The 458,235-nt window shown below is 59.6% G+C and carries 419 protein-coding genes, 2 tRNA genes and 2 riboswitches (2 of these 423 cut by a window edge); of the genes, 177 read left to right on the plus strand and 244 right to left on the minus strand.

Features of this window, described 5'->3' with window-relative positions:
• From nadC to nadA, 3 genes are all read right to left on the minus strand, one after another.
• Window positions 1-806 carry the 5' portion of a carboxylating nicotinate-nucleotide diphosphorylase gene (gene nadC / locus FIV03_RS00290; protein WP_152508286.1) on the minus strand. The gene continues 58 nt to the left of window position 1, outside the view, so only the first 806 of its 864 coding nucleotides appear in the window; it begins with the start codon at window positions 804-806; its stop codon lies off the left edge, out of view.
• A gap of 12 nt (window positions 807-818) precedes the next feature.
• Window positions 819-2,420 (minus strand): L-aspartate oxidase, encoded by a 1,602-nt coding sequence (locus tag FIV03_RS00295; protein WP_152508287.1) that lies wholly within the window; start codon window positions 2,418-2,420, stop codon window positions 819-821.
• Window positions 2,421-2,519: 99 nt separating this feature from the next.
• Window positions 2,520-3,602 carry a quinolinate synthase NadA gene (nadA, locus tag FIV03_RS00300; RefSeq protein WP_055657911.1) on the minus strand — a complete coding sequence of 361 codons (1,083 nt, stop codon included), beginning with the start codon at window positions 3,600-3,602 and terminating at the stop codon, window positions 2,520-2,522.
• Window positions 3,603-4,064: 462 nt separating this feature from the next.
• Here nadA and FIV03_RS00305 point away from each other — a divergent pair, with 462 nt between their 5' ends.
• Window positions 4,065-5,300, plus strand: a complete 1,236-nt coding sequence (locus tag FIV03_RS00305; RefSeq protein WP_152508288.1) for an MFS transporter — start codon at window positions 4,065-4,067, stop codon at window positions 5,298-5,300.
• A 109-nt stretch (window positions 5,301-5,409) separates the two neighbouring features.
• Here the strand turns inward: FIV03_RS00305 and glyS are convergent, their stop codons facing one another.
• A complete protein-coding gene (gene glyS, locus FIV03_RS00310; protein ID WP_152508289.1) occupies window positions 5,410-7,497 on the minus strand; it encodes a glycine--tRNA ligase subunit beta in 2,088 nt (695 codons plus the stop codon).
• Between the two features lie 355 nt (window positions 7,498-7,852).
• Between glyS and FIV03_RS00315 the strand changes: the two genes are divergently transcribed.
• Window positions 7,853-9,295, plus strand: coding sequence for an EAL domain-containing protein (locus FIV03_RS00315; RefSeq protein WP_209009814.1), 1,443 nt, complete (start codon window positions 7,853-7,855; stop codon window positions 9,293-9,295).
• A 9-nt stretch (window positions 9,296-9,304) separates the two neighbouring features.
• On the opposite strand, the gene gltS is transcribed toward FIV03_RS00315, so the two are convergent.
• The 3 genes from gltS to FIV03_RS00330 form a co-directional block, all read right to left on the minus strand.
• Window positions 9,305-10,525 carry a sodium/glutamate symporter gene (gene gltS, locus FIV03_RS00320; protein WP_055657906.1) on the minus strand — a complete coding sequence of 407 codons (1,221 nt, stop codon included), beginning with the start codon at window positions 10,523-10,525 and terminating at the stop codon, window positions 9,305-9,307.
• Between the two features lie 82 nt (window positions 10,526-10,607).
• On the minus strand, window positions 10,608-12,554 hold the full coding sequence (locus FIV03_RS00325; RefSeq protein ID WP_152508291.1) for a DUF2207 domain-containing protein: 1,947 nt from the start codon (window positions 12,552-12,554) through the stop codon (window positions 10,608-10,610).
• A 10-nt stretch (window positions 12,555-12,564) separates the two neighbouring features.
• On the minus strand, window positions 12,565-13,125 hold the full coding sequence (locus tag FIV03_RS00330) for a LemA family protein (protein ID WP_077293155.1): 561 nt from the start codon (window positions 13,123-13,125) through the stop codon (window positions 12,565-12,567).
• 188 nt (window positions 13,126-13,313) lie between these two features.
• Here FIV03_RS00330 and FIV03_RS00335 point away from each other — a divergent pair, with 188 nt between their 5' ends.
• Window positions 13,314-13,643, plus strand: coding sequence for a hypothetical protein (locus FIV03_RS00335; protein ID WP_152508292.1), 330 nt, complete (start codon window positions 13,314-13,316; stop codon window positions 13,641-13,643).
• A gap of 118 nt (window positions 13,644-13,761) precedes the next feature.
• On the opposite strand, the gene FIV03_RS00340 is transcribed toward FIV03_RS00335, so the two are convergent.
• Window positions 13,762-14,730, minus strand: coding sequence for a glycine--tRNA ligase subunit alpha (locus tag FIV03_RS00340; protein ID WP_055657898.1), 969 nt, complete (start codon window positions 14,728-14,730; stop codon window positions 13,762-13,764).
• 289 nt (window positions 14,731-15,019) lie between these two features.
• Between FIV03_RS00340 and FIV03_RS00345 the strand changes: the two genes are divergently transcribed.
• The gene (locus tag FIV03_RS00345) at window positions 15,020-16,411 is read left to right on the plus strand and encodes an MATE family efflux transporter (protein ID WP_173013729.1); all 1,392 of its coding nucleotides are present in this window, start codon (window positions 15,020-15,022) and stop codon (window positions 16,409-16,411) included.
• A 53-nt stretch (window positions 16,412-16,464) separates the two neighbouring features.
• Here FIV03_RS00345 and FIV03_RS00350 read toward each other — a convergent pair whose 3' ends face one another.
• The 4 genes from FIV03_RS00350 to FIV03_RS00365 form a co-directional block, all read right to left on the minus strand.
• Entirely contained in the window at window positions 16,465-16,650 is a 186-nt protein-coding gene (locus FIV03_RS00350; RefSeq protein WP_023001949.1) for a hypothetical protein, read from the minus strand.
• Window positions 16,651-16,697: 47 nt separating this feature from the next.
• Complete coding sequence (locus FIV03_RS00355) at window positions 16,698-17,555, minus strand: S49 family peptidase (protein WP_152508294.1); 858 nt, start codon at window positions 17,553-17,555, stop codon at window positions 16,698-16,700.
• A gap of 118 nt (window positions 17,556-17,673) precedes the next feature.
• Complete coding sequence (locus FIV03_RS00360) at window positions 17,674-18,270, minus strand: PilZ domain-containing protein (protein ID WP_173013731.1); 597 nt, start codon at window positions 18,268-18,270, stop codon at window positions 17,674-17,676.
• A gap of 196 nt (window positions 18,271-18,466) precedes the next feature.
• On the minus strand, window positions 18,467-19,426 hold the full coding sequence (locus FIV03_RS00365; RefSeq protein ID WP_152511759.1) for a uracil-DNA glycosylase: 960 nt from the start codon (window positions 19,424-19,426) through the stop codon (window positions 18,467-18,469).
• Window positions 19,427-19,807: 381 nt separating this feature from the next.
• Between FIV03_RS00365 and FIV03_RS00370 the strand changes: the two genes are divergently transcribed.
• Window positions 19,808-21,484: an electron transfer flavoprotein-ubiquinone oxidoreductase gene (locus tag FIV03_RS00370; protein WP_062490202.1), complete on the plus strand. Its 1,677-nt coding sequence runs from the start codon at window positions 19,808-19,810 to the stop codon at window positions 21,482-21,484.
• 860 nt (window positions 21,485-22,344) lie between these two features.
• Here FIV03_RS00370 and FIV03_RS31480 read toward each other — a convergent pair.
• From FIV03_RS31480 to FIV03_RS00400, 7 genes are all read right to left on the minus strand, one after another.
• Window positions 22,345-22,563: a hypothetical protein gene (locus tag FIV03_RS31480; RefSeq protein ID WP_139314097.1), complete on the minus strand. Its 219-nt coding sequence runs from the start codon at window positions 22,561-22,563 to the stop codon at window positions 22,345-22,347.
• Window positions 22,564-22,679: 116 nt separating this feature from the next.
• Window positions 22,680-23,984, minus strand: coding sequence for a DEAD/DEAH box helicase (locus FIV03_RS00375; RefSeq protein WP_152508296.1), 1,305 nt, complete (start codon window positions 23,982-23,984; stop codon window positions 22,680-22,682).
• Window positions 23,985-24,316: 332 nt separating this feature from the next.
• Window positions 24,317-25,441 carry a PQQ-dependent sugar dehydrogenase gene (locus tag FIV03_RS00380; RefSeq protein WP_209009815.1) on the minus strand — a complete coding sequence of 375 codons (1,125 nt, stop codon included), beginning with the start codon at window positions 25,439-25,441 and terminating at the stop codon, window positions 24,317-24,319.
• Between the two features lie 71 nt (window positions 25,442-25,512).
• Window positions 25,513-25,860, minus strand: a complete 348-nt coding sequence (locus FIV03_RS00385; RefSeq protein ID WP_152508297.1) for a chorismate mutase — start codon at window positions 25,858-25,860, stop codon at window positions 25,513-25,515.
• An 81-nt stretch (window positions 25,861-25,941) separates the two neighbouring features.
• Window positions 25,942-28,236 (minus strand): NADP-dependent malic enzyme, encoded by a 2,295-nt coding sequence (locus tag FIV03_RS00390; protein ID WP_152508298.1) that lies wholly within the window; start codon window positions 28,234-28,236, stop codon window positions 25,942-25,944.
• A 107-nt stretch (window positions 28,237-28,343) separates the two neighbouring features.
• A complete protein-coding gene (locus FIV03_RS00395; protein ID WP_152511761.1) occupies window positions 28,344-28,988 on the minus strand; it encodes a ceramidase domain-containing protein in 645 nt (214 codons plus the stop codon).
• A 39-nt stretch (window positions 28,989-29,027) separates the two neighbouring features.
• Entirely contained in the window at window positions 29,028-30,254 is a 1,227-nt protein-coding gene (locus FIV03_RS00400; RefSeq protein ID WP_152508299.1) for a PLP-dependent aminotransferase family protein, read from the minus strand.
• 187 nt (window positions 30,255-30,441) lie between these two features.
• On the opposite strand from FIV03_RS00400, the gene moaB reads away from it, so the two are divergent.
• The gene (gene moaB / locus FIV03_RS00405; RefSeq protein ID WP_152508300.1) at window positions 30,442-30,999 is read left to right on the plus strand and encodes a molybdenum cofactor biosynthesis protein B; all 558 of its coding nucleotides are present in this window, start codon (window positions 30,442-30,444) and stop codon (window positions 30,997-30,999) included.
• 53 nt (window positions 31,000-31,052) lie between these two features.
• Here the strand turns inward: moaB and FIV03_RS00410 are convergent, their stop codons facing one another.
• Window positions 31,053-31,748, minus strand: a complete 696-nt coding sequence (locus tag FIV03_RS00410; RefSeq protein WP_152508301.1) for a glycosyltransferase — start codon at window positions 31,746-31,748, stop codon at window positions 31,053-31,055.
• A 368-nt stretch (window positions 31,749-32,116) separates the two neighbouring features.
• Here FIV03_RS00410 and FIV03_RS00415 point away from each other — a divergent pair, with 368 nt between their 5' ends.
• The 3 genes from FIV03_RS00415 (at window position 32,117) to FIV03_RS00425 (ending at window position 34,923) form a co-directional block, all read left to right on the plus strand.
• On the plus strand, window positions 32,117-32,959 hold the full coding sequence (locus tag FIV03_RS00415; protein WP_173013733.1) for a transporter substrate-binding domain-containing protein: 843 nt from the start codon (window positions 32,117-32,119) through the stop codon (window positions 32,957-32,959).
• Between the two features lie 155 nt (window positions 32,960-33,114).
• Entirely contained in the window at window positions 33,115-34,227 is a 1,113-nt protein-coding gene (locus FIV03_RS00420; RefSeq protein ID WP_286202319.1) for a PA0069 family radical SAM protein, read from the plus strand.
• A 45-nt stretch (window positions 34,228-34,272) separates the two neighbouring features.
• The gene (locus tag FIV03_RS00425; RefSeq protein ID WP_152511762.1) at window positions 34,273-34,923 is read left to right on the plus strand and encodes a ribonuclease HII; all 651 of its coding nucleotides are present in this window, start codon (window positions 34,273-34,275) and stop codon (window positions 34,921-34,923) included.
• 203 nt (window positions 34,924-35,126) lie between these two features.
• Here the strand turns inward: FIV03_RS00425 and FIV03_RS00430 are convergent, their stop codons facing one another.
• The 8 genes from FIV03_RS00430 to FIV03_RS00465 form a co-directional block, all read right to left on the minus strand.
• Entirely contained in the window at window positions 35,127-35,606 is a 480-nt protein-coding gene (locus FIV03_RS00430) for a F0F1 ATP synthase subunit B (protein WP_023001967.1), read from the minus strand.
• Between the two features lie 10 nt (window positions 35,607-35,616).
• The gene (locus tag FIV03_RS00435; protein WP_023001968.1) at window positions 35,617-36,177 is read right to left on the minus strand and encodes a F0F1 ATP synthase subunit B; all 561 of its coding nucleotides are present in this window, start codon (window positions 36,175-36,177) and stop codon (window positions 35,617-35,619) included.
• An 81-nt stretch (window positions 36,178-36,258) separates the two neighbouring features.
• A complete protein-coding gene (locus tag FIV03_RS00440) occupies window positions 36,259-36,483 on the minus strand; it encodes a F0F1 ATP synthase subunit C (protein WP_006935776.1) in 225 nt (74 codons plus the stop codon).
• Window positions 36,484-36,553: 70 nt separating this feature from the next.
• A complete protein-coding gene (locus tag FIV03_RS00445; protein WP_023001969.1) occupies window positions 36,554-37,303 on the minus strand; it encodes a F0F1 ATP synthase subunit A in 750 nt (249 codons plus the stop codon).
• Between the two features lie 53 nt (window positions 37,304-37,356).
• Entirely contained in the window at window positions 37,357-37,743 is a 387-nt protein-coding gene (locus FIV03_RS00450; RefSeq protein ID WP_023001970.1) for an AtpZ/AtpI family protein, read from the minus strand.
• A 212-nt stretch (window positions 37,744-37,955) separates the two neighbouring features.
• Window positions 37,956-41,414: a chromosome segregation protein SMC gene (smc, locus tag FIV03_RS00455; RefSeq protein WP_152508304.1), complete on the minus strand. Its 3,459-nt coding sequence runs from the start codon at window positions 41,412-41,414 to the stop codon at window positions 37,956-37,958.
• 87 nt (window positions 41,415-41,501) lie between these two features.
• A complete protein-coding gene (locus FIV03_RS00460; protein ID WP_023001972.1) occupies window positions 41,502-42,137 on the minus strand; it encodes a thioredoxin domain-containing protein in 636 nt (211 codons plus the stop codon).
• Between the two features lie 364 nt (window positions 42,138-42,501).
• On the minus strand, window positions 42,502-43,011 hold the full coding sequence (locus FIV03_RS00465) for a DciA family protein (protein ID WP_152508305.1): 510 nt from the start codon (window positions 43,009-43,011) through the stop codon (window positions 42,502-42,504).
• Window positions 43,012-43,235: 224 nt separating this feature from the next.
• Between FIV03_RS00465 and mutY the strand changes: the two genes are divergently transcribed.
• From mutY to FIV03_RS00485, 4 genes are all read left to right on the plus strand, one after another.
• Window positions 43,236-44,315 carry an A/G-specific adenine glycosylase gene (mutY, locus tag FIV03_RS00470; RefSeq protein ID WP_152508306.1) on the plus strand — a complete coding sequence of 360 codons (1,080 nt, stop codon included), beginning with the start codon at window positions 43,236-43,238 and terminating at the stop codon, window positions 44,313-44,315.
• Window positions 44,316-44,398: 83 nt separating this feature from the next.
• A complete protein-coding gene (locus tag FIV03_RS00475) occupies window positions 44,399-44,947 on the plus strand; it encodes a 2OG-Fe(II) oxygenase (RefSeq protein ID WP_152508307.1) in 549 nt (182 codons plus the stop codon).
• Between the two features lie 209 nt (window positions 44,948-45,156).
• The gene (gene bfr / locus FIV03_RS00480; protein WP_023001976.1) at window positions 45,157-45,642 is read left to right on the plus strand and encodes a bacterioferritin; all 486 of its coding nucleotides are present in this window, start codon (window positions 45,157-45,159) and stop codon (window positions 45,640-45,642) included.
• 83 nt (window positions 45,643-45,725) lie between these two features.
• Window positions 45,726-46,832: a Gfo/Idh/MocA family oxidoreductase gene (locus FIV03_RS00485; RefSeq protein ID WP_152508308.1), complete on the plus strand. Its 1,107-nt coding sequence runs from the start codon at window positions 45,726-45,728 to the stop codon at window positions 46,830-46,832.
• A 225-nt stretch (window positions 46,833-47,057) separates the two neighbouring features.
• Here the strand turns inward: FIV03_RS00485 and FIV03_RS00490 are convergent, their stop codons facing one another.
• Complete coding sequence (locus tag FIV03_RS00490; protein WP_152508309.1) at window positions 47,058-48,566, minus strand: AMP nucleosidase; 1,509 nt, start codon at window positions 48,564-48,566, stop codon at window positions 47,058-47,060.
• A gap of 198 nt (window positions 48,567-48,764) precedes the next feature.
• Between FIV03_RS00490 and FIV03_RS00495 the strand changes: the two genes are divergently transcribed.
• From FIV03_RS00495 to FIV03_RS00510, 4 genes are all read left to right on the plus strand, one after another.
• A complete protein-coding gene (locus FIV03_RS00495) occupies window positions 48,765-49,565 on the plus strand; it encodes a transporter substrate-binding domain-containing protein (protein WP_173013735.1) in 801 nt (266 codons plus the stop codon).
• Window positions 49,566-49,689: 124 nt separating this feature from the next.
• The gene (locus tag FIV03_RS00500; RefSeq protein WP_152508310.1) at window positions 49,690-50,496 is read left to right on the plus strand and encodes an amino acid ABC transporter permease; all 807 of its coding nucleotides are present in this window, start codon (window positions 49,690-49,692) and stop codon (window positions 50,494-50,496) included.
• A gap of 180 nt (window positions 50,497-50,676) precedes the next feature.
• Entirely contained in the window at window positions 50,677-51,363 is a 687-nt protein-coding gene (locus tag FIV03_RS00505; RefSeq protein ID WP_152508311.1) for a DNA-3-methyladenine glycosylase I, read from the plus strand.
• 131 nt (window positions 51,364-51,494) lie between these two features.
• Window positions 51,495-52,634: a site-specific DNA-methyltransferase gene (locus tag FIV03_RS00510; RefSeq protein WP_209009816.1), complete on the plus strand. Its 1,140-nt coding sequence runs from the start codon at window positions 51,495-51,497 to the stop codon at window positions 52,632-52,634.
• 108 nt (window positions 52,635-52,742) lie between these two features.
• Here FIV03_RS00510 and FIV03_RS00515 read toward each other — a convergent pair whose 3' ends face one another.
• Window positions 52,743-54,548 carry an EAL domain-containing protein gene (locus FIV03_RS00515; protein ID WP_152508312.1) on the minus strand — a complete coding sequence of 602 codons (1,806 nt, stop codon included), beginning with the start codon at window positions 54,546-54,548 and terminating at the stop codon, window positions 52,743-52,745.
• On the minus strand, window positions 54,545-55,129 hold the full coding sequence (locus FIV03_RS00520; RefSeq protein ID WP_062490227.1) for a heme NO-binding domain-containing protein: 585 nt from the start codon (window positions 55,127-55,129) through the stop codon (window positions 54,545-54,547). The genes FIV03_RS00515 and FIV03_RS00520 overlap by 4 nt, the downstream gene beginning before the upstream one ends.
• Window positions 55,130-55,553: 424 nt before the next feature.
• Here FIV03_RS00520 and FIV03_RS00525 point away from each other — a divergent pair, with 424 nt between their 5' ends.
• Both FIV03_RS00525 and adh read left to right on the plus strand, forming a co-directional pair.
• Window positions 55,554-56,498, plus strand: coding sequence for a helix-turn-helix domain-containing protein (locus FIV03_RS00525; RefSeq protein WP_209009817.1), 945 nt, complete (start codon window positions 55,554-55,556; stop codon window positions 56,496-56,498).
• 176 nt (window positions 56,499-56,674) lie between these two features.
• Window positions 56,675-58,195, plus strand: coding sequence for an aldehyde dehydrogenase (adh, locus tag FIV03_RS00530; protein ID WP_152508313.1), 1,521 nt, complete (start codon window positions 56,675-56,677; stop codon window positions 58,193-58,195).
• Between the two features lie 108 nt (window positions 58,196-58,303).
• Here the strand turns inward: adh and FIV03_RS00535 are convergent, their stop codons facing one another.
• Together FIV03_RS00535 and FIV03_RS00540 are read right to left on the minus strand one after the other, a co-directional pair.
• Window positions 58,304-59,026 carry an alpha/beta fold hydrolase gene (locus tag FIV03_RS00535; RefSeq protein ID WP_152508314.1) on the minus strand — a complete coding sequence of 241 codons (723 nt, stop codon included), beginning with the start codon at window positions 59,024-59,026 and terminating at the stop codon, window positions 58,304-58,306.
• Window positions 59,027-59,048: 22 nt separating this feature from the next.
• Window positions 59,049-59,423: a helix-turn-helix domain-containing protein gene (locus FIV03_RS00540; RefSeq protein WP_031269722.1), complete on the minus strand. Its 375-nt coding sequence runs from the start codon at window positions 59,421-59,423 to the stop codon at window positions 59,049-59,051.
• A gap of 156 nt (window positions 59,424-59,579) precedes the next feature.
• On the opposite strand from FIV03_RS00540, the gene FIV03_RS00545 reads away from it, so the two are divergent.
• The 4 genes from FIV03_RS00545 (at window position 59,580) to FIV03_RS00560 (ending at window position 61,738) form a co-directional block, all read left to right on the plus strand.
• The gene (locus FIV03_RS00545) at window positions 59,580-60,194 is read left to right on the plus strand and encodes a glutathione binding-like protein (protein ID WP_152508315.1); all 615 of its coding nucleotides are present in this window, start codon (window positions 59,580-59,582) and stop codon (window positions 60,192-60,194) included.
• Window positions 60,191-60,577 (plus strand): nuclear transport factor 2 family protein, encoded by a 387-nt coding sequence (locus tag FIV03_RS00550; protein WP_152508316.1) that lies wholly within the window; start codon window positions 60,191-60,193, stop codon window positions 60,575-60,577. The genes FIV03_RS00545 and FIV03_RS00550 overlap by 4 nt, the downstream gene beginning before the upstream one ends.
• Before the next feature lies 1 nt (window position 60,578).
• Window positions 60,579-60,794, plus strand: coding sequence for a 4-oxalocrotonate tautomerase family protein (locus FIV03_RS00555; RefSeq protein WP_152508317.1), 216 nt, complete (start codon window positions 60,579-60,581; stop codon window positions 60,792-60,794).
• A gap of 383 nt (window positions 60,795-61,177) precedes the next feature.
• Window positions 61,178-61,738, plus strand: a complete 561-nt coding sequence (locus FIV03_RS00560) for a DUF4166 domain-containing protein (protein ID WP_152508318.1) — start codon at window positions 61,178-61,180, stop codon at window positions 61,736-61,738.
• A gap of 6 nt (window positions 61,739-61,744) precedes the next feature.
• Here FIV03_RS00560 and tyrS read toward each other — a convergent pair whose 3' ends face one another.
• The 3 genes from tyrS to FIV03_RS00575 all read right to left on the minus strand — a co-directional run bounded on the left by tyrS (window position 61,745) and on the right by FIV03_RS00575 (window position 64,477).
• A complete protein-coding gene (gene tyrS, locus FIV03_RS00565) occupies window positions 61,745-63,022 on the minus strand; it encodes a tyrosine--tRNA ligase (RefSeq protein ID WP_023001993.1) in 1,278 nt (425 codons plus the stop codon).
• Between the two features lie 329 nt (window positions 63,023-63,351).
• On the minus strand, window positions 63,352-63,936 hold the full coding sequence (locus FIV03_RS00570; RefSeq protein WP_075282278.1) for a hemerythrin domain-containing protein: 585 nt from the start codon (window positions 63,934-63,936) through the stop codon (window positions 63,352-63,354).
• A 97-nt stretch (window positions 63,937-64,033) separates the two neighbouring features.
• Window positions 64,034-64,477 (minus strand): MarR family winged helix-turn-helix transcriptional regulator, encoded by a 444-nt coding sequence (locus tag FIV03_RS00575; RefSeq protein ID WP_152508319.1) that lies wholly within the window; start codon window positions 64,475-64,477, stop codon window positions 64,034-64,036.
• Window positions 64,478-64,572: 95 nt separating this feature from the next.
• On the opposite strand from FIV03_RS00575, the gene FIV03_RS00580 reads away from it, so the two are divergent.
• On the plus strand, window positions 64,573-65,277 hold the full coding sequence (locus FIV03_RS00580; protein WP_152508320.1) for a glutathione S-transferase family protein: 705 nt from the start codon (window positions 64,573-64,575) through the stop codon (window positions 65,275-65,277).
• Between the two features lie 42 nt (window positions 65,278-65,319).
• Here FIV03_RS00580 and FIV03_RS00585 read toward each other — a convergent pair whose 3' ends face one another.
• Together FIV03_RS00585 and FIV03_RS00590 are read right to left on the minus strand one after the other, a co-directional pair.
• The gene (locus FIV03_RS00585; RefSeq protein WP_152508321.1) at window positions 65,320-65,964 is read right to left on the minus strand and encodes a cysteine hydrolase; all 645 of its coding nucleotides are present in this window, start codon (window positions 65,962-65,964) and stop codon (window positions 65,320-65,322) included.
• Window positions 65,965-65,986: 22 nt separating this feature from the next.
• A complete protein-coding gene (locus FIV03_RS00590) occupies window positions 65,987-66,454 on the minus strand; it encodes a MarR family winged helix-turn-helix transcriptional regulator (protein ID WP_152508322.1) in 468 nt (155 codons plus the stop codon).
• 194 nt (window positions 66,455-66,648) lie between these two features.
• Between FIV03_RS00590 and FIV03_RS00595 the strand changes: the two genes are divergently transcribed.
• Window positions 66,649-67,464, plus strand: a complete 816-nt coding sequence (locus tag FIV03_RS00595) for a methyltransferase domain-containing protein (RefSeq protein ID WP_173013736.1) — start codon at window positions 66,649-66,651, stop codon at window positions 67,462-67,464.
• Between the two features lie 64 nt (window positions 67,465-67,528).
• Here the strand turns inward: FIV03_RS00595 and gcvPB are convergent, their stop codons facing one another.
• From gcvPB to FIV03_RS00625, 6 genes are all read right to left on the minus strand, one after another.
• Window positions 67,529-69,121 carry an aminomethyl-transferring glycine dehydrogenase subunit GcvPB gene (gcvPB, locus tag FIV03_RS00600; protein ID WP_152508324.1) on the minus strand — a complete coding sequence of 531 codons (1,593 nt, stop codon included), beginning with the start codon at window positions 69,119-69,121 and terminating at the stop codon, window positions 67,529-67,531.
• Window positions 69,118-70,464 (minus strand): aminomethyl-transferring glycine dehydrogenase subunit GcvPA, encoded by a 1,347-nt coding sequence (gene gcvPA / locus FIV03_RS00605; RefSeq protein ID WP_055657839.1) that lies wholly within the window; start codon window positions 70,462-70,464, stop codon window positions 69,118-69,120. Before gcvPA ends, gcvPB begins: the two co-directional genes overlap by 4 nt.
• A gap of 213 nt (window positions 70,465-70,677) precedes the next feature.
• Window positions 70,678-71,163, minus strand: a complete 486-nt coding sequence (locus FIV03_RS00610) for an OsmC family protein (RefSeq protein ID WP_023002002.1) — start codon at window positions 71,161-71,163, stop codon at window positions 70,678-70,680.
• Window positions 71,164-71,166: 3 nt separating this feature from the next.
• Entirely contained in the window at window positions 71,167-71,538 is a 372-nt protein-coding gene (gene gcvH / locus FIV03_RS00615) for a glycine cleavage system protein GcvH (protein ID WP_075282273.1), read from the minus strand.
• A gap of 26 nt (window positions 71,539-71,564) precedes the next feature.
• Entirely contained in the window at window positions 71,565-72,716 is a 1,152-nt protein-coding gene (gene gcvT / locus FIV03_RS00620) for a glycine cleavage system aminomethyltransferase GcvT (protein WP_152508325.1), read from the minus strand.
• 182 nt (window positions 72,717-72,898) lie between these two features.
• Window positions 72,899-72,991: riboswitch (glycine riboswitch) on the minus strand.
• 224 nt (window positions 72,992-73,215) lie between these two features.
• Window positions 73,216-73,800 (minus strand): hypothetical protein, encoded by a 585-nt coding sequence (locus FIV03_RS00625; protein ID WP_031269728.1) that lies wholly within the window; start codon window positions 73,798-73,800, stop codon window positions 73,216-73,218.
• A gap of 192 nt (window positions 73,801-73,992) precedes the next feature.
• On the opposite strand from FIV03_RS00625, the gene ispH reads away from it, so the two are divergent.
• Genes ispH through FIV03_RS00645 form a run of 4 tightly spaced genes read left to right on the plus strand, consistent with a single transcriptional unit; the run spans window position 73,993 to window position 77,369 of the window.
• Window positions 73,993-74,991 (plus strand): 4-hydroxy-3-methylbut-2-enyl diphosphate reductase, encoded by a 999-nt coding sequence (gene ispH / locus FIV03_RS00630; protein WP_173013737.1) that lies wholly within the window; start codon window positions 73,993-73,995, stop codon window positions 74,989-74,991.
• Between the two features lie 4 nt (window positions 74,992-74,995).
• Window positions 74,996-75,961: a homoserine kinase gene (gene thrB / locus FIV03_RS00635; RefSeq protein WP_152508327.1), complete on the plus strand. Its 966-nt coding sequence runs from the start codon at window positions 74,996-74,998 to the stop codon at window positions 75,959-75,961.
• Window positions 75,958-76,428, plus strand: coding sequence for a ribonuclease HI (rnhA, locus tag FIV03_RS00640; RefSeq protein ID WP_055657829.1), 471 nt, complete (start codon window positions 75,958-75,960; stop codon window positions 76,426-76,428). Before thrB ends, rnhA begins: the two co-directional genes overlap by 4 nt.
• Before the next feature lie 17 nt (window positions 76,429-76,445).
• Window positions 76,446-77,369, plus strand: coding sequence for a diacylglycerol kinase family protein (locus tag FIV03_RS00645; protein ID WP_208984429.1), 924 nt, complete (start codon window positions 76,446-76,448; stop codon window positions 77,367-77,369).
• Between the two features lie 710 nt (window positions 77,370-78,079).
• Here the strand turns inward: FIV03_RS00645 and FIV03_RS00650 are convergent.
• From FIV03_RS00650 to FIV03_RS00670, 5 genes are all read right to left on the minus strand, one after another.
• Window positions 78,080-80,989, minus strand: coding sequence for an EAL domain-containing protein (locus FIV03_RS00650; protein ID WP_023002010.1), 2,910 nt, complete (start codon window positions 80,987-80,989; stop codon window positions 78,080-78,082).
• A gap of 31 nt (window positions 80,990-81,020) precedes the next feature.
• A complete protein-coding gene (locus tag FIV03_RS00655; protein ID WP_023002011.1) occupies window positions 81,021-81,659 on the minus strand; it encodes a GNAT family protein in 639 nt (212 codons plus the stop codon).
• A 29-nt stretch (window positions 81,660-81,688) separates the two neighbouring features.
• The gene (locus FIV03_RS00660; RefSeq protein WP_031269731.1) at window positions 81,689-82,978 is read right to left on the minus strand and encodes a pitrilysin family protein; all 1,290 of its coding nucleotides are present in this window, start codon (window positions 82,976-82,978) and stop codon (window positions 81,689-81,691) included.
• 4 nt (window positions 82,979-82,982) lie between these two features.
• Window positions 82,983-84,389 carry a threonine synthase gene (gene thrC, locus FIV03_RS00665; RefSeq protein ID WP_152508328.1) on the minus strand — a complete coding sequence of 469 codons (1,407 nt, stop codon included), beginning with the start codon at window positions 84,387-84,389 and terminating at the stop codon, window positions 82,983-82,985.
• Between the two features lie 229 nt (window positions 84,390-84,618).
• The gene (locus tag FIV03_RS00670; protein ID WP_023002014.1) at window positions 84,619-85,215 is read right to left on the minus strand and encodes a YqgE/AlgH family protein; all 597 of its coding nucleotides are present in this window, start codon (window positions 85,213-85,215) and stop codon (window positions 84,619-84,621) included.
• 184 nt (window positions 85,216-85,399) lie between these two features.
• Here FIV03_RS00670 and FIV03_RS00675 point away from each other — a divergent pair, with 184 nt between their 5' ends.
• The gene (locus tag FIV03_RS00675) at window positions 85,400-86,221 is read left to right on the plus strand and encodes a protein-disulfide reductase DsbD domain-containing protein (RefSeq protein WP_152508329.1); all 822 of its coding nucleotides are present in this window, start codon (window positions 85,400-85,402) and stop codon (window positions 86,219-86,221) included.
• Window positions 86,222-86,352: 131 nt separating this feature from the next.
• Window positions 86,353-86,841 carry a peroxiredoxin gene (locus FIV03_RS00680; protein WP_055657820.1) on the plus strand — a complete coding sequence of 163 codons (489 nt, stop codon included), beginning with the start codon at window positions 86,353-86,355 and terminating at the stop codon, window positions 86,839-86,841.
• A 269-nt stretch (window positions 86,842-87,110) separates the two neighbouring features.
• Here FIV03_RS00680 and FIV03_RS00685 read toward each other — a convergent pair whose 3' ends face one another.
• The 8 genes from FIV03_RS00685 to coxB all read right to left on the minus strand — a co-directional run bounded on the left by FIV03_RS00685 (window position 87,111) and on the right by coxB (window position 93,740).
• Window positions 87,111-87,872: an SURF1 family protein gene (locus FIV03_RS00685; RefSeq protein ID WP_152508330.1), complete on the minus strand. Its 762-nt coding sequence runs from the start codon at window positions 87,870-87,872 to the stop codon at window positions 87,111-87,113.
• Between the two features lie 27 nt (window positions 87,873-87,899).
• Window positions 87,900-88,295: a DUF983 domain-containing protein gene (locus FIV03_RS00690; protein ID WP_031269732.1), complete on the minus strand. Its 396-nt coding sequence runs from the start codon at window positions 88,293-88,295 to the stop codon at window positions 87,900-87,902.
• Window positions 88,296-88,375: 80 nt separating this feature from the next.
• Entirely contained in the window at window positions 88,376-89,248 is an 873-nt protein-coding gene (locus tag FIV03_RS00695; protein WP_152508331.1) for a cytochrome c oxidase subunit 3, read from the minus strand.
• Window positions 89,249-89,293: 45 nt separating this feature from the next.
• Window positions 89,294-89,902, minus strand: a complete 609-nt coding sequence (locus tag FIV03_RS00700; RefSeq protein ID WP_023002020.1) for a cytochrome c oxidase assembly protein — start codon at window positions 89,900-89,902, stop codon at window positions 89,294-89,296.
• 10 nt (window positions 89,903-89,912) lie between these two features.
• A complete protein-coding gene (locus FIV03_RS31485; protein WP_023002021.1) occupies window positions 89,913-90,074 on the minus strand; it encodes a hypothetical protein in 162 nt (53 codons plus the stop codon).
• Between the two features lie 4 nt (window positions 90,075-90,078).
• A complete protein-coding gene (locus tag FIV03_RS00705; RefSeq protein WP_152508332.1) occupies window positions 90,079-91,014 on the minus strand; it encodes a heme o synthase in 936 nt (311 codons plus the stop codon).
• A 150-nt stretch (window positions 91,015-91,164) separates the two neighbouring features.
• Complete coding sequence (gene ctaD / locus FIV03_RS00710; protein ID WP_152508333.1) at window positions 91,165-92,760, minus strand: cytochrome c oxidase subunit I; 1,596 nt, start codon at window positions 92,758-92,760, stop codon at window positions 91,165-91,167.
• A 77-nt stretch (window positions 92,761-92,837) separates the two neighbouring features.
• Complete coding sequence (gene coxB, locus FIV03_RS00715; protein ID WP_173013968.1) at window positions 92,838-93,740, minus strand: cytochrome c oxidase subunit II; 903 nt, start codon at window positions 93,738-93,740, stop codon at window positions 92,838-92,840.
• 623 nt (window positions 93,741-94,363) lie between these two features.
• Between coxB and FIV03_RS00720 the strand changes: the two genes are divergently transcribed.
• Entirely contained in the window at window positions 94,364-94,846 is a 483-nt protein-coding gene (locus FIV03_RS00720) for an invasion associated locus B family protein (RefSeq protein WP_228866686.1), read from the plus strand.
• Window positions 94,847-94,928: 82 nt separating this feature from the next.
• On the opposite strand, the gene FIV03_RS00725 is transcribed toward FIV03_RS00720, so the two are convergent.
• Window positions 94,929-96,722: a monovalent cation:proton antiporter-2 (CPA2) family protein gene (locus FIV03_RS00725; protein WP_152508335.1), complete on the minus strand. Its 1,794-nt coding sequence runs from the start codon at window positions 96,720-96,722 to the stop codon at window positions 94,929-94,931.
• Window positions 96,723-97,022: 300 nt separating this feature from the next.
• Between FIV03_RS00725 and FIV03_RS00730 the strand changes: the two genes are divergently transcribed.
• Window positions 97,023-97,637: an AraC family transcriptional regulator gene (locus FIV03_RS00730; RefSeq protein ID WP_152508336.1), complete on the plus strand. Its 615-nt coding sequence runs from the start codon at window positions 97,023-97,025 to the stop codon at window positions 97,635-97,637.
• Between the two features lie 36 nt (window positions 97,638-97,673).
• Here FIV03_RS00730 and FIV03_RS00735 read toward each other — a convergent pair whose 3' ends face one another.
• Both FIV03_RS00735 and tldD read right to left on the minus strand, forming a co-directional pair.
• Complete coding sequence (locus tag FIV03_RS00735; protein ID WP_152508337.1) at window positions 97,674-98,288, minus strand: HAD family phosphatase; 615 nt, start codon at window positions 98,286-98,288, stop codon at window positions 97,674-97,676.
• 21 nt (window positions 98,289-98,309) lie between these two features.
• Complete coding sequence (tldD, locus tag FIV03_RS00740; protein WP_152508338.1) at window positions 98,310-99,734, minus strand: metalloprotease TldD; 1,425 nt, start codon at window positions 99,732-99,734, stop codon at window positions 98,310-98,312.
• A gap of 312 nt (window positions 99,735-100,046) precedes the next feature.
• On the opposite strand from tldD, the gene FIV03_RS00745 reads away from it, so the two are divergent.
• A complete protein-coding gene (locus FIV03_RS00745) occupies window positions 100,047-100,259 on the plus strand; it encodes a DUF2093 domain-containing protein (protein ID WP_023002031.1) in 213 nt (70 codons plus the stop codon).
• Window positions 100,260-100,285: 26 nt separating this feature from the next.
• On the opposite strand, the gene lpxK is transcribed toward FIV03_RS00745, so the two are convergent.
• The 6 genes from lpxK to FIV03_RS00775 are packed head-to-tail and all read right to left on the minus strand — an operon-like array spanning window position 100,286 to window position 105,797.
• Entirely contained in the window at window positions 100,286-101,308 is a 1,023-nt protein-coding gene (gene lpxK, locus FIV03_RS00750) for a tetraacyldisaccharide 4'-kinase (protein WP_152508339.1), read from the minus strand.
• Window positions 101,305-102,621: a 3-deoxy-D-manno-octulosonic acid transferase gene (locus FIV03_RS00755; protein WP_152508340.1), complete on the minus strand. Its 1,317-nt coding sequence runs from the start codon at window positions 102,619-102,621 to the stop codon at window positions 101,305-101,307. Before FIV03_RS00755 ends, lpxK begins: the two co-directional genes overlap by 4 nt.
• A complete protein-coding gene (locus FIV03_RS00760; RefSeq protein WP_152508341.1) occupies window positions 102,614-103,312 on the minus strand; it encodes a lysophospholipid acyltransferase family protein in 699 nt (232 codons plus the stop codon). The genes FIV03_RS00755 and FIV03_RS00760 overlap by 8 nt, the downstream gene beginning before the upstream one ends.
• A gap of 32 nt (window positions 103,313-103,344) precedes the next feature.
• Window positions 103,345-103,584, minus strand: a complete 240-nt coding sequence (locus FIV03_RS00765; RefSeq protein WP_023002035.1) for a DUF4170 domain-containing protein — start codon at window positions 103,582-103,584, stop codon at window positions 103,345-103,347.
• A 34-nt stretch (window positions 103,585-103,618) separates the two neighbouring features.
• Window positions 103,619-104,467, minus strand: coding sequence for a 3'(2'),5'-bisphosphate nucleotidase CysQ (locus FIV03_RS00770; RefSeq protein WP_197923128.1), 849 nt, complete (start codon window positions 104,465-104,467; stop codon window positions 103,619-103,621).
• The gene (locus tag FIV03_RS00775; RefSeq protein WP_152508342.1) at window positions 104,454-105,797 is read right to left on the minus strand and encodes a TldD/PmbA family protein; all 1,344 of its coding nucleotides are present in this window, start codon (window positions 105,795-105,797) and stop codon (window positions 104,454-104,456) included. The genes FIV03_RS00770 and FIV03_RS00775 overlap by 14 nt, the downstream gene beginning before the upstream one ends.
• A 470-nt stretch (window positions 105,798-106,267) precedes the next feature.
• On the opposite strand from FIV03_RS00775, the gene FIV03_RS00780 reads away from it, so the two are divergent.
• Window positions 106,268-106,831, plus strand: a complete 564-nt coding sequence (locus FIV03_RS00780) for a DUF6101 family protein (RefSeq protein ID WP_152511766.1) — start codon at window positions 106,268-106,270, stop codon at window positions 106,829-106,831.
• A 52-nt stretch (window positions 106,832-106,883) separates the two neighbouring features.
• On the opposite strand, the gene ubiA is transcribed toward FIV03_RS00780, so the two are convergent.
• Window positions 106,884-107,840, minus strand: a complete 957-nt coding sequence (gene ubiA, locus FIV03_RS00785) for a 4-hydroxybenzoate octaprenyltransferase (protein WP_152508343.1) — start codon at window positions 107,838-107,840, stop codon at window positions 106,884-106,886.
• 368 nt (window positions 107,841-108,208) lie between these two features.
• On the opposite strand from ubiA, the gene purD reads away from it, so the two are divergent.
• The 6 genes from purD (at window position 108,209) to FIV03_RS00815 (ending at window position 116,595) form a co-directional block, all read left to right on the plus strand.
• Entirely contained in the window at window positions 108,209-109,480 is a 1,272-nt protein-coding gene (gene purD, locus FIV03_RS00790) for a phosphoribosylamine--glycine ligase (RefSeq protein ID WP_075282253.1), read from the plus strand.
• 110 nt (window positions 109,481-109,590) lie between these two features.
• Window positions 109,591-110,508 (plus strand): alpha/beta hydrolase, encoded by a 918-nt coding sequence (locus FIV03_RS00795; RefSeq protein WP_152508344.1) that lies wholly within the window; start codon window positions 109,591-109,593, stop codon window positions 110,506-110,508.
• Between the two features lie 427 nt (window positions 110,509-110,935).
• Window positions 110,936-114,085 (plus strand): EAL domain-containing protein, encoded by a 3,150-nt coding sequence (locus tag FIV03_RS00800; RefSeq protein WP_152508345.1) that lies wholly within the window; start codon window positions 110,936-110,938, stop codon window positions 114,083-114,085.
• A 123-nt stretch (window positions 114,086-114,208) separates the two neighbouring features.
• On the plus strand, window positions 114,209-115,057 hold the full coding sequence (locus FIV03_RS00805) for a patatin-like phospholipase family protein (protein WP_152508346.1): 849 nt from the start codon (window positions 114,209-114,211) through the stop codon (window positions 115,055-115,057).
• A 115-nt stretch (window positions 115,058-115,172) separates the two neighbouring features.
• The gene (locus tag FIV03_RS00810) at window positions 115,173-115,517 is read left to right on the plus strand and encodes a hypothetical protein (RefSeq protein ID WP_023002044.1); all 345 of its coding nucleotides are present in this window, start codon (window positions 115,173-115,175) and stop codon (window positions 115,515-115,517) included.
• 268 nt (window positions 115,518-115,785) lie between these two features.
• Complete coding sequence (locus FIV03_RS00815; RefSeq protein WP_209009818.1) at window positions 115,786-116,595, plus strand: MBL fold metallo-hydrolase; 810 nt, start codon at window positions 115,786-115,788, stop codon at window positions 116,593-116,595.
• Between the two features lie 57 nt (window positions 116,596-116,652).
• On the opposite strand, the gene rsmD is transcribed toward FIV03_RS00815, so the two are convergent.
• Window positions 116,653-117,210 (minus strand): 16S rRNA (guanine(966)-N(2))-methyltransferase RsmD, encoded by a 558-nt coding sequence (gene rsmD, locus FIV03_RS00820; RefSeq protein WP_152508347.1) that lies wholly within the window; start codon window positions 117,208-117,210, stop codon window positions 116,653-116,655.
• The gene (locus FIV03_RS00825) at window positions 117,207-118,625 is read right to left on the minus strand and encodes a pseudouridine synthase (protein ID WP_209009819.1); all 1,419 of its coding nucleotides are present in this window, start codon (window positions 118,623-118,625) and stop codon (window positions 117,207-117,209) included. Before FIV03_RS00825 ends, rsmD begins: the two co-directional genes overlap by 4 nt.
• A 251-nt stretch (window positions 118,626-118,876) precedes the next feature.
• Between FIV03_RS00825 and FIV03_RS00830 the strand changes: the two genes are divergently transcribed.
• Window positions 118,877-119,305 carry a nucleoside deaminase gene (locus FIV03_RS00830; protein ID WP_152508348.1) on the plus strand — a complete coding sequence of 143 codons (429 nt, stop codon included), beginning with the start codon at window positions 118,877-118,879 and terminating at the stop codon, window positions 119,303-119,305.
• 162 nt (window positions 119,306-119,467) lie between these two features.
• Window positions 119,468-120,652 carry a porin gene (locus FIV03_RS00835; RefSeq protein WP_152508349.1) on the plus strand — a complete coding sequence of 395 codons (1,185 nt, stop codon included), beginning with the start codon at window positions 119,468-119,470 and terminating at the stop codon, window positions 120,650-120,652.
• A 77-nt stretch (window positions 120,653-120,729) separates the two neighbouring features.
• Here FIV03_RS00835 and FIV03_RS00840 read toward each other — a convergent pair whose 3' ends face one another.
• Both FIV03_RS00840 and mutL read right to left on the minus strand, forming a co-directional pair.
• Entirely contained in the window at window positions 120,730-121,608 is an 879-nt protein-coding gene (locus tag FIV03_RS00840) for an alpha/beta hydrolase (RefSeq protein WP_209009820.1), read from the minus strand.
• Window positions 121,609-121,671: 63 nt separating this feature from the next.
• Window positions 121,672-123,564, minus strand: a complete 1,893-nt coding sequence (gene mutL, locus FIV03_RS00845) for a DNA mismatch repair endonuclease MutL (RefSeq protein ID WP_152508350.1) — start codon at window positions 123,562-123,564, stop codon at window positions 121,672-121,674.
• Between the two features lie 114 nt (window positions 123,565-123,678).
• Between mutL and FIV03_RS00850 the strand changes: the two genes are divergently transcribed.
• Window positions 123,679-124,554, plus strand: a complete 876-nt coding sequence (locus FIV03_RS00850) for a TIGR01459 family HAD-type hydrolase (protein ID WP_152508351.1) — start codon at window positions 123,679-123,681, stop codon at window positions 124,552-124,554.
• A gap of 28 nt (window positions 124,555-124,582) precedes the next feature.
• On the opposite strand, the gene FIV03_RS00855 is transcribed toward FIV03_RS00850, so the two are convergent.
• Window positions 124,583-125,155, minus strand: a complete 573-nt coding sequence (locus FIV03_RS00855) for a TetR/AcrR family transcriptional regulator (protein ID WP_158514211.1) — start codon at window positions 125,153-125,155, stop codon at window positions 124,583-124,585.
• Between the two features lie 201 nt (window positions 125,156-125,356).
• On the opposite strand from FIV03_RS00855, the gene FIV03_RS00860 reads away from it, so the two are divergent.
• Both FIV03_RS00860 and FIV03_RS00865 read left to right on the plus strand, forming a co-directional pair.
• Complete coding sequence (locus FIV03_RS00860; RefSeq protein WP_152508353.1) at window positions 125,357-126,730, plus strand: hemolysin D; 1,374 nt, start codon at window positions 125,357-125,359, stop codon at window positions 126,728-126,730.
• Window positions 126,727-129,852 (plus strand): efflux RND transporter permease subunit, encoded by a 3,126-nt coding sequence (locus FIV03_RS00865; protein ID WP_152508354.1) that lies wholly within the window; start codon window positions 126,727-126,729, stop codon window positions 129,850-129,852. The genes FIV03_RS00860 and FIV03_RS00865 overlap by 4 nt, the downstream gene beginning before the upstream one ends.
• A gap of 199 nt (window positions 129,853-130,051) precedes the next feature.
• Here FIV03_RS00865 and FIV03_RS00870 read toward each other — a convergent pair whose 3' ends face one another.
• Together FIV03_RS00870 and FIV03_RS00875 are read right to left on the minus strand one after the other, a co-directional pair.
• Window positions 130,052-130,744, minus strand: coding sequence for a protein phosphatase CheZ (locus FIV03_RS00870; RefSeq protein ID WP_209009821.1), 693 nt, complete (start codon window positions 130,742-130,744; stop codon window positions 130,052-130,054).
• 173 nt (window positions 130,745-130,917) lie between these two features.
• A complete protein-coding gene (locus FIV03_RS00875) occupies window positions 130,918-131,301 on the minus strand; it encodes a response regulator (protein WP_006935666.1) in 384 nt (127 codons plus the stop codon).
• 250 nt (window positions 131,302-131,551) lie between these two features.
• On the opposite strand from FIV03_RS00875, the gene FIV03_RS00880 reads away from it, so the two are divergent.
• The 3 genes from FIV03_RS00880 (at window position 131,552) to FIV03_RS00890 (ending at window position 134,366) form a co-directional block, all read left to right on the plus strand.
• Window positions 131,552-131,998: a MaoC family dehydratase gene (locus FIV03_RS00880; RefSeq protein WP_023002057.1), complete on the plus strand. Its 447-nt coding sequence runs from the start codon at window positions 131,552-131,554 to the stop codon at window positions 131,996-131,998.
• Between the two features lie 185 nt (window positions 131,999-132,183).
• On the plus strand, window positions 132,184-133,182 hold the full coding sequence (locus FIV03_RS00885) for a bifunctional riboflavin kinase/FAD synthetase (protein WP_152508355.1): 999 nt from the start codon (window positions 132,184-132,186) through the stop codon (window positions 133,180-133,182).
• Window positions 133,183-133,430: 248 nt separating this feature from the next.
• Window positions 133,431-134,366: a DMT family transporter gene (locus tag FIV03_RS00890; RefSeq protein ID WP_152508356.1), complete on the plus strand. Its 936-nt coding sequence runs from the start codon at window positions 133,431-133,433 to the stop codon at window positions 134,364-134,366.
• Here the strand turns inward: FIV03_RS00890 and FIV03_RS00895 are convergent.
• Window positions 134,358-135,641 carry a glycosyltransferase family 87 protein gene (locus FIV03_RS00895; RefSeq protein WP_152508357.1) on the minus strand — a complete coding sequence of 428 codons (1,284 nt, stop codon included), beginning with the start codon at window positions 135,639-135,641 and terminating at the stop codon, window positions 134,358-134,360. The genes FIV03_RS00890 and FIV03_RS00895 overlap by 9 nt on opposite strands.
• A 380-nt stretch (window positions 135,642-136,021) precedes the next feature.
• On the opposite strand from FIV03_RS00895, the gene ileS reads away from it, so the two are divergent.
• The 5 genes from ileS to FIV03_RS00920 all read left to right on the plus strand — a co-directional run bounded on the left by ileS (window position 136,022) and on the right by FIV03_RS00920 (window position 143,380).
• Window positions 136,022-139,036, plus strand: a complete 3,015-nt coding sequence (gene ileS, locus FIV03_RS00900) for an isoleucine--tRNA ligase (protein WP_152508358.1) — start codon at window positions 136,022-136,024, stop codon at window positions 139,034-139,036.
• A 21-nt stretch (window positions 139,037-139,057) separates the two neighbouring features.
• On the plus strand, window positions 139,058-139,591 hold the full coding sequence (gene lspA / locus FIV03_RS00905) for a signal peptidase II (RefSeq protein WP_209009822.1): 534 nt from the start codon (window positions 139,058-139,060) through the stop codon (window positions 139,589-139,591).
• A 114-nt stretch (window positions 139,592-139,705) separates the two neighbouring features.
• Window positions 139,706-140,377, plus strand: a complete 672-nt coding sequence (locus tag FIV03_RS00910) for a hypothetical protein (protein WP_023002063.1) — start codon at window positions 139,706-139,708, stop codon at window positions 140,375-140,377.
• A gap of 196 nt (window positions 140,378-140,573) precedes the next feature.
• On the plus strand, window positions 140,574-142,049 hold the full coding sequence (locus tag FIV03_RS00915) for a pitrilysin family protein (RefSeq protein ID WP_286202243.1): 1,476 nt from the start codon (window positions 140,574-140,576) through the stop codon (window positions 142,047-142,049).
• A 2-nt stretch (window positions 142,050-142,051) separates the two neighbouring features.
• The gene (locus tag FIV03_RS00920) at window positions 142,052-143,380 is read left to right on the plus strand and encodes a pitrilysin family protein (protein ID WP_152508359.1); all 1,329 of its coding nucleotides are present in this window, start codon (window positions 142,052-142,054) and stop codon (window positions 143,378-143,380) included.
• Window positions 143,381-143,472: 92 nt separating this feature from the next.
• Here the strand turns inward: FIV03_RS00920 and FIV03_RS31490 are convergent, their stop codons facing one another.
• Both FIV03_RS31490 and FIV03_RS00925 read right to left on the minus strand, forming a co-directional pair.
• A complete protein-coding gene (locus FIV03_RS31490; RefSeq protein WP_173013739.1) occupies window positions 143,473-143,646 on the minus strand; it encodes a hypothetical protein in 174 nt (57 codons plus the stop codon).
• Between the two features lie 78 nt (window positions 143,647-143,724).
• Entirely contained in the window at window positions 143,725-145,287 is a 1,563-nt protein-coding gene (locus tag FIV03_RS00925) for an EAL domain-containing protein (protein ID WP_152508360.1), read from the minus strand.
• A 376-nt stretch (window positions 145,288-145,663) separates the two neighbouring features.
• On the opposite strand from FIV03_RS00925, the gene FIV03_RS00930 reads away from it, so the two are divergent.
• The 8 genes from FIV03_RS00930 to FIV03_RS00965 all read left to right on the plus strand — a co-directional run bounded on the left by FIV03_RS00930 (window position 145,664) and on the right by FIV03_RS00965 (window position 153,625).
• Window positions 145,664-146,470 (plus strand): hypothetical protein, encoded by an 807-nt coding sequence (locus FIV03_RS00930; RefSeq protein WP_152508361.1) that lies wholly within the window; start codon window positions 145,664-145,666, stop codon window positions 146,468-146,470.
• A gap of 214 nt (window positions 146,471-146,684) precedes the next feature.
• The gene (locus FIV03_RS00935; RefSeq protein WP_152508362.1) at window positions 146,685-148,175 is read left to right on the plus strand and encodes a sigma-54 dependent transcriptional regulator; all 1,491 of its coding nucleotides are present in this window, start codon (window positions 146,685-146,687) and stop codon (window positions 148,173-148,175) included.
• 181 nt (window positions 148,176-148,356) lie between these two features.
• On the plus strand, window positions 148,357-148,923 hold the full coding sequence (locus FIV03_RS00940; RefSeq protein WP_152508363.1) for a hypothetical protein: 567 nt from the start codon (window positions 148,357-148,359) through the stop codon (window positions 148,921-148,923).
• A gap of 278 nt (window positions 148,924-149,201) precedes the next feature.
• On the plus strand, window positions 149,202-149,489 hold the full coding sequence (gene groES, locus FIV03_RS00945) for a co-chaperone GroES (protein ID WP_006935644.1): 288 nt from the start codon (window positions 149,202-149,204) through the stop codon (window positions 149,487-149,489).
• A gap of 54 nt (window positions 149,490-149,543) precedes the next feature.
• Window positions 149,544-151,184 carry a chaperonin GroEL gene (gene groL, locus FIV03_RS00950; protein WP_031269757.1) on the plus strand — a complete coding sequence of 547 codons (1,641 nt, stop codon included), beginning with the start codon at window positions 149,544-149,546 and terminating at the stop codon, window positions 151,182-151,184.
• A 516-nt stretch (window positions 151,185-151,700) separates the two neighbouring features.
• Window positions 151,701-152,438 (plus strand): isocitrate lyase/phosphoenolpyruvate mutase family protein, encoded by a 738-nt coding sequence (locus FIV03_RS00955; protein WP_286202244.1) that lies wholly within the window; start codon window positions 151,701-151,703, stop codon window positions 152,436-152,438.
• A gap of 205 nt (window positions 152,439-152,643) precedes the next feature.
• A complete protein-coding gene (locus FIV03_RS00960; RefSeq protein ID WP_152508365.1) occupies window positions 152,644-153,318 on the plus strand; it encodes a YceI family protein in 675 nt (224 codons plus the stop codon).
• A gap of 103 nt (window positions 153,319-153,421) precedes the next feature.
• Window positions 153,422-153,625: a hypothetical protein gene (locus tag FIV03_RS00965; RefSeq protein ID WP_152508366.1), complete on the plus strand. Its 204-nt coding sequence runs from the start codon at window positions 153,422-153,424 to the stop codon at window positions 153,623-153,625.
• A gap of 16 nt (window positions 153,626-153,641) precedes the next feature.
• Here the strand turns inward: FIV03_RS00965 and FIV03_RS00970 are convergent, their stop codons facing one another.
• Window positions 153,642-154,346 (minus strand): glutathione S-transferase N-terminal domain-containing protein, encoded by a 705-nt coding sequence (locus FIV03_RS00970; RefSeq protein WP_152508367.1) that lies wholly within the window; start codon window positions 154,344-154,346, stop codon window positions 153,642-153,644.
• 200 nt (window positions 154,347-154,546) lie between these two features.
• On the opposite strand from FIV03_RS00970, the gene FIV03_RS00975 reads away from it, so the two are divergent.
• From FIV03_RS00975 to FIV03_RS00990, 4 genes are all read left to right on the plus strand, one after another.
• Window positions 154,547-154,759, plus strand: a complete 213-nt coding sequence (locus tag FIV03_RS00975; RefSeq protein ID WP_023002075.1) for a SlyX family protein — start codon at window positions 154,547-154,549, stop codon at window positions 154,757-154,759.
• Between the two features lie 142 nt (window positions 154,760-154,901).
• Window positions 154,902-155,915, plus strand: coding sequence for an efflux RND transporter periplasmic adaptor subunit (locus FIV03_RS00980; RefSeq protein ID WP_152508368.1), 1,014 nt, complete (start codon window positions 154,902-154,904; stop codon window positions 155,913-155,915).
• Window positions 155,912-157,150: an ABC transporter permease gene (locus FIV03_RS00985; protein WP_062490308.1), complete on the plus strand. Its 1,239-nt coding sequence runs from the start codon at window positions 155,912-155,914 to the stop codon at window positions 157,148-157,150. Before FIV03_RS00980 ends, FIV03_RS00985 begins: the two co-directional genes overlap by 4 nt.
• Window positions 157,147-157,896: an ABC transporter ATP-binding protein gene (locus FIV03_RS00990; protein ID WP_055657743.1), complete on the plus strand. Its 750-nt coding sequence runs from the start codon at window positions 157,147-157,149 to the stop codon at window positions 157,894-157,896. The genes FIV03_RS00985 and FIV03_RS00990 overlap by 4 nt, the downstream gene beginning before the upstream one ends.
• A gap of 42 nt (window positions 157,897-157,938) precedes the next feature.
• On the opposite strand, the gene FIV03_RS00995 is transcribed toward FIV03_RS00990, so the two are convergent.
• Window positions 157,939-158,628 carry a YoaK family protein gene (locus tag FIV03_RS00995; protein ID WP_173013740.1) on the minus strand — a complete coding sequence of 230 codons (690 nt, stop codon included), beginning with the start codon at window positions 158,626-158,628 and terminating at the stop codon, window positions 157,939-157,941.
• Window positions 158,629-158,725: 97 nt separating this feature from the next.
• Window positions 158,726-158,850: riboswitch (SAM-I-IV-variant riboswitch) on the plus strand.
• A 41-nt stretch (window positions 158,851-158,891) separates the two neighbouring features.
• On the opposite strand from FIV03_RS00995, the gene FIV03_RS01000 reads away from it, so the two are divergent.
• Window positions 158,892-159,191, plus strand: a complete 300-nt coding sequence (locus FIV03_RS01000; protein WP_139314296.1) for a hypothetical protein — start codon at window positions 158,892-158,894, stop codon at window positions 159,189-159,191.
• 215 nt (window positions 159,192-159,406) lie between these two features.
• On the opposite strand, the gene FIV03_RS01005 is transcribed toward FIV03_RS01000, so the two are convergent.
• The 3 genes from FIV03_RS01005 to FIV03_RS01015 all read right to left on the minus strand — a co-directional run bounded on the left by FIV03_RS01005 (window position 159,407) and on the right by FIV03_RS01015 (window position 160,732).
• Entirely contained in the window at window positions 159,407-159,751 is a 345-nt protein-coding gene (locus tag FIV03_RS01005) for an acyl-CoA thioesterase (RefSeq protein WP_051990218.1), read from the minus strand.
• Between the two features lie 265 nt (window positions 159,752-160,016).
• The gene (locus FIV03_RS01010) at window positions 160,017-160,238 is read right to left on the minus strand and encodes a hypothetical protein (protein WP_031269763.1); all 222 of its coding nucleotides are present in this window, start codon (window positions 160,236-160,238) and stop codon (window positions 160,017-160,019) included.
• Window positions 160,229-160,732 (minus strand): group III truncated hemoglobin, encoded by a 504-nt coding sequence (locus FIV03_RS01015; protein ID WP_209009823.1) that lies wholly within the window; start codon window positions 160,730-160,732, stop codon window positions 160,229-160,231. Before FIV03_RS01015 ends, FIV03_RS01010 begins: the two co-directional genes overlap by 10 nt.
• A gap of 97 nt (window positions 160,733-160,829) precedes the next feature.
• On the opposite strand from FIV03_RS01015, the gene FIV03_RS01020 reads away from it, so the two are divergent.
• Window positions 160,830-161,261, plus strand: coding sequence for an Rrf2 family transcriptional regulator (locus tag FIV03_RS01020; protein WP_075284384.1), 432 nt, complete (start codon window positions 160,830-160,832; stop codon window positions 161,259-161,261).
• 56 nt (window positions 161,262-161,317) lie between these two features.
• Here FIV03_RS01020 and FIV03_RS01025 read toward each other — a convergent pair whose 3' ends face one another.
• The 4 genes from FIV03_RS01025 to FIV03_RS01040 form a co-directional block, all read right to left on the minus strand.
• A complete protein-coding gene (locus FIV03_RS01025) occupies window positions 161,318-162,007 on the minus strand; it encodes a Crp/Fnr family transcriptional regulator (RefSeq protein ID WP_023002086.1) in 690 nt (229 codons plus the stop codon).
• A 283-nt stretch (window positions 162,008-162,290) separates the two neighbouring features.
• Window positions 162,291-163,088 (minus strand): ChbG/HpnK family deacetylase, encoded by a 798-nt coding sequence (locus FIV03_RS01030; RefSeq protein ID WP_062490320.1) that lies wholly within the window; start codon window positions 163,086-163,088, stop codon window positions 162,291-162,293.
• Window positions 163,089-163,196: 108 nt separating this feature from the next.
• On the minus strand, window positions 163,197-164,696 hold the full coding sequence (locus FIV03_RS01035; protein ID WP_209009824.1) for a glycosyltransferase family 39 protein: 1,500 nt from the start codon (window positions 164,694-164,696) through the stop codon (window positions 163,197-163,199).
• A 9-nt stretch (window positions 164,697-164,705) separates the two neighbouring features.
• Window positions 164,706-165,842, minus strand: coding sequence for a glycosyltransferase family 2 protein (locus FIV03_RS01040; protein ID WP_152511775.1), 1,137 nt, complete (start codon window positions 165,840-165,842; stop codon window positions 164,706-164,708).
• Between the two features lie 473 nt (window positions 165,843-166,315).
• Here FIV03_RS01040 and hisS point away from each other — a divergent pair, with 473 nt between their 5' ends.
• Genes hisS through hisG form a run of 3 tightly spaced genes read left to right on the plus strand, consistent with a single transcriptional unit; the run spans window position 166,316 to window position 169,904 of the window.
• Window positions 166,316-167,782 (plus strand): histidine--tRNA ligase, encoded by a 1,467-nt coding sequence (hisS, locus tag FIV03_RS01045; RefSeq protein WP_152508370.1) that lies wholly within the window; start codon window positions 166,316-166,318, stop codon window positions 167,780-167,782.
• Window positions 167,783-167,784: 2 nt separating this feature from the next.
• Window positions 167,785-168,939 carry an ATP phosphoribosyltransferase regulatory subunit gene (locus tag FIV03_RS01050; RefSeq protein WP_152508371.1) on the plus strand — a complete coding sequence of 385 codons (1,155 nt, stop codon included), beginning with the start codon at window positions 167,785-167,787 and terminating at the stop codon, window positions 168,937-168,939.
• Entirely contained in the window at window positions 168,936-169,904 is a 969-nt protein-coding gene (hisG, locus tag FIV03_RS01055) for an ATP phosphoribosyltransferase (RefSeq protein WP_152508372.1), read from the plus strand. The genes FIV03_RS01050 and hisG overlap by 4 nt, the downstream gene beginning before the upstream one ends.
• A 152-nt stretch (window positions 169,905-170,056) precedes the next feature.
• Here hisG and FIV03_RS01060 read toward each other — a convergent pair whose 3' ends face one another.
• A complete protein-coding gene (locus FIV03_RS01060; RefSeq protein WP_152508373.1) occupies window positions 170,057-170,737 on the minus strand; it encodes a DNA-3-methyladenine glycosylase I in 681 nt (226 codons plus the stop codon).
• 144 nt (window positions 170,738-170,881) lie between these two features.
• Window positions 170,882-171,631, minus strand: coding sequence for a protein phosphatase CheZ (locus FIV03_RS01065; protein ID WP_055657724.1), 750 nt, complete (start codon window positions 171,629-171,631; stop codon window positions 170,882-170,884).
• A 262-nt stretch (window positions 171,632-171,893) separates the two neighbouring features.
• Here FIV03_RS01065 and FIV03_RS01070 point away from each other — a divergent pair, with 262 nt between their 5' ends.
• From FIV03_RS01070 to clcA, 3 genes are all read left to right on the plus strand, one after another.
• Window positions 171,894-172,610 (plus strand): DUF2927 domain-containing protein, encoded by a 717-nt coding sequence (locus tag FIV03_RS01070; protein ID WP_209009825.1) that lies wholly within the window; start codon window positions 171,894-171,896, stop codon window positions 172,608-172,610.
• Between the two features lie 239 nt (window positions 172,611-172,849).
• A complete protein-coding gene (locus FIV03_RS01075) occupies window positions 172,850-173,647 on the plus strand; it encodes a L,D-transpeptidase (protein ID WP_229005754.1) in 798 nt (265 codons plus the stop codon).
• Between the two features lie 155 nt (window positions 173,648-173,802).
• Window positions 173,803-175,164 carry a H(+)/Cl(-) exchange transporter ClcA gene (clcA, locus tag FIV03_RS01080; RefSeq protein WP_152508375.1) on the plus strand — a complete coding sequence of 454 codons (1,362 nt, stop codon included), beginning with the start codon at window positions 173,803-173,805 and terminating at the stop codon, window positions 175,162-175,164.
• Window positions 175,165-175,207: 43 nt separating this feature from the next.
• Here clcA and glcF read toward each other — a convergent pair whose 3' ends face one another.
• Window positions 175,208-176,545 carry a glycolate oxidase subunit GlcF gene (gene glcF, locus FIV03_RS01085; protein ID WP_152508376.1) on the minus strand — a complete coding sequence of 446 codons (1,338 nt, stop codon included), beginning with the start codon at window positions 176,543-176,545 and terminating at the stop codon, window positions 175,208-175,210.
• Window positions 176,546-176,813: 268 nt separating this feature from the next.
• Here glcF and FIV03_RS01090 point away from each other — a divergent pair, with 268 nt between their 5' ends.
• The gene (locus tag FIV03_RS01090) at window positions 176,814-177,443 is read left to right on the plus strand and encodes a hypothetical protein (protein WP_152508377.1); all 630 of its coding nucleotides are present in this window, start codon (window positions 176,814-176,816) and stop codon (window positions 177,441-177,443) included.
• 73 nt (window positions 177,444-177,516) lie between these two features.
• On the opposite strand, the gene FIV03_RS01095 is transcribed toward FIV03_RS01090, so the two are convergent.
• Genes FIV03_RS01095 through FIV03_RS01105 form a run of 3 tightly spaced genes read right to left on the minus strand, consistent with a single transcriptional unit; the run spans window position 177,517 to window position 180,618 of the window.
• On the minus strand, window positions 177,517-177,876 hold the full coding sequence (locus FIV03_RS01095) for a DUF4870 domain-containing protein (protein WP_023002100.1): 360 nt from the start codon (window positions 177,874-177,876) through the stop codon (window positions 177,517-177,519).
• A gap of 44 nt (window positions 177,877-177,920) precedes the next feature.
• Window positions 177,921-179,099 (minus strand): glycolate oxidase subunit GlcE, encoded by a 1,179-nt coding sequence (gene glcE, locus FIV03_RS01100; RefSeq protein WP_208993953.1) that lies wholly within the window; start codon window positions 179,097-179,099, stop codon window positions 177,921-177,923.
• Window positions 179,100-179,121: 22 nt separating this feature from the next.
• Window positions 179,122-180,618 carry an FAD-linked oxidase C-terminal domain-containing protein gene (locus FIV03_RS01105; protein ID WP_152508378.1) on the minus strand — a complete coding sequence of 499 codons (1,497 nt, stop codon included), beginning with the start codon at window positions 180,616-180,618 and terminating at the stop codon, window positions 179,122-179,124.
• Window positions 180,619-180,773: 155 nt separating this feature from the next.
• Between FIV03_RS01105 and FIV03_RS01110 the strand changes: the two genes are divergently transcribed.
• Window positions 180,774-181,718 (plus strand): LysR family transcriptional regulator, encoded by a 945-nt coding sequence (locus FIV03_RS01110; RefSeq protein WP_023002103.1) that lies wholly within the window; start codon window positions 180,774-180,776, stop codon window positions 181,716-181,718.
• 140 nt (window positions 181,719-181,858) lie between these two features.
• Window positions 181,859-182,254 (plus strand): cytochrome c family protein, encoded by a 396-nt coding sequence (locus FIV03_RS01115; RefSeq protein ID WP_152508379.1) that lies wholly within the window; start codon window positions 181,859-181,861, stop codon window positions 182,252-182,254.
• Between the two features lie 143 nt (window positions 182,255-182,397).
• Here FIV03_RS01115 and FIV03_RS01120 read toward each other — a convergent pair whose 3' ends face one another.
• Window positions 182,398-182,853, minus strand: coding sequence for a DUF2267 domain-containing protein (locus FIV03_RS01120; protein ID WP_152511776.1), 456 nt, complete (start codon window positions 182,851-182,853; stop codon window positions 182,398-182,400).
• Window positions 182,854-182,905: 52 nt separating this feature from the next.
• Window positions 182,906-184,192: an MFS transporter gene (locus FIV03_RS01125; RefSeq protein ID WP_209009826.1), complete on the minus strand. Its 1,287-nt coding sequence runs from the start codon at window positions 184,190-184,192 to the stop codon at window positions 182,906-182,908.
• Between the two features lie 152 nt (window positions 184,193-184,344).
• Between FIV03_RS01125 and FIV03_RS01130 the strand changes: the two genes are divergently transcribed.
• Window positions 184,345-184,953: a TetR family transcriptional regulator C-terminal domain-containing protein gene (locus FIV03_RS01130; RefSeq protein ID WP_286202246.1), complete on the plus strand. Its 609-nt coding sequence runs from the start codon at window positions 184,345-184,347 to the stop codon at window positions 184,951-184,953.
• An 80-nt stretch (window positions 184,954-185,033) separates the two neighbouring features.
• Here FIV03_RS01130 and FIV03_RS01135 read toward each other — a convergent pair whose 3' ends face one another.
• Window positions 185,034-186,332, minus strand: a complete 1,299-nt coding sequence (locus FIV03_RS01135; protein WP_152508381.1) for a DUF3422 domain-containing protein — start codon at window positions 186,330-186,332, stop codon at window positions 185,034-185,036.
• Between the two features lie 139 nt (window positions 186,333-186,471).
• Here FIV03_RS01135 and FIV03_RS01140 point away from each other — a divergent pair, with 139 nt between their 5' ends.
• Both FIV03_RS01140 and FIV03_RS01145 read left to right on the plus strand, forming a co-directional pair.
• Window positions 186,472-187,296: a FadR/GntR family transcriptional regulator gene (locus FIV03_RS01140; protein ID WP_023014628.1), complete on the plus strand. Its 825-nt coding sequence runs from the start codon at window positions 186,472-186,474 to the stop codon at window positions 187,294-187,296.
• A gap of 17 nt (window positions 187,297-187,313) precedes the next feature.
• Window positions 187,314-188,450, plus strand: coding sequence for an alpha-hydroxy acid oxidase (locus tag FIV03_RS01145; protein ID WP_023002107.1), 1,137 nt, complete (start codon window positions 187,314-187,316; stop codon window positions 188,448-188,450).
• A gap of 4 nt (window positions 188,451-188,454) precedes the next feature.
• Here the strand turns inward: FIV03_RS01145 and FIV03_RS01150 are convergent, their stop codons facing one another.
• Window positions 188,455-189,255 carry a helix-turn-helix transcriptional regulator gene (locus FIV03_RS01150; RefSeq protein ID WP_152508382.1) on the minus strand — a complete coding sequence of 267 codons (801 nt, stop codon included), beginning with the start codon at window positions 189,253-189,255 and terminating at the stop codon, window positions 188,455-188,457.
• A gap of 129 nt (window positions 189,256-189,384) precedes the next feature.
• On the opposite strand from FIV03_RS01150, the gene FIV03_RS01155 reads away from it, so the two are divergent.
• The gene (locus tag FIV03_RS01155) at window positions 189,385-190,362 is read left to right on the plus strand and encodes a threonine dehydratase (RefSeq protein ID WP_152508383.1); all 978 of its coding nucleotides are present in this window, start codon (window positions 189,385-189,387) and stop codon (window positions 190,360-190,362) included.
• 56 nt (window positions 190,363-190,418) lie between these two features.
• Here the strand turns inward: FIV03_RS01155 and FIV03_RS01160 are convergent, their stop codons facing one another.
• On the minus strand, window positions 190,419-191,117 hold the full coding sequence (locus tag FIV03_RS01160) for a type 1 glutamine amidotransferase (protein WP_152508384.1): 699 nt from the start codon (window positions 191,115-191,117) through the stop codon (window positions 190,419-190,421).
• 155 nt (window positions 191,118-191,272) lie between these two features.
• On the opposite strand from FIV03_RS01160, the gene FIV03_RS01165 reads away from it, so the two are divergent.
• Entirely contained in the window at window positions 191,273-192,190 is a 918-nt protein-coding gene (locus FIV03_RS01165; RefSeq protein ID WP_023002111.1) for a DMT family transporter, read from the plus strand.
• Between the two features lie 39 nt (window positions 192,191-192,229).
• Here FIV03_RS01165 and FIV03_RS01170 read toward each other — a convergent pair whose 3' ends face one another.
• Window positions 192,230-193,120 (minus strand): LysR substrate-binding domain-containing protein, encoded by an 891-nt coding sequence (locus FIV03_RS01170; protein WP_023002112.1) that lies wholly within the window; start codon window positions 193,118-193,120, stop codon window positions 192,230-192,232.
• A 171-nt stretch (window positions 193,121-193,291) separates the two neighbouring features.
• Entirely contained in the window at window positions 193,292-194,167 is an 876-nt protein-coding gene (locus tag FIV03_RS01175) for a LysR substrate-binding domain-containing protein (RefSeq protein ID WP_152508385.1), read from the minus strand.
• Between the two features lie 263 nt (window positions 194,168-194,430).
• Here FIV03_RS01175 and FIV03_RS01180 point away from each other — a divergent pair, with 263 nt between their 5' ends.
• Window positions 194,431-194,745, plus strand: a complete 315-nt coding sequence (locus tag FIV03_RS01180; protein ID WP_173013741.1) for a DUF1127 domain-containing protein — start codon at window positions 194,431-194,433, stop codon at window positions 194,743-194,745.
• Window positions 194,746-194,871: 126 nt separating this feature from the next.
• Here FIV03_RS01180 and FIV03_RS01185 read toward each other — a convergent pair whose 3' ends face one another.
• From FIV03_RS01185 to FIV03_RS01195, 3 genes are all read right to left on the minus strand, one after another.
• Window positions 194,872-195,645 (minus strand): DUF937 domain-containing protein, encoded by a 774-nt coding sequence (locus FIV03_RS01185; protein WP_152508387.1) that lies wholly within the window; start codon window positions 195,643-195,645, stop codon window positions 194,872-194,874.
• A gap of 146 nt (window positions 195,646-195,791) precedes the next feature.
• On the minus strand, window positions 195,792-197,165 hold the full coding sequence (locus tag FIV03_RS01190) for a glutamate--cysteine ligase (RefSeq protein WP_023002115.1): 1,374 nt from the start codon (window positions 197,163-197,165) through the stop codon (window positions 195,792-195,794).
• 352 nt (window positions 197,166-197,517) lie between these two features.
• Complete coding sequence (locus FIV03_RS01195; RefSeq protein WP_152508388.1) at window positions 197,518-198,276, minus strand: 16S rRNA (uracil(1498)-N(3))-methyltransferase; 759 nt, start codon at window positions 198,274-198,276, stop codon at window positions 197,518-197,520.
• Window positions 198,277-198,474: 198 nt separating this feature from the next.
• Here FIV03_RS01195 and xseA point away from each other — a divergent pair, with 198 nt between their 5' ends.
• Both xseA and FIV03_RS01205 read left to right on the plus strand, forming a co-directional pair.
• The gene (xseA, locus tag FIV03_RS01200) at window positions 198,475-200,037 is read left to right on the plus strand and encodes an exodeoxyribonuclease VII large subunit (protein WP_152508389.1); all 1,563 of its coding nucleotides are present in this window, start codon (window positions 198,475-198,477) and stop codon (window positions 200,035-200,037) included.
• 120 nt (window positions 200,038-200,157) lie between these two features.
• Window positions 200,158-200,754, plus strand: coding sequence for a DUF805 domain-containing protein (locus tag FIV03_RS01205; RefSeq protein ID WP_152508390.1), 597 nt, complete (start codon window positions 200,158-200,160; stop codon window positions 200,752-200,754).
• 94 nt (window positions 200,755-200,848) lie between these two features.
• On the opposite strand, the gene FIV03_RS01210 is transcribed toward FIV03_RS01205, so the two are convergent.
• From FIV03_RS01210 to FIV03_RS01230, 5 genes are all read right to left on the minus strand, one after another.
• A complete protein-coding gene (locus FIV03_RS01210) occupies window positions 200,849-202,219 on the minus strand; it encodes a TRAP transporter large permease (protein WP_152508391.1) in 1,371 nt (456 codons plus the stop codon).
• Complete coding sequence (locus FIV03_RS01215) at window positions 202,216-202,860, minus strand: TRAP transporter small permease (RefSeq protein ID WP_152508392.1); 645 nt, start codon at window positions 202,858-202,860, stop codon at window positions 202,216-202,218. The genes FIV03_RS01210 and FIV03_RS01215 overlap by 4 nt, the downstream gene beginning before the upstream one ends.
• A gap of 76 nt (window positions 202,861-202,936) precedes the next feature.
• Window positions 202,937-203,953, minus strand: coding sequence for a C4-dicarboxylate TRAP transporter substrate-binding protein (locus FIV03_RS01220; protein WP_152508393.1), 1,017 nt, complete (start codon window positions 203,951-203,953; stop codon window positions 202,937-202,939).
• A gap of 440 nt (window positions 203,954-204,393) precedes the next feature.
• Window positions 204,394-205,788: a sigma-54 dependent transcriptional regulator gene (locus FIV03_RS01225; RefSeq protein ID WP_152508394.1), complete on the minus strand. Its 1,395-nt coding sequence runs from the start codon at window positions 205,786-205,788 to the stop codon at window positions 204,394-204,396.
• Window positions 205,785-207,593: an ATP-binding protein gene (locus FIV03_RS01230; protein ID WP_152508395.1), complete on the minus strand. Its 1,809-nt coding sequence runs from the start codon at window positions 207,591-207,593 to the stop codon at window positions 205,785-205,787. Before FIV03_RS01230 ends, FIV03_RS01225 begins: the two co-directional genes overlap by 4 nt.
• A 155-nt stretch (window positions 207,594-207,748) precedes the next feature.
• Here FIV03_RS01230 and FIV03_RS01235 point away from each other — a divergent pair, with 155 nt between their 5' ends.
• Window positions 207,749-208,582 (plus strand): universal stress protein, encoded by an 834-nt coding sequence (locus tag FIV03_RS01235; RefSeq protein WP_055657672.1) that lies wholly within the window; start codon window positions 207,749-207,751, stop codon window positions 208,580-208,582.
• Window positions 208,583-208,834: 252 nt separating this feature from the next.
• Window positions 208,835-211,564 (plus strand): GNAT family N-acetyltransferase, encoded by a 2,730-nt coding sequence (locus FIV03_RS01240; protein ID WP_152508396.1) that lies wholly within the window; start codon window positions 208,835-208,837, stop codon window positions 211,562-211,564.
• A gap of 125 nt (window positions 211,565-211,689) precedes the next feature.
• On the opposite strand, the gene FIV03_RS01245 is transcribed toward FIV03_RS01240, so the two are convergent.
• Window positions 211,690-212,952 carry a urate hydroxylase PuuD gene (locus FIV03_RS01245; RefSeq protein ID WP_023002127.1) on the minus strand — a complete coding sequence of 421 codons (1,263 nt, stop codon included), beginning with the start codon at window positions 212,950-212,952 and terminating at the stop codon, window positions 211,690-211,692.
• Window positions 212,953-213,074: 122 nt separating this feature from the next.
• On the opposite strand from FIV03_RS01245, the gene FIV03_RS01250 reads away from it, so the two are divergent.
• Window positions 213,075-213,992, plus strand: a complete 918-nt coding sequence (locus FIV03_RS01250; protein ID WP_152508397.1) for a LysR family transcriptional regulator — start codon at window positions 213,075-213,077, stop codon at window positions 213,990-213,992.
• Here FIV03_RS01250 and FIV03_RS01255 read toward each other — a convergent pair.
• The gene (locus tag FIV03_RS01255) at window positions 213,989-214,327 is read right to left on the minus strand and encodes a helix-turn-helix domain-containing protein (RefSeq protein ID WP_152508398.1); all 339 of its coding nucleotides are present in this window, start codon (window positions 214,325-214,327) and stop codon (window positions 213,989-213,991) included. The genes FIV03_RS01250 and FIV03_RS01255 overlap by 4 nt on opposite strands.
• A gap of 109 nt (window positions 214,328-214,436) precedes the next feature.
• Between FIV03_RS01255 and FIV03_RS01260 the strand changes: the two genes are divergently transcribed.
• A complete protein-coding gene (locus tag FIV03_RS01260) occupies window positions 214,437-215,141 on the plus strand; it encodes a glutathione S-transferase family protein (protein WP_152508399.1) in 705 nt (234 codons plus the stop codon).
• Window positions 215,142-215,248: 107 nt separating this feature from the next.
• Here FIV03_RS01260 and FIV03_RS01265 read toward each other — a convergent pair whose 3' ends face one another.
• The gene (locus FIV03_RS01265) at window positions 215,249-215,497 is read right to left on the minus strand and encodes a hypothetical protein (RefSeq protein WP_152508400.1); all 249 of its coding nucleotides are present in this window, start codon (window positions 215,495-215,497) and stop codon (window positions 215,249-215,251) included.
• A 785-nt stretch (window positions 215,498-216,282) separates the two neighbouring features.
• Here FIV03_RS01265 and FIV03_RS01270 point away from each other — a divergent pair.
• The 3 genes from FIV03_RS01270 to FIV03_RS01280 all read left to right on the plus strand — a co-directional run bounded on the left by FIV03_RS01270 (window position 216,283) and on the right by FIV03_RS01280 (window position 219,191).
• The gene (locus FIV03_RS01270) at window positions 216,283-217,053 is read left to right on the plus strand and encodes a Stf0 family sulfotransferase (RefSeq protein WP_152508401.1); all 771 of its coding nucleotides are present in this window, start codon (window positions 216,283-216,285) and stop codon (window positions 217,051-217,053) included.
• A gap of 140 nt (window positions 217,054-217,193) precedes the next feature.
• Window positions 217,194-218,492: a mechanosensitive ion channel domain-containing protein gene (locus tag FIV03_RS01275; RefSeq protein ID WP_152508402.1), complete on the plus strand. Its 1,299-nt coding sequence runs from the start codon at window positions 217,194-217,196 to the stop codon at window positions 218,490-218,492.
• Window positions 218,493-218,594: 102 nt separating this feature from the next.
• The gene (locus FIV03_RS01280) at window positions 218,595-219,191 is read left to right on the plus strand and encodes a hypothetical protein (RefSeq protein WP_152508403.1); all 597 of its coding nucleotides are present in this window, start codon (window positions 218,595-218,597) and stop codon (window positions 219,189-219,191) included.
• 5 nt (window positions 219,192-219,196) lie between these two features.
• Here FIV03_RS01280 and uraH read toward each other — a convergent pair whose 3' ends face one another.
• Entirely contained in the window at window positions 219,197-219,550 is a 354-nt protein-coding gene (uraH, locus tag FIV03_RS01285) for a hydroxyisourate hydrolase (RefSeq protein WP_152508404.1), read from the minus strand.
• Between the two features lie 226 nt (window positions 219,551-219,776).
• On the opposite strand from uraH, the gene puuE reads away from it, so the two are divergent.
• From puuE to FIV03_RS01300, 3 genes are all read left to right on the plus strand, one after another.
• The gene (gene puuE, locus FIV03_RS01290) at window positions 219,777-221,171 is read left to right on the plus strand and encodes an allantoinase PuuE (protein ID WP_209009983.1); all 1,395 of its coding nucleotides are present in this window, start codon (window positions 219,777-219,779) and stop codon (window positions 221,169-221,171) included.
• Window positions 221,168-221,665, plus strand: a complete 498-nt coding sequence (locus FIV03_RS01295; protein WP_023002142.1) for an ureidoglycolate lyase — start codon at window positions 221,168-221,170, stop codon at window positions 221,663-221,665. Before puuE ends, FIV03_RS01295 begins: the two co-directional genes overlap by 4 nt.
• Window positions 221,666-221,737: 72 nt before the next feature.
• The gene (locus FIV03_RS01300; RefSeq protein WP_152508406.1) at window positions 221,738-223,174 is read left to right on the plus strand and encodes a nucleobase:cation symporter-2 family protein; all 1,437 of its coding nucleotides are present in this window, start codon (window positions 221,738-221,740) and stop codon (window positions 223,172-223,174) included.
• 424 nt (window positions 223,175-223,598) lie between these two features.
• Here FIV03_RS01300 and FIV03_RS01305 read toward each other — a convergent pair whose 3' ends face one another.
• The 5 genes from FIV03_RS01305 to bhcA form a co-directional block, all read right to left on the minus strand.
• Entirely contained in the window at window positions 223,599-224,582 is a 984-nt protein-coding gene (locus FIV03_RS01305; protein ID WP_152508407.1) for a glyceraldehyde 3-phosphate dehydrogenase NAD-binding domain-containing protein, read from the minus strand.
• Window positions 224,583-224,596: 14 nt separating this feature from the next.
• Entirely contained in the window at window positions 224,597-225,562 is a 966-nt protein-coding gene (gene bhcD / locus FIV03_RS01310; RefSeq protein ID WP_152508408.1) for an iminosuccinate reductase BhcD, read from the minus strand.
• A 306-nt stretch (window positions 225,563-225,868) separates the two neighbouring features.
• The gene (gene bhcC, locus FIV03_RS01315) at window positions 225,869-227,032 is read right to left on the minus strand and encodes a 3-hydroxy-D-aspartate aldolase BhcC (protein ID WP_152508409.1); all 1,164 of its coding nucleotides are present in this window, start codon (window positions 227,030-227,032) and stop codon (window positions 225,869-225,871) included.
• 99 nt (window positions 227,033-227,131) lie between these two features.
• A complete protein-coding gene (gene bhcB / locus FIV03_RS01320; RefSeq protein WP_173013742.1) occupies window positions 227,132-228,124 on the minus strand; it encodes a beta-hydroxyaspartate dehydratase BhcB in 993 nt (330 codons plus the stop codon).
• Window positions 228,121-229,311 (minus strand): L-aspartate--glyoxylate aminotransferase BhcA, encoded by a 1,191-nt coding sequence (gene bhcA / locus FIV03_RS01325; protein ID WP_152508410.1) that lies wholly within the window; start codon window positions 229,309-229,311, stop codon window positions 228,121-228,123. Before bhcA ends, bhcB begins: the two co-directional genes overlap by 4 nt.
• A 170-nt stretch (window positions 229,312-229,481) precedes the next feature.
• Here bhcA and bhcR point away from each other — a divergent pair, with 170 nt between their 5' ends.
• Window positions 229,482-230,342: an HTH-type transcriptional regulator BhcR gene (gene bhcR / locus FIV03_RS01330; RefSeq protein ID WP_152508411.1), complete on the plus strand. Its 861-nt coding sequence runs from the start codon at window positions 229,482-229,484 to the stop codon at window positions 230,340-230,342.
• 211 nt (window positions 230,343-230,553) lie between these two features.
• Here bhcR and FIV03_RS01335 read toward each other — a convergent pair whose 3' ends face one another.
• Complete coding sequence (locus tag FIV03_RS01335) at window positions 230,554-231,429, minus strand: bifunctional allantoicase/(S)-ureidoglycine aminohydrolase (protein ID WP_152511779.1); 876 nt, start codon at window positions 231,427-231,429, stop codon at window positions 230,554-230,556.
• A 164-nt stretch (window positions 231,430-231,593) separates the two neighbouring features.
• Window positions 231,594-233,309 (minus strand): thiamine pyrophosphate-requiring protein, encoded by a 1,716-nt coding sequence (locus tag FIV03_RS01340; protein ID WP_286202247.1) that lies wholly within the window; start codon window positions 233,307-233,309, stop codon window positions 231,594-231,596.
• A gap of 384 nt (window positions 233,310-233,693) precedes the next feature.
• Between FIV03_RS01340 and FIV03_RS01345 the strand changes: the two genes are divergently transcribed.
• The 3 genes from FIV03_RS01345 to FIV03_RS01355 are packed head-to-tail and all read left to right on the plus strand — an operon-like array spanning window position 233,694 to window position 236,600.
• Window positions 233,694-234,728, plus strand: a complete 1,035-nt coding sequence (locus tag FIV03_RS01345) for a TRAP transporter substrate-binding protein (protein ID WP_152508412.1) — start codon at window positions 233,694-233,696, stop codon at window positions 234,726-234,728.
• Window positions 234,728-235,243, plus strand: coding sequence for a TRAP transporter small permease (locus tag FIV03_RS01350; protein WP_152508413.1), 516 nt, complete (start codon window positions 234,728-234,730; stop codon window positions 235,241-235,243). The genes FIV03_RS01345 and FIV03_RS01350 overlap by 1 nt, the downstream gene beginning before the upstream one ends.
• A 1-nt stretch (window position 235,244) precedes the next feature.
• Window positions 235,245-236,600, plus strand: a complete 1,356-nt coding sequence (locus FIV03_RS01355; RefSeq protein WP_023002155.1) for a TRAP transporter large permease subunit — start codon at window positions 235,245-235,247, stop codon at window positions 236,598-236,600.
• A gap of 75 nt (window positions 236,601-236,675) precedes the next feature.
• Here FIV03_RS01355 and FIV03_RS01360 read toward each other — a convergent pair whose 3' ends face one another.
• Both FIV03_RS01360 and FIV03_RS01365 read right to left on the minus strand, forming a co-directional pair.
• Window positions 236,676-238,340: a thiamine pyrophosphate-binding protein gene (locus FIV03_RS01360; RefSeq protein ID WP_152508414.1), complete on the minus strand. Its 1,665-nt coding sequence runs from the start codon at window positions 238,338-238,340 to the stop codon at window positions 236,676-236,678.
• Window positions 238,341-238,722: 382 nt separating this feature from the next.
• Window positions 238,723-239,103, minus strand: a complete 381-nt coding sequence (locus tag FIV03_RS01365; protein WP_055657628.1) for a hypothetical protein — start codon at window positions 239,101-239,103, stop codon at window positions 238,723-238,725.
• A 128-nt stretch (window positions 239,104-239,231) separates the two neighbouring features.
• Here FIV03_RS01365 and FIV03_RS01370 point away from each other — a divergent pair, with 128 nt between their 5' ends.
• Window positions 239,232-240,782, plus strand: a complete 1,551-nt coding sequence (locus tag FIV03_RS01370; protein WP_152508415.1) for a bifunctional aminoglycoside phosphotransferase/ATP-binding protein — start codon at window positions 239,232-239,234, stop codon at window positions 240,780-240,782.
• 1 nt (window position 240,783) lies between these two features.
• On the opposite strand, the gene FIV03_RS01375 is transcribed toward FIV03_RS01370, so the two are convergent.
• The 3 genes from FIV03_RS01375 to FIV03_RS01385 all read right to left on the minus strand — a co-directional run bounded on the left by FIV03_RS01375 (window position 240,784) and on the right by FIV03_RS01385 (window position 242,759).
• Complete coding sequence (locus FIV03_RS01375) at window positions 240,784-241,104, minus strand: AzlD domain-containing protein (RefSeq protein WP_062490371.1); 321 nt, start codon at window positions 241,102-241,104, stop codon at window positions 240,784-240,786.
• Complete coding sequence (locus FIV03_RS01380) at window positions 241,097-241,798, minus strand: AzlC family ABC transporter permease (protein WP_023002160.1); 702 nt, start codon at window positions 241,796-241,798, stop codon at window positions 241,097-241,099. The genes FIV03_RS01375 and FIV03_RS01380 overlap by 8 nt, the downstream gene beginning before the upstream one ends.
• 133 nt (window positions 241,799-241,931) lie before the next feature.
• Entirely contained in the window at window positions 241,932-242,759 is an 828-nt protein-coding gene (locus tag FIV03_RS01385; RefSeq protein WP_152508416.1) for a sulfite exporter TauE/SafE family protein, read from the minus strand.
• A gap of 188 nt (window positions 242,760-242,947) precedes the next feature.
• Between FIV03_RS01385 and FIV03_RS01390 the strand changes: the two genes are divergently transcribed.
• The 3 genes from FIV03_RS01390 (at window position 242,948) to FIV03_RS01400 (ending at window position 244,768) form a co-directional block, all read left to right on the plus strand.
• A complete protein-coding gene (locus FIV03_RS01390; protein WP_152508417.1) occupies window positions 242,948-243,514 on the plus strand; it encodes a DUF3291 domain-containing protein in 567 nt (188 codons plus the stop codon).
• A 128-nt stretch (window positions 243,515-243,642) separates the two neighbouring features.
• On the plus strand, window positions 243,643-244,347 hold the full coding sequence (locus FIV03_RS01395; protein ID WP_152508418.1) for a pirin family protein: 705 nt from the start codon (window positions 243,643-243,645) through the stop codon (window positions 244,345-244,347).
• 115 nt (window positions 244,348-244,462) lie between these two features.
• Entirely contained in the window at window positions 244,463-244,768 is a 306-nt protein-coding gene (locus FIV03_RS01400) for a GNAT family N-acetyltransferase (RefSeq protein ID WP_152508419.1), read from the plus strand.
• Between the two features lie 16 nt (window positions 244,769-244,784).
• Here FIV03_RS01400 and FIV03_RS01405 read toward each other — a convergent pair whose 3' ends face one another.
• Window positions 244,785-245,273, minus strand: a complete 489-nt coding sequence (locus FIV03_RS01405; protein ID WP_152508420.1) for a hypothetical protein — start codon at window positions 245,271-245,273, stop codon at window positions 244,785-244,787.
• A 251-nt stretch (window positions 245,274-245,524) separates the two neighbouring features.
• On the opposite strand from FIV03_RS01405, the gene FIV03_RS01410 reads away from it, so the two are divergent.
• A complete protein-coding gene (locus tag FIV03_RS01410) occupies window positions 245,525-245,719 on the plus strand; it encodes a hypothetical protein (RefSeq protein WP_152508421.1) in 195 nt (64 codons plus the stop codon).
• 77 nt (window positions 245,720-245,796) lie between these two features.
• Here the strand turns inward: FIV03_RS01410 and FIV03_RS01415 are convergent, their stop codons facing one another.
• The 6 genes from FIV03_RS01415 to FIV03_RS01440 form a co-directional block, all read right to left on the minus strand.
• Entirely contained in the window at window positions 245,797-246,549 is a 753-nt protein-coding gene (locus FIV03_RS01415; RefSeq protein ID WP_152508422.1) for a 2OG-Fe(II) oxygenase, read from the minus strand.
• A complete protein-coding gene (gene ada / locus FIV03_RS01420; RefSeq protein WP_152508423.1) occupies window positions 246,546-247,622 on the minus strand; it encodes a bifunctional DNA-binding transcriptional regulator/O6-methylguanine-DNA methyltransferase Ada in 1,077 nt (358 codons plus the stop codon). The genes FIV03_RS01415 and ada overlap by 4 nt, the downstream gene beginning before the upstream one ends.
• A gap of 254 nt (window positions 247,623-247,876) precedes the next feature.
• On the minus strand, window positions 247,877-248,635 hold the full coding sequence (locus FIV03_RS01425; protein WP_152508424.1) for an SDR family oxidoreductase: 759 nt from the start codon (window positions 248,633-248,635) through the stop codon (window positions 247,877-247,879).
• A gap of 268 nt (window positions 248,636-248,903) precedes the next feature.
• Window positions 248,904-250,103 (minus strand): SH3 domain-containing protein, encoded by a 1,200-nt coding sequence (locus tag FIV03_RS01430; protein WP_152508425.1) that lies wholly within the window; start codon window positions 250,101-250,103, stop codon window positions 248,904-248,906.
• A gap of 508 nt (window positions 250,104-250,611) precedes the next feature.
• A complete protein-coding gene (locus tag FIV03_RS01435) occupies window positions 250,612-250,833 on the minus strand; it encodes a hypothetical protein (RefSeq protein WP_055657613.1) in 222 nt (73 codons plus the stop codon).
• A gap of 234 nt (window positions 250,834-251,067) precedes the next feature.
• Entirely contained in the window at window positions 251,068-251,394 is a 327-nt protein-coding gene (locus tag FIV03_RS01440; RefSeq protein WP_145903669.1) for a hypothetical protein, read from the minus strand.
• A gap of 240 nt (window positions 251,395-251,634) precedes the next feature.
• Between FIV03_RS01440 and FIV03_RS01445 the strand changes: the two genes are divergently transcribed.
• From FIV03_RS01445 to FIV03_RS01455, 3 genes are read left to right on the plus strand one after another with little or no spacing between them, the layout of a single operon-like run.
• Window positions 251,635-252,273 (plus strand): hypothetical protein, encoded by a 639-nt coding sequence (locus FIV03_RS01445; protein WP_152508426.1) that lies wholly within the window; start codon window positions 251,635-251,637, stop codon window positions 252,271-252,273.
• A complete protein-coding gene (locus FIV03_RS01450; RefSeq protein WP_152508427.1) occupies window positions 252,270-252,770 on the plus strand; it encodes a hypothetical protein in 501 nt (166 codons plus the stop codon). The genes FIV03_RS01445 and FIV03_RS01450 overlap by 4 nt, the downstream gene beginning before the upstream one ends.
• A complete protein-coding gene (locus tag FIV03_RS01455) occupies window positions 252,754-253,806 on the plus strand; it encodes a hypothetical protein (RefSeq protein WP_152508428.1) in 1,053 nt (350 codons plus the stop codon). The genes FIV03_RS01450 and FIV03_RS01455 overlap by 17 nt, the downstream gene beginning before the upstream one ends.
• A gap of 82 nt (window positions 253,807-253,888) precedes the next feature.
• On the opposite strand, the gene FIV03_RS01460 is transcribed toward FIV03_RS01455, so the two are convergent.
• A complete protein-coding gene (locus tag FIV03_RS01460; RefSeq protein ID WP_152508429.1) occupies window positions 253,889-254,563 on the minus strand; it encodes a hypothetical protein in 675 nt (224 codons plus the stop codon).
• 590 nt (window positions 254,564-255,153) lie between these two features.
• Here FIV03_RS01460 and FIV03_RS01465 point away from each other — a divergent pair.
• The 3 genes from FIV03_RS01465 (at window position 255,154) to FIV03_RS01475 (ending at window position 258,478) form a co-directional block, all read left to right on the plus strand.
• Complete coding sequence (locus tag FIV03_RS01465) at window positions 255,154-255,510, plus strand: MarR family winged helix-turn-helix transcriptional regulator (RefSeq protein ID WP_152508430.1); 357 nt, start codon at window positions 255,154-255,156, stop codon at window positions 255,508-255,510.
• A gap of 179 nt (window positions 255,511-255,689) precedes the next feature.
• Entirely contained in the window at window positions 255,690-257,567 is a 1,878-nt protein-coding gene (locus tag FIV03_RS01470) for a hypothetical protein (protein ID WP_152508431.1), read from the plus strand.
• A gap of 215 nt (window positions 257,568-257,782) precedes the next feature.
• Window positions 257,783-258,478, plus strand: a complete 696-nt coding sequence (locus tag FIV03_RS01475; protein ID WP_152508432.1) for a recombinase family protein — start codon at window positions 257,783-257,785, stop codon at window positions 258,476-258,478.
• 18 nt (window positions 258,479-258,496) lie between these two features.
• Here FIV03_RS01475 and FIV03_RS01480 read toward each other — a convergent pair whose 3' ends face one another.
• The 5 genes from FIV03_RS01480 to FIV03_RS01500 form a co-directional block, all read right to left on the minus strand.
• Window positions 258,497-262,123 (minus strand): hypothetical protein, encoded by a 3,627-nt coding sequence (locus FIV03_RS01480; protein WP_152508433.1) that lies wholly within the window; start codon window positions 262,121-262,123, stop codon window positions 258,497-258,499.
• A gap of 435 nt (window positions 262,124-262,558) precedes the next feature.
• Window positions 262,559-264,292, minus strand: coding sequence for a site-specific integrase (locus FIV03_RS01485; protein ID WP_173013744.1), 1,734 nt, complete (start codon window positions 264,290-264,292; stop codon window positions 262,559-262,561).
• A gap of 99 nt (window positions 264,293-264,391) precedes the next feature.
• Window positions 264,392-264,468: transfer RNA gene (locus FIV03_RS01490), tRNA-His, on the minus strand.
• A gap of 226 nt (window positions 264,469-264,694) precedes the next feature.
• Complete coding sequence (locus FIV03_RS01495) at window positions 264,695-265,213, minus strand: phasin (RefSeq protein WP_152508435.1); 519 nt, start codon at window positions 265,211-265,213, stop codon at window positions 264,695-264,697.
• Window positions 265,214-265,579: 366 nt separating this feature from the next.
• Entirely contained in the window at window positions 265,580-265,966 is a 387-nt protein-coding gene (locus tag FIV03_RS01500; RefSeq protein WP_031269792.1) for a phasin, read from the minus strand.
• Window positions 265,967-266,227: 261 nt separating this feature from the next.
• Here FIV03_RS01500 and FIV03_RS01505 point away from each other — a divergent pair, with 261 nt between their 5' ends.
• The 5 genes from FIV03_RS01505 (at window position 266,228) to ftsH (ending at window position 276,934) form a co-directional block, all read left to right on the plus strand.
• Window positions 266,228-270,940, plus strand: coding sequence for an ATP-binding protein (locus FIV03_RS01505; RefSeq protein WP_152508436.1), 4,713 nt, complete (start codon window positions 266,228-266,230; stop codon window positions 270,938-270,940).
• Between the two features lie 26 nt (window positions 270,941-270,966).
• Window positions 270,967-271,659, plus strand: coding sequence for a DUF4336 domain-containing protein (locus FIV03_RS01510; RefSeq protein WP_152508437.1), 693 nt, complete (start codon window positions 270,967-270,969; stop codon window positions 271,657-271,659).
• A gap of 269 nt (window positions 271,660-271,928) precedes the next feature.
• The gene (locus FIV03_RS01515; RefSeq protein ID WP_152508438.1) at window positions 271,929-272,972 is read left to right on the plus strand and encodes a Fe(3+) ABC transporter substrate-binding protein; all 1,044 of its coding nucleotides are present in this window, start codon (window positions 271,929-271,931) and stop codon (window positions 272,970-272,972) included.
• 319 nt (window positions 272,973-273,291) lie between these two features.
• Window positions 273,292-274,980, plus strand: a complete 1,689-nt coding sequence (locus FIV03_RS01520) for an iron ABC transporter permease (protein ID WP_152508439.1) — start codon at window positions 273,292-273,294, stop codon at window positions 274,978-274,980.
• Window positions 274,981-275,107: 127 nt separating this feature from the next.
• The gene (gene ftsH, locus FIV03_RS01525) at window positions 275,108-276,934 is read left to right on the plus strand and encodes an ATP-dependent zinc metalloprotease FtsH (RefSeq protein WP_152508440.1); all 1,827 of its coding nucleotides are present in this window, start codon (window positions 275,108-275,110) and stop codon (window positions 276,932-276,934) included.
• A 28-nt stretch (window positions 276,935-276,962) separates the two neighbouring features.
• Here the strand turns inward: ftsH and FIV03_RS01530 are convergent, their stop codons facing one another.
• The 3 genes from FIV03_RS01530 to FIV03_RS01540 all read right to left on the minus strand — a co-directional run bounded on the left by FIV03_RS01530 (window position 276,963) and on the right by FIV03_RS01540 (window position 280,856).
• Window positions 276,963-279,131, minus strand: a complete 2,169-nt coding sequence (locus tag FIV03_RS01530) for an EAL domain-containing protein (RefSeq protein ID WP_152508441.1) — start codon at window positions 279,129-279,131, stop codon at window positions 276,963-276,965.
• A gap of 386 nt (window positions 279,132-279,517) precedes the next feature.
• Window positions 279,518-280,147: a CoA transferase subunit B gene (locus FIV03_RS01535; protein WP_023002181.1), complete on the minus strand. Its 630-nt coding sequence runs from the start codon at window positions 280,145-280,147 to the stop codon at window positions 279,518-279,520.
• Between the two features lie 13 nt (window positions 280,148-280,160).
• A complete protein-coding gene (locus FIV03_RS01540) occupies window positions 280,161-280,856 on the minus strand; it encodes a CoA transferase subunit A (protein WP_023002182.1) in 696 nt (231 codons plus the stop codon).
• Between the two features lie 297 nt (window positions 280,857-281,153).
• Here FIV03_RS01540 and FIV03_RS01545 point away from each other — a divergent pair, with 297 nt between their 5' ends.
• A complete protein-coding gene (locus FIV03_RS01545) occupies window positions 281,154-281,399 on the plus strand; it encodes a DUF6460 domain-containing protein (RefSeq protein WP_006940008.1) in 246 nt (81 codons plus the stop codon).
• 10 nt (window positions 281,400-281,409) lie between these two features.
• Here the strand turns inward: FIV03_RS01545 and FIV03_RS01550 are convergent, their stop codons facing one another.
• From FIV03_RS01550 to FIV03_RS01580, 7 genes are all read right to left on the minus strand, one after another.
• Window positions 281,410-282,555 carry a GNAT family N-acetyltransferase gene (locus FIV03_RS01550; RefSeq protein WP_173013746.1) on the minus strand — a complete coding sequence of 382 codons (1,146 nt, stop codon included), beginning with the start codon at window positions 282,553-282,555 and terminating at the stop codon, window positions 281,410-281,412.
• A 14-nt stretch (window positions 282,556-282,569) separates the two neighbouring features.
• Entirely contained in the window at window positions 282,570-283,724 is a 1,155-nt protein-coding gene (locus tag FIV03_RS01555; protein ID WP_152508443.1) for a GNAT family N-acetyltransferase, read from the minus strand.
• A gap of 139 nt (window positions 283,725-283,863) precedes the next feature.
• Complete coding sequence (locus tag FIV03_RS01560) at window positions 283,864-284,688, minus strand: ABC transporter permease subunit (protein ID WP_023002185.1); 825 nt, start codon at window positions 284,686-284,688, stop codon at window positions 283,864-283,866.
• Entirely contained in the window at window positions 284,685-285,614 is a 930-nt protein-coding gene (locus FIV03_RS01565; RefSeq protein WP_152508444.1) for an ABC transporter permease subunit, read from the minus strand. The genes FIV03_RS01560 and FIV03_RS01565 overlap by 4 nt, the downstream gene beginning before the upstream one ends.
• A gap of 9 nt (window positions 285,615-285,623) precedes the next feature.
• Window positions 285,624-286,781 carry an ABC transporter ATP-binding protein gene (locus FIV03_RS01570; RefSeq protein WP_152508445.1) on the minus strand — a complete coding sequence of 386 codons (1,158 nt, stop codon included), beginning with the start codon at window positions 286,779-286,781 and terminating at the stop codon, window positions 285,624-285,626.
• Between the two features lie 81 nt (window positions 286,782-286,862).
• On the minus strand, window positions 286,863-287,957 hold the full coding sequence (locus tag FIV03_RS01575) for a polyamine ABC transporter substrate-binding protein (protein ID WP_031269801.1): 1,095 nt from the start codon (window positions 287,955-287,957) through the stop codon (window positions 286,863-286,865).
• Between the two features lie 150 nt (window positions 287,958-288,107).
• Window positions 288,108-289,496 (minus strand): glutamine synthetase family protein, encoded by a 1,389-nt coding sequence (locus FIV03_RS01580; protein ID WP_152508446.1) that lies wholly within the window; start codon window positions 289,494-289,496, stop codon window positions 288,108-288,110.
• Window positions 289,497-289,696: 200 nt separating this feature from the next.
• Between FIV03_RS01580 and FIV03_RS01585 the strand changes: the two genes are divergently transcribed.
• From FIV03_RS01585 to FIV03_RS01615, 7 genes are all read left to right on the plus strand, one after another.
• Window positions 289,697-290,374, plus strand: coding sequence for a GntR family transcriptional regulator (locus tag FIV03_RS01585; RefSeq protein WP_152511782.1), 678 nt, complete (start codon window positions 289,697-289,699; stop codon window positions 290,372-290,374).
• A gap of 152 nt (window positions 290,375-290,526) precedes the next feature.
• Window positions 290,527-291,933: a glutamine synthetase family protein gene (locus FIV03_RS01590; protein WP_031269805.1), complete on the plus strand. Its 1,407-nt coding sequence runs from the start codon at window positions 290,527-290,529 to the stop codon at window positions 291,931-291,933.
• A 31-nt stretch (window positions 291,934-291,964) separates the two neighbouring features.
• Complete coding sequence (locus tag FIV03_RS01595) at window positions 291,965-293,359, plus strand: aspartate aminotransferase family protein (RefSeq protein WP_152508447.1); 1,395 nt, start codon at window positions 291,965-291,967, stop codon at window positions 293,357-293,359.
• Between the two features lie 184 nt (window positions 293,360-293,543).
• Window positions 293,544-294,527: an iron exporter MbfA gene (gene mbfA, locus FIV03_RS01600; protein WP_152508448.1), complete on the plus strand. Its 984-nt coding sequence runs from the start codon at window positions 293,544-293,546 to the stop codon at window positions 294,525-294,527.
• Between the two features lie 167 nt (window positions 294,528-294,694).
• A complete protein-coding gene (locus tag FIV03_RS01605) occupies window positions 294,695-295,087 on the plus strand; it encodes a YciI family protein (protein ID WP_152508449.1) in 393 nt (130 codons plus the stop codon).
• Window positions 295,056-296,300 carry an RNA polymerase sigma factor gene (locus tag FIV03_RS01610; protein WP_152508450.1) on the plus strand — a complete coding sequence of 415 codons (1,245 nt, stop codon included), beginning with the start codon at window positions 295,056-295,058 and terminating at the stop codon, window positions 296,298-296,300. Before FIV03_RS01605 ends, FIV03_RS01610 begins: the two co-directional genes overlap by 32 nt.
• A 139-nt stretch (window positions 296,301-296,439) precedes the next feature.
• Complete coding sequence (locus FIV03_RS01615) at window positions 296,440-296,823, plus strand: VOC family protein (RefSeq protein ID WP_152508451.1); 384 nt, start codon at window positions 296,440-296,442, stop codon at window positions 296,821-296,823.
• Window positions 296,824-297,033: 210 nt separating this feature from the next.
• Here FIV03_RS01615 and FIV03_RS01620 read toward each other — a convergent pair whose 3' ends face one another.
• Window positions 297,034-297,828 carry a MipA/OmpV family protein gene (locus FIV03_RS01620; RefSeq protein ID WP_173013747.1) on the minus strand — a complete coding sequence of 265 codons (795 nt, stop codon included), beginning with the start codon at window positions 297,826-297,828 and terminating at the stop codon, window positions 297,034-297,036.
• 94 nt (window positions 297,829-297,922) lie between these two features.
• On the opposite strand from FIV03_RS01620, the gene FIV03_RS01625 reads away from it, so the two are divergent.
• Window positions 297,923-298,549: a TetR/AcrR family transcriptional regulator gene (locus tag FIV03_RS01625; protein ID WP_152508453.1), complete on the plus strand. Its 627-nt coding sequence runs from the start codon at window positions 297,923-297,925 to the stop codon at window positions 298,547-298,549.
• A 20-nt stretch (window positions 298,550-298,569) separates the two neighbouring features.
• Here the strand turns inward: FIV03_RS01625 and FIV03_RS01630 are convergent, their stop codons facing one another.
• The 7 genes from FIV03_RS01630 to cysG form a co-directional block, all read right to left on the minus strand.
• Window positions 298,570-299,997, minus strand: coding sequence for a sensor domain-containing diguanylate cyclase (locus tag FIV03_RS01630; protein ID WP_173013748.1), 1,428 nt, complete (start codon window positions 299,995-299,997; stop codon window positions 298,570-298,572).
• A gap of 299 nt (window positions 299,998-300,296) precedes the next feature.
• A complete protein-coding gene (locus FIV03_RS01635) occupies window positions 300,297-301,070 on the minus strand; it encodes an SDR family oxidoreductase (RefSeq protein WP_023002200.1) in 774 nt (257 codons plus the stop codon).
• 472 nt (window positions 301,071-301,542) lie between these two features.
• On the minus strand, window positions 301,543-302,076 hold the full coding sequence (locus tag FIV03_RS01640) for a DUF934 domain-containing protein (protein ID WP_152508455.1): 534 nt from the start codon (window positions 302,074-302,076) through the stop codon (window positions 301,543-301,545).
• 34 nt (window positions 302,077-302,110) lie between these two features.
• Complete coding sequence (locus FIV03_RS01645; protein ID WP_023002202.1) at window positions 302,111-302,872, minus strand: phosphoadenylyl-sulfate reductase; 762 nt, start codon at window positions 302,870-302,872, stop codon at window positions 302,111-302,113.
• Window positions 302,859-304,517 carry a nitrite/sulfite reductase gene (locus tag FIV03_RS01650; protein WP_152508456.1) on the minus strand — a complete coding sequence of 553 codons (1,659 nt, stop codon included), beginning with the start codon at window positions 304,515-304,517 and terminating at the stop codon, window positions 302,859-302,861. Before FIV03_RS01650 ends, FIV03_RS01645 begins: the two co-directional genes overlap by 14 nt.
• Window positions 304,518-304,579: 62 nt before the next feature.
• Complete coding sequence (locus FIV03_RS01655; protein WP_023002204.1) at window positions 304,580-304,879, minus strand: DUF2849 domain-containing protein; 300 nt, start codon at window positions 304,877-304,879, stop codon at window positions 304,580-304,582.
• A 21-nt stretch (window positions 304,880-304,900) separates the two neighbouring features.
• Window positions 304,901-306,364 carry a siroheme synthase CysG gene (gene cysG / locus FIV03_RS01660; RefSeq protein WP_152508457.1) on the minus strand — a complete coding sequence of 488 codons (1,464 nt, stop codon included), beginning with the start codon at window positions 306,362-306,364 and terminating at the stop codon, window positions 304,901-304,903.
• Window positions 306,365-306,729: 365 nt separating this feature from the next.
• Here cysG and FIV03_RS01665 point away from each other — a divergent pair, with 365 nt between their 5' ends.
• On the plus strand, window positions 306,730-307,821 hold the full coding sequence (locus FIV03_RS01665; protein ID WP_152508458.1) for a hypothetical protein: 1,092 nt from the start codon (window positions 306,730-306,732) through the stop codon (window positions 307,819-307,821).
• Between the two features lie 175 nt (window positions 307,822-307,996).
• Here FIV03_RS01665 and FIV03_RS01670 read toward each other — a convergent pair whose 3' ends face one another.
• Both FIV03_RS01670 and FIV03_RS01675 read right to left on the minus strand, forming a co-directional pair.
• Window positions 307,997-308,449, minus strand: a complete 453-nt coding sequence (locus FIV03_RS01670; RefSeq protein ID WP_152508459.1) for a hypothetical protein — start codon at window positions 308,447-308,449, stop codon at window positions 307,997-307,999.
• A gap of 93 nt (window positions 308,450-308,542) precedes the next feature.
• Window positions 308,543-309,709, minus strand: coding sequence for an acetyl-CoA acetyltransferase (locus tag FIV03_RS01675; protein WP_152508460.1), 1,167 nt, complete (start codon window positions 309,707-309,709; stop codon window positions 308,543-308,545).
• Between the two features lie 585 nt (window positions 309,710-310,294).
• Between FIV03_RS01675 and FIV03_RS01680 the strand changes: the two genes are divergently transcribed.
• A complete protein-coding gene (locus FIV03_RS01680; protein ID WP_152508461.1) occupies window positions 310,295-311,965 on the plus strand; it encodes an alpha-glucosidase family protein in 1,671 nt (556 codons plus the stop codon).
• An 85-nt stretch (window positions 311,966-312,050) separates the two neighbouring features.
• Window positions 312,051-312,839, plus strand: coding sequence for a glycosyltransferase family 2 protein (locus FIV03_RS01685; protein WP_152508462.1), 789 nt, complete (start codon window positions 312,051-312,053; stop codon window positions 312,837-312,839).
• Between the two features lie 73 nt (window positions 312,840-312,912).
• On the opposite strand, the gene FIV03_RS01690 is transcribed toward FIV03_RS01685, so the two are convergent.
• From FIV03_RS01690 to betI, 4 genes are all read right to left on the minus strand, one after another.
• Window positions 312,913-314,196 (minus strand): adenylate/guanylate cyclase domain-containing protein, encoded by a 1,284-nt coding sequence (locus tag FIV03_RS01690; RefSeq protein ID WP_152508463.1) that lies wholly within the window; start codon window positions 314,194-314,196, stop codon window positions 312,913-312,915.
• Between the two features lie 303 nt (window positions 314,197-314,499).
• Window positions 314,500-315,963: a betaine-aldehyde dehydrogenase gene (gene betB, locus FIV03_RS01695; protein ID WP_023002213.1), complete on the minus strand. Its 1,464-nt coding sequence runs from the start codon at window positions 315,961-315,963 to the stop codon at window positions 314,500-314,502.
• 45 nt (window positions 315,964-316,008) lie between these two features.
• Window positions 316,009-317,667, minus strand: coding sequence for a choline dehydrogenase (gene betA, locus FIV03_RS01700; protein ID WP_152508464.1), 1,659 nt, complete (start codon window positions 317,665-317,667; stop codon window positions 316,009-316,011).
• Between the two features lie 15 nt (window positions 317,668-317,682).
• The gene (gene betI / locus FIV03_RS01705; RefSeq protein ID WP_023002215.1) at window positions 317,683-318,285 is read right to left on the minus strand and encodes a transcriptional regulator BetI; all 603 of its coding nucleotides are present in this window, start codon (window positions 318,283-318,285) and stop codon (window positions 317,683-317,685) included.
• A gap of 365 nt (window positions 318,286-318,650) precedes the next feature.
• Here betI and FIV03_RS01710 point away from each other — a divergent pair, with 365 nt between their 5' ends.
• The 3 genes from FIV03_RS01710 (at window position 318,651) to choV (ending at window position 321,561) form a co-directional block, all read left to right on the plus strand.
• Window positions 318,651-319,595 (plus strand): choline ABC transporter substrate-binding protein, encoded by a 945-nt coding sequence (locus tag FIV03_RS01710; RefSeq protein WP_023002216.1) that lies wholly within the window; start codon window positions 318,651-318,653, stop codon window positions 319,593-319,595.
• A gap of 83 nt (window positions 319,596-319,678) precedes the next feature.
• Complete coding sequence (gene choW / locus FIV03_RS01715) at window positions 319,679-320,521, plus strand: choline ABC transporter permease subunit (protein ID WP_023002217.1); 843 nt, start codon at window positions 319,679-319,681, stop codon at window positions 320,519-320,521.
• Window positions 320,518-321,561 (plus strand): choline ABC transporter ATP-binding protein, encoded by a 1,044-nt coding sequence (gene choV, locus FIV03_RS01720; RefSeq protein ID WP_152508465.1) that lies wholly within the window; start codon window positions 320,518-320,520, stop codon window positions 321,559-321,561. The genes choW and choV overlap by 4 nt, the downstream gene beginning before the upstream one ends.
• A gap of 195 nt (window positions 321,562-321,756) precedes the next feature.
• Here the strand turns inward: choV and FIV03_RS01725 are convergent, their stop codons facing one another.
• Window positions 321,757-321,969 carry a cold-shock protein gene (locus FIV03_RS01725; RefSeq protein WP_006934329.1) on the minus strand — a complete coding sequence of 71 codons (213 nt, stop codon included), beginning with the start codon at window positions 321,967-321,969 and terminating at the stop codon, window positions 321,757-321,759.
• Window positions 321,970-322,352: 383 nt separating this feature from the next.
• Between FIV03_RS01725 and FIV03_RS01730 the strand changes: the two genes are divergently transcribed.
• Window positions 322,353-322,718, plus strand: a complete 366-nt coding sequence (locus tag FIV03_RS01730) for a BA14K family protein (RefSeq protein WP_023002219.1) — start codon at window positions 322,353-322,355, stop codon at window positions 322,716-322,718.
• A 137-nt stretch (window positions 322,719-322,855) separates the two neighbouring features.
• Here FIV03_RS01730 and FIV03_RS01735 read toward each other — a convergent pair whose 3' ends face one another.
• On the minus strand, window positions 322,856-323,311 hold the full coding sequence (locus tag FIV03_RS01735; RefSeq protein ID WP_075283570.1) for a YaiI/YqxD family protein: 456 nt from the start codon (window positions 323,309-323,311) through the stop codon (window positions 322,856-322,858).
• A complete protein-coding gene (locus FIV03_RS01740) occupies window positions 323,308-324,561 on the minus strand; it encodes a TIGR03862 family flavoprotein (protein ID WP_152508466.1) in 1,254 nt (417 codons plus the stop codon). The genes FIV03_RS01735 and FIV03_RS01740 overlap by 4 nt, the downstream gene beginning before the upstream one ends.
• Window positions 324,562-324,737: 176 nt before the next feature.
• Between FIV03_RS01740 and FIV03_RS01745 the strand changes: the two genes are divergently transcribed.
• Entirely contained in the window at window positions 324,738-325,931 is a 1,194-nt protein-coding gene (locus FIV03_RS01745) for an HD domain-containing phosphohydrolase (RefSeq protein WP_152508467.1), read from the plus strand.
• 115 nt (window positions 325,932-326,046) lie between these two features.
• Here the strand turns inward: FIV03_RS01745 and FIV03_RS01750 are convergent, their stop codons facing one another.
• The 10 genes from FIV03_RS01750 to kynB form a co-directional block, all read right to left on the minus strand.
• Entirely contained in the window at window positions 326,047-326,262 is a 216-nt protein-coding gene (locus tag FIV03_RS01750; RefSeq protein WP_062491931.1) for a hemin uptake protein HemP, read from the minus strand.
• 426 nt (window positions 326,263-326,688) lie between these two features.
• On the minus strand, window positions 326,689-327,153 hold the full coding sequence (locus tag FIV03_RS01755) for an Rrf2 family transcriptional regulator (protein ID WP_152508468.1): 465 nt from the start codon (window positions 327,151-327,153) through the stop codon (window positions 326,689-326,691).
• A 101-nt stretch (window positions 327,154-327,254) separates the two neighbouring features.
• Window positions 327,255-328,322 carry a LacI family DNA-binding transcriptional regulator gene (locus FIV03_RS01760; RefSeq protein ID WP_152508469.1) on the minus strand — a complete coding sequence of 356 codons (1,068 nt, stop codon included), beginning with the start codon at window positions 328,320-328,322 and terminating at the stop codon, window positions 327,255-327,257.
• A 200-nt stretch (window positions 328,323-328,522) separates the two neighbouring features.
• Window positions 328,523-329,701, minus strand: coding sequence for an NAD(P)/FAD-dependent oxidoreductase (locus tag FIV03_RS01765; protein WP_152508470.1), 1,179 nt, complete (start codon window positions 329,699-329,701; stop codon window positions 328,523-328,525).
• A gap of 328 nt (window positions 329,702-330,029) precedes the next feature.
• Window positions 330,030-331,235: an ABC transporter substrate-binding protein gene (locus FIV03_RS01770; RefSeq protein WP_152508471.1), complete on the minus strand. Its 1,206-nt coding sequence runs from the start codon at window positions 331,233-331,235 to the stop codon at window positions 330,030-330,032.
• 93 nt (window positions 331,236-331,328) lie between these two features.
• Window positions 331,329-332,315 (minus strand): branched-chain amino acid ABC transporter permease, encoded by a 987-nt coding sequence (locus FIV03_RS01775; protein WP_023002229.1) that lies wholly within the window; start codon window positions 332,313-332,315, stop codon window positions 331,329-331,331.
• Between the two features lie 15 nt (window positions 332,316-332,330).
• Window positions 332,331-333,203, minus strand: coding sequence for a branched-chain amino acid ABC transporter permease (locus FIV03_RS01780; RefSeq protein WP_152508472.1), 873 nt, complete (start codon window positions 333,201-333,203; stop codon window positions 332,331-332,333).
• Window positions 333,204-333,208: 5 nt separating this feature from the next.
• Window positions 333,209-333,916: an ABC transporter ATP-binding protein gene (locus tag FIV03_RS01785; protein WP_152508473.1), complete on the minus strand. Its 708-nt coding sequence runs from the start codon at window positions 333,914-333,916 to the stop codon at window positions 333,209-333,211.
• Window positions 333,913-334,683, minus strand: a complete 771-nt coding sequence (locus FIV03_RS01790) for an ABC transporter ATP-binding protein (protein ID WP_152508474.1) — start codon at window positions 334,681-334,683, stop codon at window positions 333,913-333,915. Before FIV03_RS01790 ends, FIV03_RS01785 begins: the two co-directional genes overlap by 4 nt.
• Before the next feature lie 69 nt (window positions 334,684-334,752).
• Window positions 334,753-335,382, minus strand: coding sequence for an arylformamidase (kynB, locus tag FIV03_RS01795; RefSeq protein ID WP_152508475.1), 630 nt, complete (start codon window positions 335,380-335,382; stop codon window positions 334,753-334,755).
• A gap of 427 nt (window positions 335,383-335,809) precedes the next feature.
• On the opposite strand from kynB, the gene FIV03_RS01800 reads away from it, so the two are divergent.
• The gene (locus FIV03_RS01800) at window positions 335,810-337,888 is read left to right on the plus strand and encodes a bifunctional diguanylate cyclase/phosphodiesterase (protein ID WP_152508476.1); all 2,079 of its coding nucleotides are present in this window, start codon (window positions 335,810-335,812) and stop codon (window positions 337,886-337,888) included.
• Here FIV03_RS01800 and kynU read toward each other — a convergent pair.
• Window positions 337,881-339,101, minus strand: coding sequence for a kynureninase (kynU, locus tag FIV03_RS01805; protein WP_152508477.1), 1,221 nt, complete (start codon window positions 339,099-339,101; stop codon window positions 337,881-337,883). The genes FIV03_RS01800 and kynU overlap by 8 nt on opposite strands.
• Before the next feature lie 249 nt (window positions 339,102-339,350).
• On the opposite strand from kynU, the gene FIV03_RS01810 reads away from it, so the two are divergent.
• Both FIV03_RS01810 and FIV03_RS01815 read left to right on the plus strand, forming a co-directional pair.
• On the plus strand, window positions 339,351-340,745 hold the full coding sequence (locus FIV03_RS01810) for an L-serine ammonia-lyase (protein WP_152508478.1): 1,395 nt from the start codon (window positions 339,351-339,353) through the stop codon (window positions 340,743-340,745).
• Between the two features lie 83 nt (window positions 340,746-340,828).
• Complete coding sequence (locus FIV03_RS01815; protein ID WP_023002237.1) at window positions 340,829-341,233, plus strand: MAPEG family protein; 405 nt, start codon at window positions 340,829-340,831, stop codon at window positions 341,231-341,233.
• Here the strand turns inward: FIV03_RS01815 and FIV03_RS01820 are convergent, their stop codons facing one another.
• The 5 genes from FIV03_RS01820 to FIV03_RS01840 all read right to left on the minus strand — a co-directional run bounded on the left by FIV03_RS01820 (window position 341,234) and on the right by FIV03_RS01840 (window position 347,170).
• Window positions 341,234-341,851 carry a GntR family transcriptional regulator gene (locus FIV03_RS01820; protein WP_023002238.1) on the minus strand — a complete coding sequence of 206 codons (618 nt, stop codon included), beginning with the start codon at window positions 341,849-341,851 and terminating at the stop codon, window positions 341,234-341,236.
• Between the two features lie 133 nt (window positions 341,852-341,984).
• Complete coding sequence (locus tag FIV03_RS01825; RefSeq protein WP_152508479.1) at window positions 341,985-343,073, minus strand: anhydro-N-acetylmuramic acid kinase; 1,089 nt, start codon at window positions 343,071-343,073, stop codon at window positions 341,985-341,987.
• Window positions 343,070-344,422 carry an aspartate aminotransferase family protein gene (locus tag FIV03_RS01830; RefSeq protein WP_152508480.1) on the minus strand — a complete coding sequence of 451 codons (1,353 nt, stop codon included), beginning with the start codon at window positions 344,420-344,422 and terminating at the stop codon, window positions 343,070-343,072. Before FIV03_RS01830 ends, FIV03_RS01825 begins: the two co-directional genes overlap by 4 nt.
• A gap of 382 nt (window positions 344,423-344,804) precedes the next feature.
• On the minus strand, window positions 344,805-346,676 hold the full coding sequence (locus tag FIV03_RS01835) for an adenylate/guanylate cyclase domain-containing protein (RefSeq protein WP_152508481.1): 1,872 nt from the start codon (window positions 346,674-346,676) through the stop codon (window positions 344,805-344,807).
• Window positions 346,673-347,170, minus strand: a complete 498-nt coding sequence (locus FIV03_RS01840; protein ID WP_055657536.1) for a FecR family protein — start codon at window positions 347,168-347,170, stop codon at window positions 346,673-346,675. The genes FIV03_RS01835 and FIV03_RS01840 overlap by 4 nt, the downstream gene beginning before the upstream one ends.
• A gap of 163 nt (window positions 347,171-347,333) precedes the next feature.
• On the opposite strand from FIV03_RS01840, the gene FIV03_RS01845 reads away from it, so the two are divergent.
• The gene (locus tag FIV03_RS01845; RefSeq protein ID WP_286202248.1) at window positions 347,334-348,017 is read left to right on the plus strand and encodes a Crp/Fnr family transcriptional regulator; all 684 of its coding nucleotides are present in this window, start codon (window positions 347,334-347,336) and stop codon (window positions 348,015-348,017) included.
• A 164-nt stretch (window positions 348,018-348,181) separates the two neighbouring features.
• A complete protein-coding gene (locus FIV03_RS01850; protein ID WP_152508483.1) occupies window positions 348,182-348,448 on the plus strand; it encodes a BA14K family protein in 267 nt (88 codons plus the stop codon).
• 101 nt (window positions 348,449-348,549) lie between these two features.
• Here FIV03_RS01850 and FIV03_RS01855 read toward each other — a convergent pair whose 3' ends face one another.
• Window positions 348,550-350,121: an alpha/beta hydrolase gene (locus FIV03_RS01855; RefSeq protein ID WP_152508484.1), complete on the minus strand. Its 1,572-nt coding sequence runs from the start codon at window positions 350,119-350,121 to the stop codon at window positions 348,550-348,552.
• 449 nt (window positions 350,122-350,570) lie between these two features.
• Here FIV03_RS01855 and FIV03_RS01860 point away from each other — a divergent pair, with 449 nt between their 5' ends.
• Window positions 350,571-350,780 carry a cold-shock protein gene (locus tag FIV03_RS01860; protein ID WP_023002246.1) on the plus strand — a complete coding sequence of 70 codons (210 nt, stop codon included), beginning with the start codon at window positions 350,571-350,573 and terminating at the stop codon, window positions 350,778-350,780.
• A 127-nt stretch (window positions 350,781-350,907) separates the two neighbouring features.
• Window positions 350,908-351,159: a hypothetical protein gene (locus FIV03_RS01865; RefSeq protein WP_152508485.1), complete on the plus strand. Its 252-nt coding sequence runs from the start codon at window positions 350,908-350,910 to the stop codon at window positions 351,157-351,159.
• Window positions 351,160-351,309: 150 nt separating this feature from the next.
• On the opposite strand, the gene FIV03_RS01870 is transcribed toward FIV03_RS01865, so the two are convergent.
• The 6 genes from FIV03_RS01870 to FIV03_RS01895 form a co-directional block, all read right to left on the minus strand.
• A complete protein-coding gene (locus FIV03_RS01870) occupies window positions 351,310-351,705 on the minus strand; it encodes a GNAT family N-acetyltransferase (RefSeq protein WP_152508486.1) in 396 nt (131 codons plus the stop codon).
• A 193-nt stretch (window positions 351,706-351,898) separates the two neighbouring features.
• Entirely contained in the window at window positions 351,899-352,210 is a 312-nt protein-coding gene (locus FIV03_RS01875) for a hypothetical protein (RefSeq protein WP_286202249.1), read from the minus strand.
• A gap of 764 nt (window positions 352,211-352,974) precedes the next feature.
• Window positions 352,975-353,051, minus strand: a tRNA-Arg gene (locus FIV03_RS01880).
• A gap of 215 nt (window positions 353,052-353,266) precedes the next feature.
• Window positions 353,267-354,739, minus strand: a complete 1,473-nt coding sequence (locus FIV03_RS01885) for a HAMP domain-containing sensor histidine kinase (protein ID WP_152508487.1) — start codon at window positions 354,737-354,739, stop codon at window positions 353,267-353,269.
• Window positions 354,740-354,821: 82 nt separating this feature from the next.
• Entirely contained in the window at window positions 354,822-356,252 is a 1,431-nt protein-coding gene (locus FIV03_RS01890) for an FAD-dependent oxidoreductase (protein WP_152508488.1), read from the minus strand.
• 36 nt (window positions 356,253-356,288) lie between these two features.
• Complete coding sequence (locus FIV03_RS01895; protein WP_023002253.1) at window positions 356,289-357,110, minus strand: TVP38/TMEM64 family protein; 822 nt, start codon at window positions 357,108-357,110, stop codon at window positions 356,289-356,291.
• A gap of 325 nt (window positions 357,111-357,435) precedes the next feature.
• Here FIV03_RS01895 and rpmH point away from each other — a divergent pair, with 325 nt between their 5' ends.
• From rpmH to FIV03_RS01955, 12 genes are all read left to right on the plus strand, one after another.
• Entirely contained in the window at window positions 357,436-357,570 is a 135-nt protein-coding gene (rpmH, locus tag FIV03_RS01900; RefSeq protein WP_006934271.1) for a 50S ribosomal protein L34, read from the plus strand.
• Window positions 357,571-357,629: 59 nt separating this feature from the next.
• Complete coding sequence (gene rnpA, locus FIV03_RS01905; RefSeq protein ID WP_152508489.1) at window positions 357,630-358,040, plus strand: ribonuclease P protein component; 411 nt, start codon at window positions 357,630-357,632, stop codon at window positions 358,038-358,040.
• The gene (yidC, locus tag FIV03_RS01910; RefSeq protein ID WP_173013749.1) at window positions 358,037-359,857 is read left to right on the plus strand and encodes a membrane protein insertase YidC; all 1,821 of its coding nucleotides are present in this window, start codon (window positions 358,037-358,039) and stop codon (window positions 359,855-359,857) included. Before rnpA ends, yidC begins: the two co-directional genes overlap by 4 nt.
• A gap of 462 nt (window positions 359,858-360,319) precedes the next feature.
• Window positions 360,320-361,324 (plus strand): hypothetical protein, encoded by a 1,005-nt coding sequence (locus tag FIV03_RS01915; RefSeq protein WP_152508490.1) that lies wholly within the window; start codon window positions 360,320-360,322, stop codon window positions 361,322-361,324.
• Between the two features lie 408 nt (window positions 361,325-361,732).
• Window positions 361,733-362,212, plus strand: coding sequence for a transglycosylase domain-containing protein (locus FIV03_RS01920; protein WP_286202250.1), 480 nt, complete (start codon window positions 361,733-361,735; stop codon window positions 362,210-362,212).
• A 228-nt stretch (window positions 362,213-362,440) separates the two neighbouring features.
• Entirely contained in the window at window positions 362,441-363,121 is a 681-nt protein-coding gene (locus FIV03_RS01925) for a CatB-related O-acetyltransferase (RefSeq protein WP_152508492.1), read from the plus strand.
• Between the two features lie 136 nt (window positions 363,122-363,257).
• Complete coding sequence (yihA, locus tag FIV03_RS01930) at window positions 363,258-363,905, plus strand: ribosome biogenesis GTP-binding protein YihA/YsxC (protein ID WP_023002260.1); 648 nt, start codon at window positions 363,258-363,260, stop codon at window positions 363,903-363,905.
• A gap of 98 nt (window positions 363,906-364,003) precedes the next feature.
• Window positions 364,004-364,891 carry an acetylglutamate kinase gene (gene argB, locus FIV03_RS01935; RefSeq protein ID WP_023002261.1) on the plus strand — a complete coding sequence of 296 codons (888 nt, stop codon included), beginning with the start codon at window positions 364,004-364,006 and terminating at the stop codon, window positions 364,889-364,891.
• A complete protein-coding gene (locus FIV03_RS01940) occupies window positions 364,888-365,631 on the plus strand; it encodes a pyrimidine 5'-nucleotidase (RefSeq protein WP_023002262.1) in 744 nt (247 codons plus the stop codon). Before argB ends, FIV03_RS01940 begins: the two co-directional genes overlap by 4 nt.
• 133 nt (window positions 365,632-365,764) lie before the next feature.
• Window positions 365,765-366,667: a DUF817 domain-containing protein gene (locus FIV03_RS01945; protein WP_152508493.1), complete on the plus strand. Its 903-nt coding sequence runs from the start codon at window positions 365,765-365,767 to the stop codon at window positions 366,665-366,667.
• A gap of 63 nt (window positions 366,668-366,730) precedes the next feature.
• Window positions 366,731-367,594, plus strand: a complete 864-nt coding sequence (locus FIV03_RS01950; protein ID WP_023002264.1) for a LysR substrate-binding domain-containing protein — start codon at window positions 366,731-366,733, stop codon at window positions 367,592-367,594.
• A 130-nt stretch (window positions 367,595-367,724) separates the two neighbouring features.
• The gene (locus tag FIV03_RS01955) at window positions 367,725-368,105 is read left to right on the plus strand and encodes a hypothetical protein (RefSeq protein ID WP_208997781.1); all 381 of its coding nucleotides are present in this window, start codon (window positions 367,725-367,727) and stop codon (window positions 368,103-368,105) included.
• Window positions 368,106-368,171: 66 nt separating this feature from the next.
• Here the strand turns inward: FIV03_RS01955 and pcaF are convergent, their stop codons facing one another.
• From pcaF to FIV03_RS01970, 3 genes are read right to left on the minus strand one after another with little or no spacing between them, the layout of a single operon-like run.
• Window positions 368,172-369,374, minus strand: coding sequence for a 3-oxoadipyl-CoA thiolase (gene pcaF / locus FIV03_RS01960; RefSeq protein WP_152508494.1), 1,203 nt, complete (start codon window positions 369,372-369,374; stop codon window positions 368,172-368,174).
• Between the two features lies 1 nt (window position 369,375).
• Window positions 369,376-370,044 carry a 3-oxoacid CoA-transferase subunit B gene (locus FIV03_RS01965; RefSeq protein WP_023002267.1) on the minus strand — a complete coding sequence of 223 codons (669 nt, stop codon included), beginning with the start codon at window positions 370,042-370,044 and terminating at the stop codon, window positions 369,376-369,378.
• Between the two features lies 1 nt (window position 370,045).
• On the minus strand, window positions 370,046-370,777 hold the full coding sequence (locus FIV03_RS01970; protein WP_152508495.1) for a 3-oxoacid CoA-transferase subunit A: 732 nt from the start codon (window positions 370,775-370,777) through the stop codon (window positions 370,046-370,048).
• Between the two features lie 205 nt (window positions 370,778-370,982).
• On the opposite strand from FIV03_RS01970, the gene FIV03_RS01975 reads away from it, so the two are divergent.
• Window positions 370,983-371,741, plus strand: coding sequence for an IclR family transcriptional regulator C-terminal domain-containing protein (locus tag FIV03_RS01975; protein ID WP_152508496.1), 759 nt, complete (start codon window positions 370,983-370,985; stop codon window positions 371,739-371,741).
• 267 nt (window positions 371,742-372,008) lie between these two features.
• On the opposite strand, the gene FIV03_RS01980 is transcribed toward FIV03_RS01975, so the two are convergent.
• From FIV03_RS01980 to FIV03_RS02025, 10 genes are all read right to left on the minus strand, one after another.
• Complete coding sequence (locus tag FIV03_RS01980; RefSeq protein ID WP_173013750.1) at window positions 372,009-373,502, minus strand: TIGR01777 family oxidoreductase; 1,494 nt, start codon at window positions 373,500-373,502, stop codon at window positions 372,009-372,011.
• Window positions 373,503-373,504: 2 nt separating this feature from the next.
• Window positions 373,505-374,152, minus strand: a complete 648-nt coding sequence (locus tag FIV03_RS01985) for a DUF4166 domain-containing protein (protein WP_022999788.1) — start codon at window positions 374,150-374,152, stop codon at window positions 373,505-373,507.
• A gap of 175 nt (window positions 374,153-374,327) precedes the next feature.
• Entirely contained in the window at window positions 374,328-374,885 is a 558-nt protein-coding gene (locus FIV03_RS01990; protein ID WP_022999787.1) for a MarR family transcriptional regulator, read from the minus strand.
• An 89-nt stretch (window positions 374,886-374,974) separates the two neighbouring features.
• Entirely contained in the window at window positions 374,975-375,445 is a 471-nt protein-coding gene (locus FIV03_RS01995; protein WP_152508498.1) for a MerR family transcriptional regulator, read from the minus strand.
• A gap of 167 nt (window positions 375,446-375,612) precedes the next feature.
• Entirely contained in the window at window positions 375,613-376,386 is a 774-nt protein-coding gene (locus FIV03_RS02000) for an SDR family oxidoreductase (protein WP_152508499.1), read from the minus strand.
• Between the two features lie 108 nt (window positions 376,387-376,494).
• Window positions 376,495-377,274 (minus strand): SDR family oxidoreductase, encoded by a 780-nt coding sequence (locus FIV03_RS02005; protein ID WP_152508500.1) that lies wholly within the window; start codon window positions 377,272-377,274, stop codon window positions 376,495-376,497.
• Window positions 377,267-378,160: an aldose 1-epimerase gene (locus FIV03_RS02010; protein ID WP_152508501.1), complete on the minus strand. Its 894-nt coding sequence runs from the start codon at window positions 378,158-378,160 to the stop codon at window positions 377,267-377,269. Before FIV03_RS02010 ends, FIV03_RS02005 begins: the two co-directional genes overlap by 8 nt.
• A complete protein-coding gene (gene araH / locus FIV03_RS02015) occupies window positions 378,160-379,101 on the minus strand; it encodes an L-arabinose ABC transporter permease AraH (protein ID WP_152508502.1) in 942 nt (313 codons plus the stop codon). The genes FIV03_RS02010 and araH overlap by 1 nt, the downstream gene beginning before the upstream one ends.
• A gap of 15 nt (window positions 379,102-379,116) precedes the next feature.
• Window positions 379,117-380,622: an L-arabinose ABC transporter ATP-binding protein AraG gene (gene araG / locus FIV03_RS02020; RefSeq protein WP_152508503.1), complete on the minus strand. Its 1,506-nt coding sequence runs from the start codon at window positions 380,620-380,622 to the stop codon at window positions 379,117-379,119.
• A 68-nt stretch (window positions 380,623-380,690) separates the two neighbouring features.
• The gene (locus tag FIV03_RS02025) at window positions 380,691-381,674 is read right to left on the minus strand and encodes an arabinose ABC transporter substrate-binding protein (protein WP_152508504.1); all 984 of its coding nucleotides are present in this window, start codon (window positions 381,672-381,674) and stop codon (window positions 380,691-380,693) included.
• Between the two features lie 224 nt (window positions 381,675-381,898).
• On the opposite strand from FIV03_RS02025, the gene FIV03_RS02030 reads away from it, so the two are divergent.
• Entirely contained in the window at window positions 381,899-382,648 is a 750-nt protein-coding gene (locus FIV03_RS02030; RefSeq protein ID WP_152511785.1) for a FadR/GntR family transcriptional regulator, read from the plus strand.
• 52 nt (window positions 382,649-382,700) lie between these two features.
• Window positions 382,701-383,849 carry a galactonate dehydratase gene (dgoD, locus tag FIV03_RS02035; RefSeq protein ID WP_152508505.1) on the plus strand — a complete coding sequence of 383 codons (1,149 nt, stop codon included), beginning with the start codon at window positions 382,701-382,703 and terminating at the stop codon, window positions 383,847-383,849.
• A 35-nt stretch (window positions 383,850-383,884) separates the two neighbouring features.
• Here the strand turns inward: dgoD and FIV03_RS02040 are convergent, their stop codons facing one another.
• Together FIV03_RS02040 and FIV03_RS02045 are read right to left on the minus strand one after the other, a co-directional pair.
• Complete coding sequence (locus tag FIV03_RS02040; RefSeq protein ID WP_152508506.1) at window positions 383,885-386,560, minus strand: EAL domain-containing protein; 2,676 nt, start codon at window positions 386,558-386,560, stop codon at window positions 383,885-383,887.
• A 161-nt stretch (window positions 386,561-386,721) separates the two neighbouring features.
• A complete protein-coding gene (locus FIV03_RS02045; protein ID WP_022999776.1) occupies window positions 386,722-387,627 on the minus strand; it encodes an EamA family transporter in 906 nt (301 codons plus the stop codon).
• A 262-nt stretch (window positions 387,628-387,889) separates the two neighbouring features.
• On the opposite strand from FIV03_RS02045, the gene dapD reads away from it, so the two are divergent.
• Window positions 387,890-388,744, plus strand: coding sequence for a 2,3,4,5-tetrahydropyridine-2,6-dicarboxylate N-succinyltransferase (gene dapD, locus FIV03_RS02050; protein WP_088665171.1), 855 nt, complete (start codon window positions 387,890-387,892; stop codon window positions 388,742-388,744).
• 75 nt (window positions 388,745-388,819) lie between these two features.
• Here dapD and FIV03_RS02055 read toward each other — a convergent pair whose 3' ends face one another.
• The 3 genes from FIV03_RS02055 to FIV03_RS02065 are packed head-to-tail and all read right to left on the minus strand — an operon-like array spanning window position 388,820 to window position 391,052.
• A complete protein-coding gene (locus FIV03_RS02055) occupies window positions 388,820-389,413 on the minus strand; it encodes a hypothetical protein (RefSeq protein WP_022999774.1) in 594 nt (197 codons plus the stop codon).
• Window positions 389,410-390,582 (minus strand): succinyl-diaminopimelate desuccinylase, encoded by a 1,173-nt coding sequence (gene dapE / locus FIV03_RS02060; RefSeq protein WP_062490495.1) that lies wholly within the window; start codon window positions 390,580-390,582, stop codon window positions 389,410-389,412. The genes FIV03_RS02055 and dapE overlap by 4 nt, the downstream gene beginning before the upstream one ends.
• A gap of 44 nt (window positions 390,583-390,626) precedes the next feature.
• Window positions 390,627-391,052, minus strand: coding sequence for a DUF805 domain-containing protein (locus tag FIV03_RS02065; RefSeq protein ID WP_031268909.1), 426 nt, complete (start codon window positions 391,050-391,052; stop codon window positions 390,627-390,629).
• 295 nt (window positions 391,053-391,347) lie between these two features.
• Between FIV03_RS02065 and FIV03_RS02070 the strand changes: the two genes are divergently transcribed.
• A complete protein-coding gene (locus FIV03_RS02070) occupies window positions 391,348-393,531 on the plus strand; it encodes a mechanosensitive ion channel family protein (protein ID WP_209009830.1) in 2,184 nt (727 codons plus the stop codon).
• A gap of 377 nt (window positions 393,532-393,908) precedes the next feature.
• Window positions 393,909-394,736 carry a DUF2189 domain-containing protein gene (locus FIV03_RS02075; RefSeq protein WP_031268907.1) on the plus strand — a complete coding sequence of 276 codons (828 nt, stop codon included), beginning with the start codon at window positions 393,909-393,911 and terminating at the stop codon, window positions 394,734-394,736.
• Window positions 394,737-394,755: 19 nt separating this feature from the next.
• Here the strand turns inward: FIV03_RS02075 and truA are convergent, their stop codons facing one another.
• The 5 genes from truA to def form a co-directional block, all read right to left on the minus strand.
• Window positions 394,756-395,586, minus strand: a complete 831-nt coding sequence (gene truA / locus FIV03_RS02080) for a tRNA pseudouridine(38-40) synthase TruA (RefSeq protein WP_152508508.1) — start codon at window positions 395,584-395,586, stop codon at window positions 394,756-394,758.
• A complete protein-coding gene (locus FIV03_RS02085) occupies window positions 395,586-396,125 on the minus strand; it encodes an N-acetyltransferase (protein ID WP_152504708.1) in 540 nt (179 codons plus the stop codon). The genes truA and FIV03_RS02085 overlap by 1 nt, the downstream gene beginning before the upstream one ends.
• 22 nt (window positions 396,126-396,147) lie before the next feature.
• Entirely contained in the window at window positions 396,148-397,086 is a 939-nt protein-coding gene (gene fmt / locus FIV03_RS02090) for a methionyl-tRNA formyltransferase (RefSeq protein ID WP_152508509.1), read from the minus strand.
• Window positions 397,087-397,243: 157 nt separating this feature from the next.
• On the minus strand, window positions 397,244-397,876 hold the full coding sequence (locus tag FIV03_RS02095; RefSeq protein WP_152508510.1) for an NAAT family transporter: 633 nt from the start codon (window positions 397,874-397,876) through the stop codon (window positions 397,244-397,246).
• 36 nt (window positions 397,877-397,912) lie between these two features.
• Complete coding sequence (gene def, locus FIV03_RS02100; RefSeq protein WP_031268905.1) at window positions 397,913-398,431, minus strand: peptide deformylase; 519 nt, start codon at window positions 398,429-398,431, stop codon at window positions 397,913-397,915.
• A 161-nt stretch (window positions 398,432-398,592) separates the two neighbouring features.
• Between def and rmuC the strand changes: the two genes are divergently transcribed.
• Window positions 398,593-399,780 (plus strand): DNA recombination protein RmuC, encoded by a 1,188-nt coding sequence (gene rmuC / locus FIV03_RS02105; protein WP_035908085.1) that lies wholly within the window; start codon window positions 398,593-398,595, stop codon window positions 399,778-399,780.
• Between the two features lie 78 nt (window positions 399,781-399,858).
• Window positions 399,859-400,425 carry a hypothetical protein gene (locus FIV03_RS02110; protein ID WP_152508511.1) on the plus strand — a complete coding sequence of 189 codons (567 nt, stop codon included), beginning with the start codon at window positions 399,859-399,861 and terminating at the stop codon, window positions 400,423-400,425.
• A 93-nt stretch (window positions 400,426-400,518) separates the two neighbouring features.
• Here the strand turns inward: FIV03_RS02110 and FIV03_RS02115 are convergent, their stop codons facing one another.
• The 3 genes from FIV03_RS02115 to FIV03_RS02125 form a co-directional block, all read right to left on the minus strand.
• The gene (locus FIV03_RS02115; protein WP_152508512.1) at window positions 400,519-401,391 is read right to left on the minus strand and encodes an NlpC/P60 family protein; all 873 of its coding nucleotides are present in this window, start codon (window positions 401,389-401,391) and stop codon (window positions 400,519-400,521) included.
• 33 nt (window positions 401,392-401,424) lie between these two features.
• On the minus strand, window positions 401,425-401,775 hold the full coding sequence (locus FIV03_RS02120; protein WP_006934185.1) for a MarR family transcriptional regulator: 351 nt from the start codon (window positions 401,773-401,775) through the stop codon (window positions 401,425-401,427).
• A 72-nt stretch (window positions 401,776-401,847) separates the two neighbouring features.
• Window positions 401,848-403,236, minus strand: coding sequence for a leucyl aminopeptidase family protein (locus tag FIV03_RS02125; RefSeq protein ID WP_152508513.1), 1,389 nt, complete (start codon window positions 403,234-403,236; stop codon window positions 401,848-401,850).
• 188 nt (window positions 403,237-403,424) lie between these two features.
• On the opposite strand from FIV03_RS02125, the gene FIV03_RS02130 reads away from it, so the two are divergent.
• Complete coding sequence (locus tag FIV03_RS02130) at window positions 403,425-404,201, plus strand: tetratricopeptide repeat protein (protein WP_051990112.1); 777 nt, start codon at window positions 403,425-403,427, stop codon at window positions 404,199-404,201.
• A 223-nt stretch (window positions 404,202-404,424) separates the two neighbouring features.
• Here FIV03_RS02130 and FIV03_RS02135 read toward each other — a convergent pair whose 3' ends face one another.
• The 9 genes from FIV03_RS02135 to FIV03_RS02175 all read right to left on the minus strand — a co-directional run bounded on the left by FIV03_RS02135 (window position 404,425) and on the right by FIV03_RS02175 (window position 413,487).
• Window positions 404,425-405,402: a type II secretion system F family protein gene (locus tag FIV03_RS02135; protein ID WP_152508514.1), complete on the minus strand. Its 978-nt coding sequence runs from the start codon at window positions 405,400-405,402 to the stop codon at window positions 404,425-404,427.
• 8 nt (window positions 405,403-405,410) lie between these two features.
• A complete protein-coding gene (locus FIV03_RS02140) occupies window positions 405,411-406,430 on the minus strand; it encodes a type II secretion system F family protein (protein ID WP_152508515.1) in 1,020 nt (339 codons plus the stop codon).
• A gap of 7 nt (window positions 406,431-406,437) precedes the next feature.
• The gene (locus FIV03_RS02145; protein ID WP_055657464.1) at window positions 406,438-407,958 is read right to left on the minus strand and encodes a CpaF family protein; all 1,521 of its coding nucleotides are present in this window, start codon (window positions 407,956-407,958) and stop codon (window positions 406,438-406,440) included.
• Between the two features lie 31 nt (window positions 407,959-407,989).
• Complete coding sequence (locus tag FIV03_RS02150) at window positions 407,990-409,297, minus strand: CpaE family protein (protein ID WP_286202251.1); 1,308 nt, start codon at window positions 409,295-409,297, stop codon at window positions 407,990-407,992.
• A gap of 9 nt (window positions 409,298-409,306) precedes the next feature.
• Window positions 409,307-410,011: a CpaD family pilus assembly protein gene (locus FIV03_RS02155; protein ID WP_209009450.1), complete on the minus strand. Its 705-nt coding sequence runs from the start codon at window positions 410,009-410,011 to the stop codon at window positions 409,307-409,309.
• 16 nt (window positions 410,012-410,027) lie between these two features.
• Window positions 410,028-411,437, minus strand: a complete 1,410-nt coding sequence (locus tag FIV03_RS02160) for a type II and III secretion system protein family protein (protein WP_209009831.1) — start codon at window positions 411,435-411,437, stop codon at window positions 410,028-410,030.
• 38 nt (window positions 411,438-411,475) lie between these two features.
• Window positions 411,476-412,246, minus strand: coding sequence for a Flp pilus assembly protein CpaB (gene cpaB, locus FIV03_RS02165; protein ID WP_152508517.1), 771 nt, complete (start codon window positions 412,244-412,246; stop codon window positions 411,476-411,478).
• Between the two features lie 393 nt (window positions 412,247-412,639).
• Entirely contained in the window at window positions 412,640-413,146 is a 507-nt protein-coding gene (locus FIV03_RS02170; protein ID WP_022999752.1) for a prepilin peptidase, read from the minus strand.
• A gap of 152 nt (window positions 413,147-413,298) precedes the next feature.
• Window positions 413,299-413,487: a Flp family type IVb pilin gene (locus FIV03_RS02175; protein ID WP_022999751.1), complete on the minus strand. Its 189-nt coding sequence runs from the start codon at window positions 413,485-413,487 to the stop codon at window positions 413,299-413,301.
• Between the two features lie 527 nt (window positions 413,488-414,014).
• Between FIV03_RS02175 and FIV03_RS02180 the strand changes: the two genes are divergently transcribed.
• The 5 genes from FIV03_RS02180 (at window position 414,015) to FIV03_RS02200 (ending at window position 418,448) form a co-directional block, all read left to right on the plus strand.
• Window positions 414,015-414,479, plus strand: coding sequence for a pilus assembly protein N-terminal domain-containing protein (locus FIV03_RS02180; RefSeq protein ID WP_077290873.1), 465 nt, complete (start codon window positions 414,015-414,017; stop codon window positions 414,477-414,479).
• A gap of 27 nt (window positions 414,480-414,506) precedes the next feature.
• Window positions 414,507-415,061: a TadE/TadG family type IV pilus assembly protein gene (locus FIV03_RS02185; RefSeq protein ID WP_031268901.1), complete on the plus strand. Its 555-nt coding sequence runs from the start codon at window positions 414,507-414,509 to the stop codon at window positions 415,059-415,061.
• Between the two features lies 1 nt (window position 415,062).
• Complete coding sequence (locus FIV03_RS02190; RefSeq protein ID WP_208993400.1) at window positions 415,063-415,653, plus strand: hypothetical protein; 591 nt, start codon at window positions 415,063-415,065, stop codon at window positions 415,651-415,653.
• A 195-nt stretch (window positions 415,654-415,848) separates the two neighbouring features.
• The gene (locus tag FIV03_RS02195) at window positions 415,849-417,261 is read left to right on the plus strand and encodes a bifunctional enoyl-CoA hydratase/phosphate acetyltransferase (RefSeq protein WP_077290874.1); all 1,413 of its coding nucleotides are present in this window, start codon (window positions 415,849-415,851) and stop codon (window positions 417,259-417,261) included.
• 2 nt (window positions 417,262-417,263) lie between these two features.
• Window positions 417,264-418,448: an acetate/propionate family kinase gene (locus FIV03_RS02200; protein WP_152508518.1), complete on the plus strand. Its 1,185-nt coding sequence runs from the start codon at window positions 417,264-417,266 to the stop codon at window positions 418,446-418,448.
• 27 nt (window positions 418,449-418,475) lie between these two features.
• On the opposite strand, the gene phnD is transcribed toward FIV03_RS02200, so the two are convergent.
• Window positions 418,476-419,420, minus strand: a complete 945-nt coding sequence (gene phnD / locus FIV03_RS02205) for a phosphate/phosphite/phosphonate ABC transporter substrate-binding protein (protein WP_209009832.1) — start codon at window positions 419,418-419,420, stop codon at window positions 418,476-418,478.
• A gap of 84 nt (window positions 419,421-419,504) precedes the next feature.
• On the opposite strand from phnD, the gene FIV03_RS02210 reads away from it, so the two are divergent.
• Complete coding sequence (locus FIV03_RS02210; RefSeq protein ID WP_152508520.1) at window positions 419,505-420,125, plus strand: HAD family phosphatase; 621 nt, start codon at window positions 419,505-419,507, stop codon at window positions 420,123-420,125.
• Window positions 420,126-420,209: 84 nt separating this feature from the next.
• Here the strand turns inward: FIV03_RS02210 and FIV03_RS02215 are convergent, their stop codons facing one another.
• The 7 genes from FIV03_RS02215 to FIV03_RS02245 all read right to left on the minus strand — a co-directional run bounded on the left by FIV03_RS02215 (window position 420,210) and on the right by FIV03_RS02245 (window position 427,450).
• Window positions 420,210-421,238 (minus strand): histone deacetylase family protein, encoded by a 1,029-nt coding sequence (locus FIV03_RS02215; RefSeq protein WP_022999743.1) that lies wholly within the window; start codon window positions 421,236-421,238, stop codon window positions 420,210-420,212.
• Window positions 421,239-421,292: 54 nt separating this feature from the next.
• Entirely contained in the window at window positions 421,293-422,291 is a 999-nt protein-coding gene (locus FIV03_RS02220) for an aldose epimerase family protein (RefSeq protein ID WP_152508521.1), read from the minus strand.
• 80 nt (window positions 422,292-422,371) lie between these two features.
• The gene (locus tag FIV03_RS02225; RefSeq protein ID WP_062490529.1) at window positions 422,372-423,871 is read right to left on the minus strand and encodes a phosphomannomutase/phosphoglucomutase; all 1,500 of its coding nucleotides are present in this window, start codon (window positions 423,869-423,871) and stop codon (window positions 422,372-422,374) included.
• Window positions 423,872-423,935: 64 nt separating this feature from the next.
• Window positions 423,936-424,442, minus strand: a complete 507-nt coding sequence (locus tag FIV03_RS02230) for a TIGR02281 family clan AA aspartic protease (RefSeq protein ID WP_077290880.1) — start codon at window positions 424,440-424,442, stop codon at window positions 423,936-423,938.
• Between the two features lie 66 nt (window positions 424,443-424,508).
• Entirely contained in the window at window positions 424,509-425,408 is a 900-nt protein-coding gene (locus tag FIV03_RS02235) for a ribokinase (RefSeq protein ID WP_152508522.1), read from the minus strand.
• A 105-nt stretch (window positions 425,409-425,513) separates the two neighbouring features.
• Window positions 425,514-426,143 carry a uracil phosphoribosyltransferase gene (gene upp, locus FIV03_RS02240; RefSeq protein WP_022999737.1) on the minus strand — a complete coding sequence of 210 codons (630 nt, stop codon included), beginning with the start codon at window positions 426,141-426,143 and terminating at the stop codon, window positions 425,514-425,516.
• 65 nt (window positions 426,144-426,208) lie between these two features.
• Window positions 426,209-427,450, minus strand: a complete 1,242-nt coding sequence (locus tag FIV03_RS02245) for a DUF1688 family protein (RefSeq protein ID WP_152508523.1) — start codon at window positions 427,448-427,450, stop codon at window positions 426,209-426,211.
• 147 nt (window positions 427,451-427,597) lie between these two features.
• On the opposite strand from FIV03_RS02245, the gene FIV03_RS02250 reads away from it, so the two are divergent.
• A complete protein-coding gene (locus tag FIV03_RS02250) occupies window positions 427,598-428,854 on the plus strand; it encodes an MFS transporter (RefSeq protein WP_152508524.1) in 1,257 nt (418 codons plus the stop codon).
• A 377-nt stretch (window positions 428,855-429,231) separates the two neighbouring features.
• Here FIV03_RS02250 and FIV03_RS02255 read toward each other — a convergent pair whose 3' ends face one another.
• The 12 genes from FIV03_RS02255 to FIV03_RS02310 all read right to left on the minus strand — a co-directional run bounded on the left by FIV03_RS02255 (window position 429,232) and on the right by FIV03_RS02310 (window position 441,838).
• Window positions 429,232-430,236, minus strand: a complete 1,005-nt coding sequence (locus tag FIV03_RS02255) for an adenosine deaminase (protein ID WP_022999734.1) — start codon at window positions 430,234-430,236, stop codon at window positions 429,232-429,234.
• A 121-nt stretch (window positions 430,237-430,357) separates the two neighbouring features.
• Window positions 430,358-431,578 carry a phosphopentomutase gene (locus tag FIV03_RS02260; RefSeq protein WP_152508525.1) on the minus strand — a complete coding sequence of 407 codons (1,221 nt, stop codon included), beginning with the start codon at window positions 431,576-431,578 and terminating at the stop codon, window positions 430,358-430,360.
• An 84-nt stretch (window positions 431,579-431,662) separates the two neighbouring features.
• Window positions 431,663-432,979, minus strand: a complete 1,317-nt coding sequence (gene deoA, locus FIV03_RS02265; RefSeq protein WP_152508526.1) for a thymidine phosphorylase — start codon at window positions 432,977-432,979, stop codon at window positions 431,663-431,665.
• A 23-nt stretch (window positions 432,980-433,002) separates the two neighbouring features.
• Complete coding sequence (gene deoC / locus FIV03_RS02270; RefSeq protein ID WP_022999731.1) at window positions 433,003-433,785, minus strand: deoxyribose-phosphate aldolase; 783 nt, start codon at window positions 433,783-433,785, stop codon at window positions 433,003-433,005.
• Window positions 433,782-434,591: a purine-nucleoside phosphorylase gene (locus FIV03_RS02275; protein WP_022999730.1), complete on the minus strand. Its 810-nt coding sequence runs from the start codon at window positions 434,589-434,591 to the stop codon at window positions 433,782-433,784. Before FIV03_RS02275 ends, deoC begins: the two co-directional genes overlap by 4 nt.
• 16 nt (window positions 434,592-434,607) lie before the next feature.
• Window positions 434,608-435,006: a cytidine deaminase gene (cdd, locus tag FIV03_RS02280; protein WP_022999729.1), complete on the minus strand. Its 399-nt coding sequence runs from the start codon at window positions 435,004-435,006 to the stop codon at window positions 434,608-434,610.
• Window positions 435,003-435,971 (minus strand): ABC transporter permease, encoded by a 969-nt coding sequence (locus FIV03_RS02285; protein WP_031268896.1) that lies wholly within the window; start codon window positions 435,969-435,971, stop codon window positions 435,003-435,005. The genes cdd and FIV03_RS02285 overlap by 4 nt, the downstream gene beginning before the upstream one ends.
• 2 nt (window positions 435,972-435,973) lie before the next feature.
• On the minus strand, window positions 435,974-437,080 hold the full coding sequence (locus FIV03_RS02290; protein WP_152508527.1) for an ABC transporter permease: 1,107 nt from the start codon (window positions 437,078-437,080) through the stop codon (window positions 435,974-435,976).
• On the minus strand, window positions 437,077-438,633 hold the full coding sequence (locus FIV03_RS02295; protein ID WP_152508528.1) for an ABC transporter ATP-binding protein: 1,557 nt from the start codon (window positions 438,631-438,633) through the stop codon (window positions 437,077-437,079). The genes FIV03_RS02290 and FIV03_RS02295 overlap by 4 nt, the downstream gene beginning before the upstream one ends.
• A gap of 72 nt (window positions 438,634-438,705) precedes the next feature.
• Window positions 438,706-439,698: a BMP family ABC transporter substrate-binding protein gene (locus tag FIV03_RS02300; RefSeq protein WP_152508529.1), complete on the minus strand. Its 993-nt coding sequence runs from the start codon at window positions 439,696-439,698 to the stop codon at window positions 438,706-438,708.
• 86 nt (window positions 439,699-439,784) lie between these two features.
• Window positions 439,785-440,786, minus strand: coding sequence for a BMP family ABC transporter substrate-binding protein (locus FIV03_RS02305; protein ID WP_152508530.1), 1,002 nt, complete (start codon window positions 440,784-440,786; stop codon window positions 439,785-439,787).
• A gap of 68 nt (window positions 440,787-440,854) precedes the next feature.
• Window positions 440,855-441,838: a sugar-binding transcriptional regulator gene (locus FIV03_RS02310; RefSeq protein WP_022999723.1), complete on the minus strand. Its 984-nt coding sequence runs from the start codon at window positions 441,836-441,838 to the stop codon at window positions 440,855-440,857.
• 1,047 nt (window positions 441,839-442,885) lie between these two features.
• On the opposite strand from FIV03_RS02310, the gene FIV03_RS02315 reads away from it, so the two are divergent.
• The 5 genes from FIV03_RS02315 to FIV03_RS02335 all read left to right on the plus strand — a co-directional run bounded on the left by FIV03_RS02315 (window position 442,886) and on the right by FIV03_RS02335 (window position 448,652).
• Entirely contained in the window at window positions 442,886-443,620 is a 735-nt protein-coding gene (locus FIV03_RS02315) for a DUF1194 domain-containing protein (protein ID WP_152508531.1), read from the plus strand.
• A gap of 295 nt (window positions 443,621-443,915) precedes the next feature.
• On the plus strand, window positions 443,916-444,347 hold the full coding sequence (locus FIV03_RS02320) for a methylglyoxal synthase (RefSeq protein WP_022999719.1): 432 nt from the start codon (window positions 443,916-443,918) through the stop codon (window positions 444,345-444,347).
• Window positions 444,344-445,384, plus strand: a complete 1,041-nt coding sequence (locus tag FIV03_RS02325) for an ROK family protein (RefSeq protein ID WP_152508532.1) — start codon at window positions 444,344-444,346, stop codon at window positions 445,382-445,384. The genes FIV03_RS02320 and FIV03_RS02325 overlap by 4 nt, the downstream gene beginning before the upstream one ends.
• A 12-nt stretch (window positions 445,385-445,396) precedes the next feature.
• The gene (hrpB, locus tag FIV03_RS02330) at window positions 445,397-447,868 is read left to right on the plus strand and encodes an ATP-dependent helicase HrpB (RefSeq protein ID WP_152508533.1); all 2,472 of its coding nucleotides are present in this window, start codon (window positions 445,397-445,399) and stop codon (window positions 447,866-447,868) included.
• Window positions 447,869-447,968: 100 nt separating this feature from the next.
• Complete coding sequence (locus FIV03_RS02335) at window positions 447,969-448,652, plus strand: hypothetical protein (RefSeq protein ID WP_152508534.1); 684 nt, start codon at window positions 447,969-447,971, stop codon at window positions 448,650-448,652.
• A gap of 286 nt (window positions 448,653-448,938) precedes the next feature.
• On the opposite strand, the gene putA is transcribed toward FIV03_RS02335, so the two are convergent.
• Window positions 448,939-452,079, minus strand: coding sequence for a bifunctional proline dehydrogenase/L-glutamate gamma-semialdehyde dehydrogenase PutA (putA, locus tag FIV03_RS02340; protein ID WP_152508535.1), 3,141 nt, complete (start codon window positions 452,077-452,079; stop codon window positions 448,939-448,941).
• A 141-nt stretch (window positions 452,080-452,220) separates the two neighbouring features.
• On the opposite strand from putA, the gene FIV03_RS02345 reads away from it, so the two are divergent.
• From FIV03_RS02345 to FIV03_RS02360, 4 genes are all read left to right on the plus strand, one after another.
• The gene (locus FIV03_RS02345; RefSeq protein ID WP_022999714.1) at window positions 452,221-452,676 is read left to right on the plus strand and encodes a winged helix-turn-helix transcriptional regulator; all 456 of its coding nucleotides are present in this window, start codon (window positions 452,221-452,223) and stop codon (window positions 452,674-452,676) included.
• Between the two features lie 120 nt (window positions 452,677-452,796).
• Complete coding sequence (locus tag FIV03_RS02350) at window positions 452,797-454,020, plus strand: ABC transporter substrate-binding protein (RefSeq protein WP_152508536.1); 1,224 nt, start codon at window positions 452,797-452,799, stop codon at window positions 454,018-454,020.
• Between the two features lie 10 nt (window positions 454,021-454,030).
• Entirely contained in the window at window positions 454,031-455,734 is a 1,704-nt protein-coding gene (locus FIV03_RS02355) for an ABC transporter permease subunit (protein WP_152508537.1), read from the plus strand.
• Window positions 455,735-455,742: 8 nt separating this feature from the next.
• Complete coding sequence (locus FIV03_RS02360; protein ID WP_152508538.1) at window positions 455,743-456,420, plus strand: ATP-binding cassette domain-containing protein; 678 nt, start codon at window positions 455,743-455,745, stop codon at window positions 456,418-456,420.
• 123 nt (window positions 456,421-456,543) lie between these two features.
• Here FIV03_RS02360 and bfr (FIV03_RS02365) read toward each other — a convergent pair whose 3' ends face one another.
• Together bfr (FIV03_RS02365) and FIV03_RS02370 are read right to left on the minus strand one after the other, a co-directional pair.
• A complete protein-coding gene (gene bfr / locus FIV03_RS02365) occupies window positions 456,544-457,029 on the minus strand; it encodes a bacterioferritin (protein WP_022999710.1) in 486 nt (161 codons plus the stop codon).
• Window positions 457,030-457,144: 115 nt separating this feature from the next.
• On the minus strand, window positions 457,145-457,387 hold the full coding sequence (locus tag FIV03_RS02370) for a (2Fe-2S)-binding protein (protein WP_022999709.1): 243 nt from the start codon (window positions 457,385-457,387) through the stop codon (window positions 457,145-457,147).
• A 125-nt stretch (window positions 457,388-457,512) separates the two neighbouring features.
• On the opposite strand from FIV03_RS02370, the gene FIV03_RS02375 reads away from it, so the two are divergent.
• A protein-coding gene (locus FIV03_RS02375) for an SDR family oxidoreductase (protein ID WP_022999708.1) crosses the window boundary here: on the plus strand, window positions 457,513-458,235 show its 5' portion. 36 nt of this gene lie beyond the right edge of the window; the window shows 723 of its 759 coding nt (coding positions 1-723); the start codon lies at window positions 457,513-457,515; the stop codon falls past the right edge of the window.

A 458,235-nucleotide genomic window follows, 5' to 3' on the forward strand; every position in this document is an offset into this window, starting at 1 on the left:
CCTGAGGAGATCAGGTCAACCCCGGCTTCGGCGACGGCCTTGACCGTATCGAGCTCTATTCCACCGGATGCTTCCAGCAGAACCTTGCCTCCGGCCTTTGCGACGGCCTGCTTCAGGACTTCAGGTGGCATGTTGTCGAGCATGACCACGTCTGGACCGGCAGCCAGTGCCTCGTCCAGCTGTTCCAGCGTGTCGACTTCCACCTCGATCTTCACCAGATGGCCGGCGAATGCCTTGGCGGCTTCGATGGCTTGCGTCACACCGCCGGCGACCGCGATGTGGTTGTCCTTGATCAGGATCGCATCGTCGAGACCGAAGCGATGGTTGGAACCGCCGCCACATTTGACCGCATATTTCTCGAACGCACGCAGACCCGGTGTCGTCTTGCGGGTGCAGACGATGTCCGCCTTGGTGTGTGCGATCAGATCGGCGAATTTCGACGTAGCCGTCGCAATGCCTGACAAGTGACCCAGGAAGTTCAGCGCCACCCGTTCAGCGGCCAGAAGCGCGCGGGCCGGACCTTCGATCCGGGCGACGACTGCCTTGGGCGACAGCCGGTCACCATCTGCCAGAACGGCCTCGAAATGCAAACCGGCATCCGTCTGACGAAAGGCGCTTTCGGCGAAGACCAGCCCGGCGAGAACCCCCGGTTTGCGCGCGGCAATCACGGCGGAGGCTTTTGCATCGGGTGGCAGCGTTGCCTGGCTGGTGACGTCACCCGCCCGGCCCCAGTCTTCCAGAAGAGCGGCCTTCACGGCTTCATCCACCATCAGGCGTGGCAGCTCGGGCAAAAATCTACGGGTCATGCGCCTCTCCGGTCAGGCAGTTTCCAGGGCCTCAGCGGTGATGGCTTCGACTTCCTTCAAGGTGGTGTAGGAGCGGCTTGCCATGTCAGGGTTTTCCTGCGGGAAATCCTTGCGGAAATGCCCGCCACGGCTTTCCTCGCGCTTCAGCGCCGCAGCGGTGATGATACGCCCGGCGACCATCATGTTGAGGATCGACTGGCGCACGCAATTCTGTTCAACCTGTGCAATATCGGCCAGGGCCGTCTTGAGACCGGCCGCGTCGCGCAGCACGCCGACATTGCGCGCCAGTGTCTTGCGCAGAACGGTGATCGCTTCCCGCTCCTCGACGTTGCGCTGGCTCGGCAAGCCCGGAGCATCGTCCATCTCGTTCCAGTAGGCGCTGCGCGGGGTCGGCATCAGGCCCTGGATATCTTCCGCGATGCGCGCTGCAAAAACGACCGCCTCCAGCAGCGAATTGGATGCCAGGCGGTTGGCGCCGTGGGCACCGGTTGAAGCCACTTCACCCGCGGCCCACAGACCGTCAAGCGACGTCCGACCGTTGGCATCGGTCAGGACACCGCCCATGTGGTAATGCTCCGCGGGTGCCACGGGCAGCAGATCCCTTGCCGGATCGATACCCGCTGCGGAGGCTGCGGCGAAGACAGTCGGAAAATCGTCCTTGAACCTTTCGCCGATCGCTGTCCGGCAGTCGAGGAAGGCCCCCCGGCCTTCGGACACTTCCCGGTGAATGGCCCGGGCAACGATGTCGCGCGGCGCCAGTTCCAATTCCGGGTGAACACCTTCCATGAAGCGTTCGCCGGCCTTGTTGACGAGGGTCGCTCCTTCGCCGCGCAGGGCTTCGGTTGCCAGCGGTGCCGGATCCTTGCCGAGATCAAGCGCGGTCGGGTGAAACTGCACGAATTCGGCATCGGCAATCACCGCACCGGCGCGGGCCGCCATGGCAAGGCCATGACCGTTGGCTTCGTGCGGGTTGGTCGTCAGTTCGTAAAGGTGACCGATGCCGCCGGAAGCAAGCACGACGGCCTTTGCCGGGAAAATCAGCCGTTCCAGGCCGCCACGCCGGCGCGCCAGGACCCCGGTTACATACCGTCCTTCGCCAATGAAGCTTTCGCCGATGTAGCCTTCCAGAATACGGATCGACGGCGTCTTGCGAACAGCTGCGATCAGGGCATCCATGATCGCCCGACCTGCCATGTCGCCGCGCACACGTACGACCCGGCTCTGGGAATGGGCGGCTTCGCGTGAAAACTTCAGCCGGCCTTCAAGATCCTGATCGAACGGAACGCCATAGGACAAGAGGTCATGAACCCGGGCACTGCCTTCGCGGGTCATCTCTTCGACGATCTTTTCCTCGCAGATGCCGCAGCCGGCGGCCAGCGTATCGTCGCGGTGTTTTTCCACCGAGTCCTGCTCGGAGATCGCAGCGGCAATACCGCCCTGCGCCCAGGCAGAGGACGCCCCCTGCCCGATCGGTGCGTTGGTGATGACGGTGACCGGACGCGGGCTGAGCTTCAGCGCGCAGAAAAGGCCTGCCAGACCTCCCCCCAGAATGACGACATCATCCACATCCTTGCCTATATAGGCAGGTGCAAAATCCTCAACCGACACGGCCATGGGAAACTTCCTGGAACAGACGGGGCAAGAGCCCCAAAGAAACTCCCGGGCTGGCAGGCCCGGAAGCAATCGCATAGATGCGGTTTAGACCGAAGCCGGTCAGATTTTCAAGTTGATCATCCGCTCGACCGCGGTACGGGCCCTGTCGGCCACCGCGGGGTCGACGACCACTTCCTCTTTCATCTCCAGAAGAGTGTCGAGGATCTTGTTCAGCGTGATCCGCTTCATGTGCGGGCATAGGTTGCAAGGGCGGATGTAGTCGACACCCGGCGTTTCGCTGGCAACGTTGTCCGCCATGGAGCACTCGGTGATCATCATCACCTTTTCCGGACGCTTTGTCTTGACCCAGTCGATCATGTGCGCGGTGGAACCGGCAAAGTCGGCTTCCGCGACCACTTCGGGCGGGCACTCCGGATGGGCAATGATCTTCACATTCGGTTCGATCTTGCGATAGTCACGCAGCTCTTCCGCGGTGAAGCGCTCATGCACTTCGCAGGCACCGTCCCAGACCAGAACCTCGACGTCGGTCTTGTTGCCGACGTTTGCGGCCAGATACTTGTCCGGGATCAGGAACACCTTGTCGACGCCGAAGCTTTCCACGACCTGCAGCGCGTTGGAAGACGTGCAGCAGATGTCGCATTCCGCCTTCACGTCGGCAGACGTGTTCACGTAGGTGATGATCGGGATGCCGGGGTTCCGCTCGCGCAGGGCCCGCACATCGGCACCGGTGATGGATTCAGCCAGCGAGCAGCCTGCACGCATGTCCGGGATCAGCACGGTCTTTTCCGGGCTCAGGATCTTCGAGGTCTCTGCCATGAAGTGCACGCCGCACTGGACGATGACTTCCGCATCGGTGCGGGTCGCCTCGATGGCCAGCTGCAGGCTGTCGCCTACGATATCGGCAACACCATGGTAGATATCCGGCGTCATGTAGTTGTGCGCCAGAATAACCGCGTTGCGCTGCTTCTTCAGCTTGTTGATCGCATGGATGGTCGGCGCCAGAGCAGGCCATTCAATGGCCGGGATGATGTGCTTGACCTTCTCGTAGATCGGCGCAGTCGCCTCTGCGACCTCCGGCGTATAACGCAGGTCCGGGCGCTCCAGCTTACCGAAACGCTCCAGTGCCGTCAGTCCGGCGGCAATCGGTGCTCCAACCGGTGCTTTGGTCTGGGCAATGGTCATGGCGACCTCCCTTTTTTGCGCGGCGCGAGGGGTATTTTGTGCCGCTATTTAATTATACTCAACTTGAGCATATCAGAGACAAAAGAAAACGGGCGGTGATGCCCATACTTTTGCTCTTTCCGAGTTTATATAGTCATCAGCAAATCGAAAATCTACAAAAATCCGAAAAATTCTCGCGCGGAATCCGATTTGCCTTTGTTTTCCTGAGCTTAAGGTGCAACTTTTCCGTTTCCGGAAAGCCGGCTAACAATTATCGCCTTCACATACGAGATGCAAACGGCAAAACCAACCGGGCTCTCGCAACATCTGTTGCCGTGTTTCCACCACAACGTGCAACTTGCTGGAATGATCGAAGTTTTTCCGTTCCATTTGCAACGCTGATCAATCCATCAAAAATACGCGTTTTGAGATTGGCTCACTTCAGACTATTCCTATCGTAATATCACGATCAGAGACACATCCATGACAACAGCTTCCTCCACCGGCCGGGTCGGCCCGAATATCCCGCTGGTGATTTCCTGCGGCTGTTTGATCGCGCTCATTTCGTTCGGGCCGCGTTCCGCAATGGGCCTGTTCTTTCAGCCCATGACCGAGGCCAGGGACTGGAGCCGCGAGATCTTCGCACTGGCACTGGCGATCCAGAACCTTATGTGGGGCATCGGACAGCCGATCGCCGGCATGATGGCCGACCGTTTCGGAACCTGGAAGACCATGACACTTGGCGCGGTCCTCTACTGTGCCGGCCTATTGCTGATGATCGACGCGGAGAGCACCGTCGCCCTGCACATTTCCGCAGGTGTACTCATCGGGCTCGGCATTGCGTGTTCGTCCTTCTCGCTGGTTCTGGCGGCATTCGGCCGTGCCGTCTCGCCTTCACAGAGAACGCTGGCCTTTGGTATCGGTACAGCCTCCGGATCTCTCGGCCAGTTCCTGTTTGCCCCACTTGGCGGCACGCTGATTGCCAGCATCGGCTGGCAGCAGACCCTCATCGTCTTCGCCGGCCTTGTGGCAATTGTTCCGCTTCTGGCGATCGCGCTCAGGGGCAAGTCGGAGCTGCCGAAAGACAGCAATCCGGCGAATGACCAGAAGCTGACCTCCGCCATTTCCGAAGCCTTCGGAACACGCGGATTTATCCTGCTCACCTTCGGCTTTTTCGTCTGCGGCTTTCACGTCGCCTTCATCACGGTGCACCTGCCGCCCTATATCGCCGACCTTGGCCTTGACCCTGCCTGGGGTGCCACGGCCATCGCCCTCATCGGTCTTTGCAACATCGCGGGCTCATTGCTGTCAGGATACATTTCCGGCCGCTATTCCAAGCCGATCTTCCTGTCTCTGATCTACCTTGGCCGCGCCGTCGCGATTTTCGCCTTCATCATGCTGCCGGTCACGCCCGCCTCGGTACTCGTGTTCTCCGGCGTGATGGGTCTCCTGTGGCTGTCGACCGTGCCGCCGACATCGGGCCTCGTCGCTGTCATGTTCGGGCCGCGCTACATGGCAACCCTGTTCGGCTTCGTCTTCCTGTCGCACCAGGTCGGCTCGTTCTTGGGTGTGTGGCTCGGCGGCAAGATCTACGACGAAACCGGCTCCTATGACGCCATCTGGTGGCTGGGCATCGCCCTCGGCATCTTCGCCGCCATCGTGCACTGGCCGATCCAGGAAAAACCCGTTGACCGGCTCGCTGCTGCACCTGCCGAGTAGGAGACGCCGGATCTTCAAACTTGAACATTGAGGCACAGAACGAAAAAGGCGGGCTCAAGGCCCGCCTTTTTGTTTGTCAGTACAATTTCACTTAACCGGCCAATTCCGTTTAGCCAGCCACCTTCGAGAAGTCCGCCACCACGTGGGTCGCATCGCGGATTTCAGCAAGGAGTTGCAGGCGGTTCATGCGCAGCGTGGCGTCCTCGGCATTGACCAGAATATCGTCGAAGAAACGGTCGACCGGAGCACGCAATTTCGACAGTGCTTCCATTGCCCCTTCGAAGTTCTCGCTTGCCACGGCGTCGGCCGCTTCAGCCCGGGCCACATCGATGGCAGCGGCCAGATCGATTTCGGCCTGCTCCTGGAAGTGGTCCGCGTGCGGCTTGCCGGAAACAGGGCTGCCGTCCTTCTTTTCCTCGGCCTTCAGAATATTGACCGCACGCTTGTAGCCAGCCAGCAGGTTGGTGCCATCGTCGGACGATACGAACTTACCAAGCGCCTCGACACGGCGAACCACCATAAGGAGATCGTCCTGGCCTTCCAATGCAAAGACCGCGTCGATCAGATCGTGGCGCGCGCCTTCATCCTTCAGGTGGACTTTCAGGCGATCGCCGAAGAAGGACAGCAGATCGGCAACAAGAGCTGCGGGATCGCTCGCTTCAACACCTTGAGGATCCAGAGCGGAACGAATGGCATCGCCCAGCCTGATCCTGAGGTTGTTTTCCAGAATGATCCGGATCACGCCCAGAGCCGCGCGGCGCAGCGCATAGGGGTCCTTGGAGCCGGTCGGCTTTTCGTCGATCGCCCAGAAACCTGCAAGAAGATCCAGCTTTTCGGCAAGGGCCACGGCAACGGCGACCGGGTCGGTCGGCACGCCGTCACTTGGTCCCTGCGGCTTGTAATGCTCTTCGATAGCCGTTGCCACCGAGGCATCCTCGCCCTGGGCTGTTGCGTAGTAGCGGCCCATCAGGCCCTGCAGTTCCGGGAATTCGAACACCATGTTGGAGACAAGATCCGCCTTGGCGAGTTCCGCCGCGCGTTTGGCCCTGGTCTCGTCCGCCCCGGCGACTTTGGCCAACTCGGCCGAAAGCGCGATCAGGCGCTTCACCCGTTCGCCAACGCTGCCGAGCTTTTCGTGAAACTTGACTTCATCCAGCTTGGGCAGGTTGTCCGACAGTTTCGACTTCAGGTCGGTTTCCCAGAAGAAGCGGGCATCGGACAGGCGTGCGCGGATAACCTTCTCGTTTCCGGCCACGATCAGCTTGCCGCCATCGTCGGCAATGATGTTGGAAATCAGCACGAACTTGTTGGCAAGGCGCCCGGTGGCCGGGTTCTTCAGCACGAAGCACTTCTGGTTGACCTTGATGGTCAGCTGAATGCACTCGTCCGGGATCGTCAGGAAATCCTCGTCGAAGCTGCCCGTCAGCACCACAGGCCATTCAACCAGCCCGGCAACTTCTTCCAGAAGACCCGGATCCTCCACCAGATCGAGGCCTAGCGCCAACGCACAATCCTTGGCGTCATTCTGGATGATGTCCTTGCGGCGGTCGGCATCCAGCACGACCTTGTGCTTCTCAAGCGAAGGCGCATAGTCGTCGAAACGGCGCACGTCGAAGGACTCGTCCGCCAGGAAGCGGTGGCCGCGTGTGGTCTTGCCGGCCTTTATGCCATCGAATTCGAACGGCACCACGTCCGGTTCTTCCGTTTCCGGACCGAAGGTCGCGACGATTGAGTGCAGCGGGCGCACCCAGCGTGTGGATCCAGTGCCCCAGCGCATGGCTTTCGGCCAGGGGAAGTTGCGCAGGATGCCCGGCATGAACTCGGCAATGACGTCGATCGCCGAACGGCCCGGCTTTTCGATCACCGCAACGTAGAAATCGCCCTTCTTCGGGTCCGTCTGGATGGTTGCCTGATCGATCGACGTCAGCCCGGCGCCTCTCAGGAAGCCTTCCAGTGCCTTTTCGGGAGACCCGACGCGCGGTCCCTTGCGTTCTTCACGCGTGGCGGCAGAGCCGGCGGGAACACCGGCAACATGCAGGGCCAGACGCCGCGGTGTCGCGAAGGCCTTGGCACCCTCATACGGCAAACCGGCATCCACCAGGGCATTGGTCACGAGAGATTTCAGGTCTTCGGCCGCCTTGCGCTGCATGCGGGCCGGAATCTCTTCGCTGAAAAGTTCAAGCAGAAGATCGGGCATGGATATCTGGACCTTTGGTCTGGTGGAATAACACCGGAAACGGTTTGCGCCGTCCGTTACCAAGACAACGGAGACTTGTCACCCCCTTTCGCGGAACCGGACAACGCGCGGCCTGCCCATTTTGACGCCAGTCCGTCTGCTTTGTTTCACTCTTCTTCAAGGATTGCATGTGAAACTGCGCGACTTGTTAGCAGTTGTATGTATTGGGACCGACCTTGTGGCGAACCGGGAAGTTGCAGACAACAGATATATGACACGATCTATAGTTGCGTTACTTGCGATAGTTCTTGTCATTTTTACTGGGGTTAAGGTCCTTCCAGTACTTTTCCCGACCTACCAACTCCATAATTCGCAGATGACGTTCGACGTGGTCACCAGCCTCCTTCTGGGCATCGCCATCTTCAGTCTGGGATATGGCACGTGGGCAACGCGCCGTTTGCGCAAGGAGCTGAAGGCAAGGTCCTCGGCTCATTCCGAAGCCCTGGCCCTTGCCCAGCACGACCCGCTGACCGGGCTGCCAAATCGCCGCCGGCTGCTGGAGGCCTTTGCCGATCTGACCCGTGAAGTGAAGCCCGACTGCTTTCGTGCCGTAATGATGCTCGACCTCGACGGGTTCAAACCGATCAACGACGTCTATGGTCATGCCTTTGGCGACAATCTGCTGCGAAGCTTTGCCGACCGTCTGGCCGAAACTCTCGGCAAGGAAGGCATTGTCGCCCGTCTCGGAGGGGACGAATTTGCCATCGTCTCCCCGGTGTTCAAGGAAAAATCGGAGGCAGCCGGCTTCGCCAGGCGACTGTTGACGCGGATCAACGATCGTTTCGAGTTCGGCGACCGCCAGATTTCCATCGGCACAGGTATCGGCATCGCGCTTTATCCCCATGACGGCCACGCGGTCACCGAGCTATTGCGCCGGGCCGATATTGCCCTTTACCGGGCCAAATCATCGGGGCGCTCGACCTACCGGTTCTTCGAGGTCGACATGGATGCCTCGATCCTGCATCGCACGCTTCTGGAACAGCGTCTGCGCCGCGCAATTTCGGAACATGAGGTGAAGGCCTATTACCAGCCGATCCTGGACATGGATTCCGGCCGCATCGCAGGCTTCGAAGCCCTCGCGCGCTGGACAGATGCCGATTTCGGCAAGGTACCGCCGCTGCAATTCATCCCGATTGCAGAAGACTGCGGCATCATCTCCGAGCTGACCCAGCATCTGCTGGAGGACGCCTGCAAGGTCGCAGCCACCTGGCCGGACGATCTCTACCTGTCCTTTAATCTGTCGCCGGTGCAGTTGCAGGATCCGGCCTTGCCAACCCAGATCAATGCCATCTTGAAGAGATTCGAATTTCCGCCCAGTCGGCTGGTGCTGGAGATCACCGAAACGTCGCTGGTGAAAAACCCGGAATCGGCCAAGCGCATCCTGACCGAGCTGACGGAAGCCGGCATTTCCATTGCGCTCGACGATTTCGGCGCAGGCCATTCCAGCCTGAGCTATCTGCGCGATTTCCCGATCAAGAAGGTGAAGATCGACAAGTCCTTCACCGAACGCATGCTGGAAGACAAGCAGTGCGCCGCCATCGTCGAGGCCATACTGGTCCTGTCCAAGGGGCTCGACATCGACGCTGTCGCGGAAGGGATCGAGGAAAGCGCGGTCCATGACGCGTTGAATTCCAACGGCTGTCACTACGGTCAGGGCTTCCTTTATGCGGCGGCCGTTACATCAGACGAAGCCTGCAGCCTGCTGGAATCCCAGGTCGACGGACGATTTCCCTTCAGCGAGAAGACAGACGCCGCCTGACCGCGCTCCTCATCCTCCGAGAAACAGAAGAATGATGACCGCATTGGCCAGGTCCACGAAGAATGCGGACACAAGCGGCAGGATCAGGAATGCCTGGGTTGCCGGGCCGAAGTGTTTGGTGATTGCGGTCATGTTGGCAATGGCCGTCGGTGTCGCCCCCAGCGCAAACCCTGCAAAGCCCGCCCCCAGCACCGCCGCGTTGTAGTTCCGGCCCATCAGCGGATAAAGCGCCAGGATGATGAAGGCGGCCGCAACGACGACCTGCGTGAAAAGAATGAGCAGCATCGGCCCCGCCAGTCCCGCAATGGTCCAGAGCTGCAGGCTCATGAGAGACATCGTCAGAAAGATGCCAAGTGCAAGGTCCGACAACACTGCCAGGGACTTGGACCGGGCCGGCCAGGTCATTTTCGGAAAGACCAGCGGCACGGTGTTTGACAGCACGATGCCACAGAAGAGACAGCAGACGAAGACCGGCAGATCGAGGCTTATTCCCGCGCTCAAGGCTTCCTGAAGCGCGACGCCGAGGCCAATGGCGATGTTGAGAACCAGCAGCGAGCGCATCAGTCCGGTGTGCGTCACGCTCGTGTCTGCCTCTCGTTCCATCTCAAGGCCGATCATAGGGGCTTCTTCCGGGCGGTTCGGATCCGGTTTGCCACCCCGTTTTTCGATCAGGAATTTGCCCACCGGACCGCCAAGAAGGCTGGCGGCGATCAAGCCGAGCGTCGCCGTCGCAGCACCGATCTCGACCGCACCTGGAACTCCATAGTCGGTGGCCAGCTTCGGCCCCCAGGCAATTGCCGTGCCGTGGCCGCCAACCAGCGAAATGGTGCCTCCAAGAAGGCCGAACCCCGTGGGCAGACCCAGCGCCGCCGCAATGCCCGAACCGACCGCATTCTGCAGCAGCATGTAACAGACGGTGAGCATCAGCAGGATCAGGAGCGGCTTGCCGCCCTTGGCCAGGTCCGTGAAGCGGGCGTTCAAGCCGATTGCCGTGAAGAAGCAATACAGCAGGTAATCACGCGACTGCAGGGAGAACCCGATTTCCGTCCCAAGGCCCAGGTAGACCACGAGGGACAGGAACGCGACAAGCAGGCCGCCTGATACCGGTTCCGGAATATTGAACCTGTCCAGAACCAGAATCTTCTTGTTCAGCCGCACGCCCAGGAAATAGACGAGGATTGCCAGATTGAAACTGACAAATTCCGTTAGCGTGATCGTTTCGCCGGCCATCCGCACCCCCGCTCCTGCTTGATGCTTCCACTATGCCGTTCGAAGCAACTTGCGCAAGGCAGAGCTGACGATCCTCAGCTCATTACCAGCCGCCGCCACCGCCACCGCCGCCACCGCCACCGGAAAAGCCGCCGGAGGAACCCGACGATCCGGAGCTGGACGATTTGGGAGCTGGCAGAGACGACTGGAACGACCCGGCCATGGAACTTGCCGTCCGGCCGAGGCTGTCGGATACGTGCCTTGCATCGAAGTGATTGCCGGAGTACCAGCCCGGATGGTAGCTGGCGGCCGCGGCCGCTCCGGCAGCGGTTGTCAGCCAGGCCTCAAAGGCCTTGGCCCAGGGTTTTTCGACGCCAAGCGCAACGGCGTAGGGCAAAAGCTCCTCGAAATGATCCGTGCTCATATCCGGAAGCTTTTCCATGTTGAGCCGCTCCTTTTCTGCCACGCTCAGATACATCCGAAGGCCCTCGATTTCATCGAGAGCCTGGCGGCCGATTGCCGTCGGCGCGCCGATCAGGAAAAAGAACAGGATGTTGAGGGCAACCAGCGCCACCGCGATGAATGGCAGAACAGGCAAGGAATCCACACCGCCATTCACATGGAAGGCACCGAAAGCTGCCCCCGATATTGCGAGACCAAAGACTATGAAGATCAGCGCCATACGCAGTTTCATGCTGGCGAAGCGGAAGATGGCTCTCCCCAGATTGACCGAAATGACGGTCGCAAAAACGGAAAAGACCAGAAAGACGATGACGAATCCTTCCTGACCCGGCTGCAGTCCACCGAAAGCCAGCAGCGCGACAATTGTAACCAGGCTCAGTATGAACCCGGGAATGAGATAGCCCCTGTTCGCCCTGAAAAAGACGTTTCGGCTCTCCCGCTCGATAGCCGCCCGGAATTTTTTCCCCAGCGCTTGGATAGAAGTGCCGTTGTCCTTGTTGAGGGTCAACGGACTACCCCGTCCGCTCAGCCAGTCCTCAAGCGCAGCTTCGCCCTTGGGCAACCCGAAGCCCGGGATCTGACCTTCCCGTCCCTGCCGGTTCAGAACCAGAGTTGTATCGCCGTCCGTCTCTTCAAGTCGCAAGCGTTTCTTGACCGCGAGGTTGAGGCAGGCTGCAGACAGGGCCACCCAGCCACCATCCCCGAACCCTCGGTTGACGATGTATTTGGCAAGAGCCGGCGATATGCCGGAAGGCGGTGAAAACCTCGGGAAAACAACACCTTCAGAAGGATCCCGGCCAACCATCCACCAGGCTGCGAAATAATAAAGCAGCACCAGCAGCACCCCAGCTCCGCCGATCAGCTCCGATCTGTAGTCCTCGACGAAATACTCCAGCCGTTCGGCTTCCGTAGGCGCTGCAATTGCGCCCTTCGGAAGGCTGACGTTGACCGACAAGCCTTCGTAGGCCCCCAGAACATCGGTTGTCCGGAAGATAACCTCAGAACCACCCTGGGCGCTCTGTGCCTCAAAGGCATTGCCGGTTTCGCCATAGCCGCCCGTATAGGCCGTCCATGCGCTGGCTTTCACCCCTTCCGGCAAGACGACCCGCGCGATGGCCTCATCAACGGGGAAGATCCATTCGTTGCCGGTCGCGTTCCAATAGACCTCGTCATGGTCTTCAAAGAAACGGATTTGCCGATTGGTTTCATAGGTGAAGGTGTAGGTGTAGTTGCCCGGTGACAGGAAGGTGTTCTCGTCCCCCACATAGATCCGAACACCCTGGCTGTTCTCGTTGGTGTGGTAGGAAGCCGGGGCGCCGTCCTGCAGCACCGAGAGCAACTTGAAGCCGGCCTTGTAGATGCGCCCGTTTGCACCTTCCACCGCAAGCGGAATATCGCGGAAAATGCCCCGCTTGATCTGATCACCTTCCGCACTGACAGTAATCGTTTCGGTGACCGTCAGCGTGCCATTGCTCGCTACGTCAATATCGGAAACGAACTTCAAGATGCGTTCGTCAGCTTGCGCGCAAAGTCCGGCAGTCAGCAGGACGAAGACGGCCAGGATGCCGGCGGAGATCCGGTTCAGCATTGCGCGCACCTCAGAACTGGACCTTGGGAACCGCGCGGTCAGCCTCGTCTTCGATTTCGAAGTACTCGGCCTTTTCGAACTTGAACTGGTTGGCAATCAGATTGGATGGGAAGCTCTCGACCGCAACATTCAGGTTCCGGACCGCGCCATTGTAATAACGGCGTGCCATCTGGATGGCGTTTTCAATCTCGTCCAGCGAATTGTGAAGGTCGGAAAAGTTCTGACTTGCCTTCAGGTCGGGATAGGCTTCCGCGACTGCAAACAGGCGACCGAGAGCATGACTGAGTTCTCCCTCCGCCTTTGCACGGCCAGCAACGTCATCCTTCGGCACTGCCGAAACTTGCGCGCGCATGCTGGTCACGGCCTCGAGCGCTTCCTTTTCGTGCGAGGCGTAGCCTTTCACGGTCTCGACAAGGTTGGGAATGAGATTTGCCCGCCGCTTGAGCTGGACATCGATGCCGCTCCAGCCCTCCTCGACCATCTGCCGTTTCTTGACAAGTCCGTTGTAAAGAACGATCGCAAAAACAGATAGCGCAACCAGCGCTGCAAGAAAGAACCAGGACAAAACAATCACCTCCAGAAAATGTGTTCTGGAAGCTAACCGGGAGGTGCTGACTTGTCATCTTCTTCAAGCGACCGACGCCTGAATTGAGTCATTCTGTAATCTTCGACACAGGATTGCAGATAAGCTTGGGCGAGCTTGCCCGAAACGCCTGAACGAAAGGTCGGCCACCAATGTGCGTCTTGCAACTTTGCAGAATGATCCCGGTACTTGCGGTGCTGCCGTTTGTGCTGGCAACGCAAGAGGCCCATGCCTCGCTTGCTGACCAGTATCGCTGTTCGAATGGCGATCTGGTCTTTCACGTCATCTTCAACCCGCAGGAACCGGGGCCTGCGACGCTTTCCGGACCTGTCGGCGGAAAGGCCCATACGCAAGTCCTGCTTGACCCGGTACCGGGTGCTTCGGGAGAAAGTTTCGAGCGGAGAAACACCCGGTTTTCCGGCAATCGACAGGAAAGCCACCTGGACATCGGCGACATGCGCCTCGCCTGTGAACTGGAGCCCGAGCCGGGCTCGGAACCCGAGTGAGCCTTCGCAGGATGCTGGTAGCGGGCAAATGAACTGCGCGGGTATTGCCTAACGAAAACGGGGCCAACCTGGCCCCGCATTCGTTTGAACAAGAAGATCCGCCTCAAGCCGGAATGCGTTATTCCGCAGCCTGGTTGTGATAGCCGACACCGCCGGCTTCCGTTTCCAGGAAGGCAGCGCCGCAGGCTTTGGCCAGTTCGCGGACGCGCAGGATATAGCTCTGGCGCTCGGTCACGGAGATGACGCCGCGCGCGTCGAGCAGGTTGAAGGCATGGCTGGCCTTGATGCACTGGTCATAGGCCGGCAGCACCACCTGATGGACATTGGCACCGGCAGCTTCGCGCGCTTTCGCACCGGCTTCCAGCAGTGAGCGGCACTCGGCTTCGGCATCCTTGAAATGGCGGAACAGCATTTCGGTGTCCGCGTGCTCGAAATTGTGTCGCGAGTATTCCTGCTCGGCCTGCAGGAAAACATCGCCATAAGTGACCTTGGCATCGCCTTCCATGCCGTTGTAGTTGAGGTCATAGACGTTATCGACGCCCTGGATATACATCGCCAGGCGCTCAAGGCCGTAGGTCAGTTCGCCGGAGACGGGCGAGCATTCAAAGCCTGCCACCTGCTGGAAATAGGTGAACTGCGAGACTTCCATGCCATCGCACCAGCATTCCCAGCCGAGCCCCCAGGCCCCCAGGGTCGGGCTTTCCCAGTCGTCTTCCACAAAGCGGATATCGTGCAGCTTCGGGTCAAGGCCGATCGCATAGAGCGAATTCAGATAGAGCTCCTGAAGGTTCGCCGGTGACGGCTTCAGGATCACCTGGAACTGGTAGTAGTGCTGCAGACGGTTCGGGTTCTCACCATAACGGCCGTCGGTCGGGCGGCGCGACGGCTGCACATAGGCAGCTCGCCACGGACGTGGGCCGAGTGAACGCAGCGTGGTCGCCGGGTGGAACGTACCGGCGCCGACTTCCATGTCGTAAGGCTGAAGCACAACACAGCCCTGGTCGGCCCAGTAGCGCTGCAGGGTCAGGATCAGGCCTTGAAAGGAGTTTTCCGGCCGCATGTGCGCCGGCAGGGTTTCAGTCGACATGAAGATGTTCCGCGAATATGGCTGTGCCCGGCGTGCACGTATCGCCGGTTTGGGCGACAGGTGCCACGATGTCGGGGCAAGGTCAAGGCGAAGCGGGCGTGGCTGTTTCAGATTGACGGAGCGCCGGCACCAAGGTATCCCTCGCACCGGCTTCAGAATGCCTGCCGCTCGCGGACGACAGTCACGGTGAAATTCTGGTCTTCAAGACTTTCTGTTCCCCACGCATTTCGCGCTGGTGGCAATGCGAGCCCCTCCTTCCCGATCGAAATGCCCATTGATGGAGAACGGAATGTCTTCCGACATATCCCAGCCCAACGCCTATACGCATGGGCCAATCCTTCCGACCCTGGCCAGAACCGCCTTGCCCATCATTCTGGTGATGAGCATGAACGGGTTGCTGACCGTGGTCGATGCCATATTCCTCGGCCTTTTCGTCGGGCCGAATGCCCTCAGCGCGGTCACGCTGATGTTTCCTGCCTATATGCTGCTTGCGGCGTTGGCGACACTTGTTGCCAGCGGCATGTCCAGCGTGCTCGCCCGCAAACTCGGAGCCGGCCTTCGTGCCGATGCCGAAGCGGTTTTTGCCGGCGCCCACGGTCTGGCGCTTGCCATCGCTGGCATCGTGATCGCCCTCTTCCTGGGTCTTGGTGACAGCCTCACCCGGGCCGCCGCTGACGGTTCGGCGGAGATTGCCGGTATGAGCCATACCTACATGGCGATCACGGTTGCCTTCACACCTCTGATGTTCGTGCTGTCGGTAAATGCCGACGCGCTGCGCAACGAAGGCCTCGCGGTGGTAATGGCGGGCTTCAGCCTGCTTGTTTCGCTCGCCAACATCGCCTTCGATTATCTGCTGATCGCGGTCTACGATTACGGTGTTGCCGGTAGTGCGGCCGGAACCGTGCTGGCACAGGCGATGGCGCTTGCAATCATGCTGGGTCTGAGACTGAGCGGGAAAACGGAATTGTCACCGTCCGCACTCCTGCGATATCCGCTGACATCCTTCTGGCGCGATATCCTGATGCTTGGCGCGCCTCAGAGCCTGAGCTTCATCGGCATCGCCCTGGGGTCCGCCGCAACCATCGCCGCGCTGCAGACGGCCGGTGCCAGCGGTTACGAGGCAACGGTCGCCGCATTCGGGATCGTTACCAGGGTCATGACCTTCTGCTATCTGCCTCTCCTGGGCCTTGCCCAGGCGCTTCAGTCCATGATCGGAAACAATTTCGGGGCAGGTTTGTGGCATCGCTCGGACAGCACCTTGCGGGCTGGCCTGGTTGCGGCCTTTGTCTACTGCGGCCTTGCGGAACTCGTGCTCACGCTGTTCTCACACCAGGTCGGCTTCGCATTTGTCGACGATCCAGGCGTGGCGGCGGAAGTGGGCCGGATCCTTCCGGTCATAATGGCGCTCTACTTTGTCGCGGGGCCGCTGTTCATGGTGGCGACCTACTTTCAGGCGCTCGGAGATGCGGCTCGGGCAGCTCTGCTGAGCCTCGCCAAACCCTATGGGTTCTTTCTGCCGCTGGTGTTCCTGATGCCGGTCTATTTCGGAGAGGACGGTATCTGGCTGTCCAGTCCGCTGGCGGAACTGATGCTGCTGGTGGTGACGCTGGTCCTGCTCGGGATTACCGCGCGCACCGGGACGGCGCGATGGGGGCTTTTCCGGGCGGTACCGGCAAGTTGAAGCCGCTGAAACAAAGCGTCTGACGGCGGGCGGGCAAACTGCCCGCCGTTGCGTCAGGCTTGCGGACGGTATTTGCCGCTGACCGGGTCAAGCACAAGCTTGGCACCGCGGCCATTGGGATCGGCTTTTGCAGCTGCCCTGGAAATCTGGTTTTCAACCTCGGCCATCTTGCGCTTCACGCGCTGCACGATCCAGTAACCTCCCACGGCCAATGCGGCGACGCCTATCAATTCGGTCATGTCTTTTCCCCTTGCTCACCCGATTTTCACACAGGCATTGTGCCCTTTTAAAGGCCGTAGCGCATCCACATTGCCCGTTCCTCGACAGAGGAAATCAACTCCTCGCCGACCCCGTCCAGCAGTCGGCCTTTTGCAAGGCCGACACCAAGTCCGGCCTTGCGGCCCAAAATGCCACGTGGTGCCGAAATCAATTTCGGCTCGGCCTTGTCACCATACCGGTCCTTGATCACTTCGCGCAGGTCGCCGATCGCGTCGACCAACCCAAGCTGAACACCGGTGCGCCCGGTCCAGAACTTGCCCGTGAAAAGATCCGGATCATCTGCGAGCACGTCACCGCGACGCGATTTCACCATGTCGATGAAGGTCTCGTGGATCTCGAGCTGCAGGCTCTTGATGTATTCGATGTCTTCCGGCACTTCCGGCTGGAAGGGATCGAGCGTCACCTTCTTTTCACCTGCGGTATAAACGCGCCGGTCAACGCCGATTTTCTTGATCATCTCCGTGAAGCCGAACCCGGCTGCAACCACACCGATGGAGCCGACGATGGACGACGGATCGACAAAGATCTCGTCCCCTGCGAGCGCAATCATGTAACCACCGCTGGCAGCCACATCCTCGACGAAAACCAGAACGTCCTTCTCGTTTTCCTTGGCCAGGTCCCGGATCCGCTTGAAGATGAGCCTCGACTGTACAGGCGAGCCACCTGGCGAATTGACCACCAGGGCCACCGCCGGTGCTTTCTTCATCGAGAAGGCTTTTTCCAGGGGGATGGACGCGGTCGCCAGGGACAATCCGGACTTCAGCGGCCCACCGCCACCGATTGCCCCATGCAGGCGCACGACCGGAATGACAGGCTTATCGTTTCGAAAGGGTTTGGGAAGAAACCGGCGAAGGGATGAAATCACGCGCAATAGGCCCTGAAAGAGTTCACAAACTCCATCCGATATATGTACGCAAAGTCCGCTTGCAAAGACTCCAGGCCGTCAAAACCTTGTCGCACGGTTTAACGCGCCCAAGCGCTGTTCAACCACCGAAGGCGCTGATCTTCTTTTTGCGCTTGCGTTTCGGCTTTTCATCTTCTTCTTTCATGCGCTCCAGAACGTCTTCCGGTTTGGGCTTGGGCGACGCTTCGAACGGCCAGGTGAGCCTGACACCGGCCTGGTTGTTCTTGCGCCAGACAATCTCTGCGCTGATTGGCAGATCGAGACCGGGAATGGAGACCTCGATGTCATCGGGAAGTCGATCCAGCTTGTCGCCTTCCAGCCGGCATCCGGACCTGCTGGCATCAACGATCCGACATCTCATTGTCGCTGGATTGGTCTTGCCGCAAACGATTGCCGTGATCCAGACTTGCCGCCGGATCTCGCGGCGTTTTTCGCCTGACGTCTCTCGTTTGGTCTGAAAAGAAATTTGCGCCTGCTGATCGCCGTAGGCAATCACGGTCCCCCGTACCAGTTTGTCGAATCCGGCCAGGCGCAAACCCACCTCCTCCTTCAGGAGGTCAACCCTGTCGGACGCAATCCAACAGCCGTTCTCTGTCAGATCATAGGCCGTTGCTTCGAAACACGACATGTCCGCCAAGTCGACGACGAGCGCCGAAATGCATTTGTCTGCATCCATCGTCATGACCGGTTGTTGGAATCACCCACAGCGTTACACACTCAACGATACAACCTGTAGGCTGAAACCCAAGTTAACGCAAGGTCACTTTCGATCTAATAAAGAGGGCAACCTGAAAGCTCAACCGCCCTGCCAGGCAGGGTCGAGCAAACGAGGAAACGTCTGGATGATTGCAGAAATCCATGCGGTCCGAAGGTTATTGCGCTGATTTTTCTTCCAGCTTCTGCTTGATCGCCAGAAAGTCACGCCAGGACAATCGTTTCTCAAGCGGACTGCGCAAAAGATACGCCGGATGATACGTGGCAATAGCCGAAATTTCCCTGCCCTTGCAGGGATAGGTCATCCAGCGCCCGCGCATCTTGCGGATGCCGTCCTGTACCCCGAGCAGGGTCTTGGCGGATGCCGCGCCGAGAAAGACGAGCACGTCCGGATTGACCAGTTCGATCTGGCGCAGAATGAATGGCTTGCAGATCTCGGTTTCCTGCGGTGTCGGTGTCCGATTGCCAGGTGGCCGCCAGGGAACCACGTTGGCGATATAGGCCGACGAGCGATCCAGACCGATCGCACCCAGCATTCTGTCCAGCAATTGGCCGGACCGGCCAACAAAAGGCAGGCCTTGAAGATCCTCGTCGCGGCCCGGCGCCTCGCCGACAAACATCAGCTTCGCCTGTGGATTGCCGTCGGCAAACACGAGCTTCTTGGCGGTCAGCTTGAGGTTGCAGCCGTCGAAACCGCTCAGGCAATTGCGCAGTTCCTCGAGAGTCGGGGCAGTTGCCGCCAGATCCCGGGCTGCGGCGATTATCTCCCTGTCCGGCAAGACCGGCGCTTGCCCCGCAACTGCGGGCGGCACGGAAATCGCCTGGGGAGCAACGGGAGCTGCCGGAACCGGAGAGCCTGTCTGCCCCTGGAAATTGCCTGCCGGGGCCTGTTGCCGGGGCTGCTGAGCATGCGTGGGGGCTGCTGCCTGCTGACCGGCCAGCGCACGCTGCGCTGCTTGGGCACGCGTAAGCGCTACCCAATCGACGGGTTCGTCCTGAAGAAAACAATCGACACCCGCACCGGAATAAAAATCCAGCAGGGCTTCAAGGTGTCTCGGGTCGTTCGGGATCTGTTGCAAGAGGCTGCCTCCGGCGCGGAGTTTAACCGGCCCGATCATTTCTACAAGCTTGCAGCGCCAGACCACCTTCATTCCGGCCGGTTTTCCAAAGCCTGTGCACATTTTCGAAACTGCCGGGAATACACTCGAATTACGTTTACGTAAACGTTAACTAAGCACTTGACGCCCTGCGCCTGCTTTGGTCTATCTGATGCCCAACTGAAGGAATAGCGGCGAAATTTCGCAATTGCCGATGAAAAATGTCGTGTTTTGCGCTGCAAAATGGGGCAAATAGGCGGTAAGGGCTAATAGGCGCTGCTTCCGAACGGACGCAGGTAAGTTGCTCTAACAATTGGGCATCAGCCGTTATCCATACGCTGGTTCACTTGATTTGAGCACCTGGCGGCGCAGTAGTTGCCCTTTGGGCGGAGGGAGAAAAAGATGAGCGAACAAGAAGCGCTTGGCGAACGCGAAAGCATGGATGTGGATGTCGTGATCGTAGGCGCAGGGCCTGCCGGTCTTGCAGCTGCGATCCGGCTGAAACAGATCGCCAACGACAAGGGCGAAGAGCTGAGCGTTGTCGTACTGGAAAAAGGATCCGAGGTCGGCGCGCATATTCTCTCCGGCGCCGTGATTGACCCGATCGCTCTCGACAAGCTGCTTCCGGAATGGCGCGAAGAAGACACCCCGATCAAGACGGCGGTTACCGACGACCACTTCCTCGTGCTGGGGCCGGCAGGTTCCATGCGTTTGCCGAACATGTTCATGCCGAAACTCATGAACAACCACGGCAATTACATCGTCTCGCTTGGCAATGTCTGCCGCTGGCTGGCCGAAAAGGCTGAAGCGCTCGGCGTCGAAATCTACCCGGGCTTTGCAGCTGCCGAGATCCTCTATGACGACAATGGCAACGTGGTTGGTGTTGCGACGGGCGACATGGGCATCGGCCGGGATGGCAAACCCAATGCCATGTTCACGCGCGGCATGGAGCTGCGCGGCAAATACACCCTGATCGGTGAAGGCGCACGCGGCTCTCTGGCCAAGCAGCTGATCGAGAAATTCGACCTCGACAAGGACAGCGACGTGCCGAAATTCGGCATCGGCATCAAGGAGCTGTGGCAGATCGACCCGGAGAAGCACCGGCTTGGCCTGGTACAGCATTCCTTCGGCTGGCCGCTTGACGGCAAGACCGGTGGCGGCTCGTTCCTCTATCACCTGGAAGACAACCAGGTCGCTGTCGGCTTCGTGGTTCACCTCAACTACGAGAATCCCTGGCTGTCGCCCTTTGACGAGTTCCAGCGTTTCAAGACGCACCCGGCGATCCGTGACACCTTCGAAGGCGGCAAGCGCATTTCCTATGGTGCCCGTGCGATTACCGAAGGCGGTTTCCAGTCCGTACCGAAACTCTCGTTCCCCGGCGGCCTGCTGATGGGTTGTTCCGCAGGCTTCGTCAACGTGCCGCGGATCAAGGGCTCCCACAATGCCATGCTGTCCGGCATGCTGGCGGCAGAAGAAGTGATGGCTGCAATCGGCCGCGGCGAAGCGCACAACGAGCTGGCCAATTATGACACTGCCTGGCGCGAAAGCCCGATCGGCAAGGATCTCTGGCGCGTGCGCAACGCAAAGCCGCTGTGGTCCAAATTCGGCACCGCTATCGGTGTTGCCCTCGGCGGTCTCGACATGTGGACCAACGAGCTGTTCGGCTTCTCCTTCTTCGGCACCATGAAACACGGCAAGAAGGACGCCGACACCCTGAAACCGGCCAAGGACTGCAAGAAGATCGACTATCCGAAGCCGGATGGTGTCGTTTCCTTCGACAAGCTGTCTTCGGTGTTCCTCTCCAACACCAACCACGAAGAGGATCAGCCGATCCATCTGAAGGTGAAGGACGAGGCACTGCAGAAGCGCTCGGAACACGATGTCTTTGCCGGTCCGTCCAACCGCTATTGCCCGGCTGGCGTATACGAGTGGATCGAGGAAGGCGAAGATGCGCCGCGGTTCCAGATCAATTCGCAGAACTGCGTCCACTGCAAGACCTGCGACATCAAGGATCCGAACGGCAACATCAACTGGACCGTTCCGGAAGGCTCCGGTGGTCCGAACTATCCGAACATGTAAGGTTCGCTGCCAAACTGGAAAACATTGAAAGCCACGGGGAAACCCGTGGTTTTTTGTGCCTTGAAAAAACGAACAGCACCGGAAAGGAAGCCTTCCCGGTGCTGCAGTCTTGCGGCCGATGGGTCGTAATCAGGCTGGCGTATGTGGGGGTCCAGCCTGTTGCGGTTGTCAAACACACGGACAAGGCCGAGTGGACATGCCACTCCGCTTGCTGCCGCGTGTTTGCCCGCGCCACAAGTTCGTACCCGTATTAACAACGGGCAATTCTTATGAGGTCGTTGGTCCCGATGGAGCCAGCGTGCACATTTATCCCAGAGATGATCTGGATTTTTTTCAGGTTTCGATTTGTTTAATTCTGTTAACCAAAACCGTGATGGCGCCGGAATAAACTCCCCCTACGGCAAGGTCAAATAAATAATGAAACGAATAAAAACTTGTTATGACTCCAAAAGACAAAATTATACCAATTGGTCAAAAAATGTCCGGAATACGCCTCAACTGAAAACACGGAGCCTGGAAAATATGGGTTGCCCAAAAATACCGATCAATACATCGCGATATTTGACAGTATAACTATTGCCGGTTATTTCCGTTTACAAACAAGGCGATAACGAACTTATCGGCCTTCAGAGGGTCTATAAATTTTTTCTATATAACAATAAATTAAGAAAATGAATTAGCCAATTCTTTGAAATCTAAGCGTTTATTTCAATCACTCAACCATCAATTCCATCTGAGGTTGTTCGTCAAATCCGTCACCATTTCGCCAAAAACAAACTAACTAGCTGTAATTACTGGTAAATCTATTTATCCACATACCAAATAGCGACCAGCTGGTTGTGATTGCAGTCTCGCGTTGGTTAATTTACTTTTACTTTCACGGGGCAAATTTGTAGCAAATCACCAAGATCTTGGTGACTTTCTACAAGTTCTTCGCGGAGTTCCCGCGGTTTTCCCGAAAGCTTAACGAGATCGAGCCGCGCAAGCGGTTGGATACCTTGTGGACAGGAAGACAGCAGGGTCATAACCAGCCGGCGGCGGTTCTGGTTCGGATCAGGCGGTTCATCCACCAAATTCATTCAGCACTGTTTCAACAGTTCTGAAACCCATCGACCACAAGGTTCGGCACCGGGAAGGCCACTTCCCGGTGCAATTTTTTCACATCACAATGAACTGCGACGTAACCCGTCAGTCGTCAGGCTGCATCTCTGCGTGTGTTCTGACGACGGCGACGCGGAGGACGACGGTTTTCGGACGCGTTGTCGTTGGCGCCGGAGGACGACTGCTTGCGGAACGGCTTCTTGCCGCCCGGCTTGCTGTTGCCATTCCGGTTTCCGCCGCGCTTTGCGCGCCCGGCAGCCGCGGACATCGGAGGAATTTCACCACCGGCGACCGTGATATCGATACCGATCAGCTTCTCGATCTGGCGGAAGAGACCGATTTCCTCCGGAGCACATAGGGCAATCGCCTCACCTTCCGCACCGGCGCGGGCCGTACGGCCGATTCGGTGAACGTAGGCTTCTGCAACTTCCGGCAGCTCGAAGTTATAAACGTGGCTGACACCCGGGATATCAATGCCGCGAGCGGCAACATCGGTTGCCACGAGCACGTTGATGGTGCCTTCCCGCAGATCCTTGATCGCGCGGTCACGCTGGTTCTGGCTCTTGTTACCATGGATCGAGCCAGCGGAAATTCCGGAATGCGCCAGCTTGCGCATCAGCCGTTCCGCACCGTGCTTTGTGCGGCAGAACACCAGCGACAGCCCGTCCGGCTTGTCACGAAGCTGATCAACCAGGAAGTCGCCCTTGTCGTTCTTGTCCATGAAATGAACTGACTGGGTAACCTTGTCAGCTGTCTTGCCGGCCGGAGCAACTTCAACCCTCTCCGGGTTGCGCAGATAGGACTGTGCCAGCTCGTTGATCTGCTTCGGCATGGTCGCGGAGAACAGCAAGGTCTGGCGCTTGTCGGCTACCAAGCCAGCGATCCGGCGCAGGGCATGAATGAAGCCCAGATCGAGCATCTGGTCGGCTTCGTCGAGCACCAGGTAGGAAGCGGTGCGCAGGTCGATCGCTTCACGATCTACAAGGTCCAGCAGCCGGCCCGGTGTTGCCACCAGAATGTCGGTGCCCTTTGAAAGCCGCTTGATCTGGCCGTTGATGGACACACCACCGACAACGGAAGAAACCCGCAGCGGCGTATGCTTCAGGAAGGAAATCAGGTTCTTTGCGATCTGGTTCACCAGTTCGCGGGTCGGGGCCAGAATAAGCGCCCGTGTGCCCTTGGGAACCGCTCTTTTATTCTCCAGGAGAAGCCGGTCGATCAGCGGCAGGCCGAAAGCAGCCGTCTTGCCCGTACCCGTCTGTGCCAGACCCATGAGGTCCCGGCCTTCCAGGATCAACGGGATGGCTTTTTGCTGGATCGGTGTCGGAGCGTCATAGCCGTTTTCGGTAACGGCAGTCACAAGGCCATTGGAGAGTCCCAGGCTTTGAAAGTCGGTCAATATAAAATCCTTGGTTCAAGCGAAACAAACGCTTGTTAAGCCGCACGTCATTGACGGTGCGACTTGAAGTTGGAATGCGGCACAGCCGGCAGCCATCGCTACCCGGTCTCTCTGCCGCCAGACCCTCGCGTGAAATGGGAACTGGTTGAACCCCTCATTGGGTTCTTGAAGTGGCAACCCTCTTGCGACTGCCCGCCAAGAAACGTCTCTTGTCCGGGGCGCACTCTCTGCTCACGCGGCAGCGGTTGCAGTGCGGTATATCGTCGGGAACGCCCCTAATGTCAAGCAAAGAAGCCGCAAAAGCGCTTACAGCTCAAAAAGTTCGGCCTGCTTCAGGGTTGCAGCCGCAGCAACCGGCCATCGTCGCTGTCTGTCAGGACATAGATATAGCCATCGGGCCCTTGCCGGACATCGCGTATCCGCTCGCCAAGATCCGTCAGCAGCTTTTCCTCACCGACAACCGTTCCGCCGTCGAGGTCAACACGGGCAAGGTGCTGTCCGGCCAGCGCACCGACCAGCATGTCGCCCTTCCAGTCGGGATATCGGTCGCTGGTTACAAAGGCCATGCCGGACGGCGCGATGGAGGGATCCCAATAGTGAACCGGCTGTTCCATGCCTTCCTTCGACGTGCCTTGACCGATGGTTGCCCCGGAGTAATGGCGTCCGTAGGAAATCACCGGCCAGCCATAGTTCTTTCCGGCTTCGGGAATATTGATTTCGTCGCCGCCACGTGCCCCGTGTTCAACTGTCCACAATACGCCGGTTTCAGGATGGATCGCAGCCGACTGCGGATTGCGATGACCATAGGACCAGATTTCCGGCTTGTAGCCTTCCTGTCCGATAAAGGGATTGTCCGGAGCAGGTTGACCGTCCCTCGTCAGACGCAACACCGACCCGGCGTGGTCCGAGGTATCCTGTGCACGCTCGCCGTCTCCCCGCTCACCGACGGTCATGAACAAGGTGCCATCAGGCGCAAATACGAGGCGTGATCCGAAGTGGCGGCCTCCGTAGGCCTTGTTGTTGCCGGAAAAGATCGTCTCACCATCTTCCAGCGCGAAGCCTCCTTCATAGGCACCGGTAAGCTTTGCCCGGAACAGGGATGTGCCGGCGCCCTCCGCCGATCCCTGGGAATAGGACAGAAAGACCGTTTGGTCGGCGGCAAAGTCCGGGCTGAGCGCTACGTCCAGCAGGCCACCCTGCCCTTGTGCAAAGACTTCCGGAACGCCGGTAACTTCGCTCTGCCTGCCGGATGCATCAATGTGCTTCACGGTCCCGTCGCGTTCCGTCACCAGGTAGCCCTCCTCCGGAAGGAAAGCGACACTCCATGGGTAAGACAATCCTGCGGCAACGGTTTCCAGCTGAACCGCGGACTGGGCCATTGCGGCAGGGACAATCGGCAGGACGAGCGCTGCGGCCATTGCGGCCACGCCTGGAAGAAGATGCGAATTCAGGGTCATTGGGGCTCCACGGACGTTTCATACTCCCTGTTAGGTAGGAGCCTGAACGGTCTGGAAAACCCGGCACGGTGCTAAAAATCGGAGCCCGGTTTCGTTGGCCCGTCCTGCAACGCCTCGAGCCGTGCGGCGATTGTTCGCTTCTCGAAGGCCACGTTCCAGTCGATCAGCGTCCGCCAGACCGCTTCCGCCTGCTCGCCTTCCAGCCCCAATTCTTCCGCCCGGTCTTTCAGAGCGGCCACCATTGTTTCAATCCTCTGGTGATCAAAGGCCTCATCAGGATGCTGTTTCAGGTCCGCCATCCGCCGGACATAGCCTTGGCGACGGGCAAAGAGCTGCAGGAGTTCTTCGTCAAGCGCATCAATTGCGGTGCGGATATCCGTTTTGCTGACGCAGTCGGCTGGCTGTTTCACAAGGGTCATGGCAGGCCGTTTGAAAAATGGAAAAGCGGACCGGTTGTACCGGTCCGCCTTGTTCAACAGAAGGCGCGATTTGAAGCAGGACTAACCGGCAGACCGGGTCTGTGCCTCGACACTGGCAAGTGCCGACATGTTCACCACGCCGCGCGACGTGACAGACGGTGTCAGGATATGCGCGGGCTTGGCCGTGCCCAGAAGGATCGGTCCGACATGAAGCGCCTGGGTCGATACCTTCAGAAGGTTATGGGCAATGTTGGCCGCATCTAGGTTCGGGAACAGAAGCAGGTTGGCCTCTCCCTTCAACTTGCTGTCCGGCATCACCCGCTCGCGCAGCTCCACGCTGAGCGCGCTGTCGCCGTGCATTTCGCCATCGACTTCCAGTTCCGGGTAGCGCTTCCAGATCATCTCCAGTGCTTCGCGCATCTTGCGCGAGGACGCCGTATCGCGAGAACCGAAGTTGGAAAGCGACAGCAGGGCGATCTTCGGTTCAATACCGAAGCGCCGGATTTCCTCAGCCGCGAGGTTGGCCATTTCGGAGATCTCTTCGGCGGTCGGATCCTCTGTCACGAAGGTATCCGACAGGAATATCGCCCCTTGCGAGTTGATCAGTAGTGACATGGCCGAAAGGTCCCTGGCCGTCTCGCAAACACCGATCACCTGCTTGATGTCCCGCAGATGGCGAATAAACCGGCCTTCAAGACCGCAAATGACCGCATCGGCATCGCCGCGGCGCACCGCAAGGGCCGAAATCACCGTGGTGTTGGTGCGCACGACCGTCCGCGCCGCGTTGGGCGGCATGCCCTTGCGGCCGACACACTCGAAATATTCATCGACATATTCACGGTAGCGCGGATCGTCCTGCGGGTTGACGAACTCGAAATCGACATCGGGACGAATGCGCAGGCCAAAGCGTTCGCAGCGTTGCTGCAGAACGTCCGGACGGCCAACCAGGATCGGCTTGGCGATATTGTCTTCGATCAGCACCTGAGCGGCACGAAGAACTCGTTCGTCCTCGCCTTCGGCATAAATGATCCGCTGCGGGTCCTTGCTGGCGTTCTGGATGATCGGCTTCATGATGAGGCCGGACCGGAAGACAAAACGGTTCAGCCGGTCCAGATAGGCCGTGAAATCCTCGATCGGGCGCGTGGCGACACCTGTCGCCATGGCCGCCTTGGCAACAGCCGGTGCAATGCGCAGGATCAGGCGCTGATCGAACGGCGACGGGATCAGATAGTTCGGGCCGAATGTTTCTGTCTTGCCGCCGTAGGCACGGGCGGCAACATCGGACGGTTCCTCGCGCGCAAGGCCGGCAATCGCCTCGACGGCGGCCCGCTTCATTTCCTCGTTGATGGTGGTCGCCCCGACGTCGAGCGCGCCCCGGAAGATGTAGGGGAAGCACAGGACGTTGTTGACCTGGTTCGGGTAGTCGGACCGTCCGGTACACATGACCACGTCGTCACGGACAGCCTTGGCGTCCTCCGGCATGATTTCCGGATTGGGGTTGGCGAGCGCCAGGATCAGCGGGCCCTTGCCCATCTTTTCCACCATGCCCGGCTTCAGCACGCCGGCAGCGGACAGCCCCAGGAAGACATCGGCGCCGTCGATTACCTGATCGAGCGACCTCAAATCCGTCTTCTGGGCAAAGACCGCCTTCCATTCGTCCATCAGCGCCTCGCGGCCTTCATAGACGACACCTTCAATGTCGGTAACCCAGATGTTCTCCCGCTTGGCCCCCAGCGAGACGAGCATGTTGAGGCAGGCAAGTGCAGCCGCGCCCGCGCCGGACGCCACGATCTTGGCTTCCTCGATCTTCTTGCCGGCAAGGTCCAGACCGTTGCGAACCGCGGCACCGACGATAATCGCCGTGCCATGCTGATCGTCGTGAAAGACCGGGATCTTCATTCGTTCCCGGAGCTTCGATTCAATCATGAAGCATTCGGGCGCCTTGATGTCTTCCAGGTTGATACCGCCAAACGTCGGCTCCAGAACCGAAACCGCATCGACGAATTTTTCAACGTCGGTCTGGGCCACCTCGATATCGAAGACGTCGATGCCGGCGAACTTCTTGAAGAGAACCGCCTTGCCTTCCATCACCGGCTTGGATGCCAGCGGACCGATGTTGCCGAGGCCGAGCACAGCCGTGCCGTTTGAGATGACGGCGACCAGATTGCCTCGCGAGGTGTAATTGGCTGCCAGTGCCGGATTGTCGGCAATCGCAAGGCACGGTGCGGCCACGCCGGGTGAATAGGCCAGCGCCAGGTCGCGCTGGTTGCCCAGCGGCTTGATTGCCTGGATCTCCAGTTTTCCCGGGCGCGGATGCTCGTGATAGAACAGGGCCGCTTCGGTCAGATCACTTCCGGTCTTGCTGCTGTCGCTCATGACGGTCCCTGTCTCCTGCCTCTTCCCTAAGGTCATATTGTTTTTCTGCAAAGCTCTGCGGCCTGTCCGCGAGGATGATCTGCAATTTCGTGAATACTCTGTGTGATTTAACCGGCGCGCTGCCTGATGAGAACCCGTAATAGCAAAAACAGCACGACCCCGTTCAGGATATGCCACAGGAAATGCGTGCCAATGGCAAGTTGATCGCAAACCGGGCCGTCCAGCGTCCGGAATGTCAGTGAAACGGCGAAGACGACACCTGTCAGCAACACCTCACGCCCGAGCTGCGCATTCTTGCGAAGAAACAGTGCCCCCACCACGAAGATCGCCAGCAGCGCAGGCACATAGCCTGCAGATGAGCCGACCAGCGGCGCGACCGCGCGCCCGGCAAAGGGCGTGACGGCGAAAAACACGATAACGATGCCTAGCGCCGCCCACCAGGACAGCCCCAGAAACCGGTTCAGCGCCGCAAAGAGATAGACATGGATAAACAGCGCGATCGGGATGACATCGGCAAGGCTCGCCCCACGTGTCGCGAAGGTGTGGAACAGGAACGACCCCAGGCCGGTCACGAAGACGATGCCGATCAGGATCAGGGCAAAGAGATCGTCCGGTGTCTTGCGGCGCCAGAGCATGTATCCGGCAATGGCCGCGATCAGGAAAGCCGCATTGGTGAGCGCATTGAGCGGCTCGGACCAGAACTCCGGCCCGATCCGCTCACAATAATTGTCCAGCTTGTCGGTCAGCGCCATCGGCTCCAACACCCGCCCCTGCTTCTTCCCTCGAAGGACTTACAACTTGGACGTGACAGTTTCGGTAATCAAGCGGCCAAGCCTTGAAATACCTTCTTCGATTTTCTGATAGTCGTTGCAGGAGAAGCTGAGCCGGAGGGTGTTTGCCCCGGTGCCATCTGGATGGAACGCGCGGCCGGGAACGAAGGCGACGCGCGCCGTTTCGATCGAGGTTTCCAGCAGCGCTGCCGCGTCCATCCCTTCGGGCAGAGTCATCCAGACGAACATGCCGCCGTCCGGGCGGGTCCAGCTGACACCAGCCGGCATGTGCCGCTCAAGCGCGGCCAGCATTGCATCGCGCCGGGACTTGTAGACCGCATTCGTCTTTGCCGTATGCGCTTCAAAGACATTTTCGGCGACCCGGGCCATGGCTTCCTGGTTGAGCACCGGCGAGTTCAGGTCACTCGCCTGCTTGATCAGAACCAGCCTGGAGATGACATCAGCCGACGCGCAGATCCAGCCGAGGCGCAATCCCGGTGAGAGCGACTTGGAAAAGCTGCCGCAGTAAAGTGTGCGGGCGTTGTTGATCCCCCCCGAGGCTTCGCAATCAAGCGCCAGCATCGGTGGCAACGGTTCGCCGTCATAGCGCAGCGCTTCATAGGGCGAATCCTCAATGACTGCACAGGAGAGTTCTCCGGCCAGTGCCAGCAGGCGTTGTCGCTCGGCCAGATCCACCGTCAGGCCCGTGGGGTTGGCGAAATCGGGAGAAAGATAAGCGAACTTGATCCGTCCGCCCTTTTCGCGCGCAGCTGCAGCATAATCTTCCGCAGGGCGGTTGGCTCCAGGGTCAAGCCGGTCGTAACCGGGCTCATAGGCATTGAAAGCCTGCAACGCGCCCAGATAGGTCGGCCACTGCACCAGCGCGGTATCGCCTTCCGTCAGGAACAGTTTGCCGATGTAATCGAGCCCCTGCTGAGACCCGGAGGTGACCAGAATATTCTCCGGCCCGCACGCGACGCCAAGGCGGCGCATGTGGCTGACGATCCAGTTGCGCAGGCGGGCGCTGCCTTCGCTCATGCCGTATTGCAGTGCGCGGCCCGCGTCCGGACCTGCCAGAATTTCCTGATAGGCTGCCTTGAACGCTTCGGCGGGGAACAGAGCCTGGTCGGGAATACCGCCGGCGAAGTTGATCACATCCGGCTGGTCCAGCAGTTTCAGCAGTTCACGGATTTCCGAGGCGCGCATGCGGCTGGCGCGTCGGGCGTATAGGCTTTCCCAGGTTGTCATTGTTGGCTCGTTGCATTTTTGGATTGGTTATTTAAGTCAATAATACTGACCTAACTTTTTTGCAAGTGTCTCAATCTTGTTATTTTTTGTAATTTTATTTCAAAGTCAATTTGACGCGACAGTTTGCTTGCTGCCTCTGGAAGCCATTGCGGCTATTGCCTATGTCTGGAGAGCAAAGGAGTTCGCCATGTCCCGTCTCGATGAAACCCGTCCGTTCATTCCGCTTAAAATTGCTGTGCTGACGGTATCGGACACGCGCAAGCTGGAAGAAGACCGCTCCGGCAATACGCTGGTGGACCGGATCGAAAAGGCAGGACATACGCTTGCAGACAGACAGATTGTCACCGATGACGTTCCGGCCATTCAGGCGGTCGTCAAAAGCTGGATCAATGACAAGGGCGTGGATGTAATCGTCTCGACCGGCGGCACCGGCTTTACCGGCCGTGACGTGACGCCGGAGGCTATGGAGCCTCTGTTCGAAAAACGCATGGACGGCTTTTCAGAGGTCTTTCACCGGATCTCCTACGACAAGATCGGCACCTCCACGATCCAGTCCCGTGCGACCGGCGGCGTCGCCGGGGCGACTTACATTTTCGTGCTGCCCGGTTCCCCGGGCGCCTGCAAGGACGCCTGGGACGGTATCCTGAAATGGCAGCTGGACTATCGTCACATGCCCTGCAATTTCGTGGAGATCATGCCCAGGCTGGACGAGCACCTGAAGCGCGGCAAGCTGCGGGAGGCGTGAGCGCCACCACACAGAAGAAGAGCGTGTCCGCCCAGAACCTTGCAGTGCCTTGTTCAGCCGTGCAGCTTGACGGCAACACTTGCTGGAATGCGCAGGGTACCGACGCAAAAGCGTGCGAAGGCCTGGCGGAACCTGGAGAACATCCCTTCCCGCTCGGGTTCACCCGAAGAGACGGCGGCAGCCCGCAGGAACACCATCCGCCCGCGTCCGATACGCTTGGCGATATCGAGATCTTCCAGCTCCGGCAACGGCCGATGGCCGCCGAGCTTCTGATAAAACTGTCTGGAGATCAGCAGGCCCTGGTTGCCGTAAGGCATGCCAAGGAGTTGGGACCGCAAGGCCGCAAAAGACTCGCTTACCCGCGCACTGAGCCCGAAAGCCTCATAGCGAAGGCGGAAGCTTGCGGCGGTCCGTGGACCGTTGGAGGCTCGCGCTGCCCGCTCGGTGAAGGCCTGGGCCTCATGATGCCAGCCGCTTTCCAGAAGCGTTTCCGGCCGCAGGAACAATAGCCAGTCACCCCGGCTCGCCATGGAGGCGCCATAGGCCAGGCGTTCGCTGCGGGAAGCATTGCCCCGGCTGATCCAGACACACCCGGCCGCGTCGGCAACCTTCTCGGTATTGTCCGACGATCCACCATCGACCACGATAACTTCGCGGATAACGCCTTCCGCAGCTGCCGGCACCAGGGCCGAGAGCGCGTGAACGAGCTCGGTTTCGGAATTTCTTGTCGCAATGATGACGCTGATCATGAACTCAAGTTTTACATGATTTTTTTTAAAGTGCGAGTGTCGCGGGCGAAGCGGGAGCTGTTTTTTGTTGGGGTTCTTAACAAACTCCAATAATCGGACACCAACTTTCGCGATATATATCGCCGGGTAATGTCTACTTTGGTTGCATGAGAAGAAAAGATCGGGCGAAAGCTGTAGCAGTACCTCTTACCCAGTTGTCATGGTGCAGCGAAAAGTTGCTCCAGTGTGAAACCGATCGGTATCCATTTGACGGTTTTCAGGAAAATAGCCCCTCTTCGGCAAATGGAAGTGCCGGATTTCATGTTATCTTAAGAGTGCATACCAAAGCTGAAAGCTCTTACTTCGACCAGAACCCAAGCGATCGCGCTATGACGACACCTGATCAAAAGCCAACTTCAGGCGCAGGATACCTGACGCAGACGCTCGGCCGGATTTTCACGGGGCTCGCCGGGTTTTTCCTGTCACTGGCCTTGCTGGCCGGGGCAGCATCGGCCCGAGACCTGGTGGTTCTGGCAACCCCGGAAGAGCCATACAAGTTTCTTGAAGACGGGACCTACAAGGGTATCGACGTCGAAGTTCTTGATGAAGTCATGCGCCGTCTCGGCCTTTCCTATTCGCTGGAACTGGTCGAATCCGGAACCCGCATACAACAGGAAGCGCGCGCCGGACGGGCGGACATGCTGTTGTTGTTTTCCAAGAAGCCGGACCGGATGGAGTACCTGAACTATCCGGACGAAAGCTATATCGACATCAGCTGGAGCTTCTTCATCCGCGCCGAAGATGCCGGGACAATCCGTTTCGAAGGGTACGACGACCTGAAGGGGTTGCAGATCGGTATCACGCAGGATTTCGCCTATACGCCGGAGTTCCTCAACGCCGGCCTCGATTTTCAGACGGTCGCCAGCAACAATCTCCAGATCGGCATGCTGTTGGCAAAGCGTGTCGATGCCGTTCCCATGAACACCATCAGTACGCTCTACGAGGAAAAGAAGGCCGGGAGGCTGGACCAGTTGGCGACGTTACCCCTGCCGCTGATAACGAAGCCCTACTACAACGTCTTTGCCAAAGCCTCTACCTACCCGGACATCGAAAGCCTTCCCGGACGCTACGACGAAACCATTCGCGAGATGCAGTCCGACGGGACGCTGGATGCGATCCTGGTCAAATACCTTGGCCGCCGGCCAGGTCATGATGACCGTGGCGGATCCTGAATTCCAGCCTGGTCTGAAGTCCACCATCTTTTGAAGGCGAAAACCCACAAGGTGTAAACAGCATCTTGCGTCGCGTTGGCGTCGTGATAATGTTCTTGTTATGTTCCATTTCGTAACCTGGACGTTCTCGCGTGCCCTTCAGCCCCCCCGATGAGATTTCACGACCAGCCGACGCAGCCGGCCTTGTACCCGATGTCCACTCCGTTGCCGAGCACAGGCGGCGAGGCCGCGCGGCTGCGCTCAATGCCTCCGGCCGCTTCGAGAAATTAACTCGTGAATGTTTTGACGATGGCTGGGAAACCCTTGAAGACCTGCCGCCACTGAAAACCCAGGTTCAGGAAGAGCGTGCGCGCACAATCATCACCCGAAACGAGTCGCCGGATATTTCCTTCGACCGCTCCATCAATCCCTACCGGGGCTGCGAACATGGATGCATCTACTGTTTCGCCAGACCGAGCCACGCGTTCATGGGGCTGTCTCCGGGCCTGGATTTCGAAACCAGGCTGTTTGCCAAACCCAATGCCGCCCAGTTGCTTGAACGTGAACTTTCCCGCCCCGGTTATCAGCCGCGCGTGATCGCCATCGGCACCAATACTGATCCCTACCAGCCGATGGAACGCGGCTACAAGCTTATGCGTGAGATCCTGGAAGTGCTGGACAATTGCTCCCACCCGGTTGCGATCGTCACCAAGTCCGCCCTGGTCACGCGAGATATCGACATTCTATCGAGATTGGCAGAACGAAATCTGGTGAAGGTTGCCTTGTCGGTCACGACGCTCGACAAGAAGCTCTGCCGGGCCATGGAGCCGCGTGCGTCTGCACCCCACAAAAGGCTTGAGGCCGTCCGGGCTCTCTCCGAGGCGGGCATTCCCACGTCCGTAATGATGGCGCCTGTGATCCCGGCCCTGACAGACAGCGAAATTGAAAACGTTCTGGAAGCGGCAGCCGAGCATGGCGCGACGGAGGTCGCCTACATCCTTTTACGGCTTCCCCTGGAAGTGTCGGAACTCTTTCGGGACTGGCTGCTGCGAGAGCGTCCGGACCGTTACCGCCATGTGATGAACCTGATCCGCGCCATGCGCGGCGGCAAGGACTATGACGCCAAATGGGGCGAGCGCATGCGCGGGAGAGGTCCTTATGCCGACCAGATTGCCAAACGGTTCTCGCTGGGGGCAAAACGTCTTGGCCTCAATCTGCGTCGCCGAAAGCTCAACACCGAGGCCTTCGTCCAGCCGCAAAAAGGCGGTGTGCAATTGGACCTGTTTTGAAGCCAGATCTTGAGAAACTTGCTGCCGGACGGCAGGGTGCTGTTCATGACGTTCAGCCCTTCCCTCTTCGATCTTGCCTTTCCCGATAGCCCGGACCTTGCCATTGAGCGCAAGCACGCGAAATCCTTTGACGGTCGGCTCTGCGGCGTTGACGAAGCCGGTCGCGGCCCCTGGGCTGGGCCCGTGGTCACGGCCGCGGTTATCCTGGATTACGACCGGATACCTGTTGGCCTCAATGATTCCAAGAAACTGACCGAAGCCCGGCGAGAAGAGCTTTTCGAGCAGATTGTTGCTACAGCCCATGTCTCGCTCGCCAGCGCCTCACCGGCAACGATCGATGCTGTCAATATTCGCACCGCGACCCTGTTGGCCATGGTGCGGGCCGTCAATCACCTGCCACTTGTTCCCGACTACGTTCTTGTCGACGGCCGAGATGTGCCGCATGGGCTGAAACAGGCCGGACAGGCATTGATCAAGGGCGATGGCCGCTGCCTGTGCGTTGCGGCTGCCTCTATCGTTGCGAAGGTGACAAGGGACCGGATGATGGTTCACCTCGACGCCAGTTTTCCGGACTACGGGTTTGCCCAGCACAAGGGGTATGGCGTGCCGCAACACCAGGCAGCCCTGGAACGCCACGGGCCGACCGTTCATCATCGCCTCAGTTTCAAGCCGGTCAGGCTGGCTGCAGGGTCTTGAGGTTCCGGACATAACGGGGTCGGTCTGGACGGCAGGAAATACGCCGCAAGTCAGCGACACTCCCATGCTTTCCAAAGCGTCAAGGCCAACCGGGAATGGAGTTCGCTGCCGATTAGTGCCAATTATCGAGCGCATTGCCTGCCGCAACAAAAAAGCGGCCCCGAAAGGCCGCTTCTTCAATTCGTCAGCAGAGTGGACCGAACTTAGTTCAGCCGCTCCTTCACCTGCTCAATGCTCTTGGCGAGGATGTCGTCGGCGACTTTATCCTTCACCTTCGCTGCAAGGATTTCCTCGGCAGCGGCAACGGCAATGTCAGCGGCCTTGGCACGGACTTCGGCGACTGCCTGGCTTTCGGCCTGTGCAATCTTGTCTTCCGCAGCCTTGGTACGGCGAGCAATCATTTCTTCCAGAGCCTGGCTGGTTTCGAGCGTAAGGCGCTCGGCTTCCGAGTTGGCTTCTGCGATGATGGCTTCCGCTTCGCTTTCGGCTTCATGACGCTTGCGCTGATACTCGGACAAGAGAGCCTGGGCTTCTTCACGCATCTTGCGTGCGTCTTCCAGTTCCTTGCGGATGGTTTCTGCGCGTTCGTCCAGTGAACCGTTGATCTTGGCCGGAACCTTGACGTAGAAAATCACGACGAAGAACAGGATAAGACCGATCAGGGCCCAAAATGTAGCATCCATGACGGTCTCCTCAGTTCATCGCCGACTTGAGCGCCTTGGTCAGGTCGGTCTTGGTCGGAGCTTTGCCCATCAGCTGCTCAACGAGCGCTGAAGCGGTTTCTCCGGCAATATCCCCGATCTGAGAAAGGGCATCGGTCTTGGTTGCAGCGATCTGTGCTTCAGCCGCTTTCAGCTTCCCGTTCAGCTCGGCTTCCGCCTTTTCGCGGCGAGCTTCATGATCTGCCTTGAGCTTGGTCCGCGTCTCGTGGGCAATGCCATGAGCCTTGTTGCGGGCCTCGGCCAGCGCCTGCTCGTAAGCTGCGATCGCAGCGTCGGTTTCTTCCTGCAGCCGGTTGGCTTCGGAAATATCACCGGCGATACGGTCCCTGCGGTCTTCCAGAATGCCTGCGATCCGCGGAACGGCCACATTCTTCATGATCCAGTAGAACACGCCGAACGTGATCGCGAGCCACAAGAGCTGGGAGGCGAATGTGGTGCTGTCAAAAGGCGGGAAACCCGCGCCATGCTCTGCGGCCGGCACTTCTATGGCTTCGTGCATGCCTTCTGTGGTCGAGTGAGTTTGGCCTGCCATTTCCAGTCTCCTAAATCCGGCTGGGCGGCGCTAGAGAGCGCCGCCACCGGAGTCGCATCGATAGTCGCTAAGGTTTAGCGATTAAGCGAACAGGAGGATCAAAGCCACCAGCAGGGAGAAGATGCCCAGAGCTTCCGTCACGGCGAAGCCGAAGATCAGACGGCCGAACTGGCCATCAGCAGCGGACGGGTTGCGCAGAGCGCCTGCGAGGTAGTTACCGAAAATGTTGCCAAGGCCGATGCCTGCGCCGCCCATGCCCAGGCATGCGATACCGGCACCGATGTATTTTGCTGCTTCTGCTTCCATGACACGTGCTCCTAAATGGTGTTTGCAGATTGCTCACTCGCGGCGCAATGGCCGTGTGATTGGGTTACCCTCAGTGTGAAGGATGAATGGCGTCGTTCAGATACATGCAGGTCAGAACGGTGAAGACGTATGCCTGCAGGAACGCGACCAGGAATTCCAGAGCCGTCAGGGCAACCGTCATTCCGAGAGGGAGAATGGATCCGAAGATACCGACCGCACCCATCGCGCTAAGGCTGACGATGAATCCGGAGAACACTTTCAGCGTGATGTGACCGGCGAGCATGTTCGCGAAAAGACGAACGGACAGGCTGATCGGGCGCGAAAGGAACGAGATCACCTCGATCAGCGTCACGAGCGGGATCAGTGCACCGGGCACGCCGCTGGGGACGAAGAGCTTGAGGAACTTCATGCCGTTTTTCATGAAGCCGTAGATGATCACGGTAAGGATCACCAGCATCGCCAGGGCGAAGGTCACGATGATGTGGCTGGTGATGGTAAAGAAGTACGGGAACATCCCGAACAGATTGGCAACCAGAACGAACATGAAGAGCGAGAACACGAGAGGGAAGAAACGCATCCCTTCCGTTCCTGCTGAACTTCGCAATGTTCCGGCAACAAACTCATACGCCATTTCCGAAATCGACTGCAGGCGGGTCGGAACGAGTCCGCGGCCGCTTGTCGAGAAAATCAGGAATGCAGACGTCGCCGCCACGGTCAAAACCATGAACAACGAAGAGTTGGTAAAAGAGAAATCCATGCCCCCGACTTCAATCGGGAATAGCGTCTGGATATGGAACTGATGGATCGGATCGTTCGCCACCGGCCAGCCTTCTTCGTTCGTTCATATCAATGCGCCAGAAGGCGCGACAAATTCTATTTCGATCTGTCGTTCTGAACGTCTTTTTCGCGCTGGACCTTGGCATCCGGCTGCTCGACGACACCGGCCGCGCGCAGAACGTTCAAGACCCCGGCTACGAAACCCAGCAACAGAAAGACAATCAGCCCGAAAGGCGACGTCCCAAGCCACTGGTCGGCAACCCAACCAATCCCGGCCCCCACCAGCACGCCGGCGATAAACTCCGAAGAGAGTTTCATTGCCTGCGCGTATCCGGATGAGCTGCTTTGCGACTTCCGAGCGGTCTTTTCTTCAACCACCCTTATGTCATCAAGCTTCCGGTTCAATTGAGCCCGCCGTTCCGACAGACCTGCTTCCGGGGAACCAACCGCCCGATCCTTGTTATCGCCGTTTTGCGAAGACATGTTCTTAAGTCCTCAGCTTGCGCCGACATGCTTGATCCGACAACTGGGGAGCCCCCTAAGCCGCGCGCACCATAGTCGGCACCTCATGCCGTGTCAAGAAGCCTGCACTAAACTCTATCCATTTGAAAAATATAGATCTTTTCTGTTTCCACAGAATCAGCCAGACCTAAGTTGCATAAGGTTTTCGCGGCAGTGCCGCACCAGACGCAATCTTAGCCAGTTTCGCGGAATCGCTCTGCCGTCTCCAGATCGACCGAAACAAGCTGGGAAACCCCGCGCTCGGCCATCGTCACGCCGAAGAGACGGTTCATGCGCGCCATGGTGATCGGATTGTGCGTGATCACCACAAATCTGGTTTCCGTGCTCTTGGCCATCTCGTCCAGGAGATCGCAGTAACGCTCTACGTTCGCGTCATCCAGCGGTGCATCGACCTCGTCGAGCACGCAGATCGGCGCAGGGTTGGTCAGGAACACCGCGAAAATCAGGGACATGGCCGTGAGCGCCTGCTCACCACCCGACAGCAGCGTCATGGTCTGTGGCTTCTTGCCGGGAGGGCGCGCAATGATTTCCAGCCCCGCATCCAGCGGATCATCTGAATCGACCAGCTGGAGCTCCGCCGTGCCGCCGCCGAAAAGATGAGTGAACAAGCGCTGGAAATGACCGTTGACGATCTCGAAGGAGGCGAGCAGACGTTCGCGCGCCTCGCGATTGAGATTCGAAATCCCTGTTCGCAGACGACGAATCGCCTCGATCAGGTCATCACGCTCCGAGGTCAGCGTGGTCTTCTGATCGTCGATTTCGCGCAGCTCTTCTTCCGCGCGCAGGTTGACGCCGCCAAGCCGTTCGCGCTCCGCCTTCAGCCGTTCCAGCTTGCGCTCCATGGAATCGGGATCCGGCAGCGGTGCGCCGTCCTTGAGACCCGCGATTTCCGGCAATGCCGTTACCGCAACCTCCAGGTCCTCGTCGATCCGCCGCTCCAGGTTCTGCTTGCGGTCGCGGGCGGCTTCCAGCCGTTCCTCGGCGCGAATCTTCTCTTCTCGTGCGCCCGCCATTGCTTCCATCGCGGCCTTGGCTGCACGGTCGACGTCGGCAAGATCCAATTCCGCCTGCTGAAGCTGATCGTCGCGCGCCTTCTTTTCCTCTTCTGCCTTGGCAATGGCGGAAAACACGTCGCGGCGCTTGATCTCGATGTCTTCGGGCGCCTCGATCAGCTCGGCCCGCTCTTCTTCCGCTTCTTCACGCCGTTCCTGCAATATTGAAATCTGCTGGGCGGCATTGGCAGCACGGGTCTTCCAGCCGTCATATTCCCGGGCGATGGCTTCAAGCCGCCTGTCGCGCATCTGCTGTTCGCGGGCAAGACCCTCGGCAACGGCCCTTGCCTCGGCCAGGGCGCCGCGCGCGGCCGCGACCTGCCCCTGCAATTCTTCGATACGATCGCGATAGCTGGTTCCGTCTGGCGCTTCTTCCAGGCGTTCTTCGGCCTCTGCCAGCTGTTCACGTGCCAGCTCGGCCTCTTCACCAAGACGCTGTGCCCGGTCCTGCGCAGCTTCCAGCTTGGCGGCGAACTGAGAAACGGCCCTTTCCGCCGCAGCCAGGGCTTCGCGCGCCGCGGCTGCCTGACGCTGGCCGTCACGAACCTTGCCCCTGGCCATCTGTTCAAGTTCGACGGACTGCCGAACCCTTGTAGCGGCACCTTCCAGTGCCTGCTGACGATCCTCAAGCTCGCGCCGGGCCTGCTCGATTTCATCTCCGAGTTCAGCAAGGCGGTTCTTCTGCGCCAGGCGCTGTGCCGCCGGTGTCGGCGCATTGGCCGCGATTACGAAGCCATCCCAGCGCCACAGGTCGCCTTCCACGGAAACCAGACATTGCCCCGGTTTCAGGGTCGTGCGCAGGCCTGGCCCGTCGGTCTGGTTGACAAGGCCGATCTGGCGCAGGCGGCGGCTCAGCTCGAAAGGGGCTTCAACCACCTCGGCCAGACTGCGGGTTCCTGCCGGCAAGGCCGGATCGCCATCATGAGAGAGGACACCCCCCCAGCGAACAGCAGCAGCTTCTTCAAGTGAGGCATCAAGGTCTTCACCAAGTGCCGCCCCCAGAGCCGTTTCAAAGCCCTGCTCCACCTGGATCTGCTCGACAACCGGCGTGTGATCCTGTTCGGAGTGAACATTCAGCACCTGCTCCAGCGTCCTTGCCTCTGTCTCGAGGCCCTGCAGCATCTGGCGGGCATCACCAACGGGTCCACGTGCGGACTGTTCCTGTTCGCGCGCTTCGCGGGTCGCGGTTTCGGCTTCTTCCGCGGCAGCTTCCGCCTCCAGAAGAGCTTCCTCGGCCATCTCCAGCGCTTCCCGGTTCTCGGAAACGCCGTCCTGTTCGGCCATGCGTTCGTTGATTTCCTGCAGAGCCTTTTGAGCGTCCTGCGCCTGGGCTAACAACCGGTCCGAGCGCTGGCGGCTTTCCGCGACTGCCCGCTCCAACTGGCGGCGTTCGGCGGTTGCACGCGCTTCGGCAGCGGTCAGGTCGGACAACTGGTTCTCCAGCTTTCCCACGGTCTCTTCGGCCTCGGCCACCTTTTCACGAGCGCTTTCGGTGCGCTCCTGCACCATCTCGTTTTCTTCCAGAAGCTCTGCGCGTTCTTCCGACAAGCGCTCCAGAACCTCGTCGTTCTCGGACACCATGGACTGTTCGCGCCGGATATCTTCCGCCAGCTGCACCAGGCGGCGCTCCAGATCCTGAAGCTTTTCCTTTACCCGCCGTTCTTCCGCGTCCAGTTCGTTGCGGGCGATCACCAGCCGCTGCAATGTGGCGCCCGCCTTGGCCGCATCCTCGCGCAGTTCGGGCAGCTTGTGGGCGGCGATAGCCTGGATGCGGGCGCTTTCCGCCTGCAGACCGGTGGCTTCGTTCACCTGCTTCTGGGCTTCGGCAAAATGGCTTTCGGCCGTTCCCAGTGCATCGCGCGCCTCGGTCCAGCGGATGTAGAGGATCGAGGCTTCGGCCCCGCGGATTTCAGACGACAGGTTACGATAGCGCGAGGCCTGGCGAGATTGGCGGCGCAGATTGTCGAGCTGGCTGTCGATCTGAACGAGGACATCCTCCAGCCGCTCCAGGTTCTGCTCTGCGGCGCGAAGGCGAATTTCCGCCTCATGCCGGCGCGAATGCAGACCGGAGATACCGGCGGCTTCTTCCAGGATCTGCCTGCGGGAGGTCGGTTTGGCGGCAATCAGCTCGCCAATCTGCCCCTGGCGCACCATGGCAGGTGACCTGGCACCTGTGGATGCGTCGGCGAACAGAAGCTGCACGTCACGTGCACGCACATCCTTGGCGTTGATCTTGTAGTTGGAGCCCTGCTCGCGCTCGATACGGCGGCTGACTTCAAGCGCATCGGCATCATTGAAGGCGGCAGGCGCCGTACGGTCCTGGTTTTCCAGGTAGAGCGTCACTTCCGCGGTGTTGCGCGCCGGGCGGTTCAGGCTGCCGGAAAAGATGACGTCGTCCATGCCGGACGCACGCATGTTCTTGTAGGAGTTTTCGCCCATCACCCAGCGAAGGGCCTCGACAAGATTGGACTTGCCGCAGCCATTCGGCCCGACCACACCGGTCAGGCCGTTGCCGATGATGAACTCCATCGGTTCGACGAAGGATTTGAAACCGACAATGCGGAGCTTGGAAAATTTCATTGGCGCCCGTGCCTCCTGGACACGGACACCTGAAGATCACGGGATTGATCGGCGCATACCGAACAGACCGGCGGACAGACCGCCAGTCTAGAGGTTTGCGTCAATAAGTTTGCCCATCTCTTCAATCGAAAGCGCCCCCGAGTGCTTTTCGCCATTGATGAAGAACGTCGGGGTGGAGTTCACGCCAAACTCGTTTGCACCGCGGTTTTTCACCGCATCGATGGCGTCGAGCAGACCCTGGTTCCCCAAGCATTCCTCAAAGGACTCTTTTGTAAAACCTATCTGCTTGGAAAAGTCGAGCATGGATTGGTACGGATTGTCGGTAAACGCCCAGGTCCGCTGTTGTTCGAACATGATGTCCACAATCTCGAAATACTTGTCCGCAGGAGCGCAGCGGGCGAGCATGAATGCGCCGGCCGCAACCGGATCCAGCGGGAACTCGCGGAAAATGAAGCGAACCTTGCCGGTATCAATGTAGTCGGCCTTCAGGGCCGGATAGGTACGCTCATGGAAATTGGCGCAATGTCCGCAGGTCATGGATGCGTATTCCACAATCGTGACCGGCGCGTTTTCGTCGCCAAGGATCTTGTCGCCCAGCGGGCCGGGTTTGACCAGCTCGTCCTGGTCGACTGCCTGCGCAAGAGCCAAGCTCGAACCGGCAAGGCAGAATGCGGCCGTCGCCAGGGCAGTGGTTTTGAGAAACTGTCTACGGGTCTGGGTCACGAAGATCGTCCTGTCACATTAATCAAGCGCTGCACCGGCCGGTGCGTGGATCGAAGCACATCCTGTCGGATATCCTGGCCGATCGGTTTAATTGATACCGGGCCACCCTATTTGCGTTCAGCTGAATGCAGGATGAACCAGCTTGCCGCTTTCTGTGCCCTCTCGGGCAGGCGGCGTCAACAAAGCTTATCAAATGTGGCAGGAGCGAGGACGGTCAAAGGCTATCGAATACTGGCAGCCACCCTTGACCCATCGACACCAACACAAGGGAAATCCTGAGTTCTTCGATATCATGCCAAAGTTGGCGGCACGTTTGCCAATGCCGGTTTCACAGAGTTGTTATTGGAAGAAGTAACGTGGGCCGTCAGGCCGCATCTTCTGCGCTGCGGGCAATAACCTGGGCGCCAAGCTTCCTGAGCGCCTGCCGCAGGCGGTCGTTCTCCACCCCCTCCAGCCGCGCTTCGAGCTGCTGTTCCTCGGTTTGCGTCAAGTCGCGCAAGGGCTTCTTGCGCACGGGCTGCTTCACCAGAACCGGCTTCTGCAAGATCTTGATGCGACCGATGGCCCGCCAGCCATAGAAGGTATTGATACGCTCGATCACCTGGGCACTGTCATGAGACAGCATCAAGGCTGTCGCCCCGTCGGTGTGCACCACCAGCGTCGCCGGTTCCGGCGGGTTTTCCGGATCGCCGCGTTCAGGCTGCCGCGGCCAGATCAGCCTGTCCGGCTGCACGCGCGTGCCGTAACGCTCACCGACAATATCGGCCCAGGAGGCAATGATATCGACGGACGCAAATCCACGCTTCCGGCAAACAGGCGTCATCGCCTTGCCGACAAGATCGGCCAGCGATTTCACCCCCTTCGAGGCGTGCACGGGATTTGCCTTTGTAGCGCTAATAGCCTACCTCCTCATCCAGATGTAAGGTGCGGCGATTTGCCGGCCATTTTCCGGATTGGGGTGTTGTGTCTCAATAGAATACGACAAAATGACGACGAATACTTTCCCCAACCTCACCGCACTGCCTTTATCAGCCAAGTTGTCCCCAGGCTATCCAAGGCTTGCTGCTTCATATCAACACCACTTGTTCTGCTGATCTCATGGCGTCTGCTTCCCCTTCCCGACTGCTTCTCGACTGGTACGACCGTCATGCCCGGCGCTTGCCCTGGCGGGTTTCCCCGGAAGACCGCCTACTGGGCGAAGTCCCCGATCCCTACCGGATCTGGCTGTCCGAAGTCATGCTTCAGCAAACGACCGTTGCCGCCGTCAAAGACTATTTCGCGAAGTTTACGCGAAGCTGGCCAACCGTAACCGATCTTGCCGCCGCGGCTGAAGAAGACGTCATGAAAGCCTGGGCGGGCCTTGGCTATTACTCGCGGGCGCGCAATTTGAAAAAATGTGCCGAAACCGTTGCCCGCGATCACAACGGCCGCTTTCCGGAAGACGAAGACGCATTGCTGAAGCTGCCGGGCATCGGCCCCTATACAGCTGCCGCCATCGCAACCATCGCGTTTGACCGGCACGCGGCAGTGGTCGACGGCAACGTGGAGCGGGTGCTGACACGACTTTTCCAGATCGAAACACCGCTTCCGGACGCCAAACCCGAAATAAAGGCGAAAATGGCTGGCCTGACACCGGACCAACGGCCCGGTGACTTCGCGCAGGCGGTCATGGACCTTGGCGCGACCATCTGTACGCCCAGACGTCCGGCCTGCGCGCTCTGCCCGTGGCGATCTATCTGCAAGGTGCAATCCTCAAGCCTTGCCGAAACACTGCCGCGCAAAGCACCCAAGAAGGAAAAACCCACCCGTTTTGGTGCTGCTTTCGTGGCTGTCGATGCGGCGACGGGGGCCGTGCTGTTGCGCCGCCGCCCACCAAGAGGCCTGCTTGGCGGGATGAGCGAAGTGCCGGGGACCGAATGGGCAGAGGATTTCTGCTCTGAAGCGGCTCCAGACTTCGCACCGTTTCACGCGGATTGGCAGCAGCGACCGGTGGAAGTGAAACACACCTTCACCCATTTCCATTTGCGGCTCACGGTCTATCGCGCCGACCTTACGGCAGACACCACTCCACTGCTTGACGGTGCCTGGTGGTCGGCCCCGGAAGTCATTGAAACCGAAGCCCTTCCCACGGTTATGAAGAAGGCTCTTGCCGCTGCGTTCGAAAGCCCCCGGAAATAGTTCTTTCCCGGCTCAAGAAAACAGTTGCAGTTTGTCCGGTTTGGATGTTGAACAGCGCACCCATTCCTTGGATCTGAGCCTCGATGTTCACCTATTCCTATGACGCACTCTTCTCTCAAGAGGACTGCGATGAAATCATCCGCCTGAGCCGGGCCGAAGCTCAGGATACGGGCGGCCTCGTCGGGGGCAAGCAGCAGGGTGACATCCGCCGGGCCAGAATCAGCTGGCTTGATGACGAAGGCGAAGCGGGATGGGTTTTGAACCGCGTGATGACCGCCGTTGCAAAGGCCAACCGCGAGGCTTTCGATTTCGACATCACCGAGTTTCGGGAGAAACTGCAGGTCGCCATCTACGACGAAAGTGAAGAAGGCCATTACGACTGGCATTCCGATGTCGGCGAAGGCCCGATCGCGCAATTCCGCAAGGCAACCATCGTCACCCAGCTTTCCCCTTCACAGGACTATGAAGGTGGCGCGCTGGAAATCAGCCTTGGACACAAGGTGATGGCCGCATCGCGTGAACAGGGCTGTGCAACGCTGTTTGCCAGTTTCATGCTGCACAGGGTGGTACCCGTGACCAAGGGCACTCGCTACTCGCTGACCTGCTGGAGCCACGGCCCCCGCTTTCGGTGAGGTCTGAGTGAGGCCAGGTGTCTACGGCTCCGAACCTTGCTCTCCGCTCCCGGAAAAACGTCAAAGCGCATGTGATCGGTTTCAATTCGCTGTTTCGGGGTGTAACCAGTGGAAGTTACACTTCTGTGCACAATGGACCCTTGCGCCTGCCGTGAATTACTCTAGAATAATTCTAAACAAAGATCGGTTTGCAATAAGGAGGCTCTGCCGTGAAAGGGAATGAAAAAGTCATTGAGTGCCTGAACGAAGCTCTGTTTCTGGAGCTCGGCGCCATCAACCAGTACTGGCTTCACTACCGCCTCCTGAGCGACTGGGGCTTTGCGCGCCTTGCCAAGAAGGAACGTGAAGAATCCATCGAGGAAATGCAGCACGCCGACAAGCTGGTCGACCGCATCATCTTCCTGGAAGGCCATCCGAACATGCAGAAGGTCGCACCGCTGCGCATCGGCCAGAACATCAAGGAAGTGCTGGAATCAGACCTTGCCGGCGAATATGACGCCCGCACGGCCTATGCCAAGTCCCGCGATGTCTGCCGCGAAGAAGGCGACTATGTTTCCATGCAGCTTTTCGAAGAGCTGCTGTCCGACGAGGAAGGCCATATCGACTTCCTGGAAACCCAGATCGACCTTCTGGAGAAGATCGGCGTCGAGCGCTACGGCATGCTGAATGCCGCACCAGCCGACGAAGCCGAGTAGTCGCAAGCGGCCATATCATTGGTTATGTTGAAGCCGGTGCAGGTCTGCACCGGCTTTTTCATTGCAATTGGAGGTGCGAAACCATGAGGGAAATCCGGATCGGGCTGATCGGAACAGGCTATATGGGCAAGGCCCATGCGGTTGCCCTGAAATCAGTGGCGTCGGTTTTCGACACAGGCCTGCGCCCGATTTGCGAGACGATCTGTGCAACGACGCTGGAAGGCGCCCGGGAAAAGGCACGTGCTTTCGGGTTCAACCGGGCGACGGACGACTGGCGCACTGTCGTTGCCGATCCGGCGATCGATGCGGTTGTGATTGCCTCACCCCAGTCGACCCACATGGATATCGCCATTGCCGCCTTTGAAAACGGCAAGGCTGTCTTTTGCGAAAAGCCGCTTGCCAGCCACGCCGAAGATTGCCGCAGGATGATGGCGGCGGCAGAAGCCTCCGGCCTGCCGAACATGACCGGCTTCAATTACATTCGCACCCCTGCAAGCCAATTTGCCCATGACCTTGTCCAGTCAGGCCGGATTGGTCAGATCCACTATATTCGCGCTGAACACACCGAGGATTTTCTGTCAGATCCGCAAACGCCGTCGCACTGGCGAACCAAGGACATAAGCAACGGCTGCATGGGCGATCTCGCCCCTCACATCATCAACGCCGCCCTGCGCCTTGCAGGGCCGATCTCCAGCGTTAGTGCGGATATCCAGACCGTCCATTCCGAACGCCCCGGCGCAAACGGGCCGGAGGCGGTCACCAATGACGATCAGGCCCATCTCATGTGCCGCTTTCAAAACGGTGCGATGGGACATCTCTTCATCAGCCGTGTCGCCACCGGCCGGAAGATGGGTTACGTCTACGAGATATACGGTGACAAAGGTTCGATCCGCTTCGACCAGGAAGACCAGAACGCGCTCTGGCTTTACCTTGCAGAAGGGCCGGAGGCGGAACGCGGCTTCCGCAAGATCCTGACCGGTCCGGCACATCCCGATTACCTGCCCTTCTGTCAGGGCCCCGGTCACGGAACCGGTTATCAGGACCAGATCATTATCGAGATGCGGGACTTCCTGAAGGCCATCGAAACCGGAGCACCTGTCTGGCCGACCTTCCGGGACGGGCTGGAGGTGCAACTGGTAACGGAAGCTGCCTGGAAGTCGTCGAAGACCGGTACTTGGGCGACGGTTTGACGGACGGGACGGCTGGGGGCGAGCGTTGTTCGCCAAGGTGTGCCCCAGGACAAGCGCAGCGCAGATCCGGGGCCTATTGGCAAATCAGCTTGCCAAAGCAGGACGTTCTGCCTGCCCCTTGCCGCGCCAGGTCATTTCTCTGGAAATGAGTAGGCCCCGGGTTTCGCTTTGCTCGCCCGGGGTGACACTCATCAATCGGGAAACTCCCTGCCCGCACAGGAAACTTTACTGGAACGCCGTCTCGGCAAAGCTGCGGAGCTTGCGGGAATGCAGGCGTTCTGCCGTCATGTCTCGCATCTTCTCCATTGCCCTGATGCCGATCTGGAGATGCTGGGCGACCTGGCGCTTGTAGAAGTCGGTCGCCATGCCCGGCAGTTTCAATTCGCCGTGGAGCGGCTTGTCCGAAATGCACAGCAGCGTGCCGTAAGGCACCCGGAAGCGGAAGCCGTTGGCCGCGATGGTTGCCGATTCCATATCGAGCGCGATGGCACGGGACTGGGAGAACCGCTTGACCAGTTCCGGCTGGTCCCAGAGTTCCCAGTTTCGGTTGTCGAGCGATACGACGGTTCCGGTGCGCATGACACGTTTCAGTTCATACCCATCGATACCGGTGATTTCTGCAACCGCGTCTTCCAGAGCCACCTGCACTTCGGCGAGCGGCGGGATCGGCACCCAGATCGGCAGGTCCTGGTCGAGCACATTGTCCTCTCGCACATACCCATGGGCCAGCACATAATCACCAAGCGTCTGGCTGTTCCTGAGGCCGGCGCAGTGTCCGAGCATCAGCCAGACATGCGGGCGTAGCACCGCGATATGATCCGTGATGGTTTTGGCGTTGGACGGCCCGACACCGATGTTGACCATGGTGATGCCGCTGCCGTCAGCCCGCTTCAGGTGATACGCTGGCATCTGAGGCAATTTTGTCAGTTCTTCGCCGTCCGGCTGTGTCTGTCCTGCCTCCAGCACCACGTTGCCGGGGGAAACAAACGACTCGTAACCACTGTCCGGCTGCAGCAGCAGCGCCTTGGACATGCGGCAGAACTCGTCGATGTAGAACTGGTAGTTCGTGAAAAGCACGTAGTTCTGGAAATGCTCGGCCTTTGTCGCGGTGTAATGCTGCAGACGGTGCAGGGAATAGTCGACGCGCGGCGCCGTGAAGGATGCAAGTGGCATCACACCGTCGGCCGGATCGTAGGTGCCGTTGGCGATGGAATCGTCCATCACCGTCAGGTCGGGAAGATCGAACATGTCAGCGAGGGGACGGTCGAGATTTGCTGCTGCAGCGCCGCCTTCCACATGGGTTCCGTCATAGAAAGCGAAGTGCAGCGGGATCGGCATGTCGCTGTCGCCGACCTGGATCGGCACGTCGTGGTTCTTCATCAGCAGCGAAAGTTGCGACACCAGATAGTTGCGGAACAGATCCGGGCGGGTAATCGTGGAGGCGTGGGTGCCAGGGCGGGAGACGAACCCATAAGACAGGCGGCTGTCGAGGCGGACGTGGCTGTCGGTCACGATACGGACCTGCGGATAGAACGCGCGCACGCGGCCGTCGATTTCCTTGCCATCCAGAAGGTCCTGAAAATGCTGGCGCAGAAAGGCAGTGTTGGATTCAAAAATTTCGATCAAACGGTCGACCGCCTTGTTGGCGTCGGTAAAGACCTCAAGCGGATGCGATGGTGCATGCCGGACCCTGCGGGCGGCTTGATGAAAAACGTTTTTGGTTGAGTTGGACATAAACCGTCTCCTTATTGTTGTTATGGGCTCACAGTCCCGCTAACGCTTGCCTTGGTCAATAGATCTAGCATCGGATTTTGAATTTTTTTTCGCAGAGAGAAAATTTCTGCACAAGCCCCTCAGCGAGGCATTTGAGCAGGCTTTCCCAAACCGTGGCAAGCGGCTAAAGTCCGGCTAACTTTTGACCAGGAGTTTCCCATGAAAAAAACCGTTCTGACCCTCGCGGTCGCCGTATCCTCCCTGATTGGCGCAGGCGTCTCCGCCCTTGCCGACAATCTGCCGGATCTCGGCGGCCGGGACATTGTCATCGCTTCGGAAAACACCTACCCGCCGCTGCAGTTCGTCGACCCCAAGTCAGGCGAGGCAATCGGCTGGGAGTATGACGCGGTTGCAGAAATCGCCAAGCGGCTGAACCTGAACGTCACCTTTCAGAACACCAGCTGGGATGCGATGATCCCTGCCATCTCCGCTGGCGAATACGACATGGCGATGAACGGCATCACCATTCGCGCCGACAGAGCCGAGCAGGTCGACTTTTCGGAGCCCTACATGCGGTCTGAAATGTTCATGCTGGTGCGCGCCGATGAAGACCGGTTTACCGATGCAAAGGGCTTTGCCGCCAACACGGACTTCCTGGCCGGTGCTCAACCGGGCACCACGCCCTTCTACGTCACTGTTTATGAGGTGCTGGATGGCGATGAAGCCAACCCGCGCATCAAGCTGTTCGAAACCTTTGGTGCCGCTGTCCAGGCGCTCAAGGCGGGCGACGTCGATCTGGTCCTCACAGACAGCACTGGCGGCCAGGGGTATGTCGCGACCAATCCGGACACATTCAAGCTGATCGGCGATCCGATGGGCTCGGAAGACTTCGGCTTCATTTTCCCGAAAGGCTCTGACCTGATCGAACCGATCAACGCGGCTGTCGCCAGCATGCGCACAGACGGCACGCTGGATGCCCTGAACAAAAAGTGGTTCTTCGACTATAAAGTCGCCCAGTAAGGCCATCCTCCGCCCCTGCGCGGCTGGACTTTCCACCTCATGGCCGGTATCCGGGCTTTTTGGCCCCGATGCCGGCCATTTTCGTTTGAACCGCCGTTAATAAAGCTGGAGCCGAGACCAACCCATGTTCCGCAACAAGACACCGTCCGGCGCCCCCAAGGAAGACTTTCCCTACTGGCTTCTTGCTGCCGTCGGCATTGCGGTTTTCCTGTTGTTCCAGATCGCCACTGACGACATCTATTCGCAGGTCATGTCGACGGTCTCGCGTGGTATCGGACTGACGGTCTTCGTGACCTTGGTCGCCTTCTTCTGCGCGTCCCTGATCGGGCTCCTGCTGGCGCTCGCCTCCCTGTCCGGATCAATCGTCTTGCGGCAGATAGCCCGGTTCTACGTCGAGATCGTGCGCGGCATGCCGATCATCGTGCTTCTGCTCTATATCGCCTTCGTCGCAACGCCGCTGTTCATTGCCGGGGTCAACGCCATTCTGGAACCTCTGGGCCTGGACCCGCTGCGCACTCGGGATTTCCCGCTGCTCTGGCGCGCCGTTCTCGCACTGACCATCGGCTATTCGGCCTTCATCGCCGAGGTCTTTCGGGCAGGCATCCAGGCGGTCGACAAGGGGCAGATCGAGGCAGCCGAAGCACTCGGCATGAACGGTTGGCTTCGCTTCCGCCTCATCATCTTCCCGCAGGCCCTGAAGACCATCCTGCCGCCCCTCGGCAATGATTTCGTCGCCCTGATCAAGGACAGCTCGCTGGTCTCGGTTCTGGGCGTCGCGGATATCACCCAGCTGGGCAAGGTCTACGCTGCCGGCTCCTTCCGGTACTTCGAGACCTACAATGTCGTCGCGCTGATCTACCTGATGATGACAATCACGCTTTCCCTGGCCCTGCGCAAATTTGAACGGACAAAGCAGATCCAGGAGCGCTAAGGTTTTCGCCTGACCCCGCCTTTCCTCCTCCCTCATCCCGAGGAGGCGCGACGCGCCGTCTCGAAGGATGGACTGCTTGTTCCCGAGTATGTAGCCCATCCTTCGAGACGGGCCTTGCGGCCCCCCTCAGGATGAGCGGGTGCTGGGGGAAGGGCTTTATGCAGCGAGACGGAGACCCGCATGCGTTCCTTTGAAGAAATAGAAGCACTGGCCGCGGAGAAGAAAGGCGGACCAGAAGCACTCGATGCTCTTTTGGCAGAGCATAATGCGCCCAGGACTGCGGAAGAACTGGAGAAGGTCGGTGACGATCGCTGGTTGGCCATGTTCACCAAGTGCGTGTTCCAGGCCGGTTTCAGCTGGAAGGTGATCGACCAGAAGTGGCCGGGTTTCGAGGAAGCTTTCGAGGGGTTCGACGTTCCCCGCCTCGCCTTTCTCCCTGACGAGGCCTTTGAAGCTCTGCTCGGCGACAAACGCATCGTCCGCAACGGCGCCAAGATCCGATCTGTGCAGGAAAACGCGATTTTTCTAAAGGACCTTGCGACCGAACACGGCAGCGCAGCCGGTTTTTTCGCGCATTATCCCGTCAACGACCAGATCGGCCTGATGGACCTGCTCAAGAAGCGCGGCAGCCGGCTTGGTGGCAACACAGGGCAAATCGCCTTGCGCTTCATGGGTAAGGAAAGTTTCGTCCTCTCCGGCGATGTGGTTAACGCCCTGATCCGCGAAAATGTCATCGAGAAGGACACGATGTCGAAAAAAAATCTTACCGCGATTCAAGCCGCCTTTAACGAATGGAAAGCAACTTCCGGTCGTCCCCTGAACGAAATCAGCAGAATTCTGGCCTTTTCGGTCGGGACAAGTCATTAACTTCTCATTCAGCTTTTACGATTGTAAACAAAGCCTTGATTCAAAGGGAATTTTTGTTCCGTCAGCTTAACCGCTGATTTACCAAACCCGGTAACCATGACACTCGAAATTGCGTGAGGTATTGCGTCGCAATGAGTGTACTGCGTACCGGGGTGTCCTTCGCGGCACCCCGCCTATCAAATGAACCGGAAGCTGGTGCTTCCTGGCTGAACACGATCCTGAAGGGCGACTGCGTTGCCGCCCTTGAGAAACTGCCGTCCCGGTCTGTTGACCTGGTCTTTGCGGATCCGCCCTACAACCTTCAGTTGGGTGGCGACCTGCACAGGCCGGATCAGTCCAAGGTGGATGCCTGTGACGATCACTGGGACCAGTTCGAGAGCTTCCAGGCCTATGATGCTTTCACCCGCGCCTGGCTGCTGGCCGTCCGCCGGGTGATGAAGGCGGACGGGTCGCTGTATGTGATCGGCTCCTATCACAACATCTTCCGCGTTGGCGCGATCCTGCAGGATCTCGGCTTCTGGATCATGAATGACATCGTCTGGCTGAAGTCCAACCCGATGCCGAACTTCCGCGGCAAACGGTTCACCAATGCCCACGAGACCATGATCTGGGCGGTCAAGTCGAAAGATGCGAAGCCGACCTTCAACTACGATGCGCTGAAGACCTTCAACGAGGACCTTCAGATGCGCTCCGACTGGCACCTGCCGCTGTGCACCGGCGCCGAGCGGCTGAAGGGCAAGGACGGGCAGAAGGTGCATCCGACCCAGAAACCGGAGGCCCTGCTCTACCGCGTTCTGACCGCGTCCTCCAAGCCGGGCGATGTCGTGCTCGACCCGTTCTTCGGGACCGGCACCACCGGGGCTGTCGCCAAGAAGCTTGGCCGCCACTATGTCGGCGTGGAGCGTGAGCAGGACTATATCGACGCGGCCACGGCTCGTATCGAGGCCATCGAGCCAGGCGATGCCGCATCGCTGGAAATGCAGCAGGGCAAGCGGGCTCTGAAGCGCATCCCGTTCGGCACGCTTCTGGAAAGCGGTCTGCTGCAGCCGGGGACGGAACTCAGCTGCCCGAAAGGCAAGCATCTTGCCATCGTGCGCGCCGACGGCTCGCTCAAGTCCGGCGATCATACCGGCTCGATCCACAAGGTCGGTGCACTGGTACAGGGTCAGGAAGCCTGCAACGGCTGGACCTTCTGGCACATCAACGAGGGCGGCAAGACGTCGCCCATCGACGATCTCCGCAAGGAAATCAGATCCCGCCTGCAGGCATAAGCAGGCACTCCAAAGAGAGACTTCGCGTTCCCCGCGAGATCGACTTAGCCCCGTTTCCCAGAAAAGGAGACGGGGTTTTCTTTATGGAATACGGGAACGGTGTCTCGATCAGGCGCTCTTGTATTTCACGTCCGGCGCCCAGACATCCAGCCATAGCAGGATCTCGTCGGCACCGATGGGCGGCGAAAAATAGAAACCCTGAAATAGACGGCAGCCACAGTTTTGCAGGAACTCCAGCTCCTCGCGGGTTTCAACGCCTTCCGCCAGAACGTCCAGCCCCATGTTCTTGGCCATTGCCAGCATGGCGCCGGCAATTCTCTGCATCTTCGGGTTTCTGTCGAGCCCGGAAACGAACGAGCGGTCGATCTTCAGCGTCGCGACCGGTGTTTCGATCAAGGTTGCGATGGAGGAATGTCCGGTGCCGAAGTCATCAAGTGCCAGGGCGAAACCTGCCTGTTCCAGGTTCCGACACTGGGCAATCAGCTCCTGATCCGACTGGTCGAAGAGGATCGATTCCAGCAGTTCCAGCTGAATGTCCCCGGGCTTCAGACCGGCCGCGGCAAGTTCGGCATGCAAGATCGCGACAAACTCCACCGACCTGAGGTTCGATGCAGTCACGTTCAACGAGAGCTTGCCTATGTCCCTGCCGGCGGATTTCCAGGCAGCAAAATGGGTGAAGGCCTTGCAACGCACTTGCCGGTCGATTTCGGACATGATGTTTGCCCTGGTCGCCGTTTCCAGGAAACGGGCCGGTGGCAACACCCCTTGTTCTGCCGTGTCCCAGCGCGCGACCACCTCCAGGCCGCACACCCGGCCAGTGACGATATCGATCTGCGGCTGAAAATAGGGAACGAATTGGCTGCGTTTCAGACCTTCTTCGATCTGCGAGACCAACCTGCTCGTCTCCTCGTGCCGCCGGATCATCTCCTTTGACAGCAATTTGACGGACGACCGGGTGACCTTGGCATCGTAAAGCGCGATATCGGAATTGGCGATCAGCCTGTCGGCGTTCTGCACTTCGCCGGGATGAAACAGAACCATGCCTATACTCGCGCTGACCTGGCAGCTGTGTCCGTTGTAGCGGATCGGCATGGCGATCGCATTCAAGAGGCGCAGCGCCATGGCATAAAGGCTTTCCTTGTCCGGAGGCTCAGCCAGAAACAGGGCAAACTCATCACCGCCAAGCCGCGCAGGAAGATCGTTCGGACCGCATATCGCCGACAACGCCTCGGCCGTCTGCATCAGGATCATGTCGCCCGCGGTATGACCGAAGTTGTCGTTTATCGACTTGAATTCGTCGAGGTCGATGTGAAGGAGCGCAAACACGTGCCCGGTGTCGGGCAGCTGCAACGCCTCTTCCAGACGCCGGTGCAACGCGCCCCTGTTGGCAATCTCCGTCAGCGGATCCTGCGAAGCCTTTTTTTCCGCTTCGATCTTCGCCGCCTTCAATGCGGTTGCCATCTTCTGGCTGTCCTCCAGAAGCGTGCGTTGCGCTTCGAAGGAGTAGAAGAGATCGATGGAAAAGTCGTTCGGTTTGAAGTCGGTTTCTGTCAACCCGAAACGCTCGACGACCTGCGACAGGTGAAGACCGAAGGACAGGTCCAGAAACACCGTGTCCTCGTCCGCAGCAGCAAGGGCGAAACCGCGAAACTGTATAGGCTCGCCATCCTGCGGACATGCGGAAAGGACCAGTTTCGTGCCGAGCCTTTCACGAATACAGGCCATGGATCTGACGCTACGCGGCCTCTCAACCGTGAAGACGTCGAACAAATTCGCTCCCGACGCTTCCGGACCGAGGATCCGTTCAAGGGTCGGGCCCAGTCCACTGATCCGGCCGCGATTGTCCAGGACAACATGCATTGGAAATAGCATGTCGATGGCCTTGCAGGTCAGATCGAGTTTGGATGCTGTCAAATTCCGGCCTCGGTTCTCATGGGCTTGAGTGCGGTGTCGAGGATCCGGATTTCAAAGATGTCGTGATCCGCCTGTTCCGATTTCACCGCGACCTGGTTGACCTCGATGCTCTCACCGGTCTCCTTGGCGAGACCATGCAGAAGTCCGATGACCATCGGCGCCAGTCCGTCACGATCGGAATAGTAGTGCAGAATGCAGGATCCATCTTCCTTCTGGTCGACCTCGAAGGACGGCGGCTTCAGATGTGGCATCGACAGCAGGATCCGGTCGTGCATGTCATCGAGCCCCTTCAACTGCTCGATGAAGGAATTGCCGGCAAGGCGCATCAGATTGCCGAAATGCGAGGCGCCTGCGTATTCGACCCAGTATTTTCCGAAGATGCTCAGGACGTCTGATGCAGGCAGGCCGGTAAAGCTGCAGATAGCACCGACAAGCTTGTAGGTGATGGCATCGTCATAACTCGACATTCTTTCAAATTCGAGTTCCTCCAGGCCCGCGGTTTCGCAAATGCTTTGCCAGGCCTCGGGTCCGTGATTGTCCAGAATGAAGGTGCGAATGCCTTCGTTCACCATTCCATACATGCAGACTCCTCCAGAGTTAGCATTGTGAGTATACGAATTTGCTTACGTCAGCATTAATCAGTTCCAGACATATGTCTGTTTTTAACTGCCATTACTGGCAAACAACCACTACCTCCGCGCGAAGTTTTCAAATTAATTACCCAACGTTTCTATTTCTCCAAATAACCCATTGAGAAAAACAACAATGAATACCTGAAACTCTTGCCGGAAGAACGCGCATCGTTTGAGGTACCGGAAAGGCAACGCCTACCTTCGTGCCCAGCCCGCCGGCGTCTTCGGTTCGGCCCCTTGCCGGACAGACGACTTGCAATCGCCATGCAATCCCTCCATCCTCCGCGATCAATCGAGCGTTCATGGGAGGAACGATCCGACGGTTTGAATCCGGCGCAGACTGCCGGAAGACCCGAGGCCGGCGGTCGCATTTATGAAGGACCATGTCGAGACAGTTCTGCGAACCGTGCAATCGGGATCGGCGCCTGCGCTGTCCCGGATTGCAGCCTCGTGGCGCAGATCGATCGACAAGCACGGCCTAGACCCTGCCGCCCACAAGGCGCCCCAGCGCATGGGGGACGACCAGCTTTACCGGCGGCGGGAAGAGACAGGTGCCTTCCTGAAAATCGCCACGCCGAAACTGGACCAGTTATTCGGTCTGGTCGGTCAGTCCGGCTGCACGGTTCTCCTGACCGACGCGGAGGGGGTTGTGCTCGACCAGCGTTGCACGAGCGCCGATGCGGACATCTTTCAGGACTGGGGTCTCAGCCAGGGCACCGACTGGAGCGAAGCCGCCGTCGGAACAAACGGCATCGGCACCTGCCTTGCCGAGGAACGCAATCTGATCGTCCACCGGCAAGAACATTTCCTGGCTCGCAATGTCGGCATGAGCTGCATGGACGCGCCGATCTACGGTCCGGACGGCAGGCTGGCCGGTGCACTCGATGTGTCTTCTGCCCGTTCCGACCAGACGGAAACCTTCAACCGGCTGATCGCAGCGATGGTCTCGCAGACTGCAAGACAGATCGAGATCGAAACCTTCCGCGCCGCTTTTCCTGCCGCCCGTATCATCGTCGCCGACGGGGAAACCACGGATACCGCAATGCTGCTTGCCGTCGACGCCGATGACATCGTTCTCGGGGCAACACGTGCCGCCAGAAAGGCCTTCGGGCTCGGAGCAAGCGGCCCTCTGAAGCCCCTGCCCGCGTCTGACCTGCTTGGCCGCGAGGATGGTCCGAGCGGCTTTGAGAAGGCCGAAAGGGCTGCCGTCATTCGTGCACTGGCGCGGGCCGGCGGCAACGTTTCCGAAGCCGCGCGCGCGCTCGGCATCGGCCGTGCAACCCTTTACCGGCGAATGAAACGGCTGAACATAGACTGATATCCCGGCTGACCTGTCTCAGAACTGAGACACATGCCGGACACAGGCATCTGCCCCCTCCTACCACTGCGCAAGCTCCTCCGGCACAGTCCGCCCATTCCCGGTGGAGGACCGGGACCTTCGGCCCGTCGCAGCTTCTTCGGTTGCCAGACCGCCGGTCTTTTGGAGGAACCCAGATGAATCAGATGCCCAGTTTTTCCGTCGACACGACGTCTCCGTTCAAGTCCCGCTATGACAACTATATCGGCGGCAAATTCGTTGCGCCTGTGAACGGACGGTATTTCAACAACATCACGCCGATTTCCGGCGCCACCGTTTGCGAAGTCGCCCGTTCCGATGCCGCGGACGTTGACCTGGCGCTTGATGCGGCCCATGCGGCCAAGGACGCCTGGGGCCGGACCCCGGCAGCAGAACGGGCCAATATTCTGCTGAAAATCGCCGATGTGATGGAGCAGAATCTCGACATTCTGGCCAAGGCCGAAACCTGGGACAACGGCAAGCCGATCCGCGAAACCACGGCAGCCGATATTCCGCTTTCCGTCGACCACTTCCGCTATTTCGCAGGCGTTCTGCGCGGCCAGGAAGGCTCCATGTCGGAGATCGATGCCGACACGATTGCTTACCACTTCCATGAGCCGCTCGGCGTTGTCGGGCAGATCATTCCCTGGAACTTCTCCATCCTGATGGCTGCCTGGAAACTGGCTCCGGCGCTCGCCGCCGGCAACTGCGTCGTCCTGAAACCGGCCGAGCAGACCCCGGCGGCAATCATGGTGCTGGCGGAGCTCATCGGCGGCCTGTTGCCGGATGGCGTTCTCAACATCGTCAACGGCTTTGGTGCAGAGGTTGGCGCCCCGCTCGCCAAGTCAAACCGCATCGCCAAGATCGCCTTTACCGGGTCGACCGAAACCGGCCGGATGATCATGCAGTACGCAACCGAGAACCTCATTCCGGTAACGCTGGAACTGGGCGGCAAGTCGCCGAACATCTTCTTTTCCGACGTCATGAGCGAAGACGATGCGTTCCTCGACAAGGCCATCGAGGGCTTTGTTCTGTTCGCCTTCAACCAGGGTGAAGTCTGCACCTGTCCGAGCCGGGCCCTGATCCAGGAAGACATCTACGAAGCCTTCATCGAACGGGCGATCGCCCGTGTGAAAGCCATCAAGCAGGGTGACCCGCGCGCCATTGAGACCATGGTCGGTGCCCAGGCCAGCCGCGAGCAGCAGGACAAGATCCTGTCCTATCTGACCATCGGGGTCGAGGAAGGTGCACAAGTGCTGTGCGGCGGCGCGGAAGCGAAGTTCGACGGCGACCTTTCCGGCGGCTTCTACGTTCAGCCGACCATCCTGAAAGGCCACAACAAGATGCGGGTCTTCCAGGAGGAAATCTTCGGCCCGGTGGTGTCCGTCACCACGTTCAAGACCGAAGAAGAAGCCCTGGCGATTGCAAACGACACCATGTACGGCCTCGGCGCCGGCGTGTGGTCGCGTGATGCCAACCGCTGCTACCGGTTCGGCCGCGCCATCGAGGCAGGCCGCGTGTGGGTGAACAACTATCACGCCTACCCGGCCCATGCGGCCTTTGGTGGCTACAAGCAGTCCGGCATCGGCCGAGAGACCCACAAGATGATGCTGGATCACTATCAGCAGACCAAGAACATGCTGGTCAGCTACAACCCGAACAAACTCGGGTTCTTCTAAAGACTGCCGGCGTTACCCGATCTTGTCCTGGCAGTGATGCGGGGCAGTCTTCGAAAGAAGGCTGCCCCGTTTTCCGTTGAAGGTCCGGGAACGGCAGCCTGTTCATCATCAAAGTTCTTCTGCAATCTCTTCCAGCAGATCCGCAAGCGCCTCAGGCTCGCTCACCATGGCATCGTGGCCTGTCGCGATCCGAGAGACCGGCCAGCCCTTGGCCTGTGCCCGGGCCAGTGCGACTTTTGCCGGTGGATACGGCGGGTCAGTGCATTCGATGTAATGGGCCGGAAGACCGTTTCCGACCGGGTGCTTCAGGTCCAGTGCCGTGGTGAAGGTCCGGAACGGGTGCGGTGTCAGACGCGGCTTCAAAAAGGCAACGTCGTCCGGCTTCGTTATGCCAAAACTTTCAGGCGGGGCTGGTGGCAGAGACAGGCCACCGCTGCTGGTTTCCGCCAGCTTCCTGCGGTCTTCGGCAAGATCTTGCGGCAAAAGATCGAACCAGGTCTCTCCGCTTTCCAGCATGATCGCGTCGAGATAGATCAGACCGGCAATCCTCTCCGGCACGTGGTCTGCAACCCCGGTGATCGGAATGCCGCCAAAGCTGTGACCGACAAGAGTGACCCCGCTCAGATCCTCGAACTGCAAATGCCGGACGATATCTTCCACGAACGTCCGGATCGTGATGTCCGGCGAGAGCAGATGCGAGCGCTCGCCGAGGCCCGTCTGCGTTGGTGTGGTCACGCGATGCCCACGTGCCCGCAGGATGTTTGCCAGACGCGACCAGCACCAGCCGCCATGCCAGACGCCATGGACGCAAACGAAAGTCTGCTGTATCAAGAGCCCCTCCCCGCTTCAGCGCCTATTCGGCGGCTTCGGCCGCCATCTGAAAATCGCGCCGTACCTTCAGTTTGTGCCCGACTTCGACAATGGCTTCCAGTGCCGGAATCAGGTCCTGGCCCAGATCCGTCAGCTCATATTCAACGGAAGGTGGCGATGTCGGGCGGACATGGCGCAACAACACGCCGCGCCCCTCCAACTCAGAAAGGCGCTGTGACAGCACCTTGCCGGACACAGGGGGAATATCCGCCTTCAGCTCGTTGAAGCGGCGGGGACCTGCCCGCAGGCTCCAGATGACGTTGGGTGCCCAGGCTCCGGATATCACCTGCATGCACTGGGTCAGGCTGCAAGGGGTCGGCGGTTTCGGGCTCAGGTTCTTGCGCATTTTCAGGGCCATGGGCACCACACGATCTTCAAGGGTCCAAGGTCACGCGGGAACCATCAGGTTTCTGCCCGGTAACTCGATAATGCAAGTTACCAATAGAAACCTACTTGTCAATGGTGACTTCAAAAGACACCTTCCGGGCAGCGATACGAACCAAGGAGCCAATCGATGAAACTGTTCTACAAACCCGGTGCCTGTTCCATGGCTGCTCATCTCCTGCTCAACGAAGCCGGAGCCAGCTACAGTCTCGAAAAAGTCGATACGACCGCGGGTCTGACGGAGACCGGTGCAGCGTACGCGCAGACCAATCCGCGCGGCTACGTGCCGGCACTTCGGTTTGAGAACGGTGACGTTCTGACGGAAAACGTTGCAATCCTGCATTGGCTTGGCGAGCAGTACCCGGACTTTGCGACCGATACAGCAGGCAAGCCGCTCGACCGGTTCCGCGTGCTGGAATTGCTCAGCTTCCTGTCCTCAGAGCTGCACAAGGGGTTCAGCCCGTACTTTTCCGGCAAGGAATTTTCTGAAGCAGAAGCAGCTGAAAACCAGGCAAAGCTGAATACCAAGCTCGGCCAGTTCGATGCCTTGCTGGCCAAGGGCGGCGACTATCTTTTGGGAGATACCTTCTCCGTTGCCGACGCCTATGCCTTTGTCATCTTGAACTGGACAAACTTCATCGGCGTGTCTCTTGGCGACTGGCCGAAGACGGCAGCCTACGTCGAGCGCATTCGCACTCGCCCGGCCACCCTGAAGACCATTCAGGAAGAAGGCCTGGCGGCATGAGCAGTGCCTTGGCTGCGCTGGAAAAGGTCATATCCGACTATTTCGACGCGCTTTATCACTGCGATACCGACCTGCTGCAGCAGGTGTTTCACGAGAAGGCAATCTACGCCACGGCGGACGAGACACCCCTGCTCTATCGCACGATGGCCGAATATGTACCGGTCGTCGCCGCCCGTCAGTCACCGGCATCCCGGGGCGAGGAGCGCCGCGATGTCATCGACGAGATCCAGTTCGCCGGTGAGAACACGGCCTTTGCCAGAGTTCGCTGTTCGATCGGCAACAACGACTTCACCGATTTCCTGACCTTCGTGCTTGACGAAGGCCGCTGGCAAATCATGGCGAAGATCTTCGAAATTCGACCACGCAACGAAGGAGTGGCCTGACATGCCTTACGTGAATATCCAGGTGACCCGTGAAGGGGTGACGGCGGAGCAGAAAGCCAGGCTTATCAAAGGCGCGACAGACCTACTGGTTGACGTTCTCGACAAGAACCCGGCAACTACCTTCGTGGTGATCGAGGAAGTGGACCTTGAGAACTGGGGCGTCGGCGGCCTGCCGGTGGAAGAATACCGGGCAAGGCAGCTGGAAAAACAGGGCTGAACGGTCAAATGGAAGCCGGGGCAATCCCGGCTTCTTTCTTCGTGCCGCGTTGCGCTTCCCTCTTTCAGGTCCTCTCCACAATCCGGAAGCCCTGGATTCGTTCGTCCCAAACATTCGTCATTGCAGGGCTCGACCCTGCAAATCCATGCTATGACCGTGCCTCAGCCAGACGCCTCGATTGGCGGATGGGGAACGGAATGGATGCCATGGTCGGGCCATGGCATGACGGAGGAAGTGGAGAGGGATGATGGGGAGGCTGAGGGCTGAGGGCTGAATGGTGCTCACCTGGACGTCACCAACAAGTGCAAAGAGATTTGCTGTTGTCCAATCGACGCGAGAATGGTCTGTCTGAGAAGACACATCGACATCAAAGCAGTTCTCATATGCCCCGCACGCTTTATCAAACCATCCTCGGCCCCGAGTTCGACAAGGTTCCGGCAGAAATCCGGCGGATGCACAGCTTCGCGCGGGTGGCGCGGGGCACCGCGGATGTCACCCGGGGAAGCTCGTGGGGCGCAAGACTGGTCTGCCGGCTGGCGAAGTTGCCGGAAGCACAGATGGGTGTTCCGGTCGAGACCAGCTTTGAACCTATCGTGGGTGGAGAGCGCTGGACCCGGCGGTTTGACGGGCAGCCGTTCCAGACCGACATGATGGCCGGTAAAGGCGAAGCGTATCCCTGCATGCTCGAGCGCCTTGGACCGTTCCTGTTCAAGATGCGGGTAACGGCAAGTGACAAGGGCATCGACATCACCCCGGCAGAAGTTTCGCTTGGACCGCTTCCGCTGCCGCTGCCGCTTGCTCCGAGAGCGGTCGGGCGCGAGCGTGTTGTCGATGGAAAGTACAGTTTCACCGTAGAGGTGACCTTCCCGCTGATCGGGAAGGTCTTCGGTTACAACGGCCGGCTGGAGCCGGCTGTTCTGACAGCTGATGCAAAAGCCGTCTGACCGGCCTTACTCGAAGCCGACCAGAGCCTTGCGGCGTTTGCCGACAGAAATCGACAAACGGTCGTTGGCCTGAAGATCGCCGGTGGCAATGCGGCGGCGTGCGTCGTCAACGATCTGGTTGTTGAGGCGAACGCCTCCACCTTCCACCAGACGCCGTGCTTCGCCGTTGGATGCCGCGAAGCCAACGGCGACCACAAGCTCCAGAAGACCGAGACCGTCTGCCAGAATTTTCAGCGGCAGACTATGGGTCGGTTCCAGGATCTCGCCTTCGCCCGAAAACAGGGCATCGCCTTGCTGCAAGGCGCCGCGCGCTTCTTCCGGCCCATGAACGATTGCCGTCACCTGGGTTGCCAGGATCTTCTTGGCTTCGTTCAGCTCCGCCCCTTCCAGCGCCGCCAATCGTTCGATTTCGCTCATCGGCAGCTCGGTAAAAAGGCGCAGGCACTTGGCGACATCGGCATCGGCGGTGTTGCGCCAGAACTGCCAGAAGCCGAAGGGCGACAGGTGTTCGGGATGCAGCCACACGGCACCTGCAGCCGTCTTGCCCATCTTCGCACCACTGGCGGTGGTCAGCAGAGGCACTGTCAGGCCGTGCAGCTTGCGGCCATCACGGCGGCCAAGCTCGACACCATTGACGATGTTGCCCCATTGATCGGATCCACCGACCTGAAGCGCACAGTCATGACGCTTTGCCAACTCCAGAAAATCAACGGCCTGCAGCATCATGTAGCAGAACTCCAGAACCGTCAGCGGCATCTGAGCATCGAGGCGCGACTTGACGCTGTCGAAGGTCATCATGCGGTTGACTGTGAACTGGGAGCCATAGTCGCGGAGGAATTCCAGGAAGCGGAATTCATTGAGCCATTCCGCATTGTCGACCAGCAAAGCCCCATCTTCGCCGTTCATATCCACGAGACGCTCAACGGATCGTCGTATGCTTGCGATGTTGGCTGCGATCTGACGTTCTTCCAGCATCGGCCGGGCATCCTTGCGGAAACTCGGATCGCCGATCTGACTGGTACCACCGCCAAGCACGACGATGGGACGATGGCCGAGCTTCTGCAGCCAACGCATGGTCATCAACGGCATCAGATGGCCGACATGAAGACTTGCCGCCGTGGCATCGAACCCGGCGTATGCGGTGATCGGCCCTTGTGACAGCGTCTGGTCGAGCGCCTCGATATCCGTGCATTGGTGCACAAGACCACGCTCCAGAAGCACGGCAAGTGCTTCCGATTTGAGTTTTGTCGCCGGTTTGCCGGCTTCGATCATATGTCTGGTCATTTTTCGCTTCCTGGTTCCCCCGCCAGGAAGCTCGGGTCTCTAGAAACCAAAAAGCCGCCTGACGCGGCGGCTTTTGAGGTGTCTATGGGGTGAACAAGATCCTACGCAGCCGCCGGTATGTCGGTGACGTAATAAAAATACACGAAGGATGCGCTCATCTTGGTCATGCCAGCTTAAATGCGTTAGGGCGGGAAAAGAGTCAAGCCTGTTGTGTTCGTGACGTTCCAGACCCCGGCTAGTGTAACCGGAATGCCTCAAGGCAGCGCCGCAGTCAGCAAATCCCACCTGACCCTGGGCGATTGGCGTGCGACCCCGCACGCAAGGCTGCGTTACGACAACCCGAGTTTCCGTTCGCCTCGATCCAGGATAACCGGAACGATCAGGTCTTCCTCGTCATCCAGATGACGCATCAGGCCGGAGATCAGGGTGTCGCTGACACCGGCGAAACTGTCGGCCGCGCGGCGGATGGCATCGCGGTCTTTCGTCTGCAATTGCCCGAACAGCTTGTTGGCGCTCTTGATCACCGCCTCAATGCGGTGGTGGATCAGTTCGTGGTCGCCCTCCAGCAGCTCGAAGCCATCCACCAGGCGCTTTTCGGCTTCCATGAACACAGGGAAATAGTGCTCATCCTCGATCATGTGGTGGTGATGCAGCTCACTGAGAAACTGTTGCAGACGCGGGGCAAAGAGGTTGCCGAAACGGTTTACCGGGAGCCGTTGCTCGCGAAAGTCGGTCAGGATCGTATCCAGGTCAGCACCGAGCTGACGGAAGCCGTTATGCCGTGCGAGCCAGAATTCGGTCAGTGGGCCGAGGTTCCTGTGACCGGGCCAGTCTTCGCGCGGATGTTCTTTCAGAAGGAACAGCCACTCCTGCGGAAGTCCGGTCCGTTCATCCAGATTGGTGGTGTTGGTCATGGGTTTCAGGTCCGGTCAGAGAGAAGATTTGCCGACCTTATACGCATGTTTTGGCCTGTCATGCGGAAACAGTGTGTTCACTCCCCGGGAACAGACGTCACTGCACCAGTTTGCCCAGCACCTTCCAGAGCGCTTCGGTGTCCCCCGGCTCCAGATGCCTTGTGAATTCGGTTTCCACCGCTGCGCGGTAACACGGCCACATGGCCTTCAAGAGCATCTCCCCGTCCTGGGTCAGACGCACCGAGACACCTCTGCCGTCTTCCAGGCTCTTCAGCTTTTCGATGTAGCCAGCAGCCGCCAGCCGGTCGAGCAGGCGCGAAACATTGTACTGGGCCAGCAGCATCCGCTTTTCGATTTCGACCGGTCGCAGAGTTTTGTCCTCTGCCCGGCTTAATTCCAGCAGCACATCGTACCAGCCGAGAGGTGGGAATCCGGCCGCCTTCAGGCGCGCCTCGACCCGTGCCAGCACGTTGCCGCTTGCACGCTGCAGACGGGCCCAGGCGTCGATTGCCTGGGGGAAGGTTTCGGCGGAATTGCTCATGGCCAAGAGATAGGAGATTTATGCAATTGCATCAATCTTGATTTTTGATGCATATGCATTCATCTTAATGCAGATGCATGAAAAGGAGTTTCCGGATGCCCGACACACTCACCCTGATCAGCCATGCGCTTTGCCCTTACGTGCAGCGCGCGGCGATCGTCCTTCATGAAAAGAATGTCCCGTTTGACCGGGTTACCATCGACCTTGCCGACAAACCGGACTGGTTCCGGGCGGCCTCACCACTCGGCAAGGTGCCGTTGCTGAAACTGGGCGGCGATCGCTATCTCTTCGAATCCGCCCCGATCGTCGAATTCCTGGACGAGACAGAAGGGAGCCGGCTGCACCCGGAGGACCCTTCCGAACGCGCGCGGCACCGGGCCTATATCGAATTCGCCTCGCAGATCCTGAACGGCATCGGCGCGCTCTACAATGCCAGGGACGACACCGGGTTTTATGCTGCAAGTGAAGCACTTCGTGCAAAGTTCCGTCATCTGGAAGGCGAACTTGATCCGGACGGTCCCTTCTTCGCCGGTAGAGCCTTTTCACTCGTCGACGCGGCTTTCGCCCCGGTGTTCCGCTATTTCGATGTCTTTGAGACGTTCTTGACGCTTGAAATGTTTGACGACCTCGGCCGGGTTCTTGCCTGGCGTAGCAAGCTTGCGGCCCGCACATCGGTTCAAGAAGCAGTCACTGCGGACTATCCAGCTCTTTTGACCACCTTTCTGCAAAACCGAAACAGCTGGATCTCCCAACTTCTCGACTTGCGCAGCCGGGAGCGGTCACTCCTGGCCGCACAATAAGGCCTTGCAGCGCAGCCGGACATGGCGCCGACTGCGCCCGCTTCAGGCGAAGGCTGCCCCGAGTTTGCCCAACTCGCCTTTGAGGTCCGTCCATCTGTCCGGCGTCGTGGTTAGTGTCGCAGGATCCCTGATTTCGACGTCATATCCCCTGTTCAACGCCCCCTTTGCGGTCAGCTGAACGCAGTGACAGGCATCAAGACCAACCAGTACCAGCCGCCCGATCCGCTTTTCCTCAAGCCAGGCTTCAAATTGCGGACTGGAGAAACTGTCACCGATCGATTTCTCAAAGACCGGAGCATTGCCGACAGCAAGTGTTCGGTCGAGCTTCAGACCGACCCGCCCCGGTGTGCCGATACCGCCCGCCGACATCTTCATGGCCGCGATCACCGGCCAGTCGCGGAAGACATTCTTGACGAAAGCGACCTGGTGGCCTGCCATCCGGTGCGCTTCCACCTGGCGCCCTATTTCGGCAAGCACGGCGTCTCTCTGGCCCGGGTCAAAAGCGTGTTTGCCTGTGTTTCTGGTGAAGTCCTCCTGCACGTCGATGACCACCAGAGCCGTGCCCGGCCGCATTGACCTGTCGATGCTCACGCCCTTTGTCGGCGTTCCCAGCCGCCGCAGGCAATAAACGATATAGGCGACAACGCTTGCGGCACAGAGCCCGGCCGCAATCCAGATACCGGTCATGTGACCTCTCCTGTTCGTGAAATTATTCCAGTGCCTTGGGCCGGTCCGGGTCGTCCTCGAACGCGGCAAAGTGATCAAGCATGGTGCAGAGCACCCGCTGCGTGGAACGCAGGTCGTCGTCCGAGAAGAGCTCGCAGACTGTCTCGATTTCGTCAGTCTCCCGTGCCCGGATTTCACCGAACCGGTCGTGCCCCGCTTCGTTCAAGGCAAACAGCGGTGATCGCTTGTGCGCCGGATTCGCCCGTCGCTCGACCAGTCCCTGCTCTTCCAGAGCGTTCATCAGGAGCTGAATCTGCTGGCGGGCAAGAAACAGTGCCCGGCCGATCTCGGGTACCGCCATCGGCCCGGCCTCCTCCAGCACTTCCATGACCGCTCGCATACCGACGGTCACGCCGGTTCCCTCCAGCTTGGCCTCCACCGCCCGCGCAAGCCGGCGGTGCACGGGGCGTATCAGGCGGATGATTTCGTAAAGCTCGACGGACTTCTTCATGGGCACCTCATTTGACAATTTATATGTCATTTTGACATTTATATTGTCAATAAGATTTTGTGGCCCCAATGTTTCATCACCCTGGAACCGAAGGCCCTAAGCCAGAAGTTTCGATCCCGGTGAAAACCGGGTTTCGTGCCTCGGCGAGGGTTTGGAGCTATACTGCCGGTCCCGTTCGTAGTCTGGAGCGAACCATGAGCAATCAGGAAGGCGTCCCCCGAAACGGAACATTCGCCGAGCGATACGACAGCGTCATGGTGCCGGTGATCTTTCAGCCTTGGGCACAAGAGCTGCTCCAACGGCAACCACCCCAAAACGGAGACCGGATCCTTGACCTGGCGTGCGGCACCGGTGCGGTAATCCGTGAAGTCGCGAGCCTTGGGAACGGATTTGCGAGGCTGGCCGGCGTGGACATGAGCGCGGGAATGTTGGCCGTTGCCGCCGAAAAGGCCAGCGTAAACGGGATAGATGCAGAATGGTTCGAGGCGACCGCAGGCGATCTGCCCTTCCCTGATGGCGGCTTTGACCTCGCCTACTGTCAGCAGGCTTTGCAGTTCTTTCCCGATCGTGTGGGAGCCCTGCGCGAACTTAACCGCGTTCTGGCACGCGGGGGCCGCGTCGCCTTCTGCGTTTCCCGCGGTCTGTCCGAAAATCCGCTGCTGATGGCGCAGGCAACCGCATTGGAAAAATACGTCGGCGCAGAGGCGGGGGCAGCCGTTCGTGCGATCTGCCAACTCTCCGACCCTGAGGAAATACGATCGAACTTTGAGGCAGCCGGGTTTCTGGATATCCAACTGGAGACAGTTTCACTGACGCTTCATCACCCGGATGGTCGTGCGTATGCCGCCGGAGCCATGGGCGGCATGCATACCGGAGACAAGCTCTCCCAGCTATCCGAAGAGGACAGGAACGCCTGCTTCAATGATTTCCTGAAAGAACTGGGCACCTGTTTTGACGGCGAGGCAATCCGGTTTCCTCACGTCTCCAACGTGGTGACAGCGCACACCTGAGCGACAGGAAACAAAAAACCCCGGCCGAAGCCGGGGTTTTCATCCTTGAAAATTCGTCCACGTGTTACTCGGCAGCGGCCGGAGTGACTTCGGCCGGAGCCGGCTCGGTCCATTTCAGGACCGGCTTGCGAGCTGCACCCGTTTCGTCCAGACGGCGGCGCGGGGCAAGGTACGGTGCACCGGAGAAGCGTTCCGTTTCGCCGCGCTTTGCGCTCATCACGAGATCGCGCATGGTGGCGACGAAAAGGTCGAGCGCAGCCCGGCTTTCCGATTCCGTCGGCTCGATCAGCATCGCGCCATGGACAACCAGCGGGAAGTACATGGTCATCGGATGATAGCCCTCGTCGATCATCGCCTTGGCGAAGTCGAGCGTGGTCACGCCGGTGTCCTTCAGGAAGCTGTCGTCGAACAGCACTTCGTGCATGCACGGGCGCTCGCCAAAGGGCAGGCTCATCAGGTCCTGCAGGCCGACGCGAATATAGTTCGCATTCAGCACCGCATCTTCAGACGCCTGCCGCAGACCGTCGGAGCCGTGGCTCATCATGTAGGACAGAGCCCGCACGTACATGCCCATCTGGCCGTGGAACGCGGTCATGCGGCCGAATGGCTGCTCGCCGTCCTTGGTGGCAGCTTCGGTTTCGACCAGTTCGACACCTTTTTCCGTCTTGCGGATGAACGGCAGCGGCGCGAAAGGAGCCAGTCTCTGGGACAGGACGACCGGACCGGAACCCGGGCCACCGCCGCCGTGAGGCGTCGAGAAGGTCTTGTGCAGGTTGATATGCATGGCGTCGACGCCAAGATCCCCAGGGCGGGCCTTGCCGACGATGGCATTGAAGTTGGCGCCGTCGCAGTAGAAATAGGCATCCGCCTTGTGGATCAGATCGGCGATCTGCTTCACTTCCCGTTCGAACAGCCCGCAGGTGTTCGGGTTGGTCAGCATGATGCCGGCGATGTTGCCTTCGTGTTCGGCAATGGTCTTCTTCAGTGCCTCCAGATCGACGGTCCCGTCGTCCTTGGCATCGATGTTGACGACCTTGTAACCCAAGAGCGCTGCCGTTGCCGGGTTGGTGCCATGGGCGCTTTCCGGCACCAGAACGATCTTCGGATCACGGCCGGCAGCAGTGTGAGCTGCCTTGATAGCCATCATACCGCACAATTCGCCATGGGCACCGGCTTTCGGGCTCATCGCGACGGCGGAGGTGTTGGTGGACACCATCAGCCAGTGGGCAAGCGCATCGATCAGTTCCAGTGCGCCGGGCACCGAGGAGACCGGCTGAAGCGGATGGATGTCCGCGAAGCCCGGCAGACGGGCCATTTTCTCGTTGAGGCGCGGATTGTGCTTCATGGTGCACGAGCCGAGCGGATAGAGACCGCTGTCGATGGCATAGTTGTTCCGCGACAGGCGCACATAGTGGCGCATGGCTTCCGGTTCGGCGAGGCCCGGCAGACCGATCTCGGCGGTGCGCTTGAAGCTGCCAAGCTCGAACTCGGCGCTTTCGTCCTCGTCGAGATCGACACCGGTGGTTTCCAGCGAGCCGAATTCGAAAATCAGCGGCTCTTCCATATCGAGACCACGGTTGCCGGTGAAAGTCTTCGGGCGGAAAGCATCCCCGGCATCACCTGCAGCGGTCGGGCGGCCTTGCGTGTTCATGCTCATGCCAGCACCTCCTTCAGCGCGTCCGCAAAGGCCGCGCGGTCTTCATCCGTATTGACTTCGGTCGACGCGACGACCAACAGGTTCGCGAGATCCTTGTTGCCCGGCTCCAGGCGTGAGACCGGCAGGCCCGCGAGAACGCCCCGTTCGGCCAGTTGCTCGACCACGTCCTCGGCCACCTTCGGCAGCGCAATCGTGAACTCGTTGAAATAGGCCGAGTTCAGAACCTCGACACCAGGCACGCCGGCAAGAAGCTTCTTCAGCTTGACCGCATTGCCATGGTTGATGCGGGCGAGTTTGGTCAACCCGGCCTGCCCCAGCAGCGACATGTGAATGGTGAAGGCAAGGCAGCAGAGACCGGAGTTGGTGCAGATGTTCGACGTTGCCTTGTCGCGGCGGATATGCTGTTCGCGGGTCGACAGCGTCAGCACGAAACCGCGCTTGCCTTCCGCATCCACCGTCTCACCGCAGAGCCGGCCCGGCATCTGGCGGACATATTGCTGGCGGGTGGCGAAAAGGCCGACATAAGGGCCACCGAAGTTGAGGCCGTTGCCGATGGACTGGCCTTCACCGACCACAATGTCGGCGCCTTGTGTTCCCGGCGGCTCGATCAGGCCGAGCGACACCACTTCGGTGAAGACCGCGATCAGCAGCGCCTTGTGCTGATGCGCCTTTTCGGCAATCGGCTTCAGGTCTATCAGCTGGCCGTAGAAGGACGGCGACTGGACGACAACGCAAGACGTCTCGTCATCGATCTGGGACAGGATGTCTTCGGTGCCCGTCGGGTCTGCCGGGAGGCTGACGACCCGATCGCCGGCCATGTTGGACAGGCCTTCGACGACTTCCCGGTACTGCGGATGCAGCCCGCCGGAAAGCACGGCCTTGTTGCGCTTGGTCACCCGGTGCGCCATCAGCACGGCTTCGCCAGTGCCGGTGGAGCCGTCATACATGGACGCGTTGGCGACATCCATTGCGGTAAGGCGCGCTACCTGGGTCTGGAACTCGAACAGGTACTGAAGTGTGCCTTGCGTGATTTCCGGCTGATAGGGCGTATAGGAGGTCAGGAACTCCGACCGCTGGATCAGGTGGTCGACCGTTGCCGGCACATGGTGCTTGTAGGCACCTGCGCCGACGAAGAACGGTACGGAGCCGGCCGCAGTATTCTTTGATGCCATGGCAGAGAGCTTGCGCTCCACTTCCATTTCGCTGGCTCGTTTGGGAAGGTCGAGCAGACCCTTCATGCGAACGTCTTCAGGGATATCCGCAAAGAGTTCATCGACGGATTTGACGCCGACCCGCGCGAGCATGTCGCTGCGGTCGGTATCGTTCAAAGGCAGGTAGCGCATCAGGCAGCTCCCAAGGGTTTGATCAAAAATCGGACCGGCGAAAACCACGCTCTCGCTTCATCAGCCCGGAACCGGAGAACTGACAAGCTTCCGGATACGGGCTCCCCGTTTCCTGCTCGGCGCGGTGGCACCGTGCAGACGCACAGAGATGAGAACTGGTCACCATCCAGAACAGGGAACCGGCTGCGACTTCGTGCGGCCGGTTCCGGAAAGTCACGGTGCGACAAGGCGGAGCGGTTCGGGCTCCACAACGATCTCGCACTTCACGGAGTTGGCGATGAAACAGACGTCATGCGCCTTTTCATGCAGATCGGTCAGCCAGGTCGGATCCGGGTCCTCGGCTGCAACCAGCGTGATAACCGGCCGCAGCACTACTTTCGTGATTGCCATCTTGCCCCGCGCCACCCGGCTCATTTCGCCCTGGGCACGGTCGCTGTAACTGGCGACAACGAAATTCGCCCGCCGGGCAAGATCCAGGAAGGACATCATGTGGCAGGACGAGATAGCGGCGACGAAGGCCTCTTCCGGATCGACGGCGGCTTCGATGGAGTATGGCAGGGGTACCACCGTGGGCGAAGCGCTTGCCGGGATCTCCAGACCGCCGTCAAAACGCCAGATGTGCCCTCTGGAATAGGCGTTTGCGGCATAGTCGCCGTCGCATGCCCATTCCACCTGTGCCGTGTAGTAGTGCCCTGCCATGAATTACAACGTCTCCACGTACGCCTTGTAGGCTGCCGCGTCCATCAGGTCGGACAGCTGATCCGCATTGCCGACGGTCATCTTGATGAACCATGCAGCGCCTTCGGGATCTTCGTTCACCTTGGCCGGTTCGTCCACCAGCGCGTCGTTGGCTTCAACGACTTCACCGTCGATCGGAGCGTAGACTTCACTGGCTGCCTTGACGGATTCCACGACAGCGGCTTCATCGCCCTGTGACAGCGCCTTGCCGGCTTCCGGCAGTTCGACGTAAACGACGTCGCCGAGCTGCTCCTGCGCGTAAGTCGTGATGCCGATGGTGGCGGTGCCGCCATCTACGGCGATCCACTCGTGGTCCTTGGAGTAATAGGTGGTCATATTGTGCGTCCGTTATCTGGAAAGATTTATGCTTTGGGTTTGCGGTAATACCGGTTCGGAACAAAGGGCATGTCCGCGACGGTAGCGGGCAAGCGCTTGCCTCTGACGATCAATTCAAGTGGCGTGCCAGTTTCGGAATGCTCCACCGGGACATAGCCCATGGCGATCGGAGCGCCCACGGTCGGTGCGAAACCGCCGGACGTTACAATGCCGATCACCGGCCCGTCGGGCAGTGCGATCTCGGCCCCTTCCCGTGCAGGTGCCTTGCCATCGAGGCGCAGGCCGACGCGGACACGGCCCGGTCCCTTTTCGAGTTCACTCTGAATGCGTTCGGCGCCCGGAAAGCCGCCTTCTTCGCGGCGGCGTTTCTGCATGCAGAAGGTGATGGCGCCTTCGACGGGAGACGTCATCTCGTCAATGTCGTGTCCGTAGAGGCACAGCCCTGCCTCAAGACGCAGGCTGTCGCGGGCCCCGAGCCCAATCGGTTCGACCCTGTCGTCAGCGAGCAGTGCACGGGCAATCGCTTCAGCAGCACCGGCAGGTACGGACATCTCCACGCCGTCCTCGCCGGTATAGCCGGCACGGGCAACGTGGCAGTCGATCCCGTCAAACTCCATCGGTGCAGCGGCCATGAAGCCAAGTTCGGCCGCTTTGGGCGCATGTGCTGCGACCGCAGCCACGGCTTCCGGCCCCTGAACCGCGATCAGCGCACGATCGTCAATCACTTCAAGGGTCACGTTTTCAGGCAGTCTGTCGCGGAAATGGGCGTAGTCGACATCCTTGCGGGAGGCATTGACCACCAGCATCAGCTTGCCGTCTTCTGCTTCGGACAGCGGCCGGGTGACCATCAGATCGTCGATGATGCCGCCTTCGTCGTTGAGCAGCACCGTGTAACGCTGACGGCCGTGGCCAAGTTCGACGAAATTGGACGGGGTCAGCGCTTCCAGCGCCCGGGCCGTCGTTTCGTGATCGGGACCGATCAACAGAGCCTGGCCCATGTGGGAAACGTCGAAAAGGCCGGCCTTCGTGCGGGTCTGCTGGTGCTCGGCCATGATGCCGGCCTTGTACTGCACGGGCATGGAATAGCCGGCAAACGGCACCATGCGTGCACCCAGTTCCACATGAAGGTCGTGAAGAGGCGTTTGTTTCAGATCTTCGTCTGCAACGGTTTCCGCCATGAACGGTCCTCGTATTCGGGGTTGCGCAGTCCCGAACCGGCCCGCATGGGTCCTGATCCGTCTGCACCCCCTCTGTCCGAGTACCTGAGAGATTTCCCGACCGGCGCCGATGACGCCTTTCGGTTACTCCTTCGGTGAGCAGTCCGCAAACCCTCTTGCGGAGCACTGCTTTCCAGAGCGTTGCAGTTCATGCGGTCCTTCTGCCTGAGAGTTTCCGGGGCGGTTGCTCCTTCGGCGCCAGGATCCTTTCACCCGGCCTCTCCCGCATAAACATTGACGTGTTTCCACGCCAACCGGGGGACGACCCCGATTGGGGCCGGATTGTGCGAGGCAGACATAGTCTTGTCAATATGCGACATGCAGCCCCCGCAATTTTGCCGGTGCACAATTTTAGGCACCGTCTTGCAGAGTGCGCACGATCAATGGCCGGCCGGTTTCCATCTTCCCGGCCAGACCTCAAATTCAGTCGATACTGATGTGCTACGCGCGTGGCCGGGCCTTAGCGGCGACGGCCTTCGTCAAAGCCGAAGACAACCTTGGCGTCCGCACCTGCCGGGATCGTGAATTTCTCTTCGATCAGCGTCCAGGTTTCGCTTGGCGAGTTCGCTCCGAGCGTGACCGGAATTTTCACGATCTCGGAGCTGAGCGGCTTGGCACCACTGCCGCCGGGCACAATGGCGACGCGCATCGGCAGAACCACTTCGCCGCCCTTCCAGGCAGGACCCGAGGTGACATCGCCGGACAGGCCCAGCTTCATGCGGCGGCTGCCGTCCGGCTGCTGCGTGCAGGTGTTGGCCCAATCCTTGACGGTGGCCTGGTAAAGCAGACCCTGCGGGTCATCATCCTTGCCGCGAACATACTTGCGGATCAGAAAGGTGTTGGACTGAAGCTGCAGCGCAGGACAGGGAACCGGCGGGGCGAATGTTTCGGGAGAAATCTCGATCGGCTGCTGGCCACCGGAAATTACCTTGCCCGCAACACCGTCAGCGGCACTCATACACCCCGCAAGAGCCGCAGCGGAAAGGCCCACGGCCATAATTGTCTTCAGGGTCTTGCCGGAGACGGCGGGAATCGCACTGATCATCTTCATTCCATAAAAATGCAACAATTGTCGGCGGAGCTTCATAGCAGGTGAAGAATTGCTTGGCGAGGCTTGTCAAACGCAAACCTTCAAGCAGCTCATTGTGGCTGAATTGGTTCAGCTTGCCGCACATCCCTTGACACGGCGTGGCTGCGAGCCCTTATTGCGCGCAGAAACGTTCCTCGAAAGAGCATGATGACCGAGAGCAAACAGGAAAAAACACCGCTTGCCATTCACCTTTGCGCGCCCCGCGGGTTCTGCGCCGGTGTCGATCGCGCGATCCAGATCGTGGAACTTGCCCTGGAAAAATACGGCAGTCCGGTCTACGTCCGTCACGAGATCGTGCACAACAAGTTCGTGGTGGACGGCCTGAAGGCCAAGGGCGCTGTGTTCGTGGAAGAGCTGGAAGAAATACCGGCCGGGCACACCGACAGGCCTGTGATCTTCTCGGCGCACGGCGTACCGAAATCCGTGCCGGAAGACGCCCAGAGCCGCAAGATGTTCTACCTCGACGCCACCTGTCCTCTGGTTTCGAAGGTTCACAAGGAAGCGGAAATCCATTTCCGCCGGGACCGCGAGATTCTGCTCATCGGTCATGCGGGGCATCCTGAAGTGATCGGCACCATGGGCCAATTGCCCGAAGGCACCGTCAGCCTGATCGAGACTGAAGACGACGCGCGCGCCTTCACGCCGAAGACCGACCGCCCCCTCGCCTATATTACCCAGACCACCTTGTCCGTGGACGACACGGCCGGGATCGTGGCTGTGCTGCAGGACCGGTTCCCGCAGATCGTCGCTCCGCACAAGGAGGACATCTGCTACGCAACCACCAACCGTCAGGAAGCGGTCAAGCATGTGGCGCCAAAGGTCGACGTAATGATCGTTGTCGGCGCGCCGAACTCCTCCAACTCGCAGCGCCTGCGTGAAGTTGCGGAACGGGCCGGGTGCAAGACTGCAGTGCTGATCCAGCGTGCAAGCGACATCGACTGGCACGATTTCGAAGGTATCACGTCGTTGGGTCTGACAGCAGGTGCATCGGCCCCCGAGACCCTGGTAGAGGAAATCATCGCGGCATTTGCCGACCGGTTCGACGTCAACGTCGAGACGGTGCGTACTGCCGAAGAAACGATTTCCTTCAACCTGCCGCGGGAGCTGCGCGAGATGATCGCCTCCTCCCAGGCCGCTGCCGGATAACCCCATGGCTGTTTATACCGAAGTAACCGATGAGGAACTGAACGACTTCATCGGCAGCTACGATGTCGGACGTCTGTTGTCATTCAAGGGCATTGCCGAAGGCGTGGAGAACAGCAACTTCCTGGTCCACACGGACAAGGCGTCCTACATCCTGACGCTGTACGAAAAGCGCGTGAACCCGGACGATCTGCCTTATTTTCTGAACCTTCTGCAGCATCTGGCCGCAAAGGGCCTGTCCTGTCCGACACCGGTTCCCTCGCGGGACGGCAAACTTCTGGGCACACTCGCCGGCCGACCGGCTGCGCTGGTCACCTTTCTGGATGGCATGTGGGTCAAGCGGCCCAAAGTGGACCATTGCGCCGAGCTGGGCCGGGCCATGGCCGAGTTGCACCTGGACGGCGCCGATTACGACGGGTTCCGCAAGAACGCCCTCGACGTCAGCGGCTGGCGTCCCCTGTTCGATCAATGCGGGGAGCGCAGCGATACGGTTCATCCCGGTCTCGGCGCAGAGATCGCCAGCGAGCTGGATCACGTGGAAAAGGTCTGGCCCAGGGACCTTCCAGGCGGGGTGATCCACGCGGATCTGTTTCCCGACAACGTGTTCTTTCTGGGCAACGAGCTTTCCGGGCTGATCGATTTCTATTTCGCCTGCAACGACGCCTTTGCCTATGACATTGCTATCTGCCTCAACGCATGGTGCTTCGAGCAGGACATGTCGTTCAACGTGACCAAGGCAAAGGCCCTGCTCAAGGGTTATTCCGCCGTGCGACCGTTGAGCGAGGCTGAATACGATGCCTTGCCGACCCTTTGCCGGGGCGCGGCCCTGCGCTTCCTGCTGACACGGCTTTATGACTGGCTGAGCGTGCCGGAGGGTGCGCTGGTTACGCCGAAGGATCCGCTGGAATATCTGAAGAAGCTCCGCTTCCACCAGAGCATTTCCTCCACGCAGGCCTACGGGTTGGAGCGATGACGGAGAACAACAACCGGGTCACGATCTATACGGACGGCGCCTGTTCGGGCAATCCGGGTCCGGGCGGCTGGGGTGTCATCCTGCGGTTCGGGGAGCACGAGAAAGAGCTTTCCGGGGGCGAGTCGGAGACCACCAACAATCGTATGGAGCTGATGGCCGCCATTGAGGCGCTGAATGCCCTCAAGCGCCCTTGTGCGGTCGACCTTTATACCGACAGCACCTACGTGCGCAGCGGCATCAAGGAATGGATGTACGGCTGGAAGCGCAAGAATTGGCGCACGGCTGCCAACAAGCCGGTAAAGAATGCGGATCTCTGGCAAGCTCTTGACGCCGCAAGGGAACGTCATGACGTTACCTGGCACTGGGTCAAGGGACATGCCGGCCATCCGGACAATGAACGTGCAGATGAACTGGCGCGCGGCGGAATGGCCCCGTATAAGAGCGGCGAAAAAACGAATCCTGTCTGATGAGCAGAGGATTTTGAGTGAGACTTTTCTGGTGGTCCGGCGCAGCAGCAGTGCGCACAATGGTTCCGGATATGGCCGGAAAAGTTCTGATCGTGGCCAACCCGACATCGGGTGGCTATAGCGCCGAATTTCTGGATGACGTGCGCAATCGCCTGGAAGATCTCGGCTGCAAGACCGAGATCCGGTTGACAAGACGCGCAGGCGAAATCGGCGACATCTGCGCGGATCCCTCATTGCCTGTGCAGACGCTGGTGGTTGCCGGCGGAGACGGCTCCGTCAACGAGGCCCTGACCGGATTTCAGAACCACCCCGCCCCGCCGCAACTGGGCATCATTCCCTTCGGCACCGCCAATGTGCTTGCCCTTGAACTTGGCCTCCCGCGCAATGCGAAGGCAATTGCCGAACTGATCCGACGCGGCAAGACCAGGCAGTTGCACTATGGTCTTGCCAACGGCAGGCCTTTTGTACTGATGGCCTCTGCCGGGTTCGATGCCGAAGTCGTTCACGCCGTGCCGCTTTCCCTGAAACGGCGCCTTGGCAAGCTCGCCTACGTCATCACAGCGCTTCGGACCGGTTTCAAACGCAAGAGCGCGTCGCTGAAAGTGATCCTGGATGGCGAAGAGCTGACCGGAAAACTCGCCGTAGCCAGCAACGCCCGCCACTACGGCGGCCCCTTTGTCATCTGTCCCGGCGGGGCGACCGATCCCGGCCTGCATATGCTGGTTCTGGAAAGGGACGACCCCTGGTCGTCCTTCTGCTACGGCGTCGCGCTCTTGATGGGCCGCATCCACAAGGCCAAGGGCGCTTTGGTGCGCCCGTTCAAAACGGCCTCCATTCTGGCAACAGGTGCCGTCGCCGCACAGGTGGACGGCGATCCCTTCGGTGCAACGCCGCTGGAAATTCGGCAAACGGACAAGACCGTGCCCATCCTGGCACCTTGACGCGGAAACGGCGCAGCATCGCCTCCTCGCCTTCCAACCCCAACGACATCAACTCCCTCTGTCGTTGCAGGACTTGCCCCTGCAATCCAATTCGTGACCTCGGCGACCCCGAAGCCCTTGCGGCTGGATAGCCCACGGCATGGATGCCATGGTCGCGCCATGGCATGACCGTGGGAGGGGGAGGTGAGCACATCTCAACAAGCTCATTAAAAGCGTCATCGAAGACTGAGTGGCCCGCCCAAAGAAGGCATCACGCACGACGCTCCTTTTGTCGCCGCAGCCCTTTCCAATCCCCATCATTGCAGGGCTCGCCCCTGCAATCCATTCCGTTTCCTCACCCCACCCGAAATCTTGGCGACGGGATAGCGCGCGGCATGGATGCCATGGTCGAGCCATGGCATGACCGTGGGAGGGGGAGGTGAGCACATCTCAACAAGCTCATTAAAAGCGTCATCGAAGACTGAGTGGCCCGCCCATAGAACGTAATACCGCGCGGCGCTCCTTTTGTCGCCGCAGCCCTTTCCATTCCCCGTCATTGCAGGGCTCGACCCTGCAATCCATTCCGTTACCTCGCCGCACCCGAAGTCTTTGCGACAGGAGAACGAGCGGTATGGATGCCATGGTCGCGCCATGGCATGACGGAGTGGGTGGGAAACAGCTATCAGAGCCCCTGACGCAAGATCAGCCGGCACGATAGTTGCCGGCCAATGTCAGGCCGTTTCGGCTTCCGCCGGCATCTTGCGCAGGATCTTGGTGGCTTCCGCTGCCGTGACAGCCTCGCCGAAGTAGAAGCCTTGCGCGTATTCGCAGCCGAGCTGGTAGAGCTCCAGCGCATCGTTCTCGCTCTCCGCTCCTTCGGCAACGACCGACATGCCAAGGTCATGCCCCATGGCAACGATTGTCCTGAGCAGCACAGGCCGGGCGGAAGACCCGTTCGGTTTGACGAAGGACTGGTCGATCTTGATCGTGTCGAAGGGGAACCGCTGCAGATAGGACAGCGAGGAATGGCCGGTGCCGAAGTCGTCAAGGGACAGGCCTGCCCCCAGCCCGCGAAGGCGCTCGAGCACCTTGGCGGAGTATTCCGGGTTTGACATAACCAGTGATTCCGTCAGTTCCAGCTTCAAGGTGCCCGGTGCCAGCGATGTTCTCGACAGAACGGCCTTCACATCGTTGATCAGGTCCTGTTTCAACAGCTGACGGGACGAGAGATTCACCGAAGCGAACAGAGGCTGCTGCATCGGGAACTCGCGCTGCCAGAACGCCAGCTGCTGTGCGCCCTTGTCGAGCATGTAAATGCCGAGTTCGTTGATGAGACCGGACTGCTCGGCGACGGGAATGAATTCCGAAGGTGAAATCTTGCCGCGCTTGGCGTGGTTCCAGCGTGCCAGCACTTCGAAGCCGGCTACCGCCTGGTCTTCCAATCGGATGATCGGCTGGAAGTAGACACCCAGCGTTTCCTTCTTGATCGCTTCGCGCAGGTCGGCTTCCAGATCGACGATGTTCTTGTCGAGCGGGCGCAAGATCGGACGGAACACTTCCTGGCGGTCACCGCCCAGGCGCTTGGCGTGATTGAGGGCGATCTCCGCATTGGTGACCATGTCCTCGACCGCCTGTTTGCCACCTTCGAAGAAGGCAATGCCGACGGAGCAGGTCAGAAAGATCTCCCGGTCGCCGAAGGTGATCGGTGCGCGGACCGCCTTGCGCAGCGAATCCGCCAGCGCAACAATCCGGTCCGGCTCCTGCTCGGACAGGAGAACAAGGCCATACTGGTCGCCGGAAAGACGTCCCAGAGTATCCTGCTGGCCGATCAGTCGGCCGAGACGACGCGCCACCGTCAAGAGGATGCTGTCGCCTGCGGAAAGACCAATGCTGTCGTTGACCTGTTTGAAACGGTCAAGATTGAGCACGAGCAAGGTCGGCTTGGAGGTTTCTTCCGCACGCGACCGGATGACGCTGGTGCGCAAGCGATCGACGAAGAGTTCGCGGTTCGGCAGGCCGGTCAGATTGTCGTGGACGGCATCGTGCAGAAGGCGTTCTTCCGCCGTGCGTTCCTCGGTCACGTCCAGGAGCGTGCCCACGCAGCGGATCACCTCGCCGTCCGATCCGATGATCGGCCGGGCCCGCAGGCGGAACCAGCGGAAGTGACCGTCTTCTGAGCGCAGACGGAAGGTTTGGGTTACCTTGCCGCGACGCTGATCGATCACCGCGTCGAGCGTCGCCCGGAACCGGTCACGGTCCTGGGGATGCAGAATGTCCAGCCAGTCACGCGCAGGCCCTTCCAGGGTGCCACGCTTCAGGTTGAGCAGATCTTCAACCTCATTGCCCGTGTAGATGCGGTCGCGGTCGATGTCCCAGTCCCAGATGATATCGCCGGCACCGGTCAGGGCCAGTGCCTTGCGTTCGACATCGGAGATGAGCCCCTGCGCGATCGCGCCACCGGCAAAGGCGTGCTGCATCACCGTGAAGCCGATCAGCAGCACGATGAGAACAAGACCACCGCCGAGCGCGGGCTGGACGATGTCGTTGGACAGATAGCCGGTTACGGTCATCGCTGCCCCGACCAGCCAGGCCATCAGCAGGCACCAGGTCGGGATCAGCAGGATGGCGCGGTCATAGTGCTGGAAGGCCAGCACCGCGATGGTGACGAAACCGAGCAAGCCAATGATGGCGAGCGCAAGACGGGCGATGCCGGCTGCAATCGAGGGATCCCAAACGGCAACGCCAAGCAGACCCAGGATCAGGATCAGCGTCGTCAGCGCCAGATGGGAATAATGAATGTTCCAGCGGTTGAGGTTCAGATAGGCGTACAGGAAGATGATCAAGCTGGCCGCGAGCATGACCTCGGCGCAGGCGCGCGCGAGCTGGCTGCCGCCGCCCTCCAGATTGAACACCATGCCCCAGAAGCCGAAATCGATGCACAGATAGGCCAGCACCGACCAGGCAAGTGCCGCGGTGGCGGGGAACATGACCGTGCCCTTGACCACGAACAAGATGGTGAGGAACAGGGCCAGCAGGCCGGAGATGCCCAGAATGATGCCACGGTAGAGCGTGTAGGCGTTGACGGTTTCCTCGTAGACATCCGGTTCCCAGATCCGGATTTCCGGCAGGTTCGGCGTCGTCATTTCCGCGACGAAGGTGACGATCGACCCCGGGTCGAGCGTGACCAGGAAGACGTCTGCCTCAAGGCTTTTCTGACGTTCGGGAGCGATGCCCTGACTCGGTGTGATCGCCAGAATGCGCGAGGAACCGAGATCCGGCCAGAAGAGGTCGGAGCCGACCAGCTTGTAATTTGGCGCAACGATCAGGCGGTCGATCTGTTCATCGCTGGTGTTGGCCAGCGCAAACACCGCCCAGTTGGTGTTGGTACCATCGCGGGAGGGAACCTCGATACGGCGCACGATGCCGTCCGCACCCGGTGCGGTCGACACCTGCAGCCGAGTCCCGGCTTCGCGATGCAGGTCGACGGAATTGGTGATGTCCAGTGCTTCGACGTCGATCGGAACAGGGATCGGCTCCAGCGCCCGCGCAGGCAGGGTGGCAAGCAACGTTGCAAACAACGTCAGAGCAATAACAAGGTTTCTGATCACGCTTGTTTTCGGATCCGGTATCACAATCGACATGGGGCGAAGAAGTACCGGGTTGTGGCGCATGTCACAAGAATTCTTTCAAGATTCCCTCGACGCTCGGTGCCACCTTTTCAGGTCGCGACGCATGGTCTTCCGCCAAACAGGCAAACAGAAGATGATCCTGCCAGGTCCCGTTAATTAACAGATAGTTGCGTGCGTAGCCTTCCCGGTGGAACCCGGCATTTTCGAGCAGACGGATGGACGGCATGTTCGTTGGCAGACATGCCGCTTCAATACGATGAAGGTTCAACACGTCGAAACAAAACGGCAAGATCATGGCGACAGCCGAGGACATATGTCCTTTTCCGGCGTGCCGCTCGCCCATCCAGTAGCCAAGTGTCGCAGTCTGGCTGACACCCCTGCGGATATTACTGAGTGTCAGTCCGCCGAGGATCTCGTTGCTGCGCGCGCGAAACAGAAGGAACGACAGGCTGCGCCCTTCCTTGCGATCCTTCGAATAGCGGCGCAAGCGGCGACGAAAGCCGGTTCGGGTCAGGTCATCGGACGGCCAGAGCGGTTCCCAGGGCTTCAGGAACGCCCGGCTTTCCCCGCGAAGTTCCGCCCAGGGCTTGAAGTCGTACATGATTGGCGGGCGAAGATAATAACCGCCGGCCTCGATCAGAAGTTCAGCGTCAGGTGTTGCTCCCGGCCGTAACAGCGCCATGCCCCACTCTCCGGCTTGTTCTGTCCGACTTACATGGATGCGGCTCGCAGGACCGGGCTTTGCTGAAGCCGTCCTGCGAGTTCGTCCGCAGTCATGATACCATCAACCGGCCCGATCGCAGTCAGGGTCGGCACCGTGCCCACGAAAGTTTCGTGTGCGACCCTGCGGATATCGGCAGCCGTCACGGCTTCGATCTTCGAGGAAATCTCGTCCGGGTCGAGCACGCGATTGTGCACGAGGATCTGTCGGGCAATCTGTCCGGCGCGGGCTGCCGGGCTTTCCAGCGCCATCATCAGTCCCGCGCGGATCTGCGCCCTGGAGCGGGCGACTTCCTCGTCGGTGATCGTCTGGGTGGCGGCGATCAGTTCGTCCACGATCATCGGCATCAGCGCAGCCAGGTCTTCCTGGCTGGTGGCCGCATGCAGGCCGAACAATCCGGTATCGGAAAACGCCCAGTGGAAGCTGTAGATGGCGTAGCAAAGGCCGTGCTTCTCGCGGATCTCCTGGAACAGACGAGACGACATGCCACCGCCCAGGACCGATGCCAGGATCTGGATGGCGTAATAGTCCTTGGACTTGTAGGGTCGGCCTTCGAAACCGATCAGAACCTGTGCTTCCATCAGTTCCTTCGGCCGAAGGGTTTCCCCACCGCGGTAGCGTGCTTCGGATTCCGGAGCTGCAGGCTCGGAGTTGAAACCACCGAACTTTTCGCGGGCAAGAGCGACAAGCTCTTCATGATCAACCGCGCCAGCAGCGGCCAGCACCATGTCGGGCGCCCGGTAGCGATCGGCGAGATAGGCGTTGAGTGCGTCGCGGTTGAACCCCTGCACCGTTTCCGGCGTTCCGAGGATCGGCCGTCCGATGGCCTGGTCCGGCCAGGCGGTTTCCTGGAACAGGTCAAAGGCCTGATCGTCGGGGGAGTCGTTTGCCGCGCCGATTTCCTGAAGGATCACATGTTGTTCGCGCGTCAGCTCCTGAGCATCGAATGTGGAATTCTGCAGGATGTCAGCGAGAATATCGACCGCAAGCGGCGTGTCTTCAGCCAGGATACGCGCGTAGTAATTGGTGTGTTCGATGCTTGTGGAAGCGTTCAGCTCACCACCGACGGCCTCGATCTCTTCTGCGATGCCGCGCGCCGTGCGGGTCTTGGTGCCCTTGAAGGCCATATGCTCCAGAAGATGGGTTATCCCGTTCTGATGCACATTCTCCGCGCGGGACCCGGTCCGCACCCACACGCCAAGAGCCGCCGTCTTCAGATGAGGCATCTGGTCGGTGACGACCGTCATCCCGTTATCGAGAATTGTTGTTTGTACTTTCATATGCTCACACCCCAGCAGTAACGGCCCGGGCGTGATCTTCGATGTATCGCTCCACCACGCCCTGATCCGCCGCCAGAACCTGCTGGCGCTCCTCCGCACTCATCATATCCTTCAGGTTTTCCGGCAGCTCCGGCCGGTTTCCTGAAGCCCGTTCCACCGCATCCGGGAATTTGGCCGGATGCGCCGTGCCCAACACCACCATCGGTGTCTCACCGTTATCATGGTCTTTCGCCACATGGACACCGATTGCCGTGTGCGGGTCCAGCAGATAGCCTGCCTCGTTCCACAGTTCGGCAATGGTCGATGCCGTTTCGTCCTCGTCGCAGCGGCCTGCTCCGAAGACCGCGCGCATGGCGCGGAGCGGACCTTCCTCGATCTCGAAACTGCCGGACTGGCTCAACTGGTTCATCATGCGCCGGACTGCCGCGCCATCGCGTCCGCACACCTCCGCCAGAAGCCGTTCGAAATTGGAGGACACCTGGATGTCCATGGACGGAGAAATGGTCGGCGTCACGCCGCGCTTTTCATAACGCCCGGTCTTGAGTGTCCGCGCCAGGATGTCGTTGACATTGGTCGCCACCACCAGCTTCTCGACTGGAAGCCCCATCTGCATGGCGGCATAGCCGGCGAAAATATCACCGAAGTTGCCGGTCGGCACCGTGAACGAGATCTTGCGATGCGGCGCACCAAGGGCAGCGCCTGCGACGAAATAATAGACGATCTGCGCCAGGATCCGCGCCCAGTTGATCGAATTGACACCGGAAAGGGCAACCCGGTCGCGGAAGGAAAAGTGGTTGAACATGCCCTTGACGATGGCCTGGCAATCGTCAAAGTCGCCGTCGAGTGCCAGGGCATGAACGTTCTTTTCCGCCGGGGTCGTCATCTGGCGGCGCTGCACGCTTGAAACGCGTCCGTCGGGAAACAGGATGAAGATATCGGTGCGCTCGCGCCCGCGGAAGGCCTCGATGGCAGCGCCGCCGGTGTCTCCGGATGTTGCGCCGACAATGGTCGCGCGCAAGCCGCGCTCGGTCAGGACATAGTCCATCATCCGGCCAAGCAGCTGCATCGCGACGTCCTTGAACGCCAGCGTCGGGCCGTGGAAGAGTTCGAGGATGAAAGTGTTCGGTCCGGTCTGGACAAGCGGCGTCACGGCCGGGTGGCGGAAGCCGTCGTAGGCTTCTGCAATCATGGACTTCAGATCGTCTTCGGGAATGGCGCCGGCCACGAAGGGCGAAATAACCTCGAAGGCAACGTCCTGATAGGGTTTACCGGCGAAAGACGCGATGGTGTCGGCATCAAATTGCGGCCAGGTTTCGGGTAAGTAAAGTCCGCCGTCGCGTGCGAGCCCCTGTAGCAGGACATCGGAAAATTCCAGAACTGGTGCTTCACCACGCGTACTGATGTATTTCACCGCGCAACGTTCCTCTTGCTTTGTTTGTCGCGGGACGCCCGCGTCCCCTGCCTGTTTGCCAGACCTCTGATGCGAGAAGGATCAGCCTACTTGAATTCCGGCAGATTTGAAACAAACCATGCCATTGATGCGACTTACGCGCCATAACATTCAAGCGCAAGTCGCTTTTGGCTAAAATGATGACCGTGGAGAGACAAGTTTTGCGAAACCGGCCGTGACGTCAGCACCGTCAGGCATGCCCTGCATCGGCATAAAGCATGGCTGGATCGATACCCATGCTGGCAAGCGCGCGATGCCATTTCTTGTCGGAGGCCTGATCGAACAGAATGTCCGGATCGGCCGGGGCCGTCAGCCACCCATTGGCCTGGATTTCGTTTTCGAGCTGCCCCGGAGCCCAGCCCGCATAACCGAGGGCCAGCATGGCCTGGGTGGGGCCAGTCCCTTGCGCAAGCGCCCGCAGGATCTCCAGTGTTGCCGTCAGGCAGATGCCGTTATCAATGGCAAGGGTCGACTGGTTCAACATGAAATCGTCGCTATGCAGCACGAAGCCGCGTTCGACCTCCACCGGACCACCCTTGTGGACGCTCATGTCGCGGACTTTCGACGGCAGGCGAATGGCACCATCGTCGTTGACGATATCGAGTTGTATCAGAAGCTCTTCCAATGACAGATGGCGAGCCACCTGGTTCACCACGAGGCCCATTGCCCCCTGGTCGGAATGAGAGCACAGGTAAATCACAGAATGTTCGAACCGGCTGTCTGACATGCCCGGCATCGCAATCAGAAACTGACCTTCAAGGGAATCTGTTGCTGCGGATCCGGCCATGCGTACCTCGTTTTCTGTTGACGCTCTCTGCCCAGGGGAAAGCATAGCCCCTTTGCCAGGCTTTGTTAATGTCTGTTTGTGCTCGCCGAATGGCAACCGGCTCACTTCAGCGTCACAAGGATATGACCTGGATTGCCCAGTCTGGTCGATGACGCTTGCCTGAAACTCGTGTAGCAAAGAAGGCATGAAACGCTCTGTCCTTGCCCTTGCGCTCACTCTTTTTGTTTTTGCTTCGCCTGTCCATGCCGCCATGACCGGCTGGACGGAAGTTCAGGGAGGCGCCGTCAGGCTGATCGCCTCGGGCCCCATGAAGGACGGCCACTATGAAGCCGGTTTGGAGTTCCTTCTGGAACCGGGCTGGCACACTTATTGGCGCTATCCGGGCGAAGCCGGAATTCCGCCCCAGATCGATACGACCGGAAGCGCAAACATCAAGACCACCGAGGTGCTCTATCCTGCGCCGGAGCGCTATGACGACGGCTTTTCTGAATCAATCGTCTATCACAATGGCATTGTTCTGCCGCTGCGGGTCGAACCTGAAAATCCCGATCAAGCCGTGACGCTTTCCCTGGACGTTTTCTTTGGTATCTGCAACGAGATCTGCGTTCCCGGAGAGTCCTCCCTGACGCTTGACCTGACCCCGGATGCCGAGACCGACAGCCTTGCCCAGACACTGATCCTCCGAGACCTCGAGGCCGTGCCTGCCACCCAGCCGTCCGCGGATCTGAAGATAAGTGCGATAGCGCTGTCGGCATCGGGCGATGCGGTGGAGATCGAGGTCCAGGCACCTGAAGACACCACGCTGGATCTTTTTGCAGCAGCTCCCGAAGGCTCCTATATCGGCCTGCCTAAACCTGCCGGCCAAGGCGGTGAAAAGACGCTCTGGCGTTTGTCACTCAAAGGCATGAAAACAACCGAGACCGACACAGATCTGCGCCTCGTGCTGACTGCGGGCGGTCGCGCGGTCGAGCAGCTGTTTCCCATTGATCCGGCCTGGGTGAAATAGAAACTGCCTCCTGCCGGTCTGCCCATCGAACCGCTTTTGCCTCAACTTCCCTCGACGGATGGCCAACAAAGCCCTATCTGTGTCGCGGGGCTGCCGTTTCGCCGCAGCCGGTCAATCAAGGGATATTCACTATGACACTTTCTGTTGGGGATCGTCTTCCTGAGGCAACATTCAACACCATGACCGCGGACGGCCCCGGCGAAATATCGACTGGCGAGCTGACATCCGGCAAAACCGTTGTGCTGTTCGGCGTGCCGGGTGCCTTCACCCCGACCTGCCACATGAACCACCTGCCGGGCTTCATCGAGCATGCGGAAACGCTGAAGAACAAGGGTGTCGACACCATTGCTGTCCTGTCCGTGAACGACGTCTTCGTCATGGACGCCTGGAAGAAAGCCTCCAGCGCCGGCGACAGCATTACGTTCCTGTCCGACACGGCTGCCGGCTTTGTCGAAGCCGCAGGCCTCGGCCTCGGGCCGGCACCGATCTTCGGTCATCTGCGCTCACAGCGTTTCGCGCTGATTGCCAAGGATGGCGTGATCACCTTCCTGGCGATTGAAGACGCTCCGGGCGAAGCCGTGAAGTCTGGTGCTGCCGCAATTCTGGAAGCACTCGGCTAAGCTGTTGGCTGAATGATTTTGAAATGACGAAGGGCCCTGCGGGGCCCTTTTTTTGATCGTCCCCTCTCAACAGGTCATCCCGGACGCAGCAACGCGGAGATCCGGGATCGGAGAGCCGAGGGCTTATCAACATGGCTGCTGACAAAAGTGACGCCGTGCCCCCCCCGGCCCCGGCTCGCGCTTCGCTTGACCGGGACGACGACCGAGAGCCTGTGTTTTTCCGCCCCCCGTCGCCAAGTTCTTTCGTGTCACGAGGCCACCAGCACCGCCTATTTGCTCGACGTTTCACCCGCCTGCCGTTTGCGCGGCCAGAGGATGCTTGCAGCGTAGGCGAGATAGACACCGATCAGCGTTGCTGCCAGACCAAACCAGGTCAGCGCGTAGCCGAGGTGATCGTTCTTGAAATGAACGATGGTCTCCCCCGCCTGCGGCAGACCGGAAGGCGGTGTGAAGGAAGCGTCGAGATCTATGCTGAAGGGAGCCAGCCTGGCGGGATCGAGGCCCAGTTCTGCTGCCATGGCGTCCGTGTCACGTGCGAACCAGATACGATCTTCCCGACCTGGTTCAGGCGTTGTCCAGTTCGGCTTTTCACTCAGCCGCAGAAGTCCGGTCAGCTCCCAGGCGCCATCAGGCGGCGTGATTGCCTTTTCGCGCGTGGCCTTGTCGAGCCCTTGTGGAAGGAAGCCGCGGTTGACCAGAACGACCCACTGCTGGTCCGTTTCAAAGGGTGCATAGACCATCACCCCGGGCCCGCTTGCTCTCCCGACCGGATCAGTCAGCGCGGTGTAATAGAAGACTGCCCCTTCCAGGAAACGTCCGGTGAGCCTGACATGGCTATAATCGTCGGAAGGTGCAAGGTCGCCCCAGGCCGCTGGTTCGGGTGCTGTTTCCGGTGGGGTCGAAACACCGGCTTCCACCTGTTCGATGAGGTTTTCTTTCCAGGCGAGGCGGTCAAGCTGCCAGAAACCGAGATTGAGCAGAACCACCAGGGCCGCGATGGCGGCGAGTGTCGGAATAACGAGTTTACGCATGGGATTGTCTTCCCGGGACCCGCCCGGTCAATTGTCGTCCTTGCCGGTGTCCAGTTGGCCTTCGGCGGCCTTGTGCCGGAACTGAAGTGCGATCATGAGGCCTTTCAGCGGTCGAAGCACTCCACCGGCCAGCAGGATCGTCAGCGGCAGCCAGAGGACCAGGTGTACCCAGATCGGCGGCTGGTAGGAGAGCTCAACGAAGAGCACCAGACCGACCACGATAAACCCGACGATCATGATGACAAAGACCGCCGGGCCGTCACCACTGTCGGCGAAGGAGTAGTCGAGCCCGCAGGCCATGCAGGATTTCTTGACGCTCAGGAAGCCGTCGAAAAGCTTCCCCTGGCCGCAGCGCGGACACTTGCCCGACAGGCCTGCGGAAACCGGATTGACCGGTGGAAAATGCGCCTTGTCTTCCATGATGTGCCTCAAGCCTCAACTGAAATGAAAACGCCCGATCCGGTGGCCGGATCGGGCGTTGCTCGTGCCGGTTTGGCGCGATCCTAGTGAGCGGCCGGTGTGCCTGCGCCCCAAATGTAGATGGAGACGAACAGGAACAGCCAGACGACGTCAACGAAGTGCCAGTACCATGCGGCGGCTTCGAAACCGAAGTGCTTCTCCACGGTGAACTGACCAGCCAGTGCCCGGAACAGGCAGACGGCCAGGAAGATGGTGCCGACGATAACATGGAAACCGTGGAAACCGGTCGCCATGAAGAAGGTCGCGCCATAGATGTTGCCGCCGAAATCGAACGCGGCGTGCATGTATTCATAGACCTGGCAGATGGTGAAGAGAACACCCAGCAGAACCGTAAGGGTCAGGCCCCACTTCAGGCCATCGCGGTCATTGTGCAGCAGCGCATGGTGTGCCCAGGTGACCGTGGTGCCGGAGCACAGCAGGATCAGGGTGTTGAGCAGCGGCAGGTGCCAGGGATCGAACGTTTCGATGCCAACAGGTGGCCACTGACCGCCGGTAGCCTCGACGCGTGCAAACTGGATGGCTTCGCTGGTGAACAGCGACGCATCGAAGTAGGCCCAGAACCATGCAACGAAGAACATCACTTCCGAAGCGATGAACAGCAGCATGCCGTAGCGAAGATGTAGCGAGACCACCCGGGTGTGGTGACCCTGAGCGGATTCGCGAACGGTGTCGCGCCACCAGCCGAACATCACATAAAGGACGATCAACAGCCCAATAGCGAACAGGCCCCAGCCGGTGAGATCCAGGCCGAGCAGCACGAATTCCATGCCCTGTGCGTATTTCATGAAGCCGATGGCACCCAGTGCCATGACGAACGCACCGACGGATGCGATGAACGGCCACGGACTCGGATCGACCAAGTGGTAATCGTGGTTTTTGGTATGTGCCTCAGCCATCGGCAAGCTCCCCAAAGACAGTCATTTCAAGCGCGGATGCGCCAATCACTCGAATTTTGTTTCAGCTGCGGCCTTCTCGGCCTTTGCTGCAACAGGACGTTCCGGTTCTTCTACCGGGAAGAAGGTGTAGGACAAAGTGATTTCCTTCACGTGTTTCAGCTCAGGATCCTTGTCCATTTCCGGGTCGACGAAGAAAACGACCGGCATTTGAACAGTCTCGCCGCTTTCCAGCGCCTGCTCGGTAAAGCAGAAGCATTGCAGCTTGTTGAAATAGGCCCCGGCGGTCGGCGGCGACACGTTGAAAGTCGACGTGCCGACGGTCCTGCCGGAACCCGTGTTGGTTGCCACATATTCCAGTTGAGCGGTTTCGCCCATCTGGAGCGTGACCGAACGCTGCACCGGTTTGAATTTCCAGGGCAGCTCATGATTGACGTTGCCGTCGAAGCGCACGGTGATCTTGCGGTCGATGATCACGTCGCTTTCAGCCGTGGCAACCTGTGTGGTGCCACCAAACCCGGTGACACGGCAAAAAAGATTGTAGAGCGGCACGGCGGCATAGGCCGCCCCGACCATGAACATGAACACGCCAGCGCAAACCACCGCGACCTTGCGGTTGCTGCGTGACAGGTTTGAAGTGTCTTGTCCGTTGCTCACACGATCTCCCTCAAAGCGCCCGGTCCAGGATACCGGGGCCCAGTTTGACGATGGTCACGACATAGAACAGCACGACGAGGCCGCCGAGCACGCAGGCGATTGCAATCGACCGCGATCGGCGCTTCTTCTTCTGCTCTTCGGTGAGTGCAATGCCCTGCTCTTCCTTGGCCATCACGTCACGCTCCTGCAATCAGGCTCTCACCCAGAAGCAGGGCGAACAGCATGAACAGGTAGAAGATTGAAAACTTGAACAGACGCCAGCACGCGGCCTTCGCCGGATCGCCCTCGCGCTTGCGCCAGACGTCAAAGGACAGGCCGACGAAAATGGCACTCAGAAGAGCGGATGCGATGCCGTAGACGGGGCTTGCAAAGCCAAGCAGATAAGGTGCGACACCGATGGGTGCGAGCAGGATGGCGTAGGCAAGAATATGATGCCGTGTCACGGTCTCGCCGGCGACAACTGGCAGCATCGGGATCTTGGCGGCCTGATAGTCGCCGTTCTTGACCAGTGCCAGCGCCCAGAAGTGCGGCGGTGTCCACATGAAGATGATCAGGAAGAGCACGAAGCTTTCCAGGCTTACGCTTCCGGTAACGGCTGCCCAGCCGATCATCGGAGGAAACGCCCCGGCTGCGCCGCCGATAACAATGTTCTGCGGCGTCGAGCGCTTCAGCCACATCGTATAGACGATCACGTAAAAGAAGATGGTGAAGGCCAGGAACGCACCGGCAAACCAGTTGACCAGAAGGCCGAGCAGCACAACCGAACCGATGGACAGCGTCACACCGAAGGCAAGCGCTTCCTCACGCGTGACCTTGCCGGCCGGGATCGGCCGCTTGCGGGTGCGCGTCATGACTTCATCGATGTCGGCGTCGTACCACATGTTGAGCGCGCCGGAAGCGCCTGCTCCGATGGCAATGCACAGGATCGCGACAACACCCAGCACTGGATGCACGGAGCCCGGTGCCAGCATCAGGCCGACAAAAGCGGTGAAGATGACCAGAGACATCACTCGCGGTTTCAGGAGCGCCACATAGTCGCTCACCGATCCCATGCCGCCGTCCCAGACAGCGGTTTCCTGGCTCATCGTATCCTGGCGCTCAACGAGCGACATAGGCGCGTCCTTTGAATTCTTGTTTTCGATCGCGATCCGGGGATCGCGCGTCCGGGTGCACATGGCCCGGCAGTTTTCTTGAAAGGGAGCACCGCGCCGGCAACCGGCGCGGTGCTGATCTTGACCGGGAGGCGAACCTCCCGCCGCGATTTACTTGATGCGCGGCAGGGTCTCGAACTGGTGGAACGGCGGAGGAGAAGACAGGGTCCACTCCAGGGTCGTTGCACCTTCGCCCCACGGGTTGTTGCCGACAACGCGCTTCTTGGAGAACGCCTCAACGATACCGAAGAGGAACACCAGAACCGCAAAGGCCGAGATGTAGGAGCCGATGGACGACACGAAGTTCCAGCCGGCAAACGCATCCGGGTAGTCGACATAGCGGCGCGGCATGCCGTTCAGGCCCAGGAAGTGCTGCGGGAAGAACACCAGGTTCACGCCCACGAAGGTGATCCAGAAATGGGCCTTGCCGATCGTCTCGTTGTACATGTAGCCGAACATTTTCGGGAACCAGTAGTACCAGGCCGCGAAGATGGCGAACACGGCGCCGAGAGACAGCACGTAGTGGAAGTGAGCAACCACGAAGTAAGTGTCGTGGAACGCGCGGTCGAGACCGGCGTTGGCGAGCTGCACACCTGTCACACCGCCAACGGTGAACAGGAAGATGAAGCCGATTGCCCAGACCATAGGCGTGCGGAACTCGATGGAACCGCCCCACATGGTCGCGATCCACGAGAAGATCTTCACGCCGGTCGGAACCGCGATCACCATGGTGGCGGCCACGAAGTAGGCCTGCGTCTCGGAGGACATGCCGACGGTGTACATGTGGTGCGCCCACACGATGAAGCCGACGACGCCGATGGCGACCATGGCGTAGGCCATGCCGAGGTAACCGAAGATCGGCTTGCGCGAGAAGGTGGAAATAATGTGGCTGATGATGCCGAAGCCCGGCAGGATCAGGATGTACACTTCCGGGTGGCCGAAGAACCAGAACAGGTGCTGGAACAGGATCGGGTCACCGCCACCGGCAGGTGCGAAGAACGTGGTGCCGAAGTTACGGTCGGTCAGAAGCATGGTGATGGCACCAGCCAGAACCGGCAGGGACAGCAGCAGCAGGAACGCGGTGATCAGCACCGACCAGGAGAACAGCGGCATCTTGTGCAGGGTCATGCCCGGCGCACGCATGTTGAAGATGGTCGTGATGAAGTTGATGGCACCGAGGATCGAGGAAGCACCAGCAATGTGCAGGGACAGGATCGCCAGATCCATAGCCGGTCCGGGCTGACCGGACGTGGACAGCGGCGGATAGATAGTCCAGCCGCCACCGACACCGTTGGAGCCCGGAGGACCTTCAACGAAGAGGGAGAGAAGCAGGAGCAGGAAGGCCGGCGGAAGCAGCCAGAAGGAGATGTTGTTCATCCGCGGGAACGCCATGTCCGGCGCACCGATCATGATCGGCACGAAGTAGTTGGCGTAGCCGCCGATCATGGCCGGCATGACCATGAAGAAGATCATGATCAGACCATGTGCGGTGGTGAACACGTTGAACAGGTGCGGATCACCGAAGATCTGCATCCCCGGCTCCTGAAGTTCCATCCGCATGCCGACGCTGAGCGCGCCGCCAACGATACCTGCCATGATAGCGAACATCAGGTACATGATACCGATGTCCTTGTGGTTGGTCGAATAGACCCAGCGGCGCCATCCGGTCGGATGGCCATGTGCCGCATGTGCTTCGGTCGCAGCCATTTTGGGCTCCCTCTTTCAGACTTTCTCAGCGGCGCTGCATGTCATCGCGCGCATCGCCAAACAGGATCGTCGCCGCATTATTTCGCGGCGACAGAGATCTCTTCCAGCTTGCCTGCGGCAGCCACTTTCTTCGCATCGGCGATCGATGCCAGGAGCTGCTGGTTGGCAGTGTCCAGATCGTCCTGGGCGGCAGTTGACCAGGTCTGGAACTGATCCTTGGAAACCACCCGGATCGCGATCGGCATGAAGGCATGGTCCTTGCCGCAAAGCTCGGAACACTGACCGTAGTAGACACCTTCCTCGCGAGCGTGGAACCAGGTTTCGTTCAAACGGCCCGGGATGGCGTCGATCTTGACGCCGAAGGACGGCATCGCGAAGGCGTGGATAACATCTTCGGAGGTCACCTGGACGCGAACAGTGGTGTCGACTGGAATGACGAGATCGTAGTCAACGGACAGAAGGCGCGGAACTTCGTTGAGCGTCACGCCGCGAGCTTCTGCAACAGCCTGGCGCTCGTCGTCCTTGACCATGATGGAGTCGAAGGAGAGCTCACCCATGTTTTCATCGGTGTACTCATAGCCCCAGTACCACTGGTACCCGGTCGCCTTGATGGTCATCTCGTATTCGGGAATGTCCAGCTGCTTGTAGAGCAGGCGGAAAGACGGGATCGCGATCACGACCAGGATCAGGATCGGAGCAACCGTCCAGACCACTTCGATCATGGTGTTGTGCGAGGTTCTGGACGGAACCGGGTTCGCCTTCGAGCTGAAGCGGGTCATGCAGACGATCAGCAGCGCAAGCACGAACAGCGTGATTACGGTGATGATCACCAGGGTGAACCCGTTGAACCAGGTAATGTCGTCCATCACATCGGTGACAGAGGCCTGAAAGCCCAGCTGCCATTCCTTGATGCCGGATTCCGCTGCCAGGGCCGCCGTCGACACTCCAGCAAAAGTTGCCGCCGCACCGGCCATAGTCATGAGACGCTTGAAGACTGCCTTCACGTCCGCGCTCCCTTCCCTCATCCGCCTGAAATGGCGGAAAATGCTAAATTTCCGGACTCAGATCCGGTCCAATCCGGTGCGGCAGTAGCGGGCTTGGCGGCGCTGCGCAAGCCAAATCTGCTGCGTCCTGGAGTTGGACAAGGTCATGAGTTTGACCGGACTATAACCACAAACTCATATAAAGGGCGATGGCTACCATCGGGCATAGCGGCGATGTGCCGCATCATTCCACCGACACCTTTGAGCCGCACAAAAACCACAAGAAACGCCGGGCTGCAACGGAATTTCCAACTTTTCACAGCCACCTGAAGCTCTCTGCCATTTGACACGGGTCAAGGACATGCGAATTTTCGACAAGAATTGCGGCTAATCCTTAGGTTCCTGAACCGCCGGACTGGAAACGTGCGCCGTCATGCGGCAATGTCTGGCCTAGAATTACACCTTGATTCGCCAAGCAGGCCGCATCTTTTTGTGCCGGGCCGACCAAAAGCGAACCGGACAACGATTGACTGGAGGATTTCTTGTCAACCCAATTGCCGCAGTCACTGGCTGCCCGCCCTAACGGACGTTCCAGACTGTCTTTTTCCAAACTCGCGGCCATTGCCGGGATCGTCTTCAGTTCGTTGACTTACGGAAATCTGCCCGCTGCAGCACAAGGCGAGGTCCGCTCGACTCACGGCGACTGGCAAATGCGCTGCGACACGCCTCCCGGTTCCACCGGTGACCAGTGCGCGCTGATCCAGAACGTCACCGCGGCCGACCGGGAAAACGTCGGACTGTCCGTGATCATTCTGAAAACCGCCGACAAGCAGGCCCGCATTCTCCGGGTTCTTGCACCGCTCGGCGTGTTGTTGCCGTCCGGCCTTGGCCTCAGGGTCGACAACGCCGATATCGGCCGGGCCGGCTTCGTCCGCTGCCTTCCGAACGGCTGCATTGCCGAGGTCATTCTCGAAGAAGATCTGCTGAGCAAACTGCAGGCCGGCTCTCAGGCGACCTTCATCATCTTCCAGACCCCGGAAGAAGGGATCGGCATCCCGATTTCGCTGAACGGGTTCTCCGCAGGCTTCGACGCCCTGCCCTGACACGGAAACGCAAGCAAACAAACGAAAGGCGCCCAATCGGTGCCTTTTTTGTTTCCGAAATTCTGGTGATGTGCCTTGCCGTCTATTCCGCGGCTGGCGCGTCAGGAGCGTTCGCCTCCATCGACCGGCGCGGTGTCACCTTGTGCAGCTTGTCGGCGCCGGCAAACATGCCCTCGCGCAATTGCTGGGCAAGCCGCTCCTCGTCCCGGTCGCGCACGTCTTCCTCGATCTGGTCGATCCGGTCGAGGGGAGTTCCCAGTGCTTCGAGCGCCGCCCGGCCGAAGACGACGCTTGATTCGAAGGTTTCACGAATCTGGAAATCGACGCCACGTTTGGTGAGATCCAGCATATGTGCGCGGTCCGTCGCCCGGCAGAAGATCAGTGCTTCGGGAAAGCCTTCGCGCACGAGGTCGATGGCCTTGCCCATCACCTTGTCGTTCTCGATGCACATGGCAACCAATGTCGCCTTGCCTGCCCCTGCCGCCGCCAGGACGTCTGCCCGCGTGGCATCGCCGTAATAGACCTTGTAGCCCTGCTTGCGGGCGTAGGCGATACGGTCCGGCCGATTGTCGATGGCGGTGATCTCAAGCCCTTCGGATGTCAGGAACTGGGCCACCACCATGCCGAAGCGGCCGAAGCCGATCACCAGCACGGTTGGTGTTGCCTCCTCGAATGTTTCGATCGACGGGTTTTCAACACCCCGTGCCTTGACCCTGGCCGCCAGCCGGTCCAGCCCGAGACAGGCAACCGGCGTCAGCAACATGGTCAAGACCACAATCGCATTCAGCTGGTTGACGGCCTGATAGCTCAACAGGCGCTCGCCGACAGCGGCGGTGAACAGGACAAACGCGAATTCACCACCCTGAGGCAACGTGACGGCGATGCGCAATGCATCGGAATTCGGCGAGCCGGTGCCCCGTGACAGAGCCCAAAGGAATATGCCCTTCACGCCCATCACACAGATGACGCCGATTGCGAGGATTTCCCAGTGGGTCATCACCAGGTAGATATCTAGCGACATGCCGACGGCGACAAAGAACAGGCCCATGAGCAAAGACCGGAAGGGCTCGATGTCGGCTTCAAGCGTATGGCGGAAACTCGATTCGGCCAGCAGTACACCTGCCAGGAACGCCCCGAGCGCCATCGACAGGCCGACCGCATGCATGATGCCGGCACTGCCAAGAGCGACGAGGAGAGCGGCTGTCAGCATGACCTCGCGCGCGCGGCTTGCCGCCAGCAGCAGGAAAATCGGCGACACCAGATATCGGCCAGTCAGGACAACCGCGGCCACCGCCGCCAGAACGATCATGATCTCGCTCAGGATCTGGGTGTAGGTGGATGGCCCTTCCCCTGGCGCCAGGATGGCAACCATCGCAAGCAGTGGCACGATGGCAATATCCTGAAGCAACAGGATGCCAAACGCGCGTTGGCCGTAGGCTGAGGAAAGTTGTCCGCGTTCCTGAAGGATCTGCAGCGCGAACGCGGTGGAAGAAAGCGCCAGGCCGAAGCCAGCCACCAGGGAGGTGGTGAAGGAATAACCGAACAGCCGTCCTATGGCGTAGAAGGTCACACCGGTCAGTAGCACCTGGGCCGTTCCAAGGCCGAAGATGTCACGCTTCATCCGCCAGAGTTTTCGCGGGTCCAGCTCCAGACCGATGACAAACAGCAGCAGGACGACGCCTAGCTCGGCGACATGGAGCACGTCCTCGCCGGAGCCGAGAAGCTTAAGGCCATGCGGGCCTATAACGGCTCCGGCAGCGAGATAACCGACCACCGATCCAAGCCCCAGCCTTTTGGCGATCGGAACGGCGACGACCGTCGCGGCCAGAAACACGATCGATTCGGCAAAAAACGGAGGGGCTCCTTCTGCTGCCATTCCTTCTCCTTAACCGCATGGTCCCGACACGTCGCCTTCTTGTTTCAGGCGACTTCGGCTCACTTCAACGATATCAGAGAATACGCCCTATCCTTTAATCAAATCCAGCGACTGCAGCAAAAAAGTGCTTTATTTTCAATCAAAGGACAGCCCCACGCGCCAAGAACCGCACAAGCTGATTGCACGCCGGATATTTGCTGCGTAGCGTTGCAGGTGTCCGGTGAAACAGTCTGGCAGGCAACCTGTGGGCCAAAGGCTGGCTATCTGTCCCTGTACTCCAAGACGGAGCCCTCGCAACGCATGTCCGATCTGTTTGCCTCAATCGATGCCGCACGCCTTGCCTGCGGGTTTCTGCCGCTGTCTCAGATGATGGAAATCCTGGACGGCAATCATGTTCTGGATCCCTTTTCCACACTGGTTTCCGCAGGCGTATCGGCGGGCAAGAACAACATCTTTTATCCGGGCGTCACGCTGAAGGCGTCATCCGGAGCGGAGATCCGGCTGGGCGACGACAACATTGTGCACTCCGGCAGCCATTTCGAAGCGTCGAACGGCAATATTCTGATTGGTAGCAAGAACCAGTTCGGCGAAGGCGGATTTACCGCCAAGGCCAACAGGCCCGGCGCGGAAATCCGGATCGGAAGCCATGGCCGGTTCCTCAACAACCCGGCCCTGTTCGGCAGATGCATGCTGGGAGACGGCAGTCAGATCCTCGGCAATATCACGGTCGACACCTGCACGCTGTCGGACGGAGGCTCCTTTCAGGAAGATGATCCGGACATGAGAGGCGGTCTGCTGAAAGGAAGCGGCGTTGCCAGGAACCTGAGCGTGGCACGCGGCATGGTGATAGCCGGAAACGGGAGCTTCAGTTCGGAAGACCTGCTGCCTCAAAGGCACTTTCACCCAAAGCCCTGACTGCAACACCCTGATCGTGGAAAGCTGCGTGACGGATCAGATCAGCCGGCAAGACCTCAGGAACGTTTCCAGGCCATCCACAGTCACGTAGTGATGGCCCCTCAGACCGACGCTCTGCGCCCCTTCAATGTTTTCCGCGCGGTCATCGACAAACGCACTTTCCTCGGGAGCGTAGCCGTAGCGGCCGCAGATGCGCTCATAGACCAGCGGATCAGGCTTGCGGGCTCCAAACTCCGCCGAGACATGGGCCTTCTCGCCAAAAATCTCGACCGTTTCCGGCGCGCAGACGGGCAAGGCATCCTTCAAGAGCATGCCGTTGTTGGTCAGCAGCGCAATGTCTGCGGTCGCCTTCAGGCGGCGGACAAGCGACAAGACATCCCGGCGCGGGCGCATCATCTGCCGGCGCACGTCCGCCCAGGTTTCGAAGTCGATCGGAAACTCGAGCAGCCTTGCAAATTGCTCTAGATAGGCTTCGGCCGTTGCAGGATCTCCCGCCTCGGCTGCATTTTCATGAGGACCGCCCCAGACCGAGCGATCAATATCGGCCGCAGGCCTTCCTGTCAGCTCCTCAAGCAGCTTCAAGCGGATCTGGTGGTCATAGTCGTAGAGCACCAGATCCATATCGAAGATGACGAATTTTATGTCCGGCATAGGTCCTTCCAGGCGGCTTTGTCAGACCGCCGTCCCGCCTATGGTCATGGCATTGATGCGCATGGACGGTTGGCCGACACCGACAGGTACGCCCTGCCCCTGCTTGCCGCAGGTCCCCATGCCGGGATCGAGCTTCATGTCGTTCCCGATCATGGCAACGCGGGTCAGCGCGTCCGGTCCGTTACCGATCAGCATTGCCCCTTTCAGCGGCGCGCCAACCTTGCCGTTCTCCACGCGGTAGGCTTCGGTGCAGGAGAACACGAATTTGCCGGAGGTGATGTCGACCTGGCCACCGCCGAAAGAGACGGCGTAGATGCCGTCCTTGACCGATGCCAGGATCTCGTCCGGATCCTTGTCACCGGCCATCATTACCGTGTTGGTCATGCGCGGCATCGGGATGTGGGCGTAGGACTGCCGGCGGCCATTACCGGTCGGCTCCATGCCCATCAGACGCGCATTCTGGCGGTCCTGCATGTAGCCCTTCAGGATACCGTCCTCGATCAGTACCGTTCGGCTGGAAGGCGTGCCTTCGTCGTCCACAGTCAGCGAGCCCCGCCGATCGGCAATCGTGCCGTCGTCAACGATGGTCACGCCAGGCGAAGCGACGCGCTGGCCCATGAGACCGGCGAACGCGGACGTTTTCTTGCGGTTGAAGTCGCCTTCCAGTCCGTGGCCGACGGCTTCATGCAGAAGAATGCCCGGCCAGCCCGGCCCCAGCACGACATCGAAGGTGCCGGCAGGTGCCGGAACTGCGTCCAGATTGACCAGAGCCTGACGCAGCGCCTCGTCGACACCGCCCTGCCAGTTTTCCGTGGTGATGAAACGCTCGAAGCCTTCCCGGCCACCGCAACCGAAAGAGCCGCTTTCCTGGCGTTCGTCATTGCCGGCGACGACGGAAATGCTGAGCCGCACCATCGGACGCACATCGCGCACCAGATGACCGTCCGCACGCAGGATCTCGACCACCTGCCAGGAACCCGCCAGAGACGCGGACACCTGCCGCACGCGTGGATCCTTCGCCCGCGCGTAGGCATCGATTTCCTGCAGCAGCTTGACCTTGTCCTCGAAGCTCGGTCCGCCAAGCGGGTTTACATCGGTATAAAGCGTCTGGTTGGTGCGCGCAGGTGCCGCCGCGTAGCTACCCGAATACCCCTTCTTGACGGCGCTGACCGCATCGGCCGCCCGTTTCAATGCACCTTCGGAGATATCCCCGGCATGGGCGTAACCGGCAGCTTCACCGGCAACGGCTCTCAGGCCGAAACCTTGTGCGGTGTCGTAGTTGGCCCCTTTCAGGCGCCCGTTGTCGAAGACAAGGCCCTCGCTTTGCCGGTACTCGACAAAAAGCTCGCCATCATCCGCTCCATCAAGTGCGTCTTGAGTGATCCGCCTTGCCGTTTCGAGGCCCAGGCCTGAAGATTCGATAAGATCGGTGGTGGAAAGGGTCATCTGTCTGTCCTGATTTCGCCCGGAGTGTCTGCCGATGCAGGTTGCATTGCCAGACCGGGCAATTTGGTTGTTTCTCTCAACATAGGCGTTTTGGCGCGCAAATCATCCCATAAGCGGAGAATTCCACTTGCCAGTCATACGGTCCCACGCGCCGGAATGCAGTCGGGGGCGGGTTACCCTGTGCGGTTTTGACGCCGATTGTCCCGCAACGGGGAAATGGCCCACCGGCAAAGCTTTGACTTGCCCTCTCCTGCCAGTCTGCCATAAATGCTATCAAGACTTCCCGATAGACCGACAGCCAAACTGCAGATCATGAACCGCTACGAAAATCCGCGCATCCCCAATGAAGCCCGCGTCCGCTATCTGGACGGCGACTATCAGGTGGAAACACCGGGGACATTCGTGCGCTGTGCGGTCACCGGCACGGCGATCCCGCTGGACGAGCTGAAATACTGGTCTGTCGAACGGCAGGAAGCCTATGTCGATGCCAATGCATCCATGAAGCGGTATCTGGAAACGCGCTGAGCCGCGTCAGGCGAAGTCAAGCAGCCTCATTTTCCGAACTGACGCCGGCGAAGCCGCTCCTTGATGAGTGACGCCAGTCTGTCTTCGTCGTCGATCTCCATTCGCACTTCCAGAACGGCCGCACTGGATGCGATCCAGTGGAACAGCTCTCCCGTCGACGTTTCCAGCCTGGCCATGTCCTTGGACGTCGTCACCAGCTTGAACCCGGCTTCCTCGGCTTCGGTCAGCAGCGCACGCACGTCGGCTTGCGTATATTGATGGTGATCGGGGAATTCCCTCGTTTTCTTCACGTCGTAGCCAAGCGATTTCAGCGTATCGAAGAATTTCTGCGGTCTGCCGATGCCCGCAAATGCAAAGAGCCTGCTTCCCGCCAGTTCATCGTTCGGCTGCGGCCGCACATGTGCGTGAAGGATCGGCAGCCCCTTGCGTCCGGCCAGATGCACAGCTTCCTCGGCCGCATCCCCCTCACCCACCAGGACCAGGCAATCGGCCTTCACGATCTGCTTAGCCGCAGGTGCCCGCAAGGGGCCGGCAGGCAGACACTTGCCATTGCCGAACCCCACGCTGCAATCAACCAGCACCAGGCTGAGATCCTTGGCCAGCGCCGGGTTCTGAAACCCGTCATCCATAAGCAGCACATCAATAGGCTGCTGCTCGGCAAGCCGTGCTCCCGACGGCCTGTCGGCCGCAATCACGGTTGGACCGTACCGGGCCAGCAACAAGGCCTCGTCACCGACAACGTCGGCGTCGTGCATGCTGGCATCGACGAGGAGCGGCCCCTTGGCCTTGCCGCCGTAACCGCGCAGCAGAAAACCGGGCCGCAAGCCTTCTTCCTGCAGTCTGTAGGACAGTTCGATGGCAAAGGGTGTCTTTCCGGTTCCGCCGACGACGAAATTGCCGACGCAGATTACAGGCAACCGGCTTTTCGCCTTCGGCTTCTTCAACATGCGGCGTCCGGAGACCAGTCCGTAGATCCAGCCTGCCGGCGACAGCAGCCAACTTGCCAGTGTCTGTCCCGGCTTCCACCAGAAGTCGGGCGCCGTCTTCATGCGCGGCCCCGCGGCAGCGGATCGCCAGTCGCCGGACCTGCTATTCCCAACATGGGTTGCAACACTTTCAGGGTTTCGTCCAACGCACCGCGTCCGGCTTCGACCAGGGCCCTTGCTCTTTCCGCCTGCGCCCGGGCAGCGTCAGCATCGCGCAAGAGACTGCCGACGCAATCTGCCAGGTTCTCCGGCAACTCCGCTTTCAGCGAAGCCCGCCGGCTCCAGAAGTCCTTGTAGACGGCGCGGGCGTTCGCAACGCGCGGGCCAGTGACCAGCGCGGAGCCCGACAGCGCAGCTTCCACCGGGTTGTGACCGCCTGCATCGTTGAATGAACCACCCAAAAACGTCACCGGTGCCAATCTGTAAAAAAGTCCCATCTCGCCCAGTGTATCACCGAGATAGACATCTGTGTCCGTTTCAATTGCCTGATCCAGACTTCGACGCGCCGCACGCAGGCCACGGCTATCGATCATGGCCGCAATATCATCTGTCCGGACGGGATGTCGCGGCACAAGGACCAGCAGGAGATCGGGAAAATCCTCGGTGAGACGGCCAAAGGCCTCGAGCACGATTTCGTCCTCACCCGGATGCGTCAGTGCGGCCAGCCAGACCGGACGCGCTCCTGTCTGCGCCAGCAGGGCGGTTGCCTGGCCTTCGTCCACGGCCGGGTCCGGTGCATCGAATTTCAGATTGCCGGGCGTTGAAACATTGCGGCAGCCCAACAGGCGGAACCGCTCGCCATCGGCGGCGCTTTGCGCCAGAACCATGTCCAGACACCGGAACAGATATCCGGAAATACGCGGAAAGCGTGCCCAGCTTCGATAGGATCGGTCAGATAGACGGCCGTTGAGAAGCACGAAGGGCGGTTGCCGTGAACGCATTTCATCGAAAAGGCAGGGCCAGATTTCGGATTCGACCACCATCGCCAGATCCGGATACCAGTGGTCGAGAAATCGGCAGATCGGCCCGGGGGCATCGAATGGCATGAACTGGTGGATCGCCCCTTCCGGCAAGCGGCCCTGTGCCAACTGTGCCGCCGTCACGGTGACAGTCGTCAGGAGCACCTTGTTGCCGGACGCCGTCAGTTCGTCGACCAGCGGCAGCACGGATACGGTTTCACCGACACTGGCCGCATGGATCCAGACAAGCTTGCCGGCAGGCCGGCTTGTTGCGCTCCGTCCGAAACGCTCCCCCTTGCGGGCGGGCAATTCCTTGCCGGAGCGGCTGCGCAGCCAGAAAAGCAGATTGAACAGAGGCGTCAGGGCCCGTGCAAGGCCCCTGTAGAGACTGAAGACAAGGGGTCGCCGGTCAGCCATCCGCCCTTCCGACCAGCTCGTAAGCACGTTTCGTTGCGGCGTTGAGCCCCACTTCCACCTTGAGGCGGTATTCCTCAAGCGTGTCGTCGTCCGCATCGGCAGGAACCCAGATGAGGTCACTCACCGCGATGCTGCCCCGGCCGAACGGCAGGTTGACGCTGGCCTTGTCCCAACTGTTCAGCTCGATGCTGCGGCTGGTCGCCACGGCCACTGGCAGGACGGGACGGCCCGAATGCTTGGCAAGCTGAACGATGCCAACGCCGGACTTGCGGGCCGGACCTTTTGGCACATCCGCCGTCATGGCGATGGAATAGCCTTCCTTGAGCGCACGAAGCGCCTCGATGAAACCACGCATGCCGCCGCGCTTCTTTATCTGGCGTGCGTTCTTGCCGCCGGAGGCACGGATCAGGCCGAGGCCGAGCTTGCGGGCCGCGATCGCGTTGACCTCGCCATCGGCAGACCGGGAAATCATCACCTTGGCGGGCCAGTGAGCCGGCTTGGCGAAGGGCACCATGAAGTGCTGGCCGTGCCACATGGCCACGATAACCGGGAGATCCTGTTCGGAACGTTCGTGCACGCCCTCCGGCTCGATCACGAACCGGTTGGTACGGTAGACCAGTTTCAGGTAAACGGCCATCAAAGTGCCGATGCTGGCCAGAACCCAGGGCTGACGGCCGAGGCGTTTTATCATTTGGTGTGGTCGCCTGAGAGAGCTGCGCTGCCTTAAGAAGCCGTTTCCGGATCGAGCAAGCGGTGCATGTGGACGATGAAGTAACGCATATGAGCGTTGTCGACCGTCGCCTGTGCCTTGGATTTCCAGGCTTTGTAAGCTTCGGCATAATTCGGGTAGATTCCGACGATATCCAGTTCGTCCAGATCGCGGAACGTCAGCCCTTCCGGTGATTCCAGCTCGCCGCCGAACACAAGATGAAGGAGCTGCTTCGGAGTATCGGTATTACTCATCAATATCCTCGCTTTCGTCGCTGCAACCGGTCTGTTACCTGATCAGGTCGTCGAGCGCGTCGCGCACAGGCCCGATCAGCGCAACAGGAGCTGCGATCAGGGCCGGGTGGCCGGTCTTGGCGCGGTTGTAGATCAGGTTCCGACCTGACAGGTCGGTCAATACACCGCCCGCTTCCTGCACCAAAAGATCCGCCGCCGCAAGATCCCAATCGCTCGGTCCGCCTCGTGCAGCCCCGACATCGACCCGTCCTGCTGCAACGATCGCCAGGCGATAAGCCAGGGAGCGCAGGATTTCCGTGCCGACAAATCCTGCAGCGACAACATCCTGATTGGCAACAATGGAATGAGGTCCGGTCAAGGTTGCGCCGGAAAGGCCGGTGCGGTCTGACACCGCCAGTCGTGCCCCATTGAGCCAGGCCCCGCCGCCTGTACGGGCCAGGAACATCTCGTCCCGGCGCGGGCAAAAGACCGAAGCCGCAACAGGCCGACCGGCCTCAACCACGGCAATCGCCACTGTCCATTCGTCGCCGCCCGCCAGAAAGGCCCGCGTGCCGTCAATCGGATCGACAATAAAGACACGCTCGTGGTTGAGCCGGCTGCGGTCGTCGGCGGTTTCCTCCGAAAGCCAGCCGTAGTCCGGCCGCGCGGACCGCAGGTAGTCCGCGAGAAAACGGTCTACCGCGAGATCTGCCTCGGAAACCGGCGACATGCCCGCCTTGCCCTTGTACCAGGTCTCCGGATCCTGACCGAAGAAACCCAGCGCAATATCGCCCGCCTGGCGCGCAGCCAACTCCAGCAGGCGCAGGTCCGCGTCCCTTCCGGCTTCATCCAGCCCGATTTCGCTTCGTCCGGTATCGTTCAGGCCCTTGTCAGCTTCCGGCAAGGGCCATTCCTTCAATCATGACCGAGGGAGTGGCTGCCGAATAACGGTTGTCAAGGTCGCTGCCGGGCACGAGCCGTGCAAACATGTCCTTCAGGTTGCCTGCAATGGTGATTTCGCTAACGGCTTCCACGATCTGGCCGTTTTCGAACCAGAAACCGGCTGCCCCGCGCGAATAGTCACCGGTAAGGCCGTTGACGCCGTGACCGATCAGATCGGTCACCAGCAGGCCCTGCCCGGCCTCCACCATCAATTCCTCCAGCGATTTTTCGCCCGGCAACAATGTAACGTTCGTTGCGCCAGGCGACGTACCGCTGCCACTGCGGTGCGCCCGGCCATTGGGCGTCAGGCCCAGTTCACGTGCGGAAGCACCGTCCAGAAACCAGTGTCGCAGGACACCGTCTTCAATGACATCGAGACGTTCCGCCCGGGTTCCTTCCCCGTCGAACGGGCGTGTTGCGGCACCCCGGCGCTTGAACGGGTCGTCAACCACCTGGATGCCAGGTGCGAACACGGCCTCGCCCATCCGGTCTTTCAGGAAGCTGGTCTTGCGCGCAATGGCGGCCCCGTTGATCGCCCCGACAAGGTGCCCGAGAATGCTGCGTGCAGCGCGCGATTCATAAATGACGTTCGCGGTGCGGGTCGAAAGCTTATTCGGATTGAGACGGCGCACAGCTCTTTCACCGGCCCTGCGTCCGATCTCCGCCGGTGCTTCCAGGTCCTCGAAATAGGTGCGGCTGTCGAAATCGTAATCCCGCTCCATGCCGGTCCCTTCCCCCGCGACGGCTGTCATGGACATGCCATAGCGGGACGACATGTAGGACCCCTGGAACCCATGGCTGGTCGCCAGAACGACACCGGCAAGACGCCAGGAGGCCCCAGCACCGCCGGATTTGGTGACGCCTTCCACCTCCAGACCGGCCGCTTCCGCTTCCAGCGCGATCTGCGTCAGATCCTCGGCAGTCATTTCCTTTGTGTCCAGAAGCTCGAGTTCCGGGAACTCCTTCACGAGAAGATCCTGATCGGCAAGACCGGCATAGGGATCTTCCGGCGCGACCCTGGCCATGGCGACGGCCCGTTCAGCCAGGCTTGCCGGATCATCAAGTCGGTTGGCTGAGACAGCAGCAGTTCGCTTGCCGACAAACACGCGCAAGGTGACGTCGTCGCCTTCGGCGCGCTCGGTTTCTTCCACCTTGCCTTCGCGAACATCGACCGAAAGCGAGACACCGGTAACCGCAATCGCGTCGCAGGCGTCAGCTCCGGCCTTGCGGGCTGCTTCCACCAGACGGGCTGCCCGGGATTGCAATTCGCTTTGATCAATCAGTTCCGACATCGTGTCCGCTCTTTCGTCTTCTGGTTCGGCAGTTGTTTACGCCCCGCACGGCTGCGCTGCAACTGTCGGGGCCTTTTGCGGGCAATCCGGTCGTGCTGGGCGCCTTCCAGAGCCATGGTTTTCCCCTGATAGGTGGGAAATGGGATTTTGAGCCGGTTCCGGCAAGAGGTTGCAATGCCGCAGCACCCCATCCGATTTTCGTAATGATGACCGCAAGATAGGCGGGATCGGGACAGGGCGGCAAATTCATTCTAAGGTTGTATCAAGTCGAAATTGCCACATGACTGAACAAGGTGTTACCTGTCTGATTACATTCCAGTAACCCTCTTATAAATCAGACTTTTTTAACTCTGTATCTTAAGTGGTTCACGACTTTTCTTCAGTAGATTGAATGCATCGAGAGACCAAAAATGGTCCGACCTAAAGGTCCGGTGGAGAGTCATTTGAGACGTCAAACAGAAATACAGGAAATGGTAGCAACCGGGGGCGGCGCCCAAACGATGCCGCATCCCGGTTGCCTGCCGGCCCACTTCGAGCAACGCCTTGAAAACCGGCCGGGTACCCCTTCCCTGCCAGCCGAAATTTTCCTGGATCGCGACAGGGCGGTCATCAAGCGGCGGGTTGCCGGTGTTCCGGTGACGGTGGTTGTGCCCGCTCAAGGTTTCGATGGTGTCATGGTCCGGATCGTTCCGGGCGCGGTGCCGGGCGAAATCGTGGCGGCACTGATCCTGAAACATCCTGATAGCGCGCTGTCGATCACCCTGGCAGAAACCGAGAAATCCGACGACCTTGCGGTCCTGTGGAGCCGGTGGGCCCAGGTGTTCAACCTGCCTATGCTGGTGTGTGACCTCGGCGGCAAGGTAAAGCCGATCGAAGCCTACAGCGCCGTTCCGGCTTCAAAACCTGCGCCCCGGCGCAAGCTGCGCCTTTTGACCGGCCGCCGTCCGCGCTTCCTGAACCGCCGTCTTCCCGGCCGGCAGGAACCTTCGGCAACTGTCCACGCCAATGAGCGTGAGATCATCGCCCGCACCTGAGCGTGCACACGAAAGTCTTCAAAAAAAGCCCCGCCGAGCGGGGCTTTTTTCGTTAGAGCGCACCGATAAGGGCATCGGCGAAGAAACCGAAGAACAGGATCCAGCCATAGGTCCCGTTGGATCGGAACAGTTGCAGGCACTGATCGCCGTCATCGATATCCAGTACGACGATCTGCCACCCCAGGTGAATGACGCCAGCCAGGATGCCGATAAAAGCGGCCGGACCGGCATCCGCAAAGATCGCAGCGAGAAAGAACAGCGCGGTAGCGCAGCTGTAGAGCAGGATGAGAGCCGGCTTGGTGTGCTCATCGAAGAGGCGGGCCGTCGACTTCACACCGACAAGCGCATCGTCCTCCTTGTCCTGATGGGCATAGATCGTGTCGTAGCCGATCGTCCAGCAGATGCCGCCGATATAGAGAAACACCGGTGACCAGGACAGGGACCCAAAGGCGGCCGCCCAGCCCATGAGCGCGCCCCAGGAAAAGGCGAACCCCAGAAACAGCTGCGGCCAGTTGGTGATGCGCTTCATGAACGGGTAGACCGCTACCGGCAGCAGCGAGGCGATGCCCAGCCAGATCGTGTAGGTGTTGAACTGCAGCAGCACCGCAAGGCCGATGAAGGCCTGGACCACCAGAAAGATCTTTGCCTGAAGTCTGGACACCTGCCCCGCCGGGATGGGCCGGGAGCGGGTCCGCTCGACCTTGGAATCGATGTCGACGTCGACAAGGTCGTTGTAAGTGCAGCCTGCACCGCGCATGGCAACCGCACCGATGAAAAACAGAACCATGTGCCAGGGGTCCGGCCAGGCCTTGCCACCGGCGACCGCCGCCAATGCCGCCGACCAGAAACAGGGCCACAGCAACAGCCACCAACCGATCGGACGTTCCCAGCGGGCAAGGCGCGCATAGGGGCGCAGGCCAGCCGGCAGCCGCGTGTCCACCCAGTGCTGCTTGACCGCATCTGCAACCGGCCCCGTGTCGTTCGTGGAAAACACTTTCGATCCGTCCATTTCTCGATTATCCGGCGGAAACGCTCCTGCTTTCCGCCCTTCTCAGGTTCTTTTAGCGATTTTCAGCAGGAAATTCATCCCGCAAGAGGTCACAGGGGCGCTATCGTGAAACTCAGAGTTGGGCACGGTGCCATGTTCTGACGACCAAACCCCGGTCAGCCTTCGGTTTCCTCTTCGCGCTTGCCACACCTGGCTTGCAAGCGTTCCGGCCTTTTCCTGGGTGCGGAAACCACCTCTCCTGCCGCGTCACAAGTTGGGCGGTGACCGGCAGAAATGCGCCGTTGCATGCGCCGCCAATTGCGGTATGCGGCCCTCCGTGTTAGGGGACGGCCCTCTTGCTTCAACCTTCACGAAGAGACTGTCCGTTTATGAAACTTCTCCTGATCGGATCCGGCGGCCGCGAACACGCGCTCGCCTGGGCGCTGGCAAAATCTCCCAAGCTGACCAAGCTCTATGCGGCGCCCGGCAATGCCGGCATTGCCGAGGTGGCAGAGCTTTGCAATCTGGACACCGCGGATCATCAGGCAGTCATCGGTTTCTGTCGCGAACATGCCATCGATCTTGTGGTCGTCGGCCCCGAGGCACCGCTTGTGGCGGGCCTTGTCGATGATCTGGAAGCGGCCGGGATCAAGGCTTTCGGACCGTCCAGGGCAGCGGCCCAACTGGAGGGCTCCAAGGCCTTCACCAAGGGCGTGTGCGACGAAGCAGATATTCCGACCGCCGGATACGGCCGCTTTGATACGGCAGATGCCGCGCTCGCCTATGTCCGGGAAAAAGGTGCACCGATTGTCGTGAAGGCGGACGGGCTTGCAGCCGGCAAGGGTGTCGTGGTCGCCATGACCCTGAAAGACGCCGAAGAGGCGGTAACGGCCTGTTTCGAAGGCTCGTTTGGGGCCGCAGGTGCGGAAGTCGTCATCGAGGAATTCCTGGAAGGCGAGGAAGCGAGCTTCTTCGTGTTGTCCGACGGCACCAACGCACTGCCGCTTGCCACCGCCCAGGACCACAAACGCGCCTATGATGGTGACGAAGGCCCGAATACCGGCGGCATGGGCGCTTACTCGCCCGCTCCCGTGCTGACAGATGCACTGATTGCCGAGGTGATGCGTACCATCATCGAGCCGACAATCGCGACACTGGCCAAACGTGGCACCCCTTTCAAGGGCGTCCTCTATGCGGGTCTAATGATCGGCAAGAACGGCCCGAAGCTGATCGAATACAATACCCGCTTCGGTGATCCGGAATGCCAGGTCCTGATGATGCGCCTCAAGAGCGACCTGCTGGAGCTGCTGCTTGCCAGTGTCGAGGGCCGACTGGACCAGACAACGGCAGACTGGCGCGACGAAGCCGCACTGACGGTGGTCATGGCCGCCAAGGGTTACCCGGGCAGCTACGACAAGGGCACGGAAATCCGTGGTCTCGATACACCGGCAACGGATGACGTTGCCGTCTTTCACGCAGGCACCAAACGCGATGGCACGCAGATCCTGGCAAATGGCGGACGCGTTTTGAACGTGACGGCGGTCGGCACCACCGTTCGCGAGGCACAGCAACGGGCCTACGAGCGGATCCGCGACATCGACTGGCCGGAAGGTTTTTGCCGAACCGACATCGGCTGGCGGGCCATCGCCCGGGAAAGCTGAGGCCGAGCCAAGCGAAAAACCGGCAATCGTAGCATTTCCGGTTTCCGGGACTTGGCAGGCGCTTGAAAGCAAAGGTAATCTTCTCCCCGGTGCGGACTTGGGAGACAGACGTGAAAAACGACCTGCCGGATCTGTTTCCGGGGTTTGACAGCATCACTGTCGAAGCCAACGATGTGCGGCTGTTCTGCCGGACCGGCGGGTCCGGCCCACCGTTGCTTTTGCTGCACGGCTACCCGCAATCTCATGTCTGCTGGCATAAGGTGGCCCCGCAGCTTGCCGAACACTTCACGCTCGTCCTGCCTGACCTGCCGGGATATGGCCGTTCGTCCGTACCGCCGCTATCAGACGATCACGCGACCTATTCCAAACGAAGCATGGCCTCGGCCATGGTCGAGCTCATGAAGGTGCTCGGCCACTCGACGTTCTTTCTGGCCGGCCATGACCGTGGCGGCCGAGTGGCTTACCGCCTTGCCCTCGATCACCCGCAGGCCCTTCAGAAAGTCGCCGTTCTCGACATCCTGCCGACATGTGACTACTGGGACCGGATGGACAGGCTGTTCGGCCTCAAGATCTATCACTGGATGTTTCTGGCCCAGGCTGCGCCTTTCCCGGAAAAGACAATTTCTGCCGCACCGATACGATTTCTCGATCACACGCTGGCCAGCTGGACTGCAGCCAAGAACCTGTCGTGCTTTTCCAAGGAAGCCATGGCGCATAACCGTGACTGGTTTTGCGAACCAGACCGGGTATCGGCAACCTGCGAGGACTACCGCGCAGGTGCAACGATCGACTACGACCACGACCGGGCGGATCTGGATGCGGGAAGAAAGATTCTTGTTCCCCTTCTTGCACTTTGGGGAAGCAAAGGTATCGCCACCAGCGTGGACGATCCGCTTGAAGTCTGGCGGGGCTGGTCAAGGACCGCTGTCGGCGCCGCGCTTCCCGGTGGGCACTTCCTGCCCGAAGAAGCCCCGGAAGAGACGGTCGCTGCCCTCCTCGAGTTCTTCGCAAGCGCATCAGGCAGTTGACGGCACCGCGCCAACCGACTTGCTTGCCAAGCTGAGACTGTCTCCCGTCAATCGGCTGGGTCAAACACAGACGCTTGGGCGGCGATATCACCTCAACTGGTGACGTCCAAAGGAGATCGTATGATTTAGATCAAACTATTTTGCTGCACCGCCAATCATCAGGCTCAGCGCAAATACATTTGATCTTGAGACTGGAAGATTTCCTCTCGGAGGAATTCTATTCTTAATAAGCCTTAAGGAACACATTCAATACAATTTAACCAATACAGCCTATTGAGAAAATTGGCAGTGATGGTTTGCATAACTTCGCCGTGCCCGGTGACCATAACAAAAAGTGGACTGTCCTTGCCGATCAAAGAGGAGCTACGGCTGCTCGGGGGAACGGGTGCAACGCGTGGGCAAGCAAGAGTTTTGGCAAGACAAGGACTTGCGCGACGAGAAATCGCGCACGCAGGCGCGCGGGCGAAGTCCAAGCGCCATTCTTGACCAGATCCTGGCGCGGTGGTGCAAGGACGAAACCCGTTTCGAAAAACCCCTTCGCGTCGTTTTTCTGTCGTTTCTCTGCCTGACAGTTGCCGTCCTGACGCTCCAGAACGTGGTGACGGAATATCGTACGCTGAGCGAGCCGCAGGACCTGATCGTCCGGACGACTGAACGTCTTTTGATGCATCAACGGGCGTTGGGCGAACAAACGCTCGACCAGGCAGTCAGTGTCGTCAGCGCCGACACGGATCTGCAGACAGCCATCCGCAAGAAAGACACCGCCAACATCAAGGCCGTTGCCGACAGGGTCTTTGCAAGAAAAGCTGCCGATCTCAATATTGCGGAATTGACCATCTATTCCGCCGACCAGCAGATCGTCTACCGCGCGCAAAGCAATGCCACCCCGGCACAGGATTCCGCCAGCTTCGAGACCGAACTGAATTCCAACCGTTTTCGCGAAGTCGATGCTATCGAACTCGGCCGGAACAACGAGTTCATCGTCAGCGTGCTGAAACCCTGGCTCGTTGAGGGAACCCGGATCGGGTATCTGAAGCTCGCGATCAACATCGAACAATCGCTCGCGCTGGCCAGTTCCGCGGTAAATGCCCAGATCGTCAAGGCCTGTGAAGTCACTGAAGCAGGTGATTCCAGCACGGTTCACTACAAGGTGCTGGGCAATCTGACGCCGACCGGCTTCGACTTCAGCAAGATCGCCTCCAACGGCCACTTCGCCGGCTTCAACAGCTTCTTCCTCCAGAACAGCAAGGTGTTCATGGTTCGCGATCTGCCAATTATGGTCGCAACCCCGAACAACGACGTGAAGCTTCTGCTGGTAAAGGACATCACGGCCAACATCTGGGACTTTGCCAAGGGAACATTGCTGTCACTGATGGCAGGCATCGGTCTGGCGCTGCTCGCCTGGACGGTGGTCTTCCGTCTCCTGTCCCGCCTTCAGTCCTCCGTGCAGCTGACCCGTTCGCGCCTTGAGGCAGAAGTTCTGGACAATACCCTGAAGCTGGAAAGCAGCACGCTTCAACTCATCGAAGCCCAGCGGATTGCGCATGTGGGCAGCTGGGAACGCGATATCGCTTCAAACGAAATCCTGGGCTCGGAAGAATACTACCGGGTCATGAAGATCCCGCCGGATCTTCCGGCAAACGAGATCCAGGCCTATCTCTTTGATCGTATTCCCGGTGACGACCGGAAGAAAACCCTGGACGCGGTCAACGCAGCGGTGAAATCCTGCGGTGAATTCGACACCGAACACCCGCTGGTACATGACGACGGCACCATCCAGTACCTGCACGTTCGCGGGTATGTGCTTGCCGGTCGGGACGGCAAGGCATCCAAGGTGATCGGCACCGTTCACGACATCACCGACCGGTGCCTGGCAGAACGCAGGAACCATCTACTGGCCAACATTCTGGAATCCTCGCTCAACGAGATCTACATCCTCGACGCGGAAACTTTCCAGATCGAATATGCCAACCGCTGTGCCCTGGCCAATCTCGGCTACACGATCGAAGAGCTGAAATCCCAGAAGATCGGCGATATCGATCCCGTTTACGACCCGAACACGGTCCGGCGCCACGTCGCGCCCCTCCTGAAAGGACATAGGGACAACCTGTCGGTCGAAAGCGTTCACCGGCGCAAGGACGGCACCGAATATCCTGTCGATCTCAGGGTACAGCTTCTCCGCGATCAGGACCGCGATCTGTTCGTGGCCATTGCCAATGATGTTTCCGAACGGGTTCAGCGGGAAAACGAAACCCGCGAAGCCAAGGTCCGGGCAGAGCGCCTGGCCTATTTCGACCCCCTGACCAAACTGTCCAACCGCGCCGGCTGCCAGCGCGACGCCAAGGAGCGTTTCGCCCGGAGCGAGAAGCCGGCGTTCCTGGTTCACGTCGATATGGACGGATTCAAGCGGGTCAACGATACGCTCGGCCATCTTGCCGGCGATCATTGCCTGGAAGAGACGGGCCGCCGGCTGCGCGAAGTCTGCCGTGGGCTGGGCACGGCCTATCGCTGGGGAGGCGACGAGTTCGTCATTCTGGCGGAAAGCGGAACGTCGGATCCCAACGAGTTGTGCGAACGGGCGCGCCGGATCATGCGGATGCCGATGGAGTTCAACGGCAACAGGTTCTGGCCGACCGTCAGCATGGGACTGGCTCTTTGCCCGGAGGACAGTGACAACTTCGACACGCTTCTGGTCAATGCCGATCTCGCGCTTTACCAGTCCAAGGAAAACGGTAAGGATCGGTATACTTTCTTCCGTCCGGATATGCGCACAGACAGTGAAACGGAAGCACAGATCGAGCTGGAACTGAAGGACGCGGTCAAGAACGACCAGTTCTTCCTCGTGTTCCAGCCGCAGGTCAACCTGCGCACTCAGGCCGTCACCGGCATCGAAGCGCTGGTACGCTGGCGACACCCCGAACGCGGCACGGTTTCGCCCGGAGACTTTCTGCCGGTCGTCGAAAAATCCGGTCTGGCGCCGATCCTGGGTGAGATTGTCATCGACAAGGCTTTTGCCGCTGCCCGGCACTGGATCGACCAGGGCCTCGATTTTGGCCGCATCTCCGTGAACATCTCGCCATCGCACCTGTCGTCCGGGTTGCTGCTCGAGCACTTCAAGGCCGCGATGGAAAAGCACAATGTCGGGCCGGAGCGGATCACCGCCGAAGTTCTGGAATCGGTGTTCCTGAACGACAACCGGTCAGGTCACCTGGCTGCGCTACGGCAACTCTTCGAGCTGGGCGTTCATATCGAGCTGGATGATTTCGGCACCGGCTATGCGTCCCTCTCCCATGTCTCGGACTTGCCAATAAACGGGCTGAAGATCGACCGCTCCTTCACGCGCCAGATGCTTCAGGACCCGAAAAAGGAAGTGATCGTCAACCAGCTCATCCACCTGGCCCGATCGCTCAACATCGGCATCGTCTGCGAAGGCGTTGAAACCGAAGAGCAATACGACCGGCTTCGGATGATGGGCGATTTCTCGATCCAGGGTTACCTGATTGCCCGGCCGATGCCGTTTGATCATGCAACGGACTGGATGTCGGAAGCCGCGGACGATCTATACTTCGTGATCTGAGTTTTTCCGGCACTAAGAGGGTTTTCCTGTTCGCAACTGTCGTTGCAGGCAGTTGCAAGGTTGGCAAGGCGCGCGTCAGCCCCCATGTGCAGGGAGTAACGCTCTCAATGCCGGACCCGCGCCATGCCCTCTACCTCCTCCCCCAGAATCGGTCTTGCCCTTGGCGGCGGCGGTGCGCGCGGCCTCGCCCACATCCCCGTTCTGGAAGCGCTGGATGACCTGGGCATAAAACCTGTCCGGATCAACGGCACGTCCATCGGTGCCCTGATGGGGGCGGCCTATGCCAGTGGTCGCAGTGGCCAGGAAATCCGCGACATTGCGCTGGAGATTTTTGCTGATCGCAACAGTGTGTTGTCGCGCCTGTGGCAGTTGAGACCACGCAAGTTTGCAGATGTGTTCCGTGGCGGCCCGGTGCAGTTCGACCCGCTTCGCGTGCTGGAAGTGTTTGTCTCGGACTATCTGTCCGAAACGTTCGAAGAGCTGGACATCCCGCTGCGTATGCTGGCGACGGACTTCTATCGCTGCGAGGAAGTGGATTTTGAAAGTGGCCCCTTGCTGCCTGCCCTGGCCGCCTCGATAGCGATTCCCGCGGTTTTCAGGCCCGTGCGCTATGGCGACCGGTTTCTGATCGACGGCGGCGTCGTCAATCCACTGCCTTTCGACGGGCTCAGGGCGAGTTGCGATATCATCATTGCCGTTGATGTCGTTGGCGCGCCGGTGCCGCGAGACAACAAGGATGACATCAGCATGCTGGATTCCCTGTTCGGCTCTTCCCAGATCCTGATGCAGACCATCACAAAGCAAAAACTGAAATCAGATCAACCGGATATCCTGGTCAGCCCGCCCCATGACTCCATCCGGGTTCTGGACTTCATGAAAGCCGAGAGCATACTGGATAAGGCGGAATCCTTGCGTACAGTTACCAGGGAAAAACTGGAGGAACTGATAAAAGAAACAATGGAAGTTACTTGATGGCAACATCAGCAGATTTATCCGTATAATTCCTTTTTATTGGACCCGACTTTGCGTTTAACAAATCATTAATCTTACTCCTAAATACTTTTCTGAATCTATTAGGAGAAGGTCAATGCGGCCATCGGGATCAACAGATTTGGAAGCCTGTCCGGTATCGGACGATTTGCTGAAACGGTTGCTGGATGCAACGTTGAACGCGGTGACTGATGTCGGATGCCAGCTGCCGGAACAGCAGCGCGCGGCACTTGCCGTCTACTGCTATCGCCGTGCGCATTTCCGCCGTCTGGGCCTGTCGCTGGCCTCGCTTTGCAGCCAGCAGGCGCTGGTCATGGAGGCCGGGCACGCGGGCGATCTTATCTACCGCCAGGCAAGCAGCGCCGGGTTCATGAGCGAAGGCGACGCGGCCAACCGGACGGCAAAGTCCGGGAAACCGCCGGTCAGTCTTTACGTGGTCTGAAAGTCAATTCCGGGGCTGGTTCTTCCTCCCACCCGCCCCCACCTCAGGCAACCGCCTTTGCAGCTACAAGCGCAGGCCGGTTGCCTTTTCTTTTGGCATCCCCTTCCAAAACGTCTCAAGTTTCAGGCAAACGGGCAGCGCGCACCTCGACATGCCTTGCCGTTGGCGGTCTGCCCCCTAGTATTTTGCTCAGGTGTGGTTTTCGGGATGGACTGACATGGCGATGTGCTTTTTCCCAATTCACGGATGGCGACAGAAGGCCGGCGGATTGTTCCGGCTGGTTCCGGTGCTGCTCAGCCTTCTGGTTACAGCTGTTGTTGCAGGACCCGCATTCGCGGTCTGTCAACTGGTTGCAGACGCCCCCTACCGAGCGCCCGGGCCGGACGAAATGCGCATCTGGCGCGCGTCGCTTCAGGCAAATGAAGTCCAGATCCGGTACATCGGCCATTCCACCTTTGAACTTGAAACGCCCAAGGGCGTGCGGATCGCGACCGACTACAACGACAGTGTCCGCCCGCTTCTGCCACCGGATGTAGCCACGATGAACGGGGCCCACAGCACGCATTACTCCATCAACCCGGATCCGAATATCGAACATCTTCTGTACGGCTGGAATCCGAAGGGCGGCCCGCTGGACCATGACATCACTGTTGACGATGTCCGCATCCGCAATATCCAGACCAACATCCGCGGTTGGGACGGGGAAGAACGCCGGCTCGGCAATTCGATCTTCATCTTCGAGGTCGCGGACATGTGCATTGCGCATCTCGGCCACCTGCACCACCGGCTTACGCAGGAAGATCTCGTCCGCCTCGGTCAGATCGACGTCGTATTTGCGGCCATAGACAATTCCTCGACGCTTCGGCTGGATAGCCTGATGGACGTTCTGGAAAGCATCGGCCCTGCGATGGTCGTGCCGATGCACTTCCATTTTTCCGGAGCACTTCAGGCCTTTGTCGGGCGAGCACAGGAGGCAGGGTATGACATCTTGCGGGCTGAAACGCCGGCCCTGATCGTCAGCCGTTCCAGCCTGCCAACGCGGAAAACCGCCTACATCATGATGCCGGGTGGTTCCTGACGGGTGAAGGAGATCCCATAGCGAGACGAGAGGGTTGATGGCGGGCCGAAAGAGACTTCAGCCGCCATATCGCAGGAACACGACCTGGCTATCGCCTGCCTGGCGGCGGTCGAGTTCCTCGAAGCCTTCGGGAACATCGATGTGAGCTGAGGATCTTTCTTCAAGCACGCACAAGGCGCCCTGTTTAAGCCAGTCTCCGCCCGCTGCCGAAGCAAGGGCCTTTTCACCCAGCTTCTTGTCATAGGGAGGGTCGGCAAACAGCAGATCGAAAGGCTCGATGGTGCCTGCACTGCCAAGGCGGGTGGCATCACGCCGGAATATCTTGGCAGCGCCATTGAGGCCCAGGGCCTCCATGTTCCGTCGAATGATGCCGCGTGCTTCCGTCCCTTCTTCGATGAAGGTGCAATGGCGGGCGCCCCGGCTGATCGCCTCGAAGCCCAGCGCGCCGGTGCCGGCAAAAAGATCCAGGACCCTTGCATCTTCAAGATCAACATCCAGGCCATGAGCCAGGATGTTGAAAATGGTTTCACGCAATCGGTCGCTGGTCGGCCGTGTGTCGTGCGATTTCGGCGCGGCCAGAGCCGCGCCCTTGAAACGCCCGGCGACTATTCTCAAGACCGGTCCCCACGGCGCGGCGGGCGGCCGCCTTTGGGAGGTCCGCGCCGGTCGTCCTTGTCACGGCTGGAACGGCGTTCCTGCTGCTTGTCTTCCACCATGCCTTCCTCGCCCCAGATGCGGCGCGGCGGCGGTGTGAAACGCTCTTCACCGAAATCCTTGCGCGGTTTCGGTTCGGACGTCAGGCGGAAACGGGAGCGCGGCGAGACTTTTACTTTTTCCTGACGCGGCCCTGCATTCTTGCGCGGCCCCTGGCCGGACGTCTTCTTGCGGTCTTCACGCTTTTCGTTGCGTTCAGTCTTGGCTGCCCGCTTGCGGTCGGTCTCACTACGGCCTTCGCGCGCGGTCATCCAGCGCCCCTGGCTGGCTTCACGCTTGCCGCCATCCCTGCCGCTACCTTCCCGGCCGCCACCATCCCGACCACCGCCACGCTTGGCGCCTGCGGGCTTCTTTTCCGCTTCCGGCTTGGGGGCATGAAAGATCGGAGCGTCAAAATCCGCACCGGCTTCCTCGGCCAGCGTATCGCCCAACTGATCACGCAAAACGCGGCCCCGGATTTCACGGACGTCACCTTCCGGCAGATCCATCAGCTGGAACGGGCCATAGGACAGGCGGATCAGGCGGTTCACGGCAAGGCCGAGATGTTCCAGAACCCGCTTGACCTCACGGTTCTTGCCTTCGCGCAGGCCGACCGTCATCCAGACGTTGTTGCCCTGCTCCTTGTCGAGCGTCGCCTCGATCGCGCCGTAGAGCACGCCCTCGATCGCGATACCGTCCTTCAAGGTGTCGAGATCCGCCTGGGTCACCTTGCCGAAGGCGCGCACGCGGTAGCGGCGCAACCAGCCGGTGGCCGGCAATTCCAGAACGCGCGCCAGGCCGCCGTCATTGGTCAGGAGCAGCAAGCCTTCTGTGTTGATGTCGAGCCGGCCCACGGTCAGGACGCGCGGCAGATCATCGGGCAAGCGCTGGAACACCGTCGGACGGCCTTCCGGATCCTTGTTGGTCGTCACCAGGCCCCGTGGCTTGTGGTAGAGCCAGAGCCGGGTGCGCTCGCGCATCGGCAACGGTTCCCCGTCCACCAGTACCTTGTCGTCTGCCGTCACTGTTACAGCTGGCGTGGTCAACAGCTTGCCGTTGAGCTCAACCCGGCCGTTTTCGATCCACACTTCCGCCTCTCGGCGAGAACACAGGCCGACGCGCGCCATGACCTTGGCAATGCGTTCGCCACGATCATTGGCTTCGTCTGCCAGCGGTGCAGTCGCCGGTCTCGGCGCCCGTTTTTCGAAGTCGCCCTTTTTGGGGCCGGCTTTCGATTTGTCGTTGGGTGCGGGCCGGCGCTTTTCCGGTGCACGTTTATCGCGTCCCCGGCCTTTTGCGGGACCCGGGCGCTCGGAAGAGAATTTTCTTGTCGTCATGCGCGCGTCATAGCAGAGCTTGAGCCTTTCGGGAATCGCTTGTTTTCTGCATAAACCGCAGAGGCGCCGTGCTCCGGATGCATGGCAGCGGCCTGACGCCTCGGCGAAGGCCCTGTCCGGGGCTGACGACCGGCATAATAACGGGTAAACAGAACAAAGCCGACAGCCTCTCAAATCGAGGCTGAACCCTACACTTACGCTCCGACTCACCCTGCTCGATGCCTACCACTTCCGCCAATCAGAAATCGTTCATGGATCTCGCGCTCGAAGAGGCCGAGAAAGCGGCGGCACGCGGTGAAGTGCCGGTCGGTGCGGTGCTCGTTCGCGATGGTGACGTGATCGCTCGAGACGGGAACCGGACGCTGGAGCTCAACGATCCGACAGCTCACGCAGAAATTCTCGTGATCCGCTCCGCGTGCGAACGGGCAGCTTCACAACGCCTTCCGGACTGCGATCTCTATGTGACGCTCGAACCGTGTCCCATGTGTGCCGGTGCAATCTCATTCGCGCGGGTTCGCCGGCTTTACTATGGCGCGGGAGATGAAAAGGGCGGTGCGGTCGATCATGGCACGCGCTTTTTCTGCCAGCCGACGTGTCATCACGCACCGGAAGTCTATTCCGGCATAGGCGAGACACGCGCGGCGGAGTTGCTCAGGTCGTTCTTTCAGGCAAAGCGCTAAACGGTTTTCAAGTTAAATTGACCGGATTGCCCGTTGCTCAAAAGCAACAACATCAACCAATCGCTCACATCTGCTGATTTCACCTCTGCGAGAGGCTGAAACTGACATCTACGAACGGCATAATGTGCGTGGGGGTATTTCCGCACTTCATCGGAGTATCAAATGACTCGTAATGTTGTTCTCGGGGCAATTGCCGGTTTCTTCGCGGCCGCAAGTCCGGCTCTTTCGGCCGACCTGCCAGTGGCTCCGGAACCTGTCGACTATGTCCGGATCTGTGACGCCTACGGTGCGCGCTTCTATTACATTCCCGGCACCGAAACCTGCCTGCGCGTAGGTGGTCGTGTCCGGACCGAATTCCGCGTCCGCAACTTCGGCGAGGCCGAAAACGCCTGGGGTGACCGGGACACCGACGGTTACCAGTGGCGTTCGCGCGGGTATCTCTACCTCGATGCACGTACCGCGACCGAATTCGGCACGCTGCGTGCCTTTATCGAATCCTACATCACGCTGACAAACGCCTCGACTTCGACCACGCTGGACAAGGCCTATATCCAGTGGGGCGGCCTGCTGGCCGGTCACAACGGCTCGAACTTCGACTTCTTCACCGGATATGCCTTCAACGCGCAGATCGAAAGCTATTCCGATCGCAAGCTGAATCAGGTCGCCTATACGATGGCCTTCGGCAACGGCTTCAATGCAACGGTCGCACTGGAAGATCGTTCGGGACGCGAAGAGAATATCGCGTTCAACGGCACCAACCAGACCTATGGCGGCACCCGCGCACCGGACTTCGTCGCGGCACTGGGGGTCAACCAGGGCTGGGGCCAGGCCCAGATCATGGGGGCCCTGCACCAGGTCTATCCGAGCGCTGCCTACTACGGTCTTGCAGGCCGGGCGGAAGACGAACTCGGCTGGGCAGCCGGTGCTGGCGTGACCGTCAACTTCGGTGGCTTTGCCAAGGGTGGAGCGGTCTCCCTGCAGGCCGTCTATACCGATGGAGCCAGCGGATACGGGTCCACGGGCTGGAACAGCCGCATCACCGATGCGGTCTGGAATGGCAGCAGCACCGAGACCACCAAGACGCTGAACATCTTCGGCGGCGTGACGCTCGGCGTGACCGACACCGTTCAGGTGAATGTCGAAGGCGGCTACCATGATGTCGATGGTGGCACCAGCGCCTATGACTTCACCCAGTGGGACGCAACCGCAAACGTGGTCTGGGAACCGGTTTCCGGCTTCCTGATGGGCCCGGAATTCCAGTATCGTGACGTCGACTACAGCCGCTCCTCCGGCCTGAACGACACCTACGAGCTCTACGGGACCTTCCGTCTGCAGCGCACATTCTGATGCCGTAACCCTGGCAAAGGAAAACCCCGGGCACTTCGCCCGGGGTTTTCTGTTTCAGGTGCAACACGGCAGATGGTTCAAGAGCCTTCGTGCCATTTCACCCAGGCGGCGAGAACGAAGTCCCACATCCCGTTTGACCACAGATTGCTGTGACCGCCACCTTGGACGATCACAAGCTGCCTGGGGTCTTTCGCAAATTCATAAAGACGCCTGCCGTGTTCGACCGGGATGACCCGGTCTTCCGTCCCATGCACGATCAGGACCGGCGCGGCGATCTTGCCGACGCGATCCCGTGTCGCCATCGGGTCGCTCATCATGAGGCCCACCGGCAACCAGGGATACCTGTCCCAGGCCATGTCAACCAGCGCCGTATAGGGCGCTTCCAGCACCACAAGGTCCGTTTGCGGACGCTCTGCCGCCACTGCGGCGGCAACACCCGAGCCAAGACTTTCTCCATGGACGATGACCGGCGTGCCCGAAGCTGCCATCCGGTCGAAATGTTCAAGGCCGTCCGAAATCAACGCCTCTTCCGACGGGCTCCCCTCACTTCCGGCATATCCCCGGTAGCTGGGCGCATAGAGACCGAAACCGCTGTCCAGGATCTGCTTGAACCGCTTCCAGCGGGAGGAGACATTGGCTGAATTGCCGTGAAAATAGAGTACCGTGGGAGCGCCTTCAGCAGCAGGTGGCGCGTGCCAGACGGTCACCTTTGTACCGTCAGCCATCGCCGCTGTTTCAACGGTGACACCTGAGAGCCCCTTTTCATCCGGCGTACTCAATTCTCCGGTTGGAACGAAGATGAAGCTGCGCTGGTTGAAATACATGTAACCGGCCGCCATGGCGTAGGCGATGCCTGCAATGACAGCCACACGCGAGACTGCCTTCCAAAGCGTGCGCCCAGGTCTGCCGGTCTTGTTCAATGCCTGTTCCGCGCTGCCGGAGCCGGTTTGTGTCATCTGACTGTCTCCCATTGCTCCGACGTCTACGATCCGCATCGGGAGGTCGATCAGATTGCCGGGTTATTTGCGGCCGAACAGCTTCTCGATATCGCCGAGTTTCAGCTCCACCCAGGTTGGCCGGCCGTGATTGCACTGTCCGGAAAGCGGCGTGGCTTCCATATCGCGCAAGAGCGCATCCATTTCTTCCGGACGCATGCGCCTGCCTGCACGCACCGAACCGTGGCAGGCCATCGTGGCGGCAACATGGTCCAGCTTTTCCTTGAGACCTTCGGCAGTGTCCCATTCGGCAAGCTCGTCGGCCAGGTTCCGGACCATGCCCTGGATATCCATGTCGCCGAGGATTGCGGGTGTCTCCCTGACGGCGATGGCGCCCGGGCCGAAGGCTTCCAGGGACAGGCCGACCTTTTCGAGATCTTCCGCGCGATCGGCCAGCCGGATTGCATCTTCTTCCGGCAACTCGACGATCTCGGGGATGAGCAGCATCTGGCGGGCGACATCCTTCTTGGCCAGCGCTTCCTTCAGACGTTCGTAAACAAGGCGCTCGTGCGCGGCGTGCTGGTCAACGATGACGACACCGTCCTCGGTCTGGGCGATGATATAGGTCTCGTGAACCTGCGCACGGGCGGCACCCAGCGGAAGGCGGGTCTTTTCGGCTTCGACCGGGACGTCATTCGCGCGGGCATCCGCCGACGGTCTGGCAAAGTCGGCAAAGCCGTTCTGCCGTTCAAAGGCCGGCTGTGCTGCTTCGGCAAAGCCTGCTGCAGACGCCTCCTCCATCTGGGGCGGGCGAAAAGCTTCCGGCGCCCACTGGGGCGCGGCAGACGTGCGTGTGTAGGAACCACCGCCATATCCCCCGGAACGTGCCGGAGAAGTCGGTGTGTGACCCGGTTGAGAGAACCCCGCCGACTGTGCCCTGATGGCGTCCAGTGCAACGGCCGCGTTCGAGGTCGATGACCGGTGTCCGGACTGGACCAGTGCATGCTTGATGGCACCCACCAGAAGCCCGCGCACAAGCTGGCTGTCCCGGAAGCGCACATCGGCCTTGGCCGGGTGCACATTGACATCGACCAATGCCGGATCGAGATCGATGAACAGGACCACGACCGGATGACGGTCACGGGCCAGCACATCGGCATAGGCTCCGCGCAATCCGGATAGCAGCAGCTTGTCCTTCACCGGGCGGCCGTTGACGAAGAAGAACTGGTTCTGCGCATTGCCACGGTGGTGTGTCGGCAAGCCTGCAAAACCGGTGAGACGCACGCCTTCCCGGGCAGCGTCGATTTCCATGGCGTTGTCGACAAAATCCTGGCCGAGAATCTGCGCGATCCGAGCAAGATGCGGTTCACTGCCGCGTGCTGCTGGCCAGCTCTGCGACTGCCGGTCGGCGCCGCCGAGGGAAAAGCCGATCTCCGGATAGGCGAGCGCGATCCGTTTGACGATTTCGGTGATGGCGGCCGCTTCCGCACGATCCGATTTCAGGAATTTCAGCCGGGCAGGTGTCGCGAAGAAAAGGTCACGCACCTCTACCTGGGTGCCTTTTGTACGGGCTGCGGGCACAAGCGGCTGCTCCCTGCCGCCCTCGACGGCGATGGCCCAGGCGTGGTCCTCGTCCTTGTGACGGGTCTGGATCGCCAGCCGGGCGACGGAGCCGATGGACGGCAGCGCTTCACCGCGAAAGCCGAGCGTGCGGATGTCGAACAGGTCGTCGTCGGAAATCTTGGAGGTGCAGTGCCGGCGGATTGCCAGTTGCAGATCCTCCTGGTGCATGCCCTCGCCGTCGTCAGCAACGCGCATGAGCGTCTTGCCACCGGCGGCGGTAACGATCTCGACCTGTTTTGCCCCGGCGTCGACGGCGTTTTCCACCAACTCCTTGATCACGCTCGCGGGTCTTTCGATGACCTCGCCGGCCGCAATCTGGTTGATCACCTGTTCGCCAAGTTGCCTGACCTTCATGAAACTCCCTCTACTCGGTTTCGCACCGCGCCATGTTCCTATATGGTCCGCGCCGAGTTTGCGTCGATTCTTCAGCAAAGCTTATCAGACCTACCCAGATCCGAGTGACCCGCCATGACAGTTTCTGCACCGCTTCTTGTTGAGGGGCTCCGCACCCTCGCCCCGTCCTACAAGGGCATCCTGTGTGACGTGTGGGGCGTGCTGCACAACGGTGTATCGGCTTTTGAAGGCGCACACAAAGCCCTCAAGGCCTTTCGCGAGGAAGCCGGCGGCAAGGTGGTCCTCATCACCAATGCCCCGCGCCCTGCAAAGCAGGTTGGTGAAATGCTGGCCGCTCTTGGCGTGCCGGTGGGAACCTACGACGACATCGTCACCTCCGGCGACGTGACCCGCGAGATCCTTGTGGCTCAGGGCAAAAAGACGCTCCTGCACATCGGTCCGCACCGGGACCAGCCGCTGTATCACGGCCTTGAAGCCACCTTCACCACCAATGACGAGGAAGCGGAAGGCATCAGCTGCACCGGGCTGGAAGACGACGAGGTCGAAACGCCTGACGATTACCGCGACCGGCTGCAGAAGCTGGCCGAACGCGGCCTGCCGATGATCTGCGCCAACCCCGACATCGTGGTGGAGCGCGGCGAGCGCCTGATCTGGTGCGCCGGCGCCCTTGCCCGTCTTTATGAAGATCTCGGCGGCGAAGTGGCCATTCTCGGCAAACCGCATGCCCCCATCTACGACGCGGCAATGAAGCGCCTCGCGACGCTGGCGGGTGAAGACGTCGCCAAGGAAGACGTCCTGGCCATCGGCGACGGTCTGCCGACCGATATCCGCGGTGCGGTGTCTCAGGATCTCGACGTTCTGTTCATCACCGCCGGCATCCATGCCTCCGACTTCGGTCCGAGCGACGCGCCGGACGAACATCTGATCCGCCGCCGTCTGGCCGAAGAAGGCCTGCGCGCTCGTGCTGCCCTGCCGCGTCTTTGGTGGTAAGCGCGCGCAGTATTGCTAGCGGGCTCATTTAACGTCCCGTATCGGGGCCATGCCCCTGCAAATAGGTCTGGACGTAATTTTCCACGTCCAGACCTTCGTGACCTGTCCCCAGACCCATCTCCTTCATGAAGCCCATGACGGCCAGCGGCGCGATGAGCGCAACGGCGAAGCTGACCGGATCGCCCGGCTTTAGCCGCCCGCTGCTCTGATGCTTTGCCAGTGTGCGGGCAACGCCCTGCAGGTTTTTCAGCAGAAAGGGTGTCACCGCCCGCAGTTCAGGATGCTGGGGCACCTGCGCAAACAGCGTCAGGGCAAGCCCGCTGTGCTTGCGATAGGTCTCCAGATAATTGCGCACGATTTCCAGAAGATCGGCCTTTACGTCTTCCCCCGGCAACATCTTGCCGAACGAGACATCGGATAGCGTGTCGCCGATGGCGGCCTCGATCAAACCTGCCTTCGACCCGAAACGGCGAAACAGCGTGACTTCGTTCACCCCTGCCCTGTCCGCTATTTCCTTGGTCGTGGTTCCGCTGAACCCGCGCTCGCAAAACAGTGCGACGGTTGCGGAATAGATTTCTGAAACATCTACATTTCTAGGCACTTGGCCGCCAAACGCGCCGGGCGCGCCCTCAATTCTCCGGAAGACATTCCGTCGCACCTAATGCCAAACAGGTCGCAAATGCAAGCAATCGCTTGCAATAAAATTGAACCATCACTATTTGCAAGTTTGGACTTGCATTAAAAGAATTGTCGCCGGAGGAGGTCTGCAGCCCGCCGAGCGAACTTTGCCAGGAGAGCCGCCGTGTCGCTGTTGCGAAAAGCCCTGATCCTTCCCCCCGTGATCGCCGGTGCGGCGGTGCTGGTTTATGCGGTGAGCGGGCGCGAAGCACCCAAGCGCACCGACATCGGAGAAACGACGACGCTCGTGCGTGTCGTCACTGTTGAGCCTCAGGACTTCGTGCCGCGCGTAACCGGATACGGCACGGTTGATCCCGCCCATACGCTTGATGCCATCGCGCAGGTATCCGGCCGGGTCACCTACATCAATCCGGATTTCAAGCGCGGTGAATTCATCCCGGAGGGCAAAATTCTGGTGACACTGGCACCGGAAGACTACGAGCTGGAGATTGCCGAGGCGCAGAGCGATATCGCCAGTGCCGAGGTGGATATCGAAGAGCTGGCCGTTACCCTGGATACACAGAAACAATCCCTTGCGATTGCCAAATCGGTCCTCGACCTGGAACAGCGTGAGCTGGCCCGGCTGAAAACGCTTCAGGAGCGCAAGGTCGCCTCCGACCAACTGGTCGAAAACCAGGAAGGCACGGTGCTTCAGCAAAAGTCACGGGTCCAGGACCTGGAGAACGAAATTGCGCTCAACCCGGTGAAGCGCAAGGCACTGGAGCAGGTAAAGGCCAAGAACGAGGTTCGTCTGGAAACCGCAAAGCTGAACCTTGCCCGCACCACGATCCGTGTTCCCTTCGATGCCAGGGTTTCGAAGGTCAATGTAGAGATCGACCAGTATGTCGGTGCCGGCAGCTCCATCGGTGAACTTGACGGCATCGACGCAGCCGACATCGACGTTCAGATCAGTCCTGGCAACATGGCCGGATTTGCCAATCTGGCCTTTCCCGGACAATTGGAAACAGAAGAAGGTGTCATCCGGGCACGGCATTCGCTTGACCGGCTGAAGGCCAAGGTAAGGGTCGGTTCCGTCGGAGAGACCGCGGTGTGGGATGCGCACGTCAAGCGGGTCAGCGACACGGTGGATCCGGACACCCGCTCCATCGGACTGATCGTCAGCGTGGACAAGCCCTATGACACCATCCGGCCGGGTATAAAGCCGCCATTGGTCAAAGGCATGTTTACCGAGGTTGAGCTGTCCGCACCGCCCGTGGCCGATCAGATCGTGTTGCCGCGCAACGCGGTCCACAGTGGCAGGATCATGACTGTCTCGCCCGACAGCCGACTGGTCACGGTGCCGGTCGAAATCGCCTTCCGCTTCGATGATATCGTCGTTCTGGGAACGGACCTGCCAGCTGGAAGCAAGGTCATCGTCAGCGATGTGTCCCCGGTGATCGAAGGCATGTTGCTGAAGCCGGTCGAAGACGAAGCCGTGAAGGCAGATTTGAAGCGAATGGCGAGCACGGATGCCTTCAACGGTGAGGACCGGCCATGATCCGCTACTTCGCCCAACACCCAACCGCCGCCAATCTGTTGATGGCCGGTTTCATCATTCTCGGGCTGCTCAACCTTCCGGGTCTTCTGCTGGAAACCTTTCCGCAGATCCCGATAAAACGGATTACCGTGACAGTCGCCTATCCCGGAGCGACCTCAGCCGATGTCGAACGCACCGTTTGCCGGCGCATCGAGGACGCGCTCGACGGGATCGAGAACATCGACGAACTCAAATGCGATTCCCGGGAAAACCTCGCACTTGCGACCGTCAAGATCATGGAAGGCAAGGACATCGACCAGCTGATGCTGGATATCGACCGCGAGATCAACGCGATCGATGATTTCCCCGAGGGCGTTGAAGACCCGATCATCGAAGAAGCGGGCCGCCTGAGCGAGGCGACCTCCGTCGTCATCACCGGAATTGACGACAAGCCGCAGCTGAAGAACTACGCCGAAGCGGTGAAGGACCGCATGCTGAAGTTCGGCGGCATACCCCAGGTCGAGATTTCCGGCTTCTCTGACCGGCAGTTCCGCATCGAGGTGCGCGACGCCGCCGCGCGTGAAGTTGGGCTAACCCTCTCGGAAATCGCAAATACCCTCACCAGGCAGAATATCAGCGCTCCCTCTGGAGAGATCACGACTGTAGGCGGCTCGATCCTGCTGCGTTTCGCCGACGAGCGCCTTGCCGCGGATGCCTATGCGTCGGTGATTGTCGCCTCTTCCCCGCAAGGCGGCCAGATCAAGCTGGGCGACATTGCCACGATCAGTGATCTCTTCGAGGACGAAGAGGTCGAAACCCGGCTCAACGGCAGGTTGGCCGCTGTTCTCGACATTTCCATGACCCGCAGTGACGACCTGATCAAGGTGGTGGAGCGGGTGCAGGATTTCGTCGACGAGGAACAGGCCCGTACTGCCCCGGGCATCACCCTGACCATCATCAACGACGGCTCGATCATCCTGAAGGACCGCCTGTGGATGCTGGTCAACAATTCTCTCCAGGGGCTGGCGCTTGTCGTTGCGGCCATGTGGATCTTCTTTGGCGGGCGGCAGGCATTCTGGATCGGCATGGGCCTGCCGGTGTCCTTTCTGGGCGCACTCGCCGCAATGTCCATTCTGGGGCTGACGATCAACATGCTGTCGATGGTGGCCATGCTGATCGTGGTCGGCATCATGATGGACGACGCCATCGTGATTTCCGAAAACATCGCGACACGGCGCCAGAAAGGGCTCAGTCCCCTGGAGGCCGCCGTGCAGGGAACGCGGCAGGTCGCTCCGGGTGTGCTGTCTTCGTTTGTCACGACCACCGCCATTTTCGGTGCACTTGCCTTTATCGAGGGCGACCTTGGTGACCTGTTGCGCGTGATCCCGATGGTCATGTTGCTGGTTCTGGCCGTGTCGCTGGTCGAAGCCTTTCTGATCCTGCCAAATCACCTGTCCCATGGTGCTACGCGCGACACCCCGAACTGGGTGACCCGCAAGGCCGAAAGCGGTGTCGGTTGGGCGCGGGAGCATGTGATCGGTCCCTGTGCCACTTGGTCTGTGCGGAACCGCTATTTCGTCATCGGTGCCTGCTTCATGCTTTTCCTCGCTTCGGTCTCGCTGCTGGCCGGCGGCGTCGTTAAATTCCAGGCCTTTCCGAACGTGGAAGGCGACCAGATTGAAGCGCGGATCGAATTGCCGGCAAGTGCGACGCTCGCCGACACACGCAAGGTCGTGACAGAGGCAATCAGTGCGCTGGAACGCACGGATGCGGCGCTGTCACCGCGCAATCCGGACGGAACATCTCTCCTCAAGAACATTCTGGTGCGGTTCAACGAAAACAGCGATGCCGGCACCAGCGGAGCACATCTGGCGACCATCGACATTGATCTGCTGGACGGGCCGCTTCGTGACGCAGGCAACCAGGAAATCCTGAAAGTCTGGCGCCAGGAAATGCCCGAAACGCTCGACGTCCGGCGCATCATTCTCACCGAATCCAGCATCGGCCCGGCAGGGCGCGCCATCGAATTGCGCCTGGCCCACAATGACCTGCAGATGCTCGACCAGGCTTCGGAAGAGCTTCAGGCCTGGCTCAAGGGCTATGACGGCGTCTACAACATTTCCGACGATCTCAGCCTCGGCAAACCGGAACTGGCCCTGTCTCTCAAGGACGGAGCCGGAGCGGTCGGACTTGATGCCAAGGCAATCGCCGACCAGCTGAGAGGGGCCTACAACGGCATTACCGCCGATGAGGTTCAAGTCGGTTCGGAAAGCTTCGAGGTCGATGTCCGCCTTGCCGGCAGCGACCGCAACAGCCTTGGCGATTTCGAGCTCTTCACCGTGGAAACCCCTTCAGGTCACCGGGTCCCGCTTGGCTCCGTCGCCGACATCCGGTCCGACCGCAGCTTCACGCGGATCAATCGTATTGACCGGGTGCCGACCGTGACGGTCACCGGCGACGTTCTTCTCGGTGTTGCCAATGCCAACGAAGTCGTCAAGGACACGGAAACGAGATACCTGCCGCAACTCCTGGAAAAATACCCCGGATTGAGCACTTCGACCGAAGGGCAGAATGCGGAAGGCGCGAAGACGCAGGCGTCCATGGTCAAGGCACTCGGCACCGGCCTGATCTTCGTGTTCATCCTGCTGAGTTTCCAGTTCCGCAGCTACAGTGAACCGGTCGTGGTAATGACACTCATCCCCATGGCGTTGATTGGCGCGGTCTGGGGGCACTTCCTGATGGGCATCGACTTTGCGATGCCAAGCATGCTGGGCTTCATTTCGCTTGCCGGGATCGTGGTCAACGATTCAATCCTGCTGGTCCAGTTCATCAAGGACGAGCACGACCCATCGCTGGAAAGTGTTGCCGAGATCGCCCCGCTGGGTGCCAAGGCCAGGTTCCGCGCGATCCTGCTGACGTCGGTGACCACAATCGTCGGCCTGCTGCCGCTGCTTTTCGAAACAAGCCCCCAGGCACAGGTATTGATCCCGCTGGTGACTTCGATCTCCTTCGGACTGATCGGCACGACCCTGATGATCGTCTTCGTGGTTCCGGCGTTTTATACCATCCTCGACGATTTCGACCTGACCTCGCTCGCCCGGGAACGCAAGGCGCATCGGGAGAAGCTGGTGGCCGCCGAATAGATAGACCTCTCCGACGTCGTCGCTGCAGGGCTTGCCCTGCAGTCCACGCCGTTGCCTTGTCCCGCACAAGGCCATTCCGACTGGAGACCAAACGGCATGGATCCCATGGTCAAGCCATGGGATGACGGTGGAGAGAAAGTTCAGAACCAAAAAGGGCCCTCCAATGGAGAGCCCTTTGAAATCGTTTTTTCAGTCCGGATCAGTCGAACAGCTTGTCGATATCCGCCTGTGCGCCGCCCAGAAGGGCATCGATATCGTCCTGCGAAACACCTTCGCCGGAATGCTGTGGACCATGGAGGATCAGCTCGCGCTTGCGGCGCTCCGACTCCGTTTCAACCAACTTCGCATCAAGGTCTTCCGGAATGCGCAGTTGCTCGATGAAGGAAGTCACACGCTCATCGATGTAACGAAGCGTTTCGACCACCTTCGAAATTCTCTGGCCTGTGATGTCCTGGAAGGTGCAAGCCTCGAAGATGCTGATCATCTTGTTGCTGACCAGTTCCTGATAGGCTTCATGGTCGCTGGCATCGGCGCCCATGATCTCTTCGGCTGCTTCCATGATGGTGTTGGTGGCTTCTTCCGTCGCCTCCACGATGGCGTCCAGTTCCCGTCCGGCGTCCGGGATCTTGCTGCCAGTCATGTCATTGGCGCGCAGTTGGGAGATTTCCTCCTTCATGCGCCTGATTTCCTTGGCGATGACGGTCAGCTCTTCCGTGACGGCCGGTTGTACGGTCGACAGAAAATCGTGCATCGAACCCGACATGACTTCTGCAAGATGCATCACGTCAGTCAGGGAAACTTCACCTTGCCTGTTCTTGTTTTCCTGCAGGAAGTCTATGACTCGGGCAATGTTTTCCTGTTTCATACTGGCCACCAGGTCGAGCCTTTCCATTTCGAAAGCATCCTCCGAAGCGCGGATCCGGATTTCTCAGGAACCGCTATAACTTTTCGGATGCAGCAAAGCTGACCCGGCCTGCCTGCCCAGCAAGACCGCGCCGATCCTGTACATCCGTCTGGCACTGGCGGAGGTGCGCCCCAACGCAGCTCCCCGCCAAGTGCAAGAAATCAATCGGAGAAGACCGCCTCGATCTTGCCTTTCAGAGTCTGAGCATTGAAGGGCTTCACGATGTAGTTGTTCACGCCGGCTTTCTTGGCGGCGATGACGTTTTCCGTCTTGGATTCAGCAGTCACCATGATGAAAGGCGTCTTGCTGAGGCTGCCGTCGGCACGAACCTGCTTCAGCAGCTCGTAACCGGTCATCGGCTCCATGTTCCAGTCGGAAATCACCAGGCCATAACGGCGCTGTTTCATTTTTTCCAAAGCTTCGGTGCCGTCCGCAGCATCGTCGATGTCTTCGAAACCGAGTTGCTTGAGCAGGTTCCGAATGATGCGAATCATCGTTTTGTAGTCATCGACCACGAGGACCGGCATCTGAAGATCAAGGGCCATTGTCTACTCCATACTGTCAATTTGCGCGGCCCCTGGCCGTGGGCCGGTGGAAACGCGTTATGACTTCGAAGGAGAGCGACACATTATTGTGTCCTCACCTCCCCACACTCAACGCAATCTACCCGCCGCCCCTGAAAAGACCGTTAATAACGGGGCCTTTTTTCTTCGCCCAAAGCACAATTGCCAGAAAACCTTGCACCGCCTAGCGTCCGCCTACTTCAAATCAAGACAAGTCAGGGCGGAAACCGTAATGTTGGAACTGCAAAAACTCTGCTTCGAAGATCTTTCCGTGGGTATGAGCGAAGTACTCGTGAAGCATGTAAGTTCTTCCGATGTGGTCGGCTTTGCGGAAGTATCCGGCGACCGGAACCCGATTCATCTGTCCGAACATTTTGCCGCCCGCACGCCCTTCAAGACGAGAATCGCCCATGGCCTCTATACGGCCAGCCTGATCTCGGCCGTGCTCGGCACCCGCCTTCCCGGCCCCGGCGCGATCTATCTGTCGCAGACGCTCAATTTCAAGGCCCCGGTCAGGATCGGCGACGACGTCAAGGTGACGGTCACCGTCGAGGAACTGATGGAGCGCGGCAACCGTGCCCGCCTGTCCTGTATCTGCAGTGTCGACGACACCGTGGTTCTGGAAGGCGAGGCACTGGTGAAGGTTCCCGGCCGGGACGAGGATCAATCCGGTCTTTGACGGGCAGCGACTGCAAAGGCAAGTCTTCGGCACATCCCCATCTTGACCTTTGCTTTGCTTGACGGCAGGTTCCACGCCAACGTCGGCAGGTCTGCTCCGCCCGGAGCGCCATGTTCGACGTGTTCCTGCAGGACGGGCCGGCACACCGGACCGTTGTGACGTATCGTTGCGCGAAGGTTTGCCGCATGAGCTCCACTGATCCCTCCAGCTTTCCGATCATCGAAAGCCTGGATGCCTTTCCGGCGGACCTGAAAGGCGGCATCGTTGCCATCGGCAACTTCGACGGCGTTCACAGGGGCCATCGTGCCGTGCTCGACGCCGCGCTCGGTCTTGGCCACGGCACGCATCATCCCGTCTATGCCATGAGCTTCGAGCCGCATCCGCGCACGGTCTTCAACCCGTCCAAACCCGTTTTCCGTCTGACCCCGCCACAGCAGAAACTCGACCTGCTACGCCTGTGCGGTCTCGACGGCGCGCTCATCCTTCCCTTCACCCGGGAGTTTGCCGGCATCGAAGCGAATGCCTTCGTTCAGGACATTCTCATCGACACGCTCGGCATCTCCCACGCGGTCACCGGTTATGACTTCCACTTCGGCCGGGCCAGACAGGGCACGCCAGACTATTTGCGTTCCGCCGGCGCCGACCACGGCTTCGGCGTGACCATCGTCCAGCGCGAGGAAGATGAAGGCGCCGAAGTCATTTCTTCCACCCGTATCCGCGACAGCCTCTCACGGGGGGATATCGCCCAGGCAAACGGTCTCCTTGGCTATCGCTGGTTCTTCGAGGCGGACGTGCGCCACGGAGACAAGCGCGGCCGCGACCTCGGCTATCCGACCGCCAACATGAGCCTTACCGAGGACTGCCCGCTGAAGCAGGGCATCTATGCTGTCAAGGTCCGTGTCGACGAGGCCTGGCATGACGGCGTCGCCAGCTATGGCCGCCGCCCGACCTTCGACAATGGCGCCGCACTGTTTGAAGTGTTCCTGTTCGACTTTGCTGGCGATCTCTACGGCAAGACGCTGCGCGTGCACCTGGTGTCCTATCTGCGCGGCGAAGAAAAGTTCGACTCGGTCGAGGCACTGATTGCCCAGATGGACCGGGACAGCGAAGAAGCCCGCGCCGCGCTCGGCTCGCTACAGCCGCTTTCCGAACTCGACATGAAACTGCTCGAACTTTCCGCCTGAGCAGCCTTCAAAATATTTTCTCTTTTCTGACGAACTTGGCGTTTGCCGGCTTGCTCCGGGAAACGTTCAACTTCAAAAGGAATATGGATCGGCAATCCTGCTGCGGTCAGCGACCGCAGAGATTTTTGCCCGGCCCTTTCCTTGTTGCCGGTCCTTCTCCCAAGCGATTGCCCATCGCCGGAAAGCCGGCGAAATCCCTGTTCGCGTGTGGTTTTCAGTGATGAAGACGCTCCGGAGGTTGCAGCACGATGAAGCGTCAATCCATTTCCTCGCGTTCCGGGGACGTCGAGCAGAACCCGCTCATGGCGATTTTCCTGATGACGTCGGCCATGCTGCTGCTGCCGGTGATGGATATCACCGCAAAATATCTCTCCGCGGAGCTGCCGACGCTTGAAGTCACATTCGGCCGCTTTTTCTTTCAGCTTCTGATCAGCCTTGCCATTGCATTGGTCACCGGCCGTCTCATGCACCTGAGGGGCAAACAACCGGTCGTGAACTACCTGCGCGGCATTCTTCTGGGCACGGCATCGCTCTGTTTCTTCACTGCGGTGAAGTACATGTCGGTGGCGACCGCGATCTCGATCTTCTTTGTTGAACCCATGGTTCTTACCATCCTGGCGGCGGTGCTTTTGAAGGAACAGGTCGGCCCGCGGCGGATCGGCGCCATTCTCGTTGGCCTGCTGGGGGCCATTATCGTGCTGCGGCCGACGCTGGCGGAGATTGGCCTCGTCAGCCTGCTGCCGGTCGCGACCGCCGTTCTGTTTTCCTTCTACCTGCTGCTCAACAGGCTCTACCCCGTTCGCGACGATCTTCTGACCATCCAGTTCAGCGCGGGCCTTTCCGCTTCACTGCTGCTCGGGGCAGGTCTCGTGATCGGATATCTGACCGGGATCGAAGGCATGGAATTCGTCATGCCGGACGCCTCCCAGTCCGGCTTGCTGGCCTTGATCGGGCTGATTTCCTTTGCCGGCCACGGTCTTGTCGTTTCCGCGTTTCAACGCGGCAGCGCCAGTATGCTGGCACCACTGCAATATATCGAAATCGTCAGCGCGACCCTGTTCGGGTATCTGGTCTTTTCCAATTTCCCGGACGGACCGACCTGGCTGGGGATTGCCCTGATCATCTCGAGCGGGCTCTACATCACCCACCGCGAGCGCAAGCTGCGGCAGGCGGCCTCAAACTGATCCGGCAACCGCGCCGTCGAGGTGCTCACGTTCCGGATGTGCGGCGTGCAACTGCAGCCTGCGCAGTCCCAGCCAGACGAGCATCACCGGCAGGACGGGTGCGATCGGCATGCCGAGCCAGATCGCAAACGGGCTGGTGGATGCAGACAGGCCGATGATGATGAAGAGCGCTATTTTCTCGTAAGGCAAGAAGCCGTTTCTGAGGCCCTCGCGGATCAGGAAGGCGCAAGGGATGATGATCAGCGTCAGATCGTAGGAAAGGGCAAAGGGTGTAACCAGCAAGGTGCCGCCGACCAGGACCGGAGCCCGCACCGACATGGCGTCCGTCCGCCGCCAGACACGCCATACGCAAACGGCAGCGGCAAGGGCAAAGACCACCTGCACCATCATCGACGGCAGATGACCGAGCCCCAGCACCCTGCCTGCGCCGTAAACCGAAATCATCTTGACCCATTCCACGCCGCCCAGTTCCATCATGGCGGAGGCAACCGGCGCTTGAATCCAGAAGGCCTGCCAGGCGCCAAAGCCGAGGACCGCAATGCCGAGCGCAACGAACACCAGCGTCGAGACGGATGCACTCAGGAAGGTCCGCCAGTTGAAGCTGGCGACAAGGGCCAGAGGAACCAGGATGCCCAACTGCGGCTTGATGGTCAGAAGACCCAGAGCGATGCCCGCCCACACCATCTGACGCCGTTCGATCCCGACGAGAAAGAAACCGTAGAGCGCTGCGGTCAACGCTGCATTCTGGCCATGGAAGGCGTTGTTCGCGCAGGCCGGAATAAGGATAAGACAGGCGGCCAGCAGCCAGTTGCCCGCAATCAGGCGGCAGGCCAGGCACAACAGGCCCGTGGTGATCCCGATAAAGACGGCAAACGCGATCTTGTAGGGCAGAAGCGCAAACGGCATCTGCAGCATCTGGAACGTGGGCGGATAGAAGAAACCGAAGACAGTGTCTGTTCCGGTGTACTGCTGCTGGAGGGCGGAAAACGCGGCGGGACTGTATGCCACTTCCGGCGTTCCGTTGAGAGCCTGGCCCCCTGCCATCCAGAAGCTGAGGTAATCCATCAGCAACGTGCCGTTGGGCGCGCCATAAGTATTGGGCACCACCAGCATCCACATAAGGCCCAGCGTGAAACCGATTGCCGAACATAGACACGCAAAGCCGATCCGGTCCCAGCTCAGCCAGTCGCCTGTCACGATACCGCGAGACCAGAGACTTGCCTTGTGTACGCCTGCCTGCGACCCATTTGCCGCCTGTTTCACCTGATTGGCCATTTTCTGCCGGTCTGTCCGTCGCTCACCCGTCTCAATCCAGGCCTATCCATGACCGAAAGACATTCATATTCGGTTACCCGAAGCCGATTTTCGGAAGTTGTACGTTTGCCGGACAGACAAACAACACAGGAATTGCCGGAACATCTTTATTCATCGCCGAAGTGCTGCTATGTCCCTTGCCATGCAACACAAGGCTCTCATAGTCGTCGCCAGACCGACGACCGCGATTACGCGAATTACTTGCCCGGCCTTCGGCTGACGCGGCAATGCGGCGCCAGGGACCGGGACTTCCTGATTTCATGTTGCTGCCCGAAACGGGCCGGCAATCATCCTGACATATGACGCGGGCCCAGGGCCCGAACGACCGGATCGACGTGACGATGACCGAGACAGATAAACGCGACTATTCCGAAACGCTGAACCTGCCGCAGACCGAATTCCCCATGCGTGCCGGCCTTCCCAAGAAAGAGCCGGAAATCCTCGCTCGCTGGGAGCAGATGAACGTCTACAAAAAGCTGCGCGAACAGGGCAAGGGCCGCAACAAGTTCGTGCTGCATGACGGACCTCCCTATGCCAACGGCAACATCCATATCGGCCATGCCCTGAACAAGACGCTGAAAGACATCGTCACGCGCTCCATGCAGATGACGGGCTTCGAGAGCAACTACGTTCCGGGCTGGGACTGCCACGGCCTGCCGATCGAATGGAAGATCGAGGAACAGTACCGCGCCAAGGGCAAGAACAAGGACGAGGTGCCGATCAACGAATTCCGCCGCGAGTGCCGCGAATTCGCCGAGCACTGGATCGACGTCCAGCGCAAGGAATTCAAGCGCCTCGGCATCGAGGGCGACTGGGACAACCCTTACCTGACGATGCGCTTCGAGAGCGAAGCCGTGATTGCCCGGGAACTGATGAAGTTCGCAACCTCCGGCCAGCTTTACCGCGGTTCCAAGCCGGTGATGTGGTCGGTGGTCGAAAAAACCGCGCTTGCCGAAGCCGAGATCGAGTATCAGGACTACCAGTCCGACATGATCTGGGTGAAGTTCCCGGTCAAGAACAAAGTTCAAGTTCCTGAAATTGAAATCACCGATCTAAGCGCTGGTGAAGCAGTAACGTCCCCCAACATGTCTGCTCCTGACCTCAAGCAAGAAGCAGCATCTGTAGTCATCTGGACGACGACCCCCTGGACCATCCCGGGCAACCGCGCCATCAGCTATTCCTCGCGCATCGACTACAGCCTCTACGAGGTCACGCAGGACGGACTGCCGGACGACAACTGGGTCCAGAAGGGCGACAAGCTGATCCTGGCGAATGCCCTTGCAGACGAAGTGTTCAAGAACGCCCGCATTACCGATTTCTCCTGCGTACGTGCAGTTGAAGCCGATGAGTTAAGCCTTCTCACCTGCGCCCATCCGCTGGCCGGGCTCGATCTCGGCGGCTACGAATTCGACGTGCCGCTGCTGGACGGTGACCATGTGACCGACGATGCCGGTACCGGCTTCGTGCACACGGCACCCGGCCACGGCACGGACGACTTTGAAATCTGGATGACCAAACGGGCAGATCTCGAAGCACGCGGCATCAACACCGCGATCCCCTTCACTGTTGCCGATGACGGCTTCTACACCAAGGATGCGCCTGGCTTCGAAGGCTGCGAAGTCATCACGCACAAGGGCGAGAAGGGCAAGGCCAACAAGGCCGTGATCGAAAAGCTGAAGGAAAGCGGCAACCTGATCGGTCTCGGCCGGTTGAAGCATTCCTATCCGCATTCCTGGCGTTCCAAGAAGCCGGTGATCTTCCGCAACACGCCGCAGTGGTTCGTCTACATGGACAAGCAGTTGTCCGGCGAAGGCGACACGCTGCGCACGCGGGCACTGAACGCCATCGACGAGACACGCTTCGTGCCGGGTGCCGGCCAGAACCGTCTGCGCTCCATGATCGAGAACCGGCCGGACTGGGTCCTTTCGCGCCAGCGCGCGTGGGGTGTGCCGATCACCGTGTTCATCCACAAGGAAACTTCTGAAGTCCTGAAGGACGAAGCCGTCAACAAGCGCATCTTCGATGCCTTCGTGGCGGAGGGTGCCGACGCCTGGTTTGCGGATGGCGCCAAGGAGCGTTTCCTGGGCAACGACTACAAGGCAGACGAGTGGGACATGGTCCGTGACATCCTGGATGTCTGGTTCGACAGTGGGTCCACACATGCGTTCGTTCTGGAACAGCGCGAAGATCTCGCACCCAAGCGCAAGACCGACGGCGGCAAGGACTATGTCCTTTACCTTGAAGGCTCCGACCAGCATCGCGGCTGGTTCCATTCCTCGCTGCTGGAAAGCTGCGGTACACGCGGTCATGCACCTTACGACGCCGTTCTGACCCATGGCTTCACCATGGCCGAAGACGGCCGCAAGATGTCGAAGTCTCTCGGCAACCAGGTGTTCCCGCAGGACGTCATCAAGCAGTATGGCGCCGACATCCTGCGCCTGTGGGTGGCCTCCACCGACTATTGGGAAGACCAGCGCCTCGGGCCGGAGATCATCAAGACCAGCGTCGACAGCTACCGCAAACTGCGCAACACGCTGCGCTGGATGCTGGGTTCGCTTGGCCATGCCACCGGTGAAGAAGTAGCACTGGCCGACATGCCTGAGCTGGAGCGGCTGATGCTGCACAGGCTGGTCGAACTCGACAAGATGATCCGTGAAGCCTACTGGGAGTTCGACTACAAGAAGGTCTTCCACCAGCTGTTCACTTTCATGACGGTGGAACTGTCGGCCTTCTATTTCGACATCCGCAAGGACGCGCTTTATTGCGATGCGGCTTCGTCCGTGCGCCGCAAGGCGTCGCTCTTCGTGATCGACAAGCTGTTCGATTGCCTGGTGACCTGGCTCGCACCGATGATGCCGTTCACCATGGACGAAACCTGGACCTCCCGTTACGGCGAGGAGGCCTGCGTTCATCTGGAGCAGTTCCCGACTGTTCCGGCCGAATGGCGTGACGATGCACTGGCCGCCAAGTGGGCGAAGATCAAGACGGTTCGCCGCGTGATCACCGGCGCGCTGGAAATCGAACGCCGTGAAAAGCGGATCGGCTCCTCGCTGGAAGCTCACCCGGTCGTGCATGTCACCGATGCGGAACTGATGGACGCGCTCAAGGGCAAGGACATGGCGGACATCGCCATCACCAGCCAGTTGACGCTCAGCAGCGAACCGGCACCGGAAGGCGCGTTCACGCTCGGCGACACCAAGGGTGTAGCTGTCGTGCCCGGCCTTGCCGAGGGTACCAAATGCGCCCGCTCCTGGAAGATCCTGCCGGAAGTGGGATCCGATCCGGATTATCCGGATGTGACCCTTCGCGATGCTGCCGCCCTGCGTGAATGGGACGCTGCCCATGCTGCGGCCTGAGCGGCAGGGTTCCCGGTCACGATGACGCAACAGGATACCTCTTCCAACAATACGAAACGGCCCCTTCTCTGGGGCCGTTTCAGCACATTTGTGCTTCTGATCGCGCTTGTCTGTGTTGTCATCGACCAGGGCAGCAAGCTCTGGCTGGTTTACGGCTTCGATCTTGCCCGCAACGGACCGGTCGATCTTCTGCCGGTTCTCGAGATCGTTCTGGTCTGGAACCGGGGTATTTCCTATGGCCTGTTCCAGCAGAACAGCGACCTGGGCCGCTGGCTTCTGGCCGGTGTGACGATTGCAGTCACGATTGGCCTGTGGGTCTGGTCGGCGCGTTGCCAGTCACGCCTGGTGGCCCTCGCCCTGGCACTGGTCATTGGCGGGGCGATCGGAAACGGGATCGACAGACTGACCTATGGTGCCGTCGTCGACTTCGTCCATTTCCACGTCGGCACGTTCTCCTGGTACGTGTTCAACCTGGCAGATGTGTGGATCGTTGCGGGCGTCGTCGGTCTCCTGTATGACAGTTTCCGAGATGGTCCTAATTCAGCCGCAAAATAATGGTTTAGGCTGGACAACGACTGATCGCGGGCGGAGTGCTGCCGGCTGTTTTTTATGAGAAATCGAGGGGTCTGCGCAGTGCGGACGTTAGTTGGGTTTGTAAAGAATTCTGCAGTGCTGGTGCTTCTGGCCGGTTTGGCCGCATGCCAGGCAGCGGATGGCACGAGCCAGGCACCGGATGTCGCCCTTGTCGACACCGTGATGAAAGGCCTTGGCGCCGTCGATCCGAACGAAAAGCAGATCGAGTACAAACCTCGCGGACCGCTGGCCATGCCCGCAGAGCCGACGAACCTTCCCGAACCGGAAACGAATGTTGCCGGTGTGAACGATCAGAACTGGCCGAAGCAGCGTGAAAACGAACAGCTGACCGAACTGAAGCAGCTTTATGCCAGCTCCGGCAAGACCGGCAGCATGAACAGCGAAGCGCTGACCCCGGAACAGATGCGCGGCTTCAAGATTACCGGTGTTACCGGTCAGAATCGCGATCTCGACGCGGAGCGCCGCTTCAACGAGATTACCGAAGGTGGAAAGCTGACACGTGAAGAACAGCGGGCCGAATGGGAGCGCCTGCAGCAGTTGCGGTCCCAGCAGGCAGGTATCGAGCAGAATGGCCTGTCCGCACGCCGCTACCTGACCGATCCGCCCACCGGCTACAGCACGCCTTCTCCGGATGCACCGATGCCGGAAGTGGTGAAGAAAAAGCGCAAGCCGACGAATTACGACGAGTACGACTCCAAGCCGCTCGATCCGCGCTGCCTGGAAGGCGACCAGAACTTCTGTAACTGATCTCTTCAGTGACCGGACTTCAGGGTCCGAAAGGCAGATGACAAAATTGTAACGGGACCTCCGGACCGCACCTCCTATATGGAGGATAGGTCCGGAGGTCTTTTTTGTTGGCCACCATGAAATTGCCCGGCTTTGCGCTTTTCCCGCACCTGGTTGAAGCGCATGCTGTTCGAACGACAAAGAACGGGAGTTGCACGTGAACCCATCGTCCTCGAAGCACGACAAGACATCCCCCGTGCGGCGGTTGAAGCGCTCCATCGGCCTTGTGCTGATGCCTGCGCTCCTGCTGGGCGGTGGCATGGCCCTTGTGCCGGGAAGTGCCTTTTCCGCGCCGGCAACGGCAGGAAACCTCATGATTGCGCCGAACCTTGAAAGCTTCACGCTGGATAACGGTTTGCAGGTGGTGGTCATCCCGGACCGCCGGGCGCCGGTTGTCACCCACATGATCTGGTACAAGGTCGGTTCCGCCGATGAACCGGAAGGTCAGTCAGGTGTTGCGCATTTTCTCGAACATTTGATGTTCAAGGGTACTCACGACCATCCTAACGGAGAATTCTCCAAGATGGTTGCCGATCGTGGTGGCCAGGAGAACGCCTTCACCAGCACCGACTACACCGCCTATTTCCAGAAAGTCGCCAAGCAGCATCTGCCGCTCATGATGAAGCTGGAAGCCGACCGGATGGAGAACCTGGTTCTGAGCGACGAAGTCGTGACGCCGGAACGAGACGTGGTTCTGGAAGAGCGGCGCATGCGGGTCGACAGTGAACCCGGTTCCCGGCTGCAGGAAGCGCTGAATTCCATCACCTTCGTCAACCACCCCTACGGCTCACCCGTCATCGGCTGGCAGAGCGAAATCGAAGCGCTCAACAAGGAAGCAGCGATCGCCTTCTACGACCGGTTCTACACGCCAAACAATGCGGTGGTGGTAATTGCCGGTGATGTGGACGTTGATGCGGTTCGCAAGCTTGCGCAGGAAACCTACGGCAAGGTTGCCCGGCGCGCAGAGCCTGGAGAACGCCTCCGGCCGGCCGAACCGCCGCTTGCGGGTGAAAGACGCATTGCCGTTTCCGATCCGCGGGTGCGCCAGGAGTCCCTGTCGCAGATCTGGATCGTGCCGAGCCAGACCACCGGCGAAGGCCGGACGCCCGAGGCGCTGGACATACTGTCGTATATTCTGGGCGAAGGGCCCTCCAGCCGCCTGCACAAGGCACTGGTTCTCGACCAGGAAGCCGCCCTCAGCGCCGGCGCCTATTATCAGGGCAGCGCCCTTGATAACGGCCGCTTCGGTCTCTACGCCGTGCCGCGCCCCGGTTACACGTTGGAAGACATGGAGCGGCTGATAGCGACCGAACTTCAGAAACTGCTCGAGACCGGCGTCACGGAAGAAGAAGTCAAACGCGCCCGAAACAGCATGGTCGCCAGCGCGATCTACGCCCAGGACAGCCAATCCGGCCTGGCACGCCTTTTCGGCGGTGCCCTGACCACGGGCCAAACGATCGAAAACGTCCAGACCTGGCCTTCTCAGGTGCAGGCTGTCACCCCTGAAGATGTCCTGGATGCGGCCCGCACTTATCTCGCCGGCCTCCCCGTGGTCGGAGAGTTGCGCATGGAACCGCCAGTCGTGCCGGATGCCGCCCAATCCGATGCGCCCCAGACGAAGGACAAGTCCTGATCATGGCACACACCCTCTTCTCCCTGCGCGGTCCGGTCTCCGCCCTCGCTTTGTCGTTTGTTGCCCTGCTTGGCCTGATGAGGCTGGCACAGGCCGTCGAGATCCAGGAAGTCACCAGCCCCAAAGGCATCACAGCCTGGCTGGTAGAAGACCATACCGTGCCCATCATTGCGCTCGATTTTTCCTTCGATGGCGGCTCCGCGCAGGACCCTGTCGGAAAGGAAGGTCTGACGCGCCTGCTCGCCGCGACGCTGGACGAAGGCGCGGGTGAAATGGATTCCGAGACCTTCCAGGCCAAGCTGGAAGAACTTGCCATCAGCATCAACTTCAGCACCGGCAAGGACCGGTTCTACGGCAGCTTGCGGACCTTGACGCCCACCCTTGACGAGGCGAGTAACCTCCTGGCCCTCGCCGTGAACGAGCCGCGCTTCGACGAAGCCCCGGTGGAGCGGATGAAGGCCCAGCTGTCGCAAAGGGCGCGACGCAACGAAAGCGATCCGGATGCGATTGCCGGAAGAGCCCTTGCCGAAGCTATGTTCGGTGATCACCCCTACGCCCGGCCAACGCTTGGCACCGCCGAAACACTGGCCGGCCTGAACGCGGATGATCTTGCAAGCCAGCAGGGCAAGCTTCTCGCGCGCAAGGGGCTGATCATCGGTGTCGTCGGCGCCATCGATGCTGAAACCCTCGCCGGAATTCTCGACAAGGTCTTTGCTCCTCTGCAGGAGGAAGGACAGCTGGTGCAGATTGCCGATTTCGAACCGGAGTTCGGAACCGGGGTAAACCAGCAGCTGGCGGTACCGCAAACCACAATCCTGCTCGGTCTGCCCGGGCTGACACGTGACGATCCGGACTATCAGGCCGCCTTTGTGATGAACCACATTCTGGGTGGCGGTACCTTCACCTCCTGGATGTATGAAGAAGTGCGGGAAAAGCGTGGGCTTTCCTACGGCGCCGGCACATCTCTTTCTCCTTACGCACACACGGGCCTTCTGATCGCCAATGCTGCGACCAAGGCAGACCGGGCGGACGAGACGGTGAAGATCATGCTGGAACAGATCAGTCGCATGGCCGAGACCGGACCGAGCGAAGACGAATTGCAGTCTGCCAAACAGTATCTGACCGGCTCTTACCCTCTGCGCTTCGACAGTTCCGGCAAGATTGCCCGGCAGTTGGTCGCTCTGCAGAATGCGGAACTCGGGATCGACTATTTCGACCGCCGCAACAGCGAGATCGAGGCTATTTCGCTGGACGACGTCAAACGGGTGGCCAAACGCCTGCTGGCCGACAAGGCTCCGACAGTGGTGACCGTCGGCCCGAAGCAGGGTTAGCCCCAAACCTCCAGCAACATTGCCTCAATGACAAACGCCCCGGCTCAAACCGGGGCGTTTGTGATTTTGCCTGCCAGACTGAAGTGCGACCATCACTGCTCGGGCTTGGGAACAGCCTTCAAGGCAGACAACGTGCATTCGAGATAAGGCATTGCGATCCGCTTGTCCGGGGTGACACAGGGGAACCAGGTCGGCACTCGAATGACGCCGAGCGGAAAAGCCCTTAAGCCGCCTGCTTTTGTCATACGGCGGCAGACCACTGTCATGGCTGCTCCGCCGGTTCTCAGCAGCTGAAATATCGAAGCAGGTTATCGTTTCGGGAACGCGGAAGCGCCTTGCGCTGATCAACCGGCGGCGGAGCGTCTCGGGCCGGGTGCAGGTGCGCCCTGCAGCACTTCCGCACGCACCGGGCGCGGCGGCGAGAACAGGTTGCCCTGAGCAAGCTTGACGTCGTAGTCGAGCAGCTCCAGCACCTGGGATTCCGTTTCCACATGATCAGTGATCAGCTGCATGCCATAGCGATGAAGCAGGTCGCCGAAATCGGACGGATGGATGTGGCCGTGTTTGGCTTCGCGGCGCCCGATGAGATAGTCGGCGTGCAGCTTGCCGTATTTGAAACCCCGGCCAGCCAGGGAGTTGAAGTCCATCTTCATGTCCGCGATCTGGTCGACGGAGAAGCGGAACCCGGCTTCGAACAGCGAACTCAGGCTTTCCAGCTCCATCCCGCCCATGTGGGCGACATCGTCCTGGGAGAATTCGAACACAAGCACATCGGCCAGATCCTGGTTCGCCTTCACGAATTCCAGGAAGCCGGGGAAGAAGGTTTCGTCAACCAGCGACTGCGACGAGATATTGCAGAACAGGATGGCATTGCGATTGCGCGAGGTCAGGCGGCGCACGACCTGGATAGAGCGGAACAGCAGCAGATTGTCGATACGGGCTATCTGGCCCGAGAGAACCGCTTCCGGAATGAAGGCCGATGCTTCGATCAGGTTGCCACCGTTGTCACGCAGGCGGGTGAAGGCTTCATAGTACTTCACCTGGCGCTGCGGCAATGTCACGATCGGCTGCAGGTGGAGCTCCACCCGGTTGGCATTGAGTGCCGACGTGATCAGTTCGCGCATGGCCATGTTCGGCTTCGGCTTTTCGGCCGGCATCGCGGTACGTGCGGCAAGGCGCTGGTCGGGTTCATCCGGCAGTTCGAATGCGTAATCCTGCTGCTGGTGGTTCGGCTGTTCCTTGACCGGAACATGACCCAGCTTATCCTCGAGACGCGGCGCGTGCACACCATAGCGTCGATCGAAATCGTTCATGTCCCGGCGCGGTGCAGCCGCTGGCGTATAGGGCTCCTGCATGCCGTTGTTCGTTTCATGGGAAAAGGACGCCGGGGCGTGTTGCTGGCGCTGCGGGGCCTGCGCAGGCTGCTGAACCGGAGGCCAGTTCTGCGGTGCCTGATAGGTGGACCGGCGTTCTTCCTGGTAGGTTTCCTGGGGCTGCTGATAACGCGGCAGGCTTGGCATCTGCGGCGGCGGCGCGATGGCCTGCTGGTCCTCGACCCTCGCTTCAAGGTCGGACATGGCCTCGGCCATCTGCTTGACCAAGGTGCCAAGAACTTCAACTTCAGCAAACAGAGGGTCGATTTCGGCGCGGGTACGGCGCGGCATGGTGTGTTCCATGCCCGTGAGCCTGCCTTCGAGATTGCCGACATCCTCGTCCAGATCCGCCATGCGCTCTTCAAGACGGTCGACCGCTTCGCTCACCGCGCCGCGGTCGCGTGCACGACCGATCAGCAGGTGGATCAGGATCATGGTGCACATGAGCGCAAGCGACAGGGAAACAGCTTCGCCGAACGGCCGTCCGAACTGGAAGACCAGAACTGTCGCAGACGACAGCGCGATCACGGCCATGCAAATTGCTACGAATATGGTCCCTGTCCGCCCCATGGTATTCGAAAGTTCCAACGCGAATCAAAAGTTACTGGTTAATCATGCCTTAAGAACCATGCGTGGCCGAATCTACAACCGCCTTGCGGTATGGAATCCGTGACTTGTCCCCGACTATGGTTGATGCGTCACGGTATTTCGGCGGTTTTCGCTCCTCACGCAGCGTTCACAGTGTCTCAAACAGCTCACAACCACAAGTCTCCCACTCACCCGGTGGACGCACCGGGCAATGACGTCCCCATGACTTTTTGACCGTTGCATTCGGTAGTACTTCGTCTAAATTTACGTAAGGGAAGCTACTTCACGACGGATCAGTCAACAGGTCTAGCAGGAGGCTGATATGCATGCAGCCGAACAAACGACATATCGGGCACCGCGCGACAAAGCGCCGGATGCGAAGATAGACAAGCCTGCCAAGGACCGCCCCACACCCGAGGCCTCAACTTCTCTCAAGTCAGGTGAAGCGGCGGCCCCGAACACTGTGCAGGAGCAGCCTCCCTGCGAGGAGCAGATCAAGGCCGCGCTCATCAACACCCTGAAAAGCTCCGAATTCCAGTCCGCGCCCCAACTGCGCGCCTTCCTGGGGTTTGTCGTGCATGCCACGCTGAACAGACAACAGGAAAAGATCAAAGGTTATACGATCGCGGTCGAAGCGCTCGGGCGGCCGGAAGACTTCAATCCGGTGACGGACCCTATCGTGCGTGTCGAGGCCGCCCGGCTGCGGCGCAGGCTAGAGAAATACTATGCCGGCTCCGGTGCCAACGACCCCGTGCGCATCACCATTCCCAAAGGCAGCTATGCGCCGGAGTTCCAACCGGCGCACGCCGGGTCGTTGCCGGATTGTGCAGCAGACCTTGCCACCAAAGACGTGCCAGACGGGGACCTGGCCGGTAAACACTTCGCGCCGGAAAAGATGGCTCATCCGCACCTTGAAACAGGTGGCGTGTCGGGAACCCTGCACGAGCATGATGCCTTCCGGCCGCCGGCACGCGCCTTGCGCACCGGAACCAACGCACCGGATAGAACCGGCCTTCCGGAAGGCTTCCAAAAGCTGCAACGCGCATTGGCACATCCCGTTGACCTATGGCTGGTGTTCGCCCTCTGCCTTGCGAGTTTGCTGGCAGGATACCTGTTGGCGGGCCTTTGATTTCTCCGGTTTGACCGGCCTTCGGCATATCCACGACACACCGCCTGAGCTGGAATATTTTGCTCACTTCGGCCCTTTTCTGTGCCGAAAGCGAAGATCGACTGCAATTTGCGTCTTCTGACAACGCTTTGTTTACCCTGTTCGGAGAATTATCAAATTGACGAATCTTTCGATATTCGAATGACCCGTATCCAGCGATGGGAGTTACCCAGCAATGGGGAGTAAAGAGGGCAAAGAGCTGCCTGTTATAGTACGCGTACTTGACGCAACGGCCTCCGAGGCTGCCCGCACCTCTGCGGTCTGCGCCAAGCTGTCTCATGCCTGTACGGACCCCATCCTGTACACGGAATCCTCGTCCTGCCTGCAGGATCTTGCAGACAAGACCACCGACATTCTGATCATTGATCTGGAAACCATCGGTGGCGACGAAGCCCTGGAAGCTTATGCGGTCCGCTGTCCCAAGGCAGTCATCATCGCGGTTTCGGCCAAGGGGTCTGTCTCGCGGGCCGTCAGCGCGATGCGCGCCGGGGCCCATGACTTCCTGACCAAACCCTTCTCGCTCGATGCGCTTGCGTCCAAGATTTCCTTCCAGCTGAAACAAAGAAGGCCCGTTCAACCGGTCGCTCCCGCAGCACCGCAGAATGTTCAGCCTGTTGTTTCAATGCCGGAGCTATCCGCACCTCCGCTTCGCGCCGCACACATCAGAACCGAAAGCTCCGGAACGAACCGCCTGGTGGGCACCTCCGCCCAGATGCGCGACATCCACGACCAGATCGGTCGCATGGCGCCGTCGCAGGCCCCGGTCTTCATCACCGGGGAGTCCGGAACGGGCAAGGAGCTGTGCGCTGCTGCGGTTCACGAATTATCCGAGCGCCGGTCCAACCGTTTCGTCACCTTGAATTGCGCTGCCATTCCGCGGGACCTCATTGAAAGCGAGATCTTCGGATATGTGCGCGGCGCCTTTACCGGAGCTGCAGACAACCGTGCGGGCGCGGCCGAACAGGCCGATGGCGGCACGCTGTTCCTGGACGAGATCGGCGAGATGGACCTTCTCCTGCAGAGCAAGCTGTTGCGCTTCCTGCAGACGGGAACGTTCCAGCGCCTCGGCGACACACATACCCGCAAGGTGGACGCGCGCATCATCTGCGCCACAAACCGGAACCCGGTTCAGGAAATATCCGCCGGCCGCTTCCGCGAAGACCTTTACTACCGGCTGCACGTGCTGCCGATCCACATGCCGCCTCTCAGAGAGCGCCGCGACGATATCCTGCCGCTCGCCGAAACCTTCCTTGAACGCTATTCGGCGGAAGAGCGGCGCGGTTTCAGAGGATTTGATGCGGACGCGGAAGCGCGGATCATTTCCTATCCCTGGCCGGGCAACGTCCGCCAGCTTGAGAACACCATCCGGCAGATCGTTGTCATGAATGACGGTGCCGCTGTCACCTACGACATGCTGCCGCTGATCATTCGCGACCAGAGCAGCCGGCCGGGCACCTTGATCGACCTCTCCCGCGAGCGATCTCGCGTGGCGCCGCCAAGCCGGCCGTTCGGAACCATCGAGCCGCTTTGGGCTCAGGAGCGGCGTATCATCGAAGACGCTCTTGATGCCTTTGACGGCAACATCGCCATGGCGGCAGCGGCCCTCGAGATCAGCCCTTCCACCATCTACCGCAAGCGCCAGTCCTGGACAGCCCGCAGCATGTAAATGCCCGGACCTGCGACACGTTAACCGCAATCGGGTTTTCTACTTTCGCGGATAACGAGTAGAGTACAGCTAAATCCGGCGTTTACCGCGCCGCACACATTGCCTTGTTTAATCGGACAAGTCGGTTTATATCGGCAAAATCGCTGAAAACGACAAGATTTAAAGGCGTGCGGGGATATAGATGATGCTGGTGGGAAAATGTGCTTTTCGGCAGACGCTGTCTGCTGTTCTGATTGCAACCGGACTGTCTGCGGGGCAACTGTCCGCGCAGGCTCAATCCCCCGCCAGCCCTCCAGAAGCTTTCCAGAACGCCCTTGATGCCTATGACCTGGCATGGGCGGCTGCCGGTCTTTCCTTCACGGCTGCAACCTTCGCTTCCAGCCCGAGCACCGGATATGGCGCATATACACCGCGCGCTGATGCGACGTTTGCCGATGGTGAAGCGCTGTCTGTCTACGCGGAACCGGTCGGTTACGGCTTTCAGGAAACCGAAGGCGGTTATGCCTATGAGCTGACCGCGGACTACAGACTGCTGACCAAATCCGGCCAGGTTCTGGCCGAACAGGAGAACTTCGCGACCTTTTCCGGCAGCGGCCGGTCCAAGCAGCGTGAGCTTTCCGCGGCCCTCACCTTTCAGTTCAGCGGCCTGCCGGCTGGCGACTACCAGCTGGAAACGAGCTTCACCGACGAAATCGGCGGCAAAACGAACGCCTTTACACTGCCTTTCAGTGTTTCCGGCGCGAATTGAACCGGGCCCGCTGACGCAGTAGCAGCGACGCCATAATTCCGCCTCCCCGGTCTGTTGACTACCCCATAGGCGCAACGCGACCGATTGCGATTAAATTCTCGTCACAAAGCATTGACAAGCTGAGCACAGCTACATAAATCCATGGCGCTGTTAGCACTCGCTGTTAAGGAGTGCTAATTGGTGACGGGAGGCAATTTCCTTCCGTGCAACGCAACCCAATGTTCATGTCTCGCGCGCTGCCTATTGCGTGGGGCGCGCTCATGAGAGGAAACAGTGTTATGGCATTTCGTCCACTGCACGACCGTGTCGTCGTTCGCCGCGTAGATTCTGAAGCAAAGACTGCTGGCGGCATCATCATTCCGGACACCGCTAAGGAAAAGCCGCAGGAAGGCGAAATCATCGCCATCGGCACCGGCGCCCGCAAGGACAACGGCGAGATCGTTCCGCTCGACGTCAAGGCTGGTGACCGCGTTCTGTTCGGCAAGTGGTCCGGCACCGAAGTCAAGATCGACGGTGAAGACCTCCTGATCATGAAGGAATCCGACATCATGGGCGTGATCGCGTAACCAGCCGCGAACCGCTTCTGATTTCAACCTGTTCCAAAAGAGTGAGACGATCACATGTCTGCTAAAGAAGTAAAATTCTCCTCCGACGCACGCGAGCGCATGCTGCGTGGTGTCGACACCCTCGCAAACGCCGTCAAGGTGACCCTCGGCCCGAAAGGCCGTAACGTCGTTCTCGACAAGGCTTTCGGCGCACCGCGCATCACCAAGGACGGTGTGTCTGTTGCCAAGGAAATCGAACTGGAAGACAAGTTCGAAAACATGGGCGCCCAGATGGTGCGCGAAGTGGCTTCCAAGACCAACGACATCGCTGGCGACGGCACCACCACCGCGACCGTTCTGGCTCAGGCCATCGTCAAGGAAGGCGCCAAGGCTGTTGCAGCCGGCATGAACCCGATGGACCTGAAGCGCGGCGTTGATCTTGCTGCTGCTGAAGCCGTCAAGGCTCTGACCGCTGCTTCCAAGACCATCACCACCTCTGGTGAAGTTGCACAGGTCGGCACGATCTCCGCTAACGGCGACGAGCAGGTCGGCAAGGACATTGCCGAAGCCATGCAGAAAGTCGGCAACGAAGGCGTGATCACCGTCGAGGAAGCAAAGTCCCTCGAAACCGAACTCGAAGTCGTTGAAGGCATGCAGTTCGACCGCGGCTACCTGTCTCCTTACTTCGTCACCAATGCTGACAAGATGATGGCTGACCTGGAAAAGCCGTACATCCTGCTGCACGAGAAGAAGCTTTCCAACCTGCAGGCCATGCTGCCGATCCTGGAAGCTGTTGTTCAGTCTTCCCGTCCGCTGCTGATCATTGCTGAAGACGTTGAAGGCGAAGCACTTGCTACCCTCGTCGTCAACAAGCTGCGTGGCGGCCTGAAGATTGCTGCTGTCAAGGCTCCGGGCTTCGGCGACCGCCGCAAGGCCATGCTGGAAGACATCGCGATCCTGACCGGCGGCACCGTTATCTCCGAAGATCTCGGCATCAAGCTGGAAAACGTGACCCTCGACATGCTCGGCACCGCCGAGAAGGTGTCCATCACCAAGGAAAACACCACCATCGTTGACGGTGCTGGCTCCAAGGACGACATCAACGGCCGCGTTTCCCAGATCAAGGCTCAGATCGAAGAAACCACTTCCGATTACGATCGTGAGAAGCTCCAGGAGCGTCTTGCAAAGCTCGCAGGCGGCGTTGCCGTTATCCGCGTTGGCGGTGCGACCGAAATCGAAGTGAAAGAGAAAAAAGACCGCGTCGACGACGCTCTGAACGCAACCCGCGCTGCCGTTGAAGAAGGCATCGTCCCGGGTGGCGGTACCGCTCTGCTGCGCGCCAAGAAGGCAGTCGAAGGCCTGGCCTCCGACAACGCCGACATCGCAGCTGGTATCAAGATCGTCCTGCGCGCTCTGGAAGCTCCGATCCGTCAGATCGCTGAAAACGCTGGTGTCGAAGGCTCCATCGTTGTTGGCAAGATCCAGGAAAACGACGATCCGTCCTTCGGCTTCAACGCTCAGACCGAACAGTTCGTCAACATGATCGAAGCTGGCATCATCGACCCGACCAAGGTTGTCCGTACTGCTCTGCAGGACGCAGCTTCCGTCGCTGGTCTGCTGATCACCACCGAAGCCATGGTTGCTGAACTGCCGAAGAAAGACGCTCCGGCAATGCCGGGTGGCGACATGGGCGGTATGGGCGGCATGGGCTTCTAAGAAGCCCAAAGCTCACAAGCTTTACAGAAAGGGCGGTCTTCGGACCGCCCTTTTTTCTTGGCCGCCCATCATCTCATTCTTGTGCCGCCTTGCGGCACGGGAGGCGGCATGGGCTTCCAAGAAGCCCAAAGCTCACAAGCTTTGCAGAAAGGGCGGTCTTCGGACCGCCCTTTTTTCTTGGCCGCCCATCATCTCATGCTTGTGCCGCCTCGCGGCACGGGAGGCGGCATGGGCTTCCAAGAAGCCCAAAGCTCACAAGCTTTGCAGAAAGGGCGGTCTTCGGACCGCCCTTTTTTCTTGGCCACCCATCATCTCGCGCTTGTGCCACCTTGCGGCACGGGAGGCGGCAGTGGTTTCGAGAAAACTGAACAGCAACTCAACCAACGGAAGCGCTTGCCCTTCTTGCCACCTCTGTGTTTTCATATCGGTACAAGCTAGCCCTGCTCTTCGCGCATCCTTCAAATGTCCAGCCCAGCCAATGTCTTTCGAGAACTGCACGAGACCAGGTGCTTTATCGTGCCCAACCCGTGGGATGCCGTATCCGCCAGGCTGTTGGCGCACTGCGGCTTCAAGGCTCTGGCCACCACGTCGTCGGGATATGCCTTTACGACAGGCCGGCGCGATAGTTCCCGGCAAATTTCCAGGCAGGAAGCGATCGACCACGCATCGGCATTGTCCCGTGCAACTGGCCTTCCCGTCACCCTGGACGGCGAAGACTGTTTTGCAGACACACCGGAAGGCGTCGCGGAGACGGTCACACGTGCCGCGAAAGCCGGGCTTGCCGGCATCTCGATAGAAGACCGCGACACGTCAAATCCCGGTCGTATAAGACCATATTCCGAAGCTCTCGAGCGCGTTCAGGCCGCTGTCTTGGAGGTCCGGAAGTCCGGGATCGTCCTGACGGCTCGCGCCGATGGTCTCGGCAAGAGAGCCTATGACCTCGATGAGGTTCTTCGCCGTCTGTCCGCTTTTGCCGAAGCAGGGGCAGACGTCGTCTACGCCCCGGGCCTACCTGATCTTGAAGCCATACGGACGGTCTGCGCATCGGTACCTGCTCCGGTCAACCATGTCATCGGGCAAGGTGCAACGGGTCTGTCCTTCGAACAACTCGCAGACGCTGGCGTGCGGCGGATCAGTCTTGGCGGATCATTTACCCGTGTGGCCCTCGGTGCGATCAATACACTGGGTCAAACCATCGCCGCGGGAGATTTTACCAGCCTTGATGCTGCTCCCGCATGGTCAAGGCTTTGTTAGATGCCAAAGCCCAACACCCGCCTCGCCCGGCGACAGATCAGGGTCGCAAGATTGACAACATACCAACTGGTCGGTATCTTTTGATTGCCTGATGGACGAGCGGCAAAACCACTGGCTATGGCCACAGGTAAATCAGCCACGGCTGCACCTGAAATCGGCCTGAACACACCGCTGTTTCCAACTACCGGTCAATAGAGGAACCACTATGCCACTGTCCCCGGGACTTCGTTTTCTGTCTGTACTTTGCGGTGTCGCAGCGGTGCTGTTGCCATCACTTGCTGCAAATGCAGGTGACGCCGCGACGGCTCTACCGGCAGGCAGTTACAAGATCGACAAATTCCATTCGACGCTCATATTCCGGGCAAATCACCTCGGCTTTTCGTACTACAGCGCGTCCTTTGCTGACTTTGACGCCGCGCTGGAACTCGATCCCGCTGATCCGGCCAACGCCAGCCTGAGCGTCGACATAAACGTCGCATCCCTGCATCTGACCGCAACGCCACCTGATGGCTTTCGCGACATGCTGCTTGGCCCGGACTGGCTGAATGCAGGAGATCACCCGAAGATCACCTATCGCTCGACCAGCATTGAACTGACCGGCGCTGAAACTGCCGTCGTGACAGGCGACCTGACATTCAGGGGTGAAACGCGGCCAGTTGAGCTCGACGTGCGTTTCAACGGCGGTTATCCGGGCCTGGCGGTTTACGACCCACAGGCTCGGATCGGATTTTCCGCAACAGGTACGCTGAGAAGGTCCGATTTCGGCATGTCCTACGGACTTCCGCCAGAAGGCTCCAACCTCGGGGTGGGGGATGATGTTGAGTTCGTTATCGAAACGGAGTTCAGCGGCCCACCACTGAAAGAGGCTGAAGCGCAGTAGTCCGGTCAGCATCCGGTCCTCATGCGTGACCGTCTTACACGGTTTTCGGAACCTTAGCCGCCTCTGACGGTTTTCTTCCAAGAACTGAACCATGGAGGGACCGATGGCACAGAGTATGCGACAGGCTGCGGCAGACCAGTATGAGAATGCCGATCAACTCAACAGGACGATCGCTCAGGAAGCCCAGACCGATCAGGAACTGGAATCCCAGGTTCCCCCGGTTTCCAGATACGGCACCATCTGGCGGGTCGCAGCGGTGATCATCCTGCTGCTGGCTTTGCTGACTTCGGTCGTCTTCCTGGCCTGATCGACACCGTTTCACGTTAGTCGCGCGAAGGAATGTTGACCGCCTTCTGACTAGCCGGACGGCTCATGCAGGTGTCGACCCAGCGAACCACATTGGTATGGGATGCGAAGTCGGTCACCTCGCCGGCCTCGTAGAATCCGTTGAGATTTCGCGCCCAGGGCCAGCAGGCCATATCTGCAATGGTATAGTCGCTCCCCATGATGAAATCGCGCCCATCCAGCTGCCGATCCAGAACGCCAAGCAGGCGTTTCGTCTCGTCCCGGTATCGCTCGAAGGGCCGACGGTCTTCATAGTCCCGGCCCGCGAACTTGTGGAAGAAGCCCAACTGACCCGCCATCGGGCCAAATCCACCCATCTGCCACATCAGCCACTGCAGCGTTTCGGCGCGCCTTGCCGGCTCCTGCGGCAGGAACTTGCCCGACTTTTCCGCCAGATAAATCAGGATCGCGCCGGATTCCCACAAAGGCAGCGGCTCGCCGCCTGGGCCGTGCGGATCGATGATTGCCGGGATCTTGTTGTTCGGATTGAGCGACAGGAATTCCGGGCTCAACTGGTCATTGCTGCCGAAATCGACCACATGCGGCTCATATGGCAGGCCCGTTTCTTCCAGCATCGCCGAAACCTTGATGCCGTTGGGCGTCGGCAGCGAATAGAGCTGAATACGGTCAGCGTGTTTGGCAGGCCATTTGCGGGAGATCTCGAAGTCAGACAGATCGATCATGGAGCCCTCTTTAGGGATTGCAGGTCCCGACCCCTGTCAGGATTACGCATAGATATAGCGCAGCTTCGCCCGGCGCAAACTCACAGTCCGCCGACAATGAGAGTTGGTGTTTCGCCGCCGCCGCAATATACCTGCCTCGACAGACATCGGGCGGGTGCCGAAAGAAGCCACATAGCCCCAGGACGACGCAGGAGACACCAATGGCGGACGACAAAGAAGCCCGAATCGAGAAGCTCGAGATCGATCTCGCTCATGCGCTCAACACCATTGATGAACTGAATACGGTCGTCTTCGATCAGGGACGCCAGCTTGACAGGCTCAACCGGCTCGTCACCAACATGACGGACCAGGTCACGGAACTGATGGAGAACGTTCTGCCCGGCCACCAGATTGAAAAGCCGCCGCATTACTGATCTTCGACGAGGGCGTCACCTGATCGCGCTCTTGAGGCACACGTCCGGCCAGCCTTTGCGCGCAGGCATCCTCGTTTGATCCAGGCCATGGCGTTCCTCGCTCGAAACGTTATTGTGGCGGCAGATCCGGCAAGGGTGTGCCATGCGCTTTTTGAAACTTTTGATATTTGTACTGCTGATCGCGGGAGCCGTCGCGGGCTCACTTTGGTGGTTCAAGAAACCGCCGGAAGTGCAGACCGTGATGCCGACGACCGGGCGGGCGGCCGAAGTGGTCTATGCCACCGCAGTCGTCGAACCAGTCCGATGGGCGAAGGTTACCAGCATCATCCGTGAGCGGATCGTCTCGCTGTGCGGCTGCGAGGGTGACCAGGTCCAGAAAGGCGACCAGCTGGCGGAACTGGACAGCGGCGATGCCCGTGCGACACTTGCCGAACTGGAAGCCCGCCAGGAGCTGGCGCAATCCGACAAGGAACGTGCGCTGCAACTGCTGGAGCGCCGCGTCGTCAGCCAGCAGGTTTACGACAAGGCCCAGAACGAACTGATCCGCATCAACGCCATTACGGCGGCCCAGAAGGAACGGCTGCGCGACTATGTCATCGTGGCCCCCATGGACGGCATGGTTCTGAGGGCGGACGGGTCGGTGGGGGAAGTTGCCGAACCCGGTGAAATTCTCTTCTGGATCGGTCAGCCGTCCCCCCTTCAACTGGTGGCGGAAGTCAACGAGGAGGATATTCCCAAGGTCGCCAAGGGTCACAAGGCGCTGATCCGTGCAGATGCCTTTCCGGGAAAGGAACTGACGGCCGAAGTTGCCAGCATCACTCCGAAAGGCGATCCGGTGCTGAAGAACTACCGGGTCTATCTCGATCTCCCGGAAGACACCCCGCTGCGCATCGGCATGACAGCCGAGATCAATATCGTCACCTCGGAGAAGGACGACGCGTTGCTGCTGCCGACCGCGGCCTTCGACGGCTCGAAACTGCTGACGCTGGATGGGGATAACAAAATCGTTCTGCTGGAGGTCGAAACCGGGATCAAGGGCACCCGCGCCACGGAAGTGCTGAAGGGGATCACCGGAGATAACCGGGTCGTCTTTCCCTATAACCCGGATCTGGCAGAAGGACAGAAGGTCAGGCCGGTTCCCGGAGACGGCACATAATGCTTCTCCTGCGCATCGCCTCCACCCACATTCGCAACCGCTTGCGCCAGACCATCGTCTCAACGCTTGGCGTCGCACTCGGTGTCGGATTTTCGGTGGCGATGGCGAGCCTCATGGAAGGGTCTCAGCGGGATTTTACCGCAACACTGATCGACGCCATTCCCCATGTGGAGATCCTGGACGAGCAACGCGCACCGGCGGAACAACCGGCCAGTGCGGTCTATGACGCTGTCACCTATCATGGTCTCAGGCCGAAGGAAGACCTTCGCGGCATCCGCAACCCGACCGAAGCGCTTGCCTCGCTGCGCGACTGGGTGAACGGATCGATGGCGCAGCGCCTGAGCGGCCAGGCGGTGCTGCGCTATGCCGGACAGGACATCGGCATGACCCTGGTTGGTGTGGAACCCAAGCGCGAACTGACCGTCTCCAAGATCGGCGAGGATATGCGCCAGGGCTCCTTCGAGGACCTAGACACGACGTCAAATGGCCTCGTTGTCGGCGACAAGGCCGCGGAACGGCTGGGGGCGGACCTGGGCGATACCGTGACCCTGACATCCGCAAACGGTGTCGCCAAGCGCTTCAAGATCGTCGGCCTGTTCCACAGCGGCATCACCACCAGCGACGAAGGGCTTGCCTATGCGCCGTTGAAAGCCGTGCAGATCCTTCTGGAAAAACCGGACGTCATCAATTCGATCGCAATCCACCTAAATTCCATCGCCGAAGCCAACGCGGTTGCCGCACGGGCCGAGCGGCAGCTCGGCTACAAGGCGGTTTCCTGGGAAGAGGCCAACGAGGGGCTGATGGAGGCCTTCTTCGTACGCAACGTGATCATGTACACGGTTGTCGGGGCCATTCTGGTGGTAGCCGGCTTCGGCATCTTCAACATCGTCTCGACGATCGTGCACGAAAAGGCGCGTGATATCGCGATCCTGAAGTCACTGGGATTTCCGGAAGTCGATATTCAGCAGATCTTCGTGCTTGAAGGGCTGGTGATCGGTATCCTGGGCGCTATTGCAGGTTCGGCGCTCGGCTTCGGACTGTCGAGCTATCTCGCGTCGGTCAAATTCGAATTTACCCAGGACGTGGAGATGACCCACCTGCCGATCTATTTTTCCGCCCTGCACTACATCATAGCCTGCCTGTTGGCGCTGTTTTCATCCGGGATCGCCGGCTACATTCCCGCCAGGAAAGCCGCCCGGCTCAATCCTGTCGACATTATCCGAGGGGCGACATGACCCCTTCCCCGGAAAAACAGACGGCTCCCGGCCACGTTCTGCTGGAAGCGAGCAACCTCACCCGCATCCTGCCGGCCATCGTGCCGGTGACACTGGTACAGGATGTCAGCTTTCAGGTTGGCGAGGCGGAGTTCGTTGCCATTACCGGTCCGTCCGGTTCCGGGAAATCGTCGCTTCTGTATCTGCTTGGCCTTCTGGACAGGCCGACGTCCGGCGAGGTCCGGATAGACGGCCTTCCCACCCATGCGCTGACATCTGCCGAAATGGCGCATCTTCGCCTGGAAAAACTCGGCTTCGTCTTCCAGTTTCATTTCCTGCTGCCGGAATTTACCGCGCTGGAAAACGTGATGATCCCGATGCAGCGGCTCGGCAAACGCAGTCCCAAGGCCCAACTCGACCATGCGACGGAGCTACTGGCGGCGCTGGGTCTGGAAGAGTTTCTTCACCGCCGCCCGGAGCAATTGTCCGGCGGGCAGCGACAGCGCGTCGCTGTCGCCCGGGCACTTGCCAATTCACCGCAGTTGATCCTTGCTGATGAACCGACCGGCAGTCTCGACAGTGTATCGACGGAACAGGTGTTCGAAAGTCTTCAGGCCATTGTGAAGACCGAAAGGACCACCGTTGTCGCCGTTACCCATGATATCGATCTCGCCGACAGAATGGACCGGCGTATCCATCTGGTCGACGGCCGCATCGATTACGACCGGCACCACCAAAGGGAAGAAGCACCCGGCTTGGGCGCATAATTTTCGGCCTGAGTAGCTGGGCCTGAGTAGCTGGCACCGGTTTCAGGCGACTTGAGGCTCCTGCACCGGCTGGACTATTGCCAGCAACATCAAAAGCGCAACAGGTATCGCAAGCGCCCAGAACCCCATGACGGTCATCAGGAAACTCGCCAGAAGACCTCCGGCCGCGAAAGCCAGCAGGACGAAGGCCTGGTGACGGATCCGGGAGCGGCTGTCGGGCCGCGTTTCGGGATGCGTGAAATAGTCGGCGATGCCGAGCACAAGCTTCAGCGTATTGCCGGTCATGATGGTCGTGGGAACATGCCTGTTGAGCAGGGTCAGCATGATGACGTTCTGCAACGACATGGCCACGGTCGAAAACCCGACAGCCGTCAGAGTGACGGCAGACAACGGTCCTCCGGCTGACGGATCTCCAAGACCGGCGACGAACATGAAGCCCGCCACCAGCAAAGCTTCGAGCGCGAACAGATGCCGGACGGCAATCCTGTTTTTGCGCACCAGTGCAGTGACCGAAACGAACCAGAAGAGGGTCGAACCGAAGAAAACCGCGAGCACGAAAACCTTCAGAGCCGCGTTTTGCCCCTGGTGAAACACCTCCGTGCACAAGACGACAAGCGTTCCGGTAATGAATGCCGTGAAGGTGTGAAACAGGCCGAGAATGCAGACCACATCGATGAAGCAGGCACAAAAGGCGAGCAGGATCGGCACCAACGGCCGACTGTGATGCAACATGGATCGGTCCAATTGTGGAGCTCCCGAGCTAGTCCTTTGAGGAAGATGTGCCATGCACTGGCGGACTTGCCAAGCCGGATTGGACATGGCATAAGCGCGCCATCATCAAGAGAAGGGCTGGCGCCCTCGCCAACCTGCCATTCCGGGCAAGGTGGTTTCCGCAACAGGGATGCGGCTGGTCAGACCCTCAACCGAGGCTTTCCGGCAACTAAGCGGTTAATTTGCATGCGCCAGTCCTCCTCGGGCAACCGATGGAGGATTTTTTGTCTCAGGACCCTTTTGCCGGACGTGCGGCAGATCTGATCGAGAACCATGTGGCGGCGAGCTCCAAGCTTGCCGGAACGGATATCTGGTGCCAGGCCGCTGAAGACTGCGTGCTGGCGCGGATCAAATCCCTACGCATCCTGGGTGGCCTACCGCGGCACAAGGCGCCGCTGAGCCAGACCGCCCGCACCGAGCGTTTGAAAACACTGCTTCAACTGTGGGCGAACGGCTGCACATGCGCTGTCGATGAAGACCTCTTTGCCGATATTCTCAACCGGCACGGACCCGTCAGGCACTGACGGGAGTACCCCCGTGTGGTGCACAACGTCTGCACTCTGCCAATTTCTTTGATACAGGCGTGCTGCAACAACTCGCCCCATCCTGAGGAAGGCCGAAGGCCCGTATCGAGTGATGGGCCGCTTGCTCATCAGAATGCCGCCCATCCTTCGAGACAGCGCTGACGCGCTTCCTCAGGATGAGTTTAGGGAAACCAAATCGGATGAGATCGCGACGCTCAGTCCCGCTTGGGGACCGGGCGCGGCTTGCCGCCGTCATCGACGGCCACCATGGTGAAGACCGCTTCGGTCACCTTTTCCCGGTGGCCGTAGCGATGGCGCAGGGCCCAGGATTCAAGCTTGATTTCCATCGACGAATTGCCGACACGAAGGACTTCGGCATAAACGCACAGCACGTCGCCCACATGGACAGGCCGGATGAATTTCATCTTGTCGACCGCGATGGTCACGACACGTCCCTCGGCCCGTTGACCGGCTGCGATTCCGCCTGCCAGGTCCATCTGCGACAACACCCAGCCCCCGAAAATATCTCCCGAGGCATTGGTATCGGCAGGCATTGCCATGGTGCGCAATGTCAGATCGCCTGTCGGCTTTTCGTCGTACACGCCTGAGCCCCTCCGCTGATTCTCGCAAGAAGACTAGGTCATCACCTGCAAGAATAGAAGTGGTTGATCGGAGAGCCTCAGGAGGAACTGCGGATCAAGTCCACCGTCAAAGGACAAACATCAGGATTGCCATGATCCACAACGGCATGGGGGCGGCGACCCAGATCAGCAGGATCGGCAGGCCGCGATGCATGAGGTTGGAGGTATTCATTTCGGTTGCTTTCTAGCTGAAGGCCTGGATTTCAAGGACTGTCATCGCCGAAAGGGCGACGATACCGGTGATGAAGGCCAGTTTCGCGCTGCCGATGAGTGTGCGGCCGGCAACATCCAGTTTCGGCAGCGGCATGCCGCGCGAATCCAGATACATGGACAGAAGCATCAGCGAAAAGACGGTGAACCAGACGAACACCAGCACTTCCGCTATCAGGACAATCGTTACCAGCATGATCCACTCCATTCAGAGGGTTGCGATGTCAGTTCGGCAGGCGGATTGGCTCCGGGAGTTCCGAAGGTGGCCAGCCACAGGCTCTGCGCGATGCGTTCGGCAATGGCCACAATCTCGTCTGCGAGGTCGGGCACGAACAATTCACGGATCACGGGCCGGAAGACACTGAGCCATTCGCCATAATCCGTGCTTACCAGCTCCTTCTGCTTCAGGTGAGCCGGCACGGGCTTGCCCTTGTAGGCGCCGTTCTTCATCAGGACGGATTGCCAGAAGGCTTCCATTTTCGGCAGATGCTCTTCCCACCGGCCAGCCAGACGGTGCTCGAAGATGCCTCCGAGCCGTGGATGCTGGCGAATGCAGCCATAGAAGGTATGCACCATCACATGGATCGCCTGTTCATCGACCTTCTCGTAACGGCGGAGCCGGTCGCCCTGGTCCGGCGTTTCGCGTCTCTTCAGCTTGTATCTGTTGGTACTGGAGTTAGGGGCTTCCATAGCCGCCTCCATAACATTCATTTAAGATGCATCTTTTAAATGGCACAGCAACCCGCTAAAATCAACATATAAGATGAATGTTTAAAGAGACCCTGCCATGCGCCTCAGTCAGGCCAGCGATTTTGCCTTGAGAATTCTGATGGCGACCGGCCAATCCGACGACCCGCAAACCGTCGACAAGCTTTCGCGGCAGCTTGGCCTTGCCAAATCACATGTCATGAAAATCGTCGCTCATCTTGCCAAGGGTGGCTATCTGGAGACGACGCGCGGGCGTGGCGGCGGGATACGGCTGGCGAAAACACCGGACATGATCCGGCTGGGGGATGTCGTGCGGCTGATCGAGCCGGACCTTGGCGTCGTCGCCTGCCTGAAGCCCGAGCCCACAGTCTGCGCCTTCCTGCCCCGGTGTGCCCTGAAAGGCGCAATGGCGCGAGCCTCGGAAGCCTTTCTGGAAAGCCTCAATACCGAAACGCTGGCATCCATTCTGGCCGGAACACAGATGGCACTGCCAGTCGAAACCAGCGCCTGAGGCAACCCCGGCTGCAACAAGGCAGACCGGGACCATCCGTTTCGAGCCTGGTTTTCCTAGAGCGTCGAAGCCTTTTCCAGGAAGTCCATCTGCTCCAGGCAGTAGTAGCCGGAAATCCGGCTGATGGTGCCTGCCCTCTTCCAGTCGTTGAGGACACGGCTGACGTTTTCGCGCGCGGCACCTGCCATGTTGGCGATATCAGCCTGGCTGAGCTTGTAGTGGATCAGCAACCGGCCATCGTCGAGCGGCTTGCCGAAGGTTTCCGCCAACTGCAGCAGGGTCTGGGCGACCCTTCCCGGCAAGGGCAGGAACGAGCGTGCCGCCAGCACATCATTGGCATGCCGCAGCCGCTTGCCGACGATCGACAGCATATGCCGGTAGACGGCCGGGTTCTCGTCGGCAAACCGCTGGAAGGCGGCCTTGTCGATGAAGGCAAGCTGGGCTTCCTTAAGGGAGATGACCGTTGCCGACCGCGGACGGCCATCAAGCAGGGCCAGTTCGCCGACAAGATCGCCAGGGCCGAGCACTGCAAGCAGCTGCTCGTCGCCTTCAACGGACAAAAGCGATACCTTGAGCGAGCCCTCCAGAACCGCGTAACAGCCGTTTCCGGGATCGCCATTTTCGAAGAGAATGGTGCCAGCCGATATTTTCATCGGCCTTGCAAGGCGCGACAGGCCGACAGCCAGTTCCGGGTCAAGCCCTTCAAGCGAAAAGCTATTTTTTAAAAAATCCTTGATTTCAGCCACACCTTACCCCTGCCAAAAGCGCTGCTGCCCGCGAAATTACAAGATCAAACGCCATCTTGTGATGCCCATCACGTGCATTCCAGCAAAATAACCCTATATCTAAGGACATGGAAGCGGGGCCGCCCCTCCCCTCTTCCGGACCTCCACGAAAAACGGCCCTGTACCCCGCAGGGCCGTTTTTTCGTTTCACCACTTCGTCATGCCCACTGGCCAATCCGAATTCGCAAGTCCGAACCAAATCACACAAAGCCTGACTGCCAGCACCTTAAGCGAAAGTTCGGCGTCAGTTCAGAAAAACGTCCTTCTTCTCCAGCGTCTGAAAGAACCTCTGGCTGGAAAGAACCTCAAACTGGCATTCGCGTATTGCAATCTTCCGGCGCGGCTCGTCGCGCCGCAGGCGATCGTCAGAACGGCCGGGAATAGCAGCCACGAAACTGAGATCGCTCATGCCGTCAAAATGGTTATGCAAAAGAGCGTGCAGCGCTTCCTGATCCTCGGTCTCCGGCAAGGGATCCGCCTTGGGAAGCAGCTTCAGGCCGTGCGCCTTGGCAAGCCGTGCCAGACGGACAGCCTTGAGACCTGATTGCACCGGCGAAATCAGCAGTGGCGGTTCGGGATAATCGGCATGCTCGATCGCCTTCAGAACGATCCGCGCAAGGGACGTGCGCTCCAACAGACCTTCACGCACCGCCACGAAATCCGGCTGACGTTTCATCAACACGCTGTAGCGGGCAAGCTGAGCCTGGGCTTCCTCCTGCAGAATCTGGTCCGGCAGAAGCCGCAGCAAGGCACGGCGCTGCAGTTGTTCGCGCGTGAACATCCGGTCGCCATAGATCTCCTGCATGCGAGCGCTGACCGGCGAAACACGGTCACCGCTGAAGGCCAAGGTCACCCCGAAGAGTGCCCGTTTGCCGACCTTCTCCGCGGTTTCCTGCAGCGGACGGAATTCGCGTGGCCACAGCTCGGTGGCAACCATGGCCCCGAGAGCACTCAGACGCCCCCGCTCCACAAGTTCACGCAATGCGCGATCGACCCCGAAGGCAAGGCCGTAGTCCAACGCTCCAAGTGTAATTCGCTTCATGAAATTCCGCAGGCGGACCGGACAATGTGAATATTAAGCCACATCCCTGCGTCATTCAGCCAAGCAAATCAAGTCGGATGTTGGGTGGAGCCGACATCTCCTGCCGGTTCAATTTGGGTCAACCGGCTCGAACACCGGGCCGATACGCCCCTCAATCTTGTAGACGACAAGCTTTTCCAGCGGCACATCTTTAACCTTGCGCGTCAGCTCGACAACTTCCTCGACGTTGGCAAAGGACTGTCGCAGGTCGCCTTCCCGGTTCCGGCGCTTTTCAGCAACATAGAGCCCCGGCCCGTCGAACAGCGACATGTCAGGCGCAGGCTGCATGACATAGCGGATACGCTCGGTCAGCTGGAACACCGGCAGGTCGTCTTTCATCAGGAAATCGAGCTGGCCGTTGAGGCCGTAGCTGGTCGTTGCCACGAAGCCGGCCCCTTCCCTTTCTGCCAGTTCCTTCACTTCCCGTCCGATCTCCGGCCAACCGCGCAACTGGAAGGTCGGGTCCTTGCGGGCAAAGGTACCCGTCAGCGGCCAGACTGCGTGCAGTTGCACCACGACGGCAACTGCAAGGCCAAGGACGACACCTGCTTGCGCCAGACGCTGCCACAGGGCTGGGCTGGCAGGCCGGCTGGTGACAAAGACCGCCGCCATCATGGCAAAAGCCGGAAAAAGCGGCGCCGGCCAGTTGGCCTGCACGCGCGAATGCAAGGAGTGATACCCGAGATAGAGCAGGAACGGCAAAACGGTCAGGAGCAGGAGAGACGCTGCGTTTTCCCGCGCCCGAAGCCCCTTGAAGAGCCTGGCGGCACCAGCAAAGGCCAAAACAGCGATCAGCGGGTTCATCAGCCCGACCAGCGCGCCCAGGAACTCTGGAATGTATCTTGCCGTGTACCCACCGGTTCCAGCCCGGCCGAACTGCTTGTAGAAGCTGACCCATTCGTGGACGTGGTTCCAGTAAAGCACCGGCGAAAAGCAGAGCAGCGCGATCAGTCCGCCGGCCCAGAGTTGCCAGCAGCGCCACCAGCGGCGAGCATCCGGCACCCAGATCAGCCACAGGACGATGCCCGCACCCAGAAACAGGACCGAATATTTGGCAAGCAGGCCGCAACCGGCCATCAGTCCGACCACAAACCACCAGTTGGCGTTTCTGGACGTTGACAGTTCTGTCAGCGCCCACAGGCTGAGGCCCCAGAACAGCACTGACGGTGCGTCGGGCGTTGCCAGAATGCCGCCGATGCCCACCAGCAGGCTGGCGTTGAGGAACAGGACGGACCAGGCCGCGGCAGTGCGTCCGAACAAAAGGGAGGCTGTGCGCCACAGCGCCAGGGAACCGATCACGCCTGAGGCGATGACAAGGGCGCGAACCGCGAAGACCGTGTCACCGAACAGTGCCTGACCGATACCGATCCACCAGCCGATCATCGGCGGATGGTCGTAATAGCTGAGCGCCGGCGAAAGCCCCCAGAGGCGGTAATAGGCTTCGTCCTCGACAAAATGCGAGTGGCTGGCGGCAAAGATTTTCAACGCCGTCAACAGGCCGACAATCAGGATCAGGCCTGCGGGCCGCAGGTAGAAAGGCAAGGGTCCGGTCTGAGCTTCAGCGGTCACAACAGGCCTTTACGACTTGCGCCAGGTCAGGGCGGAGCTTGCCGCGTAATTCCAGACAGCGCCCATGATCGCACCTGCCGTACCTGCGAACCACCAGTAGGATGGATCGGCGTAGATCAGGTTGGCGACACCGACGTTGGCCAGCACGCCGACCGAACAGACCGCGTAGAAGGTCAGGAGGCCGACCAGCGCCCTCATGCCGTTCAAGCGGCGGTCGCGATAGGTCAGCTGGTTGTTGAGAAAGAAGTTCGAAGTCATTGCAACGAAGGACGCCGCCGTCTGGGCGAGGTTGAATTCCATGTCGCTCAGCAGGAACACGCGAAGCGCCGCCAGATGGACGAAGAGACCGCTTGCCCCCACGAGGCCGAACATCAGGAAACGGACCGAAACGATGTTGCCGAAATATTTCGCGAGCAGCAGACCGAAATAGTCGAGCGTGACCAGCGTATCCAGCTTGCTTTCGCCGTGCTGGCGCTCGCGGAAGGTGAACGGCAGTTCCCTGATCTTCAAGGTACCAGCCGCACTGGAGACCAGGTCGAGCAGGATCTTGAAGCCCTGGGGCGAGAGCTTCGGGGCGAGAGCTTCGGCCTTGTCCCGGCGGATCATGAAGAACCCGCTCATTGGATCCTTCAAGGTGACGTTCAGCAGCTTCTGAGCGAGGCCGTTGGCGAGGTTGGAGCCCCAGGCGCGAAAGGACGACAGGCCTTCGCCAATGGTGCCGCCATCGACCTTGCGGCTTGCGACGACCAGGTCCGTCTCGTCTGCCTTCAGGGCGGCCAGCATCTTCGGCAGCATGGTCTCGTCGTGCTGCAGGTCCGCATCCATGACGGCGACAAAGGGGGCGGAGGACGCCAGGATGCCCTCTATACAGGCCCCCGACAGGCCCCGGCGGCCAATACGGCGGATGACCCGGACGCGGGCATCGGTCCGGGCAATCTCGCGGGCAACCTCGGTGGTTCCATCGGGCGAATTGTCGTCGACGACGATCGCTTCCCAGGCGATCCCGGCGAGCGCCTCGTCCAGGAGGCCGATCAGGATTGGAATGTTCGCAGCTTCGTTGAAACTCGGCAGGATGACACTGAGCTCAGCGGCCTTTGGCCCTCTCAGAGCCTCGGCCCCAACTTCGCCGGCATTCCCGTCCGCCATGCGCACCGCACTGTCCATACTGAGCCCTGTCCGCCGGTCCCGTGCCTTCCTTGCAGCACCGGGACGGCCCTTTTCACCCGATCCGCGCGGACCATAGCCCGGCAGAGATTAAATACAAGAAAAGACAATGGATGCCCGCACTGCCCGGCCGATTTACCGGCCCAATGTGCTTCACCTGTCTTTCGCAGCTGCACTTCCACTGTTCCTGAAGCGCCCTTTTACCGCGAACTGTGATGCAAACAAGGCACGGACTGCAGAATTGCTTCCCTGTCGCTGGTCCCGCACGACATTCATTGGTTCGCGGCCAGAACCGCCGGCTTTCCTCCAGCTGCGATCGAACGAACCGGCAGGATGCTGCACCGCCTTGCCCTTGCGCCTTGTTTCGTCTACGACAGCCGCAACATCAGACAGCCGGATGCGAGAGGTTTCCTTGGGCGCGTCCGGCCGGGAACTCGCCAGGATTCAAGACCTTTATGGCCAAAAAACCGAACAAGCTGAAAGCCCGCCTGCCGCGCGGCTTCGTTGACCGCTCTGCCGAGGACATCCGCGCCACCGACGAGATGCTGGCGAAGATCCGCGCTGTCTATGAGCGTTACGGTTTCGATCCCGTTGAAACCCCTGCCTTTGAATATACCGATTGCCTCGGCAAGTTCCTGCCGGACACCGACCGGCCCAATGCCGGCGTCTTTTCCGTACAGGACGAAGACGAGCAGTGGATGAGCCTGCGCTACGACCTGACCGCACCGCTGGCCCGCCATGTTTCGGAAAACATCAACGAGATCCAGCTGCCCTATCGCACCTACCGCGCCGGCTGGGTGTTCCGGAACGAAAAGCCCGGGCCGGGCCGCTTCCGCCAGTTCATGCAGTTTGACGCCGATACCGTCGGCGCACCCGGTGTCCAGGCGGATGCCGAAATGTGCATGATGATGTCCGACACGATGGAAGCGCTCGGCATCGCGCGCGGGCAGTATGTAATCCGCGTCAACAACCGAAAGGTCCTGGACGGCGTGCTGGAAAGCATCGGCCTAGGCGGTGAAGAGCACGAAGAGCGCCGGCTGACGGTGTTGCGCGCCATCGACAAGCTCGACAAGTTCGGGATTGAAGGCGTTCGTCTGCTGTTGGGCGACGGCCGCAAGGACGAGAGCGGCGACTTCACCAAGGGTGCAGAACTCGACCCGGCTGCCATCGACAGCATCGTTGCCTTCGTCTCCGGAACGGGCACGCTTGAGAATGAAGGCATCACCGAGCTCAACACCATGGCGGAAATCTTCTCGGCCTGTGGTTATGGCGAAGACCGGATCAAGATCGACCCGTCCGTCGTGCGCGGCCTGGAATATTACACCGGCACCGTTTTCGAAGCCGAACTCCTGTTCGACGTGACCAACGAGAAGGGCGAAGTCGTCCAGTTCGGGTCTGTCGGCGGTGGTGGCCGTTATGACGGGCTGGTCAAGCGCTTCACCGGACGTGACGTGCCCGCGACGGGCTTTTCCATCGGTGTTTCCCGCCTGATGACAGCACTGAAGAACCTCGGCAAACTCGGCACGTCCGACGTTGTCGCGCCGGTGCTGGTCACCGTGATGGACGGCGACGTTGCCGCGCTCGGACGCTACCAGAAGATGGTGCAGGACCTGCGCGAGGCCGGTATCCGCGCAGAGATGTACCAGGGAAACTGGAAGAAGTTCGGTAACCAGCTGAAATATGCCGACCGGCGTAACTGCCCGATCGCCATAATCCAGGGTTCTGACGAGCGGGAAGCCGGCGAAATCCAGGTCAAGGACCTGATCGAGGGCAAACGGCTTTCCGAAGAGATAACCGACAACATTACCTGGCGTGAAAGCCGTCCGGCGCAGGTCACCGTCAAGGAGACGGAACTCCTTGCGACCGTGCGCGGCATCCTGGACGGGCAGGCGGAAGACCGCCAGCGCCAGAACGAGGGCTGATCATGAGTGGGGCGGCACAGGTGACCGGACTGGCTCCGGAGAAGATCGAAACGGTTCTTGGCCTCTTCAAGGCCGCAGGCCATGACGAGGTCAGCCCGCCGATCCTGCAACCGGCGGACGTCTTCCTGGATCTCACCGGCGAGGACATCCGACGCCGGCTCTATCTGACCAGCGGTACCGACGGGCTTGATCTGTGCCTGCGCCCCGACTTCACCATTCCGGTTTGCCGTCATCACCTGGCGCAGGAAGCCGTCAAGCTTCCGGCCGCCTATTGCTACAACGGCCCGGTGTTCCGCCAGCGGCCGGATGGCCTGGGCGAAATCCCGCAGCTCGGCGCGGAAAGCCTCGGCCGTACGGACACGGCCGAAGCGGATGCGGACCTGCTTGCGCTTTCCGTCAAGGCGCTGGAGGAATTCGGCCTGTCGGACATCGTCATCCGAATTGGCGACGAGACCCTGTTTGCCGCCGTGCTGGAAGGGCTTGACCTGCCGACCGTCTGGCGCCGCCGGCTGCGTGATCTCTTTGGCGAGACCGACCGTCTGACCGCCGCGATCACCCGTATGGCCGGAGCCTCCTCCTCCGACGATGACAGCCGCGACGTCCGCCTCGGCTTCCTGTCTGCGCTGGAAGGGGCCGATCCGGAGGCGGCCCATGCGGTCGTCGAGGATCTTTTGTCGATTGCCGGAATTTCCGCCGTCGGCGGACGCACGCCCAGCGAAATCGCAGACAGGTTCCTGGAACAGGCCGCCCTTGCCAGCGGTGCCCGCGGCCATGACAAGGCGGCGGAAACACTTTCCGCCTATCTGGCCCTGAAGGCGGACGGCGCCAGCGCCGCCGGAATGCTGCGCGATTTCTCCCGCGATTTCGGCCTTGGCCTGGATACGCCCATCGCCGCCTTCGAACAGCGCCTTGCGGCCCTCGAAGCCAAGGGCATCGATCCCGCCCGGCTGACATTCGCAGCCGAGTTCGGCCGGCGTCTTGATTATTATTCCGGCTTTGTCTTCGAGATCCATGCAGTCAATCCACACGTGGAAGGACCGCTGGTCGGTGGCGGGCGCTACGACAAGCTGGTGACCCTTCTTGGGGCCGAAGACGACGTACCGGCCATCGGCTTTTCCATGTGGCTCGACCGGATTGCAGCGAGTGTTAGGTCATGAGCAAACTGATTATCGCCATTCCCTCCAAGGGCCGTCTGCAGGAAAACACGCACGAGTTCTTCGGCCGCGCAGGCCTGAAGGTGGTGCAGCCCGGCGGCGCGCGGAACTATCGCGGCGCCATCAAGGGTCTGCCGAACGTCGAGATCGCGTTTCTGTCGGCTTCCGAAATCGCACGGGAACTTTCCGACGGCACGGTCCATTTCGGGATTACGGGTCTGGATCTGGTGCATGAAAACATCGCCAATCCGGAAAGCACCGTTCACATCGTCACGCCGCTCGGCTTTGGTCCGGCGGATGTGGTGGTTGCCGTGCCGAAAGCCTGGATCGACGTTGAAACGATGGCGGATCTTTCCGATGTCGCTTCCGATTTCCGCAATCGCCATGGCCGCCGTCTGCGTGTTGCGACCAAATACGTCAATCTCACGCGCTCGTTCTTCGCCGGTCACGGCATCGCCGACTACCGCATCGTGGAAAGCGCGGGGGCGACCGAAGGTGCACCGGCAGCCGGATCCGCTGAACTCATCGTGGACATCACCACGACTGGCTCGACGCTGCAGGCCAACAACCTGAAAATCCTTTCAGATGGTGTGATGCTGAAAAGCCAGGCCAATCTGGTGGCCTCCCTCAACGCCGACTGGTCCACCACCGCCCTTGGTGCTGCCCGGGCGATCCTCGACCGCGTGGCCGCGGAAGAAGCAGCCCGCAACGTCAAGCTGGTCAAGGCCGTGGTTGCCGACCGCACACAGGCCCTTCGATCTGTCAGCAAGGTTGGCGCTCTTCAGCGTTTTTCCGAAGTCGACGACCTGCACCACGTCAGCGTCTTGTGCCCCAGGGATGCGGTTGCCGACTGTGCCCAGCTGTTGATCGAAGAAGGCGCGGAAACGGTTACCGTCGAAACGCTCGACTATGTGTTCTCCAAGGAAAACCGCCTGTTTTCGCCGCTGAAGGCCAAGGTGAACGGGTAAGCACACAGCAGCGTTTCCGAGCCGCCTGATATGATCGCGGACGTTGCTTGCGGACGTTGTTTTTTCGGCTTCGCCGAATACCCCCTTCCCTAACCCTTCCCCACAAGGGGGAAGGGAATCCAGCGGAGCAACTCGTCAAGACCCGGTCACCTTCAGCGCCTCACAGGACGCTTGAATGCCGTGCGTGCGGCTTCAACGCTTTCCCGGCAGCAGCAGCCTTCCAGGTGGTCGTTGACCATGCCCATGGATTGCATGAAGGCATAGACGGTGGTCGGACCGACAAAGCTCCAGCCGCGTTTCTTTAGATCCTTGGAGAGCTCGGTGCTTTCGGCCGTCTTGCCCAGGGTCTTTGCCGTGGCGAAGTCCAGCTTCTCAGGCCGGTTTTCCGGTTTCGGTTCGAACGACCAGAAGTAGGCGGCGAGCGTGCCGAACTCCTGCCTCAGCTCCAGTGCTCGCCGGGCGTTGTTGATGGTGGATTCGATCTTGCGGCGGTGACGGACAATGCCGCTGTTCTGCAGACAGCGTTCAACATCCGCCTCGGTAAACTCTGCCACCCGTTCAAATTCGAAATTGGCGAAAGCCGCCCGGAAAGCGTCGCGCTTGCGCAGGATGGTCAGCCAGGACAGGCCCGACTGGAACCCTTCCAGGCAGATTTTCTCAAAAAGGCGCCTGTCCTCGTCAACCGGCCAGCCCCACTCCGTATCGTGATAGCGCTGGTAGTCCTCCAGACCGCCATGCCACCAGCAGCGGTTCCTGTCGTCCTCGCCCAGCAGCAGACCTGTTACCGGATCGCGTTCCGTTTTTGCCGTTTCCGCCGGTTTCTGCTCTGCCATACGCCACCTTGATATTCACTGTTTGTTCCCATCTTGGTACCCTCCCCGATACCTTGAAGCAACCCGAAATGCGAGCCCGGCTTCAAAAACAAAAAACCCGGCCAGGCCGGCCGGGTTTCGAATTTTAAATGCTAGAGACTTTTCTCAGGCAAACAGGGCGTCGATATCGTCCTGGGTCGCCACATCGACATCGCTTTCCAGCGCGGGACCGTTGAGAAGGGCAGCGTCGCCTTCCTTCAGTTCGCGCTGTTCGACTTCGATATCCTTGAAGGTTTCGATGCCACCCCAGATATCCATCATCTGCATGATGCGATCTTCGACGAACCGCAGCGTCGATACCACCTTGGTGATGCGCTGGCCGGTCAGGTCCTGGAAGTTACAGGCTTCGAAGATCTGGATGACCTTGTCCTGGATATCGTTCGCCAGTTCGGCGTCTTCCTTGCCAAGTCGCGCGGACAGCGTGTTGGCGGTCTCGTCGATGAACTCGGCAGACGCCAGGATCGTTTCGGTCGCCCCTTCCGTTCCGATCACCACGGCGTCAAGCTCGTTGGTGACCCGGGTCATCTCCTCGCCCTTGGAACCGGTGGTGTGATGCAGCGTCGCGATCTCGCGCTTTGTCTGGGCGATTGCCTCGTAAATGGCGTCGAGTTCAACCTTCAGCTTGGCGGCCTCGGACAATTCCTTGCGGAATTCGGCCATGAACTTTGCGCTCATGGCTTCCGGATCAAGCGGTGCCTGTTGGTCAGGTCCACTTTTCAGCATGGATTTGAGGCTGGCGATCTCTGCCAGGACTTCCTGGTGACGACGTTCTTCGGCATAGGCGGGGTTCTCGTTCGCCCCGGAATTCATGCGTATCAAGCTTTCCGCTCGAAAGGATCTTTTCACCGCGGCCATGCCTACTCCCGTTCCCCGCCCCTGCAGGCTTTCTTAAATCGCAATACCGCCCCTTATAGCGCGGGAAGTTTAAAGAATTGTTTTTTCAATGCTTGGCGCGCCTTACGGCATAATTTGGTGTTTGGTAACGGTTTCTTGGCTTTCCTCGCGGCGGCGCTTTGGTTATCCTCGCGCAGATTGACAACGAACTGCTGCGCGCATGATCAGGCATGATCCTCAGGCCAATGTGGCTGCAAACGGTGCTTTGACCTAGATGAATTTCATGCGCATCCTGTTGACCTGCCTGCTCTTTCTTACGGGCTCCGTCACGCTGAGTTCCCCTTCGGCCGCAAACGATTCCTTTTCAACGGAAGAGCTGCTGGAAGGGTTCGAGAAGACCGTATTCGGGCTTGAGTACCGCAGCTGGAGCTGGCGTCCCTATCTGGTCAAGAAGTTCACCACCCCGGTCCTGTTCTACGTCCATAACCTGTCCGCGCGCGACAGGACACAGACGGTCTATCGCTTCATAAAGGAAATCGACAACCGCATCGGTGGATTGACGACCGGTGTTACGAACGATCCGGCCAAGGCGAATTTCGAGATCTATGTGGTCGACCGGGCTCAGTATGAACCGGTGGTGAAAAAGGACATCTACAAGAACGAACATGCCCGGGTTCCTGGCCGGTGTCTTGTACGTGTCGTTTCCGGCCGCAAGGGCATCAAGCGCTCGGCGGCAGTCATCGTTTCCGACGAAGGCGAATTTCTTTTCAAGCGCTGTCTTGTCGAAGAACTTCTGCAGGGGCTGGGGCCGATGAACGACGACGAGCAGCTCACCCATTCCGTGTTTAACGATTCCTCGCGCCACAGCCGCTTTACGGTGTTCGACCAGATCATTTTGAACATGCTTTACGATCCGCGTATCAAACCGGGCATGTCGATGCAGCAGACCCGGCCGATCCTGCCACTGGTAGCGCGCGATGCCAGAAGGCGCGTGCGTTAACCAAGGAATCGCGGAAAGCTTTGTCTTTTCAAACCACGTTCAAAGGTTAATCCGGCGACGACCGAAGCGCCTAGGATTTCATTAAGCCTGTTCCTCAACCAACAACTAACCATAAGAAAAGATTACCTGATTTCCGTGCGCCGGATTCATCTTTGCAACAGCCTGAGCTGCTTATCATCCTTGCCAATCCGTTAACCGGCGGCTTTAAAAGGCCGCTGAACGTGGTCGATGACAAGTTGATGAGTACTGCCATGTTCCTGATGCGAAATATGTTTCCCAAGGCTCTCGCGTTTGCCGGTGTCCTGGTTCTTTCCACCGGCCTTTCCGGCACTCCGGCAACCGCGGGCCAGGTCTCGCCACCGCCGCTCGTGCTCAGCCCGAACCTGACAGAGCCCTGGATGCTGCAACTGCAGCCCCAGGTCCAGCGGCGTTCGACGGCGCAGCGCTATCAGTTCAAGCAGCAACGTGTGCAACGGCCACGTGTCCAGCAGCAACAGCCGCAAGTGCGCCGCGCCAACTGGTGGTCGCCCCGCCAGCAACCGGTCCGTCAGCAGCCGCAACGCCAGGCACGAGCCCCGCAGTCCCGGCAGATTGCACCGCAGTTCCTGCCGACCATCGTGAACTATGACGGCCCGCACAAGGCCGGTACGATCGTGATCGATACCAACGAACGCTTCCTCTACCTGGTTCAGAGCGACGGCACCGCGCGGCGCTATGGCGTCGGCGTCGGCAAGCCCGGTTTCGAATGGGCGGGCACCCACAAGGTCACCCGCAAGGCAGAGTGGCCGGACTGGCGCCCGCCGGCGGAAATGCGCAAGCGTCGTCCCGACCTGCCGACCTTCATGGCCGGCGGACCGGACAACCCGCTTGGCGCACGCGCCATGTATCTCGGGTCCACCCTTTACCGCATCCACGGCTCCAACCAGCCCTGGACCATCGGCCACGCGGTATCCTCCGGCTGCATCCGCATGCGCAACGAAGACGTCATGGATCTTTACGAACGGGTGAAGGTCGGCACCACGGTGCACGTCATCTGACGACGTTTTCCGATTTCCGGCAAACGGAACACAGACGCGCGGCCCTGCCGCGCGTTTTTGTTGCGGGCCCCGGCTTTTCTTTGCAGTCTGACGTCACGAAAGGTCGAATCGCCGGCCTAGAGCTGTCTCCCTAAAGTCTCTTTCAGGACCGCGGCATGAAAGCCCCCCACATCTCCTTTTCGGTCCGATCGGATGCCGCCTATTTTCTCAAGGCGACGCTGGTCGGCATTCTGGTTGGCGGCCTGGCAACCGGATTTCACACCGGACTCGATTTCCTGTTCTCCCGTTATGCGGCACTGCGGCTGGCTCTTGGCCCCGGATACATGCCTTATGTCGTATCCATGGCCATTTCGGCAGCCTGCGTCACCGGAGCCTTTCTGCTCGTCAGGCGGGTTGCCCCGGAGGCGGCAGGCAGCGGGATCCAGGAAATCGAAGGGGCCATGGAAGACAAGCGGCCGCTGCATTGGCCACGCGTCCTGTTCGCCAAGTTTTTCGGCGGTCTGCTGGCACTTGGGTCAGGACTTGTACTCGGCCGCGAAGGCCCCACCATCCACATGGGTGCGATGACCGCCGAGGCCCTGTCACGGTCGCAGGATCTTTCGCCCGATGATCACAAGGGCCTGCTTGCGGCCGGTGCGGCCGCGGGACTGGCCGCCGCGTTCAACGCCCCTCTGGCCGCGATCCTGTTCATTGTCGAGGAAACCCGCCGACAGTTTCCCTTCGGCTATCGCACCTATATGGCCGTCATCATCGCATCGATCCTGAGTGCGGCCATCACCGAACAGCTGACCCATATCGGCCCGCCCCTGCAGGTGGATGTCGGTTATGTTCCGGTCTGGAGCTTCGCGCTGCTGGCGGTTCTGGGGGTTTTCCTGGGCGCGCTTGGCGTGTTCTTCAACCGGGCGCTGATCACGGTCATGGATCTCTTCCTGAAGATCCCCTCCGGCTTGCGCTGGGTCCCGGCGCTTGTCATCGGTGCGGTAACAGGCCTGCTGCTCAACGCGCTTCCGGCGGCAACCGGCGGCGGCGAAGAACTGGTCCACGACCTCATTCTGTCGAACTATGGTGTGATCACGTTGCTGGTGCTGACGCTCCTGCGCTTCGGCGGGGTGCTGTTTTCCTACGCATCCGGTGTTCCCGGCGGCATCTTTGCGCCGATGCTGTCGATCGCGACCTGTGCCGGCCTCGCCTTTGGTGTCGCGTCGGCCGAATTCCTGCCGGTGGAAGACGATTTCCGCAGCGCCTGTGCCGTTGCCGCCATGGGCGGCTTCTTCGCGGCCTCTGTGCGCGCACCACTCGTCGGTGTTGTGCTGGTCATGGAACTGACCGGTGCCTATTCGCTGATCATGCCGGTATTGATCACCTGCACGACGGCATCACTGACGGCACACCACATGGGTGGTCGCCCCATCTACGAGGAATTGCTGGAACGCACGTTGCGGCTGGCCGGACAGCCTGTGGACGGCCCTCCGGACGGAGACAAGACACCGGTTCAGCTGGGCACACGGGAGAGCTGACGGGCTGAAAACAAGCCCGCGAGCCACTCGTCCTGCCGTTCGGCTATTCCGCTGCCTGACGCTGCTGAAGTACCGGCGTCAAGCTTTCGGGCTGAGGGCCGCCATAGACCCAGTCGAGCAGTTCCGCCGTGTGCAGGATCGGAATTTCCGTGCCAAGACCGATTTGCGTCATGCAACCGATGTTGCCGGTTGCGATCACGTCCGGCCGGGTCTTTTCGATATTGGCAACCTTGCGGTCGCGCAGACGGCGCGCGATCTCCGGCTGGAGAATGTTGTAGGTGCCGGCAGAACCGCAACAAAGGTGACCTTCGGGAACGTCCTTGACGGAAAAACCGGCAGCCTTCAGGAGATCCTTCGGCTGCCGGGTGATCTTCTGGCCGTGCTGCATGGAACAGGCGGAGTGATAGGCAACCGTCAGGCCGGGCTTCATCGGCGGCTCACCGAGATCGACACCGGTCAGGAATTCGGTCACGTCCTTGGCAAGGGCTGACACCCGGGCCGCCTTTTCGGCATAGGCCGGATCGTCCTTCAGCATGAAGCCGTAGTCCTTGATAGTGGTGCCGCAGCCGGATGCCGTGATCAGGACGGCATCCAGCCCTTCGCCCTCGGCTTCCTTCATCCACACATCGACGTTGCGACGGGCGTTTTCCAGCGACGCTTCTTCCTTGCCCATGTGATGAACAAGCGCACCGCAGCAGACTTCCCCCTTCGGCATCACGATCTCGTACCCGGCCCTGCGCAGGAGCCGGATGGTCGCATCGTTGATGCCGGGATTGAGCACAGGTTGGGCGCAGCCGCTGAGGAGTGCAACACGCCCCTTGCGTTTGGGGCTTTCGGCCGGAAAGACCCCCGGTCCTTCCAGCTGGCCGCGGCCCGGCGCCTTTGCCGGGGCCAGTTCCAGCATGGCGCCCATCCGGGCAAGCGGGCCGCCCATCATCTTCAGCAGCCCGGCGAAGGGCCGGCCGAAATAGGCGCCGATCAGCGCCAGCCGGAACCGTTTCGGATAGGGCAAGACGAACGCAAGGACCGAGCGCATCAGGCGGTCGGCAAACGGTCGCTTGTAGGTCTTCTCGATGTGGATGCGTGCGTGATCGACCAGATGCATGTAGTGCACGCCGGACGGACAGGTGGTCATGCAGGCAAGGCAGGACAGGCATCTGTCGATATGCTTGACGATGGTTTTGTCTGCTGGACGGTCGTTTTCCAGCATATCCTTGATCAGGTAAATCCGGCCTCGAGGGCTGTCGAGCTCGTCTCCAAGCAGTGTGAAGGTCGGGCACGTGGCCGTACAGAAACCGCAGTGCACGCATTTGCGCAGGATCTTCTCCGACGCTGCAACGTGACTGTCCTTGAGCTGCTCTGCGGTGAAATTTGTCTGCATTGCTCCCCGTATCCCTCAATGACCCGTCGTTTCGGGTTTCTCCTTCCGAGCGAGGCGGATCGTACGGTCAGAAGGAAAGCGGCACAAGGCACCTTTGTGGCACAACGGTTTTGCCGGCACGGACTTTCTGCCTCACCACCTCCCCCTTCCCTGAACGGACAGATGGAACATGAACCCGGGATAAACAGTGCACTCAGAACCGGTTCAACCGGGTCTGCCTAAGTTCCGAAGCGTGGGCGAAAGAAATGCCAACCAGGGAATTGATTTGATGATTAAGACGATTTCAAAAACTGCCGTTCTGACCGCTGTTCTCGCCAGTGTCGCAACCGGAGCCATGGCCAAGGACTGGATCGAGAAAGTGGAAGTCAAGCGCGACGGCATCGACGTCATTCCCGTCGAAGTGAAGGCCAACGCCTACAATTACACCAAGATCAAATCCGGCAATCACCGGTTCCTGCTGCGCCTGTCGGCAAAGGCGACGAATGGCGAGCGGATTGTTGCCATGAAGGTCGGGTCCTTCAAGAACGTGCTTTACTTCGAAGGGGACGGCAACCTTTGGAGCAAGAGCTTCAAGAACCGCGATGTCGGTGCGGGCACGAAGCGCTCGGTTTCCATTTCCTACAAGCCGGTTATCCCGATGGCCAAGGTCAGGTGGCAGGGCTGGGATCCGGTCCAGGCCTGTTCGCTCAACCTGGACAAGGTCCTGAAGAGCGGCATGAAGAAGTCCGTAGCGCTCAAGAAGACCTGGACGGTGTCCGCCAAGGCCTATTTCGAGCTGGACGCTGTGGCAGCGAAGAAGAACAAGGCTGAAAAGAACAAGTGGTCGTTCAAGAACACCACGCATCAGCGCGATGGTTATGGTTACGACGTGACGGTGAAGTGCCTGCCGGCGCAGTGACATTCGCCGCACCGGCAGCCTGGTAAAGGTTCATGGCCCGTGCCGCGCCCTGCGGACGGGCCATGCCCTCTTGTCAGAACATCCAGGTTTCCGGGTTGGGCACAGGCTCGTTGCGGCCTGCAAGCTGAAGCCCTTTGATGCAGCGGACGATCATCCAGATCAGCACGGCAATCAGCATCAGGAAGCCGATCAGGATCAGGGTCAAAAGACCACTGACGATGCCGAACAGCAGCCCGATCCAGAAAGTGCGGATCTGATAGGTGTAGTGACTATCGACCCAGGCCGAGCCCTTGCCCCGATTGAGATAGGCAAAGATGACGCCGACAATGGCGGTGAACGGCACGATTATGTTTGCCAGATAAAGAATATAGATGAGCGTGGCGTTCTTGCCGCCTGGCTCCATGTAGCCTGAAACGTCGGACTGTTGATCCATGAAGGCACTCCGTTGGAAATGCGTGTGACAATTATGGCCTCACACTACACACCACTGACCATTTTTCCAGGATTTAGAATGCCTTTCGGGTCGAACTGTTCCTTCAGGCGGCGAGACAGTGCCGCGAGCGGAGCAGGCTGCGGATGAAACACCGGCACGTTGGACCGCTGGGACGCATCGGCCCGCACAAGTGTCGCGTGACCGCCGCCGACGGCATCGACCGCAGCCCTGATTTCCGCCTCATGCAGGCTGCCATCCAGACACGACAGCCAGACAAGGCCGCCGCTCCAGTCGTAATAGGCCTGAAGCTCGAACGTCTCCCTCAGGCTGGCAACCAGTTGCGGCCCCGCAGTCGGGGCAACGGAAAGCCGCCAGACCGGGGTTTCACCACCGGCGTAAGGTTTGACATCCCGGATCGTCTGCCAGAGAGCGCCTGTTTCCGATGCCTCCAGTCGCGACGGCGTGCCATAGGTGCCAAGCAATGCCTGCAGGGTCTTGAAGCGGTAATCCACCGAGGTCGAGAACCCCTCAAGACGCAATACGGTTGAGCTGCTGCCGCCGTTCACCCCCGCAGGCAAATGGGCCGCGCCGGACACTTCCGCCGACGAACCCATGGCCTGGCACAACGCCTTGATGCCATCATCGTCATCGAGCCCGGAAAGCACGAATGTTGCAGAGGTCTCCGGCTTGGGATTGACCTTCAGCGTCACGGTCGTTGCAACGGCAAGCGTGCCATATGCGCCGCACAGAGCCCGCGGCAGGTCATAACCGGTGACGTTCTTGACTACCTTGCCGCCGGAATTGAAGATCTCGCCGCGCCCGGACACAGCCTCCATGCCAAGCACATGATCGCGAGCAGCCCCGGCCTTGATCCGGCGGGGGCCGGAAAGATTGGCTGCAAGCACGCCGCCGATTGTCCCCTGTGCCGGCGTGACGCCCAGGAGCGGGCCGAAGTCCATCGGCTCGAAAGAAAGCTCCTGACCATTGTCGTCGACCAGCTTTTCCACTTCGGCAATTGGCGTACCGGCTTTTACGGTCAGCACCAGTTCCGCAGGTTCATAGCTCTCAACCCCGGTCAAACCCGACAGGTCCAGCACGTGAGCGGCCTGCACAGGGCGTCCGAGCGTCCGCTTCGAGCCCTGACCGATGATTTCCAGCGGCTGGTCTTCGGCAGCGGCCCAGGCCACCACCTTTTCCACGTCGCCGGTGTTTCGCGGTTTCATTGTCGCGTCCATGCCCCTGCCCTCAGAACCGCGGAATATCTGGAAAGGGCAACTGGCCCTTGTGTACATGCATCTTGCCAAGCTCGGCGCAGCGGTGCAGCACCGGAAAAACCTTGCCCGGATTGAGAAGATGCTTCTGGTCGAAAGCGCATTTGACCCGTTGCTGCTGCTTCAGATCCGCTTCGGAGAACATGTCTGTCATCAGATCGCGTTTTTCGATGCCGACGCCGTGCTCGCCGGTCAGAACGCCGCCGACCTCCACGCAAAGCCGAAGAATATCGGCTCCAAAGGCCTCTGCCGCGTCGAGTTCACCCGGCTTGTTGGCGTCGTAAAGGATGAGCGGGTGCAGGTTGCCATCACCGGCGTGAAAGACATTGGCAACGCCCAGCCCGTGTTTTTCTGCCAGCTCCCGCATGCGGGCCAGCACCTTCGGCAATTCGCGGCGCGGGATGGTGCCGTCCATGCACAGGTAATCCGGGGAAATGCGGCCCACCGCCGGGAACGCGGCCTTGCGGCCGGCCCAGAACGTCATGCGCTCTTCCTCGCTTTCGGAAATGCGCACGTGGCTGGCCTGGTTGGCCCTGGCGATTTCCTCGACACGGCCGATCAGGTAATCGACCTCGCGCTCCGGCCCGTCCAGTTCCACGATCAGCAAGGCCTCGACATCACGCGGATAACCTGCGTTGACGAAATCCTCGGCCGCGTGGATGGCGGGCTTGTCCATCATCTCCATTCCACCCGGAATGATGCCGGCGGCGATAATATCGGCCACACAGCGGCCCCCGTCCTCGCTGGTCGGAAAACCGATCAGGAGCGCCCGCGCCGTTTCAGGCTTTTGCAGGATCCGCACGGTGACTTCGGTGACAACGCCGAGCAGGCCTTCCGAACCGGTCATCAGCGCCAGCAGGTCATAACCCTCGCTGTCCAGATGCTTGCCGCCGAGGCGAATGACCTCGCCGGTGACAAGCACCATTTCAAGGCCGAGAACGTTGTTTGTGGTCAGGCCGTATTTCAGGCAGTGCACACCACCGGAGTTCTCCGCGATGTTGCCACCGATGGAACAGGCGATTTGCGACGAGGGATCCGGCGCGTAGTAGAAGCCCTCGTGCTCGACCGCACGTGTAATGCCCAGATTGGTGACACCCGGCTGAACGACCACGGCCCGGTTTTCATAGTCGATATCGAGCACGCGGTTGAACTTCATCATCGACAGCAGAACGCCGTCTTCCAAGGGCAGCGCGCCGCCGGAAAGCGAGGTGCCCGCCCCGCGTGGCACGACCTTCACGTCATTGTCATGACAGTATTTCAGAACCTTCGATACCTGCTCGACCGTTTCCGGCAGGACGACGATCAGTGGCAACTGGCGATAAGCCGTCAGCGCATCGGTCTCATAGGCGCGCATCTCGCGTTCGTCATGGATCACCCCTTCTCCGGGCACAATTGCCTGAAGCGCACTCAGGATTTCCTGGCGGCGGGCCAATACGGCCTGATCTGGCGCGGGCATCGCAATGGCGGTCACGAAATGAACTCCTTCTACTTTTTAATACGTTGATCCAGTTGAATTGGTCCTACGTAACATGAGATGGCAGTGAATTACCCTTGCTCAAGTGTGGCAAGGTTCGCGCCCGAGGAAAACGACCGGCAAATACTAATTGTCTTTCTGAGAGATTGAAAATGAGCAATCTGACCGACATGGAGATTTTCGCAAGGGTGGTAAGCGCCGGCAGCATGTCGGCAGCCGGCCGCGAAATGAGCCTGTCGCCCGCAGTCGTCTCCAAACGCATCCGGCGTCTGGAAGAAAAACTCGGTACCAGACTGCTGCAACGAACCACTCGCCAGATTGCAATGACCGAGGCCGGACAAGGCTTTTACGAGCGCGTGGTGGCCATTCTTGCCTCCGTTGAAGAAGCCGAATCATTTGTCTCGCGCGGCTCGGCCAAGGCACGCGGCAACCTGAAGGTGGCAGTTCCGACGTCCTTCGGCCGGCTTCACATTGCTCCGCACCTTGGCAAGTTCCTGGCTGAAAACACCGATCTTTCGGTCAATCTCGATCTTTCCGACGATTTTGTCGACATCGTCGGTGACGGCTATGACCTTGCCATCCGCATTGCGGAGCTCTCCGATTCCAGTCTCGTCGCCCGGCGCCTGGCACCGGTCCACCGCGTCCTGTGCGCAAGCCCGATCTATCTCGAAAAGTACGGCACTCCGGAAAGCATCGAGGATCTTGTCGCAAACCATGTGACCATTGCCGCAACCAACCAGGACCCTTGGCGGCTCGCCGGTCCGGACGGGATCGAGACCGTTCGCACGCAGGCGCCGGTCAAGACCAACTCCAACGAGGTCGTGCGCGAATGCCTGTTGGCCGGCGTCGGCGTTGCGCTTCGTTCGACCTGGGACGTCGGTCCTGAGTTGCGTGAAGGCAAACTGCAAATTCTCCTGCCCGAGTACCGGGCCTCCAAGGATGTCGGGCTTTATGCCGTTTACCCCAGCCGCCAGTTTCTGCCGGCCAAGGTGCGTGTCTTTATCGACTTCCTCGCCGGGCTCTATGGCTCGTCGCCCTATTGGGACCATGGGCTTGAGGACTGGTTACGCCTGCCGAGCAATGCCCGCGCGGGCTGACCTTCCACCCGGACGCCAAACGCTCCGAATCGGTGATCGCGGGTTGGCATGCGGGATGCGACGGTCCGTCACTTGCATCAAGGCCTGACATCCTGTTCTGTTGACGGGGGTTTTAAACACCCAAACCGAGGGAGATATACATGCAGCGACTGCTGATGATCGCCGGAACCGCGCTTCTGGCCCTGACCGTTCAGGCAAGCGCCGAAGGCGACCCTGCCAAGGGTGAAAAAGTATTCAAGAAATGCGCCGCTTGCCATGCGGTTGGACCCGAAGCCAAAAACAAGGTCGGTCCGGAACTGAACGGCATTGTCGGCCGGGCATGGGGCGCGGTTGACGGCTACAAGTATTCCGCCAACCTGCTCGAAATGGCGGATGGCAAGGTGTGGGACGAGGAGACGCTTGGCGTTTACCTGACCAAACCGAAGGATCTCATTCCGAAAGGCAAGATGGCCTTCGCAGGTCTCAAGAAGGAAGACGACCGCGCCGACGTGATCGCCTACCTGAACCAGTTCAACGAAGACGGTTCCAGCAAGTAAGCACTGCTCGCGCGTCACATTGACGGCCGCCACTCGCTGCCAGACCAACCAATTGGCCCGCCGGGGAACCCTGGCGGGCCAATTGGCTTTTCAGCATCTGTTGGCAATCGTTTCCAAGGTGGCGTCTGACAATCGGCCCGTGCTCAGAAGATGCGTTGTTGCAGCTCCGCAGGATCGGAGACATCCACGTGCCAGTACTCCCGAGCCGCAAGGGGCAAAGCTTCAAGAACCCGGTCGAGATCCCGTTGATCGACATGCCGCCTCAGAGCCCATGCGGTTGCTTCAATCGCATTGTCTGGCGTGAGGTTATGGTGCTTTCGAACCTGCTGCGCCTCCCTGGACATTACTTCTCTGCTTGAGAATGGCACAGGCTTTCGGGTCACGTCCCATTCCCTAATGAAGATTGCGCAAAGAACAGAAGGCAGAGCGCCGGCGAAAGCCAAACCTTGTTCAACCGTGAGCCGCCGCCTGAATACCTGAAAGACTGCATCGACCGCCGTGTAGGTGGAATTGTCGGATACAAGATCCATTCGCTGCTTTGCGTCCGACAAAAAGGAGCCGAAGTCTCTGGAAGCGTATCGGTAAGTCCAAGGGATCATTGTGTTGGGTCCTGAGAAAGTCTTGTCAGGGGAAAGCAAGTGTCCACTGGTCTTACCGCCTGCCGGCAGGCCTGAGCCAGAAAGACGTCAATACCGGCCCTGCTGCAAGCAAGATCAGTAGCGGGAAGGCCAGTGCACCGTTCTGTGTTGTTCCACCCAGTTCGATCACCAGCACCATGGCAGTTGCTCCCAAGGCGCCACCAACGCGTTGCACCACGTTAACCAGCGTTGCGGCATCCCCGGTTTCCGGTTCCTGCACCACGGTGAACGCCGTGGTCATCGCAGGCATTTGAGCCAATGCAAGACCTATACCTCGCAGGCACAACAAGGCCGCAATCGGAGTTGCTGCCCATATCGGCCAGACGCCGAAAGGCAACGTGCCAAGCAACAGGAGCACGGCCCCCGAACCGGAGACCGCAGCAGGTCCGTATCGGTCCGTCAGGTATCCGGCGAACGGCAGTGCAATCGCGGCTCCGAGCCCCATCACCAGCAACATCCCGCCTGTTTCGATATCTCCAAAGTTCAGCTCTACCTGCAGATAGATTGGAAACAGCAGGAGTCCGGAATACATTGCAGCTCCCGTAAGGCCTGCCGTGGCGGCGGCTCCGGCAAAACCGGGACGACTGAACAGTGCAAGATTGATAAGAGGCGCGTCCACATGGCGAAAGTGCTGTAGTGCCCAGTTCAGAAATACGCCGCCAAGAAAAACGCTGACCAGTGCCTGCCAATTGATATTGGTGGTACTGATTTCGGCAAGCCCGAACAGCACCAGCGGAAAACCCACGGCAAACAGAAGCAGCCCCTTGCCGTCCAGCCTGCTTGACGGCTTTCCATCACCAGCCGGGACAAGATATCTACCGGCGACAATTGCCACGGCCCCGATCGGTACATTCATCCAGAACAAACCGCGCCACGAAACCGTTTCGATCAGAACACCGCCGACCCCAGGCCCAAGGGCTGGTCCCAAGGCCACCGCAAATCCGACGGTCCCCATCAGACGGCCCAATTGCCGGCGCTCTGAAACACTTGCCAGCACCGCTTGGCCTGAAGGCACCATTATCCCGGCGGCAAGCCCTTGCAATCCGCGCGCGAGGTTCAGCATCAAAGACGTTTCGGAAAGTGCGCACAGCGCAGATGCCGCAACAAATCCTGTCATGCTCATTTGCCAAACGCGGCCGTGCCCAAACCGCCTGCACAGCCAACCCGTCATCGGCATCGAAACGGCCAGAGCGATCAGATAGCCGGTCACCACCCACTGCACGTCCCCCAAAGACGTTCTGAAATTTTCCTGAAGCGGGAGAAGCGCAAGGTTTGCCACGGAGGTATCGAGCATGGCCATGAATGCTCCAGCCCCGGTCACAGTTGCAACGCCCCAAAGTCTCGGTGGTATGCGCGATATTTCGGGTTTCATGACGATAAGAATGGACCCTTTCAAATTTTTTATGGTACACTTGTATCATAAAAAATTTCATCGTTCCAGAGACAGAGCCCATGCCGCGAACCGTTGACCATGACGAACGCAAATCGATGATCTTGACGGCCTTTGTGGAAGTTGCTCTGGCGAAAGGACTGCATGCCGTCTCGCTTCGCGATGTCGCGTCAGCCGCAGGCGTTTCCTTGCGGCTGGTGCAGTATTATTTCGAAACCAAATCCGGCTTGATGCAGGCTGGGCTCAGCTTTCTGGAGGCGCAAAGCAATATGCGCTGGACTGCGCGGCTCGACGGCCGCTCGGACCAGACTTCGCCACGCGCGGCGTTGCTGACACTGTTCGAAGAAGCGATGCCAACAGACCGGAAAAGCCGTGAATTCCATCTTCTATGGATGTCTTACACAGTCCTTGCGCTGACCAGTGACGAAATTTCCGGCCGTGCGTTCATCGACAGCCCGAACAAGCTGAAGGGGCGCATTTCAGAAATAGTGAAACAGGGGATTGGAACCGGTGACTTTCGTTCCGAATTGGATGCAGAAGCCGAAGCCGCAACCCTTATCGGGCTGATACACGGCTTGGGAACAGCTGTCCTGATTGGCCAACAGTCAGGGCAGACAGCCTTGTCCCACTTGTCACACTATCTCGATCGACTCGCACCAAATGGGAGATAATCCAGGGAAACGGTCCTCGCCTCGAAATTAATCGGGTCGATCTTTCCTCACCCGCTTCCTGGTGCATTGTCTTGACGGTTTCAGTGCTCACCGTGTTGCTGACGGATGCGCTTGACGGTCCACCAGATCACCAGCACGACCAGCGGCACGGATATGCCGGTCATCAGGTTGGATTCAGGAAGAGGCAAGCCGGTTTCCTTGGCGGCTTTCGCCAGATAGGAAATCAGGCCGACGACGTAGTAGCTCACCGCGGCAACGGACAGGCCTTCGACGGTCTGCTGCAGGCGGAGTTGCAGATGGGCACGCCGGTTCATCGATTCCAGCAGCGAACGGTTCTGCTCTTCCAGTTCGACGTCGACCCGCGTGCGCAGGAGCGTTGTTGCCCGCGCCAGTTTGCGCGAGAGCATCGCCTGACGGTCTTCGATCGCCTGGCAGGTGCGCATGGCCGGGGCAAGCCGGCGGACGAGGAAGGACGCCATTGAAAGTTCGCCGGGGGCAGCCTCCTCACGCAAGGTTTCCAGCCGTGCCCGGACGATCTGGTCATATGCGCGGCTCGCGCCGAACCGGAACGTGCTGGCGGTTGCCCCTGCTTCCAGAGCAGCGGCAAGGCCGCTCAGTTTGTCCAGAAGCTCCTGGTTGGCGCCGAGCGCGGAGGTCTCCTGCATCTGGCCGGTCAGTTCCGCAAGCTCGATCTCGAAACGCCTGATATCCGGCTGAAGTCTGGTTGCCTCGAACAGGCCCAGCATGGCCAGCGTTCGGTAGGTCTCGACCTCGAGAAGCCGCTGGACAACGGCGCCGGACTGAACGTCGCTCAAGGTCCGGTTGCAGACCAAAAGCCGCGTGAGCCCATCGCCATCCTGCCGGAAGTCGGTCGCCACCATCGCAGCGCCGTCTTCAAGGTTGGAAACCGTCAGGCTGGCTTCATCGAACTGGCTTCGCCATTCCTTGCCTTCATCACCACCGCGCAATTCCAACCGGACGGCTACCAGCAGATCGCCGGGCGCCCGAAACGCAGCGCCAAAGGGGTGCTTTATCGGCACCTGCCCGAAAATCGTTTGTTCGTGGGCGCTACCGTCCCAGGTGTAGGTGGTGAATTCCGCGTGCTGTTCCCAGCTCAAGGTGCCGCCGCCGAAATTGACGGTGTGATGACGGGCTCCGGGCGCAGGGCCGTGGCCGCCGCGGGAAATGCAGAACTCTGACAGCCAGGAATGATCTCTGGCGGCTTCCTCTGCATCTGTCAGGAAAGCGTAGTGGAGCACCGTCCGCGGACAGGGCAGCGGACGAAACGGCCGTGCATGAACCTCCCCCAGCACCTTTTCCCGCAAGGGAGATGTGCGAAAGGCAGGAAAGGTGGACCCGTTTTCTGATCCCTGATCCAAGGAGCAACCCCGACTTTGGAAATGTTCTGTCAATTCTACATTCCGCTAAGGCATCGCCGAAACCAATCCGCATTTTTGCCGCAGCAGCCAATTGGGTTTCCGGAGCGACATTTCAGCAACAAATAATTGGACAAAAAATTTGACCAATTTTGAAAGCGGCGCTATTTTCCGCGCCAACAATTGGAGCGGGAGCGGCATGTTTCAGCCGGTCGATCATCAGAAAACGGCAAATGCCGTGGTGGAGCAGATTGAAGATCTGATCCTGAAGGGCGTGCTGCAGTCCGGCGACAGGCTGCCTGCCGAACGCGACCTTGCCGACCAGATGAACGTCTCCCGTCCTGTGCTTCGCGATGCCTTGAAGACGCTTGAGGACCGCGAGCTGATTTCGTCGCGCCGGGGTGGCGGCACCTATGTTGCCGAGCTGATCGGCCCGATCTTTTCCGAAGCAGTGGTCCAGCTGATTGCACGGCACCCGGGCGCGGTAAACGACTATTTCGAATTCCGGCGGGGCATCGAGAGCCAGGCGGCAGCCCTTGCAGCCGCACGGGCCGCCCCATCCGACCTTGCCCGGCTGCAGGACATTGTCCGCCAGATGCAGGAAGCGCATGACAGCGAGGACCTGCCTGCAGAAAGCCGGCTGGACGTTGCCTTTCATCACGCGGTCGGTGAAGCGGCCCACAATGTGGTGATGCTGCACACTCTCAGGTCCTGTTACCGGCTTCTGGAAAACGGCGTCTTCTACAATCGCGGGCGCCTTTACCACCACCCGTCGGCACGGATCGAGCTGCTGCAGCAGCACAAGGCCATTGCCGACGCCATTCAGACCGGGGATGCCGACCGCGCGAGGCAGGCCTCGGAAAACCATATCGACTATGTGCGCGGCACCCTTGCCGAAACGAAGGATCTGGACCGGCGCGAGCAGCTGGCCGGCCTGAGACGGACCCGAAAACCGGCTCGCGCGTGAGCCTCAGGAGGAATTCGATGACTGTTGTGACCGATGTTGCCGACATGCAGGCCCTTGCCCGGCGCCGGGTACCGAAGATGTTTTACGACTATGCGGATACCGGTTCCTGGACGCAGAGCACCTACCGGGAGAACGAAGCGGCGCTGCAGCGCCAGAAGCTGCGCCAGCGCGTGGCCTGCAACATAGACAACCGCTCGGTCAAGACCACCATGATCGGCCAGGACGTAACGATGCCGGTTGCCCTTGCCCCTGTCGGCCTGACCGGGATGCAGCGCGCCGACGGTGAAATTCTCGCGGCCCAGGCCGCAGAAGAATTCGGTGTCCCTTTCACCCTGTCCACCATGAGCGTCTGCTCGATCGAGGATGTCGCCGAGAACACCAAGAACCCGTTCTGGTTCCAGCTCTACGTCATGCGCGACAGGGGCTTTTCGGAAAACCTGATGCAGCGTGCAACGGCTGCCGGCTGTTCGGCACTCGTTCTGACGCTTGATCTTCAGGTTCTGGGCCAGCGGCACAAGGATCTGAAAAACGGCCTGTCCACGCCGCCGAAGCCCAAACCGCACGTTCTGCTGGATCTTGCCTTCAAGCCGCGCTGGTGCTGGCACATGCTGCAGACCAAGCGCCGCCAGTTCGGCAACATCCATGGCCACGTGTCCGGTGTTGGCGACATGACCTCGCTTGCCGAATGGACCAACAGCCAGTTCGACCCGACCCTCGACTGGTCCTCGGTGGAATGGGTGAAGTCCCACTGGAAGCGCAAACTCATTCTCAAGGGCATCAACGATGTGGAGGATGCGAAGATCGCGGCGGACGTCGGGGCCGACGCAATTGTCGTCTCCAACCATGGCGGCCGTCAGCTTGACGGAGCTCTTGCGTCCTATGAGGTGCTTCAGGACATCGTCGATGCGGTCGGCGACAAGATCGAAGTGCATTTCGACAGCGGCATCCGGTCCGGCCAGGATGTCTTCAAGGCCGTCGCAATGGGAGCCAAGAGCACCTACATCGGCCGCGCCTTCATCTATGGTCTCGGCGCCATGGGCAAGGAAGGGGTCTCGAAGGTGCTGCAAATGATGCACAAGGAACTGGACGTCACCATGGGCCTTTGCGGTGAAACCGACATCAAAAAGGTCGGCCGCCACAACCTGGTGCTCTGACGGGTCACCGATCCGGGCGCGCGAACCTGGAGGGACTGACCCCGAGGCGCGTCCGGAAACTCGCCGTCATGTGGCTTTGCGAGGAAAAGCCCGACCTGAGCGCGATTTCCGAAAGCGGCTTGCCGGTGGAAACGATAAGCGCCCGGGCGCGCTGCAGCCGTCGGCTGACGATATAGTCGTAGGGCGACTGCCCACAGTAAGCCGAGAAGGCACGACTCAGGAAGCTGGCCGAAACGCCGATTTCCTGCGCCAGAACGGCAACGGACAGATTTGACCCGAGATCGGCCTCGATCCTGTCCGCCACTTTCCGAAACCGGTTGCCTGTCATCCATCTGGCAGCCTTGCCAGGGCGCTGCGGCTTCAGCCCCGCCTCTGCAAGTGCGTTGATGCACGCTTCGGTTTCCAGATGATCCAGAGGCGTATCCGACAACATCCACTTGCGCAGTCTACCTGCGGCCATGGAAGCAGACTTCGACAGGATGTTGGTGCGGTACCCCCCTTCCGTCAGACGGATTTCGCGACCGCTGACCAGAAGATATTCACCGCCCATTTCTGACCGGGAGCGGATGTCGCAACCGCTGGGTGTCAAAGCCAGCGTGTTGGGCAAGCGAACGAAATCTTCCCGCCTGTCCGAAGCGATGGCATGGCTGCCCGATTGACAGTCAAACGCAAAGCCGATGGAGCCCGTCTCTGCCACGAAACCGACATCGTAACCGGCGGCCGGCAAAAGGCGGAGCCCATATCCGGCCATCTCCCGATGGATGGGCACAGATCCAGGCTGGGTATGAACAGTGTCCGTTTGCATGGCGCGCAAACCTGACGCAGGAACAGGGGCCGCGCAAGTCCGAATAGGTTCAGGATCCTGAAAGACTGTGCGGGCCACGCGGATATACTCGCGGCCGACCAACACCAGAAACCGGACCTGACCACGCCCATGACCGCTCTCTTCACCCTGGACGACCTTGAAGCCGCTTTTCCGATCGTGCGCCAGCTTGTGCCGGAAACCCCAAGTTATGCCTGGCCACTGCTGAAGGAGCGGTTCGGTCTGGAAATCGCGGTCAAACACGAGAACCACACGCCGATCGGCGCCTTCAAGGCGCGCAGCTCCATCGTCTACATCCAGAAACATATTGAAGAACACGGCCGCCCCTGCGGCGTCGTTACGGCCACCCGCGGAAACCACGGTCAGTCCATGGCACTGGCCGCCCGAACGCTTGGCCTGCCCGCCACCATCGTGGTGCCGGAAGGAAATGCGGAGGGCAAGAACCGGGCGATGAAGGCCTTTGGTGCTGATCTCGTGATCGACGGTCGCGACTTCGACATTTCCCGGCGCACTGCCGAGCGGCTGGCCAGTGAAAGCGGTTTCCTGATGGTGCCGAGCTTTCACAGGAACATTGTCCTTGGCGTTGCGACCTACGCGCTGGAATTTTTCAGGGCGCATGACGATCTCGACGTGGTCTATGTCCCCGTTGGCATGGGTTCCGGCGCCTGCGGACTGATCACGGTGCGCGACCTTCTGGGGCTTAAAACCGAGATCGTGCCTGTCGTCACGGAAAACGCCCCCGCCTACAGGCTGTCCGTCGAGGCGGGAAAAATCGTGACCACGGAAACCGCAGCCACGTTCGCCGACGGCATGGCCTGCCGGGAGCCGGTACAGGCAGCGCTTGATATCCTGCAGAACGGCTCCAACCGGATCGCGACGGTCACGGATGACGAAATCTCTGCCGCCATCCGCGTCCTGTTTGCAGATACGCATAATCTTGCCGAAGGTGCAGGTGCTGCCGCCCTCGCCGCATTGATGCAGGATGCGCCGAAGCTTCAAGGCAGGAAGGCCGGTATCATCCTGTCAGGAGGCAACCTGGACGAAACGGCAATGCAGACAGTTCTGTCCGGTGGAACACCGGTGGTCTGAATACCGGGGTGACAATGTCCTGGGACCCAAACCCGGAACCAGAAGTGCGAAAGGTCTCAAAGCAACGACAGCCAGGCCTTTGCAATTGCGGCGCCGGTCTCGTCGGCCTTTGCTGCATGGCGGGCCGCTTCGGTGTCGAAACGGCTGTGCCAGTCCGGCGTGTGCGCGCGAATGTCGTCGCTGAAGGCTTCGGTCCAGTTGCGTACTTCCGGAAGGCCGGTTTCGAAATGGAACTGGATTGCGTAGGTCAAATCGCCCATGCGGAAGGCCTGGACCGGTGTCATGGCGCTGCTCGCCAAAAGCACCGCTCCGTCCGGCAGCGTTACGGTGTCGGAATGCCAGTGGAACTGAGGTGCACCGGCCCCGAGCTTGCCGACCACGGGATCTTCCAGCCCCGCGTCGGTCGGTGTCACGTCGCACCAGCCGAATTCAACCGGCAAGCCCAGAAGGTTCTCTCCACCAAAGGCGCGGGCGATCAGCTGTGAGCCCAGACAAATACCGAGCACAGGCTTGCCGGCATCGTCAAAGGCACGGATCAGATCGCAGACCTTCGGCAGATGCGGGTAGGCTTCATCCGCCAGCGCATCCTGGGCTCCGCCCAGCACGACCAATCCGGCAAACGCATCGGTGGCTTGAGGAAGCGGGTCGCCTTCAATTGCCTTGACGGTGTGCCAGCTGTGACCTTCCTGCGTAGCGACACGACCGAGAATGCCAAGTTCCGTATGCTGATAGTTCTCTACGACGAGAAAATGCATGTTGTCCTCTAACCTGCTCACGAGCCTTACCGCTTCAATTCCGGCAGGACTTTATCCATGCGCAACCTTGATGAAAACATCAAAAACAATCATTTGCATTGAAGTGTCCTGACCGCCAATCTTAGACACAACATCCCATACAGATCGGTTCATTCATGAGCGTTGCATCCCCCAGCCTCCGGCCCGGCTCTGCCGGCTTCAGTGCAACCGACTACGGTCTTTACGCGGCGACGGTTCTTGCCTGGGGCTTCAGCTGGATTGCAATGAAGGGCCAGGTGGCAACGGTCGCGCCTGAAGTGTCTGTCTTCTGGCGCTTTGTGCTGGCAGCGTCGATCATGATGGCGTGGGCACGCTTTCGCGGACACCATCTTGCCTTCGGCCTTCAGGATCACCTGCGGTTTGCCGGACTCGGCGTGTTTCTGTTTTCCACCAACTTCACGCTGTTCTACTACGGCGCGGCCATTTTGCCGTCCGGTTTGCTGGCGGTGATCTTCTCGACCGCCTCGATCTTCAACCTGTTTCTGGGACTGATCCTGTTCGGACAACGGCCAAGCCCGATTGCTCTCGGTGCCGGGCTGCTCGGCTTTCTGGGTATCGGCCTGATGTTCTGGCCGAAACTGGCCGGGGCAGAGTTCAACGACGAAGCTGCCATTGGCCTCGCCATGTGTGTCGGCGGCACGTTGTCCTTCTGCCTTGGCAACATGCTGTCGGCTGACACCCAGCGGCGCGGCATCGGCGTTACACCGGCCACTGCCTGGGGCATGGTCTACGGCATGCTTTTCCTGGGGGTGTTCTCGGCCCTGCGCGGCCAGAGCTTTTCCGTCGAATGGTCCGTGAACTATTTCGGAAGCCTGATCTATCTGGCTGTTGTCGCCTCGGTCATCGCCTTTGCTTCCTACCTGACCCTGCTCGGCCGCATCGGCTCGGCACGGGCAGGCTATGCCACCGTGATGTTCCCGGTGGTCGCTCTCACTCTGTCGACCATTTTCGAAGGATATCAGTGGACGCCAGTGGCCGCCGCCGGTCTGGCCTGTGTCATCGGTGGCAACCTGATGATGCTGCGCGCCCGTTAGGTCCATCCCTGACATGAGATGAAACCGGACGGCGGAGGTTTATTCCGCCGCCAGCTGCGTTGTGCCGCTGCCAACGTTGCCGATGGCTGCCACCAGGTGGTTGCACAACGTATCGTGCATGGTTTCGCGTGCCGTATCCGAACGCAGCAGGGCGATGTCGCAATAGGGCAGCGTCGGAAAGCCGTCCTTCTCGTCCAGAATACGCATGCCGTCTCGAATCGCGCTTTCAGGAAACACCGTCACGGCAAGTCCGGCCTGAACCGCACCGACGAGAGCCGCCGCGCTGGAGCTTGTGTAGGAGACCCGGTAGGGGCGTCCCGACCGGTCGAGCGCATCCATCGAAATCCGGCGCCAGCCACAGGTGACCGGTCCGAGTGCCAACCGGACAACGTCCTGTGTGTGGGCGCAATGTTGGTTAGACGTAACCCAGTAGAGCGGCTCACGGCGAATGATTTCACCGCGCAGATCCATCGTATCCTGGGAGGTCGTGATGGCGACGTCGAGCGTCCCTTCCCGGATCGCATCCGTCAACCGGGCACTGGACAGGCATTCCACCTGCACTTCAATGGAAGGATTGAGCCGGTTGAAGGCTGCCAGCACCTGCGGCAGCAGCCGGTCGGCATAATCGTCCGGCACGCCCAGCTTCACATGGCCGACTTCCTTCTGGCCATTGAAGGCGGACAGGGTCTCGTCGTTCAACATGATCATTCGGCGGGCGAACTCGACCAGCCGCAGGCCGTTTTCCGTCAGCCGGGACTGGCGCCCGTCCTTGATGAAGATCGGCTGACCAACACGCTCTTCCAGCCGCCGCATCTGCATGGAGACTGCCGACTGCGTCTTGTGCACAGCCTCACCAGCCTTGGTGAAGCTTCCCAACTCCGCGATCGCCAAAAACGTTCGAAGTTGGTCGATGTCCAGTGCGTGATGCATGCAAGGACCCTATGAAATGAGCCACAAACCGATGGTGAAATTTGAGATTCGAATTGATTTACTAAAGATACATCACAACTTCTTACACTTCAATCGATATTTGGCCAGCAGGACAAAACAATACTCTAGGTAAGATTTTGAAATCGTTCCGGGAATTCCGTTCGCCTGCAACTATTCGGCCGCGAGCGGAACCGAAAGGTTGTCGAGCGATGAAACAATGTGCTCGACCAGAGCATCCGTGACCCGGGAATTGTTGTGCCAGGACCGCATGATACCGATTTCGCAATCGGGCAATTTCGGGAAACCCTCGGCTTCCGTCAGTACCCGCATGCCGGGCCGAAGCGCAGATTCCGGCAGAACGGAAATGGCAAGCCCGGCAAGGACGGCGGCGCCGACTGCCGTAGAGTTCCAGCTTGAATAAAGCAGGCGATGTTCGCGCATCTGATCGCTGAGCGCATTGATCGCGGCCCGGCGCCAGTCGCAGGTAGCGCGCCCCAGCGCCAGAGGCAGGGGCGACTCGTTTTCCACCGCGTGGCGGGCCGAGACAACCCAGAGCAAAGGTTCACGCCGTACCAGATCAACATTTTTGCGACCGCGCTTCTGTACGTGGGTGATGATGGCGACATCCAGCTCACCCTCGGCGATCATGTCGGCCAGATTGGGTGTCGGCGCGCAGACGACGCTGACCTCCGCCTTGGGGTTGGATCTGGAAAAGCGCGCCAGAATTTCCGGCAGGAACCGATCTGCGTAGTCGTCCGGTGTGCCCAGACGCACGAGCCCGGCTAGTTCCGTGTCATCGAAAGCGGCAAGCGTCTCGTCGTTCAATTGCACAAGCCGGCGCGCGTAGTGAAGCAGACGCTCGCCGTGCTCGGTCAGACGGGACTGCCGGCCAACCCGGACAAAGAGCGGTTTGCCGATCCGCTCCTCCAGGCGGCGCATCTGCATCGACACCGCCGACTGTGTCTTGTGCACATTGTCCGCCGCCTTGGTGAAGCTGCCGCTTTCGGCAATGGCCACAAAGGTCCGGAGCTGATCCAGGTCGAGCATGAGCGCCTCACTGATAAAGGATGCTCATATTTAACATGGCATCCATTTAAAGGGGAAATGATTTCGCGAAGCGACGGCATTGCTTCAATCGAAGCGCTTTGGGAGTTTTCACTTCACAGAAAGTGATAATTTCAATCACAAACATTCGTTGGATTAATAGCAGCAAACAGTCCACATAGGGGATGTTCCACAACAAGCGACGCCAAATCAGGCTCGGAACAGGCAGTCGGAATCCCTCCGTCCGCCAACAGGAGAATTTTGCCATGACACATACAGCAAGCACCCCGTTCTTCGCTCTCTTCGGGCAGATGGTTGCCCGTGTATGGCGTGTGTCCAAAAACCGTCGTCAGTTCGCGGAACTGAATGACTGGTCCGACGAGCAGTTGAAGGACATCGGCCTGACGCGGAGCGACGTTCGACGCGCATTGGCCCAACCGTTCTATACCGATCCGACATCCCTGGTGAACGGATCTTCAGCGCTCCGCGAGACCATCGGCTATAGCGCCGCCAATTCGGCGCAGGACAAGCCGGTGATGACACTCGTGACCGATAGCAAGACCCGCCAGCTGGCGGCCTGACCTTTCGGCTGACCTCCCCTCATTTGCAGCCCCTGTCGGCAAGCCTTGCTGACGAACCTGACCCGCCTCCCCGGCGGGTCTTTTTTTTGCAAAATGCTTTTGGGGCGGCCCAAGCCTGAAGACGTCTCAAACGTCGCGAAAATCCTTGGCGGCCTTTTCGAAGAAACTGTCGAAAGCCTTGAACTGGTTGGACTGGAAATCACGGCCGGCAGACATCCAGCTCGACACCATTTCCTCAAACTCGGACGCATTGCCCTCAGGGCCTTCCGGCTCGTCGTCCGGGGGCAATTCTTCTTCCTGCGGCTCGGGCTCAGGCTCTGGCGCCGCGGGTTTGGTAACGATGCTGGCCGGTTGCAGAAACGCGCCCCAGAAGGATTGCATCGCCTCGGCATAGCCTTGCAGGTAGTCGACCGGGGTCGGCTGCGGTTTCGGCCGGCCTCTGGCAAAGCCGCGCAGATAGGCGTCTAGCAGGTTACGGGCTTCGCCGTGGACAAAGGGCCTGGCGATCTGCCCCATGGCAAGCGTCGCCGCCACGGGCATCATTTCCTGGATGGCGTCGCGCTGAAGGCCTGTGAGGCCGGAAATCTGGCTGGCAAGCGCCTTTTGAACAGCTTCCGGCCCGAAAAAGGGTGTCAGGGCTGCATCGGACGGGCTCTGGAACAGGCCTGCGTAGCCGGCAAAGGGGTTTTGCGCGACTGTGCCAAGCGGCGACGTCTGCCCGAGGAACTCCGAAAAGCCCGGTACCGTGCTGCCGAAGTAGCGGAAACCGTTGAGCGCGGCAGGCAGGAGCTGCTCCATCACCCGGCTAAGGTCTTCATTCGACCAGCCGAAGCGGTTGCGCACATCTTCCGACAAGGAAAAGATGTCGAAGGGAGGAGCTCCCGTCTCGCTGCCAGTCATTTGCGTCGCTCCGCTCACGCTGTTGCAAGGCCTTGAGAAAAAAGACCGATCACAGACAGAGTGACGCTTCGCGGGCCTCAGGTCAATTCAGGCCTTTTGCGGACAGCGCCGGTCGCCCACAACTTGATGCTGCGGGCGGAGCTTGTTCAGTAGGCGTAGTCGCGGAAGACCTGGCTGATATCGCCCTTCCAGGAACCGTTATAGCGCTGCAGCAGAACGTCTGCCGGGCACATGCCGGAGGCGAGTCCTTCCTCGATCGGAGCCAGATGCACGCGCTCGTCCAGATCGCCATCGCTCAGGCGATTGCGACGCTTGAGACCTTCCTGGGACAGGGCAAGCACCTGTTTGGCGACATCCAGAACGGTGCCGGAGCGGAAAGGTGTCTGCAGGGCGGTTTTGGGTACGCCCGCACGAAGAGCCGCGCGTTCTTCCTGGGTCCAGTCCTTGACCAGTTCCCAGGCCTGATCGAGCACGCCCTTGTCGTAAAGCAGGCCGACCCAGAGTGCCGGCAGAGCGCAGATGCGCCGCCACGGACCACCGTCGGCGCCGCGCATCTCGATGTATTTCTTCAGCCGGACATCCGGGAAAAGCGTGGACAGGTGGTTGTTCCAGTCACCGATATTGGGAGTCGCATCCGGAACCTTGCCTTCCAGCGCGCCGTTCATGAACTGGCGGAAAGTGGTGCCAGTAACGTCGTAGTAGGTCGAGCCGCGCTTGACGAAATACATCGGCACATCAATTGCCCATTCCACATAACGCTCGAAGCCGAAGCCTTCCTCGAAAGCGAAGGGCATGTCGCCGGTGCGGTCGTGGTCGGTGTCGGTCCAGATCTGGGCGCGGAAGGATTTGAAGCCGTTCGGCTTGCCTTCCGTGAAGGGTGAATTGGCGAAAATGGCGGTCGCGATCGGCTGCAGAGCCAGGCCGACGCGCATCTTGAGGGCCATATCCGCTTCGGACGAGAAATCGAGGTTCACCTGAATGGTGGAGGTCCGGTACATCATGTCGAGACCAAGCGAGCCGACCTTCGGCATGTAGTTGGTCATGATGTCATAGCGGGATTTGGGCATACGCGGCATGTCGGCACGCGACCACGTCGGGGTCATGCCGATGCCAAGGAAGCCGATGCCGAGCGGTTCGGCCACGCGGCGCACATCGGCAAGGTGCTGGTTGGCTTCGCGGCAGGTCAGGTGCAGGTTGTCGAGCGGTGCGCCAGAAAGTTCGAACTGACCGCCCGGCTCGATGGAAATCGCACCGCCGCCGCGGTCGTCTGCCAGACCGATGATCTTGCCGGCGTCCTCGATCCGCTCCCAGTTGATCAGCTTTTCCATGCCGGTCAGGATGGCCTCGACACCCTTTTCACCACCATAGGGAATTGGCGTCAGTTCGTTCAGGCAGAAGCCGAATTTTTCGTGCTCGGTGCCGATGAGAAACTTCTCTTCCGGCTTACAGCCCTCCTCGAGCGTCGCGGCAAGGTCCGCAACCGTTTCAATCGGGGTGGAGTCGACCGTATCGCGGGCCATGAAAGCGTCCTAAAAACTGCGCGGCCCGTCAGGCTGCCCCCTACAAACCGCAGTGATCCGGCGCGTTCCGGGAGGAACGCTTTTGAGCCTCGGTGATTTAGGTTTCTTGAAACAAGAATGCAAGCAAGGAAACGACACCGAAGTGTGCGTGGTGATCATGCCGGTCCGTTTCAGGAACGCAAGCCGTTCGTCGGGTAATGTGCAACCGGCTTCTGTGACGGCGCCGATCCCAGCTTTGCCCTGATCTCGGGGAAAAGCGAATCCATATCAAACAAGATCCCCTCCCCCAACGCTGTCACGTGATCCTGAACATGAATAACGGTTCCGTGCAGCCGGACAACCGGACAGCCGCCTACCTCCAGTCGCCCACCGTTGCCTGCAGAACCGCCAGGGCCGCGACAGCTGCCGTGTCGGCACGCAGGATGCGTGGGCCCAGGGGAATTGGCGTGACGAAATCGAGACTGCGCAGAAGGGACCGCTCCTCCTCGGAAAAACCGCCTTCCGGCCCGATCAGTATGGCGAGCGGCTTCGGACCGCTTTCCTTCATCTGGGCCAGGGTCAAAAGCGGATTGTTCGTCCCTTCCGCTTCATCGCAGAACAGCAACCTGCGGCCGGGCTGGGCTTCGTTCCAGACCGCAAGCACATCCGCCAGTGGCTGGGGCGCAAGCACTTCCGGCACGGCCAGAACACCGCATTGCTCGGCCGCTTCGATCACGTTTGCTTCCATCCGCTCGAGATTGATTCGGCTGGCCTGAGTATGCTGGGTCAGCACCGGTTTCAGGCTGCCAGCTCCCATCTCCACGGCCTTTTGCACCATATAGTCCAGCCGGGCGTGCTTGAGCGGCGCGAACATATACATCAGGTCATTTGCCGAGGTTTGCTCGCGGGTGCGTTCCATCAGCTGCAAAGTGCAGTCGCGCCGGCCATTGCTGACGATCTTGGCCAGCCATTCACCGTCATTGCCGTTGAAGACAAGCACGTAGTCGCCATCCTTGAGGCGCAGAACGTTCAGCAGATAGTTCGCCTGGCTGCGGTCCGCATCTATGCGTGCGCCATCGGCAAGGATATGTCGCAGGAACAGTCGTTGCATATTGAACTCGTATTTGGCCATGGTGCTTAGGTATGCGCTCGATTGTGAGGGTTTCAAGGCGGTTCGGATGGCTGTGGAAGCTTCCACAGCCTATTCGATTCTTACGCGCCTGCTTAAGCCGTATCTTCTTTTCCCAAGCCTTGGGCAAAGGCGGTCCGCACGGTCCTTGACCCTGCCTCCCCGAACGGCCACTTTCGGGGCAGAAGAGGAATCACCTGCGTGAGCGAAACCCAGTCCAACGTCGCCGAATTCTCCGTCTCCGAAATTTCCTTCTCCATCAAGCGTACGATGGAGGATGCTTTCGGTTACGTGCGCGTGCGCGGTGAACTGGGCAGGATCTCCCGGCCGGGGTCCGGTCACATCTATCTGGACCTGAAGGACGACCGCTCGGTCCTGTCCGGCGTTATCTGGCGCGGGGCAGCCTCCAAGCTGAAGATCCAGCCTGAACAGGGGTTGGAGGTGATCGCCACCGGCAAGATCACCACGTTCCCGGGCCAGTCGAAATACCAGATGGTGATCGACTCCCTGGAACCGGCAGGAGCTGGCGCCCTGATGGCGCTGCTGGAAGAGCGCAAGAAGAAACTTGCCGCGGAAGGCCTCTTCGCCGAGGAGCGCAAGCGCCCACTGCCACCCTTGCCGAGTGTCATTGGCGTGGTCACTTCGCCGACCGGTGCCGTTATCCGCGATATCCTGCACCGGATCGCCGACCGCTTTCCGCTGCATGTGCTGGTCTGGCCGGTCCGCGTCCAGGGCGAGACTTCGGGTGCGGAAGTCGCTAACGGCATTCGCGGCTTCAACGCCCTGCAACCCGGCGGACCGATCCCGCGACCGGACGTCCTGATCGTAGCCCGCGGAGGCGGCAGCATCGAGGACCTGTGGGGCTTCAACGAGGAAGCCGTTGTCCGCGCAGCCGCAGACAGCCAGATCCCGCTGATCTCGGCCGTCGGCCATGAAACCGACTGGACACTGATCGACCTTGCCGCCGACCTGCGAGCCCCGACGCCGACAGGCGCAGCCGAATTTGCCGTGCCGGTGAAAGCCGAGCTGATGGCCATGGTCGACGACCGCTCCCGCAGGCTCAATTCGGGCCTGGTGCGGTTCGTGACCACCCGGCGAACAGAGCTGCGTGCCGCCAGCGCTGCCTTGCCCGCGCCGCAAGACCTTCTCGCCCTGCCGCGCCAGAAATTCGACACGCTGGCCAGCAGCCTGGAACGCGCACTGATCGTGAGCACCAGAACGCACCGGACCCATTACCAGAATTTTGCCGGACGCCTGTCTCCGTTGCTGCTGTCCCGCCTGAGCACGAAAGCCCGGCAGGACCTTGTCCAGGCGAGCGAGCGGAAGCAACGCGCGCTGCAAGTCGCGGTCTCGCAAAAGCGGCATGCGTTCGAGGCCCTGGCCGTGCGGCTGACACCGGCCCGGCTCGCCCAGCAGACGACGCTCGGCACCGAGCGCCTGTCCGGTCTGGGTGACCGGCTTGACCGGGCCTATCTTGCCCGTCTTTCACAGGAAAAGGCGCGCCTCGACGGTTTGCAGAAATTGCTGAAGTCGCTTTCCTACAAGGATGTGCTTGCTCGCGGGTATGCCGTGGTGCGCGACGACAGCGGCCAGCCGGTGCGCTCGGCAGCAGCGATCGCCTCCGGTGCAGCCCTTTCCATCGAACTGGCGGACGGCACGGTTGACGCTGTCGCGCTCAGCGACAGTGCAGGCCCGAAGCCTGCCAAAGTGAAAAAACCGGCGACTGGCAAAGGACCGGCAACCAGCCAGGGCAGCCTGTTCTGAACGAGCAGAAAACCCTCCGCAATTTCACCAAGATTTAACCACGTCCCTTACGTCAATCTTAAGCCGGCTCGCGTAGGGTCACCCTCGTTCTGACAAGAAATTTTCGGACGGGGGATACTCATGCCTGTGCAGCGCAAGCAATTTGGAAAACGTGGACTGGACCTGCAAGGTCAGGGCCAGTGGGGCCCGAGCCAGAACGGCTATTCGGGCAACAATAGCTATGCTTCGAGCGCCGGCGGGTATGCGCGCGCCGGAGGCGCCGCCGTTCAGGTTGCCGGCGACAGCAGTCTCTCCATCATTGATGCGGTGATGCAGTTCCTCGGTTTCTTTTTCAGCTTCAACGGCCGCATCGGCAGGCTCGGCTACTGGGGTATCGGCACATTCAACCTGATCATGATGGTCGCGGTCGTCTTTGCGTATTTCACCGCGATCGAGAACGAGATTCAATACTACGCAAACGCGGACGAATTGCTGGCTAGCGGAAGTGGACTGACCATGTGGTTGCTGATCCTGCCGTTTTCCATTTCGAACCTCTCCGTTCAGGTTCGCCGTTTCCATGACAGGGATGTGTCGGGCTACTGGCTGCTCGTCTGGTTCATCCCGATTGTCGGCAGTCTCTTCGCCCTCTGTCAGGGGTTCGCCAACATGTTCTTCTCCGGCACACAGGGACCCAACCGGTTCGATACGCCGCAGAGCCAGGCTCACATCTTCGATTAACCCGAACCCGGGGCAATTCCCCGGCCAGCAACAAAAAACGCCGCCGGAATGACCTTCCGGCGGCGTTTTTGTTTTCTTGAATTCGGCTTTCCCGTCAGGCCATCAGCTCGGGCAGGATGGTGATGATCGAGGGGAATGCCAAAAGGCCGGCGATGGTCAGGACGTCTGCGACGAAGAACGGTACGCAGCCGCGAAAGACTTCCTGCACCGGAATATCCGGCCGAACTCCCGAGACAACGAAACAGTTCAACCCGATCGGTGGTGTGATCAGGCAGAGTTCCGCCATCTTCACCACCAGAATGCCGAACCAGATCGAGCAGGCCTCGCCCGACATGCCGAACGCACTGTCGGCAGCCGACACGCCCTCACCGCCGTTCAGCGCCATCACGGCAGGATAGACCACCGGCAGCGTGAGGATGAGCATGCCGATTGCATCCATGAACATGCCAAGAACGGCGTAAGCCAGGAGGATGCAGACCATCACCACCCAGGGGGAATACTCCAGGGCGACGATGAAGTCCTTGAAGGCGTCCGGCAGGCCGGCAAAACCCAGAAACCGCACGTAGACTAGCACACCCCAGATCAGGGTGAAGATCATCACAGTCAGTTTCGCGGTCTCGTGCAAGGCCTGGCCGAGCTGCTTGGTGCGCATGCCTTTCATGAACGCAACGACCAGCACCACGAAGGCTCCGAGCGAACCGGCTTCGGTCGGGGTGGCCAGACCGAAGAAGAACGAACAGAAGATGATCGCGACGACGGCTATGATCGGCAGGGTTCCGGGCACGCTTTCAAAGCGCTCTTTCCAGGTAAAGCCGCCGACCGGTGGTGCATCGCCACGCCAGGCGGCAACGGCCACGATGATGCCGACGTAGATCAATGCCGAGAACACGCCCGGCAGGAAACCGGCGATCAAGAGCTTGCCAACCGACTGTTCCACCAGAATGGCGTAGATCACCAGGATTGCGGATGGCGGGATGAGCGAAGCCAGCGTGCCACCGGCGGCAACGACTGCAGCCGACAGTCGTTTGGAATAACCGGCGGCCAGCATTTCGGGAATGGCAACGCGCGCAAAGACCGCGGCCGTTGCCACCGATGCACCTGATACAGCTGCGAAACCGGCAGTGGAGAACACCGTACCCACGGCCATGCCGCCCGGCAGCCAGCCCAGCCAGCGCTTTGCCGCTTCGAAAAGCTGCTTGGTGAACCCGGCGTAGAAAGCCAGGAAGCCGATCAGGATGAATGTCGGCAGCACCGACAGAGCATAGGTAACCGACTTGGAATGCGGGATCGTGCCGGCCATCTGCAAGGCCACGAAGAAGCCTTTCGAGAAGCCCATTTTCAGGGAGAACAGCACGATAAGGCCGACCAGTCCGGTAAAGGCCGCGGCAAAAGCCACGCGCACACCCAGGACGACGAGGACCAGCAGGACGCCGGTCATCAGGAGGCCAACTTCAAACGGCGTCATCGCGCGCCTCCTTCTTCCACGTCGTCGCCAAAGGCTTCTTCGATTTCGTGTTTGGCGTGTTCCTCGACACCCTCGATCATCGGCACGCAATAGGCTTCACGAGACGGGTTCACGACCAGGCGGGCGTACCCGTAGATCTGCAAGCACAGGCGCAGGAACAGGAGACTGAGCGCGATCGGAACCATCAGCTTGGACGGCCAGGTCGGCAGGCGGATATCCATAGTGCTGTCGCCGATCGTCCAGGACCGGTCGAAATGGTACCAGGAGCCCCAGATCAGGAGCGCGACCGTGAAGGCGATCAGGATGACACCCAGCATTTCGCAGATGTAAAGCGTCCGGCCGCTTAGCCGGCCGAGCACGATTTCCATGCGGATATGGCCGCCGACGCGTTGGCAATAGGCAATACCGGCGAAGGCGAAGATGGCCATTGCCTGTTCGGTTATGTCGATGAAGCCGGGTACCGGGGTGTTGAAGCCCAGGCGGCCGACAACCTGAAGGACGGCCAGCAGCATCAAGGCCAGGATGGCTCCTGCGGCAAACAGGTTGAAGGCATTCTCGACATGAGCGAGCCAGCCGTCAAAGCGGATATAGGTGACCGGGCGCTCCGAATCGGAACGTCCTCCGGGATCGATTGTGTTCATGAGTTAAGCCCCGAGCATTGGCTTCCCGGCGCGGGTCGCGCCGGGAAGAGTGTGGAACAGTCCAGGCTTGCCGGGCTTATTCCGCGAGGGTCGACTTGACCATGTCCAGGATGTCCTGCGCCGGCAGACCGTTGGCGGACTGCTCTTCCACCCAAGCAGCCTGGATCGGGCCGGCCTTTTCGGCAAAGGCGGCCAGTTCGGCATCGGAGAACTCGACCTGCGTCACGCCGCGGCTTTCCAGTTCCGGCCACCACTTTTCGTAGACCTTGTCATAGGTCTCCAGGTAATGCGCCAGGGCCGGCTCAACCGAGCTGTCGAGAGCTGCCTTGAAGTCGTCCGGAAGAGCGTTGTAAGCGTCGACATTCACGATCACCGGGCATTGCACGGTTCCCGGGTTCAGGTTCTTGGTCCACCAGTTGGCGACTTCAACCACCTTGAACGACAGATGCGCATGCGGTGCGAAGCTGGCAGCAGCCACCGTGCCTGAATCAATCGCCTGATAGGTTTCCGAAGCGGTCACGGAGGTCGGCACCGCGCCGACAGATTCCATCAACTGGCCGATGCCGCCCAGGGCACGCACGCGCATGCCGTCAAAGTCGGAAATCGAGCTCGGCACATCGCCCTTGCCAGCAAAGTTGTACTGCGGCATCGGCGAAGGCATCAGAGCTTGAGCGTTCCAGCGGCCGAGGTCTTCCTGCACCGCGGGATGCTCATAGAGCTTCATCGATACCTTGATTTCCTGGTCAAGGTCCTTCACGCCCAGGAACGGCAATTCCAGAACCGTCAAGCTCGGGTTCTTGTCCGGGTGATAGGAAGCGCAGATCTGCGCCATTTCGAACGCACCGAAGGAAATGCCGTCGAGGTTTTCGCGAGACTTCGACAGGGCTTCACCGTACTGCAGTTTGATTTCGAACTTGCCGTCGGTCTTTGCGGCCACTTCTTCGGCCAGCTTTTCGACATGCTCGGTAAACGCACGGCGCTTGCCCCAGAGCGACACGTTCCAGGTTACGTCGGCGGCGAAGGTTTCGGTGGCGAATACCAGAGACAGCGCAGCCGCGGATACAGCGGTTGCGGATTTCAGTGAAAAGAGCATGCAATCCTCCCAAGACGTTTGCTCATTTCCTTGACAGCTCGGCCTGAACACCTCCGCGCACAAGCCCGTGCCAAGTCGATGAGCCTGTAGCATGACCCGTGCCAGTTCTTGCTGGCAACACTTTCCGGCAGGAAATCGATGCTTCTTTCCGCCCCACCCTCGATTTGCTGCAGTGCAGCTCGGCAAGATCTTGCCGATAGCCCGATACCCTCGGCGGATTTCCGCCGGTTCGGGGTGATGTTGGGAGCTTGTCTGCCAGCTTCGAACCGCCGTCTCATTTCCCGATTACCTCCATCCTGAGGAGGACCATCAGGTCCTTCTCGAAGGATGCGCAGCACACTCGGGAGCCAGCGGCCCATCCTTCGAGACAGCGCTTACGCACCTCCTCAGGATGAGGCTGGATGTTGGGGCATCGCTCGGGTGAATGCTCTCAGGAATGCCTATCCCTCGACAGTCTCGGCATTCGCCTGATCGCGGCTGAGGCCGAGGCGGGTCATTTTTTCGTTGAGCGTTCGCCGCGGCAGGTTGAGTTCCTGCATTACGTCGGCCATCCGCCCCCCATGACGACGCAAGGCACCTTCGATCAGGTTGCGCTCATAGGCGTCCATCAGCTCCTTCAGGCCACCTCCAACGGGAACCGGTCCCGTTTCGCGCTGGCCGGTCACCAGTTCTTCCAGCGGCTGCGGCGTGACCGGTGCGTTGAGCACGAAGCGCTCGGCGGCATTGCGAAGCTCCCGGACGTTTCCCGGCCAGCCATAGGTCTGCAGGAACGCCTCGTCGCGGGCGCTTGTGGCCGGGGCATCCAGACCATACTGGGCGGCGAAGCGGTTCAGGAACGTGTCGAACAGCAGGAGCGCATCACGGCCTCGCTCGCGCAGCGGCGGTACCCGCAGTTCAATCGTATTCAGCCGGAAGAGCAGGTCCTCGCGCAGCCGTCCGGTGCGCACAGCTTCCCTAGGGTCGACATTGGCGGCGCTGACCAGACGGATATCGACATCGACGGGTCTTGTGCCGCCGATACGGTCTACCTTTTTCTCCTGCAGCACGCGCAAAAGTTTCGGCTGCAACGCCAGCGGCATGGAGACGATTTCGTCCAGAAACAGGACGCCACCACTTGCCGCCTCGATCCTTCCTGTCCTTTGCTTGTCTGCACCGGTGAAAGCGCCGGCCTCATGGCCGAACAGTTCCGCTTCCACCATGGCTTCCGGCAAGGCTGCGGCGTTGATCGCCATGAAAGGCCCGTCCTTGCGCGGACTGAAATCATGCAGAGCCTGGGCAATCACTTCCTTGCCTGTGCCGGTTTCACCGGTAATGAGAACCGCAGCATCCGTTGCAGCAAAATGCAGGATCTGCTGGCGCAGGGCCTGCATGGCGGGGCTATTGCCGATCAGGCGGCTTTCCAGCCCCGCGCTATCGAGCAATTGCGTGCGCAGCGAACGGTTCTCCAGAACAAGTGCACGCCTGTCGCACGCCCGGCGAACCACGTCGGCAATCAAATCTGGATCGAACGGCTTTTCGACAAAGTCATAGGCCCCGGCCCGCATCGCCTCGACCGCCATCGGCACATCGCCGTGACCGGTAATCAGCACCACTGGAAGATCCGCGTCGAGCGCTCCGATCTTGCGCAGAAGCGAGACGCCGTCTTCCCCGTCCAGCATCACGTCCGAAACGACGCAACCTCGGAAATCGGCGGACAATCTGGCAAGCGCCTGACCTGCCGTTGCAACTTCATGGGTTTCAAAACCTGCAAGTCTTATCCATTGCCGCAGGGCCGCACGCATGGACGGATCGTCGTCGACGATAAGAACTGGAATCTTCTGGGAAAGGTCGGTCATTCTGCGGCTTCTGGTTCCCGTTCGGTCCTGGTGCCGGAGGCGCTGTCACCGGCTCTTTCACTGGCTTTCTCGCCGGACAAGGCAGGCAGACGCAATTCGAATACCGCACCCTTGGGGATGTTTGCGCGCACCGACAAGCTACCGCCCAGGTCCTCCGCGAGCCGCATCGATATGGCAAGGCCGAGCCCCATGCCCCCGCTGCTGGTCTTGGTGGAAAAGAACGGGTCGAAGATCCGTTCCTTCAGGTCCTCCGGGATGCCGGGGCCGTTATCGGAAATTGCCAGCACCAGCTCTGTCCCTTGCCGTTGCGCGTGCAGTTTGACTTCACCGGCTTCTTCGCCCGCCGTTGCATCGGCACCGTTGCGCAAGAGATTGACCAGGATCTGCTCGATCCTTAGCGGTGCGGTTTCCGCCTCCAGCGGATCGGGTGGAAGGTCCAGTTTCAAAAGGCAGCCGGTCTCTTCAAACCGGGGCCGCACGATCTTTTCGGCGGTCCGGACACTTTCTGTCAGGTCAATCTTCTCGATACGGCTTTCACCGGGCCGCGCAAAGCGCTTCAGTTCCTGCGTGAGGCTGGCCATGCGCATCTGCAGGGAATCGATTTCGTCTAGGTTTTCCGAGGCGGTTTCCGTGTCGCCCTTTTCCAGGAACTTGCGTGTTCCGGCAACGAACATGCGCAAGGCCGCAAGCGGCTGGCTGAGTTCGTGGACCACTGCCGCGGACATCTCGCCCACAGCAGCCAGACGGCTGGAGCGGGCAAGGCCGCGCTGTGCTTCCAGAAGCTCTTTCTCGACACGTCGCCGCTCCTGAATCTCCTCCACCAGACGAGTGTTCAGCTCTTTCAGTCCGGCCGATTCCTGACGCAGCAACGCGGAGGCCTTGCGCAGTCGCCGACCGCGCAGCACAAGGACAATGACCGCATATACAAGGCAAAGCGAAATGGTTGCCGCCCAGATCGGCAGCACGCTCTTGCGCGTCTCCTCCACCGGGACCAGGAAATGCAGGGTCCAGCCAAGCAGGCCGACATCCGCCGAATTGTGCCGGTAGTTCTTGCCGTCGATGACGAGCTGCTGTCTTTCCTGATCCAGACTATCGCTGACCGGGGACAATTCCCGCCCGGCATACTGGCGGGTTGCCTCGATCATCTGGCGTACTTCCTGCGGCAGCGCCGTCAGCGTCCGGTAGCGCCAATCGGGCTGGCTCGACAGAAAAATCACGCCATTGTCGTCAGAGGCAAAGACGGTCTCACCGCCTTCGGCCCAGGCTTCTTCCAGGGGGCCCATGTCCACCTTGACCACAGCCACACCAACCGGCTTGCCGCTAACCGGCGTCGGCCGTGCCAGGAACAGGCCCGGCTCGTCCGACGTCGCGCCGATTGCAAAGAACCGGCCTTCCTCGCCTTCAATGGCGGCCGAGAAATAGGGCCGGAAACCGTAGTTACGGCCGACCAGCGACAGGTCTTCCTGCCAGTTGCTGGACGCCAGTGTCGTGCCTTCGGCGTTCATGACATAAAGCAGATCCACGCCGGAATTTTCGGCCATTTCCTGCAGGAACCGATTGGCACTTTCCGATGGCTGGCCAAGGCCCAGCGCTGACGTTGCGCGGGGATCCCGCGCAATCATGTAAGGCAGATAGCGGTACTTCTGGTATTCGCCCAAAATCGTCTGGCGATAAAGCGTCAGCCGCTCGGCGGCCTTCCTGTCAACGCTGTCCTCATCCAGCTCCATGAAGAGCTGAACCAGCATGAAGGCGACAGCCACGAGCAGGAACGGTGGCAGGGCCAGATAGAGCCAGCGGTTTGACATGGCTCCATATTGCGCATTTTTTTCATTCCCGCCACCCGGCCGGCGATCAGAACAAGATGGTGACATTGATGCGCGTCAAGGACTCACCACATTCAGACCTATAGATTTTTAACGAGGCTGGTTCGACGACATGATACCGGCCGCAGGAGGGATATATGCCTATCAAAGATATTTTGACCGTTCTGGATCTCGCAGGTGACCAGCCGGCCGCCAAATACGCCCTGGAATTCGGCCGAAACTACGATGCCCATGTCACCGGACTGGCGGTGTCGTTCGAGCCGGTCGTTCCCGCATTCGCGGCCGCGCCGATGCCGGTCGACTATTTGCAGGCAGCACACGAACAGGCGGTTGCCGCGGCCACCGAGGCCAAGAAAGAATTCGACGAGCTGGCCCGTCTGGCAGGTGTGAAGAGCGAAAGCAGGCTCGCGGAAATCCTCACCGGCGGCCCCCTGGAAAACGTGCTGGTTCATTGCCGCCCGACAGACCTGGTGGTCATCGGCCAGGCCAATCCGGACAAGCCGGAGCCGATGCGTGAGCTCTTGATCGAGACCGTCCTGTTTGAAAGCGGCGTACCGGTACTGCTTGTGCCCTATATCGGCAGCAAATCCTTCCAGCCGAAGAATGTGCTGGTTGGCTGGGACGGCAGCTCCACCGCGACACGGGCCATCCATGCGGCTCTGCCCGTTCTGGAAAAGGCGGAGAAGATCACGGTCCTGGTTGTCGAGAAGAAAGCCACGAAAGCAACCGGCCAACCGGGTGCCGACGTCGCCAACTATCTGGCGCGTCACAACATGGATGTCACCGTCGAGGTTGTCACCAATCCGCAAGCCGGCATTGCCGACACGGTGCTCAACCACGTCTCCGACAACAGCAACGATCTGGTCGTGATGGGCGGGTACGGCCACAGCCGCATGCGTGAATTCCTGTTCGGCGGGGCAACCCGGGAAATCCTGGAAGCCATGACCGTACCGGTTCTGATGGCCCATTAAGCCACTGGCGCACCCTCGATCACCGAGATTTTGCGATGCATGAAGCCCGCGAACCTGACACACTCCGGTCCGCGGGCTTTTTTTGACCGGAAAACATGACGAGACTGCAGGCTCGAAACACCGGCAGAGCCGGACGCACGTCTGCAACCACCCATGTTGTTTTTCGCTTCTTGTTCGTGAAATTTGCGGCGCGTGACCTAGGTTGGTTTCAGACGCCTCGTTCCTTGCGGAGCTATTCAAAGGATCGATCTCATGACCATTCGCAACCTCGACGGTTTCTTTGCGCCAGGATCGATAGCCATTATCGGCCCTTGCAGGCATCCGGGTGTCCTGACCAGCAAGTTGATTTCCTGCCTGCAGGATATCGAGGCCGGCCATCCGGTAACGCTCGTCGGGATCGACGAGGATGTCCCTTTCAAGGGCCGAAAGGTCGCTCGGCTGGCCGATCTGGAGAAAATGCCGGATCTGGCGATTTATCTCGCCAAGGCGGAAGCGCTGCCGGAAAAGATCCGGATCCTTGCTGCCGGTGGGACAAAGGCCGTGCTTATTCCTTCGCCCGGCTTTGAAACCTGGCCGGAAGAGTTGCTCCAGGAGTGCCGCGAAGCCGCGCAGACCACGAACTTGCGTCTTATCGGTCCAGGCACGCTTGGCCTTGCCGTTCCCGCCAGGGGACTTAACGCACTCCTCAGCGCGGAGCGACCCGAAAAGGGAGAAGTCGCGTTTTTCGCTCGTTCCGGTGCCGTGCTCAATGCAACGCTTTCCTGGGCGAAGACCCACAATACCGGATTTTCCGCTGTCGTTTCTCTCGGCGCGCGGATGGATGTCGATATCAGCGACCTGATCGACTATTTCGCGCAGGACTATCATACCCGTGCGATCGTGCTTCACCTGGAAGGCATCGCGGTCCCGCGAAAATTCATTTCCGCCGCCAGGGCAGCTGCCCGCAGCAAGCCGGTGATTGTGATCCGCTCCGGCAAGAGCCGGGATACAGGCGGCTCGGGCAGAACCCACGCCGGGCGACTCGCACGGACTGACCGGGTCTATGAGACCGTGTTTCGCCGCACTGGCCTTTTGCGGGTGCATGATCTTGACGAGATGTTCGAGGCACTGGAAACCCTTTCCCACATTCGCGTTCCCCGCTGCGACAAGCTTGCCGTCATTGCGAACGGTCGCAGTCTTGCCAGTCTTGCCGTTGACAGGCTGATGGATCTGGGCGGCTCCTTCGCCGAGCTTGGCACCGAAACTCGAACAGCTCTTGAAGACACCAGCCGGAGCCATGCCGGCCTGTCGGTGACACCCGCTGCAGATGGTTCGGTAATCCTGAAGGAGAACGTGACACCGGAACAGATTACCGAGGCAATCGTCACGGTGTTGAAAGACCCGAATGTGGATGGTGCCGTCGTGCTTCAGGCTGCCAGTGCCTTCCAGCCCTTGTCGGCCATCGCAAAGGCAATTGCCGATGCGGCGACGCTCGACAGGCGACGCACCGGGCGGCGCAAGGCCCTTGTCGCCGGTCTTATCGGTGGTGATGGGGCAACGCGGGCAGCCCTTTCCGAAGCGCGCATCCCGAACTATGCCAGCCCAGCCGAAGCAGCCCGCAGCCTGATGCATCTGGCGCATGATGCGCAGGCGCGCGAATTCCTTATGGCGGCCCCGGCCAGCCTGCCCAGCACGTTTTCACCCGATGTCGCGCGGGCACGCGGTATTGTCACAGCGGCGCTTCAGGAAGACCGCACCTGGCTCAGCCCGCCGGAAGTGGTCTCCGTTCTGGAAGCATATGATCTGCCGATCATGGCGACCGCCATGGCGACAACGCCAGAGGAAGCCGGCAAACTGTCGGAGCCTTTCTTCAAGACCGCCGCTCATTGCGTTGCCAAGCTGATTTCGCCGGATCTGCCGTTCAAGTCACGCATCGATGGTGTGCGGCTGGGGCTGGAAAGCCCCGAAGCCGTCCGTCATGCGGCAGAAGAACTGATCGAAAAGACCAGACGGGACTACCCGGACGCCCGAATCGCCGGGCTCTCCATTCATCCGATGCTGGAAGACCGGCACGGGCTGGAACTTTATATGGGTGTTGCCGAAACACAGGACTTCGGCCCGGTCCTGGTGTTCGGCCATGGTGGTACCGCAATCGAGGAGAGCGAAGACATTGCGCTGGAATTGCCGCCGCTGGATCTCAACCTGGCAGAAGCACTGATTTCCCGCACACGAATTGCCAGGCTTCTGGATGGCGGACCGGCGCGCCCGGCCCTCGACAAGGCAGCCCTTGCCCAGGCGCTGGTGAAACTCTCCCAGATCACCATCGATATTCCCGAGATACAGGAACTCGACATCAACCCGCTGGTTGCCCTGCCGAGCGGGCTAATCGGGCTCGATGCCCGCATGACATTGTGCCATCCGGAAAAGCGACCGGGCCGTGCCGGCAGTTCCCGCCTGGCCATCGCCCCCTATCCCCAGGAATGGGAACAGACACTTGAGTTGAAGGATGGGCACGAGATCTTCATCCGGCCCGTGCGCCCGGAGGACGAGGACCTGTTCAAGACGTTTTTCGAGCAGGTCACACCCGAAGACCTGCGCCTGCGGTTCTTTGCACCTGTGCGCGATTTCAGTCATCGGTTCCTGTCCCGGCTGACCCAGCTCGACTATGCCCGCGCAATCGCCTTTGCTGCCATCGAACCCAAAGACGGCAGCTTGCTCGGCGTCGTCCGCCTGCACGCGGATCCCGACCATCAAACCGGCGAATATGCGATCATGGTCCGCTCCGACCTGAAGGGACAGGGCCTCGGCTGGACCTTGATGAAACTGCTCATTCGCTACGCCAGGGAAGACGGCATCGAGGTCATCAAGGGCGAGGTTCTGAAGGAAAACACCTCGATGATCTCCATGTGCCAGTCGCTCGGCTTTTCCGTCGGCACTTCTCCGGACGATCCCGGCATAGCCCTCGTGACGCTGCCTGTGGCGGAGGTGCCGGAACAGATCTGAACGCGTTGCGCAGTCCGCAATGCATCTGAATTCCGTTTGCCTGTCAGCACGCCCACATGGACGTTGCCCCAAACAAAAACGCTCCCCGCAAGGAGGAGCGTCCCGGGTGGTTCATCTGTAGATGCTCAGTGCGTTGCGGCCATACCGAAAGACAGCTGTCCGCGAGCGTTCTTGTACCATTCGATGATCTTCTTGCGCTCGTCTTCTTCCATGAAGGAGACGTTGGCGGGCGGCATGGCGTTGGTGACGCCTGCCTGGAGGTAGATCTGTTTTGCGGCGCGCACGACGTCTGCCTTGGTTTCCAGATGCAGGCCCTTGGGTGCCCAGTGGATGCCTTCGTAGAAGGGTTCGCGGGCATGGCACATGCCGCAGCGGCCGGGAATGATGTTCATGACATCATCGATGCCTTCCGCATTGGCGAATACCTGTTCGGTCTGCGTCAGCGGACGGGCCTCCGAAGCTTCCCAGGTATCCTGCTGGAGCGGTGCCATGGACAGCTGGATAATGGCCACGAACAGGATCGCCGTTGCCAGCCAGGTCCAGGTCGGTGCCGGAGCACCCGTGTGCTTGGTGTTGAAGTAATGCCGGATGGTGACACCCATCAGGAAGACAAGGGCAGCAATCAGCCAGTTGTATTCCGAGGCAAAAGCGAGCGGGTAGTGGTTGCTCAGCATCAGGAACACGACCGGCAGGGTCAGGTAGTTATTGTGGGTGGAGCGCAGCTTGGCGATCTTGCCGTATTTTGCGTCCGGGGTCCGCCCGGCCTTCAGGTCCGCCACCACGATCTTCTGGTTCGGAATGATGATGAAGAACACGTTCGCGGTCATGATCGTCGCGGTGAAGGCACCGAGATGCAGCATGGTGGCGCGGCCGGTGAAGATCTCGTTGTACCCGTAGCCCATGGCCACCAGCAGCGCGAACAGCAGCAGCATCAGCAGCGTCGGGCTTTCGCCGAGCTTCGACTTGCACAGCCGGTCATAGACCAGCCAGCCGATGGTCAGAGACCCGGCGGAAATCAGGATACCCTGCCACAGGGCAAGATCGGCCTTTGCCGGATCGATCAGGTAAAGCTCGCCGCCGACCCAGTAGACGACCATCAGGAGAGCCGCGCCGGACAGCCACGTGGAATAGCTTTCCCATTTGAACCAGACCAGGTGTTCCGGCATGTTTTCCGGGGCCACCAGGAACTTGCGGATGTGATAGAAGCCACCGCCGTGGACCTGCCATTCCTCGCCATGGGCTCCCTTGGGCAGGTCCGGGGCTTTCTTCAGGCCAAGGTCCAGCGCGACGAAATAGAACGACGAGCCGATCCAGGCCATCGCCGTAATCACGTGCAGCCAGCGAACCGCAAAGGCGATCCAGTCCCAAATGATGGCAATGTCCAGCATTGCTTCCCCTCCAAATTCGTTTGACCCAAGCTAGCTCATGCAAGAATTTTCTGGTATCTCGGGATAATTCCGAGCAGTTTCAAAAAAATCGGAACAATAAACCGGCCCGGTTGGACATCCTCATGGCGTATCTGGAAAACATCCGAACCTTTCTGCGCGTTTACGAGCTGGGCAACATGTCCGCTGCAGCGCGAGATCTGCGGATTTCCTCCGCCGTCGCCTCGTCACGGGTGTCCCAACTGGAAGAGCACCTGAACGTCCGCCTGTTCCAGCGAACCACCCGAGCCCTCAGCCCGACAGAGCATGGCAACTTGTTCTATCGCGGTGCAACAAAAATAATCGAGGCGGTGGAAGAAGCAGAAGCGGAGATCAGCAATGTCACCCGTTCACCGCGCGGCACGCTGTTTGTTGCAGCCCCCATCGGCATGGGCCAGCGGCTGATCGCCCCGGCGATCCCGAAATTCAAGGAAGCCAATCCGCTGATCGACATTCGCCTGCGCCTGTCCGACCGCAAGGTCGACCTGACGGGCGAAGGTCTCGATGCCGCGTTCTTCCTTGGCCTGCCGGAAGATTCCAATCTCAAGATCCGCAAGATCGCCGATTGCGACCGGCTGCTTTGCGCCTCTCCGGAGTATCTCGCCCGCAAGGGCAACCCGAAAACAAGCGACGAGCTTGCCGCCGGCCGCCATGACTGCCTCAACATGCGTTATCCCGGTGCGCCGGAATTCCAGTGGCCGCTGCAGACGGATACTGGCGTCAAGCGCGTCGCGGTATCCGGCCCGTTCGAATCCGACCATGGCGATGTCCTGACCGGCTGGGCGCTGGAAGGCCACGGCATCGTGCTGAAACCGGCGTTTGAAGTTGCCGACTATCTGGCTTCGGGCAAACTGATGCCGGTGCTGGAAAACGAACCGCCGATCCCGGTGCAGATGGCCTGCCTTTACACGCACCGCCGCCGCCAGGACCCGAAAGTACGCCTGTTCCTGGATTTCATGGTGACGCATATCCAGAAATCTCTGGCGGATATGGCAGCGCGCTAGCGCTCTGCCATCCGAACCGTGTCGCCGTTGCTGCGCGTGTCCCACCACACGCCGAGGGCATCGACGAGCGGCACCAGCGCGCGCCCGTTCTCCGTCAGGTCGTATTCGACGCGAAGCGGATAGCCTTCATATTCCGTCCGCCGGACGATGCCCGCATCTTCCAGCCTGCGCAGTTCGAGCGTCAGCATCTTGTGCGAGATGGTCGGATTGTCCCGGCGAAGATCGCTGAACCGTTTCGTCCCCTCGGTCAGATAGTAAATCAGCAAGGTCGGCCAGCGGCCGCTCAGGACCTGCATCACTTCTTCGATGGGACAGCGGGAGACAAGCTCTTTCATAAGCGCTCCGTGGTAACAAAAAGGTGCGTAATTGCCTTGGTTTGGCAGCGTGTTAGGGTCCGCCCATCGCTGCGCAGCGTGATCGACAGAAATCACGGAGAACGAAACTTTGGAACCCATCCTTATCTATGGATACCCTGCCGGCAGCTCAATGGGGCTCGTCGCGGCTTTCGAATGGCTGCGCGAACCTTACCGGCTTTGCCGCGTCGACATGCTCGGCGAAATGCGGGATCCGTCCTACAAGCGCCTGAACCCGCGCGTCGAAACACCGGTGCTGGTGACCGACCGGGGGGACGTGCTGACGGAAACGATGGCCATCGGCGCCTGGCTGGAAGCAAGAGATACGGAAAGACGGATCACCTTCGAGGCAGCTTCGACGGACGCCGACCGGATGCATCAGTTGATGGCGTTCATCAACACGGGATTCACTGCTGCCTTCAGCCCCCTTTGGACGGCGATGGAAATGGCGGACCCCGACCCCGCAATGCAGGCATCGCTGACCGAATTCGGTCGTTCGCAGGTGATCGAACGTCACGACAGGCTCGAGGAAATGATCGGCGACGGCAAATATCTCGTCGCCGACCGGCCGAGCCTTGCCGACGCCGTGCTGATCGGCGTTGCCAGATGGCTGGATGTCCATGCCGTTGCAAACCGGAACCGCTGGCCGAAACTGTCGGCGCTGCGCGCGAACCTGGAGGCGGACGCCGCCGTTCAATTCGCATGTGAACTGGAAGAGGGGAAAGAGCCGGCCGGCTCCGGAGCCTGCAAGGGACATGTCGCCCTTGCGGACATCCTGGAGAAGTATGGCAGCTAAGCCAACCGCAGTTCCGGGCGCCGGTTGTGCGGCGCCCGGAACGTTCGAAGCAGACCCGGTATCCGGCGGGTCGCGCGGACGTCCGGGATAGGCACTGCTTGTGCCGCTTATCCGGTGAGCGATCTTTCCAGCAGCGTGTTTATCTCGCCGCGAAGGGCATCCGCGAAACTCTCCACCAGCATCGACAAGGGCCGGTTGGCCGGGGTGAGCAGCGACATGTTGAGAAAGCACTCCGGCTTGAATGGCCGGAAGACAAGGCTGTTCTGGTCGCCGCCCAGATGTGCCGGGCAGGTACGCCACCACTGGCTTTGGTGGAAACACAGACATTCGCCGACAGGCAGGCATCGCTGCAGCATTTGAGCGGAGCGCTGCGCGGCTGGCGGCTGCTTGCCAAGGGGTTGGGACTAATCGCAGAAATCCGCAAGGCGGGCGTTCCCCGCTACACCGGCGCATCGGCAATTGCCGTTGAAGGCATGACGCATGACGCTGGCCGAAACCATAAGCTTCGCATTCGGAGGCAGAAGCCACAGGCTGGAGTGTGCAACGGCGCTGCTGCCGTCGCTTGGCGTAACTCGAATGCTTGCCAGCAAGACCTCAAACGCAAACGTACGCCGGTTCAAATCCCTTTGAAGTCACCCCGGGCGAGCAACGCGTGACCCGGGGTCTGCTCATTTCCAGAACTCAGGCGTAGTTCTCAATGCGCCCGCTTCAGCGAGCTGCCCCTGCGAGTAGGCCCGGATCTGCGCTGCGCTTGTCCGGGGTGACGGCCTTGGGGGGCGGGGCTTGAACGAAAACGGCACTGCCGGCTATGGCAAACGAAACGTCTGCGTGGTTGGCAAGGTATCCCAAAACCTGTCCGGCAACAGAGACGATCTTCCAGCCCCCAGCCCCCTCATCCTGAGGAAGTGCGCAGCGCTGTCTCGAAGGATGGGCCGCTTGCTCCGAATTTGCCGCCAATAGTTCGAGGCATCGGCCAACCTCGGGATGAGCGATCCTCTCTGGCAAATTCACGGACAGAGTGTTGCCCGCCGGGCACCCCTTGGCGAAAATCCGTCGCAAATTCAAGCCTATGTCCGGCGCAATCCCCGTGCATTGCTTCAGGTGTCTTGCGCCTGTCACCGATCCTTGAAATGAACACCTCATGATCGGCTACTCGTCCTACATCCTGTGCACCTCCCCCCGTAGCGGCAGCACGCTGCTCTGCAAGCTTCTGGCGGCGACGGGTGTTTCCGGGCATCCGGGCTCCTATTTTCACGAGCCGTCCCAGGAGGATTGGCTTGAGGACCTGAATGTCGATGTTGTGCCGGGGGAAAACGAGCAGGCGACGCTGCGCCGCATCTTTGCGGCAGCAATCGAAAAGGGCACGCGGGGCAAAGGTCTGTTTGGCCTGCGGCTGCAGCGGCACAGCTTCGATTTCTTCATGAAACAGCTGGCCATCCTGCACCCGGCCCATGAAAGCGATCTTGCACGTCTTGAAGTAGCCTTCGGCAAGACGCTGTTCATTCACCTGACCCGTGCTGACAAGGTCGACCAGGCGGTTTCCTTCGTTCGTGCCGAGCAATCCGGCCTCTGGCACAAGGCTCCGGACGGCACCGAGCTCGAGCGATTGTCGGAACCGCGCGATTTGCAATATGACGCCGCTGAAATCCACGCCTGTCACGATCGCTTCACCCGGTTTGACCGCGACTGGCAAGCCTGGTTCGAAATCCAGGGCATTTCCCCACTTCGGATTACCTATGACGCGCTTTCGGCAGATCCGCAGGGCACGCTGAGACTGGTTCTTCAACGGCTCGGCCTGGAAGCGTCAGCAGCGGAGGGTGTCGTGCCCGGCGTTGCCAAACTGGCAGATGCCACCAATGCCGACTGGGTGTCCCGTTTCCGCGCTGAGCTGGAGATCGACAGCGCCAGCTAAAGCCTCCTGTGTGAACCACCTGCGCGGCCGAGCCGTATCCTTCTCGAACAAGCAAGCGTTTTGCAGCCGCCTTGGCCGCGGGCCAGGAATGCTGTTAAGCTGTTGATGCTTCGACGGGAAACAGACGGACGGGTGGTTTGATGAACCTCGAAAGTTTCGTTGCCGAACTTCAATCCTGGGCCACGCTGGCCCTCAGCTACCTGACTGCGCCCTGGTTTGCCTATCAGCTTGCCATCATCGTAGTTCTGTTCGGCCTGGCCAAGCTGCTGAGCCTTCGCGTCGAGCCGAGGCTAGAAGCCCGTGCACGTGAAATCAGGGGCCATCCGGGCCTGCTTCGTGTGGTGGTGGCCCTGCTCCGGCGGATCGAGTGGATCTTCTTCAGCCTGTTCCTGTTCATTGCCCTTACGGTGATGCGCAGCGTCACCTGGCCGAGCCGGAGCCATTTCATCGCGATCGCCCTGTCGCTGTCGCTCGCCTGGCTGTTTGTCTCGGTTCTGTCGAGGGTCATCCGCAACCGGCTGGTGGCAAGAACGCTCAGCTGGCTCGCCTGGATCTATGTTGCGCTGGTCATTTTAGGTTTCGACGATGAGGCCGGCACCTTCCTCGACAGTCTGGCGTTGCCACTCGGCGAGATGCGGTTGTCCTTGCTGCTGATCCTGAAGGCGGTTCTGCTACTGTTTGCGACAGTCTGGGTCGCGGTGGTCCTCGGGCGCTATTTCGATGAACAGGTACAAAAGTCGGATGAGCTGACCCCGTCGATCCGCGTGTTGATCGGCAAGGTCGCCAAGTTCGGGCTGATCCTGGTGGCCGGAACGGTTGCGCTTTCCTCGGTCGGTATCGATCTCTCCGCCTTCACCGTCTTTACCGGGGCGGTCGGCCTCGGTCTCGGGTTCGGCCTGCAGAAGGTCATTTCCAACTTCATTTCCGGCATCATCATCCTGCTCGACAAGTCGATCAAACCGGGCGACACCATCTCGCTGGAAGGCACGTTCGGCTGGATCCGCGAGTTGCGTGCCCGCTTCGTTTCCGTGGTAACGCGGGACGGACGCGAATATCTGATCCCGAACGAAGACTTCATCACCCACCGTGTGATCAACTGGTCCTTCAGCGACGAGCTTGTCCGCCTTGACGTCAATTTCGGCGTCTCCTACGACGCCGACCCGCATGAAGTTTCGAAGCTTGCCATCGAAGCGGCGATGACGGTCGGCCGGGTGGAAGGCTCCCGCCGTCCGGTCTGCTGGCTTACGGGATTTGGCGACAGTTCGCTCGACTTCGTCCTGCGCTTCTGGATCCGGGATCCGCAGCAGGGACTTACCAACGTACGCGGCAAGGTGTTGCTGGCGCTTTGGGACACCTTCAAGGAAAATGACGTCGGCATCCCGTATCCGCATCGGGAAATCATCATTAAGAAGGAATCTGAGCCGGGCCTTCCTGATTGACCCTATTTTGTGTGGCGCCAACTTCTGGCGATTAACGCGTTTGAAAACTCTAATATCATAGGTTGTCGCCAAACTTTCCAGCAACTGAGATACAATAGAGTCATGGCGCGTATTTTTTTGGTATTTTTTCTTCTGCTGAGTGTCGTTGCGTGTCAGCATCAACAGACTGGTGGTCAGGCCTATCGCATCAATCGAGTTATCGTAGAGCCTGGTGGAGGTCCTTTTGCGCCAATAGCCGCTGCTCAGCTCAGAGCGAAACTTCAGGCTGTGGCAGACGACATCAACCGCCAACTGAGCCCGAACGCTCCTGCGCATGATCTTATTGTTCGGCTAGAATCTGTAACGTATGTGGCGCCTAACGGGCCCTTCCTGCTGGGACGTAGCCGGATTAAAGGCAAGATGCAGGCAGGTGACTGGCGTTACAGCTTTTCCGGGTCGGACGATGGCGCTCCGGGTTTGAGCGAGAGTTTCAGTTTGTATAGTTTTTACAGCCCGGAACGCAGCTTTGGCCGGATCGCACAGCGGATCGCCAACAAGTTTTCGATCAATTATTCAGGCACCTTCAGGACAAAAAGGACGTCATGGGACAAGTTGACTAAAGCAACTCCCAACCGCGTCTCGCAATCCCGAACCACAGTTCCTGGTCAGCCCGGTCTGGTGGCTCCACCTCCGCTCGTTGTGATTGGCGGGTCTCGATAGAAGCCTCAACTCCCCCGGTAAGTCGAATAGCTGAACGGCGAGACCAGAAGCGGCACGTGGTAGTGGGCTTCTTCCGACATGCCGAACCGCAGCGGCACCGTGTCGAGGAATTTCGGGTCCGGCAAAGCGGTTCCAGCGGCGTCGAAATAGGCGCCGACATGGAACACCAGCTCGTAGGTTCCGGTCTTGAATTCGTCTTTCGGCAGGATCGGGCTGTCGGTGCGGCCGTCGTCGTTCGTTTCCAGGCTGCGGACGTAGGTCCTGTTGTCACCATCAATTGCATAAAGATCGATCTTGATGCCTTTTCCAGGGCAACCCTGGGCGGTGTCGAGCACGTGAGTCGTCAGGTAACCGGCCATCTTGGCCTCCTCCAAATGTCAGTTTGCGCGCATGATGCTGTGGGCCTCAATCGAAGGGCACCCGTGGTTCACAGGAAGCACTTTCTAAAAAGACGAGAAAGTCATGTCCATTATTCTGTTTTATAAGAAGACAACATGCCAGCCCTTGAATGAGGCATAGTCTTTGCTTGGTTCAAAACACGTTGGTATCACGAGGAGGTCCGTCTTGAATCGCTATTCCCGGAACATGCGTGGCTATGGTCAGAACCCGCCGGATCCAAAGTGGCCGGGCGGGGCCAGGGTCGCTGTCCAGTTCGTGTTGAATTACGAGGAAGGCGGCGAGAATTGCGTGCTGCATGGCGATGCGGCGTCCGAGGCGTTCCTGTCCGACATTCCGGGCGCGGCCCAGTGGCAGGGCAAACGCCACTGGAACATGGAATCCATCTATGAATACGGCGCCCGCGCCGGTTTCTGGCGCCTGCACCGGCTGTTTACGCGGGCTAATATTCCGCTGACCATCTATGGTGTCGCTTCCGCTTTGGCCCGCAGCCCGGAACAGGTGCAGGCCATGAAGGACGCCGGTTGGGAAATCGCCAGCCATGGCCTGAAGTGGGTCGAACACAAGGATATGCCCGAAGCAGAGGAACGTGCGGCCATTGCCGAAGCGATCCGCCTGCACACGGAAGTGGTCGGCAGCCGACCGCTCGGCTGGTACACGGGCCGTTGCTCGGAAAACACCGTTCGCCTCGTCGCCGAGGAAGGCGGTTTTGCCTATATTTCAGACACCTATGATGACGATCTGCCCTATTGGCTGGATGCCGATGGCCGTGATCAGCTGATCATTCCCTATACGCTGGAAGCCAACGACATGCGCTTCGCGACGGCACCGGGATGGACGGATGGCGAGGATTTCTTCCTCTATCTGAAGAACGCCTTCGACATGCTCTATGAGGAAGGCACGACGGACACGCCGAAGATGATGTCCATCGGCCTGCATTGCCGCCTCGTCGGCCGTCCGGGCAAGATCATGGCGCTGAAGAAATTCATCGATCATATCCAGGCTCATGAAGGCGTCTGGTGCCCACGCCGCATCGAAATCGCGGACCATTGGGCCAAGACACACCCGCCGCAGAAGGGTCTTCGCCCCAGCCGTATGGAAAAAGCCGAGTTCGTCAAAACCTTCGGCGGCATCTTCGAGCACTCCCCCTGGATCGCCGAACGTGCCTTCGAGCTGGAACTCGGCCCGGCTCATGACTGTGCCGCCGGTGTTCACAACGCGCTGTGCCGGATGTTCCGTTCCGCAAGCGAGGAAGAGCGCCTCGGCGTTCTGACTGCCCACCCGGATCTTGCCGGAAAGCTGGCACAGGCAGGTCGCCTGACGGCGGAAAGCACCAACGAGCAGGCCAGCGCCGGTCTCGACATGCTGACCGACGAGGAACGCGAGACCTTTACCCGGCTGAACAATACCTACGTCGAAAAACACGGTTTCCCGTTCATCATCGCGGTGCGCGATCATGACAAGGCTTCGATCATGGCTGCCTTCCAGCGCCGGATCGACAATGACCGGGCGACCGAATTCGAGGAAGCCTGCCGCCAGGTGGAACGGATTGCCCAGTTCCGGCTCAAGGACCTGCTGCCGTGAGCCGTCTCATTGCCCCATCGATCCTGACCGCAGAGGCCTTCGCCCCCTATGGCGATGTTCTCGAGGTGGCGGGCGCACCCGACAAAATCATAAATCAGGGCATGTGCGGCCGCCATCATGACCGGGCGAAGCTCGACTTCGGCGAAGGCCGGGCGGGCATCAGCCTGTTCGATGCCAAGGCCCGGTCGTTTCCCTATGTCGTCGACATGGTCGAGCGACACCCGGAAGGCAGTCAGGCCTTCATACCGCTGGACGGTGTGCCGATGCTGGTTGTCGTCGCTGACGACGAGAATGGCCAGCCGGTCAACCTGAAGGCATTCATCAGCCAGCCCGGACAGGCGATCAACCTGTATCGCGGCACCTGGCACGGTGTTTTGGCCCCGCTCTGGCAAGCGGGCCGCTACGCGGTCGTGGACCGCATCGGGGAAGGAACCAACCTGGAGGAACACTGGTTTCCCGACCCTTGGACAGTGGAGGCCGACAACAAGGAATAAGCCTCCCTTTCAGAACGATCCCTGCCCGCTCAACGAGGCGGAGACGTTCACACGACCTTCAGAGGAGCAGAAATGTCTAATTCATCGATCGGATCTCCGGAGCAGCTCCGGGATCCCAATTACACGCCACCGCTTTACAAGGCGATCCCGCTCGGCATCCAGCATGTCCTGGCCATGTTCGTCTCCAACGTCACACCTGCCATCATCGTGGCCGGTGCAGCCGGCTTCGGCTTCGGGTCCAATTCTCCCGACTTTCCGGAACTGCTTTATCTCATCCAGATGTCGATGGTCTTCGCCGGGGTCGCGACCCTGTTGCAGACGATCACTCTCGGCCCGGTCGGCGCGGCCCTGCCCATCGTTCAGGGCACATCCTTTGCCTTCCTGCCGATCATGATCCCGCTTGTTGCCGGCAAGGGGGTCGACGGTCTCGCGGCGCTGTTCGGGGGCGTGATCATCGGCGGCTTCTTCCATGCGTGTCTTGGCCTCGTCATCGGCAAGATCCGCTTCGCCCTGCCTCCGCTGGTGACAGGACTTGTGGTGACGATGATCGGTCTCGCGCTGGTTCAGGTGGGCATCCAGTATGCCGCCGGCGGTGTCCCCGCCATCGGCACGCCGGAATACGGCTCGCTGCTCAACTGGGCGGCCGCTCTGGTGGTGATCGTGGTGACACTCGGGCTGAAGTTCTTCGGCAGGGGCATGATGTCGGTCTCCGCGGTTCTGCTCGGTCTGATCGCCGGTTACATCTTCGCCCTTGCCACCGGCATGCTGACCTTTGAAGCCGTCTCCACGTCCTGGGACCGTGCGGCTGTCTTTGCCCTGCCGCAGCCGTTCAAATACGGCTTCGAATTCTCGTTCGCCGCCGTGCTCGGCTTCTGCCTGATGGCCTTCGTTTCCGCGGTGGAAACCGTGGGCGATGTATCCGGCATCACCAAGGGCGGCGCCGGCCGGGAAGCGACCGACAAGGAAATCGCCGGTGCGACCTTTGCCGACGGTCTCGGCACGGCTGTCGCCGGTTTCTTCGGCGGTTTCCCGAACACCTCCTTCAGCCAGAACGTCGGCCTCATCGCCATGACCGGCGTCATGAGCCGCCATGTGGTGACCATCGGCGCGATCTTCCTGATCGTCTGCGGTCTGATCCCGAAGGTCGGCGCGGTCATCCGCACCGTTCCGATCGAGGTTCTCGGCGGGGGGGTCATCGTGATGTTCGGCATGGTTGTTGCCGCCGGTATCTCGATGCTGTCGGATGTGAACTGGAACCGGCGCAACATGGTGATCTTCGCCATTTCGCTTTCCATCGGTCTCGGCCTGCAGCTGGAACCGGGCGCCCTGCAGCACATGCCGGACACCGCGCGTATCCTTCTGACCAGCGGCCTGCTGCCGGCAGCCCTGATCGCCATCGCCCTCAACCTGGTGCTGCCGGAAGAACTCTCCGACGAATCCACCGAAGAGGTCTCCGGTGGTCTCTCCGGCCACGGACGCGGCTCCCTGCCGAAGGAAGAAGGTGCGTAAGGACAAGGGTTTCATATGCATGAGAAAGGGCCGCGTGAGCGGCCCTTTTTTGTGATCTGTCGCCGTCTTCCTGGACGCGAACATTCCGGACCGGGTTCCGAGGCCATTCGATAGATAACGTGAGACTATCCAGTCTCATGGGTCCCCGATCCCGGCTCGCACTTCGTTTGGCCGGGATGACGATGGTGGGGGCCTGCAGGGAAGAATTTCAGGCGTTTCAGCAGTTGGAAATTTCCCCCTCCGTCATTCCGGACAAGGGAGGCGCAGCTGGACGCAGATCCGGAATCCAGACATATTTCGCGCTGAAGGCGCGTCTCTATTTTTGAGAAGTCTTCGCTTTGCTCACGCTGACGCGCTGGGTTCCGGATCTGCGTGCAGCCAAGCTGCACTTGTCCGGAATGACGGGGGAGGAGAAATTGTGTCCCTACCGCCCCGCCATCAGCCGTGCCATGTCGATCATCCGGGCGGAAAAACCCCATTCGTTGTCGTACCAGCCGAAGATGCGCACCTGGTAGTCATTGGCCTCAAGCGTTTCAGGCAGATGGATGACCAGGGATTCCGGTCGGGCACGCATGTCCGTCGAAACCACCCGGTCCCCTACGAAGCCGATCACCGGATTGCCGGAAAAGATCTCGAGCAGCCTGGTGTTGAAAGGGGCTTTCACGGGCTGTGCCAGCGTCACTGTCAGGTCGACGGCGGAAACACTGATCGCGGGCACCCGGACGGCGGCACCGCTGATCTTGCCCTCAAGCTGCGGCAGCACCTTGCCGACAAGCTTGGTAGCGCTCGTGGTAGTCGGCACCATGGAAACGCCGCCGGCACGACTGCGCTCCAGCGGTCCCCTCGGGGCGTCCACCATCGGCTGGCTGCCGGTGTAGCAGTGGATGGTGGTCATGTGCCCGCTCCTGATGCCGATAGCATCATCAAGACCGCGTAGCAGCGGAGCGAGGGCATTGGTGGTGCAGGAACCGTTGGAGACGATGCGGTGGTCGCCGAGCTGGTCTTCGTTGGCACCAAGCACCAGGGTGATATCGGCTGCCTTGGAAGGGCCTGAAATCAGCACGTTGGCTGCGCCGGCTTTCAGGCCACGTTCCGCGATCTCGCGCGTGTCTGCCTTGCCGGTGCATTCCAGCACCACGTCCACCTGGGAAAGATCAAGGAGAGACAAATCGGGTTCGGCAGAGAAGACGATCTCGCGTTCGTCCACCGTCAAGGTGCCCTCGCCCGCTGTTACTTCGCCCGGCCACGGACCGAAGACGCTGTCATACTTGAAGAGATAGGCACAGGTCTCAAGCGGTGCGATATCGTTGATCCGCACCACCTCGATGCGTTCCGTTTCCGGAAGCTTCAGCACTTGACGCAAGAGGGTCCGGCCGATCCGGCCGAACCCGTTGATCACAATCCGCATTTTCCACGGTCCGTCTAGAAATCCACTTCGATCGCGACGCCCTTCTGGATCGCCAGATCGACCGCAGCGGATGCCACGGCAAGATCCTGAAGACCGACGCCGGTACCGTCGAAGAGGGTGATATCGCTCTGCGACGTCCTGCCTGGATGATTACCATTAATGACCGCGCCGATCTCAATTATATTGTCCTCAGAGACAATTCCGCTGGCCACCGCATGCTGGCATTCACCGATCGTCGCCGACTGAGCGACTTCATCCGTGAAGAGCTTTGCCTTGGCAACAAGCGCAACATCGACTTCCTGTTTGCCCTTGGTATCGGTGCCCATGCACGCGATATGCGTGCCCGGCGAAACATGCTCTTCCATCAGGATCGGGTCGAAGCTGGAGGTGATCGAGATGATCACGTCGGCTTCTGCGCCCATCCTTTCCAGATCGACGGATTCGTAAGGCAGACCGAGTTCGTTCGCGGTTTCCTCCAGGCGTACAAGCATTTCCGGATGAAGGTTCCAGCCGAGCACCTTTTCGAAGTCGCGCTGTTCGGCAGCGGCCCGCATCTGGAATGCGGACTGGTGGCCAGCTCCGATCATGCCAAGCACCTTCGCGTCCTTGCGTGCAAGATGCTTGATAGAAACCGCAGAAGCTGCCGCTGTTCTGAGGGCGGTCAGCAGGTTGCCACCGACGACGGCCTTCGCCTTGCCGGTATCGGCATCGAACAGGAACACGGTCGACTGGTGGTTGGTCAGGCCCTTTGCCATGTTGCCCGGCCAGTATCCGCCGGATTTCAGGCCGAGCGCGAGCGAGGACCGGTCAAAGCCCGACTTGAACCCATAAAGCGCATCGGCATGGCCGATTGCCTCGCGAATAACCGGAAAGTTATAGGCCGCCCCGCCCGCCATGGCGGCAAAGACGCTTTCGACAGCGTCAAAGGATTCCTGGCGGCCGATCAGGCCGGCGATTTCCTTTTCAGGAACGATGATCATGTGTGTCTCCAGCAAAACATCGTCTTCCCCCCGACCTCATCCTGAGGAGGTGCGAAGCGCCGTCTCGAAGGATGGGCCGCTCGCTCGGAGTGTTTGGCCATCCTTCGAGACGGACCTGCGGTCCTCCTCAGGATGAGGGGGATGGTGGTTATTGACGTGGCAAACCCCACCGTCGTCATGCCATGGCTTGACCATGGCATCCATGCCGCGTCCCATCCGTTCGAAAAGCTTCGATGTGTGGAAAGGTCACGGCATGGATTGCCGGGACGAGCCCGGCAATGACGAACAGCTGGGAGCTCGTTGTCCTCAATAAGCCTTGCCGCGGGCCGAGACCGGCCAGACCGTCTCGACCTTGCCGCCCCGCACGCCGACATACCAGTCATGGACGTTGGCGGTCGGGTCGCAGTGGCCGGGCACCAGCTTCAGCTTCTCGCCCACCTGCAGAACACCCTTCGGGTCGGCAATGACCCCGTGCTCGTCCGAGCACTTGATATATTCGACATCGTTGCGGCCGTAGATGAACGGCAGACCGCTGTCGACGGACTGGGCTTTGAGGCCCGCATCGCAGATCGCCTTGTCGGCTTTCGCGTGGCTCATCACCTGGGTCAGGATGAAGAAGGCGTTTTCCCATTCCCCCTGGTCGATGCGCTTGCCGTCCTTATCGAGAATGCGGCCGTAGTCTGCATCCATGAAGGCATAGGAACCGCATTGCAGCTCGTTGTAGACGCCCGAATTGGATTCAAAATAGTAGGAGCCCGTGCCGCCACCTGAAACGAGTTCCGGCTCCAGGCCTTCCTTCTTCAACGCCTCGACGGCGTCCTTGACCATGGCAATGGCAATGTCGAGCTTTTCCTTGCGGGCTTCATAGCTGTCGATGTGCTGCATGGCGCCCTGGTAGGCCTGGATGCCGCTGAACTTCAGGTTCCTTGCCGCGTCCACTGCCTTGGCAATTTCGACGACCGCCTCGCTGGTGGTAACGCCGCAACGACCGGCACCGCAATCGATCTCGATGAAGACCTCCAGCGAGGTGCCGTGCTTGACGGCAGCTTCAGACAGGTCGGCAACGTTTGCGAGGTCATCGACGCAGACGATGGTGCGGCAGCCAAATTTGGGCAGCCGGGCCAGGCGATCGATCTTGGCCTTGTCGCGAACCTGGTTCGACACCAGGATGTCCTTGATGCCGCCACGGGCAAAGACCTCGGCTTCCGAAACCTTCTGGCAGCAGACGCCGACAGCACCGCCGAGGCGTTCCTGCAGCTTTGCGACATCGACCGACTTGTGCATCTTGCCATGCACCCGGTGACGCATGCCGTGAGCCTTGGCGTAGTCGCCCATCTTCCTGATGTTGCGCTCCAGTGCATCGAGATCGAGCACCAGGCAAGGCGTCTGGATATCGGCCTCGTCCATGCCCGGAAGGGCCGGAACGTCGTAGCCGACTTCGAGTTTTTCAAATCCGGTTTGTGCGTTCATTTTGTATTTCTCCAAGTAGCTCAGGCATTCCAGATCAACCAGCTTTCGGAATTCATCCGAAAGCTGAAAAGTTGATCGTTTTTAGAGCGATGGAGCATCTTAGCTGCGGTCCTCGGAACGCAGGATGCTCCAGGGTAATTTGCCGAGATCGACATTGCCGCCGGTGATGATGATGCCGACACGTTTGCCGGCAAAGACGTCCCTGTTCTTCAGGATGGTTGCCAGCGGCACGGCGGAAGACGGTTCCATGACGATCTTCATCCGCGCCCAGATCAGGCGCATGGCGTCGACGATTTCCTGTTCCGACGCGGTCAGGATGTCGGTGACGTGGTTCGAGACGAAGTGCCAGGTCAGCTCCTTGAGCGGCACCTTCAGCCCGTCGGCTACAGTTTCCGGTGCGTCGTCGGCAATGATGTGGCCTGCCCTGAAACTGCGGGCAGCATCATCCGCCTGCTCCGGTTCGGCAGCAAAGATCTTCACGTCGGGTGCCAGGTTCGACAGGGTCAGGCAGGTGCCTGAGACCATGCCGCCACCGCCGATCGGTGCGACAACCGCATCAAGACCATCTGTCTGCTCCATCAATTCCTTGGAACAGGTGCCCTGACCGGCGATGACACGCGGGTCATTGTAGGGATGAACGAACTCCGCTCCGGTCCGGGCCTCGACCTCGGCAAAGACCGCTTCGCGGCTGGAGGTGGACGGTTCACACTCGGTGATGATGCCGCCGTAACCACGAACGGCATCCTTCTTGGCCTGTGGCGCCGTTCTCGGCATGACCACGTGGCACGGAATGCCCCGCCGGCCTGCCGCATAGGACAGGCTGAGCGCGTGGTTGCCGGAGGAATGGGTGGCAACACCGGCCTTGGCGGTTTCCTCGTCCAGACCGAAGACGGCGTTGGATGCACCGCGCACCTTGAAGGCACCTGCCTTCTGGAAGTTCTCGCATTTGAAGAACAATTCCGCACCGGTCAGCTCGTTCAGGAACGAGGAGGTCAGAACCGGCGTCCGGTGGATATGCGGCTTGATGCGCTCATGAGCGACGAGCATGTCCTCGAGAGTCGGGATGTACTGGGTCAGGGCGTCGGTTTTCATGCGGCTTCCTTCGAGGCAATGGCGCTGTCGCTGCGATAGACTTCCTGGGCGGCCGCAACACCGGAGCCCAGTTGGATGTCGAGGCCGAGATCGGCCATGACCATTTCGGCAGTCGCCAACCCCGACAGCATCATGACGTCGGTCAGGCTGCCCAGGTGGCCGATACGGAACACCTTGCCTGCGACTTCCCCGAGGCCGACGCCGAAGGCGACGCCATATTTCGCGGCGGCGTGGGTAACGATGCCGGTGGCGTTGAAACCTTCAGGCGTTCGGATCGCGCTGACCGAATCCGAATAGACGTCCGGTGACTGTGCGCAAAGCTCCAGGCCCCAGGCCTGGACCGCGGCACGCACGCCTTCTGCAATGCGGCGGTGCCGGGCAAAGACATTGTCGAGGCCTTCTGCCAGCAGCATGTCGCAGCTCTGCTTCAACCCGTTCATCAGGCCGACGGCCGGCGTGTAGGGATAGGCGTTATTGGCGTAGGCTTTCATCATGTCGCGAACATCGAAGAAGGTGCGCGGCAACCGGGCGCTTTCAACGGCGGCCTGTGCCTTTGGCGACAGGGCGATGATGGCAAGCCCCGGTGGCAACATGAAGCCTTTCTGGGAGCCCGTGACCGCGGCATCGACCCCCCATTCGTCCATGCGGAAATCCATCGAGGCAATCGAGCTTACGCCATCGACAAAGAGCAGCGCCGGGTGCTTTGCGGCATTCAGCGCGCGGCGCACCGCGGCAATGTCGGATTTGACGCCGGTCGCGGTTTCGTTGTGGGTTGCCAGCACCGCCTTGATCTCGTGGTTCGTGTCCGCGGCGAGTATTTCCTCGTACCGGTCTGCCGGCAGTCCCGTGCCCCAGGCTGCCTCGACCACCTCAACCTTCAGGCCGTGGCGCTGGCACATGTCGATCCAGCGATGGCTGAACATGCCGTTGCGGGCAGCCAGGATCTTGTCGCCGGGGCTCAAGCAGTTGGTGATCGCGGTTTCCCAGCCGCCGGTGCCAGTCGACGGAAACAGGAACACCTCGGCGGCTTCCGTCTTCAGCACCTTTTTGACGCCTGCAAGCGCAGGCTGCAGGATCTCACCGAACAGCGGCGAGCGATGGTCCAGGGTCGGCATGTCGCACGCTCTGCGGAGCGCTTCCGGCATGTTGGTGGGGCCGGGAATGAAAACAGGATTTTGGAAGCTCATGGCCGTTTCCTCTTATGAATTTTGAGAAACGGTACCGTGCAGAGGCGAAGCTCCGCAATTTTTTTAAAATATTTTTTCAAAAATATATTTTGTAGAAATTGCCAATCTTGTCAGTATGTTATATTTTTCATATGGTGAATTGATTTTTCAAATTCCGAAAAAATGAGCTGATGACAGATCTCAAATCCGATAGTTCCGCCACCAGACGCGCCCGTGGGCGACCGCGTGCCTGGGACGACAAGACCGAACAGAACACCATCAAGTCGCTCGACCGGGCCATGGCCGTGTTCGAGCATCTGAGCACCCAGTCCGGCGTCTCTCTTTCAGCCCTGTCGGATCAGCTTGGAGAATCCACGGCAACGCTCTATCGCATCCTGTTCACGCTGGAGACACGTGGCCTGGTGGAATTCGACCAGGCGCAGCAGCTCTGGCACATAGGTCCGGGCGCCTTCATCATCGGCGCACGATTTTTAAGGCGTACCAGTCTGGTGGAACGGGCGCGTCCTGTCCTGCGCTCCCTTATGGAGCAGACAGGGGAAACGGCCAATCTTGGTGTGGCACAGGCGGACCAGGTGCTGTTTGTCAGCCAGGTTGAAACCCACGAAAGCATTCGCGCCTTTTTTCCGCCCGGCACCTTGTCACCGCTGCATGCCTCCGGCATCGGCAAGGCGCTTCTGGCTTTCATGGACGAGGATCAATGCAAGCGTATCCTGAAGCAGACCGACCGGGAACGCTTCACCGAGCACACACTGTGTGACGCGGGTTTGCTGGCCGCGGACCTGGAAGCGATCCGTGCACGCGGTTTCTCGATCGACGGGGAAGAAAAGAACCTCGGAATGCGCTGCATCGCGGCACCCGTGTTCAATCACTATGGCGAGGCTGTCGCCGGGCTGTCCGTCTCGGGCCCGACCAGCCGGGTCAGTCCGGACAGGATCGAGCCTTTCGCAGAAGCAGTGAAGGCGGCGGCCGCTGCACTGACCGCCGCCCTCGGCGGCGAAATCGCTCCGCCGCAAACGAAGACCGTGGAATGAGGGCGCTTGCTTCACTCCCGACCTGATCCAGAGGAGTTCGCTACACCCACACCCTGAAGCGGCCAATCCCACCCTCTCCCTCATCCTGAGGAGGACCGTCAGGTCCGTCTCGAAGGATGGACCGCGTGTTCCGGAGTGTGCCGCCCATCCTTCGAGACGCCGCTAAGCGGCTCCTCAGGATGAGGGTGCAAGGAGGAAGGGGCTTTTCTCTTTACTCCGCGGCGCTGCGGAAGCTCTGCCGGGTACCGGCCTCGAAACGGCCTGCCGCCTGCAGCTTCATGTGGCGGTTGACGTCCTTGTAGAGGAGGTAGCGGAACGGGCCCGGGCCACCGGCATAGCAAGCCTGCGGGCAGAAGGCGCGCAGCCACATGTAGTCGCCGGCTTCCACCTCGACCCAGTCCTGGTTGAGGCGATAGACCGCCTTGCCTTCCAGGACATAAAGCCCGTGTTCCATCACATGGGTTTCCGCAAACGGGATGACGGCACCCGGCTGGAAGGTGACGATGTTGACGTGCATGTCGTGGCGCACGTCTTCTGGGTCAACAAATCGGGTCGTCGCCCACTTGCCGTCCGTACCGGGCATTGCCCGCGGTTCGATGTCGTTTTCGTGGGTGACGAAAAGTGTCGGTCGCTCCAGGCCTTCAACAGGCTCGAACGCCTTGCGGACCCAATGAAACCGCACGGGCTCACTGCCAGTATTCTTCAGGCTCCAGTCGGTTTGCGGCGGCAGGAAGGCATAACTTCCGGGCCTCAGGTCGTATCGCTGTCCGTCGGCTGTCAGAACAGCTTCGCCTTCGACAACGAACAGCACGCCTTCGGCGGAAGGGTCTGTCTCCGGCCGGTCAGAGCCACCACCCGGCGACACTTCAACGATATATTGCGAGAAGGTTTCGGCGAAACCTGACAATGGGCGCGACAGCACCCACAGGCGGGTCTTGTCCCAGAACGGCAGATAGCTGGTGACGATGTCACGCATGGTGCCTTTCGGGATGACCGCATAGGCATCGGTAAAGACAGCCCGGTCTGTCAGGAGTGTTTCCTGACCGGGATGACCGCCGGTCGGCGCGTAATAGGATCTTGGGGGCATGGACTGGGACACGGCCAACCTTCTTCTTCAACAAAACCAGTTACCGAGAACTATGACCTGCCTTTCGAAGCCGGACCACGGGGCATGTCCGAAGAGCTCCTTTCGGAAAAACAAGATAATCGTCCCTTGATTTTCTTATTCTTCCGATCAATTGAACCCGCGCCTCAAGCCCGCGCGATGGCGATGTTGAGCAGAACTTGCCGCTTTTCCTCCGTCGCTACCTTGATGGCACGTTCCAGCGCTGCCGGCAGCGCGTCGCCTTCCGTCACCGTTTCGGTGTAGGCGCGGCTGGCCTCCGCGGTTCTGGTGAAATCCGGGCTTGGCCGAAGGGACGTCAGCGGCACATCGTTGGCCTTGCTGGCAAGACCATCCTTGTAAGTGCCCACCACCGAGTGACGCACCGCGCCCCACTCCTCGTTGTTCAGCACAAGCGTGATCACCGGCAACTCATGCGCCTCGGCAACCATGTGGCAGGCCGTCGGGTTGGCGAACATGTAGCTGCCGTCGCCGATGGTTGCGAAGACCAGCCGGTCGCGGTCGGCAAGCTGTGCGCCAAGCGCCGCCGCGAGACCCCATCCAAGCCCCCCGGAATGAGGTTCCTGGAAGTAGCTGTTCGGCTGCTCCAGGTCGAGCGGCTCGAGCGGACAACCAAGCTCATGGAAGATTGTGGCCTTCCGCCCCTTGATGGCGCGGCCAAGGCAAAGACTGACCCAGTCCTTGCTCATCGGGCCGGCATTGCCGCGCTTGGCCCGGGTGACAACCTCCGCACGATTGGCGGACGACAGTTCGGCAATACGATGTCTGCGGGCGTTCAAGACGGCTTCGTCACGCGGACGGCTCTGCATTTCGGCAATCAGCGCCAGCAGCGTCTGAGCGGTTTCTCCTGCCAGGGTTACATCCGCCTGGAAGTTGCGGATCGGCGTGCGGGTGAACAGGGGATCCGGCCCGAGCTGGATCACGGTGACATCATCGCGAAGGGCGACCTTGTCCGGCCACCAGGGCGCCAGAGAGTTCATCACCAGCACCACGTCCGCCTCGGCAAGCAGGGCTTCCGGCGACGCACCGACCTGCATCGGGTGCGACAGGGGCACGGAAAGCTGGTTTGCCCAATAGTGCGACAGCGGCAGGGCCCAGTCCGTCAGGAACCGTCCGAGGGCCGCAAAGGCTTCCTCCGATCCGGCTCCTCGCTGACTGATTATCAGCGGGCTTTTGGCCTGGGCCAGCAGGTCTGCTGCCCGTTTGAGTGACGAGGGATCCGGCGCTGCGATGACCGGGGCCTGTTTCGAAGGGGTATCAAGGCCGTCCGGCGGAGTTTGCTCGCACAGAACTTCACGCGGCAGGCTGAGATAGACGGGGCCCTTGGGCGTGGAATTGGCAATGGCCCAGCCCCGGTCGAAGAGATCCGCGATCTGCTCGGGAAAACGCAACTCGTAGTCCCATTTGGTGACTTCGCGGATCAGCGCGGTCTGGTCGAACATTTCCTGTCCCCAGCCGATCGGCACCGTTCGCGCGCCAAAGCGGCCGGCTTCCATCACCGGCGTGCGACCGGACATCATCAGCACGGGAACCTGATCGCACCATGCGTTGATGGCGCCGGTAATGCCGTTGGAGAGCCCCACGTTGGTGTGCAGCATGACCGACTGGATCCTGCCTGAGATCTGGTAAAAGCCGTGTGCCATACCGACGGCAACATGTTCGTGCGGCACCGTGATCGGCACCGGAAGGTCGAGCCCGTTCTGCGTTGCCTCGATCAGTCCCTCGATGATCGGTGGAAAATCTGTGCCGGAATTTGCAAAGACATAGTCGACACCGAGCGCCTTCAACTTGCCGAACACCGCTCCACCCGCGGTAATCGTGGTGCTGTCCATCCTGTCGGCCATGCCGTCCTCCCATGTTCCTTTTTGATGTAGAACGCAGAAATTGCGAGGCAATTCAGGCTCTTGCGGGAAAGGAGCCCCTCCGCTATCCGCCGCCTTCGCGTCTGCTTTGACGCGCACCCTAGACGATAAAAAACGACTATGGGAACAAGGAATTTTCTTTCTAAAATTGGAAAGTATAATGGCTATTATCTCATTTTACATTACCAAACTAATTAGTGAAGATGATCGCGGAGCTACGTTCCCTGCTGGCCGCAAATCTGCAAGAGGTGCGCCCGAAAGGTCTTCCGGCATCGTTGAAGGGTGTTCCACGATCGCACACATTGAAGGTTGGCCAGCAAGTTACAGACCGGGAGTCGACAAGAGCTTCCGATGGGAGGAGACAACATGAGCATTCTCAAGAACGCGTTTCTGGCCGCTGCCATGATCGCCGCCGGCGCATCGTCCGCAAGCGCGGCCGATTACGAATTCAAGCTGCACCACTTCCTGGGCGAGAAAGCCCCTGCGCACACGCAGATGCTGGTGCCGTGGGCCAAGCAGGTGGAAGAAAATTCCGGTGGCAAGGTCCATATCGAAATCTATCCGGCCATGACGCTTGGCGGCCGTCCGCCCGAGCTGATCAACCAGGTGCGCGACGGCGTGGTCGATCTGGTCTGGACCGTGAACGGCTATACGCCTGGCCTCTTCCCGCGCACCGAGGTGTTCGAACTTCCGGGCATTCACACCAACGATCCGGCTGCCACAAACCAGGCACTGATGGATCTGTACGAAACGGACTTGAAGGACGAATACAAGGGCGTTGAAGTGATGTTCCTGCATGTGCATGCCGGCCAGGCCATTCACATGCGCGACACGGAAGTCCACTCCCCGGCAGACCTCGCCGGCAAGAAGATCCGTATCCCGACCCGAACAGGTGCCTGGGTGATCGAGGCGCTCGGCGCTTCGCCGGTCGCCATGCCGGTTCCGGAACTGCCGCCTGCGCTGCAGAAGGGTGTTATCGACGGCGCCTTCATTCCGTGGGAAATCATTCCGCCGCTGAAGATCCAGGAGCAGACCGAGTACCAGATCGAAGGCGTCGACAAGGAGCGTTTCGGCACCACCACCTTCCAGGTTTCCATGAACCAGGAACGCTGGGATGGTCTGCCGGAAGACATTCAGAAGGCCTTTCGTGATGCCTCCGGTCCAGAGTGGATCGTGAAGGTTGGAGAAATCTGGGCTGCTTCGGATGATTTCGGGATCGGTCTGGCCACCAAGGCAGGCAACACCCACGTCACCTTGACCGAGGAAGAGACCGAAGCTTTCCGTCAGGCGCTGGCACCCGTTGCCGACCGTTGGGTCGAGGAAGTCTCCGCAAAGGGTATCGACGGTGCCGCGCTGGTTGAAAAGGCCCGCGCAGCGGTGGCCAGCCACTCGGCCAACTGATGTCGAACACTCTCAAAGCCAGCAGCTCCGGGTTCACCGGGGCTGCCAGCCGCCTGATAACGCTCTGGGCTCTCCTTGGCGGCGTCGTGCTGTTGCTGGTCGTCGCTGTCAACATGCTGTCGATCATCGGCTCGGTTTTCGGCACACCGTTTCCGGGCGATTTCGAGCTGACCGAAATGGGCGTGGCCATCGCGGTCTTCGCGTTCCTGCCCTATTGCCAGTTGGTCGGGGCAAACGTCTCTGCGGACATCTTCACCGCCGGCGCGTCCAGACGGGTGATTGCCTTCTTCACCCTGCTCGGGTCGCTGGTTGCCCTTGTGTTTGCGCTGATGCTGATCTGGCGCATGTATTACGGCATGCTGGACCAGAAGAACTACGACTACACCACCACCATCCTGCAGATCCCGCACTGGATGGCCTTCGTGCCGATCCTGATATCGCTTGCCCTGCTGGCACTGGCCGCGCTTGTCACGCTGCTGCAGGACATGACCGCGCTGTCGAGAGGACACCACTAGAATGACGGACGCACTTGTCCTCGGGCTTGGCGCTCTCGTGGTGCTGATCGCCCTGATCGCGATCCGCATGCCCATTGCCTATGCGATGATCCTTGTCGGCGGTGTCGGCACCATGATGCTGAACGGCCCCGCCCTCGTCCTCAGCCAGCTGAAGACCCTCGCCTACGGCCAGTTCTCCATATACGACCTTTCCGTCGTGCCGATGTTCGTCCTGATGGGGGCGATCGCCTCGAAGACCGGCCTCAGCCAGGCTTTGTTCCGGGGGGCCAATGCCTGGCTCGGCTGGCTGCGCGGCGGCACGGCCATGGCGGCCATCGCCGGCTGCGCCGGGTTCGGTGCGGTCTGCGGCTCGTCGCTTGCAACCGCCTCCACCATGGGCAAGGTCGCCCTGCCGGAACTCAAGCGCTACAATTATTCCGGCGCGCTGGCAACGGGAACACTCGCCGCGGGCGGCGTGCTCGGCATCCTGATCCCGCCCTCGGTCGTCCTGATCATCTATGCCATCATCGTGGAAGCAAACATCGTCACCATGTTCATGGCAGCATTTCTGCCGGGTCTGCTGGCGGTGGTTCTCTTCCTCCTGACCATCGCCCTTTATGTTACCATCAAGCCGGAAGCCGGGCCCAAGGGAGGTGTTGCCGACCGCAAGGAATTCCTGGAGGCGACTGCCGGCATGATCCCGGTGCTGATCATCTTCGGGCTGGTAATCGGCGGCATCTACTTCGGATTCTTCAACCCGACACCGGCAGCTGCCGTCGGCGTTTTTCTAGTCCTGCTGTTCGGGCTGCTGCAGCGCAAGCTGTCCGGCCACGACTTCATTCAGGCGCTCAAGGAAACCGCGTCCACTTCAGGTATGATCTATCTGATCATCCTTGGGGCGGAACTCCTCAAGATCTTCATGTCCCGCGTTGGCCTGCCTCAGGAAACCGCTTCCTGGATCGCCAACTCCGGGCTCGAGCCGATGACGGTTCTGATCCTGCTGCTGATCGCGCTCATCCTGCTCGGCTGCCTGATGGACAGCCTGTCGATGATTCTGCTGGTGATCCCGTTCTTCTGGCCGGTACTGGTCGAGATCAACGGCGGCATCTACCAGGGAGCGGAAGGGGCAGGCTTCGGCATGAGCACGGAGGACCTGAAGATCTGGTTCGGCGTACTCGCCCTGATCGTGGTCGAACTCGGCCTGATCACGCCACCGGTCGGCATGAATGTCTTCGTCATCTCCTCGCTCGACCGGGAAACGCCGATGATCGAGACCTTCAAGGGCGTTGCACCGTTCTTCTGTGCCGAGATCCTGCGCGTAATCCTGCTGGTCTGTTTTCCGATCATCACCCTGTGGCTGCCGCAGGTGCTGAGGTAGGCATCGAAGCCCCCTATAAACGAAAAAGCACGCCCGGGGTCACGGGCGTGCTTTTTTCGTTCAAGGCTGGGCTTTTTACTTGCCCTGTGCCGCCGCGCGAATCTGGCTGAGGCTTGCGGCCGGGGTGATGGCTTCCGGGTCCAGCTTCAGATGCAGGATTGCGGGTGTGCCGGCGGCACGGGCGCGTTCGAATGCGGGACCGAAAGCGTCTGTCGTCTCGACCGTCTCACCGAAGACACCATAGCTGCGGGCAAGCGCTGCGAAATCCGGATTGACCAGCTTGGTTGCCGACGGGCGGCCAGGATAGGTGCGTTCCTGATGCATGCGGATGGTGCCGTACATGCCGTTGTCGATCACAAGCACGATGATGTTGGCGCCGTCCTGACAGGCGGTGCCAAACTCCTGCATGGTCATCTGCAGGCAGCCATCGCCTGCAAAACAGACGACTTCGCGCTCCGGAAAGGCAAGCTTGGCGGAAACGGCTGCCGGCAGGCCATATCCCATGGAACCGCTCGTCGGAGCTGCCTGGGTGGCGTAGCGACGGAACCGGTGGAAGCGGTGCAGCCAGGTGGCGTAGTTTCCGGCCCCATTGGTGCAGACCGCATCTTCCGGCAAGTTGGCTTCCAGCCATTCCATGACGCCGGCCATCTGGAGGTTGCCGGGTACCTGTGGCCGCGCACCGGACCAGTCCAGATAGTCCTGATGGGCCTTTGCCGCTTCGCCTGCGCCTTTCAGTTCGGACGGCGGCTGAAGGCCTTCGGCCGCCTTGCAGAAGGCAGTCGGGCTGGCATGAATTGCCTGCGCCGGCCGGTAGACCCGGCCAAGTTCCTCGGCATCCGGATGGACATGAACCAGTTGCTGTGTGGGAGAGGGAATGTCGAGCAGCGAATAGGACTGGCTCGGCATTTCCGACAAGCGGCCACCGACAAGCAGGATCAGATCGGAGGACTTGACCCGTGCCAGCAGCTTCGGATTGATGCCGATGCCGACATCGCCGGCATAGTTCGGATGCAGGTTGTCGAACAGCATCTGGCGGCGGAACGAGCAGGCAACCGGCAGGTCGAAACGTTCGGCAAAGCGGGTAAAGCCGGCGACGGCTTCTTCCGACCAGCGGCTGCCGCCCAGAATGGCGATCGGCCGCTCGGCCGCCCAAAGGCGCTTCTGCAGGTCCGCCATCTGGGTGAGGCCCGGATGCGTTTCGACCTGGGTCCACGCAGGCGGCTGCGGGGCATCGGCCTTCTCGACCAGCATGTCTTCCGGAAGCGCCAGAACCACCGGCCCCGGACGGCCGGACGTGGCAACATGGTAGGCCCGCGAAATGAACTCCGGTACGCGATCCGCGTGATCGATCTCCGCGACCCATTTGGCGATGCCACCGAACATCTGGCGGTAGTCGATTTCCTGAAAGGCTTCACGCTCGCGCATGCCGCGCTCGATCTGTCCGATGAACAGGATCATCGGCGTGGAATCCTGCGCCGCCACGTGGACACCGGCAGAAGCGTTGGTAGCCCCGGGACCACGGGTCACCATGCAGATGCCCGGCTTGCCGGTGAGCTTGCCCCAGGCATCGGCCATCATTGCAGCCCCGCCTTCCTGGCGGCAGACCGTGACCGGGATCGACGCATCGTAAAGAGCATCGAGCACGGCAAGGTAACTTTCGCCGGGCACACAGAACACGCGCTCCGCCCCGTGGCGCTCCAGCGCCTCCACCAACAATTCACCGCCGGTCTTCTGGTCCATGTTCCGGGTCCTTACGAGAAAGATGATCTGTTCATTCTATAGCGTATGAAAATCCCGCCTGTTAGAGGCGAAAATCAGATTAATTGGCAATGGGGTCATTCCGATTTAGAATAATTTATCTCCGACAACGGACTTGCAGCTCATCCTTCGAGACGCGCGCAAACGCGTTCCTCAGGATGAGGTTAAATGTGTTGTAAGGCCGCCTGATTGTGTCACACACAGTCCTCATCCTTAGGAAGCGCGAAGCGCTGTCTCGAAGGATGGGCCTCATGTCATGGCCAGCCTTGCCGATAAGCATCGGCGCTGCAAACAAAAAAGGGGCACCGGTTTCCCGGTACCCCTGCCCCCATTCGTTGTTATGTCTTGTTATGGGAAGCTGATCTCAGATCGACTGAACCGTCACCACCTGGAAGGTGTGCATCTCGCCATCCTCGTCCTTGATGGAGACGTATTCACCCGGGTTGAAGGCATGTGCGCCGAAACGGTAGCCCGCCTCGTCGTCGTCCTCGCCGTCGATATCGTAATGGAAAGCCCAGGAGCCACCCGGACGGTGGATGAGGTGGCCGACTTCCTCTTCCTCGGCGCCCCAGAATCGCCGCACACGGCAATGGTCGCGCTGCTTCTTCCAAAGGCCGGCGTCGATATGGCCGGTTTCGTCAAGCGGAGCGGTGAATTCATAACCGTGGTTCGCCGAACCTTGCGGGAAATCCTTGGTTCTGGCCAGGTTCAACCTGATCTTCTTCAAAGCCGGATAGTCGCTCATGGGGCCCTCCTTTACTGACAATCCGGTTTATTTGTGCCACATCCGGGGCACCTCACATTGAGAAGGATCAAACCGGGTGGTTTGCATGTGAGGCATGTATTGCCACGTGTCAGCAAAAGGGACGGAAGATGGATCAGGCCGAAACCCAGAACCAGGCGCTCGAGTTCCTCGGCAGCCTGCCGTCCGACGATCCGGCGCGGCCCGAGGTGAAGCGGATCGACACCCATGCCAATATCGTCTTTCTGGTGGGCAGCAAGGCCTACAAGGTCAAACGGTCGGTCAAGTTTCCCTTTCTCGATTATTCGACGTTGCCCTTGCGCGAAGAAGCCTGCAAGGCGGAGATAACTTTCAACCAGCCGAACGCACCACAGATCTACCGGCAGGCCTTGCCTGTGACGCGGGAGGCAGATGGCACGCTGGATCTTGGCGGCACTGGAGAGCCCATCGAATGGGCAGTTGAAATGAGCCGGTTCGAACGACGGCACGAACTGGACTCCGTCGCTGGAACCGACCCGCTTCCGGACACCCTGACGGACAGGCTGGCGGACATGATGATCAATGCTCATGACGCCGCGCCGCTGCGGCAGGGCAATGGCTTCTACGCGGAGCTTGCAAGCTACGTGGAGCAGAACGACGCCGCCTTTCGCGAGCACCCCGATCTGTTCGAAGCCGAGGCGGTCCGGCATCTGACCGAGACTTCCCGCACTGTCCTGTCGGCTCTGCACGAGCTGATCCTGCGCCGGGGCGAACAGGGCCTTGTCCGTCGTTGCCACGGAGACGCCCACCTTCGCAACATCGTCATGGTTGATGACGCCCCGGTTCTGTTCGATGCGGTCGAATTTTCAGATGCGATTGCTACCGGCGACGTTCTTTACGATCTCGCCTTCCTGCTGATGGACCTGTGGGACCGGGGTCAACAGCGTGCGGCCAACCGGGTGTTCAACCGCTACATGGACAAGAGCCGCCTGGACACGCATTCGGAGGGCCTGGCAGCCCTGCCCTTCTACCTGATGATGCGCGCGGCGATCCGCTCCAAGATCTCGGCCAGCTCCGCTCTCAACCAGTCGGACCCGAACCAGAAACAACGTGAGCGCGACCAGGCCCAGGCCTATTTCTGCCACGCAGTGGACTTTCTGGATCCCTCACGCCCGCAACTGGTTGCCATCGGTGGCCTTTCCGGCACCGGCAAGACCACGCTTGCCTACGAAATTGCCCCCGGCATCGGCCGGGCACCCGGCGCGCGCGTGCTGCGCACGGACGTGATGCGAAAGCGCCTGCTGGGCATTGAAGAAACGGAAAAGGCGCCGGCGGAAGCCTATACGCTGGAGGCGTCCCAGAAGGTCTACCACGCGCTGGACGACACCATTCAGACCGTCCTCGCAGCAGGTCACTCCGCAATCTTCGATGCGGTTTTTGCCGCCGAGAGCGAACGGGACCGTATCGAGGCCATCGCCAATAATGTTGAATGCGGTTTCTGCGGCCTGTGGCTGACCGCGCCGGCGAACATCCTGAAAGCCCGGGTCTCCGCGCGCGGGGACGATGCCTCGGACGCAAACGCCGACGTTGTCGATACCCAGCTTGGCTACGACCTCGGCCAGATGAACTGGGCGGAAATCGACGCGGGCAGCAACGTCGACGAAACCGCCGGACAGGTGCGGAAAATCCTGAACCGCCAGTAGACTACAGTCCGGCAGCCCTGAGAGCTGCCGCGGCTCCGGCTGCACAGAAGACGGCGACATATTCCTTGCGCAGTGTCACCTGTGCCGCTGCAGCAACGACAAGGCACAGCGCCACGGCCAGCCCGCCCTTCAACACGATGGGCAGGATGGTGGAAACGATGATCGCGCCCGGCAACGCCTCCAGACCGCGGCGCACCCGCGGCGTGATGGGCAGCCGGCCCATGACCCAGTATCCACCCGCCCTCAGGGCGTAAGTGACCGCTGTCATGCCAAGCACGGCCAGGATAAAGATCGGGTCGGCGGTGAATGCTCCCTCAGTCATCGAGATAGGCCCCCGCGAAAGCACCGGCGATGGCACCGGTGAAAATGCTCCAGTAGCCACCGACCAAATACCAGGTCAGCGCGGCGATACCGCCTGCGAACAGCCAGCTGACTGTCTGGCGCTTACCCTTCCAGAGCGGCACCAGAAGTGCGGCGAAGAAAGCCGGCAGAACCACGTCGAGGCCATAGACCTTCGGGTCCGACACCAGACTGCCCGCGAAATAGCCCGGAACGACGGAAAGCGACCAGACCGACCAGGTGAAGAGGCCGCTGCCGAGATAGATCCCCCAGTCGCGCGTGCCCTTGTCGTATTCCGACAAGGCCAGCAACCAGTTGAGGTCCGTCAGCAGAAACAGGGAAGGATAGGTCTGCCAGGCCGGTACCTGGCCAAGCCAGGGCCGCAGGCTCGCGCCGATCAGCAGCATGCGCATGTTGACGGCAGCGGTAACCCCGATCATCGCCACGACAAGAGCATAGTTGAGCGGATCGCTGTAGACTTCCATCGCGACAAACTGGCTGGCGCCGGCGAAGACAAGCGAGTTGATCATGATCGTTTCGAGGAAGGTCAGCCCCTTTTGCGCGGCGACCGTTCCAAAGACCAGTCCAAGCGCGATGATGCCCGGGGAAACCGGAATGCACATCGTGGCGCCCCGCACGCAGCCTTGCAGGCTGAGGGTCACATTTTTGTTCAACATGTCTGTCCAAGAGTGTCAGGCGGCGGGCAGCCCCCCGCATAGAAAGGTCAGTATTGCTGATAAATCGCCTCAGAACCAATGAAACCTTTTGATTTACCCATCAGCGATCCTGTAGCCGGGACCGGGCCACGGGTCAGAACACGACGCCGTAGATCATCCGCAGGCCGGTAAAACCGAGGAACAGCGCGAACACGAGCTTCAGCTTCGACGGATCGATGGCATGGGCGATCTTCGCGCCCCAGGGTGCAGCAAAAGTGCTTGCCGGAATGATCAGGAAGAAGCCGATCAGGTTGACATACCCGAGCGAGAACGGCGGGCGCCCCTCCTCGCCCCAGCCAAAGAAGATCGACAGCAGGGTGCCCGGAACGGCAATGATGAGGCCGATGGCCGCTGCAGTGCCAACCGCCTTGCGGATCGGATAATTGAAGAGGGTCAATGTCGGAACGCCGAGTGTTCCACCACCAATGCCCATCATCACCGAGATCCCGCCAATCAGGAAACCCAGCGTTTCCTTGATCGGAGATCCGGGAAGCTTGTCGGCCAGATGGGAGCCCTCCTTGCGGAACATCATGTTGGCCGACACGGCCAGAGCGACAATCCCGAAGACCAGCGTCAGTGCGCCACCCGAAATGTTCCCCGCGAGCGTTCCCCCGGCGATGACGCCAAGGGCGATCGCCCACCACCAGCGTTTCAGGAGATCCATGTCGACGCTCCCCCGATTGTAGTGGGCACGCGCCGACGACGTGCCGGTCGCCAGAATGGTTGCAAGCGACGTTCCCACCGCCACATGCATGAGAACCGACGGGTCGATCTTCAGGGCGGTGAACATGTAATAGAGCACCGGCACGATGACGATGCCGCCACCGACGCCGAGCAGGCCTGCAATGATCCCGGCCACAAGCCCGGTTGCCAGCAGCGCAACAGCCAGAAGGCCAAGGGAGAAAAGGCTGAGATCTTCCACGCGATTATCCTCGTTGCCGGTGCCGAGCTCATGCCGGCCACCAAAGTCTTCTTCCAGCGCTTAGACCAGCTGCGCGAATTTTTCCAGCCGCATGCGCGGACTATCTGTTTTGCGACGCTTGCAACCTCTTGCGACACGGGTGAATTGCAGCCAGTCTCTGCCGGGTGTCATTCAGGCGGGGAGGAAGCATGAACGGTCACTGGCTTGCGCTCTATACATTCGGCCAATTCCGTACGCGGGCGGACCACCCGGTTGTGGAACCCTTTCACCAGGCCGAGCCGCTTGTGTGGGCCGCGATGGAACGCGCCGAGGGTTTCGTCGCCCGCTCCGGCTACGAGGACGAACCGGGACCGGACAGCTGGGGCGAGCAGATTTTTCCCAGATACTGGCAGGACAATGGCGACGGCTGGGCCCCCTCCACCATCTCGCTTTGGCAAGACCTGGAATCAGCGCTTGCCGCCGTCTACCGAGGGCCGCACGCCGAGATCCTGAAAAAGGGCCCGGACTTCATGCGGGAAGACCACGCCTACCCCGCCTATGCCCTGTGGTGGGTGCCGGAAGGCCATCAACCGGACTGGGTGGAAGCGGTCGACCGCTTCGAGCGCCTGGGCGACGCGGGCCCCACGCCCGCGGCCTTCACATTCAAGTCCGCTTTCGATCCTTCCGGAAAGCCCACAACAGTGAACGGCGGCGTATCGAAACAGATCGCGGAACGAAACCGAACCCGGACCGAAGTTCCAAAGGCTGTTCAATAGGGAATTGTTCAAAAATCGATGACTAATTGTCCAGATTTGGCAGAATTGTAAAACAATCTCGCAGTGGCAATCTTAGGTCCAACAGCGCACGGACATTCCCGTGCCAGAGATTGGGAAAGGATTGAACCATGAACCAGATACTCCGTCCTTCGGATGCTCGCGGCGATGCCGATTTCGGCTGGTTGAAGAGCAAGCACACGTTCTCCTTCGGGTCCTATTTTGACCCGAACCACATCGGTTTCGGTGCCCTGCGGGTGATCAACGAGGACCGTGTCGCGCCCAGCGCCGGCTTCCCGACCCACCCGCACCAGAACATGGAGATCATCTCCTATGTCGTTTCCGGTGGTCTGGAACACAAGGATTCACTCGGTACGGGCTCCGTCATCCGGCCGGGAGAACTGCAGCGCATGAGCGCCGGCACCGGTGTCCGGCACAGCGAGTACAATCACTCGGATACTGATCCGGTCCACTTCCTGCAGATCTGGATCGTTCCGGAAGCTGACGGAATCTCGCCAAGCTACGAGCAGAAGGCCTTTCCGGAAGACGGCCGCCGCGATGCGCTGCGCCTGATCGGATCGCGCGACGGGCGGGACGGATCCGTTACCATTCATCAGGATGTCGATCTCTATGCGTCGCTTCTGACCGCCGATCGCAGCCTGGCCTTCGACATCCGCCCCGGCCGGAAGGTCTGGCTGCAACTGGTGAAAGGCAAGATCAGCGTCAACGACCAACCGCTTTCCGCAGGTGACGGTCTTGGCCTGCTTCAGACAGGCGCAATCTCGCTGACAGCCAGTGAGAATGCCGAATTCCTGCTGTTCGACCTGGCAGCCTGACACGAATTGGGGCGGGATTGTTCCCGCCCCATCCCCATGTACTTCCCTGGAAACGAACAGCCAGATTGAACACAGGATCAGAGCAATTGCTTTCATCCACATCAGGAGACCGACAATGGTAGAGACAACTTCCCCCGACATCACCCTGGAACAGGATGGCAGCAAAGGCCGCTATGTGGCGAAGGTAGACGGGATCACCGAACCGGCCGAACTGACCTTCTCCATTGTCAACGAACACCTGATCATTGCCGATCACACCGGCGTGCCGGACAGCATGCGTGGCATGGGGGTTGGCAAGGCACTGGTGGAAAGGCTTGTTGATGACGCCCGTCGCAAGCAGGTGAAGATCGTGCCTCTGTGTCCTTATGTGAATGCGCAGCGGCGCAAGCACCCCGAATGGGCGGACGTGTTTCAGGCCTAGGCGAAAAGAAACATGCTCAGCTCGAAGGCTCGTTGTCCTCTACGGCCGTCTCGCACCCCCGCAAGGTGTAGAGCGCACCGGTCAGCATGTTGCCGGCCTGTTCGAAAGCGGTGTCGGTGATTTCCGGACCGGCAGCGCTCAAACCAACTGCCGCCAGCCTGATGTCGGCAAGGTTCCGATTGAGCTCCTTCAGTTGCTGCGCCACGTCCCAATGATCCCTGAGGTCGGGATCAGAGAGTTGCGCAGCAAGCCCGGTGATCTTGCCGTCGAGCGCTTCGATCCGGGCCTTGAATTCGCCCGGAGAGACCTGCAACCGGGCGAGCGCGGCTTCTGTCACATTGCCGGCGATACGTTCGCCCGCTGTATCGACCCTGTTCAACACAAGGAGCGACAGCACGCAGGCTGCAATGACGAGCAGCGCCGTCGCATTCACGAGCGCCAGAAGCAGCTGACCGGGCAAACGGACCAGACGGCGACCAAGGCCGGGGGCATCGTGATAGGACATTGCATGCTCCTTAGAGATCAGGTGCTCTCATTCAGACAGAGTCCCGCATGACACACAACGGCCTCCCGGGCCATGAACCGTCAGAAAGACCTGATTTCTCGGGAGAACCAACCGACCATCCGTTCACCGTATAATCAGAGCCTTGGTATCGTCTGCCTGCAGCCCAGCCTACACTTTATCCGAGAAACGACACTTACCTTTAACGGAAAAAGGGTTACTCCGTTCTCATTCGAAACACCGATAGGGCACGGATGAACTACGGCCGCCTGATCACAGCAATACTGTTCCTCTGGATGACGTCCGCCCTCTTCAAGTTCGGCAACCAGAACTATGAGGCGCTCAAGGCGGACTTTGGCCTGCTGGCTCCATTGATGTGTTTCATCGCCGGCGTGCTTCTCGGCTGCAGCGCCATTGTCCTGCTCATCAAGTCTTTCAGGAAGACATGATCGCGCTTCGGCAGCTATCAACCTGCTGCCGGGCACCATAAAACTTCAAGACGGCTCGCCAAGCACGGAGCTGATGCCTATTTCGCGTCGTGGAAGATGATCCCTGCAGTGTGTCTCGTGCCGGAGCGCACGCGGCTCACGCCGTGGCGCATGTTCACGCGGTAACTTCCTCTCGTTCCCTGGACAGGCCGGTTGTGAACGCCAAAGGCCACGGCATCCCCCTGGCGCAGGCTGACAACCTCAACGCGGCTCTGCATGCGCGGACGTTGTTCGGTCATGCAGAACTCGCCCCCCGAGAAATCCTTGTCCGGTTCCGATAGCAAAATCGCAACCTGGATCGGAAAAACCAGATCTCCGTACAGATCCTGGTGAAGGCAGTTGAAGTCGCCAGCGCCATACTGCAGCAACAAAGGAGTCGGCCGGACCTGGCCCGCCTTGTGGCATTGCTCCAGATACGCGTCATGGGTAACCGGAAATCGTTGATCGAAGCCCATGACCTCGTTCCACCTGTTGGCAAGACCGGCGAAGCGGGGATAAAGGGCGGTCCGCAATCCACCCAGGATATCCGGCAGCGGATATTTGAAATAGCGGTATTCCCCCTTGCCGAAGCCGTGCCGCGCCATGACGACATGGCTTCGGAAATGTTCTTCCTCGGTATAAAGCGACGAAAGGGCACGACATTCCCCGGGCGACAAGAGCTGAGGCAGCGTGGCACAGCCGAACCCGTTCAGCTCTTCGTGGATCGCGGCCCAGTCATAACCGGCGACCCGAGCCCCTACGGAGGTCGCCAAAGCATTCGAACGATCCTCGTCGGCGGTAAGTTTCCTCATGCCCGTTTCTCCCTCTCGATGAGATCGCGCTTGCGCTCCACACCCCATGCGTAGCCGGAAAGTGCACCGCTGTTTCGAACCACACGGTGGCAGGGGATTGCCACTGCGAGCTTGTTGGCAGCACATGCCCGGGCAACAGCCCGTGATGATTTGGGTGCCTTGATACGCCGGGCAATCTCGGCATAGGAGACCGTTTCTCCGGCAGGGATTTCCTGAAGAGCTTGCCATACCCTTTGTTGGAAGACGGTTCCGCGGACATCCAGAGGCAGGTCCAGACCGATCTTTGGACATTCGACGAAGCCCACCACCCGGGCCACCAGACCTTCATAGTCGCGATCCGCCCCAAGCAGTGTTGCCTTGGGAAACCGGTCCTGCAGATCCCGGACCAGATCCCCCGGGTCACTTCCGAGAAGAATCGACACAACGCCTTTCTGTCTGGACGCGACCAGAATGGCACCAAGCGTCGTCTGGCCAACCGCGAACCTGATCTCCTCGTCGGCTCCGCCGGCACGGTATTGGGTGGGTGTCATACCCAGCATCCCGGTGGATTTTTCATAGAACCGTCCGCTGGAATTGAAGCCTGCGTCATAGATTGCCTCGGTCACCGTTATGCCGGAACCAAGTCCATCACGGACCTTGTTGGCCCGATGCGCTGACGCGTAGTCTTTTGGCGTTAGCCCGGTTGCCGCCTTGAACACGCGGTGAAAGTAGCTGGGGCTACGGCCGACGGAACGAGCAAGATCATCCAGTGACGGCTCTTCTTCGCTGCCTTCAATGATGCGGCAGGCCTTTGCGACAATAGCTGCATTCTCGGCACCGGCAGGCAAGCCCTCCGGCTTGCAGCGCTTGCACGCCCTGAAACCGGTCGCCCGGGCGCTTTCGAGCGTTGTGTGAAGCTGTACGTTTTTCGGATTGGCCAGGCGCGAAGGGCACGACGGGCGACAATAGACACCGGTCGTCGACACCGAATACCAGAACTGGCCGTCTGCGGTCTTGTCACGGGCTGCTATGCGCGCCCACCGAGGGTCCTCTGCCAGGGGCAGCTTGGTCTGATTGTCGTTCAAGGCTTCCATTGGTGCGTCTTCCCGAAATTGTTGTCGTCAACTTCGCCAATCCTGTCACCGGCTTCACGAGCGTGCACTCCGGTCCTTACCTTCAAATCGGGATCTTCAGCGACCCGTTTTCCGAGCCGCGGGCATATTTGAATTTCAGGGCAAGGAACGGAGCGGAGGCTCCGCTCAAGTCTGTTGAATGGGTGCCGTTGCCTCAAACAGGCGGTCCGGGATTTGCCACAAGGCGGCGCTCCGCCTTGTGGCAAAGCGTCCAGTCAGGTCAGCCGAATGGACATGCCGCCATCGACAATCGTCGGGCTGCCCGTCATGAAACTTGCGCGGTCGGACAGCAGGAAAAGCGCAGCCTGTGCGATCTCCTTTGCGTCCGCCATGCGTTTCATGGGGTGCAAACCTGCAATGAACGCCAAGACGTCCGGATTTCCTTCGCCACCGGCCGGTGTAATTGTGCCACCCGGCATCAAGGCATGGGCCCGAATACCCTCAGCGGCGTGGTCGGATGCAAGTGATTGCACCAAGCCGTTGAGACCGGCCTTGGAAGCCGCGTAAGCGCCCATGCCGGGCATGCCCGCGTTGCTGAAACCAACAAATGACGATGTGAAGACGATCGAGCCACCGCCGGTTTTCTTCATGACCGGTATCTGCGCTTTTGCAGCCAGAAACGCCGCTGTCAGGTTGACAGTCAGGACCTCGTTCCAGTTGCCGATACCCATGTCCGGGACCGGCTCCATGGCACCGACAATGCCTGCATTGTTGAAGGCACCGTCCAGTCGCCCGAACTCCTTCAGGGCAAGATCGACCAATGCCGCGGCATAACCTTCGTCCTTTACGTCGCCCTCCAGGAAAACGGCCGTGCCGCCGGCTTCACGGATTTTGGACGCAACCGCCTCAAGTTCCGCGGAACGCCTGGCACCAAGGATGACATTCGCTCCTTCGGCTGCAAAAAGGCTCGCTGCTGCAGCCCCGATCCCGCTGCTTGCCCCGGTGATGATGATCGACTTGTTTTCGAGTTCCATGACGTTTTCTCCTGTCTGTCATTGGACCCGGCATAAGCCAGTGTCCGAGCGACAGGTGTCATGATCGGGCCGAGCCGAACTATCCGTTTCTTGTTGTCAAATCCATAAGAAGGGGTTGAGCACGACGATCAGGTCAGGGGTATACCAGCACAAAGGCAGCCTATTTCAAACATGTTGGGCACGCTCAATGAGGCCAACGACGTCTGTCGATCAATGTGCGAGTGGACTTAAGGAGCGGCAACAGTCTGCTTCAAAGGTAACCTGATATCTACTTGCCGTATCCAGCCGCACTTGAGGCTTCCCCGTATGACGAACCTGTCCCGCAACATATTTTCATCACATAGGTATTTCCCATAGTCACAAAACTATCGCTCGGTATGGCGCCCTCTTTTTTCAACCCCTTGGTGAAATAGAGGGCTTGCTCTTTATCCAACGGCTTAGCGATCGTCACCGCATACCATCCGTTGGTCGCAAGGTAGACCGCCAAAGGGAGATCTCTTGCCATTGCGTAACTAACCGCTTCGTCGATGTTGTCGAAACTCTTGACTTGAATGAGCCTAAGTTCGCCAGGCGTAGCATCGAATTGATCAACTCGTATCCACGTATGGTGCATATACCCAGTTACGCCCGCAACAGTCACACGATACCAACGGTCTTCCTCACCAGTGATTTGCACAGATACGCCATTTGTGAAGCGACGTAAGCTATGAGCTTTCCCGTTAGGTGACGCCTTCATTAAAACTGAACCCTTAGGGTGTCGGACACGTCCAGAACGAGCAACGGGAATGGTAGCTCTGCTCGGCGCAATTTGCTTCGGACTTGTCGAAACGGAAGGTCGTGATGCTACATACGGCTTTGCTTCGCTTGAAGGCTTGGAGATTGCGGCCGTGTCCGTGGCACCCTCAGACAAAGTAACTCCAAAGTTAGCCATCTCCTGCCCAGAGAGATATCTAATGTCATTTGCTTCTGTCTTGAATGCGAGTTGCAAGAGTGCGGGGTTCACTCCCATCTCCACCATGTACCCAATGATGTCCGCTGTGGCGTCCTGAACAGCAGAAACAGCCTCCTCCTTGTTGAAGGGAGTTGTTGGCGAGAATGAAGACTTGTGCACCCCGATGGAACCCGGTTCAGCATATCGAGATCGGCCTCCCATGAATGCCAGGGCGCAAGCAGAAGCGCATTCAAGCTGGCGGAGTTGGATCGTGGCCAAACCGTGTGATCTGATGATCCGACCAAGTTCCATCGCCTTGAAAATGTTCCCGCCGTCGCTGTCAAAGCCGATCACATTGGGATTGAAAGAACGAATGACTTTCTCGAATTCGGAGAGGTCGTCACCGGGTGTGAAGGTACCCTCGATAACAACAAACCTCAGACCATCGTCCCCCTCTCCCGAATTGTAGCTAAGTTCGGCTTTTCCCACTGAAGGAAGGATGGTGACCAAAAAGATCATGAGGATTCGGATGATCATGGGTAATCACACACTCAAGTACAATTCATTGACACCGCAATTCAGTGTATTCGAGCGACGTAAGGTATTGCAACCAGACTTCACGCCATATGGTTGATCTGCTCAGCCCAATTTTCTGTGTTTTGAGGTAAGTCTGTTTCTCCAGTTAAGATTACAGACTATGAAACGATCCAGATTATGCGAAAAAAGATCATTAGTATTTTGAAGGAATATCAGCCAAGCATTGCAGCTTCGCCAGTCTTTGATTGCCTGTAGGCGCGCAATCTGCAGTGCAGTCGCAGCATTCTTGGCACCCCTTACTGCAGCGCTCAAGCCGAAGCAATTGCAGCAAGATTGACTTGCGTTCCAAAAAATAATTCTGAAAGTTTATGAAGGGGGAAATGGTACAGACGAGTGGATTCACCTAGTCAGAATATATTTTTGTTGAATTTCAATGCCTTACATCACCAACTGCAAACGCAATGTAGCACTTCATTGTAGCAGTTTTCAAGCTCGCCTCACCTCGAAACTAACGATGGATCTGGATGTTGTCGTAGATGATCGCAGCCCCGGGGTTCATCCTGATGCCCCACGTAGGGTTCTTGATCAGGAACTCGGCAGCCTCGACCACCGTCTCGAAAGTCAGTGCATCCGCAGCAAGGTTTGAGCCGGAAGGAAAGCACTTGTAGGCAGAACCACCGACTGGGTAAGCAACCCGCATCACACCATTGGTCAGAGCGCAGATTTTCACAGGTTGTTTCCTAATACAGATGGTCTGGGAAGTTCGCTATTTGGTTGCGAAGCACCCAGGCACTGCTCTATCGGCCCCCATCGCGGGAAGCCAGTGAAGGGCTCACATGCGGCCCACGCGGCCTTGTTGATCTGATCCTGAGAGACTCTTTCGGCGGACATTAGATTCCTGATGGTTGTCTGTGGTTGTGGCGAGGTTAGCCGGGGGGATGCGGGAGGGGAAGAGGCAGGCGGTCTACTTCACAAGGCTGATGATGCCCAGGAACAATCCCACTAGACCAAGCGCCACAGAGATGACTGCGAGTCTTGCAGAGATCCGCACCACCGGGTCCTTCACAGTGACGTACCAGCAGATTGTGCCCAGCCAGCCGAGTTTCTCAACGCACAGTTCCACGCACTCGTCCACGTTGACACTTAGCCTTCTCCTCAGGTCGTAATCGAGCTGAAGTATGTCGTCGGCCTTTTCGTGACCAATGACTGCCGCTAGTACAAATTTTCCGTCGCCGCGTGAGATACGGACGACATCGAAGCGATCTGCTCCGTTCCTTCTCCAGTACTTCATCGCCGCTCTTCCCATCCCACGTTGGTGGAAATCCAGTTTGGCGATTCTGAACGCGTGTCGATCTCCCAATTGCACCTCCCTGTCCGTGAGTTTTTGACTAAACCCAGACAACAACACTAGATTGTATGGAGTTGATATTCTAGCTTTCCTTGGCAGGTGGCGTGGGGACCGGAGCAAGAGCGTACCCCGGGAATCAGTGACCACCTGTGAATGGTGTCAAAGGAGAAAAAGGGGCGGGATATGAAGCAGCCGGGTTCAATGCCATGGCTCGAAGAACTCGGTCGTGTGCGCTTGTCGGAAAATTTCTTCATGCGTGATTTCCTGTATTCCGAGATTTCCAGTTTCTTCGGTATCCCCAACATCCCGCATCATCCCGAAGTCGCCGTCCAAGCCGGGACGCAGCTCTGTGAACAGCTTCTGGAGCCGCTGAGATCGGCTTTCGGACATGTAGCTATCCGTTCGGCTTACCGCTCGCCGGAGGTCAACGCTTACGGCAACAACCACGGCCACAATTGCGCGAGCAACGAGGCCAACTTCGCCGATCACATCTGGGATTATCGGGACGCGAAAGGGCGTTTGGGCGCGACGGCCTGCGTCGTCCTTCCCTGGTTCTCGGACCGTTACCAGGAAGAAGGCGACTGGCAAAGGCTCGCCTGGTGGATTCACGACCACCTGCCTTACAATACGCTCTGCTTCTTTCCCAAGCTCTGGGCCGTGAATGTCAATTGGAGAGAGCACCCAGAGCGTCGCATCGATAGCTATGCCGCACCCAAGGGTGTGCTGACGAAGCCTGGTATGACCAATCACGGTGGTTTGCACAGCGAGTTTTACAAGGGGCTGCCCGCAGCGCCGAAGGGCATCTCGGGAGAATGCCAGTGAAATCTCCGGATGAATGGACTGATCTTGAACTGCAGACTCTCATTGGCAACTACCGTCGGCTCGAGAAAACTGATGATCCTGTCTTTCCTGATCTGCTCGAGGAATGGAGCCGCCGGAAGGGGCAAGGCCTCGATTTTGAGAAGACGATAAATGCGGTGACCAAGTTCGCCAGGGAGGGGAGTTTCCTTTCGTACAAGCAGCTCGCCGATGAAAGTGAAGCCGACTGGACGAAGGTGCACTATGCGATGAACACACATCTGAGAGACCTGATTGAATTCGCCCACCGTCGAGGATGGCCCTTGTTGAGCGCCATCGTCGTCAATCAGAAGAACCTTATGACTGGTGACATGGAACCACAGACCTTGAAAGGGTTCGTATCCGCCGCAAAGGAACTTGGATACGCAGTGACGAATGAGAAAGCCTTTTTGCGGGATCAGCAGAAGCAGGTTTTTCTTTGGGCCAAAGGACAGGTGGCAGCTGATGACCAATCTCTTTGAAGTCTCTGCAGGCAGGCTTAAACCAGTCTCGAGGGCAAGACTCGCCACCGAGGATCAGATCGAAACGTGGGTCGCTGAGAACCCTGCCATTTTGGGACTGGATGTCCTGATTATTGGTCGACAGGTCATTGTCGAGAACCGTGGTCGCCTCGACTTGCTTGGGCTCGATGCTTCGGGAAATCTCGCTATTTTGGAGCTGAAGCGAGACCGGACGCCGCGAGAGATTGTTGCGCAGGTTTTGGACTATGCCAGCTGGGCCGTTGGGTTGACGACACGGGATGTTCACGACATCGCCAATCGCTTCTTGAGCAAGCCCCTCCCTGCGGCGTTCCAGGAACGGTTCGACAGAGGGCTTCCGGAAACACTCAACGGCGACCACCGCATGGTGATCATAGCCAGTGAACTCGACAGCACGACCAACCGGATCGTCGAGTATCTTGCAGAGAGGCATGACCTTTCCATCAACGTTGCCCTGTTCCGCATATTCCAGGACGGCGACCGTCAGCTGCTTGCAACGGACTGGCAGATGGACCCGGATGAGGTAGAGGAGCGGTCTGCTTCCAAGGTGCGAGCTCCCTGGACCGGCTATTGGTATGTCAATGTCGGAGAGAGCGAACACAGATCCTGGGAGGATATGCGGCGCTACGGCTTCATATCTGCTGGCAATGGGAGGTTTTATTCCGGCCGCCTGGAGCAACTTTCATTAGGCGACAAGATTTTCGCCTATCAGAAGGGTCGGGGCTATGTGGGGTATGGGGAGATAACTTCTCCTGCAATTATGGTTCGGGATTTTGCCATCGGTACAGGCAACTTACTGTCCGCCAATCTGGAACAGCCAAATCTCGCCCATGACCAGGATGACGAGGAACTTGCCGAGTACGCGGTTGGTGTCGACTGGATCAAGTCCTTCCCAATGGCGGAGGCAAAGACTTTCCGGGGCGTATTCGCTAACCAGAACGTAGTCTGTAAATTGCGCGATGCCGCGACACTGGAGTTTTTGTCCAGTGCCTTCGGAGTATCAGTGGGGTCGACGTAGGGCGCGATATCCGGAACGTTTGGTGCAGAAATCTGAGGGAACAATCAGAGCATAGGCACGAACAGTATCCCCGATTAAGGGCTCAAGTCTCGCCACGGGCTTTCAATGTCTTGATAATGTCTGCCCCGAGCTGTCGCGTGTTCTTCTTCCCCCCGCTTCCATTCAGAATGTCGACGCCAAGTGTGGCAGCGATTTTCCTAAGGTGAGGCTTGGCGACAAGCTGGGGTTCTCCGTCGATCAGGACAAGGATAGTGCCGCTCTCGTACTGCCTGAGGGTATATCGCTCGAAGTAGATTTCGTTGTCTACCTGCAAGTGGTCGAGGGGCTTCGACGGCTTGTTGAACAGCGAAATGGATAGCCTGAAGGCGTCACCATAGGGGGAGACTTTCTCTCTCAGTTCACTGGCAGTGCAGTCGAGAAGCTCCTCGACAGAGACACCTTCCTCCGGGTCCACATTCACCCGTAGAACCATAACCCGATCGCACAACTGAAAAGTGTTTGTGTTGAAGGCAACGTGGTTGGCGGTGGTCACCGTCTTGACGGAGATCCGTTCGTTCTCCGCGCTGATGACATCATAGCCACGCTGGTTGGTATCCAGCGCCATCTGACCCCGAGTGATCATGGCTGCATAAAGCTCGCCAATCCGACCGGTCAGGTGCCTGAGTTCACCTGGCGCAACACCCCAATCAAGCTCTCGCTCGTACCAAGTCAGTGCTTCGCCTAGCGATTGGATCACCTGAACCTGCGTTAGCGCCACGATACATCCTCCATTTGGGAAGCTGATAGCCTGATCGATCGCCACTCACAATCTAAAGGTTCTCAGGTTGACCCTGACACGATCCGCTCCATGCGGACGGTGCGCGAGCAGGAGGGCTTTACCGTGCCTCAGATCATATCCGAGACGGGATTGTCGAAGGCAACTGTCTGCAACGCACTTCCCCTCTCGGCCTTCAGTCGAATTAGGTGACACCATCGACGAGCAAAATCGCCAGCGGGCTAGATACGTCGCTCGTCGAGCAGCTTTTCGCGGGTTAGAAATTCGAGTTCAATCCAAAGGGCGGCGCTACGCTGGAGTTCTTTTCCAGCGCCAATCAAGTGCCACCATTCCTGGATGCACCGTCAGGTGGCGGCTAGTCGCGACCTTGTCAGCCGGATTTCTCGATGTTTTCTCGAGATCAAAGCTCCCGAGAACAAATAAAGTTGCACCATCGCACCCTCCAAGAAACCTCGTTGGGCTCGCCTGCATAATTCTCTGCAATCCGGAGGATCGTATCCATGCATCTCTCCGCCTAGCTGTTCTGCCGGTTGCCAAAGCAATCATGGCATCTCCAAACACAAGGAAAACCAATGACCATCTCAAATCAGACCGACCAATCCTGGGATCCTGCACCAACCCTCTCAATGGTGAGCTACTGTAAAGAAATAGCACCCAACATGGACTTGGCTAAGGTTGCGGTGCTGCTTCATCTCGCAAATGAACCCGGCTGCACGAGCCGCTACCTCACCGAAAAAATGGACGTTAACCAGAGCACTATTTCCAGAATAGTTGGCTATCTCGGAAGGGGGGACGCACGAAGCAAATATGGCGGTCTAGGCTGGGTCAGTTCTCACCCGGACCCCGAAGACCCACGTAAGCATCGCCATTACTTGACACCTGCAGGCAAAGCTATTGTTCTCAAGCTTTTAGTACCGCCTTTCCACTGAGTTCGGGATCATCGGGCCCCTAGCTTCTCCTTGGGGCACCCGGTGCCTTAATGATGTGAATAGCCCCTCTCGGCCCTAAACTCGAATTAGGTGGCACCATCAGGACCACACCGACCGATGGAACGCCCGTAGCTCTCCTCGTCGCTTTTCGTTTCCACCTCCCACCCTTCAAGAAAACCATGAAACACCAACCAACACTGGCTGGGGTATCGTCCCTGGCTATCGACTGCTGCCTCTCCGCTCCCGTATCGGGGGACAATTTTTCCCATAGCTATAATGAAGTTTTGACCCCACCCGCCTCGTTAACGTTGGAGATCAAAGACCGCGTTCTCGCTAAGCTGAAGCTTCAACTTCAGAGTTATGGACAGTCCCCTTCCTCTTTTCAGTGGGCAGGTCTGTCCGACGTCGTCGACACCCTAACCGCCATGCTCAGCGGAACCTGTCCACCGAAGGTTCACCTCTCCAGTCTTGATCCCGGCATGGGGAAGACCACTGCCTTGACTCAATTCCTGAAGGAAGTTGTACGCTCTTCCGATCATGAAGATGTTGGCGTCGTCGTCTTCCTGTCCCGCAAGGCAGAGATCGAACGACTGGTCGAGGAGGCCAATCTTCGGCCGGATGACTTTGCAGTCTACACCGCCGATCATGAGTGCAACGCCATATCCCCCACACCGGTCAATGATGCCCAAGTCCTCTTCACGACACAGCAGATGCTAACGAGCAGGTGCAAAGGCGGGAGCTTTGAACAGTGTTCGGCTTTCTATTATCTACATCGTGTCCGTGATGTCCGTGTCTGGGATGAGACGCTGGAGCCCAGCGAAGTCGTGACGCTCAGCAGCGACGACTTGGGCGAGCTTCTCCCCTTTCTGCGTCGAAGGGCTGTCACCACTGCGGATCAAGTCCAGGACCTTCTCGGGAAAACGGTGAGCGCACCATCGGGCTCGGTCATCACCATACCTGCCATCGAAGGACTGACGGGTCTCCGTGTCTCGTCGGATCATGACGGGTCTCTGCGTCGCAATCTGGACGCACTGGCCGCGATGTCAGGACGACCAGTCCGGATCTTGCCGGGTCAAGGCAAGCAGAAGGTTGCGCTCCACACCCGAGACGCATTACCGACAGACATGGCCCCGCTTCTGGTCCTCGATGCTTCAGGACGTGTCCGCGAGACCTACAACTGTTGGAATCGTCACAGCACAGGCCTGGTGCGCCTGACGTCTACCCCTAAGGACTATTCTGCCCTGACCGTGCATGTTCTCGACCAGGGCTCAGGCAAAGACAGCTGGACGAAGAACGATGACCGATTGGCGGTTGAGATCGCGACAGTGATCGACAGCAAACCGGATGAGCCTTGGCTTGTGGTCTGTCACAAGGACTTCGTCTCCATCTCAATTCCGAAGCTGATCCTTGAGCACGTAACGACCGCCAGAGACCGGGTCCAGTTCGTCACCTGGGGCCAGCACACCGCGACCAACGCCTTCGCTGACATACCCAATGTAGTCATAGCCAGCACATATTGCTTGCCCGATTGGCAGTACTCCGGTCTTGCATATGCCTGCAGCGGGAGACCGGTAAACCAGGAGCTGTCACACTCGGCGGTGGGTGCAATCCGTCTCGGAGAACATGGCCATAACATCTACCAGGCTCTGTGTCGGGCTTCGGTTCGAGGCAATGATGGGGGACGGTGCAAACCCTGTACGGCCTACTTCATCGCAGCCAAGGCAAGCGGAATACGTGACAAGCTGGCTGACTGGTTCCCTGGCTGTCAGGTCACCACATGGTCGCCGTCGCGTCGGAGGCTTCAAGGACAGAAGAAGAGAGCGGTCCTCGACTACATCGCAACTCGTCGGGCTGAAGACCCGGATGCGGTTATCCTCTTCAAAGAAGTGCAGGAGGCTGTTGGTATCTCGGATCGAAAACAACTGACCAAGATACGCAAGTGCGAGCACTTTCGTGCAGAGTTGACCGAATTAGGGCTTCAGGAGCACATGATCGGCAACCGTAAAGGAGCGAATGCGTTCATCCGCTTCTTCCATCCCATCCTGAGCGGTGACTGACCCAGAAATGTTGTGTGGGTCAAAAATCTGAGCGACTTATCAATAGTGGGGGAGATGCGTTTCCCCCCATACCCCCACCTCGTGGTCAATAACCCCTGTTGCTCCTATCCAAATTTGGGGCGTCGCCATTTTTGTAACAGCCACAACGTTCCTTGACGATTGATACAACGTTTCGTTAGACTCCCATTCAACATTGAAGTGGGGCGGCTACGGCTATGAAGAAATACGTGATCTACAAACGTGTGAGTACAGCTGAACAGGGACGCAGCGGGTTGGGACTGGAGGCGCAGGAGCGCGACATTCAACTCTTCCTGGACGGGTTCTCAGATATTCCGTTCGAGATTGTCTCTTCATTTGTTGATGTGCTGAGCGGTGGGAACAACGACCGCCCTGAGCTGAAGAAGGCCATCGACCTCGCCAAGAAGCAGGACGCCGAGTTGCTGGTTGCCAAGCTCGACCGCCTATCACGCAAGGTCGCCTTCATCGCCAGCCTCATGGATGATCCTAAGCTCTCCATCCGCGTGGCCCAGATGCCCTATGCCGACAAGTTCCAGCTGCACATTTACGCCGCGCTGGCTGAGCAGGAGCGTGACTTCATCAGTGCTCGTACCAAGGCAGCACTGGCTGCAGCCAAGCGACGGGGTAAGCAGCTCGGAGGCCTCCGCGACAAGACGATGAGACGGAATGAGGTCGTCAAAGCTGACGCCCAGCGCCGCGCTCAGAGGCTGAGCGGCGTCATCCTCCCGATGAAACAGGCAGGCATGTCACTCAGAGCAATCGCCGATGAGCTGAACACACTCGACATCCTGACGGCTAGAAACGGTAAGTGGACCGCAATGCAGGTCAAGCGGACGATGGAGAGGCTAGACACTCCAGATGCTTTTACAAGTCACGAAACGCTTGACTCTTGAGACAACGGCGATAGCCGTTCATGTTAAAAAGTGACCGATACGCCATTTAGCGATATAGGCCCCGATTTCATCATGTTGGAAGATTTTCTGTACGGTATTCAGCACTCCTCGCGCCTGATCAGCTTGACCTCTAACTAATTTTTGAAGAATTATACTAGTCGCCTTTTCTTTTATTTCATTTAATCCATCAAACTCCCACAACCCAGTAATTGCACCTAAAGCGACTTGAATATGGGATTTCAGATCGGCTCCTGGCTGCCCAAGTAGACTGCAGAAATCTGCAAACTCGCCTTCTGAAATCTCACTCTTCGATAGCATTTGCGCTGCAACCAGTATTCGATTTGCATTTGTGCTCAGGGCCTCTTCTCCAAGCTCTCGAAGTTGGAGAGTGCATTTCACAACGTCCTCAGCTCCAATGCGTCCAGAACTCTCTAAGTGAAACAGTAACGCTTGGATCCACGCAGTCTTGACGCCAAATAGTTGCCCGGCCCAAGCTCTCAAATGGTAGTCATCAGACAAAAATAAACGATCCGTACCGTCTGCGGCGAATATATCATCAAAGAACCGTCCGCCCTTTTCTTGGCGAGCACGGATTATCTCATCGTTTGGGTCGACTTTCGCCACTGCAGGGACGAGGACGCAATCTGATTTGATCCAATCCAAGTCGGAACGCATCAATTCGAGCTTCGAAGTGACTTCCTCTTCACTCCATTCAGTCAGAACAATTTGGTCGCCGCGCACCGCAATACTGCTTGATTTTTTAGGTCCGGTATCTCCGTCCTGAAAGCATGAAGTCTCCAAACTCTGTAGTCGTTCCGCAAATATATCAACGGCTTCTTGAGTGATGCCAATCCGTCCAAATTCTGCTTTTATTGCCTCTTCAATACCCAGACGCCGGATAAGGTAGCATGCACATGATTCTGCTATGATTCCGCATTTTCGTGCGTCGCGGATGTCATTCGCTGCATTAGCTTGATCTTCGACGGAACAAGATGAAACTTTGAGAGGATAACCACATTCTGATTTTAACCCCAGCATTGCGTCGATTGGATCAATGCCGAGATGAAAGGCGAGTATGTAGAGCGGGTAGGTTCCCTCTGAGTACTCTTTAGCTTTCTGTTGAGAGTAATCGGCACGTTGCCTCAGCATTGCTTTCATTTCGTCGAGGCCGTCTTCGCTACTAAAATTTACTGAGACTGACTTGAAACCCGATGCCTCTGGAAACTGCTCTTCAAATTTCTCTATAATCTGATGGAACGCCGCTAAAACCTTATGTTTAACACTTATGATCTTTGCTACGCCTTGACCTTTTAAAGGCCAATCAAATTCTTCGTTCACCTCTTTACCCAGCGCAGCTACAGCAACCGGATGATCACGACCAATATTGCCTTCCCTTAAAGCAAATAGTTCTTCATTTGTTTCAATGGTAAATGACAGCTTCGATTCGTCTGATTTCAACACCTCGAAAGTCGATCCTTCCTGGACGACTGTCGCAGTAATATTATCGGCGGTGCCCGGCGGTCGGCCAAAGGCCAATACGCTGGCGCTGAGAGCCATCCATGCGCGATGATGATTTTGATTTTGGCAATATAAGCGATACGCGTAATTACGCGCCCTTTCGATCTCACCACAATAGACCAAAATATTCACATACTCGCATCGCTCATCAATCGTACCAACCAATTCTAGATCATCGAGATCCTTGATGAGCCGTCGGATTCTTGCACGTTCATTCGTACGAAACAGTGCTTGTACATACCACTGCAAAGCGCTCATCGAGCTTGGGCTATGCTCAAACAATTTCCGCGCAAGTGGCACTACCTTTGAGTATTCCCCTGACAGAATCGCAACATTTGAACAAAACCTCCAACCGAATACAGAATTTTTAACATTCTGGGATAGTTTTTTAACAATCTCTATACTTATTCGACTTAAATGCCCCCGCAGACAAGCATCACAAAGAGTACTCAACGCCGGGCTTTCTGAAGAAAAACTCACCCGATCGATCAACAAATCAGCGCACTCGCGATAATACCCCCTAGCAAACAACTCATCCGCTGTTTTTAGTATCGTGAGGAAATCCCATTTATCGGCGTTTTCTAGAGATGAAAGAACCTTTTTCTCATCAAATTTTGTGCCCGTAACCGAAATCGGAAGTGCTTCAATTTCGTCATTCTCTTCTCGCAGAACAAATGCACGTTCATAAGCAGATCGCAGCAATAATACTTCCGGTCTTTCAGGCGTGATTGCGACTAGTTCTTCTAGCGCTTCATCCGCTGGCTCTCGGCTTAGAAAGCTAATTGCCATTCGGGCCTTTGTTTCCAGTGCAACTGGCAAAAGCTCCTCTGGTAGATCCGCACTTAGAACAGCATCAATCCTTTTGAGCGCTACAGTACTCTCACCGAGCTTCGCTTCAATCTCCGATGCCATAATTTGCAACTCAGGAACGTCTGACAACGGACAGATCAATTCCAAAGCTTCGGTGTCGCCGTCTTCTTGGAGAAATAAGACCGCACGTATTTGCGCAAGCTGGCTTTTTAGCTCAGGGTATTTTGCTAGAGTCTGATCAATTAAATGAGCCGCATCGGCGACGCTACCCGAGAGCCGGAGCGCGATTGCAGCGTTATTTACCTGGGAAGGTAGCAGGAGTTTATTGGGTGGGCGGAACTCGAGAGCCTCTACCAAGTCTCGCTTTAATATTTCGGCGGATTTAGCAAGGCGATTTTCATAATCGTCAGGCATTCGAGCGCCAAGCAAGAAAGCTTGGTTTTGGCGAGCGTCATCAAGCGTTGCAAGCGCCCACATGGAAGCAACATGATTATTGTCCTTATCGCCCTCATATATCTTTGACAAAACCTCATGATAATCATCAGGACGTACATCTTGGATATAGTCGAGATAGGCGACAACAACATCCGGAGCAAACAACTCCTCGCCAAGTAGATCTTCAGGAGCTTTTTCATGCTCGGTGAAACGGGCGGCATGGCAATATAAGCTGGCTGCCAAACTTCGATGGTCTCCTTTTTCTTGTAGCAACGTCAAACAACGCTGTAGCGCTGACTGGTTGTCTCCATCGAGTAGTTCTGCAAAAGCTAATCCAGTCTGCGCCTTAAAATCAGACGGGCACAGTGAATGGGCAAGTCGCAATGATTTGCTGGCTTCTTGATATTCGCCGATACCATGCTGAACAACACCAATATTGAAGTGCAATCTGAATCCCAAATAACCAGATGAATACTTTTCTTCTTCACCTAATTTTCTGAGTAAGCTCAAAGATGTATCACTATCTCCGCGGTTTGCAATCTTGCGATAATCGAGAATCCTTCTAATTTCTTCGCAATCATCTCTGTCTGGCTCTTCAACAGTTAATGAAGCTCGACCATCTAATTCAAAGGGAACGTCCGCCGCCTCAACTAGTTTCCGGGCTTTGGCTGCTTCACTGTCTAACAACCAAAAATTTTGGACGGACTGGTTGACCACATTACCGTCACCGCGAATGCTTGCGGCTTGAGTGTTCTCATTGCGCTCTGACTTGAAAGAAAATCGACTTCTAAAAAGTCTAAATATAGACAATTTCTTACTGTTCTCCGCTGCGATTTTCGGCGTTTTGCTGAACTGTATTGTTTTGGCCCGAAACGCGAGCATTTTGAGTATTAGTCGTAGTCTTCGCGCTTCTTAGTTTCAGGAAAAGACCCAAAACAGCGACCACTGCAACGACAATACCCGCAACCCAATATAGCGTCTCCAGCATTCCAACCCTCCTACCAACTAGGATTACACCAGCACACCCACTCGACCTCGCTCATACGAAGTTTCCTTGAGTCGCCACATGTATTAGGATAATGCCAAAGTTCGTTGCGAAGCTACACTTTGAAACCAATGATCGAAAGTTTACGGAAAATACCAGCAAATGGTGAAGCCATACGATTTCGCTTTTGAACTATCTACGCGTCGTATCTTTGAGCCGAACCACAGTGATTTTATGCGGCACAGCTGCTAGTTCACTAAACTAGTTATTGGTCGGCTCGGCACTTGCAACAATCCACAAGCATCTCATATTTCATCAATTGCAGGGTACTTTTATTTCAGCAGCAACGAGTTTCTTTGTAGTGCTGACAAATCCACCCCATCAAACCTCAAAGACTGCAGCGCCTTGTTCAGCTCGCGATAGAAGACCTCTCCGTAGCCGTAGCGGTTGCGCATTCCGATCTGCATGTGGCCTTGGAGGAAGTCGGCGAAGTCCATGTTGATCCCGGCAGCGCGGCAGAAATCCTCGAAATTGTGCCGAAAGCTATGGAAGCTGACCCCCTTCCGCTCAACACCAGCGTCTAGCATGAAGCGCTTGAAGTGCTTGGAGAACGGGCCGGAGTAACTTCCATTCGGGCCGACCTGGGTCTCGGGGAACAGGCGCTTCGAACCCTCGTCTTTCCGTTTCTGGACGAACTTGAGGAAGCCCAACGCCTCGAGTTCGGCATGTATCGGGATGTCGCGCTTGGAGGACTTGGTCTTCAACTTCTTGTCCTCCCCGTCATCATTGATCGAGATGCAGATCACGCCGTGCTTTTCCACCACGTCCGCGACGTAAAGCTGCAGGATCTCGTTCAACCTGGCACCTGTGAACAGGCTGATCACCGGCACCCAGTATTTAGCATCCGTCATGGGGACGACATCTCCAGGCGTCTTCCACTCCCGCGCCGACTTGCAGCCAGTGTAGATCGTCGAGGTGAATAGGCTGGAGAGTTCGGCAAGAGTGAAAGGATGCCGCTCTTCCTTCGCCTGAACGCGTCGTGTCGACAGACTGAGGCCATCAAATAGGTTGCCGGGTACGTTGTCGTAGTGGCTCTGCGCCCAACGCCAGAAAGAACCAACGAAGCGGAGGATCTTGTTGACGCTGGTTGTCGACATGGACGGCATTTCGAGCGACACAGCCGCCTCCGCAGCCCGCTCAATAGACATCTCCCGAAGCACCGACTTCTTTTTCCAGTTGGACGGCAGACGCAGCAGCACCTGCTTGAAACGACGGGCATCGTCTTTGCCGTATTCGTCGATAGGCCGATCTCCGCACAACAGCATGAACTGCTCGGCCCAGACTCTATGCTCCTTGGCTGTCGCCTCTGTCCAATCTTCCTTGGACTTCTCCTTGATCCAGTCTTCCAAAACGACAGAAAGCTTGGGGCATATTGGCGTCAATTCGATCTTGGAACCAGGTGTCGACACATAGTTCCCTTCATTCCGGCTCCGCATGTCCGCGAAAGCCTGAAGGGTCGCGTCCTGCAGCGCTGCAGCAAACTGCTTGAACGCCTTAGTTCCAGGAGACACCTTCAGGTTCACCTCCGGCCACTCCGACACCTCTTCGACTTCAAACTCGTAGTGTGGATCTACCTTGAACCGGCCTCGTAGCTGTCGAACATGTTTCTCAAGCTCATCAGTGGTCGCTTCCCAATCGTCAAACGACGGTGTCGGCAGTTCGGGCTGGACTTCATGGTCTTCCCGGAAACCGTCCAAGCGGACAGCTTCGTCCTCTTCCAGCAAATGCGCATGGTAAATGGCCTTGATTGCCTGGATCTGCTCTGGAGAAAGCTCATCAACGACGGGCGCTGCATCTCGTCCCCGGAGCGCTCGGCGGTGCTCTTCGAACCGGTTGTCGACCTCAACAGCCTTGATACGCACCTTGCGGAGCGCCTCGGCATGATCCTTTGTGCGAAGCGAGATCAGTTCCTCTCGCTTGCCATAGGTTTCGACGATGTCGGCGGGCACGACAGCACGGTGGTAGTAGACCGCTCCACGGCGGTACAAACGGGTATGGCCAGACACCTTTTTTAGACCCTCACTGTAGCAGTCTGCTGTAGCAGTGGTCGCAAGAGTGTCTTGCATATCAATAAGTTATTGAATCCAAGAAGATAGACTAGAGGATGGTACAGACGAGTGGATTCGAACCACCGACCTTCGGAGCCACAATCCGACGCTCTAACCAACTGAGCTACGTCTGCTTAAAGGCGTGAGGTGACGCGGACCATACTGACCCGTGCCGCCATTTGCAAGGGCGTCTTCTAAACTCGTTTTTTCCAACCCGCAAGCGGGAATTTGCGGAAATTTTCGAGCTGTTGAAAAGCAAATGCCCGGAGCGTTGCCCCGGGCATAACAACCGTTTGCCGATGTCATCGGCATGGCCCTGCCGAACCGCAATCAGGTGACTGCGGACGGCCGGATGCCGGATTAGTTGACCTTGATGTCCTTGAAGGACTTCTCGAACGCTTCCTTGACCGGTGCGGAAACGTCGGTACCGAGCTTGCTAGCCAGTTCGTGCATTTCCTTGGACTGGGCGCTCAGAGCGTCAAACTGCTGGCGAGCAAACGTGGACTGCAGCTCGATAGCTTCAGCCAGGCTCTTCGCAGACATGATGTCCTTCACGAAAGTGAAAGTTGCATCGGCGTTGGCTTTGGCAGCATCAACGGCCTTGTGGTTGAATTCGACAACGCCCTGGCGGGAAGTCTCGAAAGTGTCTTCCATCAGGTCGGTTGCGTCTTCAGCAGCGTTTTTCACTTTTGCATAGGCTTCGCGAGCGTTCTCGATGCCTTTTTCGGTTGCTTCACGGAACATGGCCGGAACTTCCATTTTCGGCATAGCAAAAGCCTCGAAGTCAGGGAAAGCTACGCCAGCAGCAGCAGTTTTGGCTTTGGTGGTGCGAGCTTTCGGCGCCGGCTTTGCCGGAGCAGTGGTTGTGGTGTCAGTCATGATCTCATCTCCTTGAGTCCGGATGCGATCATTGGTGCAAGTTCATTCCGCCGATACGTGTGCCGGCGGACCCTGTCGTCATCCGCAAACACTACATAGTGCATGCCGTGCTGCATTGCAACATTTTTTTGCACTGCACAACAAACTTGCCGTCGGGGATTTCTGGTGTTTCGTCGGTTCCGTCCTGCAAAAATCGGAGCGGACCACAGCCCTTTGTCGGTAAGCCATTGGCCGGACAAGGGAAGACGAAAACAGGCAATCAGGACCGGAAAAACGATACAACCAAAGCAGGAAATTTTCAATGAAACACTTGTGACACCTTGCGCGGGGCTCTGGCGCCCTGCGCAAGGAAAAATGCCGGCCGGATTATTTTTTCTGGGTGGCCTTGGCAGCGTCCTGAACGGCCTTCGTTGCCGAGTTGGAAAACTCGCGCGCCTGTTCGCCGAGGGATTCCATCTGCCGGCGCAGATAGTCCTGCTGCAGCTTCATCATGTCCTCGACATTTTGCGCCTTGACCAGTTCCTGCGCAAACTTGAAAGCCGCATCGACATGCTCTTCGGCATAGTTCAGCGCCTTCTTGTTCACATCCGCAGCACCGGCCTGAACCGCATTCGCGCTGTCTTCCGCATTGCTGACAGCCTTGTGGGTCGCGCCCATGAAGTCGTCAAAGGCCTTGCGGGCCTGGTCGACGCTCTTTTCCGCGAAATCGCGCATTTGGTCGGGAATTTCAAAACCGGTCTTGTCTGTGCTCATGTCGGCGCTCCTCAGGTCGACGAAAGATGTCAGGAGGGTATCCTGAAATCCTTCCATGCCAAAAATTCGTAACACGACGATGGCATTCCGGCAAACTTGTCCGGTCGGATTAACCACGCCTTCATGTAACCCCTTTAGCAACCTTGCTTTACGTGGACTGTGTTGGAGATTGCTTGTATTAACGGAGTGTTTACCACTTTGGGCAAATCCGGCCGCCACGCACCCGTCAACCGGTGTTGCAGACCAGTTTGGAGCAGAGCCATGGACGAACAAACCCTATCATTCCTGGAACTGACTGCCATGGATGATCTGGTTCAGCTTGTCGCCGACAAAAGGGCAGCCTGGCTCTGGTCGGCAGACGGGGCGCGTATTCTATGGGCGAATGCTGCCGGTGCTTCCTTTTTCTCCGCACAGTCCGTGGCCGACCTGGCCAACCTGACGTCGCTCGAGCGCTCACCCGCCCGTCCGCATATTGCCCGCATTGCCGAATCCGGCCCTACAGACAAGTTCAGCATCGACCGGCTTCGGTTTTACCGGGGTCTCAGGGTCATGCTGCTGACCTGCCAGTGCATGCGTATCGAGCTGGAAAACGGTGAAGCCGCTGCCCTGATTGTCTGTGGTGACAAGGGTCTGTCCATGACGAAAGACGCGGTGCCGGCTTTTGCACAGATACTGCGTGCCGATGATGCCACCGTGTTCGTGACGGATGCCGGTTCGGTGGAAGGCTGCTTTGGTGAACTGAAAGGAACGCCGGAAGACCTCGACCTGCCTGACGGACAGACGGCGCTTTTCGGTCCTCTGGAACTTGATGGTAACTTCCATGAGGGCGTTGTTCTGAAGGTGACGGACCGCCAGAAGCTGGTGGTCCTGGAAAATCTGCCTCTGGCTGATCCCGGCACTGAAGCCGGGGAAGACAGCCCCGCAAGCGCGCAAGAAGCGGACGCCTCCGCAATTGAAGCCGGGCTGCTGGCCACAGGCGTTGCCGCTGGAGCCGCAGTTGCCGCTGACACTTCATCCGCGGACGAGGAAACAGTTTCCCGGATGGGTGAGGAAGACGCCGGTTGGGTTCGGGCCGACGAAGACGAGTTTGAAACCGCTGACGATATGGCCGCAACGCAGGCCGCCCCTGCCCCACCCGTTGAAGAACCTGTTGAGGACGACCTCGACGACCTGGCTGCCAGGGAGCAATCCATTGCCGCTGGTGTTGTCACCTCAGACGATATCTCCCCGATGGATGCCGGAGAGGCGGACCTTGAAGCTGCGTTGTCCGACCTGGAGGAGATTGAAGAGGACGACGGTGAGACGGCAGAGGACATCTCTGCCGATGCTGAAGAGGACGACGGCCTCGAAGAACTCGACCTCGAGGAGAATATCCTTGAGGAGACGACCGCCAAAGTCATGGCCGAAGACACCTTCGATGACACTGCGACGGAAGATGGGGACGGCTTTGTCTTTCAGCCACGGCGCAGACCTGTGCGCTTTGCCTGGAAGATGGACATCGACCAGCGCTTCACCTTTCTGTCCGACGAGTTTGCCGAAGTTCTTGGCCCTTCCTCAACCGACATTATCGGTCTGACCTGGAAGGAAGTGTCCGACGCTTTCGATCTCGACCCCCGTGGCCATATTGCGCGGGCGCTTGACCGACGCGACACCTGGAGCGGAAAGACAATCGACTGGCCGGTCTCCGGTGCGGACCTGCGCGTACCTGTCGACATGGCCGCCCTGCCCGCCTTTGACCGGAACCGGAAATTCGAAGGCTATCGCGGATTCGGTGTTTGTCGGACCGCAGATGCCGTGCCGGAGCATGGCAGCCAGCCCTCCGGCCCGACGCTGGCCGTTGTCGGGGCATCTGACACTGACAATCACACTGACGAAACCGAACGCGACACACTTGCGGAAGATGAAGCCAGCCACGTCGCTGCAACGCTGCAGGAAGGTGCGCCCGGTGCGGAAGCTGCCGACGTGCCCGTGGCGCCAGAGGTGGAAGACGACATTGCCACCGCGGGCGATGACAACGGACATGAAAACGTCCGCTCTGAAACAGGTGATGAGACGACAGGTACATCAACTGGTGAGGCTGGTACCGATGAAGCTGGTTCACCAGACGCAGCACAGCAGCAGGCAACCGCGGAGGCAGCAGCCAAGCTTGCGGAATTGAAACCGGCAAAACCGGATTCTTTCGCGGGCAAGACCTTTCTTGGCGCAAGCGCGGCTGCTCTCGTCGGTTCCCTGGCAAAGTTCACCGGCAAGGCCCCGCAACGCCCGGCAGACCCGCCGGTAAAGGCAGATGAACCCGCCAAGGCGGATACCCGACACCTTGAAACCGACACGTCTCCTGAGGACGTTGGCCCGGATGCCGACAAGGATTTCGACGATCTGCCCGGCGCAGCTCTCGACAGCAAGTTCAAGGCCCTGGAATCCGGCCTGCAAGATGCACCGGAAGACGAAGCTCTTCCCGAGGAAAGTGACCTCCCGGAGACTGGCGAAGACAAGCCCGTCTCCGGCAGCGATGAAACCGTTCCTCAGGACAGTGAAAGCGCTGAGGACACCGGAACTGCAACCGACGAAACGGACGATGCGCCGGAAACAGTCGTCGATGACGCCGATGCAGTAGCTGATGATGAAGACCCTGAAGACGAGGTCAGCGACACGTCGAGCGAAGACACCGCCATCGTTGATGACGACACTGAACTGGCAGACGAAGACGAAGCGGACGCCGACAGTGAGAACTATGCTGCGACCGACGAGCTGACCGGTGAAGAGACAGGGGACACCAACACAGCCGTTGCAGTGCCCACTCCAGCGAGTGCCGAACCAACCGGTATCTCCGGGCCAGCGGCGCTGAAACCGGCTGAAATCGAAAGCGCGGTCAAGTCACTCGCCAAGGCTTACAAAGAGGCGGAAAAGAAGTCTCGCGACCTCTTTGAGGAAGAAGAAGACCCCACGACCCCGGAAGACGACGACATGTCGTCCACAGCCGTCGCAACTGCCGGAAGTGACGAGGACCAGCAAACGGGAACCGATGAAGCTTCGGCTGAAGACGAAGATCTGTTCGAGCCCGAGCCCGCCTTTGAAGACACCCATTTCGATCTTGTTGAGGAGGAAGACCGCGAGATCGAGGCCGTGGCTGCGTCATTGGAAACGGACGATGCGGCTGAAGAGCGTGAGTTCTTCGAAGAAACCGCAGCCTTCGAGAGCGAGGACAAGGCTGCCGAAACCGCCGACGCCGATGAGCCGGCCGAACCGAAACCGACAGGCCAGGTCATCCCGCTCGCAACGGTGAAACCGCGCGTTGTTCCGGTGGATACCTCCGGTCTTTCCCGGCCCGAACGTCAGGCCTTTCGCAAGATCGCCGAAGCCCTTGGAGCACGGCTGGAGGGCGACCTTGAAGATTTCGATGCGCCCGATCCGGTGGAACCGGTCGAAGAGCTGCCGCCCGAAGTTCCGGAAGCCGGCCCTATCGATCCGAGCCTCCTGGACCGCCTGCCCATCGGCATCGCCATTGCCCATGACCGGGAAGTTCTCTACGCCAACAAGGCGCTGCTGAGCATGCTTGGCTACAAGTCGATCACCGCGCTCTCCGAGGCTGGCGGCCTGGAAGCACTTTTCATCGACGATGCGGAAGAATTGCCGGACGCCGAAGGCATGGATGGTGAAGTCGACGAGACCATGAAGATGCGCCTGTCGGATGGCGGTGTCCTCAATGTCGACGCTCATATGCATTCCGTTCCGTGGAACGGCACGCGCGGTCTGATGATTTCCATCACCGAACGCAAGGCCAAGCCGGCACCTGCGACTGCCGCTCCGTCTTCGCCGAACTTCTTTGCGGAAGTCCGCTCGGAACTTGATAGCGCGCGAAACCAGATCGCCGAGATGGACACCATTCTGGAAACGGCGACCGACGGCGTTCTCGTGCTTGATCAGAACGGCACGATCCTGAAAGTGAATGGCTCCGCGGAGGCGCTTTTCAGCGCCAACCGGTCCGACATGATCGGAGCGCCTTTCACGGATTTCCTGGCGCCCGAAAGCCACCGGGCGGCGGCCGACTATCTGGATGGATTGTCGCGCAACGGTGTTGCCTCGATCCTGAACGATGGCCGCGAAGTGCTTGGCAAGGTTCCGACCGGCGGGCTCATCCCGCTGTTCATGACCATCGGCCGGATCAGCGGCAACAAGGACGACGTAAAGTATTGCGCGGTGCTGCGCGACATCACCCAGTGGAAGACGGCAGAAGAAGAGCTGACCCAGGCAAAGCGCCAGGCTGAAAACGCCAGCTCTCAGAAGTCGGATTTCCTGGCGAAGATCAGCCACGAAATCCGCACCCCGCTGAACGCGATCATCGGCTTTTCGGAAGTCATGATGGAAGAGCGCTTCGGCCCGATCGGCAATGACCGCTACAAGGACTATCTCAAGGACATCCGCACTTCCGGCTCGCATATCATGAGCCTGATCAACGATCTCCTGGACCTGTCCAAGATCGAGGCGGGCAAGCTGGATCTGAAGTTCTCCGCCGTCTCGACCAACGACGTCATCAACGAATGCGTTGCCCTGATGCAGCCGCAGGCCAACCGGGAGCGTGTCATCATCCGTGCCAGCCTGCCGGAATCCGTGCCCGATGTCGTGGCTGATCCGCGGTCTCTGCGCCAGATCGTGCTGAACCTTCTGTCCAACGCGATCAAATACAACAAGTCCGGTGGGCAGGTGATCCTGTCGACGGCGCTGGAAAGCAACGGCGAAGTCGCGCTGCGGGTTCGCGATACCGGCACCGGCATGACAGCCAAGCAGCTGGCTGCGGCGCTTGAGCCGTTCCGGCAGCTGCATACCTCCAGCCGCGGTGGCGGAACCGGGCTTGGCCTGCCGCTGACCAAGGCACTGGTGGAAGCCAACCGGGCCAGCTTCCATATCGATTCCACGCCGGATCAGGGCACCCTGGTGGAAATCATTTTCCCGACACAGCGGGTGCTTTCGGAGTAATGCCGGGCTCCCGACAGGAGAGCGCCTTGGTTGAAGTCGACAGCAATATCTGGATCCTTGAAGGGGACACTGTCTCCTTCTACGGATTTTGTTACCCGACCCGCTGTGTGATCGTTCGCCTGCCGTCCGGCAAGCTGTGGGTCTGGTCACCCATCGCCTTGACGCCTGCGGTCCGGCAGCAGATCGATGCCCTTGGAACCCCGGCACATCTCGTCAGTCCCAACAAGATCCACCATCTCTTTCTGCAGGACTGGAAGGCGGCCTGGCCGGAGGCCAGGCTCTGGGGACCCCAGAGCACCATTGCCAAGCGTACGGACCTCGCCTTCGAACCGGCGCTGGACGAGGCGGTGCCAGATGCATTCGAAGGCGCCATCGACATGGTGCGCTTTTCCGGTTCTCCGGTGATGGACGAGTTGGTGTTTCTGCACCGGCCCTCGGCAACTGTCATCCTGGCCGATCTCAGCGAGCATTTCTCTCAAGGTTTTTTGCACCGGCACTGGAAACCCTGGCAGCGCTGGATTGCCGGTCTTTGGGGCATTGTCGAAGGCAAGGGCTATGCGCCCCTGGAATGGCGGCTGAGCTTTTTCGACCGCCGAAAGGCCCGAACCTGCCGGGACAGGATCCTTGCCTGGTCACCGGAAAGGGTGATCATGGCGCACGGCGTCTGGCAGGCAAGCAATGGCACAGCCTTCCTGCGGCAGGCGCTTGCCTGGGTGTGACAGTTTTTCACGCCAGCTGGTAACGCGTTCGTGATCAGCCTTTCAAAGCAACCTTGAATAACCATCAGGCCTAAAGTCGAGTCTTAAACTCCTGTATTCTCACCGGTTTTCGGCAAAATAGTGGAATGCAATCCTCCAGTTAGTTTTGAATCATTCTAAAGTATTGATTTTGCTTGATTTATTGACTTGAAGCCCTGCTAGCGACATATTCCCGGCAAGCTTTTGACCTCGCGTCCGAGCAACAAGAACCATATCAACGGGAGAGTTACATGAATTCCACTTTCCGCATCCTGGCAGGCGCTGCCCTGCTGTCTTCGGCAACCCTTACCGCTGTACCCGCATTTGCCGACGGGGAAGTGAACATCTACTCCTATCGCCAGCCTTATCTGATCGAGCCGCTGCTCGACGCTTTCACCAAGGAAACCGGCATCAAGACCAACGTGGTCTTTGCGTCTGAAGGTCTGGGCGAGCGTATTGCGGCTGAAGGCGCCAACTCTCCGGCCGACGTTCTCTTGACCGTCGACATCGGGCGCCTGGACGGTGCCAAGCAGCTCGGCATTTCACAGCCGGTTGTTTCTGAAGTCGTCAATGCAAACGTTCCGGCAGAGTTCCGCGATCCGGAAGGCCACTGGATCGGCCTGACCAACCGTGCCCGCGTGATCTACGCTTCCAAGGAACGCGTCGACCAGGACAGCATCACCTATGAGGAACTTTCCGATCCGAAGTGGAAGGGCCGCCTGTGCACCCGTTCCGGTCAGCATGTGTACACCGTCGGACTGGTCGCCTCGATGGTCGCCCACCATGGTGCGGAAGAAACCGAAAAGTGGCTTGAAGGCGTTCGCGACAACCTTGCCCGCAAGCCTGCCGGCAACGACCGCGCCCAGGTCAAGGCCATCTTCGCCGGCGAATGCGACATCGCACTCGGCAACACCTACTACATGGGCCTGATGCAGACCAACGAGAAGGAACCGGAACAGCAGACCTGGGCCGACAGCGTCCGCATTCTGTTCCCGAACACCGACGACCGTGGCAGCCACGTGAACGTTGCAGGTGTCATCCTGACGAAGAACGCACCGAACCAGGACAATGCGGTCAAGCTGATCGAGTTCCTGTCTTCCGATGAAGCTCAGCGGATCTACGCCGAAACCAACCATGAATATCCGGTCAAGCCGGGCGTAGCGGTTTCCGAGCGCGTTGCAAGCTGGGGCGAGTTCAAGAAAGACACCCTGTCACTCGCCGACATTGCCGAGAACCGCAAGACCGCCAGTGAGCTGATCGACGAAGTCGGCTTTGATGACGGCCCGGCCTCCTGAGGCCATATCGACAAAAAAGACAGGCGCCGCATTTTGCGGCGCTTTTCTGTTGAGAGCAAGGAAGGCGGACTTTCAAACTATTCTGGGGCCCGCCATTGCCGGACTTGATCCGGCAATCCATGCCGTTCCCTGTCGACAAAATTCAGAGGTGACGTCGATCCGATCCTCGACGGCATGGATGCCATGGTCGAGCCATGGCATGACGAAAAGAAAACCACCGCAAAAATCCAGGTCATGCCTCGGGATCTCTTGGCTTTTGCATTTTCCGGGTTTTGCCTATAGAGCTTCCTGCGAACCATTCTCAAAGAAATGACAGGCCTTGCTGCGCACGCCCACCCTCACTTTTGCTGACCGTTTCTGGCAAATTGCATCGCTGGCGATTGCCACGCTGGTGCTGTTGCCACTGGCGGCGATCGTGTGGATCGCGCTGACACCGACGGGCGAAGTCTGGGGCCATCTTCTGACAACGGTTCTGCCCGGCTCCCTGCAGACGACGGTTTTGCTGATGCTCGGGGTCGGCTTGACCACAGGCATCACCGGCGTTGCCACGGCCTGGCTGGTGACGATGTGCAATTTCCCGGGAAGAAAGGTCCTCGACTGGGCCCTTCTGGTGCCCCTTGCGGTGCCGACCTATATCGTCGCCTTCGCCTATGTCGAAGTGCTCGATTATACCGGGCCGGTCCAGAGCCTGATCCGCACGCTTTTCGGTTTCAAGACGTCCAGAGACTACTGGTTTCCCGAAATTCGTTCACTGGGCGGTGCCATATTCGTCATGGGGGCGGTGCTTTACCCTTATGTCTATCTGACGACCCGGGCGAGCTTTCTGATCCAGTCCGCCTCGACGCTGGATGTCTCGCGTACCCTTGGCGCTTCGCCTTACGGGCTGTTCTTTCGTGTCGCCCTGCCATTGGCACGTCCCGCCATCGTCATCGGCATTTCGCTTGCCTTGATGGAGTGCCTCAACGATATCGGGGCGGTGACATTCTTCGGCGTGAAGACCCTGACCTTTTCCGTCTATGACACCTGGCTGCACCGTTCCAGCCTCGGTGGCGCAGCCCAGCTCGCGCTGGCCATGCTGGTGATGGTGTTCCTGCTATTGTGGCTGGAACGGTTCGGGCGGCGGAAACAGCGCTTCGACAGCGGCGGTGGCTCCAAGCACCGGCCGCCGACACGCTTCGAACTTGGACGCTGGCAGGCTGCGCTTGCTTTGCTGTTATGCCTGGCGCCGGTCTTTGTCGGCTTTGTGGTTCCTGGCCTGCTGCTTGCCGACCTGGCCAGCCGGCGCCTGGAAGGTTTTTGGGACAGCGGTTTTCTGGATGCCGTCTGGAACAGCCTCAGCCTCGCTGCCATTGCAGCGCTGATCACCGTGCTCATTTCCGTTGCCCTGGCCTATGCCCTGCGTCTCAACCCCAGGGGCCCATTGAAATTTGCCGTCCGGCTTGCCTCGATCGGTTACGCCATTCCGGGCACCGTTCTCGCCATCGGCATTCTGGTGCCGCTGGCCGGCTTCGACAATTTCCTGGATGCCCGCATGGAGGCCTGGTTCGGTATCAACACCGGCCTGCTACTGCTGGGGAGTGGCACCGGCCTTGTGTTTGCCTATGTGGTTCGCTTCCTTGCAGTTTCCTACGGCCAGGTTGAAGGTGGCTTCGGCCGGATCACACCTCATCTCGACATGGCGGCGCGCACGCTTGGCCGCAACAGCGGTCAGACCCTGACGCAGATCCACCTGCCGATCCTGAAACCGGTGCTGTTGTCCGCAGCCCTGCTCAGCTTCGTCGATTGCATGAAAGAGCTGCCGGCAACCGTTCTCCTGCGTCCGTTCAATTTCGAAACCCTGGCAACCACCGTGTTCGAGGCCGCCTCGCGCGAAGCCTTTGGCGAAGCGGCCCTGCCCTCGCTTGCCATCGTTCTGGTCGGTCTCATCCCGGTCATCTACCTCGCCCGTTCCAGCGCCTCGTCCTTCCGGACGCAAACGTCCAAGCGGCAACTGGAGCCGGTCGTCTGAACCAGGGCAGCCATGCCACCTCGCGCTCGCGTCACGCCCACCTCACGCCCACCTCGCGCCTTGACAGCCTCCGGGCGAACCGCGTCAATGGCGGCATAGTTCAGACAATTGCCGGGACAGTTTCGCGATGGAAAAGAAACACCAGATAAACCTTTGGTACGCCTTCATTGCCATGATGCTGGTGCTGATGTTCCAAAGCTGGTGGACCACCTACAAGACCGTCGAGCAGATCCCCTACAGCCAGTTCGAGCAGTACCTCAAGGACGGAAAGATCGAGGAGATCGCCGTCAAGGAGAACTTCATCGAAGGCAAGTTCAAGGCCGAACTGAAGGACGGCAAGCAGTATTTCGTCACCACGCGCGTCGAGGTTCCGCTCGCCGACGAACTCAGCAAGTATGACGTCAAATACACCGGCGTCGTCCAGAACACCTTCATTCGCGACATCCTCTCCTGGGTACTGCCGGTCCTGCTGCTGTTCGGCCTCTGGATGTTCTTCATCCGCAGGTTTGCCGAAAAACAGGGCCTTGGCGGCATGATGACGGTCGGCAAGTCAAAGGCGAAGGTGTTTGTCGAAAAGGACGTGAAAGTCACTTTTCAGAATGTTGCCGGCGTGGATGAAGCCAAGCGGGAACTGAAGGAGATTGTCGATTTCCTGAAGGAACCGGCTTCCTATGGCCGTCTGGGAGCACATGTGCCCAAGGGCATCCTGCTGGTTGGCCCTCCAGGCACAGGCAAGACGCTTCTGGCGCGCGCCGTGGCCGGTGAAGCCGGTGTGCCGTTCTTTTCGATCTCCGGCTCCGAATTCGTGGAGATGTTCGTCGGCGTCGGCGCCGCACGAGTGCGCGACCTCTTCGAGCAGGCCCGAAAGGCCGCCCCTGCCATCATCTTCATCGACGAGCTGGACGCACTGGGCCGGGCACGTGCCTCAGGCCCGATGGGCACCAATGACGAAAAGGAACAGACGCTCAACCAGCTCTTGACCGAGCTCGACGGGTTTGATCCGTCCAGCGGCATCATCCTGCTGGCAGCGACGAACCGGCCGGAGATCCTCGATCCTGCCCTCCTGCGCGCCGGGCGCTTCGACCGGCAGGTGCTGGTCGACCGGCCGGACAAGATCGGCCGGCGTGCGATCCTCGATGTCCACGTGAAGAAGATCAAGCTGGCCGCAGATATCGACCTCGATCAGGTGGCCCAGCTGACAGCAGGGTTCTCCGGCGCCGACCTTGCGACGCTGGTCAACGAGGCGGCCCTCCTGGCAACACGTCGGAAGGCGGATGCCGTTACCCTGCTGGACTTCAACGAGGCCGTGGAGAGGGTGATTGCGGGACTGGAAAAGCGCAGCCGGATCCTGTCGGACAAGGAACGAAAAACCGTCGCTTTCCACGAAATGGGCCATGCCCTGGTTGCCGCCAACCTGGAAGGCTGTGATCCGGTGCACAAGATCTCGATCATCCCGCGCGGCATCGGCGCGCTCGGTTACACGATGCAGCGGCCGACCGAAGATCGTTTCCTGTTGTCCGCTCTCGATCTGGAAAACCGCATGGCTGTCCTGATGGGCGGCCGGGCCGCAGAAGAGATTGTCTTCAACGAGATCTCCACCGGGGCTTCCGACGACCTGCAGAAAGTGACCGAAGTCGCCCGTGACATGGTCATGCGATACGGCATGGATCCCGACCTCGGCAATCGCGCCTATGCCACCCAGCGCCAGAACTTTCTCGGCCAGCCTGCCGGAGACGTTGCCGAGGTTTCCGAACAGACCCAGCGGGAGATCGACCTTGCCATCAAGCAAAGGGTGGAAGCAGCCTTCCAGCGCGCCAAGGCGCTCCTGAACAGCCATCGCGGCGAACTGGACGAAGGGGCCTCACTGCTGCTTGCAAAGGAAACGCTGACCGATCAGGACTTCCCCGCAATCCGCCCCCTTGCCGAACGCCGGAAGACCGAGGCGGCGGAGTAAGACCGGTTCGTGGCAACGTCTAATTGCCTTACGCGGCGAACGTGCTGCCACCTTTCGGCTGTGCTCCGGCGGCCAGGCGCGGATGGTTGCCATCCATCAGAAATGCCTTCGACCAGGCTTCGAAATGTTCTGCCGGCATCGGCCGCGCGAACAGGAAACCTTGCGCAGTCGTGCAGCCGTTCTCAGCCAGGAAAGCGTGTTGTTCTTCCGTTTCGACGCCTTCGGCAACAACCTCGTAATTGAGGCTTTTCGCCATTGCCAGAATGGTCTGAACGATCGAGCGGCTGTGATGGTCATCGGCAAGACCACTGATGAAGCTTCGGTCGATCTTGAAGGTGTTGAACGGCAGACGCTGAAGATGCGCCAGACTTGAATAGCCGGTGCCGAAATCGTCTATCGCAAAGGTAATGCCGGCTTCCAGAAGCGGCTTTGCCGCCTCCGAGATTCGCTCCGGATCCCCCATGGCAACGGTCTCCGTCACCTCAAGCTGCAGCAGCTCGGCCGGAAAGCCCGTGATTTCCAGAATGTCGAGGACGCGGGCGGTGAAGCCCGGCTTTTCAAGCTGGCGAATGGAAACATTCACGGCCAGCGGCAGACGTTGACCATGATCGAGCCAGACCCGGCCCTGTCGGCAGGCCAGTTCCAGCACCCTGTCACCCAGGCGCGTGATCAGATCGCTTTCTTCGGCAACATCGATGAAACATCCCGGTGCCAACAGGCCACGTTCGGGATGGTCCCACCTGGCCAGCACTTCGGCACCAACCACTCTCAACGTGGTGCAATCGATCTTGGGCTGAAAGGCGATGGTGATCTCGTCCGCCAGAAGGGCCCGTTTCAGTTCCGCTTCCAGACGGATGCGTTCGTGTGAGCGGGAATCGCGCTCGATTTCGTTGAAGAAGCATGCACGGTTGCCGCCGGTTCGCTTGGCCGCATACATGGCAATGTCCGCGTTCTTCAGGATAGCGGTGTAATCCTCGCCGTCATCCGGATAGGTCGAGACGCCGATACTGGCCCCAACGGCCATTGTCAGACCGTTGATTTCCAGCGGTTGCTCGACGCATTGCACCAGTTGATCCGCGAGTGTGTAGACGTTGGACATGGGCTTTTCAGCCGGCAGGACGATGGCAAACTCATCGCCGCCAAGCCTGGCGACAAGTGGTGGAAATGCCGTCTTGCCTGCCGCAACCTTGTCCGAGGTGTTCAGCAAGCGCTGTAGCCGCGCTGCCACTTCCTTCAACAGTGCGTCGCCATGATCGTGTCCGTAGCTGTCATTCACCCGCTTGAAGCGATCAAGGTCAATAAACAGAACGGCCATCCGGACCGGCGTGCCGTCCGCAAGCTGCATGTTTGAATTGAAGTGCTGACGGAAGCTCTCCCGGTTCGGCAGCCGCGTGACCGGGTCCACAAAGGCAAGCTCGTGGATGCGGGCCATGTTGTTCCGAATGGTTCCGACCATATCGCGATAGGCGCGAGCGAGAACACCGATCTCGTCGGTTCGTTCAACCGGGAAAGGCGCGTCAAAATTGCCGGCACTAACCGTGTGGGCGGTCTGGGTCAGCGCCTTGATCGGCCGGACGAAATTTTCCGCAAAATGAAACGTCACCGGAACACAGAATATCAGGAGAACAAGGGTGATGACGATGTTCCGTCCCCAGATGGCGAACAGCATGCCGTTGGCCTGAAGCCGTTTGACCGACACCAGCGCAACACCGAGAACCGGACTGTCTGCCGTCTCGCGCACCGGCAAGGCTATTTCGATCCTGTCTCCGGTCTGGCGGATCTGATCGAGACCGGTTTGCAGGGACAGCGTGATCAGCGGATGCTGGTCCATTTCGTCGAAGTAGCTTGTGTCCGGATCGCTGTCGATAGTGACCGCACGCGCAGGATCGTGAACCTGCGCCAGTTCGACCACGCCGCTGCCAGCAATGCTTTCCAGTTCCTGTTCAAGGATCAGATAGTGGTGGTTGGTCAGATGCGGTACGGCCAGTCGGCTGACGGTCGCCCCGATGGCTCGCGCGTCCGAAACCACCCTTTGCTCCTCGTCCCGCAGGTCCAGGTAGCTCGCCACCATGATCATCACGACCGAAAGCGCCAGAAACAGGCCGGCCACCAGCAAGACAAAGCGGGTGCGCAGGCTGGGCAGCCAGGTCGACAGGACTTTTATCAGCTTTGAGACAGCCCTATGCGTTCCAGGCACGCCAAACACCCCTTGCGAATACCTGAACACCATACAGAACAAGTCTTGAAGGTGGATTGAAGAAGGTAAATGCCGGTGACCAGATCGCGTAAACACTGATCTGTTCTTTAGCCGGGAAATCGACTTTCCCGGCTTTTAAAGGATAACGGGTTATCTATGCTTGATTTATGCGGGTTAATCGCAGATCGATCTATTAACGAATTTGGAAATTTCCTCGGCAATTCTACGAATTGGTTCCAATTCGGGACAAATTGCGCCTGCGACACGTTCAAACAGTCTGTTTTTATTGAAAAAATCGATGATCTGGCTGGATTGACCACGAAAAAAGGTGCCTGCGGGACCGCAGACACCTTGATTTAAAACGACGCCGAAGCGCGCATCCTGCCTTATGACTGAAGCGTAGCCTGGGTCTTTTCCTTGACCTCGTCCAGCGTTACGCCGTCAGCGAGTTCAACCACCTTCAGGCCGCCTTCGACAACATCGAAGACACCGAAATTGGTGATCACGCGATCAACGCATTTCACGCCCGTAAGCGGTAGCGAGCATTCTTTCAGAAGCTTGGGATCGCCAGCCTTGGAGGTGTGATCCATGATCACCACCACGCGCTTGACGCCGGCGACGAGATCCATCGCGCCGCCCATGCCCTTGACCATCTTGCCCGGGATCATCCAGTTGGCAAGATCGCCGCCCTCGGACACTTCCATAGCACCCAGGATCGACAGGTCGATATGACCGCCGCGGATCATGCCGAAGCTGTCGGCAGACGAGAAGTAGCTGGTCTGCGGCAATTCGGTGATGGTCTGCTTGCCGGCGTTGATGAGGTCTGCATCAACCTCGTCGTCAGTCGGGAACGGGCCCATGCCGAGCATGCCGTTTTCCGACTGGAGAGTCACATGGACACCTTCCGGAATGTAGTTGGATACCAGCGTCGGAATGCCGATGCCCAGGTTCACATAGAAGCCGTCTTCCAGTTCCTGCGCGGCACGCTTTGCCATGTCATCACGAGTCCAGGCCATGATGTTTTCTCCCTCAGGCTGCGCGCGTGGTGCGCTTTTCGATACGTTTTTCGTGGCTGCCGACGATGATACGGTCGACGAAGATGCCGGCGGTGTGGATGTTGTCCGGATCGAGTTCACCGATCTCGACAATCTCCTCGACTTCCACGACACAGGTCTTGCCGGCGGTTGCCATCATCGGATTGAAGTTACGCGCGGTCTTGCGGTAGATCAGGTTGCCTTCCTTGTCGGCCTTCCAGGCCTTGACCAGCGACACATCGGCCACGAGGCCGGTTTCCATGATGTAGGTCTCGCCGTTGAAGTCCTTGTGCTCCTTGCCTTCGGCAATCAGCGTACCGACGCCGGTCTTGGTGTAGAAGCCCGGAATGCCCGCGCCACCTGCGCGAATGCGTTCGGCCAGCGTGCCCTGAGGGTTGAATTCAAGCTCAAGCTCGCCGTTCAGGTACTGCTTTTCAAAGGTCGCGTTTTCACCCACGTAGGACGAAACCATCTTCTTGATCTGGCGGGTTTGCAGCAGAAGACCGAGGCCAAAGTCATCGACACCGGCATTGTTGGAAATGGCCGTAATGTCCTTGGCTCCGGAATCCCGGAGCGCCACGATCAGATTTTCCGGAATGCCGCAGAGGCCGAACCCGCCGGCCATCACCGTCATGCCGTCAAAGGTCAGCCCCTCGAGGGCGGCCTTTGCGTCCGGATAAATTTTGTTCATGTTTCACTCCCGTTTAAGACCGCTACATGCGTGAGGCGCACATTCGCCGCTTGGTTCGACCGGGTCAAGAGCTCTTTCCCGCGTTGCAGCGAAAAACATGAATGGCCCGTCACTTAATCGATTTGCGTCGCTTTGCCGACGCCAAACTGCCGTTGCAGCGCGGTTTTGGGCGGTTTCCGGAAAGTTGTTTATGGTTTGTAAATCCTTAACGGCAAGAATTGGGCATCGTTCCCGGAGCGTTACCGCCACTCTCCAGCGCACCGGATACCTTGAGCCTACTGAGAGACACTACGCACCGTGTTCCCGTTTCTGTCGACATTCTTCAAGATCGCGGTCATCTCGCTGCTCGTCGGCGCGGGTCTTTCCTTCGTGAACATCACAGCGCAGGACATTCTGGGCTCCGTCGGCATGAGCCCTCTGGAGCTCTGGATCTATCTGCTGGAGTTTCGGGACTGGGCCATTCCCAACATGATCCTGGGCGCCTTCATCGTCGTGCCGATCTGGCTGGTCATCTACCTGATCCGGCCACCGCGAGCGGGATGACATTTCCCGATCAGGCTGTCTGAGCGGTTTTCCGATGTTTCCAGCGATCAACGGTTTCCTGGAAGCTCCGTTTTGCCTTCAGGGCAGTGATCGCCGCGTGGCCTTTGACCGTAAGCGGCAAAAGCAGGCGTCGTGTCGACTGTTCCGTAGCGCCGAACCTGCTTTTGTAACCCTGGTGACCCGTACCGAAACCATAGACCCGAATGTTATTGTCCCGCGCCCAGTAGATCGATTGAACCAGTGCCACCATGCCAGGTGAAAACCGGTGCCATTGCTCCGCCCCGATCGAAATCAAGATAAGGGTGGCGTAGCCATCTTCCACCAACATCGCTACCACGGCGATGGCGTCGTGACCGGACCTTAGCGCCAGAACCTTCAGGGGATTTTCCTGCCCTGCTTGGGCCGCCAGGGCGCGATAGAAGTTTTCCCGGTTATCCTGTTTCATGGAATTGGCGCGGCCGAGAGCTTTGAAACGCTCCTCCTTGGAGACGATCAGAGCTTCGAGAATTTTCACACGCTCTTCAGGGGTCGTTGCTTCGACCAACTGAACGTCTTCGCTTTGAAGCTTGCGAAGGTTGACCCTTGCCTTCTTGTAGATACTTATCCCGGATTTGGCCCCGGCCGCGAGCAGGGCGTCAGTTTCCAGAAAAAGGCTGCTGCTTTCCGCGCTCGCATTTGGATGCACAAAGAAGGGATTATGAGCGCTGCCTATCGATACGTGCAGTTTCTTGATGTCGACCACATCGGCATCCGGGATGGCCTCGATCATGGCGGAGATGACCGCCTGCACCGTTTCATCGCCTTCGCTTGCGAGCGCCTCGCTCAATACCGGGCCGTTCTGGTCTGCCACGCCGAGGTCGGGAGTGGATGCGATGCGAACCGGACCTTTCCTGAAAAGGATCAACGGCAGCAATGCAATCGGGTCTTCCAGGCCGGCGCGATAAGCGGCAAGCACCCCGAAAGTGTCGCAGGCAGCAGGTGCCATTTCCTGAAAAAAGCACTCGACGAACCGCGGTGCCTGAAAAGCCGAACATATGGCTCCGCCGGGTAGTGAAGCCCAAAGCGAGCGCAAAAGGTCCGCGCCGGGCTTCTCATGCCAGACAACATGAAGCTTCTGCCCAGCCACCTGCCCGCGGAAGGTTTCCTTTCCTGCCACGACCGACATCTCCGTCACGTATCGACCCCATTCCTGCGCAACGCGATCTGTAGCATATCCTGAGCGGCACGATGCGCTTCACGGGCACCGACAAAGAGCCGTCCACGCGTGCTGAGTGGCATAAGAAGACGTCGGGAAGGTTGCTCGACCCCACCGAACCGCTGCTTGTATTCCTGTTGTCCTGTGCCGAAGCTGAACCAGCGAACACCGGTTTGCGCAGCGTGCTGTATCGCCTTGGCAAACAACACCATGCCCGGCGAAAAGGCATGCCACCTCGGATCCCCGATGGACACCAGCACGGCGGTCGCCTGGGAACCAGACATCATCAACACCATGGCCGCAACGGTCTCTTCTGCGCACTTCAGCGCGATGGCCCTGAAAGGCGAGGACGAAGCTTCCATCTGCGCAAGGCGGATGTAGAAGTCAGCACGATCTTCACGTTCCAGACTGTCCTTACGCCCGAGCTGTCGGAATCTGTTGCTGCGCTGCGCCGCAAGTGTCTTGAACAATTCAATTCGCTCTTCAGGCGTTTCAGCCTCAACCAGGCTGACACCTTCATTCACGAGCCTGCGAAATTTGGATCTGGTCTTCTTGTAGATGGACTTGCCGCACCAATTGTCCGATCCCTCTCCATCGCGAAGATCGAGGAGAAGGGAACTGTTCTGGGAAATGGTTTCCGGCATAAAGTTCAATGGGTTTTCCCGGGCGTCGATCCGGCCATGCAGTTTATGTATGTCGACGATATCCGCATCGTGGAGACGTTCAAAAAATGCCCGGATCATTGCAACCCGGCACTCTCTGGAAGCCCGGCATCCTGCACCAAGAACCGGTGCATTCTGATCGGCGAGACCAAAATCCGGCATGCCAATGACCCGGATTGGGCCACGCTGGAACCGCACCAGCGGCAACAGCATACAGGGAGTGGCATCCTCGCCTTGCTCCGCGAAAACGCCCACCGAGAAGCGGTAATCACCTGTCTTCAGTTTGGTTTCCTGCAAAGCTGCAAGAAACTCCGGCGTCTGAAACGGTGTCGACACGACGCCGCCCTTCAACGAAGACCAAAGACCGCTCATTTCCGAAAGCGTTGGAGCTTCGAGTTCACGAACCTTTATCCGGGAAATAGCGCTGCTTTCCAGAGCCAGTAGATGCTCTGTTTCCCGCAATGCCATCACTCGCAATACCCCAATAAAAACCACCGGCCCGGACACATCAATGAAGTGTACCGCCTGGCCGTAAAATAGGCATGGTTTTGTTAAAATTCAGTATTGCCTACAGAATATCACCGACTTCTGGAAGGTTCGGAAATCATCAACCTTCCGCGCCAAAGGCCGCCCTTTCGTCCCGCTCCTTTTGCGCCTGTTGCCGCTTGGTCGCAATGGAGGCGGCAATCACGCCCATGGTGACCAGAGCAACGAGAATGGTACAGACCGCATTGATTTCCGGTGTTACGCCAAGGCGCACCTGTGAGTAGATCTTCATTGGCAGCGTGGTGGCGCCTGGCCCCGTGGTGAAGCTGGCGATCACCAGGTCGTCCAGAGACAAGGTGAAGGCCAGCATCCAGCCGGCAATGACCCCGGGAAGGATGATGGGCAAGGTGATCAGGAAGAAGGTTTTCACCGGCGGGCAGCCGAGGTCTTCTGCGGCTTCCTCGATCGACTTGTCGAAGCCGACCAGACGCGACTGGACGACAACGGCCACATAACAGCTGGCGAAGGTGGTGTGCGCCAGCATCACGGTCCAGAAACCACGCGTATAGTCCATGGCCACGAACAGCAGCAGCAGCGACAGGCCGAGGATCACTTCCGGCATCACAAGCGGCGCGAAGATCATGCCGGAAAACAGAGACCGGCCGACGAAGCGTCCGGACCGCACCAGCACAAGTGCAGCAATGGTGCCGATGATCGTTGCCAGTGTGGCCGACGCAAAGGCAACCCGCAGGGTCACCCAGGCCGCATCGAGCAACTGATCATTCTGCAGCAGCGACGCGTACCACTTGGTGGAGAACCCGCCCCAGACCGTCACCAGACGGCTCTCGTTGAAGGAGTAGATCACCAGCAGCACGATGGGCAGGTAAAGGAACGAAAAGCCTACCACCAGCGAGGTGATGTTGAACCAGGTCGGGCCGCGCGTCATCCGTCTCTCTCCGACATTTTCTGCTGCTGGTTCTGGAAGAGCACGATCGGAACCACCAGGATCAACAGAAGGATCACGGCAACCGCAGAAGACACCGGCCAGTCGCGGTTGTTGAAGAACTCGACCCAGAGCGTCTTGCCGATCATCAGGGTGTTGGACCCGCCAAGAAGATCCGGGATGACGAACTCACCGACGGCGGGAATGAACACCAGGAAACACCCCGCGATGACACCGGGCAGCGACAACGGCACGGTGATTTTCCAGAAGGCCTTCCAGGGTGGGCATCCAAGGTCTTCGGCGGCTTCCAAAAGGCTGCCGTCCAGCCGCTCCAGGCTGGCATAAAGCGGCAGAACCAGGAACGGCAGGTAGGAATAGACGATGCCGATAAAGACCGCGATGTTGGTATTCATGATCACCAGCGGTTCGTCGATGATGCCGAGCATCAGGAGAAGCTGGTTGAGCAGGCCTTCGTTTTTCAGGATGCCGATCCAGGCGTAGACGCGGATCAGGAAGCTGGTCCAGAACGGCAGGATCACCAGCATCAGCAGCGTCGGACGCAAGGATTGCGGACTGCGTGCCATGCCATAGGCGATCGGGTAGCCAATGATGAGCGTCAGAAGCGTTGAAATGGCCGCGATAACAACCGACGACAGATAGGATTTCCAGTAAAGGTCGTCTTCCGTCAGCCAGACATAGTTCTCGAAGGAGAATTCCGAGACGCTTTCCCAGATACCCTTCCAGCCTTCTGCCAGATCGAAGGTCGGCACATAGGGCGGAATGGCGACGGCCACCTGGGACAGGGAAATCTTGAAGACGATCAGGAACGGCGCCAGAAAAAAGATCAGCAGCCAGATATATGGCACCGAAATCAGCAGCCAGCCGCCGAGCGTCCGTTTGGGTTGAGCGGGAACGTGTACGTCGGACATCGTTTCCTCCTACCCTTTTAGAATGACGCCGGCGTCCCGGTCGAAGGACATGACGACCTCGTCATCCCAGGTAATCGGGTTTTCGACCATGCGCGACACATTGGCGAAGGTCGCCCGCAGCGTATCGCCGTCGTCGTCGCCGACTTTCGAGTGGATGATCGACATGTCCCCCAGGTAGGCGATGTCCCAGACAACGCCGTCGATCCGGTTGGGGACGCCCTTCTCGCGGCGCCCCTGGGCAATGCGGACCTTTTCCGGACGAATGGCATACCAGACCCGATCGCCGACGGCGGCATCGGTCACCTGATCACTTTCGATGGAGAAGTTGTCCGCGACCGAACGCAGCTTTGTACCGGCGTCCGATTTCTCGATGACATTTGCTTCGATCAGGTTGATGTCGCCGATGAAGTCGGCAACGAACTTGGAATTGGGCGCTTCGTAGATTTCGGCCGGGGTCGCAACCTGCACAAGTTCGCCCTTGTCCATGACGGCAATACGATCGGCCACTGTCATGGCTTCTTCCTGGTCGTGGGTCACGATCAGGAAGGTCATTTTCAGTTCTTCCTGAATGTTCATCAGCTCGAACTGGGTCTCCTCACGCAGCTTGCGGTCAAGCGCGCCGAGCGGTTCATCCAGCAGCAGCACCTTGGGGCGCTTGGCGAGCGAGCGAGCCAGCGCGACGCGCTGGCGCTGACCGCCGGAAAGCTGGTGCGGACGACGTTTGGCGAATTGTTCCAGCTTGGTCAGCCGCAACATTTCGGACACGCGCGCATCGACTTCCGAGGCCGGCAACTTGTCCTGCTTCAAACCGAAGGCAATGTTCTTCTCGACGCTCATGTGCGGAAACAGCGCGTAGGACTGGAACATCATGTTGGAGGGACGCTTGAAGGGCGGAATTCCCGCCAGGTCCTGGCCATCCAGAAAAATCTGCCCGGAAGTCGGCGTCTCGAAACCCGCCAGCATGCGCATCAAGGTGGTCTTGCCACAGCCCGAGCCACCAAGCAGCGCGAAAAACTCGCGCTCGTAGATTTTCAGGGACAGGTCTTTGACCGCGGTGAAATCACCGAACTTCTTTGTGACATTCCGGAATTCGATAAACGGTGCCTTGTCCGGATCGTCCCACGGGCTGTAGGCCCGACGCACCGGTCCAATCGATTTCTTCGCCAAAACAATCTCCCACCCCTAAGAGACCTTCCCAAGACTAAATCGCCGGACCCTTGGAAAGGGCCCGGCGGTGTTCGTGTTCGCTTACTGGCCGCTCTTGACCGAGGTCCAGGTGCGGGTCACGACCCGGTTCACCTTCGGAGGATAGGGGGTGACGGTGTAGAGGTTCTTCACCGCTTCCTCGGTCGGGTAGATCGCCGGATCACCGATCACGTCCTCGTTGAGGAATTCCTGCGACGCCTTGTTGCCGTTGGCGTAGTAGACGACGTTGGAAGCCTTCGCCATCACTTCAGGACGCATGATGTAGTTCAGGAACTCGTGCGCCTCTTCCTTGTGCGGAGCATCGGCCGGGATCGCCATCTGGTCGAACCACATCAGCGCGCCCTCTTTCGGGATCGAATATTCGACGGTCACACCGTTGTCGGCTTCCGCCGCACGGTCGCGCGCCTGCAGAACGTCACCGGACCAGCCAACCGCAAGGCAGATATCGCCATTGGCAAGAGCGTTGATGTATTCGGAAGAATGGAACTTCTGGATGTACGGGCGAACCGACATCAGGAGCTCACCGGCCTTTTCGATTTCCGCCGGGTCCTTGCTGTCCGGATCGAGACCCAGATAGTTGAGGGCTGCCGGGATCAGTTCGGTCGGAGCGTCCAGGATAAACACGCCGCAATCCTTCAGCTTCTCGATGTTCTCCTTCTTGAACAGGAGATCCCAGCTGTCCACCGGCGGGTTGTCGCCGAGCGCGGCCTTCACCTTGTCGACATTGTAGCCGAAACCGGTGGTGCCCCACATGTAGTTGATCGAGTGCTTGTTGCCCGGATCATACTTGTCGACGCGTGCCTCGATGTCCTTCCACATGTTGGACAGGTTGGTCAGCTTGGACTTGTCGAGTTCAGAGAAAACACCGGCCTGAATCTGGCGAGCCAGGAAGGTTCCGGTCGGGACGACGACATCGTAGCCGGTACCGCCTGCCAGAAGCTTGGTTTCCAGCACTTCGTTGCTGTCGAACACGTCGTAGACAACCTTGATGCCGGTTTCCTTGGTGAAGTCTTCCAGGATGGTCTCGTCGATGTAGTCGGACCAGTTGTAGACATTCACGACCTTGTCCTGGGCGAATGCGGCACCGCTCATCAGGCTGAGAACGGCGACCCCGGTCAACATGGATTTAAACGTCATTTGAGAACTCCCCTCAGAGTTTTGTCAGTGGCCCTTTGATGGCCTAGTGCCTGAATGCAAATGGACATTTGCGCTGTTTGCGTCTTGTCTGTCCCGCAGATTGGCTATGGCGCCGGTTTTTGTCCAGCGTCGATTTTGGGCAGCAGCCGATCACAAATACGTCTGTCGCTCAAGCGACGAGATCTCCCGCCCAAATTCGTTCAGTTCCTCCCGTTTGATCTCGGTAAGTACCTTGTGCATTTCCTTTCCGACTGCCTGTTTCATCAGCTTGGAGGCTTCAAAAGCATCAATGGCTTCGTCCATCCAGGGGGTCAGTCGCTTCTTGCGTTTCTCGTAGGCATTGCCGGTCACGGGCGCAGGCGGATCCTTTTTCAGCCTGAGGCCTTCCATCATGCCGGCGAGAATGCCTGTCAGCACAAGATAGGGGTTGGCGTCGGCACCTGCGATCCGGTGCTCGACACGCGCAGCTTCCGGTGTCGAGGCAGGAACGCGCAACGCCACGGAGCGGTTGTCGTAGCCCCAGCAGATGGAGGCTGGCGCATAGGAGCCAGGCTGCATCCGGCGGAAACCGTTGAAGGTGGAAATGAACAGCAACAGAGCTTCCGGCATGGTCTTCAAAAGACCGTTGATGGCATATCCCAGCCGGTCTGCGCCGGTTTCCGGATCCGCGAACAAATTGCCCTTATCGTCTTCCATGGACACGTGCACATGCATGCCGTTGCCGGGCCATTCCACAAAAGGCTTGGCCATGAAGGACGCCTTGAGCTCGTGCTTGCGCGCGACCCCCGCCACCAGGCGGCGCAGCATGACAACGTCATCGGCCGCCAGGAGCGGGTTGCGGCGATGGTGCAGGTTGAGTTCGAACTGGCCGGGCGCGGCTTCGGAAACCGCAGCGTCCGCCGGAATGCCCTGAACCTCGCAGGCCTTCCGCAGATCGTCCACCACCGGCAGCAAGGCCTCCAGGTCGGACAGCGCGTACATGTTCTGGCGGGCCGGGCCGAGATGGGTGGAGAACAGCGGCTTGGGCTGCTCCGTCCAGTCACCGTCACTTTCCTCGAACAGATAGAATTCCAACTCGAAGGCGCAGGTGGCGGTCACGCCGAATTCGTCCTTCAGCCGGTCGACCATGTTTTCCAGAACGTGGCGCGGGTCTGCCAGGAATGGATCGCCGTCCCGGTCGTACATGGACAAAAGCACCTGGGCGGTCTTGCGGTCGGTCCAGGGAACAAGCTTCAGCGTTTCGGGGATCGGCCAGCAGACACCGTCCTTGTCACCCGTTTCCAGATGCATGCCGGTGGCCTCGACCTCGCGGCCCCAGACATCCAGCCCGTAAAGCGAATAGGGAAAGGCCACGCCGCCCTCGAACACCTTTTCGAGCGCCTTGCCCGGCAGCCACTTGCCGCGCAGCACGCCGTTGGTATCGGGCAGAATGACCTCGAGCGTATCAAGATCGGGATGGGCGGCCATGAAGGCCTCGAAGTCCGTCTTCCAACCGGGCAGCGCCGGATGCTCGAGGATCTGGTGGGGAAGCTCGTTCATTTAGAGTTTTTACGCCCCTGCGTCTTGCTGGACTGAGCCGTCCGCACTCCTGCGGCAGCCGGCAGCTTTTGTTTGCGTCCTTTTCAAAAATGTGATCACTTTCGGAAAACCCTGTCAAGCGGGATCGCATAAATTGACCGTTTGACTTTTTCGGGAGGACGTCTTTGGCCCTTCGGCAATCCGCTTTGCAATCCGGCCCCGTGAAGGAGGCCAGCGGCCCCTCCACGTCCCGTGGCGCAACTCGTGGGCAGGTCGACAATGCCGTCCGGTCCGGGCTGCTTACAGGCCGGTTCATACCTGGAAAAGCCGTGACAATCCGGGGGCTTGCCGCGGAACTTGGCGTAAGCCCGATGCCAGTGCGCGAAGTGCTGCAACGGCTTGCGGCTGAAAACGCTCTCGAGGTGAAACCGAACGGCCGGGTACAGATACCCGACATGACCCCGGCCCGCTTCGACGAGGTGCTGAAAGCAAGACTTCTTCTGGAACCGGAACTGGCCGAACTGGCCCTGCCGCTCCTGACATCCAAGGATGCAAAGGACCTTCAATCGATCGATGACGACATCGACGAGCGGCTCACAAGTGGCGATGCAGAAGCCTACATGCGACTCAACCACGCCTTTCACTTTCGCATTTACAGAGCGTCCGGGTCCAAGGTTCTGCTGCCGCTGATCGACAGTCTCTGGCTGCAGTTCGCGCCATTCATGCGCACGGTTTACGGACGGGTCGGCACTGCAAGCCTTGAGGACCGTCACAAGGAAGCCATCCGCGCGATCGAAGATCAGGACGGCCCTGCACTGCGGGCCGCAATCGCGGCCGATATTGCCGACGGCATGGGGCTTCTCGGCAAGGAAATCCTGTCAAATGCATCAGGCGGTTGATCCTTTTTGAAAGCCATGTCATTTTGTGATCACAAAATGATTTCTCCGACCCGGGACAGCCCCATGCAGACAGGCACTTGATAACGCCCCTGTTTGCCGTCCAAATGGCCTTCCCTGCCCCGGCCAAAGTGCCAAAACCATTGGAGCTTCTTGTGACTGCTGAAACGCCTGCCAGCGAAAGCGAAAATCCGATCGACAGCCTGCGCGGCGTTCCGGATGTCGATGCGGCCCGTGACTGGCTCAACGCGCGCAACATCCAAGACATCGAATGCATCGTTCCGGACCTTGCCGGTGTTGCCCGCGGCAAGATGATGCCGACTGGCAAGTTTTTCTCCGGCCCGGTGATGACGATGCCTGCTTCGATCTTCGCGCAGACGATCTCGGGCGATTATCCGGACGACGACGACTGGTTTCAGCACAACCCCATCGACGGCGATCTCTATTTCAAGCCCGACTACAGCACCCTTACCACCGTGCCCTGGGAAAGCGACCCGACCGCGCAGCTGATCCACGACGCCGTCACCCGGCAGGGTGCACCGGTCGAGACCGCCCCGCGCAATGTTTTGAAGCGTGTTCTCAAACTCTACGAGGACAAGGGCTGGGAACCTGTCGTGGCGCCGGAAATCGAGTTTTACCTCGTCCGTCCGAACACGGATCCTGACTATCCGCTTGAGCCGCCGCGGGGCCGGTCCGGCCGTCCGGAAGTCGGCCGGCAGTCCTATTCGATCTCCGCACTGAACGAATTCGACGACCTGATCGACGACATCTACGACCTGTCGGAACAGCAGGGCCTCGAGATCGACACGATGATCCACGAGGAAGGCGCAGCGCAGATGGAAATCAACCTGCGCCATGGCCAACCGCTGGCCCTGGCCGACCAGGTGTTCCTGTTCAAGCGCACCATCCGAGAGGCCGCGCTTCGTCACGAGATGTATGCCACCTTCATGTCGAAGCCGATGTCGAACCAGCCCGGTTCGGCCATGCATATCCACCAGTCGGTGGTCGACAAGGAAACCGGCTTAAACATCTTCGCAGACGAAAACGGCGAGGAAACACAGGCGTTCCTGTCGTTTATCGCCGGTCACCAGCGGTTCCTCCCGCGGGTCACCTGCATCATGGCGCCTTTCGTCAATTCCTATCGCCGGTTCTCCAAGACCTCGACCGCACCGGTGAATGTCTACTGGGGCTACGACAACCGCACGGTGGGTCTGCGTGTGCCTTATTCCAACGCCCAGGCACGTCGTCTGGAAAACCGGGTGCCGGGGTCCGACGTCAACCCGTATCTCGCCATCGCCGCGAGCCTTGCCTGCGGGTACCTGGGAATGGTCCACGGGCTCAAGCCGGATTCCCCGAAATCCGACGACTGCTCGGAACGGTCCAAGTCCCTGCCGCGAGGTCTGCCAGAGGCGCTGGCCAAGTTCGAAAAGTCCGACGAGATGATCGAGGTATTCGGCGAACAGTTCGTCGCCACCTACCGGGCGATCAAATACGAGGAATTTGAAACCTTCATGTCCGTGATCAGCCCCTGGGAGCGGGAATACCTGCTGCTCAACGTCTGATCCCGTCTGTCACTATCCGGAGCGTTCGCCAATGACGGCCCATTCCAACATCTATCCGACCAAGGCCCTTCAGGAACTCGATGCCGCCCATCACTGGCATCCTTTTTCCGACATGAAGTCGCTGAACCAGGAAGGCAGCCGGGTGATCACCCATGCCGACGGTATCTGGCTGACGGATTCGGAAGGCAACCGGATCCTCGACGGCATGGCCGGTCTGTGGTGCGTGCAGGTTGGCCATGGCCGCAAGGAGATTGCGGATGCGGTCTACAAGCAGATGAACGAGCTGTCCTATTACAACACGTTCTTCAAGACGACCCATCCGCCTGCGATTGCCTTGTCTGAAAAGCTGGCGAAACTGGCACCCGATCACATCAACAGGGTGTTCTACTGCTCGTCCGGGTCCGAGGCCAACGACACCGTATTCCGCATGGTCCGCACCTATTGGGACAAGATGGGCAAACCGGACAAGAAGGTGATCATCGGTCGCTGGAACGGCTATCACGGCTCGACGCTCGCCGGCACCAGCCTCGGCGGCATGAAGGGCATGCACCAGCAGGGCGGCCTTCCGGTTCCGGGTGTGCATCACATCGACCAGCCCTACTGGTTCGGTGAAGGCCATGAAATGAGCCCGGAAGAGTTCGGCGTCTTCGCCGCGCGCAAACTGGAAGAAGCCATTGACGAAATCGGTGAGGACAAGGTTGCGGCCTTCATCGCCGAACCGATCCAGGGCGCTGGTGGTGTCATCATTCCGCCGGAGACCTATTGGCCGGAAATCCGCCGTATCCTCGACGAACGGGATATCCTCTTCGTTTCCGACGAGGTCATCTGCGGCTTTGGCCGTCTCGGCGAATGGTTCGGCTCGACCCACTACGGCATGAAGCCGGACCTGATGCCGATCGCCAAGGGCCTGACGTCCGGCTATCTGCCGATGGGCGGTGTCATGGTGTCCGATCGCGTGGCCGAAGGCCTGATGCTTTCGGGTGAAGAGTTCTACCACGGCTACACCTATTCCGGTCACCCGGCCTGCGCCGCGGCTGCACTCGCCAACCTGGAAATCATCGAGCGCGAAGGCCTGGTGGAACGCGTCAAGAACGATATCGGTCCCTATCTCAAGGAACGCTGGCTGAAGCTGGGCGATCACCCTCTGATCGGCGAAGCCCGCATGACCGGCCTAGTCGGGGCGCTGGAACTGGTGCCGGACAAGAAAAACCCGCATCGGCCGTTCAAGGACGTCGGCACGGCAGGCACCATCTGCCGAGACATTTCCTTCGGCAACGGCATGGTCATGCGCGCGGTGCGCGACAGCCTGATCATCTCGCCGCCGCTGGTCCTGACCCACGAGGAGGCGGATATTCTGGTGAAGACCGCCGAGAAAACCCTCGACGAGACCTATCAGGTCCTGAAGCGTGACGGCTGGATAGGCTGACATCGACAGCCGAACCGGTTGCGGGGACGATAAAACATGCGTCATCTTGGCATCGGTTCGGCTTCTCTTAATTTGCTAACATCCGAATATAACCTGATCGGTGATCGAATCGGCTCGGGGCCAGCATGCTGCCTTTCTGAAGGCGGTCCACCTGCAAAATGGTAATCCTGGGTGAGAGGCATTGATGTTCGGACGTGTTTTCAGACTGGGAAAGCGGGATTTCTCATCCCTTTCCGAACAGGAAATCCTGGCGCTTGCGATTTCCTCCGAGGAGGACGATGCCCGCATCTACAAGGCTTATGCCGACGGTTTGCGTGACCAGTATGCGCAATCGGCCAAAGTCTTCGACGACATGGCCGCAGAGGAAAACCAGCATCGGCGGAGACTGATCGAACAGCACCGGGCGCGGTTCGGCGAAACGATCCCTCTCATACGACGGGAACATGTGCGCGGCTATTACGACCGCAAGCCCGACTGGCTGGTGCGCCCCCTCGGACTTGAGAAAGTCCGTACCATGGCCGAGGAAATGGAGGCGCAGGCCTACCGCTTCTACACCGAAGCTGCCAAGCGCACCTCGGACGCAGGAACCCGCAAGCTACTGGGCGATCTTGCGGTTGCCGAGAAAGGCCACGAGAGTCTCGCCCAGCGCCTTGGAGCCAAACACACGCCCGACGACGTGCAGGAACAGGAGCGCCAGACCGAACGCCGGCAGTTCATCCTGACCTACGTCCAGCCGGGCCTTGCCGGTTTGATGGACGGCTCGGTATCAACGCTGGCCCCGATCTTTGCCGCCGCCTTCGCGACGCAGGATACCTGGCAGACCTTCTTGGTCGGCCTGTCGGCCTCCGTCGGGGCGGGCATATCCATGGGCTTTACGGAAGCTGCCCATGACGACGGCGTGCTCTCGGGACGCGGTTCGCCGCTGAAGCGCGGCCTCGCCTCGGGCATCATGACCGCCCTCGGCGGCCTTGGTCACGCCCTGCCCTATCTCATTCCAGAATTCTGGACAGCGACAACTGTCGCCGCATTCATCGTTTTCATCGAATTGTGGGCCATTGCCTGGATCCAGAACCGCTACATGGAAACACCGTTTCTGCGGGCAGCCTTCCAGGTTGTCCTCGGTGGTTCGCTGGTCTTTGCGGCAGGTGTTCTCATCGGCAACGCCTAGCAGATCACACGGATCGGAATTGCCCGGTTTAACGGCCGGCAACTCTGCCTTTCGGCAAGGCCATGTCCTGATCGCAGGCAAGTTTTCACTTTTTTTCGGTCGGCTGTCGGATAAGCTCGCGCCTGCACGTTCCTTGGGTATCAATCCAAGCAACCGGAGGGACCCACATGCTTTTTTCCGTTTTGATTTACGCCAGCGAAGATTTCATTGATGCTCTGCCACCGGAAGAGCTTGCCACCGTTTATCAGAAACACGGCGCCTTTCACGAACACACCAAGACAAACAACTCCTTCGCCGTTGCAACCAAGTTGATGTCGACGGGAACGTCGGTCACGATCAACAGGGACAAGGACGACTTTATTGTCACCGATGGTCCTTTTGCTGAAACGAAAGAGCAGTTCATGGGCTTTTATGTGATCGACTGTCCGACACTGGAGGACGCCATCGAGGCGGTGAAGATCCTGCCGCTGGATCATGGCCGCATCGAAATTCGTCCGGTGGAATTCTTCGAGGGAGCCGATTTCAAGAATGCCGAGCGCCTGGTTATCAGCGCATCTTAGGGCTGCCCGCCCGCGCGTCCTGGCAGCGCTCAACCGCGTCTTCGGCGACATCGACCTTGCCGAGGATGCTTTTCAGGACGCCTCGTTGAAGGCGCTCAAGGCGTGGTCACCCGACCGGATGCCGGCGGATCCGGTTGCCTGGCTGATTATAGCCGGACGCAATGCCGGTATCGATACGCTGCGGAAACGAAAAAAGGAAACCCTCACCGCACCGGATGATCTCGAGCCTCTTCCCGAAGGCCCGCACCCGGAAGACGAGCTGACCCAATCGCTGGATCATGCCGTCTACCGGGACGACATCCTGCGCCTACTGTTTACCTGCTGCCACCCGGTGCTGCGCCGGGACCAGCAGATTGCCCTTTCCCTAAAAATTGTCGCTGGTCTTTCTGTAGAGGAGATTGCCCGTGCATTTCTGGTACAGGCCAAGACCATGGAACAGCGCATCACGCGCGCAAAGAAACGGCTGCAGGCGGCCAAACTGAGCTATGAGGAGCCGGACAGAACAGCCCGTGCCGAGCGACTTTCCGCCGTAGCCAATGCCATCTATCTGATCTTCAACGAAGGCTATGCGGCTTCACAGGGCGAAGAACTGATCCGCGAGCCCCTGTGTGAGGAAGCGATCCGCCTGGCCCGCCTGATCGTTCGGCTGTTTCCCGAAGAACCGGAACTGCGCGGCTTGCTGGCCCTTTGCCTGATCCAGCATTCCCGCCGCAAGGCCCGGCTGAGCCGGAGCGGCAGCGCCATCACGCTGGAAGACCAGGACCGTTCGCTTTGGGACCGGAAACTGATCGCCGAAGGCAACATTCTGCTTGAGGCCGCCTTGCGCAAGGCGCGGCCCGGCCCCTTTCAGATCGAGGCCGCCATTGCCTCGACCCACACCCAGGCTGCGACCTACGCAACCACCGACTGGGTCGAGATCGACCGGCTCTACCGCGCCCTGGAACATATTCGGCCTTCACCGGTTGTCGCGCTCAACCGCGCCGTGGTCCAGGCAAAGCTGAACGGAGCACAGGCCGGCTTGTGCAGCCTGGAGCAACTGGCCGGCTCTCTGGAGCGCTACCCGAACTTTCATGTTGTCCGCGCTACCTTTCTGGAAGAACTGGGCCTGATCGAAGAGGCTCAGGCTGCTTACCGCAAAGCGCTGGAATTTGCGGGAACCGATGTCGACCGCGACCATATCCGCCGGAAGATGAAGGTTTCTGGCGGACAATAGGCCTGTTTCGAGCCTCGTCTTGTTCAGATCCGGTCAGACCAAAAAAATTTTCACCCCCTGTCGGGTCTGCCTGTCGCCCGTCGTCCTCTGATCACCTGGCACTGCCAGGCAATTGTTTTCAACACAGAGGATGAAAGACATGAGCACTCCGTCGCAAATACATGGCACGTTCAGCTGGATGGAACTTCACTGCGCTGACGGTGCCAAGGCGCAGGCCTTCTACTCCGACCTGCTCGGCTGGGGCACAAAAACCGTGGATGTGGGCGTAGGCCCCTACACCATGATCATGAACAATGAAAACATGATCGGCGGCTTCCCGTCCATGGAAACTGAAAGTCCCCGTTGGCTGCCGTATGTGACTGTCGACAGTGTCGATGCGCGTGTCGAAAAGGCCCGTGCGCTTGGTGCGACGATTGCAATGGAACCGATGAGCATTCCAAACGTCGGCCGCATGGCAACGATCGTCGACCCGCTCGGAGGCGTGATCGCGATGATCACATACGATGAGCCGACAGACGCGTGATTGCACCTGCCGCTTGAACCTTCAGCAGCCCCGGCCTTGTGCCGGGGCACGCCTGGTGGAATGCGGCCCGCAATTGCCTTTCAAAATCTGGCTGACAGAGCCGCTCATGATTACGTGACAGTTCTGACGCTGGCGCTCCTCGTGATCTTTCCGGGACAGGTGCCGGCACAGTTTGTCCGCGTCAGAACAGCTTTCCGTGCCGGCCGCCGATCAGAACTTGTACCAGAGAAACAGACCGCCATGGCCGTTGAGCGCCTCTCCCCGGTCTTCAACGATCGGGCTATCGGCCATACCGCCGAGAAGAACCGACCCGCCGACGAGGCCACCGACGCCCCAGTTTTCGGTTACGGCAAATCTTGAAGAGACATCCACGCTCACATCCCGGAAGCCGGCGTCGGCCTTGTATTCCTTGAGACCGCTTGCGGCCGCGCCTTTTGCGGTCACGGAATAGTAGGCGTCAGCATAGGTGCCGTCGACAAAGGTCGTGGAGACATCAAGGCCGATAGCCAGACGCTGGGTTGCGTTGATTTCGTAACCCAGGCTGAATGTGGCCGTTGTGCCGCTGTCGCCGATGACGTCATGGGCAATCTCGACACTGGCTCCAAGTGAATCGCGATCGAGCAGCAATCCGGCGTAGCCACCACCTGCCGTGGCACCAACCCAGAGCTCCTCGTCAACATCGGGAAGCTTGTCGACAACATTGTCGGACACATCCTTGCGGCCCGTGCCGTAACCAATAAGCGGCCCGGCGTAAAAGCTGTCGAAAGGCAGCACGTTGGCGGTCGCCGTCAAACCGTTGAACTTGACGAAATACGGCCCCTTCTGCACAGACGCGATGATGCCGGGAACGAAACCGTAGTCCTTGGAGCCCAGATATTCCGGACCGAAGAAGGGACCAGCGCCAACCAACACGCTCCAGTCCTTCTGTTCCTCCCCCATGGCAGGACATGCGACAAGCGCGAGACTTGCAAGGACGCTAGCCCGCACATAACACTTAGACGACATAAGACAACCCTTCTGCATTGCGACCCCAGCAATGTTGTCACTGTCTATATGCGGAATTTTCAGCCGTCAACGAAAATGTTGACAGTGTCTACTTATGGAGGAAACAGGCCTGAGCGACCCGAAATATCACCACGGCAATCTGAAAGAGGCCCTGATCCAGGCAGGGCTGGACATTCTGCGCGAAGATGGACTTGAAGCCCTGTCGCTGCGGGCGTGTGCCGCCCGTGCCGGCGTTTCGCATGGAGCGCCGAAGAACCACTTCGCCAATCTTGCCGTCCTGCAGGCAGCCATCGCGACGGAAGGCTTCCGGCAGTTTGCCGGCACGATGCGCCGTTACATGGCGGATGCGTCCAACGATGCCCGTGAACAGATACTCGCAAGCGCCCGCGGTTACATTGCCTTCGTTGAAGAGAACCCGCATCTGTTCCGGCTGATGTTCTCCATGGAACGACAGATCGACATCTATCCGGAGCTTCAGCCGGCCAGCCGCGAAGCCTATGCGGTTCTAAGGGAGGTCTCCGAAGGACTTTCACCGGAGAATTGCGAAAACCCCGTTCACCGGACTTCCGTTGAAACCATGCTGTGGGCGTTCATTCACGGCTATGCCAATCTGAAGGCAAATCGGCAGTTCTATACGGCCAATGCGGAAACCGGACGAGACCCGGCGCTGGAGGAAATCTTCCCCCAACTGCTTTACCTGACCAGAAACAAGGAAGTCTGACGGCCGCCTGTCCGAAAACCCTATGCCGCTCCGCAGTGCTCCACGCGGTTGCGGCCGCGTTCCTTCGCCTGGTAGCAAAGCCGGTCCGCTTCGGCCAACAGGGTATCAAGACAGGCTGCATTGTCGTGCTCGACAGCGACGACGCCGAGGCTTGCGGTAACGCGAACCAGTTCTCCGTCTCCTGCGGCAACCGGCTCACAGCAGACGCTTTGCCGAATTTTCTCGGCTTCTGCCACTGCGTCCCTGATCTGGCTGTTCGGAATCATGATGGCGAATTCCTCGCCGCCCATACGCCCCAGAAGACTGCCCGGCTGCAACGTGCCTTGCACGCGCCGCACGAAGCTGACCAGGACGGTATCACCGGCTGCGTGTCCGTAAGTGTCGTTGACCGACTTGAAATGATCGAGGTCGACCATCAGCAGGGCAAAGCCGTTCATGCCAAGGGAGAGGCTGCGGGAGACCTCCTCGCGGAAGGCGTTGCGGTTGAGTACGTCGGTCAGTTGGTCGTGCGTGGCAAGATATTGCAGACGGACCAGCAACGCGTTCCGGCTCTGCGTGACGCAGGACAACATGATAGGCGCCAAGGCAACAAGGGAAATGCCGAGCCGGATGGAAATGAGCGTCATCACGTCGAGCTGCAGGGAGCTGCTGTCGCCAAGCCCGTTTGACAGGATGACGAGACCCCACACGCCAATGCACAGCGTCAGTATCGCTGTCGGAAAGACCGGATAGACGACACCACACCACAAGAGCGCCGGAACCGGAAACGCAATGGCGCCAGGCCCTCCGACGACGGCTCCTGCAATACAGGAGATCAGCAGCAGGATCAGCGGCGCGCGTTTTTCCTGCCTCAACCGGGCCAGCAGACCGGAAAAGTCCGGCAACGTTCCTTCCAGCTTCGGTGCCGACAGGATAACCGGCAAAAAGGAGATGTAGTTGACCAGCTCGGTCGTCGACCAGAATATCCAGCCGGGAATGACACCCCCGCCGAAGAGGATCGGATTTGCGATGCCGCCAACAAGCCCTGCCACGGAAGCTGCGATAGCCGACGCCACTGCGAGATGGAGAAGGGCCAACGGTTGTTGCAGCCGAACGGAGGAAGCAGGCAAATATTTATAGACCTGATACCCGGCAGCCACCCCAACCATGTTGGCCGCATTCAGCAGCACGGCCTTTTCGAGCGTCGCTCCTGTCAGAATATCCGCTGCCAGGTAACCTACGGCAGCAGCAACCCAGCTCTGCCAACAAGCCGATTTCGGCAAACGAACCAGCAGTCCGAGGAGAATTGCGTTGGCCGGCCAGACTGCTGCCAGGAACCCGGTCGGCCGGGTAAGAATGCCGAAGATGCAAGCCAGGAACACCACCAGACCCAGCAAGAATGGTACGCGCATTTCAGGCCTTGCGACCCGCTCCAGGACACCGTCCTTTCCGTATAAATTCGCGACCACTGTTCTCTCCATCTGCGACAGCTCGAATTAAAATAATTCAGGCATTCGCCGTCGGACGTTCCGCAATTTCCCGAAGTGCGCCCTTTGTTTCGGAAGGTTTCGGAAACCGAATCCCTTGATCCATCTGAGGCATGGTGAGGGTGTTTATCTAACGAACCAATAAAAACACAAGCACAAAGTATGCATTAACTTCCGGAGCGCGGATGTTTTGCATTAAGTTCACGTGGAGCGTTGACTTCGATTAGGCTGAACGACATGCGGCATCACGAAAAGACCACGACGCCGTACCAGACACCAGCTTAGAGCACCGTGTGCCGCAGGCCGCCGTTGACTTGCAGGATCTCACCCGTCATTCCGCCGGAAAGATCACTGAGCAAATAGGCAGCAGCTCCGGCAACTTCCTCTGCAGTGACACCGCGGCGCAGGAACGACTGCCGCGAGAGAACCTCGTGAACCTTGCGGAAATCGGGCAGGACACGCGATGACGTGGTCGGGACCGCGCCGGCGGAAACACCGTTCACACGTACGTTTTCATGGCCAAGTTCCGCCGCCAGCGCCCGCACGGAGTGTTCCAGTGCAGCCTTGGCGACACCCAGGACCTCGTAGCCGGGCACCACCCGCTCACCGCCCAGGAAGGTCAGGGCAACAACGGATCTGAGGTTCGGGTTGCGACGCTGCACCTCCCGCACCAGGGCGATGAAGGCATAACAGCTGGTGCTGATCGTCTTCAGAAAGTTCTCTTCGCTCGTCCCCAGCAGGCCGTTCTGTCCGGCTTCGCCGATGTCGGTTTTCGCCAGGCAGAACACCATACCGGTGAGGTCGGTCAGATCATCAATCGCATCGATGGACTGCGGATAATCCAGGAAGCGGATGTCGTGATGTGGCGTTTTGGCAGACAGCTTTTCCGGTCGGCGCGATGTCAGCACGGTTTCCCAACCGTTCTGATACATGTGCTCGCCGATTGCCAGGCCGAGCGATCGCTTTGAACTGACCCCGACCACAAGCACCTTGTTGGTCTTTACTGCGGGCTTCCTCAGATCGAAGAGCGTTTCGAGGGTGCGAGTGACGGCCATTTAGCGACATTCCTGCTGAGGACCGGAACCGGCCTGCGGTATTGGATTTCGGGAAACAATTGGCAATGCCCCGGTATCCCCGTTTCGACGCCACATTGCCTCGTGCGCCAGTGCCGGTTCGCCGGCAAATCATTTTGCCGCCAGACCATATGACGTATAATAAGTCAGTCTTGTGACAATGCGATTCACAGCCTGTAACCGGATGTTTCAATCCACTGACGAACTGCATTCCGGTTGCTGACACAAACTGGACAGGCAAAACACTTGCCGTGGTTCGGTTTCACCTTTTCCTTCGACAGCAAAAGACCATAGGCGAGCGCCTGAAGTCTTCGACCATGTCGACTGCCTCTTGCAAGGATGGCAGCTCGCAAACAAATGGGGACCCCGCCTTGCGAGGTCCCCTGAAACGCTCGTTCGAATTTTGTGCCGCCGGCCTATGACCATTGGCGCAAGACGGGCAGCCCCGATCCGCTTACTCCGCAGCGACCGCCAGGTCCCGGTGGGAGCGGCGCGCCCACGGGCGTGTTCCTTCCGGGATTTCATCGACCGTGCCGACCGGCTGCAGATATTTGGTGACCTCGGGCCATTCACCGGCCTTCAGGGCTTTCAGCACTTCCGGCTTGGAGATCTCGAACGTCGACACACCGCAACGGCGTGCCAGCGGCACCTGGTCGAGAATGTATTTCCCGAGCGCGCGGATATCACCCTTATAGCCGATCTGCTCACGCAGGATGCGGGCTGCGGAAAAGCCGCGGCCATCGGAAAAGCTCGGAAAGTCGACGGCAACCAGTGCCAGCCGGTCGAGATAGTTTTCGATCAGCTCGACATCGTCACCAGCCTCGACGATGACGGCGGTTTTACCGTCACGTGCCAGATATGCATCCGGGTCGATGAGAAACACGGTCATCGGTACAAGCGCATCGCCTTCGACAGAAGTGCCGGTTTCGGCATCTGTCCGCGTCCAGCTTTCCTCGACGAAATCGCCGTCCTTGAAAATCGTTGCCATTCTTTGCGTCCTCAAAATCCTCTATCGGCAGCGGTCAGATACCACTGCCGTCAACTTCCTTGCCATGGGTCGGCCAGTGAATGCCGCATTCCGTCTTGTCCTGGCCGCGCCAACGTCCGGCCCGGGGGTCCTCGCCGGGGGCAACCTTGCTGGTGCAGGGCAGGCAGCCGATGGAGGGGTAGCCTTGCGCCACCAGCGGATGCGGCGGCAGATCATGGGTCTTGGCATAATCCAGAATTTCGGCAGCCGTCCAGTCCGCCAGCGGGTTGACCTTCACCCGGCCTTCGTCGATTTCGAAGAACTCCAGGCTGGAGCGACTTGCGCTCTGGAACCGCTTGCGGCCGGAAATCCAGGCTTCGAACCCGTTCAAGGCCTCGGCCAGCGGCACCACCTTGCGGATGTGGCAGCAGGCGTCGGTATCGCTCATCCAGAGCATGCCCGCGGGATCTTCCCTGGAGAGATCATCCTTGTTCGGCTTCTGGGTGCGGACATCGGTCAGGCCGAGCTTCTCGATCAACTCATCACGATAGAGCAGCGTAGCCGGAAACAGTTTGACCGTGTCGACGAAAACGACCGGCGTCGACGGGTCGATCTGGGCAACCATATGCAGGAGCACCGCTGAATCGGCCCCGAAGCTGGAGACCATGGCAATGCCACCGGCGAACTGGTGGCGGATGGCCGCCCTCAGGACGTCGTCCGCGGTTGCATCCTCGAACTGGGCGTTGAGTGCGGCGACTTCCGCCTGCAAGCCCAGCTCCGGATCAACACCTAGGCTGAATGTCTCATGCAGCGCCATAAAGGGCCTCCTTGAAGGGATCCTCCCCAACCCGGCGATAGGCTTCCAGGAAGGTCTCTTCTTTGCCGTTCCGCAGGCCGAGATAGGTATCGACCAGCTTCTCGATGGCATCGACCACTTCTTCAGACGAGAAGCCGCGACCGACGATTTCACCAATGGACGCGTTTTCGTTGGCGGAGCCGCCAAGCGTCACCTGATAGAATTCCTCGCCCTTCTTCTCCAGGCCGAGAATGCCGATGTGGCCGACATGGTGGTGACCACAGGCGTTGATGCAGCCGGAGATCTTGATCTTCAGCTCACCGATCTCGGCCTGCCGTTCCGCAGCACCGAAGCGTTCGGAGATCCGCTGCGCAACCGGAATGGAGCGGGCGGTTGCCAGGGCGCAATAGTCCATGCCCGGGCAGGCGATGATGTCGGTGATCAGACCGGCATTGCCCTCCGCGATACGCGCGGCCACCAACTCGTCGAACAGCGCCGGCAGGTCGTCCAGCTTCACATGCGGCAGGATCACGTTCTGCTCGTGACTGATGCGGAGCTCGTCATGACCGTATTTCTCGGCAAGGTTCGCGATCACATCCATCTGCTCATCCGACGCATCGCCCGGGATGCCACCGATCGGCTTCATGGACAATGTGACGGAGGTATATCCAGGCACCCGGTGCGGGTTGAGGTTATGTGCCGTGAACTGGGCAAAGGCTGCATCCGCCGCCTTGCGTGCTTCAACGGCAGCCGAGGTCGCATTGCCCACTTCCAGCGGAGGCGGAGCAAAATAGGCTTCGATGCGGCGCACTTCCTCGTCCGGCAGACGCAGGACCCCGAAGCGGATCTTTTCGAATTCGGCCTCGATATCCGCCTTCAGTTCGTCCAGACCGGTTTCATGAACCAGGATCTTGATGCGGGCCTTGTACTTGTTGTCGCGGCGGCCGTAGCGGTTATAGACGCGCAGGATCGCTTCCGAGTAGGCAAGCAGATCTTCCTCGGGAAGGAAGTCGCGCACCTTGCGGCCGATCATCGGCGTACGACCAAGTCCACCACCGACGAAGACCACGAACCCGATCTCACCGGCATCGTTGCGTGCGAGCTGCAGACCGATATCGTGAACCTGGACGGCAGCACGGTCGTTCGGTGCGCCTGTGATGGCGATCTTGAACTTGCGCGGCAGGAACGAAAACTCCGGATGCAGCGATGACCACTGGCGCAGGATTTCCGCATAGGGGCGCGGGTCGGCGATCTCGTCGGCGGCAGCACCGGCGAAGTGATCCGCGGTCACGTTTCGAATGCAGTTGCCCGACGTCTGAATGGCATGCATCTCGACTTCTGCCAGCTCTTCCAGGATCTTCGGCGTATCTTCCAGTTTCGGCCAGTTGAACTGGATGTTCTGGCGCGTGGTGAAGTGGCCGTAGCTCTGGTCGTACGTGCGGGCGATATGGGCAAGCTTGCGCATCTGCCGGCCATTGAGCGTGCCATAGGGAATGGCAACGCGCAGCATGTAGGCATGGAGCTGCAGGTAGAGACCGTTCATCAGGCGCAGCGGCTTGAACTCGTCCTCGGAAAGCTCGCCAGCCAGACGGCGGCGGACCTGGTCCTTGAACTGCTCGGTACGCTGGTTCACGAAGCTCGCGTCAAATTCGTCGTAACGGTACATGTCTCAATCTCTCCTCAGCGGGCGCTGCCATGGAAGGCGCTGCCCTGCCCTTCATTGTTGTTTCAGGCGGAAACCGCCTGGGCCTGCTTGCCCAGTTCCGGGTGTGTGGTCGGGCCGGTTGCCCGGATCTTTTCACGCAGGCGCACCGGTACGATGACGCCCTCTTCCACGGTCACGTCCATCTCGTAGACACCGACGACTTTCTGGTTCTTCTCGGCCTCAAGACCTTCGGCCAGGGCTGCCGCGACGGCTTCCTTGCCGTCATAAACCTTTGCCAGCGTAATGCGCTCGACCCAGGAACCGTTTTCCGCGAGCCAGACAACATCGCCGTTCAAAAGGCGGTTGGCGGTGATGACTTTCATGTGCGTCCACTCTCTTCAAGTTCAGGCGGCTACAACCCGGGCGGCGAGCTGCGGCGCCAGGGGTTCGGCCTTGTCCATTGCGGCATGGCCCACGGCCTCGCCGATCACGATCAGAACCGGTCCGTCGATCTCCGCGCGGTTCGACAGCACCGCGAGCTCGGACAGGGTTCCGGCAAATTGGCGTTCGTCCGGGTGTGCCGCATTCTCGATCACGGCAACCGGCGTTTCAGGTTTCAGGCCCGCGCCGATCATCTTCTCGGCAACGGCAGCCGCCACGGTCCGGCCCATGTAGACGGCAACCGTCGCGCCCTTGAGTGCCAGCCCCGCCCAATCCGGCAGAGTTTCAGACTTGGCATTGTGGCCGGTAGCGAAAACCAGGTTGGAGGCGACACCGCGCAACGTGAGCGGGATCTGGGCCGACGCTGCGGCGGCGAAGGCTGCCGTGACGCCTGGAACAATTTCAAAACCGATACCGCCTTCGCGAAGCGCTTCCATTTCTTCTGCGGCACGGCCAAAGATCATCGGATCTCCAGCTTTCAGACGCACGACTTTCAAGCCCTTGCGGCCAAGCTCGACCAGGAGCTCGGAAATTTCGGACTGCAGCACGGAATGAGCGCCCTTGCGCTTGCCCACGGAAATGCGCTCCGCATCGCGGCGGCCCATGGCAACGACATTTGCCGGCACCAGCGCATCGTGAACGATGACGTCGGCTTCCTGCAGCAGGCGCTGCGCGCGCAGGGTCAACAGGTCTTCCGCGCCCGGCCCGGCACCGACAAGCCAGACAAAACCGGGCTCGTCCGCCATCGAATTCAACAACCGCTGCGCCTCGGAACGGGCGACATCAGCCTTGCCTGCATAGAGATTGGTTGCGACCGAACCGGAGAAGAAGCGCGCCCAGAAACTGCGGCGCAGCCCCCCGTCGCGGATCACCTTGGTCGCAGCATCGCGGAAACTTTCGGCAAGACGCGCCAGCTCGCCGGTCGAACGCGGCAGCATGGCTTCAATGCGCGCGCGGATGTGGCGCGACAGGACAGGACCGACACCGGTCGAGGTTATCGCAACGGCGATCGGTGCGCGATTGACCAGGGCACCGGTGTAGAAGTCGCACAGTTCCGGCTTGTCGACAGCGTTGACCGGAACACCCTGCGCCCGTGCCGCATCGACAACAGCCTTGTCGAGATCCCAGTCTTCGCGTGCGGAAAAGACCAGAGCGGCGTCCTTCAGATGACCAGGCTGGAAATCCTCGGCAAGATGCTCGGTCTCGAAGAGGTCAATAGCCTCCTGCAGATCCGGTTCGACAATTTTGGAAACGACGACGATCCGGGCGTTGGTTTCCCCCAGGAGACGAACCTTTGCAGCAGCTTCACCGCCGTGCCCGACAACGAGCACACGCCGACCGGCAACCTTCATGAAGGCCGGAAACACGTCGAGCCGGTCTTCCGGCTTTTTCAGTGTTTTCAGAGTGTCGCCACCACGGCTAGTCATCGTCAGGGTCTCCAGTCCCAGTTTGATGGGTCTAATGTAATCGGCAGCCCTTGCCTGCGCCGGGCACCGGATTTCAAAGCTGGAAACAGAAGCGGAATAGTTTTTTGCAATCCTCTGATTTGGCCAATTTCAATTCCCGGCAGCCGGTCAGAGTGATTTTTGCGAGGAAAAATTTCCAACGGGCCTGGTCCGGTTGAAAGAGTTTTCCTCCTGTTACAACGGGCAGTGAACACCCCGTTCAGCCCTCGTTTGCAACGGCGTTCAGCCTTCCGGGGAAGCGTGCGTCTTTCTTGATGCCGCAGCGGAATTCGCTTAGCTTTTCCAGATGGCTGGCACTCGGCCGGAATGGCATCAAGGGGGGTATGATGCGCCTTGTTCACTCATTGGTTGCCGCGGGACTACTGCTCCTTGGCAGCCTCGGCATTGGTCATGCGGCCGTTGTCGATAAATTTCGTATCGGCAGCTGGAATGGCAGCGCTTTCACGGACGACCAGAACGGCGCCTTCTCGACATGTGTTGCATCGGCAGATTATCGCAGCGGCATCACGCTGTATGTTCAGGTCGACACGAATTACAACTGGGCCATCGGCTTTTCGGCACCTCACTGGAACATGAAGGTCGGCGCGGATATTGCGCTTCAGTATCGCATCGACCGGGGCGCGTGGCAGAGTGGCGTTGCCAAGGCAACATCGAAGGATCTGGCGCGCATGCAAATGCCGAGAGGCGGCTACATCATCACCCGGTTCCGCCGAGGCCGGACGCTCTACGTTCGAGATGGCACCTACAATTACGAATTCCGCCTGACAGGCACCTCTCGCCTGATGGCACGTCTTGCCAAATGCGTGGAGCAGAACATCGCACGGTACGGTGCGGCACCCGTTGCCGGCGCTGCAGGCGCCAACTCTCAAGGTGGCCTCGGACATTCCGCCCCGACCAAGGACGAAGCGGCGGCGTCCAGTTCGGCGACCGACCCGCAACTTGCCATCGAAGCGACCCAGGCCCTGTTCAACCTGATGGGCAGCGCCGGCCTGTCCGGACTAAAACTTATTCCCGACGGCCAGCGCGAAGAAGATCTGAACGGCCTTCATGCTGTTGCCACCAACGACGCACGCACGATTGTGGCGCATATTTTTCCGGCAGGCAGCTACCAATCGGAAGAAGAACTGATGTCGCTTATTGTTGCCGACAGCCAGAAGAAATGTGCGGAAGGCAAATTCACCTCAGGTTCCGAACGGATCAACGAGAACGGCAAACCGATCTATACAAGTTACGCCAACTGCGAGACGGGCGACTTCCAGTTGATCGAGCGGGTCGCCATCGCAAAGCGCAACGCAGGCGGGGTCTTCATTTACGGCGTGGCGGATACTTACGTCGGCGAAGGCGGCGGCGCACCGGTTTCTCCGCCTGAACTGACGGATCCGGATTTCTACTCGGCAATCGCAAACGCTGCGGAGTAAGTCTCACAGGTTGCCACTGCAAACGTATTTCCACTGTTGCCATCCCCGAGCGAGTGGGTACCCAGGAGCTGCATCGGTCACTGTCCTGTTAATCGACCAATATGCCGAATCCCGGCCATTTGCTGTGTTTCGATTGGGGTGGCAGTCCAGAAACACAAAAACCTCCGGTCTCACGTCACCCCTTCATGAGGGCAAACGCAACTAGGGGCAAACCGAAAACGCCCGCGACGGCCAGTGTCCAGATGTCGAACAGCAGCATTGGCCTGCGATCGAATAACCGAAACAGCAGCGGTGATGCCGTGTAGACCGCGACCCAGGGCAGAGGCCCGTCAGACGTCCGTTTCAATTTTGCGCGAATGGACCAGCCGCCGTATAGGCAGCCGGCGGAGAGGGCCAAATGAAGGTTTAAGCCGGTCAACAAACTGAGAAAAACTGCGGCTAGAACAACCCCAGAGGCACCCAACATGAAATGCATTCCCTCCAGAACTTCATCCTTCGTCGGAGAGTTGAAGGCGAAAACCGGCTTGGATTCCTTGTAAAATGAAGGACAACCATTCAGTATTGTGAACCCGCCGAAGAAATATAACACCGCCACATAAAATAAACTGATGAATAAGTCTTTTGTCATGAGATTTGTTTAGAGACTGAAACAAGAATGGACGGATCGGCCACAGCCGATCCGTCCACCGCAAGCTAATTGCACTTCCTGTCTGTTACAAGATTACTTGATCGCCTGCATCACGGACACGAAGTTGGCCACCGCGGCACCACCCATGTTGAAGATGCCGCCGATCTCGGCGTTCTTGACCTGGATTTCGCCGGCAGTGCCTGTCAGCTGCATGGCAGTGAGCACGTGCATGGAGACACCGGTAGCGCCAATCGGATGACCCTTGGCCTTCAGACCACCGGACGGGTTCACCGGCAGCTTGCCGCCCATTTCCGTCCAGCCTTCCAGCACGGCGCGAGCGCCCTCGCCTTCCCTGGTGAGGCCCATGGCTTCATATTCGATCAACTCTGCAATGGTGAAACAGTCGTGGGTCTCGACGAAAGACAGATCGTCCAGCGCCAGATTGGCATCGCCGAGTGCCTGACCCCAGGCCTTGGAACAGCCTTCGAACTTCAGGATGTCGCGCTTAGACATCGGCAGGAAATCCTGCACATGGGCAAGCGCGCGGAAGGCAACCGCCTTCTTCATGCCGAGAGCCGTTGCAGGATCGGTCAGGACGAGTGCGGCAGCACCGTCGGACACCAGCGAACAGTCGGTGCGCTTCAGCGGACCGGCGACAAAGGGGTTCTTTTCCGATTCCGCACGGCAGAAGTCAAAACCGAGGTCCTTGCGCATCTGGGCGTAGGGGTTGCCGACACCGTTCTTGTGGTTCTTCGATGCAATCTTGGCCAGGGCATCGGACTGGTCGCCGTACTTCTGGAAGTACGCGTCGGCAATCTTGCCGAAGACGCCGGCGAAGCCTGCCGGGATATCGCCTTCTTCCTTCAAATAGGAGGCCTTGAGCAGGTTCTTGCCGATTTCCGGGCCGGGCGTCGTGGTCATCTGCTCGACACCGACGACCAGCACGAAGCGGGCGTCGCCCGAAGCAATGGCGCGCACACCCTGATGCACGGCGGCAGACCCGGTTGCGCAGGCGTTTTCGACACGGGTTGCCGGTTTGAAACGGAGCGCCGGATCGGCCTGCAGCACCAGCGAAGCGGTGAAGTCCTGCGCCGAGAAACCGGCATTGAAATGACCGAGCAGGATCTCGTCGACATCTCCCGGCTCGATACCTGCGTCCTTGATGGCATCGACCGCCACCTTGACGATCATGCTTTCAACCGTTTCGTCCGCATGTTTGCCGAAGGGCATGTGTGCCCAACCCACCATGGCTGCCGTCATGACACTTCCTCCAGGTTTTTTGCCCGCAAGATGATACCCGATTTCCGCCGGATCTCTTGTCCGTGCGAGGGGTCCTCCATCTTACGTAAGTTCTGTGTGCGGGGACAGTTCCAGCTTCCATGTTGCTTTGCAAGAAGAAACTGACCTAAACGTCATAACAATATTTTTCTATTTTTTATTTCAGTTACTTAACTAAGATAGTCCAAAGAGATAACACCCGTTGGCGACGCAGGCGCAGCATGTCGGAGGCTTCCGTCTTCAGCGCGGCCCGCGGCAGGCAAACTTATTGAGACGGTCACACCCCTGTCACTTAAGCCATGTAGGAAAAGCCCGTTCCGGACAAAATCGTGTTTCGTTCCTTTTCAGTAGCTCCACCGGTCCTGCCTCGCAGGGCCGGTTTTTGCATTTGGGTCATCCTCCCCGTTCCACATGTGCGACGCAATTCACACATCGCTTACCGAAAGCAATTGCCGAACGACTTTTTCAACACTGTTCACTTGACCTGACAAGGCGCTGGATATAGCCATTCAAAGCGCTTTGAAACCCATTAAGACCGCCTCAGAAGCGGAACGGAGATAACCGGCAATGTTCGAAGAAGCCGAAACGGGCCTGGAGGCTGATGTGCCGTCAGACATGAAGAATGACCCGGATTGGTGGCGTGGGGCGGTGATCTACCAGATCTATCCGCGCTCCTTCAACGACACCAATGGTGATGGCATAGGCGACCTCAACGGCGTCAGCGAACGCATGGACTACATTGCCTCGCTGGGCGTCGATGCCATCTGGCTGTCGCCTTTCTTCACCTCGCCGATGGATGATTTCGGTTACGATGTCTCCAATTACGAAGATGTCGACCCGATGTTCGGCACGCTTGCCGATTTCGACCGCATGCTGGCTGCCGCTCATGCGCGCGGCCTGAAGGTGATCATCGACCTGGTGATTTCGCACACTTCCGACCAGCATCCCTGGTTCGTCGAAAGCCGTTCGTCACGCGACAATGCCAAGGCCGACTGGTTCGTGTGGGCCAACGCCAAGCCGGACGGCACGGTGCCGACTAACTGGCTGTCGATCTTCGGCGGCCCGGCCTGGGAATGGGACAGCCGCCGGCGCCAGTATTACATGCACAATTTCCTGACCAGCCAGCCGGATCTGAACTTCCATAACCTGGAGGTTCAGGACGCGGTTCTGGGTGCCGCCAGGTTCTGGCTCGACCGCGGTGTCGACGGGTTCCGTCTCGACACGGTGAATTTCTATTTCCACGACAAGCAGCTGAGGAACAATCCGCCGCTGAGTGCGACTGAAATGCCGTCCACCGTCGATCCGACCAACCCCTACGGCTATCAGGATCACCTTTACGACAAGACCCAGCCGGAAAACCTGTTGTTTCTTGAGAAGCTGCGCGCGCTCCTGGACAAATATCCGGGCACGACGTCCGTCGGTGAAATCGGCGCGGACGGACAGGCCGTGGAACTGACGGCCTCCTATACGGAAGCCGGCAAGCGCATTCACATGGCCTACAGCTTCGATCTGCTGACACCCCAGCATTCTGCGCCCTACATCCGCAAGATCGTGGAAGAGATGAATGCCGGTATCGGCTCCGGCTGGGCTTCCTGGGCGCTGTCGAACCACGACGTGAAGCGGGTCGCCAGCCGCTGGGGCGAGGATCTCGACCTTGCCCGCTTCGCACCGCTTGAAACCGCCCTCTGCGCCTCGCTGCGCGGCACCCCCTGCCTTTACCAGGGCGAAGAACTCGGCCTGCCGCAGGCTGAAGTTCCTTTTGAAAAGCTGCAGGATCCCTACGGCATCCGCTTCTGGCCGGAATACAAGGGTCGCGACGGCTGCCGGACACCAATGCCGTGGGTCAAAGACAACAGCAACGCCGGCTTCTCCGAAGCCGAGCCCTGGCTTCCGGTCGCGCAGGATCATCTGGCGCTTGCCGCCTTCGAACAGGACAAGGACGAAAGCTCCATCCTGAACCGGAACCGGGCCTTCTATGCCTGGCGGCAGGCCCAGGAGCCTTTGAAGAAGGGCGACATGGTGTTTCTGGACAGCCAGGACAATACGTTGGTCTTTACCCGCAGCCATCAGGGTGAAACCGTGCTGTGTGCCTTCAACCTCGGCACCGAGCCGGCCACCGTCACCTTGAGCGGACTTGAGCTGGAAGACCTCAATGCACCCGGCTTCAACGGCACGCTGGAGGGCGCCACTATTGCGCTCCAGGGCCTCGATGCACTGTTTGCTCGCGTGAAATCCTGATTTCGCGCCTTCAATTCGGGCTCCGGCACGGCTAAATAGTCGCGCCGGAGCTTTTCCGGCCTAGCAAACCAACGCCGGACCATTCATGACCGACCGACTGCCCCTTTCCGTTTTCATCATCGCCCGTGACGAGGCCGACCGGATCGCCCGGCCGATCGAAAGTGTCATTGGCTGGGTGGACGAGGTCATCGTCATCGACAGCGGATCAACGGACGAGACTGTCGCCGTGGCCGAGCAACTTGGCGCGCGGGTCATCCGCAACGACTGGCCTGGCTACGGTCCGCAAAAGCGTTTCGGCGAGGACCAGTGCCGCAACGACTGGCTACTCAATCTGGATGCCGACGAAGAGGTGACGCCCGGGCTCGCCGCAGAAATAAAAGCCAAATTCGCAGACGGCAGTTACGCGGACGCCGATGGCTGGCGGATCATGATCCTCGATCTTTATGCCCATGAAACCGCCCCTGCCCCCTGGGCCTACGGATATCATCAGATCCGCCTCTACGACCGGCGCAAGGGCCGGTTCTCTGCCTCGACGGTTCATGACACGGTCCGGCCCGAGGAAGGTGCGCGCATCTCGAACCTCTCCGGCATCATGGCGCACCGGTCCATCCGATCACTGGATTTTCAGGTCGGCAAATACAACCGCTACTCGGGCATGCAGGTGGACGACATGCGCGCCCGCGGCCGCAAGCTGCCGAAAAGCCGCCTCCTGACCGAATTCCCGGTGAGCTTCTTCAAGGCCTATTTCGTGCGCAAGTACCGCAAATACGGCTGGTGGGGCTTTATCCTGGCCATGAACTACGCCCACGCCCGCTTCCTGCGCGTCGCCAAGGCCTATGAGGCCGAGTTGCTGGACAGGACCAAGACGGACTGAGGCAAGAGCTGCGCATTACCGTTGTCGCAGCCCCCTCACCGGACCTGCATCGGTCTTGCTGAGCCGTTCCATACTAGGCCGCAAAAATGGCAACCGGTTTGCCGACGCCGCGCAGGGCATGTTCGCCCATGGCATTGAGGCCGGTCTGGAGGTCGCCGGAAAGAGCAGCGCGTACCGGTTCTGTCAGGAGCAAGGCGCGGCCGAGTGGTTTGCACAGGGATTCCACACGGCTGGTCTCGTTGACGGCGCGTCCGATCACCGTGAAGTCGAGCCGTTCCTCTCCACCGACATTGCCGAAGAAGACTTCACCCCGGTGAAGGCCGATACCGATCTTCAGGGGGTGCCAGTGAACCGGGTCGGGAAGATCCTCGGGCGGATTGCGGTTCAGCTCGTCAATGGCCTCCAGTGCAGACTTGGCGGCCTTCACGGCAGCGTTCGCCGCCGCTGTTTCGCCAAATGTCTTCTGATCGAACACGGCCAGAATGCCGTCGCCCATGAACTTCAGGATATCGCCGCCGTGGTTGAGCACTGCGTCCGAGATCCTGTCGAAATAGGCGTTGAGAATAGCCGTCACTTCCGGTCCGCTCAGCCGGTCGGCGAGTTGAGTGAAGCCGCGCATGTCGGCCATGAAGACCACCGCCTTGATGGCCTCGCCATCACCGCGCTTGATCTCGCCGTCCAGCACGCGCTGCCCGGCGATCGGCCCGAGATAGGTGTCGGCAACGTTGCGGGCAATCCGCTGAACGATGTGGCGCTCGATGTGCAGCGCCAAAAGGTCGATCAGATTGCGGATCAGGTCTTTTTCCGCCGGAGGGAACCCACCGGGTTTGCGGGTTGCCAAGGTCATGGCGTTCCGCTTTTCGTGCGAGGAACTGAGCGGCAGGGCGATATAGGTCGTGTATCCCTGATCGGCAAGTTCGCGCATCAGCGGAGCGGAATTGGCGCCTTCCTCGCTTTCCAGATCAACCTTGATGGTCTGGCCTTCGTTGATGACGTGGAAAAGCGGATTGCGGGTAAAGGCTTCCGATTTGGTCGCGTTGGCATCTGCGGCAACCTCGTCGCAGAAATAGTCCTGACTGTTCCAGACCCAGGAAAAACCGATGACGCGCGGATGCAGGGTACCGATATGCAGCGTTGCCCGGTCGATTGCGAGGCCTGCAGCCTTGCAGCGCCACATGAACTCCTCGAACATCAGCATGACATCATCGATCCGCGTCGCTTCATGCAAGAGCCACGAATTCAGCTGGTCGATGCTGAGTGTCTCCGGCGCACAGGAAGGGCCTCTGCTGGAGCGGGCAAGCAGATAGACATGAGGCGCGTATGTGCGCGGGGCTGGGTCAAGAAAGGCTTTGTTCATCGGGGCTCCGTGAAACGCTCTGGCTAATATCTCGGGCGCCGGAGATCAAACTTCAATCGGCAAAAAACCGAATGGCGGGAAATGCTCTCGATCGGCCCAAGGAAACTATCGAACCAAGGGCAACTGGGTATCGAGGAGAAACGGCCCAACCCTCGAGACGCCGCTTGCGTGGCTTCTCAGGATAAAGGCTTATGAGTGACAGCAGCTTGAACGTACCACACACGCCAGCGCTGTCCTGAAGAAGCAGGAAACGCCGTCGCGAAGGTTGGTCAACCTGTTCTAGGTGGAACGAGAAGCAGCGCCTTAAAACGCTGCCTCTACACCGCCCATTTCCACGTAAACGCTCTTGGTCTGGCTATAGTACTCGATCGCGGCATGGCCGTTCTCGCGGCCGATGCCCGACTTCTTGTAGCCGCCGAAAGGCATTTCGATCGGGGTCAGATTGTAGGTGTTGATCCAGCAGGTGCCGGCCTGCAACTGATCGATCACCCGATGCGCCCGCTGAATGTCCCTGGTGAAAACGCCCGCGGCAAGGCCGAAGTCGGTGTCGTTCGCGCGGGCGATGACGTCGTCCTCATCGGTGAAGTCGAGCACGCTCAGCACCGGGCCGAAGATTTCCTCGCGGGCAATGCGCATGTCGTCCTTCACGTCGGCAAAGACGGTCGGTTGAACGAAATAGCCGTCCGGGAAGCTGGCGACAGAGGCTGAACCACCACCGCACACCAGCCGGGCGCCCTCATCCTGACCGATCTGCATGTAGTGGAGCACCTTGTCGAGCTGCTGTTTGGACACCAGCGGACCAATATTGGTTGCCTCGTCCAGCGGATCGCCGAGAACGGCCTTGGCGGTGCGTTCGGCGAGCCGTGCCACAAAGGCTTCCTTGATCGCTTCATGAACGAATACACGCGTCCCGTTGGAGCATATCTGCCCGGTGGAATAGAAGTTGGCGTTGATCGCGGCGGACACCGCGTTTTCAATGTCAGCGTCCTCGAACACGATCAGCGGGGATTTGCCGCCGAGTTCCAGCGTTGTCTTCTTCAGATGCTCACCCGCAAGGGCCGCCACTTTGGCACCGGTCGGGACAGAGCCGGTCAGCGAAACCTTGGCAATGGCCGGATGAGCGACCAGCTTTGCACCGACATCACCAAAGCCCTGAAGCACGTTGAAGACACCAGCGGGCAGACCGGCCTCGGTAAAGGCCTCCGCCAGTTTCAAGGCGCTCAGCGGGGTGACTTCCGAGGGTTTGAAGATCATGGCATTGCCGCAAACGAGTGCGGGAGCAGACTTCCAGCAGGCGATCTGGATCGGATAGTTCCAGGCGCCGATGCCGAAACAGATGCCGAGCGGTTCGCGCTTGGTGTAGGCGAAGGAGCCGCCCAGATCGATATGTTCGCCGGTAAGCGTTGCGGCCAGACCGCCGAAATATTCCAGGCAGTCGGCGCCGGACGCGGCATCGGCAATCAGGGTTTCCTGCAAGGGCTTGCCGGTGTCGAGCGTTTCCAGAATGGAGAGTTCCCGGTTCTTTTCACGCAGGATCTCGGCCGCCCGGCGTAGCACCCGGCCTCGTTCGGCCGCTGGCGTTGCCGCCCAGACCTTTTGGCCTTCCTGGGCAGAGCGGATTGCCGCCTCGATCACGGCATCGTCGGCAGCGCGGATCTGCGCGATAACTTCTCCGGTTGCGGGATACAGCGAGTCAAAGGGAGTGCCGCTCTGGCTCTCGACATATGAGCCGCCGACATAGTGGGACGCTTGCGGTTGGGCGCGCATGGGTTGGCTCCTTGATCTGTGTGTCTGCCGTTGGACTGCCGGGGATCATCGCTGGCTGGATTGCCAGTCCGGGTGGATCCACGGTTCCTGGTTGGCCGCGGGCAGTGGGGTCTTGCCGAGAATATGGTCCGATGCCTTCTCCCCGACCATAATCGAGGGGGCATTCAGATTGCCATTGGTGATTTGTGGAAAGATGGAACTGTCGGCAACACGAAGCCCGTCAACGCCGATTACCCGACATTCAGGGTCGACCACGGCCATGGCATCGTCCTTCGCCCCCATCCGGCAAGTGCCGCAGGGGTGATAGGCGCTTTCCACGTGTTCGCGTATGAAGCCGTTCAGGTCCTCGTCGCTCTGCACACTGTCTCCCGGCTGGATCTCCTTGCCACGATAGGGGGCAAACGCCTCCTGGCCGAAGATCTCGCGGGTCAGGCGGATACAGGTGCGGAAGTCTTCCCAGTCGTCTTCGTGGGACATGTAGTTGAACAGGATCGACGGCTTGGCCTTCGGGTCGCTGGAGGTCAGCTTGATACGGCCGCGCGATTTGGAGCGCATCGGTCCGACATGGGCCTGGAAGCCATGGCCTTCGGCTGCTGCCTGTCCGTCGTAACGCACGGCGAAAGGCAGGAAGTGATACTGGATATCAGGATATTTCACGCCCGCCCTGGAGCGAATGAACGCGCAGCTCTCGAACTGGTTCGATGCACCGAGGCCCTGTTTCAGGAACAGCCACTGGGCCCCGATCACCGCCTTGGAAATGAGGTTCCAGTGCTTGTAGAGCGTGATCGGCTGGGTGCAGGCCTGCTGAAGATAAAGCTCCAGATGGTCCTGCAGGTTGGCACCGACGCCCGGCCGGTCGGCCACGACGTCAATTCCCATTTCGGCAAGATGCGCCGCCGGGCCGATGCCGGACTGCATCAGGATCTTCGGCGAATTGATGGAAGACGCCGACAGGATCACTTCGCGGGCTGCTTTTGCCTCGCGGACCTCGCCGCCGGTTTCGAATTCCACACCGACCGCGCGCTTGTCCTCGATCAGGATCCGGCGCACGAGAGCACCCTTGATCAGGGTCAGGTTACCGCGCTTCAGTGCCGGCTTCAGATAGGCGTTTGCGGCAGACCAGCGGCGGCCCCGATGGACCGTCATTTCCATGTCGCCGAAGCCTTCCTGACGCTCGCCATTGTAGTCGGCGGTTACGCCATAGCCTGCCTGTTCGCCGGCTGTCTTGAAGGCGTCGAACAGCGGGTTCCACTTGGTTCCGCGTTGGACATGCAGCGGACCGTTGGTGCCGCGCCAGCCGTCCTGGCCGCCATGGCTGTGCTCCTGGCGCTTGTAGTACGGCAGCACATGGCGATATCCCCAGCCGCTCGCGCCCATCTCTTCCCAGGTGTCGAAATCACAGGCATGGCCACGCACATAAACCATGCCGTTGATGGAGGACGATCCACCGATCACCTTGCCACGCGGTGTGGCCAGACTCCGGCCCTCCAGATGCGGTTCCGGTTCGCTGGCGTACCCCCAGTCATACAGCGGCATGTTCATCGGGTAAGACAGGGCAGCCGGCATCTGGATCAGCGGACCGACATCGGTGCCGCCGAATTCCAGCACAAGCACCCTGTTGCTCGGGTCTTCCGACAGGCGGTAGGCCATCGCGCAGCCGGCGGATCCGGCTCCGACGATGATGAAGTCGAACTGGTCGCTCATGTTGATCCTAGCTGCTCAATTCTTGGTGTTGCGCGCCAGGTGGACGGCAATCTGGGTTTCCACATAATCCTCGACCAGCTCGATCGCGGCCGGCCGGTCGGTCTTGCCGTCGCGCAGGGCTTGCCGGATCCAGACGCCGTCAATCATCGACGCCGTGCCTTCGGCAATCCGGCGTGCTTCGTCCTGAGGCATGAAGGCCCTCAGATTGTGGGTCAGGTTCGAGGCAAGCCTTGCCGAATAGATATTCAGAAGACGATTGTTGCTGTCGGTGGTACGCGACTGAACGTAGAAGGCGAGCCAGGCCGCGATCACGGCGGGCTGAAACTGGTCGACTGCAAAGTTGCCGGCAATGATTGCCGAAATACGCTCGCGCGGGGTCTCCGCCTTTTCCAGGCTCTCGCGGATCGCCCGGCCGAGTTCGGTCAGGAGATGGCGCATGGTGGCAGCAAGCAATTGGTCCTTGGAGCCGAAATAGTGATGCACAAGACCGCCGGAAACGCCTGCGCGCTTTGCGATCTGCGCCATGGTCACGTCGCTGTAGCCGCGTTCGTGTATGGCATCGACCGTCGCGTCAATCAGACTGCGCCGCCGTTCCGCTTCCATTCCGACCTTGGGCATTTCAACCTCCGACACAGGGCGAGAGAAGAATTCGGCTCAGCGTTTCTGGCGATGATCAGACGGCGGCACATCCGGACAAGAACAAGTCCGGTTACCGATCGTCACGATCATGGTGCAGCAGCGTCAAGGAGAAGGAAAAGCCTTCCCAAGAGCCTCTGAATGCGCCTTGCCGCGTTCGTCTCACACCCAAGTTTTATTTTTAATTGATCAGTCAATCAATGAAAACTTGCAATTTTTTCCCGTGGATGTTTGGATCTAGGTTAGGCAGGCTATGGGCAGAGGAAACTGAGGGCGTTAGAACCACACTGACACCCCCATGCCCTGCAGAAAAACAAGAAAACAGACTTTCCATAGGAGGTATACATATGAAAGTAGCAGCGAAACTCGCTGGAGGCCTGGCGCTCGGGCTGATGCTCACGGGAACCGCCCTGGCAAACGATCCGGAAAGCTGCCAGACGGTTCGCTTCTCCGACGTCGGCTGGACTGACATCACGGCAACCACCGCCGCAACCTCGGTCGTCCTGGAAGCACTCGGCTACAAGCCGGAAGTTAAAATCCTGTCCGTTCCGGTGACCTATGCGTCGCTCAAGAACAAGGACATCGACATCTTCCTCGGCAACTGGATGCCGACCATGGAAGGTGACATCAAGGCCTATCGCGAAGACGGCTCCGTGGAAACGGTCCGGGCCAACCTGGAAGGCGCGAAGTACACGCTTGCCGTTCCGGAATACACCTACGAAAAAGGCCTGAAGAGCTTCCAGGACATCGCCAAGTTCAAGGACGATCTCGACGGCAAGATCTACGGCATCGAGCCGGGCAATGACGGCAACCGCCTGATCATCGGCATGATCGATGAAAACCTCTTCGAACTGGAAGGCTTCGAAGTGGTGGAATCCTCCGAGCAGGGCATGCTTGCGCAGGTCGCCCGTGCAAACCGCCGCGAGGCGGACATCGTCTTCCTCGGCTGGGAACCGCACCCGATGAACGCCAATTTCAAGATGAAGTATCTTGAAGGCGGCGACGACATTTTCGGCCCGAACTATGGCGGTGCCACCGTCTACACCAACGTGCGTGCCGGCTATGTCAAGGAATGCCCGAACGTCGGCAAGCTGCTTGAAAACCTGGAATTCTCGCTGCCCATGGAAAACGAGATCATGGGTGCCATCCTGATCGAGGGTGAGGATCCCAACAAGGCGGCAGCCGCCTGGCTGAAGGAGCATCCGGCAACCTTCGAAAACTGGCTCGTCGGCGTGAAGACTTTCGATGGCGGCGACAGTTTCGCGGCCGTCAAAGGGGCTCTCGGTCTCTGATCGCTGACCAAAATCTGGCGCCGGTGCGGGTCTCCTGCCCGGCGCCACTGGTTTTCCAAGAACAATAATACCGGAGCAGTGGCGTGGACTGGCTCACAGAACACAAGCTGCCGATCGGGCCGTGGGCGCGCACCTTGGTCGATTGGCTCACCGACAACGCCTATTGGGTGTTTGACGGAATCTCGGCAATTCTCGAAACGCTGATAGACGGAATCCTCTGGTTGCTGCAGACGCCGCATCCATTGGTCATCGTTGTTGTCGCCGTCGCCATCGGCTACCTGGTCCACAGGACCATATCCTTTGCGGCTTTCGTGGCAATTTCCCTGCTGCTGATTATCAACCAGGGCTACTGGGAAGAAACGACGGAAACCCTGGCGCTGGTGGTTGCCGCATCCGTGGTCTGTATGCTGGTCGGCGTGCCTGTCGGCGTGCTGGCCGCGCATCGCCCCCGCTTCTACGCCGCACTTCGTCCCGTGCTGGATCTGATGCAAACCATCCCGACCTTCGTTTACCTGATCCCGGCACTGATCCTATTCGGTCTCGGCATGGTGCCCGGTTTGATCGCGACCGTCATCTTTGCCATTCCCGCACCGATCCGCCTGACGCAGCTTGGCGTTTCCTCGACACCGACCGCGCTGATCGAAGCCGGAAAGGCCTTTGGGGCCACCAAATCGCAGCTGCTCTGGAAAATCGAGCTGCCCTACGCCCTGCCACAGATCATGGCTGGCCTGACGCAGACGATCATGCTGTCGTTGTCCATGGTCGTGATTGCCGCCCTTGTCGGTGCAGACGGCCTCGGCGTGCCGACATTGCGGGCCCTGAACACGGTGAATATCGCCCAAGGTTTCGAAGTTGGTGTCTGTATCGTCCTGATCGCCATCGTGCTTGACCGCTTCTTCCGCGCCGAAGAGGGAGGCAAACGATGAGCGAGACCAACAAATCGGCTGTCGTTTCCTTCAAGGACGTCGACATCGTTTTCGGCGAAAAGCCTCACACGGCTCTGCCGCTGATCGATGCCGGCAAGACCCGTCAGGAAATCCAGGCAGAAACCGGCCAGATCCTCGGCGTCGCCGGTGCGACCTTCGACATCTACGAAGGCGAAGTCATCGTGCTGATGGGGCTGTCCGGCTCCGGCAAGTCGACGCTGCTCCGGGCCGTCAACGGTCTTAACCCGGTCATCCGGGGCGAGGTGCAGGTTCATGACGGCAAACGATACGTCAATCCGGAAACCTGCTCCGAAAACGATCTGAGGGAATTGCGCCGGCACCGGATCGGCATGGTGTTCCAGCAGTTCGGTCTTCTGCCCTGGCGCACGGTGGCGGAGAACGTCGGCTTTGGCCTGGAGCTTGCCGGCATGCCCGCAAAGGAGCGAGCCGCAAAGGTCGAGGCGCAGCTCAAGCTGGTTGGCCTGAACGGCTGGGGCGAAAAGCACGTACACGAACTTTCCGGCGGCATGCAGCAGCGTGTTGGCCTCGCTCGCGCCTTTGCGACCGACGCGCCGCTTCTGCTGATGGACGAACCGTTCTCGGCTCTCGACCCGCTCATCCGCGACAAGCTGCAGGATGAATTGCTCGACCTGCAGAAAGAACTCAACCGGACCATCATCTTCGTCAGCCACGATCTCGATGAAGCCGCCAAGATCGGCTCGCGCATCGCGATCATGGAAGGTGGACGGGTGATCCAGCTGGGCACGTCGCAGGAAATCGTCAAGACGCCGGCAACCGACTATGTGGCCGAATTCGTCAGCCACATGAACCCGCTGAACGTGTTGCGCGCGCGCGACATCATGGTGCCTCCCGGCAGCTTGCCGGGCTCGCTCGCCAGCGGCCTGACCTGCGATGCCGACGCTTCGGTGCGTGAAGTCGCGCAGCTGAAAAAGTCCAGCAAGGATCCGGTCGTCGTGAAAGTAAGCGGCTCCATCGTCGGTGTCATTGGCGAGAAGGAGCTGCTGGACTGCATGGCGTAAGGCGTGTGGCGACCTGGAGTTTTTCCGCACATTGAGCCTCAGCATGAGGCTGAACAAATTGGCCGAGCTGAGTGGGTGAGGATACGGGGCTTGGTTTAATCGTCAAAAACAAACAAAAAACGGGACCGAAAGGTCCCGTTTTTCGTTGTTCAATCCGCGCCAGCCGTCCCCGGACGGAGGCTGCAGCCTGAAACCTTAGAGCAGCTCGAGCTGAGCAGCCTGCTTGCCGCGGCCGCGACGGTCGTCTTCAGCAACGAAGGAGATCTTCGCGCCTTCGACGGGCGTTCCGATACCGGCCTGCTCGAATGCGGTGATGTGGACGAAAACGTCCTTGGAACCGTTTTCCGGAGTGATGAAGCCGAAGCCACGGTCATGGTTGAAGAATTTAATGGTGCCGTTCTCGCGCATGGAGAAACCTTTCCGCTGGTTGGATGCGCCATCCCGTTTCCGGCAGGCGCGGATAAACGAGAAGTCAACAAGAAACGGAAAGCTTGGAAATTCAGAGCAGCGCTTGATGGAGCCCTGCCGAAGTCAGTCTCACCGGGTCTTTCGTCAGTCCCGTACGGCACAACGCGTACCGATGGAGAATAATGTAGGTCCAGGTGGCGCTTACGGCAAGCGAAAGATTTTTGCAGTGGTCAAACCGAGGCCACAAAGCCGATAAATCCTGTTCCGGTGACAAAATGACAGCTTGTGACACCAGTCACAGAGCCCGACCGGGGGGCGGGTTAGTTTCGTCTCATGAGTTGAGGCGGACAGCAGGGCCTCACGACACTGGAAGGGACACCGTCATGTTCAAGAAGTTTGCAGTTACCGCCTCTGCGCTGGCTCTTGTTGCCGGCGTCACACTGACCTCTCAGGCCACACCCGCACATGCCGCCAAGGGCTGGCAGGTCGGTGTCGGCGTCGCCAGCGGCCTTGCTGCCGGCGCGATCCTCGGGTCAGCACTTTCCCAGCCGCGTTATGTTGCTCCGCCCCCGGCTTACTATCCGGCCCCGCCGGCCTACTATCCGGCACCGGCTCCAGCTCCGGTCATCTACCGTCCGGCTCCGTGGAGCCCGGCCTGGTACAATTACTGCAGCCGCAAGTATCGTTCGTTCAACCCGAACACCGGCTACTTCCTGTCCTATTCCGGACAGTACCGCTTCTGCCAGTAAGGCAGTTTCCAACTTCGCCGGGCCAAAACCGGCCTGAAAAGGCCACCGGCCACTCCCTGCAAGGGTTTCCTCCCCTCCTTGCAGGGAGTTTTTTGTTGGAACACCGATGTCGCCAGGAAGAATTTATAAGTCTGCCCCTAGGGTGATATGCGTTTCGCCGCGCGCATGATGGTCTCAAGCTGGTTCAGAAAGCGCGATCGGTCGGCCTTGGTGAAGCCGGGCCCGCTTTCTCGGATCTCTCCTATTTCACGCAGATGCGTGTTGAGATCCCGCATGGCAAGGCGCATGCCGATGGCATCCTCGCGAAACGGCTTGCCTGTCGGACCGATGACAAGAGCGCCCGCCTTCACACAGCGTGCCGCAAGCGGCACATCGGCGGTCACCACAACATCACCCGCCACAGCACGTTCCGCGATCCAGTTGTCGGCTTCGTCCGGTCCTTCAGGAACGACAACCCGCTCGATCAGATCGCCTTCGGGAAGCCGCATCCAGCTGTTGGAAACGAACTTGATCTCAACATTGTGGCGCTCGCCCACGCGAACGGCTTCGTCCTTGACCGGACAGGCATCGGCGTCGATGTAGAGCACGGTCATGTTGTTTGCTCTCCTTTCGAGCGTTGGAGAAAGGCCGCAATGCCGTCTGCTGCCCGGGCACCTGTCGCAAAACACGCCTGCAGGAGATAGCCGCCCGTCGGCGCTTCCCAGTCCAGCATTTCACCAGCGGCAAAGATGCCCGGCATCTTCTTGAGCATCATGCCTTCGTCCAGTTCGTCCAACGCGATGCCTCCGGCGGAAGAGATCGCCCGGTCGATGGAATAGGGCGCGTCCAGAACAACGGGAACGGCCTTGATGCAGCGTGCGAGGCTTTCCGGATCGAAAGGGACATCGCCGGCTTCGCGCAGCAGTGCCATTTCAACGGGGCTCAGCCGAAGGACCTTCTTGAGGAACGTGGCTGCAGACTGCTTGCCCCGGGGTCTTGAGAGTTTCGCTGCCAGTTCGTCAATTCCGGCCTGCGGCCGCAGATCGATGTGCAGTGTCGCCGAACCGGTCTCGTTGATTGTTTCGCGCAGCTCGGCGGACAAGGCATAGACGGCACCACCTTCAAGGCCCTGGGCCGTCAAGACCGCCTCCCCTTGCACCCTTCTACCGCCATGAGACAGGGCGATACGCTTGAGCGGCGTACCGGCAAACCGCTCTTTCAGAAAATCGCTCCAGTCGGTCTGAAAGCCGCAATTTGCCGGCTGGAACCGGTTGATGCGAACACCGCGCTCTTCCAGCATCGGCACCCACGCGGCGTTGGAACCGAGCTTCGGCCAGCTTGCACCACCCATGGTCAGAAGGCAGGCACGTGCGGTGAGGGATTGCAGGGCGCCTTCACCTTCAGTGTCTTCGGCGGCACTTTCATCCCGTGTCCTGAGCTGAAGCGGTCCATCTCCTTCAATGGCGCAGAGCGCATGCCGGGTCATCAGCCGGACGCCATTGGCATCCAGCCGGCGCAGCCAGGCACGCAGCAAGGGGGAGGCCTTCATGGATTTCGGGAAGACCCGTCCGCTGCTGCCGACAAAGGTTTCTTCGCCAAGGCCTTCGCACCAGCGCCGCAGCCTTTCGGGTGGGAATTCCTGGATCAATGGCGCCAAAAAGGGTTCGGCCTGCCGGTAGCGCGCGAGGAACGCGGTCAGGTCTTCGCTGTGGGTCAGGTTCAGGCCGCCTCGGCCAGCCATCAGGAACTTGCGCGCGGGCGAGGGCATGCGGTCGATAACCACAACGCTATACCCGTTTTCGGACAGGCGCTCCGCAGCAAAGAGGCCGGCCGGACCGGCACCGGCAATCAGGACGTCGAACATGCGGCCTTATAGTTCAAGGCGGGCTGCAAAGACCACCATCGATTTTCATCAGAGCCGGTGTTGGTGTGTCGAGAATTATTGCAAGTATTTGTTATCAGTCTCATGAGAATATCATCCAGGGGGTGTACCTGCGGAAGTTTTCCCGACGGGTCTGCTTCCTGTGAAAGGAGCCGTGAATGGAAAAAGGCACGGACCTGGTAGTCGTTGCCGATCCGGACAAGGACGTTCAGGCAGGCTTTGAACGCCTGTTCGGCAGTCACATGAGGGTTGCCTGCTTTTCCGAAACGGAAGCTGCATTGCAGTTTCTGAAGCAGAACCATGGCACAGCAGTCATTTTTTCCTGTTTCAATCTGCCGGGTCGTGGCGGAACAGCCTTTCTGCGAGCAGCGGAGACCATTGCACCTCAAGCCGCGCGGGTCATGCTGACCCGGGAAAACTCGGCAGATGCGATCAAGAAGACGCTCAATGAGGCCCATGCCTTCATGTATCTGGAAAAGCCCTGTCAATCGACAGATCTGGCCAGCGCCATGGAAACAGCTCTTTCCCATCATTTACAGCTAGCCAAGGACCGGGCACTGCTGGAGCGGACACTTGCCGGATCCGTCAAGTTGCTGATCGACATGCTGGCGCTCTTCCACCCGGAAGCGTTCCGGCGCACGAGCACGGTCCGCAAACAGGCCCTGCGGCTGGCCAAGCGCCTGGGGATGAAAAAAACCTGGGAACTGGAAATGTCGGTGATGTTGTCACCGCTTGGCGAGGCGCTGCTGCCCAAACAGATCCTTGCCCGCTACCGTGCCGCACGCGGCCTGACCGAGCAGGAGCGCAATATCCTGGACCGGGCACCGGACCAGACCCGGGATCTCCTGAAAAACATACCGCAACTGGAGAAAGTCTCCGAATATCTGTTTCTATCCGGCCGCGGTTTCGACGGCTCGGGCTTTCCCAAGGACGGGCCAACGGGCAAGGAAATCCCAATGATTGCCCGCATCCTCAAGCTCTTGACGGATCTGTGGTATGCAAGCCCGGAAAGCGGACCGGATGCAGCGGCCTTCGAGGCGCTTACCATCAACAAGCGCAAATATGATCCGATGCTGCTGGAGCTGGCCAAGGAAACGCTGATGGACGACGTGCCGGAGGCACGCAAGAAACTTGTTGCCGAATGCTACATCCGTTCTCTGCGGCCAGGCGATGTGCTGATCGACGACGCCTTGACCGAAACCGGTCACGAACTGGTTCTGTCCCGCGGCCATATGCTGACACCCACCACCATCCGCCGGCTGGAACATTTCCACCAGGCCGCAGGCGTTCGCCAACCCATCCGCGTCGAACGCCATTCGGCACCCGAAGAAGCTCTGATCGATACGGCTTGAAGGTGGGTAACAAACGGCAGTGGTGAGAGCGCCCGGGCATATGGCAGTTTAGAGAAGGCGTTCCCTCTGCCGCACCCCTTCCCCGCAAAAGGGAAGGGATATCAGCCCGGCAAAATCATTTCGTCAGGATCAGCTTGCCCTGTTTGGTGATCGACAGACGATAGGTTTCGTCGTTGTGGCGGATCTGGATCTGGCGCTGGCCGCTGAACAGGTCGCGCGTGTCGAGTTCCGATTTCTGCTCACGCGGCGGTGTTGCCGCAAAGGCGCGCGTGGCGCGGCTGCTGGAACCCAGGGAGAGGCGGTGCTTCTGGCTGTTGGCGGTCGGTGTCATTGCGCGCAATCGGTCCTTGGCCTTTGTGTTGCTCCTGAAACTGTTCAAAAAATCAGTTTCTTAGCGGAGCGGTGGGACATCGGAATCAAAAGATGAGTTTCAAACTCAACTTTATACTTGACACTCATACTCAAGTTTTCCTATCAAGGCAATGCCTGATCGAAACGGAACCGGAAATCGCGTCCTCTGGTTTAGGATTAGACAGGACCTCCGGGCAACCGGAGTGACAAATGCCAGGCCAGCCAACCGCCCTCTCCTCTCCCTCAGCGGCAAGCCAGCCCGGCCTTTTCTTTGAGAGAGCCCACGCAAGACGCGTGGCATGCCTTTCCTTTTCCCGACCAATCGTCACATGTTCGAGGCATACGAAACGAAAAAGGCGCCGACCGGATGGTGGCGCCTTCGAAACTTTTTTATGTCTACAAAACCTTACGCGTTGGCCGCGATCGGGGTCTTGGTCATCTCGATCTTCAGGAGATCGCGCATGCCGAAGCGGTCTTCCGAAAGGTCGGCAATCGACTTGCCGTCCAGAACTTCCATGAATGCCTCGAGCGCTTCATGCAGCAGGCCATTGAAGCCGCAGGACATGATGAGCGGACAATCCTTGCGGCCACTGTCGAAACATTCGGCAAGAAGGAAGCTTTCTTCAGCGGCGCGGACAACTTCGCCAACCGAAATCTTTTCTGCCGGGCGAGCCAGCATGACCCCGCCGTTCCGGCCACGAATGGTCTTGATCAGATTTGCATCGACCAGAACCTTCATGATCTTGAACAGGTGGGTTTCGGACATGTCGAAGCTGGCCGCGATATCCGCGACCTTGCTTGGTTTGTCCGGGTTGACGGCGCAGTACATCAGCGCGCGCACGGCATAGTTTGTCTGTTGTGTCAAACGCATGCACTAGATATGAGGTCCCCGCCCTGAAAGGTCAATTCAAAATTTGAGTGTGAGAGACCACTTTTTGGCGGAATCGTCCGAAAACGGCCCTGACCCCGCCCTCAGGCAGGCTGTCCGGCGGGTGCGAAAGGCTCCAGTTCCCCGGGCAGGTTGTCCTTCAGGAACACATCGATGCCGATACGTTCCTGTCCTTCGATGATCGGCACACCATCACAAAGCGCCTTCAGGACGCGGATGGCGCTACGGATCTCGTGACCCGGGTCCTGCGCAATCACCGCATCCAGCACATCGTCCTGAAGCGCTTCTCGCGTGTAGGGTGTCAGTTCGTGTCCGACAAAGACGATGCCCTGGCTGCGGCCGCTTTCCTTCAGGGCCGCAATCGTGCCGCGGTTGCCCGCGCCGATATTGTAGAGCCCGGCAAGATCGGGATGTTCCGCAAGAAGCTTGCGCATCAAGTCCGCATTGCGGGCGTTGTCGTCCCCCCCCTCACGCACCTTCAGCAGTTCCAGATGGGGATAGTCCTGCTCGATGACCGCCCGGCAGCCCTGATAGCGTTCCGCATGGTCGCGAAGGCCGAGCGATCCGGCAATGATACCGACTTTGGCCGGGGACCTGGGCAAGAAGCGTCCGAGCAACCGTCCGGCGGTGCGCCCGGCGGCGACGTTGTCGATGCCGACAAAATGCTGACGGCTGGAGGAAGGATGATCGGAGACCAACGTCACGACGGGCACCCCCCTGTCCTGCAGCCGGTCGATGGCTGCCTGAACCTCCGGGAACGCGGGCGCGACCACCGCGACACCGTCGCATCGCGAGCGGTCAAGAATAGCAAGCGTACCGGCCACCCTGTGCCCGTCGAAGGCGTCGATGGGCTCGACATGCACATGCATGCGGTCACCGCTCATTGTTTCGGCGTGGGACAGCGCTTCGCGGGTCAGGTCTTCCATGAAGGCGTTGGGGCCATTTGGAATGAGGAAGTGCAGGCGGTAGACCCGTTTCTTGGCAAGGCCGGCGGCAAAGACATCCGGTTTGTAGTTCAGCGCCTCGACGGCCTGCTTGACCTTTTCGATGGTGACCTTCCGGACACCCGGCCGCCCATTGAGGACACGATCAACCGTTGCCAGGCTGACACCCGCTGTTTCGGCCACATCGTGGATCGTTACGCGCTTCATTCATCCCCCCGGACGTCAGCCATTTGCCGTTACTCCGCACCGGCACAGACCTTTTCCGCGGGAAGAGGACACTCAAGGCAACGGTGAAAGAGCAGCTTGGTTCCAAGCTTTCTTTCAAGCCACTATAACCAGCTTTGAGGGGCGATCATCAAAAAATGCTGCGCCGCGCAAAGTCTTCTACCAATTGATGATTACGAAACTCAGGCCACCTGGCCGGCGGCATGACCGGACGCCCAGGCCCACTGGAAATTGAAGCCGCCGAGATGGCCGGTGACATCGACCACCTCACCGATGAAATAGAGACCCGGCACCTTCGTGCTTTCCATGGTCTTGGAGGAGAGTTCCTTCGTGTCCACGCCACCAAGCGTGACTTCCGCCGTGCGGTAGCCTTCGGTGCCGACCGGCGTCAGCTGCCAGCGGTTCAACTGTTCTGCCGCCCGGCGCAGGACCTTGTCCGACTGGTCGGCCAGACGACCTTTCAGGGCAAACACCTGCGAAAGTTCGTCAGCCAACCGGTTGGGCAGCAATCCGCCGAGTGCTGTCTTCAGGTCCTGTTTCGGGTTCTCCTGCCGGGCTTGCCGCAGGGCTTCGAAGACGTCGGCCTCAGGAGACAGGTTCACCGAGATGGGTTTGCCTTCCTGCCAGTAGGACGAAATCTGCAGCACCGACGGCCCGGACAGACCCCGATGCGTGAAGAGCAGGCCTTCGCGAAAGGACGTCTTCTGGAACGAAACGACCGCATCCACCGAAACACCGGCAAGCCGGCCGCACAGTTCCTTGTTGGTATCGGAAAAGGTCAGCGGCACCAGCGCCGCGCGTGGGGCAATCACGTTGTGGCCGAAGCGCTTGGCCAGATCATAGCCGAAGCCGGTCGCGCCCATCTTGGGGATCGACGGTCCGCCGGTCGCCACAACAAGCGATGCCGCCCGCAACGGCCCCTTGGACGTTGACACGGAAAACCGGTCGTCGGGTTTTTCAATCGCCTTGATGTCCGTTTCCAGCTGTAAGGTGCCCCCGGCCGCTTCCAGCTCGGCCAGCAGCATCCGGATGATGTCCTTGGCGCTATTGTCGCAGAAGAGCTGGCCGAGTGTCTTCTCGTGCCAGGAAATGCGGTGCTTTTCGACCAGTTTCAGGAAGTCCTGCTGGGTATAGCGCTTCAGCGCCGACACACAGAACCTCGGGTTCCGGGAGAGAAAATTAGCCGGCGAACAATGAATGTTCGTGAAGTTGCAGCGCCCCCCGCCGGAAATGCGGATTTTCTCCGCCGGGTTTTTGGCATGGTCAATCACGAGCACCTTGCGCCCGCGCTTTGCCGCCTCAATCGCACACATCAGCCCCGCGGCACCGCCACCAAGCACAAGAACATCCAGATCACGCATGGCGGGGTGTATAGCGGGAATTTCGGGAGGGGGTAAGGGAGATGTGAGCTTGTTTTCTCTGCCCCTCCGTCTTTCCGGACAAGCGCAGCCAATGCTGCGCGCCGATCCGGAAGCCAGCGCGTAATCGTGAGCATGAGCGAACTCTTGTTTGACAGAAAAGGAAGCAGCCGCGCTTTCAGCGCGGAATAAGTCTGGTTTCCGGATCTGCGTTCGGCTTTGCCTCACTTGTCCGGAAAGACCAAGGCTGCGGTTGCCGCGGGCTCCAAACAGAAAAACCGGCGGCCCTTTCAGGTCGCCGGTCTCTTAAAAACGCTTCTTGCGAAGTCGCTTATTTCATTTCGGTCAGGACTTCGAAGCCATTCGCGCCGACTTCCCAAAGGGCGTAGGTGCCCGGGACGTCGCCCTTTTCATCGAAGTTGTGGTCGCCGGCTGCGCCCTTGTAGTCGATGGCCGTGCCGGCTGCGATCAGTTCCTTGGCCTTCTTCCACTCGCCCGGACGGATCGCTTCGCCTTCGCCGTTGGAGATTTCGGCCATTGCCGCTGCAACGTCTTCCTTCTTGCCGCCAGCCTTTTCGACCGCCAGTGCCAGCAGGAACGCAGCGTCATAGGACGTGGTGGCAAAGATCGCATCCGGATCGCCGCCAATGCCCTTGAAGGCTTCGTTGAAGATGTCGAGGGATTCGGACTGTTCGCCAACCGGCGAGGACGAAACGAACGTCGCCAGGTTTTCGGCACCCAGTTCGTTGATGACCGCTTCGGACTTCATGCCGTCGCCGCCGACGAACTTGTCGAAGAAGCCGTTTTCGAGAGCCTGACGCAGGATGGTGAGGCCGGTGCCGTCGCCGTAGTCGAAAATCACCAGCGTGTCCGCGCCGCCCTTGGCGAGTTCGGCAAGGTTGGAACGGTAGGAGGCCTTGCCTTCCTCATGCGCTGCGAACTGCGTAATCTCACCGCTGAGTTCATCGACGAATTCCGCCTTGAACGCATTGGCAAGACCGGTGCCGTAGTCGTTGTTGAGGTAAGCGACGGCGACCTTCTCGTAGCCCTGCTCCTTCAGGGTACGTGCCAGTGCACGGCCCTGATAGTCGTCGGAAGGCACAGTGCGGAATACGGTGCCCTTGTCGTCGAGGGTGGAGATTTCCGGCGAGGTGCCGGACGGCGTGATCATGGTGATACCAGCCGGAATGGTGACGGAACCGGCAGCAGCCAGAACCGCGCCCGAGCAATGCGGACCGACGACGCCGATGACGCCTTCGATGTTCACGGCCTTGGTTGCGGCATCAGTGCCGTTCTGCGGATTGCAGGCGCTGTCGCCGACAACACCAACCAGCTTTTCGCCATCGCCGATGCCGCCCTGCTCGTTGACCTGCTGAAAGGCCAGCTGTGCGGCGTCGATCATGGCCGGAGCCATGGCTGCGATCGGGCCGGAAATGCCACCGAGCAAGCCGATCTTGACATCGGCCTTTGCCGGCACGGATGCCAGCGCGGTTGCGGTCATCAGACCGGCTGCAAGCGCGAGAATCTTGGTTTTCATCAAAGTACCTCCTCATTATTCCGGTCTTCGCCGGGACTTTGGATTTTCGAGGCTCCGCCTCCCGATACCGGGAAGCTAGCCTGAGGAACGGATCTAAGTGTGATCCGCACCAGATCTTGTTGCACGCCGGTCGCCTCTAAGAGGTTCCGGCAGCAGGCCTTCCGGCCGGAAGCGCAGCACCAGCTGCAGCATCAGGCCGATCAGGAACAGGCGAATATATTTGGCCTGGATCGCATATTCCGTCGGCAGGCGGTCAGTTGCGATTTCCGACATCGACCAGATGATCCAGACCACCGCAGCTCCCAGAATGGCGCCGCGGTTGTTGCCGGAGCCTCCAAGGATCAGCATGATCCAGACCAGGAAGGTCGCGACCATCGGGTCGATGGCTTCCGGGGTGATCGAGCGGTTGAAATGCGCGAACAGCGCGCCGCCCAACCCCATCAGGGCCGAGCCGAAAATGAAGGCCTGCAGGCGGCGGAACTCGACATCCTTGCCCATGGCCTTGGCCGCGCCTTCATTATCGCGGATGGCGCGCATCATGCGGCCCCAGGGCGCGTTGAACTGCCGTTCGACCAGCAGGTAAGCCGCAATCAGAACGACAATGACAATGGCAAGATAGGCTGCCTGAGACGCCATGTAGGCGCTTTCCTGCGCCAGCGACGGAAACTCCGCCGCCGGGCGCGGAATGCCGGAAATACCGCGGGCGCCATTGGTCAGCACCGGTTCGGACTTGACCACAAGGCGAATGATTTCCGCAATCCCGATGGAGGCAATCGCCAGATAGTCGGAGCGGAACCGCAGACAGATCTTGCCGATGGGCCAGGCCACCAGAGCTGCGGCAAGCATCGCCCCGATCCAGCCGACGAAGAACGGCATGTCAAAGCCGCCGATACGGCCGTCGGCATGTTCCGTGGTCAGGATCGCGGACGTATAGGCGCCAACTGCGAAGAACCCGGCAATGCCGGCGTTGAACAGACCGGCAAAGCCCCACTGGATGTTGAGCCCCAGCGCCAGCAGCGCATAGATGCCGATGAAGATCGCCATGAAGAGGGCGTAGTTGAGAAGACCGAGATATTCCATTTTCTCTCCCTCCCCTTATAGCACTTTGCCTTTGAGCAGCCCGGTTGGGCGCACAAGCAGCATGAACAACAGGATGGCGAAGGCCATTGCGGCCTTGTATTCGCTCGGGATCACCAGAACCGACAACTCCTCGGCAATGCCGACGATCAACCCGCCAAGCACGGCCCCCTCGATCCGGCCGACCCCGCCCAGGATGGCGGCAGCGAACATCGGCAGCAGCATCTGCCAGCCCATCAGCGATTTCAGCTCCGTGTTGAGGCCGAGGAACACACCGGAGGCGGCACACAGACCGCCTGCGATCACCCAGGTCAGCATCACGACCTTCTTGTTGTCGATTCCAGAGAGCAAAGCCAGATTGGGGTTGTCCGACATGGCGCGCATGGCCTTGCCCCACTTGGAGCGGGTCAGGAACAGCTGCAATCCACCGACAAGCGCGAACATGGCGATCACCGTCAGGATTTCGCGGTCTCGTATGCGCAGGCCGAAATAATTTTCCGGACGGACGATACCGCGGGAATAGGTTTCCGTATCGACACCCCAGACCACCTGCACCACGGCGCGGATCATCAACGCTATGCCGAGCGAGGCCATCACGGTGACGATTTTCGGTCGCTCGCGCAGATGTTCATAGAACACCTTGTCGATGCCGACGGCAACGGCGGCGGTCGCGATGATGGCGATCGGCAGGGCCAGAAGCGGCGAGACGCCAAGACCGGTGACAACCGCCAGCGCAATGAAGGCACCAAGCGTCGCCAGGTCACCATGCGCCAGATGGGCATAGCGCAGGATGGCGAAGATCAGCGTGATGCCAACGGCGCCAAGCGCATAGATCGAGCCGAGCACGATGCCCGGAATGACGTAGAAATTGATGAGCTCAAGAAAATCCATACCGCTCAGCCCCCCAGGAACATTTCAGCGACTTCACGGTCGGCCAAGAGGTCGGCACCACTACCTTCGTGGCGGTTCTTGCCGGCGGCCAGGACATAGCCCCGGTCGGCAAAGGCAAGCGCCTGCTTGGCGTGCTGCTCCACAAGGAGAATGGCGACACCTGTGTCGCGCACGTCCCGGCAGATCTGGAAGATCTGTTCCATGTATTTGGGCGAAAGCCCGGCGGTCGGTTCATCGAGAAGCAGAAGCTTCGGATCGAGCATCAGCGCCCGGCCCATCGCCACCATCTGCCGCTGCCCGCCCGACAGGGACCCTGCAAGCGTCTTGTGGCGTTCCTTCAGGTCCGGAAACAGGGTGTAGACCCGGTCATAGGCAGCGCTGAGGTCACCCTTTTTCAGGAAGCCGCCCATCTCCAGATTCTCGTGGATCGACATCTCGCGAAAAATGTTGTCGACCTGCGGGACGTAGCAGATGCCGCGCTGGACGATGCGGTTGGGAGCCCAACTGGTGATGTCGTCGCCGTCGAACAGCATGCGGCCGCCGCGGATGGTCAGGAGACCGAAAACGGATTTCATGGCCGTGGACTTGCCGGCACCATTCGGGCCGACGATAACGACGATCTCGTCCGCATCCACATGCATGGAGACGTCCTGAAGGATGTCGGCGTCACCATAGCCTCCGGTGATGCCGTCCATGGAAAGAAGCGCAGTCATGCGGCATCTCCCGTGGTTTCGCCCAGATAGGCTTCCAGCACCTGAGGATTGGACCGCACGGTCTGGAAATCGCCCTGGATCAACACCCTTCCCTCGGCCATGCACACAACGGGATCGCAGAGTTTCTCGATCATTTCCATGTCATGTTCGATCAGGATGAACGTGTAGCCACGCTCCTTGTTCAGGATCTCGATCTTGGTCTCGAGCTTGCGCAGCAGGGTGCGATTGACGCCTGCCGCCGGTTCGTCGAGCAGCACAAGTCTGGCATCTGTCATCATGGTGCGGCCCAGTTCCAGAAGCTTCTTCTGGCCACCGGAAAGGTTGCCGGCCGGCTCGTGCGCCACGTGGGTCAGCTCCAGGAACGCCAGGGTCTCATAGGCCTTTTTCTCGACCTCGGCCTCGGCAGCCTTCACCCGCCCCCAGGCGAGCCAATTGGAAAACAGGCTTTCGCCCGGCTGAGACGGCGGCACCATCATCAGGTTTTCCAGCGCCGTCAGCTTGTGAAATTCATGCGGGATCTGGAATGTCCGCACCAGTCCCTTGTGAAACAGCTCATGGCTGGCCAGGCTGGTGACGTCCTCGCCCAGAAACCGGATGTGTCCGCTTGTCGGTTGCAGTGCCCCTGCGATCAGGTTGAAAAGCGTCGTCTTGCCAGCCCCGTTCGGGCCGATCAATCCGGTGATACTGCCTTCCTCGACGCGGAACGAGCAGCCATTCACCGCCCGGAATCCGCTGAAATCCATAACGAGCTGATCAAGCTCCAGCATTCACGCTCCTTGCCGCTCCCAACGGTCAGTCTTTTTCTTATTCCGGCCGCGCTTTCCCGTTTCCCGGGATTAGCGGAGCGGGCGCAAAATGGCCCGAACCGGCGCGGCGTCCAGCCCTTCTAACTTCATTGGCAGCGCAATCAACTCATAATCACCGGGTTCCACCGCAGAAAGAGCAAGATTTTCCAGAATCAGCATGTCACGGGAACGGGCGATCCCGTGACTGGGCAGGGTTTCAGAAGGATCCGGGTCGACGGAGGGCACATCCACGCCGATCAACTTGACACCGGCGTCCGCCAGCAGGCTCATGGTTTCCGGTGCCAGAGCCCTGTAGCCTGCCGGCCAGACCGTGACGTCTCGTTCTTCGGCAAGCCGCACAAGCACTCGGGGCGGGCAGCCTTCAAGGAACGCTTCCAGCTCTCCGGGCTGGCAAAGCGGACCGGCACCGCGTGCATCGATCAACCGGGCCGGGCCGACGAAATCATGCAGATCAAGCTGATCGATCGTCAGACCGTCCGGGTCGTAGTGCAGGGGTGCATCGGCATGGGCACCGCAATGGCTCGACATGGAAAACTCGCCGACATTCACCGGACAGTCCTCTGAGATCGTAGCCGTCCAGGAGCTGCGATAAGGCGCGTCGCCGGGATAGACCGCTATACCCGGCCGCACGGGCGGTGTGATGTCGAAAAGATCCGTCATCTTGAAATATCCTGCTGAAGGGCAATTGCCGCGTTTCAGACAGCTTGAAACAACCATGGCCGGCAAGTGTTGTAAAGCTGAGCAGACACGCCGGCGACAGGCAGTCAGCTGTCGCAAAACCAGCGCGATACGGCCATTTGCAAGCGGGGAAAGCTCAAATCCGGCATCCAAGGTGTCGCACAACAATCTGTTGGCGTTTGATGCAAGTTTTATCTAACGGCACTATTCTAAATTCAGAAACTGAAAGTATCACCAGATCTCGTTAAGTTTGTCAGCGGTTTTCCCGATTTTAAATTGAATGATATATTCACGTTCCTTACACTTCTGCAAAGTTGCGAATTTGCGTTGCCAGACACGAACTGGCGGCTTCGTCCGTCATGATTTTTGATTTCGAATGCGTTCATCCCGGAGAACGACCCTGTCACATATGTCCGATCTTTCCCAGACGCAGCGGGCAACCGAAAAAAGGAAAGCGTCCCTGTCTTTTACACTCGATGACGGCAGGGTGGATCAGGAGCTGATCTTTTCGATTTACGATCGTCTCGACACCGGTATCTGGATTTTCGATTTCGACGAAAAATGCATTGTGTGGGCCAATCGCAAGGCGCTTGAGATTACCGATGCCGAATCGCTGGAAGAGCTGCGGGCACGCGACATGGGCTCGGACATGTCCCATTCGGTGGAACAGCGCCTGCGGCAGTACCAGCAGGATTTCACCAAGCATGACGTGAGCTTTTCGGAGATCTGGACACTCTATCCGAATGGCAAGGCTCAGGTCCTGCAGGTTGTCATGAGCGGCATCCGGCTGAATGACGGTCGCATGGCGCTGCTGTGCGAAGGCCGTCCGCATCACGAGCAACAGCCGGAAACGCTCCGAAGCGCCGAAGCGCTGATGCACACCACGGTGATGATCTCGCTGTTCTCCGAAGACGGACAACCTCTTTACCGCAACACGGCCGCGAGGGCAGCCTGCACCGATCTCGCGTGCACCTTGTGGGATCATTTCATCGATCAGGTTCTCGCCAAGAACGTGATGGGCGTCCTCACGGAGAAAGCCACGACCAAGTTCGTGGCGGAGGTCCGGACGAGCGACGGCCTGCGCTGGCACGAAATCACCATACGCCGCTGCCACGACGCCGTAACAGGAAAGCCTGCCTTTCTGCTGAGCGAGATCGATGTCACGGAGCTTCACCAGACCAAGGAACGCGCCCAGTATCTTGCAAGCCATGATGCGCTGACAGGGCTGTCGAACCGGACCTATCTGAAGGAACGCCTGTCGCATGTGAGGCAGACTGCGAAGGACAACAACCTGATCGCAACGCTGTATCTCGTGGATCTGGACGACTTCAAGATGGTCAACGACACGCTTGGCCATGCTGCAGGCGACCATCTTCTGCAGCTTGTTGCATCCAAGCTGAAGGATCTGGCCGGAAACAACGACATCGTCGCCCGTCTTGGCGGCGACGAATTTCTGATCTGCCACCTGTCCTCGCCCGAAAGCCCGCGACCGGACTGGTTCGGACAGGCGCTGCTGCAGGCCTTTACCAGTCCGCATCTGATTGAGGGCAAGCCTCGTCATGTCGGACTGAGCATCGGCTATGCCCATTATCCGGCCGACGGTACGGACATCGACCAGCTCATGCGTCATGCGGACCTTGCGCTTTATCAGGCCAAGTCGGAGCGGAAGAATAAATGCGTCCGCTACAAGGAATTCATGCGCAAACTCCGGGACAAGCACATGTCCCTGAAAAAGGATCTCGAACGGGCAATCCGCGAGAATGAATTCCTGCTGTATTACCAGCCGATTGCCTGTACGCGCACCCAGCGTGTTGTCGGCGCCGAGGCCCTGCTTCGCTGGCAGCACCCCGAAAAAGGCCTGGTCAGTCCCGACGACTTCGTGCCGGTTGCCGAAGAAACGGGCCTCATCAACGAGATCGGCACCTGGGTCAGCCGGAATGTTGCCTACATGCAGTCCGGGCTCAAGCTGCTGAACGTTTCCGTACCGCTGTCGATGAACGTCTCACCCAAGCAGCTTTCGGACCCCACCTTTGTTGCACGCATGCAGAGCCTGCCGAAGGAAACCGGCTGCAATGCGAACGACATCTCGCTGGAAATCACCGAAAGCGTTCTGCTTGGCGATATTCCGCATGCCTACGAATCCCTGACGAAGCTGAAAGCCGCAGGCTACCGGATCGTTATCGACGATTTCGGCACCGGCTATTCCAACCTGGCCTATCTGCACAACTATCCGATCGACGGTATCAAGATCGACCGGATGTTCATGAACGACATCGCCACCGGCGGCGCCATCGTGAAGCTGATCCTGTCGCTGGCATCAGCGCTTGATGCCAGCGTTGTCGCCGAAGGCGTGGAAACCGTTGAACAGCGGGCCTGGCTGTCTGAAAACGGCTGCAACCGTTTCCAGGGCTTCCTCTATTCCAAACCGGTGCCCGAAGAGCAGTTTATCGACATGCTGCAGGCCCAGGTTCGCGTCGCGGCTATGTGACCTTGGCGCGGGTCTTGAACTCCGGCCGGTTCCAGCTTTCCGTATCCAGAATATCCTTCAGGATCTCAACCGCATCGACAATGTCCTGATGCGACAGGTACAGCGGCGTGAAGCCGAAGCGCATCACGTCAGGTGCCCGGAAATCACCGATCACGCCGCGGTCGATCAGCGCCTGCATGACGGCGTAACCTTCCTTGAAGCGGAACGAGACCTGGCTGCCGCGGGCATTCGGATCCCGCGGGCTGGCCAGTTCCAGTTGCGGGCACTTGGCCTCGACTTCAGCGATGAACAACTCGCTGAGTGAAACGGACTTGCGGCGGATGTCCGCCATGTCGACGTCCTCGAAGACATCAAGGGCCGCATGAAGGCTCGAAAGCGCAAGAATGGCGGGCGTGCCGACCGTCATCCGGCTGATGCCGGAAACCGGCCTGTAGTCGAGATCGAACGCGAAGGGGGCCTCATGTCCCATCCAGCCGGTCAGCGGCGAGGTGACCTTGTCCTGGTGCTCGGGGGCGACATACAGAAATGCCGGAGCACCCGGGCCGCCATTCAGATACTTGTATCCGCAACCAACGGCAAAATCCGCTCCAGCGCCGTGAAGATCGACCGGGATCGCACCGGCGGAGTGGGCAAGGTCCCATATTGCCAGGGCACCTGCTTCATGTGCCGCGCGGGTGATGTCCGCCATGTCATGAACCCGGCCGGTACGGTAGTCGACCTGCGTCAGCATCACCACCGCGACGTCTTCACCAATGGCGTCCTTCACCGATTCCGGATCGACAACCTTCAGTTCATGACCCTTGTCGAGCAATTGCTTCAGGCCCGAGGCGACATAAAGATCGGTCGGGAAATTGCCGTTGTCGGAAAGAATGACCTTGCGCTCCGGCCGCAGCGCCAGCGCCGCAGAAAGGACCTTGAACACATTGACAGAGGTGCTGTCGCAGGCGACGACCGTTCCGGCTGGTGCGCCGATCAACTTGCCGATGCGGTCGCCCGTGCGGGCGGGAAGGTCGATCCAGCTGTGGGTGTTCCAGGCCCGGATCAGGCTGTTGCCCCATTCCTCGTTGATTACCTGCGCAATGCGGGCAGGCACGTGTTTCGGCAGCACACCAAGCGAATTGCCATCCAGATAGATGACCCCGTCCGGGATCTGAAACGCCTGTTTTTTGGAAGCCAGAACATCTGCCGTGTCGGCCGGGTGCTGCGAGGTCATGAGTAGCTCTTGTGTCGGATAGTTGCATTTGAAAGGAAGCGGCACGCTATCAAAGGGGCATTTCGCAAACAACTGTTTCCGCGAACCGTTTGATCCGGTTCTAACCCGCACGGGAAAACGTCTGTTTCAGCCGCATGTCGCAAATAACACAAAAATGCCCGTTTGAATGGAGGACATCCGGGCGCTATCTGTTAGCGTGACCTCAAAGCGCCGGCAGGGCCGGTGCATCTGACATATGCGGTTCAAGAGATGTTCATCAGCGTCTTCGACATTTTCAAAATCGGCATCGGGCCGTCCAGTTCTCACACGGTTGGCCCGATGGTTGCCGTTCACCGTTATCTTGACCGGGTGCGGGGCCTGTCCGGCGCGGAAAACCGCGCGACGCGGCTGACCGTCACCCTGCATGGCTCGCTTGCCTTCACCGGCAAGGGCCACGCCACGGACAAGGCCGTGTGTCTCGGCCTGCTGGGAGCCAGGCCCGATTCCATCGATCCGGACAAGGTCGACCCGATGCTGGAAGAGCTGGAGCAGACCAAGAAACTCAAGATAGACGGCCTGCCGGAGCTGCATTTCGAACCGTCCCGGGATGTCATCTTCGACTATGGCCCTCCACTGGCGCTGCACGCCAATGGCATGACCTTCCATCTGCTGGATGCTGCCGGCGCCGTCATCGACACCTTTGTCTATTATTCCATCGGCGGTGGTTTCGTGGTCAGCGAATCCGAATTGCGCAAGACCAGCAACGAACCGGTCAACGAGCTTGCCAAGCAGGATGTGCCATTTCCCTTTGCCAACGCCAAACAGATGCTTGAGATGGGCCGGGAAGCGGAGCTTTCCATTGCAGAGATGAAGCTGCGCAACGAATGCAGCGACAAACCCCAGGCTGAAGTGGAAGAAGGCATCGACCGTCTTTGGTCTGCCATGGATTCGTGCATCAACCGCGGCATTTCCCAGACCGGCATTCTGCCCGGCGGCCTGAAGGTGAAACGCCGTGCCGCAGATATCTACCAGAAGCTCATTCGTGAAGGCCGTACGAACCCGCCTTTCGAGCACAACGTGGTCGACTGGCTCGGCGTTTACGCTATGGCCGTCAACGAGGAAAACGCTGCCGGGGGCCGTGTCGTCACGGCACCGACCAATGGTGCTGCCGGGGTCATTCCGGCCGTGACCCGCTATTACCTCGATCACTGCCCCGGCGCGGACCAGGCCGGCATCAGGACCTTCCTGCTGACGGCGGCTGCCGTTGGCGGCATCATCAAGGCCAACGCCTCGATCTCCGGTGCCGAAGTTGGCTGTCAGGGAGAAGTCGGCTCGGCCTCTGCCATGGCGGCTGCCGGTTTGTGCGCGGCGCTTGGCGGCACCAACGAGCAGATCGAGAATGCGGCGGAAATCGCCCTGGAACACCACCTCGGCATGACCTGCGATCCGATTGCAGGCCTGGTTCAGGTCCCTTGCATCGAGCGTAATGCCCTTGGTGCGGTCAAGGCTGTCACGGCGGCCTCTCTGGCGCTTCGCGGCGACGGTTCGCATTTCGTGCCGCTGGACGGCTGCATCGAGACCATGCGCCAGACCGGCATGGACATGATGGAGCAGTACAAGGAAACCTCGAAGGGCGGGCTGGCCGTCAATATCGTGGAATGCTGATCCGCCTTTTCCCGCCCGGCGTAAGCTGAACATCCCCGGCGGCCAGAACCTGCGCCGCCGGCTCTCTCTTTCAAGGGGCCGACATGGCGCTTTACATCACCCCGCTTTTCGCGGGCCTGCTGACGCTGCTTTACATTTTCCTGAGTGTTCGGGTGATCGGCGTACGCAAGAGCGAACGCATCGGCCTCGGCGATGGCGGCCATGGCGGTTTGCAAAGACGCATGCGCGCCCACGGCAACTTTGCAGAATATACCCCGCTGGGGCTGATACTCATGTTGCTTCTGGAGCTGACGGGCGCCACGCCCTGGCTGCTCTGGGCTCTTGGGGTCGGTCTTTTCACCGGCCGGGCCCTGCACGCCTACAGCGTCAGCCAGGAACCGGAGCCGCTCAGGTTCCGGATTGCAGGCATGGCCCTGACATTCACCGTTCTGGTTGTCGCGGCACTGATGTTGTTAACGCGCTCGGCAAACGGTCTGCTGACCGGCTGATCAGATCTGCTGCAACCGGGTCTTGTGTGCGTGCGCAATGTGAAGTCGGGCAGCGGCTTCTGCTGCGGCACAGTCGCCCCGTGAAATCGCGTCAACGATTGCGGCATGTTCCTCGACCGCCGTTTCGCGCCGTTCCGGCGTATCCAACGTCGTGCCCGCCATCAGGATGAGCGACAGGCGCAGGTGGTCGATCTGGTCGACCAGATAGCGATTGTGAGAAGCCAGGCACAAGCGGCGGTGAAACTCCCGGTTCGAGCGCACCAGGCTGTCCTTGTCCGCAATGCGCTTGCGATCGGCGCTGACCAGATCCTGCAGGATCTCCACTTCCGGCTTTGACGCATGCTTGGCGGCAAGTCCGGCGGCCGTTCCTTCCAGAACTTCCCGCATGAAGTAGACTTCGTTGATCTGGCCATGATCAAGGGTTGGCACCACCATGCCACGGTTGGGCTCGTGCACGGCGAGGCCCTGTGCCTCAAGCCGTTTCAGGCCTTCGCGGATCGGCGTTCTGGAGACGCCGAATTCTTCCGCCAGGTCTGCCTCGCGCAATCGGTCTCCGGGTTTCAAGACCCGCTCTTCAATAAGGCCGATCAGCCGGTGGTAGATTTCAGATCCGTTCATGATGTCTGGTTAGCGGCAAGCTGGGGTTCGCGCAAGCAATTGCAGCTTTCGGGTCGCTTGACCTTCCGAAACAATGTCTTCCGGAAGAGAAGCGTTTTTGCGATTACCGGGAGAAGCGCCTCGCTACGCACGCTCAGGTGCCGGGCGTAAACAGTTTGCCGCCGACAACCGGTTGGCGGACACCGGTCGTGCCTGGAAAGGTGGTTGGCAGACCGGCCTGCAAACGCGCGCCCAGGAATGCCATTGCCTGGGCTTCCAGGGCATCGCCGTCGATCCGGTAGTCGTCCGCCGACACGACATCTCCCGCAAGAAGGTTCGCCAAGGCTTTCATCAGAACCGGATTGTGCCGACCGCCGCCGCAGACCAGCCAGAGCCGAGGAACCCGCGGCAAAAGCTTTTCCGCGCTGGCAATGGCGGCTGCCGTGAAGGCGAGCAAGGTGGCAGCGCCATCCTCCAGGCCAAGACCTTCGGCAAATTCGCCGGAGAAACTGTACCGGTCGAGGGACTTCGGACCCGGCTCGGACAGGAACGGATGGGTGAGCGCTGCCTGAAGACGATCTTCATCGACCGTGCCCTTTGCCGCGATCGCCCCACCCGCGTCATAGTCGCCGGCACCGTGCTTGCGGACCCAGTCGTCCAGGAAGGCATTGCCCGGTCCGATATCGAACGCCAGCAGCTTGTCGCCTTCAATATAGGTAAGATTGGAAACTCCACCGATATTGAGGAAACACAAGGGCTCCTTGTCTTCGCCAACCAGTGTCTTGGCGAGCGCCTGGTGATAGACCGGCACCAAAGGGGCTCCCTGCCCGCCTGCCACCATATCTGCCAGGCGAACGTCGCCGATCACCGGAACATTGAGATCCGTTGCAAGAGACTGCGGATCACCCAGCTGGACCGTTTCGCCCTTGGCCGGATCGTGCCAGACCGTTTGGCCGTGAAAAACCACGGCATCCGGCGCGAGACCGTGCGTTGCCAGAAACCCCAGGATCGCCTCGGCATGGTCGCGCGTTACCGCGGCGGCGATTTCCGGCCAGTCGTCGCGTCCCGTTCCCTTGCGCGCAGCGGCTTCCAGCACCCGGCGCTTTGTCTCGGGCCGGTAGCTTGCCGTTTCTGCAGGGCCGAACCGGGCAACCGTCCGGCCGTCGGTTTCGATCCACGCCAGATCGATACCGTCGGCCGAAGTGCCCGAGATTGTTCCAAGGATGGAGTAGTGATCGCTCACAGGCTTTCCTGAACTGCCTTGAGACCGGCTTCTGCGATGTCGAACAGCTCGTTCACCTGGGCTTCGGTAATGATCAGCGGCGGACAGAAGGCCATGGCGTCCAGCATGTTGCGCGAAATCAGGCCCTTGTCGTTGAACATTGCATTGGTTTTCGCGCCGAGTGCGCCGGGCGTTGCCGCAAGCGCCTCATGCGACAGTTCCGCGGCACCGATCAGCCCGATGCCGCGCGTCTCGATTACCAGCGGATTTTCCGCAAGACCGGCAAGGCGTTTCTGGAAGGTCGGTGCGATGGCTCTGACATGACCAACCAGATCGCGCTCCTCGATGATCTTCAGGTTTTCAAGCGCGACAGCTGCTGCAACCGGGTGCCCGCTGCCGGTGTAACCATGACCAAGTACGCCGATCTTGTGGCTTTCGTCCGCGATCGGCTGATAGACCTTATCGTTGATCAGAAGCGCGGAGATCGGCTGGTAGGACGACGACAAAGCCTTGGAGAGGGTCATCATGTCCGGCTGCAGATTGTAGGTTTCCGTGCCGAACATGTTGCCGGTCCGGCCAAATCCGCAGATCACCTCATCGGCGACGAAGAGAATGTCATATTTCTTCAGAACCGGCTGAACTGCTTCCCAGTATCCGTCCGGCGGCACGACCACGCCGCCGGCGCCCATCACCGGCTCGGCAAAGAAGGCCGCGATCGTTTCAGGGCCTTCGGCCAGGATCAGGTCTTCCAGGTCCTGCGCACAGCGCTTAGCGAAATCCGCCTCGCTTTCACCGTCCTTTTTCATGGTCCGGTAGTGCGGGCAGGTGGTGTGCAGGATCTGCGGCAGCGGCAGGTCGAACGAGCGGTGGTTGTTGGGCAGGCCCGTGAGACTGGCCGAGGCGATGGTAACACCGTGGTAACCGCGCACGCGCGAAATGATCTTCTTGCGCTCCGGCTGGCCAAGCGCATTCGACCGGTACCAGATCAGCTTGATTGCCGTGTCGTTGGCCTCAGACCCGGAGTTGGTAAAATAGGCCTTCGACATCGGCACGGGTGCCATCTCGACCAGCTTTTCCGCCAGCTCGATCGACGGTCCATGGCTCTTGTAGGTGAAGGTGTGGTAGTAAGGCAGCTTCTCCATCTGCCGGGCAGCCGCATCGACCAGGCGCTTTTCACCGAAGCCGACGGCAACGCTCCAGAGACCGGCCATGCCTTCGATGTAACGCTTGCCGTTGATATCCTCCACATAGATGCCTTCGCCCTTCTCGATCACCAATGCGCCTGTCTCTTCCTGACGGCGGGCGTCTGCGTAGGAATGGAGCTGGAATGCCGTGTCGCGGGCTTCAAGGGAATTCGGCAGCTGTGCCATGAAGGGTCTCGTCTCAAATGCGGTTGGAAAGATCCGGCCGCAGGCGACTCAATGGTTCCTGCGCGGTGGAGCACACGGTAGGCCATAGCCTGACAAAATTGAAGAGATTGCTTGGGACGATTTTTCCTGCAAACGAGCCTCGAAAGGCCGGAGCCACGTGCGAGGCATTGCACGTCGTGATCTTTGGCTGAAGACCGTTTTGCCTGTGAGGGCCGTCACATGTCTCCGGGGGCCAGACGGGCTACTTACATCTTGTCCGCAGAAACGGACACACCACTGGCCGGAGCAACCCTCAAGCAGATGGCCGGTGGGGCAAACGGGCGGAGGCAGAAAGCTTCCGCCCGTCCGCTTTTCGGCCAACCCGGGATCGCCTAGCGCACATTCAGTTTGTCGCAGAAAGCGCGCGCCGCTCCGGCATGGCTTCGTCCGCTGTCCATAGCGCAACTTCGAGCTCCTGCACGCGCCCCCTGATTGCGACAGCTTCCCTGCGTGGCGGCATTCCCAACATCTCACCACCAGCCTCGGCAGCGTTCGTCAGGGCGGTGGAAAGGACGATCGAAGCGCCACGTGACTTGCCGACCTCCATCAGCCTGCTGGCAACATTCACGCAGTCGCCGGTTGCCGCGATCTGCTGCTGGTTCTCATGCCCCAGACGCGACAGCACCACCGGACCGAAATGGCCGCCAAGGCGTACGTCGCGAATTTCGGCATCGAGCCCGGAGGCAAGGATCCAGCCACGTACGGCAACGACGAGATCAAAGGCACAGCGACAGGAGTCAGCGGCATCCTTTGGTCCGGCGTCCGGAATACCGAATCCGATCATCGCGCCGTCACCCATGAAGTCCAGTACCAGCCCCTTGTTGCGCGCGGCCTCATTGACGACCAGCGTATGGAATGCCTTCAGAACATCCCGGGTTCGGGCAGGACCCAGCTTTTCCGAAAGGGCGGTGTATCCGGCCAGATCAATGAACAGGATCGCAACCGGCTGCTCCCGCGGGACCAGCAGAAAGCCGGGATCATCGGCAATACGCCGGGCAAGATCCGGCGCCTGAAACCGGCTGAGAGCCTCACGGGCCGCCACCAGCCGGCGTACCCTGAACCACTCGAAGCCTTCCCTCAGCACCGCAAGCGCGACAACCGGCGGCACGCTTGCCGCAATCGGCAATGCCGCGTTGAGCCAGATGCCCTGGTTGAAACAGATGACGACGACGGTCATCCAGCCCAGCAATAGCAGCAGATAAACGATGGTTGCGCTGGCCAGCGGCAGAAACACGACAACGGCCATGCCCAGCAACGTAATGGAGACGGCAGCGAGTGCATCGAAGCTGCGGACCCGGCTGTCGCGTAGCAGAACCGATCCGTCCAGGAGGTTGGCAATTCCCGTCGACAGGACTTCCACCCCAGGCAGGATAGGGTCGAACGGAGACGAAAACCGGTCGCCGACAGCCGAAGCGGTGACACCAAGAAGCACCAGACGACCGCCAAGAGCAGCCTTGGCGGCTGCGGCATCCAGAAGAAGCGATTGCGCGCTGACGGTTCTGATGGTGCCGCCCTTGCCATAATAGTTCAGTGGCTGCTGCCACTGCAGGTCCAGCGACTGCACTCGCCCGGAAATCCGGATGCCTTCCGCAGTGACCGATGGAGGCGCACCCAGGAACCTGGCAACAGCCAGCATGCCAAATGAGGGAGCCAGCCCCTGGTCGGTCTTGAAAATAAGAGGAATATGACGCGGCGTGCCGCCGGCATCGGTCGAGACATTGACGAGGCCGACGCTGGCTGCTTCCGCGAAGGCTTCAAACGGGCGCAACTCGGTTTCGGGAGCCGGCACCAGTACCGCCGCAGCCCTTTCAAGCGGGAACTGGCCACCGGCCGCAATCACCGTAGGCAGAGAAGCAAGCGCCGTCGCAAGGCCGGCGTCTGCTGCCTCGTTCGATTTTCCCATCAGCAGAATGTCGATGGCCAGGGCCTTGGCGCCTGCGTCCCGTATCCGGCCGACCAGCTCGGTCAGAAACACCCTGTCGACCGGATAGTGACCGGCTGCGGCCACCGTCTGATCGTCGATGGCCACGATCACCACATCCTGCGGCGCTTCGCGCGGTCCCTTGATATGGATACGAAGATCGAGAAGCACCGTTTCCAGCCGGTCAAGCACGCTTGCCCGTCCGGCAACATGGCCCAACGCCAGGGAGCCTGCCCAGACGGCCCCGACGATCATCGCCAGGACCACGAGACAGACGTAGAGCTTCAGTTTCATTGACCGAAACGGGACATAAGCCCTGCGGCCCTTTCCGCTGACCATGTGGCCGGTGCGAAGGGAAGGCCCGGGGCAACGTCCGCTCCTTCACCGGCTGCGAGCAGCACCGTATCGCTGCCATCCGGCCGGGACACCGACACGTGACCGCGCAAAACGAAGACTGACGTGCGCTCCGGCCCGACATCCACTGCGTAGATCGTGCCACGAACGGCGGCAATGGCGTGAGGGGTTCGCACCTGGAACGGGCCACTGCCCGGCTCGACCTCGATCAGCATCGCATCGGTTTCGAGATCGACGTCTTCCGGGCGCGTGGCGCCTGCGGCGGTGTCGATGTTGAAAGCACTGGCTGCTTCTGCTTCGATCACGAGACCGTTCGCGCACTGAAACACAGTCCTGGGCGGATCCTGGACCTGTGTGCGTTCGCAGCCGTTCACATTTTGCGCCATGGCCGTTGAGGAAGCTGCGAGCATCAACCCGATCAGGGTTCCGGCCAATTTCAATCGTCTTGTTGACATTGCAATCCCGATAGGCTTGTCAATTTTAGGTAAGGCATCGCCGTGAGATACCACCATGGTATGACACAACAACCGTTGTAACCACCGTTGTACTGGTGCTCGCATCACACGAGAAAGAGAGAATATGGCTACCGAAGAGAGTTTGAATAAGGAAAAGCTCCTGGGACAGAGCTTTATTTTCGAAGCGCTGGATGACGAAAGCCGCAAGGATCTGGCCGCTTTCGCACATGTCAAACGCTACACCGCAGGCGATATCATTTTCGACATGGGAACGCCGGGGCAAAGCATGATGGCAATTGCGGAAGGCTCGGTGCGCGTCAGCATGCCGACGCCCAGCGCCCGCGATGTCACCTTGTCGGAACTGCATCCGGGCGACATCTTCGGTGAAATCGCCCTGCTCGATGGCGGCGAGAGGTCAGCAAACGTGCGCGCCTTGACCAACTGCAAGCTGGTCGTGGTCGAACGACGGTCTCTGATTGAAGTGCTCAATCGCGATCCGGCTCTTTCCATCCGGCTGATCGAGTTGCTTTGCCAGCGCGTTCGCCGGTCGGACGAACGGATGATGGAAATCGGTTTTCTCGGTCTGCCGGAACGTCTCGCCCGCCTGCTTCTCCGCATCACCGTGACCGCTCCCGGCACTGAAGAGAAGCCGCTGACCAAACTGTCGCTCTCCCAGTCGGAAATCGCAGAGATGATCGGCAATACGCGAGAGACGGTGAACCGATGCCTGCGCAAGTTCCAGAAAGCAGACCTGATCGACCTCAAGGAAGGCTGGCTGATCATCCGGAACCGGGAAGGCCTGGAGGACGTCGCGGACTTCGTGTGAGGAACACGGGAGCCGTTTTGGCCAGAACTCGGGACGCGCTGGCCGTCATCAGACAGCCGATGTCGGGGCAGTGTCGCGCGTCACAGGCCCCGGCGAATGATCTTTCCTAGGTAAGAGGGACAGGCGAACACCGCTTCGCCTTCACCAAGCCAAAGGAGATCCAGATGCTCAGGAAAACCATCTTCACCGCCGTTGCCTCCGCAGCCCTGGCAACCACGACCTTCGCCCCTGCCGCCTTTGCCGGGGGCTATGGAAAAAGCAACCACAAGGGCTATCAGCACCAATGGGCTTTTGGCGCTCGTGATGCGGTTGTGACGCGGCATATCGACTGGTGCTTTGGCCGCTACAACTCCTATCGTGTTTCCGACAACACGTTCCGGTCCGGGCAAGGCTCGCGCCTGCAGTGCTCCTCTCCGTTCATTAGCCGCTGACCATTCGCCTGACACGAGACATTTGCCGGCAAGGCGGGCAGAGCACGGAGATCATATCCCGGTTCTGCCCCGCCGGAATGCGCTTCCGGCAAGAGCCAAAATCAGATGCCGTTTTCTTCAAGAAAGCGATGGATGGCACCAAGGCACACCTGCCAGGCAGGTTCCTGATCGACCAGAATGTGATTTCGGCTTTCCAGTGCCACGAATTGCGCCCCCGGGATGCCTGCCGCAACAGCCTGGCCGAGTTCCAGCGGAATGCGCTGATCGTATCTGGAGTGCAAAACGATTGTCGGCGCCTTTACCTGCCCAAGGCGGTGGCGGACATCGATACGGCCGAAGGCTTCCTGAAACCGCGCCGCGTTTTTCGGCGAGGTTGTCTGACGCTGAAAATCGTCGAACCAGTCCAGGGTTTCCGCGTTGGCATCCGGCATGAAGGTTTGCGAGAAAATATGCCGATAGGCCGGATTATCCGTCCCCCAGCCAAGTTCCGTCAGCGTGATCACCGCCTCACGCCGGGCCTGTTCCTCCGGTGAGGCCAGATATCGCCAGCCGGCAGCATATCCACTGATCAGGATCAGTCCGGAAACGCGCTCGGGATGACGCACGGCGTATTCAACCGACACGGCACAGCCCTGAGAGATGCCCACCAGCGGAAACCGTTCCAGCCCCAGGGTATCGGCAACGACCTCAAGATCCTCGACAAAGGCGTCGAACCCGAGATCGTCCACATCCCAGTCGGACAGACCGCAGCCTCTCTCGTCGTAGCGGATGAACGTGCGGCCGCGGGAAAGCTCTGCAAAGCTTCTGCCCCAGATCGGGCTCGACCAGTCGAACTCCAGGTGGTTCAGCCAATTGGCCGCCTTCAGAATGGGTGGACCGGCCCCGATGCTGGCATAGGCGATCCTGGTGCCGTCTGCCACATCGCAAAATCCGATGTTCTGCGCCCTGAGCGCATGGGCACGGGCCTTGCGAACCCTGTCTGCCGGGTCGGCCGAACTCGTCTCGGCAAGCACGACGTGGTCAGACGAAAGACCGGAGGTCGATGTGACCCGCTGAAGGCCTGCCGGCGGCGTGTCACTTCGCATCCGCTGGTGCGCCTCTGCGCCTTCCGGGTCGGCTTCCAGCCACAGTCGCTGCCACTTCCGACTGGCAGCCGGGCCAATATCCCTGTGGGTCGCCAGACGCTTGTAAACTTCCACCTGTGCCAGATGGACGTCTTCACGTTCAGCCGTCAGCCAGGCATCGAAAGCCTCGTCGCCGGCACCGTCCAGCCCGTCCAGCAACATGTTCCCGAGCCGCGTGGCCATGTCCTCAAGCTCGGTGACGCCAAGCAACCCTGCCTGGTTCCGAAGCCTTGCGTGAATATCGAGAATGTCGATACCGATGCCCTCGGCATCGAACTGGACGCGCTCGCGGTCGGCGATGATACGCAGCCGGTCCGGCGTATCGACCGCCCGCCGCAGCTTGCTGAGCGCCCAGCGCAGCGCCGCTTTCGGATCGTCCGGAAGGTCCCAGAACAGCTCACACAATCGCTCACGCCGATGCGGCCGCCCTGTCGCGACCAGAAACGCAAGAAGCGCCCGTGCCTTCTTGGAGGCCGGCAGAACAATTTCCTGCCCCATGGCCCTGACGCGCAGTTCCCCAAGGAGCGAAATTTCCAGCGCCTGGGACATGTATGTCTCTGAACTCACTTTGGAAAAACACTTCGCGTCTTTGTAGCACCTAAAAGAAGGCTGGTAAAACAAACCTGTCAGAACGACCGCCGGCGCCTTCGCCAATTGCCAGGTTCTACGTCCATTAACCGAAATTCCGTTATTGCCCCTGGGCCTGCACCCGGCCGAGATGACCCATCACCCGCCAAAACGATCCTGAAATCGGATCAAAACGAATTATTATTGCTAAGTTTCGTCGTCGCAAAAATTCTTTTCAAAGAAACAGGAAAAGCGCCTTGTTTTGGACACGGTTTCAACTTAGGTAACAGTTATCGATATTGTTTGTCGAACTTTGTGACTGCGCGGTTTACCGTGTTCTGAACGATCTTCCCATCAACGTCGACCTAACCGCGCCGCCCCGCATACCGTGAGGCGCGCAAACTACCATGACCGATTGAAAGGAAATCGTTATGCCAGTAGGTACCGTAAAATTCTTCAACACCACCAAAGGCTTTGGCTTCATTCAGCCGGAAGATGGCGCTGCCGACGTGTTCGTGCACATCTCCGCTGTAGAGCGCGCAGGCATGCGCAGCCTGGTCGAAGGCCAGAAGGTCAGCTTTGAAGTTGTCCAGGACCGCCGTTCCGGCAAGTCCGCTGCTGACAACCTTCAGGAAGTCTAATTCTGCATCCAACTCTGTTCGGTGACCACGGATGCACTGGCACCGGGCAGCAGGATGAATGGAAAAGGCCGGGGTAACTCCCGGCCTTTTTTGCAATTACCACCAGTGAACGGTTGGAGACGCGCAGATGACTTCGTCCAAGGATAATGAAAGCCCCCTTCGCACACGACGGGAAACTGCGGAAAGCAAAGCGGAAACAACCCGTCGGGTCGCGCGTGAAATCAATGAGGCAGAGACATCTGCCCGCGACGCCAAGACGGCCCGACTGAAAGCTGCAAGACTGGCGAGCCAGGACAAGCAGGCGGCTTCCGCCACGAATACCGCCAAGGGCAAGTCAGCCCCGACAAAACCCCGCAAACCCTTTGTGACCAAAGCCTGACGCCAGGTTTCATTTCTCTTTTTCCCAGGGTTTCTTGCGGGCACTGTCTGCAAGGCGAGTGAAACGGGCATTCAATATGGACCGCCCCTGATTGCCGTTTGGCGTTCGCTTCTGCTTCTCCGGCCAAAGCCCCGGAACCATGGCCCACCGTCAGGCGGTCGCCAGTTCCATGACCTGCGCCGGCTCCCTGCAACCGGGAAAGAGCTCGTATTCTACGTGTTCCACAACTGCAAATCCCAAAGATCCGTAAAAGGCGATCGCGCCTGTGCTGGCGCATAGCACCGTGACCTGCAGCCGCCTTGCGCTCGAACCTTCACGCTGAACATGCCGGATCAATCTGCGTCCGGTCCCCGATCTCTGGAACGCCTGGCTGATGTAACAGCCCCAGACATAGACAATTGCCCCGCGAGCTGCGTAGACGCAGCTTCCGACGATCCGGTCGTCATGAAACGCGAGGACCACCCGTTCATCCGTCGCAGGCAGAATGCCACCCAGATCTTCTCCGGCAAGGGATTCGACCATCGCAGTGGCAGTGTCGCTACCCAATTGTTCCTGGTAGGTTTCGCGCCAACACGTCGAAAGAAAAGCCCTGAGACGGGATCTGGGCAGCCCGTCTAATAGATCGCCATCAGACGCAAATTCGACCAGCTCCACCACGTTTCCTGTTCCTGGATCATCAGGCACTGACAGATGAGGAACACCTCTTCTCGCTGATGAGCGAAACCGGTTCTCCAGCAGCCTAACGGTGGCTTGAACCGAATGTTTTTTCAAGCAGCGTCGAACTGGAACCAGAAGCTGCTTCGCCAACCGCTTCAAGTTGATCCTGCGTGGTCATGCGCTCGTACGCTTCCCCATCGGACTGTATGCGATACTGCGGCATGCCATCGCGAGCAGGCAACCTGCCTGTCACACGATACGTCAGGCCGGACATGCCCTTGCCACCGAACACGTTTTTCAGGCGCACGGCCTGCCCTATCCTGAAACTGTGGTCTGAAGAGCCACCCGAGACTCTGCCGTGGCTGGTATTCGTGACCGTTTTCCTGGTCATCATGATTGGGTATCCTTTGATTTGAAGTATTCGCCGGCCGAGATCCGCCAAGTGACGCCACGCTATCGACAGATACGTGTATCGGCCCGTTCAACCGGCATACGGTGGCCGCTTCCGTAAATTGTCCTTGATCCGACGAGGCCAAATGCGTGACGGCAAGCGGTAAACATCTGCGCCGCCAAACGTGTCATGACCGATTTCGCGGGCACACTTGTCCAGGGAGGGCGCAGGCCTAAGCAGCACCCTGACAAGGAAAAAATACACTTATGTACTTTGAGTTTTTATGACAAAACAGGCGGTAAGATTGATTTATATTTTGTGCCGCACTTATTTTCCTAATTTTCAGCATACACATTTTACAATAATAATCAAACATCAAAATATTTTGAGACTTTTATTTCTTCCAATTCTTATGAAATGACCCCAAACGGCCCCTAGTAATAGGGACCACCCAAGCCGGGCGACCGTAATCACCAGCCCAAGAACATGCGGCGCGTGTCATCGGACCCAAGATCCGATTTCCCGGATCAGGCATGTTGGGATTCGGCAAACCACCCGCTGACAACCTGGCCTTCACACGAGATTGACGCCCCCGAGAACCTGTCCGGTCCATCGCATGGAAAGCAGGAACCCGATGCACGAATGTAGCCGTTGCAAAGACGGCAAATGCTGAAGTTGCTTCCTGGAAGCTGTCCAGACAGGCCGACAACGCTTCAGCGCAATGCACACAGGTGCAAGCAGATCAAATACTGATGGTGCAGGAAAAGTGGCGCACCGGGGAGGATTCGAACCCCCGACCCCCAGATTCGTAGTCTGGTGCTCTATCCAGCTGAGCTACCGGTGCGTATTTGCGAAGATCTTGTCATCTCGGTTGAACCTGCCGATGACCGGTCTTGGCGCTGCGGGGCGTGTCGTGTGCCCCGGACAGGGCGCTTACCTACTGCGGTCCGATGGGGATTGCAAGAACCTTTTTGAACTTTTTTTCAAAGAACTGTCACACAGTTCGGAAAGCCGCAGAACTCCTCGAGACTTAGCGGTGAATAAGATCGCCCTTCCCGCTCACGGCTTGCGGTCGGGAACCTCGAAACAGAAACATGTGCCGGTCCGGTTGTCTTCCAGCCGCACCGATCCGCCATGCGCCTTGAGCAATTCGGCGACAATCGCCAGCCCGAGACCGACGCCGCCGTTTTTCGAACCGCTGTGAAATGCCCTGAACAGTGCCTTGCGGATATTGTCCGGAATGCCCGGCCCCGTGTCTGAAACCCGAACTCGGACACATGTGCCCTCACGCTCGGCCTCGATGGTGATCCGGCGGACCAGCGTTTCGTCCTTTTCCGCCTCCAGCGCCTGAAAGGCATTGCGGACGAGATTGAGCATCACACGGAAGATCTGTTCCGGATCGGCGTCGATCTCGATTTCCACCGGCACCTTGTTGTCGAAACGCACCGTGGCATGATCCACGAGACCCAGCACGTCCGCCACGTCGTCACCGACACGCCTCAGAGCCAACAGACGGCGCTGCGGTGCCCGTTCCTGGGCCTTGCCGTAGGACATCACCGCCTGAGTGTAACCGACCGCCCTGTCGAGTGTTGCCAGGATCTTGGGGGCAAGGCGCTTGACCGTCGGGTCCGGCACATGCTCCAGGCGCTCCAGAAACAGCTGCGCAGAGGCCAGCAGGTTGCGGAGGTCGTGATTGATCTTGGAAACGGCCAGACCGAGGTCAGCAAGCCTCTGCTTTTGATGAAGCGCCCTTGAAAGAGCCTCCTCCATGCCCGCCAGACGGATTTCGGCGTCGCCGAGCTCGTCGCGGCGGCCGGAAATCGACATGATGCGCGAAGTATCTTCCGGGCTTTCGGCAAACCGTTCCATGGAGCGCGTCAGGCGGCGCAGCGGCCGGATGAACAATGCCCTGAGGGTGATGTAGACAAGGCTGGCGGTGATGATCGAAATCACCAGCGACAGTGCAAGAATGCGGCCGGAGAAGGCCAGCATGTCCTGTTGCAGGAGGCGCACGGGCAGGACGACATCGACATGCTCGGTATGGCCCATCTGGCCGGCACCGATGATACGCATGGCGCCGTCGCCACGATAGGTGAGGATCTCGAAACTGTGCAGGATGGCCGACCAGGGGGTGACTTCGGCCATGTCGACAACGAAGTCCATCTCGCCCGGCACATTGCTCATGGCGATCAGGCTGCGCCGCGAGCCTTCGTCGAGGGAAATCGCTAGAGCACCGGTTGTGCGCAGCAGTTCTTCCTGAAGACGCGGGGCGATGGTGTTGGTTTCCGCAAGCACAGAGGCCGCGACACCTGCCGTGGTCAGCCGGTCCGTGAGCCAGGTGTTTCGAAAATTGGCGATCGAGGGCACATAGATGAGGATTTCCGCAAGCATCACGAAAAGCACCGTCATCAACAGGAGTTTGCCTGACAGGCCGCCAAATCGATAATGCCCGAAGCCATCGCCGGGAGAAGCGGGCGTGGCGGCGGGTTCTTGCGGGACAGCCGATCCTTGCGGCGCGCCCTCATGTTTCATGTCACGTCTTTCCAAATCCCAAGGCCCCGGCCCCGCATCAGCGATGGTACCACAGCTTCTCTAAAACAGACGGCACCAGCGGTCACCCGAACAGACGCAGGAAACCGATCACTTTGCGCAGCCAAGCATTTTTGGGCGCTTCCGCATAGTAAGAAATTGCCGCACGGCGCACGAGTTCACCCAGTGTCGGATAGGGCGCGATGAACCCGGCAAGGTCCTTCATGGTCATCTTCTTCGACAGGGCGAGCGACAGAAGATTGATGACCTCTCCTGCCTGGGCACCCGCGATATCCGCGCCAAGCAGCCTGCCGCGCGGCCCGGCAATCAGCTTAAGGCGGCCCTTCGTGAGGCCTTCTGCCTGGGCCCTGTCATTGCCGGAATAGTCCGCCGTCAGCACCTTGACCTTGTCGCCATAGCGCGAGCGGGCCTCGGCTTCGCTCAGGCCGACATGACCAAGTTCCGGCGTTGTGTAGGTAACCCAGGGCACGATGTCGCTGGTCATGGAGACCGGCAGCCGGAACAGGATGGAGCGAATCGCAAGACCTGCCTGATAGCCGGCGACATGCGTAAACTGCAGACCGCCGGCAACGTCGCCAATGGCATAGACGCGCCGGTTGCTCGTTCGCAAACCCTTGTCGACAGCAATGCCTTTCCGGTCATGATCGATGCCAGCTTCTTCCAGGCCGAGACCGTCGACGTTGGGCGCACGGCCGGTCGCCACAAGCAGATGAGAGGCCTCCACCGTCACCGGCTTTCCATCCGCCTCCTTCGCACTGATCGCCAGTCCCGCACCGGATCGTCCAACCTTTTCGACAGCCGTTTCTTCCAGAATGTCTATGCCTTCGGCACGCAGGGTATCCAGCACCAAAGCCGCCAGTTCCGGATCGTCCTTGCCAAGAGCCTTCTGCGCTTCGAACACGGTGACTTTCGAACCAAGACGCCGGTGGGCCTGCGCCATTTCAAGACCGATTGGCCCGCCGCCGATAATCGCCAGATGCTCCGGACGATTGCGCAACTGGAACAGGGTTTCGTTGGTCAGATAGGGAACGTCCTCGAGGCCCGGTATGGGCGGAACGAAAGCGGAGGAACCCGTTGCGATGACAAAACGCCGGGCCTTGATACGGAACGCACCGGCCAACACCTCGTCGGTTCCGGTGAACCTTGCCGTCTCGCGCAGGACGGTGACGCCGAGGCCTTCGAAGCGTTCCTGGGAATCATGTGGCTCGATGGCGGCGATGACCTTGCGGACATGATCGTTCGCTTCGGCAAAGTCGACTTTCGGCTTGTCGCCATGCACTCCGAACCGGCTCGCAGCTTCCTGCGTATGCGCGGCCCTGGCGGCGGCCAGAAGCGCCTTGGAGGGCACACAGCCGTAGTTGAGGCAATCGCCGCCCATGAGCCCCTTTTCGATCAGCACCACCTCGACGCCAAAGGCCGCAGCGGCCGCGGCAACGGACAGGCCGGCGGAGCCTGCGCCAATCACGCAAATGTCCGGGGTCAGCAAATTGGCCATGACGGGCTCCGATTCGGCAGGAAACTGGCGGAAAGTTTAACGATTGCGGACTTTTTTCAAGATCACCGGAATGAGGCTGGCGATTCCGAGTGCAAAAAACGCCGCCAGCAGCTGTGGTGTTACCAAGGCAGCAACGTCGATCTGACAGGTTCCGGACGCCGCGCAGCCGGGGTTGGCAGCTTCCTGTGCCGCGATGACACTGTCGAGGCCGGAACCGATGAAGGTGAAGGCAAAGGTGCCCGGAATGATGCCGACAAACGTTGCAAGCGTGTAGGAGGGCAACGGCATCTTGAAGATTGCCGGGGCGATGTTGACCAGCCAGAAAGGGAATACCGGTGTCAGCCGCAGGAACAGGAGGTAGTGAAACGCATCCTTGCGAAACCCTTCGGCCAGACGGGCAAGGAAGGGGCCGGCCCGATTGGTGAGCACCTCACCGAAGGAGGATCTTGCAACAAGAAAGACGGCGCAGGCGCCGATCGTCGCGCCCAGAACCGTTGCGACACCGCCAATTACCCAGCCAAACAGAAAACCGCCCGCGATGGTCAGCAAGGATGCCCCGGGAAACGACAGGGCGACCGCCACGGTATAGATGGCCACATAGGCGAGAATGGCGAGCACCAGGTTCTGCTCGACATAGCCAGCAAGGTCCTGCCGCTGCATGATGAGGTTCGACAAGGTCAGCTGCTTGTGCAGGCCAAGCGCGAATCCGAGCACCATCAGGCCTGCGAGAACCGCCAGTGGAAGCCACTTTCTGAGCCTTTCGGCTGCCGTGCGTTCCTGCGTCTTTCCGCCGGTCTGCCCCGTGTCCTTCGGCGGCGTCATCCTGTTGGCCTCGTCACCCAGCATCCACTCTTCCATCAGCTCGCTTCTTGTCGCAGGGGCGCCCTGCTTTTTTGTTCTGATAGGCAGATGTACCTTAAACCTCGTAAAAAGAACTGTGCTTCACTGATAAGTGACGCTTGCCCGTTTCAGGTTCACCTGTGCGTGATCGAAAGGAAAACGCAGAATCTTAGGCGTGCAAAGTTGACTTGAGGCGGCATGGCCCTTATAAGCGCGCTCGACCGGGACATGCATTCGGACCCAAGGCTGGAAAAGCCGCGCTCTTCATGGCGCTTCGGGTGCTTCCTCCAAAGAATTTAAAAAATGAACAAGGGCCGCGCTCTTAGCCGCGCGGGGAAGAACAATGAAGCGTACGTATCAACCGAGCCGTCTTGTCCGCAAGCGTCGCCACGGCTTCCGCGCACGTATGGCCACCAAGAATGGTCGTCAGGTGCTTGCTCGTCGCCGCGCGAAGGGTCGCAAGAGCCTCAGCGCCTAATCGGCGACCAGCCCGCAGTGCGCCGGGTTGGCGGCGACTGCCAACACCAATCCGCCGCTATGGACAATTTGAAAAAGCGCTCCGAATTCCTGGCGGTCGCCAAAGGCGGCCGGCTGGGCCGGCGCGCTTTTGTCGTTCAGGGCTTGAACCGCGACAGCGACGACGCGTCGCGGGTTGGCTACACGGTTACCAAGAAAACCGGCAATTCGGTTATGCGCAGCCGCATAAAGCGGAGGCTTCGAGCCGCCGTGGCCGAACTTGCGCCCGAAGATATCCCGCAAAAGGCGGATTTCGTGCTTGTCGCTCGCGACAGCGCACTCACTCTTCCCTTTGAAAAAATCGTTGCAGACCTTAAGTCTGGCCTGAGCCAGGTGCTGGATCCGCAAACGCCGCGCGGACGGGGAAAACCGCGCCGGCAGGGCTCGCAGCCCAATCGAAACAGCGCAGGAAACAGGGGTAAATCCAGTTGATTTCTGAAAACCGCAACACGATTCTCGCGATCGTTCTGTCCCTGATTGTTCTGCTCGGCTGGCAATATTTCGTTGCCGCGCCTCAGTTGGAACGCCAGCAGGCCGAACTTCAGGCCCAGCAGGAGGCCGCTCAAAAGGCCGCGACCGGCACAACAAACCCGGATGCACCGCAACCGACCGGTTCGCAGGGCGCCAACACCGCGGCACCGGCGGCCGGGCAACAGGCCGCCTTTGCCAACCGGGATACTGCGCTTGCCGCTTCCCAGCGCGTGACCATCGATACGCCCAGCCTTGAAGGGTCGCTCAATCTGAAAGGCGGCCGCCTCGACGATATCCGGCTGAAGGACTATCACGAGACCGTCGACAAGAGCAGCCCGACCATCGTGCTGTTCTCACCGTCCGGCAGCCCCAAGCCCTACTACGCTGATTACGGCTGGGTCGGCGATCCGGGTTCGAACATCGCCCTGCCCGGCCCAGATACCATCTGGTCCATCGACGGCGAGACGACACTGACCCCGTCGACACCCGTGACACTGTCCTGGGACAATGGTGCTGGCCTCATCTTCAAGCGGACGTTCTCTGTCGACGACAACTACATGTTCACCGTCAATCAGGCGGTCGAAAACACCGGCGCCGACGCGGTAACGCTTTATCCCTACGGACTGATCGCTCGCAAGGGCATGCCGGAAACCAACGGCATCTACATTCTCCATGAAGGCCTGCTCGGCGTCTTCGGCGCGGACGGCCTCAAGGAAGTCGATTACGACGATCTGATGGAAGAAGGCTCCATCCGGCCGTCCAAGGTCGACCAGGGCTGGCTCGGCATCACCGACAAGTACTGGGCCGCGACGCTCATCCCGACCCCGGGTCAGGAATTCCAGCCGGGCTTCAGCCACTCCGCCACCACCGACGTCTTCCAGGCCGACTATCTCGGCAACGGTGTGACCATTGCAGGCGGTGCGACCGGCGAAAGCAGCTCGTATCTGTTTGCCGGCGCCAAGGAAACCAAGGTTCTCGACGGTTACGAGGAAGCGCTCGGTATCGAACGGTTCGAACTCCTCATCGACTGGGGCTGGTTCTACTTCCTCACCAAACCGATGTTCTTCGCGATCGACTGGTTCTTCCACCTGTTCGGCAACTTCGGTGTCGCCATCCTGGTCGTCACCGTTATCGTCAAGCTGATCTTCTTCCCGCTCGCCAACAAGTCCTACGTCTCCATGAGCAAGATGAAGCTCGTGCAGCCGCAGATGACGGAAATTCGGGAGAAATATTCCGACGACCGGCAGAAGCAGCAACAGGCGTTGATGGAGCTCTACAAGAAAGAGAAGATCAACCCGCTGGCCGGCTGTCTGCCGATCCTGGTGCAGATCCCGGTGTTCTTCGCACTCTACAAGGTGCTGTACGTCACCATCGAAATGCGCCACGCACCGTTCTTCGGCTGGATCCAGGATCTTTCGGCACCGGACCCGACCACCATCTTCAACCTGTTCGGCCTGATCCCCTGGGATCCGCCGCAGATGCTGATGCTGGGCGTCTGGCCGCTGATCATGGGGATCACCATGTTCATCCAGATGAAGATGAACCCGGCTCCGCCCGATCCGACCCAGCAGATGATTTTCACCTGGATGCCCGTGATCTTCACCTTCATGCTGGCCTCTTTCCCGGCCGGTCTGGTGATCTACTGGGCATGGAACAACACCCTGTCCGTGACGCAGCAGTATGTGATCATGCGCCGTCAGGGAGCCAAGGTGGAGCTCTGGGACAATCTGGGGGCGCTCTTCAAACGCAAGAAGCCAGCTCCCGACGACAAGAGTTAGTCCTCTGGCAGTTGCCTGAAAACAATAAGCCCCGCCAACCGGCGGGGCTTATTCATTGAGAGGCCGGTCATCGAACCTTTTGATGTTCTTATGACGCCCCCTGACTTCCGTCGGCAGGACATTGCCGACTTTGTCCCGCTCCGCCTGTCGAGTGAATGTTCGGCATGGAAATGACCGGCAAGAGTTCGCCATTTCTCGACAAGACCCAGCGTTGACCACTTCAAGGCCCATGCGAGCGCAGTGACGGGCGTCACTGGCCATTTGGCCCCTCTTCCATCAAATTGTCTGCCAGAGACGCAAAAGCTTGTGCGGCCGGGTGCTCGCAGCCGAAAGCGCCTGCTCAATACCCGGTGACACAAGCCAGCCAACCAACACCTGAAACTGAAACCGGCACACAGCAAAGCGTGCGCCTGATCCCTTTTGTGCGGCCGCAAGCATGGCCACATCGTGGAGAACGTGAACATGTACGCAGACTACGACGCCTTCAAAGCAGCGGTTGAACCTCACTGGCAGCGATACTGGGACGACAACGCGTGGGTTCAAAGCTGGTCCAACTGGCAGGATCGGGACAAAATGGACCAGTTTTGCCAGGCTGCTTACAATCTCTACAGGGCTGCCGCAAATAACCGATTGCCATACACCTTGCTTGGCGGCACCGGTATCCGGATGTGCAAAAACCTGATCGCAAACTTCGGTGTGACGGCTGCCAGCGGCATCCAGGAAGACGTAACCAGGAAGCATGTCCAGACGGAACAAAGAGCCCGCAACGAAGGCAAGGGCACGCACACGGACGCGGACAAGAATATCATCCCTTCCGTGCCCGTCACAGGAGGCGCCATCCTAAGTGAAAAGAAGTGGACGCCTCTTCTAAACGATGCACTCATCATCGGTGCGATCACTGCCCACAAGACCTTCAGTCTGACGCTGGAAACCGCTGAGGCCGGCCTTTTTCGCCAGTGCGGCGAGGATTTGCTGGACGAAGAGGTCCCGAAACTGCAGAAGATTCTGCCGCATGTAACCAACCGGAGAAATGCAGAGCACCTTGTGAAGGGAACCGTGGACTATCAAAAGAACCACTGGAAGGAGTTCATGAACCGGAACGCCGGCATGTTCTGGACCTTCGGACAGTACACGGACAGACAAACCAACAGGAAAGCATCATTCCAGAACCCGCGTGTGCTGGCGCGCGAACTGCTTGGCCTGGCGTTTTTCGGCTATCAGCCTGCGTTCGGACAAGGTGAGCTCTATTTCAAGCCACCGAAGGACAACGCCCCGGACCCGACATTCCAAGCCTATGTGAGAGGGCTTAATGATATCGGATTTCACGAAGGCAACAGACACACACGCATCAGGTTGATGTCGAGAATCTCCGAATTCCTGTTCGACGACCCGAGGGCAGTCCAAATGCCGCAGGACAGGGCTTTTGGTGAAAGGCGTGTCGACGCCCGGGTTCGCATTCCCACCTGAACGCTACTCCAGAAACCGGTGCCACCTGTCGGGTCCACTTTCGACGCGGCTCTCGACCGACCAGAAGAACCCCATTCAAGCGGGACTTTTCAAGTCGTCGCCTGCCAGACTTCCCCACGGCGCCCGATGTGAAAAACGCAGGCAGGCGCCGTCTTTAGGCCTCGTTTCCATCATGACAGTGCCCGCTTTGCCCGACACGGTTCGAGATATATTTCCGGAGGTGTCCCTTGCGCGTACTCAAAATCCTTTCCGCCCTCGTCCTGCTTCTGACTGCAGCCGCCTTTTGTTTACGGATTTGCCGGTTATCTCGATGCCCGAGCCGATGCCTTTCGCCTGTCCGCGCGCGCCGACAGGCTGATTGCCGGCGGCCGAGGCGGTGTCGATCTCGGGCCGAGGCAACTTGCGAAATTGCTGCAGGTCGAGGATCCCGGCTTTGTGGACCATTCCGGCGTGGATCTTTCCAGTGCCGGAGGCGGTCTCACCACAATTACCCAATCGCTTGCCAAACGCGTCGGTTTCGAAACATTCCATCCCGGTATCGCCAAGATCCGGCAGACCGGTTACGCAATCGGGCTGGAACATGAGCTTACCAAGCAGGAAATTCTGGCTCTCTGGCTCGACACCCTGGAAATGGGCCATGGGCCCGACGGTTGGATGACCGGGTTCTTCAGGGCAAGCAATGCCATTTACGGGAAAGCTCCGGCAGAGCTTTCCGAGAGGGAATTTCTCTCCCTTGTCGCGGTCCTTATCGCCCCGTCCACATACCATCTTGGAAAAGACGATCCGAAACTTGAAGACCGAGTTGCGCGGATCGAACGCCTGGTTGCCGGCAGTTGCAAACCGCTGGACAATGGCGACGTCTGGCTGGAAGGCTGCCGCGACAAATAGACAAGCCCTAAAAGGTTCCACCTTGACCGGCGCCGGAACCTCGTGTTTTTATCCGGCACCTTGACGCGAGGCTCTCGCGTCTTTCAACCGATCCCGTTTGGAGTGCCTGGACCAATGATCCGATAAAGCAAGACCTGATCCGCAAGGCGAAGCCGCTCACCGGCAGGTCAACCGCGTCCGACACGCGTTTTCCAGTTTCCCTTGTTTTCTTGCTTTTAAGGAGGCCCCATGCACGGCCCGTCCCCCGACACGCTCTATCCCTTCAACGGCGAACCGCACACGGTTTACCTGAAAAACGTGATCACCCGCCCTACCATCGAAGTGGGCGACTTCACCTATTACAACGATGAAAACCACGCAGCGGAGTTTGAAAGCCGCAATGTGCGCTATCACTTCGACTTTGTCGGCGACCGGCTGAAGATCGGGAAGTTCTGTGCGCTGGCGCAGGGAACGACGTTCATCATGAGTGGTGCCAACCATGCCATGACGGGTTTTTCGACCTACCCTTTCAACATCTTCCATAACGGTTGGGAACAGGGCTTCGATCCTGCGACCATTTTCGAACACCTGAAGGGAGATACCATTGTCGGACATGATGTCTGGTTCGGAACCAATGCAACGGTGATGCCCGGTGTCACCATCTGCTCCGGGGCAATCATCGGCGCGCACGCGGTGGTCGCGTCCGACGTCCCGCCCTATGCGGTGGTGGTCGGCAACCCTGCCCGGGTGGTAAAACTCCGGTTTGATGAAGCCACTATCGAACGGCTGCTTGAAATCGCCTGGTGGGATTGGCCGGCCGAGACGATCTCCCGGAACCTCAATGCGATCCGCGGCGCGGATATCGAGGCCCTGGAGGCCGCAGCGACAGGGTTGGGCGGTGAGTGTGATGCCAAACGAAACAGCGCCTGATCCGAACGGTCCGGCCGTGCGGACCAAAAGACCTGCAAGGCGTCCCTTTCATAAGGGTGCGCCTTGCGGGGTTGCAGGCTTGAACCGGCACGCCAAAACTAGTGACGGTTGCTTTCAGGCAGGGTAGAAGGCGCTTATGAGCGAAGAACAAAAATATTCCGATGAAGACCTCGAAGCCGGCCGGCTGATGTTCTGCCGTCCGTGGGATTTTCTCACCAGCGTCACCGACATGGCCAACCTGCCAGAAGCGGCCGGAGCGGAGATCGCCTTTGCGGGGCGGTCGAACGTCGGCAAGTCCAGCCTGATCAACGCGCTGACCGGCCGCAAGGACCTTGCCCGGACTTCGGCAACCCCGGGCCGGACACAGATGCTGAACTTCTTCATTGCTCCCGAGACGCCGCTGACGATCGTCGACATGCCAGGATATGGCTATGCGCAGGCGCCCAAGGAACTGGTGGAAGCCTGGACCCAGCTGGTGTTTTCCTATCTGCGTGGTCGGCCGAACCTGCGCCGCGTGATCCTTCTGATCGACAGCCGTCACGGCATCAAGAAGAACGATCTCGAAGCGATGGAACTGCTCGACAAGGCAGCCGTCGTCTATCAGGTCGTGCTGACCAAAGCCGACAAGATCAAACCGCCGCAACTCGTTCGCCTCATCGAGGACACGAAGGCAATCCTGCGCAAGCGGGTCGCCGCCCATCCGGAGATTCTGGCCACGTCCTCGGAAAAGAACCGCGGTGTCGACGAACTGCGGGCGGAGCTGTTTCTTCTGGCCACCCAGTGACCCGTCACTCCTGCGCCGATTGTGAAGCCACTTCAAACCGGCTATAGCAGGGGACTTTCGCGAGACGTTTTCCCAGCCACGGTGAGTATTTCCGTTCCATGACCACGCCTGACACCGCCACACGCGCCAACATCATTGCCCATGCCCTGCCTTACATGCAGCGCTACGACAACAAGACCGTTGTCGTGAAATACGGCGGCCATGCCATGGGTGATCCGGAACTCGGCCAGGCCTTCGCACGCGACATCACGCTGCTGCGCCAGTCCGGGGTCAATCCGGTGGTGGTTCATGGCGGCGGGCCGCAGATCGGCAAGATGCTGCAGCGGCTGAACATCGTCAGCGAGTTCAAGGGCGGTCTGCGCGTCACCGACAGGGCCACCGTCGAAGTGGTCGAGATGGTTCTTGCCGGTTCGATCAACAAGGAAATCGTCCAGCTGATCAATGCCGAAGGCGGCCGCGCGGTCGGACTGTGCGGCAAGGACGGCAACCTGGTGACCGCCCGCAAGCTGACCCGGACCGTGGTTGATCCGGACAGCAACATCGAAAGCGTTCTCGATCTCGGCTTCGTCGGCGAACCGGACAAGGTCGACCCGACCGTTTTGAAGCTGGTGCTCAAGGAAGACATCATTCCGGTTGTCGCCCCGGTCGCCCCGGGCGAAGACGGCGAGACCTACAACATCAACGCCGACACCGCTGCCGGCGCCATTGCGGGCTCGCTCAACGCCAAACGGCTGCTGTTCCTGACGGACGTGCCCGGCGTTCTGGACAAGGACGGCAACCTGATCAAGCAGCTCACCGTTGCCAAGGCGCATGAGCTGATTGCCGACGGCACCATTTCCGGCGGCATGATCCCCAAGGTCGAAACCTGTATCGAAGCTTTGGACCGCGGCGTTGAAGGCGTTGTCATCTTGAACGGCAAGGTACCGCACGCGGTGCTGCTGGAACTGTTCACCGACGGCGGCGCAGGGACGTTGATCCGCCCGTGACAGGAAAACGCCCCCTGCCCCACGAGGGCCCGCAGGCTCATCGCCGCGACCTGAGGATCTTCAAAGGCGTCGAAGCCTGGGTCTTCGATCTGGACAATACGCTCTACCCGCACGAGAGCGACCTCTTCCCGCAGATCAACGAGCAGATCTCGCGCTATGTGCAGAAGATCCTGAACCTGCCGCCCGATGAGGCGATGGCGCATCAGAAGGAACTCTATCACGAGTTCGGCACGACCCTGCGCGGGCTGATGACCAACCACGCCATCGACCCGGACGACTACCTGCGTTTCGTCCATGATATCGACTACTCGACCCTGAAACCCGATCCGGACCTTGCAGCCGCGATCGAGGCCTTGCCGGGCCGGAAGTTCATCTTCACCAACGGCGACCGCCCACATGCGGAACGCACGGCGGCTGCGCTCGGCATCGCGGATCATTTCGAGGATATCTTCGACATCGTCTCGGCGGATCTTGTGCCCAAGCCCAACAAGGTCACCTACGAACGTTTCCTGGCACATACCGGCGTCGCGCCGGCACGTGCTGCCATGTTTGAGGACCTGGCCAAGAACCTGAGCGTGCCGCATGCGCTTGGCATGTGCACGACGTTGATCCTGCCGACCGGCACGCGGGACGTGTTCCAGGAAACCTGGGACATGGAAGGCGAACCCTATCCGCATGTGGATTTCGTCACCGATGAACTGACCGGTTTCCTGAAGGCCGTGCTCGGCGCCATCAGCTAGCGCCCGACCGCAGGTCAGCCCGCAATATTGCAGAAAACTGTGAAGGCACTGCACAGTTCCTGCACATCGCCAGATGCATAGAAGACCTGCCGGCCCCTTGCGGACCGGCCGGTATCTTCAGCTGAGGCGTTACATGTTACCCACCGGGATCGTCCAACCTCTACAAGCCCCCTCCCGTCCAGGCTCCGGAACGGAAAGGCTCATCAATCACCTCCTGCACAGGCTGCGTCCGGTCTTCGGCAAGGGCCTGTTCGGTCTGGCGGCGACGGAGTTTCTCGCCTTCGGCCTGAAGCAGACCTATGCCTGCATCTTCGGCGGCCTGTTGCTCGCAATCATCCTTCTGACGCGGTTCGTCTATCCGGAAGACGCCGCACTCAGTCGCTACGACTTCCTGTTTCTCGCGGCCCTCGGTCTTCAGATAGCAATGCTGGCCACGCGTCTGGAAACGCTGGACGAAGCCAGGATCATCCTGATCTTTCATGTGGTCGGCACGGTCATGGAGATTTTCAAGACCTCCGCCGGGTCCTGGGTCTATCCGGAGGAAAGCCTGTTCCGCATCGGTGACGTGCCCCTGTTCACCGGGTTCATGTATGCCTCCGTCGGCAGCTATCTCGCCCGCGTTTCCCGGATCTTCCACTTCGCCTATAGCGGTTATCCGCCGTTGTGGACCACATGGCTGTTCGCGCTCGCGATCTACGTGAATTTCTTCAGCCACCATTTCATCATCGACCTGCGGCTTGGCCTTTTCGTCTTCTTGTTTTTGCTCTTTGGACGAACCTGGGTACATTATTCGGTGTTCCGCTACAGGCACAAGATGCCGCTGGTGCTGGGCTTTTTTCTGGTCGCCCTGTTCATCTGGATTGCGGAGAATATCGGCACTTTCGCCCGCGCCTGGCAGTATCCCGACCAGGCCGATGCATGGACACTGGTTTCAATCGCAAAGTTGAATGCATGGGTGCTTCTGATGATCATTTCCTTTGTACTGGTCACCCTTGTGAACAGGCCGAAAAGGGAAAGTTCCGCCGAAAATGCCTGACCGATCTCGACAGGGTCTCCGGGGTTCATTATTGAAGAATATTCAACTTTCCGGAGATCGACCATGGCGTCCCTGCGTGCGCTACATGCCTTTTCCCTGCTGGCCCGCCACGGGCGTGCGTCGCTTGCGGCCGAAAAGCTCGGGGTTTCGCCTTCGGCGCTGTCCCACCTGATGCGCAAGCTGGAAAACGAGCTTGGTGCGACGCTGGTCAACCGGGATGGGCGTGGGCTCACCCTGACAGAAGAAGGACAGCGCCTGGCCCTGAGCATGGGCGATGCCTTCGACCGCATCGAAGAGGCTGTCGACAGCTTCCGTCGGCGCGGCCGGACGGAGCTGAGGATCAGCACCGTCTCGACCTTTGCCACCCGCTGGCTGATCCCCCGCTTGCCGGATTTCCAGGCGAGCCAGCCGGATGTGGAACTGCTGTTGTCCGCCTCCACTCGCATGGTTGATCTCGATCGCGAAAACTACGATTGCGCCATACGGCTGGGCACCGGCAACTGGCCGAGTGTCGAGAGCCACCTCTTGTGGAAGGAACACCTGGCGGTGGCCCTGGCACCCGGTCTGCTGCGTGGCAAGGATGCCACCGACACATCCGTTCTGAGCGGCCTCAGGCTTCTGCACAGCGCCTCGCGGCGTGGCGACTGGGTGCGTTGGCTGGAGGAGGCCGGGCTCAGCCATTCCGACACGAAATCGGGAACCGTGCTGCAGAGCCGGGATCTTGCCATCCAGGCTGCCATAGCAGGCATGGGCGCGATCGTGATCGACAGACGCTTCGTCTCCCAGGAACTGGAGGCAGGACACCTGATCATGCCGGACTGGAAACTGGTTGAACTGGAGACCGGATACTGGTTTGTGCGCTCGCCCGCCCGCACCTTGACCCGCCCCGTGGCCGCCTTCCGGGACTGGCTGCAAACCACTGTCTGAACACTGCAATTGGCAACACCTGCTTGCCATCTTCTTCAAAAAGGCCCCATTATTTGCGCGAGCTGCCAGATATCCATTCAGCACGATGGTCTGACGCAGCTTTTCATGGGGATACTTTGGGGGAAGTATTATGCGTAAGGGGCTTTTGAGCGCCGTCTTGTTGGCGTTCTCATTTGTTTATTTTGCCGCCGCTGCCTTGCCGGCATCAGCGGAAACACTGCACTGGCGGTTCGAAAGCAAACATCCGAACATTGTCGATGTGGAACTCTATTCCGATACCCGCCGCGGACACGTCTGGCCGGGCAACAAGAAGATCTACGTGCTCGACGACTTTTCGACGAAGACGATCAACATATCCTGCCAGCGCGGCGAAAAGGTCTGCTATGGCGCCTGGGTGCGAAATCGCAACAATCTCTACTGGGGCGTGGGCTACAAGAACCGCAATCGCTGTTCCAACTGCTGCTACACCTGCAATGGCGGTCAGACCAAGGTGATCGTCCTCAATCCTTGAGGAGCAGATAGCGAAACGGCCGGACGTGATGCCCGGCCGTTCCACCTGACAATTGCCGACCGACGATCAGACGCCTTCGAGCGCGATCGCGATACCCTGGCCGACACCGATGCACATGGTTGCAAGAGCGCGCTTTTCGCCGCGCTGCTGCAGCTCCAGAGCGGCCGTGCCGGCAATGCGTGCGCCTGACATGCCGAGCGGGTGCCCGAGTGCGATGGCGCCGCCGTTCGGATTGACGTGGGGTGCATCCTCGGCAATTCCGAGCTGGCGCAGGACGGCAATGCCCTGGCTTGCGAAGGCTTCGTTGAGTTCGACAACATCGAAATCAGTCGGCTTGATGCCAAGCCGTTCGCACAGCTTTTTGGTTGCCGGTGCCGGGCCGATGCCCATGATGCGCGGTTCGACACCTGCAGTCGCACCGCCGGAAATGCGGGCGATCGGCGTCAGACCGTACTTGCGGATCGCTGCCTCGGACGCAACGATCAGGGCTGCCGCACCGTCATTGACGCCGGACGCGTTGCCCGCGGTGACGCTGCCGCCTTCGCGGAAGGGTGCCCGCAGTTTGGCCAGAGCTTCCAGCGAGGTTGCACGCGGATGTTCGTCCCTGTCGACGACAATCGGATCGCCCTTGCGCTGGGGGATGGTCACCGGCGTGATTTCCCGTGCCAGACGTCCGTTTTCCTGTGCTGCCGCCGCCTTTTCTTGCGAGCGCAGAGCAAAGGCGTCTTGGTCCTCGCGGGAGACGGCATAATCTTCGGCAACATTCTCGCCGGTTTCGGGCATGGAATCGATGCCGTATTGCTTCTTCATCAGCGGGTTGACGAAACGCCAGCCGATGGTGGTGTCGAAAATCTCGTTCTGGCGTGAAAACGCTGTTTCCGCCTTGGGCATGACGAAGGGAGCGCGGGACATGGATTCCACGCCGCCGGCAATCGCCAGCTCCATTTCACCCGCCTTGATGGCCCGGGCCGCACTGATGACCGCATCCATGCCCGAACCGCACAGGCGGTTCAACGTGGTGCCGGGCACGGTTTCCGGCAGCCCGGCAAGCAGCAGGCTCATGCGCGCCACGTTGCGGTTGTCTTCACCAGCCTGGTTGGCGCAGCCGAAAAAGACTTCCTCGACCGCCGCCCAGTCCATGTCCTGATTACGCTCCATCAGCGCTTTCAGCGGAATGGCGCCAAGGTCATCGGCGCGGACGGAGGACAGCGCCCCGCCGAAGCGGCCGATGGGCGTACGGATATAGTCGCAGATAAAGGCTTCAGCCATTTCACACCTCGGGAACAACAAGATCGGCGACAGCGCCGGGAACAAGAAGCTCAGCACCGGTCACCGCCTGAAGATCTTCAAGCGACAGGCCGGGCAGTTTTTCACGCAGCACGAAGCGGCCGTTCTCGATATCGATCACCGCAAGGCTGGTATAGACGCGAGTCACGCAGCCGACACCGGTGAGCGGCAGCGAACAGCGCTTGACCAGTTTCGGCTGGCCGTTCTTGGTGACGTGGTCGGTGATGACGGCAACCCGCTTGGCACCATGCACGAGATCCATCGCCCCGCCGACTGCAGGCACACCCTTGGGGCCGGTCGACCAGTTGGCGAGGTCGCCGTTTTCGGCAATTTCATAAGCGCCCAGAATGGCCACATCCAGATGACCGCCGCGCACCATCGCGAAGCTGTCGGCATGGTGGAAAAAGGCCGCGCCCGGCTTCAGCGTGACGGCTTTCTTGCCGGCGTTGATCAGGTCCCAGTCCTCCGAACCAGGCTCCGGGGCCTGGCCGAAACCCAGAAGTCCGTTCTCGGTGTGAAAGATCGCCTCGCGTCCCTCCGGCTGGAACTGGGCGACCTTTTCCGGGAAGCCGATGCCGAGGTTCACATAGGCGCCGTCGGCAATATCCTGTGCCGCACGCCAGGCAATCTGGTTGTTTGAAAGCTTTTCCATCTCAGGCCTCCAGCGGATAGGCGGCATTGGCGCGGTTGAGGTCTTCTTCCTGCAGCGGATTTGCCACCTCAACGATCTTTTGAACGAAGATACCCGGCGTGACGACGACTTCGGGGTCGATCCCGCCCGCTTCGACGATCCGGCTTGCCTGCACGATGGCCTCTGCCGCGGCCATGCACATCAGCGGATTGAAGTTACGGGCTGCCATGCGATAGGTCAGGTTGCCAAAGGTATCCGCTGTTTCGGCTTTCACCAGCGCGACATCCGCCTTCAGCCAGCGCTCCTGCACGTACATGCGGCCGTCGAATTCGCCGACGGGCTTGTCCTTTGCCAGATCCGTTCCGTAGGACGACGGTGTGTAGAAGGCGGGAATACCCGCACCGCCCGCACGGATTCGCTCCGCGAGCGTGCCCTGGGGCACCAGCTCCAGCTCGATGCCGCCTGCAAGGTACATCTCGGTAAAGACCACCGGATCGGCAGAGCGCGGGAAAGAACAGATCAGCTTGCGGACCATGCCCGCCTCGATGAGCGCGGCCAGGCCGACATGGCCGTTGCCGGCATTGTTGTTGATGACGACGAGGTCCTTCGGATGCCCCGTTTCGCGATAGCGGTCGATCAGCGCATGGATCAGCTCGATGGGAGATCCGGAACCGCCGAAGCCGCCGATCATCACCGTCATGCCGTCCTCGATCCCCGCCACGGCGGTGGCAAGGTCGGAAACCGTCTTGTCCATCTTTGTCTCCTTTTCGGGCAATGCCCAGAGCTTCCTGCGTGCGCCATGAGTGCACAAGGTTTCAACACCTCAAGGCCGGCCAGAATTCGCCCCTTGTCGTGTCCATGGAGATAGCGACGGCAAGTGTCTTTCGTCCAATTGATTTGTGCGATATGCTTCATTTGTTTACATATCGCACAAATCAACATCAGCAAGAGACCGGCGAATGATTGCAGAGCGGGACATCATGGGGGGCCTGGCCAAGGGCTTGCAGGTTATAGAAACCTTCACCGCAGACCGTCCTCGCCAGTCGATCTCCGAAGTCTCGAACGCATCCGGTCTCGACCGGGCAACCTCCCGCCGGTGCCTACTGACATTGGCCCATCTCGGGTATGCAAACTGGGACGGCAAGTATTTCACCCTGACGCCGCAGGTGCTGCGGCTGGGAACTGCCTGCCTTGCCACCATGCCCTTGCCACGTGTGGTGCAACCCCTGCTCGACCGCCTGTCGGAACAGATCGGAGAAAGCTCGTCGGTGTCGATCCTCGACGGTGACGAGATCGTCTATGTAGCACGGGCCGCCCGAACGAAAGTCATGTCGATCGCGCTGATGCCGGGCTCACGGTTGCCCGCTCATTGCTCCTCCATGGGCCGCGTCATGCTGGCCGCCCTGCCGGAGAGCGAGGCGCGGGCAAGGCTGGAGGCCATGACCCTGACGGCACTGACGCCAAAGACCCTCACCCGGGTGGACGCCATTCTGGCCGAACTTGCCAATATCCGCAGCCAGGGGTTCGCGACGATCGATCAGGAGGTCGAACCAGGACTGTGTTCCATCGCGGTTCCGGTGCTGAATTCCCACGGCCACACCATTGCGGCGCTCAATGTCGGTTACAGCAGCACGTCCGCCACGCCGGAAACGGCAACAACGGAGTTCCTGCCTGCCCTCCTGAAGGTCCAGTCGGAATTGCGTCCGCTTCTGACGTGAATTGTATTTGAGTGAGGGGCAAATGAATGTGCCTGCAAATCGTCTCCTTCTCAGTCGCACTTCGCCTGCAGGTTGGCACTCAACTTTCTCCCTCGCCCTCTCCTTCGTCATCCCGGACGCAGCGCAGCGAAGATCCGGGATCGGAGAGCCAAGGTCTTTCCATTAGAGGACAATGCAGCACTGTCTGTGGCTCTCCGATCCCGGCTTGCGCTTCGCTTGGCCGGGATGACGATGGAAACTTTGTCAAGGTGGAGACGCAGTGCCTTTTCAAGCCAATGACTGGACCTCTTGTTCCTCAGCCCGAACCGAGCCTGTCTTCGTGCCCGTGATCACCTGCAGCATCGGGGCAAGTTCCGGGTGGCGAAACCTGAAACCTGCGGCGACCAGTTTCGCCGGCACCACACGCTGGCCGGCCAGCATCGTTTCCCGGCCCATGTCACCGAGCGCCGTCGACAATAGCCAGGCAGGCAGGCGCAGGAATGCCGGGCGGTGAAGTGCCTTGGCCAGAGCCCTCGTGAATTCCGCATTTCGAACCGGCACGGGTGCCGTAGCGTTGACGGGGCCGGACAAATTTTCATCGGCCACCGTGCGGGCAATGATGCGGACCAGGTCGTCCCGCTCGATCCAGGACATCCACTGGCGGCCAGACCCCATCGCCCCGCCACCACCGAATTCAAACGGCGTCAGCAGCTTTGCCAGAATGCCGCCCTCGACACCGAGAACGAGACCGATCCGCAAGAGCACGACACGCACTCCGTCCCGCTCCAGCTTTTGTGCCGCCTGTTCCCAGCGCTCGCAGACTTCGTGGACGAAGGCAGGGTCGAAGTTTGCGTCTTCGGTCAGCGTTTCGTCACCGCGCAGACCGTACCAGCCGATGGCGGAGCCGTTGATCAGGCAAGCCGGTTTCGTATCGAGGCGCTCGACCAACGCCCGCAATGCTTCGGTCATTTGAACACGGGAGCCGATGATCCGGGCGCGTTTGCGGCTCGTCCACAAGCCATTCGCGATCGGATCTCCGGCCAGGTTGACGATGGCATCGAAGCGCTCGGCATTGTGGATCCGGTCAAGACTGGTGATCACACGAACAGGGTGGTCCAGGTCATCCGCCTTGCGGAGGTCTCGCGTGAGAACCGTGACGAAATGGCCGCCTCTCACCAGCGCTTCCACCAGCCGCTGACCTATGAACCCGGTGCCGCCCGTCACGAGGATGTGCCGGCGCGGCGGCAGGGCTGTAACCAGTCCCGCCGGATCTGCACCAGCAAGCCTGTCGCTGCGCGCGGCCGCAAGCAGGTCCCGCGCGCTGAAGAGCCCGACACCAAGTGCCGAAACCGTGGAAAGCACACTCCACCAGCCGTAGCTGACGGGCACCAGCGCGCTGGGGAGGAACGACCATTGCCACAGAACTGGCGCGGCCAGTACCAGGATCGCACCATAGTTCAAGGCCAGCAGCGTGTGGTTGATCCTCTCGGTCCATGGCAGCTTTCGGGTCATGTCTTCCTCGACAAAATCCCAAAGCGTGATCAGCACCTCGGCGACAAGGATTGCCGTCAACAGCATGGTGAAGACCCCGTGCGGCTCCAGCCAGCCGAAGCAGAGAAAGATCACCGCGTAGAAGAAATTGCGCACACCGTGCAGCCGCAGTTCGGTTTTCTGCGACGGACGCCAAGCCAGGCGCTCGCTGCCTTCATGGTGCACGAGCGTATCGAATGCGCCCATGAATATCTGGATGGAGATCAACGTCCAGAGAACGGGATTATCCATGATCAAGTCTCCATGTCATGAAAGAGTGCGTCCTGGTGAACCAGTTCACCGAAGACGCGGCTCTTGAGGGAAAGGGTGAACAGGAAACGGTCCTTGCCGAGGTCCCGGTGTGTGATCGTCAACGCTCCGGGCCGGAGCCAGGCGGGCAGCCGCAACCGCCACCGTCCGGCCTGCAGAAAATAGTGGTCGCTTTCGAAACTGAGGCCGTCCGTGAGGGCATTCACCCGCAGTGCCATGCCAATCCCCGCACCGATATATTCCTCAATGCCGGTCGGGCCCTCGAACCGCTTGGAACTGTGGATCACCTGGGGAAAGCCAGAGCTACGCCCGTATTGGCGGATCCAGAACTGGCCATCGCTCGCAATATCTTCTGTGACGGTGACGACGGCAGGCTGGTTGAAAGAGGATCTGTCAAAAGGGAGTGGACCGCCAACAAGCCGCGCGAGCTGCGCCAGAATGCTTCCGGCAAGGTTCATCCGCATGGTCACGACCAGGCCTTGATAGACGACACTTGCCCCGCCGCTCAGGCGTTTGCCGAACCGGCGGCGGACGGCCGCTGGCAGGCCATGCCAGGCGGCTTCTCCCAGAAGATCGCGAAAACGGCGGTCGCCAGCTTCGGGCCGCTCCAGAGTGGCGCTTGCGTTTCGCATTTCCAATCCCTCCTGTTATGTCGGTTATTTCTGTATAAAGAGAAATTACTTGGTAAAAAATTTTGAACCTGAAATCGGGTGGCAGGTCTGCTGATCTCTCACCCGATCTTATGTCGCAGTCCGGCGCTTCCATGGAGGCTTCCAGGTAAGGCGAAGACCTGACTCGCCCCAGCTGTCAGCCCTTCTTGCCACCGATCTTGAGCAGCGAGAGAACCTTGTCGCCCATCTTCATCAGGCTGGCGAGTTTCGACTTCGGCACGCTCAGCATCTGCTCCGACCAGCGATCGGCGGTGGTCAGAAACTGGTGCATCTCCTGCATTCGCTCCAGTGCAACGGGATCAAGCGTCTTCTCCTTTTCCGCCTGGCGCACACAGACATCGATGGCGCGGATCGCCGGATCGATCTCCCGTTCCTTGCGACCTTTCGCAATCAGCAGCGCCATTTCCCAGACGTCGGTCTCGGCCACGAAGTGCTCCCGGCGATCCCCCGCGACAGGCACTCTCTGGATCAACCGCCATCCGACAAGTTCCTTCAGGGAGTTGGAAACATTGGACCGGGCAATGCCCAGTTCCTCGGAAATCTGCTCCGCATTCATCGGCACCGGGCTCAGGAACAGCAATGCATGGATCTGCGCTACCGAACGGTTGACGCTCCACTGGCTGCCCATGTCCCCCCAATAGAGGATGAATTTCTCTTTCGCCGAAGGATCGGCTTTGTCGGTAATTTCTGTCATGACAGAAATTTGTGACGAAAATCGATTGGTGTCAATGGCGAAGTTCGCCAGGGATGCGGCGCGTGTCAAAAAATCAGCAAGACAGCCCGTCAGCGACCGCTTGCGTGAGGCTCCAGGTCGGCACGGCCCATGCCGGGCGTGCCAGAACCCCGGCCTGGAACAGGGGCGGTCATCCCGGATCCGGCGCCACCTTTCTCATCTGCGCTCACCGAGAGAGCTTCTTCCAACACGGCCAGGCGGTCGAGAATGGCTGAGCGTTTCGCTTCAAGATCAGAGCTGAGCCGGTCGATGTGCTCAAGCTTTTTCAGAAGCTGCGGAATACCGCCTTCGCAAGGCCCGGACCCTTCGTCCGACAGGCAGGCGGCCATCGCACGAACTTCGCGCGTTGAAAAACCCGTGGCAATGAAATCGCGGATCCGGGCGGCACGGCGCAGATCCGCGTCACTATAGCTGCGATAGCCGTTTTCCGAACGGCGAGCTTCCATCAGGCCCGACTTTTCATAGTGGCGCAGCATCCGTTCCGTAATGCCAAGCCGTTCGGCTGCTTCCTTGATCTGCATGTCGACCCCTTTCAACACCGGCCTAGGGTGTGGACCCTAGCACCTTGACACTAGTGTCAGGGTCAAGCCCTGTTTTTCCGGAAGTGCTCGCTTCAGGCCTTCAATTGGCGAAGGGCTCCCTCCCCATCAAGGGGAGGATGCCCATATTTGCCCTTGGTCACAAATGCTCAGCCTGCCTGGCTCCGAAGCGACCAGCCACCGTCAATCGTGATCACCTGTGCGGTGAGCCACTCGTTGGCGGAACTGCCGAGCTGCAAGATCCATGGAACAAGATCGGAGGTCAGTCCGCGTCGTCCCATCGGAACCTGAGCTGCTTCTGTTTCCTCGATGGTTTGCGCGACTTCCGGCGGCAGGCCCATCATGCCCGTGAGAGCACCGCTCTTGACGGGACCGGGAGAGACGGCGTTCACCCGTACACCGTCACCTGCAAGCTCGATGGCCCAGGATCGTGTCAGATGCTCAAGCGCCGCCTTGGTGGCCGCATAATGCGCCAGGCCTGGCGCCGCATTCTGGGAGACGGCCGTTCCGATGTTAACGACAGCCCCCTTGCTGTCCCGCAAGGCCGACTGGGCCTCCTTCAACAGAAGGGACGGCGCAACGATATTCACCGCACAAATTTCCGAAAGCGTTTCGGCATCATAGGCCTCGATGGGAAGCGGTTTGCCCGCGCCCGCATTGTTGACGACAAGGTCCAGGCGGCCCCATCGTCCCAGTGCCGCCTCTACAGCGCGCCGGCTACCTGCCGGGTCGGCGCTGTCGGCTTGTACGGCCTCGATAGCATTGCTCTTGCCAGCAACGCCGGCAAGCTTTGACGCATCACGTCCCGTGATGACCACATTCGCCCCCTGCCCGGTCAATGCCAGCGCGGTGGCCTCTCCAATTCCGGAGCTTCCGCCTGTTACGATGGCAACCTTGCCCTGCCAGTTTGTCCGTTCATTCATCTTGGCTTGCTTTCCTGAATTAACACCTGCGCATTGCGCGCCAAGCCGGTGTTAGCCGCTTGACGTTAGTGTCAGGGTCAAGCCCGATTTATTGAAAAAATAACCGCGTCAGGCTGGGTGTTGCTGGACGCTGAGACCGCCATCGACAGTCAGGCAGGCGGCGTTCATGAAGGGGCATTCGTCGGAAATCATGAAGACAGCCGCCCTGGCGATTTCTTCCGGCGTGGCGATACGCCCGCCCGGATGCAGTCGCAAGGTCGCCTGCCGGGCAGCCTCGGGATCGGGAAAACTGTTCCAGTAATCGACCACCTTCTGGGTCTGGACATAGCCCGGCGCCAGGGCATTCACCCGGACATTCCGTGCGGCATATTCCAGCGCAAGGGACTTGGTAAGCCCCAGCAGGGCGTGTTTGGCCAGCGGGTAGGGAAAGGTGTGCGGGATGATGGTGAAAGCATGCGTGGAGGCAATGTTGAGAATGACCCCGCCACCCTGCTCAAGCAGGCCCGGCAACACGGCGCGGGCGCAGTTCCACGCCCCCTTCAGGTTGACGTCGAAGCAGCGGTTCCAGTCTTCGTCGCTCAGCGAAAGAGGCTCGTCGAAGACATTTATCCCGGCATTGTTGATGAGCGCGTTCAACGGACCGATCGTCTCCTGCGCGCGAACGACCACAGCGGCAACGTCATCCGTGTTCGTGATGTCCCCGGCAAGAGCCATCAAATACTCTCCTTCCCCACCCAGATCCGCGACACTGCGGGCAAGAAGTGCTGCGTCCCGGTCCATCAGAACCACGGTCGCGCCTTCGCCGAGACAGGCTCGGACGATGGCAAGACCAATGCCCTGTGCGGCGCCAGTGATCAGGATACGCTTTCCTGAAAGCCGATCAGCCATTGTTCTTCTCCCTGGTCTCCGACACATGCAGAAATGTCATCTTTATCGTTCCCGCCAGTTCCTCCCCCGGCTTCAGAACGCTAAGGCCACCGAGATCCGGCATATTGTGACCGTTCGGCAGATGGCTCATGGGTTCCAGACAGACAAAGTCTGCAGGTGCCTGCGGGGCAAAGATCATCATGACGTCGAACACCGGATCGCAGCTGAGATCAAGAGCGAGCTCCATATCCGGCCAGTGCAGCCGGGCCTTGCCGGAAAAACCACCGAAGGCATTGTTGATCCAGCGCGGCGGCACAATACGCGGCATCGAAAAATCGAGGTCTTTCGAAATGTCCTGCAAGCCATCCGGCAGATGTCCCTCCCCCTCGCGCCACATGTCTCGCACCCTCGTCTGCAGGGTCATGTCGGGCGCTCGCCGGAAAAACGGATGAAACCCGATACCGAACGGCAGGGCCTTATTGCCAAGGTTCGTCACGCGAAGGCTCAGGGACAGGCGGTTCTCTTCCAGATGAACCTTCTGGTGCGCCTGGAAGGCGTAAGGGCTTCGGGACGATTGCTTTCTGACCAGGTCCAGCTCAATCGCATTGCCGGTCCTGCCTGCCAAAGCCCAGGTATCCAACCAGCCGTCACCATGCAGAACAAGCGGTTCGTCGGTGTTGGGCTGAAGTGTGAAGCTCTCCCTCCGGAAGGTGAAGCGATTGCCTGCGATCCGGTTTCCGAAGGGCACCAGAGGAAAACAGGCCGCGGCCCCCTCCGGCCCGCCAGCAGGCAGAAGGATCGGCGTGCCCCGCCATGCCGCCTGCACGATGGAACCGCCCCTTGGGCTGACGGTGACCGTCAGATCCCCTTGCGAGAGCGTCCATTGCTGAGCGGCATCCGCAAACATCAGCGGCTTGCGGAAGAGCGCAGGTTGTCGAGAAGAACCGCGATGAGCAGGATCAGGCCACGCACGACATACTGGTAGAAGGCCTGAATGTTCAGGAGGTTCATGACATTTTCGGCAATGCCCATGATCATGACGCCGACAATGACACCCGTCATGGCGGCGCGGCCACCGGCCAGGGAGACTCCGCCGAGGACACAGGCGGAAATCACCGAGAGTTCAAGGCCGGTGGCTGCATTCGGTTGGCCGGATGTGATGCGCGAGGCAAGCATGATGCCTGCAACAGCGCAGATCAGGCCCTGCAAGGCAAAGATCCAGATCCGCATGGACACCACATTCACCCCGGCAAGACGGGCCGCTTCCGGATTACCGCCAATCGCCAGCGTGTTCTTGCCGAAGACCGTGCGGTTCAGCAGAAAGCCGAAAGCGATGAAAAGTGCACCCATGACCCAGATCGGCGTTGGGATGCCCAGGAAACGGGACAGGGCGAGCTGGTAGAATCCGGGGTCGTTGATGCCGACGGCCCGGCCGTCGGACACAATCAGCGCCAGTCCCCGGACGATCTGCATGGTGGCCAGGGTTGTGATCAGCGCGTTGATGCGGAAACAGGCGATGACGAAGCCGTTGACCGCACCCACCAACGCACCGCTAAGCAAGGCTATGATGAGCCCCATAACGATGGAGCCGGTCATGTTGGAAGCAATGACGGCGATCATGCCGGTGAATGCGACCGTCGATCCGACCGAAAGGTCGAAGTCGCGCGAAGCCAGGCAGAACATCATCGTGCAGGCGACAATGCCGATTGTCACCACCGACTGCAGCAGGCCGAGGATGTTGCGCTCGGTGAGGAAGTTGGGAACGGTCAGGGAAACGATTGCGAAGGCCACCGCGAAGATGACGACCAGGCCCTGGTCTCCGAGCAAAATTTTCTTGAGAGAATTCATCTGAAACGGTCCCGTTCACACCGTGTGGGCAGCATTTCTGTCCGGCAAGGCCAGGGTCAGAATGCTGCGCTCTTCAAAGGTTTCCCGCGCGAATTGGCCGACCATGCGGCCTTCGCACATGACGATGATGCGGTCGGAAATACCCATCACTTCAGGCAGCTCGCTGGAAACGACCACAATGGCCATACCGCCTTCCGCAAGCTCGTAGAGGATGTCGTAGATCTCCGACTTGGCACCGACGTCGATCCCGCGTGTCGGCTCATCGACAATCAGCACCTTCACACCCTGTTCCGACAGCCAGCGGCCCAGGATGACCTTCTGCTGGTTGCCGCCGGAGAGATTGACGATGTCCTGCTTCCGCGATGGCGTGCGCACCTTGAGCCGGGCGATGAAGCGATCCGCAAGAGCTGCTTCCTTGCCAAGCTGGAGAACGCCGAAGGAGGACATGTGCCTGCGTGAGGAAATGGCTATGTTTTCCTCGATGGACCGCCCCTGGATGATGCCGTCGTGCTTCCGGTCTTCCGGACACAACACGAGCCCTGCATTGATTGCACCGCGCGGATTGTCTGCCGGTACTTCCTTGCCGTCGATGGAGACCGCGCCACCGCGCCGCGTGTCCGCACCATAGACAAGGCGCATCAACTCGCTGCGTCCGGCGCCAATCAGGCCGAAAAAGCCCAGGATTTCGCCCTGCCGAACCGAGAATTCGGCCGGTCCGGGAAGCTTTTCGCCGCACATGCCGGACACTTCCAGCCGCACCGGCCCGAACGACCGCTCACGCCAGCCCCAGATGTTGCCGATTTCACGCCCGACCATCTCGGCAATGATCTGGTCGCGGGTCACATTGGCAATGTCGGGGTGATGGGCTGCAAGACGGCCATCCCGCAAAACCGTCAGGCTGTCGCAGAGGTGGAAGATTTCCTCAAGCCGGTGAGACACGTAGAGGATCACCGTGCCCTTGGCCTTCAACCGGGCGATCAGCTTGAACAGGATCTCGCTTTCCCTGGAGGACAGGGATGACGTCGGCTCGTCCAGTGCGATGACCCGGGCCTCCATCATCACGGCCTTGGCGATTTCCACCATCTGGCGCGCACCGATGGACAGCGAAGCGACCTTGGCATTGGGATCGACATCGACGCCGATCTCCTCAAGCCGGTCGCGCACGGTCTCGACCAATCGCCGGCCTTCGAGGACGCCACCCCGGTTGGGAAATCGGCCCAGCCAGAGATTTTCCGCCACTGTCAGCTCCGGCACGAGCTGAAGTTCCTGGTGGATCACGATCACTCCGGCCTCGAAGGCATCGCGCACGGACCCGTAGTTCTGCTCGATCCCGTCGATGGAGATGGATCCGCTGTCCGCGGACTGGTCGCCGGAAAGCACCCGGATCAGGGTGGACTTGCCGGCACCGTTCTCGCCCATCAGCCCATGTACGGCTCCCTTCTCCACCGAGAAGGAGATGTTCGACAGGGCCTGAACACCCGGGTAGCTCTTGGATATGTTTTGTACTGACAGATAAGACATGACGCTCGCGCAACAGTTCCCCGGCGACCGCAAGACCGGTCGCCGGATCAGGTGTCAGTCGGGACGGATCACTCGATGCCCAGGTCCTTGCGCACGTCCACATAAGTGTCGCGCAGGGCCAGCGAGCCGGACGTCAGGATGAGCGGCTCCGGTGCCTTGTTGTTGGCAATCCACTCGTACATGTTGAGCGCGGTTTCATAACCGTGGCGCTTCGGCGAGATAATGACCGTACCGTAGAAACCGGTCGCGCTCGGTTTCTTGAACTCGTTGATGGCCGATTCAGCGCCGCCGATGCCGACTCCAATGACATTCTCAGCCGGGATGCCAACCGATTCCGTGGCCCGCACCGCGCCGAGAACGGCTTCGTCGTTCAGGCCGAAGGCAATCCACTTCTTCACGTCCGCGTGCTGGTTGAGCACGGTGGTCGCTGCGTTCAGGGCCGCTTCGGTATCGGTCTTGGCCTGGGGCGCGTCATAGATGTTTTCCGCGGGGAAGCCGGCAGCCGTCAGTGCTGCGATAGCGCCCTCGACCCGGTCGATGGCCGTCGGAAGCTGGTCGTAGGAAACGCGGATCGCGCCCACTTCGGACATGTCCCAGCCGCGCGCCTCGATCTCGGCCGCAATGGACTGACCGACGGTCTCGCCGATCTTTACCGCGGAAATGCCCATGTGCGGCACGCTTTCGATGGGTTCGCCATCGGCGCCGACAAGTCGGTCATCCACGGTCATCAGCTTCAGGTCGTTGGCGGCTGCTTTGGCTACAATCCCCGGTCCGAGCTTCACATCCGGCACGCAGATGATGAAGCCCTGCGCGCCTTGCGCACCCAGGTTATCGATTGCTGCCTGAACCTTCTCTCCATCCGGTGCGCCGATTTCAACAAGGGTGAACCCTTTTTCCTCGGCAGCCTTCTGGGCAAACTTCCACTCGTCCTGGAACCAGGGCTCCTCCGGCTGCTTGACGACGAAACCGATTTTCACGTCAGCGGCATGGGCAGAACCGACGAGGGCAAGGGCCATCACTCCGGTCAGAACGGCTTTCTTCAACACACGCATTGCAGAACCTCCCAATTCATTTCGAGGCGCCCAGCCTCCCGGGGCGCTTCAACAGACCTACTGTGAATCATCATACCAGTCAATTGCCTTTGTATGATGTATCGGATAAGGTTGCCCGACATTCGATGACGCACAGCGAAACGCGCAGTTCGCGCAGAGCAAAAAATCCGCTAAAAATGCGGGAACTCATTCCGCGGAAAACAGGGAGCAGGCCATTGGAAACGTTGAGGGAGGAGACGGCGACCGCTGATCAGAACAGTGGCAAGCGCCCTCGCGTGCGAAAGAATGTGACGGCTGCTCTGGCGGAAGACATCTGCTCGGAAAAATATCCGGTCGGCGCCCAGCTCCCGCGGGAAAACGACCTGTGCGAAATCTATGGTGTCAGCCGCACGGTCATTCGCGAATCCATCAAGGTTCTGGAATCCAAAGGCATGCTGCGGGTGAAGCCACGTGTGGGAACCGTGGTGACCGACCGGGAGGACTGGAACATACTGGATGGGGAAGTGCTCGATTGGATCGGCCCCTTCATCCATGAGTTCGACCTGCTTGGATGCATCCTGGAAGCCCGGCGCACGATTGAGCCGGCAGCAGCGGAATTTGCGGCCAAACGCGCCACCTTGCAGGAAATTGCGGCGCTGGAAGCGGCCTGGATGCGGATGCGCGACTCAAGTTCCGATCCTGAAGCCTTCACCGAGGCGGACGTCGATTTCCATAGCGTGCTTATGGCCGCCAGCCACAATCAGGTGTTTCGGCGTCTTTCCAGTGCCATTCATACGGCCCTGCATTATACGCTGCATGCGTCCAACACCGCGGTGGAGAGCCGGGACCTTGCCATCGAACTGCATGGCGAACTTGTGGATGCCCTGCGTCTGCGCGATGCACCGCGGGCCCGGGAAGCCTCGAACCGGATGCTTGACCTGGCCGAGCATGACCTGACTGCGGCCCAGGCTGCTGCAGGTCGTGTCGATCTCTGACCACCCCTTCGCCTGCCGCCCGATGACCGCGCCTTTGCCGGAAGCTTAAATAATGAAGATCACCAAACTCACGACCTATATCGTGCCGCCGCGCTGGCTTTTCCTGAAGATCGAAACCGACGAGGGCGTCACCGGCTGGGGCGAACCCGTGGTCGAAGGCCGTGCCCTGACCACGGAAGCGGCTGTCCATGAACTTGCCGACTATCTCATCGGCAAGGATCCCTTCCTGATCGAAGACCATTGGACGGTGCTTTATCGAGGCGGATTTTACCGGGGCGGCGCGATACACATGAGCGCCCTTGCGGGCATCGACCAGGCCTTGTGGGACATCAAGGGCAAGGCTCTCGGCCAGCCGGTTCACTCGCTGCTTGGCGGCCAGGTCCGGGACAGGATCAAGGTCTATTCCTGGATTGGTGGCGACAGGCCTTCGGAGCTGGCAGACAACGCCAGGCAGGTGGTCGAGCGCGGCTTCAAGGCGCTGAAAATGAACGGTTGCGCCGAGCTTCAGATCGTCGACAGCAACACGCGGCTGGACAAGGCTGTGGAGGCGATCGCGAGCGTGCGCGAGGCCGTTGGTCCGGACATCGGCATTGCGGTGGACTTCCACGGGCGGGTGCACAAGCCCATGGCCAAGGTCCTGGCGCGGGAACTTGATCCCTACAAGCTGATGTTCATTGAAGAACCGGTGCTTTCCGAAAACAAGGAAGCCCTGCGCGATATCGTCAATCACACCTCGACGCCGATTGCCCTTGGCGAAAGGCTTTATTCCCGCTGGGACTTCAAGTCGGTCTTGTCCGACGGCTATGTGGACATCATCCAGCCGGATCTGTCACACGCGGGCGGGATCACGGAATGCCGGAAGATCGCCGCGATGGCCGAGGCTTACGATGTTGCGCTCGCGCCTCATTGCCCGCTTGGTCCCATCGCCCTTGCCGCCTGTCTCCAGGTCGATGCGGTGTCCTACAATGCCTTCATTCAGGAACAGAGCCTCGGCATCCATTACAACAAGTCCAACGACCTGCTGGACTACATCACCAATGCCGATGTCTTCGCCTATGCGGATGGCTTTGCGGCCATCCCGCAGGGACCAGGCCTCGGTATCGAGGTGAACGAGGATTATGTCGTCGAGCGCGCCAAGGAAGGCCACCGCTGGCGCAATCCGATATGGCGTCATGAAGACGGAAGTCTCGCCGAGTGGTAACTTGAGCGACCTTGAATGAACCCTGACGGGGCGTCTCAGGACGCCTCGCGCCAGCGCTCCTCGCGAACGAATTCGATCAGCCTGTCCGAGGGCATCGCCGGCGCAAAGGCATAGCCCTGCAGAGCATCGCAGCCGAGATCACGCAGGATCCTGGCATGCTCCATGGTTTCCACGCCTTCGGCGACAACCTTGATGCCGAGCGACTGTCCGATTTCGATGATCGATGCCACCAGGCGGCGCTGGCCTTCCGAATGGGTGATCGGGATGACCAGCTGACGATCGATCTTCAGCCGCTTCGGACGCAGGTGAATGAGGCTGACGATGGAGGCATAGCCCGTGCCGAAATCATCGATCTCGATGTCGATGCCCATGTCCCGCAGGTGTTCGAAATTGGCGGCGATAAGATCGTTCTTGTCGTCCAGGAAGATGGATTCCAGAAGTTCGAACGACAGTGAACCGGGTTCGAAGGCAAGACCGTCGAGGCTCTGCATCAGGTTTGCGTCGTTGAGCCTGCCAGCCGACACGTTGACCGACATTTTCGGAATATGGATTCCGGCCGCTTTCCAGCGCGCGGACTGCCACAGGGTCTGCTCCAGAATGATCCGGTCGATCAGCGGCACCACATTGAGCTCGTCGGCCGTTTTCAGGAACACGTCCGGTGTCAGGATGCCTTCGGTGGGATGGTTCCAGCGCGCCAGTGCCTCGACACCGGTGATCGCCAGCGTTCTCGCATCGAACTGCGGCTGGAAGTACGGCAGGAATTCCTGACGCTCCAACGCACACAGGATGTCGTCGGCAACCTGCTTGTTGCGGACGATTTCCGACTTCAGCGTGTCGGAGAAGAATTCGAACCGGTTGCGGCCGTTGCTCTTGGCCCGGTAGAGGGCGATGTCCGCATCGACCAGCAGGTGCCGGCCGTAGTCGCTCAAGGTCGTGTCGGCCATGGCGATGCCGATGGACACGCCGAAGCGACACTGATGATTTTCGAAAGTCACCGGCTGACGCATCTGCTCGATGATCTTTTCAGCAAGGGCGGCCAGGCTTTTCTCGTCGGTCGGCTCGGTGATGGCAATGACGAACTCGTCACCGCCGATGCGGGCCACGAACTCGCTGGAACTGACGTTTTCCATCAGCACCGACGCGGCATGGGTAAGCATCGAGTCACCGGCTGCGTGGCCAAGCGTGTCGTTGATATGCTTGAAGCGATCGAGATCGATATGCAGCAGCGCCGTCGGCTTGTGCGGGGCCTGCTCGTCCAATAGCTGCCGGTCCAGGAACCGGCGGTTCGGGAGGCCGGTCAGACTGTCGTGCAGCGAATGGTGCTCCATCAGCGCACGGGCATCCTCCAGTTCGCGGTTCCGGTCTTCGGCATTCTGCTTGGCATTGAGCAACCGGGTCTTGAGCTGGAAGTCCTGGGAAACATCCCAGTTGACACCCAGAATGTACCGTTGGCCGCGAGTGTTGGTGTGAACGGCGCCGATGGCCCGGATCCAGCGGGTGGAGCCGTCCTGAAGGATCACACGGAAGTCGGAATGATAAGTTCCGCCGGTGTCGATCGCGTCCCAATATTCCTTTTCGGCGCGCTTCAGATCCTCCGGGTGCAGGCACTCGGACCAGACGTCGTATTGCGACGTGTCGCGCCACTCCGGGATGTCATAAAGCTCCCGCATCCGGCTATCCCAGGTCAGCACACCGGTGTCCAGGTTCAGTTCCCAGATGCCAATCTTGGACGTGTCGAGGGCCAGCTTCAGGCGCTGAGACAGACCTTCCATCTGCACCTGGCGGCGTCTCAGTTCGCGGATATGCCCGCGCCGCTGGTCGTACAGCTGTCCGGCGATGAAGATCGGCAACAGAACCAGCAGCCCTCCGGCCAGCATCAGCAACCGGACTTTCCAGGCATCGTCTGGCATCGCGGACCAACCGCCTCGCGGGATCGCAGCGATCCGCCAGCGGCCGGTTGGTAGAACCACTTCGGACAATACCGGGTTCTGGGCCAATATCTTTTTGTCCCCGAAGAAGACCGTATTGTCTGCCATCGTGGCATCGCGGCCGATAATGGCGATTTCCACGGGAAGTGCAGGATCAAGCAGGCCACTGTCGGCGTAAAGCCGGTCGGCATCAACGACGGCGGCGACCAGACCCCACAGGCGCTTTGTGCCGTCTTCATTTTCCGTGAACACTGGGAAGCGCCCAACAAAACCCCGACCGCCCTGCAAAAGATCGACAGGTCCGGCGAGCACCATCTCGCCCGAATTCACCGCCCGAAGGGCCGCATCGCGCTGCTGCTCGTTTTTCCGATAGTCGAGCCCGATGGCCTTTTCGTTACCGGCCATCGGATACATCAGCCTGACGACAAGATCCGGTGCGCCGGCGACATTGCGAAGCTGCGAGTGATCGCCGATGAGACTGCTGGAAATACGACCGAACTGGTCCTGATCAATATCCGGCTGTGTCGCAATCAGCGCGACAAGCCCCCGGACAAGCTGCAGGTTGCTGTTGATGTTGCCTTCCAGCCGGGCACGGACAATGCCGAGTTGCTCGGCGACATTCGCGCGCGCACTCTGCAGATGCACGGACCGGTTCTGAACTTCCGCGAATATTCCGGCCGCAAGTGTGACGGCAAGGGCAATGCCGATCGCCGCAACGCTGGCCAGGCTGGGCCGTGTCAGAATATGACTGGCTCCAATTCGGGAAAAAAATGTCTTCGGCATCTCATCTCGTTAGGTCGAGAAATCTCCAACGACCGACGATCAGGACACCGCAGTCTTGGAGCTTATCTCAGAATAACCTTAAAAACGAAACAAATGCCTAAAGGTCACTTTACAGTTTGACTGAAGGAATTGAGCCTTGCTGCTTCAAGGTCTCCGCCGCCCTAACGCAGCAGGATAACCCCCACGACCGCCGCAACGATGAGCATGCAGCCGAAAATCTCGGACCGGGCGATCGCTTCCTTGAACACCAGCCATGACACCAGAAAGGTGAACACGAGTTCGACCTGGGCAAGTGCGCGCACATAGGCGACATTTTGCAGCGTCATTGCCGTGAACCAGCCCACAGACCCGGCCACGCCGGAAGCGCCAACCCAGACGGCTGCTCGCCAGGCGCGAAGGCTGGCGCGCAACTGGTCGGGTTCACGCAGGACCATCCAGCTTGCCATGACGATTGTCTGGAAAGCCGTTGCATAAACCAGCGCGTAGGCGGCCTGCATCGGCACCCCGGTGCCTTCCAGCGACAGCGAAGCCGTGCGGTAGGCGACGGCGGACGCTCCGAAAAAGGCAGCCGAGGCAAGGCCGATCAATGCCGGACGTCCGACCAGCGAAGTGCGGATGGCAGCCAGTGTCAACGGAACCCGTGCCAAGGAAATGACCACCACACCGATGACGCCGACCAGAATGCACAGTCCAGCCGCCAGGGAAATGTGTTCGCCGAGAACCACGAAGCCAAAGAGCGCCGCCTGGATCGGTTCCGTCTTGGAATAGGCGGTCCCGACGGCAAAGTTGCGGAAAGAGAACAGGTGGATCAGCAGAAACGTGCCGAGAATCTGCGCCAGACCGCCCAGGGCCCCGGCAATCAAAAGCGTTGGTGTCGGTTCAGGCAGCGGGAACTTGAACACGACGTGCAGCACGGCGGCATAGGCGATCGCGAAAGGCACGCCGTAGCCGAACCGCACAAATGTTGCCCCGGTAGTACCAAGCTGACCTTTCAGGTGTTTCTGGAGGGCCGTGCGCAGGTTCTGGCAGAACGCTGCTGCAATGGTGATCGGGATCCATAATTCCACGGAAAGTACTCTTGTCGATTTTGTTGAATTGATTTCACCCTAGCGATTTGGTCGCCGCTTTAAACTGCCGAGATCGCAACCAACATTTTATTTTTTCTCAACTCATCGACTTGGACGACAGATGTAATCCAGCCAGCAATCCCCCGAGAATGGCGCCTTGTTTGACGGCTAGAGGACATCTGCCGACCCTCACGTGCTTGACAGCACCTTGCCGGGCGGCTTAGGTCCGCGCCAGAAATGTTAACGCCCGGAGACCATCTGCCTGATGACCCACGATCTCGCTTCCCTGTCCAAGATCATCGACGCCGCCTTTGAAGACCGTGCCGCCATCGACACCACGACCACCGGTGAAGTCCGGGACGCGGTCGAGGAAACTCTGAACCTGCTCGACCGTGGCAAGCTGCGCGTTGCGGAGAAGAAGGATGGCGACTGGGCGGTCAACCAGTGGGCCAAGAAGGCTGTTCTGCTGTCGTTCCGCCTGAACCCTATGGACATCATCAAGGGCGGCCCCGGCGACGCCACCTGGTGGGACAAGGTGCCGTCCAAGTTCGACGGCTGGCGCGGCATGGATTTTGAAAACGCCGGTTTCCGCGCCGTGCCGAACTGCATTGTTCGCCGCTCCGCCTTTATCGGCAAGGGCGTGGTCCTGATGCCGTCCTTCGTCAATCTCGGTGCTTTTGTTGACGAAGGCACAATGGTCGACACATGGGCAACCGTCGGCTCCTGCGCCCAGATCGGCAAGAACGTGCACCTGTCCGGCGGCGTCGGCATCGGCGGCGTTCTGGAACCGCTCCAGGCCGGTCCGGTGATCATCGAAGACAATTGCTTTATCGGCGCACGCTCCGAAGTGGTCGAAGGCTGCATCGTGCGTGAAGGTTCCGTGCTCGGCATGGGTGTCTTCATTGGCCAGTCCACCCGCATCGTCAACCGCATGACCGGCGAGATCACCTACGGCGAAGTACCGCCCTACTCCGTGGTTGTCGCAGGCTCCATGCCGACGTCCAGCGTAATGGGCAACGGCGAAGCCGCTCCGAACCTTTACTGCGCCGTAATCGTGAAGACGGTTGACGAAAAGACCCGCTCCAAGACCGGCATCAACGAACTTCTGCGCGACTGACGCAGACCACGGAGCGCCACGAGCGCGCCGACATCTGGAAATCCGGAAAGCCCCGCACTAACCCGGCGGGGTTTTTCATGCGCCCCACAAAAGCCCGACCACCTGGGAAATCACGAGCGTGAGCAAGACATCAAGGACGACCACGCCGATGGTCAGGCTCACGGTTGTCTGAAGCGCGATGCGGGCGACCTGGTAGCGATACCAGATCACGACAAAGAGGCAGGTCAGCGACAACAAGACAACGATGCCAGGCGAGATGACGTCCAGAAGAAACAGGATGTAGGTAAAGAGATACGGCACCGACGCGAGCAGGCTTGTCCAGTTGCGTACGACAATGAAAGACACGTAGCGGTTCGAAATGCCTATCGGCGCTGCCAGCAACGCCAGCAACAACGGTAGTGCCAGCCAGTCCACGCCCATTCCCAGGAACTGGGCAAACCAGTAGCTACCGTTCGGAAAGGCATCGGGATGGTAGAGGTTCTCGGCGAAAAAGAGCCGCTTTTCCGCAAGGCAGCTGACCACATAGACCGGCACCAGCAGAAAGATGACGGAGAACGAACGCCAGAACCCCTGAATGGACTGGTCGAAAAACGCCATTCCTTCCGGACGGTTGCGCAGAAGCAACCAGGACCCGTCCAATGCCGCGCGAATTTCGACCTTGCTGATCAATTCCCGTCTGCTCCGGAAAAATAGCTGAAGAGGAATTTTTTGTAGATTGCAGCCAGCCGGTCAAGGTCCTCAACCGCGACACATTCGTCCACCTTGTGCATCGTCTGGCCGACAAGGCCAAATTCCACGACGGGGCAGTAGTTCTTTATGAAGCGGGCGTCGGATGTTCCTCCGCCCGTTGAAAGCTCCGGAACCCGGCCGGTTTCCGCTTCTACAGCCTTGCTCAGGGCTTCGATCAGGACCTCGTCCCGAGTCAGGAAGGATTCGCTGGCATCGCGCTTGAACTCCAGCCCAAGCGCCAGGTTTCCAAGGTCTACCGCTTCAAGCGTCTCGGTGATGCGGGCCTTGAGGCTCTCCAGCGTCCATTCGTCATTGTAGCGAATGTTGAAACGGGCTTCTGCCCGCGCCGGAATGACGTTGAAGGCCGGATTACCGACATCAGCGGAGACAATCTCCAGATTGGACGGCTGAAAGCGTTCGTTACCCTTGTCCAGTTCCAGCGCATCAAGCGCGGCCAGAAGGCGGATCAGGCCCGGGATCGGGTTGTCGGCCAGATGTGGATAGGCGGCATGACCCTGGACACCCCGGACGGTGATGGTGCCGGACAGCGATCCGCGCCGCCCGACCTTGATGGCATCGCCGAGCACATCCGGATTGGTCGGCTCGCCGACGATGCAGGCATCGAACACATGCCCTTGTTCCCTGGCCCACTGAAGCAGCTTGACGGTGCCGTTGACGGCCGGGCCTTCCTCGTCGCCGGTGATGAGAAAGGAAATCGTGCCGCCAAAATCCGGGCCTTTTTCGGCAACGTAATCAAGCGCTGCTGCCGCAAAGGCCGCGATGCCGCCTTTCATGTCGACTGCGCCCCGGCCAAACAGCATGCCGTTGTCGATGGTCCCCTCAAACGGGCCGTGCCGCCAGTCGCTCTCGGCACCGGCCGGAACCACATCCGTGTGGCCTGCAAAGACGAAATGCGGTGCACCGCTGCCGATGGAAGCAAACAGGTTCTCCACGTCCGGCGTGTCCTCGTCCTGGAACGTGACGCGCGACACGGCAAACCCGGCCTTGCCGAGCAACGCTTCCAGCGATGCCAGCGCTCCGCCTTCGGCAGGGGTCACGGACGGGCAACGGATCAGGTCCTGTGCGATTGCGACGGCGGAAGTGGGCATGAAACAGTCTCTTTGGTTAAGTCGTATGCAAGGCTCACGCGCGTTCAGCGCTTGCGCCAGTAGCTGTTTGGCATCGGGCCATGGCGGTTCGGCTGGCCCTGGCTGGGCACAACGCCGAGAAAGATCAGCATGATCACATTCAGGATCGGAACGAAGATCAAAAGCGCGAGGAACCCGCTCTGACCGATGTCCTGCAGCCGCTTGACGACCAGTGCCAGTTCCACCCATTGCAGAACGAAGAACAGAACCGGAAACAGCGGATTCGTGCCGATGTAGTCGCCGGAAATCATCGATTCAGGCGTCGGTGTTTCAGCGGAGGAAAGCCACCAGATCCGAAGCGCAATTCCGAAGATGATCCAGCTGACAAGGAAACACAGCCAATAGGGTTCCCGGCCCATACGACCGATAGGGCTCAAAAGGGCCCAGATCGGCCCCGGGGCAGTATTCGCGCTCTGTGGGGGCGTTGTCATTCCATCCAGCTCAGGTTCGATTGATCTGGCAAGGAGGTAGACGCATACGCGGGCCGGATCAAGGTCTGTTACACAGTCGCACCGGCCTTGGCCAGTGCGTAATCATGCGAATTGTGCCAGTCGTATAGTTTGCACCCCTATTACCTTGGGTAATTTTAATGGATTTTGCACGTTCGGCGTGCCAATCCTAATTTTGAAGGTTCACTGCCGACGAGGGGGCTCGCTGATGACCGGTGCCTGGAAGACTAGACTAACTGCCTGTGCATTCTCAGTATTTCTGGCGTTCTTGTCCATTATGGCACTGCCGGCCAACGCACAGGACACCGGAAAAAACCTTCCGTCGCAACTTCAGCCCGAAGCCATGGAAAAGCTTGTCTCCGATCTCGATCCGGAACAGGTGAAGGCGCTGACCGATCTGATGACCCTGCTGCAGCAAGGTGCCGCAGCCAAGGGCGCGCAGACCCCGCCTCCGTCAGAGGAAGTCGAACTGATCGAGAAGGTGCAAACCGCAGCAGATCAATTCGGTGCGCTGATTGCCAACAGTTTCCGAACAGTGCCGGAGCTCTTCAGCAGCCTTTTCTCCAGTATCGGCGCGCTGATTGCGGGAACGGTCGCAGGACCCGTGCATATCTTCATCGGTGCGATTGCACTTATCCTGGCCGCCGGTTTTGCCGCCGAGTTCCTGGTTAACCGGCTATTCGCCTCCCGCCGGGAGAAAATCCAGAGCCACGCGCCCCACAGCCTCTTTGAAACTGTCAAACTGGTCTCCACACGTGCCGCGCTTGATCTTGGCGGGCTGATCGTTTTTGCAATCGTCGCCTTCGCTGTCGGCAAGATCGCGATTTTCGATCCTGTTGCCAGAGCTTTTGCCTTTCAGGCAGTTTACTGGATCGTTTTCCTGCCACGCATCGTCGCCGCTCTCCTGCGTTTTGCCCTGGCGCCGCATCGTAGCGAGTTGCGCCTCGTCACCGCAGACGACACCACCGCCAAGTCGCTTTACCGCAGCTTCACGAGCCTCTTCGCCTTTGTTGGCGTCACGTTCTTCCTGCGTAACATCATGATCGAGGCGGGCGACGGAGATGTTGCCGAAACCTTCCGCTTCTTCATCGGCTTTGGCGTCAATCTCTGGATCGCCATGGTCATCTGGAACGCCCGTCATGGCCTGACGAGCATCATTCTGGGTGATGAGCACCAGCCAACCAGCGGCCTGGAACGCATGGCCCGGTTCTGGCCCTACTTCTCGATTGCCTTCATCGCCTTCAACTGGCTGCTGGTTCAGATAACAACCAGCATGGGCATCGAGGCGCTGACCGCGGGACGCTCTCTCGCCGTGATCGCGTTGGTAGTGTTCGCGCCGTTTCTCGACACGATGGTACGCGGCATCGTCTCCCACATCGTTCCGCCCATGCGCGGGGAAGGGCCGGTTGCGGAAGCTGCCCACATGCAGACCCGGCACAGTTACGTACGCATTTCCCGCGTGGCCCTGCTTGCCTTCCTGGTACTGATGGTCGGCAGGATCTATGGTCTCAATCTGCTCGCGCTCGGTGCGGAAGACGGGTCCTCGGTCGCCCGGCATACGGTTATCTTCCTGCTTATTCTGGCCGCCGGTTACCTTGCCTGGGAAATCACCAATCTCTGGGTTGCCCACCAGCTCGCCAAGGATTCGCCGCCGCCTTCTAACGAAGATGAAGACGCGGAGATGGGCGGGGCCGGAAAGTCGCGACTTGCAACGATCCTGCCGTTGATCCGCATCGTTGTGCAGATCACGATCCTGACCCTGACCACGCTGCTCGCCCTCAGCCAGCTGGGCATCAACATCACGCCGCTTCTGGCCGGTGCCGGTGTCGTTGGCCTGGCAGTCGGCTTCGGGGCGCAGACCCTGGTGCGCGACGTGGTTTCAGGCATCTTCTTCCTGATGGACGATGCCTTCCGTCTGGGTGAATTCATCGATGCGGACGGCACACAGGGCACTATCGAGAAAATCTCGATCCGGTCCCTGCAGTTGCGCGGCACACGTGGTGCCGTTCATATCGTTCCCTATGGCGAAATCCCGAAGCTCACCAACCTGTCCCGAGACTGGGTGATCATGAAGCTGAAGTTCACCGTTCCTTTCGACACGGATGTCGAGAAGGTTCGCAAGCTCTTCAAGCGGATCGGCCAGGAAATCATGGAGATGGAAGAGTTCAAGGACGACATTCTGGCCCCGTTCAAGGGACAGGGCGTTGCCGATGTCGACGACGTCGGCATCGTGGTGCGCGGCAAGTACACCACCAAACCCGGCAAGCAGTTCGGCATCCGCAAGGAAATCTACAAGCGCGTTCAGCAGGCGTTCGAGGAGAACGGCATCCAGTTCGCGCGCAAGGAGGTGCGGGTCAACATTCCCGACACCGCGAAGCTGGACGACAAGCAGAAGGAAGCCGTCACAGCAGCAGCCGCTGCCGCGGCCGCCGACATGGACAAGAAGCCGGCTACCGAGTGAGGCCCTGCCTTGCTTCGCCTGCAACAGACCGGCCTGCCGCTTCGCCTGTGTGAGCGGTGGGCACAGCGTTCGTGGCCCCTCTTTCGAGACGCCGCTATCGCGGCTCCTCAGGATGAGGCGATACGGGCAAGAAAGGCTTCAGCAAACCGCAGCCTCATCCTGAGGAAGCCTCCAGGCTGTCTCGAATAATGGGCCCAAAGATCCTGCTCCCCATTTTCACGACCGGATAACCCGACACGCAGGTCTGCCCGCGCTTCACGTCGGATTTAACCGGCGCATAAGCCCTTCTCCCGATTGAGCCGGACACCGTTCCGTGCCTAAGATTGCCTGTCCGCGGGAGGCGGGCGGGCAATATGCTTTTGGGAGGAAGCCGCCTGATGAGTGACAACACGTCAACCCCGCACGGTAGCGGGGCATCCGCAACAACTGGATTGCGGCCCATGCCAAAGGTCAACAAGATTACCGTCAACGACGTGATCGACGCGTTCGCTGCGGGTCTGGCCGATTTCCGCAGGGCGCCGGTCTACGGTCTGGCGATCGGCGCGTTTTTCGCTCTTGGGGGCCTGTTCGTCGTCTTGAGCGCGGCCGCCCTCAACATGAGTTACCTGTCCTATCCGGCAGCGGCCGGCTTCGTCTTGATCGGGCCGTTCGCTGCGGTTGGCCTCTACGAGGTCAGCCGGCGTCTCCAAAATGGCGAGGAGCTTTCCTGGTCGCGCATCTTCGGCACAATGTGGGCCCAAAAGGGGCGGGAACTTTCCTGGATGGCCTTCGTGGTTCTGTTCATCCAGATCATGTGGATGTACCAGGTGCGCCTGCTGCTCGCGCTGTTCCTCGGCTTCCGGTCATTTGCCTCGTTCGACGAGTTTCTGACCCAGGTCATCTCCACCCCGGAAGGCCTGATGTTCCTCGCCGTTGGCCACGTGGTGGGTGCAATCCTGTCGCTGATCCTGTTCTCGCTGACCGTGGTGTCTTTCCCGTTGCTGATGGAAGAAGATCGGGACTTCATCACCGCCATGATCACCAGCGTGCGCGCCGTGTTCACATCGCCCGTACCGATGATCGGCTGGGCCTTTGTCGTGACCGCGGTTCTGATCGTCTCGATGGCACCGGCGTTCCTTGGCCTTGTCGTGTCCCTGCCGATCCTCGGTCATACGACCTGGCATCTCTACAAGAAGTGCGTGGAGATACCTGAGGAGACGTTGTGACGGGCTCAAGGGGATCCTCTCACGCGTCGCCGTCTTCTTCGCCTTCTCCGTTCGCCAACACGGCTTTGCGGGCTTGCCAGTCCTTCTTGAGTTCGATGTCCATTTCGGCGGAACGGTAGTCGACACGGGTCAGGTAAAGCCCGTCTGCCGGCGCCACCGGGCCGCAGGCGTTCCGGTCGCGGGCTTGAAGGGCCCTGGTGACATCACCCGGCCCCCATTTGCCCTCACCGACCAGACGCAGGGAGCCGACCATCGAGCGCACCTGATTGTGCAGGAAGGACCGTGAGGCGCATTCGGCAATGACGAACTCGCCCTCGCGGTAGACCCGGAATTCCTCCAGCGTCTTTTCCGGGCTTTTTGCCTGGCAGCGCGTATGGCGGAAGGTGGTGAAGTCGTGATGACCGACGAATTCCTGCGCGGCCGCGTGCATGGCGTCCGCATCGAGATGCACCTTCACATGCCAGGCAAGCCCAAGCTGGTGGGTGAGCGGCGGCAGCCGATTTTGAATGCGATAGCGGTAGGAGCGGCGGATCGCGGAAAAGCGCGCGTCGAAGCCTTCGTGCATTTCCGCAGCATCCAGGATCACCACCGGATGGGGCTGGCAATGGAAATTCAGCGCCCCCATGACCGTTCTTGCGTCCCAGTCCTTCGAAAGATCCACATGGCAGACCTGCCCGGTGGCGTGGACGCCGGTGTCTGTGCGACCGGCGCCGCCAATGGTCACCTCCTCACCGGAGAATGCCTTGACGGCACGTTCGATCACCGCCTGGACCGACGGCGCGTTCGCCTGGCGCTGCCAGCCGCTGAACGGCCTGCCGTCATATTCCACCGTCAGTTTGTAGCGGGGCATTACTCGAATTCTTCAAAGGGTGTGGCGAAGGCCACCTCGATTGGCAGGTCCCGCGATCCGGCTTCCGTCAGCGCAAGCGCCATGAAGGCATCGCCCGCATAAGGCCCTTGCACCTTGCGTGCCAGCACGGGATCGAAACCGAAGCGCGGATAATAGGACGGTGGGCCGAGCACCAGAACAAGGTCTTCTCCCAGATCCTTCAGGCTTTCCAGAGAGGCCTTGATCAGCGCCGAACCGATGCCCGTCTTCTGCAGGTCCGGCCAGACGGAAACAGGCGCAAGGCAGACAACCTGCATGCCCTGCCCCGGACCGATGGCAGCCGGGGTGACACGGCTATAGGCGATATGTCCGACGATCCGGCCGTCAGCGTCGACCGCGACCTGTTCCAGCACCAGAGCGCCGCAATGACGCAGCGTGTGCACGAGGCGGGCTTCCATGTCTGACGGAAAGGCAGCGGTGACCAGCTCTCTGACGGAAGCTTCATCGTCAGATGTCACGTTTCTGATGGCAAGGCCGGCAGCTTCGGCGGCTTGGGTCATGTCGGTCTCCTCGAACCTCAGATTAGTCCAGAACCGTGCCGTCAGAAAGCGATGCTCCGCGCAGGAATTCCGCGCCGCTCATCGGCTTCTTGCCGGCCCGTTGAACCTGTTCCAGACGTACGGCACCCGTACCGCAGGAAATCACCGGCACATCCCCACCGGTGTGGACGGATCCCGGCGTGCCGGAGCCTTCGCCAAGCGTGCTGCGCAGAACCTTGACCCGTTCCATCTTGCCGCCGAGCGGCATTTCGCACCAGGCACCGGGAAAGGGTGACAGGCCGCGAATGTGGTTGTGAACCTCCGCAGCCGGTTTCGACCAGTCGATCCGGGTTTCCTGCTTGGAGAGCTTGGCCGCGTAGGTGACACCTTCCTCGGCCTGGGTCTGGTCTCCAAGCGCCCCGCGCGACAAGGCCGCCAGCGCCCGAACCATCAGATCCCCGCCGAGCGAAGACAGCTTGTCGTGAAGGTCACCGGCCGTCATGTTCTCGCCGATGGCAACGGTTTCCGACATGCAGACGGCACCGGTATCGAGCCCCTCTTCCATGCGCATTACCTGAACGGCTGTTTCCGTGTCACCGGCCATGATCGCCCTGTTGATGGGCGCTGCGCCGCGCCAGCGTGGCAACATGGAAGCATGAAGGTTGAGACAGCCGTATTCCGGCGCTTCCAGGATCGGTTTCGGCAGGAGAAGGCCGTAGGCAACTACCACCGCGACATCTGCATTCAGGGCCGCAAAGGCCTCCTGCTCTTCTGACCCTTTGAGGCTCTGCGGCGTGAACACCGGAATACCGAAAGATTCAGCGGCCTCGTGAACCGGCGATTTCTTCAGATCCATGCCCCGTCCCGCAGGACGCGGCGGCTGCGAATAGCAGGCGACCACGTCGTGGCCCTGGCCGACGATTTCCATGAGGGTCGGCACCGAGAAATCCGGGGTGCCCATGAAGATGACGCGTAAGGACATGAGGCTCCTGAGGGGTTTTGAAGATCTGCGCCCTTATTGCGTCTCACGGCGGGTGTTGCAAGGGGGCAGCGTGCGTTGTTTGACACCCCTGCAACCAGTGCCACTCCTTCCCGAAAGTGCGAAATCGATCAGGCCTGCCGCGTGGCGTCAGCTCGCTTCAAGCCAGGCCTGGCAGCAGGACCTTTAGGCTTCCGATCATCATTTCCATCGCAATGGCTGCCAGGATCATCCCCATCAGGCGGCTCATGACGCTGGTTGCGGTCTGGCCGAGGAACTTTGACAGGAAGGGGGCGGCAAAGAATGTGCCTACGAGTACGGCGATGGAGGCGGCAATGGCAGCGATATATGCAATTTCGTGGGAAAGATCCGTGACCTGGCCACGGTAGATAATCATGGTCGAGATCGTTCCCGGTCCGAGCAGGATCGGTACGGTCAGCGGATAGATTGCAGGATTGTCCTGTTCGGAATGATGTTCCTGTTCCTCGTCCGTCCCATGATGCGCCTTGCTCTTCTCACCGGAGATGAGGTTGAGCGCGATCAGGAGAATGAGGAAACCACCGGCAAGCCGAAACGCATCCAGGCTGATGCCGAAGACCTTGAGAATGGTGTCGCCCGTGAGACCGATGAATGCTGAGCCAAGGGCAAGGCCGACCAGCACCGTCAGGGCAACCTTGCGCTCAAACCCCGGCCCCTTGTCGGCGGTGAGCGACAAGAACACCGGCAGGTTTGCAATCGGGTTCATGATTGCAAAGAGCGCAGCGAAGAGTTTCAGGAACAGGACCTGATCCATTTATGCCGCCCCCGGTTTCAGCCAGGCAGCAGCGGATCAGAGTTTTCCGGCCAGCTTTGCCTGCTTGGTGAATTTCTTGACAACGCGTTCGCGCTTCAGCTTCGACAGGTAGTCAATGAACAGCTTCCCGTTGAGATGGTCAAGCTCGTGCTGAATACAGGTTGCCAGAAGCCCGTCGGCCTTGATCTCCTGTTCGGCGCCTTCCCGGTTGAGAAACTGGACCGTTACTTCGGCAGGCCGCTCGACCTCCTCGTAGTAATCAGGGATCGACAGGCAACCTTCCTGATAGACGGACAGGTCCTCGCTCGACCAGACGATCTTCGGATTGATGAACACCATCGGCTCTTTCGGCGCGTCTTCCTTGGCGACGTCCAGCACGAAGATGCGTTGCAACAGCCCGATCTGGCTGGCGGCAAGTCCGATGCCGGGGGCATCGTACATGGTTTCCAGCATATCGTCGGCCAGTTTGCGGACGTCGTCGTCAACGGTCACGATAGGTGCACACACCTCGCGCAGGACCGGATCGGGAATGGTGATGATCGGGCGTATTGTCATGCGCCTGACATAAGAAATCGGAGCGCTCCGGTCAACGCGGAAATAGCGCGGCAGCCTCCCGTTTTCAACGCCTTCGGCCGGACCGGCTACCTGGTAAAAGACCACAGCCCTCTCCTGCTGCGCGGATGGGCCTTCGCCCCGAATCGTTCTATGTTTGTTTCATGAATGAGATCCTGTTCGATTTGAGTGGCCGTCCGGTGACGGTTCTGGAAGCTGCCATCGCCGGCGGCCTGTTTCTTCTGGCGCTGATTGTCTGGCTGGTCCTGAAGACCATGCGGGAGATCCGTTTGCGTGCCGAATCGGACGCGGTGGCCGGCGAGCGCATTCACGAGCTGGAAAGCCATCTCTCGCAACTTCTGAAATCTCAGGGGGAAATGACCGGCCGCATGCAGACCATGGCGGAAGTGTTCGGCTCGCGGCAGTCCGACATGATGCGCGCCGTCAACGAGCGCCTGGACGGCATGGGCCACAAGCTGAACCTTTCGATGGCCGATACCAGCAAGCGCACGCAGGACGGCCTCAGGCACCTGCACGAGCGGCTGGCGGTGATCGACCGGGCGCAGCGCACGATTACCGATCTCTCCGGCCAGGTTGGCCAGTTGCAGGCTATCCTGTCCAACAAGCAGACCCGCGGCGCCTTCGGCCAGGGCCGGATGGAGGCGATTGTCCAGGACCAGATGGCGCCCAGCACCTATTCCTTCCAGGCAACGCTGTCGAACAACAGCCGCCCGGACTGCCTGATCCACATGCCGAACGGTGCACCGCCCCTGGCCATCGACGCCAAGTTTCCGCTGGAAGCCTTCAACCTGCTGCGCAATGCGGAAACCGACGACCAGCTTAAATATGCCCAGGCCCAGTTCCGCCGCGACTTCACCAAACACATTCAGGACATCGGCGAGAAATACCTTCTGCCCGGCGAGACGCAGGATACCGCGTTCCTGTTCGTGCCATCAGAAAGCGTGTTTGCAGAACTCAACGAGAGCTTCGAGGATCTGATCCAGAAGGCGCACCGCACCCGGGTGGTGATCGTCTCGCCGTCGCTGCTGATGCTGTCGATCCAGGTGATCCAGTCGGTGCTGCGCGATGCAAAGATGCGCGAGCAGGCCCATCTGATCCAGGCCGAAGTCGGCCACCTGGTCGCCGATGTCAGTCGGTTGAACGATCGCGTCGGCAAACTTCAGGCCCATTTCGCACAGGCGAACAAGGATATCGACCAGATCCTGATTTCCTCCGACAAGATCTCCAAGCGCAGCCGCCGGATCGAGGATCTCGAGCTGGGAGAACTCGAAAGCGTTGCAAAAGACACTTCCAGTGCCGAACCCCAGCTGGCGATGACACCGAAGGGGTGACGCAGCAAATCTGTTGCTGCTGTTCCACCCCGGGTCTACAGTCCGGCCGGCTCGATCCGAGTCGATTTGGAGGCAGGTATGTCGTTCCGGAATTTCCTTTTTTCCAAGACACTTAACATCGCGATCACCGGCGTGATGCTTGGGGGGCTCGCGCTCCCGCTGAGCCAGAATGCAGCGGCGGAAGAGTGCTCGCAGTCCGTCGAAGCGGTCTGGCTGGACACCTATTCGGTTGAAGCCGATGCACAGGGCGAATGCGGGTCTGCGGAAGTCTCGCTCGCGGTCTTCAATCAGTCCGGTGGCATTGAATATCAGGCTACCTTTGATCAGAACGACCTGTTCGGTTTTTACGGCATCGAAACCCTCACCGACATGCAGGCAGCCCTGCTGGACTGGATCAGCGGCTACGTCGATGTCGCGACATCCGCCAAGCTGCCGGCCTGGCCGGAAGGCGCTGAAGGCCCGCAGGCCGGCGAATTTCCGTTTTATGCAGAAGAAGGCGTGACACGGGAGACATATGAGCGGGCCCGCCAGGAAGAGCGTCCCATGGTCTGCTTCATTCAGGGAACTGAAAGCCAGCTTTGCCTGGTCAAGAACCCGAAGTCCGGCGCACTCGAATCCATTGGCGTCCAGACGTTCCCCGGCTGAGGTAATCGCGCAGATTAGACAAACGCAAAATCACAACCGACAAGACCCCGGGCGAGCACTTGAATGCCCGGGGCACAGCCACCTTCAGTCCACTTACAACTCTGGCAGGCGCCGCGCCTTCGTGATCGCGCCCCATTCCGTTGCCGCGATGCGATCAATTGCCTTGTCCAGTGGCTCATAGGCGACGGTCATCGTGTAGCCGTTTGCGTGCAAAAGGCGGTTCTCGCCCGCGATGATGCCGACATGGCCCTTCCAGAACAGCAGATCACCACGCTTCAATGCAGCCGGATCATCATGCGGAACGGCTTCGCCTGCTTCCGCTTCCTGCATGTCGCTGTCGCGCGGCAGGTCGTGTCCGCCTGTCTGCGCCGCAAGTTGCACCAGCGCCGAACAATCGAGACCCAGGCTCGAGCGTCCACCCCAGCGGTAGGGCGTGCCGATCAATTCTTCGGCGACAGCCACCCAGTCATCCTCAACGGCGTCCAGCGGCACAAGATGTTTGGCAACAACCGCCGAACCATCGCTGAGGAGCGCATAGGTCAGCCCACGCGTTTCGGTTTCACCGATGACCGTGACCAGTGAGCCAATGGACAGAAGCCCCTGTGGCGGAAACTTGAGGTCGGCAACCGGGTAACGGTAGGTCCGAAGGGCGCGCACCCGGTGGGTTGCCGGCTTCACCGGCCCAAGGTCGTCGGAGGAGAACCAGCCGACGTAGCCGTCCGTGTCGAGCTGTCCCCAGGCCCAGCCTTCCGGTGTCTGCTCGTAAACCGTCACCCATTCGCCGCTGAGGGCTTCGGTGTCGATCGGCCTGTCCGGGCGCGGTTCAGGCCGGATCGGCAGCTGGTCTGCAATGACCTGAAACACCTCGCCCTCGGCGAAACGGCTAGCGGCTGCCCGGCCTTCATAGTCGATGGCGGCAAGGTCGGCACGGACCGGATGTCGGCGGCGGTCGAAGGTCTCGGTCATGGTCGATAGTCGATCCCGAATTGGATTGGATTGTCAGCGCGGCAGTTCCCGGGCTTTTTCCACCACGAGATCGCCAAGCTGCTCCAGATAAAGCGCGCCTTCCACCGTGCGGGTGATGATCACATTGCGTTTGTCGGCTTCGTCGCGTTTGCGCGACAAAAGCCGCATACCGCCCAGAGTGTCAAGCGCCCGGGTGATGGCAGGTTTGGTGACATTCAACTTGGCAGCCAACCCGCGCACCGTATGCGGCGGCGGCTCCAGATAGACTGTCATCAGGATCGTCAACTGGCGCGCGGAAAGATCCTGTTCGCTATCGCGAACAAGCGCCAGATTGACCTCGTGCATCAGTTTCAGCGCCTGCGAGGCGCGCAATTCGACGGCCATGAGTTACAGGGTCCCATCCTTTTCCCCCATCCATCTCCATGACCATCGAACCACGAAAACGTTTCGGAGCCGTTATTGTGCGCCCGCAAAACGCTCAGAGAGGACATCGAACAGACCACGAATGCCCTGGGCTTCCCCGCCCATCGGTTTTCCGGGCTTTTCCATCGGGGTCCAGCCGAAAATATCGAAGTGAACCCAGCTGCCGGTGTTCTCAACAAAGCGGGACAGGAACAGCGCCGCCGTGATCGAGCCAGCGAATCCAGCACCGGATGTATTGATGTGATTGATATCGGCAACCTTGCTGTCGAGATATTTCAGATAGGGCTGCCACAGCGGCATGCGCCACAGCGGGTCGGCGGCAGCCTCGGCCATGACCGCGATGTCCTCGGCAAGTTCCTCGTCGTCCGTGTAGTAAGGCGGCAGATCCGGCCCCAGAGCAACGCGGGCAGCACCGGTGAGCGTTGCCATATCGATCAGGATTTCCGGGCTCTCCTCGTCTGCAAGCGCCAGGGCATCGGCCAAGATCAACCGACCTTCGGCATCGGTGTTGCCGATTTCGACAGTCAGCCCCTTGCGGCTCGGCAGGATGTCTCCCGGCCGGAAGGCGTTTCCGGCAACAGCGTTTTCGACACAGGGAACGATGACGCGCAGGCGAACAGGAAGCTTTGACGCCATGATCATGGACGCAAGGCCCAGCACATTGGCCGCCCCGCCCATGTCCTTTTTCATCAGCGCCATGGAGGAACCCGGTTTCAGGTTGAGACCACCGGTATCGAAGATGACACCCTTGCCCACCAAAGTGACCTTGGGCGCAGATTCGTCACCCCAGGTGAAGTCTGCCAGGCGCGGCGCCCGGCTGCTGGCCTTGCCGACTGCGTGCACCATCGGGAAGTTTTCTTCCAGAAGGTCTTCCCCGATGACGATACGCCCGGTGCCGCCATGCTGCTTGAACAGGGCGACAACGGCCTGGGACAGTTCCCCCGGTCCGAGATCGTTCGCGGGCGTATTGATGAGATCACGCGCCAGCTGGACCCCGTCGAGAATCGTTCCGAGTCGATCCAGGTCGACAGTCTCGTCAACGGCAAGACGGCGGGACTTGCCTTCGTTTTTCAGGTAGCGGGTAAAAGAGTAGGTGGAGAGGGCAAAGCCGAGCGCTGCCTGTTCGGGATCCGGAAACCCCTCGGCAAGATGGTAATCGCCTTCCGGCAGTCCGGCGACCAGGCCGCCTAGTGCCAGCGGATGCGACAGACCGCCATCCTCTACGCCGAACAGCACCGCGGCACCATCTGCTCCCGGGACAAGCAGGGATGTTGCGGGCTTGCCTGCAAAATCGTTGACCTTGCACCAGTTCAATGCCGCTGCTCCGAGCCCGTCCAGAACTTTAGGCAGGCTTGCCTCGGTGACGGCGTGGATGGGCGTGGAGCTGGATACATAGCTCTTGCGGACTAGGCTTTCGCGCACGGGAGGACCTCCGTTGGAGATTGGATTCGATCTTCAAGACCTAGGATGCCCGGCGTTCGGACGCAATATGGTGCGCGTCGATGCACACCGCTTCTCGCATTTCGCAACGGTGCTTAACCAAGCATTAGGGTTAATTATCTATTTCTCATAAGGAAACCTGAAAGCCGCCGACAACAAGGATGTTGGAAATGCAATCGCCCAGAACTGGTTCCGTTCGCCGTCGCACTCGTCTCGCTACGACGCTGCTGGCCATGTCGGCGCTTGTCGTTGTCACTGGCTGTGCTTCCAACCGCGCCAACACCGGCACGCACTCTCCTGCCTCCGGCTACACTTCACCGGGCTCCTCACAGGCGCTGGCACAGGTGTCCAAATGGTCCAAGGCCTATGAGCGCGACCGCAAGGACCGCAGTGCCATTCTTGGCTATTCAAGCGCTCTCAGCCAGAACGGACAAATTCCGCAGGCCATGGCCGTTCTTCGGTCCGGCGTGATCGCACATCCTAAGGACCGGGAAATCTCTTCCGCCTATGGCAAGGTTCTGGCGATGAACGGCCGTTTCGACGAAGCGTTGAACGTCATTCGCGGTGCCCAGAGGCCGGACACGCCGGACTGGAGGCTGATGTCCGCTGAAGCGGCGATTTACGACCAGACCGGCAACCACGACAAGGCCCGCAGCCTCTACAAGCAGGCGCTTATCATCGCGCCAAACGATCCCAGTCTCCTGAACAACCTGGGTTTGTCGTATCTGCTGTCCAATGATCTGCCCGATGCGGAATATACCCTGCGCAAGGCAGCCACCCTGCCCGGCGCAGACAGCCGCGTTCGACAGAACCTGGCCCTCGTGCTTGGTATACAGGGCAAGTTCGACGAAGCCATTCAGGTAGCGCAGTCCGAGATCGATCCGCAGCAGGCCCAGGCCAACATCGCTTATCTGCGCACCATGATGCAGAAGCGCCAGCAGGGCTGAGGCAACAGCGCGGTTCCAATAAGTCCCGCTTTTCTCAATGAATGTACGGCCTTGAACTGCCGGCGTCGGGCCAGCATTAAATCCAGAAAATTCGGAAAATCGACCAAAGGAGTGCTGCTCAACATCGGCACTCCTTCTGCGCGTTTGGCGCATCCGGTTTCAATTGTCGCTGAGAGAACCCAGGGCCTCCGGCGATAAGCACGCCGAAGAGCGATCCTGCTGCCTATTGGAAGGTGTTGATCACCTGAATCACTGCCGGCCCCATGATGATGAAGAACAGCACAGGCAGGAAGAACATGATCATCGGCACCGTCAGCTTCGGCGGCAGGGATGCAGCCTTCTGTTCGGCCATTTGCATGCGCTGCTCGCGGGTATCGTCCGCCATCGTGCGCAAGGCCGTGCCGACAGGCGTACCGTAACGCTCGGCCTGGATAAGCGCCATCATGACGTTCTTCACACCTTCGACACCAGTGCGTTTCGCCAGGTTTTCATACGCGATACGGCGGTCGCTCAGGTAAGACAGTTCGGCCGTCGTGAGCGATAATTCTTCTGCCAGCTCAACCGACTGCACACCGACTTCTTCCGCAACGCGCTTGAAGCCTTCTTCGATGGACATGCCCGATTCCACGCAGATCAGCATGAGATCCAGCGCATCCGGCCAGGCCCGCTGGATGGTCAGCTTGCGCTTGTCGATCTTGTTCTTCAGATAGATGTTCGGCATGAAAGCGCCGAGGCCGGCAAGACCCAGACAGAAGCAGAGCTTTGACAATGCCGGGAAGTCGTCGGGCAGCACGAGAAACGCGTAAGCCACCGTGAAGGCGAAGATACCGATAGGTAACGCTATGCGCGCGACCAGGAAGTAGTAAAGCGGTGCGGAGCCGCGGTAGCCGGCCATTCTGAGATTTTCGACCGTGCTCTCATCGGAAAGCGCTTCCTTGAGATTCAGCCGGTCGACAAGGCTTTTCATCTGCGCCTTGGGCTGGTTTCGCAGGGATGCCTTGGCGTCTGCCTGGGCTGCCTGAAGACGGGCCCTCTCCTTGGCGCGCAGCTTGTTGCGCTCGATCGCGACCGATTTCATCCGCGATTTCAACGTGTCGCGGGACAGAAGTGGCATCACCAGGGAAAAGATGGTTCCCGTGACCGCCACCATGGCCAGAACAGCTGCCAGAAACTGACTGGATGCGATGGTATCGATATCCATGTCGTCTCCTAGAAGTCGAAGTTGATCATCGCGCGCATCACCATGATGCCGCAGAACATCCAGAACAGGCAGCCAGCGATGATGATGTTTCCGGCTGTGGTTTCGAACAGGACCAGAATGTAGCTCGGCGAAATGAGGTACATGATCCCGCCGACGAAAAACGGTAATGAACCAATGATCCCGGCGGAGGATTTCGCTTCTGCGCTGAGTGCCTTGATCTTGCGCTTCATGGCCTTGCGGCCGCGCAGCACCTTGGACAGGTTGTTCAATGCTTCGGCGAGGCCACCACCTGCCTTCTGCTGAATGGCAACCACGATGGCAAAGAAGTTGGCTTCTGCCAGCGGAACTCGTTCGGGCAACTTGCCGACCGCTTCGGCAAGCGAAATCCCCATGATCTGGGTTTCGGTGATCTTGCGGAACTCGGTCGCGACAGGTTCGCGGGCTTCGCGGGCAACCACCTTGATGCAGTCGCTGAGCGGCAGACCGGCCTTGACGCCGCGCACGATGATGTCGACGCCGTTCGGCAACTCGTCGAGAAACGCGTTGAAGCGGCGCTTGCGCTTGCTGGAAACGTACCAGCGAGGAAAACCCAGCGTGCCGGCGAAACCGAAGGCTGCCGCAATGAGCAGATTTCCGCTGAAAATCAATCCAAGGATCAGGAAGACCAGACCGGCAACGATACTGAAGATCACGAAATGATGGGTCTCCCAGGCCAGGCCGGCCTGCTCGATCTTGACCTTCAGCGAGACCTTCTGCTGCTTGTCCTGTTTGGCCTTCTGCCGTACCTCGAATTCCTTCAGCTGATCCTGAATAGACCGTTTGCGCCGGTCGACATCACGAAGGGCCTTGCGCTGATTTTCGCTCTGGGGCCGCGCTGCGACCGCGTTCACGCGCTGATCGCGCCGCTTGGAGCCGGACAGAGCAGGCTGAAACAGGCTGTAGATGATGCCGCCAACGGCAAGCATCACCAGGGCGGCGACGGCCAGGCCGGTGATTTCAGGCGTGAGAAACTCTTCAAGTCCGGACATGGGGTCCTCAATCAGCTACATATTCAGGCATCTCGGCAGCATCCAGTGCCTGTGCCAGACGGGCTTCTTCGCCAAAGTATCTTGCGCGCTCCCAGAATTTCGGACGACCGATTCCGGTAGAGCGGTGGCGGCCGATGATCTTGCCGTTCGGGTCTTCGCCGACAATGTCGTAGAGGAAGACATCCTGGGTGGTGATGATGTCGCCTTCCATGCCCATTACTTCCGTCACATGGGTGATGCGGCGGGAACCGTCGCGAAGACGTGCCGCCTGAACCACCACATCGATTGACGAGACGATCATCTCGCGCAGGGTTCTGGACGGAAGCGAGAAGCCGCCCATGGTGATCATGGATTCCAGACGGGACAGGGCTTCACGCGGGGAGTTGGCGTGCAGGGTTCCCATGGAGCCGTCGTGACCGGTGTTCATGGCCTGCAGGAGATCGAATGCCTCCGGGCCACGCACTTCGCCCACGATGATCCGCTCAGGACGCATACGCAGGCAGTTCTTGACGAGATCGCGCATGGTGATCTCGCCTTCCCCTTCCAGGTTGGGCGGACGCGTCTCCAGGCGCACCACATGCGGCTGCTGCAGCTGCAATTCGGCCGAATCTTCGCAGGTAATGATGCGTTCGGTGCTCTCGATATAGGCAGTCAGACAGTTGAGCAGCGTCGTCTTGCCCGAACCGGTACCGCCGGAAATCAGCACGTTACAGCGTGAACGGCCGATGATCTGCAGGATCGTCGCCCCTTCCGGCGTGATCGAACCGAACTTGGTCAACTGGTCAAGTGTCAGCTTGTCGCGTTTGAACTTACGAATGGTGAGGGCCGGCCCGTCGATGGCGAGCGGTGGCGCGATAACGTTGACACGGGAGCCGTCGGGAAGACGGGCGTCACAGATCGGGCTGCTGTCATCAACGCGGCGGCCGACCTGGCTCACGATGCGCTGGCAGATGTTCATCAACTGCGCGTTGTCGCGGAACGTCACACCGGTCTGCTCAACCTTGCCGGAGGTTTCGATATAGACCGTGTGCGCGCCATTGACCATGATGTCGGCGATGTCGTCGCGAGCCAGCAGAGGCTCAAGCGGACCATAACCAAGTACGTCGTTGCAGATGTCTTCCAGCAGGTCTTCCTGCTCTGAAATGGACATCACCACGTTTTTAAGCGCGATGATGTCATTCACGACATCGCGGATCTCGTCGCGAGCATCTTCGGCATCGAGACGAGCCAGCTGTGACAGGTCGATCGCCTCGACCAGCGCATTGAAGATCTGGGCCTTGGTTTCGTAATATTCGCTGTTCTTTTTCCGCGCTGCCGGGGCAGCCGGCTGAGGCTCGGGCGGCGGAGGCGGTGGTGGAGGTGTCGGCGCGGCCGCCGGCTGGGAAGGCTCGGTCTGGATCTTCTGCGGCGCCGGTTGTTCCGGCTGTTTAGCCTGTTCCGCCGGCGCAGGCGTGTCCTGCAACCCGGGTATGCCACCTGGCCGAAGGGTCTGGGGTCCAGACGATGAGCTGCCACGTCTACCAAACATAACGAACTATCTGCTCCGCTCTCAGGCCGGCCTAGCCGGCCTTCCGCTTCAGTTTCGAAAGCAAACCACCGAGGCTCGACCTGGACGCCCTGACGGGCTGGGCCTTGCCGGAGATGGTGTGTGCCAGGTCGTCGAACACGCGCGCAATCGCGTGCTTGCCGTCAATCTCACCAATCATCTGTCCGTTGTTGGCTGCCGTTCCAAACAGCTGCGGTTCGAACGGGATTATCGCGTGAACCGACAGGCCAAGTGCTCCGGCAAATTCTTCCGGCTTGATCTCGGGGCGTTTGGGAACGTTGACCTTGTTCATGATGAGATGAGGCGGGCGGTCGTTCGGCCGCAGCTGCTTCAACATGTCGACAACGTTCTTGGCATTGCGCAGGTTGGCAAGGTCCGGCTCTGCGACAAGCACTATCTCGTCGACGCCAAGCAATGTGTTCTTGACCCAGGCATTCCAGGAATGCGGCACGTCAAGCACGACGCTCGGCACCCCGGCGCGCATTGTCTCGACCAGCAGGTCGAAGGACTTCTCGCTGTAGTCGTAGGTTCGTTCGAGCGTTGCCGGTGCGGCCAGCAGGCTCAAGTGCTCATTGCATTTGGACAGGATGCGATCGAGATACGTTTCGTCCAGCCGCTCCGGAGAAGACACGGCCTCGAAAACGCCCTGGAGAGGATCCTGATTGTAATCCAGCCCGGCCGTGCCGAATGGCAGATCCAGATCTGCCACCACGACCTCACTTTGGAACACGCGGCCAAGTGCCCAGCCCCCGTTGTGAGCGATTGTCGAAGCACCGCAGCCCCCCTTTACGCCGAAGAACGCGATGGTGCGGCCAAGCGGCTCAGCCTCGGGATCGGCATATAGGTTGGCAATTGAGCCGATCAGCTGGAACACGCTGACAGGCGTGATCAAATACTCGCTGACGCCGCGGGAAATCAGATCGCGATAGAGCATGACATCGTTGACATCGCCGATGACGATCACCTTTGTACCGGCATCGCAGTATTCCGCCAAATGATCGAGGCTCGACAAAAGGTCTTCCCGCCTGCCGGACGTCTCAACGATGATCAGGTTTGGTGTCGGAGCCTGTTCGAAGGTTTCGATCGCCGCCGGAATACCGCCCATGTCCAGCTTCAGGTGCGCCTTTGCCATGCGCCGGTCTTCCATGGCGGCCTCGGCCACGCGCATGGTGGCGTCGGTCAGGCAGAAGCCGTGCACCGTGATGCGCGGGATGGAGCCGATATGGAGACCATCGTCGCTGCCCGCATAGTTGTGATCCGCAGGCTCGGAAATGGGATCCATGTAGCCGGACATATCTTTCAAGTCTGGGTTGGCACTCATAGCTATCCCCTAGTCCTCGGCAACTTCGGCGCCGACACCTTCGGTGAAGTCACCCGCGGTGACTTCGCCCTTCCGGTATTTTTCTATGACCACAGCACGCCGGCCCTGATCGGAAGGATCGGATGCTCGCGGCGTGATCAGGTCGGACGGATTGTCGACCATCGCCGCCAGGTTCGCCTGGCTGGCACATCCGAAGTTCTCGTAGTTGATGTTTTCGCCGAAGCCCCCGCCGATGTTCTTCGGCCAGGCCCCGCACTCGCCCGCAGTTGCCTGCATGCGCGCATAGGACAGGCGGATCGGTGCATCCGCACCAGGATCACCCACCGAGTAGGTTCGGGTGCTGATCCTGTTCCTTGAAACGCCACCGCGCTGCAATGCCTGACGGATCTTCGGCGTGATCGAATGAACCGCTGCCTCGTTGGCCCCTCCAGACGGCACCAGGATCTCGACCGATCCGTCGCCCTTTTGCCGGGACTGCTGGCCGAAGGCGGCAATGGTGCTTTCGATCGGCCCGTTGATGTTACGCGTGTTGCGTCCAACAGGGAGATCCAGCGTTTCCGGCTCTTCGGTGATCACGATCGGGTGCATCAGCCTGTAGTCGTGAGATGCCAGAAGCTGGCTCTGCGACTGGTTCTGGCATCCGGCTGCGATCAGGCACCCAAAGACCACAAGTGCGGTTTGCGAGAGCGTCTTGCTGCGGACCGTGTTTGACATGTTCATCCGTCCGTTCTCACTTGTAGATAAAGCCAACCTGACCGTGATAGATGCCTTCGGCGGCGGCTCCGGTCGGGTTGTAGATCTTGTTCAGCCGGTTCAGGAAAATCGTCTCGGCATCCGACGGCGCCATCAGGTTCTTGTCCGGGCGCTGCAGCTTGCTGACCGCAACCGGCTGAACTACGTAAGGCGTCACGAAGACCGCCAGTTCCGTCTGCTCACGCAGGAAGTCGCGGCTCTTGAACAGCGCACCCAGGATCGGGATCTGCATCAGACCCGGGACACCTTCGATCGCCTGCTGATAGGATTCCTGCAGAAGGCCGGCCATCACCAGCGTGCCGCCGGACGGCAGTTCCATGGTTGATTCCGCACGGCGCACCTTCAGGGCGGAAATGGTGATCCCACCTGCGGAGACCGCGCCATCGTTGCTCAGTTCGCTGACCTCGGTCTTTACACGCAGACTGATCCGACCTTCGGACAGAACCACGGGCGTAAAGTCGAGACCGACACCGAACTTCTTGAACTCGACGCTGATCTCGCCGTCCTGCTGGGAAATCGGGATCGGAAATTCACCACCTGCGAGGAAACTTGCGTTTTCGCCGGAAATCGCCGTCAGGGTCGGCTCAGCCAGTGTCCGGATGACGCCTTCACGCTGCAGGGCTTCCACCTGTGCGGTGATGCTCGTCGCTCCCGCAGACAGCTGCGTACCGCCAACTGCCTGGTTCACGATGGAAGGGTTCACGGTGAAGTTCGGAAGGCTGGACATGAACGGCGTGAAATTGCCAACGCCGATCGTGCCCTGGAACTGAACCCCGAGCTGCTTGATGATCGAGCGCTCGACTTCCGCGACCGTGACCTTCAGGTGAACCTGATCCTTGCCGGCGACGGAAATCAGATTGATGACTTCGCTTGCGCCCTTGGCACCTTGAAACTTCGCCGCGATATCCGCTGCCTGCTGGGCTTCCAGCGTGCTTTTGGTCGTTCCGCTGAGCACAACACTGCCGTTGATCGATTCAGCAGAAATGTTGGAACCGGGAATCAGCTTCCGGATGATCCGGGTAATATCGGATGTATCCTTTTCGACACGGACGTCGAAGCTGGCCAGCTCCCGGCCGCTGCGACTGAACAGAACCAGTCGAGACTGACCCGCGGTGTTGCCGATCACGAAGATGCGGCGCGGTGTTCTGAGGACGGCATCCGCAATCTCCGGGTTGGACACCAGCACATCGGCTGCGTCTTCCGCGAGATTGACCACCACCGACCGGCCGACGCCGACGTTCAGGATGCGGCCCGTTGCCCGTTCGCCGGCGGCGATATGGACCTGGCTCGGGAAGTTGCCTTCCGCCTGCGCTGCCGGAGCCGAGGCTCCCATCAGCCCTCCGAGCAAAACAGCCGTGGCAGCCAGCTTGTGAAGATAGTTTTTCATCGCGCCCCTCTTGCTGGACGTTCTGTTTTCAACCGGGCTCATTGCGCACCTGCCTGGCTCGTCACGCCATATTTCACGTAGCTGACACCTCGGCGGCGACCGCCCTCATCGTCCGCGTCATCGGCGGAATCCTGGGCACTGCGCAAGGCAAGCGCGATCGTGCCGATCTGCTGCGACTGAGCGACCACCTCGGACTGAGGCAGGGTCAGTTCCAGCGTGGCCGTGCGCTTTGGTGACAGGTTCTTCTGGTCCTGCTCGCCTGCGGTCGTGCTGTCGATTGCCAGGACGCGGATGTTTTCCAGGATCGTTTCGCTGAGAGCGCCCGTATCCGACTTGCGGGTCAGGATCAGGTCGACCTTGTCGCCCGGCAGAATGAAACCGCCTGCCGTTGTTTCCGCTTCCACGCTGACGGCGATTGCGCGTTTGCCTTTGGGCAGGATCGCCGCCATGAAGCCCTTGTCAGTATTAATAAGACGCTCGGGGCGAACAGGCTCACCGGCAAAAATCGGTGCCCGGGCGATTCGGCCTTCATATTCCTCGTTGGCCAGAGGCGAGGCCTCTTTCGTCACGGCTCCATAGGGAACGGCATCTTCTGGCCATTTCGCCCAGCTCATGTCGTCCGCCGTGAGTTTGGCACCGAGCGGAATATCCCTTTGGGCAACCAAAACCTGCGTTTTGGTCTGCTCGGCGGCAGGTGCCTGTACGATCTGAGGCTCTGCTGGCTTGTTGCCCGACATCATGACCATGCGGAAGGCGATGATGCCTGCCGCTACAGCAATTGCCAGGACGAAAATTCGCGCGATTTTCATGACCAAAACCCAATATTCCAATGCGCACATGCGCTGTTCCCGACTAGGATGAGGGGTAATTGGTCAAAACATGGTTAATCAGATATGGATGTTTTCGGTTAATATTCGTTAACTTTACTGAACACTTTATTAAATTGATGCATTCTGCAACGAATACTGAGCTACAACACCGTCTCACAGCTTCAAAGACACTGTTTTTGCTTGTCAGAAACGCGGGCAGACAAATTGGATAACGGCGCCCTGAAGCAGAAAAATCCGTTCGCCGGCTAGCATTTGCCAACCAGGGGCAAATGGCTCACCTCAAAGTGATGATCCATACCGGGAATCGAACACCCACGGGTCATCGGCCAGGCGCGATTCGACCCGCCTGCCAAAGCCCATCAGGACAAGACCTCAACGAATGAGGTCGAACCAATAAGTGGAGGAATATACCTGAAGACCGGCAATCGCGATTGCGATGCCATAGGGGATGCCGCTTTTGCTGTCATGCAGACGAGCGAACCATTCCTGCCGATAAAGCACGGAAGGCACCACCGCATTCTGCCGTAAGGCCAAAAGCCCCAGTGTCAGAAACATGCCGTAGACAGCAACAAAGAGAACGAACATCAGCAGTTCGTGCGAAAAACCAATCCAGAGCGCGATGGCACTGATGAATTTGACATCGCCTCCGCCCATCCATCCGAACGCGAAGAACAGGAAACAAGGGGCAAAAACGACCGCAAAGGCGAGTGCATGCATTCCCCAGGCTTGCAACGGCAAGCCTGTCGCGACCGCCAGGATGGCAAATCCTGCAATCAGCAGCAGGGAAACCCGGTTCTGGATAGTCATTGTCAGCAAATCGGATGCGCCACCGAAGGCGACCAGCATCGGAAAAATGACGAGAATTGCGGCCTGAACCATGGAACATTCGTCTCGTTGAGAACCTGATCCCTCAAGGCTAGGGGGCAGAGGTTAACATTTCGCGGAAATACGGCCCGGCAGAACAAAAAACGGGCGGAAAACCCGCCCGTTCTTGTTCAACCTGTTTGGCAGCTTGTGCCGCCAGACGACGCTTAGGAAGCGATGTCGGTAGCTGCAACGCCGAGCTGTGTCTGAATGCGGGTGAAGATCGCGCTCAGGGACGTACCGGTTGCTGCCAGTGCGCCGATGATGACGATGGACAGCAGGCCAGCGATGAGGCCGTATTCGATTGCAGTTGCGCCAGATTCGTCTTTTACGAAACGGTTGATAAGAGATTTCATGTGTTTTGCTCCAAGTACCACTGAATTGACAGCTTCAAGTCCGTCGGATCTTTTGTGTCCGATTGGACATAGGCTCACCCTAGGACAGAGAGCTTTCCAAGCAGTTAAATTTACCATCCCAGCCAAAAAGAATGCTGGCAATTATCACTATAGTTAACAAGACGTATAGATAAAAATCCGTTAATACGATCAAAAAACTTTAATATAAACACGTGTATTTCAATCTCATATAGAATTATCTACACACTTGTACGATTTGTCCAGTTTGTTTCTTAGATTTTATTTTGGGATTGATCAGCCTTATACGCTAATTCCCCGAACTTCTATTTTTCTTCCCGCCTCAGAAATTTTACCGAGGGCGAAGAATATCCACGCCCCCACGAATAAAGACAAAACAAACATAGAATCGTCCCTGAAAAAGCAAAAGAACATCCATTTACACTTCCTTCGCCGGGTCGTTAGCAGATCGTTCACCACGTTTGACGCATGATCTTCTATGGAAATGCACAATTGGAGTATCCATAGGCATGTTTGCGCAGCTAATCAGATGGACAAGCCTTTTCGCCGTTGTCTTTGGCGCGACCGTTGCGGTCGCACAGGACGGCCCTGTGCTTGTTACGGTCGATCGCGCCAAGGTCTTTCGGATCGAGGACGGCGCCGCAGCGGTTATTGTCGGTAACCCCTTTATCGCGGATGTCGCGATGTTCGATCAGAACACCGTCGTCATTACCGGCAAGAGCTACGGCACAACAAACCTCGTGATCCTGGATGGTGACAACAAGCCGATCGTCGACGAAGTCATTACGGTGAAGGCGTCGGATGATGACGTCGTCTCCGTATACAGGAAGGCCTCGCGGGAATCGCTGTCCTGCAATCCGGCATGCGAACCGGTACTGCGCCTCGGGGACTCGATTGAAGCCTTCAAGGAAACCGCAGATCAGGCAAGCGCACGCAATGATCTGGCGACCAAGGCAGCCGGCGGGCAGCAGTAACGGGTCCCCTAACGGAGTAGTCACCGAATGCGCTTGTTGAAACGGCTCCTCGTCTCGAGACGGAAAAGAGGGCGTGCGTCCTTCGGCAAGAACGACAGTGGCGCTACAGCCGTCGAATTCGCACTGATCGCCCTGCCCTTCTTTACAGTCGTTTTCGGGATCATCGAGGTGGGCCTGTCCCATTTCGTAAACCGGATGGTCGACAATGCCGTGATCAATGCGTCCCGTGAAATCCGCACCGGCCAGGCACATGATGGCGGTTATGATGCTGCCACCTTCAAGACCCGGATTTGCGGTAACCTGCCGGACTTTCTCTGTTCACTGGACCGCCTGGTGGTCGACGTCGACAAGGTCGATGCTTTCGCCTTGGCCAAATCTGCCGGCGAAAGTCTTTACGATGAAGACGGCAACCTGAAGGAAGAGTCCAACTACGAAGACGCCGGTGCGGGCGAGATCGTCGTGGTCAACGTCATCTACAGGTGGCCCATGATCACGTCGCTTCTGTCGCTCAATCTCGCCGATCATGGCAGCGAACGCTATCTCACTTCTACATTGGTGTTTCGAAATGAACCCTGGAACTAAGATGCCTCGTCATTTCGGCCACTTCCGGCGTCGGCTTGCCGGCCTGAGGAGCTTCCACGCCGACAAGCGTGCCGTGTCCGCAATCGAGTTTTCGATGATCCTGCCTTTTCTGCTGATCCTGCTGATCGGCATGGAAGAGGTCACCGGCACCTTGAACTATGACCGCAAGGTCAGCCGCATAGCCAACTCGGTCGCCGACCTTGTGGCCCAGGCGCAAACCATTACCCCTGCCGACCTGAGCGCCATGATGGCTCTGGGTGGAAAGATCCTGGATCCTTATCCGGATACCAATCTGGAAACGATTGTCGCCAGTGTAACCTTCGACGAGGACGGTGATCCCGCTGTCGACTGGAGCTATTCGTCCAAGGGCGGCAGCCCGTGGGCGGAAGGATCCACACCGCCGATCGAACTGCCTGCCACGGTGGCCGCAGCGAACACTTCCATCGTCGTGACGCAGGCCAACCTGAACTATGTGCCGACGTTCTCCGGTCTTTTTACCGAGTATTTTTCCAGGGCGTCCTCGATCGACCTGAGCGATACCTATTATCTGCGCCCGCGATTGACCGATACCGTCAAGTGCCCGGCTTGCTGAAGATAAACCCGCAACGTCTTGGAAACGGGAACTGCGGCGCCAGAACGTGTCTGTTTCACGTTACCTGATCCCGTTTCAATCGGCCGGCCACGCGCCTACGCTAACTCCCGTATTTGTAACGTCGCACATTCCGGCTAATCTGCTCCGGAATGCTGCGTCGCAATATGCACTTTTAAGTATGGGATTTTTGAACCGATGGCGACAAACAAGACTTACGATCAGATCAAGGTCGGCGATACCGCAGAAATCGTCCGCGAATGCTCCTCCAACGACCTTCTGGTTTTCGCGCACGCTTCCGGCAATCACAATCCGATACATCTGCCCGACACGGACTGGACCGGCGATGGCCTGGTCGACAAACCGGTAGCACCGGCCATGTGGGTCGGGGGGCTTGCCTCCGCGGTGCTCGGCAACATTCTTCCCGGACCCGGCACGATCTACAAGGCGCAGTCGTTCCGCTTCCTGGGTGGAGCTGCGGTCGGCGACAAACTGCATGTCAGGGTTACGGCAACCGAAAAACGTCCGGACAACATTGTCCTGTTCGACATGTCGGTAACACGGGGAGACGGTACCCGCCTTGTTGAAGGCGTTGCCGAAGTCGCCGCGCCGACAGAGCTTATCGAATTCGATTCCAGCGACATTCCAGCGATCCTGGTGCAGCGCCATCGGCACTTCAACCGGATGATCGAACTGGCAAAGACCCTGCCCGCCTTGCCGACCGCGGTGGCTGCGCCAGATGACCCCAACTCTCTGGAAGGTGCCTTGATGGCCGCCCGCGAGGGGTTGATCATGCCGATTCTGATTGGCGCGAAAAGCCGGATTGAAGCTGCAGCCAAAGAACTTGATGAAGATCTCGGTCCGTATGAGCTGATCGATATCGAAGATGAAATGGAAGCGGCCGGCCGTGCCGTTGCACTGGTCCATGAAGGCCGGGTCAAGGCCGTGATGAAGGGCCACCTTCACACCGACCATCTTCTGCACCACGTGGTCAAACGCGATGGCGGGCTCAGAACCAAGCGGCGTATCAGCCACGTCTTCGTGATGGACATCCCGGGCCGCAAAACCCCGGTCCTCATTTCGGATGCTGCAATCAACATCACGCCCGACCTCAACACCAAGGTCGACATCACCCAGAATGCCATTGACGCCGCCCTGTCTCTCGGCCTGGAAATGCCGCGCGTCGGCGTCCTGTCCGCCATCGAAACCGTAAACCCGGCGATCCCGTCCAGTCTCGATGCGGCGGTTCTTTCCAAGATGGCCGAACGTGGCCAGATCACCGGTGCGATCGTCGACGGTCCCCTGGCAATGGACAATGCGGTCGATGTGCAGGCAGCCCGGACCAAGGGCATCACCTCGCTGGTTGCCGGACATGCAGAGGTCCTGATCGTACCGAACCTGGAATCGGGCAACATGCTCGCGAAGGAATTGACCTTTATCGCCCACGCGGAAGCGGCCGGGCTGGTGATCGGAGCGAAGGTCCCCATCATGCTGACGAGCAGAGCCGACGACAGCCGGGCCCGCCTCGCCTCCTGTGCCCTCGCCCTGCTTTACATGCACTGGCAGGCAACCGGCAATCCGGCAGGCATCCTCGACCGGGACGGCGAGTAACCATGGATCCGGTCATTCTTGTCCTTAATTCGGGCTCATCCTCGATCAAGTTCACCCTCTATTCGGGTGACACTGTTCAACTCAAGGGGCAGATTTCCGGACTGGGTGCCCAGCCGCACATCTCCCTTGCCTCACGGGTTTCCGACACTAAGGTGGACCGGCAACTCTCTGCGGACGAAGGCAGAAGCCACGGGGCTTCTCTCGCAGCGCTCCTGCCGGTTCTGGAACAGGAACTTGGCGGACGCAGTGTCGATGCAGTAGGTCATCGGGTCGTCCACGGCGGCGTCACCCACACCGAACCGGTTCGCCTGACGGCTGAGATCCTTGAGGACCTAAAGGCGCTTGAACCGCTTGCGCCCCTGCATCAGCCGCATAATCTGGCAGGGATCACTGCGGCCCGGGAAGCCTTTCCCGAGGCCATGCAGGTCGCCTGTTTCGATACCGCCTTCCATCGCAGCCACCCATGGGTCAACGATACCTTCGCCCTGCCCCGGCCTCTCTATGACGAAGGTGTACGCCGCTACGGCTTTCACGGCCTGTCCTACGAGTACATATGCTCCTATCTGAAGCAGACTCATCCGGAGATCTATGCAGGCCGGTTAGTCGTCGCCCACCTCGGCAACGGCGCTTCCATGTGCGCCATTCGAGAAGGCCAGAGCATCGGCTCGACGATGGGTTTCACCGCACTTGACGGCTTGCCGATGGGCACGCGCTGCGGCCAGCTCGATCCCGGCGTGGTGCTGTATCTGCTGACGACAAAGGGCATGAGCGCCGATGCGGTCTCCGACCTGCTGTACAAGCAGTCCGGGCTCAAGGGGCTTTCCGGCATCAGCCAGGACATGCGCACCTTGACGCAGAGCGACGATCCGAAAGCGGCCGAAGCCATCGATTATTTCGTCTTCCGCATCCGGCGGGAACTCGGTGGCATGGCCGCCGTTCTGAGCGGTCTCGATACCGTGGCCTTTACCGGTGGGATCGGCGAGAACGCGGCCCTTGTCCGTGAGAAGGTCTGTGCCGGTCAGGAATGGCTCGGTCTTGAAATCGACCCGGTCAGGAACGAGGCAGGCGCGGAGACGATCTCCACCGAAACCTCCAGCATCAACGTACTGGTCATTCCGACCGACGAAGAGGCAATGATCCGGCGCCACACCGAGAGGCTTCTGGGCAGCGCCGCCGCTGGTGCCTGACGATCATTCAAGCGCTGCAGGGTTCCTTCAGCGGCCTGCGGGATCCAGCAGCGCGGCGTAATCGTCCTCGTAGGTGCGCAACACCGGCCGGTAGTCGGCATGCACCACAGGCTCGAAACCACCCGGCAGGTCCGGTTCTATGGCCAGATAGGCGTCGGGTGCTTCCCGGCGCATGTCCATCAATCCGGCCCTGAGACGCCGTTTCAACGCGTCAGGCAGATCCTTGCGCACACTGTGAGCGGAATAGGGGATCGGCGGCGAGCGCCAGACGATTTCCAGATCCTTGAAACCGCGTTCTCCTGAAACATAAAAATCATTGAGCGTTCCGGCCGTATAGCCGTTCTTTGCCTCCCCCGCCAATGTCGACCAGCCAAGGGTCGCATCGACCCGGCCGGCCAGAACGGCGCGGAGGCCCTCAACAGGGTCCTTCACCTCAACAAGGGCGCTGAAATGCGCGCGCGCGTCGACACCGTCAGCCGCCAGATTGGCGAGCGGAACACGATAACCGGTTACGGCGTTGGTGCCACCGACAGCAAGGCGCTTCCCCTTGAGGTCTGCCAGGGTACCCTGCTCTGCGCCGCGCTTCGCGATCAGAATGGCATAAAAGCGCGCCGGAAAATCATCCGGAGCGGCGGTGACCAACGGCTCAACGCAACTGCAGAGCTGATGCACGGCAGCATAAGCGGATGGTGAAAGGCGAGCATAGTCGATCTTTCCGGAAGCAAGCGCCTCGACAGCATCGGCCATGGTATCCATCAGAAAGAGGTCCACCGGCAGGTCGGCGATTTCCTCAAGAGCGAGGCGGAAAGGCTCCACCCGGTCGCGAGCCCCTTCATCTGCCGCGACTACAACACCGAGGCGCAGCCGATCGGGCATGGATTCCGGATCCTGTGCACTGGCGGTGGCAGCGGTGAGAAAGACTGCCGCGAGAATGGGGGCCAGCCAGCGGAACAGGAGATTTACAAGTGCCATATTGCCGACATAACCTTCTGATGAAACTTGCAAAATTTTATCTCGCCTTTTGAACAACTTCCGCCAGAAAACCGGATCGGCCACATGAACGATGCTATCACGACCGTCGTCTTCGATATAGGGAATGTCCTGATCGAATGGAATCCCGAATATCTCTATCGCGAGCTCATTCCCGATGAGGGCGCACGCGAAGACTTCCTGGCGACGGTCTGCACGATGGAGTGGAACCTGCAGCAGGATCTTGGCCGGCCCTGGGCGGAAGCCGTCGATGTTCTGTCCCGCCAGCATCCGGACAAGGCCGAGCTTATTGCCGCCTACAGCGATCGTTGGCACGACATGGTGCCCGGCGAAATTCCCGGCACGCCTGACATGCTTGCAGAGCTTAAGGCCCAGGGGACGCCCGTTTATGCAATTACCAATTTTTCAGAAGACAAGTTTGCCCAGGCCCAGGAACGGTTTCCGTTTCTGAAGACCAGCTTCCGCGACATCGTCGTCTCCGGCGCTGAAAAGGAGATCAAACCCGGCCTGCGCATCTACGAAATCCTGCTGGAGCGAAACGGACTGACCGCCGCGCAATGCCTTTTCATCGATGACAGCGAGCGCAATGTCGAGGCCGCCCGAGAAGCCGGCATGTCAGCCCATCACTTCAAGGGGGCTGAGGGTCTGCGCGCGGAACTGAAACAGCTTGGTCTGCTGAACGGGTAATTGCCGTGAGGAAGCGACCAATATCGGGGAGGCGGCAAGGCCGTCTCTCAGGATCCGTTGCACCCAAGTCCTGGCGAAGAGGTCTTATCCCTCGAAGCCTTCAAGCACATTGACGCAATTGGTGCCCAGTGCGTCGACCGCATAGCCGCCTTCCATCAGGAAGATGGTCGGAACGCCGACCTTGGCGAGCCTCTGGCCAAGCCGGATGTAGTCTTCGCTCTTGAACTTGAAGCCGGAGATCGGATCGTTCTCGTAGCAATCCATGCCAAGCGAGACGATCAACGCTTCCGGCTTGTAAACCAGCAGCCAACGGCAGGCTTCCTCGAGTGCCGGTGTGTAGCTGTCCCAATCGGTGCCGAGCGGCAAAGGCCAGTTACGGGTGAACCCGGTACCGGCATGTTCACCGGTCTCGTCGGCAAACCCGAGAAAATAGGGATATTCGTGTTTAGGGTCGGCATGGATCGACAGGAACAGGATGTCCGGCCGGTCATAGAACAGCGCCTGGGTGCCATTGCCATGGTGGTAGTCGACATCCAGGATCGCGATGCGATGCAGTCCGTAGTCCCGAAGATACTGGGCCGCGACAGCAGCGTTGTTGAAGAAGCAGTATCCACCGAAGAAGTCATAGCCCGCGTGGTGTCCCGGTGGCCGGCAAAGCGCGAAAGCCGATTTCTCGCCATCGAGAAGCAGGCGGGCCGCAGTCAGGGCCGTGTCGGCGGACGCCCGAGCCGCCTTGTAGGTGTTTTCGCCGAGCGGCGTACCGGCATCCATCGAGTACCGTCCGAGCAGGCCGTCGATATGTTCGACCTGAACATCCTGACGCAGGCTGCGGATGGGCCAGACAAAGGGAAAGGCTTCGCGCGACCGCCCTGCGGCCGTCCATTTTTCCCAGAAGCTTTCCAGAAACGAAACGTATTCGGGGGCGTGCACCCGGTGCAGCGGACGGACGGGAAATTCCTCCGGCGCGACGATTTCACCGACATTGCGCTCCCGCACGGTCTTGAGCACGATTTCGGCGCGGCTCGGGATCTCGACAGCAGGCTTCAGTTCGCCGTCTGATATTTCCTGCGCCGGTGCATGCGCGAGCTGGGTGTTTGAAAAAACCGTCTTCACGAGTTGCCCCCAAGTCCCCTGTTGTCTCACACAGCAGCGCTAATGTAACCCATTTCAGGAAAAACGGAATTCCGTAACATGAGTATAAGTCTCTGAGGGCTGTAACAAAACCGGTGTGAACCCGTCGTGATTGACGCTGTCCGGCCATCGCTGCGCTTCAAGGCACAGCCCGGCATGGGCCCCGTAGTGCCGGCCGTCCAGCCCGGGAACCGTCACCGAGATCCGCTGCGCATCATAAAGCTGCAGGCCGGGTTCGCTCGTCCAGACTTCCATGCGGCGGTCACCGGAACCATCTTCGAGGGCAGCAGCGAATTCCACGCCCTCGCGTGGTGCATCCGCTAGGCAGAAGTTGTGATCGAAGACCACGTTCTCCTCACCCGCCTTGCGCCGCAGCTTGCGCCCGTCGCGGAAGTCGTATGGCGTCCAGGCCACGTTGCGTATCTCGCCGGTCGGGATCAGCGCCTCGTCCACGGGCAGATAGGTCTCGGCAGCAATTTCCAGCGTATGGTCCAGAATATTGCTGCTGCCATCCAGATTGAAATAGGCGTGCTGGGTCAGATTGACCGGCGTCGTCTTGTCGGTGGTTGCGGTGATTTTCAAACGCAGCGCACCGGTGCCGGTCAACGTGTAGCGGGCAAGCACTTCCACCCGGCCCGGATACCCCATGTCGCCGTCTTCGGAGACAAGCTTCAGCAGGACGCTGGCCTTGTCGTGCTGCTCTACCTGCCAGACCCTGCTGGAGAAGCCGAGCGAGCCACCGTGAAGGTGGTTGATACCGCGTTCGTTCTGGTCGAGTTGATAGGTGACCCCGTCTATCGTCATCCGGCCGCCGCCGATCCGGTTGGCGCAGCGCCCGGCAATCACGCCGAAATAGGGCGAATGATCCAGATAGCTCTGGAGATCGTCAAAACCCAGCACCACCGTCTCACCATCGACCTTGAGGTCGCGGATGATGCCTCCCAGGGTGAGTATGGAGGCAGCCAGAGACCCTTTTGCCAGCGTAATTTCCTGGACAACGGTCCCGTCTGGCAGAACCCCAAATTCCTTGATCATGAAAATCTCCGGCGAGAAGGCGGCAGGATGCGCAAAAGGCGGCGGAACTATCCGCCGCCTTTCGTCAATCGGTCAAGTGGTCAGAGCGTCTGGTTGTAGTCGCCCACTTCCGAGTTTTCGCGCAGAACGCCGTCAACAGCCTTGAACATGGCGTGGAGCCGGTCTTCCGAAACCGGGCTCTCGACCACGACCACCAGCTCCGGCTTGTTGGAGGAGGCACGCACAAGGCCCCAGGTTCCGTCTTCACTGACGACGCGAACGCCGTTGACGGTGATCAGGTCGGTGATCGACTGTCCGGCAACCGTTTCGCCCTTGGCTTTCATATCCTGGAAACGGGCGACAACCCGGTCGACGACGTCGTACTTGATTTCGTCGTCGCACTTGGGAGCCATGGTTGGCGACCCCCAGGTCTTGGGAAGATCCCGGCGCAGGTCTGCCATCGTCTTGTCCGGGTTACGGTCAAGCATGTCGAGGATGGCAATGGCCGAAACGAGCCCGTCATCATACCCGCGGCCAATCGGCTTGTTGAAGAAATAGTGGCCGGATTTCTCGAACCCGACCATGGCATTCAGTTCGGTGACACGGCGCTTGATATAGGAATGACCGGTCTTGAAATAGTCGGTCTTGGCGCCGTTGGCCTTAAGCACCGGATCCGTGTGGAACAGGCCGGTGGATTTCACATCGACCACGAACTGGGCACCGGGATGAAGCGCGGAGATATCGCGCGCAAGCATCACGCCGACCTTGTCGGCGAAGATTTCCTCGCCTTCGTTGTCGACGACACCGCAGCGATCGCCGTCGCCATCGAAACCAAGTCCGACTTCCGCACCGACTTCCAGAACCTTGTCACGAAGCGCATGGAGCATCTTCATGTCTTCCGGGTTCGGGTTATAGCGTGGGAAGGTGTGATCCAGCTCGGCATCAAGCGGAATGACTTCGGCGCCGATCGCCTCCAGGATCTTCGGCGCGAAGGCGCCGGCAGTGCCGTTGCCGCATGCCGCGACCACCTTTATCGGGCGCTTCAGTTTGGCCCGGTCGGTGAGATCCTTGAAATAGACATCCGGGAAACCGTCGACGAAGCGGTAGCTGCCGCCGCCCTTCAGGTCGAAAGCCGCTTCCAGAACGATGTCCTTCAGACGGCCCATTTCATCTGGACCAAAGGTCAGCGGGCGGTCGATACCCATCTTGACGCCGGTCCAGCCGTTGTCGTTGTGCGACGCCGTGATCATGGCGACCGCCGGAACATCGAGCGCGAACTGTGCGAAATAGGCCATCGGCGACAAGGCCAGGCCAATGTCGTGCACGTTGATGCCGGCTGCCAGAAGGCCGTTGATCACCGCCATCTTGATGGAGGAGGAATAACCCCGGAAATCATGCCCCACCACGATGTCCGGGCGTACGCCACGTTCGTGAATGAGCGTGCCGATGCCCATACCGAGCGCCTGCATGCCCATCAGATTGATTTCCTTTTCGAAAAGCCAACGCGCATCGTATTCACGGAAACCCGTGGGCTTCACCATTGGAAAGGATTCATATTCAAAAGTGTTCGGAACCAATTTCGGACGCGGTTTCGGAAACATCAATGCCTCTCAAAGCAAGGAAGAAGAACGGAACTGGGTAATTACCTAAACACGGTATGACAATTCACTGCACCAGTACAAGCGTGCCATCGGAGATGTCAAACCGCTTCATTTGGTTGAGAACGGACATGCCGAGCAGGGGTTCCCCGAGGCTTTGATCTTTCAACACAAGTGTGTCGACATTGCGTAGCCGGATCTTTCCAATGCGCAAATTGTCAATGGTCGCCCTGGCGCCACGAACTGTGCCGTTTGCCGTCTGGATCGCGTATTTGTAGTCGGCCGAATTCAGGAAGATTCCGATGCTCTCGGCAAGTGATTCCGGCAAAACGGTGACGGTTGCACCGGTGTCGACCAGCATGTCCACCGCACGGCCGTTCAGATAGGCATCCGCCACGAAATGCCCCTGCCTGTTGGCCGATATTCGGTGGCTTCGTTCACCGGCCTCGTCCACGTCCTGATCTTCGGCAACCGGGTCGCTGCTCACCAGCACCTCAAGCCTGTTCTCCAGCAGATACGCCGCAAGCGGAACGATTGCCATGCAGGCCAGAAAGATGATGACAAAGCGCGACATGCAGGGTCTCGACGTTGCGTGAGCCCCCTGAATATCACGGTTTCCTTAGCGGCCTGTAAAACAGCATCAGGCAATCGTGTCGGCCAGCCGGGCAATGTCCTCCAGATGCGGTGCACTGGACTGGGCCCCTGTCACGGTGCAGGCAAGCGCACCGGCGGCGGCACCTTCCTTCAAGGCGCGTTCGAAGGACGTCTTGCGATCGAGAGCGGCAGCCAGGGCGCCACAAAAGGCATCGCCTGCACCGGTCGTATCCACCGCGTTGACGGCAGGAGAAGCGAAGCGATAGCGCGCGGTTGGCGTGCGTGCGAGAACACCGTCCGCACCAAGGGTGACGATGATGTTCCGGCCACCTTCCGCCAGTTTCAGCGCGAATGTTTCCGTGTCACCGGCAATGCCGAGACGACCTCCGATTTCTGCCGCCTCGCTCACATTGACCACAACCGTACCGGCAAAATCCAGACAGGCACTCAGGTCGCCCTCAGGCACAGGAGCCGGGTTCCAGATGACCGTGCCTGCGGCATCCCGGGCAAGCCTGGCGCCTTCGGTCACCTCGATCAGAGGCACCTCTCCCTGAACCAGCAGTGTCTGACCGGGCCCAAAACCGCCTTCCAGCCAGGAAGCTTCGACACGGGCATTGGTGCCGCTGGCGACGATGATCTGGTTTTCCCCTGCGGGATCGATCCCGATCAGGGCAAGGCCGGTCGACCCGGCCATGGTGCGAACGCCTGAAAGATCGACGCCGGCTTCGCGCAGATTAAGCAACGCGAGTTCGGCAAAGCTGTCCTGTCCGACCGCGCCGATGAAACGAACGTCGGCCCCTGCCCGCCTGGCAGCCAATGCCTGGTTGGCGCCTTTCCCACCTGGAAATGTCTGGTGATCGCGACCGCTCACCGTTTCGCCGGCGGTCGGCAACCGGGGCACGGCAACGACCAGATCCAGATTGATGGAACCAAAGACCGTAATCATGTCGCCTCCCTTTTTTTACAAAAGGTTAGACACCGCACGCCCAAGCGCAACAAAAAAGCACGGAAGTTTCCCTCCGCGCTTTCAGCCGTCTGTTCCGTCGGCCGGTTACTTCGTGCCGTACATGCGGTCGCCGGCGTCGCCAAGGCCCGGGACGATATAGCCCTTCTCGTTCAGCTTCTCGTCGATGGAAGCGGTGTAGACCGGCACGTCCGGGTGGTTCTCGGTGAAATTCTTGACGCCCTCAGGTGCTGCGAGCAGGCAGAGGAAGCGGATGTTGTTGGCTCCGCGCTCCTTGAGCTTCTGAACCGCTGCAATCGCCGAGTTGGCGGTGGCCAGCATCGGATCGACCACGATCACCAGACGCTCGTTCAGGTCTTCCGGAGCCTTGAAGTAATACTCCACCGGCTGAAGGGTCTGCGGATCGCGGTAAAGCCCGATGTGCGCCACGCGCGCGGACGGAACCAGATCCAGCATGCCTTCCAGAAGTCCGTTGCCCGCGCGCAGAACGGAAGCGAATACCAGCTTCTTGCCGGCCAGGGTCGGTGCCTGCATTTCGGCAAGCGGCGTCTCGATGGTCTGGTAGACGAGCGGCAGGTCGCGGGTGACCTCATAGCAGAGCAGCGTGGAGATTTCCCGCAGCAGGCGCCGGAACCCCTGGGTAGACGTTCCCTTGTCGCGCATGATGCTCAGTTTGTGCTGAACCAGCGGGTGGCTGATGACAGTGGCTCCGGACATATCTGCCTCTCTTCTCAATGGGGCCATAACACCGGCCCGGTCTCATAATTTTTTATGTTCGGGACCTATGCCCCGAACGGCAACCAAAAAACAGACCCCGGGTTCATGAAGTGCCCGAGTTTTTTCGCTTCCTGCGGGTGTCCTTGCAAATAAATGCCGCCAGCCCGGCTGGTTCCACCTTCCAGGATGCAGGTGAGCGGCAACTGATCCTGATGAACCTTGAGCTCGTGCCGCAGCAGTTCGGCCAGCCTGTCGGTGAGCGCAAGCGCCACAGCGCGGATTTCGACCATCCGGTCGCGTTCGGCCTCTGCTGACAGCGCCGTGTCCGGTTCGAGAATTTTCAGGACACCGGCGTCAAGGAACAGGGCCGCGTGGGCAGGATCGGCCGGCGGCGTCAGTGCCTCCAGTCCGGAGACTTCAAACCCGGCCCAGGCAAGAGGTTCGATCAGTGAATAGACCATCTCCTGGGCAGCCTGATGGAACGGCACAACAGTCCTCTCGGAAACCGCGCCCCGCTGGTAATGCTCGAAGCTGTCGCCATAGACCATGCTTCCTTCGCTGGCACCACCGTCCCAGAGCGGACACAGGGACTCCAGCAACCGGTCGAGCAGATCCCTTGCCGAAACCACACCATCGCTTTCCTTTGCCATCCGAACTGCAAGACGGCCGGGACGGGTCTCGTCCCCTTCCCCGAAAAGGTCCGGCCGCAAGGCAAGCGCTTCACCGAAGCGTTTCAGATGGCGCTGCATCGCCTCGAGCAGGTCGTCATCTTCCCTCGCGTCCCACTGCAGGCCTTCGGAGAGTTCCATCCGGTCCATCTGCACGAGCGTCTGCGCATCGACGCGGTAGGGATCGGTCATTTCACCGGAAAAGGAACCTGCCGCGAACATGTGAAAGGCGGCCAGTGCCGAAGCCTCCTGACCGGTTGCCTTGGTGTCCGTCATCCGGTCTTCAAAGACCCAGCCCTCGGGATGGCGGGTTTTCATGTAGGTACCGAGGATGGCAAGGTCGGCTGCAGCGGCAAGCATTTCTTCGGCGGTTTCAAACCCGCGTGCATTTGCCAGCGCACCCCAGCGGTCGATGCCGCCAGCTTCGAAATTCCGCCAGATGCCGTAGGGTGGAATGTGAAAATCCGGATAGTTTTCCCGGGTAGTTTCAAGCACCGTGGCCAGCGCTGTCTCGAGCCGGTCCGGAACCGCTTCGACATGGGCGAGTTTGCCATCTGTGGCGAGCTTCAAAAGCTCATAGGCTTTTTCCCGAACACGCTGCGGCCGGAACAGGGACAAGGCTGGTTGGGTATCGGTCATGGAGATCGCCGGATCTGGAAAGGATTGTGTGAAAAGACGCTGCCCTCGCCTATCTGCCCACCATAACCTTGTCAAACCGGTTCGTCATTGGTCATCATCTGTTTGATTTGAACCCAAGCCTTTCAACCACCCCACACCGGAAGTTTCATGTCTGCCGTTGTCTCAATCGCCGCCCTTCTCGTCGGATCCGGACTGCTTTTGCTCGCCGGCGGCCTTCACGGCCTCCTGCTGCCGCTCGCCGGTCTCGCCAACGGCTTTTCCGATGCCTCGCTCGGTCTGCTCGGCACCGGCTGGGCAGTCGGATATGTCAGCGGCTGTCTGGCCGTGCCGGTCATCGTGAAGCGTGTGGGTCATGTGCGGGCCTTCGGGGCGCTTGCCTCGCTGGCAGGCATCTCGGTTCTCCTGAACCTCCTGTTCATGGATGCCGCTGTCTGGATCGTGCTGCGGGCGATCACCGGCTTCTGCTTTTCCGGCGCTGCCATGATCGTGGAAAGTTGGCTGAACGAACGCTCTACCAGCGAAACGCGCGGGCGGATCTTCGGCATCTATACGATGATCAATCTGGGGGCGACGACCGCCGGCCAGATGTTGCTGACGCTTGGCGATCCGACCGGCTTCTTCTTCTTCGTTCTCGGCTCGATCATCTACTCGCTGTCGCTGCTGCCGACAGCGCTGTCCACCGCCGCATCGCCCCAGCCCCTGACACAGGCGCGGCTGGACCCGAAAAAACTCTGGCGCAATTCACCGATCGCAGTCGTAGCGGTGTTCATGGTCGGCATTTCAAACGGGTCCTTCGGCACCTTGGGTGCGGTTTATGGACTTCGCATCGGACTGGACGTACCGGAGATTGCCATCATGATGAGTTTGGCGCTTTTGGCCGGCGCAGTGGTGCAGATCCCGGTCGGCATGCTTTCCGACAGGCTCGACCGGCGCCTGGTGCTGGTCGGTCTCGCCGTAACCGCCATGAGTTTCGGGTCCACCCTGTCATTCTTCGGCGGCACGGATCCGACCCTCACGGTTCTTCTGATCGCTGGTTTCGGCGGCGTGGTCTATTCCATGTATCCGGTGATCGTCGCCCACGCGAGCGACCACGCAGAGCCAGGTGACTTTCTCAGGATCAGCGGTGGTCTTCTGCTTATCTTCGGGGCTGGTACAATGCTTGGACCGTTGCTCGCTTCGGGCTTGATGACCTTCACTTATCCGGGCGCACTCTTCCAGGTGACGGCGGCAGCGCATCTTTCCATGATGCTCTTTGCCCTCTGGCGCATGCGTCAGCGTGCTTCGCTTCCGCAGGAAGACAAGTCCGATTTCGTGATGGCGGTCTCGACCGCGCAGATTACGACCCCGGAAACGGTAAGCCTCGATCCGCGCACGGAAGTGGACGAAACCGGCGGGGAAATCTGACGGGGATTGGCGCCATTACCTTCGGCATTCATCGCCCTTCCCCCCTCATCCTGAGGAGCCTCTTCAGCGGCGTCTCGAAGGATGGGCCGCTTGTTCCGGAGTATGCCGCCCATCCTTCGAGACGGACCTGTCAGTCCTCCTCAGGATGAGGTTTTGGGGATGAGAGGGCGAGAGGCGAGAAAGCTCACAAGAGTTCTCGCTGAACCAAACCAATGCAAAGCAGCCGCGCCTATGGCCGGCGTCATTCCCGACAAGCACAGCAAAGCTGTGCGCCGGTCATTAAACCTGACATCAGGGTGAACGAAGCGACCCCGCCTGAAACCAATCTGGCTTGCACTCAGCGTGCGGCGCATCCCGCATGATGCAGAAGACCTGCCTCAACCCGTCGGCGCCTGCTTTGCGCTTTCCAGTCGTACAAGGAGCCTTTTGCGTGTGGGCTCATCACAGAAGGCGGCTTCGATGGCCGTGCGGGTGACTTCCATCTGATCATCGAAACTCCATCCGAAGGTTTCGGTGACCGATGAATATTCCTTGCCGAGCGTGGTGCCGAAAAAAGGCGGGTCGTCGGAGTTGAGCGTGATCTTCACGCCCTCCTTGCGCAGCATGTTGACCGGGTGGAAGCGCAGGTGAGTGTAGACGCCCAGAGCGATGTTCGACCCGGGGCAGACCTCCAGCACGATCTCCTCGTCGACAAGGCGCTTGACCAGATCCTTGTCCTCGATCGCCCGCACACCATGGCCAAGACGTTTCACACGCAGGAATTCGAGTGCCGCGGTCACACTGTCCGGACCACCGAACTCGCCCGCGTGGGCCGTCGTGCCCAGCCCCGCATCCGCCGCCATGCGGAAGGCCTTCGCGAAATTCGCCGGGTGGCCGGAGCGTTCGTCCCCGGCCAGGCCGAAGCCCGTGACCAGAGGATGCGGATTGCCGATCACTTCCTTGATGACCCGTTCGACGGAGGCCGAACCGAAATGGCGGACGCCGATTGCGATCATCCGGCCTTCGATGGCGGTGTCTGTCTTGGCGCGCTCGATCCCCGCGGCCAGTCCCTCGACATAGGAGCGGTAGGACAGGCCGGCGGCCTGAGCGTGGTCTGGCGAGATGAAGATCTCGCCGTAAATTGCCCCTTCCGCCGCCAGCATGCGGAAATAGGTTTCCGCAAGCAGGGCGTAGTCCGCCGGCGTCCTGAACACCGAACTGGCAACGTCATAGGCCTTCAGGAAGGTGGTGAAGTCGGACCAGATGTATTTGCCGTTACCGTCGAGGACGGCCGAAACATCCTCGCCGCGCTTGTCGGCGAGGCGCTTGACCAGGGTCGGTGGCGCGGCGCCTTCGATGTGACAATGCAATTCCGCCTTCGGTACCGTGATGGCGTCGCTCATGTCCCGCGGGTCCTCATTCGAGTGTGTGGCGGGCCGGATTTCCGTCTTTCCGCAGAAAGGACGGACGAGTGGCCCGCGGTTATTGTGCCCGATTCACCGGATTGCCGGAATGCGGATGCGGTTACAGAAAACTCGTGCCGTTCGGACCGACCGCGATGCCCAGATGTTCGGCGATACTTTCACCGATATCGGCATAGGTCTTGCGACCACCGACGCTTCTGCCTTCGAGACCCGGGCCGGTTGCGATCACCGGGACATGTTCGCGAGTGTGGTCCGTGCCACGCCAGGTCGGATCACAGCCGTGATCGGCCGTCAGGATCAGGAGATCACCGTCCTTCATCCTGGCAATCATTTCCGGCAAGCGGCGGTCGAAATGCTCCAGTGCGGCTGCATATCCCGGAACATCCCGGCGGTGACCGTAGAGGGAGTCGAAATCGATGAAGTTGGCGAAGATCAGGTCGCCATCGGCTGCCTGGTCCATGGCCTCCAGCGTCTTGTCGAACAGCTGGTCGTTGCCTGCGCCCTTCAACACCCTGGCAACGCCCTGATGCGCGAAAATGTCGGATATCTTGCCGACGCCATAGACCGTGCGCCCTGCCTCTGTCAGCCGGTCGAGCAAGGTCGGTTCCGGCGGCAGTACCGAATAGTCACGCCGGTTGGCGGTGCGCTGGAAAGTGTCCGAAGTTTCGCCGACGAAGGGCCGCGCGATCACCCGGCCGATGTTGTAGGGATCGGCAAATTCACGCGCGATCTCGCAAAGTTCGTACAGCTTCTCCAAACCATAGTGTTCTTCGTGGGCGGCGATCTGGATGACGGAATCCGCCGACGTATAGAAAATCGGCTTGCCCGTGCGAATGTGCTCTTCGCCAAGTTCGGCAATGATCACCGTGCCGGAGGCGTGTTTGTCACCCAGGATGCCGTTGAGACCTGCCTTCTCGCTGATCTTTGCAATCAGTTCTTCCGGGAAGGTCGGGATCGTTTCCGGAAAATAGCCCCAGTCGAAGCGCACAGGCACACCGGCGATTTCCCAATGGCCGGACGGCGTGTCCTTGCCGTTGGAAACTTCAGCAGCATAGCCCCACAGGCCTTCCGGCTCGCCATCGAAATCCAGGCCCGGCACGTCCTTGCCGGTGGACAGACGCCCTGCGGCGCCCAGACCGAGCCGATCCATGTTGGGAACGCGCAAGGGGCCGGAGCGCAGACCGTCCTTGTCGCCCTCACCGGCGGCGCAACGCGCCGCGATGTGGCCCAAAGTATCGGCCCCGGCGTCACCAAAGGCTTCCGCATCCGCGGCACCGCCGATACCGAAACTGTCCAGAACGCACAGAATTGCACGAGGCATGGACATCTCCTCAAATTTATCATTGCCGGCCAGTTCGGCCGGAGAGGTTCCGGGCGACCATTCGCCCGGCACGCATTTTCCCGGTCAGGGCGCGATGCACTCGACGACGCTTGGCCTGTCGATGACATCGGCTGCGGAGCCGATGGTGTAGGCTTTGCGCACCGCGACGGCTGCTTCTTCGGCCTCTGCCTCGGTTCTGGCATGGACAATCGCCAAGGGCGCATCCGCGTCCACCGTGTTGCCGACACCGGCAAGGCTGGTCAGGCCGACGGACGGATCGATCACGTCCGCTGCAGCCCGGCGTCCACCGCCAAGCGTGACGACCGCAACGCCCACTGCCCGGGCATCCACACTCGTAACGACGCCGTCATGTTCGGCATAGACCGGCGCTTCCACCGGCGCCTTGGCGAGATAAAGTTCCGCCTTTTCCATGAAGTCGGCAGGTCCGCCAAGCGCATGAACCATCTGGGCGAACTTCTCAGCCGCCTTGCCGCTCTGAAACGCTTCACGCATCATGCCGGCACCGGCCTCGGCATCAGCGGCGATGCCGCCGGAGGCAAGCAGTTCGCCGCCTTGTGCCACGGTGACATCCCAAAGGCGGTTGTCGATGGCCGTGCCTTTCAGAAAGTCGACGGCGTTCTGCATTTCAACCGCGTTGCCGGCGGCAGACGCCAGCGGCTCGTTCATGTCGGTCAGGAGAGCCGTGGTCTTCAAACCCGCGCCGTTCGCGACCAGCACCAGGCTTTCGGCAAGAGCACGAGCATCTTCAAGTGTTGCCATGAAAGCGCCCGTGCCCCACTTCACGTCCAGCACCAGTCCCTGCAGACCGGCTGCCAGCTTCTTGGACAGGATCGACGCGGTGATCAGGTCGATGCTCTCCACCGTGCCGGTCACATCGCGGATGGCATAAAAACGCTTGTCGGCCGGAGCAAGATTGCCGGTCTGGCCGATGACGGCACACCCGATTTCCTTGACCACCTTCTTGAACAGCAGATTGTCCGGTTGCGTCTGATAGCCCGGGATGCTGTCGAACTTGTCCAGCGTGCCGCCCGTGTGACCCAGGCCACGACCGGAGATCATCGGCACGGCAGCGCCACAGGCGGCAAGCGCCGGCGCCAGCATCAAGGAGACGTTGTCGCCAACGCCGCCGGTGGAATGCTTGTCCAGGATCGGCGCGTCGATGCCCGACCAGTCCATGACATCGCCACTGTCGCGCATGGCGAGCGTCAGGGCCACACGTTCGTCGACGGTCAGCCCCTTGAAGAAGACAGCCATGGCGAGCGCAGCCACCTGGCCTTCCGTGACCGAGCCGTCTGCCAGACCCTTGACGAAGAACTGGATCTCCGCCGCGTCCAGCGTTCCACCGTCGCGCTTCTTTCTGATGAGTTCTTGCGGCAGCATTTGTTGTCCTTCTTGAAGCCGTCTCAATAGCCGTGGTGGGAGTGGTCCACGATTTCCTGGCCCTCGATCGTCGAGATCAGGGCATCCAGAAGACCGCTGGCACCAAAGCGGAAGGTGTGTGCCGATACCCAGTTCTGGCCCATAATCTTGTCGGCAAGCGCCAGGTAGGCAGCTGCGTCCTCGGCGGTGCGGATACCACCGGCCGGCTTGAAGCCGATCACGCGCTCGGCGTTGTCGCGGCGGGCTTCCTCAATCACGGTGAGCATGATCTCGGCTGCTTCCAGCGTTGCATTGACGGCAACCTTGCCGGTCGAGGTCTTGATGAAATCCGCACCTGCCCCAATGGCAATGTTGGAGGCTGCGTGGATCAGCAACGGATCCTTGATTTCGCCCGTTTCCAGGATGACCTTGAGCAGTGCCGGTTCCGGAATGGCAGCCTTCACGCGGATGATCTGCTCTTCCGCAAAGCCCTTGCGGCCGGCGCAGAAAGCCTTGTAGGGCATCACCAGATCGATCTCGTCGGCTCCATCGGCAAGTGCCTGCTTCGTCTCGGCCAGGACGGCTTCCGTATCTTCGCCACCTTCAGGGAAGTTGACAACGGTCGCCACCTTCACGCCCGTGCCGGTCAGTTCCTGCGCGGCCTGCGCCACGAACCGCGGCCAGACACAGACAGCAGCAACCGACCCGTGATCCGTCACGGTCCGTCCGGTCAGCTTGGAAATATCCGCCGCCGTGCAGTCGTCGTTGAGGTTGGTCAGGTCGACGAGCCCGAGGGCCCGTTTGGCGTGTTCGATCATGTCAGTCATTGGCCGATCTCCTTCACGAATGCCCGCACCAGCTGTTTCATGCGTTCCATGCCCTGCAAGGCAACGGACTTGGTTTCGTCGTGAGACAGCGCGTGTGTCTGCATGCCTGCGCCGTAATTGGTGATAATCGACATGGCCGCGACGCGCATACCCAGGAACCTGGCCATGATGACTTCCGGCACGGTTGACATGCCAACCGCATCCGCACCCAGTGTCTTGGCCATGCGGATTTCGGCAGGCGTCTCGAAAGACGGGCCGGAGAACCACATGTAAACGCCCTCGGCGACCGGATCGCCGGTTTCCTCAGCGACTTTCTTCATGGCCGCACGCAGGTCAGCATCGTAGGCGGTGCTCATGTCGAGGAAGCGCTTTTCGTCCTCTTCACCGATCAGCGGGTTCATGCCCGACCAGTTGATGTGGTCGGAAATCAGCATGGGCGAACCGGGAGCAACTTCCTGGCGCAGGGAACCGGCCGCATTGGTTGCCAGCAGGATCTCGCAGCCGAGCTCCTTCAGCGTTTCTACCGGCGTGCGCATGACCGTCGGATCGCCGCCCTCGTAATAATGGGCCCGGCCCGACAGGATCACCACCGGCACCCCGGACAGCGTGCCGGCAACCAGCTCGCTGGAATGGGACGTGACGGTGGAGACCGGAAATTCGGTCAGGTGCGAATAGGGAATGCGAACAGCGTCCTCGACTTCCTCGGCGAGCGCGCCGAGGCCGGAGCCGAGGATCATGCCAATCTTGTACGAGCCCTCCCGGGCTGCGCGGACGATCTCCGCGCATTCACGGCCGAAACCACTCATTGTGGGTCAGTCCTTCTTATTTTGACGTGTATTCCAGTTCGAAGGCGGCAGGCAGCAGCTCATCCATCGTGAAGCTGCGCCGGATACCGTCGAGATCAGCGACATGGACGACCAGATCGTCCGTGCCGAATTCCTTCAGACGCTGGCGGCACATGCCGCACGGTGTGCACAGGGCCGCATCGCCAATGACAACGGCTTCCGCAATTTCGCGGTAACCGGCGGCAATCATGGCACTGACCGCCCCACCTTCTGCACAAACGCTCACCGGGTAGGAAGCGTTCTCCACATTGCAGCCGATGAAAACAGTGCCGTCCGGTGCACGCAAGGCCGCGCCGACCAGGAAGTTCGAATAGGGTGCATATGCGTTTTCACGAACCGCTTTTGCGGCTTCGAACAACGCGTCCAGATCGCTCATGAACGCTCCTTGAGATACGGAATGCCAGCCGCCTTCGGCGGGATTGCCTTGCCGATGAAACCTGCAAGCAGGATCACGGTCAGAATATAGGGCAGTGCCTGGAAGAACTGCACCGGAATTTCACCGATACCGGGTAATTTCTGACCCTGCATCCGGATGGCGACAGCATCGAGGAAGCCGAACAACAGGCAGGCCAACATGGCGTTGGCCGGTTTCCACTTGGCGAAAATCAGGGCCGCCAGCGCGATGAAGCCCTTGCCCGCCGTCATGTCCTTGATGAAGCCGGAGGACTGGGCGATGGAAAGATATGCTCCGGCAACACCGCACAGGGCACCGCAGGCGATGACCGCCCGGTAGCGCAGCCAGGTGACAGAGATGCCGGCCGTGTCAACGGCCGCCGGGTTTTCCCCCACCGCACGCAGGCGCAGCCCGAAACGGGTGCGGAACAGCACCCACCAGGTCAGCGGCACGGCCACGAAAGCGGCGTAGACCAGGATGTTGTGGCCTGACAGCAGTTCGCTGTAGATGCCGCCAATGATCGGAACATCCCGCAGTTCTTCCGCGTAGGGCCAGACGATGTCCCGAAATCTTCCGCCTTCCGGCAGTGAGGGCGTACGACCGCCCTGGCGGAACCATGTCTGCCCGAGCAGCGCGGTCAGGCCTGCTGCCAGGAAGTTGATGGCAACGCCGGAAACGATCTGGTTGCCGCGGTTGGTAATGGAGGCAAAGCCGTGGATCAGCGCCAGGCCGATCGAAACCGCCATGCCCGCCAGAAGGCCGATCCAGGCGTTTCCGGTCATGTAGGCTACCGCACCCGCCCCAAAGGCTGCGCCGAGCATCTTTCCTTCCAGGCCGATATCGACCACGCCGGAGCGTTCCGAGTAAAGCCCTGCCAGACAGGCCAGCAGAAGCGGTGTCGACAGGCGGACTGTGGAATCAAGTGTCAGGATCACGATCTCGAACATGATCACGCCTCCTTCGCGGCAAGAGCCCGGGAGGGCGTGAACAGCTTGATGATGGCCGGGCGGAACATGTGCTCAAGTGCACCGGCAAACAGGATCACAAGGCCCTGGATGACGATGATCATGTCTCGCGTGATGTTGGGCATTTCGAACGAAAGTTCCGCGCCGCCCTGGTAGAGCATGCCGAACAGGATCGACGCCAGAACGATGCCGACCGGATGCGCCCGCCCCATGAGGGCAACCGCGATACCGACGAAGCCGTAACCGGTCACGAAATCGATCAGCAGCCGGTGCTGTGACCCCATGATCTCGTTGATCGCCATCATGCCTGCAAGACCACCGGATATGAGCATGGTGATGACGATGGTGCGCACCGGCGAGATGCCGGCATAGACCGCGGCTGTGGCGTTGGCACCGAAAGACCGGATCTCGAAACCGAGCTTGGTGCGCCAGATCAGGACCCAGACCAGAACACAAGCCGCCAGCGCCACGAAGAGCGACAGGTTGACCGGCGCATAGCCGAAGCCGAAGGACGAAAATATGTCGTTCAGGAACGGCAGACGGCCACCATCCTCGAAGGTTCGTGTTTCCGGCTGCATCGACCCTGGCTTCTTCAACGCGTTGTTGAGCAGATAGACCATCAGCGACGAGGCGATGAAGTTGAACATGATGGTGGTGATCACCACGTGGCTGCCGCGGGTGGCCTGAAGCCAGGCCGGAATGAACGCCCAGGCGGCCCCCATCAGCGCCGAGCCTATGATGGCAAACGGCAAGGTGATGTACCACGGCACGATGTGATCCAGCGCCAGACAGGCTATGGCGACCCCGAGACCACCGATATAGGCCTGGCCCTCACCACCGATGTTGAACAACCCGGCATGAAAGGCAACGGCCACAGCCAGGCCTGTGAAGATGAAGTTGGTGGCATAGAACAGCGTGAAGCCGATGCCCTCGCCATAGCCAATGGAGCCCCAGACCAGGAGCTGCACCGCGTCCAGCGGGTTTTCCCCGATCAGGACAACGACGAGGCCGGACACCAGGAAGGCGGCGGCCAGGTTCAGGAACGGGATCAGGCCGTAATCGACCCAGCGCGGGAGCTGACCGGCACTCATCGGGCGCCTCCTTCAACAGCCATCTTGTTGTTATCTTCCACACCGGCCATCAGCAGGCCAAGTTCGCCTTCTTCCGCATCGCCGCCGCGTTCACCGACGATCTTGCCGTCGAACATCACCAGCACCCGGTCGGACAGGGCCCGGATTTCGTCGAGTTCCACCGACACGAGCAAAATGCCCTTGCCGGCATCGCGCATTTCCACGATCCGGCGGTGGATGAACTCGATGGCGCCGATATCGACGCCGCGCGTCGGCTGACCGACCAGGAGCACTTCCGGATCGCGCTCGATCTCGCGCGCCAGCACGATCTTCTGCTGGTTGCCGCCCGAGAAATTGGCCGTCTTCAGCATCGGGTTCGGCGGGCGGATGTCGTATTTCTCGATTTCGGCCACAGCGTTTTTCTTGATGGCGGCAAGATCCATCAGAAGGCCCCGGGAGTAGGCCGGGTCGCGGTGGTAGCCGAGGATGGAATTCTCGTATTCGGAGAAGGAATTGATCAGGCCCATCCGGTGCCGGTCTTCCGGCACGTGGCCCATGTTCTTGGCGCGCATGTCGGCGGCGTCGAGCGTGCTCGTTCCCAGATCGATCGTCTCGCCGTTGATTTTCAGCGTACCTCTGGTGGCGCGGCGAATGCCCGCGAGCGTTTCCAGCAGTTCCGACTGGCCGTTGCCGGAGACACCGGCGATGCCGACAATCTCTCCCGCACGCACATTGAAGGAAACGTCCTTGACCACCTGCACGCCGCGGCTGTCGGTCACCGTGAGGTTCTCGACCTCCATCACCGGAGCCTTGGGTTGCGCCGGTTTCTTGTCGACACGCAGCAGCACGCTGCGGCCGACCATAAGCTCGGCGAGTTCTTCCATCGAGGTCTTCGCGGTTTCGCGCGTCGCCACCATCTCGCCGCGGCGCATGACGGAAACAGTATCGGTCGCCGCCATGATCTCGCGCAGCTTGTGCGTGATCAGGAGAACCGTCTTGCCTTCGTTCTTCAGAACTTCGAGGATCTTGAACAGGTGATCGGCTTCGGCCGGCGTCAGAACACCGGTCGGCTCGTCAAGGATCAGAACCTCCGCGCTGCGGTAGAGCGCCTTCAGGATCTCCACCCGCTGCTGCAGACCGACCGGCAGATCCTGGATCAGGGCGTCCGGATCGACCCGCAGTTCGTATTCTTCTTCCAGCCGCTTGAGTTCTGTCTTGGCGCGATTGATGCCGCCGGACAGGAGCGCGCTGTCCTCGGCGCCCAGAACCACGTTTTCCAGGACCGAGAAATTGTCGACCAGCATGAAATGCTGATGCACCATGCCGATGCCCATGCCGATGGCGGCTTTCGAGTCCGAAATTGTGACCTTCCTGCCGTCCACCAGGATGTCGCCGTCATCGGCCTGATAGAAACCGTAGAGAATGGACATGAGCGTCGACTTGCCCGCCCCGTTCTCTCCGATGATACCGTGGATGGAGCCTTTCTTCACCACAAGGTCGATGTCCTTGTTGGCGTGAACCGGGCCAAAGCGCTTGTTGATCTTGCGCAGTTCGATTGCCGGCGTATCGCTCATGCGTTCCCCCAGGCCTGACTGTTCTTCTTTGTCATTGTTATTGCCCCTCGCCGCTGCCTCGCGGTGTCCCGATCAGAAAGGACATGCTCCGTCGGTTACGACGTCATGAACCTTGACGCTGCCGTCGGAGATGGCCGCAACGGCGGCATCCGCCGCCGCTTTCATGTCCGGCGTGATCAGGTCCTTGTTGTTTTCGTCCAGCACCCAGTCCATGCCGCCGTCCGCGACGCCCAGCACCTTGATGCCGGGTTCGAAGGTGCCGTCCCTGGCAGCCTGAAAGCTGTCGAAGACAGCGTTGTCCACGCGCTTGCGGATGGACGTCAGGACCTTGCCCGGGTGCAGGCCGTTCTGGTTGCTGTCGGTACCCATGCCGAGCACCCCCTTGTCGGCAGCTGCCTGCAGCACACCAATGCCGGTTCCGCCCGCTGCCTGAATGATCACATCGGCGCCCTGATTGATCTGGCCGATGGCCAGTTCACCGCCCCGAACAGGATCCGCGAACGCGGCCGGCGTATCGCCCGTCATGTTGGACAGAACCCTGATATCCGCCCTTGCAGCCTGGCCGCCCTGCTTGTAGCCGCACAGAAACCGCTGGATGATCGGGATATCCATGCCGCCGACAAAACCGATGGTGCCGCTCTTGGTGGCCATGCCGGCCAGCAGACCGCCGATATAGGCACCCTCATGTTCCTTGAAGACATAGGAGCGCACGTTCGGCTGATCGACCACCATGTCGACGATGGCAAAATCCGTCTTGGGAAAATTGGGAGCCACCTGGCCAAGCGCGTTTGCCTGGTTGAAACCGATTGCGACAACGGGGGACGCGCCCCGGCTGGCAAAGTTCCGCAGTGCCTGCAGGCTTTGCGCATCACGCTCCAACTCGAATTCCCTGACGTCGCCGCCCTGGTCCTGAAACCGTTTCACGCCGGCAAAGGCGCTTTCGTTGAAAGACCCGTCGAACTTGCCGCCGACGGAATAAACGATGGCCGGTTCGGCCAGAGTTGCGGTTGTTGTCATGAAGACAGCGCAGGCCGCAGCAATGACGCCTGATGTGAGACGGAGCATCCTGTCCTCCGAAAAAACGGGTTGGGCACGCTAGAAATACAGGTGGACCTCCGCACGGTATCGCGCGGAGGTCCAAAACGACTGCCTTACATCGGGCAGGACTGATCGGCCATGTAGTCGTGAACTTCGATCTCGCCGGAGATGATCTTCTGGGTCGCTTCTTCGACCTTTGCTTTCATCTCGTCGTTGACGAGTTCGGCGTTGTTGTCGTCCAGCGCCCAGTCGACGCCACCTTCCTTGAGGCCGAGGACTTCGAAGCCGGAGGACCAGCTGTCGTTGGCTGCATCTTCGAACGCCTGGTAGACGGCAATGTCGACGCGCTTCAGCATGGAGGTCAGGACGGAACCCGGATGCAGGTTGTTCTGGTTGCTGTCGACGCCGATGCCGAGCTTGCCGGCGTCAGCAGCGGCCTGCAAAACACCGATGCCGGTGCCGCCGGCAGCGTGATAGACAACGTCAGCGCCACGGTCGAACTGGGACTTGGCGAGTTCGCCACCCTTGACCGGGTCGTTCCAGGCCGCGCCGGTGGTGCCGGTCATGTTCTCGAAGACTTCCGCCTTCGGGTTTGCAGCCATCACGCCCTGCTTGTAACCACAGGCGAACTTGCGGATCAGCGGAATATCCATGCCGCCGACAAAGCCGACCTTGCCGGTATCGGACGCCATCGCAGCCAGCATGCCGACGATGTAGGAGCCTTCCTGCTCCTTGAACAGGATGGAGCGCACGTTCGGCAGGTCGACGACCATGTCAACGATTGCGAACTGCGTATCCGGGAATTCCTTGGCAACCTTTTCCACGGCGTTGGCCTGGGAGAAGCCGATAGCGACGATCGGGTTCATGCCGCGCTTGGCAAAGTTGCGCAGGGCCTGCTCGCGCTGGCTGTCGTTCTGGATTTCGAAATCGCGGTATTCGACGCCGGTGTCTTCCTTGAACTTTTCAGCACCGTTGTATGCGCCTTCGTTGAACGACTTGTCGAAACGGCCGCCCAGATCGTAAAGCACTGCCGGCTTGATATCGGCTGCCAATGCGCCCACGGCGGTAAAGGCCAGGCCGGCAAGCGCGGTGCCGATGGTAAGAAGCTTTTTCACTTATATGTCCTCCGACATGCGGGGGCCTGCCTTTTGGCCGGCCCGTTTCCCCTCGTGACCCAGCCGCATCATGCGGACTGTGCCAGCTGCAATCCGGCCCGTGCCGTCAGAGCCCTCGCAAGGGTCTCGTCTGCCACAAGGTCGGTAATGACACCGGTACGCAGGGCCGCGAGCGTGGCATCCACCTTGCTCTCCCCACCTACCAGCGCAATCACGCGGCGCCCGCGCACTTCGTCGAAATGCAGACCCACGGCACAATCGCCGAGCGGATCCGGGGCCAATTTTCCCTCGATCGTCAGAAAGCGTCCCATCAAATCACAGACGGCGCCGCCCGACAGCAAATCTTCCTGTTCTTTTTTGGAAATCATGCCGCGCTGGACAAGATGGCCCTCGTTCTCGACAGAGCCGATGCCGATGAGAAAGGCATCCGACTGGCGCGCGCGGTCCATCAGGTCCTGCACGCTGCGCTGGGTCAGGAACATCGCCTTCTCGTCCTGGTTTTCGGCAAAATAGGGAACCGGCAGATAATAGCCGATGCCGCCTGTGCGTTCCTGCATCTTCTGGACGATGTCGTAGGGGTTGGCAGCAAGCGTGCGCGTCAGCGATCCGCAGATCGACATGATTTCGAGATCGGTTCGCGCCACTTTCGGCAACGCTTCGACAGCCGCGGTCAGCGTGCGTCCCATGCCAACACCCAGACGCGTGACATTGGACCCACCAAGCATCCCGGACAGGAACTGTGCCGCGGAAACGGCGACGGCCCTGAGGGCGCTGTCGTCGTCGCCGCCACCAAGATCGGGAGCAATAATGCAGTTCGTCAGGCCAAAATGCTCCGTAAGCTCCTTTTCAAGCTGGAGGCATTCCATCGGGCGACCATCGACCTGGAATTTGACGAAACCGGCTTTCTGCGCATGAGCGATCAGGCGATGCACCTTGGCGGGCGAAACGCCGAGCTGTGAGGCGATTTCACCCTGGGTACGGCCGCCAACAAAGGACAGCCAGGCCGCCCGGATGGCCATATATGATGTCCAGTCGTCGTCGCGTGTCTGCATTCCGCGTCGAAACCTTCCCCTCCAGAGCCCTTGCGCACGCCTTTCGGCGGGCAGGATACTCAACCACTCTCAAAACGCCCGGCTTAATGGAATTGCATCCGGTAAGATGAAACACCCGCCTGTCCAGCCATGCGAAGCGGTTGACCGCAACGGTCCGGCTATGCCCTGCTCTCTTCGGAGCTTTTGGTTTCCGGGGCCGCGAAGGCCGTCCGAAAAATTCTTCACCAAGTGAGAATTTCTTCAGATCATGACCAGCCTTGCCTTTGCCGTCAACTAAAAAAACTGCCAATTTTCTGGCTGATTGCTGCATTTCTGGGCAGCAATCAGCACCGAGTACCACTTCTGAACGGCGGCAAATTCTGCCCAAAGCTGCCGATTTTCAAAAACAGCCCGGCAAAATTTGCCTAGTTGCCCGGCAATAATTGCCGGTGGATTTGTCCCCCACTTCGAAAACCCGCGTCTTTCAAACCGAAAAACAGCTAATCGGAACGCGCATGTCAGGCGCTTGCGAAGCTGCTGAAACGTCGCCTGTTTTAGGTCTCAACCATGTTTTCTCGCCCGAGTTTCTCACAGTTTCGCGCAAAAATGTGACCGGCAAGGCGGATTGAAAAAACTCAAGAAATCACCACCTTACCCATACGTAAGGCGCAATGCGGATCCACGGATGAAAAATTTGCCTAGCAAATCCGACAGATATCCCGCGCCTGTGGATAGAACATGCACTCCGTGCACATTACTTTTGCCAGCCAAGGAATATTACGCTACGTTTGGCATGTAGCTTGCTAAGTAAATTTCCAAGCTCATCCAAGGCATTCAGCCAATGCCTTGTTAGGAATCACGAGAAACGGAAAGATAAGGAATTCAACGACAAAATAAACAGGGGAGACGTGGCCACCCAGCCGCAAGGCTGAAATAAGGAGAAAAACCATGCGTCTCGACATAACCAAAACAGACTGTGCACCGACGGTTACAAGTTTACTGTCACTTATTTGTGCGGCACTTCTTTTCGCCGCCCCAGCCGCAGCCCGAGACTACCGTCCGGCTCTGATGGCTTCTTCACAATACAGCTATGATCCGGCCAACGAAGTGGACGTCGAACTTGTCCTGGCCGTCGACATCTCCCAATCCATGGATACAGAAGAACAGGAAGTGCAGCGCGCCGGGTATGTCGCCGCTCTCACCTCCAGGGAATTTCTTGACGCCATTCAGGTCGGTCCGATCGGCCGCGTTGCCGTGACCTACATGGAATGGGGCGGGGTCGATGAGCATTTCATCGTCGCCGACTGGACGGTGATCCAGGATGCAAGCTCGGCAGCACACTTCGCTTCCAAGATTGCCGAGGCCCCGCTTCGGCAGGTCCAGCGCACCTCCATCGCCTCGGCGCTCGAAAAGTCGGTCTTTCTGGTTCAGAACAACCAGTATGAAGGCCTGCGCCGCGTAATCGACATTTCCGGTGACGGCCCGAACAACCAGGGCGGCTCCGTGACTGCCATGCGTGATCGCATGGTTGCATCTGGCGTGACCATCAACGGCTTGCCTCTGATGATGAAGTCGAACAAGAACACCTGGCAGGCGATGCTCAACCTCGACCACTATTACGAGGATTGTGTGATCGGCGGCCCGGGCTCCTTCGCCATCCCCGTTCGCAGTCAGGAAGGCTTTGCAGACGCGATCCGCATGAAGCTGGTGATGGAGATCGCCGGGCTGCATCTGCCGGAACCCGATCCCTACTTCCAGCACGTTGCCGGCCGCGAACCGATCCGTTGTAATCTGTTCGACTGATCGCCACGTCTCCATTCTCCTTATTGCCTGCCGCGTTCCGGGCCGGGACGCGGCATTTTCTTTTGCTCCCTGCCAATGATCTGCCCAAGGGGAACAGGTTCTGCACCCGCCCGTTCATCTTCCTTTGCCTAAAGCGCTTTGAACGGCTAAACACTTCCCCGCCGCTGTCGCTTCCTGCCAGGGTGCCTTTTCGTCCGGTTCCCTCCGGGTACGAACTGGTCTCCCGGGACTTTGGTTTCGATCAGCTTTCGGCTATTCAATCGATCCGGATTGCATAGACCCCAGAGGACCGCTGATGCCTGCCACGCCCACTCTTGCGCTTGTCGCGCATGACGCCAAAAAAGACGCCATGGTCGAGTTCGCCAGACGGCACCAGGACAAACTCGCGGTTTTCGAACTTGTCAGCACAGGCACCACGGGCGGCCGCATTCTGGAAGCCTGTCCGGATCTCAAGGTCACAAGGCTGAAAAGCGGCCCGCTGGGCGGCGACCAGCAGATCGGCGCGATGATTGCCGAAGGCAAGCTCCAGGGCCTGTTCTTCTTCGTCGATCCGTTGTCGCCCATGCCGCATGATGTTGATGTGAAAGCCCTGATGCGCCTTGCAGTGGTCTATGACATGCCGATGGCGCTCAATCCGTCGACCGCGGATATCCTGCTGCGCTCCGCCCGCCTGCAGGGCCTCAAGACCACATCCGCGACACCTGAAGTTGGCTCCCTGTCCTCATGAGTTTTTCCAAGAACACCAAATCCTTTGCCTATCCGGTTCTGGTTGCCGATATCGGCGGCACCAACGCCCGTTTCGCTCTGGTTGACGACGCTGAGGCGCCCACCCGCATGTGCGGCAAGACGGCGACCGCGGATCATCCCGACATTTCTTCCGCGATCCGCGAAGTGGTGCTGCCGGAAACCGATCCGAAACCACGTACGGCAATCATCGCGGTTGCCGGTCCCGTCACCGGTGACAGGATCCCCCTCACCAACGCGGCCTGGGTGATCGAGCCGCTGAAGATGATCGCCGACCTCGGTCTGGACGAAGTCATCGTGCTCAACGATTTCGAAGCGCAGGCCCTGGCCTTGCCAGGATATAGCGGCAGCGATATCGAACAGGTCGGCTCCGGCACGATCCGCGAAGAGAGCGCCAAATTCGTCCTCGGTCCGGGCACGGGCCTCGGCGCCGCTGCAATGATCTATGCCGCCCAGACCTGGGTTCCCGTTCCGGGCGAAGGTGGCCATGTGGAACTCGGGCCGGTAACCCCGGAAGACGTTGCCATCTGGCCGCATATCGAACTCGTCGGTGGACGGCTTGGCGCCGAACAGATCCTTAGCGGCACAGGCCTGCCCCGCCTTGCCCGGGGCGTTGCCGCCTATATGGGCGCGGACCGCGACTTCAAAACGGCGGCAAGCATCACCACGGCTGCAGAGGAAAACGATCCGGTGGCGGTGAAGACGCTGGAGGTCTTTGCCAGGGCCCTTGGCCGTGTGGCCGGCGATTTTGCCCTCGCGGTTCTGGCACGGGGCGGCGTCTATCTGACTGGCGGTGTCACGTCGCGGATCACACGCTTCCTCACGGACGGCGGCTTCCGCGCCGCCTTTGAGGCCAAGGCGCCCCACGAGGCCCTGATGGCCAAGATACCGACCTTCATCGTCCGGCACCCCGATCCGGCCCTGGAAGGCCTTGCCTCCTTCGCACGCGCGCCGGAAGCCTTTGCCGTCGACATGCAAGGACGGCAATGGACCGCAGGCGCCGCATCGGGCGCGAGCTGACCCGGGCCTGTCATGTCCTCTGCCCCAGCCTTCGCGGCACCCCTGCCGATCGACGGTGTCCTGCCGGAGCTTCTGGCAACGCTTGATACAGGGCTGAACGCGGTTCTTGTTGCCGAACCGGGCGCAGGCAAGACGACCCGCGTGCCGCTGGCTCTTTTGAACGCGACCTGGCGCGGCGACGGCAAGATCCTGGTACTGGAACCGAGGCGTCTTGCTGCCCGTGCCGCTGCGCGCCGGATGGCAGCCGAACTTGGCGAAAAGCCCGGCGAGACCGTCGGCTACCGTGTGCGCATGGAAACGAAAGTCAGTTCACGCACTCGAATAGAGGTCATCACGGAAGGTGTTTTCACCCGACTGATCCTGGACGATCCGGAACTGACGGGCATTGCCGCCATTCTCTTTGACGAATTTCACGAACGCTCGCTTGACGGCGATCTCGGGCTGGCGCTGGCGCTGGATGTGCAGGCTGCACTGCGCGACGACCTGCGTCTGCTGCCGATGTCCGCAACGCTCGATGCTGCAGGAATTTCAGCCCTGCTTGGCGACGCGCCCGTCATCGAAAGCACGGGGCGCAGCTACCCGGTCGAAACACGTTACATGGGGCGAACGCCGAACGAGCGCATCGAACCGCAGACGGTGCGGGCCATCCGGCAGGCTCTTTCTGAAGAAACAGGTTCCATGCTGGTGTTTCTGCCAGGCCAGGGCGAAATCCGCCGCACCGCCGAGATGCTGGACGGAAAGCTTCCCGCCAATTGCCAGGTCGCGCCGCTTTACGGCGGACTGGACGCCAAGGCCCAGGACGCAGCCATCCGGCCGGCAGATGCCGGCCTCCGCAAGATCGTGCTGGCCAGTGCCATCGCCCAAACCTCGCTGACGATCGAAGGTGTGCGTGTCGTTGTCGACAGCGGTCTGGCGCGGGTGCCGAAATATGAACCACAGACCGGACTGACCCGGCTGGAAACCGTGCGCGTCTCTCGCGCTTCCGCTGATCAGCGGAGGGGCCGCGCCGGACGTACCGAGCCCGGTGTCTGCTACAGGCTCTGGGACGAAGCCCAGACCGTGGCCCTGCCACAGGCAGAGGCTCCGGAAATCCTGGAAGCGGATCTCACCGGCCTGGTGCTGGACCTGGCGGCCTGGGGGACGCTCGATCCGGCAGCCCTCGCTTTTGCCGACCAGCCCCCACTTGCGACCTGGCGCGAAGCAAAGGCTCTGCTTCAGGATCTGCACGCTCTGGATGACCACGGACGTCTGACCAATGACGGCAAGGCACTGGCGAAGCTCCCGCTGCATCCACGCCTGGCTCACATGGTGATCGAAGGTGTTGCCCGCGATCTCGGCTTTACCGCCGCGATGATCGCGCTGGTGCTGTCCGAACCGGGTCTTAGCGGCCGGGATCCCGACCTGCGTGCGCGTTTGCAGGCTTTGCGCCATGACAAGAGCCAACGTGTAAAAGACGGCCGCCAACTTGCCGAGCGCTGGCTGAAGCAGGCAGGCGGAACAGGCAGGGAGATAGATCCGGAAAGCGCCGGACTTCTGCTCGCCCTTGCCTATCCTGACCGGGTGGCCCAGCAGCGCGGGCAGACAGGACGCTTCCGCCTTGCGAACGGCCGTGGCGCAGAATTGGAGGCGGAACATACCCTTTCCCGGCAAGCCTTCCTGACTGTTGCCGATATTCAGGGCAAGGCGGCAAGCGGGCGTATCCAGCTCTGCGCGCCAATTTCCAAATCCGATATCGAAGACCTGTTTGCTGCAGACATCGTCGAGCAGGATGAAGTCCGGTTGACAGGAGATGGTGCGCTGAAGGCGCGGCGTGTCACCCGCTACAAGGCGGTTGAACTGAAGTCCGTCCAGATCCAGTCAGCAGATCCGGCAGCTGTCGAACGGGCCCTGATTGCCGAGATCCGCCGGCGCGGCGTCTCCCGCCTGCCCTGGAGCAAGGAACAGGAACGGCTGAAGAAACGTGTCGCCTATGCCCGGGAGAACGGCGCGCAGGATCTGCCGGATCTTTCCGACGGCACCTTGACGGAAACCCTGGAAACCTGGCTGCAGCCCTATCTCGCCGGCTGCACGAGCCTTGCCGCAATCGATACCGCCGTGCTGGGCAACGCGCTTGCGGCGCTCCTGCCCTATGATGCATCTGCACGGCTGGACAACCTTGCCCCCTCGCACTTCACCGCGCCGACAGGCAGCAAGGTGCCGATCGACTATGGTGCGGCCGCAGGTCCGACGCTTTCCATTCGCGTGCAGGAACTCTTCGGCCTCAAGGAGCATCCGAGCGTCTGCGAAGGCAGATTGCCGCTGATCCTGGAACTCCTCTCCCCGGCACAACGGCCGATCCAGATCACGAAGGATCTTCCCGGCTTCTGGCAAGGCTCATGGGCGGATGTGAAAGCCGACATGAAGGGCCGATATCCAAGGCACCCCTGGCCGGACGACCCGACCGAGGCCGAGGCGACGAGAAGGGCAAAACCGCGAGGGAGCTGATTCTCCCGTAAATCACATTCGAATTCAGATAAGCTCTTGACTTGAGCCTGCCATATGCGTTTCCAAGAAGGGCTTAAACACGAAATTTAAAAGAAATCCGATGAAACTGATCTTTCTCTTTTTTGTTTTTATTTTTAGCCATGTCTGCGCCGCCAGTAGTTCTACTCCACTGAGCGACAAAGACGCCGAAAGAATCACTTCCGAAATGATGTTGCAACTTGAGCAACTTCATGAACGCTTGATGGAGATTCTCGAACTGCAAGATCCAACAGAGCGTCAACCAGAGTTGGAGAGGATCAGAGAAGAACTCGAAGAAATTCAAGTTCCGTATCAGACAGCACTGCAGAGTATCGAAACTCAACCACAGGAAAGCTCATCTGTTACGAGAAGGTCGCATCTGAAAGACCTCTGGAAGTGTCAGAAAGCCGTCGCGGTCCTAGTTACTTTCTCGGACATTGTCGTCCAACCTGAAGTTCGTTTTCGTTCCCCTACCCAGGTTCAGAAAACCTACTTCGATTTCTTGAGCAAAAGTGAAGACTGTCGCTATCAGCTCGGCAAAGAACCATCTGCAGAGCTCGACACACCTGCGAAAGTATTTCAGGCTTATCTGCGAGTTATGGAGCGTACTCTCCGCGAGATGAAAGATCTGGACGACCCTGGCTTTCTAGCGGAAACAAGAGGGGATCAGTACGAATGGTTCAGGTTCAGGGAAAGATTTATTGGCGTCTTTACTCGGAAAATAGTTGGGAGCTTTATAGGCTATACGCCATCACATCTGGGTTAAGCTTGCGTTCGGAAGAATACCGGAACGAGGTGCGCGCGTTTGGCGCGTGCCAAACAATGCAGGGATCATTTATGCAACTTGTCGATAAATATTCCTTTTTTTTGGCACGCGATATCCCCGGCCTCCTACACGACAGGTCATTGAACCGCTTGGTCACGAAGTTCGCGGAATGCGAAGCGGCATTGTCCGATAAGTAAAACGAACTCTTGTATATCAATCTCCGGAAATGGCTCCCTTCAAACGCGAGGCGGTAAGGGAGCCATCTCTCAGACCACGAGTTGGCTAATCAATCGTCCGAAGCCGCCACCAGGCTTGCGTTGCCACCGGCGGCCGCGGTGTTGATGGACACCACCTGTTCCAGGGCGAACCGGTAGAGGTAAGCCGGGCCTCCGGCCTTGGGGCCGGTGCCGGACAGGCCGGAGCCGCCGAAGGGCTGGGTGCCGACAACCGCGCCGATGGTGTTGCGGTTGACATAGACGTTGCCGACGGACAGCCGGTCGACGACCTTCTTCACCGTTGCATCGATACGGCTGTGAACACCGAGCGTCAGGCCGTAGCCGGTGCCTGCGATCTGGTCCAGCACCTTGTCGAGATCGCCCGCCTTGTAGCGGACCACGTGCAGCACCGGCCCGAAGACTTCCCGCGTCAGGGCCTCGGCCTTGTCCAACTCGATGATGTGCGGGGCCACCCAGGAGCCGTTGGCCAGCTTGCCGTGCGGTGTCTTGCCGGCATAGCGCAGTTTCTGGCTTTCCTTCATGTCATCGACATGGGAGAGAATGTTGTCGCGTGCTTCCTCGTCGATAACCGGGCCGATATCGGTGGATGGCAACCGGGGGTCACCCAGGCTGAGTTCCCTGGCAGCGCCTTCCAGCATCTCCAATAGATGATCGGCGACATCCGCCTGCACATAAAGCAGACGCAGTGCGGAGCAGCGCTGACCGGCGGAGCGGAAAGCGGACATCATGACGTCGTCGCAGACCTGTTCCGGCAGGGCCGTGGCATCGACAATCATCGAGTTGATGCCACCGGTTTCGGCAATGAGCGGAACGATCGGTCCACGTTTGGCAGCAAGCGTGCCGTTGATCAGCCAGGCGGTTTCGGTCGATCCTGTAAAGGCGACACCGGCGACGGCCGGATGGGACGTCAGCGCCGCACCGACATCCCCCTCGCCCGGAAGCAGGTAGAAGACATCTTCCGGGACACCGGCCTCATACATCAGCTTGGCGGTCTCAAAAGCGATCAGCGGTGTCTGTTCCGCCGGCTTGGCAACAACGGCATTGCCCGCCATCAGGGCGGCGCTGATCTGGCCGAGGAAGATCGCCAGCGGGAAGTTCCACGGCGAAATACAGACGAAGACGCCGCGGCCCCGATAGCGGTAGCGGTTTTCCTCGCCGGTCGGCCCCGGCATCAGCTTGCCTTCGCCGAAAAGATTTCTGGCCTCGGCCGCATAGTAGCGGCAGAAGTCGACGGCTTCGCGAATTTCGGCAATGCCATCGGTCAGGCACTTGCCGGCTTCCAATGAGAGGATCGTCATCAGACGGTCCCGGTTGGCCTCCAGCAGATCGCCTACCTTGTCGATGGCAGCCGCCCGCTCTTCAACCGGTCTGCGCGACCATTTCTCGAACCCCTTCTGGGCATTTTCGACAGCAAGGCGGGCCGTTTCGCTGTCCGCGAAGCGCACCGTGCCGACCTTGGTCGAGCCGTCCATCGGGGCAAACACCGGATTGGCGTCACCCGACGGTTTCAGCCCCGCTCCAAGCGGGGCGGCCTCGGTGAACGGTGCTGTGGTTTTCGCCATGCCGGACGTCAGCAAATTGCGCTCCGCCGCACAGCCGAATTCCACGCCGTCGGAATTTTGCCGGCTGTCGCCGTAAAGGTCCTTCGGCAGCGGGATCGACCGGTTGATGGAATGGTGACCGCTATCCAGCAGTTCCTTCGGCCGCTTGAGCATCTTTTCAACCGGCACGGAGGCATCGCCCACGATGGTGACGAAGGAGGAGTTGGCGCCGTTTTCCAGAAGGCGGCGGACGAGATAGGCCAAGAGGTCCTTGTGACCACCGACCGGGGCATAGATCCGGCACGGGAAGCCGTCGCGTTCGACAACGGATTTGTAAAGGCTTTCGCCCATGCCGTGCAGGCGCTGGAACTCGTACCCTTCCGCCTTGCCACCGGAGAGTTCGATGATCTGGGCAACTGTCAGTGCGTTGTGGGTGGCGAACTGCGGGTAGAGCACATCCCGTGCCGCCAGCATCCGCTTGGCGCAGCACAGATAGGACAGATCCGTCGCCGCTTTTCGCGAGAACACCGGATAGCCTTCCGCACCGCCTTCCTGGGCGTGCTTGATTTCCGTATCCCAATAGGCGCCCTTGACGAGGCGCACCATCAGTTTGCGATTGGTCTTGCGGGCTGCGTTGACCAGCCAGTCGATCACGTGAATACCGCGTTTCTGATAGGCCTGAACCGCCAGTCCAAAGCCATCCCAGCCCTCGGTGACCGGATCGGTCAACATGGCTGCTATGATATCCAGCGAGATTTCCAGCCGATCGGCTTCTTCCGCATCGACGGTGAAGTTGAGGTTGTGGTCCTTGGCCATCTGCGCCAGTTCGCGCAGCTTCGGCAGGAGTTCGTCGCGCACGCGTTCGCCGTTGACGGCCTGATAGCGCGGATGCAGCGCGGAAAGCTTCACCGAAATGCCCGGTCGGTCCGGCAGTTGCTTGTCGCCTGCGGCCTTGCCGATGGCGGCAATTGCCTTGGCATAGGACTGGAAGTAACGCTCGGCGTCCTTCTGGGTACGCGCTCCTTCGCCCAGCATGTCATAGGAATAGCGATAGCCCTTCGCTTCCTGGGTCCTGGCGCGCTCCAGAGCCTTCTGGATGGTTTCTCCGAGAACGAACTGATGACCGAGCAGGCGCATTGCCTTGCGGGTCGCCATGCGCACGGTCGGCATGCCCATGCGCTTGACGAGGCTCGACAGGATCGACTGGGGCGTGTCGCCCGGGTGCAGCAGACGAGAGGTGACGCCCAGCGCCCAGGAAGAGGCGGAGACAAGCCAGGTGTCGGATTTCGGGCCTGAGGGATCATCGAAGCGGGCTGCCGCCAGCTTGTCTTCGATCAGCTTGTCCGCGGTCTTTGCGTCCGGAACGCGCAGCAGAGCTTCCGCCAGCACCATCATGGCCAGACCTTCACGGGTGGTCAGACCAAATTCGCGCATGAAGTCTTCCACGCCGCCGAGACCGACCTGGACCGAGCGCATGTCCTGAATATAATCGCGGGCGCGCTGGTCGATCAGTTTCTCCACCACGGGGTCGGTGTTGGCTTCCTTCAGAAGCGCTTCGACAAGCGTCTTGTCATCGGGGGCGTACGCCGGGCGAAACGGCTCGAGTTCGGTCGAATTGATTGTCTTCATGGCTGCAACAGTTGCGGTCATGAGAGCCTCCCAAAGGGGCCCCGCGGGGCCAGGTCACTAGATGCCTCCAAAATATCTTGAATCGAAGTCCGCTTTTCGCTGTTTTTGAAGCCAATCTCCGTGTATTCCTCTGCAAATTTCTTTTTTCTAGGGAAATTCGCCATGCTTGATGCAACAGACCGGAGGATTCTGAAGGTTCTCCAACAGGACGGCCGCATTACCAATACGGACCTTGCCGAACGGGTGCATCTTTCGGCAACCGCGACCGCCGAACGCATGAAGCGGCTGGTGCGCGAAGGGTACATCGAGCACTTCTCCGCCAGCCTCAATCCGAAGATGGTGGACCGAGGTTTGCTGGTCTTCGTCGAAATCCGGCTTGACCGCACCTCACCGGAAATTTTCGACGCCTTCAAGATTGCCGTCGAACGTTCGACCGACATCATGGAATGTCACATGGTGGCAGGCGGCTTCGACTACCTCATGAAAAGCCGCGTCAAGGACATGGAAGCCTATCGGGCCTTCCTGTCTGATGTGGTTTTGGCGCTGCCAGGCGTGCGTGAAACACATACTTACGCCGTCATGGAAGAGATCAAGGACACCCATATCTTGCCGGTCTGATTTGCGCTGGAACCGAACGGACACGAACACTCATCGTTCACAAAGCCTTGTCTTGACCATGCCATGCGCCTTGCGCGAGGGAACGAGGACCGGACACGATCCGCAACAGGGGAAATTCTGATGAAACGCATGCTTGCCGCAACGCTTGGTCTTATCGGATCACTGATGGCACCGGTGGCTGCTTCTGCACAGGAAGCGGCCAATGATCCGGCGTGGCAGGCAGTGCTGGATGAGGCCAGAGGCGAGACCGTTTATTTCCACGCCTGGGGCGGCGAGCCGCGCATCAACGCCTATATCGCCTGGGCTGCCCGGGAAGTGGCAAATGAATTTGACGTTCGCGTCCTTCAGGTGAAGGTCAGTGACACCGCATCTGTGGTCTCACAGGTGCTTGCCGAAAAATCGGTTGGCAAGGTCTCTGGCGGCGCGGTCGATCTGGTCTGGATCAACGGCGAAAATTTCGCGGCCATGAAGGAACAGGGCCTGCTGGCAGCACCTGGATGGGCGCAGACGTTGCCGAACTGGGATTACGTCGACGTGGAAAACAAGCCGACGGTCGCCCAGGATTTCACCGTGCCTACGGATGGCCAGGAAAGCCCGTGGGGGATGGCCAAGCTCGTGTTCATGTATGACAGTGCCCGCCTGGACACCCCACCAGCGACGCTCGATGCGCTGCTGAGCTACGCCAAGGCGAACCCGGGCCGTTTTGCCTATCCGCAACCGCCAAATTTCTATGGCACGACCTTTCTGAAACAGGTTCTCGTCAGCACGGTTCCGGACAAGGCCGCTCTGACGAAACCGGTGGATGAAGCCCGCTTCGAAGAAATGACCGCACCGTTGTTTGCCTATCTGGACGCATTGAACGGCTCGCTCTGGCGCCAGGGCCGTGCTTTCCCGAAGGATGCAGCGCATATGCGCCAGCTGCTTGCCGACGGAGAACTGGATATTGCATTTTCCTTCAATCCGTCCGATGCCTCGAGCGCAATTGCCAACGGCGAACTGCCGCCCAGCGTGCGCACCTTCGTTCTGGATGGCGGCACCATCGGCAACACCCACTTCGTTGCAATTCCGTTCAACAGTTCCAGCCAGGCAGGCGCCAAGGTCTTCGCCAACTTCCTGTTGTCACCCGCGGCACAGGCTCGCAAGCAGGATCCCGGTATCTGGGGCGACCCGACGGTTCTGAACGTTGCCGGACTGCCTGAAACCGAAAAGGTTCTCTTCGATACACTCGACCTTGGGCCTGCGACCTTGACGCCCGAACAGCTCGGCCCGGTCCTGCCGGAACCGCATCCGAGCTGGGTCAGTGCGCTTGAAGAGGCCTGGACCACCCGCTACGGCGCCGAGTGAGCCGGAGTACGTGGCAACCCAGCCGAAAGCCGTCCCGGCCATTCCGATCATCCTTGTGTCGGTTCTTCTGGCCGGGCCGGTTCTTGCCGGCCTGGCGGGCACGGTCCTGCCTGCCTTCGGTTACCTGCCCGCGCTGGGCCACAACAGCTTCACCCTTGAACCTGTCCGGCACCTGTTCCAACAACCCGGTCTGCTGACTTCCGTTTGGCTCAGTATTGCCACCGGCCTGACGGCCTCCGTCGTGTCGCTGGCGATCGTGCTCCTGTTCGTGGCAGGCTGGTCCGGAACGGCGGCGTTCCGGCGCCTGACCCGGTTTCTGTCGCCGCTGCTTTCAGTGCCGCACGCGGCGGCGGCCATCGGTCTTGCTTTTCTGATTGCGCCATCGGGCTTTCTGGTTCGCCTCGTTTCGCCCTGGGCGACTGGCTGGTCCAGGCCACCCGACGTTCTGATCCTCAACGATCCGTTCGGCATCGCCATGACGGTTGGTCTTGTCGCCAAGGAAGTGCCTTTTCTGTTCCTGATGACGCTCGCCGCGCTAAACCGCCCTCACGTTCAGGAGTATTTCAAGGCAGGTGCCAGCCTTGGCTATGGCCGTGTCGCAACCTTCTTCAAGATCGTTCTGCCGCAGATCTACCCGCTCATCCGCCTGCCGGTGCTGGCAGTGGTCGCCTATGCCACATCCGTCGTTGATGTCGCCTCTATCCTTGGGCCGACGACACCGGCTCCGCTCGCCCCGCGTCTCGTCAGCTGGATGAACGACCCGGATCTAACCAAACGTCTGATGGCATCTGCCGGGGCGTTGCTGCAACTTGCCGTCAGCACGACTGCTCTGGCCACCTATCTGGCAGGCGAACGGCTGGTCGCCTCGGCCTCCAGACGCCGTCTCGTCACCGGGCATCGTCACCTGCGCGAGCGTGCGGCAAGATATGGCGGACTTCTGGTGATGGTAATCATCATCGTCGCCATGATCATCTCGCTGCTGCTGCTCGGGATCTGGTCTGCTGCCCGCTCTTGGTGGTTTCCCTCCGTTCTGCCGCAGGCCTGGAATGTCATGCAAATGACCGACACCCTCGGCATGAGCCTCGGGCTTCTCGGTACGACAGTCGCTCTGGCCTGTGCCTCAGCGCTTGTTGCAACAGCCCTGACACTTTGGGTTCTGGAAGCGCGCGATCACCGCAAGTCGACCTCTTCGCGCCGTCTCAAGACACTCGTCTTCCTGCCGCTGCTGCTGCCGCAGATCAGCTTTCTGTTCGGTCTGCAGTTGCTTTTCCTGTCAGCGGATTTCAGCGGCACATTCTCCGCTGTTTTGCTGGCCCACCTGGTTTTCGTCCTGCCCTACGCTTTCCTGGCCTTGAGCGATCCCTGGGCCCGGCTCGATCCGCGCTTTGCCAAGGCCGCAGCCTCCATCGGCGCGTCGCGTGCCCGCATCTTCTGGCAGATCCGTTTGCCATTGTTGCTGCGGCCTGTTCTGGTAACGCTTGCCGTGGCAGCCGCGGTATCCGTCGGCCAGTATCTGCCGACCTTGATGATCGGTGCCGGACGGGTCGCCACGGTCACGACCGAGAGCGTCGCTCTTGCCAGCGGAGGCAGCCGGCAGGCAACCGCGCTGCTGGCCCTGCTGCAACTTGGCATACCACTGGCCGGATTTACGCTGGCCGCACTGTTACCGGCGTTGCTTCATCGCAACCGGGCCGCCATGCGGCTGGAAAGGTGAGGCAAGCAATGCAAACCCCAAACGAGCCATTGGGCCTCGTTCTTCAGGACGTCACCCTCCACCTGGACGGAGCGCCCCTGCTTGGGATCGACTGCCGGATAGAACCGGGAACAGTGCTCACCGTGATGGGTGAAAGCGGCAGCGGCAAATCCAGCCTGCTCGACTTCATTGCCGGTTTCCTCCGGCCGGATTTCAAGGCGAGCGGCAAGGTGATGCTTGATGGCACGGATCTGACACCTCTGCCTGCACAGGAGCGGCATATCGGCCTGATGTTCCAGACGCCGCTGTTGTTCCCGCATATGTCCGTGCTGCAGAACCTGATGTTCGCCATTCCCGCTGCAATCCGCAAAAGATTCCTCCGGCGGGACATGGCTCAACAGGCCCTCGCCGATGTCGGGCTTTCCGGCTTCGGCAGCCGCGACCCTGCGACGCTGTCCGGCGGTCAGCAGACCCGTGTCGCCCTTATGCGAACGCTTCTTGCCGAGCCGCATGCGCTGCTGCTGGACGAACCTTTCTCAAGTCTCGACAAGGCCCGGCGAGCCGACATCCGGGCATTGGTCTTCGACGCAGCCAGACAAAAGGGCTTGCCCGTCCTGCTTGTCACGCACGACGAGGAAGACGCTGACGCAGCCGGTGGCAAGGTACATTTTCTTGATGAAAGCGGATCAGGCAACGGCTGCGCCTGAGAAGGAGGTCACATCGGTGCAATCGTCGGCGAACAGGGCGTACGGCCAAAACGCGCGGTAGAACTGAGCCACCTAAATAATCTTCTGATGGCAGACAGAAATCAGGTTTGTGAACCCTGGTGCTTATTCGGCGGTGTCCGCAGACTTGGCCTGCAGCAGGGAGTAGTTGTCGATGCCGATCCGTTCGATCAGTTCGAGCTGCGTTTCGAGGAAATCGATGTGGCTTTCCTCGTCGCTCAGAAGCTGTTCAAACAGCGCCATGGAAACATAGTCGCCGAGCTCGCGACAGACTTCGCGGGCTTCGTGGTAAAGGGCCCGCGCGACGTATTCCGCTGCAAGGTCGCCTTCCAGGCATTCCTTGACCGACTGGCCGATCCGCAACGGGTCCAGGGTTTGAAGATTAGGCAGACCTTCCAGGAAGATGATCCGGTCCATCAGATCCTGTGCGTGCTGACGCTCTTCTTCAGCTTCCGCCAGTTCCTTGTCGGCCAACTTGCCGAAGCCCCAGTCGGCCAGCAGCCGGGCATGGACCCAATACTGGTTCACTGCCGTCAATTCATGACGCAGGGCCTTGTTGAGATACTCGATTACGCGCGCTTCGCCCTTCATGACCCTCTCCCTGCGAGATCCCCCCGGGGCGCTCTGTCACTTGGACATGTGCCCGGATGTTGATCGAAATTCATGTTCCGGACCAAGCCTTTTCTCTGGCCGGGGCCGGTAAGTCCTAGCGGTTTGAAGCCTGCTTCAATTCTGCAGGCGACTCTTCCGACTGTGGTTGCTCTTCAGAACTTTTTTCGTGAATGATGTCAATGACCGACGGAAAACAGCTTCCGCAACGCGGCCTGCACCCCAGATGACGGAACACCGCTCCGGGCGTTGGCACCTTGCCATTCGGGTCTGCACGCATTTCTTCCGCGGCTTCGCGAAGTTGCTTGTCAGACAGTACGTTACAGGAGCAAATGATCATTGTAGGATCCGGCGCGCGTCCTCATATGCGAACATATTGGCATTGACGAATTCCAGCGCAATAACGAAACTCGACTGCAAGAGTCAACTTTTTCCACGACTTTTGCACGCCAGCAGGGAAATAACATGACCGGCCAGGGTATCCCCGACGAGCGTCCGACACTCGTGCTGACAGGCGCGAGCCGCGGCATCGGACATGCCACCGTCAAGCGGTTTTCCGCGGAAGGCTGGCGGGTGATCACCTGCTCCCGGCAGGCGTTTTCGGACAAGTGTCCATGGCCGATGGGGCCTGAGGATCATATCCAGGTGGATCTGTCCGATCCGGAAAACCTCGGGTTTGCCACCCAGGAAATCCGCAAGCGTCTGGAGCCCAACGGTTCGCGCCTTCATGCGCTGGTCAACAATGCGGGGATCAGCCCCAAGGGCCCCGACGGGGAACGTCTGGATTCGCTGACAACGGCCATGCACGAATGGCGCACCGTTTTTCAGGTCAACTTCTTTGCCCCCATCCTGCTCGGCCGGGGCCTTTTCAAGGAACTGAAGAATGCCAAGGGTTCGGTCGTCAACGTGACATCGATCGCCGGCATGAAGGTGCATCCCTTCGCCGGTACCGCCTATTCCACCTCGAAGGCGGCCCTCGCATCGCTTACGCGGGAGATGGCGGCCGACTTCGGTCCGCACGGCATTCGCGTCAATGCAATCGCACCGGGCGAAATCGATACATCCATCCTGTCACCTGGCACCGAAAAGATGATCGAAGACATTCCGCTCCGCCGCCTTGGCCTGCCGAATGAAGTTGCCGACACGATCTATTACTTGTGCTCCGAGAAGTCTTCCTATGTCAGTGGA

The organism is Labrenzia sp. THAF187b (assembly GCF_009363375.1).
Taxonomy (GTDB): Bacteria; Pseudomonadota; Alphaproteobacteria; order Rhizobiales; family Stappiaceae; genus Roseibium; species Roseibium algicola.

Excerpts from the sequence above, each read along its gene's own strand:
- FIV03_RS02170 (WP_022999752.1), bottom strand. The coding sequence starts at position 413,146 with ATGGTTCAGGCCGCAATTCTCGTCATTTTTCCGATGCTGGTCGCCTTC.
- FIV03_RS00650 (WP_023002010.1), bottom strand. The coding sequence starts at position 80,989 with ATGTCGATTGTGATACCGGATCCGAAAACAAGCGTGATCAGAAACCTT.
- nadA (WP_055657911.1), bottom strand. The coding sequence starts at position 3,602 with ATGACCATTGCCCAGACCAAAGCACCGGTTGGAGCACCGATTGCCGCC.
- FIV03_RS00335 (WP_152508292.1), top strand. The coding sequence starts at position 13,314 with ATGATCCCGGTACTTGCGGTGCTGCCGTTTGTGCTGGCAACGCAAGAG.
- FIV03_RS01850 (WP_152508483.1), top strand. The coding sequence starts at position 348,182 with ATGCTCAGGAAAACCATCTTCACCGCCGTTGCCTCCGCAGCCCTGGCA.
- FIV03_RS02285 (WP_031268896.1), bottom strand. The coding sequence starts at position 435,971 with ATGTTCGAGATCGTGATCCTGACACTTGATTCCACAGTCCGCCTGTCG.
- FIV03_RS02010 (WP_152508501.1), bottom strand. The coding sequence starts at position 378,160 with ATGTTTGCGGATGCCGCTCAGCAATGGACGCTCTCGCAAGGGGATCTG.
- ada (WP_152508423.1), bottom strand. The coding sequence starts at position 247,622 with ATGGAAGCCTTGAACGACAATCAGACCAAGCTGCCCCTGGCAGAGGAC.
- FIV03_RS01605 (WP_152508449.1), top strand. The coding sequence starts at position 294,695 with ATGCTTTTTTCCGTTTTGATTTACGCCAGCGAAGATTTCATTGATGCT.
- FIV03_RS00305 (WP_152508288.1), top strand. The coding sequence starts at position 4,065 with ATGACAACAGCTTCCTCCACCGGCCGGGTCGGCCCGAATATCCCGCTG.
- FIV03_RS02295 (WP_152508528.1), bottom strand. The coding sequence starts at position 438,633 with ATGAGCGATACGCCGGCAATCGAACTGCGCAAGATCAACAAGCGCTTT.
- FIV03_RS01505 (WP_152508436.1), top strand. The coding sequence starts at position 266,228 with ATGGACGAACAAACCCTATCATTCCTGGAACTGACTGCCATGGATGAT.
- FIV03_RS01925 (WP_152508492.1), top strand. The coding sequence starts at position 362,441 with ATGCACGGCCCGTCCCCCGACACGCTCTATCCCTTCAACGGCGAACCG.
- lpxK (WP_152508339.1), bottom strand. The coding sequence starts at position 101,308 with ATGAAGACGGCGCCCGACTTCTGGTGGAAGCCGGGACAGACACTGGCA.
- FIV03_RS02135 (WP_152508514.1), bottom strand. The coding sequence starts at position 405,402 with ATGGATATCGATACCATCGCATCCAGTCAGTTTCTGGCAGCTGTTCTG.
- FIV03_RS01860 (WP_023002246.1), top strand. The coding sequence starts at position 350,571 with ATGCCAGTAGGTACCGTAAAATTCTTCAACACCACCAAAGGCTTTGGC.
- FIV03_RS00390 (WP_152508298.1), bottom strand. The coding sequence starts at position 28,236 with ATGAGCGACAGCAGCAAGACCGGAAGTGATCTGACCGAAGCGGCCCTG.
- FIV03_RS01280 (WP_152508403.1), top strand. The coding sequence starts at position 218,595 with ATGGCGCGTATTTTTTTGGTATTTTTTCTTCTGCTGAGTGTCGTTGCG.
- FIV03_RS31485 (WP_023002021.1), bottom strand. The coding sequence starts at position 90,074 with ATGGCCAAGGAAGAGCAGGGCATTGCACTCACCGAAGAGCAGAAGAAG.
- FIV03_RS01125 (WP_209009826.1), bottom strand. The coding sequence starts at position 184,192 with ATGGCCATGCTCGATACCTCCGTGGCAAACCTTGCGCTTCTCCCGCTT.
- FIV03_RS01650 (WP_152508456.1), bottom strand. The coding sequence starts at position 304,517 with ATGTACCGTTACGACGAATTTGACGCGAGCTTCGTGAACCAGCGTACC.
- hisS (WP_152508370.1), top strand. The coding sequence starts at position 166,316 with ATGGCCAAAAAACCGAACAAGCTGAAAGCCCGCCTGCCGCGCGGCTTC.
- FIV03_RS00625 (WP_031269728.1), bottom strand. The coding sequence starts at position 73,800 with ATGATCAGTGCGATTCCCGCCGTCTCCGGCAAGACCCTGAAGACAATT.
- FIV03_RS00550 (WP_152508316.1), top strand. The coding sequence starts at position 60,191 with ATGAGCAGTGCCTTGGCTGCGCTGGAAAAGGTCATATCCGACTATTTC.
- FIV03_RS01815 (WP_023002237.1), top strand. The coding sequence starts at position 340,829 with ATGGCGCTTTACATCACCCCGCTTTTCGCGGGCCTGCTGACGCTGCTT.
- FIV03_RS01625 (WP_152508453.1), top strand. The coding sequence starts at position 297,923 with ATGGAGGAAACAGGCCTGAGCGACCCGAAATATCACCACGGCAATCTG.
- FIV03_RS02255 (WP_022999734.1), bottom strand. The coding sequence starts at position 430,236 with ATGAGCGACGCCATCACGGTACCGAAGGCGGAATTGCATTGTCACATC.
- FIV03_RS00655 (WP_023002011.1), bottom strand. The coding sequence starts at position 81,659 with ATGGCGCTGTTACGGCCGGGAGCAACACCTGACGCTGAACTTCTGATC.
- glcE (WP_208993953.1), bottom strand. The coding sequence starts at position 179,099 with ATGAAACCGCGAAACACCGGCGACGTGGAAAAGGTGGTGGCCTGGGCC.
- FIV03_RS00395 (WP_152511761.1), bottom strand. The coding sequence starts at position 28,988 with ATGGCGCTGACCGACAAGCTGGACAATTATTGTGAGCGGATCGGGCCG.
- FIV03_RS01425 (WP_152508424.1), bottom strand. The coding sequence starts at position 248,635 with ATGGAACTCGAAAACAAGTCGATCATCATCACCGGGGCAAGCAGCGGG.
- FIV03_RS01495 (WP_152508435.1), bottom strand. The coding sequence starts at position 265,213 with ATGACTGACACCACAACCACTGCTCCGGCAAAGCCGGCGCCGAAAGCT.
- FIV03_RS00610 (WP_023002002.1), bottom strand. The coding sequence starts at position 71,163 with ATGGCAGGGCACTACTACACGGCACAGGTGGAATGGGCATGCGACGGC.
- thrB (WP_152508327.1), top strand. The coding sequence starts at position 74,996 with ATGGCTGTTTATACCGAAGTAACCGATGAGGAACTGAACGACTTCATC.
- FIV03_RS00545 (WP_152508315.1), top strand. The coding sequence starts at position 59,580 with ATGAAACTGTTCTACAAACCCGGTGCCTGTTCCATGGCTGCTCATCTC.
- FIV03_RS00595 (WP_173013736.1), top strand. The coding sequence starts at position 66,649 with ATGAGCAATCAGGAAGGCGTCCCCCGAAACGGAACATTCGCCGAGCGA.
- FIV03_RS00730 (WP_152508336.1), top strand. The coding sequence starts at position 97,023 with ATGTCCGATCTGTTTGCCTCAATCGATGCCGCACGCCTTGCCTGCGGG.
- FIV03_RS00920 (WP_152508359.1), top strand. The coding sequence starts at position 142,052 with ATGGCACACACCCTCTTCTCCCTGCGCGGTCCGGTCTCCGCCCTCGCT.
- FIV03_RS01635 (WP_023002200.1), bottom strand. The coding sequence starts at position 301,070 with ATGGCCGTCACTCGCACCCTCGAAACGCTCTTCGATCTGAGGAAGCCC.
- FIV03_RS01670 (WP_152508459.1), bottom strand. The coding sequence starts at position 308,449 with ATGACAAAAGACTTATTCATCAGTTTATTTTATGTGGCGGTGTTATAT.
- putA (WP_152508535.1), bottom strand. The coding sequence starts at position 452,079 with ATGACCGCAACTGTTGCAGCCATGAAGACAATCAATTCGACCGAACTC.
- FIV03_RS00835 (WP_152508349.1), top strand. The coding sequence starts at position 119,468 with ATGACTCGTAATGTTGTTCTCGGGGCAATTGCCGGTTTCTTCGCGGCC.
- FIV03_RS02250 (WP_152508524.1), top strand. The coding sequence starts at position 427,598 with ATGTCTGCCGTTGTCTCAATCGCCGCCCTTCTCGTCGGATCCGGACTG.
- FIV03_RS01365 (WP_055657628.1), bottom strand. The coding sequence starts at position 239,103 with ATGAGCGACTATCCGGCTTTGAAGAAGATCAGGTTGAACCTGGCCAGA.
- FIV03_RS00930 (WP_152508361.1), top strand. The coding sequence starts at position 145,664 with ATGCATGCAGCCGAACAAACGACATATCGGGCACCGCGCGACAAAGCG.
- deoC (WP_022999731.1), bottom strand. The coding sequence starts at position 433,785 with ATGACTGACATGATCGAACACGCCAAACGGGCCCTCGGGCTCGTCGAC.
- FIV03_RS01165 (WP_023002111.1), top strand. The coding sequence starts at position 191,273 with ATGAGCGTTGCATCCCCCAGCCTCCGGCCCGGCTCTGCCGGCTTCAGT.
- FIV03_RS01075 (WP_229005754.1), top strand. The coding sequence starts at position 172,850 with ATGAGTACTGCCATGTTCCTGATGCGAAATATGTTTCCCAAGGCTCTC.
- FIV03_RS01835 (WP_152508481.1), bottom strand. The coding sequence starts at position 346,676 with ATGAAACTGAAGCTCTACGTCTGTCTCGTGGTCCTGGCGATGATCGTC.
- FIV03_RS02225 (WP_062490529.1), bottom strand. The coding sequence starts at position 423,871 with ATGTTTCCGAAACCGCGTCCGAAATTGGTTCCGAACACTTTTGAATAT.
- FIV03_RS01265 (WP_152508400.1), bottom strand. The coding sequence starts at position 215,497 with ATGCTGCAGCGATGCCTGCCTGTCGGCGAATGTCTGTGTTTCCACCAA.
- FIV03_RS01515 (WP_152508438.1), top strand. The coding sequence starts at position 271,929 with ATGAATTCCACTTTCCGCATCCTGGCAGGCGCTGCCCTGCTGTCTTCG.
- rpmH (WP_006934271.1), top strand. The coding sequence starts at position 357,436 with ATGAAGCGTACGTATCAACCGAGCCGTCTTGTCCGCAAGCGTCGCCAC.
- FIV03_RS00370 (WP_062490202.1), top strand. The coding sequence starts at position 19,808 with ATGAGCGAACAAGAAGCGCTTGGCGAACGCGAAAGCATGGATGTGGAT.
- FIV03_RS00315 (WP_209009814.1), top strand. The coding sequence starts at position 7,853 with ATGACGTTCGACGTGGTCACCAGCCTCCTTCTGGGCATCGCCATCTTC.
- ileS (WP_152508358.1), top strand. The coding sequence starts at position 136,022 with ATGACCGAGACAGATAAACGCGACTATTCCGAAACGCTGAACCTGCCG.
- FIV03_RS01790 (WP_152508474.1), bottom strand. The coding sequence starts at position 334,683 with ATGCTGGAGCTTGATCAGCTCGTTATGGATTTCAGCGGATTCCGGGCG.
- FIV03_RS02275 (WP_022999730.1), bottom strand. The coding sequence starts at position 434,591 with ATGAGTGGTTTCGGCCGTGAATGCGCGGAGATCGTCCGCGCAGCCCGG.
- FIV03_RS02350 (WP_152508536.1), top strand. The coding sequence starts at position 452,797 with ATGAAACGCATGCTTGCCGCAACGCTTGGTCTTATCGGATCACTGATG.
- FIV03_RS01965 (WP_023002267.1), bottom strand. The coding sequence starts at position 370,044 with ATGGAAAAGCTTTCAAACAACCAGATTGCCTGGCGTGCGGCACAGGAT.
- FIV03_RS00570 (WP_075282278.1), bottom strand. The coding sequence starts at position 63,936 with ATGACCAACACCACCAATCTGGATGAACGGACCGGACTTCCGCAGGAG.
- tldD (WP_152508338.1), bottom strand. The coding sequence starts at position 99,734 with ATGACCCTTTCCACCACCGATCTTATCGAATCTTCAGGCCTGGGCCTC.
- FIV03_RS01750 (WP_062491931.1), bottom strand. The coding sequence starts at position 326,262 with ATGACACCGACCGCCAACAGCCAGAAGCACCGCCTCTCCCTGGGTTCC.
- FIV03_RS00295 (WP_152508287.1), bottom strand. The coding sequence starts at position 2,420 with ATGGCCGTGTCGGTTGAGGATTTTGCACCTGCCTATATAGGCAAGGAT.
- dapE (WP_062490495.1), bottom strand. The coding sequence starts at position 390,582 with ATGCCCACTTCCGCCGTCGCAATCGCACAGGACCTGATCCGTTGCCCG.
- FIV03_RS01250 (WP_152508397.1), top strand. The coding sequence starts at position 213,075 with ATGGCGTATCTGGAAAACATCCGAACCTTTCTGCGCGTTTACGAGCTG.
- FIV03_RS01335 (WP_152511779.1), bottom strand. The coding sequence starts at position 231,429 with ATGCCCCCAAGATCCTATTACGCGCCGACCGGCGGTCATCCCGGTCAG.
- FIV03_RS02370 (WP_022999709.1), bottom strand. The coding sequence starts at position 457,387 with ATGATCATTTGCTCCTGTAACGTACTGTCTGACAAGCAACTTCGCGAA.
- phnD (WP_209009832.1), bottom strand. The coding sequence starts at position 419,420 with ATGGCACTTGTAAATCTCCTGTTCCGCTGGCTGGCCCCCATTCTCGCG.
- FIV03_RS02220 (WP_152508521.1), bottom strand. The coding sequence starts at position 422,291 with ATGATCAAGGAATTTGGGGTTCTGCCAGACGGGACCGTTGTCCAGGAA.
- FIV03_RS00805 (WP_152508346.1), top strand. The coding sequence starts at position 114,209 with ATGCCCTCTACCTCCTCCCCCAGAATCGGTCTTGCCCTTGGCGGCGGC.
- FIV03_RS01985 (WP_022999788.1), bottom strand. The coding sequence starts at position 374,152 with ATGCGAAACGCAAGCGCCACTCTGGAGCGGCCCGAAGCTGGCGACCGC.
- bhcA (WP_152508410.1), bottom strand. The coding sequence starts at position 229,311 with ATGAGCTTCCAAAATCCTGTTTTCATTCCCGGCCCCACCAACATGCCG.
- FIV03_RS01655 (WP_023002204.1), bottom strand. The coding sequence starts at position 304,879 with ATGAAAGTCATCACCGCCAACCGCCTTTTGAACGGCGATGTTGTCTGG.
- FIV03_RS01685 (WP_152508462.1), top strand. The coding sequence starts at position 312,051 with ATGACCGACCGACTGCCCCTTTCCGTTTTCATCATCGCCCGTGACGAG.
- ubiA (WP_152508343.1), bottom strand. The coding sequence starts at position 107,840 with ATGGACGGATCGAAAGTGTTTTCCACGAACGACACGGGGCCGGTTGCA.
- FIV03_RS00995 (WP_173013740.1), bottom strand. The coding sequence starts at position 158,628 with ATGTTGCATCACAGTCGGCCGTTGGTGCCGATCCTGCTCGCCTTTTGT.
- FIV03_RS02335 (WP_152508534.1), top strand. The coding sequence starts at position 447,969 with ATGAAACTGATCTTTCTCTTTTTTGTTTTTATTTTTAGCCATGTCTGC.
- smc (WP_152508304.1), bottom strand. The coding sequence starts at position 41,414 with ATGAAATTTTCCAAGCTCCGCATTGTCGGTTTCAAATCCTTCGTCGAA.
- FIV03_RS01065 (WP_055657724.1), bottom strand. The coding sequence starts at position 171,631 with ATGGCCGCGGTGAAAAGATCCTTTCGAGCGGAAAGCTTGATACGCATG.
- argB (WP_023002261.1), top strand. The coding sequence starts at position 364,004 with ATGACCACGCCTGACACCGCCACACGCGCCAACATCATTGCCCATGCC.
- FIV03_RS00475 (WP_152508307.1), top strand. The coding sequence starts at position 44,399 with ATGTTCACCTATTCCTATGACGCACTCTTCTCTCAAGAGGACTGCGAT.
- FIV03_RS01640 (WP_152508455.1), bottom strand. The coding sequence starts at position 302,076 with ATGGCAACGATTTTCAAGGACGGCGATTTCGTCGAGGAAAGCTGGACG.
- FIV03_RS01760 (WP_152508469.1), bottom strand. The coding sequence starts at position 328,322 with ATGAAGCGCGTAACGATCCACGATGTGGCCGAAACAGCGGGTGTCAGC.
- gltS (WP_055657906.1), bottom strand. The coding sequence starts at position 10,525 with ATGGCCGGCGAAACGATCACGCTAACGGAATTTGTCAGTTTCAATCTG.
- FIV03_RS02025 (WP_152508504.1), bottom strand. The coding sequence starts at position 381,674 with ATGCGTGTGTTGAAGAAAGCCGTTCTGACCGGAGTGATGGCCCTTGCC.
- truA (WP_152508508.1), bottom strand. The coding sequence starts at position 395,586 with ATGCCCCGCTACAAACTGACGGTGGAATATGACGGCAGGCCGTTCAGC.
- FIV03_RS01540 (WP_023002182.1), bottom strand. The coding sequence starts at position 280,856 with ATGAACAAAATTTATCCGGACGCAAAGGCCGCCCTCGAGGGGCTGACC.
- araH (WP_152508502.1), bottom strand. The coding sequence starts at position 379,101 with ATGAATTCTCTCAAGAAAATTTTGCTCGGAGACCAGGGCCTGGTCGTC.
- FIV03_RS00580 (WP_152508320.1), top strand. The coding sequence starts at position 64,573 with ATGCCCGACACACTCACCCTGATCAGCCATGCGCTTTGCCCTTACGTG.
- FIV03_RS02290 (WP_152508527.1), bottom strand. The coding sequence starts at position 437,080 with ATGAGTGCCGGTCAGCTCCCGCGCTGGGTCGATTACGGCCTGATCCCG.
- FIV03_RS01400 (WP_152508419.1), top strand. The coding sequence starts at position 244,463 with ATGGTAGAGACAACTTCCCCCGACATCACCCTGGAACAGGATGGCAGC.
- FIV03_RS00990 (WP_055657743.1), top strand. The coding sequence starts at position 157,147 with ATGACCCCTTCCCCGGAAAAACAGACGGCTCCCGGCCACGTTCTGCTG.
- FIV03_RS00520 (WP_062490227.1), bottom strand. The coding sequence starts at position 55,129 with ATGTATGGAATGGTGAACGAAGGCATTCGCACCTTCATTCTGGACAAT.
- FIV03_RS00525 (WP_209009817.1), top strand. The coding sequence starts at position 55,554 with ATGAAGGACCATGTCGAGACAGTTCTGCGAACCGTGCAATCGGGATCG.
- FIV03_RS01980 (WP_173013750.1), bottom strand. The coding sequence starts at position 373,502 with ATGGATAATCCCGTTCTCTGGACGTTGATCTCCATCCAGATATTCATG.
- FIV03_RS00585 (WP_152508321.1), bottom strand. The coding sequence starts at position 65,964 with ATGACCGGTATCTGGATTGCGGCCGGGCTCTGTGCCGCAAGCGTTGTC.
- FIV03_RS01875 (WP_286202249.1), bottom strand. The coding sequence starts at position 352,210 with ATGATGACCAGGAAAACGGTCACGAATACCAGCCACGGCAGAGTCTCG.
- FIV03_RS01865 (WP_152508485.1), top strand. The coding sequence starts at position 350,908 with ATGACTTCGTCCAAGGATAATGAAAGCCCCCTTCGCACACGACGGGAA.
- FIV03_RS02310 (WP_022999723.1), bottom strand. The coding sequence starts at position 441,838 with ATGCAGACACGCGACGACGACTGGACATCATATATGGCCATCCGGGCG.
- FIV03_RS00675 (WP_152508329.1), top strand. The coding sequence starts at position 85,400 with ATGAAACGCTCTGTCCTTGCCCTTGCGCTCACTCTTTTTGTTTTTGCT.
- FIV03_RS00965 (WP_152508366.1), top strand. The coding sequence starts at position 153,422 with ATGGCACAGAGTATGCGACAGGCTGCGGCAGACCAGTATGAGAATGCC.
- def (WP_031268905.1), bottom strand. The coding sequence starts at position 398,431 with ATGACAATACGCCCGATCATCACCATTCCCGATCCGGTCCTGCGCGAG.
- gcvT (WP_152508325.1), bottom strand. The coding sequence starts at position 72,716 with ATGGCGGAAACCGTTGCAGACGAAGATCTGAAACAAACGCCTCTTCAC.
- FIV03_RS00435 (WP_023001968.1), bottom strand. The coding sequence starts at position 36,177 with ATGGCAGGCCAAACTCACTCGACCACAGAAGGCATGCACGAAGCCATA.
- gcvPB (WP_152508324.1), bottom strand. The coding sequence starts at position 69,121 with ATGAGCATGAACACGCAAGGCCGCCCGACCGCTGCAGGTGATGCCGGG.
- FIV03_RS01340 (WP_286202247.1), bottom strand. The coding sequence starts at position 233,309 with ATGGCCGACAGGATGGACAGCACCACGATTACCGCGGGTGGAGCGGTG.
- FIV03_RS02005 (WP_152508500.1), bottom strand. The coding sequence starts at position 377,274 with ATGGCTGATCGGCTTTCAGGAAAGCGTATCCTGATCACTGGCGCCGCA.
- FIV03_RS01145 (WP_023002107.1), top strand. The coding sequence starts at position 187,314 with ATGACTGTTGTGACCGATGTTGCCGACATGCAGGCCCTTGCCCGGCGC.
- FIV03_RS01270 (WP_152508401.1), top strand. The coding sequence starts at position 216,283 with ATGATCGGCTACTCGTCCTACATCCTGTGCACCTCCCCCCGTAGCGGC.
- betA (WP_152508464.1), bottom strand. The coding sequence starts at position 317,667 with ATGAGCGACCAGTTCGACTTCATCATCGTCGGAGCCGGATCCGCCGGC.
- FIV03_RS01150 (WP_152508382.1), bottom strand. The coding sequence starts at position 189,255 with ATGCAAACGGACACTGTTCATACCCAGCCTGGATCTGTGCCCATCCAT.
- FIV03_RS02070 (WP_209009830.1), top strand. The coding sequence starts at position 391,348 with ATGGCACTGCCGGCCAACGCACAGGACACCGGAAAAAACCTTCCGTCG.
- rnhA (WP_055657829.1), top strand. The coding sequence starts at position 75,958 with ATGACGGAGAACAACAACCGGGTCACGATCTATACGGACGGCGCCTGT.
- moaB (WP_152508300.1), top strand. The coding sequence starts at position 30,442 with ATGTCCCGTCTCGATGAAACCCGTCCGTTCATTCCGCTTAAAATTGCT.
- glcF (WP_152508376.1), bottom strand. The coding sequence starts at position 176,545 with ATGCAGACAAATTTCACCGCAGAGCAGCTCAAGGACAGTCACGTTGCA.
- FIV03_RS01810 (WP_152508478.1), top strand. The coding sequence starts at position 339,351 with ATGTTCATCAGCGTCTTCGACATTTTCAAAATCGGCATCGGGCCGTCC.
- FIV03_RS01005 (WP_051990218.1), bottom strand. The coding sequence starts at position 159,751 with ATGGCAATGCCTGCCGATACCAATGCCTCGGGAGATATTTTCGGGGGC.
- groL (WP_031269757.1), top strand. The coding sequence starts at position 149,544 with ATGTCTGCTAAAGAAGTAAAATTCTCCTCCGACGCACGCGAGCGCATG.
- FIV03_RS01995 (WP_152508498.1), bottom strand. The coding sequence starts at position 375,445 with ATGCAGATCAAGGAAGCAGCCGAACGGCTTGGCATTACGGAACGGATG.
- adh (WP_152508313.1), top strand. The coding sequence starts at position 56,675 with ATGAATCAGATGCCCAGTTTTTCCGTCGACACGACGTCTCCGTTCAAG.
- FIV03_RS00760 (WP_152508341.1), bottom strand. The coding sequence starts at position 103,312 with ATGATAAAACGCCTCGGCCGTCAGCCCTGGGTTCTGGCCAGCATCGGC.
- FIV03_RS02140 (WP_152508515.1), bottom strand. The coding sequence starts at position 406,430 with ATGTCCGGACTTGAAGAGTTTCTCACGCCTGAAATCACCGGCCTGGCC.
- FIV03_RS01215 (WP_152508392.1), bottom strand. The coding sequence starts at position 202,860 with ATGAACACAATCGATCCCGGAGGACGTTCCGATTCGGAGCGCCCGGTC.
- FIV03_RS02190 (WP_208993400.1), top strand. The coding sequence starts at position 415,063 with ATGCCTCGTCATTTCGGCCACTTCCGGCGTCGGCTTGCCGGCCTGAGG.
- FIV03_RS01030 (WP_062490320.1), bottom strand. The coding sequence starts at position 163,088 with ATGAAGCGAATTACACTTGGAGCGTTGGACTACGGCCTTGCCTTCGGG.
- FIV03_RS00380 (WP_209009815.1), bottom strand. The coding sequence starts at position 25,441 with ATGACCCTGAATTCGCATCTTCTTCCAGGCGTGGCCGCAATGGCCGCA.
- yihA (WP_023002260.1), top strand. The coding sequence starts at position 363,258 with ATGAGCGAAGAACAAAAATATTCCGATGAAGACCTCGAAGCCGGCCGG.
- FIV03_RS00735 (WP_152508337.1), bottom strand. The coding sequence starts at position 98,288 with ATGCCGGACATAAAATTCGTCATCTTCGATATGGATCTGGTGCTCTAC.
- FIV03_RS01175 (WP_152508385.1), bottom strand. The coding sequence starts at position 194,167 with ATGCTCGACCTGGATCAGCTCCGGACCTTTGTGGCCATTGCCGAAAGC.
- FIV03_RS00830 (WP_152508348.1), top strand. The coding sequence starts at position 118,877 with ATGGATCTCGCGCTCGAAGAGGCCGAGAAAGCGGCGGCACGCGGTGAA.
- FIV03_RS01830 (WP_152508480.1), bottom strand. The coding sequence starts at position 344,422 with ATGGCACAGCTGCCGAATTCCCTTGAAGCCCGCGACACGGCATTCCAG.
- FIV03_RS00875 (WP_006935666.1), bottom strand. The coding sequence starts at position 131,301 with ATGGCCCTTGATCTTCAGATGCCGGTCCTCGTGGTCGATGACTACAAA.
- FIV03_RS00705 (WP_152508332.1), bottom strand. The coding sequence starts at position 91,014 with ATGTCGCTCGTTGAGCGCCAGGATACGATGAGCCAGGAAACCGCTGTC.
- FIV03_RS01405 (WP_152508420.1), bottom strand. The coding sequence starts at position 245,273 with ATGTCCTATCACGATGCCCCCGGCCTTGGTCGCCGTCTGGTCCGTTTG.
- FIV03_RS01770 (WP_152508471.1), bottom strand. The coding sequence starts at position 331,235 with ATGAAAACCAAGATTCTCGCGCTTGCAGCCGGTCTGATGACCGCAACC.
- FIV03_RS01480 (WP_152508433.1), bottom strand. The coding sequence starts at position 262,123 with ATGCTCGCGTTTCGGGCCAAAACAATACAGTTCAGCAAAACGCCGAAA.
- FIV03_RS00865 (WP_152508354.1), top strand. The coding sequence starts at position 126,727 with ATGATCCGCTACTTCGCCCAACACCCAACCGCCGCCAATCTGTTGATG.
- glyS (WP_152508289.1), bottom strand. The coding sequence starts at position 7,497 with ATGCCCGATCTTCTGCTTGAACTTTTCAGCGAAGAGATTCCGGCCCGC.
- ftsH (WP_152508440.1), top strand. The coding sequence starts at position 275,108 with ATGGAAAAGAAACACCAGATAAACCTTTGGTACGCCTTCATTGCCATG.
- FIV03_RS01275 (WP_152508402.1), top strand. The coding sequence starts at position 217,194 with ATGAACCTCGAAAGTTTCGTTGCCGAACTTCAATCCTGGGCCACGCTG.
- FIV03_RS00505 (WP_152508311.1), top strand. The coding sequence starts at position 50,677 with ATGCGTTCCTTTGAAGAAATAGAAGCACTGGCCGCGGAGAAGAAAGGC.
- FIV03_RS00960 (WP_152508365.1), top strand. The coding sequence starts at position 152,644 with ATGCCACTGTCCCCGGGACTTCGTTTTCTGTCTGTACTTTGCGGTGTC.
- FIV03_RS01110 (WP_023002103.1), top strand. The coding sequence starts at position 180,774 with ATGAGCAATCTGACCGACATGGAGATTTTCGCAAGGGTGGTAAGCGCC.
- FIV03_RS02300 (WP_152508529.1), bottom strand. The coding sequence starts at position 439,698 with ATGCTCCGTCTCACATCAGGCGTCATTGCTGCGGCCTGCGCTGTCTTC.
- FIV03_RS01820 (WP_023002238.1), bottom strand. The coding sequence starts at position 341,851 with ATGAACGGATCTGAAATCTACCACCGGCTGATCGGCCTTATTGAAGAG.
- FIV03_RS02145 (WP_055657464.1), bottom strand. The coding sequence starts at position 407,958 with ATGTTTGGTAGACGTGGCAGCTCATCGTCTGGACCCCAGACCCTTCGG.
- FIV03_RS01170 (WP_023002112.1), bottom strand. The coding sequence starts at position 193,120 with ATGCATCACGCACTGGACATCGACCAACTTCGAACGTTTTTGGCGATC.
- FIV03_RS01440 (WP_145903669.1), bottom strand. The coding sequence starts at position 251,394 with ATGAAGTACTGGAGAAGGAACGGAGCAGATCGCTTCGATGTCGTCCGT.
- gcvH (WP_075282273.1), bottom strand. The coding sequence starts at position 71,538 with ATGACCACCTATTACTCCAAGGACCACGAGTGGATCGCCGTAGATGGC.
- FIV03_RS00385 (WP_152508297.1), bottom strand. The coding sequence starts at position 25,860 with ATGACCCTTGTGAAACAGCCAGCCGACTGCGTCAGCAAAACGGATATC.
- FIV03_RS00745 (WP_023002031.1), top strand. The coding sequence starts at position 100,047 with ATGAACCGCTACGAAAATCCGCGCATCCCCAATGAAGCCCGCGTCCGC.
- FIV03_RS00780 (WP_152511766.1), top strand. The coding sequence starts at position 106,268 with ATGGTAGCAACCGGGGGCGGCGCCCAAACGATGCCGCATCCCGGTTGC.
- FIV03_RS00885 (WP_152508355.1), top strand. The coding sequence starts at position 132,184 with ATGAGCTCCACTGATCCCTCCAGCTTTCCGATCATCGAAAGCCTGGAT.
- FIV03_RS01765 (WP_152508470.1), bottom strand. The coding sequence starts at position 329,701 with ATGCGTGATCTGGATGTTCTTGTGCTTGGTGGCGGTGCCGCGGGGCTG.
- FIV03_RS00895 (WP_152508357.1), bottom strand. The coding sequence starts at position 135,641 with ATGGCCAATCAGGTGAAACAGGCGGCAAATGGGTCGCAGGCAGGCGTA.
- FIV03_RS01575 (WP_031269801.1), bottom strand. The coding sequence starts at position 287,957 with ATGACGTTTAAATCCATGTTGACCGGGGTCGCCGTTCTCAGCCTGATG.
- FIV03_RS02200 (WP_152508518.1), top strand. The coding sequence starts at position 417,264 with ATGGATCCGGTCATTCTTGTCCTTAATTCGGGCTCATCCTCGATCAAG.
- FIV03_RS01555 (WP_152508443.1), bottom strand. The coding sequence starts at position 283,724 with ATGGCATTGCGGGAAACAGAGCATCTACTGGCTCTGGAAAGCAGCGCT.
- FIV03_RS01350 (WP_152508413.1), top strand. The coding sequence starts at position 234,728 with ATGTCGAACACTCTCAAAGCCAGCAGCTCCGGGTTCACCGGGGCTGCC.
- FIV03_RS01675 (WP_152508460.1), bottom strand. The coding sequence starts at position 309,709 with ATGACGGCAGCCATGGTGGGTTGGGCACACATGCCCTTCGGCAAACAT.
- FIV03_RS01710 (WP_023002216.1), top strand. The coding sequence starts at position 318,651 with ATGAAAGTAGCAGCGAAACTCGCTGGAGGCCTGGCGCTCGGGCTGATG.
- FIV03_RS01780 (WP_152508472.1), bottom strand. The coding sequence starts at position 333,203 with ATGGATTTTCTTGAGCTCATCAATTTCTACGTCATTCCGGGCATCGTG.
- cysG (WP_152508457.1), bottom strand. The coding sequence starts at position 306,364 with ATGACTAGCCGTGGTGGCGACACTCTGAAAACACTGAAAAAGCCGGAA.
- FIV03_RS01210 (WP_152508391.1), bottom strand. The coding sequence starts at position 202,219 with ATGACGCCGTTTGAAGTTGGCCTCCTGATGACCGGCGTCCTGCTGGTC.
- FIV03_RS02160 (WP_209009831.1), bottom strand. The coding sequence starts at position 411,437 with ATGAAAAACTATCTTCACAAGCTGGCTGCCACGGCTGTTTTGCTCGGA.
- FIV03_RS00975 (WP_023002075.1), top strand. The coding sequence starts at position 154,547 with ATGGCGGACGACAAAGAAGCCCGAATCGAGAAGCTCGAGATCGATCTC.
- FIV03_RS00685 (WP_152508330.1), bottom strand. The coding sequence starts at position 87,872 with ATGCGTAAACTCGTTATTCCGACACTCGCCGCCATCGCGGCCCTGGTG.
- FIV03_RS01040 (WP_152511775.1), bottom strand. The coding sequence starts at position 165,842 with ATGGCGGACGGGAATGCCGGCGAAGTTGGGGCCGAGGCTCTGAGAGGG.
- FIV03_RS02345 (WP_022999714.1), top strand. The coding sequence starts at position 452,221 with ATGCTTGATGCAACAGACCGGAGGATTCTGAAGGTTCTCCAACAGGAC.
- FIV03_RS00670 (WP_023002014.1), bottom strand. The coding sequence starts at position 85,215 with ATGGCCGGATCCGCAGCAACAGATTCCCTTGAAGGTCAGTTTCTGATT.
- FIV03_RS00415 (WP_173013733.1), top strand. The coding sequence starts at position 32,117 with ATGACGACACCTGATCAAAAGCCAACTTCAGGCGCAGGATACCTGACG.
- FIV03_RS01455 (WP_152508428.1), top strand. The coding sequence starts at position 252,754 with ATGACCAATCTCTTTGAAGTCTCTGCAGGCAGGCTTAAACCAGTCTCG.
- FIV03_RS01345 (WP_152508412.1), top strand. The coding sequence starts at position 233,694 with ATGAGCATTCTCAAGAACGCGTTTCTGGCCGCTGCCATGATCGCCGCC.
- FIV03_RS01375 (WP_062490371.1), bottom strand. The coding sequence starts at position 241,104 with ATGACTGAGGGAGCATTCACCGCCGACCCGATCTTTATCCTGGCCGTG.
- bhcB (WP_173013742.1), bottom strand. The coding sequence starts at position 228,124 with ATGAAAACCGACGCCCTGACCCAGTACATCCCGACTCTCGAGGACATG.
- FIV03_RS00540 (WP_031269722.1), bottom strand. The coding sequence starts at position 59,423 with ATGGCCCTGAAAATGCGCAAGAACCTGAGCCCGAAACCGCCGACCCCT.
- clcA (WP_152508375.1), top strand. The coding sequence starts at position 173,803 with ATGAAAGCCCCCCACATCTCCTTTTCGGTCCGATCGGATGCCGCCTAT.
- FIV03_RS01970 (WP_152508495.1), bottom strand. The coding sequence starts at position 370,777 with ATGGACAAGACGGTTTCCGACCTTGCCACCGCCGTGGCGGGGATCGAG.
- FIV03_RS02185 (WP_031268901.1), top strand. The coding sequence starts at position 414,507 with ATGCGCTTGTTGAAACGGCTCCTCGTCTCGAGACGGAAAAGAGGGCGT.
- FIV03_RS02320 (WP_022999719.1), top strand. The coding sequence starts at position 443,916 with ATGCCTGCCACGCCCACTCTTGCGCTTGTCGCGCATGACGCCAAAAAA.
- FIV03_RS01180 (WP_173013741.1), top strand. The coding sequence starts at position 194,431 with ATGACACATACAGCAAGCACCCCGTTCTTCGCTCTCTTCGGGCAGATG.
- FIV03_RS01975 (WP_152508496.1), top strand. The coding sequence starts at position 370,983 with ATGATTGCAGAGCGGGACATCATGGGGGGCCTGGCCAAGGGCTTGCAG.
- FIV03_RS00560 (WP_152508318.1), top strand. The coding sequence starts at position 61,178 with ATGCCCCGCACGCTTTATCAAACCATCCTCGGCCCCGAGTTCGACAAG.
- FIV03_RS02315 (WP_152508531.1), top strand. The coding sequence starts at position 442,886 with ATGGCTTCTTCACAATACAGCTATGATCCGGCCAACGAAGTGGACGTC.
- hisG (WP_152508372.1), top strand. The coding sequence starts at position 168,936 with ATGAGCAAACTGATTATCGCCATTCCCTCCAAGGGCCGTCTGCAGGAA.
- FIV03_RS02260 (WP_152508525.1), bottom strand. The coding sequence starts at position 431,578 with ATGCCTCGTGCAATTCTGTGCGTTCTGGACAGTTTCGGTATCGGCGGT.
- FIV03_RS01360 (WP_152508414.1), bottom strand. The coding sequence starts at position 238,340 with ATGGACCAGAAGACCGGCGGTGAATTGTTGGTGGAGGCGCTGGAGCGC.
- FIV03_RS01070 (WP_209009825.1), top strand. The coding sequence starts at position 171,894 with ATGCGCATCCTGTTGACCTGCCTGCTCTTTCTTACGGGCTCCGTCACG.
- FIV03_RS00775 (WP_152508342.1), bottom strand. The coding sequence starts at position 105,797 with ATGTCGGAACTGATTGATCAAAGCGAATTGCAATCCCGGGCAGCCCGT.
- uraH (WP_152508404.1), bottom strand. The coding sequence starts at position 219,550 with ATGGCCGGTTACCTGACGACTCACGTGCTCGACACCGCCCAGGGTTGC.
- FIV03_RS01895 (WP_023002253.1), bottom strand. The coding sequence starts at position 357,110 with ATGGAAGAGTGGATGCTGGGTGACGAGGCCAACAGGATGACGCCGCCG.
- FIV03_RS01990 (WP_022999787.1), bottom strand. The coding sequence starts at position 374,885 with ATGACAGAAATTACCGACAAAGCCGATCCTTCGGCGAAAGAGAAATTC.
- FIV03_RS01240 (WP_152508396.1), top strand. The coding sequence starts at position 208,835 with ATGACCATTCGCAACCTCGACGGTTTCTTTGCGCCAGGATCGATAGCC.
- bhcD (WP_152508408.1), bottom strand. The coding sequence starts at position 225,562 with ATGATCATCGTTCCTGAAAAGGAAATCGCCGGCCTGATCGGCCGCCAG.
- FIV03_RS01665 (WP_152508458.1), top strand. The coding sequence starts at position 306,730 with ATGCGCCTTGTTCACTCATTGGTTGCCGCGGGACTACTGCTCCTTGGC.
- FIV03_RS01050 (WP_152508371.1), top strand. The coding sequence starts at position 167,785 with ATGAGTGGGGCGGCACAGGTGACCGGACTGGCTCCGGAGAAGATCGAA.
- FIV03_RS02230 (WP_077290880.1), bottom strand. The coding sequence starts at position 424,442 with ATGTCGCGCTTTGTCATCATCTTTCTGGCCTGCATGGCAATCGTTCCG.
- FIV03_RS00725 (WP_152508335.1), bottom strand. The coding sequence starts at position 96,722 with ATGGCAGCAGAAGGAGCCCCTCCGTTTTTTGCCGAATCGATCGTGTTT.
- lspA (WP_209009822.1), top strand. The coding sequence starts at position 139,058 with ATGACGCAACAGGATACCTCTTCCAACAATACGAAACGGCCCCTTCTC.
- FIV03_RS01595 (WP_152508447.1), top strand. The coding sequence starts at position 291,965 with ATGACGGCCCATTCCAACATCTATCCGACCAAGGCCCTTCAGGAACTC.
- FIV03_RS00555 (WP_152508317.1), top strand. The coding sequence starts at position 60,579 with ATGCCTTACGTGAATATCCAGGTGACCCGTGAAGGGGTGACGGCGGAG.
- FIV03_RS02155 (WP_209009450.1), bottom strand. The coding sequence starts at position 410,011 with ATGTCAAACACGGTCCGCAGCAAGACGCTCTCGCAAACCGCACTTGTG.
- FIV03_RS02325 (WP_152508532.1), top strand. The coding sequence starts at position 444,344 with ATGAGTTTTTCCAAGAACACCAAATCCTTTGCCTATCCGGTTCTGGTT.
- FIV03_RS00925 (WP_152508360.1), bottom strand. The coding sequence starts at position 145,287 with ATGGCCGTGATCGCGCTGTCGTCTGCGACAGTTCTGGTCTTCCAGTTC.
- FIV03_RS01615 (WP_152508451.1), top strand. The coding sequence starts at position 296,440 with ATGAGCACTCCGTCGCAAATACATGGCACGTTCAGCTGGATGGAACTT.
- coxB (WP_173013968.1), bottom strand. The coding sequence starts at position 93,740 with ATGACTATGGCCGGTGCGGCGGCAACTTTTGCTGGAGTGTCGACGGCG.
- FIV03_RS02210 (WP_152508520.1), top strand. The coding sequence starts at position 419,505 with ATGAACGATGCTATCACGACCGTCGTCTTCGATATAGGGAATGTCCTG.
- puuE (WP_209009983.1), top strand. The coding sequence starts at position 219,777 with ATGCGTGGCTATGGTCAGAACCCGCCGGATCCAAAGTGGCCGGGCGGG.
- gcvPA (WP_055657839.1), bottom strand. The coding sequence starts at position 70,464 with ATGCGCTACCTGCCTTTGAACGATACCGACCGCAGCGACATGCTCGCG.
- FIV03_RS02120 (WP_006934185.1), bottom strand. The coding sequence starts at position 401,775 with ATGGCCGTCGAATTGCGCGCCTCGCAGGCGCTGAAACTGATGCACGAG.
- FIV03_RS02130 (WP_051990112.1), top strand. The coding sequence starts at position 403,425 with ATGCAATCGCCCAGAACTGGTTCCGTTCGCCGTCGCACTCGTCTCGCT.
- FIV03_RS00590 (WP_152508322.1), bottom strand. The coding sequence starts at position 66,454 with ATGAAGAAGTCCGTCGAGCTTTACGAAATCATCCGCCTGATACGCCCC.
- FIV03_RS00325 (WP_152508291.1), bottom strand. The coding sequence starts at position 12,554 with ATGCTGAACCGGATCTCCGCCGGCATCCTGGCCGTCTTCGTCCTGCTG.
- tyrS (WP_023001993.1), bottom strand. The coding sequence starts at position 63,022 with ATGACCAGACATATGATCGAAGCCGGCAAACCGGCGACAAAACTCAAA.
- FIV03_RS00660 (WP_031269731.1), bottom strand. The coding sequence starts at position 82,978 with ATGAAAGTACAAACAACAATTCTCGATAACGGGATGACGGTCGTCACC.
- FIV03_RS01060 (WP_152508373.1), bottom strand. The coding sequence starts at position 170,737 with ATGGCAGAGCAGAAACCGGCGGAAACGGCAAAAACGGAACGCGATCCG.
- FIV03_RS02360 (WP_152508538.1), top strand. The coding sequence starts at position 455,743 with ATGCAAACCCCAAACGAGCCATTGGGCCTCGTTCTTCAGGACGTCACC.
- FIV03_RS02195 (WP_077290874.1), top strand. The coding sequence starts at position 415,849 with ATGGCGACAAACAAGACTTACGATCAGATCAAGGTCGGCGATACCGCA.
- FIV03_RS01690 (WP_152508463.1), bottom strand. The coding sequence starts at position 314,196 with ATGAACAAAGCCTTTCTTGACCCAGCCCCGCGCACATACGCGCCTCAT.
- FIV03_RS01475 (WP_152508432.1), top strand. The coding sequence starts at position 257,783 with ATGAAGAAATACGTGATCTACAAACGTGTGAGTACAGCTGAACAGGGA.
- FIV03_RS01885 (WP_152508487.1), bottom strand. The coding sequence starts at position 354,739 with ATGAAACATGAGGGCGCGCCGCAAGGATCGGCTGTCCCGCAAGAACCC.
- FIV03_RS00495 (WP_173013735.1), top strand. The coding sequence starts at position 48,765 with ATGAAAAAAACCGTTCTGACCCTCGCGGTCGCCGTATCCTCCCTGATT.
- FIV03_RS02085 (WP_152504708.1), bottom strand. The coding sequence starts at position 396,125 with ATGACCCAAGCCGCCGAAGCTGCCGGCCTTGCCATCAGAAACGTGACA.
- FIV03_RS01160 (WP_152508384.1), bottom strand. The coding sequence starts at position 191,117 with ATGCATTTTCTCGTCGTAGAGAACTATCAGCATACGGAACTTGGCATT.
- FIV03_RS00400 (WP_152508299.1), bottom strand. The coding sequence starts at position 30,254 with ATGACAACCTGGGAAAGCCTATACGCCCGACGCGCCAGCCGCATGCGC.
- FIV03_RS01730 (WP_023002219.1), top strand. The coding sequence starts at position 322,353 with ATGTTCAAGAAGTTTGCAGTTACCGCCTCTGCGCTGGCTCTTGTTGCC.
- FIV03_RS00765 (WP_023002035.1), bottom strand. The coding sequence starts at position 103,584 with ATGAGTAATACCGATACTCCGAAGCAGCTCCTTCATCTTGTGTTCGGC.
- FIV03_RS01230 (WP_152508395.1), bottom strand. The coding sequence starts at position 207,593 with ATGTCAAACCGCTGGCTCTATCTGGCCCTGCCACCGTTCCTGCTCGTG.
- FIV03_RS00450 (WP_023001970.1), bottom strand. The coding sequence starts at position 37,743 with ATGTCTTCGCAAAACGGCGATAACAAGGATCGGGCGGTTGGTTCCCCG.
- bhcC (WP_152508409.1), bottom strand. The coding sequence starts at position 227,032 with ATGAACGCACAAACCGGATTTGAAAAACTCGAAGTCGGCTACGACGTT.
- FIV03_RS00810 (WP_023002044.1), top strand. The coding sequence starts at position 115,173 with ATGCGGCCATCGGGATCAACAGATTTGGAAGCCTGTCCGGTATCGGAC.
- FIV03_RS02040 (WP_152508506.1), bottom strand. The coding sequence starts at position 386,560 with ATGCCGAAGACATTTTTTTCCCGAATTGGAGCCAGTCATATTCTGACA.
- FIV03_RS01775 (WP_023002229.1), bottom strand. The coding sequence starts at position 332,315 with ATGGAATATCTCGGTCTTCTCAACTACGCCCTCTTCATGGCGATCTTC.
- ctaD (WP_152508333.1), bottom strand. The coding sequence starts at position 92,760 with ATGGCTGCGACCGAAGCACATGCGGCACATGGCCATCCGACCGGATGG.
- FIV03_RS00575 (WP_152508319.1), bottom strand. The coding sequence starts at position 64,477 with ATGAGCAATTCCGCCGAAACCTTCCCCCAGGCAATCGACGCCTGGGCC.
- FIV03_RS01255 (WP_152508398.1), bottom strand. The coding sequence starts at position 214,327 with ATGAAAGAGCTTGTCTCCCGCTGTCCCATCGAAGAAGTGATGCAGGTC.
- FIV03_RS01535 (WP_023002181.1), bottom strand. The coding sequence starts at position 280,147 with ATGGCCTGGACTCGTGATGACATGGCAAAGCGTGCCGCGCAGGAACTG.
- FIV03_RS01465 (WP_152508430.1), top strand. The coding sequence starts at position 255,154 with ATGACCATCTCAAATCAGACCGACCAATCCTGGGATCCTGCACCAACC.
- fmt (WP_152508509.1), bottom strand. The coding sequence starts at position 397,086 with ATGTCCTTACGCGTCATCTTCATGGGCACCCCGGATTTCTCGGTGCCG.
- FIV03_RS01620 (WP_173013747.1), bottom strand. The coding sequence starts at position 297,828 with ATGTCGTCTAAGTGTTATGTGCGGGCTAGCGTCCTTGCAAGTCTCGCG.
- FIV03_RS01190 (WP_023002115.1), bottom strand. The coding sequence starts at position 197,165 with ATGGCCCGCGATACGGTCGACTCCACCCCGATTGAAACGGTTGCGGAC.
- FIV03_RS02115 (WP_152508512.1), bottom strand. The coding sequence starts at position 401,391 with ATGACCGAGACCTTCGACCGCCGCCGACATCCGGTCCGTGCCGACCTT.
- FIV03_RS02150 (WP_286202251.1), bottom strand. The coding sequence starts at position 409,297 with ATGAGTGCCAACCCAGACTTGAAAGATATGTCCGGCTACATGGATCCC.
- FIV03_RS00360 (WP_173013731.1), bottom strand. The coding sequence starts at position 18,270 with ATGGATGCAGACAAATGCATTTCGGCGCTCGTCGTCGACTTGGCGGAC.
- FIV03_RS02095 (WP_152508510.1), bottom strand. The coding sequence starts at position 397,876 with ATGGATCAGGTCCTGTTCCTGAAACTCTTCGCTGCGCTCTTTGCAATC.
- choV (WP_152508465.1), top strand. The coding sequence starts at position 320,518 with ATGAGCGAGACCAACAAATCGGCTGTCGTTTCCTTCAAGGACGTCGAC.
- FIV03_RS01300 (WP_152508406.1), top strand. The coding sequence starts at position 221,738 with ATGTCTAATTCATCGATCGGATCTCCGGAGCAGCTCCGGGATCCCAAT.
- FIV03_RS01380 (WP_023002160.1), bottom strand. The coding sequence starts at position 241,798 with ATGTTGAACAAAAATGTGACCCTCAGCCTGCAAGGCTGCGTGCGGGGC.
- FIV03_RS01500 (WP_031269792.1), bottom strand. The coding sequence starts at position 265,966 with ATGAGCACAGACAAGACCGGTTTTGAAATTCCCGACCAAATGCGCGAT.
- FIV03_RS01955 (WP_208997781.1), top strand. The coding sequence starts at position 367,725 with ATGCGTAAGGGGCTTTTGAGCGCCGTCTTGTTGGCGTTCTCATTTGTT.
- FIV03_RS01470 (WP_152508431.1), top strand. The coding sequence starts at position 255,690 with ATGAAACACCAACCAACACTGGCTGGGGTATCGTCCCTGGCTATCGAC.
- FIV03_RS01120 (WP_152511776.1), bottom strand. The coding sequence starts at position 182,853 with ATGATCCCTTGGACTTACCGATACGCTTCCAGAGACTTCGGCTCCTTT.
- FIV03_RS01245 (WP_023002127.1), bottom strand. The coding sequence starts at position 212,952 with ATGCTGGACATTGCCATCATTTGGGACTGGATCGCCTTTGCGGTTCGC.
- FIV03_RS01305 (WP_152508407.1), bottom strand. The coding sequence starts at position 224,582 with ATGCGGATTGTGATCAACGGGTTCGGCCGGATCGGCCGGACCCTCTTG.
- FIV03_RS01890 (WP_152508488.1), bottom strand. The coding sequence starts at position 356,252 with ATGGCCAATTTGCTGACCCCGGACATTTGCGTGATTGGCGCAGGCTCC.
- FIV03_RS00840 (WP_209009820.1), bottom strand. The coding sequence starts at position 121,608 with ATGACACAAACCGGCTCCGGCAGCGCGGAACAGGCATTGAACAAGACC.
- FIV03_RS00940 (WP_152508363.1), top strand. The coding sequence starts at position 148,357 with ATGATGCTGGTGGGAAAATGTGCTTTTCGGCAGACGCTGTCTGCTGTT.
- FIV03_RS01855 (WP_152508484.1), bottom strand. The coding sequence starts at position 350,121 with ATGTCCCAGGCGCTGGAAATTTCGCTCCTTGGGGAACTGCGCGTCAGG.
- betI (WP_023002215.1), bottom strand. The coding sequence starts at position 318,285 with ATGCCCAAGGTCGGAATGGAAGCGGAACGGCGGCGCAGTCTGATTGAC.
- FIV03_RS00365 (WP_152511759.1), bottom strand. The coding sequence starts at position 19,426 with ATGATCGGGCCGGTTAAACTCCGCGCCGGAGGCAGCCTCTTGCAACAG.
- FIV03_RS00485 (WP_152508308.1), top strand. The coding sequence starts at position 45,726 with ATGAGGGAAATCCGGATCGGGCTGATCGGAACAGGCTATATGGGCAAG.
- FIV03_RS01395 (WP_152508418.1), top strand. The coding sequence starts at position 243,643 with ATGAACCAGATACTCCGTCCTTCGGATGCTCGCGGCGATGCCGATTTC.
- FIV03_RS01355 (WP_023002155.1), top strand. The coding sequence starts at position 235,245 with ATGACGGACGCACTTGTCCTCGGGCTTGGCGCTCTCGTGGTGCTGATC.
- cpaB (WP_152508517.1), bottom strand. The coding sequence starts at position 412,246 with ATGAAAATCGCGCGAATTTTCGTCCTGGCAATTGCTGTAGCGGCAGGC.
- FIV03_RS00350 (WP_023001949.1), bottom strand. The coding sequence starts at position 16,650 with ATGACCGAATTGATAGGCGTCGCCGCATTGGCCGTGGGAGGTTACTGG.
- FIV03_RS31480 (WP_139314097.1), bottom strand. The coding sequence starts at position 22,563 with ATGAATTTGGTGGATGAACCGCCTGATCCGAACCAGAACCGCCGCCGG.
- FIV03_RS02180 (WP_077290873.1), top strand. The coding sequence starts at position 414,015 with ATGTTTGCGCAGCTAATCAGATGGACAAGCCTTTTCGCCGTTGTCTTT.
- cdd (WP_022999729.1), bottom strand. The coding sequence starts at position 435,006 with ATGAGCGATCTGGACGCGTTGTTCGAAGCCGCAAAAGCGGTTCGTGAA.
- FIV03_RS00980 (WP_152508368.1), top strand. The coding sequence starts at position 154,902 with ATGCGCTTTTTGAAACTTTTGATATTTGTACTGCTGATCGCGGGAGCC.
- FIV03_RS00880 (WP_023002057.1), top strand. The coding sequence starts at position 131,552 with ATGTTGGAACTGCAAAAACTCTGCTTCGAAGATCTTTCCGTGGGTATG.
- FIV03_RS31490 (WP_173013739.1), bottom strand. The coding sequence starts at position 143,646 with ATGACAGTGGTCTGCCGCCGTATGACAAAAGCAGGCGGCTTAAGGGCT.
- FIV03_RS00695 (WP_152508331.1), bottom strand. The coding sequence starts at position 89,248 with ATGGCTGAGGCACATACCAAAAACCACGATTACCACTTGGTCGATCCG.
- FIV03_RS02065 (WP_031268909.1), bottom strand. The coding sequence starts at position 391,052 with ATGACAACGCCCCCACAGAGCGCGAATACTGCCCCGGGGCCGATCTGG.
- FIV03_RS01115 (WP_152508379.1), top strand. The coding sequence starts at position 181,859 with ATGCAGCGACTGCTGATGATCGCCGGAACCGCGCTTCTGGCCCTGACC.
- FIV03_RS01740 (WP_152508466.1), bottom strand. The coding sequence starts at position 324,561 with ATGTTCGACGTCCTGATTGCCGGTGCCGGTCCGGCCGGCCTCTTTGCT.
- FIV03_RS01370 (WP_152508415.1), top strand. The coding sequence starts at position 239,232 with ATGGATCAGGCCGAAACCCAGAACCAGGCGCTCGAGTTCCTCGGCAGC.
- kynU (WP_152508477.1), bottom strand. The coding sequence starts at position 339,101 with ATGACCTCGCAGCACCCGGCCGACACGGCAGATGTTCTGGCTTCCAAA.
- FIV03_RS01410 (WP_152508421.1), top strand. The coding sequence starts at position 245,525 with ATGAACTACGGCCGCCTGATCACAGCAATACTGTTCCTCTGGATGACG.
- FIV03_RS01390 (WP_152508417.1), top strand. The coding sequence starts at position 242,948 with ATGAACGGTCACTGGCTTGCGCTCTATACATTCGGCCAATTCCGTACG.
- groES (WP_006935644.1), top strand. The coding sequence starts at position 149,202 with ATGGCATTTCGTCCACTGCACGACCGTGTCGTCGTTCGCCGCGTAGAT.
- dgoD (WP_152508505.1), top strand. The coding sequence starts at position 382,701 with ATGAAGATCACCAAACTCACGACCTATATCGTGCCGCCGCGCTGGCTT.
- FIV03_RS01610 (WP_152508450.1), top strand. The coding sequence starts at position 295,056 with ATGCCGAGCGCCTGGTTATCAGCGCATCTTAGGGCTGCCCGCCCGCGC.
- FIV03_RS00425 (WP_152511762.1), top strand. The coding sequence starts at position 34,273 with ATGACGTTCAGCCCTTCCCTCTTCGATCTTGCCTTTCCCGATAGCCCG.
- rmuC (WP_035908085.1), top strand. The coding sequence starts at position 398,593 with ATGAATGAGATCCTGTTCGATTTGAGTGGCCGTCCGGTGACGGTTCTG.
- FIV03_RS00510 (WP_209009816.1), top strand. The coding sequence starts at position 51,495 with ATGAGTGTACTGCGTACCGGGGTGTCCTTCGCGGCACCCCGCCTATCA.
- betB (WP_023002213.1), bottom strand. The coding sequence starts at position 315,963 with ATGCGCGCCCAACCGCAAGCGTCCCACTATGTCGGCGGCTCATATGTC.
- FIV03_RS02235 (WP_152508522.1), bottom strand. The coding sequence starts at position 425,408 with ATGATTACGGTCTTTGGTTCCATCAATCTGGATCTGGTCGTTGCCGTG.
- FIV03_RS01755 (WP_152508468.1), bottom strand. The coding sequence starts at position 327,153 with ATGCGTTTGACACAACAGACAAACTATGCCGTGCGCGCGCTGATGTAC.
- upp (WP_022999737.1), bottom strand. The coding sequence starts at position 426,143 with ATGTCCGGAGCCACTGTCATCAGCCACCCGCTGGTTCAGCACAAACTG.
- FIV03_RS01915 (WP_152508490.1), top strand. The coding sequence starts at position 360,320 with ATGTACGCAGACTACGACGCCTTCAAAGCAGCGGTTGAACCTCACTGG.
- FIV03_RS02000 (WP_152508499.1), bottom strand. The coding sequence starts at position 376,386 with ATGAATGAACGGACAAACTGGCAGGGCAAGGTTGCCATCGTAACAGGC.
- FIV03_RS01580 (WP_152508446.1), bottom strand. The coding sequence starts at position 289,496 with ATGAACGAGCTTCCCCACCAGATCCTCGAGCATCCGGCGCTGCCCGGT.
- FIV03_RS01725 (WP_006934329.1), bottom strand. The coding sequence starts at position 321,969 with ATGCGCGAGAACGGCACCATTAAATTCTTCAACCATGACCGTGGCTTC.
- FIV03_RS01565 (WP_152508444.1), bottom strand. The coding sequence starts at position 285,614 with ATGTCCGACGTACACGTTCCCGCTCAACCCAAACGGACGCTCGGCGGC.
- FIV03_RS00970 (WP_152508367.1), bottom strand. The coding sequence starts at position 154,346 with ATGATCGATCTGTCTGACTTCGAGATCTCCCGCAAATGGCCTGCCAAA.
- FIV03_RS00870 (WP_209009821.1), bottom strand. The coding sequence starts at position 130,744 with ATGGAAAGGCTCGACCTGGTGGCCAGTATGAAACAGGAAAACATTGCC.
- FIV03_RS00825 (WP_209009819.1), bottom strand. The coding sequence starts at position 118,625 with ATGACGACAAGAAAATTCTCTTCCGAGCGCCCGGGTCCCGCAAAAGGC.
- FIV03_RS00850 (WP_152508351.1), top strand. The coding sequence starts at position 123,679 with ATGACAGTTTCTGCACCGCTTCTTGTTGAGGGGCTCCGCACCCTCGCC.
- FIV03_RS01945 (WP_152508493.1), top strand. The coding sequence starts at position 365,765 with ATGTTACCCACCGGGATCGTCCAACCTCTACAAGCCCCCTCCCGTCCA.
- FIV03_RS00340 (WP_055657898.1), bottom strand. The coding sequence starts at position 14,730 with ATGTCGACTGAAACCCTGCCGGCGCACATGCGGCCGGAAAACTCCTTT.
- FIV03_RS00680 (WP_055657820.1), top strand. The coding sequence starts at position 86,353 with ATGACACTTTCTGTTGGGGATCGTCTTCCTGAGGCAACATTCAACACC.
- FIV03_RS00500 (WP_152508310.1), top strand. The coding sequence starts at position 49,690 with ATGTTCCGCAACAAGACACCGTCCGGCGCCCCCAAGGAAGACTTTCCC.
- ispH (WP_173013737.1), top strand. The coding sequence starts at position 73,993 with ATGACCGAGAGCAAACAGGAAAAAACACCGCTTGCCATTCACCTTTGC.
- FIV03_RS00890 (WP_152508356.1), top strand. The coding sequence starts at position 133,431 with ATGAAGCGTCAATCCATTTCCTCGCGTTCCGGGGACGTCGAGCAGAAC.
- kynB (WP_152508475.1), bottom strand. The coding sequence starts at position 335,382 with ATGACGGATCTTTTCGACATCACACCGCCCGTGCGGCCGGGTATAGCG.
- FIV03_RS01745 (WP_152508467.1), top strand. The coding sequence starts at position 324,738 with ATGGAAAAAGGCACGGACCTGGTAGTCGTTGCCGATCCGGACAAGGAC.
- FIV03_RS01800 (WP_152508476.1), top strand. The coding sequence starts at position 335,810 with ATGTCCGATCTTTCCCAGACGCAGCGGGCAACCGAAAAAAGGAAAGCG.
- FIV03_RS01015 (WP_209009823.1), bottom strand. The coding sequence starts at position 160,732 with ATGGAAGCCCCTAACTCCAGTACCAACAGATACAAGCTGAAGAGACGC.
- mutY (WP_152508306.1), top strand. The coding sequence starts at position 43,236 with ATGGCGTCTGCTTCCCCTTCCCGACTGCTTCTCGACTGGTACGACCGT.
- FIV03_RS00430 (WP_023001967.1), bottom strand. The coding sequence starts at position 35,606 with ATGGATGCTACATTTTGGGCCCTGATCGGTCTTATCCTGTTCTTCGTC.
- FIV03_RS01155 (WP_152508383.1), top strand. The coding sequence starts at position 189,385 with ATGACCGCTCTCTTCACCCTGGACGACCTTGAAGCCGCTTTTCCGATC.
- FIV03_RS01430 (WP_152508425.1), bottom strand. The coding sequence starts at position 250,103 with ATGATCATCCGAATCCTCATGATCTTTTTGGTCACCATCCTTCCTTCA.
- araG (WP_152508503.1), bottom strand. The coding sequence starts at position 380,622 with ATGTCTTATCTGTCAGTACAAAACATATCCAAGAGCTACCCGGGTGTT.
- pcaF (WP_152508494.1), bottom strand. The coding sequence starts at position 369,374 with ATGGCTGAAGCCTTTATCTGCGACTATATCCGTACGCCCATCGGCCGC.
- bhcR (WP_152508411.1), top strand. The coding sequence starts at position 229,482 with ATGACAGATCTCAAATCCGATAGTTCCGCCACCAGACGCGCCCGTGGG.
- FIV03_RS01735 (WP_075283570.1), bottom strand. The coding sequence starts at position 323,311 with ATGACCGTGCTCTACATCGACGCCGATGCCTGTCCGGTCAAGGACGAA.
- FIV03_RS01415 (WP_152508422.1), bottom strand. The coding sequence starts at position 246,549 with ATGAGGAAACTTACCGCCGACGAGGATCGTTCGAATGCTTTGGCGACC.
- mbfA (WP_152508448.1), top strand. The coding sequence starts at position 293,544 with ATGTTCGGACGTGTTTTCAGACTGGGAAAGCGGGATTTCTCATCCCTT.
- mutL (WP_152508350.1), bottom strand. The coding sequence starts at position 123,564 with ATGAAGGTCAGGCAACTTGGCGAACAGGTGATCAACCAGATTGCGGCC.
- FIV03_RS01680 (WP_152508461.1), top strand. The coding sequence starts at position 310,295 with ATGTTCGAAGAAGCCGAAACGGGCCTGGAGGCTGATGTGCCGTCAGAC.
- FIV03_RS01235 (WP_055657672.1), top strand. The coding sequence starts at position 207,749 with ATGCCTATCAAAGATATTTTGACCGTTCTGGATCTCGCAGGTGACCAG.
- FIV03_RS01785 (WP_152508473.1), bottom strand. The coding sequence starts at position 333,916 with ATGACTGCGCTTCTTTCCATGGACGGCATCACCGGAGGCTATGGTGAC.
- FIV03_RS00345 (WP_173013729.1), top strand. The coding sequence starts at position 15,020 with ATGTCTTCCGACATATCCCAGCCCAACGCCTATACGCATGGGCCAATC.
- FIV03_RS00410 (WP_152508301.1), bottom strand. The coding sequence starts at position 31,748 with ATGATCAGCGTCATCATTGCGACAAGAAATTCCGAAACCGAGCTCGTT.
- FIV03_RS01645 (WP_023002202.1), bottom strand. The coding sequence starts at position 302,872 with ATGGCGCTGCATGAGACATTCAGCCTAGGTGTTGATCCGGAGCTGGGC.
- FIV03_RS01020 (WP_075284384.1), top strand. The coding sequence starts at position 160,830 with ATGCGCCTCAGTCAGGCCAGCGATTTTGCCTTGAGAATTCTGATGGCG.
- FIV03_RS02075 (WP_031268907.1), top strand. The coding sequence starts at position 393,909 with ATGAGTGACAACACGTCAACCCCGCACGGTAGCGGGGCATCCGCAACA.
- FIV03_RS01205 (WP_152508390.1), top strand. The coding sequence starts at position 200,158 with ATGCCTGTGCAGCGCAAGCAATTTGGAAAACGTGGACTGGACCTGCAA.
- FIV03_RS01220 (WP_152508393.1), bottom strand. The coding sequence starts at position 203,953 with ATGCTCTTTTCACTGAAATCCGCAACCGCTGTATCCGCGGCTGCGCTG.
- FIV03_RS00755 (WP_152508340.1), bottom strand. The coding sequence starts at position 102,621 with ATGGCTGACCGGCGACCCCTTGTCTTCAGTCTCTACAGGGGCCTTGCA.
- FIV03_RS01560 (WP_023002185.1), bottom strand. The coding sequence starts at position 284,688 with ATGACGCGCGGCCCGACCTGGTTCAACATCACCTCGCTGGTGGTAGGC.
- FIV03_RS01185 (WP_152508387.1), bottom strand. The coding sequence starts at position 195,645 with ATGACTGGCAGCGAGACGGGAGCTCCTCCCTTCGACATCTTTTCCTTG.
- FIV03_RS00440 (WP_006935776.1), bottom strand. The coding sequence starts at position 36,483 with ATGGAAGCAGAAGCAGCAAAATACATCGGTGCCGGTATCGCATGCCTG.
- bfr (WP_022999710.1), bottom strand. The coding sequence starts at position 457,029 with ATGAAGGGCGAAGCGCGCGTAATCGAGTATCTCAACAAGGCCCTGCGT.
- FIV03_RS00490 (WP_152508309.1), bottom strand. The coding sequence starts at position 48,566 with ATGTCCAACTCAACCAAAAACGTTTTTCATCAAGCCGCCCGCAGGGTC.
- hrpB (WP_152508533.1), top strand. The coding sequence starts at position 445,397 with ATGTCCTCTGCCCCAGCCTTCGCGGCACCCCTGCCGATCGACGGTGTC.
- FIV03_RS01195 (WP_152508388.1), bottom strand. The coding sequence starts at position 198,276 with ATGGCCAAATACGAGTTCAATATGCAACGACTGTTCCTGCGACATATC.
- FIV03_RS00935 (WP_152508362.1), top strand. The coding sequence starts at position 146,685 with ATGGGGAGTAAAGAGGGCAAAGAGCTGCCTGTTATAGTACGCGTACTT.
- FIV03_RS01095 (WP_023002100.1), bottom strand. The coding sequence starts at position 177,876 with ATGGATCAACAGTCCGACGTTTCAGGCTACATGGAGCCAGGCGGCAAG.
- FIV03_RS01090 (WP_152508377.1), top strand. The coding sequence starts at position 176,814 with ATGATTAAGACGATTTCAAAAACTGCCGTTCTGACCGCTGTTCTCGCC.
- FIV03_RS01950 (WP_023002264.1), top strand. The coding sequence starts at position 366,731 with ATGGCGTCCCTGCGTGCGCTACATGCCTTTTCCCTGCTGGCCCGCCAC.
- FIV03_RS02245 (WP_152508523.1), bottom strand. The coding sequence starts at position 427,450 with ATGACCGATACCCAACCAGCCTTGTCCCTGTTCCGGCCGCAGCGTGTT.
- FIV03_RS01225 (WP_152508394.1), bottom strand. The coding sequence starts at position 205,788 with ATGACCGACCTTTCCCAGAAGATTCCAGTTCTTATCGTCGACGACGAT.
- rnpA (WP_152508489.1), top strand. The coding sequence starts at position 357,630 with ATGGACAATTTGAAAAAGCGCTCCGAATTCCTGGCGGTCGCCAAAGGC.
- FIV03_RS01130 (WP_286202246.1), top strand. The coding sequence starts at position 184,345 with ATGCCGCGAACCGTTGACCATGACGAACGCAAATCGATGATCTTGACG.
- FIV03_RS02110 (WP_152508511.1), top strand. The coding sequence starts at position 399,859 with ATGTCGTTCCGGAATTTCCTTTTTTCCAAGACACTTAACATCGCGATC.
- FIV03_RS02175 (WP_022999751.1), bottom strand. The coding sequence starts at position 413,487 with ATGAAATCTCTTATCAACCGTTTCGTAAAAGACGAATCTGGCGCAACT.
- FIV03_RS01445 (WP_152508426.1), top strand. The coding sequence starts at position 251,635 with ATGAAGCAGCCGGGTTCAATGCCATGGCTCGAAGAACTCGGTCGTGTG.
- FIV03_RS01010 (WP_031269763.1), bottom strand. The coding sequence starts at position 160,238 with ATGCTGGTAACGATTGTCCTGATAGCGGAAGTGCTGGTGTTCGTCTGG.
- purD (WP_075282253.1), top strand. The coding sequence starts at position 108,209 with ATGAAACTTCTCCTGATCGGATCCGGCGGCCGCGAACACGCGCTCGCC.
- deoA (WP_152508526.1), bottom strand. The coding sequence starts at position 432,979 with ATGCTGCCGCAAGAACTCATCAGAAAGAAGCGCGACGGTGGAACGCTG.